This is a genomic window from Serratia sp. BIGb0163 (assembly GCF_024809935.1).
GTDB lineage: Bacteria > Pseudomonadota > Gammaproteobacteria > Enterobacterales > Enterobacteriaceae > Serratia > Serratia quinivorans.
The window spans coordinates 1433971-1895343 of the sequence record NZ_JANUDZ010000001.1 but is presented as its reverse complement, the minus strand read 5'-3'; the positions used below and the strand labels follow the sequence as shown (position 1 = coordinate 1895343).

Below are 461373 nucleotides of genomic sequence, written 5' to 3'. Positions count from 1 at the left end.
CCGCCGGTCTGGCCTGCCGGCGCGGCATCGTGATTGACGACCAGATGCAAACGGCAGATCCGGCGGTGTTCGCCATCGGCGAATGTGCTCAGTTTGGCGAGATCACTTTGGGCCTGGTGGCCCCCTGTTGGCAGCAGGCTGAACTGTTGGCGCGGCGGCTGAGTGGGGAACTGGTGGCGGGCTACCGACCAACGCCGTTGCATACCCGCCTGAAGGTCAGCGGCGTCGAGGTGTTCAGTGCCGGTGAGATGGCCACAGACGGGCTCACCGAGGTCCATCACGCCGAAGATCCGCAGGCGCAGCATTACCGCCGCCTGCTGGTGCGCGACGGAAAATTACAGGGCGTGGTGTTGTATGGCGACGCTCAGGACAGCCCTTTTTATCTGCAGCAGCTTGGCCTGCCGGTGCAACACCCGGACGACTTGCTGTTTGGCAGCAGCGAACCCGTGACGCCTGCGGCGTCTGACGAGAGGATATCTGATATGCACAAGCCCGTTTTGGTGGTTGCCGGTCACGGCATGGTCGGTCATCACTTCCTGGAACAACTGGTTACGCGCGAGCTGCATTTGCAGTACCACATTGTGGTGTTTGGCGAAGAGCCGGTGGCGGCTTACGACCGGGTACACCTGTCCGAGTTTTTCTCCGGCCGCAGTGCGGACTCGCTGTCGATGGTCGAAGCGGGTTTCTTCGAGCGTAGTGGCATAGAACTGCGGTTGGGGCAGGAGGTGTGCGCTATCGACAGACAACGCAAATGCGTGATTGATGCCGAGGGCCGTGAGACGGCCTACGACCAGTTGGTGCTGGCGACCGGCTCTTATCCGTTTGTACCGCCGATCCCCGGCAACGATCGCCCTGGCTGCCTGGTTTACCGCACGCTCGACGATCTGGCCGCGATCGCAGACTGCGCCAAAACCGCGCGCGTCGGGGTGGTGGTCGGTGGCGGCTTGCTGGGACTGGAGGCTGCCAATGCGTTGCGTCAGCTTGGGCTGAACACCCATGTCGTGGAGTTTGCGCCGCGCCTGATGGGGGTACAGTTGGATGACGGTGGCGCGACCATGCTGCGCAGTAAAATTGAGGCATTGGGCGTCAGTGTGCATACCGGCAAGCAAACTCAGGCGATTATTGAAGGTTCGTTACACCGTCACTGCATGAATTTTGCCGATGGGGAGCAGTTAGAGGCTGATTTAATTCTATTTTCCGCCGGTATCCGTCCTCGTGATCAGCTTGCCCGTGCTGCCGAACTGGAGGTGGGGGCACGCGGCGGTATTGTGATTGATAGCCAGTGCCGCACCAGCGACGAGGCGATTTATGCCATCGGTGAATGCGCCTTGTGGAACGGGCAAATTTTCGGCCTGGTGGCACCGGGCTACCAAATGGCGCGTATCCTGGCCGATCGGCTGGCTGGAGGCGAAAACGTGTTCTGTGGCGCGGACATGAGCACCAAACTGAAACTGTTGGGCGTGGAAGTGGCGTCGATCGGTGATGCCCATGGTCACACCCCCGGCAGCCAGAGCTACACCTGGGTCGACGGCCCGCAGCAAGTGTATAAAAAAGTGGTGATTGACGCGGATGGCAAGCGATTGCTGGGGGCGGTGCTGGTGGGCGACAGTGCTGAATACAGCACGCTGCAACAGATGATGCTTAACTGTCTGCCGTTACCCACCACCCCGGAAAGCCTGATTTTACCCGCAACGACGGGGGCTGCGCCGAAAGCCCTGGGCGTTTCCGCCTTGCCGGCCACGGCGCAGATTTGTTCTTGCCATAACGTCAGCAAGGGCGATATCAGTGACGCGGTGGAGCAGGGTTGCGGCGATTTGGCGGCGGTAAAAGCCTGCACCAAAGCGGGCACCGGCTGTGGCGGCTGTTCGGCGCTGGTAAAACAGCTGATGGAACACGAATTGCAGCAGCGCGGCGTGGTGGTGAAGAAAGACATTTGCGAGCATTTCGCCCATTCACGCCAGGAGCTGTATCACCTGGTCCGCGTTGGCAACATCCGCACCTTTGACGAGTTGCTGGACCGACATGGTCATGGGTATGGCTGTGAGGTGTGCAAACCGCTGGCGGGGTCGATTCTGGCTTCGTGCTGGAACGAATATCTGCTAAAGCCGCAGCATCTGCCGTTGCAGGATACCAACGATCGCTTTTTTGCCAATATCCAGAAAGATGGCACCTATTCGGTGGTACCGCGGGTACCGGCCGGGGAAATTACTCCGCAAGGATTGATCGCCATCGGCCAAATCGCTCTGCGCTATCAGCTCTACACCAAGATTACCGGCGGCCAGCGGGTTGACCTGTTCGGCGCCCGGCTGGAGCAATTGCCGGAGATTTGGCAGCAGCTGGTCGACGCCGGATTTGAAACCGGGCATGCCTACGGCAAGTCACTGCGCACAGTGAAATCTTGCGTCGGCTCCAGTTGGTGCCGCTATGGCGTGCAGGATTCCACCGCGCTGGCTATCGAGCTGGAGCATCGCTACAAGGGGTTGCGGTCGCCGCATAAAATCAAGATGGCGGTTTCCGGCTGCACGCGAGAGTGTGCGGAGGCGCAGAGCAAAGACGTCGGGGTCATTGCCACCGAGAAAGGCTGGAACCTGTACCTGTGCGGCAACGGCGGCATGAAACCGCGCCATGCCGATTTATTTGCCAGCGATCTTGATACCGCCACGCTGATCCGCACGGTCGACCGTTTCCTGATGTTCTACATTCGTACCGCCGATCGCCTGCAGCGCACCAGCACCTGGATGGACAACCTGGAAGGCGGGCTGGACTACCTGCGAGACGTGGTTTTGCAGGACAGCCTGGGGATCGGTAGCGAATTGGATGCCGAAATGGAAACTGTGGTCAGCCATTACCAATGTGAATGGCAAACCACGCTCGCCAGCCCGGATCGCCTCAAGCTGTTCCGTCCGTTTGTGAACAGCGAACAGCCGGATGAGGCCATAGTCTGGCAGGCGGAGCGTGGACAACGTCGCCCGGCGGCAGGAGTGGAACGCGGGCAGGTGATTGAGGTGCAACCGGCGGTGGCCGCCCGGGAACAGTGGCTGGATGTCTGTGCGCTGGCGGAAATCCCGATCAACGCCGGCATTGCCGCCCGGCTGGGGCAGCGGCAGATTGCGCTATTCCATCTGGCAGACAAGGGCGTTTATGCGTTGGCCAATCAGGAACCGGACAGTGACGCCAACGTGCTGGCACGCGGGCTGTTGGGGGACGTAGCCGGTGAGCCGGTGGTGATCTCTCCGCTATACAAACAGCGTTTTCGTTTGAGTGACGGTATCTGTGCAGATAATGCCGGGCGTGCCGTCACCGCCTGGCCGGTCCGGGTAGAAGCAGGCCGTGTGTGGGTATGCAGTACGCCGCTGTCGATACAGGCCAAACTGCCAGAAACGGCGGAAGTGACGTCATGAGCGCGGTACATTGCACCACCTGCCCCTACTGTGGCGTGGGCTGCGGGGTCGCCATTGAACAGCACAGCAACGGTGAACTGACGGTCGGCGGCGACGTTACGCATCCGGCCAATCAGGGACGGCTGTGTGTCAAAGGCAGCGCGCTGGGCGAGACGCTGAGCCTGACGGGCCGCCTGTTACAGCCACAGGTCGATGGCCTGCCGGTTAGCTGGGATCAGGCGCTTGAGCAGGTGGCACAGCGTTTTAGCCAGATTATTGAGCAATATGGCCCGCAGGCGGTGGCGTTTTATGCTTCCGGTCAGCTGCTGACCGAAGATTATTACGTGGCAAACAAACTGATGAAGGGATTTATTGGTGCGGCCAATATCGACACCAACTCCCGGCTGTGCATGGCGTCGGCGGTAGTCGGCTACAAGCGGGCATTCGGCGGGGATGTGGTGCCTTGTTGTTATGAAGATATCGAACAGGCGGATCTGGTGATATTGACCGGTTCCAACACCGCCTGGGCGCATCCGGTGGTCTACCAACGGTTGGTGAAGGCCCGTAAGCTGCGCCCGCAAATGTGGGTGGTGGTGATTGACCCGCGTGAGACGGCGACCTGCGATATTGCCGACTTGCATTTGCCGCTGCGGCCCGGCAGCGATGCGGCTTTGTTTACCGGAGGGCTGCACTGGCTGGCTGAACAGCAGGCTCTGGATACCGCCTTTTTGCAACGGCATGCCAGCGGCACAGAGGCTACGCTGGCAGCGGCGGCGGATTGGACACCACAGCGGGTGGCCGATTTTTGCGAACTGCCACTGAGTGCCGTGCTGGCGTTTTTCCACCTGCTGACCGCGTCCCGCAACTGGGTCACGCTCTATTCGATGGGCATTAACCAGTCTGCCAGTGGCTCGGATAAATGCAATGCGATTATCAATCTGCACCTGGCGGGAGGGCGCATTGGCCGCGCTGGCAGCGGCCCGTTTTCGATCACCGGTCAACCCAATGCCATGGGCGGGCGGGAAGTCGGTGGATTAGCCAATCAGCTGGCGGCGCATATGTCGTTCAACTCCGAGGACACCGACCGGGTACAGCGCTTTTGGCGGTCGCCACGCATCGCCCAACAACCGGGGCTGAATGCGGTGGATTTATTTCAGGCGATCGCCGCCGGGCAGGTAAAGGCGGTGTGGATTATGGGCACCAACCCGGTGGTTTCCCTGCCGGATGCCGATGCAGTCAGGCAGGCGCTAAAAAATTGCCCGCTGGTGGTGGTGTCCGAAGTGATGGCGATGACCGATACCGCCGAACTGGCACATATCCGCCTGCCTGCATTGGCCTGGGGAGAAAAGGAGGGCAGCGTGACCAATTCCGAACGCTGTATTTCACGCCAACGTGCATTTTTGCCGGCGCCGGGGCAAGCCCGTGCCGACTGGTGGATCCTTAGCCAGGTTGCGCAGCGTATGGGGTATGGTACGGCCTTTGGCTATCAACATCCTTCGGAGATATTCAGTGAGCACGCGGCGCTGTCAGGATTTGAAAATAACGGCACGCGCGCGTTCGATATCAGTCAACTGGCGGGATGGGATCTACAGCAATGGTTGCAGATGGCACCGGTACAGTGGCCGGTCAATACTCGGCATCCTGTGGGTTGTCGACGAATGTTTGACGACGGGCGTTTTTTCCATGCCGATGGCAAGGCGCGACTGCTGCCGGTGACGCCACGCTTGCCGCAGAATGCGCTATCACCCGGTTATCCACTGGTGCTGAACACCGGCCGCATCCGCGATCAGTGGCACACCATGACGCGCACCGGCAAGGCCGCGCGGCTGATGCGCCATTTGAGCGAACCCTTCTGCGAAATACACCCGCAGGATGCGGTCGAACTGGGAATTGCCGATAGCAGTCTGGTTCGCCTGAGCTCGCCCCACGGCTGGATGCTGGCGCGCGCACTGTACCATCCGGGGCAGCGGCGCGGTAGCCTGTTTGCGCCGATGCACTGGAACGGTCAATTCACCGCACAGGGTCGGGTCGACAGCCTGATCCCGCCGATAGTGGATGCCGACTCCGGCCAGCCGGAAAGCAAGCATGCGCCAGTGCGGGCCAGCCATTGGCCCACAAGCTGGCAGGCGGAGATTTTTATTCGTGCCGAGGTTGCCGCCCCCAAGGGTATCTACTGGAGCCGGGTCGCGCAGGACGGTTTGACTCACTACATTATGGCCGGCCAGCGGCCGATTGAAGACTGGCAAGCCTGGTTACAGCGCCATTTCTCGCTGGAGGGCATGACGCTGCAAACGGCACAGTTGGCCCAGCGCGGTCTGCACCTGATTGGCTGGCGGCAGGGCGAGGTGCAATTGGCGTTTTATGTTCGCCAGCAGGCCCCGCAGCTGGATCGCCCGGCGATCCTCCGCGCCTTTGAACAGGCTCCCACCGCAGGGGCGGAACGGCTGGCACTGCTGGCGGGGCGTGGTGCGCCAGGTCAGTCAGCGGCTGGTGCCACGATTTGTAGCTGTTTCGGCGTGGGCGAGAATCGCATCATTGCGGCCATCCAGGCAGGTTGCCACAGCGCAGAGGCATTGGGTGCCCGTCTGCAATGCGGCACCAACTGTGGCTCCTGCCTGCCGGAGCTAAAAAAACTGATTCAACAGCATGCATCCCAACGGGTGGCCTAACAGAGGTGGTGAGATGAGCGCGATTGAGAAACTGATGCTGGCCGGCGATCATCGCCAGCCGGTACGCAACGGAGAAGTGTGGCTGGTGGGCGCCGGGCCGGGGGATGCGGAGTTACTGACGTTAAAGGCATTACGGGTGATTCGGCAGGCGGACGTGGTGGTGTTCGATCGTCTGGTTTCCCCGGCGGTAATGGCCTTGCTGCCGCCGGAGGCGCTGTGCATTGACGTGGGAAAATCCATGGGGTGCCACACGCTGTCGCAAAAGCAGATCGATCACCTGTTGGTCGAATTGGCCCTGTCCGGTAATCGGGTGGTACGCCTGAAGGGTGGGGATCCGTTTATTTTTGGTCGCGGCGGGGAAGAGATGGTTGAATTGCAGCGCCATGGCGTGGTCTGCCATGTGGTGCCGGGTATCACTGCCGCCAGCGGTTGTGCGGCGGCGAGTGGTATCCCGCTGACACACCGCGATTACGCGCAATCAGTGCGTTTTGTCACCGGCCATTGCCGTAACGGTGAGGTGAGTCTGGACTGGCACGGCCTGGTCTCTGCGGGGCAGACGCTGGTGTTTTATATGGGGCTGACATTAAGCGAAACCATTGCCACGCAACTGATGCGCCATGGCATGGCGGCACAGACGCCGTTGGCCATTATTGAACGTGGCACGCTACCGCAGCAACGGGTATTAACCGGTACGCTGTCAGAATTACCGCTGTTAATTGCCCGTCAGCGGCCGGTGTCACCCAGCCTGTTGGTGATTGGTGAGGTGGTCAGCCTGTACCGCGCGCCGGCTATTGTCGCTGAGATGCCGACAGAGGCGTTGACCGCCTGAGCCGCTATTGGCCGAAGCGACCGATAATGCCCGCACCGCCCTTGGCGTGGCCCTGTAATTTCTCCAGTAATTGTTCGCGGGTAAGCCCCGGCCCGAGCGCGTGGGGGGGCAGATCGGTGGCGATCAACACAAAGGTATAGTGGTGAAACCCGGACCCCGCTGGAGGACAGGGACCATGATAAACCGAGGTGCCCGGTGAGTTTTTGCCACCGACAAAGCCTTTGCCCTGGGTGAGATCGCCCTCGGCGAAGCCGCTGGCGTTGGCAGGTATGCCATAGGCCACTAAATGGCTAACGCCCAGACCTGCCTTGCCCTCGGGATCGGACAGCAGCAGGGCGAAACTTTTGGTGTCTGCCGGTGGGTTGGCCCAGCTTAGCGGTGGCGAAACATTGTCGCCGGTGCAGCTGGCGTTGCCCGGTGTGGCCCCGGCATATTTCTGCGCCAGCGAGCCACCATCCTGGAATGCCGGTGAGCTGAGGGTAAAGGTGCCGGCGGCCTGTGCCGCGAACGACAGCGAACCGGTGGCCAATGCCGCGCTGAGCGCGAGTGCAGATAAACCACGACCTGACATACAACCTCCTGTGTTGATTTGGGTAAACCCCGTTTTGCCTTGGGCAAAGCATAGTGCTGCAGGCGGAGGGGCGCCATAACAGCTACGCCAACAGTAGGCTATAACAGCGACATAACGGCCGGGCCAGTCTGGCATCAGGGTGAAATAAGGTGAAATGCTGTGATTTCTCCGCTGAAAGATGAAGGGCCGCTATCGGCGGTCGCCAACAGAACCAACCAGCCGGAAAGCGCCAGATAAAGGCCAAAGGGCAGCGTATCCTGCCTGCCGGCTTTGCGCAGTAAACGGGCTATTGCCGTAGCGCACAACCCGGCCGCTGCGGCGCCGCTGACCAGCATCGGCAGGGCGGCCCAGCCGATCCAGGCACCCAGTGCTGCCAACAGTTTAAAATCCCCCTGACCGATACCGTCCATTTTCCGCCTGCGGCGATAAGCCACATTGAGCAACCACAGCGAAAGATAACCGATACAGGCCCCGCTCACCGCTTCGGTCAGCGAAACAAAATAGCCTTGCTGATTGACCAACAGCCCGGCCCATAGCAGCGGTTGGGTCAGGCGATCCGGTAATAGTCGCTGTTGCCAGTCAATGAGAGCCAGCGCCAGTAATATCGCCGCTGCCGGCAGCAGCAATAGCCGTTGTAGCAGTGGAATATTGAAAGGCAGGGCCGCCAGCCCGGCACTGACGGCAATCAACATCACCGTGCGTTCCCTCGGTAGCGGGTGTTGCGTCAAGCCTGGTAAGAGGATGCCGATCAGTCTGGTGGCGAGCGCTGCGGGCAGTAACATGGCCGGGATAAACAGACCGCGAAACCAGAAATCGAGCTGAGGATTATCGAACATAAAAGCTTCCTTACCGGTCTGAAATTAGCGTTCAAAATAGCGGCAAAAAGGGTTTCATGCAGAGCGATTGTTTTATCGATTACCGGTATTGCGCAGGGGGCCGCAATCCACGGTTAAGTGCCAAGTGAAATACACTGAAATTGCGAATTGCTACGCATAATCAATAGATTAATTTCTTGGTGAATTTAAATTTGCGGTTTTTTTCGGCAAAATCAGCGATGAAATAAAGTGAATTCTCGTTTTCAGCCGCAAGAGTTTCAGCGTTTTTCTGGCACTCCATCACCGACTGCAATAATTGAAGGTCATGTGACGTTGTCACTAAATTAAATGAGGTTTATCCGATTGTTTCTGATGATAAAGCCATTAGACTTTAGGGTTCATGATGCAGTTTGGCTCGCAACTGCCCGTTAGGGGCAAAATGCCAGGCTGCGCAAAGTTTGGGTGGTCTGTCGTCTGGAGTGATGGCAGCAAGAAAGGGTTTATTTGCCAACCCTCTGGATCAAGGGGCGGCGACTGTGCAATGACAGACGTTATTCATAAAGCGCGTTACCGATTGAAAAAAGTTGTGCCTTTTGCCACGGGTTGTTTACCGGCGATGGGGTTGGCGTGGCTATGCGGCGCGTTGCCCGCCTACGCCGAATCGCCACCCGCACCGGACTCGGTTGTTCAGCAACCGGCCAACGATTTGCCGGAACTGGGCGGCAATGCTTCGAATGACGCCGAGCGCGAAAAAGAGTGGGCCACCATGGCCAAACAGCTGGGCGAACGTAACCTGAATAACGTTTCGAGCCAACAGGTGCGTACCCGTGCCGAGAGTTATGCGGTCGGTCAGGCCAGCAGCGTGCTGCAACAGCAGGCCCAGGAACTGCTTTCACCGTTGGGTAACGCCAAACTGTCGCTGGTGATGTCCGACCAGGGGGATTTTACCGGTAGCAGCGGTCAGTTGTTCAGCCCGCTGTATGACGTTAACGGCTTGCTGACCTATAGCCAACTCGGCCTGTTGCAGCAAACCGACGGTTCGCTGGGTAATTTTGGCCTTGGCCAGCGTTGGGTCGCCGGCGATTGGCTGTTGGGGTATAACACGGTGCTCGACAGCGATTTCGAGCGCCATCACAACCGAGCCAGCCTGGGGGCCGAAGCCTGGGGAGATTTCCTGCGTTTTTCCGCCAACTATTACTATCCGCTGTCGGCGCTGGCGCAACAGAGGGATAACGCCCAGTTCCTCAGCCGTCCGGCGAGCGGATATGACATCACCACTCAGGGCTACCTGCCGTTTTACCGCCAGATTGGCGGCTCGCTCAGCTATGAACAGTACTGGGGTGAGAACGTCGATCTGTTTGGCAGCGGCAAAAAGCAAAATGACCCGCGTGCCATGCAACTGGGGGTGAATTACACCCCGGTCCCCCTGGTGACGGTGAAAGCGTTGCACAAGATGGGAGAAGGCGGGGTAAGTCAGGATCAGGTCGAGCTGGCGTTAAATTATCGGCTTGGTGTACCGCTGGTGAAGCAGATTTCGCCGGAATATGTTGCTCAGGCCAAGTCGCTGCGTGGCAGTCGTTATGACAACATCGAACGGAAAAATGTGCCGGTGATGGCGTTTAAGCAGCGTAAAACGCTGCAAGTGTTCCTGGCCACGCCGCCATGGCGCCTGCAACCGGGAGAAACCTTGCCGCTGGTGCTGGAAATCAAAACCACCAACAAAATTACCCGGGTCAGTTGGCAGGGAGATACGCAGGCACTAAGCCTGACGCCGTCGCAAAACGGTAACGATCCACATGGCTGGAGCCTGATTGTGCCGCAATGGGATGACTCACCGGATGCCGCCAACCGCTACCACCTGTCGGTGACGCTGGAAGATGACAAACAGCAATTGGTGACCTCTAACTGGATCCAACTGCAGGTGACGCCGCCTTTGACCGTTTCATCTGAAATAGAGCAGGGGCTGCCACCGGCAAAAGTACTGCAACCACCGACTATCCCGGCAGAAACCGGGCCGTTGAACGGCAGTGATTAACCGTTTTTTCCCTGCAGTACCCAGACGGCGGCTTCAACGCGCGATTTCAGCTTCATTTTTTTCAACAGGTGTTTGACGTGCACCTTGACGGTGCTTTCGGTGATGGTCAGCTTACGGGCGATCATCTTGTTCGGCAGACCCTGGGCGATCAGTTTGAGAATGTCACGCTCACGTGGCGTCAACTGCTGGATATCGCGTTCGGCGCTGGGGCGGTTCTCACGCAGGCTGGCCGCCAGGATCGGCGTCAACGCCTCGCTTAATACCATCTGACCGGCCGCAGCCTGATGCAGGGCTTTCAGCAACTCCTCTGGCTCCATATCCTTCAGCAGATAGCCGTCGGCACCGCGTTTTAGCGCGCTGACTACGTCATCCTCGTGATTAGACACGCTAAACACCACAATGCGCCCAGAGAGCGCAGTCATGCGCAGGCGATCCAGCGTCTCCAGGCCATTGATGCCCGGCATGTTCAGATCGAGCAGGATCAGATCCGGATCATGCTCTTCGGCCAGTGCGACACCCTGTTCGCCGTTGCCGGCTTCAGCGATCACCTGCAGGCGGGAGTCCATGCCGATGAGCTGTTTTACGCCATTGCGCAGCATCGGGTGGTCATCAATCAATAAAATAGTGGCGGCAGTTTCGGTGGTCATGGTTTCTCCCATTAGTCGATGGCGTGGTTGTCCGGTTTAAATACCACCCGGACCTCAGTGCCGCCGCCGCTGCGGGGTAAAATCTCGCAGCGGCCGTGCAGGCTTTTGGCGCGATCGCGCATAATTATCAGGCCGTAGTGATCGGGGCGATCGGTGTCTGGCGGCAATCCGCAGCCGTTATCGCAGACGCTCAGCGTGACCTCGCCTCGTTGATTGACTACCTGAATGCTCACCTGGCTGGCCTGAGCATGTTTATTGATGTTGCTTAACGCCTCGCGGGCAATTTGCAGCAGGTGGATAGCCTGATAAGCGGGCACCGTACGCGGCGTTAACTGATAGTCGAGCTGGATGGAAATGCCGAGCCGTTGGCTAAACTCCTGCACCGTCGACTGCAAGGCTGCCAGCAGTCCTGGCTCTGTCAGCCGCAGGCGGAAGGTGGTCAAGAGTTCACGCAACTGGCGGTAGGCGATGTTTAACTCTTCGCGCATCTGTTGTACCAGCGCCAGGTTGGCGGGTGAAAGTTCGGCCCCCTGCATTTGCAGGCAACTGGTTTGCATCTTCAGGCACGATAATGATTGGGCAATAGAGTCATGCAACTCACGGGCTATCGCCGCGCGTTCTTCCATCAGCATCAACTGCTGTTGATGATCCACCTGGCGTTCAATCGCCAGCACGCTGGTCAACTGTTCGACCAGGGTACTCATCAATTGCCGATCCTCGTCATTCAGCGGGCGCTGTGGCGCATGTTGCGCAACGATCACCCCGTAATCTCCCAGTTTGTCACTCAGGCTCCAGCTCAGCGAAGGATGATCGGCATGTTGCTGATTGTCGTCGCTCAGGCAGGCGCTGCACACCGGATTATTGCAATATTCCGGCCGCAACGGCTGGTTGCCGCACAGCTGTACAAACTGTTCCTGACTGTTGTTTTCGTACAGGCGTACCTGGATGGCGCGCAGTGGCGTCAGGGTTTGCAACTGATTGAGGATCGGTGTCAGGCGGCTGCACAATGGTTCGTTGGCATGCAACTGACGGCTGGCGTGATACAAAAAGCCCAGTACCTGATTCTTTTGCTGCAGATCGGCGGTTTTTTCTGCCACCCGCTGCTCCAGCCCGTTGTACATGGTAGCCAATTCGTCGGACATGGTGTTCAACGCGCCGCCGAGTGAGGCCATTTCATCCTGATGGCCACGCTGGGCAAAACGGCGGCTGAAATCGCCGCGACCCGCTGACAGCGCCATCGCCACCAATTGACGCCACGGATGCAGCAGACGACGGCGCAGGTAACAGATAGTCCCCACCAGCAGCAGCAGCGTCAGCGCGATAAACACCGCCTGTACCAGCGTCACCGTCAGCAGTCGCCGCTCGGTATGGTGGTCAATATCCGAGACCAGCGTATCGAGCAGGGAAACGAAATGTACCACCTGCGGGGTTGCCTCCGCCGGTTGCCGGGCTGACCGCAACCTTGGCAGCAGGGTTTCTTGCCAGTAATTATTCAGCGCCTGAAACTGTTCGGTCAGTTGCTCTTGCGTCACTGAACGCTGAAGATCGGGACTGTTGGCGTCCTGATCCAGCTCACGGATCAGTGCTTCGCTGTGTGAATTCAGCGGCACCTGAGCCAGCAGACGATAACTTTGCATTCGCAGCGAACCGGCTTTGTTGATGGCATGCGCGTTGCCCTGAATGCTTTGCGACATCCAGGCTGAAATGCTCATACCGGCCACGCCCAGTATCCCCAGCAGCAACATCAGGACGGCCACCTGATTCACGATGGAAAGTGGTGCTAACAGGCGTTTCATAGGTTTTTGGCCCCCGAAGGCAGAGCAAGATACGGCTGGTAACCAGAGGACAAGCGCAGGTGGCATCAGCGGGTGTGGTAACGATTCCGCGTTATTTTTCATCATACCCGGCGATAACCCCATACCTCTAACGAAGTACCCACTAGTTTCCCGTCTGCCTTGCCAGCCGCTGCCAATGGCGTTGAGTAATAGCCAATAGATTGATTTTCAATGTTTTAAATCTATGCGGAGAGTTACTCATAAAGGGATGGCGGGGCTTTTCTGGCGGTTGGCTACCTGCATCCGGGTTGATTTACATCAACTTTGCCGTAGGGGCCGCCGCCTAGGGTGGGCGAAGTTATCATCCTGTGTCTGAGGTTTTTATGTCGCAATCTGCAACGTCATTATCAAAACAAACAGGCGCGGTTATTCAGGACTGGCAGCCTGAGGATGCCGCATTCTGGCAACAACGCGGCCAACGTATCGCCAACCGCAACCTGTGGATTTCCATTCCTTGCCTGTTATTGGCTTTCTGCGTCTGGATGCTGTTTAGCGCGGTGGCGGTCAATTTGAATAAGGTTGGCTTTAATTTCACCACCGATCAGCTGTTTATGCTCACCGCGTTACCTTCCGTTTCTGGCGCTATCCTGCGTGTGCCTTATTCCTTTGTGATCCCGATGTTTGGCGGCCGTCGCTGGACGGCGATCAGCACCTGCCTGCTACTGGTACCCTGCCTGTGGCTGGGGTTTGCGGTGCAGGACGCGACCACGCCATATAGCGTGTTTGTGATTATCTCTTTACTGTGTGGTTTTGCCGGGGCCAACTTTGCCTCCAGCATGGCCAATATCAGCTTCTTCTTTCCAAAGGCCAGACAGGGCGGTGCGCTGGGTCTGAATGGCGGCCTGGGCAACCTGGGCGTTAGCGTAATGCAGTTGGTGGCTCCACTGGCCATCTCTGTTGCCATCTTTGGCGCCTTTGGTGGTACCGGTCAGGTACAGGCTGATGGCAGCTCACTGTGGCTGGAGAACGCCGCCTGGATTTGGGTACCTTTCCTGCTGGTCGGTACGCTGGCGGCCTGGTTCGGTATGAACGATCTGGCGGCCTCCAAAGCGTCGCTGCGTCAGCAACTGCCGGTACTCAAACGCGGTCACCTGTGGGTGTTGAGCCTGCTGTACCTCGCCACCTTTGGTTCCTTTATCGGTTTTTCCGCCGGTTTTGCCATGCTGTCCAAAACTCAGTTCCCGGACGTGGTGATTTTGCATTATGCCTTCTTCGGTCCGTTCCTTGGCGCTCTGGCACGGCCGGTGGGCGGGGCGCTGTCGGATCGCTTCGGCGGCATTCGCGTCACGCTGATTAACTTTGTGCTGATGGCCGTGTTTGCTGCCTTGCTGTTCCTGACTTTACCGGGAGCAGGGCATACGGGCTCGTTTATCGCATTTTATAGCGTCTTTATGCTGCTGTTCCTCACTGCTGGATTGGGCAGTGGTTCCACCTTCCAGATGATTGCCGTGATCTTCCGTAAAATAACCGTAGATCGGGTTAAGGCCAGCGGCGGCAGTGACGAAAGCGCTCAACGCGAAGCGGTTACCGATTCCGCGGCCGCCCTGGGCTTCATCTCGGCGATCGGGGCCGCAGGCGGCTTCTTTATCCCAAAAGCCTTTGGCACTTCCCTGGCGTTGACTGGCTCACCGGCAGGGGCGATGAAAATCTTCCTGGTGTTCTACGTGGTCTGTGTGCTGGTCACCTGGGTCGTCTACGGCCGTAAAAAATAGTTCACATATCCCCAGTTCCTCCCCGGCAGGGGAGGAGCTATTTCCCTTCTTTGCCATGTGAAGTTTTACTCCCTCAGTGAAATCCCTGTCGCTCTAGGTAATATTCTTATTACCGCTCACCAATTTTCCCTTTGTTTATAGGCCTCTCTCTCAAACTGCGTTTTTCACTTTAGATAGACGGTTTTTTTACTGTTGGTTATTTTTCATTTCCCAGTCGAATTCCTTACTAAAATAAAACACTGTGAATGACCCATAGCATGGTAATAATTTTGGTTTTTCCGTTATTCGAGAATCATCCTATCAAGTTAACAATAGTCCTTTGTAATTTGGTGCTATATTTTAACCTGGTGCCCTGTGAAGGATTAAATCAGACAACTCTCATTCTGTTTTGACAGGCTTTTTGTAGGCTATCTGGCAATCGGATTAGGTGGAAAAACAGGTGATATTCTTCACGGGCAGGGTAGGATTTCACAATTTCACTTGGCTAACAAATTGATAACATAATTATATTTTGATTTAAAAACAGCGTGTTGGCTGTATTTTATTGCCGGTAAGCATGATGAGAAACCATGTTGCCAACAGGGAAATAATGACATTCAAACAATCATAACCTCCATTTGAGGAGGGATGTAAAAAATGAAATCAGCAAATTTTTATAAAAATAAATATCTGATGAATGCAACCTGTTGAGTTTACATTTAATTTCTTGAACATTTTTTCATATTTCTATACAAAGTGTGCAGGACAGGCACGCTAAGGAAATTAAAAGTGAATCTTGATAAAAGAATAAAGATTAGGAATCTAGATGTTCTGACACCGTCCAGGGAAAAGTTTCGCCTACGTTGGAAGGAGTATCAGATACTTTCACTTCTTGTCGCCAGATCCCCAGAACTGGTTAGCCGTACGGAAATTATAGAAAACATATGGAAAGGAACTTATTGTTCAGATTCAACGATAAATCAAACAATTAAATCTATTCGTCAAAAAATAGGTGATGCTGAGCATACACTTATCAGAACCATTCCTCGCCTGGGCTATAAGGTGGAAAACAAGGCGGTTTTTCACTTTATTTCTGAAGAGGATGAATACGTCACCGATGAAATATGGAATATCGAAAGCGATGCCAATAAAGATATTCAAGCGGAACTTTCTGAAAGTGACAATAAAGATGATGAAATTATTACTGAGGAAATAGAACGGCCGGAGGAAGTGGTTGCTCCGGTTTCTTCGTCTGTCACGCCCGCAGCGCTTAAAAATACGGCAATAAGAAACAAAGCTTCGGCCTCAGCGGGTTTTTTCTCAGTTCCTGCCATTCGCGTGGTGAAATACCTGTCGGTATTCGTGTCATTGCTGGTCATTTCACATTTTTCATATGTACTGGGGAACCAAACTCGTCCGCCAATTATCAATGATATTCAAAACAATACCCGCGTGGTACTCACTCTGACGCTGAATAATCCTTTGGCCAAGGGGCCGCAAAGCCTGCTTTGTCTGTATCAGGGTGAAAACCTGGAGCAGGCGACCATTGAGTGCGTTGACCCCAAGCAGGGGAAGTTTAAACAGCCGGTGAAATACGATACTTCAGACGCACAGGGAGTGGGTAAGATTAATCTTATATTGCCGGGTAAAACCATGGAATATCAAGTTGCTTACGATGTTAAAAATTAGCACCAGATGATATTTCACCTTTGTCGATAATTTTACATTCGGCTAATATTTTTATTTCATTATTTGTTATTTGAAAGCCCGCTCTGTTTTGTCCAGTCTGGTTTCCATGTTCTAACGCCAATTAGCGTCCTGCCTCATGGTGCGGTAGGGAATAATGGGAAACCGGATTGAGTGACAAATTATGGATAAGCGTAAAGTAGCTATCATCGGGGGTTCCGGCTTTATCGGGACGCGTTTGGTTAAACGTCTGAGTGCGCGTAACGACCTGCTGTTGACCATCGTGGATAAAAAGCAGAGTGAGCATTTTCCTGAACTCTATCAGTTTGGCGATGTAACCCAGCCCGAAACCCTGCGGCAGGCGCTGGCGGGTTGTGACGCCGTGATTAATCTTGCGGCCGAGCACCAGGATAACGTCGATCCTGTTTCACTGTATTATCAGGTTAACGTTGATGGTGCGCGCAATGTTTGCATGACGGCCTCGGCGCTGAATATCCAACAAATTATCTTTACCTCCTCAGTGGCGGTATACGGCTTCGTGACTCAGGAAACCGGCGAGGAAGGGCTTTTTGAACCCTTTAACCATTACGGCAAATCCAAGCTGGAGGCCGAGTATGTTTACGAAGCCTGGCGCAAAGCCGATGCTGGCAACAAATTAACCATCATCCGCCCAACGGTGGTGTTTGGTGAAAATAATCGTGGCAACGTCTATAACCTGTTCCGGCAAATCGCCAGCGGCCGATTTGTGATGATTGGCAGCGGTAATAATATGAAGTCTATGGCTTACGTGGAAAATATTGCTGCCAGACTGGAGCATGCGCTGGATCAGCAGGCAACCTACCAGGTCAGCAATTATGTTGATAAGCCCGACTTCACCATGAATCAACTGGTCGACGTTATTTCTTCTTCATTAGGAAAAAGTAATAAGACTATTCGCATTCCCTATTTATTTGGTCTCTGTGGCGCAACGGCATTGGATGTGGTGAGCAAAATAAGTCACCGTAAATTCCCAATTAGCCGCGTGCGAGTGCAAAAATTCTGCGCCAGAACGCAATTTAAAAGCAATGTGCAAAATGATTTCGTGGCGCCGGTCGATCTTAATTTGGCAATCGAAAAAACAATTAAACACGAGTTTTCCTAGAGATAACTTTTTCTAAAACCAGGGCTGTTTATTTTTCGTCGATGACAACCGGATAAATCTGTAATTAACAGGATTAACTCATGCTGACTTATATCCTGGCAATATCAATTTTGTTTTTGTTAATAGCGCATTGGGAGCTGTAACTCAAGGGCGGTAGCGTGCTTATTCGCTGGAGGAACCATGTTATATCAACTGAGTGTGATATTTATTTTGGCGCTGATGCTGGTAGTTATTGCCCGCCGCGCTGCGCTGGCGGTGGGGTTAGTGGATAAACCCAATGCCCGTAAGCGCCATCAGGGGCATGTACCGCTGGTCGGTGGCATTGCTATCTACCTGATCATGATGCTGGTGACTTTCTGGCAACCGGACTGGTTGCCGCACAGTACCACCTATTTGTTGTGCGTCACCGCATTAGTGATGCTGGGGGTGCTTGATGACCGTTTTGATCTGCCGGTGGCGCCGCGCGTCATTGTGCAGGGAGGGATCGCGCTGGCGATGATGCTGGCGGCAGGGATGCAACTCTCTTCATTGGGGTTCCTGTGGGGCCACCAGGAGCTGTTGCTGGGTTATGCGGCGTTGCTGATCACCCCGTTGGCGGTATGGGGGGCGATCAACGCCTATAACATGGTTGACGGTATCGACGGCCAGCTTGGCGCACTGTCCTGTGTCACCTTTATGGCGTTGGCCATTTTGTTCGGGCTGGCCGGGCATGAGGCTCAGGCCTTGTGGTGCCTGAGCCTGATAGCGGCCCTGGTGGCCTACCTGCTGTTCAACCTCAGCGTATTCGGTGCGCGCAACAAGATTTTCATGGGTGATGCCGGCAGCATGGTGATTGGTTTCAGCGTGTTGTGGTTGCTGATTGTCGCCACCCAGGGTGCGGACGCGGTCATACGACCGGTGACCGCACTGTGGTTAATCGCCATCCCGCTGATGGATATGGTGACCGTGATGGTACGCCGTTTAATGCGTCGCCAGAGCCCTTTCAAGGCAGGACGCGATCACCTGCATCACATTCTGATGCGCCGCGGCCTCAATGCGCGCCAGGCGCTGGGGATGAGCTGCATGTTGGCGGTCACTCTGGCCTGTGTCGGCATCTGTAGTGAAGTGTTGCAGACACCGGACCACCTGATGCTGCTGGCCTTTGTATTTTGTTTCTTCGGTTATTTTGCCCTGTTGCGCGAACCGCGCCAGGCAAGCATTTTTACTGATAATCCTACCGCCGATCGTTAACCCCCAACGTGGCTCTGACCAAGCCCGTTATTAGGGAGAGCGCCCCTCGGTGCGCTAGGCCCGGGTATCTCAGTTCTTAAAGACAACTTTGTCATTCATCTGACGGGCCGCAATGGTGGCCCGTTTTCTCACGGTACCGTTATGAACCTTCATTTGCCTCATTGGATGCCACTGGTGCTGTCCAGCGTTTTGCTCAGCGGTTGCACTGCCTTTCCGGGGTCGCACCTGCCCACCCATGGCAAAGACGTCGTGACTCAGCAGGACGAAGACTTCGATTTGAACAAGCAGGTCCAGGTGTATCGCGTTACACCGCTGCTACTGCAGAAAATGCGCCGGGTAGAGCCGGTGGCGCGGCCCAATCTGGCGCTGGACCAGCGTCTGCAAGGTTATCAGTACCGTATTGGTATCGGCGATGTGCTTAACGTCACCGTTTGGGATCACCCCGAATTGACCACCCCGGCGGGGCAGTACCGCAGCGCCAGCGACACCGGCAACTGGGTGCATGCCGACGGTTCAATCTTCTATCCCTACATCGGCCGGGTGAAGGTGGTGGGTAAAACCGTCAGCGAAGTGCGCAACCAGATCGCCGGCCGGTTGGCGACCTATGTGGAAAGTCCACAGGTCGACGTCAGCATTGCCGCCTTCCGCTCGCAAAAAGTCTATGTGACCGGCGAAGTGAAAACCTCCGGGCAGCAGGCGGTGACCAACGTGCCGCTGACCATTCTTGATGCGATCAATGCCGCCGGTGGTCTGACCGATAACGCCGACTGGCGCAACGTGGTGCTGACGCATCAGGGCAAAGAGCAGCCGATTTCCCTGCAGGCGCTGATGCAGCGCGGCGATATCAGCCAGAACCATCTGCTGGAGCCGGGAGACATCCTGTATGTGCCACGCAACGACGAACTGAAAGTCTTTGTGATGGGTGAGGTCGGCAAGCAGTCGACGCTGAAAATGGACCGCAGTGGAATGACGCTGACCGAGGCACTGGGCAGCTCCGAAGGCATCAGCCAAACGGTGGCCGACGCCACCGGCGTATTCGTGATCCGCCCGAATGGCGGCAAACAGCCACAGCGGCTGGCGTCGCTGTACCAGTTCGACCTGTCTGATGCCTCCGCGCTGGCGATGGGCACCGAATTCCAGTTGGAACCTTACGACGTGGTGTACGTCACTGCGGCGCCGATCGCGCGCTGGAACCGTTTGATCAGCCAGTTGGCACCGACCATTTCCAGCTTTAACGACCTTAGCGAGGCCACGTTGCGGGTCCGTAATTGGTAAACCCGTAACGGTGACTTAAGGAATACTGATGATGAAGAACAACGCATTGCCGATTGTGATGGCTGAACAGGACGACAAACTGGAGTGGGAGCGCCTGATTGGCCCGCTGTGGGATAACCGCTGGCGTATTTTGCTGGTGACCGGCGTCGCCGGTATTCTGGGCTGCGCTTATGCACTGATGGCGACGCCAATCTATCAGGCCACGGCCCTGGTACAGGTGGAAAAGCAGCTCTCGGGCGATTCATTGCTGCGTGAAACGCTGGACAGCTCTATTGGCGGCTCCATCGGGCAGAACTCGGCGACACAGGACGAGGTTTCGCTGGCGAAATCGCGCTACGTGATTGGCAAAACCGTCGACGATCTTGGTCTGACTGTGCGTATCAGCCCGGATTACTTCCCGCTGCTTGGCAAGGGCATTGCCCGCCTGAGCGGTGAAACGCCGCCGCTGTTGAACATCTCCGGCATGAAGGTGCCGGCGGTCATGCAGGGCCAGGAACTGACCCTGACCGCAGAAGATCAACAGCGTTTCAGCCTGAGCCATGACGGCAAAAAATTGTTCAGCGGCAGCGTGGGGCAAGCCCTGCAGCAGGGCGGTTGGGCAATGAATGTGACCGCACTGGAGGCCTTGCCGGGCACGACTTTCACTATAGTTAACGTGCCGCGCCAGAAAGCGGTGGATGACCTGCGCAATATGCTTGACGTTGCCCCCGGCGGCAAGGAAAGCGGCATCATGACCTTCAGCCTGGCGGGGGAGGATCCGCAGCGTGCAGAGGCGGTGCTCAAAAGCATCACCGATAACTACCTGCAACAGAACGTGGATCGCAAAACCGAGGAGGCGCAGCGCATGCTGGCCTTCCTGCACGAGCAGTTACCTCGTACTCAGAGCTCGCTCAACAACGCCGAAAATCAACTTAATCAGTTCCGTCAGCAAAACGACTCGGTAGATTTGTCACTCGAGGCCAAATCGGTGCTGGATACCCAGGTTCAGCTTGAAGGCCAGTTGAATGAGCTGACCTTCAAAGAGGCGGAAATCTCCAAGCTTTATACCCGTGTGCATCCGGCCTATCGGGCGCTGTTGGAAAAACGCGCCACGCTGGAAGCGGAAAAAGCCCGCCTTGGCAAGCAGGTACAAAGCCTGCCGAAAACCCAGCAGGAAATTCTGCGCTTAACCCGCGACGTGCAGGTGGACCAGCAGGTCTATATGCAACTGATGAACAAACAGCAGGAGTTGAGCATCAGCAAGGCCGGCACGGTGGGCAACATCCGCATTATCGATGAGGCGGAAACCGGTCTGCGCCCGGTGCAGCCGCAAAAGGCGATGATTGTGTTGTTTGCGCTGCTTATGGGGGGCGTGCTGTCAGCCTCGGTGGTGGTGTTGCGCGCCGCGCTTCATCGCGGCATCGGTGACACCGATACGCTGGAAAAGCGCGGTATCAGCGTGTACGCCACGGTGCCACTGTCGCCATGGCAGCAAAAGCGCAACCGCGCTCAGCAGCAACTGCTGACTAAACACGGCAGCGGCAAACTGCCGATATTGGCGCAGGAGGAACCGGAAGATTTATCCGTTGAGGCGATCCGCAGCCTGCGCACCAGCCTGCACTTCGCCATGATGGAGGCCAAAAACAACATTCTGATGGTTTCCGGCGCCAGCCCCGCCAGCGGCAAAAGCTTCACCAGTACCAACCTGGCGGTGGTGATCGCTCAGGCCGGTCAGCGGGTGTTGTTGATCGACGCCGATATGCGCAAAGGCTTTTTGCACCGTTGGTTGAACAACAGCGCCAAGGCCGGTCTTTCAGACATGCTGTCCGGACTGATCGCACCGGACCAGGCGGTGAAGAAAACCGATATCGCCAATCTGGACTTTGTGCCGCGTGGCCAGGTGCCGCCGAACCCGTCCGAATTGCTGATGCATCAGCGCTTTGCCGACTTCCTGCGCTGGGCGGGGCAAAATTACGATTTGGTGCTGATCGACACGCCGCCGGTACTGGCGGTAACCGACGCCGCCATCGTTGGCCATCATGCCGGTACGGCGCTGATGGTGGTGCGTTTTGAGGTCAACACCGTCAGACAGATTGAAACCAGTATCCGTCGCTTCGAGCAGAACGGCGTGACGATTAAAGGGGTGATCCTCAATGGCATGGTGAAGAAAACCGCCACCGATGCCGGTTACTATGCTTTTGCTTACCCCAGCCACCAGGAAAAGGTTCAGTAACCGCATGAAAGCGATGCTGATGAACTCCCTGTGGTTGATGTTGGAACGGGTATCGCTGAGCCTGTCAGGCATTTTTGTTTCGGTGTACGTGGCGCGCTACCTGGGGCCGGCGCAATACGGGCTGATTAACTACCTGCTGTCGGTGATCGCCATTGCCGTACCGCTGGTGCAGCTGGGGGCCGACGCGGTGTTGTTTAACCGTGTCGCCCGGCACCGGCACAGCGGCATCCGGCTGATGCTGGCCTCGATGCGCCTGCGGCGGCAACTGTTCGCGTTGATCGCCATACCGCTGATGGCCTGGGCGTTGCTGACGCAGGATCGCACCAGCCAGATCATGATGGCGTTGATGCTGTTCAGCGCCTATTTCTCGGTGCAGGACGTTTATAAGATTTATTACGACGCCCTGCTGAAATCTAAGTTGAACACGCTGATCAACAATTTGGCGCTGTTACTGTCGATCGTGGTTCGGCTGGCGTTGGTGCATGCCAAACTGCCGCTGGAGTGGTTTGCCGTGCCCTATGTGCTGAGCAGCCTGATCCCCTACGCGGTGCGCTGGGTGCTGTTTCGCCGTGAGCAAGTGGGCATGCGGCCGATCGCCAGGCGTCATCAACGGCGTTACGGACGTTACCTGCTGAAAGTAGGGTTGCCACTGGCGGTTTCGGGCCTGTCGATAGTCATCTACACCCGTATCGATCAAATCATGATCGGTAACTATCTGGGGGAACATAGCGTCGGGTTGTACAGCGCCGCCATCACCCTGAGTCAGGGCTGGATCTTTGTGCCGATTGCGCTGATCACCTCAATGATGCCCGGGGTGGCGAATGCCCGCACTCTGCTCGAACAGGAAGGGCGTATCCGGCTGCTGTATCTGGTGGTGCTGCTGCTTTCGATGCCGGTGATTTTGCTGCTTTCGTTGTTTCCCGGGCCAATAGTGGCGCTGATGTTTGGCGACAGCTACCGTGAAACCGCCACTATCCTGGCGGTGTGTTCGGTGACTTCGTTGTTCTCGGTGATGGGCACCGTCTCTTATCGGGCGATTGTGCTGTTCGGTGGCTACCGGTTTATCGCGATAAAAATGCCGCTGGCCGCCCTGGCCAATGTATTGATGAATCTGGTGTTGATCCCGCGTTACGGCATTGCGGGCGCGGCGGTTGCAACGCTGATCACCGAGTTTATTTCATTTTTTGTACTTAATGGTTTTTTCAGAAGAGGACAAATTACCCGGCTGCAGGTGACCTGCTACCGTTGTTTACCTCAACTAATAGGGAAGGTGCGAGAACTTTATGCTAAATAATCTGGTGGAGGGTTTTTACCGTAATATACCCGATGCACTATATCATCAGTTAAAGTACGCATTATTTTTCCGCAAGATGCCGCATTTGGCCAGACCGGTGGGGTATAGCGAAAAACTGATGCGTAGAAAAGTCTATCCCCTGGCAATGTACACGCAATTATCCGATAAATATCAGGTGCGGGAGTATATTAAAAAACTGTGGGGGGAAGAGTACCTGATTGAACTTTACGCACAGGGAAAAGAACTGACTGAGGAAATGTATGAGGCATTGCCTGATGCATTCGTTATTAAAGCCAACCATGGCAGTGGCTATAACAAACTGGTTTTTGATAAGAGCCAGACCAGTTTTAATGAGCTAAGAGTCCTGACCAACAGTTGGCTGCGGCAGAATTTTTATCAGGTTTACCGCGAGCGCCATTATAAGGATATTCCGCCCTGTGTAATGGTGGAAAAAATGTTGCTGGAAGACGGCAAAACGCCGAATGACATCAAGGTCCACTGCTTTAATCGCGGCGGTGAAGTGCGGTTTTTCATCCAGATTGATTATCAGCGTTTTATTGATCACCGGCGTGACTTTTTTGACGCCGACTGGAACCGTACCGAAATCCGCCTGGGCGTGCCCAACAGCGAAGTGCCGATGGATAAACCCTGCCGGCTGGAGCTGATGCTGGCGTTGGCACACCAGGTCGCCGAGCAATTCTCTTATGTACGTGTTGATTTTTATCAGGTGCAGCAACGTATCTATTTTGGCGAGCTGACATTCACCCCGGGGGCCGGCCTGCAAAGGCTGACGCCAGAAACCATTGAACAGGAGTGGGGAGGTTATTTCCAGGAGTAGTTGAATAACCGGTAGGCTGCGCGGATTTTACCCGCGTCAGGACGGGGGGTAATAACCGGACAAGGATATTCTGGGATAACAAACTATTCCGTTGGCAATAATGCTGTTTTGCCAAATGATAATATATTGTTGAGGTAATAAATGGACTTATCGATTGTCATGCCCGTTTTTAACAACTCAGCCAGTTTGGCCGCCACATTAGTCAGGATGACTAATGCCTGCCTGGGGTTCGATTATGAAATTATCGTGGTTGATAATGCTTCCGACCAATCAGAGCTGGATAATATGCGCGGCTTATTGGCCGCCAATCGCCGGGCACGGTTACATGAAAATAAAGTTCGCAGTAATACGGCGGTTTCCTGTAATACCGGTTTTCGTCTGGCGCGTGCGGAAGTGGTTTTCTTTCTGGAACCGGAGGACTCCTTTAGTACCAACTATATTATTCGCCGCCTGGAACGCCATCAGGACACCCGGCTGGACATTATTTTTGGTAATTACGCCACGGTGAGTGACAAAAATATTCGCAGCTATCGATTTGATTACAAGGAGGGGGCGGCAGGGGCGGATTTTTTATTTCTCGACATGGGGGATATTCGCACCTCCACCATCAGTCTGCGTAAAAAAGATGACCGACGGTTTTTATTCCCGGAGTTCCTCTACAAGTACCAGGACTGGGGGTTTTTGGTCAATGCCACCAATCTGGGGGCCAAAGTGGCCTTTGACGAAGGGCTAGGGGTGTTCATCCGCTGCGGTGATGCCGATACGGATCGTTGCCGGATGAACCTCGACGACAGCGAACAGTTTATTGATGCCTACCTGAACGCCAGTGGCCGTTACATCAGCGGGTTTGCCTGCAAACACCTGCTGGCCTCGCTGTACAGCGAGAACCTGCAGGCTTTCAACTATTACTCATCGCGCACGGAACGCCAGGCTCTGAGCAGCAAGTTCAGGGCGATCAAACTGTACGGCGACTGCCTGGCCAGGCTAGGGCTGTTTCCGTTGGGGGGGCGTCTGTTACGCAGCGCTCGTGAGGGATTTCGGAGATGACATGCAGCAACGAAAAGTAGCAATCGTGATTGAGAACATCGCCGAAAAAGGCGGTACCGAACGGGTCGCCAGCAGCCTGGCCAATGCGTTGGCTACGCGTCTGGGGCATCAGGTGGAACTGGTGTCGATCAGCGGCGACCGGGCATTTTACCCGCTGGACGCCGCGGTGACCCTGCGCTTTATGCCCGGCAGAACGCTGCTGTGGCCCTGGCGGCTGGCGTGGTTTCTGCGGCGCGGCCGTTATGACGTGATTATCACCGTTTCGATGGGAAAACTCTCGTCGCTGATGGTGCCCTACCTGCGTTTACTGTGTCCGCACAGCCGCCTGTTGCTGAGTGAGCACGTCAGTTTTCATCAATATGCCTGGCCGATGAAGTGGTTGAAGGTGCTGGTTTATCGCTTGGGCGACCGCACGGTACTGCTGACCCAAAAAGATCTGGCCACCATCAGCCGCTGGGTGCCTGAACGCAAATGTTTGGTTATCGAAAACGTTTCCCCCTTCCCAGTGCAATCGCCGCAGCCGAAGTTGCAACAGCCGGTGGCGCTGGCGGTCGGTCGGCTATGCCATCAGAAAGGGTTTGATCGCCTGATAGCCGCCTGGCAACGGGTGGCACGGCAAACGGCGGGCTGGCAACTGCATATCGTCGGTGATGGCCCGGATCGGGCGGCGTTACAGCAGCAGATTGACGCCGCCGGGTTGGCTGAACAGGTGAAGTTGCTGCCGGCGACCGCGGACATTGCCAGCCACTATCGCCAGGCGGCAATGCTGTTAATGACCTCGCGTTACGAGGGGCTGCCGATGGTGTTGATTGAAGCCATGAGCTTCGGCCTGCCGCTGGTGGCGTTTGACTGCCAGACCGGGCCAGCCGAGCTGATCGATGACGAGGGCAATGGCTATCTGGTGGCGGAGGGCGATATCGAGGCCTTCAGCCGACGCACGCTGGCGCTGATCGACGACGGCGAATTGCGTCAACGTTTTTCTCTACGCTCGCTGGAGCGGGCGCAACAGTTCATCCCTGAGCGGATTTATCCCCAATGGCAACAGCTTATCGCTGGAGGTTAAGATGGAAAAAGTTTCAGTTATCATGCCGGCTTACAACGCCGCAGGCTTTATCAAACAGTCGATCCTCGGGGTGCTGAACCAGACCTATCAGGATTACCACCTGTATGTGATCGACGATGCCTCCACCGATCAAACCGCCGAGGTGGTGAAACCCTTTATTCACGATCGCCTGACTTACATTCGCAACAACACCAACCAGGGCGTGGCCGAAACCCGCAATATCGCGATAGAAGCGGCACGTGGCGATTATATTGCCTTCTGCGACAGCGATGATGTCTGGCACCCGAACAAGCTGGCACGCCAGGTCGGCATTCTGAAAACCGACCGCTATGACGTGGTGTGCTCGCACTATTACACCTTTGAAGATGACCCGGCGCGGGTGAAAAACTACCGCGGTTCCGGGGAGATCATCGCCTACCGGGACATGCTGAAAAGCAACTGGATCGGCAATTTGACCGGGATGTATAACCAGCGCCAGGTCGGCAAGGTGTACCAAAGCAAGGTCGGGCACGAGGACTACGTGATGTGGCTGTCGGTGCTGGAAAAAGCGCGTAACCACCTGGCGTATTGCATACCCGAGCCGCTGGCCTTTTATCGCCTTTCTGCACAGTCGTTGTCCGGCAATAAAATTCAGGCGGCCGACTGGCAATGGCAGATTTATCGCCGTCATCTGGGGCTTTCCTACCAGAAGTCCTGCTATCTGTTCTTCTCTTATCTGTACAACGCGGTGATGAAACGCCAATGAAAATCAGCAAGCTAACCACCGCCTGCCTGCTGGTAGGCTCCGGGCTGGCCAATGCCGCCCCCTGCGGTAATAACCTGCTGCAGGATCCCGGGTTCGAGCAGGGGGGCGCGGGCTGGTCACTGGCCTCGGCACAGGTGGTGGCGGGCGGCCACGGGGGCCGGAGCAGCCTGTTCTATCAAAATCACAACCCCGCCAACTACCACAACATGCTGCAGACGCTGGCGGTTAAACCGGGTCAGCAGCTGGCTTTTGGCACCTGGGTGCGCGGTGAGAACCTGAAGGGCAAGGGGGAGAATCAGGGCGCTGGAGTGTTTATCGAAAGTTATGACAGCCAGGGACGTTTTTTGGCCGGCAGCTACCCGCAGGGCCTGCTGGGCACCAGCGGCTGGCAGCCGGTCACGGGGGATTTTCGGGTGCCGCCGCGCGCGGTGAAGGTAGTGCTGGGCGTTTACCTGCGCCGGGGGACTACCGGCAGCGCCTGGTTTGATGACGTCTACGCCTGTCAGCAGCCGGTCGCGCCGGAGCTCTACCAGATGCGCAGCAGCCAGGGGACGGCATCGAGCCTGATCGAAGTGGTTGATCCGCAGCAGGTGCAGGTGGACAGCACGCTGGTTGACGACAAAAACACCGCCGTGAAACACGACAGCCGCCGTTACCGCATTAACGGAAAGCAGCAGGTGGAGTTCCCGCTGCCTGCCGACCTGGCTGCCGGGGAGTATCGTCTGCAACAGCAGGTGACGGACGTGGCTTCACAGCGCAGCCAGAGTAGCGAAATGCCGATCAGCGTCGGCCGTGAACAGCCTAAAGTGGCGTTGGATGCACAGGGTTATACCCTGAAACAGGGCAAGCGTTTCTTCCCGCTCGGTATTTATATGTACGGCGAGATGGTGACGGATGAGCATTTGGCGCGCATCCGCTATGCCGGTTTCAACACCTTACTCAATTATAACTACGGTACCGGACGTGACCCTGATAACTATTTCCGCAAAACCCAGCAGTACGGTTTGCAGGTGATTTTCTCACTCAAGGACATGTATGCCGGCACCCGCTTCGCGCCGGAAACCAAAATGAGCTATCCGCAACTGACGGCGAGCTATGTGGAAAGGTTTAAACACCAACCGAACCTGCTGGCCTGGTATATCAACGATGAACTGGGGCCGGAATACGTGCCGCAAATTGAGCAAAAGCATCTGCAGGTAAAACGTCTGGATCCGGATCACCTGACGTTCCAGGTGCTGGACAAGACCGGCACGCTCAACGCCTATTTCAACAGTTCGGACGTGCTGGCCAGCGATCCTTACCCGGTCGGCAGAGACGCCGATCTGACGCGGACTCTGGAGTACAGCCGCATTACCAGCCAGGTCGCGCGGCAGGTCAAAGGGGCCTGGCTGGTGATGCAGATTATGGATCACGCCGCTTATGCGCCGGGGCGTAAACCGCGCCAACCGACGGAGGCGGAGATGCGCAATCAGGCCTGGCTGGGGCTGATTGGCGGCGCTAAAGGCATTCTGTTTTATTCCTATACCGACTTGTTCTACAAGCGCCAACGCGGCGGCTTTAGCCAGCAGGAGTTTGATGCTATCTGGCGGGGTGTGGCCAGCGTGGCGCAGCAGATTGTCAGCTTTAACCCTTACCTGCTTTCCGGCGAAAGCACCCTGCTGCAGGGCAACAATACCGCCATCCCGGCAAGGTTGTTTATCGACGGTGATAAGGGCCTGGTGCTGATCGCCAACCCTTACTACCGGCCGATGTCGGCGCGCTTTGATTTGCCAACGGGCTGGCAGGCGCAAGGGCAACGGCAGATTGAGGCCGAGTTGCCGTCGATGGGCAGCCGGGCAGTTTGGGTGCAACTTCAAAAAGAAAAGAAAGGATAACCGATCATGAATATCACTCTGAGCCTGATTATTCCGGTGTATAAGGTCGAGGCTTATATTGAGGCTTGCCTGTGCTCAGTGCTGCAACAACTGCCGGACTGGGCGGAAGTGATCATCGTGGATGACGGCAGTCCGGATGGCGCTATCGGCATTGCCGAAGAGGTGCTGTGCCGCTATCCGCAGCACAAACTGCGGGTCAGTATTCTGCGTCAGCAAAACCAGGGGCTGAGCGAGGCACGCAACAGCGGCATTGCCCATGCCGAAGGACGCTATATCGGCTTCCTCGACTCTGACGATGTGCTGCTGGAAGGGTATTTCAGCATTTTGGGGCGCCTGCTGGCGGATAACCCTTTGGCAGACATCGTCGCCTTCAATGCCCAGCGTTTTTCGGCTTTCAACAACGGCAAGATCCAGCCGGACGGCACCCTGGCCATCGTACCGGGCAATGCCGCCCCCCAGCAGCGTGATGCCCATATGGCGCTGCTGGCGGACAGCTTCAACCGCAGCCTGTGGTACGCCTGGGCGCGTATTTACCGCAAAACGCTGTTCGAGCAGGCCCGCTTCCCGGCGGGGCGCAATTTCGAAGATATTCAGCTGATCCCGCAACTGTACCTGAAAGCGGAACGTATCGTGTTGTGCGACACGCCGCTGGTGGGTTACCGCGCCAACCCGAATGGCATTACGCGTGCGCCCAAACGACGCGATCTGGACGATCTGGATTATGCGCTCGGCGGTGCCGACACGGGACGCCGGGAGGGAGTGGGTCATGGGCTTTACTCGGTGCTCTTCGTTACCACGCTGAAGGCGCGTTTGCTGGTCGGGCTGGATTTTTTCGGGCTGCGTGACGCGCTGCGCGAAACCCGCGAGCTGAAACGCCGCTACTCCGGCCTGCGGGCAGAGGAGCGCAAAATGCTGAGCCGCAAGAATCGGCTGTTTTACCGCAGCCCGCTGGCTTACTACCTGATGGCCCGGCTGTATAACCTACGGGTGAAATAAAACTATGAGTATTACCGTCAGCGTCATCATACCCACCTATGGCCGCAGTGAACTGTTGGCACGCGCCATCGACAGCGTGCTGGCGCAAACCCATCGCCCGCTGGAAATTATCGTGGTGGATGACAACCCGCAGGGCGATGCGCATCGCCTGGCGACCCGCGAACGCCTGGCCGACTATATTGAGCGGGGAGAAATTATCTATTACCCGCGTCGCCACAACGGCGGGGGCGCACAGGCACGTAACAGCGGGATCCTGCGTTCGCGCGGTGAGTACATTACCTTTCTGGATGATGACGACTACTACCATCCGCAAAAAATCGCCCGTCAGTTGGCGTTTATGCAGCAGGGCAATTACGACGTCAGCCTGTGCGACATGGATATTCTCAAGGACGGGCAGATCAGCGCCGAGCATTATTACCGGGCGCGTTGCGCAGGGCTGGAAGATTTTATGCTGGCCGGCGTCGCCTACACGCCGATGATCATGATGCGGCGCAGCATGGCGATTGCGGTGCGCGGTTTCTTTAATACCCCGCGCTATCAGGATCATATCTTCCTGTACCGGCTGTTGGCGGCCGGGGCGAACATCGGCACGCTGCATGAACGCCTGGCAGTGCATAACGATCATGATGGTGAACGCATCACCTCCAGCCCGAAAGGCATCCTGGGTTACCGCAATAAAATGCAGTTTGAAAAGCGCTTGATGCCGCAGATCTCGCCCCGGGCGCGCAACATCATGCGTTTGCGCCACACCTGCATTAACTCGCGCATCATTACCGACGGCAAGAGCCGTCTGGCTGGGGTGTTATACGGGCTAAGGGGCATTGTCTACGTCAATAGCGGCCTGATGGCTGGGGTCTATATGAAGAATATCATCCGCAATGTGTTTTTCCGTGGCGTGCCTTTCTGATATTACGAAATTAGTCAGGTAAACGTCACCCTCTCCTGTGGGAGAGGGCCGGGGTGAGGGGCTTTAGCCTCTGCTCTGTCTGTTTCCCCTCACCCTAACCCTCTCCCAAAGGAGAGGGGACAGTATCGCCTTAACGGATGAGCAATACTCCCAATGAGAGGGAATTATTTAGCCAGAGGATGATTATGCGCTTTGAACGTTCTACGCTGATTGGCAGCGTGCTGCTGCTGACGGTACCGCTGTTTGCCTTGCTGCACAGCATTGGCACCCTGCGGGCGGGAAAGAAAAATACGGTGGCCTATCTGCTGATTGCGCTGTGTTTTTTCTTCTTCTTTATCAAGATCCCGCCATTGGCCGATCTCTACCGCCACTTTGCCAACTATGATGCGATTAACTCGGCCACCAGCCTGGGTGATGTCGTTCAGGGCAAGGTGGACGTGGTGCTGTACGCCAACTTTTATATTTTCAAAACCCTGGGTATCCCTTTTTACGTCATTCCGGGGCTGTACGTTGGCCTGTCGGTTTACTGCTATCTCGCCGCGCTCAATATTGTCATGTTGCACTCCGGCAAGGTGTTTTCAGCCAGGCAGTTTGTATTACTGCATCTGGCGGTGCTGTTTCTGATCAACCCGTTTATCATCGGCATGGGGCTGCGTTTTGGCTTCTCGATGGCGGTGATGACGCTGGCGATGGTGCTGTTTTGCCATAAACAGAATCGGCCGCTGGCCGCCGGCCTGATGTTATTCGCCATGCTGACCCACTTTTCCAGCATGCTGCTGGTCGGGGTGTTTCTGTGTAGCCGGGTAATGCGGCTAAACCGCCTGCTGACGGTGGTGTTTAGCGCCATTGCGTTGCTGACCGCCAAGTTCGCACTGCCGTTTATTCTTTCTCACATTACGATTTCTGGCATTAACAGTTATTCCGACGTCTATACCTCCGGCATGTATGCCAGCGATTATCTGACCTCCGGCAATGCCAATGGGATGATTAACTTCCTGATTGTGCTGTTCCCGGCGCTGTTTCTCGGGGTATTCATGCTGGCGAATCCGATGCGTAACCAGGCGGGGGACATCAAAAACACCGCGGCCTGGCTGGTGGTGTTTGTGTTCCTGTGTTCCAGTTCGCTGCAGGCGGCCAGCCGCTATGCCAGCGTGGCGTCGGTATTCCTGCTGTTTTACTACGTGGCTCATCATCGCTCGTTCATGCGCGGCAGGTTTAACTACTTCTTCCTGTGCTTCATGCTGATGGCCACCGGTTATAACCTGATCGAGAATATCTATGTCCCGCGTCGGCCAATCATGCTGGGGCAAATGTGGCAGTCATTTTATAAAACGCCGTTGCTGAACCTGTTCTACGGTGAACAGGAGTATGAGCAGTATCTGCGGGTTATCAACCGTGACAGCGGCGAGTGGATCGGCCATGAGATGGATGCAGGTTAATCAGTTAGCAGACACACAAAGCCTGTTATTAGGGAGAGCGTGCCGTAGGGGTCGTAGCGGCTTGTCCGCCGACCAATTTGCCGGGAGCAAATTGGAACGACTTCCAGTCGGCCCGTAGGGTGGGACACATGGATGTGTCCCATAATAGCCCCTCGGTGCGCTAGGCCCGGGTATCTCAGACGCTCGCCCGCATCCTACCCCCAAATACCCCAACTCACTTCGCAGTACATCCCGCCTAATATCTAAATCATGATTTTTATTCTATTTTCAATTAATTAGCGCCACTGCCTGCCCTGATACTTTAGGGGTAGGCACGCCGTTGCCGCCGTTATTCTCCCTCCGTTCTCTTGATCGCAATCAATTTGCCGCTGCAACCGCATTAGTAGGCTGGCGGCAGATTGAGCAATGCCGTTCCTTTAACGGTAAAAATATTAAAAGCTTTCAGGAGAATTCCGGATGAGCAAGTTTCTAGACCGATTCCGCTATTTTAAGCAGTTGGCGGAACCCTTTTCTGGCGAACATGGCCAGACGCTAAACACCAACCGCGACTGGGAAGACGGCTATCGCAGCCGCTGGCAGCACGACAAGATTGTGCGATCCACCCATGGGGTTAACTGCACCGGCTCCTGTAGCTGGAAAATATATGTAAAAAACGGCCTGGTGACCTGGGAAACCCAGCAAACCGATTACCCGCGTACCCGCCCGGACTTGCCCAACCATGAACCTCGCGGTTGCCCACGTGGCGCCAGCTACTCCTGGTATCTGTACAGCGCCAACCGCCTGAAATACCCATTGATGCGCAAACGCCTGATCAAACTGTGGCGTGAGGCCAAGGCGCTGCACAGTGACCCGATCGATGCCTGGGGCTCGATCGTCAGCGATGCCGAAAAATCCAAAAGCTACAAAGTCGCGCGCGGACGCGGTGGTTTTGTCCGCTCCAGCTGGCAGGAAGTGAACGAACTGATCGCCGCTTCCAACGTCTACACCGCCAAAACCTTCGGCCCGGATCGCATTATCGGCTTCTCACCGATCCCGGCGATGTCGATGGTGTCCTACGCCGCCGGCGCCCGCTATCTGTCACTGATTGGCGGCACCTGCCTGAGCTTCTACGACTGGTACTGCGATTTACCCCCGGCCTCGCCAATGACCTGGGGTGAGCAGACCGACGTGCCGGAATCGGCCGACTGGTACAACTCCTCCTACATCATCGCCTGGGGCTCTAACGTGCCGCAGACGCGTACCCCGGACGCCCACTTCTTCACCGAAGTGCGCTACAAAGGCACCAAAACCGTGGCGGTGACGCCGGACTATGCCGAAGTCGCCAAACTGTGTGACCAGTGGCTCAATCCGAAGCAGGGCACCGACAGCGCCATGGCGCTGGCAATGGGCCACGTGATGCTCAAAGAGTTCCACCTGGATCGTGAGGTGGGCTACTTCCGTGACTACGTGCGTCGCTACACCGATATGCCGATGCTGGTGATGCTCGAGCCGCGCGAAGCAGGCTATTACGCCGCCGGTCGCCTGCTGCGAGCCGCCGATCTGGTGGATGGTCTGGGGCAGGAAAACAACCCAGAGTGGAAAACCGTCGCCATAGATCAGCGCAACGGTGAGCTGGTAGCACCGCAGGGGTCGATTGGCTTCCGCTGGGGCGAGCAGGGCAAATGGAACCTGGAACAGCGCGCCGGTGAAGACGGGCAGGAAGTCGAATTGCAACTCAGCCTGCTGGGCGCACATGACGAAGTGGCCGACGTCGGGTTCCCTTACTTTGGCAGTACCGAAAGTGAACATTTCAACAGCGTGGCGCTGGACGAAATCCTGCTGCACAAACTGCCGGTCAAACGCCTGCGTCTGGCGGACGGCAGCGAAGCGTTGGTGACCAGCGTTTACGATTTGACCCTGGCCAACTACGGTCTCGATCGTGGCCTGAACGATGCCAACTGCGCCACCGACTATGACGACGTCAAAGCCTACACTCCGGCCTGGGCCGAGCAGATCACCGGCGTCTCACGTCACAACATTATCCGCATTGCCCGTGAGTTTGCCGACAACGCCGAGAAAACCCATGGCCGTTCGATGATTATCGTCGGTGCCGGGGTTAACCACTGGTACCACATGGACATGACCTACCGCGGCCTGATCAATATGCTGATCTTCTGCGGCTGCGTTGGCCAGAGCGGCGGCGGCTGGGCGCACTACGTCGGCCAGGAAAAACTGCGGCCGCAGACCGGTTGGCTGCCGCTGGCGTTTGGCCTCGACTGGCAACGTCCGCCGCGCCATATGAACAGCACCTCGTTCTTCTATAACCATTCCAGCCAGTGGCGCTATGAAACCGTCGGCACCGAAGAGCTGCTGTCGCCGTTGGCGGACAAGACCCGCTTTGGCGGTAGCCTGATCGACCTAAACGTGCGCGCCGAGCGCATGGGCTGGCTGCCGTCGGCACCCCAGTTGGGCACCAACCCGCTGCATCTGGCGGCGCAGGCGAAAGCCGCCGGTCAATCGCCGCTGGACTATACCGTCGAAGGGTTGAAAAAAGGCAGCCTGAACTTTGCCGCCGAACAGCCGGACAACCCGCAGAACTTCCCGCGTAACCTGTTCGTTTGGCGTTCCAACCTGCTGGGCTCATCCGGCAAGGGCCACGAGTACATGCTCAAGTATTTACTGGGCACCGAAAACGGCATTCAGGGCAAGGATCTGGGCCAGCAAGGCGGCGCCAAGCCCGAGGAAGTGGAATGGCTGGATAACGGCGGTGAAGGCAAGCTGGATCTGGTGGTGACGCTTGATTTCCGCATGTCCAGCACCTGTCTCTACTCCGATATCGTGTTGCCGACCGCTACCTGGTACGAAAAAGACGACATGAATACCTCGGATATGCATCCGTTTATTCACCCGCTGTCGGCAGCGGTCGATCCGGCCTGGGATTCGAAAAGCGACTGGGAGATTTATAAGGGCATCGCCAAAGCCTTCTCCGAAGTGTGTGTCGGGCATTTGGGCCAGGAAACCGACGTGGTGACGCTGCCTATTCAGCATGACTCGGCCGCCGAGCTGGCGCAGCCTTATGGCGTCAAAGACTGGAAAAAGGGCGAGTGCGATCTGATCCCGGGAGTTACCGCGCCGCATATCATGGTGGTAGAGCGTGATTACCCGGCCACCTACGAGCGTTTCACTTCGCTGGGACCGCTGCTGGATAAATTGGGCAACGGCGGCAAAGGGATTAGCTGGAATACCCAGACCGAAGTCGACTTCCTGAAAAAACTCAACTACGTGAAGGCCGATGGCCCGGCGGCCGGTCGGCCGAAGATTGAAACCGCCATCGATGCCGCCGAGGTGATCCTGGCGCTGGCACCGGAAACCAACGGACAGGTCGCGGTCAAGGCATGGGACGCGTTGGGCAAGATGACCGGCCGCGATCACCGCCATCTGGCACTGAACAAAGAAGATGAAAAAATCCGCTTCCGCGATATTCAGGCCCAACCGCGCAAAATCATTTCCAGCCCGACCTGGTCAGGTTTGGAAGACGAACATGTGTCTTACAACGCCTGCTATACCAACGTGCATGAGCTGATCCCATGGCGCACCATCAGCGGCCGTCAGCAGCTGTATCAGGACCATGAGTGGATGCGTGCCTTTGGCGAAAGCCTGCTGGTGTATCGCCCGCCGATCGACACCCGTGCCGCGCAGCCGTTGCTGAACCAGAAGCCGAACGGCAACAAGGAGAAGGCGCTGAACTTCCTGACGCCGCACCAGAAATGGGGCATTCACTCCACTTACAGCGACAACCTGCTGATGCTGACCCTGTCGCGCGGTGGGCCGATCGTCTGGATGAGTGAGGAAGATGCCAAGGATCTGGGGATTGAGGATAACGACTGGATCGAAGCCTTTAACGCCAACGGTGCGTTGACGGCGCGGGCGGTGGTCAGCCAGCGCGTCCCGGCCGGCATGACCATGATGTACCACGCGCAGGAACGCATCGTGAATATTCCCGGTTCGGAAATCACCAGTCAGCGCGGCGGTATTCATAACTCGGTGACCCGCGTCTGCCCGAAACCGACCCATATGATCGGGGGTTATGCGCAGTTGGCCTACGGCTTCAACTATTACGGCACCGTCGGCTCCAACCGCGATGAGTTTGTGGTGGTACGCAAGATGAACCGCATCGACTGGTTAGATGGTGAAGGCAACGACGACTCGCAGGGTAGCCAGCAGGAGAAAGCAAAATGAAAATTCGTTCGCAAGTTGGCATGGTGCTGAACCTGGACAAATGCATCGGTTGCCACACCTGTTCGGTGACCTGTAAAAACGTCTGGACCAGCCGCGAGGGCATGGAGTACGCCTGGTTCAATAACGTGGAAAGCAAACCCGGCGTCGGTTATCCGCACGCCTGGGAAGATCAGGAAAAGTGGAAGGGCGGTTGGATCCGTAAAATCAACGGCAAGCTGGAACCACGCATGGGCGGCCGCGTCGGCCTGTTGTCGAAGATATTCGCCAACCCGGACGTTCCGGCGCTGGACGACTATTACGAGCCGTTCGATTACGACTACCAGAACCTGCATACCGCGCCGCAGGGTAAGCATCAACCGATCGCCCGGCCGCGCTCGTTGATCACCGGCCAGCGCATGAAGAAGATTGAAAATGGCCCGAACTGGGAAGAGATCCTCGGTGGTGAATTCTCCAAGCGTTCGAAGGATAAAAACTTCGACAATATGCAAAAGGAGATGTACGGCCAGTTCGAAAACACCTTCATGATGTACCTGCCGCGCCTGTGCGAACACTGCCTTAACCCGGCCTGTGTCGCGACCTGCCCGAGTGGCGCTATCTACAAGCGTGGCGAAGACGGCATTGTGCTGATCGATCAGGATAAATGCCGCGGCTGGCGCATGTGCCTGACCGGCTGCCCGTACAAAAAGATCTATTTCAACTGGAAAAGCGGCAAGTCCGAGAAGTGCATCTTCTGCTATCCGCGTATCGAGTCCGGCCAGCCGACGGTGTGTTCGGAAACCTGCGTGGGTCGTATCCGTTATCTGGGCGTGCTGCTGTATGACGCCGACCGCATCGAACAGGCGGCAGCGGTCGAAAACGACAAGGATCTGTACCAGAGCCAGTTGGATATCTTCCTCGACCCGCACGATCCGGCGGTAATTGCCCAGGCGTTGGCCGACGGCATTCCACAAGGGGTGATCGAATCTGCCCAGCAGTCGCCGGTATACAAAATGGCGATGGACTGGAAGCTGGCGCTGCCACTGCATCCGGAATACCGCACGCTGCCGATGGTGTGGTACGTACCGCCATTGTCACCGATTCAATCCGCAGCCGATGCCGGTGAGCTGGCGCACAGCGGCGTACTGCCGGACGTGGAAAGCCTGCGTATCCCGGTGCAATACCTGGCCAACCTGCTGACCGCCGGCGATACCGCTCCGGTGCTGTTGGCGCTCAAACGCATGCTGGCGATGCGCCACTACAAACGTGCGGAAACCGTTGACGGCGTGCTGGACACCAGCGCACTGGAACAGGTGGGGCTGAGCGAAGCGCAGGCGCAGGAGATGTACCGCTATCTGGCGATCGCCAACTACGAAGACCGCTTCGTGATCCCATCCAGCCATCGTGAACTGGCGCGTGAGGCCTTCCCGGAAAGCAAAGGCTGCGGCTTTAGTTTTGGTGACGGCTGCCAGGGTAGCGACGGTAAATTCAACCTGTTCAACAGCCGACGCATTGACGCTATTGATGTGACGAAAAAAACGCCCCGCCAGGAGGATGCCTCATGATCAGCCTGAAAGTGATTGCTCGCCTGCTGGACTACCCGGAGCAGGCGCTGTTTGACCATCAACAGGCGCTGGTGGAGGCGCTGGAACCGGCCAGCGAACTGGATTTGCACCACAGCGCGAAGTTGATCCTGTTTATTCGCCGTTTCTGCGCCCGTCCGTTGCTGGATGTGCAGGCTGAATACTGCGAGCTGTTCGATCGGGGCCGCGCCACCTCGTTGCTGTTGTTTGAGCACGTACATGGCGAGTCGCGCGATCGCGGTCAGGCCATGGTCGATCTGATGGCGCAATACCGCGAAGCCGGGCTGGAGATCGACAGCCGCGAGCTGCCGGACTTCCTGCCGCTGTATCTGGAGTATCTTGCCAGCCGCAGCAAGGAGCAGGCCGCGGAGGGGTTGCAGGACATCGCACCGATCCTGGCATTACTGGGCGCCCGGTTACTACAGCGGGAAAGCCCGTATGCGGTGCTGTTTGATCTGCTGCTGGTGCTATCTGGCAGTGACGTTCAGGCACAGGCGCTGACGTCTCAGGTAGCAAAAGAAACCCGCGATGACACGCCGCAGGCGCTGGATGCGGTATGGGAAGAGGAGCAGGTTAAGTTTCTAGGTGAGGAAGGTTGTGCTTCGGCACAGCAGGCGGCGCACCAACGGCGCTTTGCCGGTGCGGTAGCCCCGCAATACCTGGACCTGACGGATGCGCTAACCGGAACCAAAGGACGCTAATCATGCAATTTTTAAATCAGTTCTTCTTCGATATTTACCCCTATCTGGCGGGGGCGATTTTCCTGATCGGCAGTTGGCTGCGTTACGATTACGGCCAATACAGCTGGCGCGCCGGATCCAGCCAGATGCTGGATAAAAAAGGAATGCGACTGGCCTCCAACCTGTTCCACATCGGCATTTTGGGCATCTTCGCCGGGCACTTCCTCGGCATGCTGACGCCGCACTGGATGTATGAATCCTTCCTGCCGATCGACGTGAAGCAGAAACTGGCGATGATCGCCGGTGGTGCCTGCGGCGTAATGACGTTGATTGGCGGGGCGCTGCTGCTGAAACGCCGGTTGACCAACCCGCGGGTGCGGGCGACCAGCAGTTTTGCCGATATCATGATCCTGACGCTGTTGGTGGTGCAGGTGTGCCTGGGGCTGCTGACCATTCCGTTCTCCGCCCAGCATATGGACGGCAGCGAGATGATGAAGCTGGTGGGCTGGGCACAGGCAGTGGTGACCTTCCACGCCGGTGCATCAGAACATCTGGTGGGCGTTGCGCCGATTTTTAAACTGCATATGGTGCTGGGCATGACGCTGTTCGTGCTGTTCCCGTTCTGTCGCCTGGTGCATATCTGGAGCGTACCGGTGGAATACCTGACCCGCCGTTACCAACTGGTGCGTAATCGCCGCTAAAGAAATTTCCCACCTCTATTACCCTCCATCTGGCGAAACGCACGCTGTCAGATGGGGGTGTTCGTGATACAAACTTTTTCTTCCCTCAGCCCCAGTTCCGTCGACGCCGGCCAGTTTGCCAGCAAGGCTCTCGCTTGCTGCGGTGCCAGAGCGAATAACTCCACCTCGCTGTGCAACCCCAACTTCTGCATTAAGTGGCGCTTCTGGAAACTGACCGTTTTAACGCTGCGTGCCTGCTGGTGTGCGATGTCCGACACGCTAAGGCCATTGAGCAGGGCATTCAGCACCTGTTGCTCGCGTGGCGCCAGTAACTGACGGCGGGCGGTAATATCCGCAGATAACGGCGGATTGAGCAGCGCCCCCAGCGCATACAGCATGGCATTGCTGGTCAGGCCGAGCTTGCCCATCGCCCGTTGCTTGTGGCTGCTGATGGTGCGGATATCGCGCTGCAGCTTCCAGGCAATCGCCGTCAAGTCCTGGCCGCTGAGCAGCGCCTGTACAATATGGCGTTCCGTGGGGGTCAACCGTGCGAGCAGATAGGCAGGCAGCAGAGCCTGGCGAGCAGGCTCACGGAGCGGCTGCGGACCTGCGTGCGTGCAACGCGATGCCACAAAGGGATGAACCGGCGTGAGCTTCAATTGTTGTACCAAATGGTAAAGGTGGCGCTGGCATTGGCACTGCCAGCGGTCACCGTGTCGCTGGTGGCGATGTAGCGTGCGCTGAAGGCCAGAGAATTCACGGTGCTATTACCCCCGATGATTGACATCAACGGTGAGCGCGTCCCCGGTGCCAACACTTTTTTCGCACCGTCCAGCAGTTGCACACCGACCCCTTTCGCCACGCTGCTGCCGGTCAGGGCTAATGCAGTGCTATCTCCGGTTGCGGCGACGCCATCAAACTGAACCTGTACCTGGCTGACCTCTGCCGGGCAGCTCTTTAGGCGCAATGTGAAGTCTGTATGGGAACCTGTCACGCCCTTGCTGCTTAATATGCTGCGCGACAGGGTGCCCAAGTCCACTGCCAGCGGGTCAACCGTCGGCTCACAAGCTGCCGACAGCACGCGTCCGGTAATATTGACACTGGCATCGTCGGCCCAGACAACACCACTGCAAAGCATTAGCGTCAGTAGCGCCCGAGCAGTCTTTAAAGCTACCATGTGCATGACAGATTCCTTGTCGTCGCAATGAGTTATTGATAGGTAAAGGACACCACGATATTGCCGATTACCGTGCCGGCGGTGGCAGAGCCTTTCGAATAAATCTGCACCTTCTGGCTAAACACCGCTGTTTTGGAAGTGCTGTTCACGTCTACCTGGCGGGTGGTGTTAGGAGTAATTGTCTTGCTTGCGCCATCCTGAACATACAGCGCCAACTGTCCTGCGGTGCCGGTATTGATAAAACTGTCGCTATAGTGAGGGGATACTGTGCCAGTGTAGCTGGCCGTTACCTTGGTGGTCGCAGTCGGGCAGTCCTTCAGTTTTAAATCGAAACTTTTAAACGGGCTGGTATCGCCGGACTTTTGCAATTTGCTGACCACGATATCGTCCAGTTTAATATCCAGAGAGCTGGCACCATCAATGACACAAGGGGCGGCAATTACATTACCGGTGATATTGAGCGTTACCGCGTCGGCCTGAGCCAAACCGTTGGCGCCTAAACCACTGCACAATATCCATAACGCCGGTTGGCGAATAATCCTCAGCATATTCCTTCTCCTGTTGTGTTTTCCATAAATGACATATTGAGTTACTGATAGGTGATATTCAGCGTGGCGGCAGTATTGGCTTTGCCAACGGTGACATCCTTTTTGGTTTGGTAATAACGAGCACTGAACGGCAGGGATTCTTTACCCCCGGCCACCGTTTTAACCAGTAGGTTGGTACCCCGCTTGAGCAATGTCCCATCAGACAATATCTGTACCCCCAGCCCGCTAACCACGCCGCTTTGCCCGGCACCGGTCAGCGCCAGGACGCTGGTATCTGTGGTTTCGGTGCTTTGGGTTCCACTCAGGGAAACGCTGACTTTAATCTCTGGGTCACAGTTCAAGTCCACGTTGAATTTTTTTTCACTAAAGGTGGCGCCAATACTGGAGAAATTGGTGGCGGAGATATCACCCAAGGGGACGCTGATACTGGTGTTGGTGAGAGAACAGGTCGCTTTGGTTATGGTACCGGTGATATAGATGGGAATTTCGGTGGCCCACCTTGGGGGGTTGGCGTTGTGGTAGGCAATAAGGGCGCCAATTTTACCCGATAGGGTGCCTGAACCAATATCACCTGTTTTATACAGTTGAATAGATGCCGTCATTCTATAGTTGTAGCCTTCTGGCGGAGAACCATGAGGCATGATGGGGCCTCGCCCTGCTACCAATACGGCATCATTAAAGCGCGGGGGATATCCGTAGCTCTGACCAATCCAGGTGGCGTAGAAGGATTGGTTGCTTTCTCGTGCTGCCATGGTAAAGCCAACACCAGAGACATTCGAAGCAAAAATTTTGATCACCCCTATCTTTTGTCCCGTATCAGCACCATAAGCCTTAACACCTGAAAGTGTATATGAAGCATCGGCCAGGCAGTTATGGCCTGTTTCGATGCTGTCGATTATGGGGCTCAAATTTGTGAAATTTGCGATGTCTTTCTTAAGATCAATGTTTCCCAGATCTAAAGTAATGGAGGCAGTTCTGGGGCGACAGTCAAACGCCAGTCCCTGCTGGCTATACAACCCCATCAGCGCGACGCCAGCCACCAGGCATCGCGTCTTTAGGCAATATGTTGTTGCGATTGTCAGCCTTCTTTTTTTTATTGGAATATTCATCTGCACACCTCATTGATTTGCACTACGCCACCCGGCTGGGGCGTGGTGGGCAATTGATAATTGACCCAGCACTGACCGGTATTGCCGTTTCCCCATAGCACCCTCAGTTTCCCTTGCTCAGCGAGGCCACTCAGGTAGACCTGCCCGGCATCACCGACGATGCTGCCTTGTGCCGCGTTTTGATCGGCTTCGCTCACCGTGGCGCCAAAGGGCACCGGCTTGCCATTGCCTTGCGTTAGTGTCATCAGCACCCTCGCACCCACTTTGGCGCTGAACGTCGCCCTCACCAGCGCTCCGCGCGTGGGTACCACACGGTGGCTGGTTTGCGCCACGTCGGTATCTGCCGATAAGGTTTCTGTCGCCAGCGTGACGTCGGTACTGCGATAGGGGGTCAGGTACGGCACCAACGCATAACCACGCCAGTCAGTGCGCACACCGGTCTGGTTATTGACGCTCACACCGGCTGCGCCGGGCATGGCCACCAGCGCTGCCGTCTCGCCCAGGGGTTGCCCCAGGGTCACGCCACTGGCATGCGCCACCACGCTGCCTTGCAGACCATAATTCAGCCGCTGGCTGTTGCGGTCATAACCGTAGCCCGAGCTAAGCTCGCCGTAAGTCCCCTTATAGTCCAGATTAAGGTTGCCGCCGTAACCTTGCCCTCGGCTGCCATAATTCTGCTGCGCCGCCCAGCTCAGGCTGTTATCCCGTAGCGCCATCCCGCTCAGCCCCAGAGACTGGCTGGTCGCACCGCCCTTGGTATTGTTCAGGTTGTAGTTCACCCAACTGCTGTTGTTGTCCCACAGGTTTAGCGGCATGTTGAGATTGAAGACGATTTGCTGGTCGTTACTGCGCTGCGGCCCGAAACTATTACGGTTATAACTCCAGTTCACCCCGTAGCTGATCCCTTGCCAACTGTTGCTGTAGCCCAGTCCCAACGAGGCCATGCTGCGATCGCTGTTCCAGTAATCTTCGCGTATCGCACTGAGCGAGAGCGAACCGCCGTCCTGCCATAACTGCTGGCTCATGCTCAGTTCCGCCCGGTTGCGTCGCCGCTCATACGCCCAGTAGGCCATCTCTCCGCTACGCCAGGTGTCCAACACCTCCGACAGGGCATAAAACCCCGCCGTCGAATAGCGATAACCGGCAATAGCGAAGTTGGTGCCGGTCTGCACCATATTTTTGCTGTAACGCATACGCCACGACTGCCCGGTCTGTCTGTCCAGCCCTTTTTGCTGGCCCCGCGACTGGGTCACATCCACCGAGAATGCCCCCCAGTCACCAAGGTTGTTGCCCACCCCCAGTGCGGCCGACTGGTAACGCTGTGCCATCTGCACGCCACCATACAAAGTACTGTTCCACGGCAGACCATAAATGGCCGTTCCCTGCATCAGGGCACTTTTATCCACGCTGTGGTCATAACTGCGGTATTGGCCTGCCGTCAGGCTGTATTTGAGCCGTCCTTCACGCTGCAACACGGGTAGGGAGGCGAAGGGCACCACTAGCTGTTGTTCGCTGCCATCGGCTTCTTTGATGGTGACATGCAGGTCGCCGCTGCCGCCGGTGGGGTACATATCGTCAATAACAAATGCCCCCGGCGCTACATAGGTACGGTAAATCTCATAGCCGTTTTGGCGTACTACCACCTGGGCATTGGTTCGGGCAATGCCGCGGACTATCGGCGCATAACCTCGCAGGCTATCCGGTAGCATGTCGTCATCCGAAGCCAGCTGTCCGCCACGGAAGGGCACTGCGTCAAACACCTCACTGGGCGCGTTGCTGTCACCCAATGTCATCTGGCTCTGTAACCCAATCAGGTTACGCTGGGCGTAGGTATAAACCGTATTCCACTTGTCTTGTCCATCACTGTCGCGACCCCAGGTGGTGTAGTTACGCAACCGCCATGGCCCGAGGTTCGCTCCTGGGCGCAGGTTGGCATACTGATTGTTACCATTGCTCCCACTCTCATTTCTGGCATAGGTGTTGGCCCCGCTCAGGCTATAGTTAAGTAATAGCGCTGGAACGCCTTCGTCCCATTGTGCCGGGGAAACATAACCGCGCGGCTGCTGTTTAATCGCCGCCTGTGGAATGCTCAGCAGCAACCGCTGCTGGTTAAACTGCAAACGTGATGAAGCCTGTGGTATTGCCGTCAGATCGACACAGGTGCTGTCTGCGGCCCCCAGAGTTGGAAAGCGACTCACCTGAACGCCGTAATCGCCCAGTTCCGCCATGCTCAGGCAGGGTTGTAGCCCATCCCCCTTGGGGTCGGCATGAAAAGTCACCGAGCGTGTCGCCACCATTTGCTGATTAAGAAAAATATCGACCCGATAAACGCCGGGTATTTGCCCACCGGCGTTCTCAAATGCCGATAAGTCCACGCCATCCTGTTGGGGTGTCCCAATAGTCAGCAATGCCGGGTTAAAATAATCACGACTTTGTGCTGTCGGCTGTAACACCAGTTGCAAGACTATTAGCCCCGCCAGAGGCACTTGGCGATATCGTCGGTCTGTTTCCGTGCTCATTGCCACACTCCCTTGTTTGCCTTTTCACCTCACTGTGAAGAGTCAATATCACCCTGCTAATCTGCCCTGTTGGGTGGCACCGCTACCGCCAAAATCGTTGATAACTATCCAACTCACCGCATTGCCAGCTTTCACTTCTTGCAAAGCAAAATCCGCACTGCTGAATGGCGCGACATAGGTTGCATCCCGCACCTCTTGCCCCTCGATCTTCACACTCTGAAAGTTCATGTAATACGGTGTAGGGTTGTTGACCCGCAATTTTCCGCCTTGCCGTGACCAGCTCAATTGCCCGGCAACCGCCTCCGGCGATTTGTCTTTCAACTGTTCTGGGCGATATATCAGTTTGATGCGGGTGTTCACCGCTATTTGGAGGGTATTGTCTTTATTCTCAGACGAAGGAATGGCTTTCACATTCAACCAGTACAGCGATTCACGGTCTTTTGGCAAATTGCCGCCCAGGCGCACTATTCGCAGTACGTTCTTGTCCCCCCCTTCTAAACGAAACAGTGGGGGTGTCAGGATAAACGGGGCTTTCTCGCTGCCTGCGGTTTGTGGATCGACCCAGGACTGGATCAGGTAAGGGACTTTATCCGGGTTACTGACGCTTAATGAGGATTCCCGCAATCCACCGTCGTACACCACTCGGGTTGCCCCAATCACCACACCAGCCTGTACCAGACTGCTGCTCAATATCAACCCAAGGTACAGCGCGACCTGCAATGCTTTCATGCCCAGTTTCTCCCTGAAAAGGGACGACCCGGCGGGCAGTCCCTGCAAAGTCAAACAACCTCAAAGAGGCCGAATTCGCGTTTAGTTGTACTTGACGTTGAAAGTAGCGCTGGAGTTAGCTACGCCGGAAGTCACTGTCGCTGACGTGGCAACATAGCGCGCGCTAAAGTCCAGTTTGTTAACGTCTGTCGCACCGGTCTTCAAGTCATAGCTGGCAGAAGGAGTTTTTAATGCCAAAACGGTGTCGCTTTTATCGCTGATTTGGATCCCAACCCCGGTAGCAGCAGGTGCGGCAGTGGTGCCCGCGGTCAGAGCCAGTATTTTTTTGTCGTTGCCTGCCGCAGTGCCGTCAAATTCGACGTTGGCTTTGGTATAGGCCGTTGGGCAATTTTTCAGATTGATGGTGAATTTGCTGGAGGTACCGGTAGAGCCGGCCCCTGAAAAGGCCGTTTTATTCAGCGTTCCCATAGGGACACTGATCGCCGTTGCTCCCGCAGCCAAATCGACCTCACAGGTTGCATCTTTGATATCACCCGTGAAGTTGATGTTACCGTCAGCAGCAAATGCCGAAGCGGTCGAAAATAATGCGATCGTAGCCAATGAAGTGACCAGAAGTGTTTTTTTCATAGATAGGATTCCTTGAGGAGTGCATTCTTGCACAATGTCCATTTAACTCATTGATTGAGTTGTCCTTTTTTTAGCCGACGCTCGTGTTGCCATAGCGATGCAAACGCAACATTTTGAGTCAAACTGTCACATTAGGCAGATAGTTCTACTGGTTGATTGGTTTGGAGTGATGTATGGGATATAACACCATGGATGGTGTTTAAATTGGTGAGTGATGCTGCTTAATTATTCAGTAATGATTCAGGGAGATAAAAGAAATCGGCTGACCGTGTCGAAAAACCTGGAATTGATCGGAATGGTCATGTGAAGACGTTAGTGAGGGATGAATTTATTTTGTTGATATTAATAGAGTTATAGGTAAGGATAAAAAAACCACAAAACAAACATTGACTTTTTTTCAGGATATTCCTAGTTTAGTTGTCAGTTTGACTCAAATTGTTACATTTTCCTCCTCTTTTTCCTCCTTCCACAGGTGTTTAAATCGTCCGGCATTGGCCGCGGTGTACAGCACCGTATGCTGAATATTACGGTGTCCCAGATAGTCCTGGATCACCCGGGTATCGGCGCCATTATCCGCCAGCGCATAGCCACAGGCATGGCGCAACATGTGCGGATGGGCGTCCACATCAAGTCCGGCCTGCTTACCGTAAGCCTGCAACATGCGATAAATACGCTGGCGCGACAGCCGGTAGCCTTTCTGCGACAGAAACAGCCACTCTTCATCCTCCAGATTGCGACAGGACCGGCGTTTTTCCAGCCAGCGGGTCAGTAGATTTTTCTCGGTGGTTTCCAGCGGATGGATGGTGGATAGCCCGTTTTTAAGGCGGTTCATATAGACGCAACCGCTTTCCATATCCAGGTCCGCCATGCGCAGGCCGTTAAGCTCACTAACGCGGCAGCCGTGAATGAAACCCATCCAGATCAGGCAGCTGTCTCGCTCGGGCGCTCGTCCGGCGGCGGCCTGTTGCAGCAGGCGGGTGACCTCGGTACGGGTCAGGTGCTTGCGGTGGTTGTGAGATTTTTGCATTGCTTCTCCTCGAAAAAAACAAAGGCCGGCAACAGGCCGGCCATTGGCGTCGTCCGTCAATCATTGACGATGCAAGGGGCAGTATAGTGCAGGTTGGGTGCAAAAGTTCGAAAGTCTGTGGGCTGTAAAATCCGATCTTCTTTAATATCTGGCAGCAATAGGCTGACTTTTCATATTTGCCAGTTCGATGAGACGTTTATTTCGCGCAAGTTGCTGAATTTGCGAAGCGTTACGCAGTTCACTAATTGAACAATGATCGCTGGTGAAGTAAGCTTTTCTCCACTAACTGACAGCCACAGGAGGTGGGGTATGCGTAGTTTGCCAATTCGGTTATCAAATGAAATTGATGATAATCTGAACGATATTGCACAGCGGCATGGAATGAAAAAAACGGATGTGATCCGCTTGGCTTTTGCGCTAATCAGCATTGCTGACAAGCAGTGGGTGAAACAAGACGGTTCCTCTCTTGGTATTGTGCGCGAGAACGGTGAGGTGTTGGAGGCGGTAGGTCAGGTGGTGGGGGTTTTCCCATGAGCATCCAAAATCAGAGTGTGAAGGTGGATGTGGAAACACTGTAATTGGATCCGGCATTGGTGTTTGACGAAATGGAGCGATTGCGGCTAGCGCGTCAGGTATTGTGCGGCATCTTCGTTATCAGCGTGGGCGTTTTTGTTGCCCACGCGTATTGGGAGCAAAATGAATCCATCAGGCAGGTGTTTGAACTGTTGAAGATTGGCGCACTGCCGTTGGTCACATTGGTGATCTCCTTTTATTTCCCCCATCGTACCGCCAGATAATGCCTGCCGATTTGCGCATTTTTGCTTCCTTGCCGTAAACTTGCTATCTCAGTATTGTTACAATTAATTGTCGGCGGCCGCCGGCTGTTTGCAGTGCATAACAACAATCAATAGCCCAGTTTTGCGGGCACTTTGGGATTTAAAACCGGGGATGGCTCGGTGCTGTCACAGGATAGCGCCGGGAGATCGCTTTATGGATATGCAGGTTAGTTAACAATAATAATGACAATACAATCTTGTTCACCCACGTTGCTACCGTTGAAAATCATCGCCACGGGGGCAGCACTGCCACCCAACCGGGTCGACTCCTCCGCGCTCGATAGCCTGCTGTGCAAGCCGACAGGCTACGTCGAGAAACGCTCCGGTATCAGCTACCGTTTTCACGCCACCGATGATGCCAGCCAGGCTGAACTGGCCGTCGCCGCATTGCAGGATGCCTTAAACCGTTACGGTATCGACGCGCAGTCGATAGACCTGCTGATTTCCGCGTCGGCGATTTCAGTACAGGCCCTGCCTTGCACGGCGGCGCATATTCTTAAGGTGGCCGGACTGGCACCGGGCACTGCCGGTTTCGATATCAACAGCAGCTGTGTCAGTTTTATCTCCGCCCTGCAGGTGGCCGCCGGGCTGCTGAATGCCGGGACCTACCGGCGCATTGCTATTGTCTCAGCCGATTTGGCTTCTCGCGGTATTGACTGGGAGCATGAAGAATCCTCGCTGATTTTTGGCGACGGCGCGGCCTGCGCCATCGTCGAGCGTGGCGACGGCAGCAGCGGTATTTTGGCCAGCCTGGTGGAGACCTATCCTGAAGGTAGCGAGCTGTGCGAGATACGTGCCGGGGGGACGCGGCGCAACCCGCGCGCCGGTATGACAAACAGCGATTTCCTGTTCCATATGCAGGGCAAACAGCTGTTCCGCCAGGCGTCGGCACTGATCGAAGATTATCTTGCTCGTTTGCTGGCAGCCAGTGGCCTGACACTGGCGCAGATCGCGACGGTGGTGCCGCACCAGGCAAGTCACCTGTCGCTCGAACATATGCGCAAGCGGCTGCATGTTCCCCCTGAGGCACTGGTGGATATTTATCGCTATCACGGTAATCAGGTGGCGGCATCTATCCCCACGGCGTTACACGCTGCGGTTACCGGCGGGCGATTTAACCCAGGTAAGCCGGTGATGCTGATCGGCACCGCCGCCGGGCTGTCACTTGCCGGCATGGTGCTGCTGCCATGAGGGTGTTGGTCACCGGAGCCACCAGCGGGCTGGGGCGTAACGCGGCACAGTGGCTGTTGGAAGCGGGCCATCAGGTTCATGCCACCGGGCGTGACAGTCGCGCCGGGCAGGAACTGCGTGAGTTGGGTGCCGAGTTCAGCCCGCTGGATTTGGCGCAGGCCACGGTGGAGCAGTGCCGTCAACTGATGGCCAACTGTGATTGGGTCTGGCACTGCGCAGCAAAATCTTCACCCTGGGGAAGCCAGGTAGAGTTCTATCAGGCCAACGAGGCCGCGACCGAAAAACTGGCGCAGGCGGCAGGGGACTGTGGCGTCCGGCGTTTTGTTCACATCTCCACGCCGGCAATCTATTTCGATTTTCGGCCGCACCAGAATATTGACGAAGGCTATCGCGCCAGGCGTTTCGCCAACCATTACGCCGCCAGCAAATATGCCGCCGAGCAGCGGTTGCAGGCACTGGTACCGCGTTACCCGCAAACGACCTATATTATTCTACGGCCCAGAGGGTTGTTCGGCCCACACGACCGGGTGATTGTACCGCGGGTGCTGCAACAGTTGGATCGCGATCGCGGGCTATTACGGTTGCCTGGCGGTGGCAAGGCGGTATTGGATCTGACCTTTGTACTTAACGTGGTGCATGCGATGGATCTGGCCAGCCGCCAGCACGGGTTGCCATCCGGTGCGGCCTACAACATCACTAATCACCAGCCGCAGCGGCTGGTGGAGATGCTGGATTCGCTGCTGCGTCAGCAATTGGGGCTGCGCTACCGGTTGCAGGCGGTGCCTTATTCCTTGCTGTATGCTCTGGCGGGCGGGCTGGAGTTGCTGGCCCGTTTTACCGGCAAAGAACCCATGCTGACGCGCTATAGCGTGGCGGCGGTGCATTTCGATATGACGCTGAGCCAAACCCTTGCCGTGGAACAGTTGGGCTATCGGCCACGCTATTCGATGGAAGAGGGGATCGGCATCACCGGCGAGTGGCTTAAGCGGCAAGGAGAGCAGCCCCATGGCTAAGGTCACTGTTTTTGAGGTGGGGTACTGTACCCATATCGGCTGTATGGCGCTGCGCGGTGCGGGATTCCGGGTGTGCAAATTCCCGGCCCGCGCTTATTTGCTTGAAGTGGGGGATCGCCGTTGGCTGTGGGATACCGGCTATGCGCACTATTTCCAGCAGCAGACGCAGTCCGGCATTTTCCGCATCTACCGCCAAATGACGCCGGTGTATTTCGACCCCCGTGAATCACTGAGCCAGCAGTTGCTGTCTGCCGGTTACGTCGCTAATGATATTCAGGCGCTGATTATTTCGCACTTTCACGCCGACCATATTGCCGGGCTGCGTGATTTCAAACACCTCGATTTTATCTGCTCTGGCGAAGGCTGGCGGCAAACTCGTACCTTACGGGGCTTCGCGGCATTAAAACGCGCCTTTATCCCCGGTTTGATCCCTGATGATTTTGAGAATGGCCTGCAGTTTATCGAGGGTTTCCAACAGGTCAGCCTGCCTGCGCTGCTGGCACCCTTTGATCGCGGCTATGCGCTGCCGGGCAGTGAAGGGCAGATCCTGCTGGTTGATTTGCCGGGGCATGCGGCCGGGCACATTGGCGCGTTTATTCTCACCGACGCTGGCTGGACGCTGCTGGCCAGCGACGCGGCCTGGTCACCGCTGAGCTATCAGCAATTGCGCGGGCCTTCACGCTTGGCCAATCTGGTGATGGACGATGCCAGCGCCTATTACCGCACGCTGGAGCGACTGAATCAGCTATGGGCGAGCGGCAACGCGAATATTCTGCTCTGTCATGAGGGGGATTTATGATCCCGCTGATGACGCTGTGGCATTACTTTCGCACCCGACGCTTAACTTTTGCCGACCGCCAGGCGCTGGAGGCATACCAGGCCAAACGGTTAAAGAGTTTTGCGCGCCGGGTGCTGGCGAAGAGTCCTTATTTCAGGCGTTTCAACCGGCAAGATATTGCCACCTGGCCACTGATGGACAAGGCGCTGATGATGGCGCAGTTTGATCAAATGAACACCGCCGGGCTGCAGCGCGATCAACTGCTGGCCTGCGCGCGGCGCAGCGAGCAACAGCGAGATTTCAGCCCGAAAATCGGTAAATACAGCGTGGGCCTGTCGTCGGGGACTTCCGGACAGCGCGGTATTTTTGTCGTCAGCCCGGATGAACAAAGCCTTTGGGCCGGTGGCATGCTGGCGAAAATGCTGCCGGACGGCCTGTTTGCCGGCGAGCGCGTGGCGCTGTTTCTGCGGGCGGACAATAACCTGTATCACAGCGTCAACAACCGCTGGCTGAGCCTGGAGTTTTACGATCTTTTCGCCCCCTTTACCGCGCAGTTGGCACGGCTGGAGCAACAGGCGCCCACCATTATTGTCGCGCCGGCTCAGGTACTGCGTGCGCTGGCGCTGGCGGTGCTGGCCAACCAGATTCGGCTCGAGGTCAAAAAGGTGATTTCGGTCGCCGAAGTGTTGGAAGAGCAAGACCGACGGCTGTTGGCGCAGGTGTTTCCGGCGGTGGGTGAGGTCTATCAGGCCACCGAAGGCTTCCTGGCGGCCACTTGCGCGCACGGGACTCTGCACCTGAACGAAGAGTTTTTGCATATAGAACCCCAATGGATTGATGATCAGCGCTTTACGCCGTTAATCACCGACTTCACCCGCAGCACCCAACCGATCGTACGCTATCGGCTGGATGACGTGCTGGTCAGGCAGACGGAGCCATGCCCCTGTGGACAGGCGTCGATGGCGATTGCCCGTATTGAAGGGCGACGGGACGATCAACTGATGTTGCCGGATGCCCTTGGCCAGCCTCAACTGGTGTTTGCCGATTTATGCAGCCGGGCGATCGCCAATGCGCTGCCGCTGACCAGCGATTACCGGCTAATCCAGAGCGGCGAGCGGCAGTTACAACTGATTGCCGACTGTAGCGAAGCAGAACTGGCGCAGTGCCAGCTGCAGCTGTCTGCCTTGTTTGAACGCCATGGCATCGACAGCGCTGGGCTGGAATGGCAACTGAGCGTGCAGGCGGTGATGCCGCAGTTTGACCGCAAGAGAAGACGGATTACCCGGCAGGTGGCGGCATGATGAAAACGCTACCGTACCGGCTGTGGCAAATGCTGTTGGGTTGGGGATTCGTTGGGGTGATTTATAGCAGTACCGATCGCCTGCAGGGCGTGGGCACGCTGCTTCCCCCTTCGGCGATTGACCGTTGGATCCCCTTTAGTTCGACGGCCATTTGGCTGTACCTGTCTTTCTTTATCATTATTCCGTTGGGCTACTTGTTGGCACCGATCCCGCGGGTTCGATGGTTGCGTGCCGCGATGCAGCTGACGGCGTTGGGGGCTGGGGCGGTTTACCTGTTGTGGCCGACCACTATGGCTTACCCGCCGGACAGCGGGGTCGGCGTAAGTTCAAAACTGCTGGCAGCGCTGACCCAGGTGGATTCGCTGCAAAACTGCCTGCCCTCACTCCATATGGCGCTGACGGTGCTGGCGGTATGGGCACTGAGCTGCCGGCAGCGTAAAGTGAGAACCGCGCTGTTGATACTGTGGGCGCTGGCGATTGCCTTTTCCATTTTGCAACTGCGCCGCCATCTGCTGGTCGATCTGGTCAGTGGGGCGTTGCTGGCATTTTTGGCCGGCTGGTTGGTTCAGCGCAAACAAAGCTGGCGGCGTAATGCCACCAAAGGAGAGATAGGATGAGCGAACTGGCGATGCCGATCCTGTTCATGCTGTTTGTGGTGATTGGCGAGGCGCTGGTGCTGCAGTATGCACAGCGCCAGCAGGTCAACTGGCACGATCTGGTGTTCAATCTCAACTCCGGCCATATCATGCTGTGGTTGTTCCGCGGGCTGGAAATCACCTGTTACGGCTATGTGGCGGCGCACTTCAGCCTGGATCTGCTGAGTAGTTGGCCACCGGTGCTGATGTGGCTGTTTGCCCTGCTGGCGTGGGACTTCGGCTTTTACTGGTTGCATCGCTTGCATCATCACCTGCGCGTGCTGTGGGCGGTACATGTGGTGCATCATCAGGGTGAGCATTTCAATCTGTCGCTGGGGGTGCGCAATTCCTGGTATTCGTCGTTGACCTCGATCCCGTTTTTTCTGCTGTTGGCGCTGTTGGGCGTGCCGCTGTCGGTGTTTGTCACGGTTTCTATCCTGCACTACAGCATTCAATTGTTTAACCATAATGCGCTGACCCCCAAACTCGGCTGGCTGGAACACATTCTGGTCACTCCGGCGCATCATCGGGTGCATCACGTTAAAGATATGGCCTATTCGAACCAGAACTTTGGCGGCAGTTTTATTTTTTGGGACAAGCTGTTTGGCACTTTTTGCCCGAGCCTGCCGGAAACGCCGTTTGTGTATGGCGTTAGCGGCGATAAACCTTCCGCCAATCCGTTCTGGGCCAGCAATCTGCCATTCTTGCGTTACTTTCGCCTGCGTTGGCGGCCCAGGGCGAGCAACGGCCGTTTTCGCTACTCGGCGCTTAGCGTGTTCAGCGGCGCCATGCTGCTGTTTGCGCTGGTGATTGGCTATGTGTACCAGTACGGCTATGGCTACAGCGATATCAGCTGGCCGCAGATGGCGCTGCTGGTGTTGCTGGCGTTGGGCTCGATGGCGCTGGGCGGCATGACCGAAGGGCGTCGCTGGGCGGTTGTCGCCTGGTTGATGATTACGCTGAGCCTTCCGCTGCTGTTTATTGGTTACCTCGGCTGGTCGCAGCGTTATTGGCATCTCGCGATGGCCTTGATCACATTGCACGGGGTTTGCGTGGCGCTAGGCTGGGGCCGCGTGCGCGCTCTTAAGCCGGTGGAGGAACCCCATGGTTGACACACTGGCACCACTGAAGTTTCCCGCCGACGGTGAGCAGGCGTTTCATCGTGCGCTTAAACGGGCGGCTCATGCCTATCTGGCCGGTGACCATCGCTATGCCGACGGTTGGCGGCTGGCAAAGGCGGCGCTGTTGTTGGCGCTGTGCGTGGGCTTTTATGCGCTGAGTCTGATGCAGCAGCAGGTTTGGGCATTTTTGGCCTGCTATTTTTTGTTCGTGATGATGGGCATGTTACTCAACGTGAATGTGAACCACGATGCCTCGCATAATGCTTTTCTACGCACCCCCTGGGCCAACCGACTGGCGGGGCGGCTGGTGACGCTGCCGCTGGGGGTAGACCCGGATTATTGGCGGGTGCGGCATGTGGAATATCACCACGTTTATGCCAACGTCGAACACTACGATCTGGATACCGAAGAGAATGGTTTTTTCCGCCAGACGCCGTTCCAGCGCTGGCGCAAACATATGCGTTATCAGCACCTGTACTGGCCGTTGATTGCCGCACTCTCCTTGCCCTATATCGCCTGGATATTTGACTGGTCGGATCGCCTGGGGAAAACCCCGCTGCATGAAAAGAACATTTTACCGGGCCGCAGCGGCTGGGCGGTGTTTATCCTGTGCAAGATTGGCCATCTGTTGTTGGTGCTGGCAATCCCCCTGGTGCTGTGCCAGCAGAACGGTATCGGCTGGCCGTGGGTGCTGCTGGCCTATGCGCTCAGCCAGATGTGCGCCTCGTTGTTGGTGGTGTTTCTATTGCTGGGAACCCATTGGGCGCAGGCCGAATTTTACCCGGTGCCGGAGGGCGAAAGCATGCCACATGGCTGGTATCGCCATAATTTCGCGACCGCCTGTGACTGGCAGACTTCGCCGCGTGGGTTGCAACACCTGACCGGCGGGCTGAATTATCATCTGACCCACCATCTGTTTCCCGGCTGGAATCATCGCCATTATCCGGCGCTGGCCGCCATAGTGGCGCAGTTGGCGGCGCAACACGGTATGGAATACCGCTGCATTGGTTACCGCGAACTGCTGGCGCAGCAACAGCAATTCTTACGCCGGATGGGGCAGCCATGAAGCCGTTACGGCCGTTGGCCTTCCAGCGCGATGATAGCGGGCTGCATCGTGCGCTGATGCAGGCCGCACAGGGTTATCTGGCCGACAATCGCGACCATCGTTTTGCCGACGGCGGTATGCTGGCGAAAGTGCTTGTCCTGCTGGCGCTATGCGCGCTTTGTTATGGGGTGAGCCTGCAGCAGCAGAGCCTCTGGGGCTTTTTTGCCTGCTACTTCGGGTTCATTTTCATCGGCATGTTCCTCACGGTCAACGTGGTGCACGACGCGTCGCACAACGCATTTTTCAGGCAGCCCTGGGCCAACCGCTGGCTGAATTGTCTGGTGAGTATCCCGCTCGGGTTAGATCCCGATTGCTGGCGGGTGCGGCACGTTATTTTTCATCATGCCCACAACAACATCGAGCATTACGATCCCGATATTGACGCCAATGGGGTGCTGCGGCAGACGCCGTTCCAGCGTTGGCGGCCCTTTATGCGCGCGCAGCGCTTTTACTGGCCGCTGGTGGCGGCGATGACCTTTCCGTATTACATCTGGCTGTTCGACTGGCTTGACCGGGCAGGGCGAACCCGGGTCAGGGCGCGGATGGCGCAACAGGGCCTACGTGGTTGGAGTATTTTTCTGGCGGGCAAAGCGGCGCACTTGCTGTTGGCGTTGGCGATCCCGTGTTATCTGCTGCCGCCGGCAATCGGTGTCGGGCAGATCCTGCTGGTTTATCTGCTAAGCCAGATGTTGTCGTCACTGCTGTTCGTAATGTTGATTATCGGCACCCACTGGGCCAAGGCGCAATTTTATCAGGCACCGACGCAGGGGCCGTTAGCGCACGGCTGGTACCACCATGTGTTTGCCACCACCTTTGACTGGTTCCCGCGGCCGCGCTGGCTGGGCTATTGGTTGGGCGGGGCAAATCTGCACCTGACCCACCACCTGTTCCCGCACTGGAGCCACCGCCATTACCCGGCATTAAGCCGTATCATTGCCGAGGTGGCACCGCGCTTTGGCATCGACTATCGGGTATTGGAACTGGGGGAGTTGCTGCGGCTGCAGCAGCGCTTTCTCAGCGCGATGGGGCGAAAACCCCAGTAGTTATTGAATTTGCGAAGCGTCACGCAGTTCACTAATTGAACGATTTATAAGGCTCAGGTAGACTCTATCCCACTGAAAGATAGCAATAGAAACTGAGCTAAACGTTGTTGGCCGATTCATTTATCTAATGAATCGATAACAATGGGTTGAGGTCGCATTCTGTACAGGTACGTGATAATCATCTTTTGAAATGTTAATCTCTGTCATAAACACTCAGGCATGCGTGGATAGAGGTTACTATGAAAGAAATTACTTTTACCCGACTCCGAGCCGATTTATCTCAGGTATTAGATGAAATTCGCGATGGCGAGACTTTCATTGTTACTCAACGAGGAAAGGAATCTGTAATGCTGGGACAGGATAATAGCAAATCATTAATTTCAACAACCAATGTGTTGGATAGTGAAATTTTAAAGGCAATGGTACGTAATGCCGTATCGGCTATAAATGCTGATAAGGTTACGCCGTCCATAGTATCGAAAGAGGTCGAAGCGCTTGGGAGAATCATTAAACTTCAGGGAATGCTCGATAAAACCACGATTGATACTCTGCAAAAACAAGCTGAATCGGCGAATCAGCCAAACTCGGCTAACCAACTTTCTATCAAAGATGCTGTCGACGAAGTGAGAAAACGTCATGCCAAAACCATAAGGGATTTGGAGGGTAAGTGATGGAGAAACTTATCTTTCTTTCTGCTCAAGAGGTGATTGATATTCAGCGCGTCACCCTACCTCAGGGAGCAGTAGTAGATATTGATAAGCTGGAAGGTGCCCTGGGTCGGGTAGCCAATCATTACCACTATCACTTATGTGATGATGTATTTTAACTTGCCGCAGTATATTTAATTTCTATAGCAAAATCGCATGCATTTGCTGATGCTAATAAACAAACCGCTTTTATATCATGCGCAACATTCATGTTGGTTAATGGATCTTCGCTGAGGGGGGCATTTTTTCTCGTCAAGCTAACGGTAATGGTTGTTGAATATAAGGTAGATGTTAATCAGGTTGCTTTTTTACTGCGCCTGCTTAGTGATTATTATTATAAATCGATTTTTGGTGGTGTTGATGATTTACCAGAAAATGAAACAGAACGTTTTTTGTATAACTTAACGGTATTTACCATCACTGCTGATAATATTGAAACAGCAAGGTTCATAGCTGTGGCAAACCGCCTGATGAATGACACTGAACTTGATGAAATGGCACACCAAATCGTTGATGGTTACCGTAACCCGGTTTAAAACTGTTGCCCAAATAACCACCTGGGTCAGGTGGCATTTGGGCGTGTATTGTTAATGCGATCTCATGCCCGCTGCATTCATCAACAGGCGGAACAGCGAAGCGACCGCGAACAGCCCCAGCACGCTGGCGCTCCAGATCACGACCAGCCAGCCGACGCGTTTCCACCAGGGGGCCGGTACAGGTGCGGTTTTATCCTGCATAGTTTCTTCCCTCATCAGTGATAACCCTGTTCATGGCTGACCTTGCCGCGGAACACGTAGTAGCTCCAGAAGGTGTAAACCAAAATAATCGGAATGATAAACAGCGCGCCAACCAGCATAAAGCCCAGACTTTGCGGCGGCGCAGCGGCTTGCCACAGCGTGATGGAAGGGGGGATCAACAGCGGCCAAATGCTGATGCCCAACCCACTGAGGCCGAGGAACACCAGCAGCAGGGTGAGCAAGAACGGCGAGTAGTGCGCCGCATTTTTCACCCCATGCCTAATGCCCCAGGCGCTGAGCAGCACCAGGATCGGCACCGGCAGCAGCACAAACAGATTCGGCAGTGAGAACCAGCGGGTGGCGATCTCCGGGTGAGCAATCGGCGTCCAGATACTGACCACCGCCAACACCAGCAGCAGGGTAGCCAACAGTGGCATTGCCAGCCGGTACATCCGCGCCTGCAGGTCACCGGCGGTTTTCATCACCAGCCAGGTGCAGCCGAGCAACGCATAGGTCACCACCAGCCCCAACCCGCAAAACAGCGCGAACGGGGTCAGCCAGTCGAGGGCGCCACCGGCATAGGTGCGGCCGTTGACCGGAAAACCCTTGATGATGGCACCCACTACCACCCCCTGGCTGAAGGTGGCGAACACTGATCCCCAGATGAACGCCTTGTCCCAGATGTGACGTTTTTCCGCCGTGGCCTTGAAGCGAAACTCAAAGGCCACGCCGCGGAAGATCAGGCCAAACAACATCAGGGTCAGCGGAATGGCCAGCGCGTCGAGGATCACCGCGTAAGCCAATGGGAAGGCGCCAAACAGCGCCGCTCCTCCCAGTACCAGCCAGGTTTCATTGCCGTCCCACACCGGGGCGACGGTGTTCATCATCACATCACGGTCACCGCTGTCCTTAACCCAGGGGAACAGGATGCCGATACCCAAATCAAAGCCGTCCATTACCACGTACATCATGGTGCTGAACACGATGATCACAAACCAAATCAGCGGAAGATCAATGCCCATGCTCAGCTCCTGTCATCCAGAGTTTCTTTCACCGCAGACAGCGGACGTGCCGGTCGGCCTTCGGTGTCATCTTCATGCACTTCATGCTGCTGCGGCCCTTTGCGGATCAGCCGCATCATGTAGGAGTAGCCCACGCCGAACACCGAACAGTAGACGATGATAAACGCCAGCAGGCTGATGCTCATGTGCAGGTCGCCGTGCGCGGAGACCGCATCCTTGGTGCGCAGCAGGCCATACACCACCCACGGCTGACGCCCAATCTCGGTAGTGAACCAACCCGCCAGCAGGGCCAGCAACCCGGAAGGCCCCATCCACAAAATGAAGTAGAGGAACGGCCGGGACTGATACAACCCACCGCGCCAGCGCAGCCACAGGCTCCAGACCCCGGCGAGGATCATCAGCATGCCCAGCGCCACCATGATGCGGAACGACCAGAACACCACGGTGGAGTTCGGCCTGTCCTCCGGCGGGAAGGATTTCAGCGCCGGTACCTGCTCGGTCAGGCTGTGGGTCAGGATCAGGCTGCCAAGATAAGGCACTTCAAGCTTGAAGCGGGTTTCCTCGCGTTGCATATCCGGCCAGCCGAACAGGATCAGCGGGGTGGCTTCACCCGGCGGATTTTCCCAGTGGCCTTCGATAGCCGCGATTTTTGCCGGCTGATATTTCAGCGTATTCAGGCCGTGCGCATCGCCGATCATCGCCTGTATCGGCGCGACAATCAGCGCCATCCACATTGCCATCGACAGCATTTTGCGCATCGCCGGAGTGTCACGCCCGCGCAGCAAATGCCAGGCGGCGGAGGCACTAACAAAGAACGCCGAGGACAGGAAGGCGGCGGTCGACATGTGCAACAGCCGGTACGGGAATGACGGGTTGAAAATCACTTTGAGCCAGTCGACCGGTACCACCTGGCCGTTAATGATTTCGTGGCCCTGCGGGGTTTGCATCCAGCTATTGGAGGCCAGGATCCAGAAGGTGGAAATCAGCGTCCCCAGCGCCACCATGCAGGTAGCGAAGAAGTGCAGCCCAGGGCCGACGCGGTTCCAGCCGAACAGCATTACCCCGAGGAAACCGGCCTCCAGGAAGAAGGCGGTCAGCACTTCATAGGTCAGCAACGGGCCGGTGATACTGCCGGCAAACTCGGAGAAAAAGCTCCAGTTGGTGCCGAACTGATAGGCCATCACCAGGCCGGACACCACGCCCATGCCGAAGTTGACGGCGAAAATTTTTGACCAGAAATGATAGAGATCGCGGTAGGTTTCATTTCGCGTTTTCAGCCACAACCCTTCCAGCACCGCCAGATAACTGGCCAGACCGATGGTAATTGCAGGGAAAATAATATGGAAAGAAACGGTGAAGGCGAACTGTATTCTGGCAAGTTCCAGTGCATCAAGACCCAGCATGGCGCCTCCTTGGGTTGTACATAAAATGGCCTCTTCAGTATAGCGGTAATTTTTTTATCGAAAGCTTGGCGCCAAGTTAAGCACGGAGTACAGTAACTATAATAGTGACAGTTATTTCACTTTTTCATATAACAGTTAGGGCCTATGACCAGATACGAACAGCTTGCACAACAGATTCGTGAACAGATCCAGAACCGGGTATGGCGGGCGGGGGACAAGCTGCCGTCGCTGCGCGAGAGCGGCAAACGCGCCGGGCTGAGCCTGATGACGGTGGTGCAGTCGTATCAATTGCTGGAGAGTCAGGGTTGGATCGTCGCACGGCCGCAGTCCGGTTATTACGTGGCGGCACGCCCGCAGCCGCTGCCGCAGCCGGCACACGGCGCAAAGCTGTTGCTGAGCGAGCAGGTGGATATCAACACCTTTATTTTTGATGTTCTGCAGGCGTGCCAGGATCCGGATATTGTGCCCTTTGGTTCGGCGTTTCCCGACGCCACCTTATTTGCCCAACCGAAGCTGGCGCGGGCGCTGAGCAGCGTGGCACGCAAGTTTACGCCGCACAGCTCACTGGCCAATCTGCCGCCAGGCAATGAAGCACTGCGCCGCCACATCGCCCAGCGTTATGCGCTGAGCGGCATGCAGGTGGCGCCGGACGAAATCGTGATTACCGCCGGGGCGATGGAATCATTAAGCCTCAGCCTGCAGGCGGTGACCCAGCCGGGGGACTACGTGGCGATTGAATCGCCGGCGTTTTATGGCGCGTTACAGGCACTGGAGCGGCTGCGTCTGAAGGCTGTGGCGATTGCTACTCACCCGCAGGACGGTATTGATCTCGATGCGCTTGAGCAGGCGCTGGAGCAGTATCCAATCAAGGCCTGTTGGCTGATGACCCACTTCCAGAACCCGCTGGGGGCCAGCCTGTCGGACGACAACAAGCAGCGGCTGGTGAGTTTGCTGCGTGAGCGGCAGATTTCCCTGATTGAGGACGACGTTTATGGCGAGCTTTATTTCAGCGCCGAGCGGCCGCAGCCGGCCAAGGCGTGGGACAGCGGCGGGCAAGTCCTGCACTGTTCGTCGTTCTCCAAATGTCTGGCACCGGGTTTCCGCGTCGGTTGGGTGGCGGCGGGGCGCTATGCGCAGCAGATCCAGCGTTTGCAGCTGATGAGCACGGTGTCCACCAGCGTGCCGACCCAGTTGGCGATAGCCGACTATCTGCTGCACGGCGGCTACGATACTCACCTGCGGCGCCTGCGCCGTTTGCTGGCGCAGCGCCAAAGCATGATGCGCCAGGCGATTGCCCACCATTTCCCGCCTACCGTCAAAGTCAGCCAACCCGACGGCGGCTATTTCCTGTGGCTGGAACTGGATCCGGCGCTGTCGTCGATGGAACTCTACCAGCGCGCGTTAGCGCTGGGGGTGAGTATCGCACCGGGCAGGATGTTCACCACCGGTAACCATTTCAACCACTGCTTCCGCCTGAACGCCTCTTTTGACTGGAACGACAAGCATGAGGCGGCAATCAAAACCTTAGCCAAACTTATCCGGCAGCTCGAACCGGCAGGCTGAACAGCGCCAACGGCGGGGCATCGCAATAGAAAAATTCATAATGCTTTTTTTGGCAATGGAATGCCGGTTTCGTTGTTAGACAGCCCTCCGGCCGCCCATTACTCTGCGATAAATTTTGTCACATTTTATCAACGGGTAGACAAGGGGCAGTGGGTGAGAAAAATAAAAAATAATATAAACAGACTGTTGCAAAAACGACTGGTGCCCCTGGCGCTGGCTGGTGCGATAGGCATTTCATTGGGTGCGCAGGCAGAAACGCTGACGGAAGGGATCACTCCGGCCACCGACGCCAGCCTGGTACCGAATGCTGCCAAACTGCGTAAAGACACCGTGGTGGCCGGTATTCTCGAGCCACAGGGCAACTTTAACCCTTATCTGTTCACCAACGGTTGGGATGAGAACGTCACCGACGTGATCTTCACCCGGCTGATTGGCCTGGACAGCCAGGGTAAACCGGTCGCACGGCTGGCGGAGTCCTGGCAGGTCAGCCCGGATAACCGGGTGTATACCATCAAGCTACGCCCGAACCTGCTCTACAGCGACGGCTCGCCGATCAAGGCCGAAGACATCGCCTTTACCCTGACGCTGCTGCATGACCCGGCCTATGATGGGGATACCGATATTACCCCGGCGCATATTCAGGGCGGTGCGGAATACAAAAACGGCACCGCCCCCAGCATCAGCGGGTTGAAGGTGATTGACGATCGCACTCTGCAGATCACCACCACCCAGCCGGGTGCGACCACGCTGCAACTGATCGGCGGACCGGTATTGTCGAAAGCCTACTATGGCAAGGATTATCAACGCGGCAAGCTGGAAAGCGTGCGCGCGTTGAATGGTAAGCCGTTGGGCAACGGCCCCTATATTTACGACAAATACATTCCGGGGCAGGAAATCCGCTTCCACGCCAACCCGAATTTCTACCTCGGCCAGCCGGCGGTGGCGCGCTTTATTTACCGCGTGACCAACCCGGCCACCAACTTCCAACTGTTCCAGACCGGTGAAACCGACTATGACGCCTTCACCTCCAAGCCCGATGACATTGAACAGTTGAAACTGTTGGGCTTTGCCAACATCAATTTGTACAGCTCAAGCGACTACAGCCGGGTAGATTTCAACTTTAAGCGCCCGGCGTTGCAGGACGTGCGTGTCCGTCAGGCGCTGATCTACGGTTTGGATCGCCAAAAACTGATTACCGTGGTGTATCAGGGATATGGCTCAGTGGCCAACCAGCCGATCTCACCCGTTTCCTGGGCCTATGATCCGCAAGGCATCAATCCATACGCTTATGACGTCAATAAAGCCAAACAATTGCTCGATCAGGCCGGGTGGAAACCGGGTGCGGACGGCATTCGCCAGAAAGACGGCAAGAAACTGGAGCTGACGCTGCTGGTGACCAAAAAGCTGCTTAACGATGCGCTGGTGCCGATCGCCAAAGACAACTATCGGCAGATAGGCGTGCTGCTCAAACCGCAGGTGTTGGATTTCAACGCGTTGCTGGCGCAGCGCAAGGCCGGGAATTATGACCTGGCGTCGCTCAGCACCAGCGGGTTGAATGACCCGCATGATGGGGTGCGCGATTTCATCAGCCAGGTGAGTGAAACCGGCTATCACAACCCGCAGGCCGACCAACTGATCGGTCAGGCTAACGCCACGCTGGATATCGGGCAGCGCAAACCGCTGTATCACCGGCTGTATCAGGTGCTGGCGGAAGACCCACCGGTGATCCTGCTGGGTAACCGCAAAGTGCTCAGCGCCAGCAGCGCCCGCGTCACCGGCTTTAAACCGGATGTCTACAATGGCCTGACCGGCAGCCTGCCGGACGTCAAACTGGCTCAGTAACGGCAAGGTACCGCCGCGCTCCTCCGCGCGGCGGTAATGGAAAACACCATGAGAAATTTTATCCTGCGCCGCCTGCTGCAAACCCTGCCGATGCTGCTGCTGGCATCACTGCTGATTTTCTTTATCTTCGCGCTGACGCCCGGCGATTTTATTGACGGCAACATTAACCTGACGCCGCAGCGCGCCGCCGAATTACGCGCGCTGTACGGGCTGGACCAGCCACTGCTGATCCGCTATTGGCACTGGCTCGGCCAACTGCTGCAAGGCAATCTCGGTTTTTCGCTGCAGTACCAGATCCCGGTCAGCACCTTGTTGAATCAGTACATCTGGAATTCGTTCCTGCTGGCTTCGGTCGCCCTGGTGCTGTACTGGGGCATTGCGCTGGCGGTTGGCGTGGCTTCGGCGATGAAACCCTATTCGCTGTTCGACCATCTGGTCACGGTGGCGGTGTTCGGCGCCATGTCATTTCCGACCTTTTTCCTTTGCCTGTTGCTGATCAAATGGTTTGCCGTCGATCTGCATTGGCTGCCGGCGGGCGGCATGCTGCGCACCGGCAGCGAAGCGATCGGGCTGGCCTGGGTGGCAGAGGTGGCGGCGCACCTGCTGTTGCCGGTGCTGGCGCTGGTGATGCTGCAGGCCGGTACCCTGACGCGCTATTTCCGCGCCAGCATGCTGGATGTGATCCGCATGGACTACATCCGCACCGCTCGCGCCAAAGGCCTGAAGGAGAAAACGGTGATCGTCAAACACGCGCTGCGTAATGCCTTGCTGCCGATTATCACGCTGCTGGGGTTTGAATTACCGGCGCTGTTTTCCGGCGCGCTGATCACCGAAAAAATCTTCAATTGGCCAGGGGCGGGGCATATCCACATCGACTCGCTGGCCGCCCGTGACTATCCGGTGCTGATGGGCTTCACGCTGTTTCTGGCGGTGCTGACCATTTTGGGCAATCTGCTGGCGGACATTCTGTACGCCTATGCCGACCCACGAATTCGTTTGAGGTGAAGATGTTGGCAACGCTGTTTTTTGGACGCCGTCGCCGCTGGCGGCAGGCGCAACTTCCGGCGCTGGCGCAGCTGTCACCACCCCCAACCGCACAGGCCTGGCAACGGCTGCGGCGTCACCGGCTGGCGATGGCCTCGCTGCTGTTGCTGCTGATACTGGCGGTGCTGTGCATCTTCGGGCCGATGCTGTCGCCCTGGCAGGACGATGCCGGTGATGCGCTAAACATCAACCAGGCACCCAATGCGGCACACTGGCTCGGCACCGATTTTCTCGGCCGTGATATTTATACGCGTCTGCTGCTGGCGGGGCGTATCTCACTGACCATCGGCCTGGTGTCGATGCTGTTGTCTGTCACGCTCGGCTACCTGTTGGGAGCATTGTCCGGCTATCTGGGCGGCATGGTGGACAAGCTGATCATGCGCTTTGCCGATCTGCTGATGACCATCCCCAGCCTGCCGCTGCTGATCATTATGGGGGCGATGCTGTCCGAGCTGGACGTCTCGCCGGACTACCGTATCTACATGGTGATGATCATGCTCAGCCTGCTGGGCTGGCCGTCATTGGCGCGGCTGGTACGCGGCCAGATCCTGTCGCTGCGCGAGCGCGATTTTATGCTGGCGACCGAAGTGCTCGGGCTGTCCACCCGGCGGCGTTTGTTCGGCCATCTGTTGCCGAACACCATTCCCATCCTGGTGGTGGTGGCCACCATGGGCGTTGCCAACGCCATTCTCAGTGAGTCGGCACTCAGCTACCTGGGGCTGGGCGTGGTACCGCCGACGCCGTCGTGGGGCAACATGATGGACGCCGCCAACAGCCTGATCGATTTTCAACGTCGTCCCTGGTTGTGGATGCCACCCGGCCTGGCGATTTTTATCACCGTGGTAGCGATTAATATTCTGGGTGACGGCCTGCGGGACGCGCTCGATCCGAAAATGAACGGAGCAAGACCATGAGCCGACCCCTGCTGGCTTTTAATCAACTGTCGGTGGCCTTCAATGGCGAGCAGGGCCGGGTGCAGGCGGTGCAGCAACTGAGTTTTGAACTGCATGCCGGACAGACGCTGGGAGTGGTCGGCGAGTCCGGCTGTGGTAAAAGCGTCACTGCCATGGCGCTGATGGGGCTGTTACCGCAGCCGCTGGCGCAGATTGACGGCGGCGAAATCCATTTCGACGGGCAAGATTTATTGAAACTGCGACCGCAGCAGATGGCCGATCTGCGCGGTAACCGGCTGGCGATGATTTTCCAGGAACCAATGAGCGCCCTGAACCCGGTGCTGACCATCGGCGAACAGCTGGTGGAACCGCTGATCCGTCATCGCGATACTTCGCCGAAGGCGGCCTGGCACGAGGCGACGGCGCTGATTACCGAGGTGGGGTTGGCGCGTGCGGAGCAGTTGATGACCAGCTACCCGCACCAGCTCTCCGGCGGCATGTTGCAGCGTATTATGATTGCCATGGCCATCAGCTGCCGTCCGGCCCTGTTGATTGCCGATGAGCCGACCACCGCGCTGGACGTCACCGTACAGGCGCAGATCCTGGCACTGCTGCGTGAACAGACCCGCAAAAATAATATGGCGATGATGCTGATCACCCACGACCTTGGCGTGATTGCCCAGATGGCCGACCGGCTGGTGGTGATGTACGCCGGACGGATAGTCGAGCAGGGGGCAACGCGTGAAGTGCTGGCTAACCCGCTTCATCCTTATACTCAGGGGCTGATGGCTTCGCGGCCGGTGGCCGGGCAGCGGCGACGCAGGCTGTATTCGATCCCCGGTCAGGTACCTGATTTGGCTAAACTGCCCGACCATTGCGCCTTCGCCGATCGTTGCGCTCAGGCCAGTGCGCGCTGTCGCGACGGCATCCCGCCGTTGTATGGCCCATTGCAGCGCCAGTCGGCCTGTTTTCTGAATGCCGGAGGGCGTATTCATGTCGGCTGAGTGGTTAGTGGAAGTCAAAGGTTTGAAGAAGCATTTTCCGCTGCGGGAAGGCCTGTTCGGCCGGACTACCGGACAGCTGCGAGCGGTGGATGACGTCAGTTTCGGCATTCGAAAAGGCACGATTTTCGGCCTGGTGGGCGAGTCCGGCAGTGGGAAAACCACCGTCGGCCGCACGCTGCTGGGGCTGCATGACAAAACCGCCGGTGAGGTGCTGTTCAAGGGACAGGCGCTGGATGCGCTCAGCCCACGACGGCTGCGTGAGATGCGCCCGAAGATGCAATTGGTGTTTCAGGATCCCTACAGTTCGCTGAACCCGAGGATGCGCATTGGCGATGCGATTGGTGAAGCCCTGTTGCAACATGGGCTGGCGCAGAGAAACGAGCTGCGTGATCGGGTGATCGACACCATGGAGATCTGCGGGCTGTCGGCGCAGCACTACGGCCGTTTTCCGCATGAGTTTTCCGGTGGTCAGCGGCAGCGTATCGGTATTGCCCGCGCGCTGATCCTGCAGCCGGAGTTTATCGTTGCGGACGAGCCGATTTCGGCGCTTGACGTCTCAATACAGGCGCAGATCATCAACCTGTTTTCCGATCTTCAGGAGCAGCAAGGGGTGACCTTCCTGTTTATTTCGCACGATCTCGGGGTGGTGGAACACCTGTGTCAGGACGTGGCGGTGATGTATCTCGGCCAGATTGTCGAGAGCGCAGACCGCGACAGCCTGTTTGGCCAACCGCGCCATCCCTATACCCAGGCGTTGCTGGCGGCGGTGCCCAGTCTGGATCCGCAACGCCAGCCGCAGGCGATGGCGCGGGGCGAACTGCCTAACCCGGCGCAACCGCCGCACGGCTGTCGTTTTCACACCCGTTGTCCGCAGGCAACCGCGCAGTGCCGGGAACAGGCCCCGGCATTACGGACGGTGTCAGCAGGGCATCGGGTAGCCTGCCATTATGCCGATTAGCCTAGGCCAGATAATGTTTGAGCGCCCGCCCGGCCTGATGGATGGCGGAATGCACCGCCGGCACATGAGCGATAGGGTTTAGCAGACCGTAATCGTGGATCAGTCCATTGTAGCGAGTGGAAGTGACCTCTACCCCGGCGGCATTCAGCAGCCGGGCATAGGCTTCACCCTCGTCACGCAGCACGTCCAGTTCGGCGGTCTGCACCAGTGCCGGCGGCAGGCCTTTTAGCTGTTCCAGCGTGGCATTGAGCGGTGAGGCGTAGATCTCCTTACGCTGCGCTTTATCGGTGGTGTAGTTGTCCCAGAACCATTTCATCATGTTGCGGGTCAGGAAGTGGCCTTCGGCGAACTGGTGATAAGAGTCGGTATCAAAGCTGGCCTGCGTTACCGGCCACAGCAGGATCTGCGTGCGCAGCGCCGGGGTGCCTTTTTCTTTGGCCATCAGGCTGACCACCGCCGCCATATTACCGCCGACGCTGTTGCCGACCACTGCCAGCCGCGAGCCGTCAACGTTGATTTTCTCGCCGTATTCGGCCACCCATTCTGTGGCGGCATAGGCCTGATTGATGGCGGTTGGGTAATGAGCCTCCGGTGACGGGGTATAGTTGACGAACACCGCTGCCGCACCTGAGCTGTAAACCAAGTCACGCACCAGCCGCTCATGGGTAGGGAAGTCGCCCAGCACCCAGCCGCCGCCGTGGAAGAACATAAATACCGGCAGTGTTTCCTTGACCTTGGCCGGTCGCACAATGTGCAGCAGGATATCCTGCCCCTCGACATGAATGGTTTTCTCGCTGATTTCGACCTCGTGCAGTGGCACTTCGACGCTACGCTGCGCGCCCTCCAGCACTTTGCGCGCCTCTTTCGGTTTCATTTGTTCCATCGGCTTGCCACCGCCGGCATTCAACGCATCCAGAAAGGTGCGGATATCATGCTGTGCGGCCGGTTGGGTGGGATCTACAGTTTTCTTGGACATCATGGCTCCTCAAGCGTTTTTCGGTCGAGATCACAGTGTAGTTGAATGGCTGCCGTTTGCTGGCCCGACAGCACGTTGAGAAAAGGCGGGCCAAGCCACGCTTTCGTCCGCCTGAGTTTGACTTTTCTACGGGGCGAAGATACTTTTTAAACACCAATGGAACACGTGTTCCATTGGTGCCGAACACCGGATTATCCGGTGCCTCTTTTGGGCGCTTAACGCCGTGCGGGAAACAGAACCCTATGATTGTGATTGCAAACTCTGAAGGACATCCGGGCATCGGTCTGTCGGCCGAACGGCTGCAGCAGGGGCACAACGGCCTGCGCGCCATCGTTGAGGGCATCAAGCTGGTGGAGTTGGATCCGAGCGTGCGCACCGTGGGTTATGGCGGCTGGCCCAACGTATTGGGTGAGATGGAGCTGGATGCCTCGGTGATGGACGGCGATAGCTTGCGCACCGGCGCGGTAGGGGCATTGCAAGGATACCTGCATCCGGTGGAGGTGGCGTACCGGGTGATGGAAGACCTTAACCACGAGATCCTGGTTGGCGCCGGGGCGGCACGTTTTGCCGCTGAAATTGGCGCACTGGCCGGTGACAATCTGATTGCCGACTCCAAACGCGTTTGGTGGGAAAAGCTCGAGCAGGCGATGAGTGCCGAACAGCGTCGTGACTGGCCGAATATCCCGCTGGCCGGGCTGTCGAACAACGCTACCGATCCGGAGCGAGTGCGCGATACCACGGTATTTTTAGCGCAAGATAGCGGGGGCACCCTCAGTGCCGCTACCTCTACCTCGGGCTGGGCGTGGAAATACCCTGGGCGGTTGGGAGACAGTCCGATCATCGGCAGCGGCTCCTATGCCGACAGCCGTTATGGCGCCTGCGCCTGCACTCACACCGGGGAAATGACCATCCGCTGCGGCACCAGCCGCGCCGTAGTGCTGTACATGAAGATGGGCATGACGCTGGATCAGGCGGTGTATGAAGCGATCGAGGATTTGAACTACCTGAAGGACGGTTATACCGAAGGGGTGACAATCCATGCCGTCGATAAGCAGGGCAACCACAAGGTGGTCAGCCTCAATTGCCCCGGCCCGATCCAATACTGGCTGTGGCAAACCGGCATGGTAGCACCGGAGTTACGCGATGCCGAGATTATTACTACCCGCTGAAAGGCCGGGTTAGCAGGAGGCGCGCACCACCAGTTCGGTGGGGATGGTCACCTGCTGCGGCGCGGCCTGCGGGCTGCTGCTGCGCAGTTCGATCAGTTGCACGATGGCGGCGATCATCGCACTGATATCCCGCCGTACCGAGGTCAGTTGGTAGCTCGGCCAGGCGGCCATCGGAATATCGTCGAAGCCGTAGACCGCGACGTCCTGCGGGATGCGCAGCGGCGTATGCAAACGAATATAATCCATCACCCCCATCGCCATGGAATCTGCGGTGCAGAAGATCGCCTGCGGGGCCGGCCGTGCCGCCAGCAGTTGCGGTGCCAGTTTGAAACCGCTCAGGTAGCTGTAGTCACCGCTGAGCTGGGCCACGATTTGCAACTGCTGCTGCGCCGCCTGGGCTAAAAAGGTCTGTTGGCGCAGCTGTTCCCCTTTGGCGCTGCTGCGTCCGCCCAGCACCGCCACCCGTTGTTGTCCCTTTTGCGCCATCAGCGCCGCCAATTTTTGCAGGCTGGGGGCCTCATCGGCGTTGAGCGCATCGCACAGGGCATCGCCTGCCAGGCCGTTGAGCATAATCGGCGTGGCGACGCGAAACAGATCTTTCGCGGCGCGGGCGCTGATGTTGTCGGCGAACACCACGGCAGAATCGACGTGATAGGAAATGGTTTGTTTCAGGTAGCCGGCCGGATCTTCGATGCCTTCCAGCCGAATCATCACCGCCTGCCGGTTGCTGTTTTGCAACTGCTCCACCAGACGGTCGAAAAACTCCAGGTCGGACAGGTCATGAAAGTGGTTTACCACCACCGCGACAAAGCCGGTTTTGCCGGTGTGCAGGCTCTGGGCGATGGCGTCCGGGGCGTAGCCCAGTTGGCTGGCGACGCGCATCACCAGATCACGGTTTTTCTGCGATACCCGGCCCTGATTGGAAAAGGCGCGGGAAACCACGGTGCGTGAAACGCCGGCCACGCGGGCGACATCGTGAGAGGTGACTTTTTTAATCGGCATGGTGCGCATACTCAACGGAAAACGGGGCGCTGCGGTAGGGTCGCGCAGCGGGCATAGGGTCTCACAGAATGCCGCTCGGTAACACCGTTTCCCTCTGTGGTGCCAGTCGTTCGCCAGTTTGTGAGTCAAAAAAGTGCAGTGCGCTGGTATCCAGCGTTACCGCCAGCGGTTGCCCTTGTGACTGCTGCAACTGAGAATGCTGTTTCACGATGTATTGCGCGCCGTTGTCGCCTTGCACGAACAGATTGCTTTCTGCCCCCAGATTTTCACTGTACACCAGCGTCCCGGTCAGATGCGGTTCTGCCAGCGGTTCGCTGATACGGCAGGCTTCCGGACGGCAGCCCAGCGTCAGCCAGGCCCCCTGTTGCTGAGCCAACGCCGGGAAATCCGCGGTGGCCAGCGGCAGCACCAGGCCCGAATCGCCCTGCAGCACAATCCTCTCGCCCTGAACCTGTACCTGTACCTCAAACAGATTCATTTGCGGTGAGCCGATAAACTCGGCGACAAAACGATTAACCGGACGGTGGTAGAGATCCAGCGGCGTGCCGATTTGCTGTACTTTGCCCTGGTTCATGATCACCACTTTGTCCGCCATGGTCATTGCTTCCACCTGATCGTGGGTGACGTAGATAATGGTGGCACCAATCGCCTTGTGCAGCGCCGACAGTTCCTGACGCATGCGGTTGCGCAGCTTGGCGTCGAGGTTGGACAGCGGCTCATCAAACAGAAACACCTTCGGCCGCCGGACGATCGCCCGGCCGAGCGCCACCCGCTGGCGTTGGCCACCGGAGAGCTGACCGGGTTTGACCTGTAGAAACTCGCTCAGGTGCAGCATTTCGGCGACGGCGGCAATCTGGCCTGCGATCTCCGCTTTGGCCATGCCTTTGATTTTCAGCGACAGCGCCATGTTGTCGTACACCGTCATGTGCGGATACAGCGCATAGCTCTGGAACACCATGGCGATATCACGGTATTTGGGCAGTACTTCGTTCATGCGTTCGCCGTCGATGCGTAATTCGCCGGAGGACAGGGTTTCCAGCCCGGCGATCATCCGCAGGGTGGTGGATTTGCCGCAGCCCGATGGGCCGAGCAGCACCACAAATTCGCCTTTTTCCACCTGCAGATTAACGTTGCTGGCGGCCTGATAGCCGTTGTCATAGCGTTTGTTGATATCAAGCAATTCTACGTAAGCCATTAGTGCTCCGTTTCGGCAAGCAGGGAACTCAGCCGTGCCAGCAGCAGCACGCCGAATGAGGACGCGCCGTTGGCATACAGTTTGCGGTGCGGCATATCGGTCGACATGGCGGCGATGTCCAGATGCGCCCAGCGTTGACCCGGTTGTACGAATTCGCTGATAAAGGTCGCCGCCACGCACGGGCTGCCGTGTGGATCTTCACCGCCGTGGCGGTAGTCGGCGAATTCAGACTTCAGCACGCCGCGATACCAGCCGCCGTGCGGCATCGGCCACACCGGTTCTGCGCTGACCTGGCCCGCCTGGGTGACCTGCGCCAAAAAAGCTTCGTCGTTGCCCATCATGGCGGCATATTCCTTGCCCAGCGCCACGCCGGCGCCGCCGGTCAGGGTCGCGATATCCAGCAGATAATCCGGCTGGAAGCGTTGCTGGGCATAGCTGATCACGTCCGCCAGCACCATGCGGCCTTCGGCGTCGGTGGAAATGATCTCCACCGATTTACCGTTGTGCATAGTGACAACGTCACCAGGCCGTTGGGCACGGGAGGAGGGCATGTTTTCCACCAGCCCGCACAGGCCAATGACGCGGATGGGTAATTGCAGTGCGTCGATAATGCGCATGGCGCCCACCACCGCGGCAGCACCGCCCATATCGAACTTCATGGTGCTCATGCGTGCCGCGCCTTTGATACTGATGCCGCCGCTGTCGAAGGTAACGCCTTTGCCGACCAGTGCCAGCGTGTGGCGTGCATTGGCCGGGTGGTGATCGAGGATCAGCAACTGCGACGCACGGGCGCTGCCCTGGCCGACCCCGAGCAGGCCGCCAAAGCCCAGCTCCGCCATTTGTTCATCCCCCAACACCTCCTGGCGCAGGTGACGGAAGGGCAACTGTGCTACCGCTTCTACAAAGCTCTCCGGGTAGAGAATGTTGGCCGGTTTATTCATCAGTTCGCGACCGGCGATCACGCCTTCGGCATGCAGATTAGCCCAGTCGCACAGGGCCTGGGTGGCCGCGTCCTGGCTAGCCAGTGACAGGGTGGGATCGGTGAGCGTCGCGCTGGCGTGATGCTGATAGCGGTAAGCCCCTAAACGCAGGCCGAACAGTAACCAGCGCCAGTTCTCGGCATCAGCCGGCAATTCCGGGGCCAGCGTCAGGCGGAGCTGTTGCAGCCCGTAGTCTTTTTGCCCGGCGGCGATCGCCGCCCCGGCATCCTGCAGCGCGGTAGGGGTCAGCGGCGTGCCGATGTTGAGCGCAAAACGGCTGTCACCCAGTGGATAAAGTACGCCGACGGCCGCCCGTTGCAGACCGGCATTTTGCAATGTGGCAGGCAGTTGGTCTTCTGCGGCGGCAAACAGGATCACTTGTTGACGCTCGCTCGCGCCGTTAGCGCGGTAAATATCTATTGATTGCATAAGTTACCCTTTAACCGCCCCACGGGTGAGGCTTTCCATCATTTGTTTGGACGAGAAGATAAAGGCGATCAACAGCGGCACGATCGCCAGGAAACTGCCGGTCATCACCAGGTTCCACGGCGTGGCAGTGGCACCGCTCAGGCTGCGCAACACCAACTGGAGAATTTGTTTGTCCGGCGACTGCAACGCCACCAGCGGCAGCATAAAGTTGTTCCAGGTATCGACCACCACCACGATCGCCACCGTCAGCAGCGCCGGACGCATTAGCGGCAGGCCGATACGCAGGAAGATTTGCAGTTCGTTCAGGCCATCCATGCGCGCACTGTCGAGAATTTCGCTGGGCAGCGAAGAACTGACGTACTGGCGTACCAGGAAAATGCCGAAGATGTTGACCCCGGCGGGCAGCCAGACAGCGGCGAACTGATCCAGCAGGCCGACGCTTTTGATCACGAAGAAATAGGGCACCAGGTTGACCACGCTGGGCACCATCATGGTCAGCATCAGGGTAGTGAACAGGACCTTTTTGCCTTTGAACTGATAAACGCTGAAGGCGTAGCCCGCAGCGGCGGAAACCAGCACGCTGGTCAGCGTCGCCATGGCGGTGACATACAGGGTATTGAGCAGCGCATGGGTGAAGGGGACTTGCTGTTCAAGCCCTTGGTAGTTTTCCAGCAGGTGGCTGCCAAAGCGCAGCGACATGCCCATGATGCTGCGGGTGTCCTGCGTCGCCAGCAAGGCCGACCAATAGAACGGGAATAATGACAGCGAAGCAAACAGTGAGACCAGCAGGTAAATCACCAGTTTGCCGGTGTCAAAACGGCGGCCGTTAGCGTTCATTGTTCAATCCTCCACGCTTGCCAAAGCCCCAGAACACCAGGGCGCTGACCACGGCAATCAACAGGAACAGGATCCAGGAGATTGCCGAAGCGGTACCCATGTCCAGATAGGACCAACCGGTTTTGTACACGTACATCGATACCGTCTGGCCGCTGTTGTCGACGCCGCCGGTGCCTTGCGTGAGGATCATCGGTTCATTGAACAATTGCATATTGCCGATCAGCGTCATCAAGGTGGCGAAGAAGATAAAGGGCGCCAACAGCGGCAGGGCGATATAACGAAATTTTTGCCAGCGGCCGGCGCCGTCCAGTTCAATCGCTTCGTACAGGTCCGGTGAGATCGACGCCAGACCGGTCATGTAGATCACCGTATTGATGCCGGTAAACTTCCAGGTCACCTGATTGGCGATGGTGAAGCGGATCCAGTCACTGTCAAAGAAGTTGATGGGCAACTCCGCTGCCAAGGTTGCGAGGTGCAGTTTGGTGGCTAGCCCGCTGAGCAGTTCGTTAACCATGCCGACCGGGGAGAACAGGTTAAACACAATCAGGCTGACGGCGACGGACGAGGTGATGTAGGGCAGGAAGATCGCCGCCTTCAAAAAGCGTCTGCCGCGCACGATGATGTGCAGCAATGAGTAGGCCAGGGTGATGGCGAACAGGTGCTGGCACAGGCCGGACACCAGCGTAATTTTGATGGTGTTGACCAGCGACACCCAGAAGGCATCGTCGGTGAAGGCATAGTAAAAGTTATCCAGTCCGACAAACTTCATCGAACTGAGCCCTTTGACCGGGTTCCAGGACTGAAATGACAAAAACGCCGAGAAGAAGATCGGGAAGGCGTTGAACACCGCGAACAGCAGCATAAACGGCAGCAGCAGCAGGTAGGCGGTGCGGTGATCGTGCAGCAGCCCTTTGAAAAATCGCTTACGCATAGACTCCCCGAACCGACGGAAAACGAAAGATCAGCGGCCGACTGACCGCCGGAGTTAGATAAAATGTTGCTTACTAGCCTGAGATACCCGGGCCTAGCGCACCGAGGGGCCATTATGGGACACATCCATGTGTCCCACCCTGCGGGCCGACTGGAAGTCGTTCTAATTTGCTCCCGGCAAATTGGTCGGCAGCCAAGGCTGCTACGACCCCTTCGGCACGCTCTCCCTAATAACTGACTTGATCAGCCGTCTGAAGTAGACAGCAGGGCCGGATTATAGTGCGCGCATCCGCCGCTCGAGCAGCTTGTTGGCATCGCGCAGGGTGCTGTCGATGTCCTGATGCTGCACCAGAATTTTCTTCGCCGCTTCGTTAAGAATTTCGTTGGCGATATTGTCTTCCGGCGATGAGGCGACCGGTTTCAGATCTGGCACCAGGCTGGCGTAGTAGCGCATCGAATGCTGACCGCCGAGAATGCTGCTCGGTGTGTCAAAGTAGGGCGCGTTATACACGTCGAGACGGGCAGGCAGGGTACCGGCGGTTTTCGCTGCATCGATCACCACGTCACGCTGCATAAAGTACTGAATGAACTGCCAGGCCGCCTGGGCGTTTTTGCTCTGTTTCGGGATCACCAGCGTGGTGCCGCCGGCATTGACCTTGATATTGCCCGGCACGCCGGTTACGCGCCACAGGCCGGCCTTGGCGCCGTCCGGATCCAATTCCTGTTCAATACGACCTTCGTCCCACGGGCCGTCGATATCGGCGAACAGTTTCCCCTGGCGGTAGAGCTTGATGTATTCCTGCGAGTTGGTTGAGCCGTCGAGCGAGGCCGCCAGCCCTTTGTCATACAGCGTTTTAATCACCGTCATCAGCTGTTTGATCTGCGGCGAATCAAGATTGGGTTTGCCGTCTTTGGTGTATACCGGCTTGCCCGGTTCACTGTTCATGCCCACCACCAGCGGGTTGATCAAACTGGTGGCGGCCGGGAGCAGGTAGGCGCCTTGCTCTTTTTTCAGTTTTTCCCCGAAGGCGATAAAGCTGTCCCAGCTTTGGGTGATGTCTTCAATCTTCATCCCCGCCTTCTGCACCATGTCGTTACGGTAGATCATGACCACCGGCCCGGTGTCGTAGGGCACACCATAGATATTGCCGTCGTTGCCCTTCGCCAGGCTGATCATCGAAGGATCAAACTGCCAGCCCTGGCTATCGATGCTGAACGGTGGGGCGCTCAGGTTGTTCAGGCCACCGGAATTGGCAAAACTGCCCAGCTTGATGGTGCTGACGCTGAAAATATCGGCGGCACCCTGGCCGACGGCCAGCGCGGTCGTCAGCTTTTGATGGCAGTCGGCGAAGCCGCATTTGATCGACTGCACCTGGATGTCCGGATGTGCCGCCTCAAAGTCTTTAATCACCTTGTTGATGTAATCATTCGGCAAATAGTTGGCGAAGGTAATGCTGGTGTTGGCGCTGGCGGAAACGGGCAGGGCCAACAGCACGGCCAGTGCGGCCCCGGTGATCCTATGGTTAGTACGCAAGCAGAAATGAGCCATGATAACCCCGATGCTGTGCAGTCGATGTGGTGTGTTTTTTCATCATGGAACACGTGTTCCATTGAAATTAACCTATTATCGTGTCCCCAGACTGTCAACAAATTGTTCGGTAAGTTAACAAATATGAGATCTGGCGCGGAAGTTGCCCGCAGAGACGCCCGATGATGGTTCACCTGGCGTCACGCAGAGCCTGATCTGACGCGGGTTTGCCCGTGTTTGGTGCATTCTTTGCACCGAAGTGGGGCGAAAGTGTGATCGGGCGCAGATCGGGCCAAATTATTTTTGCGAGCGCGATCAGAATTATTGAAGTTTTTTGTAATTGAATAGGATTTCGCGGCCAATGATGATTCTTGGCCTTATTTTTCCAATTATTCATTACCAATGCATATTTATTGCATAAGTATGCATTGTAAGCCGTTGTTTTAGCGTAAAAAAACGCAAAATCCGCCAAAAATCCCAGTTTGGCACGATAGCTGCTCTACACTCTTTATCAAACGGCATGTATTTTAACTGCTCGTTAACATTTATTCCCCGTTACAGGACCCGATACCCGGCATAAATAGCGAAAAATGCGTTTGATGTAACAGATTTGTTTCTGAATAGACGGTGAAAGGCAGAGTTATCACCGGTCGAAAAGTCGAACCCACGGCGCAGTTTTTGTTGTTTTGTTGCGGAACATTCGGGCTGGAGCGGCCCTTACAGTCAAAATTCAGTCTTTGCTGAAGTTATGAGGTCATTATGGAACAGCCAATCGCAGTTACCCGCCAGTCTTTCGACGACTGGATGGTCCCGGTTTACGCCCCCGCTGATTTTATTCTGGTACGGGGAGAAGGTTCGCAGGTCTGGGATCAACAGGGTAAGTCTTACATCGATTTTGCCGGCGGTATCGCGGTCAACGCGTTGGGCCATGCTCACCCGGTGGTGACGGCAGCATTGGTGGAGCAGGCGGGCAAACTGTGGCATCTGGGCAACGGCTACACCAATGAGCCGGTACTGCGTTTGGCCAAACAGCTGATTGACGCCACCTTTGCCGACAAGGTGTTTTTCTGTAACTCCGGGGCGGAAGCCAACGAAGCGGCACTGAAGCTGGCACGTAAACGTGCGCTGGACCAGGGCAACAGCAGCAAGAATCAGATTGTGGCATTTAACAACGCCTTCCACGGCCGCACGCTGTTTACCGTCTCTGCCGGCGGCCAGCCGAAGTACTCCAAAGATTTCGCCCCGCTGCCGGGCGGTATCACCCACACGCCGTTTAACGATCTGGCGGCCGCCGCCGAAGTGATCAACGACCACACCTGCGCAGTGATCGTCGAGCCGATTCAGGGCGAAGGCGGCGTGCTGCCGGCCGATCCGGCCTTCTTGCAGGGGCTGCGTGAGCTGTGCGACCGTCACGACGCGGTGCTGATTTTCGATGAAGTGCAAACCGGCATGGGCCGTACCGGCGAGCTGTACGCCTATACGCAATACGGCGTGGTGCCTGACGTGCTGACTACCGCGAAAGCGCTGGGTTGCGGCTTCCCAATCGGCGCCATGCTGACCACTGACGAACTGGCTAAAACCCTGGGCGTGGGTACCCACGGTACCACCTACGGCGGCAACCCGCTGGCGACGGCGGTAGCGGGGGCGGTGTTCTCAATCATCAACACGCCGGAAGTGCTGGATGGGGTTAAACAACGTCACCAGTGGTTCCTCGACGGCCTGAACAAGATTAACCAGCAATACCCGATTTTCTCTGAAATCCGCGGTGGTGGCCTGTTGATTGGCTGTCAGTTGACCCAGGATTATGCCGGTAAAGCGAAACAGATCACCCAACTGGCCAACGAAGAGGGCGTGATTGCCCTGATCGCCGGCCCGGATGTGGTGCGTTTCACTCCTTCGCTGATCATTCCTGAGCAGGATGTGAAAGAGGGGCTGGCGCGATTCGCGCGAGCCGTGGCGCGGATTTGCAGCTAACACACGGGCTGCGCCTTCACCTGCGCAGCCTGCTTAAGAAGAGGTTCGCATTATGATGATTATTCGCCCTATAGAGCGTCGTGATTTGGCTGATTTACTGACGCTCGCCGGTAAGTCCGGCATCGGTCTCACTTCCCTGCCGCAAGACGAAGATACCTTGCTGGCACGCATTGAGCGGGCGTTAAAAACCTGGCAAGGCGAACTTCCGCGTGGTGAGCAGTGTTATCTGTTTGTGCTGGAAGACACGGAGCGCCAACAGGCGGTCGGGGTTTGTGCCATTGAAGTGGCCGTGGGCCTGACCGAACCCTGGTATAGCTTCCGCGTTGGCACCCAGGTGCATGCCTCCAAGCAGTTGAATGTGTATAAATCGGTGCCGACGCTGTTCCTCAGCAACGATCACACCGGCCATTCCGAACTGTGCACGCTGTTCCTCGATCCGGACTACCGTCACGGCGAAAACGGTAAGCTGCTGTCGAAGGTGCGTTTTCTGTTTATTGCCGCTTTCCGTGAGCGTTTCTCTGAGCGTCTGATTGCCGAAATGCGTGGCTTCTCCGATGAAGAGGGTCGTTCCCCATTCTGGGAGAGCGTTGGCAATCATTTCTTTTCCATCGAGTTCGCCAAGGCGGACTACCTGAGCGGCACCGGTCAGAAGGCGTTTATTGCCGAACTGATGCCAAAGCACCCGCTGTATGTCGATTTCCTGGCCGAAGACGCGCAAAAAGTGATTGGCGAAGTGCACCCGCAGACGGTACCGGCGCGCCGCGTACTGGAGTCGGAAGGCCTGCGTTATCAGGGCTATGTCGATATCTTCGACGGTGGCCCGACGCTGGAAGCGGAAATCGATCATATCCGTGCGGTCAAGCAGAGCCGCCTGGTGAAAGTGGTGCTGGATGAAACGCCGATGCGCGCCGATGCGCCGGTTCATCTGGTGGCTAACGATCATTATCAAAATTACCGCGCACTGCTGGTCAATGCCGATCTGTATGACGACCGTCTGCACCTCAATGCGGCCACCGCTGCGGCGCTGGGCGTTGAGCAAGGCAGCCCGGTGCGGGTTATCCCCCTTATTGCACAGGAGAAAGCGTAATGTCACATCCTGCACTGTTTATTAATGGCGCCTGGCAGCAGGGCCGTGGTGCTGAATTCAGCAAAACCGATCCGGTCGACAATCAGCCGCTGTGGCAGGCTAACGCCGCCGACGGCAGCGATGTGGCCGCCGCTTGTGAAGCCGCTCGTGCCGCATTCCCGGCCTGGGCGCGCACGCCGTTTGAACAACGCGAACAGTTGGTAAAACGTTTTGCTGTGCTGTTGGAAGAGCACAAGTCGCATTTGGCGGCCACCATCAGCCGTGAAACCAGCAAACCCCGTTGGGAGACGCTGACCGAAGTCCAGGCGATGATCGGCAAAGTGGCGATTTCCCTGCAGGCTTATCAGGCGCGTACCGGCGTTAGCCAGACCGCGATGGCGGACGGTGCTTCGGTGCTGCGCCACCGGCCACACGGCGTGCTGGCGGTGTTTGGGCCTTACAACTTCCCCGGCCATTTACCCAATGGGCACATCGTACCTGCCTTGCTGGCGGGTAACACGGTGGTGTTCAAGCCGAGTGAGCTGACGCCGCAGACCGCCGAGGAAACCCTGAAACTATGGCAGCAGGCCGGTTTGCCTGACGGGGTGATTAATATGGTGCAAGGCGGACGTGAAACCGGCGAGGCGCTGGCCGCCAGCACCGATATCGACGGTCTGCTGTTTACCGGCAGCGCCGGCACCGGTTATCACCTGCATCGTCAGTTGGCGGGGCAGCCTGAGAAAATTCTGGCCTTGGAAATGGGCGGCAACAACGCGCTGATTGTTGACCAGATTGAAGACTGCGATGCGGCGGTCAACCTGGCGATCCAGTCGGCGTTTATTTCCGCCGGGCAGCGCTGCACCTGTTCGCGCCGTATTCTGGTGAAACGCGGCAGCGAGGGCGATGCCTTTATCGAGCGTTTGGTGCAGGTAGCCAGTGCGTTGCGTATTGGGCGTTGGGACGCTGAACCCCAGCCGTTTATGGGCGGGGTGATCTCTTCCGCGGCGGCAGAAAAAATGCTGGCGGCACAACATCACCTGCTGTCGCTGGGCGGCAAAGCCTTGCTGACCATGCAGCGCCTGGAAAGCGGCAGTGCGTTGCTCAGCCCCGGCATTATTGACGTGACCGGCGTGCGTGACGTGCCGGACGAAGAGTACTTTGGCCCACTGACGACCATCATTCGCTATAACGACTTTGATGAAGCCGTGCGTATCGCCAACCAGACGCGCTATGGCCTGTCGGTCGGTCTGGTATCGCCGCAGCGTGAGCGCTTTGATCACCTGTTGCTGGAAGCGCGCGCCGGTATCGTCAACTGGAACAAGCCGTTGACCGGGGCTTCCAGTGCGGCACCGTTCGGCGGTGTGGGGGCCTCCGGCAACCATCGTCCAAGCGCCTACTACGCGGCGGATTATTGCGCCTGGCCAATGGCGTCGCTGGAAAGCGAAAGTTTGACGTTGCCGGCCAGCCTGTCACCAGGACTGTCATTTAATTAAGTTTTAGCCGCCGCTTTTCAAGCCACAGCGTTGTTACTGTAGGGGCGCAGCATGCAGCGCCCCTACAAGATCAGGAGAACAGCATGTCAGGATATGAAGTCAATTTCGATGGTCTGGTGGGCCTGACGCATCACTACGCCGGATTGTCATTTGGTAATGAGGCTTCGACCCAGCACCAAAATAGCGTGTCGAACCCGAAACTGGCGGCCAAGCAAGGCTTGCTGAAGATGAAGGCGTTGGCCGATCTCGGTTTCCAGCAGGGGGTTTTACCGCCGCAGGAACGCCCGCATGTGCCGATGTTACGTAAACTGGGCTTCAGCGGCAGCGATGAAAGCGTGTTGGCGCAGGCGATGCAGCAATCCCCGCGGCTGCTGTCCGCGCTCAGTTCGGCTTCCTGCATGTGGACCGCCAATGCGGCCACGGTATCGCCTTCCGCGGACAGTGCTGATGGCAAGGTGCATTTTACTGCCGCCAATCTGAACAATAAATTCCATCGTGCGATTGAGGCTGAAACCACCTCTGGCGTACTGCGAGCGATGTTTAACGATCCCCGCCATTTCGCCCATCATGAGGCTTTGCCGCAGGTGGCGCTGTTTGGTGACGAAGGCGCGGCGAACCACAACCGCCTGGGTGGCGACTACGGCAAGCGCAGCGTGCAGATGTTTGTTTACGGCCGTCAGGAGTTTGGTGGCGAAATTGCCCCAACGCGTTATCCGGCGCGCCAGACGCGTGAAGCCGGGGAGGCCATTGCCCGTCTGCACCAGTTGGATGAGCAGCACACGGTGTTTGTGCAGCAGAATCCGGAGGTGATCGATCAGGGCGTGTTCCATAACGACGTGATTGCCGTCAGCAACCAGAACGTGCTGTTCCATCATCAGCAGGCTTTTTATCGGCAGCAACAGGCGCTGGATGAAGTGCGTCGCAAGATGGCGACGCTGGACAGCGAACTGGTGGCGATTGAAGTGCCGACGACGCGGGTTTCCGTGGCGGATGCGGTGGCAACCTACCTGTTTAACAGCCAGATCCTGACCAAGCCAAACGGCAAGATGATGATCGTGGTACCCGAAGAGTCGCGCCAGCACAGCGGCGTCTGGAGTTACCTGAGCGAGATGGTGGCCAGCGGTGGGCCTATTGACGAAATCAAGGTATTCGATCTGCGTGAGAGCATGCGCAATGGCGGCGGGCCTGCCTGTTTGCGGCTGCGTGTGGCACTGAATGAGCAGGAGCTGCGGGCGGTTAATCCGCGCGTGATGATGAACGATAGCCTGTTCGTCACGCTCAATGAATGGGTCGATCGCTATTACCGCGATCGCCTGACGCAAAATGACCTGGCCGATCCGCAACTGTTGCGTGAAGGGCGTGAAGCGCTGGACTCCCTGACAACCATCCTCGGGTTGGGTTCGGTTTATCCTTTCCAACAATAGACGGAGCCACCATGTTTGATTTGTTGGCCCTGACGCTGGCGGGGCAGGTTCCCGCTGAGCAACAGGGCGAAAATGCGAATTTGCACTGGCGTTGGCTGACGGAAGGCCTGCTGGAAATGACCCCGAAGCCAGGTTACCGTCAGGCGGTGGTACTTTCTGCGGGTATCCACGGCAATGAAACCGCCCCTATTGAGCTGTTGAATCAGTTGGTCAAAGACCTGCTCAACGGCGATCGTCCCCTGGCGGTTCGGCTGCTGGTGGTGCTGGGTAATCCGGCGGCGATGCGTGCCGGAAAGCGTTATCTGCACAGTGACATGAACCGGATGTTTGGCGGACGCTACCGCGATTTTGACCACAGCGGTGAAACCGCGCGGGCGCAGCAGCTGGAGCAGGTTATCGCGGAGTTTTTCGCCGATGAGGGCGCTGCACGTTTCCATTATGATCTGCATACGGCAATCCGTGATTCGCGCCTGCCGCGTTTTGGTATTCTGCCTTTCCAGACGCGACCTTACGGTGCAGAGATGCTGGCCTTGCTGGACGCAGCCGATTTGGATGCATTGGTGATCCACAGCGCACCGGGCGGTACCTTCAGCCATTTCACCAGCGAACATGCCGGCGCCGCCAGCTGCACGCTGGAGCTGGGTAAGGCGCGACCGTTCGGCGCGAACGATCTGCAGCAGTTTGCCGCCATTAACCGTGCACTGCAGGCGGCGGTGAGCGGGGAGACTTTGCCGTTGCGGTCAGGAAGTGAACTGCGAATATTCCGCGTTGAACGCTCGCTGATTAAGCGTAGTGAAGAGTTCAGGTTGCATCTCAGTGATGATACCGCCAACTTTACCGAGCTGAAGCAGGGAACGCTGCTGTGTGAGCAGCCTGGCGAAGAGTACCGGGTTCAGCATGTCAGCGAATGGATATTGTTCCCTAACCCAGGGGTAGCGCTTGGGTTGCGTGCCGGCATGGTGCTGGTTGAAGCGCCGCGCAGCACGCTATATTGAAAGAACGCCTTATAAGGCGGTTTTATTCTTATGCTATTTAAGGTTGTAGCGATGTTGGCTGCAACCTCAAATAACCTCGGTATATAATGCTAATTATTTCTCTTATTTCCTCTGGGTTATATTCTGAGATTTGTTTTTTCCTTTTTTATCCTTACCTCTCTCCCATTGTAATTTTTGGTAATTTGAATCGAATTAATTATTCGAATCGGTAAAAGCTTGCCTTAAATCGGGGTAACAGCCCTAAATCAGCTCAATGACTTTACTCAGATAAAAATGTGAAATAAGTAACGTTATTCATAACCCTGCTAAGTTTCATGGTATTTATGAATCGAATGGAAAGCATACAAAAAAGAAACCAAACTGCACCAAATTAGTGCATTGCACCAAATTGGTTATAACTTATGTAGTAAATTTCAATGATAATCAATGGTTTGATTAGTGTGCTGATTGTAATATTTACTTACAAATAAACATGCTTTATCCACGGTGTTTTATGAACTTTTTTATTTGAAGTTGGGATTCATGATGCTAATGTCACATGGCTCCTTAATTAGGGGCGCTCATAAAACACTAAATGATAAAGATCACAGCCCAAACCATAAATTGGGCGTGATGGGCAGGAATTAAAAATTATAATATCTAGGAAAATAAATGATGAAACGCAGTGTATTAGCCTTAGCTATTGCCCTCGGGGCAATCACCTCCTTTGCCAACGCGGCTGAAATTTATAATAAAGATGGCAATAAACTCGACCTCTATGGTCGTGTAGCGGCCAAACATGTTTTCAGCGATGATAAATCCGAAGACGGCGACAAGACTTATGTCCGTTTGGGTTTTAAAGGCGAAACGCAAATCAATGATCAACTGACCGGGTACGGCCAGTGGGAATACAACGTCCAGGCCAACCACGACGAAGGGCAGGGTACCGCGGGCACCAAAACCCGTCTGGGCTTTGCCGGTCTGAAATTTGCTGACTACGGTTCATTCGATTACGGTCGTAACTACGGCGTAGTGTACGACGCAGAAGCTTACACCGACATGCTGCCGGAATTTGGCGGTGACTCCTACAGCTACACCGATAACTACATGACCGCACGTTCCAACGGTCTGGCAACCTACCGTAACCGCGATTTCTTCGGTCTGGTGGAAGGCCTGAACCTGGCGTTGCAGTACCAGGGTAAAAACGACGGTGACGGTCGTGCCGTGAGCAAGCAAAACGGCGACGGTTACGGCATGTCCCTGGATTATCAGGACATCGGCGGTTCCGGCATCGGCGTAGCGGCGGCATTCTCTGACTCCAACCGCACCAGCAAGCAGAAAGAATCCGAGTACGGTAAAGGCGACAGCGCAACAGCCTGGACCACGGCAATTAAGTATGACGCCAACCAGGTTTACCTGGCCGCCATGTACGCCGATACGCGTAACATGACGCCAATCAGCGGCAACGGCATTTCCGGCTTCGCCAACAAAACGCAGAACTTCGAAGTTGTGGCTCAGTACCAGTTTGAAAACGGTCTGCGTCCATCTCTGGCCTACGTGCAGTCCAAAGGCAAGGATATCGAAGGGATTGGCGACGTCGATCTGGTGAAATACGTGGAAGTGGGTGCGACTTACTACTTCAACAAAAACATGTACACCTATGTTGACTATAAAATCAACCAGTTGAACGACGATAACAAGCTGAAACTGAGCACCGACGATATCGTGGCAGTGAACCTGACCTATCGTTTCTAAGTTTCAACGCTATTACCTTCTCCTGTGTCGGGATCAAAGGGTAATGAGGCAGAGCGCTAGCTCTGCCTTTTCTTTTATGGGAGCCACTATCCTCTGGGGGCTTGCCCCATCACTTCAATGGCGGAGCGCAATGTGGCAGAGCGCTGTTGATTGGTCTCATGCTCAATCTCGTTAACCAAATGGGCCAGAATATTATTACCGGAAATTTTTTTATTGAGATTGATCAGCTGGATCACTGCGCCGCCGACCACCAGGCTGACGTCGCGTAGCAGGGCTTCATAATGTTCGTTTGAGAGGGTAGATACGGGCATGACACCGTCTCCATATCGTTCGGGTGAGGCAATTTAGCAAACTGGCGGCATAAAACATCGTCGGTATACCGATTTTCCGATGAATTAGGAAATTCCTCAAAGGAAAATAGCGGAAAAGTTGTCCGACCTCTTACATCGGGGCATATTCGTTGGCAGGTAACCAGAAACCATCGATAAAATCTTCAAACGGAAAACAACCGGCATGGCGCAGGTTCTGTTCTTTCATGCTGATCAGGCACTGGCGTTCATCGCGCAGTACGTCAACCACGATATCGGCGCAACCACCATCCAGATAACAGACAAACATCACCAAGGCGTACATCGCGTCTCATGTCCTTCATCGACTCTTCCATAACCTTATTGTAGGTAAAGTCGGCGATTGTTTCATCTCGGGCTTGCTGCAACCGGGCCGATTGGCAACCCAGGATGGCACTTTCGGATTACTCTAACCGCTTAATACCTCAGGGCCAATGGAATATCCCTCTTGCAGTGCTAAGCTTAACTAGCCTTAAGTCAATGCAACATTGTAACCATCGAAAGGAGTGAATATGGGTTTGTTTAACTTCGTCAAAGAAGCGGGCGAAAAACTGTGGGACACAGTGACCGGCAATGCCACTGCTGAAGACCAAAGCGCCAAGCTGAAGGATCACCTCAATAAAACCGGTTTGCCGGGTATCGACAAGGTTGATGTGCAGGTGGTTGACGGTAAAGCGGTGGTGACCGGGGACGCAGTCAGCCAGGAGCTGAAAGAGAAGATCCTGGTGGCCGTAGGGAATGTCGCCGGCATCAGCGGTGTGGAAGACAAGGTGTCGGTTGAACAGGCTGCTGCAGAAAGCCGCTTCTATACCGTGAAAAAGGGCGACACCCTGAGCGCAGTTTCGAAAGAAGTGTATGGCAACGCCAATCTGTACAACAAGATTTTCGAAGCGAACAAGCCAATGTTGTCCAGCCCGGACAAAATCTATCCGGGGCAGGTACTGCGTATTCCTGAGTAACAACGACAGCCTATGCCTGGCCCGATCTTTGGTCGGGCTTTTTTATTTTATTTAGTATAAGTTAGGCTAATTATCTTCTAGTAGTAATAAGATTTTCGAATGCTATAGGTTCTACGCTATCTCAGTTCTGAGCCAATGTTGACCCTCGGCAGGAAAATTGATAGCGTCTTGCCACTCTTGAGGTCTGAGCGGTATTGGCGCGGAATCTGATAAACCCGCAATGACGGGCTTTTATCAATCACCCCTCACAAAAACGTTAACGCGTGATGAGTTAAGATAGATTCTGTGAAACAACAACGTAATACCTCACAAGATAAAAACTACCGTGAAACTTTGGGAGATGCGCAATTTGCTGTCATTGTGCTGGCGATAGCGTCTTGCTCCCTGATCATCTTTACGCTGTCAGTCACGCTGTGGCTGACATGACGTCTTTCAATACAGGGGATAAAATGGAGCACAATCTCCACGATGAAACCAAACTGTTGGCCGTTATCGGCTTGCTGGTTTCCGTGTTGTTAGTGGTATCAATACTCTTTGGTGTGACTTACTTCTCCGATCTGAAGCATGCGCGCGATGAGGTCGATATAAAGGGTTGCTATATCAAGTCGTCCTAGCGCCAGGGCCTCACAGGTTGCGTTCTGGATGCCGGCTCATGCTAAGCTGGCATCCGGCTACTCACTCACCTGTGTGACGTTCTGGAGGCGTTTTATCATGAGCAATTCCCGCCCAACTCATTCTTCATCTTCCCGTGATTGTCCCGTGGTTGACGGTGTCCGTCAGATCCAACGTATTGCCGTACGCAATGCCGAAGTCGGCGGCATAGGGATTAATCGTGCCTTGCCTACCCGTGAGCGGCGCACCGTGGGTGCCTGGTGCTTTCTCGACCATGCCGGACCCTCGGTTTTCAGCGGTTCTTCGCAGGGGATGGATGTTGGCCCGCACCCGCATATTGGTCTGCAGACCTTTACCTGGATGATTGAAGGGGAAGTGCTGCACCGTGACAGCCTGGGCAGTGAGCAGATTATACGGCCCGGCCAGGTCAATCTAATGACCGCAGGGCAGGGTATCACGCATACCGAGCAATCAACCGGAGAACAGCGGCGTTTGCATGCCGCGCAATTATGGATCGCCTTGCCGGCCGAACATGCCGATATGGCGCCGCGTTTTGATCATTATCCTGATTTGCCATGTTGGGTCAGTGATGCGGTCAAACAGACTTTGTTGGTGGGGGAGTTTGAACAATATCGCTCTCCGGTGTTTACTCTTTCACCATTAATCGCCATTGATCTGGAATGGCAGGCCGACGGCTATTTGCAGTTGCCCCTGCGTGAAGATTTTGAAATAGGCTTTTTGCCCCTTATTGGTGCATTTGAGCTTAATGATGAAAATTTTTCACCCAATGAGTTTGCCTATTTAGGTAAGAATCTTAACCGTATCGGGTTACATGCCAAGAAAGGAAGCCGGGGGTTATTAATCGGCGGAGTTCCATTAAGCGAAGAGATTCTCATTTGGTGGAATTTTGTTGGGCACAACAAGCAGGAGATTGCCCGTGCGCAGCATGACTGGGAGCAGGGGAATAGGCGTTTTCCCGATGTTGTAGGCTATTCCGGCCCGCGCATGGCCGCGCCCCGCCTGCCCTGGAGCGATGTTTGATATCATCAGGCTATAACAAACTAATGGTTTTATTCATTTCGCTCTATTAACGTTAAAATAATGTGATCGAAATTCCATGTTTGGGCGTAAATATAGTTTATCTGGTAAATAGTGATCTGGCGCAAATAAAAGGTCGGAGCAGTGGATTAAGATAAATCTCAAGAAGTGATGTTGTCCACCGCTAGTCTGAAGCCTGTGAGGTCATTATGAGCCAAGTACTCTATCGTGCAAGATTATCCCATGTTGTTATTGCAACGGCGGCTTTTTGGATCTCGATCGCAGCGATGCTGGTTGTTGTTCTTAACTAACTCTGAATGATTATGCAATAAACCCGCCCTGGCGGGTTTTTTTATGTCTGCATATTCGCAATATTCAGAGTGTGGTTATACTTGTTAAACCTAATACCTGATTAACCCTGCAAAATAAAATGATAATTATTTCTAATATAATAGTGCTGCTAATTGCCGCGATTCATCTGTATATCCTGATCCTGGAAATGTTCCTTTGGCAGAAGCCCACCGGCAGACGAGTGTTCGCTACTACCGCCGAGTTTGCTGCGGCAACGCGGGTGTTGGCGGCCAATCAGGGGCTGTATAACGGCTTTCTGGCAGCAGGACTGGCATGGGGCGTCTGGCGAGACGAGCCTGCGATACAGCTATTTTTCCTTGGTTGTGTGCTGGTGGCGGGTGTGTTTGGCGGGTTGACGGCCAGCCGTAAAATTCTCAGGGTACAGGCGTTGCCCGCGTTGATTGGCCTGGTGGCGGTACTGTGGACGCATTAACCCGCCGCTAGCGGCGGCGGGAAAGTCGGTCAGGCGGTCTTTTGATGAATGACGTGCAGCGGTGGAGCGATATGCAGATCCACGCTTAAATCCTGACGAAAATCATAAGGCGTGATATCGAAGCGCTTTCTGAACATATAAGTGAAGTGTGACTGTGAGCCGAAACCAAAATCGAGGGCGATGTCGAAAATAGAGGCGTCACTGCTACGCAACTGGTAAACCGCACCGGCCAGCCTGCGTTCGCGGATGTACTTGCCCAGCGAAATCCCGGTCGCTTCTTTGAACAACTTCTGCATGTGCCACAGAGAGTAGCCGGAGTATTCGGCCAGCTCTTCAAGATGGATCACTCTTCCAAGGTGAGTTTCGACCCATTTACTGAGGGCGCAGACTAATGAGAGGTGGTGTTCTTGTATCATCAGTGCGTCTGTGTGAGATCTACATAGCGCTGAAGTATACACAACTTGCCGCCATGGACAAAAAAGCCGCCGACACCCGGGTGAAATTATTCGGAAAAACCATTGTCAGGTGGCTTGTCAGACCGAAGGGAAAACGGCTAATCTGGGCTTGCCCGCTGCCGCTGCTACCGAAGTGGGTCAGGTCGCAAAAATAACAGCCTAAGCAGAGTCAGCCGTGACAATTCAGCGTTGATGGGGTGATCGCATGTTAATGACAGTGATTATTACTCTGGTTGTAATTGTAGGTGTAGCCGCTTTTATGGTGACACCGGTGATGAGAATGAATAATGCGGAAGGTGTGGGAGGTGAAGAACCGTGAAATCAGGGCAGAACATGATCCCAAAAGGGGTCTGACAGACTACCGAAAAAGCCTGGGCAATCAGTGACCCGGGCTTTTTATTGATGAGCGTTTGCCGATCAGACGTTTTTCCGCTCCACGGTTTCTTCGCCCCAGTACAGCTGGTCGGCGCTGGTTTTGGCAAAGGCCATTTGCAACGCTTCGTCACTGCCTTCTTCCCAGATTTTTTGTGCCAAAACCTCGTCATTTTTCGCCAGTTCAAAAATAGCCTCGGCGATCTCAACCGAAGTCTCACGCACGGTAGCCCAGGATTTCACATTGTGGTTTGCCATAACTTTCTCCTGTTGGGGTGTGGCTGAGGGATACGCCGAAATGCGCGCCGCTCAAGCCCCAAGTATAGGTCAATTCAGCCGGGTGTTTTGACGCCCAATGCGCAATAACGTTGAAAATTCAGCGGCAAACGGCCAGGGGGCAGCAAAGCGCCAGTCGGCATGCTATTGTGTGCGGCGTCTGAATCAAGAAGGAAAGGTATTATGTCCGACATGCTGAACAACGATCAGGAATTGGCTTCCGACCTGGTAGCCTGCCAATTGGTGATCAAACAGATCCTGGATGTTATCGATGTAATCGCACCCACCGAGGTGCGGGACAAGATGGCCAACCAGTTGAAAAGCATCGATTTTACTACTCACCCAGCCGGTGCCGATCCCGTGACCTGGCGGGCGATTGAAAAAGCGATCGCGCTGATTGAAATGAAGTTTACCCGCAACTGAGGGGAAACCGCCGCTGAGCGACGGTTTGGGCGGTGGTGATTAATCCACCACCGTTTCGACTTTCTTGAACAGCGGGCAGTCGGCAACGCCAATCAGGCCGTTGTCACCATGCAGATACTGGGCAATCACCAGGTTGCGTGCCGTCATGTACTTACATTGCAATCCCAATCCCCCGACGTTTTTATTGCTACCGACCAATACGCCATATCCCGAGAACAAAAACGCGCCATAAACTACCGCCAGCAGAACCGCCCATTTAATCAGCTTACCCATTGTGACTCCTTGTTATTTATCTTCGTTGCGATATAGCCATGCGGAAGAACGGGCCGCAATGGTAACAATCTGAAAAGTGGTGCTGGCACTGGTTTCTAAACGACAGGTTAAAGTTCGTTTAAGTTGGCTGTGATACATTCGGAACAAATTATCAAGATAACAATGAGGCTGCTAAATTTGTTGCGGAAAAAAATCCTCGTGATAATAGCCTTCCTTGCTGCCTGCCTGTTCTTTTATCTGTTGGCGCTGGATAGCTATTGCGATGCGGGGGGCACATTTGCGTTGGGAGTTTGCTCCGTCACCCGTTTCGTTCCCTGGTGAGTTGCGTAGCGGTGCGTAACAATTTTCTATCGGGATGTTCGAGCCTGCGCCCGGAGTGCTAAGATGTCCGCCTGTTTTTAGCAGTAGATAGGGTTGTCCATGTACGATTTAGGTTTTGGTCCGAATAGCCTGGTGTCGCTGGTTGTCGCCGTGTTGGCATTGTTGGTGGGATTATGGATCTGGTTCCTGGTGAATCGCGCCAGTGTGCGAGCCAATGAGCAGATCCGCCTGCTGCAGGAAATTGCCGAGCAGCAGCGTCAACAAACCGCGTTATTGAAAAGCCTGGCGCAAAGCGCGCGCGGCGATAGCGTGACGGACGATGACGATCTCAGCCCGACGCTGGATTTCAAAGGTTTTATCCCCGAGCGTTAATCAAACTTTCTGCCGGGTGGCAGTGCCACCCGCGTTGCGCCGAAAAACATTAGTATAGATAATATTAAAAGCCATCCCATTGTCATAAATCTGTCGTATTGGCGTCGTAATGTAGCGCCAACTCTACGAAAGATGGATAAAGCCGATGATTAAATGGTATGAAGAAAGCGACGCCGAAGTGAACCGCAGCATTGCGCTGATCACCGGAGAAAACCCGGACAAGTGGTATCCTTACGGCGGCGTGAAAGGTAAAGATTATTGCAAGAACCCCTCCGATGCCTGGCCGATTATCTGCGCCAATAAAATCAGTCTGAATGCCGATACTCAAAGCGATAGCTCGCAGTGGCAGGCACGCATGAGCACCCAGCGTGGCGAGTGGCAGGCGGATTGCAGCAGCCCACTGCGCGCGGCAATGATCTGTTTCCTGCTGAGCCAGCAAACTAACGAAATGGTACGTTGAAACACCAGAATTACTGATGACTTTCCCTTTTTATGACAACAGAACTTGTCTCTGGCGGAGCCTGTTTATGAAGCGCATTATTAAAGGTGATAAAAACTTGTCTCATCTGGTGGTTGCCCATGCGGCAATCGATCGTCATGCCGAAAGCTTCGGTCAGCGCCGACAGGGCTGGCCGTCAACCTATCTGATAAAATATCAAAACGATCGCGTGGCGGTCGAAGTGGTAACGCGTCGTCAATCCTACGTCGCTACGCTGATGATTGGCGCGCGCAATCTGACCAAGTTGTGCGGCCTGTCCGGCTAAAAACCTCCTCTCTATAGGGTTACTCCCAGTCTAAAATAGCGCCCTGGCCATCCTTGCCGGGGTGCTACTCCTTGATGCTCACGGGGTTAAGTGTTAAAAAGCCGCCCGCAGATACATTTATTGATTGGCGAAATCTTGCGCAAAAGCGACAGGATCCCACGCCATATGAGGATAAGATGGGCGGTCAGCAGCAGGATACCCCGCTAAAACGCGGTTTAAAAAACAGACATATACAACTTATCGCCCTGGGCGGCGCCATTGGCACCGGCCTGTTTCTCGGCATTGCACAGACCATTAAAATGGCTGGCCCTTCGGTGCTGCTGGGCTATGCCATCGGCGGCTTTATCGCTTTTTTGATCATGCGGCAATTGGGTGAGATGGTGGTTGAAGAGCCGGTTGCGGGTTCGTTCAGCCACTTTGCCTATAAATACTGGGGTGATTTTGCCGGTTTTCTTTCCGGCTGGAACTACTGGGCGATGTTCATTTTGGTCGGCATGGCCGAACTGACCGCGGTTGGCATCTACATTCAATATTGGTGGCCGGACATCCCTACCTGGGTTTCCGCCGCGGTATTCTTTGTCCTGATAAATTTGATCAACCTGGTTAATGTGCGGCTGTACGGCGAAACCGAGTTTTGGTTTGCCATTATCAAGGTGGTGGCGATTGTCGGCATGATTGTTTTCGGTGCCTGGCTTTTGGCCAGCGGCAACGGCGGTCCGCAAGCCAGTATCAACAACCTGTGGGAGCAGGGCGGCTTTATGCCACACGGCATCGAAGGGTTGGTGATGGCGATGGCGGTGATCATGTTCTCATTCGGTGGGCTGGAGATGGTGGGTATTACCGCCGCCGAAGCGGCCGATCCGCGTCGCAGCATTCCCAAGGCCACCAATCAGGTGGTGTACCGCATCCTGATTTTTTATATCGGTTCGTTGACGGTACTGCTTTCACTCTATCCCTGGCACAAAGTGGTGGAAGGCGGCAGCCCGTTCGTGATGATTTTCCATGCGTTGAACAGCAACCTGGTGGCGACCCTGCTGAACGTGGTGGTGCTGACTGCAGCGCTGTCGGTGTATAACAGCGGGGTCTATGCCAATAGCCGTATGCTGTTCGGGCTGGCGACACAGGGGAATGCGCCCAAGGCATTGACCCGGGTGAATAAGCGTGGTGTCCCGGTATTGTCGATCGCGCTGTCGGCGCTGGTGACCTCCGTCGGCGTGCTGATCAACTATGTCATGCCCGGCAAGGCGTTTGAGTTGTTGATGGCGCTGGTGGTGTCCACCCTGGTGATTAACTGGGTGATGATTTGTCTGGCACACCTGCGATTCCGCGCGGCGAAAAATCGCCAGGGCGTGATCCCGGTCTTCAAGGCCTTGTGGTACCCCTTCGGCAACTATCTGTGCCTGGTGTTCCTGAGCCTGATTCTGGTGATTATGTATTTCAGCGAGGGGATCCGTATCTCGGTATTACTGATGCCGGTGTGGATCTTGCTGTTGTGGGTTGGCTTTATGCTGACGCGCCGCAAAGGCACTAAAGTACGGCGGTAATTTTAACGGAGGCGCTATCTGGCGCCTCCGTTCCATCCATTAGCTGCGTGGCATAAAGGCATTGCCTGGGTTGGCGCGGCCCAATCCCAACAGTTTCCTGCACAGCAGGAACAGGGTGGTGATGACATCGATAGCCACCACGCTCAGCATCAGTACGCCCAGCATGAAGAAACTCATCAGTGCACCCAGCAGCAGCACCAACGGTGCCGGTACGCGTACCCGGCGCAGTTTCATCGCGGCATACATTTTCCAATACTGCATCTGTGCCAGCATCGCGCTACGGATACGGCCCAATCGAACACGTGACTTGCGTGATGTAGAACGGCTCATAACTTCTCCTTTTCTGAATGTCCTATAAGTAAATCACAAGGATCTTAAGAGATGCTTAACAGGCTCTAGTCGGCCCTGGCATTCTCACAGAGACTGTGACAACACAATACCCGAAAAGGTCACTCAAGGTGAGCACGGTTCACAAAGCACGCCGATCGAGTATCTTGTTATGTTATTCACCTGCCCGTGTTGGGTGTCCGCAGTGGTCGGGAGAGCAATTTGAAGATAACCAATCGTTACTATGATGCCGGCAAAACGCACCATACCCCGCAGGGGTTTCGTAACCCGGAGCCTTCGCAGCGTCGGGATGGGGATTTGAAACGCTGGCAGAACGAGCGTAAACAGCAGGGGTTGCCCAAACCTCCGCAGATGGGCTATCAGCAGTTTACCCAGCGCTGGTGGCAACGTGCCGACCTTGGCGGCAGCGATAACAGCATTTGGTGGTTGGGGCACGCCTCAATGCTGCTGCGCCTGGATGGCCGATACATCCTGATCGACCCGGTATTGTCTGAACGTGCATCGCCGCTGAGTTTCTATGGGCCAAAGCGCAAAACACCCCCGCCGTTGACGGTGCAACAGTTGCCGGCAGTGGACGTGGTTTTAATCTCTCACAATCATTATGACCATCTCGATCGGCGCACCGTGCGGCAGTTGGCACGGCGTTTTCCGCACGCGACCTTTATTGTGCCCTTGGGGCTGAAAAACTGGTTCCGCCGTTACCGGCTGCAACGGGTAGAAGAGCTGGACTGGTGGGATAGCCTGCAGTTGGGCGATTTGACTTTCTATTGCACGCCGGCGCGTCACTGGAGCATGCGTACCCTGTGGGACCGCAATCGCTCTCTCTGGTGCGGCTGGGTGATCCATCATCCGGCGCTGCGTTTCTATTTTTCCGGAGACAGCGGCTATTCGGATCGCCTGGCAGATATTGGCGCCCGTTTAGGGCCGTTTGACGTGGCGGCATTACCGATTGGCGCCTACGCACCACGTTGGTTCATGCAGGAACAACATATGGATCCGCAGCAGTCGGTGACGCTGTATCAACAATTAAATGCGCCGCGGGTCATTCCGATCCATTGGGGCGTTTTTGAGTTGGCCGATGAGTCGTTGGATGAACCGCCGCAGCAATTAAATCTGGCTCTGAGTGCGGCGGGAATAGAGCAGCACCAGTTTCGGCCCATCAAAATTGGCGAGCGCATTGCGCTTGATGCTAACTCTTAAGCGTTATTCCTGGTCCTGTGTGGTGGGTGCGCTTGTCGTCACCGTCTGCAGGCCAGTCCCAATGCGGGTTGTAGCCATTCGGTGGTGCAGGGCCTGGCTTATCCCGCGTCTGACGTAACCTGTTGGCATGAATAGGGACAACGCGTAGGAAAAGATAAAATAAATACGCTCACACGGCATTGTTATTGATGGCGTAAATACCTATGCCGATTTTAAGATTTAATTCAGCTATGGATTCCCACTGTTCTCAAGATTATTGCCGTTATTTAACCCTCGCAGACAGTAATGTATTTCTCTGCCACCGCACGGCAATAGTGCGTAAATTCTGATTTTGCATGCTTATGCACTATAAAGTGGCACGTTATTTGATTTTTGTCGCGAGAACTCCGCTGCACAAATTGTGCGCACCCGCACTGAGGGCAATAATGATCTTCAGTATTATTTCGTTGTCACAAGCGAGTGAGGTCGCCGACGTGAGGCGGTAGCAGCGTTGGGCCGTCCGGATGGCGGGCCGATGGTCGGATCATCCGATATCAAATGTACCCGTTCATCGATATTCAAAAGTTTTATAAGAAATACCATAAAGATTCAAAATTTTTAACGTTCTAAGCGTCCGTCAGGGGTTATATGTTGCCACATACATTGTTCAATCGGATGAAAGAATTGTTAAAATTCAGTCTGGGTGCGGAGTGTAGCGGGGTGCCACTGTTAAGCAGAAAATAGCTAAGGCTTCAACCTCTTTTAGTCTATTTAAGCTTATGTTGCTCTCGACCGTTTCAAATATGTGCGACAGCTCCACCAGTGATTAAAAATGGCTTGCCATCGAATACAGAGTATGTGATAACGCATCTGGGTAAAACGAGGTACAGTTCTGTATATGTGTGGCATTTTCAGTAAAGAAGTTCTGAGTAAAAACGTTAGCGTTGAATACCGCTTCTCTGCCGATCCTTATCTTAGTGCCTCAAGCAGTAACGACTCTAGTTTGTCTATGTAACGCCTCCGGGCGGTTTAAACAATCCAAAGGAAATACTCAAGATGGCAAAGATCAAAGGTCAAGTTAAGTGGTTCAACGAATCTAAAGGTTTCGGTTTCATCACTCCAGCTGACGGCAGCAAAGACGTGTTCGTACACTTCTCTGCAATTCAGGGTAACGGCTTCAAAACCCTGGCTGAAGGCCAGAACGTTGAGTTCGAAATCCAAGATGGCCAGAAAGGCCCATCTGCAGTAAACGTTACTGCAATCTAATCAGCGTCAGCTGTACAAAAAACCCGCCTCAGCGCGGGTTTTTTCGTTTCTGTTATCCGCCGGTAATAATAATTCCCGCGTACTGATTGCGCCCTCTAATCCCCGGATGAGTGGGATCTTGTTCGCGTCGGTGGCTGTTGCGCCGGTAGCTGGTGTATTTAAAACGCTGTGGCTGGCGCGGATCCGTGTTGGGGGTGCAGATGGTGCAGCTACCGGCATGGTCAACGGCGGAAAAACCCAGTTCGCGCAGTTTGGATTCGGCGATGGCGGCCAGGTCCAGGTGGCGAAAGCGTGGGCTGATTAAGGCCGCGGGCAGTGGCAGCTGTTGCTTGAACCGCGCGACCAGTTCCTCGTTGACTTCGTAACAACAGGGGCCGGCAGCAGGGCCAATGGAGGCCACCCAGTTAGCCGTCGAGTCATCACGGCGGATACGCGCCGCCAGTTGCTCCAGTATGCCGTCCAGCAGGCCACGCCAACCGGCATGGACGGCAGCAATGGCAGAACCGTCGTTGCGGCTGAAAATCACCGGCAGGCAGTCTGCCGTTAACACGCTCAGCAGAATGCCTGGCTCAGTGGTATAGAAACCATCGGCTTCGCCGCACTGTTGTTCCGCCTGGGTCACGTCAACAATGCGTGTGCCATGCACCTGTTTTTTTTCCGGCAGGGTAGAACGATAGGCCAACAGATGGCCTGGCAGCAGCGCACTTTTGTTGCCGAAACCGTGCTGGATGGACGGGATGGCGTTGAGCAGTGGGGAAAAATCGGTCATATCACGTCTTTGCCTGCGTAAGAAAAGTTAACGTCAGTGTAGCCAGTTTTTTTCCTCCCTGGCTAGGGGCTTGCGGCATCTGTCTTGCATCGTACAGAAGGCTTCTTTAGACTAGCCGCGCCGTATCTCTCTGGAATCCAAGCCATGTCTTATCAGTGCCCTCTGTGTCATCAGCCGCTTCATCTTTCTCATCTGCAATGGCGTTGCGACGCTAACCATCAGTTTGACTGCGCGAAAGAAGGCTATGTCAACCTGCTGCCGGTACAGCACAAGCGCTCAAAGCAGCCCGGAGACAGCGCGGAAATGATGCAGGCGCGGCGTGCGTTCCTTGATGCGGGTTTCTATCAACCCTTGCAGCAGCGGGTGGCTGAGCTGTTGGATCAGGCGTTGGCGAGCGATGCGCAGGCGTTACTGGACATCGGCTGTGGCGAAGGTTATTACACGGCGGAAGTGGCCGCCCGGTTGGCGCAGCAGCGTAATATCACCGTTTATGGCCTGGACGTTGCCAAGGTGGCGATCCGCTACGCGGCCAAGCGTTACCCGGCAGTCTCATTCTGCGTGGCGTCGAGCCATCGGCTGCCGTTTGCTGATGCCTCTCTGGACGCCATACTGCGTATTTACGCCCCTTGCAAAGCCGAAGAACTGGCTCGGGTAGTAAAACCCGGTGGGGTGGTGGTCACGGTATCGCCTGGCCCACGTCACCTGTATCAATTGAAAGAGCAGGTGTATCAGCAGGTGCAGCTGCATGTCGAACAGGATGAGCAGTTTGCCGGTTTTGACTGCGAACGAGTGGAGTCATTGGCATACCCGATGACGCTGCCGGGTGAACAGGCGGCCAACCTGCTGCAGATGACGCCTTTCGCCTGGCGCGCCTCGCCTGAGGTTCAGCAGCACCTGAGTGGCTGTGAGGCCTTCGCCTGCGAAACCGATTTTGTTATCGCGTTGTACCGCCGCCAGCCCGATTAAGCTGGTGGACAGACGGCCGGGTCATTGGTCCGCTCGTCCTCCAGGCTGTCAGGGGTGAGGGCGAAATGCGTTTTCAACGCCACCCAGCCCTTTGGCGTCACCGCGAGCGCTCGGGAGGACGGCAGCCGTTGCAGCCAACCCCACAGACAGAAAGCATTGAGCAGGTGAGCCGCCAGCGGCCCTGCAAGATGATATTGTCTCTCGGTCCAGTCCAGGCATTGGCGTCCTTTACCCACTTCACCGGACGACAACGCGGCGGCCTCAGCCCCTAGCTCCTGCAGCCAGTCGGCCCCTGCGGGCGTCAGTGAATATTCTTGCAGGTCGTTTTCGACCATCAACCCCTGTTCCAGCAGGCGGCGCGTTATCGCTACGCCGACCTTTCCGGCTAAATGATCGTAACAGCAGCGCGCAAAGCGCATCTCCCGTGCCGAGCGATTGGGCGTGCTGCGCCAGGCTGGCGTAACCGGCCCTATCGATGCCAGACTTTCCAGCAGATGTGAAACATGAGGCCCGGCAAGGCGATAATAGCGGTAGCGGCCCCTCTGTTCGACGTTCAGCAACCCGCCATCCAGCAGCTTGCCCAGATGTGAACTGGCAGTTTGCGGGGTGACGCCTGCGGTCTCTGCCAGGGCACTGGCGGACAGGGCATTGCCGTCGGCCAGTGCGATCAGCATCACCGCCCGCACCGGTTCGGCAATCAGATGTGCCACGGTGGCAATATTGTGTTGGCCCACGACGTTATCCTCCCAGGATGGTCGGTGATATTTTAAGCGCTTAAGGCACGCTTCGATACAGCTCGAACTATTCCAGGCTAATCGTTGTTTATAGTCAACGCCTATTTCTTCAGCCGGGAGCCGCTGCGAGTGGCAAGCTTGAATCAACATCAAAAATCGGTCCTGATGGCGACCAGCCTCAGTTATGTCATCGTTATTCTCGATACTTCGATTGTAAACGTTGCTCTGCCGTCGATCGCCGGCGAACTTGGGGCAGGGTTGAGTGGCCTGCAGTGGGTAGTCAATGCCTACACGTTGGCGTTTGCCAGCCTGTTACTGAGCGGCGGAGCACTGGGGGATCGGTTGGGGGCCACAAGGCTATACCTTGGCGGGCTGGCGGTTTTTGCCGGCGCTTCGGTCATTTGCGGCCTGGCTGAAACCCTGCCCGTACTGGTGGCGGCCAGAGTCTGCCAGGGGGTTGGCGCCGCGTTGCTGGTACCCAGTTCATTGATGCTGCTTAATGCGGCATTCGGCGATGCCAGGCTGCGGGCAGGGGCGATTGGCGTGTGGGCCGGATGTGGTGGCGTGGCGATGGCGGCGGGACCGCTGGTCGGCGGCTTGCTTATCGAACTATGGGGCTGGCGCAGCCTGTTTTGGATCAATCTTCCGGTGATTGTGCTGGGGATAGGTCTTACCCTGCGAATTGAAGTTCGGCGTCCGGTACCGGCCTTGCGACAAATGGATTATGCCGGGCAGGGCGCGGTGATCCTGGCGTTAGCCAGCTCAGTGTGGGTGCTGATCGAAGGCACCAGGCTTGGCTGGTGTTCTGGCTGGATCCTCGGCGGTATGGCTATCGCTGCCCTGAGTTGGTGGCGATTTGTGGTTATCGAACGGCGGCACCGGCAGCCGATGCTGCCGCTGACATTGTTCCGTAGCCCCCTGTTTTCTGCCTCTGCGCTGGTTTCGTTAGTCTCGGCGCTGGTGTTCTACGGCGTATTTTTTCTGCTTAGCCTCTATTTTCAGCGGGTGCGGGGCTGGACGCCATTACAGTCTGGCCTGGCGTTTCTCCCCCTGACGATGATGGTCACGCTGGGCAGTTTTATTTCTGGCAGGCTGGTGCGGGCATGGGGGGCCGGGCGAGTGGTTTATTGCAGTTTGTTGCTCTATGCGCTGGGTTTTGTCGGTTTACTGGCGCTGGTGGAAAGCCCGCCCTACTGGCGCATTGCCTTGTGTTTTCCGTTGCTTGGTCTGGCGGCCGGTATCATTACCCCGGCGGCCACATCGGCATTGATGAATGATGTCGCGAATGAACGGGCGGGGATTGCAGCCGGCGTACTCAATGCCGCCCGTCAGAGCGGTTCGGCCTTTGGCGTGGCCATCTTTGGGGCGCTGATGTCGACCTCCCTTTCGCAGGCCGGCGGCATTCAGACTGCGGTGTACGGTGCCCTTGGGCTGTCATTATTCACCGCCATTGGTTGGCGTTTAGCGATAAATTTAGCGGCTCGTCCAGTTGCGTCGGTGAGGAATGAGCAAAGAGAGTGACGGGCCACAAACAAAAAAACCTGCCGTTGGGCAGGTTTTCTTTGGGTTCAGCGCTATCAGGCCAGATAGCCCAAATGCTCCAGCAGGATGTTCACACCGATACCGATCAGCACTACGCCGCCGAGGATCTCCGCGCGTTTGCCGAGCAACGGCCCGATAAAGCGGCCTATCATCATGCCCAGGGTGGCCATAATCATGGTGGCGCAGCCGATGGCCATGGCGGTGTGTACGATGTTCACCTGCAGGAAGGCCAGGCCGACACCGATAGCCATGGCGTCGAGGCTGGTAGCGATGGCGGTAGCGACCAATAACCAGAAGCCGTGACGCTTCACTTTTTCCACTTCGTCAGGCCGGTTCCTGACGCCTTCGACGATCATGCGCATGCCGAGGATAAACAGCAGCGAGAAGGCGACCCAGTGATCCCACTCCATAATGTATTGGCTGGCGAATAAGCCGATGCCCCAACCGATAATCGGCGTAATGGCTTCTACCACGCCGAAGATAAGTCCGGTGCGTAGTGCTTCACGAAAACGGGGTTGATGCAGGCTGGCACCTTTGCCAATTGATGCGGCGAACGCATCCATAGACATGCCAAAAGCGAGAATGAGTGTAGCTGACAAGTTCATGAAAAATAACCTCGGCCGGGCGGCTCCATATACACGTAACCCACCCCCAACCATACGACGGAGTTACGTGTCTATGGTCTCGCCAACCTTACCTGGCTGCCCGCACCACGTTTTAATGTATAAAACGAGTATGTTGATACGGGCGTTTCTGGCGTTTTATTATCCAGAAACCGGCTACTCCCCAATGACGGCGCAACCATAGCATATTAATTCCGTTACCAACAACCCTTATTCCCCATGGGCATTGGTTTGAAATTGATAATGGTTTTCATTAATGAAGTGTATAAGAAGGAATATAATGTAGGCGAGTGCAACAATATTGCGTAAATAATCATCAGGTAGCCATGTGCGCTGATGATTAAATATCCACATACAGCGCGGGGCAACACGGGGGAAGGATTGAAATTGTTTTTTACTCACTGATTTTCAACAAAAAAGTGGTAAATTTTTTCCAGGTCGTCTAATTGAGTGACCTGAATCAACAACCGACGCTGCTCAAGATCTATCACCAGAATGCCATCCTCGGATAAATTCATGGCCTTAATCCGGTTATATTCAATAAAGGCATTGGCATAAAAGAAACCCTGCGCTTTAAACAACATCTTGGGCCAGCGGATATAAGAAATATAAATGGCGATCAGTGCTAAAGAAATAAGCAGATAGGTGGTTATTACCGCACCCTGGGTGGTGACATTTCGGTAGAGCAGAATAGCGATCAGGCCGACAAAAATCAGGCAATCAATCCGATTCCGGCGCTTTAACTGCACCTTGAGCAAGGTTTTGCCTTTCAGCAGGTTCATGCCGAACTCGTCGTAAATCGCATACACCAGCATCAGCGCGGTGAAAATCAGTAATACGCCATCGGTCAGCGACATCTTTCAACTCCACAAATAAAAAACCGGGGTTTTCCCCGGGCAGACGGCTGGCAGAGCCAGTTATTAGGGAGAGCGTGCCGAAGGGGTTGTAGCAACTTTAGTTGCCGGAGCGCCCCTCGGTGCGCTAGGCCCGGGTATCTCGGGCTAAATATCAAACTCAAACCGGGGGTTTCCCCCCGGCGGTTAAAACGCTTACAGACCCAGCAGACCTACCCAATAACCGAAGATACCGATGGCGAAGAAGCCGATGATGATCCACAACGCATTCACTTTCCTGCGCAGCAGCCACATACAGCCGAAGGTCAGCAGCAGCGGCACCAGGCCCGGCATCAACTGGTCGAGGATGGTTTGCACCGTGGTCACCGTGGTATGCCCGGTCTGGTCGGTGATCTTCGATACCACCAGCGGGATATTCACGTGCGTCCACTTGTTAACCAAAGCCCCCATGACAAACAGGCCAAGAATGGACGCTCCTTCCGTCAGTTTTTGCAGGAAGCCGCCGCCCATATCATTAACGATATCCACGCCTTTGCGATAACCGTAGGCCACGCCGTAATAGCGGGTCAACAGGCGCACCAGGTTGAACAGGACGAAGAACAGTATCGGGCCCAGCAGGCTGCCGCTCATGGCAATACCGGCGCCGAGCGCAGCGAATACCGGACGCACGGTACCCCAGAAAATCGGGTCGCCGACACCGGCCAAAGGCCCCATCAAACCGACTTTGATACCGTTGATGGCCGCATCGTCGATAGGCGCGCCGTTAGCACGCTGTTCTTCCATCGCCATGGTAACACCAAGGACCGGCGCCGCCACGTAAGGGTGGGTGTTAAAGAACTCCAGATGGCGCTTGATCGCCTGTTTGCGGTCGTCGTTATTTTCCGGATACAGGCGACGGATCACCGGCACCATTGAGAAGCAAAAACCCAGCGCCTGCATACGTTCGAAGTTCCATGAACCCTGGAACAGATTCGAGCGCATAAACACACCGCGAATATCGGCCGGCGTGAGTTTCTTTTGAGCTGTTGTATCAACCATTTCTCTCACCTATTCCTAGTCGAGTTCGTTATCGAGGTCGTTGGCATTTGCCGGGCCAGCCTGGACTACCTGAGACTTGTTGTATTTCGGGCTGAGCTGGATATAAAGCACGGCCATCACCACGCCGATCACGCCGAGGGCGACCAGGTTAAAGTTGGTGAAGGCAGCGGTAACGAAGCCGAGGTAGAAGAATGGCATCAGGTAGCCGGCACGCATCATGTTGATCACCATGGCATAACCAACCACCACGATCATCCCGCCGGCGATGTTCAGGCCGCTGGTGACGACTTCCGGGATCGAGTTAAGCAGTGCGTGAACGCCAGATGTCCCCACCGAGATAGCGACGATAACGGCCGGAATGGCAATACGCATCGCCTGCAGCAGCAGGGCAGAGATATGCAGCCAGGTGATGGCTCGCAAACTGCCGCGCTCCGCCGCGCTGTCCGCCGCGTGCTGGAAGGCCACGGTCAGGGTACGCACGATGATGGTCAGCACTTGCCCGGCCGCCGCCAGCGGAATGGCCAGGGCGATACCGGCACCGACGCTTTGTCCGCCGGCAATAACCAGAATGGTGGAAATAATTGACGCCAACGCCGCATCTGGCGCTACCGCCGCACCGATGTTCATCCAGCCCAGGGCGATCATCTCCAGCGTACCGCCGATGATGATACCGGTTTTCATGTCACCGAGAATAAAGCCGATCAGGGTACAGGCGACCAGCGGACGGTGGAACTGAAACTCGTCGAGGACGGAACCCATCCCGGCGATACAGGCAACGATAAATATCAGTACAATCTGAAGAGTGGTAATCTCCATTGCACTTCTCCTATGACCAAAGATCTCTGAGTAAAATAATTATTGGCTGTCGCCATTAATTGAGTTTGTTAATCAGGTCCATCATTTTTAACCGACTGTCGGACGAGACTTTACGAACTTCCAATTCAATACCGCGCTCGTTTAATTTCTTAAACGCTTCGATATCTTTTTCGTCAACCGAGACGGCGTTGTTCACCTGGGTTTTGCCCTGACGGAACGCCATACCACCGATATTCACCGATTTGATATCCACGCCGGCTTCCACCAAACGCCAGACATCGGTCGGATTGGTAAACAGCAGCATCACGCGATCGCCGGCATATTTCGGGTTGTTCCACACCCGGATGGCTTTCGCTACGTCGACCACGTGTGCGGTGACGCCCGGCGGGGCAACCTGAGTCAGCAAGGTTTTGCGAACGTGGTCGGCGGCGACTTCGTCGCTGATCACGATGATACGGCTGACGTCGGTTTCCTTGGTCCAACGGGTCGCGACCTGACCGTGGATCAAACGGTCATCGATACGGGCCAGGCCGATTTTCATATGGTCATTGGGACCCAGCGGCGCCTGAGGGGCGGCGGGTTTAGCGGTGGGAGCACTTTGTGGTGCCGCGGGCTTAACACTCTCTTCGGCCGGTTTTTTCAGCGCTTTCACGCCTTCACGGCCGGTTTCCAACGCCAGCGCGACCAGTTCGTCGAAGCCAGGGTTGTCGTCTCGTGCCATGAACGTTTCCACCAGCATCGGAATGTTAACCCCGGTGACGACCTCATAGTTCTCTTTATCGACGGCGATGCGGCTGGCCGCGTTGAACGGGCTGCCGCCCCAGGTATCCACCAGGAACAGGACGCCACCACTGGTGTCTAGTCCGCTGATTTTACCCTTGTACTTCTCGATTAACGTTTCGGCATTCTCACCGGGGACGAAATCTATAAAAGCGACGTTATCCTGTTCGCCCAATAGCATTTCCGTGGTCTTCAGCAATTGTTCTGCTGCGGTCCCGTGTGTGCCGATGATAATAGCTATTGCCACTCGCTACCTCCTCATAGAACTTCATGCACGGATGGTGTGTAGGTTCAGTTCATTTTATTGCTGGCGGTCACTTCCGTGGTTCAGATACATTATGGTAGAAATTTAGAAACCCGCCGTTAACATTTCTCGCGCAGTTTCAAAAGCCTGTGCGCGTTGATCCACGCCAGCGCCATTTATTTTAGTGAGTGAAAAAATAAATTTTGTGACATTGCTCTGCTATTGAGCGCTCGGATTACTCCTAACCCGGTGTTTGCGGAATTAAACAACAGAGCTGTTACAAGACGATGCAGAAGGTAAAAAAGCTTCTTTGCCGGCCAAAAAATTCCTGCTAGAGTATTTCTTCTTTCATATTCAGGAGTGAAGGGCCTCAGCCCACCCTATGGACTGTCACCGAAGTTACTGTTTTTCAAGGTTCCACCCGCCACCTGCTGGCGTAGTACAAATCACACGGCCGCTCGGCCATTCCCCGGTACTGCAATCCCGATATCTTGCTATTTCTGTCCGCGCCTTTGCTGCGTTGGCATCGTCACGCCTGAGCATCGCTCGGCCATCCTGTCTTTTTTTCGGAGTCTGATATGGAATTTCTAATGGACCCCTCAATTTGGGCTGGGTTACTGACACTGGTGGTATTGGAAATCGTACTGGGTATCGACAACCTGGTGTTTATCGCCATTCTGGCCGATAAACTGCCGCCGAAGCAGCGCGATAAAGCGCGTATCCTCGGCCTGTCGCTGGCGCTGTTTATGCGTCTTGGCCTGTTGTCGGTGATTTCCTGGATGGTGACGCTGACCACGCCGCTGTTTAGCGTCGGGGAGTTCAGCTTCTCCGGTCGCGACCTGATCCTGTTGTTTGGTGGTGTGTTCCTGTTGTTCAAGGCCACCATGGAGCTGCACGAACGGCTGGAAGGGCAAACGCACCAGGATGGCGCCAACCGTGGCTACGCCAAATTCTGGGCGGTGGTGGTACAGATAGTGATCCTTGACGCCGTGTTCTCACTCGACGCGGTAATTACCGCCGTGGGCATGGTGAACGACCTGCCGGTTATGATGACCGCCGTTGTCATCGCCATGGTGGTGATGCTGGTGGCTTCCAAACCGCTGACCAACTTCGTTAATGCGCATCCTACTATTGTGGTGCTGTGCCTGAGCTTCCTGTTGATGATTGGCCTTAGCCTGATCGCCGAAGGCTTTGGTTTGCATATTCCTAAAGGTTACCTGTATGCCGCAATTGGTTTCTCGATCCTGATCGAGCTGTTTAACCAGATTGCCCGCCGTAACTTTATCAAACATCAGGCTCATCGCCCGATGCGTGAACGCACCGCAGAGGCGATCATGCGCCTGATGGGGCAGCAGCGCGCACAGCAGACTGACGAAGCGGCACCGCTACCGGTGAATGAAACCTTCGCCGAGGAAGAACGTTATATGATCAGTGGCGTGTTGACGCTGGCCTCACGTTCTTTGCGTAGCGTGATGACGCCGCGCACCGATATTTCATGGGTGGATTGCGATCGTTCCCGTGAAGAGGTGCGTGAACAACTGCTGGATACGCCGCATAGCCTGTTCCCGGTGTGCCGTGACTCGCTGGATGAAATTATCGGCGTGGTGCGTGCCAAGGATCTGCTGGTGGCCGTAGAGCGGGGCGAGGATATCGCCGAGTTTGCCGCGCGTACGCCACCGATTGTGGTGCCGGACACCATGGATGTGATTAACCTGCTGGCGGTATTGCGCCGTGCCAAGGGGCGTCTGGTGGTGGTTACCAACGAATTTGGTGTCGTGCAGGGGCTGGTCACGCCACTGGACGTGCTGGAGGCGATTGCCGGTGAATTCCCGGACGAGGATGAAACGCCGGATATCGTGGTGGAAGACGCCAGTTGGCTGGTGAAGGGCGGCGCCGACCTGCACTCACTGGAGCAGGCGCTGAACTGCGACGATCTGGTCAGTCCGACGGCGGACTTCGCCACTCTGGCGGGGTTCCTGCTGTCCCACTACGGCCAAATGCCGGCGGTGGGCGAAACGGTGGAGCTTAACCGACTGCGTTTCGAAGTCGTTGCCGTGTCCGAGTACCGCATTGAACTGGTGCGTATTACCAAAGTTGAACCTCACGACGAGGAACACCAGTAACCTACGGGCCGGAGGCATCACGCCTCCGGCTTGCTTTCCTGCTCCATCCGCCGTTCCTCCCGCTGATTCACCGCCCGCAACCGCGACTCATACTGCTGTAACCACAGTGGGAATACATTGATTGGCATCGGTTTGGCGAAATAGAACCCCTGCAACGCGTTCACCTCGCGCGAACGCAGATAATCCGCCTGTTCGGCGGTTTCTACCCCTTCCGCCACCAGTTTCAGCTTCAGGCGATGTGCCAGGGTAATGATGGTATCGGTGACGGTGGCGTTAATCGCATCGGTACCTATGGCCGCGGTGAAACCCCGGTCGATTTTCAACACGTCAGGGCTGAGTTTTTTCAGGTAACTGAGTGAACTGTGCCCGGTGCCAAAGTCGTCGATAGCCAGCATGATGCCCATTTCCTTCAGAGTTTTGATTTGTTCATACTGAATTTCCGACAGGGCGGTACGTTCGGTCAACTCAAGCATCAGTGAAGGCATGGGATGGGCAGGAAGCCACAGACGGCGGATATCATCGATAATGGTCACCCCGTTGAAATGCTCGGCCGCGACGTTGATGCTGATATAAAACGACGGGCGTGGCGGGAACAACTGCAGGTTTTCCACCACGGTGCTCATCAGGTAACGGGTCAGAGCGATGATCAAGCCATGCTGTTCCGCCAGCGGGATAAACACGTCGGGGGAAATCCAGCCCTGTCGTTTGTTTTTCCAGCGCAGCAGCATTTCAACCCCGACACAGCGGCCGGTTTCAGCATTGATGATGGGCTGACAGTAAACACGGAATTCGCGGCGGGAAATGGCATGACCAATGTGGTACGACAGGCTCATGCGATTAGCGGTGAGCAGATACACCACATAGGCCGCCAGCAGACTGATCAACAACGACAGCGGGATATGGCGCGGTAGCGCCGCCAGCGCCAGCATGCTGGCCTGCGGGCCGAACAGTGAAATAGAGAACGGATACCGAGTGGATTTTGCGGTATAGCGCAGGTCAGTGGTCAGGGTATCGCTGCGCAGGATTTCCCGACGACCATACTCCAGGCTGTAGTTGCCGACGTTCAGCACTACTCGCTGCGCGTAGGGTTCCTGAGGTTCCAGCAGGAAGTTCGCCAATAGCTCAATATTGAACACGTGCAATACGCCGTTACTGTTGTTATCCGGCTGCGCGGGAGTCCACATGATCAGGGTCGGCACGCCTTTGGCGACAGAGAGCGAAGGGCGCAATACCAGCTTCGCGCCATCGTTTGCTACGCTGGGTAAAATAGTGCTGAAAAGGTACTTACGGGTGCCAAACAGGCTGGAACAGTAAATAACCCCGTCCTTAACCAACAGCATTGCCCGCAGAGCCTGGTTTTGCGCAGCGCGAAAACGCAGCGTTGGCATCACTTCTTCACAGGTGGAACCCAGCAGTGGCATGGAGCGCTCGGCCTGTTGCTTTGCCGGTGTCAGCAGATCGTTAATCTTGGCGACGGTGCGGGTCGCGAGCACCTGCCGGTTTTGTTCAATAGTGCCAATTTCTTGATAATAACGGGTGTAGAGCGATAACAGCAGAATAGCCAACCCGACCGCCCCGGCCAGTAGCCAACGGTAATAGCGGTATTTGCTCACGGCAAGTTGGGTCATCAACATCGCTAAATCCTTGTTCGGTAAGCCAGCCCTGAATCACCGTCAGGCCAAACTGCCATGAATGATACTTGGCTAATTCTAGCCTGTCGTTATACAAGAGTGATGTTAACCCAATAAATTATTTAAATTTGGCGAAACAGAGGGCTAAATTGCCGGTTAACTGTGGGATAGGGTTTTGAATAGCAGATGTGACGTTGTCACTAAAAAGGGGCAATGATTTGGCTGACTCAGGGGCAGGAAGAAAAACCCCGCCGGAAGGTGCAATGCCGTTCAGTTAAGCAAAGTTCTGAATAAGAATGTACGACGTTGTTTAAGTGGGCGTCCCCCTCTCCCGAGGGAGAGGGCCGGGGTGAGGGGCTTTCGCGTTGGTATGTATCCCCTCACCCTAACCCTCTCCCAAAGGAGAGGGAACAATATCACCTTAACTGACCAGCATTGCCGCCGGAAGGCGGGGTTAGAGGGTCAGTCACACTGCACTTTGATCGCCAGACCGCCGCGAGAAGTTTCGCGATATTTGGCGTTCATGTCTTTACCGGTTTCGTACATGGTTTCGATGACCTTATCCAGCGAGACACGTGGTTCACTGGTACGACGCAATGCCATACGCGCCGAGTTGATCGCCTTCACGGAAGCAATGGCGTTACGTTCAATGCAAGGAACCTGAACCTGACCGGCAACCGGGTCACAGGTCAGCCCCAGGTTGTGTTCCATGCCGATCTCTGCCGCGATGCAAACCTGCTCCGGGCTGGCGCCCAGCAGTTCGGCCAGGCCGGCCGCGGCCATTGAACAGGCCACGCCCACTTCACCCTGACAACCCACTTCGGCGCCGGAGATAGAGGCGTTCATCTTGTACAATGCGCCTACTGCGCCCGCAGCCATAAAGTAACGGATATAAATATCCGGGCTGACGGATTCAATAAAGTGGTCATAGTAAGCCAGTACGGCAGGGACGATGCCACAGGCGCCGTTGGTCGGTGCGGTGACGACTCGGCCGCCGGCCGCGTTCTCTTCGTTGACCGCCAATGCGAACATGTTGACCCAGTCAATCACGTTCATTGGATCGTTGGACAGTTTGTCGGAAGACACCAGCATGCGACGCAGCGCAGAGGCACGACGTGGCACACGCAGTGGCCCCGGCAGTACGCCCTCGGTGTTCAGCCCGCGATCGATACAGGCGCGCATGGTCTGCCAGATATTACCGAAGTAGGTCTCGATATCCTGCTTGCTGTGCAGCGCCAGTTCGTTCTGCATCACCAGGCCGGAAAACGACAGTCCGGTATCACGGCAGTGGGCGAGAATATCACGGGCAAAACTGAACGGATAAGGGACGCTCAGCTCGTGTGCGTCGGCTTTACCGAAGTTCTCTTCGTCGACGATAAAACCGCCGCCGAGTGAGTAGTAAGTCTTGCTGTAAACTTGTTTATCCCCGGCGAAGGCGTGGATCTGCATGCCGTTCTCATGCAGCGGCAAATTGTCGCTGCGGAAAACCATGCCGCCGTCACGCGGGAAATCAACCTCATGCGAGCCGTTGGCCAGCATCAGGCGTTGACGTTGTTCTACATCGCGAATAAAGCCCGGGATGCTATCGATATCAACGGTGTCGGGCATATTGCCCGCCAGGCCGAGGATGATAGCGATATCGGTATGGTGACCTTTACCGGTCAATGAGAGTGAGCCGTAAACATCTACGGCAACACGCGTGATAGAAGGCATCAGGCCTTGATTTACCAGATCGTCGACAAACTGTTTGCCGGCTTTCATCGGTCCAACCGTATGAGAGCTGGACGGGCCGATGCCGATCTTAAACATGTCGAAAACGCTAATCACGCTAAAACTCCTTAGAGGCATATTGTTATGGCTGCAGCGGTTAAAAACCGAGCAGGGAACAGCGATATTGTAAAAGGGCCGCACGGGTTTGGCTGCCTTTTTCGCATGAAATTAAATAATCCTTGGTGTTAGTTTTTTACTGATTGCCGCAGGCATTCGGCCGTTCGTGGAACATCCGTTGCCTAAACTCGGTTAATGGCAATCGCGCCAGCTTCCGCTGCTGAACGCGGCCGGCTTAAACCCTGCTGAAATAGTGGTTTATTCCGGACTGCGGTATTTTACAGGTATTTCGTAAGGTTGAAGAGAGGGTTTACAGTTTTTTTAAAACTCTGATAGCCAGAAAGGTAGTTTAAAAAGCAAACCAATGAAGTGATGCCGATCGCTTTACCCACGCCTGTTGCGCAGGTAACCGTTTGGCTTGTGATGGGCATCACATTATTGGCGTTAAATGCTGACCTGCTGTGCCAGTCGTCGAATGATGGCGGCGGTCATTCCCCAGACAAATTGGCTCTGATACCAGGACAGATAAATGCGGTGTGAATGACCGGCGCGGTGAATATCCAACGGATAATAGCGCGAAAGCGTCAGCGCTTCGTGCAGCGGCATTTCAAAAACCTCGGCTACTTCGTCTTCATTGGCGAAAAATTGCACGTCGGGTGAGATCAAACCAACCACCGGGGTCACCTGAAAACCGGTGCTGCTGTCGAGGGGGGCCAGTTGACCCAGAATGGTCACGGCCTGAGGTGGAATAGCCACTTCCTCCTGAGCTTCACGCAGGGCGGTGATAATCGCCGAGGCGTCTTCAGCATCGGTTTTACCCCCCGGAAATGCCACCTGGCCCGGATGTTTGCGCAGTGAGTCGGCGCGGCGGGTCAACAACAGGGTAGGTTCGGGGCGGCAGATAATCGGGATCAGCACCGCTGCGGGCCGAACGTTATGTGAAATCTGCGATGCCTGTGGCAGTTGCAGCTGAAAGCGGCTGATAAAGGCCGCCAGCGAGGTGGGATAAGTCGGTGGGTTCATGAAGCGATAAACTCCCCCAATTGCGGCAGAATGCGGCCGACTTTATCAAAGGTTTCCTGATATTCTGCCTGTTCCTGACTGTCGGCAACGATACCACCTCCGGCGGAACAGTAAATGCGGCCGTTTTCGGTGATCAGGGTGCGGATAGTGATGTTGGTGTCCATGGTGCCGCAGGCACTGATATACCCGATGCTGCCGCAGTAGGCGTTTCGTCGCTGCGGCTCCAGCTCTTCAATAATTTCCATCGCTCGTACCTTGGGCGCCCCGGTAATGGAACCGCCCGGGAAGCAGGCGCGCAGCAGCTCGGTCGCCGGAGTGCGTAGCGGCAGGGTAGCGGTGATGGTGCTGACCAGATGGTGTACCGCCGGGAAGGGTTCGACCACAAACAGTTGGGGAACCTGCACGCTGCCCGGTTCGGCAACTCGGCCGATATCATTGCGCAGTAAATCGACAATCATCAGGTTCTCCGCACGGTCTTTGCTGGAGTTTGCCAAGCGTTGTGCCTGCTGCGCATCCTGATCGGCATCGGCCAGCCGCGGTAGCGTGCCTTTGATCGGGCGGGTTTGAATATGTTGGTTTTCCAGCCACAAAAAGCGCTCGGGTGAAACGCTCAGTACGGCTTTATCCGGCAGACGCAGGAAGGCAGAGAAGGGCGCGCGATTGCTGGCGCTCAATTGCTGAAAGGCTTGCCATTCATCGCCCTGATAATCGGCAGCAAAACGTTGCGCCAGATTGATTTGATAACAGTCGCCACTGCGCAGGTAATGCTGAATACGCTGGAACTTTTCACCGTACTGCCGTCGCGTCATATTGGCCTGCCAGGGGCTGGTCAGGGCAAATGCAGGCCGGGCTGCAGGTTGCTGATTGCGGAGCCACTGCCAACGCTGTTCCCCATCACCATAGCTGAGTAACGTCAGCGTTTGTCGGTGGTGATCGGCTATCACCGCCCAGTCGTAAATACCGACTGCCATATCCGGCAGCGTGATATCTGCCTGTGCCCATTGAGGCAGTTTTTCTACCCGACGACCCAAATCGTAACCGAACAACCCGAGGGCGCCGCCCTGGAACGGCAAACAGGCATCCACCTGCGGGTGCAGGTTCAGCTGTTCCAACTGCTGTTGTATCAGGCGGAAAGGATCTTCCGGCGACGTCCAATGCTCTTCACCGCGACGTATCTCGGTAATGGGGCCACGAGTGCTCAGGGTTGCACAGGGTTGCGCCACCAGAATATCGAAACGGTTATGTGAGTGTTCGGCAAAACCGGAATGTAGCAACATCGCCCAAGGCTGTGAGGCCAGTGGGGCAAACAGCTCCAGCAGGGCGGTGCGGGCGTAGGGTAAAGACTTAATATTCGGTGCGGTTGCGCTCATGGGCCTCAATAAACCTGACTGATGGGGCGGCGGTTTCTGACGGCTATTCTGCCATATTCAACCGGCTGACGCATGCTCTGGCATCAGGCGCATAGGCACACTCCGTATAAACGATGATTAAACATTTTTGCAAATGAAGCATTTTTTGCGACTTTGACTATAATCCAATATGTTAAAAACTACACCAGTGAAGGGTTGAGATAATTCTCGGACTCGATGTTTCCAAATTCTAAACTTCATTATTAGTTTCATTCGGTTATTGTTTTTTCTTGTTATCACTCATCTGTGAAAGCGCAGATCTTAAAATATAAATGATAACAAGACACATTTGTGCCCCGGCAGAGTCGATGGGCCAATGCCTTATTTAATTGCACCCTGATATTTTTAAAAAATAGAAATATTCATTCGTTACTTTTTTGCGAAGAGCTGCCTATGCCCCTAATGCTGAGTGTTATTGTCCCGTTGCACAACGTGGGCGAACTGTTTGAGCCGTTTCTGGCATCACTGCTGGCCCAGAACGAACGTCGGTTGGAAGTGATCATCGTTAATGATGGTTCCACCGACGGCTCGGGTGATATCGCCCACCGCTATGCGCAGCAACACACGCATATTACCGTGATTGATCAGCTTAATGCGGGGGTGTCCTGCGCCCGTAATGCTGGGTTGGCGGTTGCCAGGGGGAAATATGTGGCATTCCCCGATGCCGATGACTTACTGGCTCCGGAAATGTATTCAACGCTGATTGAATTAGCCGAACAAAACCAATTGGATGTCATGCAGTGTAACGGTGAACGTTATTTCACCGACCAGGATGAATTGCAGCCGATTATTCCGCTAAAGCGATTAGGTGATACCGATGTTATTAGCGGCGTGCAATGGCTGGAGCGTGCGTTAGAATCAAGAAAGTTTATTCATGTGGTCTGGCTGGCAGTGTATCGTCTTGATTTTATTAAGCAGCACCGGTTGTATTTCGAACCGGGTTTGCACCATCAGGATATTCCCTGGACTACTGAAGTGATGTTTAATGCACAGCGGGTGAAATACCTTGGCAAAGCGCTGTATCGCCAACGGGTGCACGGCCAGTCGATCAGTAACCGCCGCCGTACGGGCAAGGCAAACGTCGAGTATCAGCGCCATTACATGAAAATTGTAGCCATGCTGGTGGCGTTGAATCAGCGTTATGCCGATAAAATTGCCATCCGCCCGGCTTTCCACTGGCAGATTACCCGTGAAGCCTTGGGCATTTGCCACAGCATTCGTCGTGAGCCAGAGCTGGCAGCCCAGTGCCGTATCACCGATGAGTTCTTTCAGCTTGGCATCGATCGGGCGATGGTTGATAACGCGCGCGGCCTCAAACAGGGATGGCACGTTATTCTCTGGCTTCACCGCCTGAAGCAGTGGCGACATGGCGATCCTTGTTCACTGCCGGCGGCCGAATAACAGACGTTGGGATCCGTCGGTTTAAGGCGTATACTCAGCCTCCATTTTGCCGGAGAGAAACACATGCTTGCAGGTATGCCGTCACTGAGTCATCTAGAGCAGCAGGAAGCTGCAGATCGTATCCATCTGTTGATGGAACAAGGCATGAGCAGTGGTGAAGCCATCGCGCGCGTCGCGCAGGAAATCCGCGAAAAACATCAGGGTGATCAGGTTAGCGTCATGTTTGATGACGAAGACGACGATGAAGAGTATCAGGAACGGCCGGATGACCAGGCTGATGATGACTCGGAAGAAGACGAAAACTATTGATGTTGTCGGGGCCGGCAAACCGGCCCCAAAGCATTAACCTTCAATCACCACCGCAGCTGCGGCCCGTTTGGCCGATTCCACCGCCAGCGCTACATTTTCTGCCGTAGCCAGCGCGACCCCCATCCGACGTTGACCGTTAATTTCCGGCTTGCCGAACAAACGCAGTTGATTGTGGCCGACCAGCGCGCGATCCAGCCCACTAAAGCGCAGGTCACTGCTGATTAGCTGTGGCAGGATCACCGCCGAAGCAGAAGGGCCAAATTGGCGAATGGCGCCAATCGGCAGACCGAGGAAAGCGCGAACGTGTAGCGCAAATTCGGACAGATCTTGTGAAATCAGAGTCACCATGCCGGTATCGTGCGGGCGCGGTGAAACCTCGCTGAAGATCACTTCATCGCCACAAACAAACAATTCAACGCCGAACAGGCCAAAACCGCCCAGCGCCTTCACCACATTTTCTGCAATCGCCTGTGCGCGGCTTAGCGCCAGGTCACTCATCTGCTGCGGTTGCCACGATTCGCGGTAATCGCCGTCCTCCTGGCGATGGCCGATCGGCGCACAGAAATGCACACCGTCGACAGCGCTGATGGTCAGCAGGGTGATTTCAAAATCAAATTTTACCAGCCCTTCAACAATCACCCGGCCACCACCGGCACGACCGCCTTGCTGGGCATAATCCCAGGCGGTTTTCAACTGTTCCGGGCTGCGGATCAGACTTTGGCCCTTGCCGGAAGAGCTCATCACCGGCTTGATAATGCACGGGTAGCCAATTTCGTCGACCGCCTGGCGGAAAGCGGTTTCGCCGTCGGCAAAACGGTAACTGGAGGTTGGCAGGCCAAGGGTTTCCGCCGCCAGACGGCGGATGCCTTCGCGGTTCATCGTCAGGCGCGTTGCCTCGGCGCAGGGCACCACGCGGTGTCCTTGCTGTTCCAGTTCAACCAGCATGCTGGTGGCGATGGCCTCGATCTCAGGCACGATATAGTCAGGACGTTCCTGCTCAATCACGGCCTTCAGCGCGTTGCCATCGAGCATGTTAATCACGTGGCTGCGGTGCGCCACATGCATGGCAGGGGCGTCGGCATAGCGATCTACGGCGATCACTTCGAGGCCCAAACGCTGGCATTCGATAGCAACTTCTTTACCCAGCTCGCCGGAGCCGAGCAACATAACGCGGGTGGCGGACGGGCGCAGGGCGGTTCCAATAGTTAACATAGTCTCGTACCTGGATCTGTGGAGTGTAATGCGGTCGGATAATGGCCCGGCAGTATATACGAAAACGTTTGCGTATGCAGCCGGAGGCTATTGAACTGCCGATGTGTTGGCCAAAAGCCGCAGTTGGCGGCTTTTTTTATGCGTGAAATCCGTAATCCACCCTATCTCTGTTATCATCTGCGGCTGATTCGGTGCTGCTCTGAGCGCGCCGCCATTCCATTTGCCATAAAGAGTTATCGCCGTGAGCACAGTATCTTTTTCTTCCCTGCCGCTGCCAGCCGAACAGTTGGCCAACCTCAACGAACTGGGGTATGCCGAAATGACACCGGTGCAGGCCGCCGCACTGCCCGCCATCCTGAATGGGCAGGACGTACGTGCCAAAGCAAAAACCGGCAGCGGTAAAACGGCGGCGTTCGGCATCGGTCTGCTGGACAAAATTAACGTAGCTCAGGTGGCCGCGCAGGCGCTGATCCTGTGCCCGACTCGTGAGCTGGCTGACCAGGTGAGCAAAGAATTGCGCCGTTTGGCGCGCTTCACCCAGAACATTAAAATTTTGACCCTGTGCGGCGGCCAGCCGATGGGGCCGCAGCTTGACTCGCTGGTGCACGCGCCCCATATCGTGGTGGGGACGCCGGGGCGCATTCAGGAACACCTGCGCAAGAAAACGCTGGTACTGGATGAACTGAAAGTGCTGGTGCTGGACGAAGCTGACCGCATGTTGGACATGGGGTTCGCCGATGACATCGATGACGTGATCAGTTACACGCCGCCGCAGCGCCAAACGCTGCTGTTCTCGGCAACCTATCCGAGCGGTATCGAACGCATCAGCGCCCGCGTGCAGCGCAGCCCGTTAAATGTGGAAGTGGACGACGGTGAAGAACAAACCACCATCGAACAACGCTTCTATGAAACCACCCGCGATCAGCGTCCGGCGGTGCTGGTGTCGGCAATCCGCCATTACCAACCTTCTTCCTGCGTGGTGTTCTGCAACACCAAGCGCGACTGTCAAAGCGTGTATGAAGCGCTGGAGTCTCGCGGCATCAACGTGCTGGCGCTACATGGCGATCTGGAACAGCGCGATCGTGACCAGGTGCTGGTGCGTTTTGCCAACCGCAGTTGCCGGGTGCTGGTGGCAACCGACGTTGCCGCACGCGGCCTGGATATCAAAGAGCTGGAGCTGGTAGTTAACTACGAGCTGGCATTTGATCCGGAAGTGCACGTTCACCGCATTGGCCGTACCGGCCGTGCCGGTTTGAGCGGCAAGGCGATCAGCCTGTGCACACCGCAGGAAATGACGCGCGCACATGCCATTGAAGACTATTTGCAAACCAAGGTTAAGTGGGCACCGGTATCTGAGCTGAGCGGGGCGGGGAATACCACGCTGGAAGCCGAAATGGTCACCCTGTGCATCGACGGTGGTCGCAAGGCCAAAATCCGTCCAGGCGACATTCTCGGCGCATTGACCGGCGATGCCGGGCTGACGGCGGCGGAAGTGGGCAAGATCGACATGTTCCCGGTACATGCCTATGTGGCGATCCGCAAGGAAAGCGCCCGCAAGGCACTGCAACAGCTTCAGCAGGGCAAAATCAAGGGTAAGAACTGCAAGGTGCGGTTGTTGAAATAAGTCGCGTCAGGGGGGCGCTTGCATCCCTGCGTAAAATCACCTTATACTGTATAAAAATACAGTATTCTAACCTTTGAGGAATGCACACATGGCCGTTGAAGTTAAATATGTGGTGGTGAGAAACGGTGAGGAAAAGATGACTTTCGCAACCAAGAAAGAAGCCGACGCTTACGACAAAATGCTGGATCTGGCAGATAGCCTCGGTGAATGGCTGCAGCAGTCACCCCTGACCCTGGATGATGAGCAGCGAGAAGGGCTGAGCTTCTTCCTGGCGGAGAATAAAGACGTGCTGGGGCAAATTCTGCGCGGCGCAGCGCCGACAGAAGCGCCTAAGAAATCCGCCAAAGTGAAAACGGAAAAACCTGTCGCTACCACTAAAGAGGGATCTGCGTCAGAAAAGCAGGCAGCATAATGACTTATGTTGCGGCAATGTGATGAAAAAGGATCTAGAATGAGCCGTGAAATAACTTTCTTCAGCCGCTTTGAGCAAGATATTTTGGCCGGGCGCAAGACCATTACCATTCGGGATGCCAGTGAATCCCACTTTCAACCCGGTGAGGTATTGCGCGTTAGCCGCAATGAAGACAACGTCTTTTTCTGCCAGATTGAAGTGCTGTCAGTCACGCCGGTGCGCCTGGACGGGTTAACCGAGCAGCATGCCCGGCAGGAGAATATGTCGCTCAGCGAACTGAAGCAGGTGATCAAGGAAATCTATCCGGGGCTGGATGAGCTGTTTGTCATCACCTTCGCCAAACGCTGATCTGTTGCCAGGCCAGTTGTGAGCCAAGGGCCAGTGCCTGCGGATAGCGTTAATCACAACTGGAGGGAATATGAAAACAACGGGACTGAGTTTGGCGGTAGCGCTGTTGGCCATGGCGGGGTTAACCACCACGGTGCAGGCACAGGAGCAACGTAGCGCCAAAATCGTGCAATGCGCGGGTCTGCAACCGGCGGACGTTGCCGCTCAGGTGAAACGCGATTTTCTGCAAAACCGTATCACACGCTGGGAATCGGATAAAAAACTGCTGGGCACGGCCACCCCGATCGCCTGGATCAGCCCGGAAGCCATTACCGGTAAAGATGCCGTCTGGCAGGTCCCTTTGACGGTTCGCGGCACCAAACAGGATAAAACCTATCATGTGATCCTGGACTGTAACGCCGGTAAGATTACCTACAGCGAACCACAGTAATTACATAAATTTCAGGCGGTATTGCGTATAGCTTGCCCAACTGAAAAGACTCAGCCCGCCTTATCAGCGGGCTTTTTGTTTTAAACCGTCGGCCTTAGTCGGTGAACGGGATCACTAATTCACCCGGTTTCACTTCCAGTCCTTTCGCCAGTTTCTTGGCCATCGCCTCGGTTTTACTGTTATCCGGGTTCAGCACGTAGGCCGGCTTTTGGTCGAAGTAGGATTTCAGCGACTGATTCAGGTAAGGCGTCAGCGCTTTCATCACCGTCTGCATTTTCTCTGGCTGCACGCTATAGTCGGTCAATTCCATATCCTTCAGGAATACCGCGCCTTGCTCGCGGTCATAGACCGGCTGTGCCTTCAGCGTCAGCTTCAGATCCGCAGTCTGCGGGCCAAGGATCGAGGTAATGTTCACTTTCGCATCGCCGGAAAGGGTGACCTTGCCAGGTTCACTGCGGCCGATTTGGCTCTGCAACTGCGTCAGCACGATATTGGCGTCCAGTAATCCCGGCACGCCGATCTGCTTCTGGTAATCGTTATGCTTTTGCAGGTAGTCGTTCACTTCCTGCTCGCTAAGTGTGTATTGGGTCAGTTGGTTGCAGCCGACCAATGCGCCAACAAATGCCAGGGCTGCCACACCCATTAGGATCTTTTTCATAAGTACTCACGTGTTGGGGGCGTAGCTATCTGCCCCGATTGACATGGCCGCAGTATACCGCGGCCCTTCCAGAACATGGGATAATATTGATAATGCGCGGAAAACTTGTCACGACCTATCGGATAACGCCGAAACTGTTCAGCGCCGCAAACGCAATGCCAGCAACAATACTCCCCCCAGACAGGCTAACCCGCCCAATGCCGGAAACAGCGGAATGCCCCACAATCGCACCGAGGATTGCATCAGGTAGGGCGCCAGACCCAGCGTGAAGGCGGCGGTCACTATGGCAATGGCCAGCGTGACGGCAGCACGTTCCAGCGCCTTGCTTAACTGACTGATGTTCTTGAGGTTGATATCGGCGCTGATTTGCCCGCGTTTTAGTCGGCGCATCAGCAGACGCAGGGTCTGCGGAAGTTCTTCGCCCGCATCCAGCGCTTCACCGCCTAGCGCCAGCATCCGCCGACGTACAGCCTCAGGGGTGTAACGCTGCAGCATCACCTGTTGCAGCATGGGTTTCAGGGTGGCAATAATGTCGAAATTGGGATCCAACCGGTGCAATACGCCGTCTGCGGTGATTAACGCCTTGAACAGCAACACCAGATCCGGTGGCAGCGCCAACTGATGTTCACGCGCCATCACCAGCAGATCGGTCAATGCCTTACCCAGCGTCAAGGTTGCCGAAGCCTGCTTATCGAGAAAGTTTTGCGCCGCCAGTTCCAAATCCAGCAGATCCAAAGGATCGCTGTCCGACCAGGCGATCAAGGTATTGACGATACCGCCGGACTCCCGCTCGGCAATCGCCTGCAGCAACAGCAGTAACTGATTACGCCGCCGTTCGGAAAGTTGGCCGACCATACCGAAATCGATAAAGCCGACGCGATTATCCGCTAACGCCATCAGATTACCTGGGTGCGGATCGGCGTGATAAAGCCGGTGCTCCAGCACCATTTTCATAAAGGCCTGTGCGCCGCGCTGTGCGAGAAGTGGGCCATCAAAACCGGCGGTTGCCAATTGCTGTGGATTTTCCGGCGCGATGCCGGGCAGAAACTCCTGCACCAGCAGGCGTTTTGACGACCATTGCCAGTAAATTTTCGGTATTACTACCTCGGGCTGTTGAGCAAATTGCTGAGCCACCCGTTCACAGTTATTGCCTTCGTGAGTCAGGTCCAGCTCATGATTAAGCGCGGTTGCCAGCGCTCGTACCATCTGACGTGGCCGATAGCGGGCCAGCGCCGGGCTTTGTTGTTCCACGGTTTCCGCCAGATAGGCCAGCAGGCGCAAATCGGCGTGAATGGTTTTTGCCAGACCGGGGCGTAATACCTTGATCACCACGGCTTCACCGCTGTGCAAACGGGCGCGATAAATCTGTGCCATCGATGCGGCGGCCAGTGGGGCTTGATCAAACTCGGCGAACAGGTGGTGTGGGTCACCGCCCAAATCGGCGGTAATCTGCGGTGCCAGTTCGCTCCAGGCTAGGGTTGTCGCCTGGCTGTGCAGGCGATCCAGTTCGTCGGTCCAGCTTGAGTCCAACAGGTCTGAGCGAGTAGCCAGGATCTGGCCGAATTTAACAAAGGTTGGCCCCAGCGCTTCCAGTGCGGCACGCAAGCGTTGTGGCAAGGTTTGGTTATCTTGCGGTTCACCGCCGCCTTCACCGCCGCTTAGCAGGGTGCTCAGGCCCAGCAGGCGAATGACATCCTGCAGGCCGTAGCGGATCAGCACCGCGGATATTTCTTTCAGCCTCGCCCGATCGCGGGCGGTAACCAGCACCATTTTCAACATTTGCGCGCTATATCCTTATTGCGGGGGATCACTGTTCCATATCGAACAGCAGTGGAATATCACTGCGCTGCGCCATCCGGTTACGATAGGCTTCGATGTTATCCGGCAGCGTAAGCCCGGCGACGATCGACAGCGAACGCAGCAGTGGGAACAGGTGAATATCGTCTTCCGACAGGGTACCGTTCACGGCATCAGGGGAGGCTATCAGCCCGGAAAGCACCTGGAGATCGGCTTCCAGTTGTGCGATCAGATCGGCGCTGTCGGCAAGGTGCGTGGAGAAGTCACCGATTGAAGCCTGCTTTTTGTCGGTAAAATACTGACGCGCTGCTGCTGTGGCGAACTCTTCGAAATCCGCGTTGGCGAAGCGTGGCAGCAGCAAATTGAGGCTGTAGCTACCGACCCGTTGTAGCCATTCGGCGATCGCCGGGTTGGTTTTACCGGTCAGCAGGGGGTTACCGTCGAGTTGGTCGACGTAATGCACGATATCCATGCTTTCCGGTAGGTAACTGCCGTCGTCTTTTTGCAGAATGGGGGCCATTTTCTTGCCAATCATGCCGATCGGCGTCGCTTCATCATCGTTGAGCAGAGTGACCAGGCGGACGGGCAGATTTTTCAGGCCAAAAATCATACGGGCTTTAACGCAGAATGGGCAATGATCGTAGATAAACAGTTTCATGCTTGCTCCGGTTGTCAGGTTTTAACAGCAATAGTTATCACAGCATACTGAGGCTGTCGCGAAGAGTTCTTGTTGGAAGGTGCGTTATTGTTGAATGGCCCGCGCAAAGTACACGGGCCAAAGCAGGCGTTATTTTTTGGTTGGAACGGAATTGATCACTTCTATCAGGTGGATACGCGCCTCTTCCAGATCGATTTTATCCCGTTCGTTGCTGGCGTTGACTATCTGCAACTGTTTGATGATGTCGCTCTTCAGGTTGGCATCTCCAGCAATGATATGGGCCAGTGCTTTTTCTACCAGAGTTGAGCGCGCGTACAGCATGCGCAGGTTCAGTACCATGTGCTCCAGTAACTGCGGTAATTTTGATTCATCGGTCATCGCCAACTTCTCCTGTTTATGTTTTTACTATCAGGATAGCAGCTATGGGAAATTCGGCTGATTTTCTGGCAACTTAGAGAAAAAATTAGCCTCCGGGGGCAACTGCCGGTGCGCTGCTGCGCGGGTTGAACTGCCAGTAAAGTGCAAACAGGGTAATAAAGCCTACGATACCCAGCAGTATCCACGGCAGTTCCGGCATATTTAGCGAGTGGCCGGTGTCGTACATCCAGCCGCCGCCGGTGTAACCCAGTGCGCCGCCCAATGCCAGCCCCAGGCGGCTGAACCCCATGTAACTGCCGCGTGCGCGGGGATCGGCCAGCGAGGCGCTGAGGGTTTCACGCGCCGGTTCGGCGATGATGGAACCGAGATAGAAACAGCAGATCAGGGTAAAGACGCCCTGCAGGCTGGTTGCCAGCCCAACCGGCATCAGGCTGAGGGTCATCAGCAGCAGGCCGGCCATCAAGCGTTGTTCCAGCCGAAAACGTTTTTCGCTCCAGCGAGCCAGTGGATACAGCAGTGACAGCGACAGCGCGGCTTCGATGGCATACATCCATTTTACCGCCGTGGGTGAACCGGCGATTTCATTGACCACGATCGGCAGCATCAGCATCACCTGTACCGACAGCATGTAGTAGCCGGTCAGCGTCAGCACGTAGGTCAGGAAACGGCGGTCGCGCAGTACGCGCATCATGCCTTCCTTCATTGGGGTGCGGACGGTAGAAATACGGTATGCCGGCAGCAGCCAGGCGTTCCAGCCCGCGGCCAATACGAAAATGCCCGCGCCGACCCAGCAAACGAAGTGGAAATCATATTGCAGCAGCCAACTGCCGATCAGGGCGCCAATCACCGCCCCGGCACTGTCCTGCATCATTAACAGAGAGTAAAAACGGCCGCGCTCATGCGGACGGGTGAGCTTAATCACCAGCGCGGTGCGCGGTGGGTCAAACAAGGTGCCACCGAGGGCGGAAAGGGCGCAGGAGAACCACAGCAGCCAGGGCTGATCGGCCATTGCCATGGTGGCGAAACCGGCCGCGCGCATCAGCATGCCGGTGACAATCATCGGTTTGGCGCCAAATCGGTCGGCGATTGCTCCGCCAAAAATGCCCAATCCCTGTTGGATTAATTGCCGTAAACCCAGTGCGGCACCGACCACCACGGCAGCCCAGCCAAGCTGATCGACAAAGCGAATCGAAATAAGTGGAAAGACTACAAAAAAGCCTAAAACCACTAACAGGTTATCGAGTAATAGAAAATACTTACCCAAGCTCCGAGCTTGCGATACCAGAGACATGCTTCACCACGAGCAATTAAGGGGGAGAGGAGTGCGACCGCTCTAGTTTGTACCCATTCCCGGATTGCCGATAGGGGCGAGGAAGATAATATTTTTTTATCGTCAATACGTTACCTGCACGGCAAAACAGCACGAAAATAGCCGTAAAATGGTTAATCGCTTATTTACTGAGCTGCCGGGATTTTACCTCCGGGGCAGGCTACGGTTATATTAAATGAGGGTAAGTGCGGTTCTGCGCCGGTGTTTAAAAAATAATGGCCCAGGATAGGTTCGTCGCAGGATGAATATCCAGACGTGCGCCCAATAAATACTTCTTATCGAACCGTTCTGACCGCGGGGGAAATGATGTTTGGCTATCGCTCTGCATCACCAAAAGTACGCCTCACCACCGACCGGCTGGTTGTCCGTTTAGTTCATGAACGCGACGCCTACCGGCTGGCGGAATACTATGCCGAAAACCGAGCCTTTCTTAAGCCCTGGGAACCGGTCCGGGATGAAAGCCATTGTTATCCTTCCGGCTGGCAGGCACGGCTGGGGATGATCACCGAAATGCAAAAGCAGGGCAGCGCCTACTATTTTATCCTGCTCGATCCGGAAGAACATGAAGTGCAGGGCGTGGCGAACTTCAGCAATGTGCTGCGCGGTTCTTTCCATGCCTGTTTCCTCGGTTATTCATTGGCCGAAAAATGGCAGGGGCAAGGGCTGATGTATGAAGCGCTGCAGTCCGCAATCCGCTATATGCTGCGTCAGCAGCGAATGCATCGCATTATGGCCAACTATATGCCGCACAATCAGCGCAGCGGCGCGTTGTTGACCCGCCTGGGATTTGAACGTGAAGGTTATGCCAAGGACTATCTGCTGATCGACGGGCAGTGGCAGGATCACGTACTGACGGCATTAACCAATAAAGAATGGCTACCGCCACGCTGAGGCCAGAAAATGAAATATGAATTAAGCGCTAAAGAAGCCAGGGTGATTGGCTGCCTGCTGGAAAAGCAGGTCACTACCCCGGACCAGTATCCCCTTTCTCTCAATGGCATCCAGCTTGCCTGCAACCAGAAAACCAACCGCGAGCCGGTGATGGAACTGACGGAAAGTGAAGTGCAGCAAATTCTCGATCTGTTGCTAAAGAAACATTTTCTGCGCACCCTCAGCGGCTTCGGCAATCGAGTGGTCAAGTATGAGCACCGTTTCTGTAATTCGGAGTTCGGTCAGCTAAAACTGTCTGCTGCCGAGGTAGCGGTGGTTGCCACCCTGTTGCTTCGTGGCGCGCAAACCCCCGGTGAACTGCGCACCCGCACCAACCGCATGCATGAGTTCAATGATGTCAGCGAAGTCGAGCAGGTGCTGACGAATCTGAGCGCCCGTGAGGATGGGCCTTTTGTGGTGCGTTTGGCACGTGAGCCAGGCAAACGTGAAAGCCGATTTATGCATTTGTTCTGCGGCCAGATTGACGAGGCACCGGCAGAAGCCGCATTGGAAAATGACGCTGAATTGACCCAGCGAGTGAGCGTATTGGAAAGCGAAGTCGCGCAGCTTAAACAACAACTGCAGGCGTTATTGGAGCGGGGGACGCATGACTAAATTACGCGTTGGCGTCGTGGGGCTGGGCGGCATTGCGCAAAAAGCCTATTTGCCGATCCTCAGTCAGGCGGCGGACTGGACGCTGGTCGGTGGTTTTTCTCCTAACCAGCAAAAGGCGCAGCCGATTTGCGACAGCTATCGGATGGCCTGTTTTTCGGGGCTGGATACTTTGGCTCAGCAATGCGATGCCGTTTTCGTGCACAGCAGTACCGCCAGCCATTTTCAGGTGATCGGCGAATTACTGCGCTACGGCGTTCACGTCTATGTCGACAAGCCGTTGGCGGAGACGGTTGAACAAGGCGAGCAGTTAATCGCGCTGGCTGAAAAGCAGGGCAAAACGCTGATGGTGGGTTTTAACCGTCGCTTTGCGCCGTTATATCGTCAGTTGAAGCAACAGATGCAGCAACCGGCATCGATTCGCATGGACAAACACCGCGCCGACAGCGTTGGGCCAAACAGCCTGCGCTTTACCCTGCTGGACGATTATCTGCACGTGGTGGATACCGCGCTGTGGCTGGGTGGCGATGAGGGGAAATTACTCAGCGGTAGCCTGCGAGCCACGGCGGCCGGTGAGTTGATGTATGCTGAGCATCATTTTGAGTGCGGTGAAACGCTGGTGACGACCAGTATGCATCGCCGGGCCGGCAGCCAGCGCGAAAGCGTGCAGGCAGTCACCGACGGCGCGGTCTATCAGCTGAGCGATATGCGCCAGTGGCTGCGAGAAGACTCACAAGGCGTGCTGGAGCAACCGACGCCAGGCTGGCAGACCACCCTGGCACAGCGCGGTTTTGACGGTGCAATCCGCCATTTCCTTGCTTGTGTCAGCAACCAGACGGTGCCGGAAACCGCCGGAGAGCAGGCAATTGCTGCTCAAAGGGTGATTGAAAAACTGCTGCGCGATGCCGGTTTATAAGGTAACCCCATGTAACATATGGCGGTAGCTATTCTGCCGCGGATGGGTAAACTTAGCCGATAGTTTTACTGACGCCTGCTGATGCAGGCGTCGACATTTACAGGGCACATCAGAAAAACCACATGAACCTACTAAAATCGTTGGCCGCCGTCAGCTCTATGACAATGTTTTCGCGGGTGCTGGGCTTTGCCCGTGACGCTATCGTGGCGCGGGTGTTTGGCGCCGGAATGGCAACAGATGCCTTTTTCGTGGCGTTCAAACTGCCTAACCTGCTGCGGCGTATTTTTGCCGAGGGCGCATTTTCTCAAGCCTTTGTGCCGATCCTGGCCGAATATAAAAGCCAGCAGGGTGAAGAGGCGACGCGTACCTTTATCTCCTACGTTTCTGGTCTGTTAACGCTGATACTGGCGTTGGTCACGGTGTTGGGGATGCTGGCCGCCCCCTGGGTTATCTATATTACCGCACCGGGTTTTGCCGATTCGCCGGATAAGTTTGCACTGACGTCGTCGCTGCTCCGCGTGACCTTTCCCTACATTCTGCTGATTTCCCTGGCCTCGCTGGTCGGCTCGATCCTCAATACCTGGAACCGTTTTTCAATCCCGGCGTTTGCGCCGACGCTGCTAAACGTCAGCATGATCGGTTTTGCGCTGTTTGCCGCGCCTTACTTCAATCCACCGGTGATGGCGCTGGCCTGGGCGGTGGTGGTCGGTGGGGTACTGCAACTGGGTTATCAACTGCCGCATTTGAAGAAGATTGGCATGCTGGTGCTGCCGCGCATCAAACTTGGTGATGCCGGCGTATGGCGCGTGATGCGTCAGATGGGGCCGGCGATTTTTGGCGTTTCGGTTAGCCAGATTTCACTGATTATCAATACCATTTTCGCCTCGTTCCTGGTCTCGGGATCGGTTTCCTGGATGTACTATGCCGACCGTCTGATGGAGTTCCCTTCCGGGGTGTTGGGTGTGGCATTGGGCACCATTTTGTTGCCGTCGCTGGCGAAAAGTTTCTCCAGCGGTAACCACGACGAATATTCCCGACTGATGGACTGGGGGCTGCGTCTGTGCTTCCTGCTGGCGCTGCCGAGTGCTATCGCACTGGGGATCCTGGCCAAGCCGCTGACCGTTTCGTTGTTCCAGTATGGCAAGTTCAGTGCCTTTGATGCCGCCATGACTCAGCGTGCGCTGGTGGCCTATTCGGTCGGGTTGATGGGGTTGATCGTGGTGAAGGTGTTGGCGCCAGGATTCTATTCGCGTCAGGACATTAAAACACCGGTTAAAATCGCCATTATCACGCTGATTTTGACCCAGGTGATGAACCTGATGTTTATCGGCCCGCTGAAACATGCCGGGCTTTCGCTGTCGATTGGTCTCGGGGCCTGCCTTAACGCTTCGCTGTTGTACTGGCAGTTGCGTAAGCAGAAGATTTTCCACCCGCAACCGGGTTGGGCGATGTTCCTGACCAAGTTGGTGATTGCGGTGATGGTGATGTCGGTGGTGCTGGTCGGTGTGATGTGGCTAATGCCTGCCTGGGATCAGGGCAATATGCTGGAGCGCCTGTTGCGGTTGGCGGTCGTGGTGATCACCGGCGTGGTGGCTTACTTTGGCGTATTGGCTGGCTTGGGCTTCCGGCCTCGCGACTTTGCCCGCCGGGTGGCATAAACGGATATTGCCGTTACCAAAGCATAAAAAAAGGTCGCCGTGGCGACCCTTGAGTTTGATGACAACGTTGTCTTTGAATCCGAGATACCCGGGCCTAGCGCACCGAGGGGCACTCCGGCGGGCAAGCTGCTACGACCCCTTCGGCACGCTCTCCCTAATAACGGGCTTTGTCAGTCGTCTGAAGGGTCGCCGTGGCGACCCTTTTTCGTATTTAACCCGAGAGGTTACATACGTTCGACGGTTTCGATGCCCAGCGTGTCCAGACCGGCCTTCAACGTTTTGGCGGTCAACAGTGACAGTTTCAGGCGGCTCTGACGCGCTTCTTCGCTGTCTGCATTGAGGATCTGGCAGTGCTCGTAGAAGCCGGAGAACAGGCCCGCGAGGTCATACAGGTAGCTACACATCACGTGTGGAGTACCTTCGCGCGCTACGGTGGTGATCACTTCTTCAAACTGCAGCAAACGGGTTGCCAGCGTGATTTCACGCTCTTCGGTCATCACCAGTGGCAGGGTCAGATTGCTTTCATCGACACCGGCGCGTTTGAACACCGAGGCAACGCGGGTATAGGCATACTGCATATAAGGTGCGGTATTGCCTTCAAACGCCAGCATGTTATCCCAGTCGAAGATGTAATCGGTAGTCCGGCTTTTTGACAGGTCAGCGTATTTCACCGCACCGATGCCAACGGCATTGGCCAGGCTTTGCATTTCTTCTGCCGGCATATCCGGGTTTTTCTCGGCGATCAGTTTGCCGGCGCGATCCACCGCTTCATCCAGCAGATCGGACAGTTTCACCGTGCCGCCTGAGCGGGTTTTGAACGGCTTGCCGTCTTTACCCAGCATCATGCCGAACATGTGGTGTTCCAGCGACAGCGAGTCCGGGATATAGCCGGCTTTACGCACTATGGTCCAGGCCTGCATCAGGTGCTGGTGCTGACGCGAGTCGATGTAATACAGCACACGATCGGCGCCCAGCGTTTCATAACGGTATTTGGCACAGGCAATATCGGTAGTGGTGTACAGATAGCCGCCATCTTTTTTCTGGATGATGACGCCCATCGGCTCGCCGTCTTTATTCTTGTATTCATCGAGGAATACCACGGTGGCGCCTTCGCTTTCCACCGCCAGACCCTTGGCCTTGAGATCGGCAACAATCCCCGGCAGCATCGCGTTGTACAGGCTTTCACCCATCACGTCGTCTTCGGTCAGAGTGACGTTCAGACGGTTATAGGTCAGCTGGTTTTGTGCCATGGTAATGTCGACCAGCTTGCGCCACATCTTCAGACAGTACTGGTCGCCGCCTTGCAACTTCACCACATAGGCGCGAGCGCGCTCGGCAAAATCGGCGTCTTCGTCATAGTGTTTCTTCGCTTCGCGGTAGAACTGTTCCAGGTCGGACAGACCCATATCGCTGGCGTTCTCGTTCTGCATTTTTTCCAGATAGGCGATTAACATGCCGAACTGGGTGCCCCAGTCGCCAACGTGGTTAGCGCGGATCACCTTGTGGCCCAGGAACTCCTGGGTACGTGCGGCGGCGTCACCGATAATGGTGGAGCGCAGGTGACCGACGTGCATTTCTTTCGCCACGTTGGGGGCAGAGTAGTCAATAACGATGGTCTGTTGCTTGACCGGCGCAATATCCAGTTTTGGCGCGCTCAGCACGCGATCGGCTTGCTGGGCAACCCATTGGCTGTTCAGGAAAATATTGATAAAGCCGGGGCCGGCGATTTCCACTTTGCTGGCGACGTCGCCGAGGTCAAGCAGTTGCACCACTTTTTCCGCTAACTGGCGCGGCGGCATGCCGAGTTTTTTGGCGACGGACATCACGCCATTGGCCTGATAATCACCGAACTGTGCTTTTGCTGATTGACGGACCTGCGCTTCGCAATCGGCTGGCGCGCCTGCGGCAATCAGCGCCTGGCTGACTTTATCTGAAAGAAGAACCTGAATATTCACCGGGTTACCTTAATGACGAACGAGGGGCCGTATGCCATGCCCCTGCGGGATTCAAAGGTGGTTTTTTTGGCTGCGCGTCAACACGGCGGCCCACCACAAAACAGCCTGTAATTGTAACTGATTTGATGGGTTACGTCAGCAGTTGGCGCGGGAGGATTAGGTGAAAGTCTTGGTTCATTAATGCCCGCCTGCAATGACTTGCGGTGGCAGAGTGAACGGCATACGAGAAAAACATGGATGGGATAAAATGGAATCAGCAGAACTAGTGCTTTTTGTTTCGGCGGCCGGCATCCAGCGTGTTATTGCGACGTGATTTAAAATGACGATATATCGCATAGGCAGCAATAACTACCAATAGCAAAGAAACTATTAAAAGGAACATAAGTGATTATCTCTGACTCAATTTTCACTAAAGTAGCTCAATTGATATTTCCAAGCAATTACCGTACTCGTGTTTAGGAAGATTCTCATGCTTGGTTTATTGCAAAGTCTTTAGTTAACAGCTCGTTACTGTTTGTTTTTGTATGGGGATTCATTTCCAATCGTTTTGCTACGTATGAATTAACTATTTCTTAAGCATTTATGAATGTTGACAGCGCTGAATTATTTGGCTTAATAAGTTAGCAATATCTTCAGTGCTCTGGTCATAAGAAAAAGCTATAAACTTATGCCATAGCCTTTGTCAGGAATTAAAGGCTTAAAAAGCAAAATCCGCAGTGTAATAAAAAACGTGAAAATTATTCTTTCGTGCTTTTTATGTTCAGCGAATAGCCACTTTATCTTGTCGCGATTTTTGAGAGCAAAAAATATTAACTTGCCGCGTCAGCCGGGTGGCTAGCTGCACCCCAGACGTGTAAATTACACCTCCTGAAAACCGCTTCCGCAGTATCGAGGACGTTATGACCACTTTCCCGGCGATGGCCGAACTTAACGATTTAGCGCTGGATTTACCCCGCTTTGAACTGGCGTTGAGCCGGTTTGCCGAAAAGCTGCATTTGGATTTGTCCCAGTTTACGGCGGATCATATCTCGGTGCGTTGCCATCAAAACACCACGGCCGATCGCTGGCGGCAGGGGTTGCTGCAGTGTGGCTCATTGCTGTCAGAGTCGATGATCAATGGTCGTCCTATTTGCTTGTTTGATCTCCAGCAACCGCTCAAGGTCGGGCCATGGTTGATCGACTGCGTGGAGCTGCCTTATCCCGGCGATAAACGCTATCCGCACGAGGGTTGGGAACATGTGGAGCTGGTGCTGAGTGGCGAACCGGCCACCTTGTATGCGCGGGCGTTGAGTCATTTGCCTGATGAAGCGTTGTTGGCACCTGGGATTAAATTGAAACAGAGTTCACCGCAGGGTGAGGGCGAACGTTTGCCTAATCCGACGCTGGCGATCACCGATGGGACTGTGACTATCAAATTTCATCCTTATTCCATCCGGGAAATCGTCGCCAGCGAGCAAGCCTAATTTGGCATCAGCGCCTGGGTCGCCAGCATCATGCGATCCAGCGCCTGACTTAGCAGTTCGCGCCGACAACCGAAATTCAAACGGACGAAATGGCGGTTGCCAAAATCCAGCCCCGGACTTAACCCGACGCCAGCCTGTTCAAAAAAGGCGTGCGGGTTATCGACTGCCAGTTGGCTGCAGTCGATCCAGGCCAGATAAGTGGCTTCGATGGGCTGCAGCAACAGTCCGGGCATGGCATTAATACGCTCGGTCACCAAATCACGGTTGGCGCGCAGATAACTTAACAGCGCGTCCAGCCAGTCTTGGCCATGCTGGTAGGCGGCCTGGGCGGCAACCAGCGCCAGTATGTCCACCTCTGGCACGATGCCGCTGCGAGCACGGGCCAGCTTCTGACGTAACTGCGGGTTGGGAACAATCGCCATCGAGGCGCCAAGACCGGCAATGTTGAAGGTTTTTGACGGCGACATCAGCGTGATACTGCGCTGCGCCGCATCTTCATTCAAGGTGGCAAAGGGGATGTGCTCACAGCCGGGCTCAAGCAGCAGGTCGCAATGAATTTCGTCCGAACAGACTGTCAGCTCATGGGCCAGGGCAAACTCATGGTGTTCCAGTAACTCCTGCCGGCGATAAACCGTACCGCCCGGATTTTGCGGGTTGCACAACAACAGTAGTTTCTCTTTGCCGCTGAGCTGCCCGGTAATGGCGCTGAAATCCAACAGCCAGCGACGGTCGTGCAACGTCAACGGCACCGGCAACTGGGTGCGTCCGGCGAATTTCGCCGCTTTGCGAAACGGGGGATAAATGGGTGACGGTGCCAGGGTGCCTTCTCCTTCGGCGGTAAAGGCGCGCACGCATAAATTAAGACCGCAAACCAGACCGGGCAGGAAAATCAGCCATTCGGGGTTGATTCGCCAGCCGTAACGTTCCAGCATGCGGCGGGTAAAAACCTCAATAAGTTCGGGTGAGGGATGACTGTAGCCGAATACCGCATGGGCTACGCGCTGCTGTAATGCGTCGATGATGGCCGGCGGTGACGGGAAGTCGGTATCAGCGACCCAGAGTGGAATAATGTCGCGGTCGCGATATTTATCCCACTTAACGCTGTCACTGTGACTACGGTCTACCCATTGATCAAAATTGAATGCCATAGTTACTACCCTGTATAGGTTGATAGCTCTTTATCAGCCTAAGAGATAAATCGAAAAATTAACAATTCCCGTCGCAGGTTAGCCGTCATCTGGGGGTGACAATGATAAAACTGGAAGTTTGTTGCTATAGCGTCGATTGCGCGCTGACGGCTGAGCGGGCAGGTGCCGATCGCATAGAATTGTGCGCCAGCCCGAGTGAGGGCGGTTTGACACCCAGCTACGGCTCATTACGCCTGGCGCGCGACAGAGTCAGCGTGCCGGTGCATCCTATTATTCGTCCACGCGGCGGGGATTTTTGCTACGGTGCGGTGGATTTTGATGTGATCAAGCATGATATTGCGCAGATCCGCGATATGGGTTTTGCCGGTGTGGTGGTCGGCATGCTGGATGAAGAAGGGCATATCGACCTGCCACGCATGCGTGAAGTGATGCGCTTGAGTGGCAATATGGCGGTGACCTTTCATCGCGCGTTTGATATGTGCCAGAACCCGATGGTGGCGCTCAGTCAACTAACTCAGTTGGGCGTGGCGCGGATACTGACCTCCGGCCAGCAGCAAAATGCGGAGCTGGGTTTACCCTTGCTGCGTGATCTGCTGCAGGCCAGTCAGGGGCCGGTAATTATGGCCGGTGCCGGCGTGCGCCTGAGCAATCTGCATAAATTTGTCGATATCGGTATTCAGGAGCTGCATAGCTCATCCGGTCATGCGGTGCCTTCGACCATGCGTTATCGCAAAGCCGGCGTGACCATGTGTTCAGACAGTGAGTTTGATGAATTTAGCCATTATTGCGTGGACGGCGAAATGGTCGAAGCCATGAAAAACTCGTTGGCGCTGGTCGATCCGCTGGTGCAAAGTGCCTAAAGCACGTGGCCAAAGCATTTACCGACTGACAACATCATCCCCGTTGAATGTAAATCCAGCGGGGATGATGTTTTGGGCCTTAAGGTTTCCGGGCCACCAGCACGGCGCGCAGCGGGGCGGGGTAGCCTTCGATGGTTTTGCCCGGATCGTTAGGATCGAGGAACTCGGCCAGTGACTCGCTGGTCATCCAGTCGGTGCGGCGTTGCTCTTCGGTGCTGGTCACGCACATGTCGGCGATTTTCACGTCGACGAAACCGCACTTCTCCAGCCAGCACTTCAGCGCTTCGGCAGACGGAATAAAATAGACGTTACGCATTTGCGCATAGCGATCGCCGGGCACCAATACCTGATTGCGGTCGCCTTCGATTACCAGCGTTTCCAACACCAGTTCACCTTCGCTGACCAATTGGTTTTTCAACTGGTAGAGGTGATCCAGCGGCGAGCGGCGGTGATACAACACACCCATCGAAAATACCGTGTCGAAGGCGGCCAGTTCGGGCAGTTGCTCAATGCCGAGCGGCAACAGGTGAGCGCGCTGATCGCCGCCCAGCAGTTTACGCACCGCTTCGAACTGACACAGGAATAACTGCATCGGGTCGATGCCGACCGCCAACTGCGCACCGGCGCCAAGCATGCGCCACAGGTGATAACCGCTGCCGCAACCAACATCAAGAATGGTACGACCGGCCAGCGGTGAAATGTGCGGTAAAACGCGATCCCATTTCCAGTCGGAATGCCATTCGGTATCGATATCGATGCCATACAGCGAGAACGGCCCTTTACGCCACGGCATCATGGTGCGCAGCATTTTTTCGATGCCTTCCAACTGGCCTGGTGACAGAGGGGTGTCCATCTCGGCACGCACGCCGTTCAGCAAATCCAGACGGGTCGGCGTCAGTGCCGGCAGGTGCTCAACCGAATTAAACCACTGTTTGAACTTGCCGTGCAGCGACTCACGCTGCCAGGCGCTAAGCTGCGCGGGCAGGGTATCGAGCCAATGGCTGAGGTTGCCTTTTGCGATGCGTTGATAAAAATCACCAAACTCAATCATGCTGCCGCCCCCGATTTCAGGGCGATCAGTGAACCGAAGTTAAAGCACTGGAACCAGACTTCAGCATGCTCGAAGCCGGCCTGCTTCAAACGCGTCTTGTGGGCGGCTACGGAGTCGGTCAGCATGACGTTTTCCAGCATGCTGCGCTTCTGGCTGATTTCCAGTTCGCTGTAGCCATTGGCGCGTTTAAAATCGTGGTGCATGTTGAACAGCAGCTCGCCGACGTCGGCATCTTCAAAACTGAATTTCTCCGACAGCACCAGTGCGCCGCCCGGACGCAGCCCGCGATAAACCTGTTCCAGCAGGCGCAGGCGGTCGGCCGGCTCCAGGAATTGCAGGGTGAAGTTCAACACCACCATCGAGGCATTTTCGATTTTGATATCGAGAATATCAGCCTCAATTACTTCTACCGGGGTGTCGGCGCGGAAGGCGTCAATATGGCGGCGGCAGCGTTCCACCATCGCCGGGGAATTGTCGACGGCAATGATGTTACAACCCGCCACCTTGATATTCCTTCGCATCGACAGCGTTGCGGCGCCCAGTGAACAGCCGAGGTCATACACCTGGCTGTCGGGCTGAACGAAACGTTCGGCCAGCATGCCAATCATCGAAATGATATTGGAATAGCCGGGAACGGAACGCTGGATCATGTCAGGGAACACTTCAGCGACGCGTTCGTCGAAGGTCCAGTCGCCCAGTTTGGCGATTGGGGCAGAAAAAAGAGTATCGCGGTTTGGCATGGCGGCAAATCAGTTCAGAATTCGAAGGCGCATATGCTAACAGAAAATGGCAAGAAAGAGCAGCGGAAGCAGGCGGCGTAACCGCCTGAGGTGGTGCGGGGATCAATGAAGGCTGAAAATAATATCCCACGGCAGATAGAAAATATTGGCCAGCACCATTAACACCAACGAAAGGTAGGTGGCAGTCATGCCGGAACGACGCCAGCGGACTTCACGATTGCGTAAACCGTAATAATGCACCAAACGGCCGGCCATCAACATCAGGCCACAAATATGGATCATCCATACTTCAGCGCCGTTCATCTCCATGATCACCAGCAAAACGGCGGCGATAGGAATGTATTCTACGGCATTGCCGTGAACGCGGATGGCGGTCTGTAGCTCGTAAAACCCGCCGTCTCCGTAAGCGACACGGTATTGCATCCTTAGCCTAACCACGTCATAAGATAGTTTGAGCAACAACAGTGCGCCGAGCACGACATAAAGCGCGCTTACCATTTTTAACTCCATTCCCTAACCAAAACTGGCAGCCAGCATCATAGCCGCCATTGCATTCACTGTCGCGAGGAAAAATCTGATGTTATTGGTCAGATTAATAGGTCAAAACAGTGCATCCTGCTCGGGCCAGTCTGGTGGGGGCGGTAAATTAGGAATAGCCTGATGCAGTTGCTGCCAGATTTTTTGGGCCTGTTGTGGGGAATCGCCGTTATCCGGCGTATGGATAAACAAGAAGGGTTGATGTTGAGCTTGCCAACTGGGCAGTTTCTGTTGCCAGGCGTCGAACCAGCGCAGGTTATCCTGTAACACATCGCCACCGATAAAACGTACCAATGGATTGTTGGCGGTGACCAGCGCGTGTACCGGCAGTTTGGGTTTTTTCTGCTGTGCATCGCGCACTGCCGCACTGTTGGGGGCGGCGTGATGTACCGGCCGGCTGTCGAGGATCACCCGGTTGATACCGCGCTGATGCAGCCCCTGATTCAGCAGTCTTTCTTCTTCCCCCTTGCCAAAGAATGCCGGGTGGCGGACTTCCACTCCGTAGGTAAACTCTTTTGGCAAGGCGTCAAAAAATTGCCACATTGCCGGTAGCTCCGCCGGGCCGAACGCGGCGGGCAATTGCAGCCACAGTTGACCGATACGTTGATGCACCGGGCTCAGGCACTGGTAAAAGGCTTGTAGATCGGCGTCACAGTTGCGCAGTGCGGCCTGATGACTGATGGTGGCGGGAAATTTGAAACAGAAGCGAAAATCATCGGTGGTCATGTCGCGCCAGCGCTGGACGATTTCCAGTTTCGGTAACGCGTAGAAGGTGGTATTACCTTCCACGCAGTTAAAGTAGCGGCTGTAATCCGCCAAATCGCGCAGCCCGATACGGTTCCAGGCCGGGTGTTGCCACTGTGGGAGTCCGATATACATCAAGCTGGCATCTTCCTTAATTATCCCTGTCAGTCAAACGCGGGCGCAGTATGCGGCGCCCCTACAACTTAACGTTACTCGCCGATGGCGGCAAGAATTTCACGGGTGCTGCGAACGCGCGCCAGACGCGGGAAGATGTTGTTGAAAGCAAACTGGTGCATTTCAGCGTTGGGTGCGCTGCACAGGTCTTCGGCGATCACCAATTCATAGCCGTGTTCCCAGGCGTCACGGGCGGTCGATTCCACGCCGATGTTGGTGGCAATGCCCCCCAGCACGATGGATTTGATGCCGCGGCGACGCAGTTGCAGCTCAAGGTCGGTACCGTAAAATGCGCCCCATTGGCGTTTGGTCACCAGGATATCGCTGTCGCTAACCGCCAGAGACTCGGGGAATTCCCACCAGTTGGCCGGCAACCCGCCTGCAGGCGCTGGGGCGGGTTGATCCACCGGCTGTTTCAGCGCTTCGGCAAAGGTATCTGACCAGCCGACGCGCACCAGGACAACCGGTGCACCCAGCGAACGAAAGTGTGCTGCCAACTGTGCACCATGGGCAACCACGCTCTCGGCGCTGTGTGGTCCACCGGCATAGGGCAGAATGCCGTTTTGCAAATCAATCAAGACCAGGGCCGTGGTTTGAGCATCAAGTTTTAACATGGGAATATCTCGTTACGAGGTGGATAAAATACGCGCAGGTGAGCTGGCGTGCTAAACAGGGGTTGATTCAGGCTACGTGAAAAAAGCGTCACGGGTTAATGGGAAATTTGTTAATCAATGTGTTACTTCGGGCAAAAACACGTCATTTAGTGCTGCAACAAAACCGTGTTCGCACTTATCTGGCGCATGAATTTCCTTTATAATGATCGCCTTTTTTCAACACACTTTACTCCGACGACCTATGCCGATTTATGAATATGCATGTGGTGCTTGCAGCCTTCGGTTAGAGAAACTGCAAAAATTTTCCGATGCGCCGCTGACAGATTGTCCGGCGTGTGGGCAGCCCGCGTTAACCAAGCTGATTTCGTCCACCGGTTTCCAGTTAAAGGGTACGGGTTGGTATGCAACAGACTTCAAACCGGGTAATAAGTAGAGTTCATCAGAAATCATCAGAAAACAGCCGCGTGGCAGGCGCTAAAGCCCGCGCGGCATCGGCTTAAGCCAAAAGGATAGCGTATGCGTACTGAATATTGCGGGCAGTTGAATCTGTCTCACGTGGGCCAGGAAGTCACTTTGTGTGGTTGGGTCAACCGTCGTCGCGATCTGGGCGGCCTGATCTTTATTGATATGCGCGACCGCGAAGGCATCGTGCAGGTGTTTTTCGATCCGGACCAGAAGGCCGCGTTCGATAAGGCGTACGACCTGCGCAATGAATTCTGCATCCAGATCGTCGGCACCGTGCGTGCCCGTCCGGACAGCCAGATCAATAAAGATATGGCCACCGGCGAAGTGGAAGTGTTCGCCCACGCTCTGGAGATCATCAACCGTTCCGAGCCTCTGCCGCTGGACTCCAACCAGGTCAACAGCGAAGAAGCGCGCCTGAAATACCGCTACCTGGATCTGCGTCGTCCGGAAATGGCCGATCGCCTGAAAACCCGCGCCAAAATCACCAGTTTTGTGCGTCGCTTTATGGACAGCCACGGCTTCCTCGATATCGAAACGCCGATGTTGACCAAAGCCACGCCGGAAGGTGCCCGCGACTACCTGGTACCGAGCCGGGTACATAAAGGCAAATTCTATGCGTTACCGCAGTCACCACAGCTGTTCAAACAGTTGCTGATGATGTCCGGTTTCGATCGCTACTATCAAATCGTTAAATGCTTCCGCGACGAAGACCTGCGTGCTGACCGTCAGCCTGAATTTACCCAGATCGACGTGGAAACCTCTTTCATGACCGCCGAACAGGTGCGTGAAGTGATGGAGAAACTGGCGCGTGAACTGTGGCTGGACGTGAAGAACGTAGATCTGGGTGATTTCCCGATCATGACCTTCGAAGAAGCGATGCGCCGTTACGGCTCGGACAAACCGGACCTGCGTAACCCATTGGAACTGGTGGACGTTGCCGATCTGGTCAAAGACGTCGAGTTCAAAGTGTTCTCCGGCCCGGCTAACGATGCCAAAGGCCGCGTAGCCGCGATTTGCGTTCCGGGCGGCGCGCAGCTGACGCGTAAACTGATCGACGAGTACGGCGCTTTCGTTAACATCTATGGTGCCAAAGGCCTGGCCTGGTTGAAGGTCAATGACCGTGCCGCAGGCATGGAAGGCGTACAGAGCCCGATCGCCAAATTCCTCAGCGCAGAAGTGCTGGAAGCGATCCTGGCGCGCACTAACGCGCAGTCAGGCGACATTCTGTTCTTCGGCGCCGACAGCTTCAAAATTGTCACCGATGCGATGGGCGCACTGCGTCTGAAACTGGGCCGCGATCTGGAGCTGACTAAACTGGACAGCTGGGCACCGCTGTGGGTGGTTGACTTCCCAATGTTCGAAGAAGACGGTGAAGGCGGCCTGGCAGCGATGCACCATCCGTTCACTGCTCCACGCGACATGAGCCCGGAAGAGCTGGCTGGCACGCCAACTAACGCTATTGCCAACGCTTACGACATGGTTATCAATGGCTATGAAGTGGGCGGCGGTTCAGTGCGTATTCACCGTAGTGAAATGCAGCAGACGGTGTTCAGCATTCTCGGTATTAACGAGCACGAACAGCGCGAGAAGTTTGGCTTCCTGCTGGACGCGCTGAAGTACGGCACGCCGCCACACGCCGGCCTGGCTTTTGGCCTGGATCGTCTGGTAATGCTGCTGACCGGTACCGACAACATTCGTGACGTCATCGCCTTCCCGAAAACCACCGCAGCGGCCTGTCTGATGACCGAAGCGCCGAGCTTCGCCAACCCGGCGTCGCTGCAGGAGCTGGCGATCTGCGTGGTGAAGAAAGCCTCTGAACAAGAGAGCGAGTGATGAACTACAAGCGACCCGAGTCTATTCTGGTAGTGATTTATGCAAAATCCAGTGGTCGGGTGCTGATGTTACAGCGGCGCGATGATATCGAATTCTGGCAGTCGGTGACCGGCAGCCTGGAGGAAGATGAGTCGCCGCCGCATGCCGCCCGGCGTGAGGTCATGGAAGAAGTCGGCATCGATATCGAAGCAGAGAATCTGCCGTTGTTCGATTGCCAGCGCTGTGTGGAGTTTGAACTCTTTGTCCATTTGCGACATCGCTATGCCCCGGGAACCACGCGCAATAAAGAGCATTGGTTCTGTCTGGCTTTGCCTGAAGAGCGCGATCCGGTGATTACCGAACATCACGCCTACCAGTGGCTTGAGGCGGCGCAGGCCGTGAAGTTGACCAAGTCCTGGAGCAATCAGCAGGCGATTGAAGAGTTTGTGATTAATTCAGTCCAGTAATTTTTTTCGGAGATTTTTTATGGCAGGTCATAGTAAGTGGGCCAACACCAAGCACCGCAAGGCAGCGCAGGATTCCAAGCGCGGTAAAATTTTCACCAAAATTATTCGTGAGCTGGTGACCGCCGCGAAACTGGGCGGTGGCGATCCGGGGGCTAACCCGCGTCTGCGTGCGGCGATCGACAAGGCGCTGTCCAACAACATGACGCGCGATACCCTGAACCGTGCCATCGCGCGCGGCGTGGGCGGTGACGATGATTCCAACATGGAAACCATCATTTATGAAGGCTACGGCCCGGGCGGCACTGCCGTCATGATCGAATGCCTGAGTGATAACCGTAACCGTACCGTGGCCGAAGTGCGTCATGCCTTTACCAAATGTGGCGGTAACCTGGGTACTGATGGCTCCGTGGCTTACCTGTTCACCAAAAAGGGCGTAATCACTTACGCACCGGGCCTGGATGAAGACGTGGTGATGGAAGCGGCGCTGGAAGCCGGTGCTGAAGATATCGTCAGCTACGACGACGGCGTGATCGACGTATTCACCGCCTGGGAAAACCTCGGCGAAGTGAAAGACGCTCTGACCGCAGCCGGTTTCACCGCCGACTCGGCAGAAGTTTCCATGATCCCATCGACCAAGGCCGATATGGATGAGGAAACCGCGCCTAAACTGTTGCGCCTGATCGACATGCTGGAAGACTGTGACGACGTGCAGGAGGTTTACCACAACGGTGAGATCTCCGATGAAGTAGCAGCGACGCTGTAATCGGCTTGAAGTACGGCGCTGCCTGGTGGCAGCGCCTGGCGAAGTTAATGCTTAACGCAAGGTGGGTGTAGGGATGACGATCATTCTCGGTATCGATCCCGGATCGCGCGTCACCGGTTACGGCCTTATTCGCCAGCAGGGACGCCAGTTGACCTATGTGGCCAGCGGCTGTATCCGTACCGTGGTGGATGATATGCCGACGCGTTTGAAGCTGATTTATGCGGGCGTCAGCGAAATCATCACCCAGTTTAAACCGGACTTTTTTGCCATCGAACAGGTATTTATGGCGAAAAACCCGGATTCGGCGCTCAAACTCGGGCAGGCGCGCGGTGTGGCCATTGTCGCCGCCGTGAACCAGGATTTGGAAGTGTTTGAGTATGCGGCACGCCAGGTGAAACAAACGGTGGTCGGTACCGGTGCGGCAGAAAAAGCGCAGGTGCAGCATATGGTGCGCTCCTTGCTGAAGCTGTCGGCCAACCCTCAGGCTGATGCCGCCGATGCGCTGGCCATCGCCATTACTCACTGCCATCTCAGCCAGAACGTGCTGCGGATGAGTGAAGGGCGCTTGAACCTGGCGCGTGGGCGTTTAAAGTAGCGCTTGATCGGTGATATAACAGGCTCCAGATAAAGTTTGTTATTAGGGAGAGCGTGCCGAAGGGGTCGTAGCGGCTTGTCCGCCGGAGCGCCCCTCGGTGCGCTAGGCCCGGGTATCTCGGGCTTGAAGGCCACTTTGTTATTAAACTTAGGCTGGATATTCATCCAGCCTTTTTTATGTTATAAGCTTTACCAGCACGGCATGACAGCAGGTCATGCTCATGAATTCTGCAGGAGGGTAAATGATAGGTCGTCTCAGAGGTTATATTCTGGAAAAGCAGCCGCCGCTGGTGTTACTGGAGGCAAACGGTGTGGGCTATGAAGTGCATATGCCGATGACCTGCTTTTATGAGCTGCCGGAACTGGGGCAAGAGGCTATCGTGTTTACCCAATTCGTGGTGCGCGAAGATGCACAGCTGCTGTACGGCTTTAATGATAAGCAAGAGCGTGCGCTGTTCCGCGAATTGATCAAAGTCAACGGCGTGGGGCCAAAGCTGGCGCTGGCCATTTTGTCCGGCATGTCCGCGCAACAGTTCGTCAGCGCGGTAGAGCGTGAAGAGATCACTTCATTGGTGAAATTGCCGGGCGTAGGCAAGAAAACCGCTGAGCGCCTGGTGGTGGAAATGAAAGACCGCTTCAAAGGGCTTAATGGCGATCTGTTCAATAACAGCAGTGAAATCACGCTGCCAACCGCAGCGCAAGCCGCCGAGTTGGACGCGGAAGCCGAGGCAGCATCTGCACTGGTGGCATTGGGATACAAACCGCAGGAAGCCAGCCGTATGGTCAGCAAAATCGCCAAGCCTGGCGCCGATTGCGAAACCCTGATCCGCGACGCGTTGCGCGCCGCGCTGTAAGCGCCGATAAGGGATAGAGAATGATTGAAGCCGATCGCCTTATTTCTGCCGAACCGCTCAATGAAGAAGAAATTCTTGATCGCGCCATCCGGCCGAAGCTGCTGACGGAGTACGTCGGTCAGCCACATGTCCGCGAGCAGATGGAAATCTTTATTCAGGCGGCCAAGCAACGTGGCGACGCGCTGGACCACCTGCTGATTTTCGGTCCGCCGGGGCTGGGTAAAACCACGCTGGCCAACATCGTTGCCAATGAAATGGGCGTTAACCTGCGTACCACTTCCGGGCCGGTATTGGAGAAGGCGGGCGATCTGGCGGCGATGCTGACCAACCTCGAGCCACATGACGTGCTGTTCATCGATGAAATCCACCGCCTCTCTCCGGTAGTAGAAGAAGTGCTGTATCCGGCGATGGAAGATTACCAACTGGATATCATGATCGGCGAAGGCCCGGCCGCTCGCTCGATCAAACTCGATTTGCCGCCGTTCACGCTGGTGGGCGCAACCACCCGTGCCGGTTCACTGACGTCGCCATTGCGTGACCGCTTCGGTATTGTGCAGCGCCTGGAGTTTTATCAGGTCGCCGATTTGCAACATATCGTTTCACGCAGCGCTAATTGCCTGGGGCTGGATCTGTCGGAAGAGGGCGCCCATCAGGTAGCTCGTCGTGCGCGCGGCACACCGCGTATTGCCAACCGTTTACTGCGCCGGGTGCGTGACTTTGCCGAAGTTCGCGCCAATGGCGTCATCAATGGCGAAGTGGCGATGCAGGCGCTGGATATGTTGAACGTCGACGCCGAAGGCTTCGACTATATGGACCGCAAGCTGTTGCTGGCGATTATCGACAAGTTCACCGGCGGGCCAGTGGGCCTGGATAACCTGGCGGCGGCGATTGGTGAGGAGCGGGAAACTATCGAAGACGTTATCGAACCCTTCCTGATCCAGCAAGGTTTTATCCAGCGCACACCGCGTGGGCGCATGGCGACCAATCATGCCTATAAGCACTTTGGCATGGTGCGCGAAGAGTAAGAGAACGCTGTGCATTAAAAAGGGCCGCAATTGAATTAATTGCGGCCCTTTTGACATCGGTAGCTGCCGGGGGTCAGGCTTGCTGCTTCTTGGACAAGCTTAAAACAAACAGCACCGCGGCGCTCAAGACGACCGACGGACCGGCCGGGGTGTCGTAGAAGGCCGAAAAGGTCAGCCCGCCGGTTACGGCAAGTATGCCCACCAGCACCGCGTATCCGGCCATTTGCTCCGGCGTGCGAGCGAAGCGGCGTGCAGTCGCCGCAGGAACAATCAACAGTGAAGTGATGATCAGCGCACCGACGAACTTCATCGCCAGGCCGATGGTCAGGGCCGTCACCAGCATCAACACGGTGCGCGCACGCACCAGATTAACACCGTCGACATGTGCCAGTTCCGGGCTGACGGTCATCGAAAGCAGGTTGCGCCACTGCCACCACAGGATCAGCAGCACGACGGTTACGCCAATGCCAATCATCCAGATATCGGTGAGGGTGACCGACAGCAGATCGCCAAACAGGTAGGCCATCAGATCGACCCGCACGTTCGACATCAGCGCCACCACGACCAGCCCCAGTGAGAGTGCGCTGTGCGCCATAATCCCGAGTAGGGTATCAACGGAAAGCTGCGGGCGACGCTCCAGCCACACCAACACCAGAGCCAACACCAGCGTCACGGCAATCACCGCATAGAAGGGATTGATGTCCAGCAGCAGACCGAAAGCCACGCCAAGCAACGAGGCATGCGCCAGGGTATCGCCGAAATAGGACATCCGTCGCCAGACCACAAATGAGCCAAGCGGACCGGCGGCGCAGGCCAACAGGACGCCGGCCAGCCAGCCGGGTAATAACAGTTCGATCATGCCTCACGGCCCCCGGTTTTCTTCAACACAATTCGTCCTTGCAGGTCGTGACGGTGGTTATGGTGGTGGCGATAGACCGCCAGTTGTTCCGCACCGCGGTTGCCGAACATGGCGATAAATTCAGGATGCATCGAAACCACCTCCGGCGCGCCGGAACAGCAGATGTGTTGGTTGAGGCACAGCACTTCGTCGGTTTTCGCCATCACCAGGTGCAGGTCATGGGACACCATCAATACCGCGCAGCCCAACTCTTTACGCAGTTGGTCGATCAGATCGTACAGCGCCAGTTGGCCGTTAACATCAACCCCCTGGGTCGGCTCATCCAGCACCAGTAGTTGTGGCTTGTTCAGCAGCGCCCGAGCCAGCAATACGCGCTGGTTTTCACCGCCTGAGAGTTTTTGCATGGGTTGATCGAGCAGGTGGGCCGCCTGCACACGCTTAAGCGCTGGCAGAATATCGGCCTTTTTGACGCCGGGCTTCAGGCGCATAAAGCGGCTGACGGTCAGCGGCAGGGTGGCATCGAGGTGCAATTTTTGCGGCACATAGCCAATGCGCAGGCCAGGCTCGCGTTCGAGCTTTCCCTCGGTGGGCGCAATCAGCCCCAGCACCACTCGCACCAGCGTAGATTTGCCCGCGCCATTTGGGCCTAGCAGCGTCAGAATACGGCCCGGCTGCAGGCTGAGCGAAATATTCGACAGCACCTTGCGGTTACCAAAGGAGACGGAGATATTTTTTAGCGTTGTCAGTGTGGACATCTCATGATTACATTTTGCAGAACTAACCGAATGTTATAATATCACGCCTCGCTGATGAAAACGACGGGATTACTGATAATGGCACAGAAAAATAAATGGCTGCAGCGTACGTTGCTGGCCAGCGCATTGATGATGGCCGGGCCGCTGAGCAGCGCGTCTGCGGCGGTGGTAACTTCTATACGGCCGGTGGGTTTTATCGCTGCGGCAATAGCCGACGGCGTAACGCCGACCGAAGTGCTGTTGCCGGATGGCGCATCACCGCACGATTTCGCGCTGCGGCCTTCCGATATCCAGCGCCTGCGTGCCGCCGATCTGGTGGTATGGGTGGGGCCGGATATGGAAGCCTTTCTGGCCAAACCCTTAATCTCCATATCGGCTAACCGCCAGGTTGCCATCAGTGAATTGAGTGGGGTCAAACCGCTGCTGATGAAGGGTGAAGACGACGATCACGACCATGAACACGACCATGATCATGCAGCAGATACGCATAATAATGCTGGAAGTGACGAAGGGGATGGGCACCATCACGGCGAATATAATATGCACGTTTGGCTGTCCCCGGAAGTGGCAAAAGTGACCGCGATCGCGATTCACGACAGGTTATTGGAACTTATGCCGCAAAATAAAGACAAATTAGACGCAAACCTGCGCCAGTTCGAGAATCTGCTGACGCAAACTGACAAAAATGTTGGTAACATGCTTAAGCCTGTGCAAGGCAAGGGATATTATGTTTTTCATGATGCTTACGGCTACTTTGAGAAACATTTCGGTTTGAGCCCGCTGGGCCATTTTACCGTTAATCCCGAAATCCAGCCTGGGGCACAGCGCTTACACCAAATTCGAACACAGTTGGTTGAGCAGAAAGCAGTATGCGTTTTTGCTGAGCCACAATTCAGGCCGGCCGTAATCAATGCGGTTGCCAAGGGGACCAAAGTGCGTTCTGGAACGCTGGATCCGCTGGGCACCGGCATCGCACTGGGGAAAGACAGCTACGGGAACTTCCTGACTCAGCTGTCAAACCAGTACGTGAGCTGCCTGAAGTAAAGATTATGAGGATAAAATCGAGTGCAGCAGATAGTCAAAACTATCGCTCTGGCGTATAACAACCTGCCACGGCCCCACCGCGTCATGCTGGGGTCGTTGACAGTGGTTACATTGGCCGTTGCCGTCTGGCGGCCTTTTGTTTATCACCCAGAACATAACCCCATCGTTAAGAGTATCGAATTAGAATCCAGCCAGTTACGATCCTTGCTGCCAGAAGCCAGTGAGCCGATCGATCTTGACCAAGCCACCCCCGATGATGACATCCCACAGGATGAGCTGGACCAGAAGGTCGCCGGCGAGGATGGAGTGCATGAATATGTCGTTTCCACGGGTGACACCCTCGGCAGTATCCTGACCCAATATGGCATCGATATGTCGGACGTCACGCTGTTGGCATCGCAGAACCGCGATCTGCGTAATCTGAAAATTGGCCAACAGCTGTCATGGACAGTGAACGATGCCGGCGATCTGCAGCGTTTGACCTGGGAAGTGTCCCGCCGCGAGACCCGTACTTACGATCGTACGGGCAACAGCTTCAAAGAAAGTCAGGAATCTCAACAGGGTGAATGGCGTAATAATGTGATCAGCGGCCGACTCAACGGCAGCTTTGTCACCAGCGCCGCTAACGCCGGCCTGAGCCGTGCCGAAATCAATGCGGTGATCAAGGCGCTGCAGTGGCAGTTGGATTTCCGCAAACTGCGCAAGGGCGATCAATTCTCGGTATTGATGTCCCGCGAACACTTTGATGGCAAGAGTGCGCAGAGCCAGTTGCTGGGTGTGCGCATGCGCACCGGCGGTAAGGACTACTACGCTATTCGTGCCGAAGACGGTAAATTCTACGATCGTCAAGGTTCTGGTCTGGCGAAAGGCTTTATGCGTTTCCCGACCATGAAGCAATTCCGCATTTCCTCAAACTTCAACCCACGCCGGGTTAACCCGGTCACCGGGCGCATTGCGCCGCATAAAGGCGTCGACTTCGCGATGCCGGTTGGCACCCCGGTGCTGGCCGTAGGTGACGGTGAAGTACTTATCGCCAAACGCAGTGGCGCTGCGGGTAACTATGTGGCCATTCGTCATGGTCGCCAGTACACCACGCGTTATATGCATCTGAAAAAACTGTTGGTTAAGCCAGGTCAGAAAGTGAAACGTGGTGATCGTATTGCGTTGTCCGGTAATACCGGCCGCTCTACCGGCCCACATCTGCACTTTGAAATGTGGACCAACCAACAGGCCGTGAACCCGTTGACGGCGAAACTGCCGCGCTCTGAAGGATTGACCGGTAAAGATCGCAGTGATTATCTGGCGCAGGTGAAGGAAGTCACCCCGCAGCTGCAGTTGGATTAATCCCTTGTTTGGGCGCTACGCGCCAGTGATACCATCGGCCTGATTTCGGGCCGATGTTGTTTTATATTGGCGCTTCGCCGTGGTTAATTGCAAAATCAATCTTTGCAATTATGATTAGCCGAACCGCTAAGTTAAGAGCTTGTGCATGCAAAACGAAAAAAAATCTAACTCAGAGTTCATCCCGCAATTTCAGAAAGCCTTTTACCACCCGCGCTACTGGGGCGTTTGGCTGGGAACCGGGCTGATGGCCGGTATTTCATTAGTGCCTGCGCGCTTGCGCGATCCGGTGCTGGGTGCCGTTGGCAAACTGGCCGGCAAGGTGGCTAAAGGCGCCCGACGTCGTGCGCGCATCAACCTGCTGTATTGTTTGCCGGAAGTGCCGGAAAACGAGCGTGAGCACATCATTGATGAGATGTTTGCCACCGCGCCGCAGTCGATGATCCTGATGGCCGAACTGGCCTGTACCAAACCGGAAAAAGTGTTGAAGCGTGTTCGCTGGCACGGGGAAGAGGTGCTGGATAAAATCCGTGAAGAAGGCCGTAACGTGATTTTTCTGGTACCACATGGCTGGGCGGTGGATGTTCCGGCGATGTTAATGGCGGCTCGCGGTCAGCCGATGGCGGCGATGTTCCACAACCAGAGCAACCCGTTGGTCGACTACCTGTGGAATACGGTGCGCCGTAAATTTGGTGGACGGATGCATGCGCGCAATGACGGCATCAAGCCTTTTATCAGCTCAGTGCGCCAGGGCTATTGGGGCTATTATCTGCCCGATCAGGATCACGGTGCCGAACACAGTGAGTTCGTCGACTTCTTCGCTACCTATAAGGCGACGCTGCCGGCAGTGGGCCGTCTGATGAAAGTCTGCCGTGCGGCCATTGTGCCTTTGTTCCCGGTGTATGACGGCAAAACCAGTATGCTGGATGTTTATATTCGTCCGCCGATGGACGATTTGGCCACCGCCGATGACCACACTATTGCGCGTCGGATGAATGAAGAGGTGGAGAATCTGGTAGGGCCGAACCCGGAACAGTACACCTGGATCCTCAAACTGTTGAAAACGCGTAAAGAAGGTGAGATTGAACCTTATTCGCGCGATGATCTCTATCGCTAAAAGTCATATTTGCTTAATGCCAAAGGTCAGTCATCTCAGGTGATTGGCCTTTTTCGTATGGTGCTTAAAAATGCAATAGGTGGCGCTCCATTTGCCGTAACGGCGACTGGAGATGAGTTTCTCAGGGGGAAGGGGGAGCGTAAAAAAATGCCGACCGCGTTAACGGCCGGCAGCAGTATATTTTACTCGACGCGCAGGATACGGCTGGTATTGGTGGTACCCACGGTTTCCATCACGTCGCCCTGGGTGACGATTACCAGATCGCCGGAGACCAGGAAGCCTTTATCACGCAGGCGGTTAACCGCGTCATTGGCCGCGATAACGCCGTCATTATGGCTGTCGAAGTACACTGGCGTAACGCCGCGGTACAGCGCAGTCAGGTTCAACGTGTGCTCATGGCGTGACATGGCGAAGATCGGCAGACCGGAACTGATACGTGACATCATCAGCGCGGTGCGGCCTGACTCGGTCATGGCGATCAGTGCGGTAACCCCTTTCAGATGGTTAGCCGCGTACATTGAAGACATGGCAATGGCTTCTTCAATGTTGTCGAACTGCACGTCCAGACGGTGTTTGGAGACGTTGATGCTTGGGATTTTCTCTGCACCCAGACAAACACGCGCCATAGCCGCCACGGTTTCTGCCGGGTACTGGCCTGCCGCAGTTTCAGCAGACAGCATCACGGCGTCGGTACCATCCAGCACGGCGTTCGCCACGTCCATGACTTCGGCACGGGTAGGCATCGGGTTGGTGATCATCGACTCCATCATCTGGGTCGCGGTAATGACGGCGCGGTTGAGCGTACGGGCACGGCGGATCAGTTTTTTCTGGATGCCGACCAGTTCCGGATCGCCGATTTCGACGCCCAGGTCGCCACGGGCTACCATCACGACGTCGGAGGCCAGGATGATGTCATCCATGGCTTCGTCACTGCAAACGGCTTCGGCACGTTCAACCTTGGACACGATCTTGGCGTTGCAGCCTGCATCGCGCGCCAGTCGACGTGCGTAGTTCAAATCTTCGCCGGTACGCGGGAAGGAAACCGCCAGGTAGTCGACGCCGATTTTAGCCGCGGTAACGATATCGGCCTTGTCTTTCTCGGTCAGGGCTTCAGCGGACAGGCCGCCACCCAGTTTGTTGATGCCTTTGTTGTTGGACAGTGGGCCGCCAACGGTGACTTCGGTAAACACTTTCATGCCCTGAACTTCGAGCACTTTCAGCTGTACGCGGCCGTCATCGAGCAGCAGTACGTCGCCGGGTACCACGTCGGCAGGCAGGCCTTTATAGTCGATACCGACTTTTTCTTTATCGCCTTCGCCCTTGGACATGTTGGCATCAAGCAGGAATTTATCACCGATGTTAAGGAAGATTTTGCCTTCCTTAAAGGTGGAAACACGAATTTTCGGCCCTTGCAGGTCACCCAGAATAGCGACGTGGCGTCCCAACTTGGCAGCAATTTCGCGCACTTTGTCAGCGCGGATCTGGTGGTCTTCTGCGGTGCCGTGGGAAAAGTTAAGCCGAACTACGTTAGCGCCGGCGGCAATGATCTTTTCCAGATTATTGTCGCGGTCTGTAGCCGGACCCAGGGTGGTAACAATTTTGGTTCTTCTGAGCCGTCTGGACATGTATTACTCCGTTGACTGGTGAAGCAAATTATTGGTGTTGCGATAACGTCGGATAACGAAACCAGGAGTGAAATGTCATTTTACTACACTGATATTTCACCCGGGTTACCCGCATGAGCGTATTACAGGGTACTGCCTCTAATGCTGCCGTCCAGATGACTTTGAACGACAGTTTTTTTCACATAGGTTACGAGTCGAAACTGTTGGGGATAACCACACCCTTATCAAAGCGCGATTCTTTCAACGCTTCCTTGACCCGCTTCAAGTTATCTCTGAATTTGGCCCCTCTACGCAAGGTAAATCCGGTGGCCAGCACGTCGATGAGCGTTAATTGCGCAATTCGCGATACCATCGGCATATAAACGTCGGTATCTTCCGGAACATCGAGCAATAATGCCAGCGTGGCTTCATGAGCCAGTGGGGTATCGCGCGAGGTAATGGCTATTACCGTGGCATCGTTTTCACGTGCCAGTTGCGCCATTTCCACCAGGTTCTTGGTGCGGCCGGTATGGGAGATGAGTACTACCACATCCCCCTCGCTGGAATTCATGCATCCCATGCGCTGCATGACGATGTCATCGAAATAGACCACCGGAATATTGAAGCGGAAAAATTTGTTCATCGCGTCGTGGGCCACTGCCGCCGAGGCACCCAAACCGAAGAAAGAGATTTTTTTTGCCTGGGTAAGCAAGTCAACCGCACGATTGATTGCTGCAATATCCAAATTTGCCTTTACTGTATCAAGGCTGGCCATGACGGATTCGAAAATTTTACCGGTATAGGAAGCAACGCTGTCATCTTCCTCCACGTTACGGTTTACGTAAGGGGTGCCGTTGGCCAGGCTTTGGGCAAGATGCAGTTTAAAATCGGGAAAACCCTTGGTATCGAGACGGCGACAAAAGCGGTTGACGGTGGGCTCGCTAACGTCCGCCATCCTGGCCAGCGTCGCGATACTTGAGTGAATGGCGGTCTGCGGGGAGGCGAGGATCACCTCGGCGACTTTCCGTTCAGATTTGCTCAGCAGCTCCAGATGGCTCTGGATTTTTTCCAGCGTATTCATATAACGAGAGTCACTCATGGGTTTTGTCGATTTCAATCAAAGGAGAAATCAATGCCGGTTTAGTGAAAATATACTACGTGCTGGTAACCGTTGGCAGTGTCGACAGAGGGTATGCAGAGTTTTTTCATCAGAACATGACCTGTGTCTAACTTTCATAATGGTAAAAGAGCGTCAAAAAAGACAGAAAATTACAGTTTTTAGTTCAGTCAGCGGCATTTACTGCCGATAGCGCTTAACACTGCAATTTTTGGGGCTTTTTTTCTACTTTTGATCCGGGTTTACTGGCTGTAGTTAAAGAGAGTACATTAGTAATGTAAGAAAATTACAAATATCCTGCAACGAGGAGATGAACATGGCGGTAACCTCTACAGCCCAGGCGTGTGACCTGGTTATTTTCGGCGCGAAAGGCGATTTGGCGCGTCGTAAGCTGTTGCCTTCCCTGTACCAGTTAGAGAAAGCCGGTCATATCCACCCGGATACCCGTATTATCGGCGTCGGCCGTGCCGAGTGGGATAAAGATGCCTATATCAAGGTGGTCAAGGAAGCGCTTGGCACCTTTATGAAAGAAAAACTCGATGACGAACTTTGGGCCACGCTGAGTGCGCGCCTGGACTTCTGCAACCTGGATGTGAACGACAGCAAAAATTTTGCCAAATTGGGCAAAATGCTGGATCAGAAACATCGCACCACCATCAACTATTTTGCCATGCCGCCCAGCACTTTCGGCGCGATCTGCAAAGGGTTGGGTGAGGCCAAGCTGAACCACGAGCCGGCACGCGTCGTGATGGAAAAACCACTAGGCACCGATCTGGCCTCTTCGCGCGTGATCAACGATCAGGTGGCTGAGTATTTCAACGAGTCTCAGGTTTACCGTATTGACCACTATCTTGGCAAAGAGACGGTGTTGAACCTGCTGGCACTGCGTTTTGCCAACTCACTGTTTGCCTCCAACTGGGACAATCGTACCATCGACTCGGTGCAAATTACCGTAGCGGAAGAGGTGGGTATTGAAGGTCGTTGGGGTTACTTTGACCAGGCCGGCCAGATGCGCGACATGATCCAGAACCACCTGTTGCAAATTCTGACCATGATTGCCATGTCACCTCCGGCGGATCTGACCACTGACCGTATTCGCGATGAGAAAGTGAAGGTGCTGCGCTCACTGCGTCGTATCAATCAGACCAATGTGCGCGAAACCACGGTGCGTGGCCAATATACTGCCGGTTTTGTGCAGGGCAAAAAGGTCCCTGGTTACCTGGAAGAGGAAGGGGCGAACAAAAGCAGCAACACCGAAACCTTCGTCTCTATCCGCGTTGATATCGACAACTGGCAGTGGGCCGGCGTGCCGTTTTACCTGCGAACCGGTAAGCGCTTGCCGACCAAGTGCTCTGAAGTGGTGGTCTACTTCAAGAACCCACCGCTGAACCTGTTCAGCGATTCTTACCAGCAACTGCCGCAGAACAAATTGACCATTCGTCTGCAACCGGATGAAGGCATCGAGATCCAGGTATTGAACAAGGTCCCTGGCCTGGATCACAAACACCGCCTGCAAACCACCAAGCTGGATCTGAGTTTCTCAGAGACCTTCAACCAGGAGCACGTGGCAGACGCCTACGAGCGCCTGCTGCTGGAGACCATGCGTGGTATCCAGGCGCTGTTTGTGCGCCGTGACGAAGTGGAAGAAGCCTGGAAGTGGGTTGACTCCATCATGGACGCCTGGAAAGCGGATAACGAAGCGCCGAAGCCGTATCAGTCCGGTACCTGGGGCCCGGTAGCCTCGGTGGCGATGATCACCCGCGATGGCCGTTCCTGGAACGAGTTCGAATAACGACCCGGCCGGCAGTTTATCTGCCGGCATTTTTTTGCCTGCACGACCGGGGCGCAACATCACTTGGGGTACGGCCGGACGCCCGCGAGACTCCGTGGGCCCCTGTGGCAGGGGCGTGCCATTGATAACCCGTAAGTAATGGAGAAGTAACGATGAAAAACTGGAAAACCAGCGCAGAACAGATCCTGACCGCCGGTCCGGTAGTTCCGGTGATTGTGATTAATAAGCTGGAACATGCGGTGCCGCTGGCCAGGGCGCTGGTCGCCGGTGGCGTGCGCGTATTGGAAGTCACTTTGCGCACTGCCTGCGCGATGGACGCGATCCGCGCTATCGCGGCAGAGGTGCCGGAGGCGATTATCGGTGCCGGTACTGTGCTTAACCCGCAGCAGTTGCAGGCGGTGACCGAAGCCGGTGCGCAATTCGCTATCAGTCCGGGCCTGACGGAGGCGCTGCTGAAAGCCGCTACCGCAGGCAGCATTCCATTGATTCCGGGTATCAGCACCGTTTCAGAACTGATGCTGGGCCTGGATCACGGTCTGCGTGAGTTCAAGTTCTTCCCGGCTGAAGCCAACGGTGGCGTTAAGGCGTTACAGGCGATCGGCGGCCCATTCCCGCAGGTACGTTTCTGCCCGACCGGTGGCATTACACCAGGCAACTACCGTGATTACCTGGCGCTGAAAAGCGTACTGTGTATCGGTGGTTCCTGGTTGGTACCGGCCGACGCGTTGGAAAATGGCGACTACGCACGCATCACTGAACTGGCTCGTACCGCAGTGAGTGGCGCCACGGCGTAACCCGCGCCGGGCCTGGGTTTGGCGATTATTTGCCCGAACCAACCTAAACCAAGGTTCAACAGAATGTTGAACCTTTTTTTTATTTTTAAATTCCTTAACTTTCTTATTTATAGACTATTTTTTTATAGTTTTTGTGAAAATGGCGGTTTGCTTTATGATTATTGCTATGGTACAACTATTGCAGTTAAAATTTTACTTGATGAGGATATTGGGCAAATCGCACTCCGTGTAACAAGATTATGTGCGGCTGAGAATAGAGAATACTTATGATGACAACTAATGGAATTACCCTCAGAACCTCTACTTGCCAGCTTTTCCTGTCTGCCATCCTTGCCAGTGAGCATCACTGGTGCAGCGAGCTATAGCGTCTTTCTCCCTTAACCGGTGCTGGTGACAGGCTCAGTCCTTCGTCATTTCGCGTAGCCGGGCAAACATTTTTATTACGTTTGGGTCAGTTTATCCCCAGGGATCTCTGCGTCTTCAGCGCCTGTTTGCGCCTGTCTGACGAGATAAATCGGGATAAATATGCCTTAGCGTGCCTTATTCGCCGTTTGGGAGAGAAATCATGATTTATTGGATCTTTTTAGGTTTGGCCATAGCGACCGAAATTATCGGTACCCTGTCAATGAAATACGCCAGCATTAGCGGCGGTATGACCGGCCATATAGTGATGTATGTAATGATCACCGCATCGTATGTGATGCTGTCGATGGCGGTAAAACGGGTTGCTCTGGGCGTCGCTTATGCCCTGTGGGAAGGTATCGGTATCCTGTTTATTACCCTGTTTAGCGTGCTGTGGTTTGACGAACCGATCTCGGCGTTGAAGGTGCTGGGTCTGGTGACGTTGATTGTCGGCATCATGCTGGTGAAGTCCGGCACCCGCAAACAACGAAAACAGGTAACGCCGCGAGGTGACAACCATGCAACAGCTTGAGTTGTACCACATTGCTTTTCTGGGATTGGCGATCGTACTGGAGATTATCGCCAACATTTTCCTGAAGATGTCGGACGGTTTCCGTAAAGTTTGGTTGGGCCTGCTGTCTCTGCTGTCGGTACTGGGGGCGTTCAGTGCGCTGGCGCAGGCGGTGAAGGGGATTGATCTTTCGGTTGCCTATGCGCTGTGGGGCGGTTTCGGTATCGCCGCGACAATCGCTGCCGGCTGGATCCTGTTTGGTCAACGGTTAAATGCCAAGGGCTGGATTGGTCTGGTGTTGTTACTGGCGGGGATGGTGATCATCAAACTGGCTTAATCAGCAGCAAACACGACAAAATAAAACCGCAGGCGTTATCGTCTGCGGTTTTTTTGCTTTACAGCGCGGCAATGATTTTGATTTCAACCTTGTATTTCGGGTTCATCAATTTTGCCTGCACGGTGCAACGCACTGGGGCACTACCGGCAACCACCCAGGCATCCCAGGCGGCATTCATCCCGGCAAAGTCAGCGCCGTCGGCCAGAAAAATGGTGGCGTCCAGCACCCGGCTTTTGTCGGAACCCACACGGGCCAGGATCACGTCAATCGCCGCCAGGGCGTTAGCGGTCTGTGCGGTAGCGTCATCATCCAGATTTTCCGGCACGCTGGTGTAATAAACGGTGTCGTTGTGAACCACGGCTTCAGACCAGCGATCGGCGGGATCAATTCTTTCAATATTCATTCGGTTATCTCCATATCATAGTCGCGTGTAGGGTATCACAGCCATCGGCAGAAATACTCGACGTTAAAGTCGGTGGTAGCCGCGCGGCAGGATTGGCATAATCAACGCTGAATAATACCGGCAGAGAGATAGCGTGACAGACGATTTCGCAACAGACGGCGCCCTGGCGCAGGCAATCAAGGGTTTCAAACCGCGTGAAGCACAGCGGCAGATGGCGGAAGCGGTCACCGAAGCCATTAACTTCAAGCAGGAGTTGGTGGTTGAAGCGGGCACCGGCACCGGTAAAACCTTCGCCTACCTGGCACCGGCACTGCGGGCCGATCGCAAAGTGATTATTTCCACCGGTTCAAAAGCGCTGCAGGACCAGCTTTATGCACGGGATCTGCCCACCGTTGCCAAGGCGCTGAACTACAAAGGCAAGATGGCGCTGTTGAAGGGGCGATCCAACTACCTGTGTCTGGAGCGTCTGGAGCAGCAGTCGATGGCCGGTGGCGAACTGGCCGGACAGGCGCTGATCGATCTGGTCCATCTGCGCAAATGGTCATCAATGACCAAAGAGGGTGACATCAGCAGCTGCAGCGACGTGGCGGAAGACAGCTTCGTCTGGCCGCTGGTGACCAGTACCAACGATAACTGCCTGGGCAGCGACTGTCCGTTGTATAAAGATTGCTTTGTGGTCAAGGCGCGTCGCCGTGCCATGGATGCGGACGTGGTGGTAGTGAACCACCATCTGTTCCTGGCGGACATGGTGGTGAAAGAGGGCGGCTTTGCCGAACTGATCCCCGAGGCCGATGTGATGATTTTCGATGAAGCGCATCAGATCCCTGACATCGCCAGCCAGTATTTTGGCAAACAGCTAACCAGCCGCCAACTGCTGGACTTGGCCAAAGACATTTCCATTGCTTACCGCACCGAAGTGCGTGACGCGGCGCAGCTGCAAAAAAGTGCCGACCGTCTTAGCCAAAGTACGCAGGATTTCCGCTTAATGCTGGGAGAGCCAGGCTTTCGCGGTAACCTGCGCGAGGTACTAAGCCAACCTAATGTGCAGCGCGCCTTGCTGTTGCTCGATGATGCGCTCGAACTCTGCTACGACGTAGTCAAACTGTCCCTCGGTCGTTCAGCCTTGCTGGATGCCGCCTTCGAACGCGCCACGCTGTATCGTGCGCGCCTCAAACGTTTGAAAGAGGTGACGGAACCCGGTTTCAGCTACTGGTACGAGTGCAACTCACGCCATTTTATTTTGGCGCTGACGCCATTGACGGTCGCCGATCGTTTCCGCGAGCTGCTCGATGAAAAACCGGGCAGTTGGATTTTCACCTCGGCAACGTTATCGGTTAATGAGCAAATGGGGCATTTTACCGATCGTCTGGGCCTGAATAAGGCCAAAACCCTGCTGTTGGCCAGCCCGTTCGACTATGCGAAACAGGCATTGCTGTGCGTGCCGCGCTTTTTGCCATCACCGAACCAGCCGGGTGGGGCACGGCAATTGGCGCGTATGCTGCGGCCGTTGATTGAGGCCAATAACGGCCGCTGTTTCTTCCTCTGTACCTCGCACCAGATGATGCGTGAACTGGCGGAAGAGTTCCGTGCAACCATGACCTTGCCGGTGCTGTTGCAGGGGGAAACCAGTAAGGGCCAACTGTTGGCGCAATTTGTTGAGTCCGGTAATGCGCTGCTGGTGGCGACCAGCAGTTTCTGGGAAGGAGTCGACGTGCGCGGCGATGCTTTGTCGTGCGTGATTATCGACAAGCTGCCGTTTACCTCGCCCGACGATCCCTTGTTGAAAGCGAGGATTGAAGATTGTCGACTGCGCGGTGGCGATCCTTTTAACGATGTGCAATTGCCGGATGCGGTCATCACTCTGAAACAGGGCGTTGGGCGCTTGATCCGCGATACCGACGACCGTGGCGTGTTGGTGATCTGCGATAACCGCCTGGTGATGCGGCCGTATGGAGAAGTGTTCCTCAACAGCCTGCCGCCGACGCCCCGTACCCGCGATATCGCCCAGGCGATTGCCTTCCTGCAGGCAGAGCGCTAGCGGATAGGCGTGACCACAGGGCTGTGCTACAATGCGCGCCCTGTATGAAAAACCCTGTTTTTTTCCCGCCTGAGGTTGGCATGTCCACGCGAATTTTAGCGATCGATACAGCGACGGAAGCCTGTTCCGTTGCCATCTGGAATCAAGGCGAAATCCACGCCCTGTTTGAACTGTGCCCACGTGAGCATACGCAACGCATTTTACCTATGGTGCAGCAAGTGCTGGCGGAATCCGGCGTCACTCTCAATCAACTCGATGCTCTGGCCTTTGGCCGTGGCCCAGGGAGTTTTACCGGCGTGCGTATTGGCATCGGTATCGCGCAGGGTCTGGCGCTGGGCGCCGGCTTGCCGTTACTGGGTATTTCTACTTTGCAGACCATGGCACAGGGTGCCTGGCGCGTCGCCGGGGCTGATCGAGTGCTGGCAGCGATAGATGCGCGCATGGGTGAAGTGTACTGGGGCCAGTTTGAGCGTCAGCAAGACGGCCATTGGCTGGAAAGCGAAGGTGAGGCGGTACTTTCACCCCCGCAGGCGCTGGCGCGAGCGCAAGGCCTGCAGGGGCACTGGGCGCATGTTGGCACCGGCTGGCAAACTTATCCGGATCTGGTCACCGGTTCTTCGCTAAGCTTGAGTGATGGCCAAATGCTGTTGCCGCAGGCGGAAGATATGCTGCCATTGGCGTTGCATGCCTGGCAACAGGGGCAGGCCGTAGCGGTAGAAAATGCCGAGCCGACCTACCTGCGTAACGAAGTCACCTGGAAAAAATTGCCGGGGCGTGAATAGCGCAAACCTATTGTGCTTTGCTGGCGTTCGGCATATGAATGAACTGCAACTTGCTCGGTGAACTGATGTCAAAGTTACAGCTATTTCAGGAGATTGCGACGATGCTAACCCGCACTGTAAGTAAAAAAATGGCGCTACTGGCTATTGCCGGTGGTGCGTTTGCGTTGTCGGGCTGCGTTACCGTGCCCGATGCAATTAAAGGCAGCACGGAAACGCCGGTGCAGCAGTTGTCCTCGGTGCAGAATGCACCGAACCTGTTTGTGGGTGCTGAGGCCCGTTTTGGCGGTACCGTGGTGAATGTCGCTAATGAGCAGGGGCGTACGGTGCTGGAAATTGCCGCCGTGCCGCTCGATTCCGGTGCCCGACCGATTTTGGGCGAGCCGTCACGGGGGCGCTTGCTGGCCTCTGTTAACGGTTTCCTGGAACCGGTTGATTTCAAAGGTCAGCTGGTTACCGTGGTGGGCCCAATTACCGGCGTCAGAGACGGCAAGATTGGCATGACGCCGTACAAGTTTGTCACCATGAACGCCACCGGTTATAAACGCTGGCACCTTAGCCAACAGGTGATGATGCCGCCGGCGCCAATGGGGCCATGGGGCTGGCGTAGCGGTACCTGGGGCCCCGGCTGGGGCGTGGGTTACGGCTGGTACAATCCTGGTCCGGTGCAGGTGCAAACCATAGTTACCGAGTAGTGTTCGCGAGAAGTTAACCATTTTGAAAGGGCGGCTCCGGCCGCCTTTTCCTTTTGGCGCAGGGAAACGGCGCCAATTAGTGACGTACATCGCAACCTTAATATTGTTTAAAACTCAAACTGGTCTGCTGAGTTAAAATATTGTTATGGTTTGGCTGCATATTTAGGGGCTGCGATGATAATGAATAATGATTTCAGGAGTAATACCTTGGATAAGGTTTGGTTAAAACGTTACCCGGCAGATGTTCCGGCAGAGATCGACGCCGATCGTTATTCATCTTTGGTCGAAATGTTTGAAAATGCGGTTAAGCGTTACGCGGATCAACCCGCTTTTATGAACATGGGCGAGGTGATGACCTACCGCAAGCTGGAAGAGCGTAGTCGCGCTTTTGCCGCTTACCTGCAAAATGAACTGGGTCTGCAGAAGGGTGACCGCGTTGCCCTGATGATGCCGAATTTGTTGCAGTATCCGATCGCACTGTTTGGCATTTTGCGAGCCGGTATGGTGGTGGTCAACGTTAACCCACTGTATACGCCGCGTGAACTGGAGCACCAATTGAACGACAGCGGTGCCAGTGCCATTGTGATCGTCTCCAACTTCGCCCACACGCTGGAAAAAGTGGTGTTCAACACCCAGATAAAGCACGTGATCCTGACGCGCATGGGCGACCAGCTCTCCGCTGCCAAAGGTACGCTGGTTAACTTTGTGGTGAAATACATTAAGCGGCTGGTGCCGAAATACCATCTGCCGGCGGCTATTTCTTTCCGCAGTGCGCTGCAGCGCGGCCGCCGGCTGCAGTATGTCAAACCCGATATCATCAACTCTGACCTGGCGTTCCTGCAATATACCGGTGGCACCACCGGCGTGGCAAAAGGCGCGATGCTGACGCACCGTAACATGCAGGCCAACCTGGAACAGGCCAAGGCGGCCTATTTACCGCTGTTCCGCGAAGGGCAGGAACTGGTGGTGACGGCGCTGCCGCTGTACCACATCTTCGCATTGACGGTGAACTGCCTGCTGTTTATCGATCTGGGCGGACATAATCTGCTGATCACCAACCCGCGCGATATTCCGGGGCTGGTGAAGGAACTGGGCAAATATCCGTTCACCGCCATGAGCGGGGTGAACACCCTGTTCAATGCGCTGTTGAACAACGAGGACTTCCACAAGCTCGATTTCTCCACGTTGCGTTTCTCCGTCGGCGGTGGCATGTCGGTGCAGAAAGCGGTGGCGGAAAAGTGGGAGAAAACCACCGGCAAGCACCTGCTGGAAGGCTATGGCCTGACGGAGTGTGCGCCACTGGTCACCGGAAATCCTTACGATCTGAAACACTACAGCGGCAGCATCGGTTTGCCGGTGCCGTCGACGGACATTCGTCTGGTGGACGACAATGGCCATGATGTGCCAGTCGGCGAGCCGGGCGAACTGTGGGTTAAAGGGCCGCAAGTTATGTTAGGCTACTGGCAGCGGCCGGATGCCACTGATGAAGTGTTGAAAGATGGCTGGCTCGCGACCGGCGATATCGTTACAGTGGATGAGATGGGCTTTGTGCGCGTCGTCGATCGCAAGAAGGACATGATCCTGGTTTCCGGGTTCAACGTATACCCGAACGAGATTGAAGACGTGGTCAGCCAGCACCCGAAAGTGTTGGAATGCGCGGCGATTGGCGTGCCAAGTGACGTCTCCGGTGAAGCGGTCAAGATCTGCGTAGTGAAGAAAGACGCCTCGTTGACCAAAGAAGAGCTGTTGACCCATTGTCGTCGGCAGCTTACCGGGTATAAAGTGCCTAAAATTGTTGAGTTCCGCGACGAGTTGCCGAAGTCTAACGTCGGTAAAATTTTGCGGCGAGAACTGCGTGATGAGCAGAAAAAACCTGTGGCAGCCGATGCCGCCTAGGCTATCATCTACGCCTTACAGATCAACAACGCCGGTGAATGCCGGCGTTGTTGTGTTTGAATCATGAAAGCGACCAAGAGAATGACGTTTTGAACTATCAGTTGATCACTACCGATGCCGGATTGCAGCAGGTCTGCGATCAGGCGAAAAAGCATGCCCAGATTGCGCTGGACACCGAATTTGTCAGAACGCGCACTTACTATCCGCAGTTAGGCCTGATTCAGTTATACGATGGTGAACAACTCTCCCTGATTGACCCCTTGCCGATCAAGCAGTGGCAGCCGTTTATCGAGCTGCTGAGCAACACTCAGGTGGTGAAATTCCTGCACGCCGGCAGTGAGGATCTGGAAGTGTTCCTCAACGCGTTCAAAACGCTACCGACGCCAATGGTGGATACCCAGATCCTGGCGGCCTTTACTGGTCGTCCGATGTCTTGTGGCTTCGCTACCCTGGTGGCGGAGTACATGCAGGTGGAGCTGGATAAAAGCGAAGCCCGGACCGACTGGCTGGCGCGTCCGCTGACGGAAAAACAGTGTGTCTACGCTGCGGCGGACGTGTTCTATCTGTTGCCAATGGCCAAACGGCTGGTGCAGGAGACGGAAGAGGCCGGTTGGACGGCGGCTGCCAGCAATGAATGCCTGCTGTTGTGTCAGCGCCGTAGTGAGACGCTGGCGCCGGAATTGGCCTATCGTGAAATTACCAACGCCTGGCAATTACGTCCCCGCCAGTTGGGTTGCTTGCAGAAACTGGCTGAATGGCGACTGCGTCAGGCGCGTGAGCGTGATCTGGCGGTGAACTTCGTGGTGCGTGAGGAAAACCTCTGGCAGGTAGCGCGTCATATGCCGACCTCGCTGGGTGAACTGGACTCGCTGGGGCTGAGCGGCCCTGAAATTCGTTATCATGGTAAAACGCTGGTGGCGTTGGTGGCAGAGGCCGCCGAGCTGGAAGAATCGGCATTGCCGGAGCCGTTACCGAACCTGATCGACCAGCCGGGTTATAAGAAAGTATTTAAGGAAATCAAAGCGGCGATCGTCATTGCCAGTGAGCAAAGCGGGTTGAGCAGCGAATTGTTGGCATCGCGTCGGCAGATTAACCAGTTGCTGAACTGGCATTGGAAATTGAAGGTTGGCGACAATTTGCCAGAATTAGTCAGCGGATGGCGCGGTGATTTATTAGCGGCACCACTTCAGGACATTTTGAAGGGTTATTAATCGGGCTGTAAAACGTTGGGGTAGGGGAAGGAAACCCTGCTCTGATTATTTATTAGAAATAGTCGAAGTCAAAACACTTATCGGTAGCTTTTACTTTAAACAAACGTGACGCAAGATTAATTGAGATTAATCCCAAAGGATAAAAACGATTATTAAGTCTTTTTTATCTCAATAACTGGTTATGCATACAGTTACCCCCTGTATAAAATACACAGGGGGTAATTAATGCGTCACACTCATTTAGTTACTTCTTCCGATTCCGGTAATGTCACGTTGAGTTCAAGCACCGAAATATCGTCCCCTTTCTGCTCAAACTGCACGTGCAGCATTTCAGGGTCGATTTGAATGTATTTGCAAATTACCGCCAGAATATCGCGTTTCAAATCAGGCAGATACGGGGGCTCACTGTCCCCCCGACGACGCTCCGCGACGATAATCTGCAGCCGTTCCTTGGCTATATTGGCTGTCTGCTTTTTGCGGGACAGAAAGAAGTCTAGTAATGCCATGGTTTATCCCCCAAAAAGGCGTTTCAGGAAACCCTTCTTCTCTTCTTCAATGAAGCGGAAGGGGCGTTCTTCCCCTAACAAGCGGCTAACGGTGTCGTCATAGGCCTTGCCAGCGTCTGATTCGGCATCAAGGATCACCGGCTCACCCTGGTTGGAGGCCCGCAGCACGGACTGGTCTTCCGGGATAACGCCGACCAGTGGAATGCGCAGGATTTCCAGTACGTCTTCCATGCTCAGCATATCGCCACGGCTCACGCGGCCCGGGTTATAGCGAGTCAGCAGCAGATGTTCCTTAATCGCCGATTCGCCTCTTTCAGCGCGACGGGATTTGGATGACAAAATGCCCAGAATACGGTCGGAGTCACGTACTGAGGAAACTTCCGGGTTGGTGGTGATGATGGCTTCATCCGCGAAGTACAGCGCCATCAGCGCGCCGGTTTCGATACCTGCCGGAGAGTCACAGACCACGAAGTCAAAATTCATCTCGCCCAAATCGTTGAGGATCTTTTCAACGCCTTCGCGGGTCAGCGCGTCTTTATCGCGCGTTTGCGAAGCCGGCAAGATAAACAGGTTATCGGTGCGCTTGTCTTTGATCAACGCCTGGTTCAGCGTGGCATCACCCTGAATGACGTTAACGAAATCGTAAACCACCCGGCGTTCGCAGCCCATGATCAGGTCAAGATTCCGCAGACCGATATCAAAATCGATCACCACGGTTTTCTTACCTTTTTGGGCTAGGCCGGTAGCGATGGCCGCGCTTGAAGTGGTCTTGCCAACGCCCCCTTTACCCGATGTAACAACAATAATGCGTGCCATGAAATGGATTCCTTGTCAAAAGGGCTTAATTTAAAGGTTGTATGGTTAAAGCGTTATCCAACAGGCTGAGTCGTACAGCCTGCCCGACAAAGTCGGACGGGATTTGGTCGCTCAACCAGTACTGCCCTGCGATAGAGACTAGCTCAGCACCCAGGTGCGTGCAAAAAATCTGGCACTGCGTATCACCTGAAGCACCAGCCAGCGCACGACCGCGCATCATGCCGTAAACGTGAATATTGCCATCGGCAATTAATTCAGCGCCGGCGCTGACGCTGTTGGTCACGATCAGATCGCTGTTGCGGGCATAAATCTGTTGGCCGGAACGAACAGGGGTACTGATGATGCGCGTCTTGGCGGGGGCGTTGGGATCCACCACCGGGGCTGGCGCGGGCGCCGGTTCCGGGGGAGCCATCTTCTGGCCTTTGCCTTCGTTCAATAACGGCAGCCCGGCACGGGCTATTGCACGTTTTTGCCGCTCATCTCTGCAACCGCTGATACCCACAACGCGCAGCCCTGCTGCCGTGACAGCCTGTTGAAGTTCTTTCCAGTTTGCGTCGCCGTTCAGCGTTGCAACGTTGATAACAACAGGGGCATTTTTCAAAAAAGCGGGCGCTTGCTCGACTTTTTCTTGTAACGCCTGACGTATTACCTCGGGTTCCGAATTATACAAATGAACAACCGATAGGGTAAAACTGCTGCCTTTTAGCTCAATTGGCGATTGTGACATCTATCCTGACTCAGTCTCAGCAACTTTAAATCCCCGGAATACCAATCGGGGTGCGATATTCCGAAGTACTATAAGCATGTTATAGTCAGAGTTATATCCAGGCAAGACGCTGCCCCAATTAAATAGAGTTAAAAACATGCTTTGTGTGATCTATAGAAGCTCGAAACGCGATCAAACTTATCTTTATGTCGAAAAAAAAGACGATTTCTCCCGAGTGCCGGAAGATCTGCTGAAAAGTTTCGGCACGCCGCAATTGGCAATGGTGCTTTCTCTTGAAGGTCGGGAGAAATTAGCCTCGGCAGATATTGAGAAAGTGAAAGAGGCCCTGAAAGAAGAAGGGTTCTATCTGCAGGTTCCACCGCCGCTGGAAAATTTATTAAAACAGCACTTGTCTGACGACAAAAAATAACCGTCGTTGGCGTACAGGGGCTACGCTGGATCAGTAACCCCAAACCAACAAAGGAGCTGGGTGATGAGAGGGTCAGCGAAGACAGCGATAGTGGCTCTGCTGGCGCTGGGAACTGGCGTCTGTCCGCAACTGATGGCGCAGGTCGCTTCACCGGCCACAACTGCTGCGCCAGCACAAGGCACGTTGGCTGAAACCGGTCGCGATCCGGCACAGTTCCCAGCCTATGTAGAACAACTGAAACGTCAGGCGCTGGCGCAGGGCATTAGCCCGGCTATCGTCGCCAGCGCTTTTGCCAACGTGCATTTTGTCGACCGAGTGATTAAGGCAGACCGTAATCAGCCGGAAAAGAAAATCACGCTGGATGATTATCTAAAACGTGTATTGCCGCCGGCCAAGATAGCGCAGGGCCGTGCTCTTTACCGGCAATATCAACCCCAGTTGTCTCGTGTTACCGCTCACTACGGTGTTCCTGGACGTTATGTGGTGGCGCTGTGGGGGATGGAAAGCGCATTCGGCAAGATCCAGGGGCGTGAAGACGTGATATCTGCGCTGGCTACGCTGGCCTTTGAAGGTCGCCGTGAAGCTTTCTTCAGCCAACAGCTAATGGCAGCACTGCGGATCCTCGAACAGGGGCATGTCAGCCGTGAACAACTGAAAGGCTCCTGGGCCGGTGCGATGGGGCAGTGCCAGTTTATGCCGACCTCATTCCTGAATTATGCGGCGGATGGCGATGGCGATGGCCGTATTGATATTTGGAACAACGTTGATGATGTGTTTGCCTCTACGGCCCGTTATCTGTCGCGTGAAGGTTGGCAACCGGGCGTAGGCTGGGGCAGGGAAGTTAAACTGCCTGTCGGTTTCAGCAGTGACAGCCTGGGGCTGAAAGTGAGCCAGGCCCACAGCGTCAATGAATGGCAAAAACGTGGCGTGCGTCGTGCGGATGGTTCAGCCTTGCCGCATTCTACCCTGCGCAGTTGGGTGATCACGCCGGATGACATGCAGGGCCGGGCGTTCATGGTTTATGACAATTTTCGCACGATCATGCACTGGAATCGCTCTTACTATTTTGCCATCGGTGTGGGTATGATGGCTGACGGTATCGGGCAATAAATTAGGGCCAGGGTACCTCCACCCGCGCGTGGGATAACGGGCTTAGCAAGCTAAGCCCCTACATGATTGTAGGGAGATGCGGTATGTATCAACATAGAGACTGGCAGGGTTCATTACTTGATTTTCCGGTAAATAAAGTGGTTTGTGTCGGCAGTAACTACGCCGATCATATTAAGGAAATGGGTAGTGCGACCTCGGCAGAGCCGGTAGTGTTTATCAAGCCTGAAACGGCGCTGTGCGATATCCGCCAGCCGGTGGCGATCCCCAAAGAGTTCGGTTCGGTACATCATGAAGTGGAACTGGCAGTGTTGATTGGCACGCCATTAAAACAGGCTAATGAAGATCGAGTGGCTCGGGCCATCGCCGGTTACGGTGTTGCGCTGGATTTGACGCTGCGTGAGCTACAGGCGGGGTTCAAGAAGGCCGGGCAGCCTTGGGAAAAAGCCAAGGGTTTTGACGGCTCTTGCCCGATCTCCGGTTTTATTCCGGTGGCAGAGTTTGGCGATCCGCAAAATGCCGAGCTGTCACTGACGGTCAATGACCAGGTGCGTCAGCAGGGCAATACTCGCGATATGATCACCCCGATCCTGCCGCTGATCAGCTATATGAGCCGTTTCTTCACGCTGCGCGCAGGTGACATTATTCTTACCGGTACTCCGCAAGGCGTTGGCCCGATGAGCTCAGGCGACATGCTGAAAATCACGCTCAACGGTAAATCATTAACGACTCGCGTGATTTAAAGCCAAGCAAGACGCACTAAAAAAGGCCCCATGGGGCCTTTTGTCTTTTCTTCGGTTAGGGGCGGGCAAAGTGCTTATTTACGGCCCAGCAAGAAACCGAAAACAATCCCGACTGCAGCGGCGATAGCCACGCCGGCAAGTGGGTTGGATTCAACCTGAGTCCGCACCGTATCAGCCGCATCGCGAGCCGCGTAGCTGGCCTGAGAGGCATATTTGCGGGCTGCGCCTTTAACCTGATGATCCGGCGAGTCCGTTGCCTTACCAAAGGCTTCTTCAACGGCACCGGCAGCTTCATTGACCTTGTCTTCTGCTTTTCCAAACATACTTGGCTCCCTATCTCGGTTATAAAGGCGAACATTAAACATAGCAGGATTATGCCGTTCCTGGCGGCAAAAAGTGCTTTATAAGATGAATCTTAGCGGTGAGTTGAAGCGTTGGCCGGCAATAATCCTGGGGGAAACGAAAGGGTGATAGGCCTGTGATTTGTACGTATAATTAAGCGATGCGAGCCGTGTTGTTTTCCACCGAAAGCCCACAAAAATTGGCCGATGGTCATGACGCTTAATGCTGAATACTGTTGTTTTAAATAGCATTTTTTTTAAACAGATATATTGTTATCGCTATGATTATATTGTGTTTTCAGCCTTTCCATTTGGTTGGGATATCTATATAGTGCATCCTCAAAACCTGTACGCAGGTTATCTATTCATTTACCTATACCGGACGCGAACATGTCACAAACCCCTTTTTGGCAACAAAAAACGCTGGCGGAAATGTCAGAACAAGAGTGGGAATCGCTGTGCGACGGTTGTGGGCAATGCTGTCTGAATAAGCTGATCGACGAAGATACCGACGAGATTTATTTCACCAACGTAGCCTGTGACCAGTTGAATATTAAATCGTGCCAGTGCCGCAACTATGAACGTCGCTTTGAGCTGGAAGAAGACTGCATCAAGTTGACGCGTGAAAACCTCACGACGTTTGACTGGTTGCCACCGACCTGCGCATATCGCCTGATTGGCGAAGGCAAACCGTTATTCTCCTGGCACCCACTGGTTAGCGGTTCCAAGGCGGCGATGCACGGTGAGCGCATTACGGTGCGGCATATTGCGGTACGTGAAAGTGAAGTGGTGGACTGGCAGGACCACATCATGAACAAACCAAGCTGGGCGCGATAAACGAAAAAAGCCCCTGCAAAGAAGAGGGGCAAGACACACAACAACACCAGGGAAATCGTTAATACTAACTTGCGGATACTATAAGGTTTTTGCGGCCAAACTTCATCAAAATATCGATGCAATAATGCATCACTATGATGAGTTTTTTTGTATAAGGTGGGTGAGAGCAGATAAGTTGTTCCGTTATAGTACGATTTTATAGCGGAAAAGTGAGATTGTAATCCCGCGAATAAGACGTTTTCCCCCGCTAACTTAATGTTATGTAAATTACGTGCCAAATCTCGCCCGGATGCTTCTTTTTATACAGAAGGTTAGGTAGTTTGACCGCTCTCACGCTAAGTTCCGAGAGTAAAATAATGAAAATGATACGTCTGTTTGCCGTCGCTGGGGCACTGATAGTGCTCGTTTATTACCTTACGCACACTTGATATCGCTTTTTCTCTGAAGAGTCTCCTCAACTCCATAAAAAACGGCGCCCTGAGGCGCCGTTTTTTATTCGGGCATGCTTAACGACCAAACAGGTCACGTCGACGCGGACGCACAAACTGCGCGATCAACACAATGATGGCGAAAAGCAGATAAGCCGTGAAGATACCCACCAGCCACTGCGGCATCTCCAGAGTCAGAAACTCCCATTGACGCACTGAACAGTCACCTGACGCGTGAAACACGGCAGGCAGCCACTTATCCAGCGGCAGCCAGGATGGGAAGCTGACAAAGAAATCACAGGTATTAAACGGCGAAGGATGCAGTTGGATCATGGTGTGTTTCCATGCCAATTGCAGGCCTTCCCAGGCGCTGTAAATCCACAGCAGGATAGCGGCATAACGCAGTGGCGTTTTCGGTGCGATGGCACCGAGCAGCGAGGCGCCCAGAATACCAAACAGCGCACAGCGTTCGTAAATGCACATCACACAGGGTTGCAGCAGCATTACGTGCTGAAAGTAGAGAGCAACTAATTCCAGCACCAGCGCAGTCAGGGCCATCAACAGCCAAGCACCGCGCCCCTGCGAGCAGCGGTTAAAGAATTGCAACATATATTTATTCTTCCATGCAGTAAGCAATTGAACTGGCAGTGTAAACCAATTCAACTCTGCTGCCAGCTACCTGAGCCTGTTTCAGCACAAAAATAGTCGCTGACAGCGGAGTGGGTTAACAGGGTCAGTGTGTAGCGGCTTCAATCGATGGCAGCGTCAGCCAATGCCACTGGGTCAGCAGCTCAGTCGCAGGTGCCAGTGTAAACTGGACGCACAGCAGACCCACCAGGGTTAATACCACAGTATAGGGTAAAGCCATCCATACCATCCGCCCGTAAGACAAACGCACCAGCGGTGCCAGCGCAGAGGTCAGCAGGAACAGGAAAGCCGCCTGACCATTCGGCGTGGCGACCGATGGCAGATTGGTGCCGGTATTAATGGCGACCGCCAGCATTTCGAACTGCTTCAGGGAAATCACACCGTTTTCAAATGCAGCACGGGCTTCATTGATGTATACCGTACCGACGAACACGTTGTCAGATACCGAAGACAGTAGGCCATTAAACAGATAAAACAGCGCCAGTTGTGAAGAGGGTTGCGCCTGCAGAACAAAATGAATAATCGGTGTAAACAGGTGTTGCTCAATAATTACTGCCACCACGGTGAAAAATACCGTCAGTAGCGCGGTAAAAGGCAGTGCCTCCTGGAAGGCCTTACCGATGGCGTGTTCATCGGTGACGCCGCACAGTGAAGTGGCGAGAATAATGACCGAAAGACCAATCAGGCCTACTTCCGCCAGATGAAAGGCCAGCGCCACCACCAACCAAATGCCGATTAGCGCCTGAACGACCAATCTGACCTGTTCTTGTTTACTGCGTCCGGCGGTAGCCTGGCGGTCAAACTCGGTCAGTACCTCACGTACGCGTTCCGGCAGTTTTGCTCCGTAGCCGAAGACGCCGAAGCGTTCGAGCAGTAAGCAAACCAGCAGGCCGCACGCAAACACCGGCAGGGTAACCGGCGCCATGCGCAGGAAGAAGTCAACAAATCCCCAGCCGGCGCTTTTGGCAATAATCAGGTTCTGCGGTTCACCCACCATGGTCATCACGCCGCCCAGCGCGGTACCGACGCCTGCGTGCATCAGCAGGCTGCGCAAGAAGGCGCGGAACTGCTCGAGCGTCTGTTTGTGATCGTCACTGACCAGGGTGCTATCGTCACCGACATCAATATTACCGTCATTACCGTCAGAACGGTTTGAAGCCACGTTGTGGTAGATCGAATAAAATCCGGTAGCGACGCTGATAACCACCGCAACGACCGTCAATGCATCGAGGAAGGCTGACAGCAGCGCCGCCGCAAAACAGAATGCCAAAGAAAGCAGCATTTTTGAGCGGATGTTGAGCAGTAGCTTGGTGAAAACGAACAGCAGCAACTGCTTCATAAAGTAGATGCCGGCTACCATAAAGATCAGCAGCAGCAGCACTTCCAGATTATGGGCAATTTCCTCACCCACCCGATCGGGGCTGGTCATGCCGATCAGCACTGACTCAATGGCCAGCAGACCACCCGGCAGCAGTGGGTAGCACTTCAGCGCCATTGCCAGGGTAAAGATAAATTCGACTACTAACAGCCAACCCGCAATGAACGGATCGACCAGGAAGAAAACCAGTGGGTTGACCACCAGGAAAACCAGAATGGCCAGTTTGTACCAGTCTGGTGATTGCCCGAGGAAGTTTTTCACCAGGGCACTGCGAAAGGTCGTTTCCATTATGCGTTACACGTCCTGAAAATAAGTTGTCTCATACTAGCCTAACAATGCCGCCGGGGCAGATGCAATAAGGGCTTGCTTTACGATGAGAAATTTCTCTAAGCGGTGTTTTTGCACGTTTTTTGCCACTTTATGCACAGTTTCGTTCAATGTTTTTCGCTCACGCTAGGTCATGCAATAGCGATCTGGTATGATCAGCCGACTACTATTACTGATTATCGTCGCTACGGAACGTCAAACACATGGTCATAAAGGCGCAGAGTCCTGCCGGTTTCGCGGAAGAATACATTATCGAGAGTATCTGGAATAATCGCTTCCCTCCTGGCACTATTTTGCCCGCGGAGCGTGAGCTTTCAGAACTGATTGGTGTCACGCGCACCACGTTACGTGAAGTTTTACAACGCCTGGCGCGTGATGGCTGGTTGACCATTCAGCATGGCAAACCGACCAAAGTAAATAATTTCTGGGAAACATCCGGCCTCAATATTCTTGAGACGGTGGCGCGCCTCGACCATCAGAGCGTTCCACAATTGATCGACAACCTGCTGTCTGTGCGAACCAATATTGCGGCGATCTTTATTCGCGCAGCGGTGCGTAACCATCCAGAGGCCGCTCAGGAAGTGTTGGCGAAAGCCACTCAGGTGGAAGATCAGGCGGATGCTTTCAACCTGTTGGACTACGAAATTTTCCGTGGTCTGGCGTTTGCTTCCGGCAACCCGATTTACGGTCTGATCTTCAACGGTCTGAAAGGCTTGTATACCCGCGTTGGCCGTTACTACTTCTCAAACCCGGAGTCTCGCAAACTGGCGCTGACTTTCTATAGCAAGCTGTCGACGCTGTGCCATGAGAAGTCATACGATCAGGTAATGGACTGCGTGCGTAACTACGGTAAAGATAGCGGCGCCATTTGGCAAAGCATGCAAGGCACTATGCCAAGCGATCTGACCGAAGCCCGTCGTTAACCTCAACACCGCATTACGTAAAAGGGGCGCCATTTGGCGCCCCTTTAGTTTTGAGTTATTGAACAGTCTTACAGTGGTGTTGGGCGCGGTGGGCAACGCTCCAATAGCTCGACGCTACCGTCTTCGTTCTGTTGCTCCAAAATAATGTCGAAGCCCCACAGACGGTGCAGGTGTTTCATCACTTCACGCCGACTTTTATCCAGCGGAGCGCGATCCTGCGGGATATAACGCAACGTTAATGAACGGTCACCGCGTAAATCTACATTCCAGATCTGTATGTTCGGCTCGTGGTCGCTCAGATTATATTGCGCCGACAACTCCTGACGGATTGCGCGGTAACCGGCTTCATCATGGATCGCGGCTATTTCCAGGTAGTTATTGCGATCGTCATCCAGTACGGTGAACAGTCGGAAATCACGCATGATCTTCGGCGACAGGAACTGGCTGATAAAGCTTTCATCCTTGAAGTCACGCATGGCGAAGTGAAGTGTTTCCAGCCAGTCTTTACCGGCGATGTCCGGGAACCAGTAACGATCTTCTTCCGTCGGCGACTGGCAGATGCGCTTGATGTCCTGGAACATGGCAAAGCCCAGTGCGTAAGGGTTAATGCCGTTGTAATAAGGGCTGTTGTAAGGCGGTTGATAAACCACGTTGGTATGGCTGTGCAAAAATTCCAGCATAAAACGTTCGGTTACCCGGCCCTCGTCGTACAGATGATTGAGGATGGTGTAGTGCCAGAATGTCGCCCAGCCTTCGTTCATCACCTGGGTTTGTTTCTGCGGATAAAAATACTGACTCACTTTGCGCACAATTCGCAGAATCTCACGCTGCCAGGGTTCCAGCAACGGAGCATTCTTCTCCATAAAGTAGAGGATGTTTTCCTGCGGTTCGCTTGGATAGCGGCGCGCCTGCTCAGGCGCCTCTTCACGTTCAACCCGTGGCAGGGTCTTCCACAGCGTGTTTACCTGGCTTTGCAGGTACTCTTCGCGGCTTTTTTGCCGGGCTGTTTCTTCGACCAGTGAAATTTTCTGCGGCCGTTTGTAACGGTCCACGCCGTAGTTCATCAACGCATGGCAAGAGTCCAGCAGTCTCTCCACTTCTTCAACGCCGTAGCGCTCTTCGCACTGGCTGATGTAGTGGCGGGCGAACAGCAGGTAATCGACAATCGAACTGGCGTCGGTCCAACTGCGGAACAGGTAGTTATTCTTGAAGAAGGAATTGTGCCCATAGCAGGCGTGCGCCATCACCAAAGCCTGCATGGTGATGGTGTTTTCTTCCATCAGGTAGGCGATGCAGGGGTTGGAGTTGATCACAATCTCATAGGCCAGGCCCTGTTGCCCATGCTTATAGCGCTGCTCGGTCTCAATGAATTTTTTACCGAATGACCAATGGGTGTAGTTAATCGGCATGCCGACGCTGGAATAAGCGTCCATCATCTGCTCTGAGGTAATGACCTCGATCTGATGCGGGTAGGTGTCGAGCTTGTAATGTTTGGCTACGCGATCGATGTGCTCCAGATACACCTGCAGCAACTCGAACGTCCAGTCCGGTCCATCGCTCAGACGTTTATCTTCCTTGACCTTATCATGTGTTGAAGTAGTCATCAGCGCACCCTCGTTATTACGGACCTTGCTCGAACGGCAGACCCTGTATCAATCGTAGCTCAATCTACGCAGAGGTAATAATGATATAAAGCTTAAAAATTCAACGATATGTCGTCGGCAACCCACCGGGAGAGCTACCGGGGAGCTTTTACCCTGAGTTTTTTCTGCTGGAACAGGATCTCACCCCGGCAAAGCGTTATATCAGTAAAGTTGCTATTTTGTAGTTTATTACTCTGTGGTATTGGCGCTGTTTCATTTTTATATTCTGTTAAATCCTTGTTGCTTTCTTGGCTTTTACTTGGTGCCATCAATGCAGTCATTGACTGCACATCGGCCTGTGTTTCGCTCTCAAATCCTCCTTTCACCGCATCTTATCGCTATTTATAGGTAGCTATTGCAAAAGAGACGGCCATGAACGATAAATTAATTGTGAATGTTGTCACGTTTGATGACGAAGATGTTGGACGGATTTTTCCACTGAGTTAATTTCCTGTGAGCAGAAGATTATGCTTTGTGAAGCCTTAAGCTGGAGTCAGCGATGCGAGTGGTAATTTTAGGTAGTGGAGTGGTGGGTGTTGCCAGCGCCTGGTATTTGGCGAAAGCGGGGCATGAGGTGACGGTGATCGATCGTCAACCCGGCCCGGCGATGGAAACCAGTGCGGCGAATGCCGGTCAGATCTCACCGGGCTATGCGGCTCCGTGGGCTGCGCCTGGCGTGCCTTTGAAGGCGGTTAAATGGATGTTCCAGCGCCATGCGCCTTTGGCGGTTCGTCTGGACGGCAGCAGCTTCCAATTGAGCTGGATGTGGCAGATGCTCAAAAACTGCAATACCGAACACTACATGACCAATAAAGGGCGTATGGTGCGGCTGGCGGAATACAGTCGTGACTGTATCAAGGCGCTGCGCCAGGAAACCGGCATCCAGTATGAAGGCCGTCAGGGTGGGACGCTGCAGCTGTTCCGTACCCAGCAACAGTTTGAAAGTGCGGCGAAAGACATCGCGGTGTTGGAAGATGCCGGCGTGCCCTACAAACTGCTGGAAGCCAGTCAGTTGGCCAGCGTTGAACCTGCGCTTGCACAGGTGGCGCATAAGCTGACCGGTGGGCTGCAACTGCCTAACGATGAAACCGGCGACTGCCAACTCTTTACCCAGCAACTGGCCAAACTGGCGCAGCAGGCCGGAGTTACTTTCCTGTATAACCGCAGCGTCGATCGCCTGCTGGTGGAAGGGGACAAGATTAGCGGTGTGCAATGTGGCGGAGAAATCTTCAAAGCCGACAGCTACGTAGTGGCCTTTGGTTCTTATTCCACCGCGCTGTTGCGTGACCTGGTGTCGATCCCTGTCTATCCGCTGAAAGGCTACTCGCTGACCATTCCTATTACCGATGAGTCCGCCGCACCGTTCTCGACAGTGCTGGATGAAACTTACAAAATCGCCATTACCCGTTTCGATCAGCGTATTCGCGTCGGCGGCATGGCGGAAATCGTGGGTTTTAACACGCAGCTTGAACAAAAGCGTAGAGAGACGCTGGAGATGGTGGTGCGCGACCTTTACCCTAACGGTGGACGGGTGGAAGACGCTACCTTCTGGACCGGTTTGCGGCCGATGACGCCGGACGGCACGCCAATTGTCGGCAAGACCTCGCTGAAAAATCTGTTCCTGAATACCGGCCACGGCACCCTGGGCTGGACCATGGCCTGTGGTTCCGGCCAACTGCTTTCCGATTTGATTTCCGGTATCACGCCGGCCATTCCTTCAGACGATCTGGGAGTGGCACGTTACAGCGCCGGATTTCGCAGCCTCTACACCGGCCCCTTGAACGATGTGCATCCCGCGCGTTAAAAACCCTAATTTATAATGTTATTGTCACGGGCGTTGGCCCGTGACCGCATTTGCCGGCCCGTAGGAGTGCCCATGCCTCGCCCGATTTCCGCCACGTTACACCTTGGCGCTTTTGAAAATAACCTGCAGGTGGTTCGCCGTTTCGCCCCCAAAGCCAAAGTCTGGTCGGTGGTCAAGGCCAATGCCTATGGTCACGGTATCAAACATGTCTGGCGCAGTCTGGCGCAGACCGACGGTTTTGCCTTGCTGGATCTGGCCGAAGCCATTTTGCTGCGTGAGTCCGGCTGGCAAGGACCGATTTTGTTGCTGGAAGGTTTTTTCAAGCCACAGGATTTGGCCCTGCTGGACCGCTATCGTTTGACGACCTCGGTACACAGCGACTGGCAACTGGCGGCGATAGCCGAGGCCAAACTGTCGGCACCGCTGGATGTTTATCTGAAAGTGAACAGTGGCATGAACCGTCTGGGTTTTGCACCGGAACGTTTGCACTCTGTCTGGATGAAGGCTCAGGAGATCGGCAATATCGCCAGCCTGACGCTGATGAGCCATTTCGCCACCGCTGACGGTCCACAGGGCGTCGAGTCGCAAATGGCCAGCATAGAACGGGCGGCGAAGGGCATCACTTTGCCGCGCTGTCTGGCCAACTCTGCCGCTACGCTGTGGCACCCGCAAACCCATGGCAGTTGGGTGCGGCCGGGCATTGTGCTCTATGGCGCTTCACCAAGCGGCCAATGGCGTGACATTGCCGACAGCGGTCTGCAACCCACCATGACGCTGAGTAGCGAAATTATCGGTGTTCAAACGCTGAAATCCGGTGATCAGGTGGGTTATGGCTGGCGTTACCGCGCCGAGGGAGCGCAACGCATCGGCGTGGTAGCCTGTGGTTATGCCGATGGCTATCCGCGTCATGCGCAAACCGGTACGCCAGTCTGGGTGGACGGTGTGCTGACACGAACGTTAGGCACGGTTTCAATGGATATGCTGGTGGTCGATCTGACGCCTTGCCCGCATGCGGGTATCGGGGCGGAAGTGGAGTTGTGGGGGCGGCGCCTGCCGGTTGACGATGTCGCCACCGCGGCAGGTACGCTGGGTTATGAATTACTGACGGCGCTGGCCGCCAGAGTGCCAATCATCACCGAGGCCTAAGCCTCAGGCAATCTTCTTCAACTGACCTTTTATTTGCTTGCTGCGCTGTCGTGCGTGCAGCGCCAGCAGGCAACCCACCAGCATCACCAGCGCCAGTGACAGTTTGGGCTGCAATGGCAGCGCCATCGCCAACAAGCCCAGAGCCGCACCGCCGGCCATCTGCACAAAACCTACCAATGCAGAAGCTACCCCGGCCTCATTGGAATACGGCTCCAGCGCGTAGCTGGTTGCCGGGCCCATCACAAAGGCTAAACCAGCGCAGGCAAAAGCGACCGGTAGCATATAAGCCAGCCAGTGAGTTTGTGCCGCACCGGACAGTAAGGAGACGCCCAGCAGCAGCCCAATAGCCCCGATACCCATCAATATACCGCCGGTTGCCAGACAGACTGGGCGTCCGACCTTGTGAATGATGCGGTTGGCGAAAAAACTCACCAGCATGATCCAAAAACCATTGGCGCCAAACACCAACGAGAATTGCAACGGCGTCAGCCCGGCGGTGCCCATTAGCACGTTGGGGGCCAGCGAAACGTAGGTCAGCGCCATGCCCATGGCACCGGAGTTGACTACGGCGAAGGACAGAAAGCGGCGATCGCGGGCGATGCGAGCATATTGTCGCACCGGCAACCCTTTGACGCGCACGGTGTCCGCCGGACGGGTTTCCGGCAGGCGAAGGGCGATCAGTACCAGTACCGCCAGCGCATAACACACCAGGAACCAGAATGGGGCGCGCCAGCCAAAGGCTTCTGCCAGCAGCCCACCCAGCAAGGGGGCCAGAGCAGGAATAATATTCAGCGTACCGTTGAGAAAACCGAAGGCACGGGCCGCATCGTCGCCGTTCATCCGATCGCGCACGCCACTGAATGCCACCACTGCGGTACAGCACACCGCCACACCCTGCAACAGGCGAGATGCGACAAACATCGTTGGCGTGGTGGCAAGCGCCGCCATCGCCGCGCCAATCATGTAAATCACAATACCGGCCAGAGCCACCGGCTTGCGGCCGTAGTTATCCACCAGCGGGCCGGCAATAACCTGCCCGAGGCCCAGCACCAAAATGAACAGAGAAATGGTGGACTGAATCAGCGCTTCACTGCTGTTAAGGCCAACGGCGATAGCGGGGATGGTCGGCAGATAGAGATCGATACCCAGCGGGCCGAGCAGCACCAGGCTAAGAAGCAGAAACAGAAATTTTTGCATAACAAAAACAGCACATCCGAGTGACAAAGAGGGCTAGAGTAGAGATTCTGGCGCTAAATGGAAAGAGGCAAAACATAGGCCCGCCGCCGGTACGCCAGTCCGGTTCTATTTATGACCCAGCGGCTTTGCGATAGTAAAGTGCCGATACCGTATCCGCCACGTAACGCGCCTGATGTTTGGCGTCGTCCAATGCCCGGTGGGGCGTGCCTTCAAATGCCCGTTCTTTCTTCGGGTTAAAGCCCAGCATTTCTGCCAGGGTGATCACCGTGCGCACATCTTGCGTATCCCAAAACTTCCATGGGCAGGGCATATCAAGCTGCTGGAAGGCATGTTCGAGGATGGCGCAATCGAACTCCTTGCCGTTACCCCAGACCTTGACCTTATCGGTGCTGTTCATATGGATAAACCGGCTCAGGTTGGTCAGCGTGCGTTTAAGGCTTTCTGTGCCGCCGAAAGCCAGTTTGCGCGCTTCGTCAGACTGTTTCGCCCACCAGGCGACGGTATCCAGGCTGATGGTTCTGCCGGGCTGATCTTTTTGGCTGCTGACGGCGTTTTCAAATTCCGCACCGAGCTGCCCGGTTTGAGGATCGAAAAATACCGCGGCGACCACCAGGATCACCGCACTGGGTTTTATATCCAGGGTTTCAATATCTAACATCAGATGGTGCATTGGGTCTCCCGGCCGGTTGAGGTACCGCATAATATTACTACAAACCGGGCCAGGATGCGCCGTCAGCCCCGACGGTTGCCGGCGGTATTGGCCAACGTTACTGCGAGCACCGCCAGTAATATCAGAGCGATCGCCGGTGCCAGGACTCCCCACGGCGCCCGTTCGATATAGGGCATGCCTTCCGCCAGCACCAGCCCCCATTCTGCGCTGGGTGGCTGTGGACCCAGGCCAAGGAAACCCAGGGCGGCCAGCGCCAGCGCAATGCCCGGCAGGCGCAGCATGGCATGGCGCAGCAGTGGCCCCCATAAGGCAGGCAGCAGGTAATGCGTCAAGGTGCGCACTCGGCCTATTCCCAACACCGGCAGCATGCGGATATAGGGTTGAGTGCGGGCTTCCATCAGCAGCGAAGCGCAATGAGCGGCCAGCGGAGCCCAACTAACCAACATCACCGCGCAGGCGGCGCCGTAGGCTGAAGGGCCGCTAATGGCGACCACTAACAGGCCTGCGATAATCGGCGGTGTGGCGTTGGCCAGCTCAATCATTCCGCACATCAGACGTGGCATCAGCCCGAACATTATCCCGAGGAACAGCGAAGCGAAGCTGACCGCCAGTGCCAGCAGGCTGGTATTCAGCGCACCGTAAGCGACGCGCGCCAGGATGTCCCGACCGGTGGCATCCGCGCCGAAGGGCAGATCGAGGCTGGGCGGCTGGAGGCGAATATGCAGAGACGAAAGTGGATCGCGTATGATCCCGCTCAGCACCAACAAGCACAACAACAGTGCGGCAACGGTGGCGAAAACGTAACTGCCTTTGCCGCTGTGCGGTGGCGGCGTCGAATTGGCCAGGCTTGGCGATACCCGACCCAGCAACAGATAATGCGCGCCCTGTGCCAAAAAACCGGTGCTGAAGGCGATCAGCAACAAGATCAGAATGCCGCATTGCAGCGTTGGCAGATCTTGTGCGATGGCGGCACCTAATGTCGCTCTGCCCAGACCGGGAATGGCGAAGACTTTCTCGACGGCGATGGCGCCGCCGGTAAGCCCAACCAGCACTAAACCAATTTGCGGTAACAAGGCGGGTAGCGTGCGGCGCAACACCGCCAGCAGACAATGCCACCGGGAGATACCGGCCAGGCTCCAGGTGATTAACCAGCGTTCTGACAAGGTCGCGGCCAAACCGTCACTGAACAACAGGCCCAGCAGGCCGCCGGCAGGTAAACCCAATGCCAGCGCCGGCAGCACCACATGGCGCAAACTTTGCCAGCCGTAGGGGGGAAACCAGTTTAGCCAGACGGCGCCGAGGATCAGTAACAGCGCGGCCAGGAGAAACTCGGGCAGGGCGGTCAGCGCCACCGCCAACACGCCTGCAGAACGGCGGTACTCGCCATGCAGGCCGCGCCAAAGGATTGGCAGTGCCAGCAACCCTGCGACTAACAGCGCTATCGCCAGCGCGTAGCCCATTAACGTTAGAGAAACTCCGGTAGCCTGTAACAGCCCCTCCAGTACCGGGCGACCGGAGATCCAGGAGTGACCAGCGTCGCCATGCAATACCCCATTAAGCCAGCGGCCAAGCAGCATCAGCGGCCCGTCGTCCAGAGCAAAGCGTTGGCGAATGGCATTCAGGGCTTCGGGCGTCGCTTCCTGTTCGGCCGAGCGAGCTCGCAGCAGGCTAATTGCCGGGTCGCGACCGGATAGCCAGGGCATCAGACCGATCAGGGATATCATTGCCAACAGGGCAAACAGCCGCGAGGCCAGTGGCAATAGCCATTGCGCCAGTCGCATCAGGGCTGTCCGCTGGCGATCATGCTGCGCGGTGTCACCAGTTGGCGTTCTCGCGGATCGCGCTCTGCATTCTTCATGCCCACGGCTTCCCCCTGGATCACTCGTTCATGCAGCAGCGGGATCGCGGCATTAGTGGCCAGTATGCGGTTTTCCGCCGCCATGATCGCCTGACGCCGCTGTGCACCGGCCGCAATAGCGGCAGCCTGAGTTATAGCCGCATCCACCTGCGGGTCGCACAGTTGGGCGATATTGAACGAGCCCTGACAGGCGAAATCGCTGAACATATAAGCCAGTGGATCGCCGGAGTCCAACACCGTGGCTCGCGACAGAATAAATGCGTCGAATTTGCCTGCCAGCGCATCGGCCTCAATATGCGCATATTCCCGCACTTCCTGTTTCACCACAAAACCTGCTGCGCCAAGCTGTTGCGCCAGATAAACGGCGACTTCCGGTAGCTCGGCGCGATCGCTGAAGGTGGCCAGGGTGATGGTTTTATTCGTTACCGTCTTGGTGGGCAGCAAGGGTTGCGGCTGTCTCAATGGGGCGGCCCAGGGCAGTGCCGGGCCAAGCAGTCCGCTGGCGACATCGGCACGGCCTTCGTAGACATTGTCCACCAGGGGTTGACGCTCAATAGCCGCGGCGGCGGCGGCACGCACCTGCGGATCGCTAAAGACACCTACTCGGGTGTTCAGATACAGGGTATTGGTGCGCGGCATCGGCACTTCATGGATGCGTTCTGCCGCAATCAGTGGCAACTGTGATACCGGCACGGCTTCAACCAGATCGGCACTGCCGGTGCGCAGAGCTGCGGCTCGGGCGGAACCGTCCGGTACAAAACTGACGTCGATACCCGGCGCTGCGGCTTTTTGGCCCCAATAACCTTCAAAACGCTTTAGTCGCGCGCTGCTGGTCCCGTTGATTTCCGTCAGCACAAAAGCGCCGGTCCCGGCCAGCAATGGGTTAACCACGCCGTTGGCACCGTAAGCCCGTTCGGCAAGGATCGCCAACTGTGGGCTGGACAGCCGTTGCGGAAGTAAAGGGTCGGGGACCGCGGTGGAAATAATCACGGTGTGATCGCCTTCAATGCTGACTGATAATTCAATGCCGTCGAGGATACGCGGTTTGGGTGCGGCGTTGATTGCCGCCGAAAGTGAGCGTACGACGCTCTGTGCTGTCATTACACTGCCGTCGTGGAAACTGACCCCCGGCCGCAACACAAAGCGCCAGCGGTGTTGATCTATCTGCTGCCATTCGGTGGCCAATGCCGGTTCGGCATCACCATTGGCGTTCAGTAGCACCAGCGTTTCGGTATTGCTCCAGCGCGAAAGTTTAAACGCATCATCGCTGAGCGGCGTGAGCCCGGAACGAGGCGGTTGCAACATGGCCAGCCGGATGCGCCGTTCTTCGCCGTTACCTGCTTTCAGTTCGGCAGGGTCAAAACAGCCGCCAAGCAGCAAGCTGCCGGCGAGCAGGCAGCCGGTGGGGCCAATAAAGCGTGGGTTCAACATGAAAAAGTCCTCAGAATGTCAGGGCTGATAAAGGGCGGGTAACGAGGGAATGGCGGCCAGCAGATCGCAGGTGACGGCATGTCGCGGGCTGCGCAGCAGTTCATCGGTTGGACGATCTTCCACGATGACGCCGCAGGCCATCACCAGCGTTCGTTGGCATAGGGCGGCGACCAGTGAAATATCATGGGAGACAAGCAGCATGCCCATATTTTGTTGACGAGTAATCTTGTCCAGCAGGCCGATGATCTGCTGACGCAGTGGCAGATCCAGACCGCTGACCGGTTCATCGGCGATTAAAAATCGGGGTTGTAGCGCGATAGCACGCGCCAGCGCCACCCGTTGTGCCTGCCCACCGGAGAGCTGGCCGGGGCGGACGTGTATCAGGTGATCATCCAATTCGACCTGCCGCAAGGCCCGCTCAGCGGCAATGCTCAAATCCTGCCTGGGTGCCAGCTGACGCAGAGGTTCAATAATCAACTCGGCCACCGTGTGGCGCGGGTTAAGTGAGGCATGGGCATCCTGAGGGACGTATTGCACCAAACGTCGATACCAGCGCAATGGGTTCACAGCGGTTGGGCGGACGGCATTACCCTGGCATAGGATATGGCCGGCATCCGCGGTTTCCAATGCCAGCAACAGCCTGAGTAGCGTCGATTTCCCTGCGCCGGAGCAGCCTACCAGCCCGACGCGTTCCTCCGGATACAGATTCAGGTCGGTGGGTTTCAGTCCGTCAGACTGTGATGAATATCGGAGGCAAACTTGCTGCAGGCTGATAAAGGGCAGCGTTCCGCTGATTGACATGCCATTCATTCCGTTAACCTGCCAGACTCAACGGCGATGTCCGCTTGAAGGTTGGGCGCTGCGCTGTGGCAACCAATTGCCGGGTATAGGGGTGAGCAGGGTGATGCAGCAATTGTGCGAACGATCCCTGCTCGACTATTTTGCCATCTACCATCACGATGGCGCGCTGACACAGGTTGGCGGCAACGGTGAGATCGTGGGTAATAAACAGCAATGCCGGTGCGTGAGGACGTTCGGTGTAAGCTTTCAGGATCTCGATCAGTTGATGTTGGCTGACCATGTCCAACGCCGTGGTAGGCTCATCGGCGATTAGCAGGCTTTTCTCACCCACCAATGCCAGCGCCGCGCAGACTCGCTGGCATTGTCCGCCAGACAGTTGGCCAGGATAGCGTGACATGATGATCTCCGGCGGCAAGCCTAATACTGCCAGCAACTCGATGGCGCAACGCTGTGCCCGCTGTTTTTTCATGTTGTTCTGCCCCTGCAGTGCCAGGATTAGCTGCTGGCCCACGCGGGTCAGGGGATTGAGACTGGTAAAGGGATCCTGAAAGATGGCTGCCAGTGCGGGGCGTTTGCGCTGTTGCAGATGCCGGCCAGCGAGTTCTTGCCCTTGCAGCCGAATGGAACCATTGACTGTCGAGCCAGTCGGCAGAGTCCCCAAAATGGCGGCGGCAGTGAGTGATTTACCTGAACCCGATGCACCCAACAGACACAGACGTTCGCCGGCATACAGCGTAAAATTCAAATCGTGAATTTTGACGTCTCCATCAAGCGACAGCGTCAGGTGTTCTACGGTGAGTAACGGCGAGGGCTGGTTATCCATGGCAGATCTTTTTCTTGTGATTTTTGTTATGTGATAACATAACATTCACGTGCCGGAAATAACCAGCGGATTTACGAAATACTTTGAAATAGTGTAAAGCGGGGTAAGCAAGGTATGATGCTGAGGGTTTTGTTGTCAGGTTGGTCTTATCGGTGAGAACGCTTATTTTTGTTTTATGTATGGCAGGTTATCTGCTGGTGCTGAGTTACCTTGGTGTTTTCGTCACGGATAAAATATGTGAGAAATCCAATAACTACACCAAGGTGTGCCGCCTGGTCGATATTTCAGAACCGCATATTCCAAAGTAAATTCGGCTGTCAGCTCAAATAGTCAGCGGTGATCAACGGCGTCAATAGCCCTGCTAATGCCGCCAGCGTTGCCCACTGTCGCCACCCAAGTCGTGCCAACCAATCCTGGCGCAGTGGCGGTGTCGCAAGCTGACCCACCGCAACCGTGCCGGTCAGCAGCAGGGTCAGAAAAATGAAAACCAACCCACGGCTCCATGCATTGAACTCGATGTGCAGCACATTGGCGTAGTACAGCCGCATCAGAATGTAATAGGCCAGCATCACCCAGGCGAAATGGGTGCGTTTTTTCAGCACCTGGTAAAGTAAAAATGCGATGAAAATACTGTGGCACACGGAGATCAGTGGCGCTTCAATCGGGCGCCTGACGCAACCGTTATAGACCGCCAGATAGATATTAAAGACCAACTGGGCATAGAGGGTATAGATATACCAGCCATAGATGATTTTGAGCTTTTTGGGGGTGGGTGGGGTTGGGCAATAATCCGATATCATTGGAGCCTCCTGAGCTGACTAGCGTTATACCACCTAAAAACTAAATGAAAATTAAACGCCAAACAGGCTTTATTTTACCCCCGATCTGGAACTAAGCCGCATTCGCCAGGTCTGTTAAATGCTGCGACACGCAAGGTGTTTTTATGTGGTTTATGATGGTAATTCATTGATATGAAAGATTATAAAAGCGATAACTCCGCCGTGTATCTGCTGATTATCACCCTGGGACTTTATTTCTTCCTGCCACCAGCGCTGGTCGCTTTCTTCTTTGATTGGTTAAACCTCAACCCCTTCGTCATTATTCGCTTCTGGCATTTTAATCCGTTTTCCGCCGACCGCGGGATCCCCCTCTATCAAACCTTTATATACATATTAAGTTTATGGGTTATAGCGAATATTCTGCTGGCGCTTATTTTGCTGGTGGCTCGGCGTCTCTATGTTTGGTTCGTCAAAGGAACTCGTTGAGCACTGGCACCAGATAGATCATATTGATTCGAGTTTGTATGCCAGCCAAATGCTGGCATTTTTTTATTGTTGATTTTCAATCTACTTTTCCACAATCAGCCCAAGGTTTTTTGCCGACGGCAAGTTAGTTCACCTGCTGATAAAAAGTATCCTCATGCTTGTAATTCCTTATCGATAAAGATAATAATTATCATTAATATTTCCTTTTCTTTACATACAGCACACCGATAGATCTTTTGCACTCTTGTCAGCCAGCGCTGCTGATGGGGGCGGGTCGGGGGTGACTTAATGATACTTACCGGGGATTACAAATATGCAGATGATTTTTCCTGTCAAACGGTCGCGTGTTTTGTGTGCATTCGCGATGTTCCTGCCGTTGACTTCGTTGGCTGAAGACACCCTGGTGGTTAGCGCCAGGCCCGCTGATACTGCCGAGTCGGTGACTCAGGGCTACCAGGCGACCACCAGTCAGGGGGCGACTAAAACCGACCAGCCGCTGATCCTGACAGCGCAATCTGTTTCCGTGGTGACACGCCAACAAATGAGCGATCAGAATACCCAAACGGTTAACGATGCACTGAAATATACCCCGGGTGTTTTCACTAACTTCGCCGGCGGCGCGACACGCTATGACACCATTGCATTACGCGGTTTCCACGGCGGTGATGTCAATAACACCTTCCTCGACGGCCTGCGTCTGTTAAGTGACGGCGGCACCTATAATGCCTTGCAGGTTGATCCCTGGTTCCTGGAGCGTATCGACGTTATCAAAGGGCCTTCTTCAGTGATGTATGGGCAAAGCATTCCGGGCGGGCTGGTGGCCTTGACCACCAAGCGCCCGCAGTTTGCCACGCAGGGGCAGGTTAATCTTTCGGCGGGTAATAACAACACCCAGGGCGCGGCTTTCGATGTGACCGGTCCTTTGTCGGAGCAGTGGGCTTACCGGCTGACCGGAATGACGCGCAGCAGCGATACCATGTATGACCATCAGCGTGAAGAACGCTATGCAATTTCGCCGTCATTGCTGTGGCAACCAGATGAAAATACCTCACTGTTACTGAAAGCTTACCTGCAAAAGGATCCGTCCGGCGGTTATCACAGTGCAGTACCGGCAGATGGCAGTCTCTATTCCAGCGCGGGTGACAAACTGGGGCGCGGATTTTTTGATGGCGAGAGTAGTCGTAACGTCTTCAAACGTTGGGAGCAGATTTACAGCTACGCTTTCTCGCACAGCTTTAATGACGTTTGGTCATTCCGACAGAATGCCAGCTATACCCATTCTAACGTTGAACTGCAGCAGGTTTATCAGATTGGCTGGGATCAGGATCACCAGTTGCTGAACCGCTATTACAGCGGCTCGGCAACCTCACTGGATGCATTCGCCGTCGACAACCAACTGGAGGCCGACTTTGCTACCGGGCCGCTGGATCACAAAGTGATGCTGGGCCTGGATTACCAACGTTTTCGTAATAACCTGTGGGATGAATCTGCCGGCGCCTCTCAATTGAACCCTTATACCGGTGTGTCGGGGGGCGCGGGACTGACCAATCTGACGCATACCGATTCCCGACGCCACTATGAACAGATGGGCGTTTATCTGCAGGATGAAATCAGCCTGCAGAACTGGTATCTGAATCTGTCTGGCCGTTTTGACCGTATAGAGGCAAAAAATACGGTGCTCAACACCGGCACCAGCGATGAACGTCGTGACGACAACTTTAGCGGCCGTGCCTCGTTGCTGTATCGCTTTGACAGCGGTTTCTCACCTTACGCCAGTTACAGCACGGCGGTGACGCCGGAAGCGCTGGCCGATCAAAACGGCCATATGCTGAAGCCGAGCACCAGCGAGCAGTACGAGGTGGGCCTGAAATATCAACCGCCGGGCAGTTCATCAATCTACAGCATGGCCCTGTATGACCTGACGCAGAATGACGTCGCTAACCGGGTGGTGCAGCAAAGTTATTATCTGCCTGCCGGGAAAGTACATTCTCAGGGGATTGAACTGGAGGCTCGCAGCAAGTTAACCGAACATCTCGATCTGATAGCGGGCTACACCTACAACAAGGTGAAGTTTAAAGATGCAATTGACGGCAACAATGGCAATACGCCGTATCTGGCACCGGAGCAAATGGCTTCGCTGTGGGGCAAATATGCCACTGCCTACGGCGTGGATCTGGGGGCTGGGGTGCGTTATATCGGCAAACAGTGGGCGGATAACGAAAATACGCTACGTATTCCTTCCGTGACGCTGGTGGATGCTTCGGTGCGGATGAATCTGGATCGCGTTAATCCATCGTTGAAAGGGGCATATGTGCAGTTAAACGTGAATAACCTGACTGACCGAAAATATGTCGCGGCCTGTTATGGCACCGGTTATTGCTATTGGGGGGCAGAACGCTCGGTGCTGGCGACGGTAGGGTACGATTTTTAACGGAAGGCTCATGACTGCCCCGTCGCTCTTTGGCGGGGCGGTATCTCAAGCGTTAGAACAAGGAGAACATCAACACTACCGGCAGGCTCAATGGCCAGGTCAGGCCAATGGTTAACGCACTGATAAAACGAATCTTAATGGTATCTCGGCTGACCAGATAGGTAAAAATCATAGAAACTAACAGGCCAATTAAATAAAAGTATTGTGTTGCTACCCACAGCGACGACATGAAACCAATCCCAGTTGTATTTTTAAGCCTTAAATTTTAAGACCTCAATCCCACATAATCAATGCTTATTAATTCTTTCTTTTTTTAAAGAAATATACCCACAGAATTTGTAGATATATACCAATTTAACGGTTTTATTAGACTGCCGGGAGAGCGCGTAATTTGAAAATGTTAAGGATATGTAATATATTGGTGTCTTATAAAGCAAAATGAGGCGTTATTATGAGCTTTTGGAGAATTGTATTTACCATCATCTTGCCCCCTTTGGGTGTACTGCTGGATAAAGGGATCGGCGGGGCGTTTATCCTCAACATTATTCTGACTCTGCTCGGCTACTTCCCCGGCCTGATCCACGCATTCTGGATCCAGACCAAACAGTAATGGTTTTGCGGGCATATCGCCCAGGGAAGCGGTCTGTTCAGCGTAACGCTATCAACCCTGGTATGGGCACATGCCGGGGTTTTTATCTTTGAAGAGGCTAATGAATATTGAGGCCGTAGACAAACAACCATGAAAAAAGCATCGCCAACAGGCCTGCGATACAAAGAATGGAGATCATTTCCTTCACTGAATAATTCCCTTTTGGTTTCGTTGAAATTACTTCCCATTGTTTTTTCATGAGATTTTAGATCGTAATGGGTAAAAATCCTAGTTTTAATGTCGTGATGTGACCGAACCGTGGACTTATGCTGACGGAAATCTGGCAGATCACCCGAGCTGAATGGAACGCCAGAAGGGATATAACCAAGGGTTAACTATTCGTAGCTATTGCTGAAAGCGGCGGCAGTGAACTATATACAACAGGGCATATAAGGCGTTTTGGCTTGGTGCAGATGGCGCTGGAAGCATGGCGATGTTGATTATCGGGTCTGGCGTAACGCCTCCACGTGGTTAAAGAAGGAATTTGTGATGAATGCAAAACCTACAGTAGTCCTGGTTCATGGATTTTGGGGCGGTGCAGCGCACTGGAGTAAAGTCATTACCGAATTGTCGCATAAAGGATATCACTCGATTCATGCCGTAGAGATGCCGCTGACATCGCTGGCCGATGATGCAGAGCGCACGCGCAAGATGGTGGCACAGCAAGAAGGCCCGGTGTTATTGGTCGGGCATTCTTATGGTGGCGCGGTAATCAGCGAAATGGGCAATTTGCCTAATGTGGTCGGGCTGGTGTTTATCGCTGCCTTTGCACCAGATGCAGGGGAAAGCCCTGGCGGCATCACTCAGCAACATCCTCCAATTGCGGCGGCGAACCTGGCACCGGACAGTGATGGCTATTTATGGATTAAAGCCGATAAATTTCACGAAAGCTTCTGTCAGGATCTTTCCGCCGATGCAGCACTGGTGATGGCGGTGACCCAGAAGGCACCGCTGGCCAGCACCTTCGGTAACGAGATCACCGAACCGGCCTGGAAACACAAACCTTCCTGGTATCAAATTTCCAGCAATGACCGAATGATTGCACCAGAAAATCAACAGCATATGTCGGCGCGGTTGAAGGCTAAAAAAGTCATTACGTTGAATGCCAGCCATGCCTCACTCGCTTCGCATCCACAGGAAATCGCCGCTTTGATCGACGATGCCGCTAACGCCTCGTAAACCTCCATCGTTCAGGCCCTGCGACTGCGGGGCTTTTTTATGACGGTCGGTTACTCGCGGACGTCTACCAGACCTCAAAATCCCTTCTGGCTATCCTGTTGACCTACAAAGTTTGATGCCAAAAAAATCCCGCACAGCGGCGGGATTAAGGGATGATAGCGACAAACTGGATGTTGTTCTGATTCTGCGGTGTTGTGTGTTTCCAGACCACGACAGTAGCGCACCTGAATTTCGACGACAAGACGAAAAACGGCAATAGCGTCGGTATCAGAATATCCTCATAAGAAACTGAAATTGTTTGCTAAATGGGTAACTCAATGGAAGGGGCATAGCCTGATAGCGATTATAGAACCACTTCCTTGTGGAGAGGCGTCCTAGCGTCGTTTCCGCTTGGTGTTGAAAGTAGTTCCCCTTCTTTGCCGCAAATACATGACAAAGGAAAATACGACAACTGCGATCAAAACGACGATGATTGCAACGGGAAGGTATTCCATAGCATTCACCTGAGATGGCAATTCGGCATCCCATTAAATAGGACTTTTCCTAATTCAAGCAATAAGCATTGCGTAAGGGAAGCGTAATTAGGAATTACCTTAGCTATCGTCCCCTGGAACTGTGCAGGAGAAAAAACCATTAAACGAACAGTAACTTACAGCTTTATCTGAGAGGCAGGGAAGGCGGGCAGTTGATTTGATCGACCGGGGCGTTAGGTAAACCTGAATTAAAACTTTCCAGTGGCAGTTTTCATTATTTTTGCAAAAGAAAACGACCGATTAGTCTGATTAACCGGCCGTTGGTAAAGATGTTAATTATGCGGTCTGCTTATGAAATACAAGACGAAAGTATAACTATCTGATATCTATGATTTTAAATCTCACTCCAATATCTCCCCAAAATTCTTCCCCAAAACCAGATTTCAAAATTGATAGTGAAGCACAGGGATAGCCCTGCAGATTTTACATAGCGCTACACCACTAAGGTGGTCCAATCTGCGCCTCTATCATCATGATATCTATCAGTCATTTCCTGCGTTTTATGGCCAAGCAATGTTTGGGTATCAACTCCCTGAGCACTATACAAACGTTCAGCTAACGATCGCTGCTCGTGGAAACTAGGGGCTGTACCGTTTTTAGGTGGCTTAACACCTGCTGCCTGACGAGCTTCCAGAAAAGACCTACTCAATGAACTAGTGTCAACGCTCTGGCCAGGCTTTATCGTTGCATGTGCCCGGACATGGTGGAGTAGGTAAGGGCTAACGGTGCGATCACGGCAACGGGCTATAACTTCCTCTAGTGTCCACCCGATAGAGTTGCATCGTAGCGACAAGGGTAAAGCGACTTTCGAACCAGTTTTACTCTGCTGAATGTGAAGATAACCACCCCAAACATCGGTAAATTTCATATTAGAGATATCCTCCCGGCGTTGGCCTGTGACTACAGCCAGAAGCATTGCGTTTTGCACATAAGGCGGCATCGTTTCAGCCGCAGCAAAAATACGTTGCCATACTTCTAAGCTCAGACGCTCGCGAGATACCTTAGCTTTAGGCTTACGGGTAGCAAGGGCAGGATTGTAGCCTGCATCAACCTCACCGCTATGTTGAGCCTCTTTGAACATATCGATCCAAACACTGCGGAGCAACTGTGCCATTCTTGATTTACCCATGTCCTTGTACTCATCAAGAATCATCGCTAGCGATTTAGTATCCACTTGTTTTAGCCTGATATTGGGTAATTTCTTGGCTAATGTCAGGGCGCATGATTTTCTTGTTTTTAACGTGGAAGGTTTTAATGTCCCATCGGAAATTCTCTCCGCTTGTATCTCCAAATATCTTTCCACCCATTTAAAAAGAGTTATCGATGGTTGCACCTTCTGGGTGGTTGAGATCGCTATATCAACGAGCAGAGTAGCCTGGCGTGATTGCTGTTCGCTGAGGAGCCGGTTGGCCTCTGTCGCAGCATCACGCGCATGCTCTTCGTTAGTACCAAAGCCGATAAATTTGCCGGTAATAGGGTGTCGATACTGCCAATATACCTTATTGGTTCGCTTGTCTAATTTGCAGTATAAGTTGGGTACGTTCAGATTAAACTTACGAGGTCTGGCCGCCATTGAGAACCTTCCTGACTAAATTACTCACCGGTTTTGAAAGTTTTTCCAAGGCTGGTGGGGGGGCTAAAATGCCAACAAATTTAGCATCTTCATCTACCACCCACCTTTTCCCCTGTTTTAAAGGCCGTGGGTATATCTGACCAGTTGACGCATATTTGTTCAAAGTTGTTTGAGTGGGGGGATATTTCCACCCATTTGGGCCTGAAGCCCATTCATGTATTGGTATTAATTGCCCCATAGTTAACTCCACACGTTAAGCCCGCCGCATACGGGCATTAATTCATTCGTGACATGTCACGCTGTTAATTTGGTTTCGTGCCAACCCAGGGTAAGCCAGCACGCTGACTCACCTACGCAAGGGCACTCGGTAACCGGCAATTTATCGCCGCATTTCTTACACGTCCGCTTCTGCTGGTGGGCTAAAGTCTGCTGGTATTCAGCATGGCACCGGCGGATTAGCAACCCGACAACCTCGTTGAATTCGTATGGCTCCCGGCCAGGGCGCAGACCTGACAAAAGCGCCTGTGCCATAAATTCTTCTTCTGGCTCTAACTGCAGCTCACGAATCACGATCCCGCCTTTGCGTTGTCGCGCCCGTTGGGCCGCTTTACGCTCAGCATCTGTCTTAGCCATTGGCAGCCTCCTGATAACTTTCAAACCAAAACACAACCGGGGCGTCTTTAACTTCAACCAGCCCGAAACGCTCAGCGGTACGGAAGTTGACGCTGTAGTGCCGCGCTCGCTCTGTCTGTGCTGCTATCTGCTCGCGGAAACTCTCCAGGGTGTGGCCGCCTTTGAAAAGATTGCACTGCTTACACGCCGGAGCCATATTCCCTACAACGTCCAGAGCCTCCCGCTCAGCTACTCGACTGGTAAATTCAAGCTTGCCGTCATCAGTCACGCTTCGGTTGAAATCGAGCCCTCTATAGATGGGCTCGATATGATCGGCATGCCAGCCTTTCTCTGGCAGTGGACAGCCGCAGTAAGCGCACCGACCGCCGAACTTCTCCCGCAACTCAGCGCGTTGCGCCTTGGTCAGCTTAGCCATGCTGTGCCTCCACGGCGGGCTCACCTACAAACGCTAACTGACCGTTGAGGATGGCATTGCGGATCGCGTTGAACTCCCAAGCCCAATACTGCGAATCGACAAAAATTTGCATCTTCCTGTAGTCATGTTTTTTTCGGTTAATGAAGGCCTCCGCGGCCTCTCTGGTGAAATGTGCGTTCACGTACTCCCATTCCCAGGCATAACCGGTAACAGTGTGATCTTCGATTGCTCCGAGATAGTCCCACTGCTGATGCTCTTTCATGTTCAGAAAGCTAGCGTTGTACACTTCGCAGCATTCCGCATCGATTTCAGCCTGCCGCTCGTCATCCAGGTCATCCCAATATTCCTTAGGGCTAAACCAGTTTGAGTCGTCGCAATGCACCAAGTACTGATCGGTGTAATCCATATCTATACCGCTGATAAGGCGCTTGGTTTGAACGACGAATAGTGGATCGGCCGTGCAATGGTCATCTACACCATCGCCTTCGCAGTGGTACTTAAGGCGGGTTACAAAGTCGGCCCATGTATCAGCATTCAACTTTGCGCCCTTCGCCAGAGTTGGCTTCAGTTCATTTGCTGGCATCACGCACCTCCCCGTTGGATTTTGTGACCAGGTGCATAACAGCGCTCGCGATTTGCGCTGATACGCCAGCCTTCAGCTCGCGCCTCTTTGGCGCATTGTGACCATGATTCCCCGGTAAACTCGTCTTTGGCCGAGGTGATGAAACTTGCAGCGCACTTTTCGCAGTCGCAGTAAAGATGGGCTGTGTAGTTTGCTGATATCACAAGACACCTCCCTCGGTGGCATCTTGATATTCTTCCGGCACAAGCAGAGAAAACGCTTTGTGCGGTCGCTGGTGCGTTTCGAAAAAGCTCAAGCGGCCTTTCATCGGCCTGAACGGTAGCTCATGCGCATCGGCAAGCTGGAAGCCAACAGGTCCAAAAAACCAAGGTGACCCGCTCTCGTTCACGCAGTCCGTGATAGTCGCCACACCAACGATACCGCCACGATAGAAACTGTCTCTATCCGGAAAGTGGCGTGACCAACCGCGCAGCTTGAAGAGGATGTTCGCAGCGATAGCCATGTCTTCTTTTGACGGCTTGGCGGCACTGGCGTGGATTAGCACCTGTCCCCTGAATTTTGTGTTCCAGGTGCGGTTCTCGATGTCTTTATAGCCGTTGACGATTAGCCAGGCCCAGGGCTGGCGGATTGAAATTGCTTTCATTTGGCCTCCCGCAGCTCGATGGCGAATGCTTGCAACTCGTTAATCTGAGCACGAAGAGACATGGCTGTAGCGCCAAATGCGTGAGTGTCTGGGTGCATGTTGGCAAGCTGTTTCAGCTTGCGTTCGATGAGTTTATCCACTCCCCGCGCTTCGATAGCTGAAAGGGCGGCGTCAGTGGCTGATTTGGTGATCACATAAACGCTGCCTTCGCCAGGCTCATGCCCGCAAACATATCCGTGCAGCACCGGCTGGTAAGTCTCTCTGGCAAACAGACCGAGTTTTTCACCCAGTTCCTGAATGTCCCCGCCACACCATGAACCGCCTTGGCCTGCGATGTTGAAACCTTCAATCACAAATGACATGAGCTGCTCGTTACGCACAGCCAGCGCATCGGCTCGTTTCTGCTGCGCATCGCGCTCAGCCTTCAGGGCTTCGTAGGTCAATACTTCGGTCATGCTGCACCTACCTGTTGGCTATTGAGTTGATAGGCAATGGCCATCTGCTCTGCGTCGTTCATAGCGTCATGCAGGGAGTTATGCTTAACCATCGCGAAGCATGGCTGGTGGGTTTTAGGCAGGTAACCTTTGGTTCCTTTGGTCATGGCATCGATATAGGTGCGCACGTCGCGCTTGCCGCCCCAGTGCCACGGACATTCGATCTCATACATGCGGTAGGCATTTTCGAGGATCGATCCGTCAAAATCGGTTCCACGGAAGAAGATCCGCGCATTGGGGTGCTGCTTAATCCAGTTGGACAGCAGCCCGAGGCATTGGCTCAGAGGTTCGCGGTCGCCGACTAAAGCTTCCTGCGCCTCTTCGCCTTGCTTGCGCCAGAAGGCCTGGGTTTCTGTGCTGACGGTACGGCCTTTCATCAATTGATCGAAGGTATCAGCCAGGCAGTAAAATGCGTTGGTTGAGTAGTCGGCTAACTCACCCTCACGCGCCACTTTGATGATGCTTTGTTGGGTCTGGTGAACGTCGTCAATATCGAAGGCAAACGCGCCGATAGAGAGCAGCACAGCAGACGGCACCACGTCCAGGGTTTCGGTATCGATCGTGATTGTGTTGATCATCACAGCACTCCCCATTCAGTCAGCTCATTAAAGCGAGCAACGAACATTGCCCGAGCCTGTACCGGCATCACCGGATTAATCACGATGTCAGCAGGGAAAATGCCTTCCAGCATTGGCCATACCTTTCCATCGTCGATATCAAGATCCCGGCGCTCAGTGGCCAGCATGACCAGGTCTGCATGTTTCACCGCGATATCCATCTGCAGAGGAAGGCCGAAGCGCTGGCGGATCACTGCGTCCAGTTGATCTTCGATACGCTGGTAATCCGGCAGCAGGCGCTTAAGTGGGGCAGGGATATCTTTGCAATAGGCTTCGGTGGCATCGTGCATCAGCGCTTCAAGGGCGAACTCTGGCGCCACAATTTGGCTGCACAGCACTGAGTGTTGCGCCACGCTGTAGAAGTTCGGCAGATGGCCTGCAAACCGGCACTCATGGGACAGTGCCTGGGCGATATCCTCAATGCAGATGCTTTCGACTGCAGTCGCCGCAAAGTCCAAGTGATGGCCTGTAAAAGTGGTAATCCAGCTCATACGTTAATTCCCACACGCTGATTTTCGGCAAAGCGAAGCCCTGCCAGAATTGGCAACTTTTCGCAGATAGAAAATCGGGTTTTAAAAATGGAGGCCAGACACCCGCATAGCGCTGGCTCCCGGTTAATTACTCACACATCAGGTGGCGCACCGCGCCGGGGCTTTATACTGTGTAAAGGGATAAGGGGAACCCGGAACAGTACGCCACCTGATATGTGAAAAAAATGCGGCTGACACCAACCCAAATCAGAGCAGCCGCAAAGGCTTCACTACACACAGCAAAACTCTGCCGGATATCTGCACTTGCTTTCGCTGCAGTGCCGCCGGCGCGGCGCATTAGGTGTGGTGATGGGAGTTGAACCCACAGACGGGGAGGAAGCCCGTCCATCACCGGATACCACATCGGACTGCTCACTCATGAGTTAGGATCCTCCACCGCTCCCAGAACTGAGGGAAAGGGCGAGTGAGCATTCCGATGTACGCCGGTTACCCGGCGACTGCCACCACTACATAAAAACCAACAACCAACCAGAACGGGATGCAAGCCACTACGCTATAGACCACTGCCTTCCAACCTTTTGCGCTCATGATTGCCTCAGTGCGCCGCGGAGGGCGCGATGGGTGTTAGCTACTAAATCCGGTTACTTCAATCCGGCAAATCGGATATGTGTAAAGCTTGTTATCCGAAATGATTTTCTGAGCCGCTTCAAGGCTGTCGGCACTGTCACAGAACTTAATGTTCTCGCAGTAGCGCCCGTCGTCGTCGTCAGGCTTACCAGCCAAAATCGTGAATCCAAGAGCCATCGTGTAACCCTCTGCTGTGAACCTGGTTAGCGAATCATCCCGATCTTCGTGTGCCTCGGGCGGCTACTTCGTGGGCGTCCTGCCTTTTCGCTGTTGGTGAAATTAATTTAAGACATCTTAAGATTAACTGCAAGGTTATTTTTGAAGTAAACTTAACATTTGAAGTGGAAGGATGGGTGTTTCGCAAAAATGAGAAAAAAACCGCTCACAGCGGTTTAATTTTATGGCTTTATGATGTGGTTCGGTATCTGCGGTGCTCGACCATTACGCCAATGATACGAATTTTTGAGGTGTCGGATCTGTACCTAGCATAATCATCGTTAAGTGGGGAGAGTTCGAAAACCTCTCCGTTAACATCTTTGCCTCTGGGGCGATATTTCAAGAAAAGAACTTCGTTATCTTCTATTTCGGCCAGCACGAAATTACCAGGTAGTGCCGTAACTAAGGGATCAATGAACACAACGTCCCCTTCATTAAACTCTGGCTCCATCCCGCGACCTTTTATAGTTATGGCAAAAGCCGATCTGGATAAGTCTATGTTTGTTTGAATAAAGTTAATGCCACCGTCCAATTCTCTATAACTACTATCTTTTCCCCAAGCCTTTGCTTGCATGTACGTGATTATTGGCGCGGTAGAAGAGTCGAGTCCGGAAGGGACTACGGTACTACTGCCATTCTTACCAGTTAAGATAAAATCTGGAGATAGTCGCAACTCAGCGGCTAGTCGCATTAAGTTCTCCCCAATAGGTCTGGTCTTGTCCCCTTCCCATTGAGAAATAGCCCCGCCAGCAACGCCGATGCGAGACCCCAACTTCTCCTGCGATAGACGCAGAGCTTTTCTTTGAGCGCGTATGCGCTGACCGATCGTTTGAGTTTCCATATTTAAGCAATCTTAAATTCAATTGACTTAAGAGTCCTTCTGAATGACAATTTAAGAACACTTAAAAGGAGGGCTGTTTGATGCTTAAGAAAGACGTAGTTAGACATTTCACTACCCAGAAGGAGGTGGCCCGTTTTTTGGGGTTGAGTGATTCTGCGATTTCTCAATGGAAAGAAGTCATTCCCGAAAAGGATGCTCACCGACTCCATCAAGGAACAAATGGGATTCTCAACTTCGACCCTTCGTTTTACAAAAAGTCTACCGCTCCAGCGGCTTAACAAAAACCACAGAAGCGGAGAAACCTTGTGGACAACAAAGACTTTCCTACCCAGGACGACATCAGCGAAGCGATACACAAGCTGATCACTCAGTTCCCAGGTAAGTACACCGCGATGGCCAAGGAGTTGGATCCAGTAGCCGGCACTGAAAACGCACTGCGTAACCGTGTCCGCCAGGTATCAGGGCAGGTAGTGCCGCTGGGTATGGCTGTAGAAATGGAATCAATCTCAGGCCGAAGCGATATCACCGAGGCGATGTGTAAGCACGCTGGTGGAGTGTTCGTGAAGCTGCCGGAAATCGAACAGGTGGACAACGAAGAGTTGCTGATCAAGTTCAACGAACTGATGTCAGCGCTGGGCCTGTTCGCCAAGGCACATAACGAGTTCACAGCTGATGGAGTGCTCGACAACCACGAGAGTAAAAAACTGAAAGCTAAGGGTTACCGGATCCAATCGCTGGTGGCGGAGATATACGCCGTGACGGTGATGATGTTTGGAGAGGGTGACGCCCAGGATATGCGGTCCCGGGCGTCGAGTGCATCAATTAAACGTGTGGAGTAATTAACGCATGAACAGAGTAACAGAATCTCGTTTGCGTGGGCAATTTCGTTGTGTAGCTGCGAGCTGCGCTAAACCGCCAGTGCCGTTGCGTTATGTGATGAGAATACCCGGCGGCTGGTTGCCTGTCACCCACAGCGCGTTGCAGGAAGTTGTGGATCGCTTTAAGTATTTGGCACTGCCAGCGCCGGGAGCTGTGGCATGAGCGTAAAAGTCTCCAGCTATGTATGGGACGGCTGCGCTGCGCACGGTGTGAAGGGTACCAAGCTGCTTGTAATGCTTCGTCTGGCTGACTTCTCAAACGATGAGGGGATCTGCTATCCGGGGATTGAGAAAATCGCCCGTGAGATTGGTGCTGGCCGGAGTACGGTCACCACTGCGATCGGCGAACTTGAAAGCGATGGATGGCTGACACGCAAGGAACGCCGCAGAGGGCAGCGCAACGACAGCAATATTTACACCCTGAATGTGCCAAAGCTGAAAGCTGCAGCATTAAGCATTGAGTCTCACCGTCCAGTTTCTGACACGTCAGAATCTGACCATTCAAAATCTGATATGTCAGGATCTGAACGTTCAGAATCCGACCGTTCAGAAAACACGAAAAAAGGCAGTTCTCACCCGCCAGAATCTGGGGGGGATCCGTCAGTAAATTCAAAACAAGATCCATCAGGTAAAAAACCTACTTGTCAGCCTGCTGCGCAGACCGACCCCGAAGTGTTGATCACTGACCAGGCCAAGGACGTTTTAAAACACCTGAACCTGGTTACCGGTTCACGTTACCAGACGTCGAAAAGCTCGCTTGAGAATATCCGGGCCCGTCTGAGGGATGGTTATTCCAATCATGACCTGTGCCTCGTCGTTGACTACAAGCAGGAACACTGGGGCGACCTGCAAGACATGAGTGATTACATCCGGCCAACCACGCTGTTCATCCCGAGCAAGTTCGAAGGCTACCTGAGCAGTGCCACCAAGTGGGACAAAAAGGGCCGCCCTAAGTGTATTGCCGGGAAATGGCAGACCAGCACCAACCACCGCGTAACCCCAGCCTCTGGCGCCATCCCGCCAGGCTTCAGCAATGGCTTATCAACCCTTGGAGGTGATCATGATGTCAACGTCAACTGACCTGATGGCACGTTTGCTGGCGCTGAAACCGGCACACGTACAGCCGCGCTTTGACACGGTGGAAGGCTGGAAGAAGTTTCAGGCCGAAGAGGCGCAGAAGTCTAACCAGCAGATCACGGATCGGAACCGCCAGGCCCGTATGGAAAAAATCATTGGTCGTTCTGGCATCCAGCCTCTGCACCAGAAATGCGCGTTCAGCAATTACGTTGTGGAATGCCCGGAACAGCAGGCTGCACTGGATGCCGCCAAGGGCTATGTGGCGTCATTTGGTAAGACACATGGCGGCTTCATTTTCTCGGGTAATACCGGTACTGGAAAAAACCACCTGGCCAGCGCAATGGCAAGAAACCTGATTGACCGCGGTCACTCTGCGATGGTTATGACAGTTGCTGAGCTGTTTGAAAACCACCGTGCCACGTTCAGCAAGGATAGCCCAGTGAGAGAAGCTGATCTGCTGCGTGACCTTTGTCGGCTGGATTTGTTGGTGCTGGACGAAGTAGGGCTGCAGAAGGGCAGTGATTACGAGATCAACCTACTAACCAACATCGTTGACCGCCGCCAGTTGCAGTTGAAGCCAACCGGCATGCTGACCAATAAAACTTACGACGAAATGGTGAAGATGGTCGGTGAGCGGATCATGGATCGCCAGACCGATGGTGGTATTTGGGTGCCATTCACATGGGCAAGCATGCGCAGCCGCAAAGGGGGCAAGGTATGAAAAAGTTATCGATCCCAGTGGATGTACTCGAAAGCGAACGAGTTAACAGCGGCATCCGTCGGCTAATCCTCGCTGGCATGCTGAAGGACAACCCAGAAAACCAAATGGGCCGAGTAATTCAGGCCGCGGCCGGTGCCAAGTGGATGACGCTTCGCGACCTGGAAAGAACCGTGTTCATGATGTTTTTCGTGGCTGATACCCAGGCGGCCATAAGCGCTCGTTTGCGTGAGGTTAACCCTAAGGTGCATGGCCTGGTTAAGGAAAAACGCACGTTGAAGGATCCGGACACAGGCAAGCAGGTTTATTTCTACCGCCTGGTAGCCGTAGAGGAGCAAGCCGCATGAAGTGTGTATCGGGTATTGAGGTTTTGCCTTTGATGGCTGTGGCGCACCGGGTGTATCGCTGGTGGATGTTACGTGAGGCCCGGCGCACCTGGCAGGAGCGCGGCGATTTTCGGAAATATGCAATCTCGCAGGGATGGCTAACAGACTGGCAGCGCCAGCACTTTGGCTGGGATTACTACGGGATCCGGTATTTGGTACGAAGGGCGACGGAGGGCTTTAAATGATTTATCAACTGAATGTAGGCCGCTGTGAAGAGGTTTTGCGCAGTATGGCTGATAGCTCTGTAGATGCCATTGTAACGGATCCTCCTTACGGCCTGAGCTTTATGGGCCACAAGTGGGATTATCAGGTGCCAACCGTAGATCAATGGACTGAATGCCTTCGAGTACTTAAACCCGGTGGGCACTTGTTGGCGTTTGGTGGCTCAAGAACTTATCACCGGCTCGCAGTGAACATCGAGGATGCTGGTTTTGAGATTCGTGATCAGCTGATGTGGATTTACGGCAGTGGGTTCCCCAAGTCGAAAAACCTTACCGGGGAGCATCAAGGGAAAGGGACGGCATTGAAACCTGCGCATGAGCCGATCGTAATGGCCCGTAAACCTTTGGTTAGCACAGTAGAGGGCAATGTTGTCCAGTTCGGCACTGGTGCTCTAAATATCGATCTTTGCCGGGTACCGACAGAGGAAGCTTTAACCGGTGGTGCTGGTGGCCTGTTGTCGCATGTGCGTGACGAGAAAGCCCCAGAAAGTGGGGAGTGGAAAGCGGATCAGCTCGGCCGGTGGCCTGCAAACGTCCTGCATGATGGAAGCGATTCGGTGGTCGAGGCATTCCCTGACGCAAAGGGGCAGCAGGGCGATCTGAAAACCACAGGTAAGGCCCGGCCAGCGCGAGTGGTTTTTGGGAATATGGACGCGCCACGTGACCACGCGATGCGCATTGAAACCAGTAAATCAGCCGCACGGTTCTTTTACTGCGCCAAGGTCAGCAAGTCGGAGCGCGACGAGGGGATGGAGCGTTTTGTGCCGTTTTCTGCTAGCGAAATGACTGGCGGTCGCGAAGAGGGAAGCGTTGGCATTAACGATCCGCGTGCCGGAGCAGGCCGTACAGGTGGCGCTAAAAACAATCATCCAACCGTTAAACCTGTCGAATTGATGCGGTACCTTTGCCGACTGGTCACGCCTGCTGGAGGAGTCGTATTAGACCCTTTCATGGGTTCTGGTTCCACGGGAAAAGCGGCACTGCTTGAAGGGTTCGGTTTCATCGGGGTGGAACTGGATCCTGATCACCTCACAACCGCTGCGGCTCGTATAGCTCATTCAGCCAAGGAGGTGGCGCAATGATGCTTATTTTGCCATTCCCGCCAAGCGTTAACGGCTACTGGCGTTCGCCAAACAAGGGGGCATCCAGAGGCCGTACTCTGGTCAGTGAGCGCGGCAGGGCATTCCAGGCAGAGGCTATCGCTCAGGTAATGGAGCAACTGCGCCGCCGGCCGAAGCCAATCAGCGCAGACATATCTGTAGCGGTGGTGTTCTATCCGCCAACTAAAGCCCGTCGCGACCTGGATAATTTCTTTAAGGCACTGTTTGACGCCATGACGCAGGCTGGTGTGTGGCTTGATGACAGCCAGATTAAGCACATCGATGCCAAGTGGGGGCCGGTAATCAAGGGCGGCAAGGTAGAACTACGGATCAGCGAGGTGCAGGTATGAGAGGGATACTGAAGCCGATCGTTGTCCGCGAACTGGGGCAGGTCATCTTAAAGCCAGGCAATGACTTGCTGACGATGTTCGGTGACCGGGTGATGGTGGCCACGGTACCGGCTGAGTTTCGTGAAATGCCGTCAGGTGCATTACCGGCAACAGAACAGCAGCTGGCCATTGACCCGCGCTTCCGTCCGTTCTTCCAGCATGAGCTCGTTCTTTCTGCCGCTGGTGGCATTAACAGCCTGGAGAGTTGGCTGGATCGTCGTCATGACTGTCAGCGCCAATGCGCCGATGGGTACCACGACAAGAACATGGAAACGATGCGGTACGGCTCTGGCGCTATCCGGTTGTGCTGGCATCACGCGCATTTGTACCGTGATAAGACGATGGATGAGCTATCAGCCGCAGCAGAGCAAAACATAGCGGATTTTGTGGTGTATCGGGCCAGAGTTCACTTCATGTTTGAAGAGAGCCATCAACTGACCTTGCCGGAACTGTGCTGGTGGGCCTGGGTGAATGGGGTCATTGATCTGATCCCGGATGATGTAGCAGCCGCCTCGTTACGCATTAAGCCGCACACCATCCCAACCGGGCACCGAAGAGAGGCCGACATTACCCCCAGTTTGTCACCTACCCAACAGATAGCGGAGATTGCTAAGAAGGCTGCAAAGGTGTTGGTAATCGATCCGGAGCCGCCAAAGGCATTATTCAAGATCCCTAAGCGTGAACGATGGACGAGCGAAAAGTTTACTCGCTGGGTTAAGTCTCAGCCGTGCGTGTGCTGTGGCAACCCATCCGACGACCCACATCACATCATCGGCCACGGACAGGGTGGTATGGGTACCAAGGCACACGATTTTTTTACCATCCCACTATGCCGGAAACATCACGATGAATTGCATCGTGACATGTCACGGTGGGAGGAAGAACACGGAAGTCAAATTGAGTTATGGTTCAAATTCATAGATTGGTCTCTTTCTGTCAGTGCTATTATATAATCTAATATTTTAAAGTTATTGAAAACAGAGGGGGAAGTATGAATAAAGGTATTATCTTGACCGAAGGATATCGCGCAGATCCGAAAACAGGTAATTTTAACAATCAAGTTCCAATAAGCTTAGAGGACTTGAGGTTTTGCTCATTATTCTGGGATAAAATTGAGAATCCGAATTCATTAGTTTACTTCGAGCCATCGGATGATTTTAAAGTTTTGATAAGTGAAGGTATAGCATCACAAACCAAAGTTGAAATTGATGGGATAGGAGGTAATGGGAACGGGGGTGATTGGATGAAAGAGTTAGTCTTGAAAAACCAAATGGCATTCATGAATATGCAAAGGGGAAATATGGGTATAGATTGGAGCTTAGCACAGACATCTGATACTTTATCTTCTCCAAGTGATTCTAATATAAGTAGGGCCGTGTGTGAATTCAATCTATATAATGCCATTTCGTCACCAGTTAGCGATGTTTCAATTTACGATGTTCTTGAATTTAAGGAAAGAAGGAGTGATGAGTTAATTGCATTAAGAGATATGATTGATGACTCTGTGTTTAGGGTTAGCAGTAATCCGGAAGATCTTAATGCTTACCGAAGAGAAGTAAGTAGGTTGGAGTCCGTTCTTAATGATTATAATTCAGTGATGAAAGAAACCGGTTATCAAACAGTGAAAAGAACATTAACGTCATTATTGACATCTCCCCCTTTAGGTGCCGTCGCAATAGCTGGAATGGTTCCTGAATTTGCACCATTCATGTCAGTAGTTAATGTGGTTGGAATAGGAGCTTGTGCTTTGGGGCTGGCTTATAAGGAGTTGATAGTAGATAAAAACATCCCAAATCAGCACAAGCAATTTGCTTATTTAATACATGCGAAGCAAGAGTTGAAATAATCAAGAAGATTCCTAACGGAAAACTATCAAACAACGTGTGGAGTAATAGGCGAGCTGGCATGCGGGCCAGACGCCTGGAGATTAAAGCATGATCGTGACCCAGCAATATCTGCAGTACATTCGAGAGAGCTTTATGATGGCAACAGCTGACCTAAGCGGGAAGACCAAAGGGCAGTTACAGGCATTCAGTGATTCAACACAGGTCAGCACAACGCGATTGAAGCGCAAGCGGCGCACCATTGTAGAGCCAGACGGCACCCGGATTGTTGTTCATAGCAACCCGGTACCGGGTACAGAAACGCGGCCTAGTTCGGGATCCATTGCCCTGATAGAGCCAGAAACATTTTCAGCAACCTCATGGCGCCGCGCTGCATATCCGCTGGTTGGGCATCAACGCAGCTGGCTGTCCTGGTGCTATGCACATGATCTGGACTTCAAACATCAGATTGAAATTACCCGGTGGGGCTGGTCAGAATTCAATGAGAGCCTTGGTGGTCAGAAGGTGGCTGCAAAAACGCTGGATAGGTTGAAGGCCTTAATTTGGCTGGCCGCGCAGGATGTTAGATCGGAGATTAAGGGGCTTGCCACATATCAGCTTCAAGACCTCGCTGAGCTGGTTGGGGTGTCTGCACCGAATTGGTCGAAGAATTACAACGGCTACTGGTCAAGCATGCGCAGTGTCTTCCTGAGGTTGGATCGAGATGGTTTAGTTTCACTGTCGAGATCACGATCACAACAAAAATCGATATTTTCGCAGCAATGTCTTGCAAAAGTTAATTAAATAGGCCATATTTAGCGTTAATTTGATATCGTGCCACAAATGTAATGACCGGCACCAAAATAAAAACCTCGCTCCGGCGGGGTTTTCTCGTTTCTGGTGGCTGTTTATGCTCGGGTTCTAACCAAATGAATTATATAGAGTAAAATCCGCCCATTGCAAAGTGAGTAAAAATGGCCCAAGATAGCCCTAATGCTAGGATTTCTGTGTTTAATGCAAACAATTGCATGCGGTATTAATCCCAAGACATTTGCAAATATTAAAAAAATCTTGAAAACAGGATTTGGAAGTGGTAGAAATACGTCACGCTGTGGAGTAGTTGTGAAGAAAGCTAAGATGTCCTGCTAAGAGCAGGTTTTTTTATGCCTAAAATATCCAACTAACCACCTGACGAATCATAAACAGTCGAGCATTGCTCGGCTGATGAATAGCTCAAGAACCCGCCTAGTGCGGGTTTTTGCGTTTCTGGCCCTGGCATCCGCTGGGGCTTTTTTGTATCCAGCGCCGCGCCGGTGCGAAACCACCAAGAACCTGTTCAGAAATGAGCCTTTGAGGATGCCAGTAGTGGTAGGCGTACCCTCTTGGGCTGGTTTCCTGGGCGACAAGGGTTCATTTCTGAAAGGAAAACGCCATGCAAGAAGTAACAGTGATCCCCAAGTTTGATTTCAAGCAAATGGTAATGGCAGTTCACGGTACTGTTGTCACAACTTCAGTTTTAGTGGCAAAACATTTTAACAAGCGCCACAAAAACGTTATCCGAGCCATACGCGAACTAAAATGTTCAGACAAATTCAAGCAGCTCAATTTTGAGCCCGCTGATTTCATTGATAAAAATGGCGACATTCAGCCGATGTACAATATGACCAAAGATGGCTGCATCTTCTTAATTATGGGATTTACTGGTGAAGCAGCTGCACTGGTAAAAGAAGGGTACATCAACGCCTTTAACTGGATGGCTGAGCAGTTATCTCGCTGGCAGCACATGGGAGAAGACGCGCAACACCGTCATGCTATCAAAGCCGCTCGATCGGAAGTGAAAGGGCGATTCGGAAGTCGCCTAATGAATGAGCGAAAGAAAGAGAAGAAAGTCCTAACGGTAGAGTATGAGCAGATACTCTCACTGATACAGCCCAAGTTAATCCTTGAATAAGAGCCCGCCACTGAGCGGGCTTTTTCATATTTAGCGCCCAATGCCTCACTCAATGACGTATGTCGCTTCGCATTCGCGGCGCTAATCCATTCCTTTCACCCGGTACCGGGACAGAGCCCCGGAAGGGGGAGGTATGAAAATCATGCCGGAGAAAATTACCACATTCATTTCTTACTGCACCTCTGCAACGTTGGTGTGTGGAGGCAGCATTTTGCAATGGCTACATGACCTCGACTGGAATCAGGTTGCGGTAGTGGGCGGTTTCGTGATCGGTGCGATCACTGCCGTGATGAACTTCTATTTCAAAAGCCGCCAGACAAAGGCCTATGAGAAGGCCCTTAAAGCTGGATATGTCACACCACCGCCAGCGGAGGACTAAGAATGGCGCTCGCAGCTTCGTTAAAGAAAAAACTCAGCGCAGCCTTTGCTGGTGGAGCCATGGCGATTGCAGCGGTGCTCATTCCTTCACTCGAAGGGGTGGAGTATAAGCCATACCGCGATGTAGTCGGCGTGCTGACGGTCTGCTACGGGCACACTGGCGCTGACATCATACCCACCAAGACCTACAATCCCGCTGAATGCAAAGACCTCCTGGATAAAGACCTGGTGCCTTTTGCTCGTTCTGTAGAACGGTCGGTGAAAGTGCCAGCGAGTGAATACCAGAAAGCCGCTCTGATCAGTTTCAGCTATAACGTCGGCGTCAAAGCCTTCGAGTCTTCCACTCTGCTGAAAAAACTCAATGTGGGGGACAGTGCCGGGGCCTGTGATGAAATGCGCCGCTGGAATAAAGCCGGAGGAAAGGTCTGGAAGGGGCTAATTAACCGTCGCGAGGTTGAGCGTGAAATTTGCAACTGGGGCCAGAAATGAATCGGGTTTCCGCTGCTATCGTCGCTGTGTTGTTCCTCATTTTCATTGCGCTGGCATGGCTGGCGTTCTACTTCCACAGTAACGCGGAAAAGGCTGGTGAGCAGGTTAAGCAGCAGGAAAAGACGCTGGCGCAGCAGTCAGGACTAATCTCAACCCTGCAAGAACAAGACCGGAAGAACAGAGCCTTAGCAGCAGAACAACAGCAAAGAGAGCAGCAACTGCGCCAGCAGGGTGAACGCTACCAGAGGGCATTACGTGAAGCACTTAAAAACGATAAATGTGGGAATAGTCCTATGCCTGCCGCTGTTATTGACCTCCTGCAGCAAAACGCTCCCACCGGCACCGCAACAGGTCGTGCTGTTACCCCCTGAGTCCGTATTCATCCCATGTGAGCAACCAACGCTGCAGGGCGATACCTGGGGCGATGCGCTGAGCTATGCGCTGGCACTGCAAACAGCTTTATCAGTCTGCGCCGGCCAGGTGGCCACGCTGAACCAATGGCGGGAAGCCGCCGCGAGATAACAAAGGTAAAGACGATGGACGAAGATGATCGTAAAGACCTACAGCTGTGGTTTGGGCTGTCATATTCCGCATTCTGCGTAATGCCCCGAGTGTTTATGGAGGCGATGCCCACAGAGTGGCAGGAAAAGATGGCTAAATTGTTATTTGAGTATGACGAACGCATAGATCAGAGCGTGTGTGGGGTGCATAGTTGCTTTGTCACGGTAAAGAACGCTGACAACCGCTTTATGAAGATGCCGGAGGAGATGTTGAATTACCGGCACCCGCGCCCTGAGTTTATTCAAAGTTTTCGGCGTGAGCCTAAATAGCATTACAGGTGGGAGGCGAAGCAAGTTTGATATTGTGAATGGAGTTATTCGTTTTCGAGCATTTTTCGACGTGGGTAAACACGAATTGAATGTTCGTAGGTTGATGCTAACTCCTTATAACCTTTTGTCACTTTATTATCTAACACCCAATCTGAATCAGGGGCTTTAAATGCGATACGATCACCACCTTCAGTAATCATGACGAGATAACCATTCTCATTTATAGGTAAATGACTATCAAGAGCTCTAACAACATAGATTTTATCAAACTTAAAGAGTAATAAAGCTTGGGTAACTAATGCCTCAGCATCATCAAAGAAATTTTTAGTCATATAATCACGCCTGTATGTTAATAAATAAGGTGTGTAGCAACTTGGTAAGAAGCAGTATAGATTACCCTTTAATCGGGGGTAATTAAATGTCATACAATCTCGGCAATCTGCCAAAAGAAGAAATGGACAAGGTTAACGTAGACCTTGCAGCGTCAGGCGTAGCCTACAAAGAGCGCATGAACCAGCCAGTGATAGCTGAGCAGGTGGAGCGAGAGCAGCCTGAGCATCTGCGTGAATACTTCCGCGAGCGAGTGGCGCACTACCGAGGGATAAGCAAAACACTCCCCACCGGCTCGGCCGCCGTCTATCTGCAAATGGCAGAGGCCAACGGAAAGAAATAATAGAACCCGCTCCGGCGGGTTTTTTAATGCATGAAGCCATCAACCTGTATCAACGGGCTGGTGGCTTTTTTACAAGGGGAGCGTATGGCTGGTTTAAAAGAGCTGTCGGCCCAACTCCAGAGCGTGCGCAAGCAAATCCCATTTGCCACCGCGCAGGCGCTAACCAGTGTCGCCAGAAAGATAGAGTCGGCGGAGAAAACCGCATTTAAACGCCATCTGGATAATCCCACGCCGTTTACGGTCAACTCAGTCAAATCGTTCGGCGCCCGGAAAAACAACCTGAAGGCCAAGGTTTTCGTGATGGATACTGCTGCGAGCTATCTGGAGCCGTTCGAGTTCGGCGGACAGCACAAGCTGAACAGCCAGGCGCTGCTGAACCCCAAAAACATCAAACTGAACAAATACGGCAACCTTACGCGCAACAAGATGACGCAACTCAAGGCAAAATCGGATGTATTCGTTGGCGATGTAGACGGCACGAATGGCGTATGGCAGCGGCGTAAGGCCAAGAAAGGGAAGAAGGGCAAGAAGCGGCGTAAACGTTCTGCCAATGGCACACGACAGCCACGGATGAAGATGCCGGCACCGAAGTTGCTGATCCAGTTCGGTGACGCGCTGCCCGTTAAGCCGACGCTCGGCTACTTCGAACGTGCACAGGCGATGGCCAATGCGCTGATGCCTACAGAGCTAAGCCGGGCGATGGCAGAGGCGATGAAAACGGCGAAGTAGCTACATACACAGTGAGAGGTAAGCATGAACATTATTGGTACCGAACATAAACGGCGGCTTAAGTTGTTGTCATTGCAAGCGGCAGCATCGCTTAAGCACGCAGAAGCCTTCGAAGCAGTTCGCGAACACGGTAAGTCGGAAGAGGTTGCCGAAAAGGATTTGTTATCACTCCTCTCGTTTCATGCTGAGAAGATGGGCTATGTACTGGTAGAAAAGACCACGTGCGATGAGGAGCCAGAGCGCATGGGATGCGATGGCGAGCATGGGTAATTATGGGAAGAAAAGCACCAACACCGTGCCCGTATACGTACGAGGAGATGATCCAGCGGCGGCCAGCAGCACCACCGACGCCCCCGAAGGCATATGCAGCAGGCAACCCAACACCAAGCTCTGACTCGACCACGGCACACTGCTACTGTCATGAGCTCATTCATCCGGGTGATGAGGTGACCTACCTGGTGCGGTTCAAAAAAGTTTGAGCCGGTGCCCCTCCCCGGGGCCTCCAGAAAAAAATGGGTCCTTCCCAGCACTTTTGTAAAGCACGGGCATTGCGCGCCGCGTTCTGCGTCTAGCTATCAACTTTTGAAATTTGGGTAACAGGTAACACCTGAGGTAACAGATGAACCAGTCAGATTTTGCCAAACTTCACGGCGTCAGCCGAAAGACGGTAACGAGCTGGAAGGCCCGTGGTTGGCTGGTTCTGGCCGGAGACGACATTGATGTCGAAGCGTCAAACGCCAACATAGAGCGCTTCCGAAAAACTGTTACCCGACCGGAAAAAAAAGCAGCAGGTAACAGACAGGGTAACAAAACAGGTAACAGATCCCCGGGTAACAAGTCAGGTAACAAAAACGATAAGGATCTTCCCGAGTCAGCGACGAAAACCGTCGAGCGGATGATCGCCGAGCACGGCGTGACAATGACGCTTGATGAAGCGCGTCAGATGAAAGAAAACTTCCTCGCGTTGCTTACTCAGCTCGAGTACGACATTAAATCCGGGCAGGTGCTGCCGTACAAAGACATGATTGAGGCCGTAGGTAATGAATACGCCCGCATGCGCACCCGCCTCATTGCTATTGCTCCTGAACATGGCCCCCGGTTGCGGGTGCTGGCTTCTACCACCAACGACGCGGAGTTTGTCCAGGCACTGCAGGAGGTGGTTTACGAGGCGATGGAGGAATTGAGCCTTGATGCAGATAACAACCGAGGAGAGAACTAACGCTGCAGCCTGGCAGAATTTCACAGGGGAGCTGCGCCAGCGTCGCTCCGATGTTCGCCCCCCAGAGCCGCTTTCACTGAGTGAATGGGCCAACAAATACGCGGTGCTCTCGAAAGAAACCAGTGCGCAAACAGGCCGATTCCGATCTTTCGCCTATCAGGATGGCATGATGGATGCCATTACCGATCCGGCAGTGACACAGGTTTCTGTAATGAAGTCGGCGCGTGTCGGCTACACCAAGATCCTTGACCACGTTGTCGGCTATTACCTGGCGCATGACCCGTCGCCGATCCTCATCGTTCAGCCGCGTGTTGAAGATGCCGAGGACTACAGTAAAACCGAGATCGCGCCGATGTTGCGTGATACCCCAGTGCTGGCGGAAATATGCGGTGATCCGAAGGCCAAAGACAGTAACCAGACCATCCTCAAAAAGACGTTTGCCAACGGCGCTAATTTGACTCTGGTAGGGGCAAATAGCCCTGGTGGCTTCCGTCGAATCACCTGCCGCATTATTCTTTTTGATGAAGTGGACGGTTATCCGGCCGGTGGTGCCGGCGTAGAGGGCGATCAGATAGCCCTGGGCATTAAGCGTTCAGAAACTTTCTGGAACCGCAAGATTGCCCTGGGCTCGACGCCGACGGTCAAAGGAACCAGTCGTATTGAAAAGGCGTATGAGGAAAGCGATCAGCGCCGATATTACGTGCCATGCCCGCATTGTGGTGAACATCAGGTATTGGAATGGGGAGGCCCTGAGACACCTTACGGCATCAAATGGGACAAGGATGAGCACGGCGAGGGAATACCTGAAACGGCTTATTACGTGTGTCGTCACAATGGTTGCGTGATCCACCATAACGAAAAAGCGTCGATGGTGAGGCGTGGAGAGTGGCGGGCAAGCAAACCGTTTAAAGGTCATGCCGGATTCCACATCTGGGCAGGGTATAGCCTGTTCCCCAATGCCGCATGGAAATACCTGGTTGCCGAATGGTTGCGGGTTAAAAATGATCCGTTGATGCGGCAAACATTTATTAACCTGGTTCTGGGTGAGCCGTATGAAGATCGCGGTGAGAAAGCGCTGAGTGAGAAACGGTTGCTGGAACGCTGTGAAGTTTATGCGGCTGAAGTGCCTGATGGGGTTGCAGTGCTGACAGCCGGTATCGATACCCAGGACGGACGTTTTGAAATTGAAGTCACTGGCTGGGGCTGTAACGAAGAAAGCTGGTCTGTTGCCTTTGATGTGATCGAAGGTGACCTGGAAACCAATGAGCCGTGGCAGCGCCTTGATGCCTATCTCAAGCAGATATGGCGCCGGGCTGATGGGCGTGGTTTCACGATCATGGCGGCATGTATGGACTCCGGTGGCCATCACACCCAGAAAGTTTACGAGTTTGCCAAAGAACGTCTTGGCCGCCGTATTTGGGCGATCAAGGGGGAATCTGCACGCGGCGGTAAACGATCTCCGGTGTGGCCGACGAAAAAGCCAACGTCCAAGTCAAAAGCCAGTTTTAAGCCAATTATCATTGGAGTGAATGCGGCCAAAGATACCATCCGCGGGCGCTTGCATATTGATCCACCTGCGCCGGGTGAGGCTGCAGCCAGTTACATGCATTTTCCGACGGATCGTGATTTGAACTACTTTAGCCAACTGTTAGCTGAGCGTTCGGTTCTCAAAGTCTCCGGTGGCCAGCGTTATCGCGTTTGGGAACAAATACCCGGGCGGGCTAACGAAGCCCTGGACTGTCGGGTGTATAGCTATGCAGCATTGTGCGGGTTGTTTTATCTCGGGCTGAAACTGAATAAATTGGCTGACAATATTTCAGTGAATCCTGAACGTCTATTACCGGCGCCGCAGCAACCGGAAGAAAAACCAAACCTTCGTCTGCCTGGCGTCATCATAGAAGAGCCGGAAAAACCGAAGCGTAAACGCCTGTCACAACTTTTGCCCTCTTAAGGATCCCTATGTTTAATCGTAACACTAGCCTGCTGGCCGGTGCGATGACGCCTGAGCAATTGCGGGCTGCATTGGCAAAGGCGCAGCAAGCCTATATTGACCTTGCTGCCGGGGCCCGCGGCGTGTCGTTTTCGTATACGCAGGGTGATGGCACACGTTCCGTTTCATACCAACAAGCCTCTATGGCAGACCTGATGGCGTTGATCCAGTTGCTTCAGGCTCAGTTGGGTATTGTTCCCCGCCCACGCCGGCCGATGAGGTTTAGATACTGATGAGTGACATCAAGATTTTAGGTCCAAATGGGCAACCGCTACCGCCATCAAGGTCAAGGGCGTCCATGCTGGTGGGCGGAAGTCGGGTTCCATACGACGCGGCTGACTCTTTCAGTGACCAGTTAGCAAACTGGCAGCCGGCACTGTGGTCACCCGACAATGAGATCAATATTTACCGCGATCGCATTGTCTCCCGTGTACGGGATTTGGCCCGCAATGATGGGTGGGCCAGTGGCAGTATCACCCGTGTGCTGGATAACGCCGTTGGCGCTAACTTTCGCCCCATCCTAAAGCCTGATTACCGCATGCTGGCGCTTATGACGGGTAACAGTTCGTTTGACGCTACCTGGGCGGATGAATACGGAAAAGTGATCGAGGCACACTGGCGGTCATGGGCGCAGGATGACCCTGGGCGTTATTGTGACGTTGAGAGGAAACAGACGGTGTCGCAAATGCTGCGGCTGGGTTTTCGTCACAAGCTGATTGATGGCGATGCGCTGGCTGTTCTGCAATATCGCCCAGATCGACTAGGCCGCGGGCGAGGGCGCTATGCCACTACGGTGCAGATTGTAGACCCTGACCGCCTGAGCAACCCGCAACAAAATTTTGATATGCCTAACATCCGCGGCGGTGTCGAAATTGATGATGATGGCGCTCCTGTGGCCTACCACATCCGCGAAGCGCATATCGGCGACTGGTGGAGTGGTGCCAAAACGATGACCTGGCGGCGTATCCCGCGGGAAACGGACTGGGGGCGCCCGCATGTTGTGCATGATTATGACCATGAGCGTGGCGCCCAGCATCGTGGGAACGGGATATTAACGCCGGTCGTACAACGACTGAAAATGCTCATCAAGTACGATCAGACAGAGCTGGAAGCGGCAATACTGAACGCGGTATTCGGCGCTTATGTTTCCTCGCCGTATGATCCGCAGATGGTTGAAGCGGCAATGGGGGAAAACTTCGACGACACCAGTATTGGCGCTTATCAAGACGGGCGTATTGAGTTCCATAATGATCGGCGCATATCGCTGCAAAATGGGTCAAGAATGCCTATTTTGTACCCCGGTGAAAAAATAGAAACGGTTAACGCTTCGAGGCCACACAGCAATTTTGAGGTGTTTGAGAGCGCTGCATTGCGCAACATCGCCGCTGCTACCGGGCTTTCTACCCAGCAGGTAACACAAGATTGGTCTGACGTTAACTACAGCTCTGCGCGTTCTGCGATGTTGGAGGCGTGGAAAACGTTGACCCGCCGGCGTGATGATTTTTCTGTCGGGTTTGCCCAGCCGATCCTGTCCGCATTTATCGAAGAAATTCACGACACGGAAGATTTACCACTGCCGAATGGCGCTCCTCATTTTCTGGATGCTAGGGCGGCTTATTGTCGTGCACGCTGGATGGGGCCTGGACGTGGTTGGGTGGACCCGGTGGCAGAGAAAAAAGGCGCCATTCTCGGTATGGATGCCGGACTTTCAACGCTGGAAATGGAAGCGGCGGAAAATGCCGGCGAAGATTGGGAAGAAATGCTGGACCAGCGGAAACGCGAAATTGACGCGTTTAAAGAACGTGGGCTTCCGTTGCCAACTTGGGCTCAGGCCGAAATCTTCGCACCAGAAACGATAAAAGATCCGGAGGCAGAGTGAATTTACCGCACCTGGCGCAGCGGCTATTTAACACGCCGCTGGCGCTGCACCCACAAAAAGCCGAAGTCGTCATGGCCGCCATGATGGACCGGTTCGGGATAACCCGCATTAATACCCTGGCCTCTGACTGGCTGGGAGAAGACGACAGTTTTACCCGTAAAGCACGTAAGCAGGATGCGGGTTATGACGTGGTCGGTGGTATTGCCGTCATCCCCGTTCAGGGGACGTTGGTTCAGAAACTCGGCTCGTTGCGGCCCTACAGCGGCATGAGCGGTTACGACGGAATACGCCAATCATTCCTCACAGCAATGAATGATCCTGAGGTGAACGGCATCTGTCTGGATATCGATTCACCCGGGGGAGAGGTTGCTGGATGTTTTGACCTGGTGGACGAGATTTATCACGCCCGGGGCTCAAAACCGATCCACGCCATCCTGACCGAAAATGCCTATTCCGCAGCGTACGCTATTGCCAGCGCTGCTGACCGGATCTATGTTCCGCGCACCGGAGGCGTTGGCTCAATCGGTGTCATCGTAATTCACTGTGACTGGTCACAGCGAATTAAAGAAGACGGGCTGGCGGTGACCATTATCACCTATGGCGACCGCAAGGCCGAAAGCAATCCTTACGTCAAACTGACCGATCAGGCCCGCGCCGCGATTCAGGATGATGTGGATACGATGGGTAGGCTTTTTGTCAGCACAGTAGCCCGAAATCGGGGGATCTCTGAGAAAACTATCCGTAACACCCAGGCTGCCTGTTTCCTGGCGGCTGATGGCGTCAAGTTGGGGCTTGCCGATGCAGTCATGACCCCTGACGCCGCATTCCGAAAATTATTCACCGAAGCAGGAGCTTAACGTATGTCTTACTCAAAATTTGCCCACCTGATGGGTTTTAAGAAAAAAGCCTCAGAAGATGAGGACGACGACAAAGAGAAAGGTAAAAAGGCGAAATCACGCCGTGCGGAAGAAGAGCGCGATGACGAAGAGGACGCCGAAGAGGAGGATGATCGCGAAGACATGGAAGACGATGATGACAGCGATCCTGATGCCGAAGAGGACGACGACAAAGGAAAGGGCAAAAAGGCTAAGTCTCGTCGTGCGGAAGAAGACGATGACGCTGATGCAGAAGAGGACGCTGATGCAGAAGAGGACGACGAAAACCGCGATGTGAAAAAAGGTCGTCGGGCTGAGCGTAAACGCTGTGCTGCTATCTTTGGCAGTAAGCATGCCGCCGGCCGACCTGATATGGCGGCGCACTTGGCGTTCAATACCCGCATGAGCGCGGGTGAAGCCATTGGCACGCTGGCAACGATGGGGGCTGTTGCTCCGGCGAAAACAGCGCGTGTATCGCTGGATTCGCGTATGCAAGCCGAACAGGTACGGCTGGGCCCGGATGGCGGCAAGCCCGCCCCGGGGAAAAATGCGCTGGCAAGTAAGATGACCAGCCTCTATGACTCTGCACGAGGTATCAAGTAATGGACCAGTTTGGACAAAATCAATTCGCACCGGGCATGGAAAGTTCGCTGTTCGTACCCGATCAGCTGGTTTCCGGCCCGTTACAGCTGGTCACCGACTCGGTCACGATCGGTGTTTCAGGTGCGCTTAAACGTGGGACGGTACTCGGCATGGTCACCGCGACCGGCGCGTACATCCCAAGCAAAAAAGACGCTACCGACGGCAGTGAAAAGCCGTCCGCCATTTTGGTCGATAACGTAGACACCACCACTACAGCACAAACTGGCGGTGTGTATCTGATGGGTGAATTTAACCAGCATCACCTGATCTTCGATGCGACCTGGACCATTGCTGAACTGAAAGCGCAATTCCGCCCTCTGGCCATCTTCCTGCGCGATAGCATCCAGTCGCCAGTATCCTGATCTAACCCTTTTGAAACGTAACTGATGCCAGTGCTTTGGCAGGGTTGCACTCGTCCTGAATTCTGGCCGGCTACGGTGCCGGCATCATAAAGAGACTGAATATGGAAAACATTTTTGATACCAGCGTGCTGGTGCAGGTCGTCCCTAACCTGAAAACCAGCCAGAACTGGCTTCTGGATCGCTTCTTCCCAAACGTTGTGACGTACGAAACGGAAGAAGTAGCCATTGATGTGGACGTGGGTCTGCGTCGTATGGCGCCATTCGTATCGCCACTGGTGGAAGGCAAACTGGTCGAGAGTCGTAAATACCAGACCAATACCTTCAAGCCTGCGTACATCAAAGATAAGCGTGCTCCGGACCTGCGCAAGCCAATCCGCCGGCAGATCGGTGAGCGTATCGGCGGCGAATTTACCGCTGCTGAACGTGAAATGCTGAACCTGCAATTTGAGATGGCCGATCAGATTGACATGATCAACCGTCGTCTGGAATGGATGGCCAGCAGCGCCATGGTGTCAGGGAAAGTCACCGTTGCAGGGGACGGTTATGAAACTAAAGTGGTTGATTTTGGCCGCTCACCAGACCTGACCATCACGCTGAGTGGCGCGGATAAGTGGCCGTTAACCGTCGCAGCAGGAGCGACTAATACCCATCCATCGGACGATATTGAGGAATGGCAGACACTGATCCTCAAAAACTCCGGCGCGGTACCGACGGACCTGGTCTTTACCAACAAATCGTGGAAAGCGTTTCGACTGGATACCACGATCAAGGATAACGCCATTACATTCCCGGCACTGAGCCCGTTCGGCAATCAGATTAATGCTGGCGCGCAGGTACAGAAAGGGGCTGTTTATAAAGGCCGTTGGGGCAACTTCGACCTGTGGCTGTATAACGACTGGTTCATTGACCCGCTGGACAATATCGAAAAACCGATGATCCCTGATGGTGCGGTAATCATGTCCGGCGCTGACCTGATGGGAACTCGGGCATTCGGCGTGATCCTTGACCCAAAATTCAATTACGGCCCTCTGGCCTATGCCCCTAAAACCTGGGTGAAAGAAGACCCGGCACAGCGCTTGTTGATGATGCAGTCTTCACCTCTGGTTATCCCAAGTCGGGTAAATGCCGCTCTCTGCGCTACGGTGGTGTGATATGGCAAAAAAAACGCAAGAAAACGAACTGGGCGGCTTGCCGCCCGAGTTACTTGTCGGTGAGCAGGAAAGCCCGGAAACGTTGAAGGTTGACACACAGGACCACGATAATTCTACCGACACCGACACCGACACCGACACCGACACCGACACCGACACCGACACCGACACCGACACCGACACCGACACCGACACCGACACCGACACCGACACCGGCGATGATTCGGATGACGATGAGGACGGTGAAAAGCTGCCGGACGGCATGTTTTCAGTGGTTGTCACCAAAGGTAATACGGTGCGCCATGATGGCTGTGACTATTCAGAAAACCGGGCGTTCACGTTGCCGGTAGCGGATGCGCAGCGGTTGATAGGTCTGGGTGTGGTTGCTGATGTTGAACAACTCCGCAAGCTGGCGTTGCTTCGCAGTGCGCCGGCCGTAACTGTGCAATCGGGGGAGTAATGGGTATCGACTGGGATCAGCATTTGCTTGCACCGTTGCACGGCGTTTTTGGTGACCCGGTTGACTACCGGCCAGCCGGCGGTGCGCCGTACACCGTCAGCGGCATTTTTGATCGTGCCTATACGCAAGAGGTCGAGCCGCTGGACAACGGCAGCACTATCAACACCACTTCTCCGGTGTTGGGAGTGCGTGATAGCGAGTTCCGGGCTCGGCCAAAGCAGGGGGATCGTGTGTTCGTCGGTATCGTCGGTGGGGTACCGGTTAATACGCTGTTTGCCGTGTCGGACGTTCAACCGGATAGCCATGGCGGGACAAAGCTTATTCTCAATAAGGTGAAAGTATGAATGCCAGAGGGATAAGGCTACTGGTCATTGAGGCGCTGAAGAATAAAACCGATGCAGGCGATCGGGTTTATTCGCCACGGGACTGGCCGACCACAGCGGACATGTACCCGGTTATTCTGGTGCAAACGCCGATCGACGTTAAGAGCTCACTGGGCCGAAATGTTCCCCAGTTCAACACTGTGACCACGGTTCGCCTTACGGGCCGCCTGCAGGAGTTGGATGATGCGGCGAAAGACAATGGGGCAGAGAAGGCAGAAGAGGCGTTGGAAGAATTGCGCGAGCAGATAGAGCGCGCGGTAATCAATAGCTATGAACTGACTCGCAAGATTCAGCAGTTTCTGCAGGTGCGCTCTGCCATTGGTATTGATGCCGACGGTGAAGGGCATACAGCCCAATTGCTAATGGATCTGGATATTGAATATTACCAGGGCCCTGAGGAGTTCTATGAAATCGATACTGAACCTCTTGAGGGGATTGACGCAACGATCGCCATGCCTGATGGCACCCCCGAACCACTCGTAAAAATCGATCTGGAGTAACCCTATGTTTGTGAAACCCGCACCGGGGCGCATTGTGCGCGATCCGGTCAAAGGCACCTTTTTGCCTGAATCCGGCGAACAGGTACCCGACAATATTTTTTGGGGGCGCCGCCTGAAGGATGGCGATGTTGAAAAATTCGACCCTAAAGCGGCCGCAAAGCCAGCGACAGGGAAGAAAATCCAGGAGAATGATCAATGACCGTTCCATTTAATCGCCTTCCTTCCAATCAGCGCGCGCCATTTTTCTATGCTGAGTTTGATAACTCGATGGCCAACACGGCGACTGCGGTTCAGCGCACGCTGCTGATCGGGCAAATGCTGTCTACGGCAACTGCAACGCCAGGTATCCCGCAAAAGGTATCGTCTGATTCTGCTGTCGCCGGCATCTGTGGCAGCGGTTCAATGTTGCACAACATGATGACCGCGTACCAGGCCAATGACATTTCAGCGGAGCTCTGGATTTTGCCTCTGGCTGATGGCACCACGGGAACCACTGCAGCAACCGGAAAATTGCAGGTCGTGACAGCTGCAGCCGCTACCGGCGTGCTGTCTCTCTATATTGCTGGCGTGCGTGTGCAACTGACGGTGGTCAGCACTGATGACAACGTTGCTGTGGCGGCCGCCATTGCGGCCGTGATCAACGCTCAAAGCAAATTGCCAGTCATCGCCGAGGTGGATTCCGCTGCTACCGACACAGTCAAGCTGACGGCGAAGAACAAAGGTGCGCACGGTAACAGCATCGACATTCGTCTGAATTATCAGGGGGCCGCCGGCGGAGAAGAAACCCCTCAGGGTATGGAACTGAAAATAACGGTTATGGCAGGTGGGGCCGGTGCGCCAGCGCTGACGGACGCGCTGGGTAATCTGCAAGATCGGGCTTTCGATTTTATCGTCAACCCGTATACGGACACCACGTCACTGGATGCCGTGAAAGAGTTCCTTTCCGATGCCACCGGCCGCTGGTCCTATGCTCAGCAGCTTTATGGGCATTCTTTCGGCGCTCTGGCGGGTACCTACGGCTCTCTGTCTGCTGCCGGAGAGGCTCGCAACAACCAGCATGAAACCCTGTTAGGCATTAACGGGTCACCAACACCCGCCTACCTGTGGGCAGCCGCGTTAACCGGCGCCATTGCACCTAGCCTGCGTAATGACCCGGGGCGTCCGACACAAACGCTGACCATCAGTGGTGTTTTGGCGCCGCAGTTAGAAGATCGCTTCACACTCACGGAACGAAATAACCTGCTCTATAGCGGTATTTCTACTTTTACCGTGGCTGATGACGGCTCTGTGCAGGTTGAAAAGACGATCACCACCTACCAGAAAAACAAGTTTGGCGACGCGGACGATAGCTATCTGAATATCGAGACGTTGTTTCTGTTGATGTTTGTGACGCGTTTCCTGCGCACTCAGATCACCTCCAAGTTCAGCCGCATGAAGCTGGCCAATGATGGCACGCGATTTGCGCCGGGTTCGGCCATTGTTACGCCGAATGTGATCCGCGCAGAACTGATCGCCCAGTATCGCACGCTGGAATACAACGGTTATGTGCAGGATTCCGCGAAATTTGCCCAAACGTTGCTGGTGGAGCGAAACAGCAGCAACACCAAGCGCATCGATGTGCTGTGGACCGGCACGCTGATCGACCAACTGGAAATTTTCGCACTACTCAATCAATGGCGCCGTGCGCAGACAGCAGCCTAAGGAGGATTTATGGGAGATACAACTAACCGCCTGGCCGGTACCGCTTACGTCACCATCGATGGGCTAACGGTCATGGTCGCCGGCCAGTTCAAGTACAGCCCCGGTAAAGTGGAACGGACCACGTTGACCGGGATGGATACTGTCCATGGTTACAAGGAAAAACCACGGGCACCGTTCATTTCTTACCAGGCGCGTGACAGCGGCGGCACGTCGATCGCGCAAATCAACGACTCAACCAATGTTTCTGTTGTTGTTGAGTTGGCTAACGGGAAAACCATCATCGGCGAAAATATGTGGTCCGTGAACACGCAAGATGTTGATAGCGAAGAAGCGGTGTTTGATGTGCGCTGGGAAGGCGGCTCGGTAACGGAGTATTGATATGGCTGTACTTGATAAAACCAAAACGATTGTGCTCTGCCAGGTGCTGACAGTGGGCGATACGCGTTATGAACATCTGGACCTGAAAGAGCCAGCGTTGGCTGAAGTGGAACAGTTTTATGACATTCAGCGTGCCAAGAACAGCATGGCCGCAATGAAGCTACTGATCGCCCTGAATGCGGGCGTGACTGAAAAAGCGTTGGGTGCCATGGCATTTACCGATTACCGGAAATGTGAGGACTTTCTGATGTCTTTTTTAACCTTCGATCCCTCGACGGATGGCAACAGTTAGCCGCTGAGGTGACGAAGTATTACGGGTGGGGGCCACGTGATGCGTGGTCTCTGACCCGTACCCGGTTGGATTTTTGGGCTAACCAAGCCCGGCGCATTAACAAAGCGAAGGCGGGTAAGTAATGGCCAACTCATTCGATTTTGAGCTGAAGGCTAATGACGAGGCGTCGGCCGCGATATTGCGCATTGAAGAGGTGGTAAAAAACCTCAATCCGCTCCTGGATAAAACGCGCGATGCCCTGGCGTTGGGTGGACAGGATTCGAGAGACAATCTGGACGATTTGGGGAGTCGCTTTGACGTTCTGGCAAAGAACGCCCGCAGCGGTGTCCAGTTTGTTGGTGATCTGGTCCCGCCCCTGAAAATGGTGGGCGGTCTCACTCTGGGACTGGGTGGCGCAGCGGCTGTCGTCAATGTCGTTAAAAACAACCTGACCAACTTTGCCAACACCGGTTACCGCATCGATACCATTGCGAAAAACGTCAGCATGACGGCGGATGCTTTTCAGGAACTGACGGGTGCCATGATTGAGAACGGCAGCGCACGAGAAGCTGCCGAGGGCTCAGTTGGCGATTTGTTCGAGAAAGCGAACGATGCAGCGCATGGGCGTAATGATGGATTTTTGGCACTCCTGAAACAGCGTGGGGTGGGAATTAGTCTAACCAAGGATGGGCTGGCGGATGTTGGCAAGCTGGTTAACGATCTCAACCGCTCCATGCAGTCTCTGCCAACTGGCCAGCAAGCATTGTTTGCCAATAAGCTGGGACTTTCGCCTGAACTGCTCAGCTATTTACGCAACACCACCAGTGAGGTGCAACGCCTGAAGGATCAGGCTCGCCGTGATGGCCTTATTTTTAGCGATAAGGACCTGCAGAACGCCCTGGCATTTAAACAGCAACTGAACCAGATCGGCGCAGCCTATGACGGGATGCTGTTGAAGGGGCAGGCCTGGCTGGGGCAATCTGAGACGCTGGCTGCGTCTGTGGACCAGATAAAGCAGGTTATGTCTAACGGCCTCGACAGCACGGCGGTCGGCTCCATCCTGACGTTTAACCGTGGAGGAAAGCAGGCCGATATCATCCGTAATGCGCAGGGCGATGATAAATTTAAAGACACGCTTTCATGGAAAGAAAAGCTGGATTTAAAACTGGGTTATGCATCGGAAGATCTGATCAAAAAGCTCGACGGGTATTACAAGCCGGTTTGGCGCGCGGATCGGTTGAAAGGAGATTTGGATAAAATTTCTGGTATGCCGGGGCCCGGAAATGGGGTTTCTACGCCGTATGGCCAGCCTGGGAATAATGCGCTGGGCTTGCGGAATAACAACCCCGGTAACTTGCGAGCGGCCCCCAATGCCACGGGAAGAAATGGCGGGTTTGTCACCTTTGAAACCCCCGAGGATGGGTTGGCTGCACTATCACGCCAACTGATGTTATTCGGCGACCGTGGCAAAAATACGCTAAATAGCATGATCCCAACCTATGCGCCTTCAAGTGAAAACAATACCCAGGCATATATTGAGGCTGTGGCAAAACAGACGGGCTTTAACCCATCTGAGCAGCTGGATCTGCATTCGCCCGGGGTGCTGGAAAAGCTTATTCCCGCCATCATCAAGCATGAAAATGGTGCTCAGCCGTACACTGCAGACGAGATATCGAAAGGGATCAATGATTCTGTGAATGATGTGCGCTGGAGTGGTTTACGAGACCAGAACAATTTATTTAACCAGCGTCAGTCAGGTGTTTTCGAACAGGGTGATTCTACGGTACCGCTAACGGCCCAATCACCAAAGGCATCTGAAACGCAAGTCTCACTATTCACCCCTAAAACTGATGGTGAAGCAGCGATGGGCCAGATCACCGAGGCCATGTCGAAGGCGATGGACGAGAATAAGTTCCAGTTGGAAATTACCCTGGTTAATCCTCAGACCGGGGAACGCCGAAAAGTGCAAACGGATGGTGGAGGGCGTGTAGCGCTTTCCATGCAATCATTAAGTTAAACCCGCCTCGGCGGGTTTTTTATTTCAGGAGGGATGATGGCTCTGATCACTGATGCGCTTTCTTCACTATTGGGCAGTGGCGAGAGTTGGGACTGGTTTGAGCATATTCACCCTGCGTCGTTTCGTGGCGTACCTTTTGCTGTTGTCAGCGCAGAAGGGGTGTTTGGCCGCCGGCAGGCGGTGCATGAATATCCCTACCGCAACACCGCCTGGGTGGAAGATCTGGGCCGCGGCACTCGAAAAATGACCATTCGCGGTTTCATTGTGCATAACAGCCTGGCGTATGACGCGCCTGATGTTATCACTCAGCGTAATTCGCTGGTGGCAGCCTGTGAAATGGAGGGCGCTGGCACGCTGATCCATCCGACTTTGGGTGAGCTTACTGTCAGTGTCCCGGATGGTGGCCTGCGTGTGCTAGAAAGTGTGGATAACGGGCGATCGTTTGAATTCACACTCACCCTCATTGAGTCCGGCCTGAAGGTTTTCGCCATTACCGGCAGCACACAGGCTGCTTCCCTGGTTCAAACCAATTGGCTACGTACCGGCTTAATGGCCGCCACCAAATTTATCGCAACGGTGAAGGGCGAGATTAGGAGTGTCACCCAAACCATCAAGACGCTACGAAATACGGCAGCGTTTTGGGGAAATATGGTGAAAGGCACAGCCAACGAAGTGACGAACCTCAGCAATGTCCTGAAGTCCACCTTCGGCAGCGCCCGCTATGGCAGGTATAGCAAAGGGAGTGTGGGCGGTGGGGTGTCCGGTTCTACCGGAGCGATTAACCGATCAGACGATACGGCGGATTACGCTGGGCTGGTTCATCAAAAAATGGCGGAGGCGGTGACCGGCCGTGCAACGTTGCTGACCCTCACGGCCACCTTTGAGAGTGTGGCCGCAGTCGATGACTTTCCTGTCGATGCGAGGGCGATCATTGATGAGGTGATTTCGGTAAGTGGCAGCGTTGAGGAAAAGATCCGCATGCTGGAAACCTTGACCTCATACCGAAATGCGACGTTTTACGCGACGGATGCAGAAAATGCTATTGCTCAAAGTGCCACGATCCTGCTTTGCGTTTTATCCGCTGGCGCCCTGGCTGTGGTTGCTGCTGACTATGAGCCTTCAAGCTATGACGACGCCATTTTGATGTTAAACCGCGTCTGCGACACGCTGGATGACGTTTTGCTGATGGCCGCCGATGCTGGCGACGATGATGACTATCTCAACCTGCTGGAAACGCGAAACGCCCTCGTCAATGCATACGGTCAGAAAGGTGCAGAGCTGAGTTCGCTGACGCAAGTTGTAATGTCTGCATCATTGCCGGCGTTGACGCTGGCTAATCGCCTTTACCAGGATGCCGCGCGCGGTGATGAGCTGGTGCAGTCAGTTCAGCCGCGCCACCCAGCCTTTATGCCGACAAAATTCAGGGCGCTGAGAAAATGAAAGATGAACTGATATTGAAGGTAGGCAACAAAATCATTCAGGGCTGGGATGAGGTGAGGGTAACGCGCGGCATTGAACGTTTACCCTCTGATTTCGATTTGTCCCTGATGGATTACTACCCAGGTACAAACGAAAAACAACTCGTTAAAAAGGGAGACGCGTGCCAGGTCATGCTGGGTAACGACCTGGTGATAACGGGATACATCGATCGCTGGTCTCCGACGCTATCGAAATCGCGGCATGAGGTCAGAGCAAGCGGGCGAAACAAATGCCAGGACTTGGTGGACTGTTCAGCAGAATGGCCCAATAACGTCATCAGCCAGGCTAACGCACTGCAAATAGCTCAGCGCCTGGCGACGCCCTACGGCATAAAGGTTGCCTCTGACGTGACCGATCTGGTGACGGTGCCGCAATTCACGTTGAACTGGGGCGAGTCGTCGCAAGAAATTATCGACAGGATCTGCCGGTGGGCGGCATTGCTCTATTTTGATACGCCCGATGGTGATCTGCGTTTGACCCGGGTGGGTACTCGCAAGGCTGCCAGCGGTGTGGCTCAAGGTGAGAACATTGAAACGGCGTCATTGATGGACTCGATGGACGAGCGATTTTCCGATTATGTCGGCGTATCGATGTCGATGACACCCGCGATGGAACTGTCACCTGACAGTGGGTATTCAGCGGTTGCACTGGCAAAAGCGCAAGACCCTGAGGCGGCAAAAATGCGGTATCGCAACCGCATAATCATTGTTGAAAGCACGATGAACTCTCATGGCCAGGCGCAAAGCTGCATCGACTGGGAAATGAACCGACGCTATGGCCGGTCAAGGCAACTGCAGGTGACGGTAGATAGCTGGCGTGACAAAGACGGCAAGTTGTGGGAACCCAATACCCTCATCCCCATCAAGATCCCTACGTTCGGACTCCCTGATGAGCTGTGGCTCCTCTCTGAAGTGACCTTTATTCGTAATGGCTGGGAGGGGACAACGGCGCGGATGGTGCTCATGCCTCCCGAGGCTTTCGCGGTTCAACCTTACCAATTTTATAGCCAGGTGCAGGAGCTTAATTAATGAGTGGCGATATTTTGAGGCAGCTCGGCCGGCGCGTGTCCATGATGCTCGGTATTGGCCGGATCACCGCACACAGCGACGCTGGCGGCATACAAAAGCTTCAGTATCAGACGCCGCTGGAAGTGCGTGGCGGAACACCGCGTATGGCTGAATTTGGCTTTTCTTCAGGTCTGCCGGTGGGCACTGATGTTGTGCTCGCCTATTTGGGTGGTGATCGCTCCAGCGCTGTGATAGTGGCCAGCAACAACCAACAATACCGGCAATCGGGTTTAAAGCCTGGTGAAACGGTCATTTATAACCAGTGGGGCATCTTCATAAAACTGACCGAGAACGGTATTGAAGTCGAAGCAAAGGGCCAACCGGTGACGGTCAGCAATGCGACCACTGTCACGATCAATGCGGCAGAAGGCGTACTGATGAACACACCGATGCTGAAAGTGACGGGCGATGTTATCGATAACTGCGAAAGCAATACCGCCACGCTGAAACAGCTGCGTGATGGCCACAATGATCATGACCACGTCGTGAAAAACGTCCAGAGCGGCAACGATCAGAAAACCAGCGAGAAACCCAGGGAGCCTGTTGAATGAGTGATATCAGTTCTTTCTGGGACGTCGAACGCCTGGCGGCTGATTGGCGAGAGGGACGCGGCGATTTGGTCATCGGCGACGATCTGCAGACCGCAATCATTATCAGCCTGTTTACCGATCGGGTGGCACGCGATGATGACGATATTGATGGTGATGATCGACGGGGTTGGTGGGGGGATGCCGACGAGGAAAATGATATTGGTTCCCGCCTGTGGTTGCTGCGACGGCAGAAACTGGCCCAGGCAGTCGCGCAAAAGGCGGAAGATTACTCCCGGGAGGCGCTGCAATGGTTGGTGGCTGATGGTGTGGTGTCGTCGTTTTCTGTCGCGACTCAGATCGTTTATCCCCGCCGTCTGAACATGGTGATCCGCTATCAAAGGCCGGGGAATGGTAACGATACGGATATGCGTTTTTTTTGGGTTTGGGAGCAATAAATTATGCCATTCAAGCGGCCTACATTAACCGAGCTGCGCGAGAAGAACCGCACACAGCTTCAATCCGAGCTCAGAAACACCGGCGCGTTATTGCGTTATTCCAATATGCGGGTGCTGGCCGACGCCGATGCTGGCCTGGCGCACCTGCATTACGGCTATCTGGATTACATCGCGCTGCAGGCGACCCCTTTTAATTCCACCGATGAATGGCTGGCGGGATGGGCAGGCCTGAAAAGTGTTTACCAGAACGCCGCCAATCCGGCGACAACACCCTCCTATCAATTCAGTGGGACTGCAGGGGCACCCGTTGGCAAAGGGGTTGTATTGCGCCGTGGTGATGGTTATCGCTACAGCCTTGTTGATGCCGTGACGATCGGCTCCGATGGTACTGGCTATGGAAAACTTACCGCAATCCTGCCGGATATTATTGATGCACCCAATGGGGGAGGAATTGACGGCAATGCTGATGCCGGTACTTCTATGACGCTCGATATCTCATTACCTGGTGTTGATGCCAGCGGTGTAATGATTGAACCCGCGACCGGTGGCGCTGACATTGAAACGCAGGAGAGTTTGCGTGCTCGTATGCTGCTGGCGTACCAAAACCCGCCGCAGGGCGGCAGTGATACGGATTATGAGCAATGGGCGTTGGCTGTGCCAGGCGTTACGCGCTGTTGGCCCAAACGGAGGCTGATGGGCGCAGGTACTGTTGGGGTGTACATCATGTGCGACGGAAACGATGAAACCAACCATGGCTTTCCTGTTGGGACTGACGGCATATCCCAGTTGGATGACTGGGGAGCGCAAAAGGCAACAGGTGATCAAGGTCGGGTGGCTGACTACATATACCCACTGGCGCCAGTGACTGCCCTGGTGTATGTCTGCTCTCCTGTGGCCAAGACGGTTAATTTTGAGATCAGCGGTATCAGCCATGTGGGCGGTGACATCACAGCAGCAGTCGCGGCTGCGATCGATAATGTTTTTTTTGAAGGCGGCACACCTGTCGGTAACGGGAAGATTTTTCTTTCTGATCTGAACCGAGCAATCGGGGATATTGACGGTACAGCAGGCTTTATTCTTGTAGAGCCGGCTGCAAACATCGATCTTGCTGTGGGGGAATTGCCTGTACGCGGTGAGGTAAATTATACATGAGCCAATTTACTGCAGAGAATTATCAGCAGGCATTGCAGGCACTCATTCCAACCGGGTTGGCGTGGCCACGGGATCAGAACAGCATTCAGGCCGCCGTTATTCGTGCGTTGTCTATCAGCTTTCAGCGCAGTGACACGGATGCCATCGCATTATTGGTCGGTGCATTTCCAGAAACGGCGACGATTATGCTCACCGAATGGGAAAAAACGCTTGGATTACCTGATGACTGTTCTATCGGAGAGGTTGATACCATTGCCAAGCGTCAGGCCGCTGTAGTATCGAAATTCATCAGCACAGGCGGCCAATCTCGCTCCTATTTCATCGGTATAGCCAATGCGCTGGGTTATAACATCACCATTAAAGAGTATCGTGAAGCCCGCGCAGGCTTGTCCGTTTGTGGCGATGGGCTGAATGGGGATGAATGGCCTTTTGTCTGGCTTGTTGAAGCGGAAGACACAACCATTACGTATGCACGATGTGGAATGTCGTACTGTGGTGATCCTTTGGCCTCCTGGGGTAACAGGCAGCTTGAATGCAGAATAAGTGCACTGGCTCCATCTCACACGCTGGTAAAATTTGGATACATCTACTTTGGATTTAACGACGAAGGCGTTTATGACGTAACGCCTGAGTTTGCAAACATATTCGATACCGCCTCCGGATACCTTTAATTCAATTTTACATTCACTTTATCGTTCAATGAGCGAGGATAAGACATGCAAAAAGTGGGAAGTGTAACCGAAACTGCCGATCAGAACGGCGAGTTTACTAATGGTAATGTTGCACAGGGGGTTCCCCCTACAATATTAAAAGCCGAGATATTCAACACCTGGCAACGCGAATTAGTGGGTGTGGTCGAAAGCTCGGGTATTTCTCTAGATCCTGCTAATGATGCTCAGTTGCTCTTAGCAATTAAGAAAATCATTCAGCAGGTTGGTAATAAACAAGCCCGGTTTGAAACGTCGGGTAATTTCATCGTGCCAGCCGGGATCACAACTGTGTATATCACGGCGTGCGCTGGTGGTGGCGGCGGTGGCGGCGGTGGTGGGTGTATAGCCGGTGGTTATGGCGGTTCTGGCGGTGGCGGAGGTGCGGGATATTCAGTGGTTAAAAAAGCGATTACGGTAACACCAGGAGCAACATACGCGGTGACTATAGGCGCTGCGGGGCAAGGTGGCATCGGTGGTACAAACTCAGGTACAGATGGGCAAAGTGGTACCGCAGGATCGGCAACCTCGTTTGGGACATTGTTAAATCTCGCCGGTGGTTCAGGTGGCGGCTTAGGCGGAGGTTCACAATCTTCTGGTGGGGGTGGTATCGGCGGTGGACTCGGTGGTGGTGATGGCAGCGATGGAGGAAGCCGCGGCGGTGTCGGGGGCATGGGAGGTGGCGGCCCGCTGGGAACTGCTGGTGGTAGTGGTCGTGCTGGAAATACTGGGGGTAAAGATGCAAGTTCAGGGTATGGCTTTGGAACAGGTGGCGCTGGTGGTGGTGGTGGGTATGATTTAGCCGCAAACGGTGGGAAAGGTAGCCCAGGAACTCCAGGGCTGATGCTAATTGAGTGGTAATGAATAAGGGGCTAAGCCCCTTATTCATAATATATATTTAGTGATTTTTATTTTTCTCAATGGATAAATTATAACAAAGCAAAGTATGCTTACTGTTATAGCCAACGCCGGAACTGACAACCAGCGGTTTTGGAATAAATTAGTAATAGGCTCTAACAACTCACGAAGAATCATTAAGTGCAGGCAATATATCCCAAGTGAGAATGATGATGTTATCTTTGTCAGCTTGAAGGTTTTCCCTTCTGGGTTTAGTCTAATGTTAGACAGATAAATAAACAATGAAACCGTACTGATTATTATCAGTGGGGAGTTTCTTTCAAAGAATAAAGGAGATGTTATACCTACATCTTTTGTAATTATACCCATGCTGGAGGAATATAAATAAGTCAATATGGCTATGCTTAGGCTAGATGCTATGAATATAAATAATGGGGTTGTGCTTTTCTGTCTTTCTTTTTTTTCTGTAATATGGTCACGAAGGAATGCCCCTAAGAAATACCACCCGATCAAGCCAAAGAAAGAGTACAGTTCATATACATTTAATAAATCAAATTGCATGTCAAAAAACTGCCTTGCGACTGGGTATAGCGAGTAAATAATTGCCCACATAACAAGGAAGTATGTTTTTGTTTCTTTTGTTGAGTTTAAATATGCGACTGAAATAATTGGTGAGAATAACAAAACACCAATCATAGAGTATAAATACCACAGATGATAATAAACCGGTCCGGCAATTATTGTTTTAATGACATTCAAGCTTGATAGGCGTGAATCACCCAGCCAAACCAAGTAAATAACCGACCAAAATATCAATGGTGGAATGATACGGGCCGCTCGCTTTTTTAGGAAGTATGATAACGAGTGTTTGTCATTTATTAGTAGCGCGCCAGAAATCATTATAAATATCGGGACGGCAAATCTAGAAAAGGAGTTAAATAAATTTAAAGCCCACCATTCACCGTTAATGCTGTCAATGTTAAAAATACATGAGTGTATAACGATTACGGCAAAGCATGCAATTACCTTCATTAGATATAAAGAGTTGAAAAAGCGATTGTTTGAATTATTCATAATGATGTTTTTATTATTAGTCACTGGGTGAGTTCGCTCGTGTAAATTATCTAATTATGCAAATGATAGCCTTATCAGGTTATTTGTCAATCTTATATATACAACTATCTCATTGATAGGAATTAATATGGCTCAAAGATACAATACCGGGAACCCTCGTTCTTCAAACAGCATGAAGGATGTGAACGATAACGCAATAGCGTTTGACGAGTACATCAATGGTGAAGGTGATGAAGCATACGATAGGTTTGAAAAGCCCTTTCCGACGGTGCGCAGAGCTGTTGCTGATCGGATAAATGAGATAACTGGAGCCAGTAGGGATGCTGAAGAGTATGCGGCGGATGCAAAGGTGTCGGCTGATAACGCTCAGAATATCGCTGACGCCAATACGTACTACAACACGCCAGAAGACCCAGACGGAACGATCGCAGGTTTAGCCGGGACGCCGAACGGTAAATCATTCCGTGTGGGGCAAGGCGTTGGAAATGGCTTCAAAACTTACGTCAATAAAGACGGCGTTGCCTTAGAAATTTCAGGCTCGCTTGGGGCTAATGATTTAGCCGTATATGTCAGCCATGATGAAAATAATAACATTGAGTTATCATCTGATGCTGCAGGCAATACCATTTCTGTGAATGATGAGTTCGGAGGGACTCATATTGTTGGTGTTGAAGGTAACGTTCAGGAAAAAATGGAGTCTCTGGATAAAAACAAAGGCCCTTACCTAAACCTTCTGTCAGATGCTGATAATGCTGCATATGGGGCCATCGATGAGTATGGACACCTCCACTTACCTGATATGCAATCGTCCATTCAAGACATGATGAGTTCCCAACAGAAAAAGATTGAGGGTCTGATAAAAAATCGTCGGGTACTCGATGTCAGGGAGTGCGGGTTTAATGCAAAAACAGGAGAAAATGCGACATACGCCATTCAGCGTGCGATCGATTGGTTGAGATGGAACGGAGGTGGCGTGGTTTATTTACCAGAAGCTTATTATCCGCAATCTACTTTCATCATTCCTCGTAACAACGTGTCAATAATTGGCGCGGGTAATAAGTCAATTCTACTTCCCTACAAACAGAATACAGCCATTCGATTTGAGGGGACGCTGACGAATTATCTTGAAAACGTTCTGATGAGTAATTTCACCATCGAAGGTGAAAATCAGGTGCTTTTGCCTGGTGCAGGGTACGTTCCTGACATTAAAGGCACCTACATCAAGCACTGGCGAAACTGCGTAATGGACAATGTCACGATGTTGAATATCGGTGCGACAGCGCTGGGTAACGACATGGCAGACAATTGTTCAATTATTCGTTGTCGCATTGAAAACTTTGGCCGACTGGCTCCCAATGCAGGGAGTGCAGGGATATGGGAGCGTCCGCTTGGTGCTTCGGGTATTGGTATCGGAACCGGCGCTCTTGATGACGAACCTTTATATATGGCGTTCAATACGGTCAAGAACGGGACGAACTTCCCGCTATTTCTTGAGCCTCAAGGGGGCGGTGCGGCCCGTGGCGCTATTGCCATAAGTAATATTCTTATGGGCGGTTATGCTGGACTTGCTGATTGTGGCGTGGATGGGTTCCAGGCAATCGGCAATCAGATGCGCTTGAACAAATTCGGTATCCTTCGTTACCCTGGAACCAACAACGATGGCAAACCAGGGCGACGGGCGCAGTTCATCAGTAATATTGTGGACTCAAACGAGGAGCACGGTGTTTATTCTTATAGCACTAAAACAGACCCGCTGATTGGATGGAACATATACGCACATAACCAGATAACGAATAATGGCAAGGACGGGATGAATTTCCGTTACATCAATAAAGATGTCGTAATGCAAAATGAAACTGTAGATAGCAATCACATCAATGGTAACGGGCGTCACGGACTTAATGTAGAGGCCGCAAAAGAGGTTATTAATTGCGATATAACAAATAATAAGGTATGGGGTAACGGTCAGAAGGAATTAGGCCATGGCGTGAACAGTCCGGTTCCATTTACGGCATGCTCAATCAATAACAATAAAATACGCGACACGCAGGCAACGGTAACGCAGCAATATCCGGTGAACCTCACCGGTGCGTTAACTGATGTCGATATTTCGTTCAACCATTGTGTCGGCAATGCGCAGAATTCACTTAACCTGACCGGTTCACAAACAAGAGTGACAACCAACTTTAATGCGGGAATTTAACCATGGCAACGATACTAAGAAGTAACGGGACTTTTAAAGGCTCTCAGCGCACCTTACCCAGTTCAAATGCGCCGTTACCACCCGGTGCCGCTCTTTTTGCTGATTTCTCCAGCTCCCGGTTTGTGATGCAATATGCCACTGGGCAGGTTAAGCGTTCTGCGACTTTGAGCGAAGTGCTTGGGTTTTCGAGAGCCAGTACAGCCACGCGTGTTGGTGCATCTGGGTTAATTGAGTATTTGGAGTCTGGCGAGCCTGCCATTGAATACCACCCGATCACGGGTAAATGCCTGGGCATACGTACCGAGTCAGTGTCCAATAACCGTCTGGCATACAGCCAGGACTTTACGCAGGCGGCAAGCTGGACAGCTTCCGGTGTCACTTTGACAGCCAACGGCGACAAGTCACCTGATGGTAACGTCACGGCCACAAAATTGATTGAAACCGCAGGAAGTACGGCATCAGTTCATACACTCCTGGCGCTTACGACGATGGCCGCAACAGCATCGCAGCCGTACACCTTCAGCATCTGGGCAAAGGCGCACACCGGTACAGTGTTGCAGATTGCTGCCCAGGGGGCTGTGGCTACAACGCAGTTCGTTAACTTCGACCTGGGTGGTGGGAAGATCGGGAAGTCCTCCCCGCAAGTCCTGCAGGCGACAATGGAGCAACACGCTAACGGATGGTACCGCTGTGCTATCACTATAGCCCCGACATTATCTGTATCGCCGCAGTTCACACTGGCGCTGACAAACAGCGACAGCAGCGCAGCGGCTTTACCTTCGTACATACCAGCAGTACCGGGTTCGGTGTGGATTTGGGGGGCTCAGGCGGAGCGCAGGGATGGCGCCTCGTCGTATATCCCAACATCTGGGGCGGAAGCATCGCGCGCGGCGGATATCTGTACGACGCCAACCAATGCTGATTTCGTATCTGCGAATGGCGGCACGGTGCTGATGACATGCGTACACCCGCACAGTATTCAGTCAGTGAGCGGAGAATACAACAAGCTGGCATGCGTGGCCGTTCTTGACAATACAGCTGCAGGTGCAAGCCTTCGTTTCTCATACCGAAACCTGACAACCAGTAATGGCCGGGCACAGTGGGCGGCAGCGGATGCGGCGGGTGTGTCTCAATCGCTGGAAATTTACAGTCTTTCCCCCGTCAGGGACTCAGAGCAGTCTGCTATTTTTTCCTTCGACAAGCCGAGTCTGAACCTTAAATTGTTCGACGGGTTCAATTGGTACTCTCAAGCGGTTACCGCCTTGCCTGATGCACTTAATCGCCTGGCTATCGGGCGATCCTACATTGGCCCAGAGAACTGGTTTAACGGCCACATCAAGAAAGTCGTGTATTGGCCTACAGGCTTGAGCGAGGAGGAGATGGAGCGAGCGATTTCTTACCTTGCATAACATGCAGCCGGGATGGATCCCGGCTATTCATCAAAACTATCTTTCTTTACCGATCAATATCCTACCTTTCTGAGAGATTTCCGAACTTTCCCCCGCTAAAAATTTGCGCTTATACTGTATAAAAACACAGTAATAAGGCGATATTATGACTTTCTTTTATCCAACACCAAACCCAACCAAACTAGAGATCCCGCTGTTTTCCGATAAAGTACCAGCGGGCTTTCCCAGTCCTGCAGCTGATTACGTCAGTTCACGTATCGACTTAAACGAGTACTGCATCAGTCACCCTAACGCGACCTATTTCCTCTATGCGACCGGCGACTCGATGCTGGAAGCGGGCATCACGGAGGGTTCTATGCTCGTTGTCGATCGCAGTATCAACCCTGCCCATGGCGATATCGTCATTGCCAGTATCGCCGGTGAGTTCACTGTGAAACGCCTTTGCTTGCATCCGCGCGCGCAGTTGGAGCCTATGAACCCGAAGTATGAGCCGATCTCACTCCATGACGGCGGCGACGATCTGGAGGTGATGGGCGTCGTAGTGTCTTCGATAACGAGGCTTAAGTAATGTATGCGCTCGCCGATGTGAATAGCTTTTACGCGAGCTGCGAAACATTGTGGCGTCCAGACCTGCGCGGCCGGCCCGTTGTCGTTCTATCGAATAATGATGGTTGCGTGGTGGCCAGGAGTAAAGAGGCGAAGGCTCTGGGCCTGAAAATGGGGGAACCCTACTTCAAAATTAAGCGCGAATTTGAGAGCGTCGGGGGGATAGCGTTCAGCAGCAATTATGAACTCTATGCTGATATGTCACAGCGAGTAATGGCCGTTTTAGAAGAGATGGCGCCGCGTGTTGAGATTTACTCAATTGATGAGAGTTTTATGGATCTGACAGGCGTCCGTAACTGTATCGACCTTGAAACCTTCGGTCGCCAGGTGAGGGCTAAAGTGTTGCGCAATACAGGGCTAACTGTCGGTGTTGGCATTGGCCAAACCAAGACACTGGCGAAGCTGGCGAACTTTGCGGCGAAGAAGTGGGACAAGACTGGCGGGGTTGTGGATTTGTCCAATGAAGGGCGCCAGCGCAAACTGATGGACTTACTGCCAGTGAATGAGGTTTGGGGTATCGGCCGGCGGATATCGAAAAAGCTTAACATGATGGGAATCGAAACCGCGCTTCAGTTAGCCGACGCTAGCACTACGATGATCCGCAAGCACTTTAGCGTAGTGATAGAGCGGACTGTGCGAGAGCTACGTGGTCAACCATGTCTTGAGCTTGAAGAATTCGCGCCGACGAAGCAGCAGATCATTTGCAGCCGTAGCTTTGGGGATCGCATCACTGAATATGACCAGATGCATCAGGCAATCTGCATGTATGCGACACGTGCAGCGGAGAAATTACGAGAAGAACGCCAGTATTGCCGGCATGTTAGTGCCTGGCTTAAAACCAGTCCATTCTCCATCAATGAGGAATACTACGGCAACACGGCCAGTATAAAACTGAGCACGCCGACGCAGGATACCCGAGACATTATTGCCGCGGCGATGCGTTGCCTTGATGCGATTTGGCAACCTGGTCATCGGTATCAGAAAGGCGGGGTAATGCTGCAGGATTTTTATAGCCAGGGTGTGGCCCAGTTGGGTTTATTCGATGAGCATCAGCCGAGGCATAACAGCGAGAAGCTGATGGGGGTACTTGACCACATAAATAATTCGGGCCGTGCCAAACTGTGGTTTGCCGGGCAAGGTGCGCAACAGGTGTGGTCGATGAAGCGTGAGCTGCTTTCGCCAGCATACACGACGAGACTCAGCGACCTTCCGCGTGCGCGAGTGTATTAAACAAGTGGCGCAGCGATAGGTTTAATCAGGTCGGCACTGTTGTTTCGGATATTGCCGACTGATTTACTTACGGGGTGACAGGCGAAGTCATCAGGTGATGTGGCCGCTTCTTTTGCGAGTTCTTCAGCGCGTTCTGAGCTTGTACCCGGATCCATCCATTCTCGAGCAGCTGCTGGTGGAAGAACGACAGGGCGGCGATCATGAATATCGAGTAGGGCAGAATCACTGGCAGAGGTCACAATGACAAAACCGTCATCATCAGGAGGATCTTTTTCATCGGGGTGATGGCGGCTTATTGCAGCGAAAAAGATCGGCGATTTCGATTCATGATAGATGAAGTAAGGCTGCTTTACTTTGGCGTCGTGTTTGTCTTTCTTCCACTCATACCAGCCATCAGCCATCACCAGTGCACGGCCGTGATCCCATAATGGCTTAAACATTCTGCTGGTGGCTGCCGTTTCAACGCGGGCATTGATAACCGGCTGGCGTTTCATTTCCCGCCACCAATCCGGGCCGTAACCCCACTCGAGAGGATCGAGGTGCAATTTATCACCGCGCTGATTAAGTAACAGCACGCGAGTGCCTGGTGCCACGTTATAGCGTTCAAGAGGTACGCTATCCAACGCCCCCGCAAATTCTAGATCAGATGCAAGCACATCAAGATAATCGGCGCGAGTCTGCACCTGAGCAAAGCGACCGCACATAATTAAACCCCGTTCAATTTACGTACGAAAAGTATAGTCTGCGTTCAACAACCATGGACTTTGTAAGATATTCATTCCCCAAAACGATAGGTAACTTGTTGTTTAATAGGTAACTTCAAATTACTAGATGAAGACAAAAAAACAGCCGGAAAACATAGTTAACCGGCTGATTATACAGGGTTTAGTCGCTAGTTAGGCGGTCTGCTTATGAAAAAGTTCGCGGAACACCGGATAGATATCGTCCGGTTCGCGGATATGCTGCATGGCAAAGTTTTCGAATTTCGCCTGCAGGTCTTCATACTCACGCCACAGTGTTTGATGGGCACGGCGGGTGATTTCAATGTAGCTGTAATAACGCACCATCGGCAGCAGTTTCTTCGCCAGCAGTTCATGACATAGCGGTGAGTCATCGGCCCAGTTATCGCCATCCGATGCCTGTGCGGCGTAGATGTTCCATTGCGCCGGGTCGTAACGTTCTTCAACCACTTCATTCATCAGTTTCAGCGCGCTGGAAACTATGGTGCCGCCAGTCTCCTGCGAGTAGAAGAACTCCTGTTCGTCCACTTCCTTCGCCTGGGTATGGTGACGGATGTACACCACGTCGACGTTTTTATAGGTTCTGCTCAGGAACAGATAGAGCAGAATATAGAAACGTTTGGCCATGTCTTTGGTGGCCTGGTCCATCGAGCCGGAAACGTCCATCAGGCAGAACATCACCGCCTGGCTGGAGGGCTCGGGCCGCCGTTCATAGTTCTTGTAACGTAAATCGAAGGTGTCGATAAAGGGCACGCTTTCGATTTTTTTGCGCAACTCGGCAATTTCCTTCCGCAGCCGTTCCTCTTCCAGTAGTTGCACCGGTTCGGTGTTTTCCATCTGGGTGAGTTCGTCTTCCAACTCATGTAAGGCGCGCCGTTTACCGGCGGTCATGGCGGTTCGTCGCGCCAATGAGTTTTGCAGCGAACGTACTACGCTGATGTTAGCCGGCACGCCGTTGGCGGTGTAACCGGCCCTATGGGTTTTGTACTCGGTGAGCTGCTTGTACTGATTCTTTTTCAGGTTTGGCAGCGCCAGATCCTCAAACAGCAGATCGAGATATTCGTCCTTGGAGATCTGGAAGACGAATTCGTCCTCGCCTTCGCCATCCTGGCTGGCGTTACCCTGGCCGCTGCCACCGCCGCCGCCACCCTGTGGGCGCTCAACGCGGTCATTCTGGACAAAGTGGTCATTACCGGGATGAACGCGGTGGCGTGTGCCACCGCGACCCTGATGAAACATCGGCTCGTTGATATCGCCAGTGGGGATCGAGACGGACTCCCCGCTGTCTACGTCGGTGACCGAACGCTTGTTGATGGCTTCGGCAATCGACTGTTTGATTTGCGACTTGTAACGACGCAAGAAGCGTTGGCGGTTCACCATGCTCTTGTTTTTACCGTTCAGCCGTCGGTCAATAAAATAAGCCATACTTCCCCCAAACGACGTTGCCAACTTTCTACGCCATCTCCATGACGCTAATTCTCATTAGACGTTATGAAGACTTTCTGACCCGCAGATACCATTCACACAGCAGGCGAACCTGTTTGCGGGTGTAGCCTTTCTCCATCATGCGATCGACGAAGTCGTCGTGTTTCTTCTGCTCGTCCGTTGAGGTTTTAGCGTTAAACGAAATGACCGGCAGCAACTCTTCGGTGTTCGAGAACATTTTCTTCTCGATCACGGTACGCAGCTTCTCATAGCTGGTCCAGTTAGGGTTGCGGCCACTGTTATTAGCCCGGGCGCGCAGCACGAAGTTGACTATTTCGTTGCGGAAATCTTTCGGGTTGCTGATGCCGGCCGGCTTCTCGATTTTTTCCAGTTCGGCGTTCAGCGATTCGCGATCGAACAGTTGGCCGGTATCCGGATCACGGTACTCTTGATCCTGGATCCAGAAATCTGCATAGGTCACGTAGCGGTCAAAAATGTTCTGGCCGTATTCCGAGTAAGACTCCAGATAAGCCGTCTGGATCTCTTTGCCGATAAACTCGGCGTATTTCGGGATCAGATAGCCTTTCAGGTGTTCCAGGTATTTCTCTGACTGATCCTGAGGGAATTGCTCACGTTCGATCTGCTGTTCCAGCACGTAGAACAGGTGTACCGGGTTAGCGGCGACCTCTGCGTGATCGAAGTTGAATACCCGTGACAGAATTTTAAACGCGAAACGGGTAGACAGGCCGTTCATGCCCTCATCAACCCCGGCATAGTCGCGGTATTCCTGATACGACTTGGCTTTGGGATCGGTGTCCTTCAGGCTTTCACCGTCATAGACGCGCATTTTCGAGTAAATGCTCGAGTTTTCCGGCTCTTTCATGCGTGAGAGCACGGTAAAGCGAGCCAGCGTTTCCAGAGTGCCAGGGGCACATGGCGCATGGGTCAGTTCACTGTGATCCAGCAGCTTGTCGTAGATTTTGATCTCTTCCGACACCCGCAGGCAGTAAGGCACCTTGACGATGTAAACACGGTCGAGGAAGGCCTCGTTATTTTTGTTGTTACGGAAGGTCACCCATTCGGATTCGTTGGAGTGAGCCAGGATAATACCGCTGAACGGCAGGGCGGAAATCCCCTCGGTCCCGTTGTAGTTACCTTCCTGGGTGGCGGTCAGCAGAGGGTGCAGCACCTTGATCGGCGCTTTAAACATCTCTACGAACTCCATGATCCCCTGGTTGGCGCGGCACAGGGCACCGGAATAACCATAGGCATCCGGATCGTTTTGCGCGTGATTCTCCAGCTTACGGATATCGACCTTACCGACCAGCGCAGAGATATCCTGGTTGTTCTCATCGCCCGGTTCGGTTTTGGCGATGGCAATCTGTTCCAGAATAGAAGGGCGTACTTTGACGACTTTGAATTTGGTGATGTCGCCGCCAAACTCATGCAGGCGCTTGGCCGCCCACGGCGACATGATGGTGCCGAGGTAGCGATTCGGGATGTTATATTCTTTCTCCAGAATATTGGCATCCTCCTGCGGGTTGAACAGGCACAGCGGGTGGTCGTTAACCGGGCTGCGTTCCCCGTTGGCGCTCAGGGTGTAGATAGGCACCAACTGCATCAATGCTTTCAGGCGTTCTGCCAGTGATGATTTCCCGCCGCCCACCGGGCCCAGCAGATAAAGGATTTGTTTCTTCTCTTCGAGGCCCTGCGCGGCGTGTTTCAGGTAAGAGACTATCTGCTCGATAGCTTCCTCCATGCCGTAGAACTCTTCGAATGCCGGATAGCGTGCGATCACGCGGTTGGAGAACAGGCGAGACATGCGCGACTCAAGCGCAGTGTCGACCATGACTGGTTCACCGATAGCCATTAGCAGACGTTCGGCCGCATTGGCATATGCACTGCGATCTTGCCGGCAAATGGTAAGAAAGTCCTGCAGTGTGAACTCTTCGTCCTTGGCAGCTTCGTAGCGCTGGCGATAGTGGTCAAATATGTTCATGGCGATGCCCGTCCTTTCGTTATTAGCACAGGTTAAAGGGAGCTGGTGATAGTGTTTTGGCTCCCGAAAGAAGAAGTTATCCCTGAGTACAGCAACTCGTATGCCAACTTGGTGCGCTTATTATCGCGAGTTGCGCTGTATTGCCACTGGCTCAGGATTTATTCACCTTCTGATTTAAGCTTAGTTTGCATACCAGAAAATTTCCTGCGTGATAAAAAGCTTTTTTTAAGTCATATCAATGACTCAGTTATTACAGGGATAGCCAAATGCCTTGTCTGGCGCGGCCTGCGGCAAAAAACGTCATGGTTCTGCCATGATTAATTCATATTTAGGTTCTAAGTTATTCGATCTCGGTCGTTTTCTATTGTAAAGATTCAGCGCCTAACTAAATTCTCACATAAACTAAGCACGCTATTAACTCTGTTATTTATGGAAAAAGAACCAGTGAAGATTTTTAAACTCAAAACGCTAGCAATTATCGCTTCCGCAATGGTTTGTGCGCAAAGTGCTCAGGCAGGAACTTGGTCACTCGGCGCTTCCGCGCTGGTTAGCCCGGATCCGTATCGTGGCTATCAGGACCGCGTGTATCCGGTGCCCGTCATTAACTATGAAGGTGACGATTTCTACTTCCGTACGCTGACCGCCGGTTATTACCTGTGGAAAGATCAGCAAAACCAACTGAGTCTGATGGGCTACTTTTCACCGCTGGGCTATCGCCCGGGTGACAGCGACGATGACCGCATGAAGCAGTTGAACAAGCGTCGCGGTACGCTGATGGCTGGTCTGGCCTATTCGCATTTTGCTGAGTGGGGGATTCTGCGCACCACCTTTACCGGTGATACGTTAGACTACAGCAACGGTATGGTGGGCGATTTAGCCTATCTGTACAAATTTGATCTGGGCGACTTCACCCTGGTACCCGGTGTGGGTGTGTCGTGGAGCAGCAAAAACCAGAACAAATACTACTACGGTATCAGCGAAAATGAATCTCGCCGCAGCGGTCTGGACAGTTACACGCCAAGTGATAGCTGGGCGCCGTACGTTGAGCTGAGTGCCAACTATAAGATCAACAAAGACTGGGATGCCTTCTTTGTTGGGCGTTATGTCCAACTGTCCGATGAAGTTAAAGACAGCCCAATGGTGGATAAATCTTACACCGGACTGTTGATGACGGGTGTGAAATACAGCTTCTAATCGAAGCCTGCACTAATGTTGTGCAATGCATGCATTATAAAGGGGCGCTAGCGCCCCTTTCGCACATCTGTAGCGCAGCAAGTCTTTGCTGCACTTAAAAGGGATCAGCCGTTGTTACGAACACGGAAGGTCACTGCCAGCCGGGCCGGTTGTTCACCGGCAGCCACCAGGGGTTTACTGACGCGACCGGTTTCTACGCAAACCATGGTTTTATAACCGTCATTTGGCATATCCGCCATGCTGCAAGAAAGCTCCACGCCGGGGTTCCAGGCAATCACGTCACTCATGTGATGGTGATGAACCTCAATGGTGCGTTGTTGCGCCGCATCCTTGATCAGGCTGAAGGCGTCCGGCTGGGTATAAACCCGGTCGGTCTGGCCGACAAAGGTCACGTCACCCACCTGGCGAGCTTCTGCGCCGCCGGCAACCTTATCGATATAGGGTTCGCCGAGCCCGGCAACTTTAACCTGCCCGATATCACCGATCTGGAAGTAGGTGTGCAACGCCGCGGTCGCCTGATAGTCGCCGTGGGATTCCAGCTCAATTTCGCATTCCTCACCCAGTTTGAAGCGGGCAATCAGCGTAAAGGCATGTGGCCACAGGCTGCGGGTCTGCTCATTGTCTTTCAGCGTGAAGGTCAGAATAACGCCGTTGTCGTCTTCATCATGCGCGGTCAGAGTCCACGGCTGATTGCGTGCGAAACCGTGTGAAGGTTTTGCTACCGGGCCAAACCAGGGCCAGCAGATAGGCACGCCGCCACGGATGGCGTTGCCCTTTTTAAAGGGGGTGTTGTTGCTCAGCCAAATAACCGGTTTTTCACCGCTGGGTTGCCAGGCCAACAGATGCGCGCCCTGAAGTGAGATAGCGGCACGCACTTTCGGATGGGAAACCACTACGACAGGCAGTTCATCGAGCTGGCGCTGACTGATAAAAGGGGAAATTTGTTCGGTAACGGGTAGGGTGAAAATCTTTTCGTTCATCGGGTTGCCTTTTGTTCGCCGTAGAAACAAAAAAAGGGTGACAAAAATGTCACCCTCATCATCAGCTTAACATCAATCCATTATTTGGAGATGTGAGCGATCAGATCCAGAACCTTGTTGGAATAGCCGGTTTCGTTGTCGTACCAGGAAACCAGTTTCACGAAGGTGTCGCTCAGAGCGATACCGGCTTTGGCATCGAATACGGAAGTCAGAGTTTCGCCGTTGAAATCGGTAGAAACTACTTCGTCTTCGGTGTAACCCAGTACGCCTTTCAGCTCGCCTTCAGAAGCGGCTTTGATAGCAGCACAGATTTCTTTGTAAGAAGCTGGTTTTGCCAGACGAGCAGTCAGGTCAACCACAGACACGTTCGGAGTTGGAACGCGGAACGCCATACCGGTCAGTTTGCCGTTCAGTTCTGGGATAACTTTACCTACTGCTTTAGCAGCACCGGTAGAAGAAGGGATGATGTTCTGGGATGCGCCGCGGCCGCCGCGCCAGTCTTTGTGAGACGGGCCATCAACAGTTTTCTGAGTTGCGGTAGTTGCATGCACAGTGGTCATCAGAGCTTCAACGATACCGAACTTGTCGTTGATAACTTTAGCCAGTGGTGCCAGGCAGTTGGTGGTGCAAGAAGCGTTAGAAACGATTTCCTGGCCAGCGTAGGATTTGTGGTTAACACCCATAACGAACATTGGGGTGTCGTCTTTGGATGGGCCAGTCAGAACAACTTTCTTAGCGCCTGCAGCGATGTGTTTACGTGCAGTTTCGTCAGTCAGGAACAGGCCAGTTGCTTCAGCAACGACGTCAACGTTGACTTCGTTCCACTTCAGGTTAGCCGGATCTCTTTCTGAGGTACAACGGATGGTTTTACCGTTAACAACCAGGTGGCCGTCTTTAACTTCTACAGTGCCGTTGAAGCGGCCGTGAGTAGAGTCATATTTCAGCATGTAAGCCATGTACTCTGCGTCTAACAGGTCGTTGATTGCAACGATTTCGATGTCAGAACGTTCTTGAGCAGCACGAAAAACAATGCGACCGATACGGCCAAAACCGTTGATACCTACTTTGATAGTCATATATTCCACCAGCTATTTGTTAGTGAATAAAAGGTTGCCTGTAAAATTACAAAAACCTTACCAAGCGTCAAGCGGAATCGTGTCAATTCTTGCTGCAAATCAAACCTGGAAGCCGGGTTTGAGTGCTTATTGCACATTCCGTTTGCGTTCGGCCTCATCCGTTATATGGGGTCAAACCGCTAAGTATAAAGTCAGCCTGTTTAAGATATGTGATCGGTATCACATATTGTCATGACGTGACCTTTATGGGCTACAGTTTAGGCCAAAAAGCGCTGCAGTGTTGTTAATTTTTTGTTATTATTACTCATTGTTTTCGTTGACATTATCCACATTCAGAGAAACGCACAAATGGCTAAAGAGACAACCCCTGACCATCCGGCCACGGAACTGAATGAAATCCAACGTTATGTGACTCAGGAACGTGGTACCGAGGCGCCGTATTCCGGCAAATTGCTGCACAACAAGCGCGAGGGCGTGTACCATTGCCTGTGCTGCAACCAACCGCTGTTCTACTCCGACAGCAAGTATGATTCCGGCTGTGGCTGGCCGAGCTTCTATCAGCCGGTTTCCGACGATGCTATTCGTTATCTTGATGATAATACGCATAATATGCATCGCGTTGAGATCCGCTGTGGGCATTGCGACGCACACCTGGGGCATGTCTTCCCCGATGGTCCGCAGCCAACCGGTGAGCGTTTTTGCGTTAACTCGGCGTCGCTGAGCTTTACCGACGGTGAGAACGGCGACAAAACCGCCGGCTGATGGATTATTCAGTGAGAAAAATCGATTCAGCTAATTATTCTTCCAAGAGTGAGGAAATGCTCTGATGGACGTAAAAGATCTGATTGCCGCCATGACGCCGGAAATCTATCAGCGACTGGTACTGGCCGTTGAGTTGGGCAAGTGGCCGGATGGCGTAGCGCTAACGCCGGAACAGAAAGAAAACAGTCTGCAGGCGGTGATGCTGTGGCAGTCATTGCACAACGCTGACCCGCAGCATATGAGTATCGGCACTGACGGGCAGATCGTGATGAAGAGTAAGCAGGAGCTGAAACAGCAGTTCATTGCTGAACCGCTGGTCAAGTTGAAGCCACAGTAAGTCTGACAGCTGGGCGATGCGAACATCGCCCGCTGAATTACTGTTTCCCGCCGTTAATCCCCAGAGATTCCGCCAGTTGATGTGCTAACCGATTATTGTCGTCTGCGCCATATTCCCAGAACATCGCACCGCCCAACCCCTTGCTTTTGATGTAGTCAGCCTTGAGTGCAACCGAACGTGGGTTCTCGTAGGAAATAGCGAACAGCGGCTTACCCTCGGCGGATTTCATCGTCAGATAAGGCACCTGGGCGTCACTGTCCCAATGGGCGGTGAAGCGCCGTTGTGGATCGTTTAGCAGCTTGCTGACGATATCGTTGTATTTGAAATAGCTGTCCTTGGTCAGATCCAGCCCCATAGCCTTGAACACGGCAGTTTCGCGTGCGGTGAAGTAGGGTTGGGTGACCGGGTTTTTAGCCGCGTCCGCTTTGTCCCAATCGATGCCTGGCTCGGTAGCCCGCTTTGGCACCCGGCCATAGAAACCAATGCCCAGGTTCAACTGAGCAGGTTTTAACCCGGCGGCCAGATAGTTATCCACCACAAAATTGGCGCTGTAACGATCGGCAGCGGCGACGGTTGGCCATTGTTTGGAGTCATACAGATTGGAGTTGAAGTATTGGGTGCCGTACGCCATATCGTAAGTCATCAGGTTGATGTAATCGAGGTAGGGCGCAATGCCTTTAACATCGACCCATTCCTGCGGGCTTTTCACGTTGGCCCCGACGGCGATGGTCAGCAACTTGCCTTTGTCCAACGCTTTATGCAGCTCGGCCAGCAACAGCGTGAAGTTGGCACGATCCGTCGGTTGGCTTTCGACCAGCCCCCAGGCACCGTTAACCGGGTATTCCCAGTCGAGATCGATGCCGTCCAGATGATATTGCTTGATGACCTGCTGCACCGAGCGGATAAACACCGCCCGGCTTTCCGCTGTGGCGGCTGCGCCTGAGAACCCGCGTGCGCCCCAGCCACCGACGGACAGCAAGACTTTCAGCTCCGGGTTCTGTTTACGCAGTACCGGCAACAGTTGCAAATCCGCCATCACCTTGGGTGACAAATAAATTTGGTGCAGGCGGGATGGATCTTTTAACGCCGGGTTGGTTTCCTGTTTCTCGTCGTTGTAGATCAGACCGAAAGAGTAATTGAGGTGGGTAATTTGTGTGACATCGAGCTTGTTGATATCGCCACCAGGACCGGCGGTAACATCACCGCCACCGTTGAAATAACCGACGGAAAGGTAAGAAGCGGCATGAGCCATGCCGGCACCAGCCATACCAAGCTGCACCGCTACCAGCAAAGGCAGCAGTTTACGGGTTAATACCATGTCATCTCCTTTGGTCGGCAAGGCCGACCGAAACCGCCTGAGGCGGTAACATAAAGCCGGGCTCAATGGGCCCCGGATGCGTATAACTTACTGATGCCAATGCATCAGCGGTCATAACAGCAAAAGTGCCTCACGCGAACAAGATGTAATCACAGGAGAATGGTCGGAATGTGAGCGATGTCGAGATTTGGGCCGGGGAGTGAAAGGGCGCAAAAAGCGGCCAAGGGCATCAGCGGTCGATGAATTGTGACAGGGTAACTAATTGCGCTCCGGCCTGTTGCATTATCCGCAGGGCTTCCTGACTGTCGCCGGGCTGCAAATCAACCCCGCGGCAGCCATCGGTAATCACCGTAGTTCTGTAGCCCAACTCCAGTGCATCCAGCACGCTGAATTTTACGCAGTAGTCGGTTGCTAACCCCATAATCGCCAGATGGCTAACGTTCTGAGTTTTTAGCCAACTGTCCAACTCGGTGTGCGAGCGGTGACCGTTGTCGAAGAAGGCGCTGTAGCTGTCGATATCCGTATTTTGGCCTTTACGGAACACCGCGATAATCTCCCGTTGGTGTAATTGCGGATGAAACTCAGCGCCCTGGCTTTCCTGTACGCAATGCACCGGCCACCAGACCTGTGGCAACCCCTCCAGCTCACCCAGAGTGCCCACGGGGGCGTTGGCATTTACCGCAAAGCTGCGGTGATTGGCGGGATGCCAGTCCTGACAGGCGACCACTGGCTCACCGCGTGCGCTGCAGGCCGCGATGGCCTGATTGGCAACGCTGATGACGGCATCACCGTTGGCCACAGCCAGTGCGCCGCCGGGGCAAAAGTCGTTTTGCAAATCGATAAGCAACAGGGCTGTTTTCATTGCGCCTCCGTGGTGTATGGGTTAACCGCTAATGCTTAGCTCGCCACGCAGATCCAGTTGCATCTGGCTGCGAATTTGTTCCGGCGTCAGCGGTTGGCTCAACAGGTAATGCAACTTGGTCAATGCGGCCTCGACCGTCATATCAAATCCACTGATGACACCGGCATGGGCCAGTGCATTACCGGTGGCGTAGCCTTCCATATTGACCCTCCCGGAGATGCACTGGGTCAGGTTGACCACCACAATGCCGCGTTCGGAAGCGTCGCGCAATTCATCCACCAACTCTGCTTTTTGCGGCGCGTTACCTACCCCGTAAGAGCGCAGGATTAAGGCTTTCACCGGCTGTAGCAGGAAGTTGCGTACTACCGCGCCGGAAATGCCTGGGTAAATGGTCACCACACCGATCGGTTGCGGCGTAATGTCATGCACCTTGAGTTCGCCATTGCAGACCGGGCTGTCGATGCCGTTCTGGCGGCGAATGTGAATACCAGCCTCCAGCAGCGGCGGCAGGTTGGGTGAAGCAAAGGCGTCGAAACCGTCAGCATGCGCCTTGGTGGTCCGGTTGCCGCGGAACAGCTTGTTATTGAAGAACAGGCTGACTTCATTCACCGGATGGTTGGCTGCCAGATACAGCGCGTTCAACAGGTTGGTCTGGCCATCGGAACGCAGTTCCGCCAGTGGGATCTGAGAACCGGTGACAATCACCGGCTTGGCCAGGTTTTCCAGCATGAATGACAGCGCCGAGGCGGTGAACGCCATGGTGTCGGTACCGTGCAGGATCACGAAGCCATCATAGCGGTCATAATTCAGTTTGATATCGTCGGCGATATGCTGCCAGTCTTCCGGCGTCATGTCGGAGGAGTCGATCAGCGGTGCATATTCATGAATGGTGAAGTCCGGCATTTCCGGCCGGTGGAATTCCGGCATCAGGGCCAGTTGCCGCTGCAGGTGACCGGAGACAGGAATATAGCCGTGCTCAGAACGCTGCATGCCGATGGTCCCGCCAGTGTAGGCGACGTAAATCGATTTCTTTTGCATAGTGATTGTTTTAACAGAAATAAGATGGGCTGAATTATAGGGGGATAAGCGCAGAAAAAAAGCCCGGCGGGTGCCGGGCTGAGGATTAATTTGTTAGCGGACTTCTCCGCAGGTCAAACAGATGGCATAACGGTTTTGCGGATCGTTCAGGTTATTGAACAAACCCGGTTGCTCTTTGACCGCCATGGCCACTGATGCCAAGGGCGCAGGCAGCATCGACTGGATGGCTGCCGGCAGCATGGCGTGAATGGAAACGCCAAACTGACTGAGCACCATATCGGTCAGGCTTGGCGTATCGACAAACCAGTTAAGCTGCCACTGTTTCAATTGCGCCAGTTCGGCGGCTTTCTTCACCGCGTCGTCGAAGTCACCCAACTGATCGACCAGACCATTGGTCTTGGCATCGCTGCCCAGCCACACGTGACCCTGAGCAATCTGATCAACCTGCTGCGGTGTCATTTTGCGTGACTTGGCGACCAGGTCGATAAAGTTTTGATAACCTTTCTCGATGTTCAACTGCATCATCTGCGAGAACTCCGGCGGCAGCGCCTTGGTGACCGCCAGATCCGCCAGCGGCGAGGTTGCCACGCCGTCGGTATGCACGCCGATGCTGTCCAGCGTCTGCTCGTAGGTGTTAATCACTCCGAAGATGCCAATGGAACCGGTGAGGGTGCTCGGGCTGGCGATGATGTAGTCCGCCGGCGTAGAGACCCAATAGCCGCCCGAGGCCGCCATGCCACCCATGGAAACCACCACAGGTTTGCCGGCGGCACGTACCGCAGCCAACTCGGAGCGGATCACTTCCGAGGCGCTGACGCTGCCCCCTGGGCTGTTGACCCGGAAAATCACCGCCTTGATGGCCGGATCCAGTCGCGCCTGACGCAGTTCTGCGGCGGTAGTATCGCCGCCAACGGTGCCTTGTGTTTGCGGACCGTCCATGATCGCGCCGTTAGCGAAGATCACGGCGATTTTACCGCCTTGATCCGGCGTTGGCTTCGGCTGGTAGTCGTAGATGCTGGTCGCGTTGAAATCATTGGCCTGCTTGTCCCAACCGAAAGTCTTGATCAGTTGGTTTTCGATGACGGTGCGCGACGCCAGTTCATCGACCAGTTTGTTATCCAGCGCATACTTGGCCGTATCCCCCCCGGCAGCCTGCATACCGCTCAGCACGCCTGCGGCCCCTGGGAACAGCTGTTGCGCCGTGATCTGGCGGTTAGCCGCCACGGTATCCAGATAGTTTTGCCACAATCCACCAATCCAGCGGCTGTCTGCCTCACGGGCGGCCGGTGACATATCGTCACGGATCAAGGGTTCCACGGCGGATTTATAGGTACCGACGCGGAAGATGTTGGTGGTGACCTTGAGTTTTTCCAACAACGACTTGTAGTAAAGGTTGTTGGTGGCAAAGCCGTGCAGGTCGACCGCACCCTGTGGCGACAGATAAACCTTGTTGGCGTAGCTGGCCAGATAATATTGCGTCTGGTTATAGCTGTCGCCAATGGCAAAGATCGGTTTGCCACTGTCACGGAATTCACGTAGCGCCTTGCCGATGTACTGCAGCGAAGGCTGATCGGCTCCGGCAAAGTCATTCAACTGCAATACCATGCCGGTAATGTTTTTGTCGTCTTTAGCCTTGCGGATGCTGTCAACCACGTCAAACAGGGAGTTTTCCTGCAGGCGGTTGCTGGAAGCGCCCAACAGTTCACGACCCCATTGGCGAACCTTGTTGTTCATCGACGGTTGGTCAACGACCACGCCGCTCAGGTCCACCAGCAACGCACCGCGGGTAGGCACGGCAGGGGTGGTGGCACTCTGGAATGAAAGATAGATACCGACCCCAACCAGGATCAGCAACACCAGGAACAAATTGAGGATCAGTTCCCTGATAAAGTTCAGCAGACGCCATGTCCACCTGAAAACGCCGGCAATGATTTGCCACAATGTGCGCATGTGCTCTCCAGCAAGAGTCGAGAATGTTCCGCTATCCTAATGAGCGGCCAAAGAAATGTCAGCTTTAAATCGTGGGTCACAGAGGCTAATGCCGAGGCTGTCACTCGCCGTTTAGCTATGTTAACGTGATTTGAATGAAAATTGTTATCAGGAGTTTACGATGGATGCACTGGATCTTTTACTGAATCGCCGCTCTGCGTCACGCCTCGCGGCCCCGGCGCCGACGGGTGAGGCACGCCAGAATATCATCAACGCGGGCCTGCGAGCGCCCGATCATGGTGCCTTGCAGCCATGGCGTTTTGTGATGATCGAAAACCAGGGTCTGGAGCGTTTTAGCCAATTGTTACAAGCTGCTGCAAAGCAGGACGAAATGGATGAAGCCGCGCTAGAAAAGGCGACAAAAGCGCCATTCCGCGCCCCGCTGATTATCACCGTGGTGGCCCATTGCACTGAAGAAACCAAGGTGCCGCGCTGGGAACAGGTGGTTTCTGCCGGTTGTGCGGTTCAGGCGATGCAGATGGCCGCACTGGCGCAGGGTTTCAACGGTATCTGGCGCACCGGCGCCTGGACCGAACATTCACTGGTTCGCGAAGCCTTTGGCTGTCGCGAGCAGGACGAAATTGTCGGCTTCCTGTATTTGGGGACTCCACAGTTAAAAGCTTCCACCAAAGTGATCGCCCCGGACAGCACGCCTTTCGTCAGCTATTTCTGATCCCACTGGCGGGATTGCGGCAAAAATGCGCTAAATCCCGCCATTCTGTGTTGTTTATGAGCAGGCCGTTCGGTTATCGGCAGCCCGCTCTTACCAATCCCGTCGGCAAGCGCTACCCTATGATATCTTGAATGCCGTTAACCGAAGGGAGTGGTATATGACATCGCCAGCGATCCGTTTAACCCAGTACAGCCATGGCGCCGGCTGCGGTTGTAAAATCTCACCGAAAGTTCTCGAAACTATTCTGCACAGCGAGCGGGAGAAATTTGTCGATCCGCGCTTGCTGGTGGGTAATGAAACCCGTGACGATGCGGCGGTGTATGACATCGGCAACGGCGTGGGCATTATCAGCACCACCGACTTCTTTATGCCGATCGTCGATAACCCGTTCGATTTCGGTCGCATCGCCGCCACCAACGCCATCAGCGACGTGTATGCCATGGGCGGTAAACCGATCATGGCGATTGCCATTCTGGGCTGGCCGATTGCTACGCTGCCGGCAGAAGTGGCGCAGCAGGTGATCGACGGCGGGCGCTATGCCTGTCAGCAGGCGGGTATCGCCCTGGCGGGAGGCCATTCTATTGATGCGCCAGAGCCTATTTTTGGCCTGGCGGTGACCGGCATCGTCAATACCGAGCGGGTGAAGAAAAACAGCGCGGCGCAGGCCGGAGCCAAATTGTACCTGACCAAGCCGTTGGGCATTGGCGTGCTGACTACCGCCGAGAAGAAAAGCAAGCTGTTGCCAGAGCATGAAGGCCTGGCAACCGAAGTGATGTGTCAATTGAACAAGCCGGGCACGGATTTTGCCGAAGTCGAAGGCGTGACGGCGATGACCGACGTTACCGGCTTTGGTCTGCTGGGGCATCTGAGCGAGGTTTGCCAGGGCTCAGGGCTGCAGGCGACGGTCTGGTTTGATCTGGTACCTAAATTGCCGGACATCGAGCGTTATATTGCCGAAGGCTGCGTGCCTGGCGGCACCGGGCGCAACTTTGAAAGTTACGGCCATCTGGTCGGTGAAATGACCGACCTGCAGCGCCAATTGCTGTGTGATCCGCAGACCTCCGGCGGCTTGCTGCTGGCGGTACTACCTGAAGCGGAGCAGCAGGTGCAGGCGATTGCCGAGCGCCACGGCATTCAACTCCAGGCTATTGGTGAACTGCATGCGGCAGTGCCGGGCAAGCCGTTGATTGAGGTTGCTTAGTGTCAGCTACCAGGGAACGGGAAGACGGCCAGGATTATCGCCGTATTTTTTTGCAGGATATCCCGCTGATTGACGTGCGTGCGCCGGTTGAGTTTCAGCAGGGCGCGTTCGCCAATGCTGTGAATCTGCCGTTAATGAACGACGACGAGCGGCAGGCCGTCGGCACCTGTTACAAACAGCAAGGCCAGCAGGCAGCGATTGCGCTGGGCCACAGCCTGGTTAATGGCAGGCTTCGTGAGCAACGTACGGCAGCCTGGTTGGCGCAATGTGCCCAATGGCCGGAAGGCTATATTTACTGTTTCCGCGGCGGTTTGCGTTCTCAGTTGGTGCAGCAGTGGCTGCGTGAGGCCGGCGTCGTCTATCCGCGCATCACCGGTGGTTACAAGGCCCTGCGCAATTTCTTGCTCACCACGCTGGAGCAGAGCGCTGAACTACCGATGGTGCTGATTGGCGGCAATACCGGCAGCGGTAAAACTCTGTTGGTCAATGAGCTGGCCGACGGCGTTGATCTGGAGGGGGTGGCGCACCACCGCGGTTCATCTTTTGGCCGAACGCTGGTGAGTCAAAGCGGCCAGATTGATTTTGAGAATCGTCTGGCTGTGTTATTGCTGAAAAAACAGCATGGTGGCTGCCGCCGCTGGGTGCTGGAAGACGAAGGGCGCATTATCGGCAGCAACAATCTGCCATTACCCGTCTTCAACCGCATGCAGCAGGCACCGGTGGCGGTGATAGACGATCCTTTTGAGGTGCGTCTGGCACGGCTGCAGCACGAATATATCGACCGGATGCGTATTGAGTTTGAACAGGCCTACGGCGCGCCGCTTGGCTGGCAGAAGTACGATGAATATCTGCATCACGGCCTGTTTGCCATTCGCCGCCGCCTGGGGCTGGAGCGTTTCCAACTGCTGACGCAGCACCTGGAACGGGCACTGCAGTATCAGCAGGCCAGTGGAAATAGTGACGAGCATCAGCAGTGGCTGGTGCCGTTGTTGCAGCACTACTACGATCCGATGTATCACTATCAATTGGAAAAGAAATCCCAGCGGATTGTGTTCCGCGGGAATTATGCTGAAGTAAGAGAATTCCTGATGACGTACAGCCAGAATAACGGTGAATAATGCGACTGTTTATTGCCGAGAAACCGAGTTTGGCGCGCGCCATTGCCGACGTACTTCCCAAGCCGCATCGCCGCGGCGATGGGTTTATCGCCTGCGGTAACAATGATGTGGTGACCTGGTGTGTGGGCCACTTGTTAGAACAGGCGCAGCCGGATGCCTACGACAGCCGTTATGCGCGCTGGTCGTTGGCCGATCTGCCGATCATCCCCGAAAAGTGGCAGTTGCAGCCACGGCCTTCGGTCAGCAAACAGCTTAATGCCATCAAAAAGCTGCTGCACGAGGCCGATGAAGTGGTGCATGCCGGTGACCCGGACAGGGAAGGCCAATTGCTGGTGGATGAGGTGCTGGACTATCTGGCGTTGTCGCCGGAAAAACGCCACAGCGTCCGCCGTTGCCTGATCAACGATCTCAACCCGCAGGCGGTGGAGCGCGCTATCGAACGGTTGCGTGACAATCGCGACTTTATCCCACTTTGTGTCTCCGCCCTGGCGCGTTCCCGCGCCGACTGGCTGTATGGCATCAACATGACCCGCGCCTACACCATTTTGGGGCGTAATGCCGGTTATGATGGCGTGTTGTCGGTGGGCCGGGTGCAAACACCGGTGTTGGGGTTGGTCGTCAGGCGTGACGAAGATATTGAAAATTTTGTCTCGAAGGACTTCTTCGAGGTTAAAGCGCACATCGTGACGCCTAAAGACGAACGTTTTGTCGCCCTGTGGCAACCGAGTGACTCCTGCGAGCCTTATCAGGACGAAGAAGGGCGCTTGCTGCACCGATCGTTGGCAGAACACGTGCTCAAGCGTATCGAGGGCCAGCCGGCGCTGGTCACCTCTTATAATGATAAACGGGAATCAGATACCGCACCCTTGCCGTTTTCACTGTCGACCTTACAGATTGAGGCTTCCAAACGCTTCAACCTGAGCGCGCAGCAGGTACTGGACGTGTGCCAGCGGCTGTATGAAACCCATAAATTGATCACCTATCCGCGTTCCGACTGTCGCTACCTGCCGGAAGAGCATTTTGCCGGGCGGCATTCGGTGTTGAACGCCATCAGCGTTCATCAGCCGGATCTGTATCCGCAGCCGGTGATCGACAGCGATCGCCGTAACCGTTGCTGGGACGACAAGAAGGTTGATGCTCACCACGCCATTATTCCGACCGCCCGTGCCAGTAAGGTTAGCCTCAGCCAGGATGAACTGAACGTTTATGGCTTGGTGGCGCGGCAGTACCTGATGCAGTTCTGCCCGGACGCCATGTTCCGCAAATGCGTGATTGAGCTGGATATTGCCGGCGGCAAGTTTATCGCCAAGGCGCGTTTTCTTGCCGAAGCAGGCTGGCGAACACTGTTGGGCAGTAAAGAGCGTGATGAAGAAAATGAAGGCGCTCCGTTGCCGGTGGTGGCGAAGGATGACCAGCTACTGTGTGAGCGTGGTGAGGTGGTTGAACGTCAGACCCAACCGCCACGTCCTTTTACCGATGCCAGCCTGCTTTCCGCCATGACCGGGATTGCACGTTTCGTTCAGGATAAAGCACTAAAGAAAATCCTGCGAGCGACCGATGGTTTAGGGACAGAGGCCACGCGCGCGGGCATCATTGAGTTGCTGTTCAAGCGGGCGTTTTTGTATAAGAAAGGGCGCTATATTCACTCCAGTGAAACCGGCCGGGCGTTGATCCATTCGCTGCCGGATATTGCTGCCCGTCCTGATATGACCGCCAACTGGGAAGCCACGCTGACGCAAATCAGTGAGAAATCCTGTCGTTATCAGGACTTTATGCAACCTCTGGTAGGTACTCTGCAGGAGCTGATTTATCAGGCCAAGCAGAGCCGGGCGAGTATGGCGTTTCGCGGGTTGCCGCCGTCGCCTTCCGGCGGGGCGAAAAAACGCAAGAAAAGCGCCGGTAAGGCGCGGGAGAAGAGCGAATGAATCACGGCTTACTGTTGCTGGCCGGTAGCGCGCTGTTGTTTTGCACCGAGGCGATGGCCAATCGCGGCGATGTCGATGTGGTGGTGCCAGTGTCGCCGGAGATCTGGGGGGCAGCAAAAAGCGCTGCGGCTCAACCCGCGGCACAACCTTGCAGTCGTTGCTGCATCTATCAGGATCAAAACTATTCTGAAGGGGCGGTTCTCAAGGTGGAAGGGGAAGCGTTGCAGTGCGTACGCGACCCCAACGTGGTAGGGACTAATCCGTTAATCTGGGTGCGTCTGAAGAAGTGACGCTGTAACTCAGGCTTCCGCCTGCAATGCGCTAATATAGGCGGTTAATAGCGGTACGTCCGCCGGGGCCAGGGGATAGTCAAACGCCTGCTCCGGTGCCAACCAGACAAAATCCGAATGGCAGCGGTTTTGTAATTCACCGCTAAAGGTATCAACCTGCCAGGCATGTAGCCGGATCATTCGCTCACTCTGTTGCCACTGGTTGCTGGCGACATAGCGGCCAACACTGGCCACAATTCCCAACTCTTCGTCCAGTTCACGCGCCAGTGCCTGTGGCTGGCTCTCGCCTGCCTCAACCTTGCCGCCGGGAAACTCCCACAATCCGGCCTGATCGCTGTCAGCATTACGCTGCGCCAAAAGAATTTTGCCATTTCTTTCAATGATGGCGGCGACGACATCGATAATTTTCATAGGTACCACATAGCAAAACCCCGGCAATGGCCGGGGTTGGGTCAATTACAGTGAGAATTCCGCCCAGACAGGCGCGTGATCCGACGGTTTTTCCATCCCGCGGATCTGATAATCGATGCCGGTGGCGGTGCAGCGTGCGGCCAATGGCGTGCTGGCCAGCAGCAGATCGATACGCAGGCCCCGGTTTTCATCGAAACCGCGTGAACGGTAGTCGAACCACGAGAATTGATCGTTACGTTCCGGGTTAGCGTGGCGGTAGGTATCTACCAGGCCCCAGTTCATCAGGCGATCCATCCATTCGCGCTCCTCCGGCAGGAAGGAGCACTTACCGGTACGCAGCCAGCGCTTACGGCTTTCCTCGCCGATGCCGATATCGTAATCGCTTGGGCTGATATTCACGTCACCCATCACCAGTACCGGTGAGTCCACCGACATTTGCTGCTCCAGGTAGTTTTGCAGATCCTGATAGAAGCGTGTCTTGGCGGGGAATTTGATCGGATGGTCACGGCTTTCCCCCTGCGGGAAGTAGCCATTGATCACCGTCAGCGTGCCTTGCGGCGTCGCCAGATCGGCCATGATGATGCGGCGCTGTGCGTCTTCATCATCGGTAGGGAAACCACGGCGTACGGCAAGCGGCTTTTCTTTGGTTAGCAGCGCCACGCCATAGTGACCTTTTTGGCCATGATAGAACACGTGATAGCCATGCTGGCTGACTTCTTCCAGCGGGAACATGTCATCGTGAACTTTCGTTTCCTGCAGGCCGATCACGTCGGGCTGGTGCTGTTCGATGATCGCGGCCAGTTGGTGCGGACGCGCACGCAGTCCATTGATATTAAAAGAGACAAACTTCATGAGCGGTGCCGTTTTTACAAGAAAAATGTGTTGAGATAGTAGCAGAGTTTGACCGGAAATGTAACGCAGGCCAGCGGCATCGGGCCGCCGGCGGCAAGTTGAATTATTTTGCCCAGCGGTCGTAAGTTTTGGGCTGATAGTCGTCAAATTGTTGCAGTAAGGTTTGCGCTGATTCACTGATGTGCATGGTGCCCAGATAGTCATGGCGCATAAAGCCCTGATCGGCCACGTGCTGCAGGAAACTGTTTAGCGGGCGATAGAACCCGTTCACATCCAGCAAACCAACCGGTTTACTGTGATAGCCGATCTGGCCCCAGGTCCAGATTTCAAACAGTTCCTCGAGGGTACCTATGCCGCCGGGCAGAGCAATAAAACCGTCTGCCAGAGCCGCCATGCGCGCCTTACGGGTGTGCATGTCCGGAACCACTTCCAGTTCCGTCAGGCCACGATGTGCGGTTTCTGCTTCTACCAACCGCTCAGGAATAATGCCCACCGCCTCACCTCCGGCGGCAAGCACGGCATCCGCCACAATGCCCATCAACCCTTTTTTGCCGCCGCCATAGATTAGGCGTCGACCCTGAGCGGCGAGCGTTTGACCCAGTTGCCGCGCATTCTCGGCATAAGCAGGATTAACGCCTTCGCTGGCACCACAAAAAACGCAGATATTGTTACGCATGCACTTTCTTCCTTACTGCATTAAAGAAGTCAGTGGTATAGCGAATTGTTGGCCGGAGTTCAAGTTGAGGATGCGCTGAATGGTTAAGGGAATTGATAAATGATGAACTGAGAGAGTGATGGAATGCTGTCAGGTTTGATTTGATTCTGGAGGATATACAAGGATGGTGGTGGGGGAAGGATTCGAACCTTCGAAGTCTGTGACGGCAGATTTACAGTCTGCTCCCTTTGGCCGCTCGGGAACCCCACCATGGTATTCATGGTTTTACAAATTGTAGTTCCGGTTTCATCCGGAAGAAACCTGGCCGGTTTCTTTACTGCGTCTTCACTCTTGACAGAGAGAAGATGGTGGTGGGGGAAGGATTCGAACCTTCGAAGTCTGTGACGGCAGATTTACAGTCTGCTCCCTTTGGCCGCTCGGGAACCCCACCACTGGCCTTGCTTGCGAAACATCTGTCTCGGTAAGCGGGGCGCATCATATCAAATGAAACGGGCGTGTAAAGTATTGAAATGCAGAAAATGAATCGTTTGCCGATTTTTTACTCGTGGCGGTGCATCCCTGAACGAAAGGCACCGCTTTCTTGAGCAATTACAGGATAACCGTCCGGTTACCGTAGACAAATACCCGTTGCGCCAACACATGGTAAAGCGCGCGGCTGAGTGCATTTTTCTCGACGTCTCGTCCGGCACGCATCATATCTTCAGCAGAATAGGTGTGATCGACATGAATCACGTCCTGCATGATGATCGGGCCTTCGTCCAGATTATCGTTAACGTAGTGGGCCGTAGCGCCGATGATTTTCACGCCACGCTCGTAAGCCTGATGATAAGGCCGTGCGCCGATAAAGGCCGGCAGGAACGAATGGTGAATATTGATCACCTGGTTTGGGTAGTGCTGTACAAATGCAGGCGTCAGTACGCGCATATATTTGGCCAACACCACGTAATCAGGCTGATACTGATCGATCTGGGCCATCATTTTCTGATCGTGTTGATCGCGCGTCAGGCCTTCATGGCTGACCAGGTGGAACGGGATATCGAAACGCTCTACCAACGTTTGCAGCGTATCGTGGTTACCGATAACCGCCGCAATCTCCACATCCAGGCCGCCGTAGGCGCTTTTCATCAGCAAGTCACCCAGGCAATGCGCTTCTTTGGTCACCAGCACCACAATACGACGACGGCCGGAGTTATGCAGTTCGCGGACCGAACCCACCGGCAGTGCGCTATCGAGATCCGCCAGCAAAGTAGTGTCGTTAAAAATGCCTTCCAACTCGGTACGCATAAAGAAGCGGCCGGTGCGGTGATCAACGAATTCATTGTTCTGAACAATGTTGAGTTCATGTTTGTAACAAATATTGGTGATCTTGGCGATCAGACCTTTGGCATCCGGACAAATGGTGCGCAAAACTTTTCTTTGTACATTTTGGTGTGGCATGGGAGTGAGGATCCTGTCTGATACTGAACGTCCTGTCTTCGCAGGCGAGAGTTTTTATCATCTATATTTTCAAGCGGCGACCGGATTGGCTGCGACCTGAAATCTATCGGGCTCTGTGACTGCCGGCTAACGCCCGCAGCACTTTTTATATTTTTTACCTGAGCCGCAGGGGCAAATGGCATTTCTGCCCGGCTGGGGTTTGGTTCCGTCAATATAATACCAGCGTTGGTCAAGTTGAAGGAAGCGTGAACGCTCGTGCATCGCCTGGCGTTCACCGGTGTTGCCGTCAACGAATTGGGCAATGAATTCGACAAAACCTTCCCCGGCCTCATGGCCCTGTTTTTCTTCAACCACCGTCAAACCCAGCCATTCGGTATTTTTGAAACTGTCGACGATCGCGTTGCGCCATTCTGTGGCATGGCAGTCGGGATGCCAGGTGGCAATCAGATAATCCACGTTGTGTTTTACGTACGCGCTAAAGCGCGAACGCATTAATAGTCCGGGTGTCGCTGGCGTTTGAGTGCCGTTGACGTAGGGTTCGCAGCATGCGCTATACTCCAGTCCGCTACCGCAGGGGCATAATTCGGGCAAGGTGACTCCTAAAATGGCCGGAACGAAATGAACGGGCCGATGCCGAAAGTAATTTAGCGCATATGTTACCTAACAACATTCGACCCTGACAATCTACGCTGACGGCAGGATCGAAGCAATTCACCGAAAAAGGACCGGAACTATGCGAAAAATTAAGGTTGGATTGGCATTGGGCGCGGGGGCGGCTAAAGGATGGGCACATATTGGCGTGATCAATGCACTAAAGAAGTTGGGTGTTGAAGTCGATATAGTAGCCGGTTGTTCGGTTGGCGCATTGGTGGGGGCGGCTTTTGCCAGCCATCGTCTGCCGGCCATGGAAACCTGGGTGCGTTCATTCAGCTATTGGGATGTGATCCGTTTGATGGATTTGTCTTGGCAGCGCGGTGGGTTGCTGCGCGGTGAGCGGGTGTTTAATGCGGTAGGGCAGTTGTTGAAGATCGATGATATCGCTGAGTGTTCATTGAAGTTTGGTGCCGTGGCGACCAATCTGAGTACCGGACGGGAACTGTGGCTGACCGAAGGTGACATTCATCAGGCGGTGCGAGCCTCATGCAGCATGCCCGGCCTGTTGGCTCCGGTGTGGTTTGACGGCTATTGGCTGGTGGACGGCGCTGTGGTGAATCCGGTACCTATCTCATTGACCCGGGCGTTGGGAGCCGACATCGTTATCGCCGTTGACTTGCAACATGATGCCCATCTGATGCAGCAGGACTTGTTCTCGGTACGCAGTCCGGATATGGACGCGGCAAAAGACCTCCCCGCCCGTAACTGGCGAGGACGATTAAGGGAACGCATCAGCAAAATGACCACCAGAAAGCCTAATTTCACGCCAACGGCGATGGAAATTATGGGGACTTCTATTCAGGTGCTGGAAAATAGATTGAAACGCAACCGCATGGCGGGCGATCCGCCTGATGTGTTGATCCAACCCTATTGCCCGCAGATTTCAACGTTGGATTTCCATCGTGCCGAAGAGGCGATTGAAGCCGGCAGGCTGGCGGTTGAAAAACAGCTGGATAAACTATTGCCCTTGATAAAAAACAGATAATTTACGGTTCTTGACTGTATAACCTGCGATGGGAGCAATTTCCGACAGGCATAAAAGGTCTTTTTGAGCCACTATTACATTATGAAAAGGGAAGAGGCTCGGCTGATGGCATTACCATTGACTCACAAGCGCATTTTGGTCGTTGAGGACGAACTGGTTTTTCGTTCCGTGCTTGTTGGCTATTTGAAATCGTTGGGGGCGGAAACCAGTGAGGCCCCCAATGGTTTGCAGGCGTTGAGTCTGGTGGATGATGTTCATCCCGATTTAATCCTGTGCGATCTGGCGATGCCGGAAATGGATGGGATTGAGTTTGTCGAACATCTGCGGCTGCAAGGAGTGCAAACTCCGGTGTTGGTGATTTCGGCTACCGATAAAATGGCCGATATCGCCAAAATGTTGCGGTTAGGCGTTCAGGACGTATTGTTAAAACCGGTGACCGACCTTAATCGTCTGCGTGAAGCGGTGTTGGGGTGTCTGTATCCCAATATGTTCACTTCGCCGGCCATTGAGGAGGTGGAACTGTTCCAGGACTGGGATGCGCTGAGTAAAAATCCTTCCGAAGCGGTGAAGTTGCTCAAACAGTTACAGCCACCGGTGCAGCAGACCGTGGCTCATTGCCGGATTAATTATCGGCAATTAACCACTAGCGAGAATCCGGGACTGGTGCTGGATATTGCGGCACTGTCGGATAAAGACCTGGCGTTCTATTGTCTGGATGTGACCCGCGCAGGAGATAATGGCGTATTGGCGGCACTGCTGCTGCGCGCATTATTTAATGGATTGTTGCAAGATCATTTAGCTAATCAGCGTCATCGGCTGCCGCAAATGAGCGCATTGTTAAAGCAGGTTAATCAATTATTACGTCAAGGCAAGCTGGAAGGGCAATTTCCGATGCTGGTCGGTTATTATCACACCGAATATAAAAACCTGATCCTGGTCTCCGCCGGCCTGCATGCCAATGTAAATACCGGTGATAATCAAATTCAACTGAGCAACGGTGTGCCACTGGGAACGCTGGGTGCGACGTACATGAATCAAATCAGTCAGCACTGTGCCGCCTGGCAGTGCCAGGTTTGGGGCTCGGGTGGCAGGCTACGCTTGATGCTCAGTGCTGAATAATCCTCCTGGGTCAAAATAGTATTTGAAATTTATATATTTGAGATGCTTATTTTTACCTCAGTCTGTCCATTGGGTAATTGTCCTAAAGTTTTTCTATTTGCGCTGCGGTTAATGCCAGTCAGTCATAAGCTGGTATACTCCGAGGGTTTTTGTATGGCGGATGAAGCTCATAAACTGAGCGCTATTAAGAGAGGAAATAATGCCTGCTGTAAATCGTAAAGTCAGAAAGGCTGTGATCCCGGTTGCAGGCTTGGGAACACGGATGTTACCGGCGACAAAAGCCATTCCTAAAGAAATGCTGCCGCTGGTTGACAAACCCTTGATCCAATACGTTGTCAATGAGTGTATTGCGGCAGGGATTAACGAAATTGTGTTGGTTACCCATTCCTCCAAGAATTCGATCGAAAACCATTTCGATACCAGTTTTGAACTGGAAGCGATGCTGGAAAAACGAGTTAAGCGTCAGTTGCTCGATGAAGTGCAGTCTATCTGTCCCAAGGGCGTTACCGTAATGCAGGTGCGTCAGGGGGTGGCTAAAGGCTTGGGTCACGCGATTATGTGTGCCTATCCACTGGTGGGTGACGAACCGGTGGCGGTGATTTTGCCGGACGTGATCCTCGATGAGTACAGTTCCGATCTGAAAAAAGACAATCTGCACGAAATGCTGCAGCGCTTTGAGCAAACCGGTATCAGCCAGATTATGGTGGAGCCTGTGCCGCATAAAGATGTTGGCAACTATGGCGTGGCCGATTGCAAAGGGTATGAGCTGCAGCCGGGCGAAAGCGCCCCGATGGTTAGCGTGGTAGAGAAACCTTCGCCGGATGAAGCCCCTTCCAACCTGGCCATTGTTGGCCGTTATGTGCTCTCCGCCGATATCTGGCCGCTGCTGTCGAAAACCCCTCCGGGTGCGGGTGGTGAAATCCAGCTGACCGACAGCATTGAAATGCTGATGCAGCAAGAGACGGTAGAGGCGTATCACCTGAAAGGGATCAGCCATGATTGCGGCAACAAGCTGGGTTATATGCAGGCATTTGTCGAGTATGGCATGCGCCATGCCGGGCTGGGCCAAGAGTTCACTCAGTGGTTGAAACAGTTACTGGCCGCTGATAAAAAATAATTTATTCATCTTTCGTCTTAATTTGAAAAACTAGGATTTTCCCATGAAAGTAACAGTTTTTGGTATTGGCTATGTTGGCCTGGTGCAGGCTGCGGTGTTGGCTGAAGTCGGCCACGACGTTATGTGTATTGATATAGACGAACGTAAAGTCGAAAACCTGAAGAAAGGGAATATCCCTATTTTTGAGCCAGGCCTGACGCCGTTGGTGCAGCAAAACTATGAAGCAGGTCGCCTGCAGTTCACCACCGATGCTAAAGCCGGCGTTGAACATGGCACCATTCAGTTCATTGCCGTGGGCACGCCACCGGATGAAGACGGCTCTGCCGACCTGAAGTATGTGACTGCCGTGGCCCGCACCATCGCGGAACACATGACCGATCATAAAGTGGTGATCGATAAATCTACCGTCCCGGTTGGCACCGCAGATAAAGTCCGTCAGGTTATGGAAGAAACGCTGCGCAAACGCGGCAGCACGGTTCCTTTCGATGTGGTTTCCAACCCCGAATTCCTGAAGGAAGGCGCGGCAGTAGCAGACTGCATGCGTCCTGAGCGCATTGTTATCGGTACCGATAACAAAGATGTGATTGAACCTATTCGCGAGCTGTATGAGCCGTTCAACCGCAATCACGATCGCATGATCATGATGGATATTCGCAGTGCTGAACTGACCAAGTATGCTGCCAACTGTATGCTGGCGACCAAAATCAGCTTTATGAATGAAATGTCTAATCTGGCCGAAATGCTGGGTGCAGACATTGAGAAAGTGCGTCAGGGTATCGGTTCTGATTCCCGTATTGGCTATCACTTTATCTACCCAGGCTGCGGCTATGGTGGCTCCTGTTTCCCGAAAGACGTTCAGGCCCTGATCCGCACGGCTGAACATATCGGCTATCAGCCAAAACTGTTGCAAGCCGTAGAGCAGGTTAACTATCAGCAAAAATATAAGCTGACCAAGTTTATCAAGCATCACTTTGGTGAAGATCTGAAAGGCAAAACCTTTGCGCTTTGGGGGCTGGCATTCAAGCCAAATACCGATGACATGCGTGAGGCTTCCAGCCGGGTGCTGATGGAGCAACTGTGGGAAGCGGGTGCTACCGTTCAGGCCTACGACCCTGAAGCCATGAACGAAGTTCAGCGCATCTACGGTCAGCGTGACGATCTGAAACTGGTAGGTACCAAAGAAGCGGCGCTGCAGGGCGCTGACGCGCTGGTTATCTGTACCGAATGGCAGAACTTCCGCGCGCCGGATTTCGACGCGATCAAAGGCTCGTTAAAGCAGCCGGTGATCTTTGATGGTCGTAACCTGTTTGATCCTGAGCGCCTGGAAAGCCGTGGCTTTACCTATTATGCGATTGGTCGCGGTGCGTCCATTCAGCCGGTTATATAAGGGGCATATATGAAATTCCTGGTTACTGGCGCTGCAGGTTTTATTGGTTTTCACGTTGCTGAACGTCTGTTGGCCGCAGGGCATCAGGTTGTCGGTATTGACAACCTGAATGATTACTACGACGTAGGTTTGAAAATAGCGCGTCTCGATTTGCTGGCGGATAAGCCTGCCTTCCAGTTTATTAAGCTGGATTTGGCCGACCGTGAGGGCATGGCGCAGCTGTTTGCCGAGCATCAGTTTCAACGGGTGATTCATCTTGGTGCGCAAGCCGGGGTGCGTTATTCATTGGACAACCCGCTGGCGTATGCAGACTCGAATCTTATCGGGCATTTGAATGTGCTGGAAGGGTGCCGACATAATAAAGTTGAGCATTTATTATATGCCTCATCCAGTTCGGTATATGGTCTAAATCGTAAGTTACCCTTTGCGACCGAAGATTCTGTTGACCACCCGGTATCATTGTATGCGGCGACTAAGAAAGCCAATGAACTGATGTCACACAGCTACTCCCACTTATACGGTCTGCCAACCACCGGGCTGCGTTTCTTTACCGTTTATGGCCCTTGGGGGCGCCCGGATATGGCGCTGTTTAAATTTACCAAGGCCATATTGGCGGGTGAAAGCATCGATGTATATAACCACGGTGAGATGCACCGTGACTTTACGTACATCGACGATATCGCTGAGGCTATTGTGCGGTTGCAGGCAGTTATTCCTCAGGCAAATGCTAGCTGGACGGTTGAGCAGGGTTCACCGGCGACCAGTTCTGCGCCATACCATGTCTATAATATCGGCAACAGCAGCCCGGTAAAGCTGATGGAATATATCAGCGCACTGGAACAGGCGTTGGGGATCGAGGCGCGTAAGAATATGCTGCCGATGCAGCCTGGTGACGTGTTAGACACCAGCGCTGATACTGTGGATCTTTATCGTGAGATTGGCTTCAAGCCTGAAACCAGCGTTGAAGAAGGTGTGAAACGCTTTGTTGAATGGTATAAGTCTTTTTATAAAGTTCAGTAATTGAGCTGTACGTAAATGCTATAAGGGGCCACGGCCCCTTTTTTATGCTTTGCAAAAGTCAGGAAGGGGCAGCTAGCCGAGAAGCAAGACCAATGAGGTAGAAGGTTACCTGCATAGGATAATTACCCAAAGTCTGACTTGTGTTCTACTACTTCTGAAAATAAGCATAACAAAAAGGCTCCCAAGGGAGCCTTTTTAACTTGCAGCCGAATGCTATTACAGCAGGAAATCGTCCAGAGATTTACCTTGCTCTTCGATAGCTTTCTTAATCACTGCTGGGGTACGGCCCTGGCCAGTCCAGGTTTTCAGTTCGCCGTTTTCGTCTTTATATTGGTATTTGGCCGGACGTGCTGCACGTTTAGCTTTACCAGCGGCTTTAGTTGCAGCCATAGTTTGCAGCAGTTCATTAGGATCAATACCGTCAGCAATCAGCATTTCACGATATTGCTGCAGTTTACGGGTGCGTTCTTCAACTTCTGCTTGAGCCTGGCTGTCTTCTTCGCGACGTTCGTTCACAACAACTTCCAGTTTTTCAAGCATTTCTTCCAGCGTTTCCAGGCTGCATTCTCTTGCCTGTGCGCGTAGAGTACGGATGTTGTTCAAAATCTTTAATGCTTCGCTCATTGTCCTAGTCTCAAATTATATTGGTGGGGGGCGTCTGGATAATAATAGAGTGCTCTTTTCTTTTCTGCAATAGCCAAATTGAAAAGGAAGGCTCAAATTTACCTTTTAAAACACTAAACCAGAACACTCTGGCTAATATAGGCGGGGGAGATAAGTATTACAACCGTCATTTTTAAGTCAAATTTTCAACAGTGACGGTATGTTTGCTATGCCGGAATGGCATTCATGACTAAGTTATAATTGTGTTTTATATCAATATTACGTCGAATTCTGTGGGTTAAATCACGCGACCCAGTATGCAAACACTGTAAACAATGGGGGTATACGAGTAAAGATAACGTCAAGAACTGTACCCTGGCTGTTTTATGTCATTAAATACTCAGGCGTGGCGCTAAGCAGTGTTAATAGATTTAATTCCGTCCTGACCTGGCGCTTCTGGGGCTTTACTGTGCTGGCTTAACCATTAATGCCGGGTGCTAATCATTAGCAGTAATTAAATGTGATGTCAGACAGAAATTATCCTGTAAATAGATGTAAAAGTAAGAGGTGCAGCGAACAGAATGTTTCACTTGAAAGTTTGGCATTCGTTTAGCGAGATGTTGATTAACCCGGAGGCGTGAGCAGGCCGATAGGTTATGGTACACTTTACCTCTGAATCAACCTTCGAATATTTCTTATACCATTGGAGTTGCGGGCCCATGGCTCAACTTTATTTTTATTACTCTGCTATGAACGCAGGGAAATCTACCGCGTTGTTGCAATCTTCATATAATTATCAAGAGCGTGGTATGCGCACGTTGGTGTTTACCGCCGAAATAGATCATCGATTTGGTGTCGGTAAGGTCAGCTCGCGGATCGGGCTGTCGTCACAGGCGCAGCTCTATAATAATGAGTCGATGCTCTATGCGATGATTGCACAGGAACATCAACAGCAACCGGTACATTGCGTGTTGTTGGATGAAAGTCAGTTCCTGACGAAACAGCAGGTTGAGCAATTGTGTGATGTCGTCGACCAACTGGATATTCCGGTTCTGTGTTATGGCTTGCGTACCGACTTCCTGGGGGAACTGTTCATTGGCAGCCAATACTTGCTGGCCTGGGCAGACAAACTGGTAGAGTTGAAAACCATCTGCCATTGCGGACGCAAGGCCAATATGGTGCTACGGCTGGATGAAAGCGGGCAGGCTATGCATGCCGGTGAGCAGGTAGTGATAGGGGGGAACGAGAGCTATGTCTCCGTTTGCCGCAAGCATTACAAGGAAGCCATACAGGCACTGGAGTAGCGTTTAGAACGCCGCAGGGAGCCCTGTGGCGTGTTTGAGCGCTATTGCGCACTCAGGTAAGTACTGGCCAACGTGCCGCATAAAAAAACCGCCTTTCGGCGGTTTTTTATTGGTTCAATGAACCGTTATTTTTTGGACTTTTTTTCTGCTTTGGCCGCCGCTGGAGCTACCAAAACTTCTTCATCTTCCGCTTCACTAAACTTACGGCCGTAGAAGGTATCCAGCATGATTTGCTTGAGTTCGGCAATCAGCGGATAACGCGGGTTGGCACCGGTACATTGGTCGTCAAAGGCGTCTTCAGACAGTTTGTCGACTTTCGCCAGGAAATCGACTTCTGTCACACCGGCTTCACGGATTGAGGCCGGGATGCCCAGTTCAGCTTTAATCTCGTCCAGCCAGGTCAGCAACTTCTCGATTTTCTGCGCGGTACGGTCGCCCGGTGCGCTCAGACCGAGGTGGTCTGCGATTTCACCGTAGCGGCGACGAGCCTGTGGGCGGTCGTACTGGCTGAAAGCCGTTTGCTTGGTTGGGTTGTCGTTCGCGTTATAGCGAATAACGTTGGAGATCAGCATGGCGTTGGCCAGACCGTGTGGGATGTGGAACTCAGAACCCAGTTTGTGGGCCATTGAGTGGCAAACCCCCAGGAAGGCGTTGGCGAACGCGATGCCGGCGATGGTCGCGGCATTGTGCACGCGCTCACGGGCGACCGGGTTCTTGGCACCTTCTTTATAGCTGGCTGGCAGATATTCTTTCAGCAGTTTCAACGCTTGCAGCGCCTGACCATCAGAGTATTCGTTCGCCAGTACTGAAACGTAAGCTTCCAGTGCGTGAGTCACCGCATCCAGGCCGCCAAAGGCGCACAGGGATTTTGGCATGTTCATCACCAGGTTGGCGTCAACAATGGCCATGTCCGGGGTCAGAGCGTAATCCGCCAGTGGATATTTCTGGCCGGTCACGTCATCGGTCACTACCGCAAATGGCGTCACTTCTGAACCCGTACCTGAGGTGGTGGTCACGGCGATCATTTTCGCTTTGACGCCCATTTTCGGGAACTTGTAGATACGTTTACGGATATCCATAAAGCGCAGCGCCAGGTCTTCGAAATGGGTCTCAGGATGTTCGTACAGCACCCACATGATTTTCGCCGCATCCATCGGTGAACCACCGCCCAGCGCGATAATCACGTCTGGTTTGAAGGAGTTCATCTGCTCCGCGCCTTTACGCACGATGGACAGGGTTGGGTCTGCTTCAACTTCAAAGAACACTTCTGTTTCAATGCCGTGTGACTTGAGTACGGAAGTGATCTGGTCAGCATAACCGTTATTGAACAGGTAGCGGTCGGTCACAATGAAGGCACGTTTTGCCCCGTCGGTCGCTACTTCTTCCAGCGCGATAGGCAGTGAGCCACGGCGGAAGTAGATTGATTTCGGAAGTTTATGCCACAACATGTTTTCTGCTCGCTTCGCTACAGTTTTCTTGTTGATCAGGTGTTTTGGACCGACGTTTTCAGAGATGGAGTTACCGCCCCAGGAACCGCAGCCCAGCGTCAGAGACGGAGCGAGTTTAAAGTTGTACAGGTCACCGATACCACCCTGAGACGCTGGGGTGTTGATCAGGATACGTGCGGTTTTCATCTTGTCGCCGAAGAAGGCAACGCGTTCCGGCTGGTTATCCTGGTCGGTGTACAGGCAAGAGGTGTGGCCGATACCGCCCATGGCAACCAGTTTTTCCGCTTTGCTGACGGCGTCTGCAAAGTCTTTGGCGCGATACATGGCCAGCGTAGGCGACAGTTTTTCGTGAGCGAAAGGCTCGGTTTCATCAACCAGTTTCACTTCACCGATCAGCACCTTGGTGCTTGCCGGCACTTTGATGCCCGCCATTTCAGCGATTTTCGGTGCAGACTGGCCAACGATAGCCGCGTTCAGGCCGCCGTTTTTCAGGATGATGTCCTGCACGGCTTTCAGTTCTTTACCCTGCAGCATGTAGCCACCGTGGCTGGCAAAACGTTCGCGTACGGCATCATAGATGGAGTCAACCACGATGACCGACTGCTCAGAGGCGCAAATCACACCGCTGTCGAAGGTTTTAGACATCAGAATTGAGGCGACAACGCGTTTGATATCCGCAGTTTCGTCAACCACAACTGGAGTGTTACCTGCGCCAACGCCGATTGCCGGTTTGCCGGAGCTGTAAGCGGCTTTCACCATGCCTGGACCACCGGTTGCGAGGATCAGGTTGATGTCAGGGTGGTGCATTAACTGGTTGGACAGTTCAACGGTAGGTTGGTCGATCCAACCGACGATGTCTTTTGGTGCACCGGCGGCAATTGCGGCCTGCAGTACGATATCCGCTGCCTTGTTGGTAGCGTTTTTCGCACGTGGATGCGGAGAGAAGATAATGCCGTTACGGGTTTTCAGGCTGATTAACGCTTTGAAAATGGCCGTAGAAGTTGGGTTGGTGGTAGGCACGATACCGCAAATCAGGCCAATAGGCTCTGCAATGGTGATGGTACCGAAAGTATGGTCTTCGGCCAGGATGCCGCAGGTTTTTTCATCTTTATAGGCGTTGTAGATAAACTCTGATGCGAAGTGATTCTTGATCACTTTATCTTCAACGATACCCATACCGGATTCTTCAACGGCCAGTTTAGCCAAAGGAATACGGGCATCGGCAGCGGCGAGGGCAGCAGCGCGAAAAATTTTATCAACTTGCTCTTGAGTGAAGTTGGCATATTCGCGCTGGGCTTTTTTGACACGTGCAACTAGCTCGTTCAGTTCAGCGACATTTGTTACAGCCATAATGCTCTCCTGATAATGTTAAACTCTTTCAGTAAATCAGCCGTGCGAGCAAGTAGTATAGACATTTCGGTGGGAAATGCTGTTTTAAAAACAAAGGCTTTCCACCTTTTTGTGCCGCATGCTGCTGATTTGCTTAAAGAGCTTTACCCGATGCTTCAGCAGGAGAAGACAGCGGGCCGAACAGAGATGCCACTTTTTCCTTAACCTGTTCTACTCCCTGACTACGACTAAGAGCTTAACTACTCTTGGGTAGTGATTTTGTGATTTAAATCATAAAAAACGCAAGCTGACACCATTCAGCCATGGTTTTTGAGAATCATTCTTGATAACTGTGATGTCAGGCTCTTTTCTCAACATAAAAAATCATAAACCGTACATTGCTTTAACAATAGAGAATTATCTTATCTGTGAAGGTGTAAATAGAGATAAATCTCGCGCATGAGCAATGGATTACCCATGGCAATTCTATTACATTAGCGCGCGAAGGCAGTGTCACTTTTAAAGCTATTAAAGCGGAGTCATTTGTGGGCCAATCTCTGTTGGATTTTTCCGGCTTCATTAAATTTTTTGTCGGCCTGTTTGCGCTGGTCAACCCGGTGGGTATTTTGCCGGTGTTTATCAGCATGACCAGCTACCAGGCGGCGGCTGGGCGCAATAAAACCAACCTGACCGCCAACCTGTCGGTCGCCATCATCCTGTGGACCTCGCTGTTTTTGGGGGAGGGGATTTTGCGCATGTTCGGTATCTCTATTGATTCATTCCGCATTGCCGGCGGCATCCTGGTGGTCAGCATTGCCATGTCGATGATCAGCGGCAAACTGGGTGAGGATAAACAGAACAAACAGGAAAAATCAGAGAGCGCAATCCGTGAAAGCATTGGGGTCGTGCCATTGGCATTACCACTGATGGCTGGGCCGGGTGCTATCAGCTCCACCATTGTCTGGAGCTCCCGCTATCATAGCTGGCAGAACCTGCTGGGGTTCAGCCTGGCTATCGCGTTGTTCGCTTTTTGCTGCTGGCTGTTGTTCCGGGCTGCGCCTTTGCTGGTGCGCCTGTTGGGGCAAACCGGCATTAACGTCATTACCCGTATCATGGGGTTGCTGCTGATGGCATTGGGTATCGAGTTTATCGTGACTGGCATAAAGGCGATATTCCCCGGCTTGTTGTAATCAGCCGAATGAGTCGCGAATAGGATGATTCGCGGCTCAAATTAATTTTAAAATTAAAAACTATTATTAGCTCGCATTAATATAGTGCGTAATATGAATGAATTTTCTTCACTTGCACCATGATGTGGCATAAATCTCAATTTGTTGCTCAATAAAAGCTCTAAGCGTTGTTTTTACCCCTTATCTTCCTCACTTCCTGCCCTTTTTCGCCTCCCGAATATCAAATTTGCTGTTAATTTAATCACATCATTCTGTAGGGCTTGTCTCGCTTTCATCCAGGTGTTATTAGTGATTAACCGCACATAAGCAGGTGTTTGTTCTTTGAACGGCGGCTTTGTTAACTGAATGTTTCTTTATCTGGTGTGTGGGTTCGCTGCGTACGGCTTTGATGGTGGTGAATTCAATTTTAATGATTAAAATCAATAAGTTGATTTGCACCTTTGTTACCCCCTCTTTGGGGTGACAAAACCCGTCTGATGCAATAAAAGAGAATTGCTTAACATTTCTGTAAAAATTATTGGCTATGGAAATTGCCTTCTGCTAATTTCCGAGCAACTTTCTACGCGTAATTAACGGTATCGCGTCGACAAAGTGGGAATGATTTTTGCTGGTGTCTGTTTATTTAGAATTCTTATAAATACTTCACGAATATCGATAAGCAATGCTTGTTGGTGAAAAGGAGCCTCGACCATGCAGCAAACCCTAAAGCACACACCATTAGCTATGTTGATTGCCGGCCTGCTGAGTATCAGCGCCGTTTATTCTGCTCAGGCGGCTGATGTTCCGGCCGGGGTGCAATTGGCCCAGCAGCAGAAGATCGTCATTAACAACGGCTCGGAAGTGGCTTCATTGGATCCGCACAAGGTTGAAGGCATACCGGAAAGCAATATCATTCTGAACCTGCTGGAAGGGCTGGTCAGCACCGACGCCAATGGGCACGTGGTCGCGGCTGCGGCGACAAATTGGGAAAATCAGGATTTTAAGACCTGGACTTTCCACCTGCGTCCCGACGCAGTTTGGAGTGACGGCTCTCCGGTTACCGCGCAGGATTTTGTCTACAGTTGGCAACGCCTGGCCGACCCGAAAATTGGCTCACCTTATGCCAGCTACCTGCAGTACGCCAAAGTTGAAAATATCGACGCCATTCTGACCGGCAAGCAAAGCCCGCAGACGCTCGGTATTAAAGCTATCGATGATAAAACTTTTCAGGTCACGCTAAGTGAGCCGGTGCCGTATTTTATCAGCATGCTGAGCCACACCTCGCTGAAACCGGTAAAACGTTCGGTAGTTGAGAAGTTTGGCGACAAGTGGACGCTGCCGGCAAACTATGTCGGTAATGGCGCGTATCGCTTGAAAGATTGGGTGGTGAATGAGCGCATTGTGCTTGAACGCAGCCCGAGCTACTGGAACAACAAGAAAACGGTTATCAGCCAGGCAACCTTCTTGCCGATATCCTCAGAGGTCAGTGACGTCAACCGCTTCCGCAGCGGTGAAATCGATATCACCAACAGCGCCATCCCGCCGAACCTGTTCGCGAAAATGAAAAGCGAGATCCCTGAGCAATTGCACGTTAACCCTTATCTGTGCACTTTTTATTACGAGATTAACAACCAGCGCGCGCCTTTTACCGATGCCCGGGTGCGAGCCGCAGTGAAACTGACGTTGGATCGCGACATCATTGCCAACAAGATCATGGGCCAGGGGCAGATCCCGGCCTACAGCTTTACTCCGAGCTTTACCGAGGGTGCCAAATTCACGGCGCCGGAATGGGCAGGGTGGAGCCAGGAGCAACGCAATGCCGAGGCGAAGAAATTGTTGGCCGAGGCAGGCTTCAGCGCGACCAAACCGCTGAAATTCACATTGCTGTACAACACTTCAGATCAAAATAAGCAGCAGGCGATCGCTGCTGCGTCCATGTGGAAGAAAAACCTCGGCGCGGATGTCCAGCTGCGCAATCAGGAGTGGAAAACCTCGCTGGAAAGCCGCCATCAGGGGCAGTACGACGTGGCGCGGGCCACCTGGTGCGGAGACTATAACGAGCCTAGCGCTTTCCTGAATCTGGTTGTCTCCAATAGCAGCATCAATACCATTTTTTACAAGAGCCCGGCGTTTGACGCCCTGATGGCCAGCACGCTAAAAGCGCCGGACGAAGCTGCGCGTGCTGCTCTTTATCAGCAAGCGGAGGCTCAGTTGGACAAAGACTCGGCGTTGATCCCGGTGTATTACCGCGTCAGTGCGCGCCTGATCAGACCGTCGGTGGGGGGCTTTACCGGTAAAGACCCGCTGGATTACACCGATGTAAAAAACCTGTACATCATCAAGCAGTAACGAGGGGTATTACGCCACGCCAACAGGGGTGAGTAATACAAGGAGTCCGCCTGCCGTATTCGTTCAACGGCCGCCGGCATAACAAGGTCCGCTCACGGGCAACGCAGGTTCCACGACGAGCCTGTGATAATAAAAACTGGAGTATACACACATGACCAACATCACGAAAAAAACCATCCTTGCGGCCGGCATCATTGCCGCGCTGGGTATCACAGCAACCGGAAGTGCTTTTGCGGCCGTTGTGCCGGCGGGCGTACAACTGGCAGACAAGCAAGAGATAGTTAAAAACAACGGTTCGGAAGTACAGTCGCTGGATCCGCACAAAATTGAAGGCGTACCTGAAAACAACGTTACGCGCGATCTGATGGAAGGCCTGGCCAACAACGGCCCGGATGGTTCCATTGTTCCAGGCGTGGCCGAAAGCTGGGATAACAAAGATTTTAAAGTCTGGACCTTCCATCTGCGTAAAGACGCAAAGTGGTCGAATGGCAAGCCGGTAACGGCACAAGATTTCGTGTATAGCTGGCAGCGCGTGGTGGACCCTAAAACTGCATCCCCATATGCCAGCTATCTGCAATATGCTCACGTAGAAAACGTTGATGACGTTATCGCCGGTAAAAAAGACAAGTCTACCCTGGGCGTAAAAGCCATCGATGATCACACCTTCCAGGTTACCCTGACCGAGCCGGTGCCTTACCTGGTTGAAATGACGCCTCACTATGCGATGAAGCCAGTATTTAAAGACGCGGTCGAGAAGTTTGGTGAGAAATGGACTCTGCCGGCGAATTACGTCAGCAATGGTGCCTACAAGTTAAAAGACTGGGTCGTTAACGAACGTATCGTGCTGGAACGTAACCCGGAATATTGGGATAACGCGAAAACCATCATTAATAAAGTCACGTTCCTGCCAATTTCGTCGGAAGTCACCGACGTAAACCGCTACCGCACCGGTGAAATCGACATGACCTATAACAACATGCCGATTGAACTGTTCCAAAAGTTGAAAAAAGAGATCCCGAAAGAAGTTCACGTCGATCCATATCTGTGTACTTATTACTACGAGATCAACAACCAGAAAGCGCCATTTACCGATCAGCGCGTACGTGAAGCGCTGAAGCTGGGCCTGGATCGCGACATCATCACCAATAAAGTGAAAAACCAGGGTGATTTGCCGGCCTACAGCTTCACCCCACCTTATACCGATGGTGCCAAGTTGACGCCACCAGAGTGGTTCGGCTGGACGCAGGAAAAACGCAACGAAGTGGCGAAAAAACTGCTGGCTGAAGCGGGTTACGGTCCGGGCAAACCACTGACTTTCTCACTGCTGTACAACACTTCTGATCTGCACAAAAAACTGGCGATCGCCGCAGCCTCCATCTGGAAGAAAAATTTGGGCGTGGACGTGAAGCTGGTGAACCAGGAGTGGAAAACCTTCCTCGATACCCGTCATCAGGGTACCTATGACGTAGCGCGTGCCGGCTGGTGTGCCGACTACAACGAACCAAGCTCGTTCCTGAACATGATGCTGTCCGACAGCAGCAGTAACACCCCGCACTATAAGAGCGCGGAGTTCGATAAGCTGATGGCGAACGTGCTGACGGCGAAAACCAAAGAAGAACGCGCTGATTTGTATCAGAAAGCCGAAGTGCAGCTGGATAAGGATTCGGCCATCGTTCCGGTTTATTACTATGTGAATGCCCGTCTGGTGAAACCTTATGTTGGCGGTTACACCGGTAAAGACCCACTTGATAACGTGTACGACAAAAATCTGTACATCATCAAGCATTGATACGGTAAGTGCCGGCGGTGTAAACCGCCGGCCCATGTTGAGAATAATAAGCCGTTATCAGGCTGCAGCACAGGGTTAGGGCAATGCTTAAATTTATATTTCGTCGCTTGTTAGAAGCGATCCCGACACTATTTATCCTTATTACCATCTCATTCTTTATGATGCGTCTGGCTCCCGGTAGCCCATTTACCGGTGAGCGCGCGTTGCCACCGGAAGTCATGGCTAATATCGAGGCCAAATATCATTTGAACGATCCGATCTGGAAGCAGTACGGCCATTATTTGGCGCAACTGTCGCAAGGCGATTTCGGCCCGTCGTTCAAATACAAGGATTACTCGGTTAACGATCTGGTCGCCGCTTCATTCCCGGTATCCGCCAAGCTTGGCCTTGCCGCATTCTTGTTGGCGGTAGTGCTGGGGGTTAGCGCCGGGGTAGTGGCTGCACTGAATCAAAATACCAAATGGGATTATACGGTGATGGGCTTTGCCATGACCGGGGTAGTGATACCCAGTTTCGTGGTGGCGCCGTTACTGGTGTTGATTTTCGCCATCACGCTGAAATGGTTACCAGGCGGTGGTTGGAACGGTGGCGCACCGAAGTTTATTATCTTGCCGATGGTGGCGTTGTCACTGGCTTATATCGCCAGTATCGCCCGTATTACGCGTGGCTCGATGATTGAAGTGCTGCACTCAAACTTTATCCGCACCGCCCGTGCCAAAGGGTTGCCGATGCGTCGCATCATTTTCCGCCATGCGCTCAAACCGGCGTTATTGCCCGTGCTTTCCTATATGGGCCCGGCGTTTGTCGGCATCATCACCGGTTCTATGGTGATCGAAACCATCTACGGCCTGCCGGGTATTGGCCAGCTGTTTGTTAATGGTGCGCTGAACCGCGATTATTCTTTGGTATTGAGCCTGACCATTCTGGTGGGTGGCCTGACCATTTTGTTTAACGCGATCGTCGACGTGCTGTACGCCGTTATCGATCCAAAAATCCGTTATTAAGCTGGAGCACGCAAATGATGTTGACGAAAAAGAACAGCGAGGCTCTGGAGAACTTCAGCGAAAAGCTTGAAGTGGAAGGGCGCAGCCTGTGGCAGGATGCCCGTCGCCGCTTTGTGCACAACCGTGCGGCAGTCAGCAGCCTGTTTGTGCTGGCGCTGATTACCCTGTTTGTGATTGTAGCCCCCTGGCTGTCACAGTTTGCCTATGACGATACCGATTGGGCGATGATGTCGGCAGCACCGGCCTTTGACGCGGGGCACTACTTCGGGACCGATTCCTCCGGGCGTGATTTGCTGGTACGTGTAGCGATTGGCGGACGTATCTCGTTGATGGTCGGCGTTTCCGCTGCGCTGGTGGCGGTGATTGTCGGCACCCTTTACGGCGCAATGTCCGGCTACCTGGGCGGTAAAATTGACTCGGTAATGATGCGTCTGCTGGAGATCCTCAACTCCTTCCCGTTTATGTTCTTCGTGATCCTGCTGGTGACCTTCTTTGGTCAAAACATTCTGCTGATCTTTGTGGCGATCGGCATGGTGTCCTGGCTGGACATGGCGCGTATTGTGCGTGGACAGACCCTGAGCCTGAAACGCAAAGAGTTCATTGAAGCGGCGTTGGTATGCGGGGTTTCCAGCCGCAATATCGTACTGCGTCACATCGTGCCGAACGTGCTCGGCGTGGTGGTGGTATACGCTTCATTACTGGTGCCGAGCATGATCCTGTTCGAATCCTTCCTCAGTTTCCTGGGGTTGGGTACTCAGGAGCCGTTAAGCAGTTGGGGTGCATTGCTGAGCGATGGTGCCAACTCGATGGAAGTTTCACCGTGGTTGCTGCTGTTCCCGGCGGGTTTCCTGGTTGTTACTCTGTTTTGTTTCAACTTTATCGGCGATGGTCTGCGTGACGCCCTCGACCCGAAAGATCGTTAAGGAGTGCAATCATGAGCACCATTGAAAATCCGCAGTTGCAAACCGGTACCGGTGTTAAATCACCGCTGTTACTGGATGTTAAAGATCTGCGCGTGACCTTCGGCACTCCGGACGGTGATGTGACGGCCGTTAACGATCTTAACTTTGACCTGCGCGCCGGCGAAACGCTGGGGATCGTGGGTGAATCTGGCTCCGGTAAATCCCAGACCGCTTTCGCACTGATGGGGCTGTTGGCCAGCAATGGCCGCATTGGCGGCTCGGCCAAATTTAACGGCCGCGAAATCCTCAACCTGCCGGAAAAACAGCTCAACAAGCTGCGGGCAGAAGAGATTTCGATGATCTTCCAGGACCCAATGACTTCGCTCAACCCTTATATGCGCGTTGGCGAGCAGTTGATGGAAGTGCTGATGCAGCACAAGAAAATGAGCAAAAGCGAAGCCTTTGAAGAGTCGGTTCGCATGCTCGATGCGGTTAAAATGCCGGAAGCGCGTAAGCGCATGCGTATGTACCCGCATGAGTTTTCCGGCGGTATGCGCCAGCGTGTAATGATTGCCATGGCGCTGCTGTGCCGGCCCAAACTGCTGATTGCCGATGAGCCGACCACCGCACTGGACGTGACGGTTCAGGCGCAGATTATGACGTTGCTCAATGAGCTAAAGCGCGAGTTCAATACGGCCATCATCATGATCACTCACGACCTGGGGGTGGTGGCCGGTATCTGTAACAAAGTGCTGGTGATGTACGCCGGGCGGACCATGGAATACGGCAGCGCGCGTGACGTGTTCTATCATCCGAGCCATCCTTACTCCATCGGTTTGCTGAATGCGGTACCGCGTCTGGACGCCGAAGGTGAGGCGCTGATGACCATTCCAGGTAACCCGCCGAACCTGCTGCGTCTACCGAAAGGCTGCCCGTTCCAGCCGCGTTGTGCGTACGCGATGCCACAATGTTCGAGCGCTCCGCCATTGGAGCAGTTTGGTGAAGGGCGCTTGCGTGCCTGCTTTAAACCGGTGGAGGCGTTGGTATGAGTACGGTAACCGACAAGAAAGTGTTGCTTGAAGTGGCCGATTTGAAAGTGCACTTCGACATTCATGATGACAAACAGTGGTTCTGGCAGCCGCCGAAAACCCTGAAGGCCGTTGACGGCGTGACGCTGCGCCTGTTCGAAGGGGAAACTCTGGGCGTGGTGGGTGAGTCTGGTTGTGGTAAGTCCACCTTCGCCCGCGCCATTATCGGTTTGGTGAAGGCCACCAGCGGGCGCGTTGCCTGGTTGGGTAAAGACTTGCTCGGTATGAGTGACGTTGACTGGCGTAAAACCCGTAGCGATATCCAGATGATCTTCCAGGATCCGCTGGCTTCGCTGAACCCGCGCATGACCATCGGTGAAATCATTGCCGAGCCACTGCGCACCTATTACCCAAAAATGCCGCGTCAGGAAGTGAAGGACAAGGTCAAGGCGATGATGCTGAAGGTTGGCCTGCTGCCAAACCTGATCAACCGCTATCCACATGAGTTCTCTGGCGGTCAGTGTCAGCGCATCGGCATTGCCCGTGCCCTGATCCTGGAGCCGAAGCTGGTGATTTGCGATGAACCGGTTTCGGCACTGGACGTGTCGATTCAGGCTCAGGTGGTGAACCTGTTGCAGCAACTGCAGCGCGAAATGGGCCTGTCGCTGATATTTATCGCCCATGACCTGGCGGTGGTAAAACACATCTCTGACCGTGTGCTGGTGATGTATTTGGGCCATGCGGTGGAGCTGGGCACCTATGACGAGGTGTATCACAATCCTCAGCACCCTTATACCAAAGCGCTGATGTCTGCGGTGCCAATCCCGGATCCGGATAAGGAAAAGGACAAACAGATCCAACTGCTGGAAGGGGAACTGCCTTCGCCAATTAACCCGCCATCCGGCTGCGTGTTCCGCACTCGTTGTCCGATTGCCGGGCCGGAATGCGCCAAGACGCGTCCACTGCTGGAAGGCAGCTTCCGCCATGCGGTTTCTTGTCTGAAGGTCGATCCGCTGTAAACGGCCACTTCAATCCGTTGTGTCGCCTAATTCAGGGTTTATGGTCATCATGAACCCTTTTTTTATAATCCCACATCACAAAACCAACAAAACCACATTTTTAATAGTGGTCTACAGCACTGTTGTTTTTAGATTAAAAAAACAATTCACTGATTATAAGGAAATTAATTGCATTTTTGTGTTGACTGAGTTTTTTCTTTAGCGTTGCTTGGTGTGGTTTTGGTGTTGTAATTACCGTTTTTGTGTGGTTTTATTATCACATGTTTCGTGGTGAGATAACGCGTATGACACAGCTGAGTGAAAATGTTGATGTGGTAGTTATTGGTGGTGGCGTGGTGGGGTGCGCCGTTTTCCGGCGTTTCACCCTTATGGGGGCGAAAACGCTATTGCTGGAGCGGGGCGGTGATATCTTGTCGGGCGCCAGCAAGGCTAACAGCGCCATTTTGCATACGGGCTTCGATGCACCTACAGGAAGCCTGGAGTTACAATGCATGCAGGCTGGCTACGAAGAATATTTGGCGATCCGGGAAAAGATGAATCTCCCGCTGTTGCAGACCACGGCTATTGTGGTGGCCTGGAATGAAGAACAGCTTGCCGCTCTGCCTGGCATTGTGAAGCAAGCGCATGAAAATGGGGTGACTGACGTGGAGCAAATTTCAGCCGCTGATGTTTACCTGCGCGAGCCAAAATTGGCCGAGGGGGTGCTGGGGGGCGTATTTGTCCCCGGCGAATATGTCATCGACCCCTGGAGCGCGCCGCTCGCTTATGTCACACAGGGCGTGATGCATGGCGGAGAATATCGTTTCAATTGCGAAGTGACCAATGCGACGCAGGATGAGCAAGGCTGGTTATTAAACACCCGTCAGGGCAGTGTGAGAACCAGGCTGGTGATTAACTGTGCAGGCAACCATGGCGATTTGATCGATGGCCTGTGGCGTACGCCGGACTATGAGATCCGCCCACGCAAAGGGCAGTTTCTGGTCTATGACAAAGCGGCGGCCGCAGATATCAATGCCATTATCTTGCCGGTACCGACAGCCACCACCAAAGGCGTTCTGCTGTGTCGGACTATCTTCGGCAATATGATTTTGGGTCCCACGGCCGAGGAAAAAACCGATCGTGACCGTGCGGATGTGGATGAGGCGGTGCTTAAAGGGCTGATTGAAAAAGGCAGCCAAATGTTGCCGACGTTGGGCCAATATACCGTTACCGCCACCTATGCTGGCCTTCGCCCAGCAACGGAAAAGAAAGAGTATCGAATTTATCATTACCCTCAGGATAATTGGGTCAGCGTAGGTGGCATTCGGTCCACCGGGCTGACTGCCGCGTTGGGCATTGCCGCCCATGTGGAAGATCTTTACCGCAACCATTTCAGCGAGCTGTTTCCAACCCAACCGCCAGCCGAGGTACAGTGGCCGGTGATGCCGATGTTGTCTGACTACCAACCGCGCGATTATGCCTGTTCGGGCAATGGCGGCATCATTTGTCATTGCGAATTGGTTACGCGACGCGAGCTGGAGGCGGCTTTCCACTCGGCGGTACCGCCTGAATGTATCGGGGGTCTGCGTCGCCGCACACGCGTCATGATGGGACGTTGTAACGGTTTTTTCTGTAGTAATCAGGTTGCCGAAATTGCGGGCGACCGTCTGGATAATACGCTGGTCGTCGGGAGGGTAGAATGAGTCGATTATACGACGTCATTATTATTGGCGCAGGGCCTGCCGGTTTGGCCGCCGCCCGGACTTTATGGGACGAGGGAGTAAACCGCGTTCTGTTGTTGGAAAGAGAAAAGGAGGCGGGTGGTGTACCGCGCCATTGTCGCCACCCAACCTTCGGTATGCAGACCTTCCACCGACCGATGAAAGGACATATTTGGGCCAAGCGGATATTGAGCCTGGTGCAAAAAAATTGTGAAATCAGAACCGGCACCACGGTGGTGAATATCAAACCAGGTGGTGAAGTGACGGTCTCCAGCGACCGGGGGCTTGAAACCCTGGTAGGTAAACGCGTCATTATTGCCACCGGTGTGCGCGAAACGCCACGCCACGCCAGACTGGTTAGCGGCGTCAGGCCGCAGGGGGTGCTGACCGCGGGGGCATTGCAGCAGTTTATCTATTTGAAAAAACTAAAGCCGGGTATTCAACCGGTGATCATAGGGTCTGAATTAGTCAGTTTTTCCACTATCTGGACGTTACGCAATGCGGGTATTAAAGCCCTGGCGCTGATTGATGAAAACCCCCGGCCAACTGCGTTTCGTCTGGCAGCAATATATGCCCGCCTTATGGGGGTGAAACTCCACCTGGGGGCGCATATTACCCAGATCAATGGCCGTGAACGGGTAGAAAGTATCGAATTTACCGCCGCAGACGGCAGTGCGCAGCAACTGGCCTGCGACAGTATTATCTTTACCGGCCGTTTTACCGGCGAGTATGCGCTGATTCGTAACAGCCACCTGGCCTACGAGCCAGAGAGTGGCCGTCCATGGTTCGATCAACATGGCCGTTGTTCTGACCGCGATTATTATGTGGTGGGCAATATGACTCATCCCGCTGATATGGGCGATCAGTGTTACCTGGAGGGGTTACGCGTAGGTCGGTTGGTTGCACAATCGCTACTACGGCAAGGTGCGCAGCCTTTTAATATTCCAGTTCAATTGGATGAGGTATTCCGTATTGCTGCACCCAATGTTATCTCCGTCTCGCCAGAGGCCCCGGATCGCGTCACATTGAACGTGCGTGTTAACCGCTATCATAAAGGCGAAATCATCGTGAGTGATGGTGAAAAGGAACTTTACCGTGGTAAACACCGTTGCTTGCCTGAACGTCGTATTCTTCTGAAAAATATCGATATTTCTGGCTTAACATCGGACAGCCAAATAAGGGTTATCGCCCGCTAGGCTTTCTTTACTCGGCCCATCGAAAAGCCTGCAAATTTGCAGGCTTATTTTTTTGGTCGTATTACAGAGAGTTATTTAAATTCGTGCTCAACTTCTGACCACAGGCTTACTCGTTGATTGCGAGATTGATAGAACTCAATCTCTCGCTTGATGCCTGCACTGTTATCCCAGCCGGCAAGATCCAAAATAACCAACTCTTCCATCAAATCTAAAAACAGGGCGTCAACGGGAGCCCACATTTTACCAATCTCTGCCTTATCGGTCTTTGCCAACTGCAAATTAATCGGGTGCGACATGGTTACCTGACTGAAAACCGCATGGCCCGCCTCGATGATGTTGGCAGCGACTTTGTTACAAGCCAGGAAACGCTCCTGGACTACATTCTCATCGGCATGGCTGTAGGGGCAGGCAAGGAATATCTTACGCATGGTGACCTCATAGACTTAAAATAAAGCTGCGCCTTGGGAAGGCACAGCAAGGGAATAAAATAGGGGGATTAAATGGTTTGAGGGACGGCCGGTCGATCGTTTTGTACCGCGTCCTCTTCAACCTGATCGCGCTTTTCCATACGTTGCGCTTCCGGTACGGAAATGAAGATAGCGATGGCTACGGCAATGGCGCCGGCAAGAAATTTTCCGACCATAATTGGCAGGACCAGGGTCGGCTGGAAGTTAGCGGTAAAGGCCAAATGGTCACCTAATGTGGCCTGGGCACAGATACCAAAAGCCACGCATAACACTTTGTCGCGGGCTCGCATATCTTTGAACAGGTGATAGACGGCGATGATATTTGCCAGCACCATGACCATGCCAATGGCTCCAGCGTCGGTAAGCCGAAGTTGACGGCCAATGAACTTCATCGGGCGCTGACAATATTTTTGGAACAGGTAACAAATCGGGAAGGTACCTGCCAGCATGATGCCGATATAACCGGCAATCTCAATGGCCCGATAAAGCTCTTTTTCGTCGGCGAAGAGGGGATCGAATACCCAACCGCCAAAGATTTTGCTAAACACGCCGGTGAAGTGCTGAATAATGCAGGCGGCCAGCACCATCTTGATAAAGGCATCCATAATTTTGCCAAAGAACAGGAAGCATTTAACCATCCACAAGGTTCGGTACTTCAGCCCCAATGCCAGCAGAATACAAAAAACAAACAGGGGCGAAAGCAGTTGCAAGGCATTGAAAAAGTCGATGCTCAGGTAATGGTTGGCGGGTGAAGATGTGGAGATTATGTCCCTCACAGGAATATTATTGAAGGTGATGATCGTCAATGAAATCAATACCCCAAACGGGATGCTGATCAAGCCTGCCATGGCGCCCAGGGCCAGATATTTGTGGTCTTTGGGTTGTAACATCACCAGACCGACCGGGATCAAATAAACGATGCTGGCACCCGAGGTGTAGCCAATCAGCATCGCGGTGATCCATTGATCCCGGTTTGCGGCAATGGCGTCCGCCAACTGGTAGCCCCCCATATCAACGGCGATAATGGAAAGGGCGGCAATGGACGCATCCGATCCCATTGATTGGAACAGTGGGCCGACGGTGTAGGTAATGGCGTAAGAGAGGATCGGGATCGCCGCCATAATACCGGCTTGTGCCAGAAATACGGGGCCAATCGAGTGGATACCATTGACGAACTCCTTGCCTAAACCGCTTTCGGGTTTTATCACCGATGCCATGGCACCGAGCAGGGTTCCGGCCATAATGATATAGATAATGATGTTGCCAATCTCAGACATAACTGCCTCCATTTTTCTTATTATTTATTCGCTACGCAGATTGCGGGAACGGGAAATAATGTCCTTATATTTTGCAAAATAAGGGGACAGATCGCGTTCTGCAGGTTCAGTAGTAACGTGTTGTGTGCTGACGTTCATGGGGTGGGCATTACCTAACCCCTTGCGCGCCAATAAAGCGACGCCCTGGGCGGTAATTTCCCGGTTTGACGGAGTGACGATGCGTTTTTGGATCAGGCTGGCCAGAAACTGTTTAAAGTAGAGATTTGCCGATAGGCCACCGTCCACAGAAATGGTGTCGCCAATGGGGCGAACTTTGTCCATGGCGTAGATCACCTCGGCTGAGCGCATGGCGATCCCTTCAAGAATGGATTGCAGCATATCTTTGCGTTCGGTTTCGAGCGACAACCCGGCCCAGAGACCCGCAGCGGAGCGATCCCAATATGGGCAGCCCAACCCGGAGAGAGCAGGGATAAATGCCAATCCACGAGCAATAGCCGGTTGATCCGGGAAGTCTGAGAACTCCTCGATATCACTGTACAAGCCGATCTTTTTGGCCCAGTTGATGGCTGATGCCGCGTTATAGACGCCGCCATCCAGGCCATAGAGCGGGGGTTCACCCGGTAATTTCCAACATAGCGTCGGCAATAGACCCGAACCCTGCGCATCGGGCACCACGGTACCGGTAATAGACTGCAAAAATGCGCCAGTACCGAAAGTGATTTTCATCTGGCCGGGTTGCAGGCAGCCATGGCCATAGGTACCGGCGAATTGATCGACGATGCAGGCGGTCAATGGCGTGGTATTGCCAGAGCAAGTCACATCGCCAAAGTGGCCGATATTATCCCGAATTTCTGGCAATGCGGCGATTGGAACACCAAAAATCCGGCACAGTTCCTCATCCCATTGCAGGGTGTGAATATTGAACAGCGAAGTCCTGGAGGCTGAGTTGTAGTCCGTGACATGAGTGCCGCACAGATGGAACATGAAAAAACTGTCCATGGTGCCAAGCCGTAACTGACCGCGGCGGGAAAGCTCGTCGGCACCGGGCACATTGCGCATAATCCAACCCAGCTTACTGCCTGAGAAATAGGTATCCAGTGGCAAGCCGGTTTTTGCTCGAACGGTTTCTTCTACACCTTCTGCTCGCAGCCGGCGGAGAACGGATTCAGTTCGCTGGTCTTGCCAAATAATGGCGTTATATAGCGGTAAACCGCTCTGCGCATCCCAGGCAACAACGCTCTCTCCCTGATGAGCCAAACCCATAGCATCAACAACGCCACACTGGCTGAGACAGGTTCGTATGTTGCGCAGGATCTCCATCGGGTCATGTTCAACCCAACCCGGATTGGGCGTTAGCTGTTTATGCGCGATGGCGGCGGGGGAAAAGTGTTTCCCATCCTCGCCGAACACCACGACGCGTGTTCCGGTTGTTCCTTGGTCAATGGCTGCATAGCGTTGGTTCAGCATAAAGCCCTCAGGTCTATTTGTGGTTTAGATGTTGTCATTGTGCCCGTTTATATTACTTATTATCATTAAAGCACATTAAATCAACATTAAAATCACAACATTCGATTTAATTGTGACCAATATCGCGGTTTTTACTGATGGCAGTGTGGTTATGATGTGGTTGTTGCTGTGTTTTTGTGTGTGAAAGTTCAATAGGCTGTTGCTTCATGGTTGGAGTTGGTGAACAATTGCCAACTAAGCAATGAAAAACCCTTAAATCCACAATTTTTATCATGTTAAATGCAGCGAGATGGGTTAGAAGATGGATTATTCAAACGCACTAGAACGCAGAAACATCATTCTCGAAAAGTTGAAAACTAACGGGCAAGTCTTCGTCAATGAACTGGCTGATGATTTTAATGTTTCGCAGGAGACCATCCGCAGAGATCTCAATAAGCTTGAAGAACTCAAACACATCAAGAAAATCCATGGCGGGGCAGTCATCGCTCAGTTTGGGTTTGAGCTGGAGTTTAATCAGCGAGCCAGATTGGCTGAGGATGACAAAAAGGCCATAGCCGTTAAAGCTGCCGAATTGATCAAGCCCGGTGACTCACTGTTTATCGATTTTGGTACCACAACCTTAGAATTTGCCAAACAGATTGCCGGCATTAACCAGCTTACCGTTATCACCAATTCGCCGGTTATTGCCAACCTGTTTCATGAAAATACGACGATTGACCTGATTTTGATCGGCGGGCAATTTGGTCTGTCAAAAATGGAATGCATTGGGCCGGTGGCATTGCAGGGCATCAGCGCTTTCTATGCGGATTATGCGGTTATCGGTGCGGGTGCGGTGAGCCCTAAGGCCGGGGTGATGGATCAGGATTTGAACGAAGCGGCGATCGCTCGTCAGATGATCAAAAACAGCAACAAAACCATTGTTCTCGCCGATGGACATAAGCTGAATAACCATGCGACGGGCCTGGTCGCAGATTTAAAAGATATTTCGTGGTTGGTGACCAGCGATCCGGAGAAGAAATTGAAGAACCTGGTTTTCCCGGCCAATCTCCAGGTGATCGTCGCCTGACGGCAAAGGTAAATAACCATGCCGGTCAACGTGACCGGCATGGTTTATATTGATGTACGTGCTGTTACTCTTTCCACAGAATGTGGCAAAGCTTGTGGTCTTTCTCACGGCACAGTAACACGCGGGCAAACACGTCATTGATCGGTTCGCCATCGCTGTCCGCCAGGCCAATCACCACTTCGGCGAAAAAGTCCGGGTTCAGGTCAAAGTCCACATGTTCTGACCAGTCTTCCGCCGGGTCATACAGTTCTGCGCCGCCGCGCTCCTCAAACTGCAGGTTGAACAGCAGAATATCCGCCGGATCCAGATTGTCGCCGGCCAACTCCAAAAAGATGTCGTAAGCCTGTTCCAGCGTTTCGTCTTCAGTAAGGCGGTTATTCAAATCCATAATTAAATCCCGATAACAAATGATTCCTCATTATACCCTATGAATTTCAAGTTGCAGCTAGGCGACCAGCTCATTCATCCTCAGGCGCTTACTTAAATAAGTAACTGGGGGTGACAAATCTGCCGGGAGCCGATTTGAACGCTGCTTGCAGCGGCCCCGAAGGGGGGTGGCCCATGGACGGGCCACATAACCGAGTGCAGGTAACAACGCTGCAACTTGAAAGGCGACGGGTATGAAGCATGCCCGTTACGGCGTTTATAACAGCGGGCTGAAAAAGTAGAACAGGCGCTCAACAATACGGTGCCAAAAAGGCCGTTTCTGCCACTCTGCGGCATTCAATAACTGCGAGCGAGCAATATAGTCGTCCTGCACGCAGGCCAGATCGCTACCGAAACCGTCATCGTCAATCACCAGGGTAATTTCAAAGTTCAACCACAGGCTGCGCATATCCAGATTCACCGTGCCGACCAGGCTGAGCTGGCCATCAACCAGTACGCTTTTGGTATGCAGCAGGCCGTCTTCAAACTGATAGATGCGTACGCCAGCCTCCAGAAGCTCGGAGAAGAAAGAGCGACTGGCCCAACGCACCATCGTTGAATCGTTATCGCGTGGGACAATGATGCTGACTTCAACCCCGCGCAGGGCGGCGGTGCAAATCGCATGCAGTAAATCGTCGCTGGGTACGAAGTAGGGGGTGGTCATGATCAACTGTTCACGTGCTGAGTAAACCGCAGTCAGCAACGCCTGGTGGATCATTTCTTCCGGGAACCCGGGGCCAGAGGCGATAACCTGAATAGTGTGGCCGCTTTCCTGTTCGAACGGCATGATATTGACGTCCGGCGGCGGCGGCAGGATCCGTTTACCGGTTTCAATCTCCCAGTCACAGGCATAAACGATGCCCATGGTACTGGCGACCGGGCCTTCCATACGGGCCATCAAATCGATCCACTGACCGACCCCGGCATCCTGTTTGAAATAGCGTGGGTCGACCATGTTCATACTGCCGGTGTAGGCAATATAGTTGTCAATCAGCACCACTTTACGGTGCTGACGCAAATCCATTCGGCGCAGGAAAACGCGGAACAGGTTTACCTTGAGCGCCTCCACCACCTCGATACCGGCATTGCGCATCATGCCAGGATAGGGGCTGCGGAAGAACTGCAAACTACCGGCAGAGTCCAGCATCAGGCGGCAATGTACGCCACGGCGTGCAGCGGCCATCAGCGATTCGGCTACCTGATCGACCAACCCGCCGGGCTGCCAAATGTAAAACACCATCTCTATATTATGGCGTGCCAGCTCAATATCACGGATCAGCGCCTTCAGCGTTGCATCGGTAGTGGTGAGTAACTGGAGTTGGTTGCCCTTAACGCCATCGATGCCCTGACGGCGATCGCAGAGTTGGAACAGGGGTCTGGCGACCTCGCTGTAATCGGTGGCGAAGATGCGCTGGCTCTCTTTTAACTCGCTCAGCCAGCGTGCGGTAGAAGGCCACATGGCCTTGGCGCGTTCGGCACGGCGTTTGCCCAGATGTAATTCACCAAAAGATAAATAAGCCACAATACCGAACAGCGGCAGAATATAGATCACCAGCAGCCAGGCCATAGCGGAAGGTACGGCGCGGCGTTTCATCAGAATACGCAGTGTTACACCAGCGATAAGCAGCCAGTAACCGAACACCATGAGCCAACTGATTACGGTATAAAATGTTGTCATAAAGGCGAAAAATCCCGTTCGCAAACCACCAACGATGAGTGTACGCACAGAACGCTAAAGGGGAAACCTTTTCTCGGCGCTTATGTTGCAAAAATATGATTGGCTTAAGGCACTTGCTGTAAACAAAAAAACATTTTGGCGCGGAAGGCGCGTCGCCCAGCCGGATTAAAATACGCTGAACTGTGGCTTGGATCCTGTAATGAAAGGACTATAATGCCCGCCGTTGGCATTTGACGAATGAGTGACAAAACGATGAGACGCAGTAGAAATGAGGTGGGCCGCTGGCGGATGCTGCGGCAGAGTCAGCGCCGCAGGCATCGCTGGTTGGAACGCCAGTCTTGCAGCAATCGGCATATTATTCGGGTGCGTCGTCGCCTGGATGACCAGCACCGGCGTTCATTGCTGTTTGTGGTGGCCTACGAGTGGTAAAACAAAAACAGTCCCCAAGGGGACTGTTTTGTTAGCTGGGTTGTGATTATTTCCCCAGATAGGCGTTAAGCATCCAAACCTGTTTTTCCTGCTCTTTGATGTAGTCGCTCATCAGTGAAGCCGTACCTTCATCCCCCGCATCGGCGGCCAGCGTCAACAACTCGCGCTGCTGTTGCAGCAGCACCGAATAGCCGTGCAGCAAACCACCCAACGTGCCTTTATCGTCGGTGACATTAGTGTCTTCCTTGATATCAGACGTTTTCAGATAATCGCTGAACGCATGGCGCGGCTGCGAGCCCAGAGTCAGAATACGCTCTGCCAGCTCATCAACCTTGGTCAGCAGATCGTTATAGGTTTCTTCAAATTTGACGTGCAGTTCAAAGAAATGCGGGCCGGAAATATTCCAGTGGTAGCCGCGCACGTTCATATACAGCACCTGATAATTTGCCAACAGCGCATTCAACGCTTCCGAGAGTTTTGCCGATTGTTTACTGTCCAGGCCGATATGGTTTTTCGCTGCTTTCTTCGTCGTTGCCATAATAATCTTCTCCTGATTATTTGATTCGATGATTTACACAATATCCATAACAAACACAGTAACCGGATTTATCGCAGGGTTAAAGACGATCAAAAGCATCAATGCAATTGCTGAAACCGATAACGATAAATCCGACAAGCAAATTGCCCATTCAGTGTAAGCAGAATGCGTTAACAACAACAGCGGCTTGGTATCATTACTTGCGTAAGACCAATTTTGCCACGCCGGCGCTTAGCGCCATCAGTAATGCTGCTGCAATCAACACCGCGATAAATGCTCGGTCGAAAGCCAGCCGAGCCAGTTTTCTCAGTTGTTCAGCCTGTTCGACAGCCAGATTGGCAGCCAGCCGCAGGGCTTCATCAATGCTGTCGTAAGCGACATCGCCCACCGGCAGATTGTCGGGTAACACCAGGCTGTGGCTATAGATGGCGGTCATCAATCCACCCAGCAAGGTAATACCGAGCACGCCACCCAGCTCATAGGACACATCCTCGATCGAGGCAGCCATACCGGATTTTTCTTCCGGAGCGTTGAGCATGATGGCGGTTGACGCGGCGGTAATGGCACCACCGATGCCAAAACCGGCGATAAACAGACAAACCAACTGCGACATCAGGTTGTTCTGGTAAAGCAGAGCCAGCCCGGCAATGCCCAGGCCGGTCAGGAACAATCCACCGAATATCATGTTGCGCTCGCCGTAACGCGGCAACAGTAAACCGGCCAGCGGACCGGCCAGTGCGGAGGCCACCGGGATCGGCAGAATAAACAGCGCGGCCTGTAATGGACTCAGCTCAAGCACCAGTTGCAGGCGTTGAGTCAGTACCAGTTCAACACCGACTAGCGCAACCATCGACACCAGAGCCACGCCGACGCCGCCGGCAAACAGCCGATTCTGAAATAGTGAGAAGTCGATCATCGGGTAGCGGGCCTGACGCTGTCGACGAACAAACAGCCAGAGCGACAAAATGCCAATGGCGGCGGCGATTGCCAGCGCAGAAATGGAGGGCGTTGTTTTGCTCAGCTCCTTCAGGGCATAGATGCCACCCACCAGACCGGCCATGATCTGCACTGACCCGATGATATCGTAAGGGCGTTTATTTTCCCCACCGCAGTGCGGTATCAATCGCCAGGCCAGCGGCAGCACCACCATGACGACAGGGACGTTGATCAAAAATACCGATCCCCACCAGAAATACTCCAGCAACACTCCACCGACCACCGGGCCGATAGCGGCACCACCGGACGCGACTGCGGCCCAAATGCCAATCGCCAGGGCGCGTTCACGTTCGTCGGTAAACACATGGCGGACAATGGACAGGGTTGCCGGCATCATCATCGCCGCACCTACCGCAAGAAATACGCGGGCGGCGATCAGCCATTGGGCTGAAGGAGAAAAGGCGGCACAAAGGGAGGCGACGGCAAACACCGGCAATCCGGCCATAAACAGCCGTTTATGACCAATGCGATCGCTCAGCATGCCCGCACCGGGCAGTAAACCGGCGACCACTAGCGGGTAGGCATTCACAATCCATAATTTTTGTGAGGCGCTGGCATCCAGCGCCTGGGTCAGCCGTGGCAATGCGGTGTATAGCACCGTCATATCGATAATGATCAAAAATAGCGCGCTGGAGATCATTGCCAGGATCAACCAGCGGTTGTTTGCGTGCATAATATTATTCCAAAAAAGCAGGCGACGCGGATGCGTTGCCATAAGGTCACCACCCGAACGCGCCGGGTGGTATACTGGCGTAATATATATCCATACGTATGTATTGAAAAGAGGGTTTCTCAATGGGACGTCAACGGAGCATCGATCGCGACAAGGTTCTGGATATGGCCGAGGAGATTGTCGCCAGGCAGGGTGCCGCCGGTTTGACCATTGATTCTGTCGCCAAGGCGATGGGGATTTCCAAGGGCGGGGTGCAGTATTGCTTTGGTACTAAAGACGCGTTGATTGATGCGATGTTCGAGCGTTGGGGTAAAGCCTATGACCAGGTTTTCGATGCCATTGCCGGGGAAAGTCCCTCGGCCACAACAACGGTGCAGGCGCATATGCAGGCCACCCAAAGTTCCGATCAGGCATCCAGCGCCAAGGCCGCAGGGCTGATGGCGACCCTGATCCAAACGCCAGAGCATTTGGAAAGTACGCGCGAGTGGTACCGCAGCCGGATCGCCGGTCTGGATTTAACCACCGAGGAAGGCAAGCGGGCGCGGTTGGCCTTTCTGGCTACCGAAGGGGCATTTATGTTGCGTTTCTTTGGCCTGATGGAGATTAACCAGCCGGAATGGGATGCCATGTTCGCGGATATGCAGACGCTGATTCTGGCGAAAAAATAGTTCACCTATCACAGCGATAGCTGGCGGACCGGCAAGCGAAGAGAGTAAGTTTAACGGACAAGATATTCCCTCGAAGAACCCTTTAGCCAGCCACTCCGTGCTGGCTTTTTTTTGCATGAAAAAGCCGCAGTGATCTGCGGCTGTTGTTAGTGTCGAACTCTTTAGACCTGACGCATATAAACATCCGTAATGCGCAGGTCGAAGTTGCTTTTCATTTTTGTGGTATCAACCAGTAAGAACGCATGAGTCGCCCAATCTGGAGCCCGTTCAAATGATGGTGGCTGGGTGACATAGCCCTGCATTTGTCCAGGAATGACCACGGTTTTCAATTCGGATTCTAATCCGCTGAAATTAAAGGTGTATGAGTGGCCGGTTTGTTGCATTAGTATTTTTGGCTCAACATCCTGCTGAGCACCAAACTCGCTCAGTTTTGCCCAAACAATTTTAACCTGGCAGCTTTGACCATCGCCTGCGAATGTATTGGCTCGGAGGTGATGAATGACACTGCCGTAGCCTTTCAGTTTTATGGTTCCTAACACGGCCTGAAATACACCGTCTCCGGCGCTTACATTACGCCCCAGGGAGACAAAGTTGGCCTGTCGGATCATACTGAAATTGGTACTGGCTGCGGTTCCCCAGCCGTAACGTGATTTGCGTACGGTATTAACGCCTCCTGGCGGTAATATCCAAACTTCCTCGGTCCATTTCTCATTCCCGGTACCGCTGGTATAGGTTGAGCCATCGAGCCAGTTGTCCTGCACCGTTGCATCGGTACGTACTTGCGACAACAAATAAGGCCAGGCGATCGGCAGTTGCGTATCATGCAATGATACTGAACCGTTACCATCAATCCAGCCGCTAACGTTTGCATCGCCACCTTGCTGCATCTGACCAATATTGACTTTTTCAAACACGACTCGTGCCAGGTTGCCAAAGTAGAAAGGGTTACAGGTAGTCGGATAGGTCGATGGGCTGCCACCAGCTTTAAAGGTGAATATGCCGCCAATAAAGTTAACTTTACAGCTTTTATCATCTGGGATGTTGACGATGTAATTTTGGGGGCCGTAACCCTCAAAGTGGCAATCGCGGAAAGTGTGTTGACCGCCTTCGATATGAATATATTTTCCCAGTCTGTCTGCCGACGTTTGAGGCCCACTTTTCCCGTAGATATAGTCGAAGGAACAATTGAAGAAGTAGCTGTAGCCCCCTTGCAAGTTAACGCCACAGTTACTTTGCGCAAAGACACAGCTGTGGAAGTTCATCTCTTCACCGGAGTCTGAGGTATTGTTTGGGAAGAAATAGCAAGTGTCGCAATGGTTGAAAGTGAAACCGTACATGCGCAGGAAATAGAAATTAGTGGTACCTGTTATGCCGCAGGAGAACCCCTCGATGCCACCGCCGGTGAACGTCAGCGAGTTACGTGGGTAGCTGCCTGAAAGCGATGTGGAGAATGCCATTCCATCAATAAACGAGTCAGCGCCAGGGCCGATCATTCGCAGATTTTTAGCACTAAGATTACCTTGGGCGTAACCGGCATTATTTTTCCAGTCGATGGCAGCCTTGTGAAGTTCTGCAGTGCCAGGTGTCATTGCTGTGAAATCCAGTAATGCACCGGAAAAATCAAAATCGACGGTTTTGGTATCAAAGGTTAGTTTTGTCATACATTTGAAACGACCATTTCCAAAAATAAGATTGCCGTTTTTCAACACTCGTGCACCGCTGGTGGTTGCCCGCGAACTGGCGTAATCATGAGCTTTTTGGATCGCATCGGTATCGTCAGCAATACCGTCGCCTTTCGCGCCGTACATATAAGGCGAGACGGTGCCCGCTACTTCTAATACGCGCAGCCACACCCACGACGCATTAGGGCGAATAAACATGCCACCGTCGTCTGCTGGTGTCGATTGCGCTTTTGCGACAAAAACACCGCCTCCAGTAGGTTGAAGATTACTGGTGCTCCAGTCGTCATTATAGGCGGTTACGGTGATCAGCTCACCGGCAGCGGTAGGAATAGTCGTTCTTAATGTTGCGATATTAGGGCAGGTGTTCATTATTTAGATCCTCATAGTTTTCAATGACTGTATGTGTGTACAGTCATTTTAGTCTATGAGTACGTCGGCTAATTCACCATAGCATGCGGTTGTGCCATGGAACGCTAAACATGGCGTATATCGGCAAACACCCCACGGCGACAGAGGCCAATGGGGTGCAATTGAAATCAGAACACCTGTTTAAAAGGTTTTACCGTCACGTCAGCATAAACGCCGGCGGTAACGTAGGGATCCTGCTCGGCCCAGGCTTGGGCGTCTGCCAGTGAGGCGAATTCCGCAATCACCGTAGAACCGCTAAAACCGGCACTGCCTGGGTCGTTGCTGTCGATGGCAGGATTGGGACCGGCCACCACCAGACGGCCTTCATCACGCAGTGCCTGCAGGCGTGCCAGGTGGGCCGGGCGTACCGACAGGCGATTTTCCAATGAATTGGGTACGTCTTGTGCGTAGATCAGATAAAGCATGTTTCACCTTTAAAATCATTGCTATAGAACGGTAAATGTAAAGTAGCGCAAAAGGGGATACATGGGAATGCCTGCCCGTTGGATTTTGCCTGCGGCTGGCGCTTATGCCTTGAAGCGACTAGCTTTTATTCGTATAGTGCGGCCGCGCGATTTAATGAGACAAGGATTCAGAGGTGAGGAAATGACGGAACTGGTTAGAGATAAACTCGACTTGCCTGAAGGCAAAAGCAAACTGCTGCTGCACTCTTGCTGTGCGCCTTGTTCCGGTGAGGTGATGGAAGCTATTCAGGCTTCTGGTATCGAATACGCCATTTTCTTCTATAACCCGAACATTCATCCGCAAAAAGAATATCTGCTGCGCAAGGATGAGAACATCCGCTTTGCCGAGCAGCACGGCGTGCCTATTATCGACGCCGATTATGATACCGATAATTGGTTTGCTCGCGCCAAAGGAATGGAGCACGAACCTGAGCGCGGGATCCGTTGCACCATGTGTTTCGACATGCGTTTTGAACGCACTGCGCTGTACGCGCATGAGCATGGCTACGACACCATATCCAGTTCGCTGGGAATTTCACGCTGGAAGAATATGCAGCAAATCACCGACTGCGGCGTGCGCGCAGCGGAAAAATACCCTGATCTGGAGTATTGGGATTACAACTGGCGCAAAAAGGGCGGTGCATCGCGGATGATTGAGATCAGCAAGCGCGAACGCTTTTATCAGCAGGAATACTGTGGCTGCGTCTATTCGCTGCGTGACAGCAACCTGCATCGCAAGGCGCAGGGCCGGCCGCTGATCAAACTGGGCGTGCTGTATTACGGCGATGAAGAGTAACGCTGCATTGGTGACGAATGACCCGCTACGGCGGGTTTTTTATTTTCGGCGGCGGTAAATCAGGTTAATGAAGCGTGTAAAAGCCTAAGTTAAAAGGCAAATGAAAGGTTAATATCCCCATGAGTTTGCAGGTTTTAGCGATGAATAATGACGATTAGAGCGATAGTTTGCCATTCGTTATTGAATATGATTGCTATTTGCATTTAAACTTGGCGAACCAGAGGAAACAGAATCATTATGCCGCTAAAAAAGATGTTCCTTAATCGTCGTTTGTCCGTGCCAATTATCCTGTCTGTTGGCTTACATAGCGCCCTGGTGGCGGGTCTGCTCTATGCTTCTGTCAAGGAAGTGATGGAGTTGCCTAAACCTGAAGATGCGCCGATCAGCGTCATGATGATCAATACCGCCGCGATGGCAGAGCCGCCTCCGCCTGCACCGGCCGAACCTGAGCCAGAGCCACAGGTAGAGCCGGAACCCGAGCCGGAACCGGAACCGCTCCCAGAGCCACCGCCGAAGGCGATACTGAAGCCGGAGTCGGTAAAACCCAAGCCGAAGCCAAAACCGAAGCCGAAGGTCGAAAAAACGGTTAAGCGTGAACCGCAGAAAGCCGAACCGCGTGAGCCGTCGCCGTTTGAAAATAACCAACCGGCCAAGCCTATCGATAAGGCCCCGGTGAAGCAGGGGCCGGCAGCACCGATTCAGGGCAATTCACGAGATGTGGGGCCGAAACCGATCAGCCGTGCCGATCCGATTTATCCACCGCGTGCCAGAGCGTTGCAGATTGAAGGCAATGTGCGGGTGCAGTTTGATATCGACAGTGATGGTCGTGTGAGTAACGTGCGTATCCTGTCTGCGGAGCCGCGCAATATGTTTGAGCGTGAGGTGAAACAGGCATTACGCAAGTGGCGTTATGAAGCCAAAGAAGCGAAAGATCGTACCGTAAACATTCGCTTTAAAATTAATGGCACCACGGAAATGAACTGACACTGAGATGGTTTTTTTATAACGAAGAGGGTCGCCATGCGACCCTTTTTGCTGTCTGCGACCCGGTAAAACATCGTCTTCGCTTTGAAATTTTGTTGGAAATAAAAGAGTGTAACGATAAACCTTTAGTTGATTCGCCCCTGGCCTAATGAATAAAAACCCTATCCTGGGGCTAATTCTCTGGATTTACCTCAAAAAAATACGATCCCCATCCCACTTGTTGTATTAATAACAGCCTTCTGAACGAATTGTGAACCCGATCACTTCAATAAAAAGGTGCATAAAACAAAATAAATTGGTGTAACGTTAAACCTTTTCGGGGAAAGCTATGAGTTCTTACAAAGCAAGTTTACTGTCAGTCTCATTTATGACCTACATGGTGATGGCCGGACTCCTCACTCAAATAGGCATTGTCATTAGTCCGATGTCTCAATACCTGGATATCAGTATTACGGACGCCGCGGCCATGTTCTCGTACCTGACCGGCGGTACTCTCCTGGGGACATTCATCTCGATGGTGGTGTATTCCCGATTTGAGATCCGTCACATTTTGCGAGCCACCTATGCAATTTTTCTGATTGTTATGGCCGCATTGGTCTTTCTTGAGGTCAAAAATCCGTTCGTCGTCTCGTTTTATCTGTTTGTTTTGGGAGCCTGCTGCGGTACCGGTTTGTCAGGCGGCGCTGTACTGATCTCCAAAGTTTTTGATGAAAACAAACGCGCTTCCGCTTTTATCGCCACCGACTGTGCATTTAGCGCCTCAGGTTTTATTTTTCCATCGGTGGCGACAATGATCATCGCTGCAAACATGCAATGGACCAATGCTTACGGATTGGTCGGCATTATTGCCGCACTGGTGTTTATCAGCACCTTTGTTTTGCAATACCCGAAAGGGGATTTGGCGGAAAACACGAGAGGTGAAGCCAACGCCAGCGCTTCCGGATTTAACTTCAAACAGATTATGACCCCCAGAGTGATTCTGATGGGGCTAGCGCTGGGTATCTATCTGTTCGCCCAAAGCACTTTCCTGACCTGGTCGCCCAGCTACCTGCAGCAGGCGTTTGGTTTATCTTCGACGGATTCCGGTGCGGCAGTGCGAAATTATTGGGGGCCATCCGTGTTTGGCTTAATCGCCGCCGCCATATTAGTGAATAAGATCCCCGCGAGGGTCATGTTGGTGACGGTCTCTGTCATCGCCATTGTCGTAACCTTCTACTTAAGCATGACCCATAGCCCGAAAGTCTTTTTGACCGCCACCCTGGGGTTCGGTTTCCTGACCTCGTGTGTCTATAAATTAGGGATTTCTGTTGGCTCTCAGCAGGTTAAAAACTCACCCGCGGTGCTCGTCACCTTCTTGCTGACGTGCGGAACCCTTGGCAGCACCATTTCGCCGGCCTTGTCTGCCGCCATGGTTGCGCGGTTCGGGGTTGCCAGTGCGATGGTCATGACCGCCCTGGGTTTTACTGCCGTATGCGTTTGCGTTGTCGCCTGCCTGATCCTTGAGAAGGTTGAAAATTCCAAATCCACAAAGGAAATATACTTATGAAGAGAAAAGTCATTTTTGATACGGATCCCGGTATTGATGACACTATGGCGATGCTATTGGCGCATGCCAGTGACCAGATCGAGCTGGTGGGCATTACCACGGTTTTTGGCAATGCGACCATTGAGAATGCCACAAGAAACGCCCTGTATATAAAGCAGCGGTTTGGCCTGACTGCTGATGTCGCCGTGGGCGCGGATACGCCTTTGGTGGTAGCGGCGGGTGAGGCGACCACTTTCGTTCACGGCGAAAATGGTTTGGGGGATATAGATATCCCCGCGGGGGATTACCAGGGTATTGATAAGCGAGCGGCACATGACTACATCATCGATAGCGTAAAAGCGCATCCCGGTGAAATCACGCTGATTGCCGTCGGCAGGTTGACCAATCTTGCCCTGGCGGTTGAAAAGGATCCCGGTATCGCCAGCCTGGTTAAAGAGGTGATTATTATGGGCGGGGCATTTGGCCATAACGGTCATACGGGCAATGTTACCCCTTTTGCCGAGGCCAATATCATCGGTGATCCGCATGCAGCCGATAGGGTGATGACCACCGACTGGCCGGTTACCGTCGTCGGGCTGGATGTCACTCAGCAAACGGTGATGAGCAGCGAATATATTGAGCGGTTGCGCATCAATTCAGCCCGCTACGGTGAGTTCATTTACCAGATCACGCGTTTTTACGCTGATTTTCATAAGAGGGAGATCGGCATGGATGGATTCTATGTACATGACTCCTCGGCCATTGCCTATGCCATTGCGCCCGAGTTGTTTGAGGTAAAAGTCGGTGCTGTACGGGTGATTACCGTGGGGCCGGCCATCGGGCATACCCTGCTTAAGGAAGGGGCGAAACCTTACCCTATCGATGAGTGGAGTGGCAAACCTCAGCAACGGGTCTGTGTTCAGGTTGACCATCGGGGCGTGCTTGATCTCTATATGGCGACCATGGCGGAGAGGGTTACCGCTTAGACTACGCGTTTTTGATGGTCATTTGCCAAAATCGGTGGGTTCACTGACTGAGCACCTGACAACCAGGCTGGGCGTGGCGGATATTATTGCTTTACTGCCTGGGGTGGACATTTTCATGCTCAACCCTTCCAGCGCCTGGTAAGCAATGTCGTCCAAAGGAATTCTGACCGTGGTGAGTGACGGGAAAGACAATTTGGACATTTCTATATCATCATAGCCAATGACCGAGAGTTCTCTGGGTATTTTCAAACCTAACTCATTCGCTGCATTTTGTACGCCAATGGCCATTAAATCGTTATGACAGATAATGGCCGTTGGCAACGCCACGGAGGAAAATAGTTGATACATGGCATCAACGCCACTCTGATAGGTGTAATTCCCTTCGATAAAATCGACTGAGTCTTCCGGCAGATTAAAATCTGCAAGTGCCTTTTTCAAACCCGCTATGCGATTCACCGTGGTTTTCAACGCTTTTGGGCCGGTAACGCAGGCAATTTTTTTGTGCCCTTTGGACAGCAAAAACCTGCCGGCTATGTAGCCGCCGGTCTCATTGTGTAAATTGAATTCCGTACCGCCGCACAGGCTCATTACATCACCGATATCGAAAGCGATGGCAACGACGGGGACCGCATGGATATGTTTGATTACGTTATCGATTTTATCGCGCTTTAACGAGATAAGGATGATTCCGTCAACGCGACCCGACATCAGATTAATGTAGGTGTGTAAATCCTCTTTATCTTTATGGCGGAAGCAGGAGATAACGGTAAAGTCTTGCTTGAAGCACTCATTTTCCAGCTTGAAGAATAACTCGGAGAAAAAGGGATTTTGGTCAACGATGGAAATGATGCCAATGCTTCTCAGGCTCGCAGAGCTTTTCTTCAGTGAGGCGGCCAGGGCATTGTGTCGGTAGCCGGTAGCTTGAATAGCCTCCAGAATGTTATGCCGGGTATCATCTTTGAGCTTTTTTTTATTATTAATAAAATTCGATACTGTCGTTACAGAGACACCGGCATGAAGTGCAACGTCTTTAAGGGTAGCCATTCTCTACTTATAACCTCAGTTTTATGTCACAAGATGGATTGATAGTGCGCATCCCTTAACAGAATACCCATAGGCGCCCCAGGTCGTGAGGGTACCCGGTTGATTATACACAAGCAAAATCAAGATTCAGGCCTTTAACGTTCAAAAGGCGTTATCGAAACTGGGTATTGCGACACCGGGTAATCAGCATCAATAAAAAAACCCGATGGGTCACATCGGGCTTTTTGAAAAAGAATCCTGGCGCTAAGGCTTATTCTTCGAATCCGACGCGGAAGTTCATCTTGCCATCGGGCAGGGCGCGTGAATTGCCTTCATCGTCTACGGCAACATAGGTAAACACCGCTTCGGTGGCGCGATAGCGCTGGCCGATAGGGGCGGAAGACACTTTCTTGACCCACACTTCGATATTGATGGTGATCGAGCTGCGTCCGGTACGGATACAGTGCGCGTAGCAACATACCACGTCACCTACCGCGACCGGCTTCAGGAAGGTCATGCCATCCACACGCACGGTGACTACGCGGCCTTCGGCAATTTCTTTGGCCTGAATAGCGCCGCCGATATCCATCTGCGACATCAGCCAGCCGCCAAAAATATCGCCGTTGGCGTTGGTATCTGCCGGCATCGCCAGCGTTCGCAGCACCATTTCGCCACTGGGTAAAGGTCGTTGTTGAGTCATAGCTGTCTGCTTATCAAAGAAGGGATTTCACTATACTGCCCGTAGCAAAGGCCACGGGCATTAACAATTTTGTAACTATTTTTTCTGTTCTTCCGGCATGTGCCGATAAATATAAACGCCGCTGAGCAGAGTAAAGACCAGCGTCAACGCGGTCAGGCCGAACACTTTAAAGTTAACCCAAACGCTCTGAGGCAGCCAGAAGGCGACGTAGATGTTTGCCAGGCCGCAGACCAGGAAGAACACCGCCCAGGCCAGGTTGAGGCTGTTCCAGACCTTATCCGGCAGCGTCAGCTCTTTGCCCAGCATGCGTTGCACTAACGGTTTTTTGAGCACCAGTTGGCTGATCAGCAACGCCAGCGCGAACAGGGTGTAGATGATCGTCACTTTCCACTTGATAAACAAATCGTTATGGAACACCAGCGTCAAAGTGCCGAACACCAGCACCATCAGGAAGGTGATCAGCGTCATCTTCTCGATTTTGCGGTATTTGAACCAGGTGAACACCAGCGCCAGGGCGGTAGCAACAATCAATGCGCCAGAGGCCACATAGATATCGTAGAGCTTATAAAAAGCGAAAAAGACAATTAACGGGAGGAAATCAAGAAACTGCTTCATAAATCAATCCATCATCTGTTTATCGGCCGACTATACCGGATTTGGCGGGCTCTGTGTACCGCTGGCAACTGCTGATTATCGGCGTTTGGCCGCCGGATTTCCGCCATGAAAGCAGGAATTTGCATAAACTTACGATTGAGGTCGCGAGTTCGCGGCGGGCAGATTGCCAGCACGGCATTGGCATCGCATGATACGCGCAATAATAGCCGGATAATTTATAACGGAAAACAGTTTATGCAGTGGAAATCTCTCCAGGCGCTTACGCCCGGTTTGACGCATTTATTAGGGTATCAACGCAGCTGGCTCAAACCGGACATCCGCGCCGGGCTTTCCGTCGCCGCCGTGGCCTTGCCGGTAGCGATTGCCTACGCCGAATTGGCCGGAGTCAGCCCGATAGTGGGGTTATATTCCTGTATTTTACCCATGGTGGCCTACGCGTTTTTCGGCTCCTCACGCCAACTGATTGTGGGGCCGGATGCGGCGACCTGTGCAGTGATTGCCGCCGTTGTGACCCCGTTGGCGGCGGGTAATATGGAACGCCACTGGCAATTGACCATTATGATGACGGCGATGATGGGTGCCTGGTGTCTGTTGGCCAGCCGCTTCAAACTGGGCGCACTGGCCGATTTACTCTCACGGCCGATACTCAGCGGGTTGCTGAACGGCGTGGCGATTACCATCATGGTCGATCAGATTGGCAAGGTGTTCGGATTTGGTGTGCACCCGGCGCAGCTGATCGAACGTATTTACGCGTTGCCAGGCAACCTGATGCACAGTGATTGGCTGACCATGGCGGTCTCGTTACTGGCTTTGGTTACGCTGATCGGGTTTAAAAAATGGCGTCCCAACTGGCCGGCACCATTATTTGCCATTGTTCTGGTCACGTTTATTACCTGGGCATGCAAGCTGCAGCAGCATGGCGTGGTAACGGTCGGCGGCTTTAGTGATGTCTTGCCGATAGTGCAGTGGCCGGATTTTCAACCGGGTTTGCTACGTGACATGGTGATCCCGGCGCTCAACCTGGCCGTCGTGAGCTTTGTCAGCATGATGCTGACCGCCCGAAGCTTCGCGGCGAAAAACGGTTACGAGGTGAACGCCGACGCTGAATTCCGTGCGCTCGGGCTGGTGAATATCGTCTCGGCGCTGTCGCAGGGGTTCGCCATCAGCGGGGCGGATTCACGCACCGCGGTCAATGATGCCAACGGCGGCAAGAGCCAACTGGTGTCGATCATTGCGGCGGCGGTGATTGCCTTCGTGCTGTTGTTCCTGATGGCGCCGCTACAGTTTATTCCGGTCGCGGGGTTGGGCGTGGTGTTGATGTACGCCGCCTGGTCGCTGCTGGATATTCGTGGCATCTGGATCATGCGGCGACGCAATGCCCAGGCCTTCCGGCTGGCGATGTTTACCTTCCTTAGCGTATTGCTGGTCGGGGTGATCAGCGGCATTGGCCTGGCGGTTTTACTGGGCCTGATGCAGTTTCTGCGCACGGTGTTCCGCCCGACTGAGCAGCTGTTGGGCGTCAACGAAGAAGGGATGATCCACTCGATGGGCAACAATAACGGCATTAAAGCGGTACCCGGTGTGATGATGTATCGCTTCAACTCGCCGCTGACCTATTTCAACGTGGCGTATTTCAAACGTCGGATCCTGAACCTGGTGGACAGCACACCGTTCCAGCCGCGTTGGGTGGTGGTGGACGCCGTTGCCAGCTTTACCCATGCCGATATCAGCGTACTGGCTGCCATCGACGAATTGAAACGTGATTTGTTACAGCGTAACGTGAAGCTGGTGCTGGCAGGGCGCCGAACCGAGCTGACGCGCTGGTTCCGTATTAATCGGATGGGGCGCGACCGGGAATTGATCCTGGTACCGGATTTGTACCTGGCGCTAAAGTTGATCCAAAGTAAGGAACAGGCGGAACCGACGGTGGCTCAATAAACAAAAAGGCACGCCGAAGCGTGCCTTTTGGATTTCTACCGCAAGATTAGCTGCGCAGCAGCATATACAGACGGAACAGGTAAATCAGCAACAGGGCCGAAACCAGGTTGCTCAGGGCGGTCAGCACCACGCTGGCGACGTTCGGGGTCAACACCGAAAGGTGGCTCACCATAAACAGCACCAGCAGCTTGGCTGCCAGCCACAACATCATCGCCGGAACAATCACCCGCGCATTGGCGAACGCCAACTTGCAGCTCAGCTTAATCGAGGCGAAAACGCCTTTCTTGTCGGTAGCCGTAATCACCGGCGCCAGCGAGAAGGCGATCGCCATGATCACGCCCGGCACCACAAACAGCGTCAGGCCCAGCTGGATCAACAGCGTGCAGATAAACAGCAGCAGCAGCAAACGCGGCAGTTCCGGCGCGGAAGCACCGATAGCGCGCAGTGCGCTGATACGCTGCCCCTGAGAAACCAGACGAATCAATGTCAGCATCCCGCCAACCAGCAACACGTTGCCCACTAAGGCGGAAAAAGTGGCGGCGGCTGAAACCTTCAATAACACCATCTGTTGCTCAGGCGTCATTTGTTGAATGATTTCCTGGATCCCCATACCGGCGGATGCAGCAAAGTCACCTTCCGTTGCGCTCAGGATCTTCAACTGCTCGACGTCAGGGCTGAAAGCCTGATTGAGCAGCACAGAAATGAACGCGGTCAACAGCGCCAGCATCAGAATACTGGTCAGTTGGTTACGGAAAAAATTAAAACTGTCACGGTACAACGTGTTGGCCGTGATAGGCATGCAGACTCCTTGGCATCGAGAAACAGAGATAAATCAAAATCAGTGGGCGATTGTACCCTGTTCCAGGCCGCTGTGGCACCCCGCGAAGTGCACTGTGACGATTTCTTCTGCAATCAGCCTCATCGACATTCCCCGTCGTCTTTCAAGCCGCGCCCGGGCAACTGAACATGTAGATAATTTGCAACAAAAGGCGTTTTTTGATTCAGATCAATCCTTGATTTATTAGCCTCTTAGGTAACCTTGTTTTTAGTAGGAATTAAAACTTTTACACATAAGATGTGATCTCGATGGGATCATAAATACCCGTAAGTAGGTATATTCCCCCTGGATGATAACCACACAAATGGAATGGATAATGAAAAAGACAACTCTGGTGGTATTGGCGGCGATGATGGCCCCTATGTTGGCAAGTGCGCATCAGGCAGGCGATTTTCTGTTCCGCGCAGGCGCTGCTACTGTGCGGCCAAATGCCGGATCGGACGACGTGCTGGGGCAAGGCTCATTCAGTGCCGACAATAATACCCAGCTTGGTCTGACCTTTGGCTATATGGTAACGGACAATATTGGCGTCGAACTGCTGGCCGCAACGCCGTTTCGCCACAAGGTAGGGCTGAATGGTGGCGCAGTGAACGGCAACATCGCGACGGTACACGATTTGCCCCCGACCCTGATGGCGCAATACTATTTTGGCGACAAACAGGACAAACTGCGTCCGTACCTGGGGCTGGGCGTTAACTACACCACCTTCTTCGATGAGAAATTCAACGACAACGGTAAAAGTGCCGGGCTGAGCAACCTGAGTTTGAAAGACTCCTGGGGCGTAGCCGCGCAGGCGGGTCTGGATTACAACCTGGATGAACACTGGATGCTGAACATGTCAGTGTGGTGGATGAACATCGAAACCAAAGCTCGCTTTGACGATGCGGACGGTAACCATCACAGCATTGATACGCGTTTGGATCCGTGGGTGTTTATGTTCGGGGCAGGGTATCGCTTCTGACAGGGGTGAAACAGGGAGGCGCATGCAGCGCCTCCGTTTTACTTTTACTACTTGATGTTCATGACGTTCTCAACGGATTTCACACCCGCTACGCCACGAGTCACCTGTACCGCACGGTTGGCATCGGCGCTTGAGCTGACAAAGCCGCTCAGTTGCACACGACCTTTAAAGGTCTCGACGCTGATTTCGGTAGATTTGATGGTTTTATCCGCCAACAGCGCTGACTTCACCTTGGTCGTCACTACCGTATCGTCAATATAACCGCCAGTCCCTTCAGATTTCGCTGTTGGCGCGCAGGCACTCACTGCGAATGCCACAACGGCTGCCATGCATAAGACCGAAAGGGTTTTAAATAGCTTCATAAATTACTCTCCATGCAATGTTATTGTTGAAACTACATTTGGGTATTCACCTGAAAACATAGCGCATTCCCCCAAATAAAGAAATGCCCAACGCGCAAGGTTAATTGTGAGACAAGAATTGGGTTTGTTCAAATCCAGGCTGTAAAAAAAATAGCACAACTTTGAAGAGAAACAATATGTTAACAACGGGCACAGATCCTCTGCGCCCGTTGCTGGCCAATTATGCCCGGGTTGCGGCTTTCATTTCACTAACGAAGGTCGCCAGTCGCGCCAGCATTTCGGCCGGTTGCGTATGGTTTTGCTCGATAATCTTGACGATCGCCGAGCCGGATATCGCCCCGGCAGCCCCGGCCTGCAGCGCATCACGCACCTGGGCCGGCTCAGAGATACCAAAGCCTTGCAGCGGTGGCGCAGCATGGTATTCACGCAGTTTGTTCACCAGATGATGCAGTGGCAACTGGGCGCGGCTTTCGGTTCCGGTTACGCCTGCACGTGACAGCAGGTAGGTGTAGCCCCGGCCATGTGAGGAGATTTCACGCAGCAAATCGTCGTCTGCATTGGGCGGGCAGATAAAGATCGGCGCGATACCATGGCGGATAGCGGCGGCACGGAAAGGCGCGGACTCTTCATACGGCACGTCGGCGATCAGCACCGAGTCTACGCCCACTTCGGCGCAGCGTTGATAAAACGCATCGATGCCTTTATGGAACACCAGGTTAGCGTACATCAGCAGGCCGATCGGCATGCTGGGGTGTTTCTGGCGGATAGCGGCCAGCATTTCGAAGCACTGAGTCGGCGTGACGCCAGAGGCGAAAGCGCGCAGCGCCGCACTTTGGATGGTCGGGCCGTCAGCCAGCGGATCGGAGAACGGAATGCCCAACTCCAGCGCGTCAGCACCGGCTTCAACCAGGGTATCGATGATTTGCAATGACAATGCCGGGTTAGGATCGCCGAGGGTCACGAACGGGACGAAGGCGCCTTCCTTGTTGCTTGCCAGGCGGTCGAACAGTTGCTGGTAACGTTCCATCAGATTTCTCCCCGAGCTTTCAGAATGTCGTGAACGGTAAATATGTCTTTGTCGCCGCGGCCGGACAGGTTAACCACCAGGATCTGTTCCTTTTGCGGTGTTTCACGGATCATTTTCAGCGCATGCGCCAGGGCGTGGGAAGACTCTAGCGCCGGGATAATCCCTTCGCTACGCGACAGCGCTTTGAATGCGTCCAGCGCTTCGTCATCGGTAATCGACACATATTCGGCGCGACCGATGCTGTTCAGATAGGCGTGCTGCGGCCCGACGGAAGGGAAGTCCAGCCCGGCGGAAATAGAGTAGGACTCTTCAATCTGGCCTTCGGAAGTCTGCATCATCGGCGCTTTCATGCCGAAATAGATGCCAACGTGACCGTGTTTCAACGGCGCGCCGTGCTGGCCGGTTTCGATACCCAGACCGGCAGGCTCAACGCCGATCAGCCCTACGCTGGTATCATCGATAAAGTCAGCAAACATGCCGATGGCGTTGGAGCCGCCACCCACACAGGCCAGTACCGCATCCGGCAGGCGGCCTTCGCGTTCCAGCATCTGCGCTTTGGTTTCTTCACCGATCATGCGTTGGAATTCACGCACGATAGTAGGGTACGGGTGTGGGCCGGCAGCGGTACCCAACATATAGTGGGCGGTTTCGTAGCTGCCGGACCAGTCACGCAGCGCTTCGTTACAGGCGTCTTTCAGCGTAGAAGAACCGCTATGTACCGGGATCACTTCCGCACCCATCAGGCGCATGCGGAATACGTTAGGCGACTGGCGTTCAATATCTTTGGCACCCATATAGATGCGGCATTTCAGACCGAGCAAGGCACAGGCTAGGGCCGAGGCAACGCCATGCTGACCGGCACCGGTTTCGGCGATGATTTCGGTTTTACCCATGCGTTTGGCCAACAATGCCTGACCCAACACCTGGTTGGTTTTATGCGCGCCGCCGTGCAGCAAGTCTTCACGCTTCAGGTACAGCTTGGTTTTGGTACCGGCCGTGAGGTTTCTGCACAGCGTCAGCGCCGTTGGGCGACCGGCGTAGTTTTTCAGCAGGTCAATAAATTCAGCCTGAAACTCTGGGTCGCGCTGAGCGCTGACAAAGGCTTCTTCCAGTTGTTTTAGGGCCGGCATCAGAATCTGCGGCACATATTGGCCACCAAATTCGCCGAAGTAGGGGTTAAGCAGCGTCATTATAGTTCCCGTTATTATCCGTTAATGATCTTCAGTAAGCGCGCAGGGTCTGGAACACCGCCGCGAGGCGGGCAGGATCCTTAATGCCGGGCTGGCTCTCAACGCCGGAGTTAAAGTCCAGACCGGCACAGCCAAGTTTGGCCGCGTCAACACAGTTATCCGCGCCCAGGCCACCGGCCAGCATCACGTTCTCCAGGTTTTCGCCGTGCAGTACCGACCAGTCGAAACGCTGCCCGGTACCACCCGCGCCGTTATCCAGTAGATAACGGTCAACGTGCAGCAAATCGCGCTTTGGCAAATGGTCTTTTACGCTCAGCGCTTTCCAAATTTGGCAGTCGGCCGGCAGTTTGGCACGCAAGGCGGTGATATAGGCTTGATCTTCAGCGCCGTGCAGTTGCACCGCTTTCAGGCCCAGGCGCTCGACGGTCTGTACTACCGTCTCTACCTGCGCGTCACAGAACACGCCGACGTATTTTAGCGGTGCACCGGCAATCACTTCGCGGGCACGATTGATATCAACATAGCGCGGCGAGCGCCCGACAAAAATCAAACCCCCGTAGACGGCACCGGCCTGATAAGCCGCGGCAGCATCCTGTGGACGGGTCAGCCCGCAGACTTTATTGTCGCCCAGTATCACCCGGCGAACGGCTGCGCGCAGGTCAGTTTCCGACATTAATGCGCTGCCAATCAGGAAACCGTTGGCAAAGTGGCTCAATTCGCGGATCTGGCCGTAATTGTTGATGCCGGACTCGCTGATCACCGTCACGCCGTGTGGCACGCGTGGCGCCAACTGACGGGTGCGATCCAGATCGATACTCAGGTCGCGCAGGTCACGGTTATTGATGCCCACCACGCGCGCTTCCAGAGCAATGGCCCGTTGCAGCTCTTCTTCGCTGATCACTTCGGTCAGTACACCCATGTTCAGGCTATGGGCCACTGCGGCTAACTTGCGGTATTGCTCGTCGTCAACCACCGACAGCATCAGCAGGATGGCATCGGCCTGATAGAAACGCGCCAGATAGATCTGATACGGGTCGATAATGAAATCTTTGCACAGCACCGGCTGTGTCACCGTTTTGCTGACCAGCGGCAGAAAATCGAAGCTGCCCTGGAAGTATTTTTCGTCTGTCAGCACCGAAATTGCCGAGGCAAAATCTTTGTAGACCGAAGCTATTTCTACCGGATCGAAGTTTTCGCGGATCAACCCTTTGGAAGGGGATGCCTTTTTACATTCAAGAATAAACGCCGTTCTGGCTCCCTCTAACGCGTGGTAAAAACCGCGTTCGCTTGGGACGATTTCATTTTGAAAACTGGCCAGTGGCTGTTGTTGCTGTCGTGCCGCGACCCATTGCGCTTTGTCACGAACAATCTTGTTGAGCACGGTTTCCTGCATCATTTATCCTCTTGCTGCCAGTGCGGTGACACGCTCGTAAGCCTGCCCGCTGTGAATCATGTCCAGTGCCTGCTGCGCATTTTGGCGCAGGTCTTCATGCCCGAATAACTTCAGCAGCAGCGCCACATTAGCGGCTACCGCAGCGGCGTGCGCCGGGTCACCTTTACCTTGTAACAACCTTGCCAGAATGTCACGATTTTCTTCCGGCGAGCCGCCCAGCAGGGCTTCCAGCGGATAGCTTTGCAATCCGAAGGACTGCGGCGTCAACTGATAGCTTTCAATTTCACCGTTGTTCAGCTCGGCCACGTGGGTCGTTGCATGGATCGCCACTTCGTCCATACCGCCGCCGTGCACCACGGCCGCCCGTTGATAACCCAGTACGCGCAGGGTTTCGGCAATCGGCAACACCAGTTCCGGGCTGTAAACGCCAATCAGCGCCAGCGGTGGACGTGCCGGGTTGATCAACGGGCCGAGCACGTTGAACACCGTGCGAGTTTTCAACTGCTGGCGTACCGGCATCGCATGGCGGAAACCGGTGTGGTACTGCGGGGCAAACAGGAAGCATACGCCCAGTTCGTCCAGTGCCTTACGTGCTTCTTCTGCCGGCAAATCCAGGCGAATGCCAAATGCTGCCAGCAGATCCGATGAACCCGACCGGCTGGAAACGCTACGGTTGCCGTGTTTGGCCACTTTGGCGCCACACGCCGCCGCCACAAAGGCGCTGGCGGTGGAGATATTAATACTGTTGGTGCCGTCACCCCCGGTGCCGACGATATCGGCAAAAGGGTAATCCGGGCGCGGGAACGGCAGGGCATCGGCCAGCAGCGCTTTGGCTGCACCGGCGATCTCTTCCGGGTGTTCGCCGCGGATCTTCATGCTGATCAGTGCGGCGGCCAGTTGGCTTGGCTCCAGTTCACCGCGCACGATGGCGCTGAATAACTGCTGGCTTTCCTGCTGGTTCATCGACTCTGAACGGTACAGTTTTTCAAGAATAGTTTGCATCGTCGTTTCCCCTCGTTATTTCGCCAGCGCCCAGGCCAGAGTCTGCTCAAGCAAACGCGCGCCATGGGTGGTCAGGATCGATTCCGGATGGAACTGGAAACCGCATACGCGATGCTGGTCATTACGCACTGCCATCACCATCTCGTTAAAATGGGCGTTAACGGTGAGTTCGGTCGGGATATTGCTGCCAACCAGTGAGTGGTAGCGTGCTACCGGCAGCGGGTTCGCCATACCGGCAAACATGCCTTCGCCGTCATGACTGATGGCCGAGGCCTTGCCGTGCAAGATCTCACCGGCCTGGCCGACGTGGCCACCGTAGGCTTCGACAATCGCCTGATGTCCCAGGCAGATGCCGATAATCGGTAACTGGCCGCGCAGGCGCTGTAACAGCTCCGGCATGCAGCCGGCTTCGGACGGGGTACCCGGACCCGGTGACAGCATCAGCACCGGTTGTTCCATCTGCTGCAGGCGTTCGATAATCACGTCGGCAGAAATCTGGTTACGGTAAATCACTACCTGATGGCCGCTGGCGCGCAGCTGATCGACCAGGTTGTAGGTAAAGGAATCGACGTTATCGAGCAGTAAGATATCGGCCATCAGAACACCTCCTTGGCCTGGTGCGCGCTGGCAATGGCACGCAGCACGGCACGTGCCTTATTACGGGTCTCATCGGCTTCCGCCTGAGGAACAGAATCCAGCACCACACCGGCACCGGCTTGCACGGTAGCAATGCCGTCTTCAACATACGCGGAGCGGATGACAATACAGGTATCCAAATCGCCGGTGGCGGTGAAATAACCGACTGCACCGCCGTAGCTGCCGCGGCGGGTGCCTTCAGAGGCGGCGATTAACTGCATGGCACGCACTTTGGGGGCGCCGCTCAGGGTGCCCATGTTCATACAGGCCTGATAAGCGTGCAGCACGTCGAGGTCGGCGCGCAGGGTGCCGATCACCCGGGAAACCAGGTGCATCACGAACGAGTAGCGGTCCACTTTGGTCAGGTCGGCCACATAGCGGCTACCGGCCTGACAGATGCGCGCCAGATCGTTACGTGCCAGATCGACCAGCATCAGATGCTCGGCCAGTTCTTTATGATCGGTCCGCATTTCCAGCTCGATACGGCTGTCGAGATCCAGATCCAGCGAACCGTCGGCGCGACGGCCGCGAGGACGGGTACCGGCAATCGGGTAGATCTCTATCTGGCGGTTGCCGGCGTCGTATTTCAGCGCGCTTTCCGGCGAAGCACCGAACAGAGTGAACTCGTCATCCTGCATATAGAACATGTATGGGCTTGGGTTGTTGTCCTTCAGCGTCTGGTAAGCGGCCAACGGGGCCGGGCACGGCAGTGAGAAACGGCGCGACGGTACCACCTGGAAGATTTCGCCCTGACGGATGGCCTGTTGCAATTCGCTGACAACCGCACCGTATTCTTCATCGGTCTGGTTACAGTTCAGTTGCATGTTTTCCAGCTTCTGGTGCGGAATCGGCTGTGGGGTCTGTTTCAATTGCAGCTGCAACTGCTCCAGGCGCTGTTGCAAGCGCTGTTCTTCCGCCGTATCGGCCGTGAAAACGCTGGCCTGCAGACGGGCAACGCCGCGTTGATGATCCAGCACCAACAAAGTTTCCGCCAGATAGAAGCAGAAGTCCGGGCAGCGGTTTTCCTGACGCAGCGGCGGCAGGTCTTCGAACCCGGCGACCAGATCGTAGGCAAACAGTCCGCCGAGCATCACCGCTTCACGTTCGTCAGCCGGGGAGTCAACCAGTGTCAGCAGGGTGCGCAGTGCATCAAACACCGACAGCGAACGCAGGCGGGCATCTTCATCCTGAATCGCATCAATCACCGGAAAGGTCAGTTCACGTCCATTAGGACGCACCTGGTTCTGGACTTCTGCCGGCAGGGCCTCATCCAGTAGCGGCAGCATCGCCGCGCCGTTGGCGGTCAGCGCATGCAGCGTCACGGTGCGGCCCAGTGCGGTGATGCGCAGAGCGCTGTCAATGACCAACAGGCTCTGCAGGTTTTGCTTGCTGTTGATTTCAGCTGATTCCAACAGCAGGGTGGCCGGACGAGCGCCGCACAGCTGGTGGAAAATGGTGGTCGGATCGCCCCGGTAACTGGCCTCCGCCTTCAGTAATTTAAGTTGTGGTTTGATGTTCATCATTGGTGGTTCCAGTTAAAATTTGTCCATAAAAAAGCCCGCGTTACCAGCGGGCTTAGGGAATCTGCAGTGTCAGATGACAGGTATGCGTGATTACTCCGCCCGAAAAAGGGAGTGACGCCACCAACGAAGAAGAGAAGTTTGCTTATTCATTTCTATGCTCTCTTGTTTATCATCCAACCAGGGAACTGCCCTGAACTTGTGTACTAGTTAACTGGTTCGCAGGAATAAAGTCAACCCTCTTTTCGCACAATGTTTTAGCGCCAGGCGTGAATTATTTTCATCAAGGGGAAGGGGACGTGACCCAGAATAGATTTCCGTCCGGCGGGCGATCGCGGGTATGATAGAAACCCAAGCCATTGCCGGATATTCCTTTTGACAGACAGCAACCCCCAGCCCTCCGCCTTTACTCTCTACGACTTACACAGCCACACCACCGCCTCTGACGGTTATTTGACGCCGGCGCAGTTGGTGCAGCGAGCGGTTGAAATGCGGGTAGGCGTTTTGGCGATTACCGATCATGACACCACCTCCGGCCTGGCCGCAGCGGCCGCCAGCATTGCTGAATTGTCGCTGCCGTTGCAATTGGTTAATGGCGTAGAGATCTCCACGCTGTGGGAAAATCACGAGATTCATATCGTGGGTCTCGGGATAGAGACCGAGCACCCGGCGATGGTGCAACTGTTGGCCGAACAGACCGAACGCCGTAACCTGCGCGCGCAGGAAATAGGCGTTCGGCTGGCTAAAGCGCGTATCGACGGTGCTTTTGAAGGTGCGCAAAAGCTGGCGGACGGTGGTGCGGTGACCCGTGGCCACTTTGCCCGTTATCTGGTGCAGATCGGCATGGCCGATAATATGGCTCAGGTGTTCAAGAAATACCTGGCCAAAGGCAAAACCGGTTACGTTCCGCCCCAGTGGTGTACAATAGAACAAGCCATTGATGTGATTCATCAATCTGGTGGCCAGGCGGTGATAGCTCACCCAGGTCGTTATGACCTGACGGCCAAATGGCTGAAGCGGTTGTTGGCGCACTTTGCGGAACATGGCGGTGATGCCATGGAGGTTGCGCAGTGTCAGCAGGCGCCGCATGAGCGTTCGCAACTGGCAAAGTATGCGCAGGAATATCAATTACTGGCGTCGCAGGGTTCTGATTTCCATCAACCCTGTTCGTGGATCGAACTGGGTCGCAAACTGTGGTTACCCGGCGGTGTTGAACCCGTGTGGCGTGACTGGCCGCAGCCACAACTGGCCAAGGTCGATTGATTTAACGTGGGCGACGCCGCCCGCGTGCATCATTTTTAGGAGCAAGTCATGAGTCAGCTTTTTTATATTCATCCAGACAATCCGCAACCGCGACTGATCAACCAGGCGGTGGATGTGCTGCGTAAGGGCGGGGTGATCGTCTATCCCACCGATTCCGGTTACGCGCTGGGTTGCAAGCTGGAAGAGAAGTCGGCAATGGAACGTATCTGCCGCATCCGTCAATTGGACGGCAATCATAACTTCACGCTGATGTGTCGCGACCTGTCCGAGCTGTCGACTTACGCTTATGTCGACAATACCGCGTTCCGACTGATCAAGAACAACACACCCGGCAACTACACTTTCATTCTGAAAGCGACCAAGGAAGTGCCGCGTCGTTTGATGAATGACAAACGTAAAACCATAGGTTTGCGCGTGCCGTCGAACCCGATTGCGTTGGCGTTGCTGGAAGTCTTAAACGAGCCGATGATGTCGACCACGTTGATGCTGCCGGGCAATGATTTTGCCGAATCCGATCCGGAAGAGATCAGTGATCATCTGGGTAAGCAGGTGGATCTGGTGATCCACGGCGGTTTCCTGGGCCAGCAGCCAACCACAGTTATCGATCTGACCGAATCCGCGCCGGAAGTGGTGCGCGAGGGCGCGGGCGACCCAGCGCCTTTCCGCTAAGTTATTGCCGGAATTTTTGCTCATTTTCTGAAAAGTGGCTGAAACGACGTCATTTATCGTTAAAGCCGCTATTCTACAATCATCAAAAATTGATAATCAGGCAGGATGCGTAGCGATGATTAAGTGTGTTTCTCTTTTAGCGGCCATATTGTTTTCCTCTGCGGCCAGCGCGGGTTTTTATTCTGGCAGCGCCTTGCTGTCTGAGACCAGCGGTTATGTGAAAAATAAAGACGGGGCAGCCACCGTTGCCGAAGCGCTCGATGGCGGGTTGTTTATGGGCTATGTGGCTGGGGTATTCGATACCTTTTCGATGCAAGGCAACCGCAATATTTGCCCGGATGCCGGTATGAGCGTTGGTATGGCATCAGATGCAGTCATGCAGTATTTAAATGAACACCCGGAACAACTGCACTACTCAGCACCTTCGGTGATTATGCTGGCGTTAACCGCCGCTTACCCTTGCGAACGGCATTAAAACTGTTCGTTTAGTGCGTATTTTTTCATTAGGTGCGAAGCCGATTATTTAGCATCATTTCCAATCGATGAAATCGATAAACGCTGTCATTTTACCGCTAACGCACAACACCCCTAACCGATGGGGGAATATGACGTTCAGGAGATAAAATGACAGCGTTTCGCCATGGTACTCTTTCCCTCGATTATCAAGATTCCGGCTCAGGTCCGCTGACGCTGGTATTACTGCCCGGTTGGTGTGAGCCGAAAACCGTTTTTGCCCCTTTCACCGCTTTGGCGGAACAACAATACCGGGTGATTAGCCTCGACTGGCGCGGCCACGGCCTGTCAGCCCGCGATGCCGGGCTGTCGCTGAGCGCCGACGATTTGCTGGCGGATCTGCGCCAACTGTTACTGGCGTTGCAGGTGGAGCGATTTGTGACCCTGTCTGTCGCGCACGCCAGTTGGATTGCGGTGGCGCTGGCCGAAAGCCTGCCACAGCAGACGCAAGGCATGGTGTTTCTCGATTGGATAATGACACCACCCGAAGCGGAATTTTTCGATTCGGTACAACAAATGCAATGGCCAGAAAAATGGCTGGCGGCGCGCGATGCTTTGTTTAACTTCTGGCAAGGTGGCATTGAGCAACCGCAGGTTAAACATCATTTGACCGTTGAAATGGCACGGGAAGATTTTCGTGTCTGGCAGGCGGCCGGCGTGGCGATTGAACAAGCCTATCGGCAATACCGTTCGCCGCTTAACCGACTGCGTGAATTAAGCTCACCCCCGGCTTGTCGGCATATTTACTCTCTTGATCGTGACGCCGATTACCTGCGGCAACAACAGACATTTGCCGCTGAGCATCCGTTTTTCTCGGTTGTACGACTGGAACAGGCCCGTACTCATCTCGGTATTCTGGAACGGCCGGATGCGGTGTATCGGGAGGTCGTCAATTTCCTCGGTAATTAATCGACCGGGCAATAAAGTGGGTTTCAACCCCATTGAAAGCCTGTATAATGCGCGGTTCGATCTATGTAAACGTATTGTTACTGCTGCGGCGCCCGACGCCGCGGCAGTCATCCCCCCGACGCCTGTGAAGGCGACACTAGAGGTTGCTCAATGAGCGAGAAGTTACAGAAAGTTTTAGCGCGCGCCGGCCATGGCTCGCGTCGTGAAATCGAAACCATTATTGAAGCCGGCCGCGTCAGCGTCGACGGTAAAATCGCCAAATTGGGTGATCGCGTTGAAGTCACCGCTTCAATGAAAATCCGTTTGGATGGCCACGTTGTCTCAATTAAAGAATCCGAGGAAGAAGTTTGCCGTGTGCTGGCGTATTACAAGCCGGAAGGTGAACTCTGCACCCGTAGCGATCCTGAAGGCCGCCCGACGGTGTTTGATCGCCTGCCTAAGCTGCGTGGCTCACGCTGGGTGGCGGTAGGGCGTCTGGACGTCAATACCTCAGGCTTGCTGCTGTTCACCACCGACGGTGAATTGGCGAACCGCTTGATGCACCCGAGCCGTGAAGTTGAACGTGAATATGCGGTGCGTGTATTTGGTCAGATTGATGACGATAAAATCAAGCAACTGAGCAAGGGCGTTCAATTGGAAGACGGCCCGGCCGCTTTCCGCACCATCAGCTTCCAGGGTGGCGAAGGTATTAACCAGTGGTACAACGTAACCCTGACCGAAGGGCGTAACCGCGAGGTTCGTCGTCTTTGGGAAGCGGTTGGCGTTCAGGTTAGTCGCCTGATCCGCGTACGCTACGGCGATATCGATCTGCCGAAAGGCCTGCCGCGTGGCGGCTGGACTGAACTGGATTTGCCGGCGATTAACTATCTGCGTGAACTGGTTGAATTGAAGCCGGAAACCGTTAGCAAGATGCCGATTGAGCGCGAACGTCGCCGCGTGAAAGCCAATCAGATCCGCCGTGCCGTCAAGCGCCATACCCAGGTTGCCGGCAGCGGTCGCCGCAGCACTGCGGGCAGCAAGCCTGGCAGTAAGCCCGGCAACAAACCTAGCAAGCGCAGTTAATCATCACGCCGCAACCCTCTTCGGGCTGCGGCGTTTTCTTTCTGTTACCAGTCAATTCCCTGTTGTGCCTTGATACCCGCGTCGAACGCGTGTTTCACCGGCCGCATCTCCGTGACCGTATCCGCCAGTTCCAACAGATCGCGATGGCATCCCCGCCCGGTGATAATCACCGTTTGGTGCGCAGGGCGCTGTCGTAACGCCTCCAGCAGTTCCTCCAGCTCAAGATAGCCGTAGCTGACCATATAGGTCAGTTCGTCCAGCAGCACCAGATCCAGGCTGCTGTCGGCCAGCATGCGCTTGCCGTGTTGCCATACGGCCTGACAGGCTGCGGTATCGCTGGCTTTATCCTGGGTTTCCCAGGTAAAACCGGTAGCCATCACCTGAAATTCAACGCCATGTTGCTGCAACAGGTTTTTTTCCCCGTTCGGCCATTCACCCTTAATGAACTGTATAACGGCGGCTTTCATGCCGTGGCCGACGGCGCGGGTAACGGTGCCAAACGCCGCGGTGGTCTTGCCCTTGCCGTTACCGGTGAATACCAGCAGCAAACCCCGTGCGTCCTGAGCCGCAGCGATACGGGCATCGACCTGTTCTTTCAGGCGTTGCTGACGTTGTTGGTGGCGGTCTTCAGCCATGGTAAAGCCTCTTTTATTCGGCGGCGCCGGGTTTACGGTTTGGCTGTGCGTCGAAGCTCATGCCGGTTTTACGGCGGCTGTCGTCACCCATCAGATAGAGGTAAAGCGGCATAATATCAGCCGGAGTTTTCAGCTTGCTTTTGTCTTCATGCGGAAAAGCCGTTGCGCGCATTTGAGTGCGTGTTCCACCAGGATTGATGCAATTTACCCGAAGATTGCGACTTTTATATTCATCGGCCAACACCTGCATCATGCCTTCGGTGGCAAACTTGGACACTGCATAGGCACCCCAGTTAGCCCGCCCGCTACGGCCGACGCTGGAGCTGGTAAAGACCAGCGATCCGGCATTAGATTTCAATAGCAGCGGCAACAGCGCCTGGGTGAGCATAAAGGTCGCGTTGACATTAACCTGCATCACCTCGTTCCACATCTCCATCGACAGCTCGGCCATCGGGGCGATATCGCCGAGTAGCCCGGCATTATGCAGCACGCCGTCGAGGCGCGGGACATGAGTAGCCAATTCTTCGGCCACCTGTTGGCATTGTTCCTGAGTGGTATGCAGCAGATCCAGGGTGATGATGTAGGTTGGCGCACTGCTGAGCCTGGCGATTTCGGCTTGCACCGCCTGCAGTTTGCTTTCGGTACGGCCTAACAGCACCAGTTGTGCACCAAATTTTGCGTAAGTGAGTGCCGCTTCGCGACCGATACCATCACCGGCGCCGGTGACCAAAATAATACGTTTTTCCAGCAAATCTTGTTTAGGTTGGTAATGCACAATAATTCCTCGCGCCTTGGCGGCTGGTCTCCCGCTTGCATCGGGGAGAGGGGTGGGTTGAGAGGCCATGACAGGAGCTAAGGCTCGACCGCATGCAAGGCCCCGCAGCGAATTTGGATCATCATGTTGATGAATAATCCGTGTTATATGCCTTAAATGGATCGTATTTTCAATGATTAGGCAGCAGAATCGGCATTCTTTTGTAACAAAAACGGAACAGCAGCGGCTTGGTTAAGCCAAAATGCGCCCACATAGTAAAGAGGTAGCACAAGGAATTTTTATTTAGCCGCGACAGCCACTGCGTCGGTTGGCTAGAATGAATGAGATAGTACTAACAACCTGTTAATAAAGGCGGAATCTGTGGAGTTTATATCTGTTTACGGCCTGTTTTTGGCCAAAGTCGCGACGGTAGTGATTGCCATCGCCGCGCTGGCGTTGCTGGCGGTCAGCCTGGGGCAACGTAAGAACCGCCAGAAAGGGGAACTGCAGCTGACTGACCTCGGTGAACAATATCGCGACATGCAGCGTGATATGCGCCTGGCGCGCATGGGTGATGCGGAACAAAAGGCCTGGAACAAGCAGTTTAAAAAACAGACCAAGGCCGATGATAAACTGAAGAAACAACGCGCTAAAGCCGGTGCGGTTGAAGCCACCAAGCCTTGCCTGTACGTGCTGGATTTCAAAGGCAGCATGGATGCCCATGAGGTGACCTCACTGCGTGAAGAAATCTCGGCGGTGCTGGCGGTGGCGACGCCGCAAGACGAAGTGTTGCTGCGGTTGGAAAGCCCGGGTGGGGTGGTACACGGTTACGGTCTGGCGTCATCGCAACTGGCACGTTTACGCACCGGCGGTATTCGCCTGACGGTCGCGGTAGACAAGGTGGCGGCCAGCGGGGGCTATATGATGGCCTGCGTGGCAGATCGCATTGTTGCAGCCCCCTTTGCCATCATCGGTTCGATCGGCGTCGTGGCGCAAATCCCCAACTTCCACCGTCTGCTGAAAAAGAATGATATTGATGTAGAGCTGCACACCGCCGGCGAGTTCAAACGCACGCTGACGCTGTTTGGTGAAAATACCGAGCAGGGGCGTGAGAAATTCCGTGAAGATCTGAACGACACCCATGAGTTGTTTAAACAGTTTGTGCATCAGCAACGTCCATCGCTGGATATCGACAGCGTGGCGACCGGTGAACACTGGTTCGGCACTCAGGCGAAAGAGAAAGGGCTGATTGACGCTATTGGCACCAGTGACGATTTACTGATCGCTGAAATGGAGAATCACGAGGTGGTCGGGGTGCGCTATGCACGTCGCAAACGCATGATGGACCGTTTTACCGGCAGTGCGGCTGAAAGTGTCGATCGTCTGCTGTTACGCTGGTGGCAGCGTGGTGAAAAGCCACTGCTTTAAACCGCAGAATTAAACATCAAAGGGGCCAGGGCCCCTTTTTAATGCTTAGTCGACTAAATGATATTTATCAGAAAACACGTGGGCCAAGTGTTTAAACATATTAAATACTGCGGTAGTTTTTATTGTTGGCAATCCGTCCGGATCCAAAAAGAATTCGCCGCGGAAAACTAAAACGCTGCCTTTTTGTTCAACATCGGTGGCAACCATACCTTGCAGATAATCATCATGCTGACGAATTAGATTATTTGCTTCTTCCAGCAGGGCTTCACGGGCAATAGGTGAGGTTTCAGCGCGCATTTATTACACTCCAATGAAAAATTCTGCACATATTCTAACGCCAGTTCGCATTTATCCGCAAACAGACTAAGGTTTATTTGCCGTCTGGATGGCCAGCACTATCTGCCGATTGGCGAAATCTGCCTTTCCGTGCTAATTAGGTTGCGTGACGCTTTTTATCAGGTACAGTGTGGGATTTTGCGGCGTCGGGTGGAAGGTTTTGTTTACGCCATAAATGAGTTTCACACAGCCATACCTCTGGGGCATGGGTGAATAGCGGCCAGGATCAACAACTTGCGTTCAGGTTGAGCAGTTAAGCAGCCAATAGAAAAAAACATGTTGATCTCTTGCCAGACTGCCGCAATATAAAAAAGAGATACGAATCGCTGCGGCAAGGCGAGATAAAAGACTTCTTTTTAGAAGAAATAAAATTAGGTAAAGGTAAATATGGGTAAAGCTCTCGTAATAGTTGAGTCCCCGGCAAAAGCCAAAACTATTAATAAATATTTAGGTAATGACTACGTGGTGAAGTCCAGCGTCGGTCATATCCGTGATTTGCCGACCAGTGGCTCAGCCAGCAAAAAGAGCGCTGACTCAACCGAAGACAAAGCCAAGAAGAAAGTTAAAAAAGATCCAACGACGGCGCTGGTAAATCGTATGGGCGTCGATCCTTACCATGGCTGGAAAGCGCATTACGAAATCCTGCCGGGTAAAGAAAAAGTTGTTGCCGAGTTAAAGTCGTTAGCGGAAAACGCCGACCACATTTATCTCGCAACCGACCTTGACCGCGAAGGGGAAGCCATTGCCTGGCACCTGCGGGAAGTTATCGGTGGTGACGACAAACGCTTTAGCCGCGTGGTGTTTAACGAAATTACCAAGAACGCGATCCAAAACGCGTTCAAACAGCCCGGCGAACTGAATATCGACCGTGTCAACGCACAGCAGGCGCGTCGCTTTATGGACCGCGTGGTGGGTTACATGGTCTCGCCACTGCTATGGAAAAAAATTGCCCGTGGCTTGTCCGCTGGGCGAGTGCAATCCGTTGCGGTTCGACTGGTGGTGGAGCGTGAGCGCGACATCAAAGCCTTCGTGCCGGAAGAATACTGGGAGTTGCACGCCGATCTGTTGGCGAAGGGTGATACCGCGCTGCAGATGGAAGTGACTCATGCCCACGACAAACCCTTCAAACCGGTTAACCGTGAGCAGACTCACGCCGCACTCAACGTGCTGGAAAAAGCCCGTTATACGGTACTGGATCGCGAAGACAAGCCGACCAGCAGCAAGCCGGGCGCACCTTATATTACTTCTACGTTGCAGCAGGCGGCCAGTACCCGTCTGAGCTTTGGCGTGAAGAAAACCATGATGATGGCTCAGCGCCTGTATGAAGCCGGTCACATCACCTATATGCGTACCGACTCCACCAACCTGAGCCAGGATGCGCTCGAGATGGTGCGGGGCTACATCGGTGACAATTTCGGCGACAAGTACCTGCCGAAAGCGCCGAACCAGTACAGCAGCAAAGAAAACTCGCAGGAAGCACACGAAGCCATCCGTCCGTCGGATGTCAACGTGCTGGCCGAGCAGTTGAAAGATATGGAAGCGGATGCGCAAAAACTGTATCAGCTGATTTGGCGCCAGTTTGTGGCCTGTCAGATGACACCGGCGCAGTACGACTCCACCACGCTGTCGGTGAAGGCCGCTGATTACCAGCTGCGCGCCAAAGGCCGTACGCTGCGTTTCGATGGCTGGACCAAAGTAATGCCTGCTCTGCGTAAGGGTGATGAAGACCGCACCTTGCCGTATGTTGAAGTAGGCAGCGATCTGGAACTGCAGAAACTGATCCCAAGCCAGCACTTTACCAAACCGCCAGCGCGTTATAGCGAAGCGTCATTGGTAAAAGAGTTGGAAAAACGGGGTATTGGGCGTCCTTCAACCTACGCTTCGATCATTTCCACCATTCAGGATCGTGGTTATGTGCGAGTCGAAAGCCGCCGTTTCTACGCTGAGAAAATGGGTGAGATCGTTACCGACCGTTTGGAAGAAAACTTCCGCGAGCTGATGAACTATGACTTCACCGCACGTATGGAAAACGGTCTTGACCAGGTAGCCAACAACCAGGCCGAGTGGAAAGCGGTGCTGGATGAGTTCTTTGCCGAGTTCAGCGAACAGCTGGAAACTGCGGAGAAAGAGCCGGAAGAAGGCGGCATGCGCCCGAATCAGATGGTGATGACCAGTATCGATTGCCCAACCTGCGGTCGCAAGATGGGTATCCGTACTGCCAGCACCGGCGTTTTCCTGGGTTGCTCCGGCTATGCATTGCCGCCGAAGGAACGTTGTAAAACCACCATTAACCTGGTGCCGGAAACGGAAGTGCTCAACATTCTCGAAGGGGATGACGCGGAAACCAACGCGTTGCGTGCCCGCCGTCGCTGCCAGAAATGCGGCACGGCGATGGACAGCTACCTGATCGATAACCAGCGCAAGCTGCACGTGTGCGGTAACAACCCGGCGTGTGACGGCTATGAGATTGAAGAGGGTGAGTTCCGCCTGAAAGGGTACGACGGCCCTGTGGTTGAGTGCGATAAGTGTGGTTCTGAAATGCACCTGAAAATGGGGCGCTTCGGTAAGTACATGGGTTGCACCAACGAGAGCTGCAAAAATACCCGTAAGATCCTGCGTAATGGTGATGTTGCACCGCCGAAGGAAGATCCGGTTCCATTGCCGGAACTGCCATGCGAAAAGTCGGACGCTTACTTTGTTCTGCGTGACGGCGCTGCCGGTGTGTTCCTGGCGGCCAATACCTTCCCTAAATCGCGCGAAACCCGTGCGCCGTTGGTGGAAGAGTTGGCCCGCTTCAAGGACCGTCTGCCTGAAAAACTGCGCTATCTGGCGGATGCGCCGGTGGCCGATGCGGAAGGCAACAAAACGCTGGTGCGTTTCAGCCGCAAGACCAAGCAGCAGTACGTCTCCGCAGAGAAAGACGGCAAAGCCACTGGTTGGTCTGCTTTCTACATCGATGGCAAATGGGTTGAAGGCAAAAAATAAATTTGCAGCCTAAATGCAACATTAAAAACCAGCCCATGTGGCTGGTTTTTTATTGGCCAAAGAGGTCTAACGGATCTATCCTTGGCTGTTTTTTTCCTCCTGGGCCTGGGTTTCACCTTGATCGCAATGCAAAATAATCGTTACCACAGTGTGACGTGGATCTATACTTGAAGCTGTAGCGTGATATAGTGGTTATATAAAAAGTTTTTTTATGATTAAAGCTTATTAACAACGGCGGTTTCTTCAGCGTCTGGGTGAAACACGGTGTTTATGGCTTGTTACTTTTCAGCATACCGGGGCGACACCGATATACCTGGCTGCGGCTCAACGCAGTGTTTAACCTAGGATGGTATAAGATATGAAATTGCAGCAGCTTCGTTACATCGTGGAAGTGGTTAACCACAACCTGAATGTCTCCTCGACGGCAGAAGGGCTTTACACTTCACAACCCGGTATCAGCAAGCAGGTGCGGATGCTGGAAGATGAACTGGGCATCCAGATTTTCGCCCGTAGCGGTAAGCACCTGACTCAGGTGACTCCGGCAGGCCTTGAAATTATCCGGATCGCCCGTGAAGTCCTGTCCAAGGTAGATGCCATCAAAGCCGTCGCCGGCGAGCATACCTACCCGGACAAAGGTTCACTGTATGTGGCCACCACTCACACCCAGGCACGTTACGCGCTGCCTAACGTCATTAAAGGCTTCATTGAGCGTTATCCGCGTGTTTCGCTGCATATGCATCAGGGGTCGCCGACGCAAATCGCCGAAGCCGTATCCAAAGGCACCGCAGACTTTGCCATTGCCACTGAAGCGTTGCACCTCTACGACGATTTAATCATGCTGCCGTGCTACCACTGGAATCGCGCGGTGGTAGTAAAACCCGATCATCCATTAGCCGGTAAAAGCCACATCACCATCGAAGAGTTGGCGGCTTACCCGATTGTTACCTATACCTTCGGTTTCACTGGCCGTTCCGAGTTGGATACCGCTTTTAACCGCGCCGGTCTGACGCCACGCATCGTATTCACCGCGACTGACGCCGACGTGATTAAAACTTACGTGCGACTGGGGCTTGGTGTAGGGGTGATTGCCAGCATGGCTGTGGATCCGGTTCAGGATCCCGATCTGGTGACGGTGGATGCGCGTGATATCTTCACTTATAGCACCACCAAAATCGGTTTCCGCCGCAGCACCTTCCTTCGCAGTTATATGTACGATTTCATCCAGCGCTTCGCTCCGCATCTGACGCGCGACGTGGTCGATAGCGCAGTTGCGCTGCGTTCCAACGAAGAGATTGAAGCGATGTTTAAAGACATCAAACTGCCGGAAAAGTAAGCCGTCAGGTTAATGGCTGATAGCAGGAGGGGAACCGACCCCTCCCTGTTTTATCTTTTCAGGTTTGTTCACCCCTGATATCCCCTTTGTACTCCCACAGAACGCTGCCAGTACCGGCATCTATTCGTCAGCTGTTTCTAATTGCCAGTTTCTGCTGCACGGCAAGCAGGGTGCGGCGCCTTATCCAACCGCTGGCCGGGCGAATGGCTCCCCAATAGCAGGCAAAACGCGCTTTTACCTGGGGCGTAGGGCACCAGACGAAGGTTTCCGTACTCAGTATTGCCCATCCGGCATTGTCCTGTGTGACGTTGAAGCGCAACACCAGTTTAGCCGCATCGGGATCGTTGTAATGGTCAAACTCTTCTGCATTGGCCAGATTTGCCACCCCCATGGTTGGGCGCCAGAAACGACCGGCCAATCCAAGAGAAATTTCATTAGTGTTCTGATGCAGCAGGGTAAAAGTGTCGAAACCAAATGCAGCGGCCGGCGTAGTATTTTTGGTGTTGGTGAACCATTGGCGCAGCTTCGTGGGTAACTGACGCAGCATCAGTAACCGACTGATGATAGGGTCCTCGGCCATATCCAGCGCAAGCACCGCCTGAATAATGGCTTCAGGTGTGGCATTAATGGGGGCTGACTGATGTTTTTCATGAAAGCTGAAGGCGGGAATATAGGGCGGCGCGCCTTGCCAGCGCTGACACTCACGTTCACTGACGAATCCCAAAAATGCCACTGCTCGCTCCTGAGTTAAAATATTATTCCGTCATCATCAACAAATATCTGCCGATAGTAGCTTAAATTGTCCAAACATCGGCACTATCGATATAGTAGCTCCATATGCCTGCCATAGATGAATTAATCTCAATCTGGAAATGTGTTGCCCAAGCTGGTTTGGCTGACTTGATGTTCTGTATTGTCGCCCCGACTCAATAAGTTGCGTTCGCCAGACTGATAATGCGGCTTACATCGATACATCTCCATACTCCCCCGGACATATAGGCCGCCCTACGGATAGTGAAGGCGGCCTGCATATCAAACTTCTTTACCCAGAGCGGCTAATTCCGCCACTTTCAATCCTGAGCCGTTAGCACCACTGAATGTACACATCCATCCTGGTGACTGGTTTGCTAACGCCTCTCGTTTTAGAATCATAGTGCCCCTCTGAATGATGCCGCTGACTTCGGCATAGCTGTTATCAACATAAATAATGGCCGGAGACGTTTTGCCGATGCTGATGTTATTGCCAGTGGCCGCAATGGATTCTTGCCCGATCACCACGTTATGCACTGCGCTGCAGTTGGCGCCTGGTAGCGTTAGATCGCCAAAAATATGGCACCCGGCAACGCTGACTCGCTGCGCTGTCGCTCCTGCGATCAAGCTACCGGTAATCTGACTATTGCTAATCTTAAGCCCGCCGGCAGACCCCAATGGCGCGCCAGCCGCAGCTGCGACCGTGACATCACCATTAATCCTGCTATTGGTGACCAAAGTTGAACCCGACATTACCACCGTTCTCAGGTAATTCAGTACGCTGTTGCTGATCTGATAATCCCCCTGAATATTACCTGATATATACAGGCCACTGCAGATGGTGTTATCGAGTTTGATACGGCCATTACCCATGGTGGTGGTATCGTAAGGGTAAATATCGCCTGAAAGTCGGTTACAGCCGTTGATCACCATTTGGGCGTATGGGCCATATGAAATCGCCCGCGTGAAATTGCTAATGCCGCATTCGGTTAACCACACTTCCCCCCCGACCTTGATAAAAGTCCCTAGGGGCCAATGACCTTCGGCCAGACTGCCACCAGGGCGTTCAGCATGGATCCGCGTAAAGTGCATTTGAATGCCGCCACGAACCTCAACGAATGGCGTAACATTGTTCAGTTCGAAAGAACCGTCAAAAAAGCGATTAAAATTGCTTTGGTCGCCAGGGCGGGTGCTCATGATCAGTAGCGGTGGGTAGGCGGTCGCATCCGGGTTAGCGATATCTTCAAGGTTGGTGTAGCTATAACCGTCTTTCAATCGACCAGAGGCAAAGACGGAAACGCGATTGAAGTTGTTATCGAAGGCATTGTCGAGATACAACGCTGAACCTCGGAAGTTTTGTATAGCGACATCCTCCCAAAGGGTGGCAGTGGTGCGGCAATAAACGCCGTGGCAATATGCCCGGCCTTTTTCGTCTTGGGTGGGGTCAACAATACTGGTGCCAATCCCTTGCACCATCAGGCTGCGTAGAGTGAGTTGCTGGAATCCGAAGTTTTCGCCCCAACAATGAATTGCGCCATAGTTGCCGTAGCCGGCGCTTCGCGGAATATTAAAATCGAGTACGGTACCCGAAGCGCCATGTCCGCCTTGTCCTTCCAAAAACCAGTCTTTGCTGTAATCCAGCACTATCGGTTTTTTAAAGTTTAATGTTCCACGTGGGAACACAATTTTGGCTACGTTCCCACTCATAGTCGAAGCATGGCTGAGTAATGCATCCATTGCATTGTCCCAGTTATTATTGGTGGTCTTAAACCAGGCAAGTTGCAGCGTATTGCCGTCTCTAATCAGGCGCCAACGTTTGCCAGCAGTGGTGACAACTACTAATGTGCCGTCATCAGGTGTGTTGTCATCTGCTTTGTAAACATAAAAAAGTACGCGATCGCCAGTGCCGCGTAAAAGAATTACCTGCCCCTCTGATTCTGGTTCTGTAACCCTTAATGCCTCCACGTTGGCAAGGGTGTTGATCTTGGTATCGGCCATATTTTTCTTCCCAGGTTGTGAGATATCGATATGCAAGACAGGGCATCCCCATGGTTTGCACCGGTTGCATGACTTTGCCTGGAAATAGTATCTCCGGAGGAACGGCGTTACATTTTGTACACGTCCTGTCAGGACTCACTAAACACTCCCGGTTAACTTGTTGAGCTAACAGCAGTTCTTTAAGTCGATTACTTCTGCCTATCGTTATGATCAAAACGTGTTGTTATCAAAACGTTACATCATCTTTGTGTTATCTTTAAGTAAGACCTCAGTGATTACCCTGTTTTATGCATAATAAGAAATGGAGGAGCTATGTCGTCCGATCTTCGTGAAACGAGTATGGATAAGCTGGTTGCACTGAATAACGAGTATCGTTATTACAGTCTGCCACTGGCCGCGAGACAGCTGGGTGATATCGACCGGTTGCCAAAATCAATGAAAGTGCTGTTGGAAAACCTGTTACGCCATGTGGATGGCGACACCGTGCAGGTTGACGACCTTAAAGCTATCGTCGGCTGGTTACAGACCGGTCATGCCGACCGCGAGATTGCCTACCGACCGGCTCGCGTACTGATGCAGGACTTTACCGGCGTGCCCGCGGTGGTGGATTTGGCCGCTATGCGTGAAGCGGTGCAGCGATTGGGCGGCAATGTTGACCAGGTCAATCCGTTGTCACCGGTCGATCTGGTGATTGACCACTCGGTCACCGTTGATGAGTTCGGCGATGACGAAGCGTTTGAAGAAAACGTGCGTATCGAAATGGAGCGCAACCACGAGCGCTATACCTTCCTGCGTTGGGGGCAGAAAGCCTTCAACCGCTTCCGCGTAGTGCCGCCGGGTACCGGTATCTGTCACCAGGTTAACCTGGAATATCTTGGCCAAACGGTGTGGCACACCGACGAAAGCGGTCAGCGTATTGCCTACCCGGACACGCTGGTGGGCACCGACTCCCATACCACCATGATCAACGGTCTGGGCATTCTTGGTTGGGGTGTGGGCGGTATTGAAGCCGAAGCGGCGATGCTTGGCCAGCCGGTATCGATGCTGATCCCGGACGTGGTGGGCTTTAAACTCACCGGTAAGCTCAGCGAGGGCATTACCGCTACCGACCTGGTGTTGACCGTCACCCAGATGCTGCGTAAACACGGCGTGGTGGGCAAGTTTGTTGAGTTCTACGGTGACGGCCTGGCGGATCTACCGCTGGCTGACCGAGCGACCATTGCCAACATGTCACCGGAGTTTGGTGCGACCTGTGGCTTCTTCCCGGTGGACGAAGTGACGCTGGGGTATATGAAGCTGAGTGGCCGCAGCGATGAGCAAATCGCGCTGGTGGAAGCCTATGCCAAAGTGCAGGGCATGTGGCGCAATCCTGGCGACGAACCGGTGTTCACCAGTACCCTGGCTCTGGATATGTCGACGGTGGTAGCCAGCCTGGCTGGGCCGAAGCGCCCGCAGGATCGCGTGGCGTTGCCAGATGTGCCCAAGGCTTTCAATGCCGCTACCGAGCTGGAGATCGGCAACCAGCAACGCAAATCCGAATTCAAGCCCTTCACCCTTAATGGGCAGCAGCACGACCTGCATAACGGCGCGGTGGTGATCGCCGCCATTACCTCCTGTACCAACACTTCCAACCCCAGCGTAATGATGGCCGCCGGCTTGCTGGCGAAGAATGCGGTGAAAAAGGGGCTGCGAACCAAACCCTGGGTGAAAACCTCATTGGCGCCGGGATCCAAAGTGGTGACCGACTATTTCGACAGCGCCAAGTTGACGTCCTACCTGGAAGAACTTGGGTTTAACCTGGTGGGTTACGGCTGTACTACCTGTATTGGTAACTCCGGGCCGTTACCTGAGCCTATTGAGCAGGCGATTAAAGAGGGCGATCTGACCGTTGGTGCGGTGTTGTCAGGTAACCGTAACTTCGAAGGCCGTATTCATCCGCTGGTGAAGACCAACTGGCTGGCCTCGCCACCCTTGGTGGTTGCCTATGCACTGGCCGGTAGTATGAAGATTGATCTGACCAACGAGCCGCTGGGTGAAGGCCGTGACGGCCAGCCGGTTTATCTGAAGGATATCTGGCCGAGCAGCCAGGACATTGCCCTGGCAGTCGAGGAAGTGCGTACCGAGATGTTCCATAAGGAATACGGTGCGGTATTTGACGGTGACGCCAACTGGCAGTCGATTCAGGTTGCCGGTTCGGCGACCTATCCATGGCAGGCGGACTCCACCTATATTCGTCATCCGCCGTTCTTCAGCAGCATGAAAGCGCAGCCGGATCCGGTGCAGGACATCAGGGACGCCCGCATTCTGGCGATCCTGGCCGACTCGGTGACTACCGACCATATCTCACCGGCAGGGAACATCAAACGCGACAGCCCGGCAGGCCGCTATCTGAGCGATCACGGCGTTGCGGCGCTGGATTTCAACTCTTACGGCTCGCGCCGTGGTAACCATGAAGTCATGATGCGTGGCACATTTGCCAACATCCGCATCCGTAACGAAATGGTACCGGGGGTTGAAGGGGGTTATACCCGCCATATCCCGTCACAGAATCAGTTATCAATCTACGATGCTGCGATGCAGTATCAGCAGGAGCAGGTACCGCTGGCGGTGATCGCCGGTAAAGAATACGGTTCCGGTTCCAGCCGTGACTGGGCTGCGAAGGGGCCACGACTGTTGGGGGTTCGCGTGGTGATTGCCGAGTCCTTTGAGCGTATTCACCGTTCCAACCTGATTGGTATGGGCATTCTGCCACTGGAGTTCCCGGCAGGTGTGACGCGCAAAACGCTGGGACTGAGTGGTGATGAGCAGATCAGCGTCAGCGGGTTACAAACGCTCAAACCAGGGCAAGTGGTGCCGGTGCTGATCGCTTATGCCGATGGGCGCAAAGAAGTGGTCAATACTCGTTGCCGTATCGATACCGGCAATGAGCTGACCTACTATGAAAATGACGGCATCCTGCACTACGTGATCAGGAAAATGCTGTAATAAAAAGGGCGCCTTTCATGGCGCCCTGATTTTTCCCGCGAGGAAATTACTCTTGGTCCAGTAAATGGCCCATTTTTGCGGCCTTGGTGGCCAGGTAACGCTCGTTCTTCGGGTTGCGACCGACGATCAGTGGCACACGCTCGGTAATGTTAATACCGGCTTCGGTCAGGATCTCGACCTTTTTCGGGTTGTTGGTCAGTAAACGCACCGCATCCACGCCCAGCAGTTTGAACATGTCCGCACACAGGGTGAAATCACGTTCATCCGCAGCAAAACCCAACTGGTGGTTGGCTTCTACCGTATCAGCGCCCTTGTCCTGCAGGGCATAAGCGCGGATCTTGTTCAGCAAACCGATATTACGACCTTCCTGGCGATGGTAGAGCAGAATACCGCGGCCTTCTTCTGCGATATGCTCCAGTGCGGCTTCCAGCTGAAAACCACAGTCGCAGCGCAGGCTGAATAAGGCATCACCGGTCAGACACTCAGAATGTACACGTGAGAGTACCGGTGTTGCGCCAGAAATATCCCCGAACACCAGTGCCAGATGATCGTGCCCGGTCGCCAGTTCTTCGAATCCTACCATCAGGAAATCGCCCCAAGGTGTTGGCAATTTGGCCTCTGCCACCCGTTTAAGCTGCATGTTGCTCTCCACAAATACTTCCGATTCAATCATGGTTGCGCATCCTACTTCCGGGTCAGTTGGCTGACCAGTATTAAATGCACAACGACGATCGGCATTTCGTTAATTATCGGCTATTTTGCCATAACTTCTTGCCCTGAGGTGCTCAGCAAATCAGCATCCGACGCTTTCAGCCAACTATTATTGCGATAGTCCGTTTATCTGTTTAATTTTTCGAGTGTTATCAATATTGCAAGATTGTTACACTGCAAATTGGCTTATGCAAAGGACGATGGGAATGTTTGAGATTGCAAAACGTACGGCAGCAGGTGCAATAGTGCTGTTGCTGATGCCGCTGGCGGTATGGATTTCCGGCTGGCAATGGCAACCGGGTGGCGACGGCAGGCTGTTGAAAGGCCTGTACTGGCTGACTGAAACTGTCACTTCGCCCTGGGGTATCCTTACCAGTATTATTCTTGGCGCCTGGTTTCTGTGGTGCCTGCGTTTTCGTATCAGACCGGCCATTGGGTTGTTGGTGTTGCTCAGCGCGTCGATTCTGATCGGACAGGGCGTGAAGTCCTTTATTAAGGATCGCGTGCAGGAGCCTCGGCCATTTGTGTTGTGGCTGGAGTCGGCCCACCAGATTGATGAAAAGCACTTTTACTCGCTCAAGCGCAAAGAGCGGGGCGCGTTGGTGAAAGAGCAACTGCAGGAGCAAACGCTGGTACCGGTATGGCTACGTGAGCACTGGCAGTTTGAGACCGGCTTTGCGTTCCCTTCAGGCCACACGATGTTTGCCGCCAGTTGGGCGCTACTGGGCGTAGGGTTGTTGTGGCCACGACGGCACTACAAGACCGTAGCGGTCTTGATGGTGTGGGCAATAGGTGTCATGGGCAGCCGTTTGCTGCTGGGCATGCACTGGCCACGGGATCTGGCAGTGGCGACCTTGATCAGCTGGCTGTTGGTGACGATAGCTTGCTGGTTGGCTCAACGCTGGTTTGGCCCTTTGACGCCACCGCCGCAAGAGCAGCAGGAAATTGCGGAAAGAACCTCGGAAGAGAAAATCAGGTGACGCTGTCACTTAATGCGGTGTCGCCATGGCACCGCATTAACCGCTTACATTTCCCGTCATTGTAATTCTTATTAATGCCCCCACATCCTTATTAATCTATTATTTTGAGAAGCTTTCTCATTAATTTGTTCGGGAGCGTCGTTTACTGTCGAATATGCCAGCAGATATGTGGTTTTATCGTGCCGCAGGGTTTCCCTGCCACGATGGGAAATGCTAACTTAAAGGTTAGGGAAGCCACGTATTGGCATATACCCGTCATCTTTCAAGTCGCAGCGTTGTTATCTGCACTAGCTCACCCCAGTTACTTACTTGAGTAAGCGCCTGGGGATGAGCGAGCTGGCCGCCTAGCTGTGCTGTACAGGGATGTACAAATGCCGCGAGCGCATGGACGCGCTAGAGCGGCCAACTTGAAAGCTATAGGGTAGAATTCATCCGATTAACTCGGCATTGCGGGAAAGAATGTGAAATATTTGCTGATTTTTTTGTTGGTTCTGGTGATTTTCGTGATTTCTGTCACGTTGGGCGCGCATAACGATCAGGTTGTGAGTTTTAACTATCTGGTTGCGCAGGGCGACTACCGCGTATCGACCCTGTTGGCGGCGTTGTTTGGCGCCGGTTTTGTTCTTGGCTGGGTCATTTGTGGCCTGTTTTATCTGCGTACCCGCATTGCGTTGGGGCGAGCCGAACGCAAAATCAAAAGGCTGGAACTGCAGCTTGAACAACCTGCTGAATCGGCAGCTCCGTCCGTTGTCAGCAAGGAATAACCTTCTATGTTAGAGCTGCTGTTTCTGTTGTTGCCCGTGGCTGCCGCGTACGGCTGGTACATGGGGCGCAGAAGTGCTCAACAGGACAAACAACAGGAAGCCAACCGTCTGTCGCGTGAGTATGTGGCCGGGGTTAACTTCCTGCTTTCCAACCAGCAGGATAAAGCGGTCGATCTGTTCCTTGATATGTTGAAAGAGGACAGCAACACCGTTGAGGCCCACCTGACGCTGGGTAACCTGTTCCGTTCGCGTGGCGAAGTAGACCGCGCAATCCGCATCCATCAGGCGCTGATGGAAAGCGCTTCCCTGACCTTCGAACAACGCCTTTTGGCCGTGCAACAGCTGGGGCGCGATTATATGGCCGCCGGCATGTACGATCGCGCCGAAGATATGTTCGGCCAGTTAATCGGCGAAGAAGATTTCCGCATTTCCGCGTTGCAGCAACTGTTGGTGATCCACCAGGCAACCAGCGATTGGCAAAAGGCCATCGACGTGGCGGAAAAACTGGTCAAGTTGGGTAAAGATAAACAACGTATCGAGATCGCCCATTTCTACTGCGAACTGGCTTTGCAGGCGATGGGCAGTGACGATCTCGATAAGGCGATGGGCTTGCTGAAAAGAGCGGCCTCGGCAGATAAACAGTGCGCCCGGGTTTCTATAATGGTAGGGCGTATTTATATGGCGCAGGGTGAATACGCCAAGGCGGTTGAATCGCTCACGCGAGTGTTGAACCAGGATAAAGAGCTGGTGAGCGAAACCTTGCCGATGCTGCATGAGTGTTACCAGCATCTGGAGCAGCAACAGGATTGGGCGGACTTCCTCAAGCGCTGTGTTGAAGAAAATACCGGTGCCACCGCTGAGCTGATGCTGGCGGAAATTATTGAGCAGAATGAAGGCCGTGACGTGGTGCAGGTGTATATCAACCGCCAGCTCCAGCGTCACCCGACGATGCGGGTATTCTATCGCCTGATGGATTATCACCTGGCAGATGCGGAAGATGGCCGTGCGAAAGAAAGCCTGTTGCTGCTGCGTGATATGGTCGGCGAACAAATACGTACCAAGCCGCGTTATCGCTGCCATAAATGCGGGTTTACCGCGCACTCGCTGTATTGGCATTGCCCGTCATGCCGGGCCTGGTCATCGGTTAAACCGATTCGTGGGCTGGATGGGCAATAAGCTGCAATAAAAAACGGGGCTAAAATAGCCCCGTTTTTTTATGATGTTAGCGATTTATTTTTTCTTGCCGGCTTTGACGCCGCCTTTCAGCAGTTGACGCAACTTCTTCAATTCTTTCTGGTTCAACGGCTGCTCGATTTCCTCTTCAATCCCCTGATTGTCAATTTCACCGTGATGCAACTCCGCCGATTTTTTAGCGGTTTTGTCCGCCTTGGCCGGTAAGTCGAAGCTATTTTCAAGACGTTGACAGACCTCTGCACTCAGAGAAAGTTGGTTATCGGCAGCAATGGCACGAATTTTTTCTTTGAGTTCCAGAGGGATTTTAATCGTTAGTGTAGATATCTCGCTCATTTTGAAGCCTTTCTGCGGGAAGATTGCCTTCAAGCTAAGCCAGTCGGGAGTGAGAGTCTAGTGTGTAATAAAAATTTAATATTTCTGTAACATTGAGCGGGGGGATAATGAACGATAAGGCGGGAGTATTGAGGTAGAGCCCGGCATGCCGGGCTCTATACCAGAGTGCTTATTTGTAGATGACGGCGGTGCCACTTAGCATGTTATTACCACCGGCAGAGATAATGCGGTAGCTGCTGGCGCCCTGGGCTTCGGCTTTGGCGGCCAGTTTGGCTTCCAGGCTGCTCAGCGTCGTGGCATGGCCTGCAGAGACGACGCCGGATGCGCTCAGGCTGGTGGCCTGCTGTAGGTCTACCGGCTCAGCTGCGAAGGTAGCGAAAGAGGTCATGGCGATAGCGGCGGCTGCTGCAAAATATTTGATGATTTTCATAAGAAACTCCAGTCTGTTTGTTTGGGTTGGAAGCCGTTCGCTTCCGATGTGTTGAATAATAAAGCATCCAGGAAGATTTAAAATCTGATAATGCTGAGCATCTTGTTCAAATTATTTGATTTATAATTTACGCATCTTTACGGCGCTTTACGCAGCCTGGGTTAATGGCAGCGGGGTTATATTGACGCTTGATGACGAACCTGGGCCTAACATTACTTAACCGCAGGGTGCGCTGCGGCTGGGATTTCTGTCGGCTGGCATGTAGAATGCGGCGGTCAGTTTGGCGGGTTGTTACCTGGTTATGTCCATTTTACAGAAGGTAGAAGAAATGAAGTCTGAAAATAACATTAATAACAATGACTTAAAATCATCTCCGATCATTGTTGCGCTTGATTACGCAGATATTGGCGCAGCATTGGCATTTGCCGATCGTATCAGTCCGCAGGACTGCCGGCTAAAAGTGGGCAAGGAAATGTTCACCCTGTTTGGACCACAATTGGTGCGCGACTTGCACGCCCGCGGTTTCGATGTATTCCTGGATTTGAAATTTCACGATATTCCCAACACCACCGCCCGTGCGGTAGCGGCGGCGGCTGAACTAGGCGTGTGGATGGTTAACGTTCACGCCAGCGGCGGTGCGCGGATGATGACCGCAGCCAAAGAGGCGTTGCTGCCTTATGGCGCGCAGGCGCCGTTGTTGATTGCCGTGACCGTGCTTACCAGCATGGAGGCGGAGGATTTGCAGGCTATCGGTATCGACCTCTCTCCGGCCGAGCAGGCGGAACGACTGGCACGTCTGACCCGCGATTGTGGACTGGACGGCGTAGTCTGTTCTGCGCATGAGGCCGAACGCCTGAAAGCGGCCTGTGGCCAGCAGTTCCAGTTGGTGACACCAGGTATCCGTCCGGAAGGCAGCGATGCCGGCGATCAGCGCCGTATTATGACGCCGGTGCAGGCGCAGGCGGCTGGTGTTGACTATATGGTGATTGGACGCCCGATCACCCAATCTGCCGATCCTGCTGCTACATTGAGCGCCATTCGCGCTTCACTGGCCTGAGGAGTTACTGATGAAGGACGATAATAGCCGTCTGGTTTACTCCACCGACAGCGGACGCATCAAGCCGGAAGAGGTTAAGCCACAGCGTGACAAGGGTGACGGCATCGTGCGCATTCAACGCCAGACCAGCGGGCGTAAGGGGAAGGGCGTTTGCCTGATCTCGGGCGTCGATCTGGATGATGCGGCACTGGAAAAACTGGCGGCTGAACTGAAGAAGAAGTGTGGCTGTGGTGGCTCGCTCAAGGATGGTGTGATTGAGATCCAGGGTGATAAGCGCGATTTGCTAAAACAGCTGCTGGAAGCCAAAGGGATGAAGGTCAAACTGGCGGGCGGTTAATCGCCTGGGGGAATTGCCATGCCGCGGTGCAATGCTGCGGCATGGCAGTGGGTGATGCTGCCGGGCGTTAACCCGTTAATGGCAATGATGCCATTGACTAAAAGTAAAACAGACCTGAAATAATCTTTATTATGGTTAATACGTCAAAGCGTAAACGCTTTTGCCAGCCTGTCGGCTAGTGATCGGACAGATTACTTGCCGACCTGATGACCAATGATGCCCCCAACGGCGGCCCCGCCGAGCGTACCCAGTGCGCTACCATCGGTCAACACCGCGCCGCCTACAGCCCCCGCACCGGCACCAATAGCGGTGTTACGGTCACGTTTGGACATGTTGGAACAAGCGCTGAGTGAAAACGCCAGCGTAAGCGCCAGAGCGGCGGTGGCGAAACGTTTATTGATAATCATCATAGTGACTTCTCCTTAGCATTGGCTTATGGGAGTGCCCTATAAGTATAGGCATGAACCCTAAATTCGGCCTGCTATTGGCTCCCAAAGCGTATCGATATAAAAAATGGCATTTTTTGTTAAAGGCAGAACAATTGAAAAGCTAAAAGCGCTCTCTCTGCCAATATCCACTATAAGCCTCTGCCTGACGATAAACAGGTAAATAGTCCTAAAGTCCATTTACCCGCTTTTGGCCGGCCATTTCCTCTGTGCTCCACAGTTCTCGGTTTCCAGCAGAAGGCTACGCGGTCTTTAGCGATTTACGCCATACCCTCTCAGGAGCCGCCTGCCGACAATATTCCCTACAGGCTTAACCGGGAAAGACACATGCTTAACGAACTCAAGCAGCAGGTATTAGAGGCCAACCTGGCCTTGCCACGCCATCATCTGGTGACTTTCACCTGGGGTAACGTCAGTGCTGTCGATCGCCGTGAGGGACTGATGGTGATCAAGCCGTCGGGGGTAGAGTATGCATTGATGACCCGTGACGATATGGTGGTGGTGGAACTGGAAAGCGGCAAAGTGGTGGAAGGGAGTAAAAAGCCGTCATCGGACAGCGATACCCATCGCGTGTTGTACCTGGAGTTTGCCGCTGCCGGGGGGATTGTTCATACTCATTCGCGGCATGCCACCATCTGGGCGCAGGCGGGGCTGGATATTCCTGCCTGGGGCACCACACACGCCGATTATTTTTATGGTGATATTCCCTGTACCCGCCAGATGCACAATGAGGAAATCAATGGCCGCTACGAGTGGGAAACCGGCCGGGTGATCGTCGAAACCTTTGCAGAACGCCAGTTGGATCCGGCGGCGATACCGGCGGTGCTGGTGCATTCGCACGGTCCCTTTACCTGGGGAAAGGATGCGGAAAACGCGGTGCACAATGCGGTGGTACTGGAGGAGATTGCCTACATGGGGATTTTTTCGAGCCAACTGACACCGGGGCTGACGAACATGCAGCAGACGCTATTGGACAAACATTACCTGCGTAAACACGGTAAAAATGCCTATTACGGTCAGTAACCCTCAGGTAGGCCGTCGTGTGACGGCCACCATTTCCCCGCCTGGAGCCTAGTCGTTTACTATATCCAACTGTATTCCCTGGCGTTTTAACTGGTGCTGATAGTCCAGCGACAGCCGGGAATCGGTGATCACCCGATGCACTTTTCCCTGCTGAGTCAGTGGGTTGGGCTGTATTTGACCAAACTTGGACGAGTCGGTCAGGACAATATTCTCTACGCCCTTGGCCAGCACGGCATTAACCACATCGGCGCGCATCATATCGCGACCGGTAAAGCCGGTGTCCGCATGGTAGCCATCAATGCCGATAAACGCCTTGCTGAAATGCACCTGCTGAATACATTGTCGCGTTAACGGCCCGACCACGGTTTCGCTTTTTTTCTGATACAGGCCGCCCAGCACGATCACCTCGCAGTCGGTCGCTTTCAGCAGGTTGGCGATATAGTGGCTGACGGTGATCAGCGTGATGCGCTTGCGTTCGGCAATGTAGCGAGCCAACAGCGCGTTGGCACTGCCGCTTTCGATAAAGATGGTTTCATCGTCGTTAACCAGCGACGCGGCATATTGCGCCAGCTTTTGCTTGAGGGTGAAGTTGGACATCATGCGTGCATCGACGTCGTCACTTTCCAGCGCCAGCGCGGAACCATGCACCCGTTTCAAATAGCTGCGTTTCTCCAGCAGGTTCAAATCCTGACGGATTGTCACCTCAGAAACACCGGTAGCGGCAGCTAAATCGCTGACGCTGATGCGCCGACGATCGTTAACCAATTGCAATATTGTCTGTTGTCTTGAATTCATATCAACCTGATGTGCGGCCACCAAGGTGCGGCCGCTAATATTTGTTGTTTAAATAGTATGTTCTGTTCGCGCAATAATATCATCCTGCGCGTCAGGGGATAATGCGGTAAAGAACGCGGAATATCCAGCAACGCGAACCACTAAATCACGATACTGGTCAGGATGTTGCTTCGCTTCCAGCAGGGTTTCCCGCGACACAATGTTGTACTGTACGTGCCAGCCCAGGTAGGTCTCAAAGAAGGTGCGCAGCATCAACATCAGCTTTTCACGGTCGACCGGGTTTTCCAGCGTGGCCGGGTTGAGTTTCTGGTTCAGCAGCACGCCACCGAGGATTGAAGCGGTAGGCAACTTGGACAGTGAATTGAACACGGCAGTCGGCCCGAGATGGTCGGTACCTGATGCCGGGCTGGCACCTTCCGCCAGCGGCGTATGCGCTTTGCGCCCATCAGGGGTTGCCAGGGTAGCTGCGCCAAAGGGGACGTTAGCCGAAATGGACGAAGTGCCTGCGTAGTAAGTGCCGCCAATCGGGCCACGACCAAAGCGGGTATTGTGGTACTGCGCGAGTTCGTCAATGTAGCTTTGATAAGCGCGTACCAGCAATTGGTCGACCTCATCCACGTCATTGCCGTATTTTGGCGCGGCGTTGAGCAACCGCTGACGTAACTGCTCGCCGCTCAGCCCGTCAAAGTCATTGGCCAGCGCTGCCGCCAACTGCTGCTGGCCGATCGCACCCTGTTCGAACACCAGTTTACGCACTGCCGCCAGGCTGTTGCCCAGGTTGGCGATACCGACCTGCAGGCCCGAAACCCAGTCGTATTTTGCACCGCCTTGCTTAATGCTTTTACCGCGTTCGATGCAGTCGTCCACCAGCGCTGAACACAGGATGTCATGAGCATTTTCTTCCAGCACGCTATCGACCACGCACTCAATTTCAATCGACTTACGGGTGTAGTAGCGGATCTGGCTGTCCCAGGCACCCAGCACCTGGTCGAAATGGCTGAAGTTGCCCCGCGACAACGCCAACTCCTGGGGCAAGAAGACCTTGCCGGAGGTGGCATCACGACCTTGCTCCAGTGCTGCCAGCAATACTCGGGCGAAGTTGATAAAACTCATGCCGGTGCAGCGATAACCCCATTTTCCGCCGACGGCGGTTTCGATGCAGCCGATCGCCGCATAATCATAGGCATCCTGAGGTTCCACGCCCAGCTTGATAAACTCCGGAATCACTATCTCATCGTTGTTGAAGGCCGGCATGCCAAACCCACAGCGGATCACCTGCACGCAGGCATCGAGAAAGTCGCTGCTCATCCCGGCATGGTAACGAACGCTGAGGTTGGGTTGGGTCGAACGCAGGCGGCCGCAGGACTCCAGAATGGTATAGGACAAAGGGTTCACCGCGTCGCGGGGTGAGCCATCGACCAGCTGTTGTCCGCCGATAGTGACGTTCTGATACAGCGGGCTGCCTGCCGAGGCTTTGGAGTGCGAGCCGGAACGGATCTTGTTGATCTCCAAAAGTTTCAGCCAGCAGCTGTGCAGCATTTCAATCGCACGCTCACGTGGCAGAGTCTGCTCCAGCTCGACATCGCGGCGATACCAGGGGTACAGATATTGGTCGAGACGGCCAAAGGACACCGAATGGCCGTTGGATTCAATTTGTAGCGTTAACTGAATGAAGTAACACAGTTGCAGCGCCTGCCAGAAGGTCTGCGGTGGGCGGTGGGCGATCAACTCGCAGTTTTCCGCGATGGCCTGCAGCTCTTCACTCCGCCAGTGGCGGCTTTCCGCCTGTGCCATGCTGCGGGCCAGTTCGGCAAAGCGCAGGATATGGGCGCTCAGTGCCTCCAGGGTCAGGTCGATAGCCTTCAGGAATTGTTCCTGCTGTAACTCTTGCCAGTCGGTGAGGTGAATGCGGCTGCGGCGCTCGTCCACCTTGTCGCGTAGTCCGTCGAGGCCTTTTTCCAACAGCAGTGGGAAATTCACCGCCAGGTGGGCATCTCCCGAAGTCATATTGCCTTCGGCCTTGATGATGCCGGTGGCCAGCAGCGCCCGTTGTTCATCGGTGAACATGCCGTAGCAGCGGTCTTGTACCGTCTGGCCACGCCACCACGGGCATATTCGGTGCAGGATGGCCTTATTCTCTTCGCTGATGGAAAAACCGGCACCCGGACGGTCGGCCAACTGGTCAATCTCGTCTTCGATCCAACTGACGGTATATTCCGGGAAGATCGGCGCGGCGCGTAATTCGCTGGCCTGGTTGCCGATAATCAGCTCATCGTTGTCGATTCTCAGGGTACGTTTGGCCAGATGATTAGCTAATGCCAGCGCCCGACGCACCGGTAAGGGTTTGTCCAGGTGTTGCTGATAGGCTTCGGTATAGTGTTGTGCGCGTTCGGTGCAAACCGGCGGTTTGACGATATGGATCAACGCGTTCTTGTGGGCCAGGGTGCGTGCGGTCAGGGTGGTCAGGTCCAGCGTGGTCATGATGTTATCCTCGCAAAATAGCGGTCAGCCCTTTGGTGTTGGCGTACTGCTCGGCATAGGCCAGCAGTTCGGGCGCATCCAGTGGGGTACGGGCAGCGTGATAGGGTTCGCCGAGCAGGTGGTATTTGTTGATGCCCAGTGTGTGGTATGGCAAAAAATGAATCTCTTTGGCGCCGGCTTCATCGGCGGCGAAATCGACAATCGCACGGACAGAGTGGCGATCGGCGTTAAACTCCGGGATCAGTGGTACGCGCACAATAGTTTGGGTACCGCGCTCGGCCAGCCGACGAAAATTGTCCATCACTCGTTTGGCGGAGCCGCCGGTCCACTGTTTGAAGCGCCGTTCATCGACGTGTTTCAGATCCGCCAGCATCAGGTCAAGCCAGGGCAGTGACGGGGCGATGTATGACCAGGGGGTATGCAGACAAGACTCCACCGCGGTATGAATACCGGCCTCACGACTGCGGCGCAGCAGTTCAGCCGCCACGGTCGGTTGCATAAAGGGTTCACCGCCGGACAGCGTCAGCCCACCGCCGGTGCGCAAATAAAAGGGTCTGTCGCGCAGAACCTCGGCCATGATATCGTCGATATTTATCGCGCTGCCGCACAGGCTGAGCGCGCCGGTTGGGCAACGGGCAGCCAATGCGGCATAATCTTCGTGGCTGAGTAAATCGCGCTGGATCACCAGGCTATCGTCTATCCGCCGGACAGCCTGCGTATTGTCTTCGATACACAGCGTGCAGCCGCCAAGACACAGGCGTGGGTCGAACAACAGGTCTGCCTTTCGCGCCCGGCTTTCCGGGTTCTGGCACCAGAGGCAACCAAGCGAGCATCCCTTTAGAAACACTACGCTGCGAATGCCTGGGCCATCATGGGTGGAATAACGCTGCAGATTGAAAATCACGAGTCACCTGTCATTCGGTTGCTTTGCTGCTTTCATTAAAGTTGTTTCGAATGAAAGTTGATTTGATTTCGATCAAATATAAACCTATTGCATGTCCTACTATGTTCAGAGTTTGAATTCGCCCACAGAAGATTCAGGAGTCCGTAATGGAGCTTTATCTCGATACCGCTGATGTGAACGCCGTGAAACGCCTGGCGCGCATCCTTCCGTTGCATGGTGTGACCACTAATCCAAGTATTGTGGCCAAAGAGGGGAAACCGATTTGGGAGGTGCTTCCGGCGCTGCGCGATGCGCTGGGAGGCACCGGTAAGCTGTTTGCTCAGGTGATGGCCAACGATGCCGAACTTATGGTGGCAGAAGCGGCGCTGCTTCATCAGCGAGTGCCAGGGCTGGTGGTGAAGGTACCGGCGACCGCGGAAGGGCTGGCAGCAATCAAGAAACTCAAAGCGATGTCGATCCCTACGCTGGGGACGGCGGTCTACGGCGCGGGTCAGGGATTGCTGGCGGCGCTGGCCGGGGCAGAGTATGTCGCCCCTTACATTAACCGTTTGGATGCGCAGGGCGGTGACGGCATTAAGATGGTGCAGGAGCTGCAGCAGTTGCTGACGCTGCATGCACCAGGCGCCAGAGTGCTGGCCGCCAGTTTTAAAACGCCGCGTCAGGCACTGGAATGTTTACTGGCAGGTTGCCAGGCCATCACCTTGCCGGTCGACGTTGCCGAACAGTTTCTTGCCGCACCTGCGGTACAGGCGGCGGTAGAGAAATTCGAACAGGATTGGCAGGGGGCCTTTGGGACTAATTTATTGAACTGAGTTGTAAACAAAGAAAAGGGCACTGACCAAGTGCCCGGTTGTTTAGAAGCAGGGGCGCTGCATGCCGCGCCCAATCGCAGGTTTACCCATTCTCACGCAGGACGATCGGTGACTCCTGAGCGGTAGGCTGGCTGGAGTTCAACGCACGGCGGATCACAAAGAAGGCGGAGACCAGCATGGTTACCGCCACCAGCATAAAGAAAGCACAGAGCGCGGCGTTAATCTGGTTGCTGAACACGATGGTTTCCATATCCTTTAACGTCTTGGCCGGTGCGATTAACGTACCTTGCTCAATACCGGTAGAGAATTTCTTCGCCTGTGCCAGGAAGCCGATACTCGGTTTTTCATGGAAGATCTTCTGCCAGCCGGCGGTCATTGAGGTGATAAACAACCAGACGGTGGGCAGGATAGTTACCCATGCGTAGCGCTGTTTTTTCATTTTGAACAGCACCACGGTACCGAGGATCAGCGCCATCGACGCCAGCATCTGGTTACCGATACCGAACAGCGGCCACAGGGTATTGATGCCACCGAGCGGATCGACCACCCCCTGATAGACAAAGAACCCCCAGCCTGCGACTGCCACCGTAGTCCCCGCCAGATTACCGAACCACGAACGGTTGTTGGCCAGCCGTGGGATCGCCACGCCAACCAAATCCTGTACCATAAAGCGACAGGCGCGGGTGCCGGCATCGACGGCGGTCAGAATAAACAGGGCCTCGAACAAAATGGCGAAGTGATACCAAAACGCCATCATCGCGCGGCTGTTAAATACCTCGGTAATGATGTGCGCCATACCTACCGCAAAGGTCGGTGCGCCACCGGCACGGGACAGAATCGAGTGCTCCCCGACGTCTTTGGCAATCATCGTCAGGGTTTCCGGGGTGATCATAAAGCCCCAGCTGTTAATCACCTGCGAGGCATTTTCCACCGTGGTGCCGATCAGCGCCGCCGGTGAGTTCATGGCGAAGTAAACGCCCGGATCGATGACCGAGGCGCAGATCAGCGCCATGATGGCCACGAAGGACTCCATCAACATGGCACCGTAGCCGATAAAGCGGATATGGCTTTCACGCTCCACCAGTTTCGGTGTCGTGCCGCTGGACACCAGCGCATGGAAACCGGAAATCGAGCCGCAGGCGATGGTAATAAATAGGAACGGGAACAGCGATCCGGCGAACACCGGGCCGCTACCGTCGATAAAGCGCGATACCGCCGGCATTTTCATTTCCGGCATGGCGAAGACAATGCCAACCGCCAGCCCGATAATGACGCCAATCTTCATAAAGGTGGACAGATAGTCACGCGGTGCCAACAGCAACCACACCGGCAGCACCGAGGCGACAAAGCCGTAGACGACCAGTACCCAGGTCAGCGTAGTGCCGTGCAGCGTGAAGAACGGGCCCCAGTAGGGGTCTTGCGCCACATTACCGCCGTAAATAATCGCCAGCAGCATCAGGGCAAAACCCACCACCGAAATTTCGGCGATTTTACCCGGCCGGATAAAGCGCATATACACGCCCATAAACAGTGCGATAGGAATGGTGGCGGCGATAGTGAACAGGCCCCATGGGCTGTCGGCCAGCGCTTTTACCACCACCAGCGCCAGCGCAGACAGAATGATAATCATCACCCCCAGCGCACCCAGCATGGTGATCACCCCGGCGAAAGCCCCCAGTTCCTGCTTGGCCATTTCACCCAGCGAACGGCCATCGCGGCGAGTGGAGATAAACAGGATCAGGAAGTCCTGCACGGCACCGGCCAACATCACCCCAACCAGGATCCAGATGGTGCCGGGCAGAAAGCCCATTTGTGCTGCCAGGATCGGGCCAACCAACGGCCCGGCACCGGCGATGGCGGCAAAATGGTGACCAAACAACACCCATTTGTTGGTGGGCACATAGTCCAGCCCGTCGTTGCGACGTTCTGCCGGCGTCTTGCGGCGATCGTCGAGCTCAAATACTTTCTTGGCAATAAACAGGCTGTAGAAGCGGTAAGCGATGCTGTAGCAGGCGACCGCCGCGACGACTAGCCAAACCGCATTGACATGCTCCCCACGGCTTAGCGCCAGCATGGCGAAGGCAAATGCGCCCACCAACGCCACCGCCAGCCAGATGATCCCGGACTTGACGTTTTTCATGATCAACAACTCCTAGGTGCGCAGAAATAAAAAAAGAAGCTCTTATTGGCGAATGGATACAAATTAAAAGTAGGAGTTTTGTGCGTGAAGAACAGCAAGTCGGATGAGAAATGTGAAGCAGGTTGAGTAATGACGTAAAAACAATGTGATGGGTGTGCGGCCAGGCTTACCTGGCTGTGGCGCAATAGCGGGGACGCTGCTGCTTGAGTGACGAAAAAAAACACCGGAGGTTAACCCGTCCGGTGTTTGTCTGGCGTGCGATTAATCTCGCGAGGTTAGGCCGCCGGTCTGGCGATTACGCTGCGGGTTTCCATGCGCACTTCGGCGATGGTGACCTGCAGATTATCCCCCTGGCGATAGACGACTTCGCCTTTGATCTGAACCGTGCCGGTCTCCTGGCTGCAGACCATTTCATCACGCACCGCGTGAATAAATGGAGCCGGGATAAAGGCCACTGCGCCGTTGTCCAGCAGGCGTACACGCAGGCCGCCGCGGGTCACGTCGATGATCTCGGCATTGAAGCGCTCATCGGTACCGGCTTTATCTTTCAGGTAGCGAGCGTACAACCAGTCACCCACGTCGCGCTCCGCCATGCGGTTCAGACGACGGCGTTCTGCCAGTTGGACGGTGACTTCATCCTGAGGTTTTTCGGCGGACTGTTCGGCGATAATGGCTTTCAGCAGACGGTGGTTAACCATATCGCCGTATTTACGGATCGGTGAGGTCCAGGTGGCGTAGGCTTCCAGCCCCAGGCCATAATGCGGGCCCGGTGTGGTGCTGATCTCGGCATAGGTCTGGGAACGACGGATGCGGCTGTCGAGGAACTGGGTCGGCTGTGAATCCAGGTGACGGCGCAGTTCGCAGAACCCTTCCAGCGTCAGCAATTTCTCGGCATCGGCTTCCACGCCGTTGGCCTGCAGCACGGTAACCGCCTGCTCAACCAGCAGCGGATCGAAACCGGTATGCACGTTGTAAATGCCGAAGCCGAGACGGTCGCGCAGCACGATAGCGGCGCAAACGTTGGAAGCAATCATGCACTCTTCAACGATACGGTTGGCCGTGCGGCGCTGCTCGGTGACGATCTCCAGCACTTCGCCTTTTTCGCCCAGAACAAAGCGGTAGTCAGGGCGATCCTTAAATACCAGAGCGTGCTGGTGGCGCCAGGAATTACGCACATCGCACACACGCTTGAGCAGGGTGATTTGCTGTGCAATGTCGTCACTTGGCGGTTGCCAGCCGGCAATGCCTTCCAGCCAGTCGGACACTTCGTCATAAACCAGTTTGGCTTTTGACTCGATCTCGGCGGCGAAGAAGCGAATGTCGTCAGCCAGGGCGCCGTCGGCACCGATGGTCACGCGGCAGGCCAATACCGGACGGCGTTGGTTCGGACGCAGTGAACACAGATTGTCTGACAGATCGCGTGGCAACATAGGGATGTTGAAGCCCGGCAGGTAGTTGGTGAAGGCGCGCTTGCGGGCGATTTCATCCAATGGGCTACCTTGCTCGACGTAGGCGGTCGGATCGGCAATGGCGATGGTCAATTGCAGTGAGCCGTCACCGTTGTCCTGTACGAACAACGCATCGTCCATATCTTCGGTGCTGGCACTGTCGATGGTGACAAAATTCAGCGCAGTCAGGTCTTCACGCGGCAGTGAAGCATCCGGCTCGCTGATGGCGATCATCTCCGGAGCTTCTTTTTCCAGATTATGACGGGCCAGCGTGACCCACCATGGCGCCAGGTGGTCTTCACCATCGGTAATGAATTGGGTCAGATCGGCATTGAAACCGCGGTCGCCTTTCAGCGGGTGGCGACACATTTCTGCCACCGCCCAGTCACCGGCCTGGAAATTGTGGTTCAGGCCACGCACGGGACGACACTGAATCGCGTCTTTCAGCAACGGATGATCGGGCACGATTGACAAGCGGTCATCGCGCTTTTGCACTCGGCCAACAAAGCGCGACAGGAATGGCTCGATCAGAGTTTCCGGCTCGGCGATTTCGCGCTCTTTCTCGGTATGCAGAGTCGCGCTCACCCGGTCGCCGTGCATGACTTTCTTCATGTACGGTGGCGGAATGAAATAGCTTTTTTGACCGTCTACTTCAAGAAAGCCAAAGCCTTTCTCAGTCCCTTTTACTACGCCTTCAACGCGCGGGGTCTGAGAGTGAAGTTGCTGTTTAAGCTGCGCCAGCAGCGGGTTATCTTGAAACATATCGTCCAGTGAATGGGTTGTGAGTGGCAAGATTTGCGGCTGACAGTTTTACGCGAATCACCCGCTGCGGGCAAGCCTAACGTCACGGTTTTACCGCGTTAGCGCGTGATTATAGAGAATATCCAGTCATCAAAAGTCGCCGGAGAGAAAAGCGGGCCCGTTGGCGATCGAGATATTAGCGCGCCCGGCGTAAACCGGGCGCTGCAGGTCAGGCGATACGCAGCGTCGGCTGCGCGGCGCAACGGCGTATTTCCACCGGTATCGACTTGGAGGTCGGCGTGCCGGTGCCGTCACCAAAGCTGGCCAGTGGCACCAGCGGGTTGGTCTCGGGATAATAAGCCGCCAGATTGCCGCGCGGGATATCGTAGCTCACCAGTTTGAAACCGCTTACCTTGCGGGTGATGCCGTCATTCCACAGGGTTTCGATTTCCACCAATTCGCCATCCTGCATATCCAGAACGGCCAGATCTTCCGGGTTAATAAACAGCACTTCTCGTTGACCATACACGCCACGATAGCGGTCATCCAGCCCGTAGATAGTGGTGTTGTACTGATCGTGCGAGCGCAGGGTCTGCAGTGTGAAGGGCGCCTGGCGACCATCCAACTGCGGGAACAGGCTGTCCGGCAACGGGGCTGCTCCGAATTCCGCCTTGCCGCTCGGGGTATTGAAGCGCAGTTCGGCGGCGGCATTGCCCAGATAAAAACCACCCGGCTGATCGCAGCGATGGTTAAAATCTTCGAAGCCCGGAATGGTGGCGGCAATATGATTGCGGATCAATGAATAGTCATCCGCCAACTCCAGCCAGTCTAGCTGTTGGTTGCCCAGCACCGCATCAGCGATACCGCAGACAATGGCGGTTTCCGAGCGTTGGGTTTCCGCCAGCGGCTTGCCGACGCCTTCGGACGCATGCACCATGCTGAAGGAGTCTTCTACCGTGATGTACTGCGGGCCGCTGGCCTGCAAGTCCTGCTCGGTTCGGCCCAACGTCGGCAGGATCAGTGCGTCCTTGCCGGTGACCAGATGGCTACGGTTAAGCTTGGTACTGATATGCACCGTCAGGTCGCAGCAGCGCAGGGCGCGGGCTGTGCGTTCGGTGTCCGGCGCGGCGGCGGCCAGGTTACCGCCTAGCGCCAGCAAAACCTTCACTTCACCACGCAGCATGGCCTCAATCGCCTCTACGGTGTTATGGCCCGGTTCGCGTCGCGGCGAGAAGTTAAAATGTTGTTCCAGGCTGTCGAGCAGCGCCTTGGGCGACTTCTCGTCGATCCCCATGGTCCGGTTGCCCTGCACGTTGCTGTGGCCGCGTACCGGGCACAGACCGGCGCCTGGTTTGCCTAACTGACCGAATAGCAGTTGCAGGTTGGTGATTTCACGTACCGTCGGCACCGAGTGTTTATGCTGGGTCACACCCATTGCCCATGTGCAGATCACGCGCTCGGCACCCTGATAAATGGCCGCCGCCTGGCGTAGTTGTGCTTCGCTGAGGCCGGACTGCTGGGTGATTTGCTCCCATGAGGTGGCATCCACCTGGGCCAGATAGCTCTCCACGCCGACGCTGTGCTGCTCAATAAAGGCCAGGTCGAACAGGCCCGGCTCACCGGCCGCCAAGTGCTGACGGTGGCCTTCAAGCAAAGCTTTCACCATGCCGCGTACCGCGGCCATATCTCCGCCGAGGTTGGGTTGGTAATAGGACGAACTGATCGGTGATGACTTGGGCGTCAGCATCTGAATCGGGCTTTGCGGATCGGCAAAGCGCTCCAGCCCACGTTCGCGCAGGGTGTTAAAACTGACAATGCGCGCCCCACGACTGGCCGCATTTTTCAGGCTGTGCAGCATGCGCGGGTGGTTGGTGCCGGGGTTCTGACCAAATACAAAGATGGCATCGGCCTTTTCAAAGTCATCCATACGGATGGTGCCTTTACCCACGCCGATACTTTGTTTCAGCCCGACGCCGCTGGCTTCGTGGCACATGTTGGAGCAGTCAGGAAAGTTACTGGTGCCGAGCATGCGACCAAACAGTTGATACAGGTAGGAGGCTTCGTTACTGGCGCGCCCCGAGGTATACAGCTCGATCTGGTTCGGATTATCCATTTGCCTGATGTGCCGGGCAATCAACGCCAGCGCGTCTGGCCAACCGATCGGCTCATAGTGGTCGGTTTCGGCGTTATAGCGCATTGGGTGGGTGAGGCGGCCCTGATACTCAAGAAAGTAATCGCTTTGTTGCTGCAGAGTGCTGACGCTGTGAGCGGCAAAGAATTCCGGTTCGACCGCGTTACGCGTGGCTTCCCAACTGACCGCCTTGGCGCCGTTTTCGCAGAAGCTGAAAGTGCTGTGATTATCATCGCCCCAGGCGCAGCCCGGGCAGTCGAAGCCGCGGGCCTTATTTACGCGCATCAGGTTACGCAGATTTTTCAGCGTCTGTTTGCTGTCGAGCACATAGCGAGTGGTGGCTTCGAGTGAACCCCAGCCGCCCGCCGCGCCGGTATAAGGCTTTATTGACGGTTTAAATTTCATTTTGGTCTTCGCAGGTGGTTGTAGCTAAAAAGTGAACGCTTTTTTAAGCGCTTTCAGTGTTTATGTCACAAGTTTAGGAGGGTGCGGCTTCAGCGTCTAATCGAATGGGGCTATGGCGGCATAGAGCCGGTTTATCGCATGATCGGCCCGGGCAAACAAATGGTTGCATAATGACATGTGCTGAAAAAGAGTAATGATTCCGCTTTCGCCACAATTAATGCAGTCTATGCCTCGGATTATATTGGTATTTTATTTTGCCCGCAGGGCCTGAGGAACAGCAATTGAAGCGTTCAGTATTGGCGGTGATCACCGGAATTTTGCTGCCGTTGGCGGTACAGGCGGCAGATGCGCCACTCAACTTTCCCCTTAATACCCCGCCGGCGATAGACGCCGCCTCTTACGTGCTGATGGATTACACCACTGGCCAGGTACTGGCACAGGAAAATGCCGATCAGAGGCGTAATCCGGCCAGCCTGACCAAACTGATGACCGGGTTGGTGATTGATCACGCGCTCGATCAACACAAGATTGGTCTGGATGACGTGGTAACGGTGGGTAAAGATGCCTGGGCGCAGGGCAATCCGGTGTTCAAAGGCTCTTCGTTGATGTTCCTGAAGCCCGGTGACAGGGTCACGGTTCGCGATCTCAGCCGCGGCATTATCATTGACTCTGGTAACGACGCCTGCGTAGCCATGGCGGACTACGTGGCGGGCAGTCAGGCCGCATTCGTCAAACTGATGAATGAGAAGAGCGCCCAGCTCGGTCTGCAAAACACCCATTTTGAAACCGTCCACGGTCTGGATGCCCCAGGGCAATTCACCACGGCGGGCGATCTGGCGGTGATCTCCCGCGCCATTATTATGAGCGAACCGGCGGAATACCATATGTACAGCGAGAAATCGCTGACCTGGAACGGTATCACCCAGCAGAACCGCAACGGGCTGTTGTGGGACAAAAACCTGCGGGTGGACGGCCTGAAAACCGGCCATACCGAATCCGCCGGTTTTAACATTATTGCCTCTGCCACCGAAGGTGACCGTCGACTGATCGCCGTAGTGATGGGCGGTAAAAGTCCAAAAGGGCGCGAAGAACAGGCGCGTAAACTGCTGACCTGGGGGCTGCGTGATTTCGTTACCCTACATTTGTTTAGCGCTGGGCAAAGTCTGGGGCAGGAGAAAGTGTGGTACGGCGATCGCCATGAGGTTGCGGTGGGCAGCCGGCAGGATCAATATCTCAGCCTGCCGAAAAGCGAGGCGGATAAGCTGAAGGCGCAATATGTGATCAATACGCCGCGTCTTGATGCTCCGCTGACTCAGGGACAGTCGGTCGGTGAAATTCGTATCAGTGACAATGGCAAAGTACTGAAAACCTTGCCGCTGGTGGTGTTGCAGCCGGTCAATCAGGGCGGCATGTTCTCGCGCCTGATGGACTATGTGAAGTTGAAAATCTGACTCTCGGGGCGCAGCGCTCCGCGCCCGAAATCCAGCAGCGATGATATACTCAGGTTAGTCATGACTTGTTGAGCCGTTTTATGGATATTAAGCAACTGATCTACCTGTGTAATCTCGAACGTGAACGCCACTTTGGCCGTGCGGCGCAAGTCAGCTTCGTCAGCCAGCCGACGTTATCCATGCGGCTGAAAAACCTGGAAAAAGAGCTGGGCGTCTCGTTGATCAATCGCGGCAACAATTTCGAAGGCTTCACCGCTGAGGGTGAACGAGTGCTGTCGTGGGCGCGTGAGATTGTCTCGGTTTATCAGGGGCTGAAGCTGGAGGTCGAGTCGCTTAAGCACGGCCTTAGCGGCACGCTGCGCATCGGTGCCGTTCCTCAATGCAGCATTTCGCTGGCACAAATGTTAAAGGCGGTCAGCGAGCGCTTCCCACAGTTGGACTACCGGGTGTCCGTGTTGAGCGCCGATCAGTTGCTGGAGGCGTTGACGGCGCATACCGTGGATATCGGCATCGGCTTCTTTGAACTTTCCACGTTGCAGGAGCTGCATTTCCAGTCGCAGCCATTGGCGGACGCCGGCGTTGAATTGGTGTTCCACCCTGAGTACTTCCCCGAACTGACAGGGGATACGCCAATGACGTTGGAGGAGGTGGCGGCACTGCCGCTGTGTCTGGCGGAACCGACGCGTTATTTCCGCCGCTACCTTGATCAAAACTTCCGTGAAGCCGGTTTGACGCTGCATGTACGTATGGAAACCACCTCGATATTCCAATTGCTGCAGGGCATTTTTGTTGGCCTGGGCTGCGGATTGTTTCCGCCAGGCAACCTGTTGCCGACCATGATGCCGGAGCTACAACGCAGGCCGGTGACCATCGCAGCCATGTCACGTCACGCCGCAGTGGTCACCGCCGAGCCAGGGCGCGCATCGCCATTGGCGCAGCACTTTTTTGATGCCGCGCGCGGTTGGCTGCTGCGGTAACTATTCCGCCTGACTTTCGTTGAAGTACTGTATGTCACCCAGGGTTTGGCGTAAACGGTTCTCCCAGGCGTAGAGTGCCCCGGTAAGGATCACGTCCAGCGCCTGTGCCTGATTCATCCCACTGTTAAACAACGGCTGCACGCTACGTGGAGTGAACTTTTCCGGCGTGCGGGTCAGGTCTGTAGCCACGCGGATCACCGCCTGATAAACCGGGTTATCGGTGCTCTCAAGCCCATGATCAATATTCTCGAACAGAGCACTGACCAATAAGTCATGCTCAATATCCTGCGCCACGGTGGAGGCACAATAGCGACTGCCGTTAATGCGCGAAACCGCCAGCGTTGCCAGTGCCTTCAGCCGCGCCGACAGGCCATAGCCGTCGGCGTTGATACTGTTAAATACGCCGTTGCGCTCACGTAGCGCGGGGGCATCGTGGGCCAGCAGCAGATAATAAGACTCGCTGCGGGCGTCGGGGTGGCTTTGATCCAACACGTCAAGTTGTTCAGCGCATGCTTCCTCCAGCACCACCGATGGCAGCCGTGCTTGCCATGTCAATTCTTCCGTCGTGAAGGGCACATTTTCAGCATCCGCTATGTTCGGGAAACCGGGCACCACGCCAGTTGGCCGCCCGGCTAATGCGGCCACGCCGGCCACCACCCGCGCCTGATAGCTGACAAAGCCGATAATCTGCGAAAACGCCACAATATCCGCCGGGCTGAGCCCGACGTCGCTGAGCTGTTGTAAGGCTTTAGGGCAAATCAGGGTCGGCTGACTGGCGAGCTGACGGGCATATTGGGTGATTTGTGCCAGGCGGATGTTACTTTCTCGGGAGGCGTCAGGGCTGTACAGCGGGGCGAGGCGGGCAGCGTAATGGCTACAGAGGGATTGCACGCCGGTCACCTGTGCCACCGTCAGCGCAGTACTGAGACGGTCGTAAGGTGACAATGTCACTGTTCGCGTTAATTCGACCCGATCCGGGAACAGTACGTGGTAACTGGCCAGCGAAGCGTTAAATACCCCCGCGCGTGCGGTCAGTGCCGTGTTCAGCGCTTCGTCGGCAAAAGCGCCCAGCCCCAGCAGGAAGCGATCGCGGATACCGGTCGCCTGGGGTTCCAGCGGCTGGTCACCGCGCACGCTGCTTTGGGTTTCGTGATACCACTGGGCATTATGTTGTCGACGTAGTAGTTCCATAGGGGATAGTCCTTAATCAAGCACAACAGCCACCGCTGCAAGAGGCAACGGCGGCAAGATAAAAAGGCAACCTGCCCACAGAGGGGCACGGAATGGCAGGATCAGCGCTGACTGTCGCAACACAGTGCGTGGCCATAAACAGAGAAACCTGCGGCTAAAGCGAGCAAAAACTGCGCGAGTTGGCGATGGCGTGGGCTGTTCATCAGTGCGATATCCTGTCGTTTAAGAAGCTCAACGTAGGGGATATCCTCACCGATTCGATTGACGAGATAAAATAATGTTAAGTGCTAATCAATAACTGAATGGAATAAAATATAATGAGATATAACAAAAATGTAATTTGTATTTGAGGATATTGGCTAAGCCAGTGCCGGGTAGATCAACAAGTCTGTCCGGCATGGCTTAAGCGGACGTCACCCTCTCCAGGGGGAGAGGGCCGGGGTGAGGGGCTCATGCATCTCAGGACCGAAGGATCAGAACCTGCCGCCGTCGCGCCGCCAGGCGTCCGCGGTCAGGGCTTCACCGAAGTGGCTGGCGATCAGGCGTTTGGTCAGTTCGTGAAGAGGAGAAGCCAGAACCTCTGCGGTACTCCCGCGTTCGACGATTTCCCCTTCGTGCATCACCATCACCTGATCGCTGATATGCTTCATCATTCCCAAATGCTGGGTCACGTAGATATAGGAGATGCCGTGTTTCTCCTGCAGCTCCAGCATCAGGTTGATGATCTGCGAGCGCATCGACATATCCAGCGAGGCCAGTGCCTCATCAGCAACGATCACCTTGGGTTGCAGGATCAGCGCCCGGGCCAGCGCCACCCGCTGTTTCTGGCCTGAGGCCAGCATGTGCGGGTAATAATTGGCGTGGTCCGGCAACATGCCTACCTGGCGTAGCGTCTGGTTGATGTGCTGCTCGCGCTCCGGGGCGGCCATTTCGGTATTCAGCCGCAGCGGGGCATCCAGCAGTTGGCCAATACGCTGACGAGGATTGAGCGAAGTGCTCGGGTCCTGAAATATCATGCGAATGCGCTGGCTACGATAGCGATAGTCACCATAGTCAAGCCGATGATCGTCGATCAGCAGCTCGCCGGATGAAGGCTCCACCATGCCGGACAGCATCTTGGCCAGCGTCGACTTACCGGATCCGTTCTCGCCGATGATGGCCAGCGTTTGCCGTTCGCGCAGGGTGAAACTGACCGATTTCACCGCCTCAACGTGCTGGCGGCGAAACAGCCCGGTACGGTAGCGGTAGGTTTTGCTCAGATTGCGCACTTCCAACAGCGTTTCCATGTTATTGCTCCTCCATGTTCAGCGGGAAGTGGCAGGCGAACAGGTGGTTTTTCACCGGGCGCAGGCGGGGTGTCTCAATGCACTTTTTCTGTGCGTAAGGGCAACGCGGCCCCAGGCGGCAACCGATAGGTAAATGCTCCAGCGACGGAATGGCTCCCGGCAGGGTGTTGAGCCGGCTTTTATGCGGCAAGGCGCGGCCGAAGTCAGGCATTGAGCGGATCAGCGCCTGGGTGTAAGGATGGTGCGGTGCAGCCAGCAGATCTTCGCACTGGGCGCTTTCCACCGTTTGGCCGCAGTACAGCACGTTGACCCGATCCGCCCATTTACTCATCATTTGCAAATCGTGGCTGATCAGCAAAATGGTGGTGTTGTTGTTTTGGTTCAGGCGCGCCAGCAGGCGGAAAATCTGCGCCTGAGTGGTCGGTTCCATGGCGTTGGTCGGTTCATCGGCAATCAGCAGGCGCGGCTGATTGGCCAGGGCGATGGCGATCATCACTTTCTGGCATTCGCCGTCGGTCAGCTCATAGGGGAAGCTGCCCATAATGTCCTTGTGATCCTTGATGCCCACGCGGTGCAGTAGCTCAATCGCGCGGCGCTTGCGCCAGTTAAAACGTTGCCACCAACGGCCCTTATAGGTCCAGCCAGGGATAGCCTGCGCCAACTGGCGGCCAATGCTTTCGGACGGATCCAGACAAGACTGTGGCTCCTGGAAGATCATCGAGACGTTATGCCCGACCAGTTTGCGCCGTTCACGCGGGGTCAATTGCAGCAGGTCGATATCGTCAAAACGGAAACGGTCGGCGGTAACGCGCCAGTTGTCTTTGGTGACGCCGCAAATTGCCTTGGCAATCAGGCTCTTGCCAGAGCCGGACTCACCCACCAGGCCACGGACTTCACCTTCGCTCAACGTCATGCTGACGCGGTCAACCGCCTTGACCGGCCCTTCGGCCGTCATAAATTCAATCGTCAGGTTGCGGATATCAAGTAATGGCATTATTCCACCCCCGTATTGATTGCGCGGCGCATACCGTCGCCCAACAGGTTAACCAACAGCACGCTGATCAGGATCGCGGCACCGGGCAGCATCACCGTCCAGGGGGCGACATACACCAGCTCCAGCGAATCGCCGAGCATGGCTCCCCATTCCGGAGACGGGAGTTGTGCACCGAGATCGAGGAAGCCGAGTGCGGCAATATCCAGGATCGCCATCGACAGCGCTCGGGTAAATTCAGTCACCAGCACCGCCACAATATTGGGCATCACGGCATACCACAGGATCTGCAGCGTAGAGGCACCGTCGAGACGCACCGCGACTACGTATTCTTTTTCCAGTTCGTCGTGTACTGCGCTGTAGATAGTGCGCACCATGCGTGGCAACAACGCCAGCCAAACGGCCAGCATGGCGTGTTCGAGTTTGGGCCCGAGGAACGCCACCACCACAATCGCCAGCAGCAGCGAAGGGATGGAGAGCAGGGTGTCGAGAATATGATTGAGCACCGCAGAGCGAAAACCACGGGTTACGCCGGCAAATACCCCGAGGATCACCCCGACAACGGATGCGGCCACGGTGACCAGCAGTGCGGCGCCGTAAGTGGCAGCGGTACCGGCCAGCAAACGGCTGAGAATATCGCGGCCGAGGTCGTCAGTGCCCAGGAAGAAGGAAACGTTGCCGTAACGCGACCAGGAGGGTGGCAGCAACTGATAGCCCAGGAACTGTTGATCGAGCGCATAAGGCGCCAGCAGGCTGCCGAACAGGGAAAGCAGCAGCAGCGCTATCACGCCGTAGAAACCAATCATCGCCAGCGCATCACCGTAAAAAATCCGCCAGGTGTAGAGCAGCGGACTCGGCATTTTCTTTTCGCGGTATACGTTATCTAAGGGCATACCATTCCTTATGTTTCAGTGGATTGGTGGCAGCGCCCAAGATATCGGCCAGCACGTTAATGGTGATCACCAGCGTGCCGACCACCATCACGCCGGCGGAGATCGCCGCGTAATCCTGCTGGCGGATGGCGTTAATCATCCAGCGCCCGAGGCCCGGCCAACTGAACACCACTTCGGTGATCATCGCCAGCGTCAGCATGGTGGAGAACTGCAGGCCCAGTTTGGGCACGATCGGTGGCAGTGCATTGTGCAGCACGTGGCGACGGATAATGGTGAAACGGGAAAGCCCACGGGTCGCGGCGGCCTTAATGTAGTTCTGGTTGAGCACGTCGTCGGTGCTGATACGCATCAGTCGCACCACCTCGGTGGTAGGTGCCACTGCCAGCGCGGCAATCGGCAGGATCATATGGCGTAGTGCGCTGCCAATCATTTCGCTGCGATAGGGCGAATCGGACAGCCAGGCGTCAATCAGGGCAAAGCCGGTGATCGGTTTAACCTGATACAGCAGATCGAAACGGCCGGAAACCGGCAACCAGCCGAGGTGCAGCGAGAAAAACAGCATCAGCAGCAGCGCCAGCCAGAACACCGGCATCGAGAAACCGAGCAGCGCAAAGGTACTGATGGCGGTGTCCTGCCATTTACCGCGCATCACGCCGGCAATAATTCCCAGGGGAATGCCGATAAATAACGCCATGGTGAACGCCAGAATGCACAGCTCCATGGTCGCCGGGAACACTTCACGAAGTTGTTCGCTGATGGCCTGACCGTTAATGCTGGAAACGCCAAAATCCCAGTGCAACAGGCTGACAAAGTAAAACTGGTAGGCATCCAGCAGGGCGGCACCGTTCAGCGGAGCGCGCGGTGTGAAATAGCTCAGGCTAAAGCTGACCAGCGTCAGGAAGAACAGCGTGATCAGCAGCAGCAGGCAACGGCGTAAGGTAAAGATAATCACTTTTTCGGCCCCTGGGCAGATTCACGGAACACGCCGGCAAATGACGCATTGCCGAACGGGCTCAGAACCAGTCCCTTAATGTCGTAACGATAGGCCTGCAGGCGCAATGAAGACGCCAGCGGCAACACCGGCAGTTGTTGTTCGAGAATTTTCTGCGCCTTCTGATAGTTTTCGATTCGCTGCGCCAACTGCTGTGACAGCAGGGCATTTTGCAGCACTTCGTCAAATCCCGGGTCACACCAGTGAGCATAGTTGGTTTGTGAACGGATTGCCGCGCAGCTCAGCAGCGGCCGGAAGAAACTGTCAGGGTCGTTACTGTCGGTGGCCCAACCGGTCAGGGTCAGGTCGTGATTCATCTCCATCAGCCGGGCTTCCTGGAAGCGACCTTCAACCGGAACTATGGTGACTTTGATCCCCACCTGGGCCAAATCGGCCTGGATCAGCTCGGCGGTCTTCAGCGGGCTGGGGTTGTAGGATTGCGACGCGGTAGGCACCCACAAGCGCAGGTTTAGCGACTCAATGCCTGCCTGTTTCAGCATTTCGCGTGATTTGGCCGGGTCAAACTCGGTGACGTGCGCATCATTGTCGTATGCCCACGAAGCGCGCGGCAATATGGATGCGGCGGTTTCCGCCGTGCCGTAGTAAATCGACTGCATCAGACGCTGGTTATTGATTGCCAGCGAAATTGCCTGACGGACCTTCAAATCGTCAAGCGGCGGTTTGCGGGTGTTGAACGCCAGATAGGCGATATTCATCCCCGGACGCAGCGTCAGGCGCAGACGCGGATCATCACGCAGAATAGAAAGCTGGCTGGCGGCCGGATAGGCCAGTACATCACACTCGCCGGTCAGCAGCTTCGACAACCGACCGGTGCCGCCGGCACCCAGGTCGATCACCACCTGCGGCATGCGTGGTTTACCTTTCCAATACAGGTCGTTACGAGCCAGACGAATGTATTGCCCGGAGCGATATTCGTTCAACAGGAAGGGCCCGCTACCGACAGGTTCACGGTCGATCATCTCCTGACGGCCTTCACGCGTCAGGTTGTCAGCATATTCCGCCGACAGCACTGGCGCATAGTGGGTCGCGATATGCCACAGGAAGGAGGCGTCCGGCGCTTGCAGACGGATCTCGACCGTGTACTCGTCGAGCTTTTTCACGCTTTGCACCGAGTCGCCAAACTGCAGGCTGTCGAAGTACGGATATTCGCCGCCGTTGACGTCATGGTATGGGTGCTTCTGGTTGAACACGCGCTCAAAGCTGAATACCACGTCGTCGGCGTTCAGTTTACGGGTCGGCTTGAACCAGGCGGTGGTCTGGAAGGGCACATCCTTTCGCAGATGGAAACGGTAGGTCGCGCCGTTATCCAGCACCTCCCAGCTTTGCGCCAGTTCGGGGATCAACCGATAAGTATAGGGGTCAACATCCAGCAGACGGTCGTACAGCTGTGCGGACAGGGTATCGACCGTCAGGCCGCTGCTGGCCATCTGCGGGTTAAAGGTGTTCAGTATGCCGCTGACACAATAGACAAAGCCGCTTTGGCGGATGTCCGGCAGCGGGGGGGCCGCGGCGGGCGCAGGAGGTGTTGAGGCCAGGGCGGTGCTCGCCAGGCAACTCAGCGACAAAATCCAAAGGGGTAAACCACGCATAGAGGCTTCATGGGTTAATAAGCAATAGCCTTAGTGTATCGCACTCTGACGAACAGCCCAATCCATTGAGCAAAATGGCTGAGTTTTCTGCTACTTGATTGAACAATTCGCCGTCATGAGCAAAAAAAGTTTAATTGATATGTTATAACATAACAAAATAATGTTACCTTTCTCTGGCAATGTATCAATAATCGCAAGGGGATGTATGAACAAGGTTGCACTTCCACCAACCCAGCCGCTGCCGGATGCACAGGCCTGGCAGGGGGCAATGAGTGATGTCGGACTCGATTGGGTAGGGATGCAAGGGATCGCACTGCCGCTGGAGTTGGCGGGCAAGCCGCTGATGGCAAAAGTTAATGCCGGGATCAATCTGCGTGCCAGTCGCCATGGCGCGCGTGGAATACATATGTCGCGCCTGTACCTGACGCTGGATGAATTGACTCAGGGCGAACTGACGCCGCAACGTATTGCTGATTCGCTGCGGGCTTTTCTGGCATCACAGCCGGAACACAGCGACAGTGCCAGCCTGAGTATCAGTGGCGAACTGATGTTGTCGCGCCCGGCGCTGCTGTCGGCACATCGCGGCTGGAAAGCTTACCCACTGAAAATTGACGCTAGCCTAACCACCGGGTTAACCCTGTCGCTGACGGTGGGCGTGCCCTATTCCTCCACCTGTCCGAGTTCGGCAGCGCTAAGCCGCCAACTGGCACAACAGCAGTTTCAGTTTGATTTCGAACAGTCGCCGGACAAAGTCAGTCAACAGCAGGTGATTGACTGGCTGGGTGAACAGGGCATGCCTGGCACCCCGCATAGCCAGCGCAGTTGGGCCTGGGTGACGGTCACGCTCAATGAAGGCGAAGCCGAATTGCCGGTGGTCAATTTAATCGATCGCATCGAGCATGCGCTGGGCACGCCGCTGCAGACGCTGGTGAAACGTCAGGACGAGCAGGCATTTGCCCTGGCTAATGGCCAGAACCTGATGTTCTGTGAGGATGCCGCGCGCCGTTTGTATCGGATGCTGCGCAGTCAGTGCCACCACCGTGCTTTTTCATTGCGTGTGGAGCATCAGGAAAGTCTGCACGCCCACAATGCGGTGGCGGAATTAAGCTGGCAGGAGGCTGGAAATGCTGCGTAAGAACCCCAGTGGTCATCTGCCACAGGTTTCACCGAAAGCCTACATCGATCCTACCGCCATTATTTGCGGCCGGGTGATTGTCGAAGATTTTGTCTACGTTGGTCCCTATGCCGTGATCCGTGCGGACGAGCTGAATGCGGTCGGGGACATGGAGCCGATCATTATCGGTTCCCATTCCAATATTCAGGACGGCGTGGTGATCCACTCTAAAAGCGGCGCAGCGGTCACCATCGGCAGCTTCAGCTCTATCGCCCATCGCGCCATTGTCCACGGCCCGTGCCGCATTGAAGATCGGGTGTTTATCGGTTTTAACAGCGTGCTGTTCAACTGCCATATCGGCTCCGGCTGCGTGGTGCGCTACAACGCGGTGGTGGACGGCGTGACGCTGCCGGAAAACCTGTATATCCCGTCAACCGAGCGCGTCGGTATCGACAGCGATCTGTCGCTTTACCCGCAGGTGGATCGCAGCGCGTTGCAATTTTCTGAAGAAGTGGCTGCCACCAACGTTGAACTGGTGCGCGGCTACCAGGCATTACGCAATGAGTTTTGAGTGAGGAACCCCATGAATCCATTACCTGTAACCGTACTTTCCGGCTTTCTCGGCGCCGGTAAAACCACGGTGCTGAACCATATTCTGAATAATCGTCAGGGCATGCGTGTGGCGGTGATAGTTAACGACATGAGTGAAGTGAACATCGACGCTGCGCTGGTCGAGAACGAAGTCCAGCTCGACCGACAACAGGAAAAGCTGGTGGAGATGAGCAATGGCTGCATCTGCTGCACGCTGCGTGAAGACCTGCTGATTTCGGTGCGCGAACTGGCGCAGGCCGGCCGCTTTGATTACCTGCTGATCGAGTCCAGCGGTATCTCCGAACCTTTACCGGTGGCAGAAACCTTCACCTTTGAAGACGAGCAGGGCGAAAGCCTGTCGCACTTCGCCCGCCTCGATACCCTGGTTACGGTGGTGGACGGAGTCAACTTCATCCAGCAGTACCAACAGGCGCAAACGCTGCAGGAAGCCGGTCAAAGTTTGGGCGAGGATGATTTGCGCAGCGTGGCCGATCTGTTGATCGAACAGATTGAGTTCTGCGACGTGATGCTGGTGAGTAAAACCGACTTGCTGACCGCGGAACAACAGGGCGAAGTGATGGCGCTGCTCGCCAGCCTGAACCCAGATGCCAAAATCATCGCTATCTCCCCCGGCAAACTGCCGCTGGAGGCGGTATTAAACACCGGCAGCTTCAGCTTTGACAAAGCGCAGCGGGCTCCCGGCTGGCTTAAGGAGCTGCGCGGTGAGCACCTGCCTGAAACGGAGAACTATGGCATCAGCAGTTTTGTTTATCGGGCGCGTCGACCTTTTGCACCGGATAAATTCTATCGGGTGATCAACGGCGACTGGGGCGGTGGCAAACTGTTGCGTTCCAAAGGGTTCTACTGGTTGGCGACGCGTCCGCGTCAGGCTGGGCAGTGGAGCCAGGCCGGCGGCATCGCCCATTATGGATTGGCCGGGACTTTCTGGCGCGCTATCGCGCAGGATAACTGGCCGCAAGATGAAGAGACCCAGGCACAGATTATGGAGAAGTGGGTGGAGCCCTTTGGCGATATGCGCCAGGAACTGGTGTTTATCGGGCAGAACCTGCCGCAGGCTGAAATAACGCGTTTGCTGGATGCCTGCCTGCTGAACGACGAGGAAATGGCTGCCGGGGTAGACTACTGGCATGAGATGGCCGATCCCTTTCCTGAGTGGTAATTGCACAATGACAGTGTGGTAATGAGAAAAATTCTCAACAAAGTGCTTTACAGGTGATACTGATAACTATTATCATCGCCTGGCAGTTCACGGAAGGCCACGGTTTGTGGCTCTGCTGTGAAAGGCACGACATTGCTCACATTGCTTCCAGTGTTTTTTAAGCCAGCTCGGGTGCTGGCTTTTTTTTTGCCTGTTATTCTTCTTCTGCCTCGCCATTTTGCAACAGCGCGTGCTTTTTCAACATGCCACGTAATTGGTGATAGGTCAGCCCCAGCAGCTCCGCCGCCTTACGCTGATTAAATCTTCCCTGTTGAAGTGCGGCTTCGATTAGCGATTTTTCCTGCGCCAACTGCCAGGCTTTCAAATCCAGCGGCAGGACTGGCCGCTCAGTTGGCGTTTCGCGCGCCATGGGCAGCGGCATAGTTTCCCGTTGGGCGAAGGGGTTGATGACTATCTGATCCAACGCGCTGTCACTGGTACCGTGCCGATACATCGAACGTTCCACCACGTTTTTAAGTTCACGCACGTTGCCCGGCCAGTGATAGCCGAGCAGGGTGTCTCTGGCACGTTCGGTAAAGCCGGGGAACAGTGTCAGCGACAGCTCACGGCACATCTGAATCGCAAAGTGCTCGGCCAGCAACATGATGTCTTGCTGCCGCTGGCGCAGCGGCGGTAACTGCACTACGTCGAATGCCAGCCGATCCAGCAGGTCGGCGCGGAATTTACCCGCCGCCGCCAGTGCCGGCAGATCGTCGTTGGTGGCACACACCAACCGCACATCGACCTGCAACGGCTGGCTGCCGCCGACGCGCTCCAGATGGCCGTATTCAATCACCCGCAGCAATTTTTCCTGAACCAGCATCGGGGCGGTGGCCAGTTCGTCGAGAAACAGCGTGCCGCCGTCGGCACGTTCAAAGCGGCCCAGATGGCGCTTTTGCGCGCCGGTAAAGGCCCCGGCCTCGTGACCGAACAGCTCGGAGTCCAGCAGGTTTTCATTCAGGGCCGCGCAGTTAAGCGAGATAAACGGCCCCTGCCAACGGTTGGACAGGTAATGCAACCGGTTGGCAATCAGTTCTTTACCGGTGCCGCGCTCACCGATCACCAACACCGGTTTGTTCAACTTTGCCAGTTGCGAGACTTGCTCCAATACTTCGACAAAGGCATTCGCTTCGCCCAACAGGTTTTCTAACTGTTCGCTCATGATGAAATTCGCCAATGTTTGGTGAAAATAATCACTCTACAGTATGCTCGCAGAGAGTCAAAAATATATAATCGTTATTATTCAATGAAATAAAAGTTGGCACGGGTTTTGATTAGGTATTAGGGAAATCTGTATGACCCAACGCGGCGCTTCAGACGCCATCAGAACCAAGAGGAAGTGAATTATGGGTATTTTTTCTCGTTTTGCCGACATCGTGAACGCCAACATCAATACGCTGCTGGATAAGGCGGAAGATCCGCAAAAGCTGGTGCGTTTGATGATCCAGGAAATGGAAGACACGCTGGTTGAAGTTCGCTCCACCTCAGCGCGTGCGCTGGCGGAGAAAAAACAGTTACTGCGTCGTATCGAGCAGGGTGAAAACCAGCTTAGCGATTGGCAGGACAAAGCCGAACTGGCACTGCGTAAAGAGAAAGAAGATCTGGCCCGTGCGGCACTGATCGAAAAACAGAAAGTGGCCGACCTGATCACCACGCTGACGCATGAAGTATCCACCGTAGAAGAAACGCTGGCGCGTATGAAAAGCGAAATCGGCGAGCTGGAAAACAAGCTGACCGAAACCCGCGCTCGCCAGCAGGCGTTGACCTTGCGTCACCAGGCGGCGTCGTCTTCCCGTGACGTGCGTCGTCAGCTCGACAGCGGCAAACTGGACGAGGCGATGGCTCGTTTCGAGCAGTTCGAACGCCGTATCGACCATATGGAAGCCGAGGCGGAAAGCGTCATCATCGGTAAAAAGAAGTCTCTGGATCAAGAGTTTGCCGAGCTGAAAGCCGACGACGCCATCAGTGAGCAATTGGCAGCGCTGAAAGCCAAAATGAACCGCTCTGAGTAAGGCAACAGCGGCCACGGTGTGTGGCCGCCCACCAAGACGCATTAAGAAGGAAAAGAAATGAGTGCTCTATTACTTGCCATTCCGTTGACAATCTTTGTGTTGTTTGTCGCACCGATTTGGCTTTGGCTGCATTACAGCAATCGGCAACAAAACGGCATTCAACTGAGCCATCAGGAGATGCAGCGACTGGCGCAGTTGGCTGAAGATGCCAAGCGTATGCGTGAACGCATTCAGGCGCTGGAAGAGATCCTTGATGCAGAACACCCGAACTGGAGACAGTCTTGATGAACAACACTCTGGGCAGTAAAAAGCTTTATCGCGTTCCTGAAGAAGGCATGCTGAAGGGCGTCTGCGCCGGTCTGGCCCATTATTTTGACGTGCCGGTACGCCTGATCCGAGTGATCGTGGTGTTGTCGATGTTCTTCGGGCTGTTCTTCTTCACCCTGATCGCTTATTTCGCGCTGGTATTCGTGCTGGACGAAGCACCGGCCAGCCGTTTTGAGGGCGAGCAGCAAAAAACACCGCGCCAGTTGCTCGACCAATTAGAGTACGAACTGGGCAGCGGCGAACAGCAACTGCGACAGGTTGAGCGTTATGTCACGTCGGACACCTTCGGCGTACAGAGTCGCTTCCGCAAGTTATAACCCCGCCTTGCGCGCAATGGCCTGCGCACGGCGCAGGTCAGGCATCGCACCTGACATCATCCTTTTGAACCAAACCGTGCCGGAGGGCATTGCTAATGAAAAAAACCTATGCCGTAAACGCCGTTAAATCCGGTGGATTTAAACAAGGAGCAGGTGCAATGTTGAAGACATTGTCTAAAGTCATCATCATAGCGTTACTCAATTACGGCCCGGCAGGGGCGGCCGGCTGGCTGCTGCGCACCGTAGGCCGCAAACCGATTCGCTTTGTCCTGGCGCTGGTGCTGGAACCGCTGTTCCGCAAAGGGCTGAACAAGGTATTTGGGCGTTATGCCGCAGGTGAAAAAATACCGCCCCAGTAGGGCGGCATAAATTCTAATTGGCGGTGGTCGCTTTCGTCCCCGGGGCTGCCAAATAGACCCAGTCTGAGCCATCGCTGATGATGGCCTGAGCTGCAGGAGAGGCTTCAGTATCGGTGCAATAAATAACGGTTCCTTTGCAGACGTTCGCAGCAGGCAGCTGAGAAAATGTCATTGACGATAAATTGGTACCAAAGCGGCTGATGCGGCTATTAGGTCGCCAGCCTGCCGCTGTTTTCACCCAGCTGTAAATAGCACCTTCTTGGTTCCCGTTTACCGTCGTATTGAACCATTCGGAGCCGACAGGGCGCATGATACCGCCTAGCTCTTTTGGACCATCCGCAACGCGAGCCACAGTATAGTTGGATCTACCTGGCTGATATGAACTACCGTAGCTCGTGCTTATTGTAGTGGCGCCTTCAACATCGACATCGATGACTGAACCTGCTCCAGACCGCGATACGTAGCGAAAATCACCCAAACAGCGGCCGCCAAGAAAGCGTAGATTACTGGTGTTGCAGCTTACGCTGCCATACTGACAGTCGACCAGATCGATTCGGGTATTGGCGCCGTCTTCAGTAATAGCAAGTTTGCCGGAAAATTGAGTGTCAGAAATAGTGCCAGCATAAGAGGGGTAATTCCACTTTAGATTTGCCAACCGGCAATTGCTGATCATGGCTTTTACGCTGGGTGAAAAATTCATGTCCTGCAACCAACACCCATTCATGAAAATATTGAACTGTTTGCCTGATGCTGCATGTGTAACATCCCCTCCTCGGTTAATGTTGGTAGCATATAAAACACCATATCCTGTACTATAAACTAGATGTTTTACTTCCGATGCCTGAATTTCATTTAGATAAACCTCACCTGAGTTGTTCATATACAGCAGGCAACTGGCATTGGGATTGTCGCCAATCAATTTCTTTAATGGGCCGGTACGATGTTCCATATGCAAATTTCTGAACCAAAGACCAATCCCTCCATGAACGTAAATTGTCGGGCTTATTAAGTTTGCTTCCCATTGACAGTTTTCAAAGCGCAACATATTACATTCGTCATCTTTGATGGTTGAAGTTAAGTGAATTGGGGCAAGGAGCATTTTCCCATTATTTGTGATGTCAGTGTAACTGTCATAGTCACCTGATGTTCTGCCGCAACCCTGAACCTCCAGGAATTTAAAGTAACTGTCCTGAACCTTATCTAGATAGAGTCCGGCACCTTTGCAGTAGAGGATGCTTACATTCTGTACTTGCACATAACCGGCATACTTGATACTTAATCCACTAATAAATTTATGATTCCCACGAATTTGAAAGTTTCTGAAGTTAATGCCGCTGTAGGTCATTTCACCTTGGTTAGCAGTAACGGTGATTATTCCACTAATGTCTGAAATATCAGCTAAATCCGGTCCTGAATAGGTTAACACTGCTCGCCCGTTAAAACTGCTCTCGCCATAGAGTGCGATCCCTCTGTTGGCCGGGAAGATAATTGGTTTTGCAATATTCCAGTAACCACTTGGAATTTTTACTGAACGATCGCCTTGTATCAATGAAATGTTTTGAATAAACGTGCTGTTATCGTTAAGAGTTGGGTCACAACCTCCATCGTATAAAGAGAGTTGTGTCAGATCGTTTCGACGCCACACAGCTGTTGTCTGACCGACTTTAATAGTGGAATATCCGCCATCATCTATTGCGTTGGGAATGTTGAGATGACCTGTAAACATCCCACCACCTTTACCTTTTCCTGCATAATATTCGGTTAAAAATATACGTTGTCCATCATATTCAGGTGAGGTGACTCTTAAGTCTCCCATAACACTTACTGTGGGGATATTTTGTTCTAAATTAATTGCGCTCATAGTGAACTCCGGGTAACATTAAATTTCATGGAATAGTACTTTCGACACTAAACCTTGCATGGATTAATGGTTAATTATTGGGGTTAATCCCAGAAAGATAATGCTATCTTGATTTTATATAGGATGCGACATTAGAACGTTCGGCTATATACCACACAATGAATGAAAGTTAAGGGGCGGTGATGATGTCAAAACACGTATCCATGCATAAAACAGCTTCGCTTATGACTATAATAATGAGCATAGGTGCCAAAAAATGATGATTTTTGTTTAATTGTCTGTTTTTTATGATAAAAGGAAGTAATTTCACGTAAAATGAAACGACTGCAAAATGAGTTAACGTCGCTGGTCAACCGCGGGATGGATCGCCACCTGCGTCTGGCGGTGACCGGCCTGAGCCGCAGCGGCAAAACCGCCTTTATCACCGCTTTCGTCAATCAATTGCTGCATGTTCACAGCGGTGCCCGCATGCCGCTGTTCTCGCCGGTGCGCGAAGAACGCCTGCTGGGCGTGAAGCGCATTCCGCAACGCGACCTCGGTATTCAGCGTTTTACCTATGATGAAGGGCTGGCACAGCTTTATGGCACTCCGCCGAGCTGGCCGACCCCGACGCGTGGCGTCAGCGAAATTCGCCTGGCGTTGCGTTATCGCTCCAACGATTCATTGCTGCGTCATTTCAAAGACACTTCAACGCTGTATCTGGAGATTGTCGATTATCCCGGCGAATGGTTGTTGGACTTGCCGATGCTGGAACAGGACTATCTGGCCTGGTCGCGGCAAATGGCCGGCTTGCTGCAGGGCGATCGCGCCGAATGGGCCCGGCCCTGGCTGGAACTGTGCAAAAGCTGCGATCCGCTGGCACCCGCCGATGAAAACAAGCTGGCGGCCATCGCCCAGGCTTATACCGATTATCTGTTGCGCTGCAAAAGTGAAGGGCTGCATTTTATTCAGCCGGGCCGCTTTGTGTTGCCGGGCGATCTGGCCGGTGCGCCGGCATTGCAGTTTTTCCCGTGGCCAAACGTCGACAGCCTTGGCGAGTCAAAGCTGGCGCAGGCGGATAAACACAGCAACATCGGCATGCTGCGTGCGCGTTTCAACTATTACTGCCAGACCATCGTCAAAAACTTTTATAAAGAGCATTTTGTCCGTTTCGATCGCCAGATTGTGCTGGTGGATTGCCTGCAGCCACTCAATAGCGGCCCGCAGGCGTTCAATGATATGCGGCTGGCGCTGACCCAACTGATGCAGAGTTTCCACTATGGCAAGCGCACGCTGTTCCGCCGTTTATTTTCACCGACCATCGATAAACTGATGTTTGCCGCTACCAAGGCCGATCACATCACCGCCGATCAGCATGCCAATTTGGTGTCGTTGTTGCAGCAGCTGGTGCAGGAAGCCTGGCAGAACGCGGCGTTTGAGGGCATCAGCATGGACTGCGTCGGGCTGGCCTCGGTGCAGGCGACCGAAAGCGGCATCGTTGACCATCAGGGGCAGCGCATCCCGGCGCTGAAAGGCAATCGCCTGAACGACGGCGCACCGTTGACGGTGTTCCCCGGCGAAGTGCCGGCACGTTTGCCTGGGCCGGCGTTCTGGCAGAATCAGGGCTTCCATTTTGATGAGTTCCGTCCACGCGCGATGAGTGTGGACAGTCCGTTGCCACATATCCGCCTGGACGCGGTGATGGAGTTTTTACTGGGAGATAAATTGCGATGAGCGAGCCGATAAAACCGCGTATCGATTTCGAACAGCCGTTGGAGCCACCGCAGGAGCCGGTGCTGCGTGCCAACGTTGCTTTCGACGAACAGCAGGCTGAGCACTTTTTCCCGGCGGCGCCGGAGCTGCAGCAGGAAGAGGAAGAGGGGCGTGCCGAAGGCATTATCAACGCAGCCTTGAAACCCAAACGCAGCCTGTGGCGCAAAATGGTTACCGCCGGGCTGACGCTGTTCGGTGTCAGCGTGGTGGCGCAGGGCGTGCAGTGGGTGCATACCGCCTGGGTGCAGCAGGATTGGATCGCCATGGGCGGTGGCGTGGCGGGTGGGTTGATTGTTTTCGCCGGGGTAGGTTCGGTGGTGACCGAATGGCGCAGACTATACCGTCTGCGCCAGCGTGCAGAAGAACGAGATGTGGCACGTGAACTGTTGCACAGCCACGGATTGGGCAAAGGGCGTGAGTTTTGCGAAAAACTGGCGCGCCAGGCCGGCCTGGATCAGGGGCATCCGGCGTTGCAACGCTGGCAGGCTTCACTGCATGAAACCCAGAACGATCGCGAAGTGGTAGCGCTGTACGCCAAACTGGTGCAGCCGGTGCTGGATAATCAGGCGCGGCGTGAAATCAGCCGTTCGGCGGCGGAGTCCACCTTAATGATCGCCGTCAGTCCGCTGGCGGTGGTGGATATGGCGTTTATCGCCTGGCGTAATATTCGGCTGATTAACCGTATCGCCGCGCTGTATGGCATCGAGCTGGGTTACTTCAGCCGTCTGCGCTTGTTCCGTCTGGTGCTGTTGAATATTGCCTTTGCCGGTGCGTCCGAGCTGGTACGCGAAGTGGGAATGGACTGGATGTCGCAAGACCTGGCCGCCCGATTGTCCGCCCGAGCGGCGCAGGGCATCGGTGCCGGTTTGCTGACGGCCAGGCTCGGTATCAAGGCGATGGAGCTTTGTCGTCCGTTGCCCTGGCTGGAAGGGGAAAAACCGAAACTGGGTGATTTCCGCAGCCAACTGATTGGCCAGTTGAAAGACACCATGAAAAAGAGCGACAACAAGGCCAAATAATCTGCCCACGGCGTCTATTCAGGCGCCGTGGTTATTTTTACCGCAATGATTTTCCCCGCTAACGCCAATACGTAACCCGCGCTTGACGAAAGACGATCCCCCTGTAAATGCATTATATTTATCTGCAAATTTACTGGCGGTTGTGATAACTCTCTGCTGATAAGCTAAAATGACGCCGATGGTGTTATTCACTTGCGTTTAAAATCATCAACAACAACGATAAATCAGAGTTCTGTCAACTTTTGCTGACAGATTGCTTCTACCGCTCGGGGTGAGAGAGTATCATCATCTTCAGTCATCCCCGCACCTGCAGAGATAAGGCCAATACTGATGCGTTTGGAAGTTTTTTGCGAAGACCGGATCGGTCTGACTCGAGAGTTACTCGATCTTTTGGTATTGCGCAGCATAGATTTACGTGGCATCGAAATCGATCCCATCGGCCGCATTTACCTCAATTTTTCCCAACTGGATTTTGACACCTTCCGCGCGCTGATGGTGGAAATCCGCCGCATTGCCGGCGTGACCGATGTGCGCACCGTGAATTTCATGCCGTCTGAACGCGAACACCGCGCACTGCGTGCGTTGTTGGAGTCGATGCCTGAGCCGGTGTTCTCGATTGATATGAAAGGCAAAGTTGAACTGGCCAATCCGGCAGCGCAGGCGCTGTTCGGGCTTAGCGAAGACAAAATTCGCAACCAGACGGCCACCGCATTGATTGGCGGTTATAACTTCAACCGTTGGCTCGAGAGCGAACAGACGGCGCCACAATCTGAGCGGGTGGTGATCCGCAGTCAGGACTTCCTGATGGATATCACGCCAATCTACCTGGAGGACGAAAACCAGCAGAATGCCGCCGTTGGCGCGGTAGTGATGCTGAAGTCCACGGCCCGTATGGGGCGTCAGTTACAGAATCTGTCGGTGAACGACGATACCGAGTTTGATCATATCGTTGCCGCCAGTCCGAAAATGCGCCAGGTGCTGGAGCAGGCGCGCAAGTTGGCGATGCTGGATGCGCCACTGTTGATTGTGGGCGACACCGGCACCGGCAAAGATATTCTGGCCCGGGCATGCCATTTGCGCAGCCCGCGTGGCAAGCAGCCGTTCCTGGCGCTCAATTGCGCCGCACTGCCGGATGACGTAGCGGAAAGCGAGTTGTTCGGCCATGCGCCGGGGGCTTACCCGAATGCGCTGGAAGGCAAGAAGGGCTTCTTTGAGCAGGCGCACGGTGGTTCGGTGCTGCTGGATGAAATCGGTGAGATGTCGCCGCGCATGCAGACCAAACTGCTACGTTTCATTAACGATGGCACTTTCCGCCGCGTGGGTGAAGAACACGAAGTCCATGTAGATGTGCGGGTAATTTGCGCGACGCAGAAAAACCTGACCGAACTGGTGCAGCGTGGTGAGTTCCGTGAGGATCTCTATTATCGACTTAACGTGTTGACCATCACCATTCCCCCGTTGCGTGAGCGTCCACAGGATATCATGCCGCTGACTGAACTGTTTGTGGCGCGTTTTGCCGATGAGCAGGGTGTGGCGCGGCCGAAGCTGTCGGGCGATCTGGGCAGTTTCCTCAGCAAATATGGCTGGCCGGGCAACGTGCGACAGTTAAAAAACGCCATTTACCGGGCGTTGACGCAAACCGAAGGTTTCGAACTTCGTCCGCAGGACATTGTACTGCCGGAGTTCGAGGTTGAAATGTCGCTGGGCGATGAGGTGATGGACGGCTCGCTTGATGATATCAGCAAGCGTTTCGAACGTTCGGTGCTGACCCGTTTGTACCGTACTTACCCGAGTACCAGAAAACTGGCGAAACGCCTGGGGGTTTCACATACCGCGATCGCCAATAAGTTGCGCGAATATGGGCTCAGCAGCCGTAAGCCTTCCGGGGAAAACGAAGAATAAAAAAACGGGCGCCATAAGCGCCCGTTTCAACGTTTAGAGGCCGGCAATCGTCGGCCTTCTGGCATTACTTCAATGCAGCCAGCGCCGCATCGTAGTTCGGCTCGGTGGTAATTTCATTCACCAGCTCGCTGTACAGCACGTTGTCCTGGCCATCCAATACCACAACCGCACGTGCGGTCAGGCCTGCCAGCGGGCCTTCAGCGATTTCAACGCCGTAAGCCTGTTTGAATTCTGCGCCACGCAGCGTGGACAGGGTGACTACATTGTTCAGGCCTTCTGCACCGCAGAAACGTGACTGGGCGAACGGCAGGTCGGCCGAGATGCACAGCACCACGGTGTTATCCAAGCCGCTGGCCAACTGGTTGAATGTACGAACCGAAGTTGCGCAAACGCCGGTATCAATACTTGGGAAAATGTTCAGAACTTTGCGTTTACCCGCGAAGCTGCTCAGCGCCACGTCCGACAAGTCTTTGGCAACCAGTGAGAAGGTTTTGGCTTGTTCGCCGGTTTGTGGCAGGTGGCCTGCAACGCTAACCGGGTTGCCTTGAAAATGTACTGTCTGAGTCATTAGCTTGATTCCTTTTACAGGTGTTTATACAAAGGGCATGAACCTAATAAAATGGCTTTTTGGCCGCTTTTAACATTAGGTTCACACCCTGGCATCAGTTTATGTCAACAATTGTGGGTTGGATAGATAAAGTTTGCTAAATAGTTGTATATATTAGAGTGTGTCCAAAAAAGCACCCGCGCGTTCGCCCGATTTTATACGCAATTTCCGTTCAGGAGCCGTTATGAGAAGCATGCGTTTTTACCCAGAAGCCTGGCCGTTGCATACCGCCTTTGTTATTGCCCGTGGCAGCCGCACCGAAGCCAAAGTAGTGGTGGTCGAAATTGAGCAGCAGGGCGTGCGGGGGATTGGTGAATGCACACCTTATCCGCGTTACGGTGAAAGTGAGGCTTCGGTGATGGAACGGCTGGCCGAAGTGGCTACGGCGGTCGAACAGGGCGTGACGCGCGAGCAATTGCAGCAGCTAATGCCGGCCGGCGCGGCGCGTAATGCGGTGGATTCCGCCTTGTGGGATTTGGAGTGTCAACTGAGCGGTCAGAGCCTCTGGCAGCGTAGCACGGTTGCCGAGCCAGAACGCATTCTGATGGCGCAAACCGTCAGCATAGGTTCGCCGGAGGCCATGGCCTTCGCCGCACGCGAACTTGAACAGCAAGGGGCACGCTTGCTGAAAATCAAACTGGACAATCATCTGATCAGCGAACGGCTGGTGGCGATCCGTGCGGCGGTGCCGGATGCCACGTTGATTGTCGATGCCAATGAGTCCTGGCAGGCGGAAGGGCTGGCGGCGCGCTGCCAACTGTTAGCGGATCTGGGCGTGGCGATGCTGGAGCAACCCCTGCCGGCAACGGATGACAGCGCACTGGAAAACTTTATCCACCCGTTGCCAATTTGCGCTGATGAAAGCTGCCACACCCGCGGTGATTTACCCAAGCTGGTTGGCCGTTATCAAATGGTCAATATCAAGCTGGATAAAACCGGCGGCCTGACCGAAGGGCTGGCGCTGGCGCAGGAGGCGCGGCAACAAGGGTTCGCTATTATGCTCGGTTGCATGTTGTGCACTTCGCGGGCGATCAATGCCGCATTGCCGCTGGCACCGGGCGCGCGATTCGTCGATTTGGACGGCCCGACCTGGCTGGCTAATGACGTTGAACCGGGGTTGGATTTTGAATGTGGGGCGATTAATCTCGCCCCATCGCCGGTTTAGCCCGGGTAAGTCAGCAATTCTACCATTGCGCTGAGGTAGTTTTCGCTGGCGGCATCGGCCGAGATCGGCGGGAATTCCGCAGTAATGCACGGCAGTGACAAATCGGCGCACCAGCTGCCGAATGATCCCGGCGTCTCGTAACCGACGCTGGTGACCAGCGGCAGGGCAAACTTATGCGAAAGCCAGACGCCGAGCTGTGAACTGGCCGGATCTTCAATACAGGCCAATGGCTCGTGGAACGACACCACCCAGTGCGGCTTCAACCGATGGATCAGATGACAGAGCCCCTGGGTTTCCGGTTCGGAACCTGGGCGGCCGCCGGTTGAGAGTTTTACATCCCGCGCTTCCGCCGCGCTGTTCCAACGATAAACCGTATCCCCGGATCGCCAATTGGCCGCCGGGAAGTTACGGTTCAAATCAACCCCGTTAGCGTTGGCGCGCAGCCCGAGTTGGCAACCGTCGGGATTGACCGCCAGTACTACATGGTGACGCAACTGGTTTGGTGCAATGCTGCGTAATGCGCAGGACAGGGTAACGATAGCGGCGCTCTCATCACCGTGGGTACCGGCAATAATCAGCCCGGTTTGCGGGCCGCTGACGGCCGCCGGGAAATAGAGCAGTGGTGCACCCAACAACGAACTGCCGTAATTCTCTCCTGCAACGGCCAATTGGCCACGTTCACTGCGCGGTCGATGCTGGATCATGATGTAGTCCCTGATTTAAAGGTCGAGAGTGATTATCATTTTATTCAGTGTATTACGCTTTCGCTTAACTTTCCCAGAGCAATTTCTCACCCAGTGACAAAATTGATTGTCATAAAATCCTGAACAGTGATTCCAATTATTGATGACTGGCAGACGATCTTGGGTTCGCTACACTGGCTCCTATTGTGAACAGATAAACTGGAGCTCTTCATGAAAGCCATTGCAGTCAAACAACTCGGTGCTACGCCAGAACAGGTAGAGATCGCCAAACCCTCACTACAACCCGGCCAGATCCTGGTTAAAATGGCCGCTGCCGGGCTAAACCCGGTTGACTGGCGGATAGCCGACGGCATGCTACAGGAGAAATTGCCACACGTTTTCCCTTTGGTGATTGGTACCGACGGTGCGGGCGTGGTGGAGGCAGTCGCCGATGATGTCAGCGGATTCAGCGTCAATGAACGGGTGGCCGGCAAGTTTATGTTCGGCGTTGTCGGTGCCGGTAGCTACGCCCAATATGCGGTGATTGACCAAAAAGCGGTACTGGCGCGAGTACCTGATGAGGTGAGTTTGACCACTGCGGCGGCCATGCCGATTGCGGCCGGTACCGCGCTGAAACTGGTTGAGAAACTGCAACTGAGCGCGGGTGCGACTCTGCTGGTGGTGGGCGCAACCGGCGGCGTTGGGCGCTTCGTTATTCAACTGGCCAAACGTCAGGGGCTGAAGGTAATTGCTACCGGCGGGGCTGATGCCGAGGCCGCATTGCGTGAGCTGGGGGCTGAGAAGGTGATTGATCATCACCGGGCACCCGTGCTGCAGCAGGTTCAACAACTATACCCGCAGGGCATTGACGGCATGATCGATCTGGTCAGCAATGCCGAAGCATTCAGCGCCTTACTGGTTATTCTGCGTAAGGGCGGCGTGGCGCTGAGCACCATTTGGTCGGCAGCTCCGGAGCTGATGCAGCAACAAGGCCTGCGTGGCGGCAATATTGAGGCGCAAATCAGTGCGGATGAGCTGGAGCAACTGTTACAGAGCGTCGCGCGCGGTGAGCTGCAGGTGCCGGTGGAACGTCTGGTATCGATTAAACAGGCACCGGAAATGCTGGCGGAGAGCAAAGCCGGTGGCTCACGCGGCAAAACCGTGCTGAACATTGATTGGTGAAGCCAATAAAACCACGCCATCTATTTCGCTGTTGTTATACTATCGGCAAAGCTAACCAAACAGGGGATTTAACATGCCAGTAGCCAGAATAGTTGCCAGCTATAGCGAAAATGATAAGGATACCATCACGCTGCTGTGCGGCGTGGACGAGGAAAACCAGATCCGTCAGGGTGAATGGTTTGGCGTGGTGAAGAACGACGACGGGCGTGGCGATGAGTCCAACTATCCGTTTACTCTGCACGTCGATTATCAGAAAAACAGCTTCTATCTCGACTATGGTTTTGACGATGCCGAGTCACGCCAGATGCAGAAAACCGATATTCATGCCAAGCCATTGGCAGAGAAAGGCTTCTTCACCATTTTTGATGAAGAAGAGGGTGAAGAATTCAGCTACCGCATCAATAGCATTCACCTTTACGACTAATAAAGCCGACTAACAGAAAATGCCCGTATCGACACCGTCGTGCGGGCATTTTTATTGCCTGGCCCCCCAGTTTTTACATCTTGTCCGCCGGGAACTCTAGGTGAGACTAATCTTGTGCTATAAGATAAAAAATTCAGATGGTTAACGGGGGATAAATCAGAATGACGAGAAAAAAAATTCAACAGGGTTTTCGTTTGGCGCTGTGTGCCGTGGCGATTGGCGCAGGGCTGAGCAGCGCCATGGCGGCTCAGGTTCCCCCAGGTACTACGCTGGCGGAGAAACAGGGAATAGTTCGCCATATCAAAGATGAGCCGGCCTCACTCGATCCCATTAAAGCGGTTGGCCTGCCGGAAGCACAATTGGCGCGCGATCTGTTTGAAGGGCTGGTGAACCAGGATGCCAACGGCAAGGTGATCCCCGGCGTCGCAACCCGCTGGCAAACCACCGATAACCAAACCTATATTTTCACCCTGCGTAAAGATGCGCGCTGGTCTAACGGTGACCCTGTCACGGCGAAAGACTTCGTTTACAGTTGGCAGCGGCTGGTTGAGCCGAAGAACTTGTCACCTTTTGCCTGGTTTGCCCAGTTGGCCGGCATCCAAAACGCCGATGAGATCATTACCGGCAAGCTGCCTGCCGATAAGCTGGGCGTCACCGCGCTGGATGATTACACCTTCAAAGTGCAGTTGAACAAACCGGTGCCGTATTTTGTCAGCCTGACGGCCAACTTCAGCCTGTTCCCGGTCAACAAGGCGGTGGTAGAGAAATTTGGCAACGACTGGACCAAGGTCGGCAACCTGGTCGGTAACGGCGCGTTTAAACTGCAGGAACGGGTAGTTAACGAGAAGCTGGTACTGACGCCAAACGATCACTATTGGGATCATGCGCATACGGTGTTGACCAAAGTGACCTTTGTGCCGATCAACCAGGAATCCAACGCCACCAAGCGTTATCTGGCCGGCGATATCGATATCACCGAGTCCTTCCCGAAAAACATGTACCAAAAACTGCTGAAAGACATCCCGGACCAAGTCTATACCCCGGATCAGCTCGGCACCTATTATTATGCTTTTAATACCCAACGTGCGCCGACTAACGATGTGCGGGTGCGCAAGGCATTGTCTTACGCTATCGATCGCAAGATTATCGCCGAAAAAGTGTTGGGGACCGGTGAAAAACCGGCTTACCACTTCACCCCGGATGTCACCGCCGGGTTTAAGCCGGAAGTGAGCCTGTTGCAACAGCAACCACAGGCCGAACTGGACGCCCAGGCCAAGGCGTTGATGCAGGCGGCAGGTTATGGCCCGAACAATCCGCTGAAACTGACGCTGTTGTACAACACTTCGGAAAGCCATCAGAAAATTGCGATTGCTGTGGCTTCAATGTGGAAGAAAACGCTCGGTATTGACGTCAAGCTGCAAAATCAGGAATGGAAAACCTATATCGATAGCCGTAACACCGGCAATTTCGACGTGGTGCGTGCTTCCTGGGTCGGCGATTACAATGAAGCCTCGACCTTCCTGTCGTTGTTAAGCTCAACCCACAGCGGAAATATCGCTAAATTCAAAAGTGCGGATTACGACAAACTGCTCGCGCAGGCCAGCCGGGAAACCAGTGCGGCAGCCTTGACCACTGACTACAACAAACTTGAGCAGATCATCGCCGAACAGGCACCGATCGCGCCAATTTATCAGTATACCAATGGCCGATTGATCAAACCCTGGGTGAAAGGCTACCCGATCACCAATCCGGAAGACGTGGCGTACAGCCAGACGATGTATATTTTGAAGCATTGATATATTGCGATAGTCCCATGTGTTGCCATCAAACCCCGCGAGAGCGGGGTTTCTACTTAGGTGGCAGGGCTATGGGGCATCAAACAATGCGCTACGGCCTGTCGTCGAAGGAAATACGCAGGCTACATCGTGGGCACAGTCGGGAACGATCAGCAAATCACGTTTGGCGTGCGGCGCAATAAACCGCCGGTCGTAAGCGGCATAGGCGATGCCGCGCTGCAGTCGGTAGGGGCCTTGCGCCTGAGCTGCGCAAGACTTATCGAGTATTTTGTAGAAAGTGCCGGGTGCGCTGCCGGTATCCTTCTCGCCTTCAAGATAGGTGATATCCGCCGATGCATAGCGCTGGCGCACAGATGTGCTGTTTTGGTCGAGAAAGGCCGGAACCGCTTCAATGCCGTATTTCCAACGATCGACGTTCGGGCAGACATCGTTCCTGTTCTCAACCCAATCAAAGCTACAGTCGCCTTGTTGGTTACAGTCGCGCCAGTCGGCAGGGCGACCATTTGTTACCGGTCGTGGCCTTCGGCTATCGAAATAGAGCCAACTGCCGGGGTCGGCGATGACGTAACGCAGCTTCACGCCGGCCGGCGGATGGGCGAACCCGACATAGTGCTGCACAAACTGTGCCCCGGCGGAGAAGCCGGCGATGGTCACCGACCGTACCGTTGGCCATTTTATTTTCAGCTCGGCAACCAGACTATCCAGCGCAACAAATGAGCTGGTACTCCCCTGATTGTCCAGATCCCCTTCGATCCAGGAACTGCAGCTCCAGAGTGCGTCACCTGCCTGTGCGGCTGGCACTCCGGGGGAGTGACAGTGTGCGGCCTGCGCATCGCTAACCGGAAACAGCGGGGCAACCAGCAGCCAGTTATCGGCTTTGGCTGTGCGCTGGGCCGCCGTTAAGGCAGCGGCCAGCGTTTTCCCTGCATCTCTGGGGTGTCCGTGCAGTACGATTAACGCGCTGTGTGGTGTGGGGCCATGATATTTCGCAACGAAGTAAGGCAGGTCACCCGCTGAGTCAGCTAATTTGACCCGATATGCGTCCGCGATAGCGTTGAGTGAGTTATCTGCGGCAAACAGCGGATGAAACGGCGCCGGAGCAAACGCCAAAACTGAGGCTAACAAGAATGTCGAAGTGGATTTCATTAGGTGCCCGGCCGCGCGTTGTGCGTTATTTATCCATGTTAGCGCATAAGCTCCTCCCAGGTGCAGCATTCGCACGGCTTCATCTTTGATCCGCTTACCATTAACGCTAGACTCTGGAATAACTGAAAAGCAGAGGGGATGAGGAATGGAAGTCATTGAGGGGCGCGAGTTACAGGTTCCTGACGCAGTGTATGCCTACCAGCTCGATGGCAAGGGCGGTGTAACATCGATTGATTACGATGACAAAGTTACCTGCGATGAGCCTTGCTGGCTGCATCTCGATTATGCGCACTCTGCCAGCGCCGAATGGCTGGCCACCACGCCACTGCTGCCGGATGCGGTCAGAGAGGCGCTGTCAGGAGAGAGCTCGCGGCCACGCGTCAGTAAGGTGGGCGATGGCACCATGATTACACTGCGCAGCATTAACTTTAACGCCAATTCACGGCCGGATCAGTTGGTGACCATTCGCGTCTACATGACGGATAAACTGATCGTTTCCACCCGCCATCGCAAGGTTTTTTCCATCGACCAGGTAGTGAACGATCTGCAAAGCGGCATCGGGCCGACCAACAGCGGCAACTGGCTGGTGGAAATTTCGGATGCACTGACCGATCACGCCAGTGAGTTTATCGAGGATCTGCATGACAAGATCATCGATCTGGAAGATTCGCTGTTGGAGCAACAGGTTCCCGAACGCGGGCAACTGGCGCTGATCCGCAAACAGCTGATCGTACTGCGCCGCTATATGGCACCGCAACGTGATGTATTTTCCCGGCTGGCCAGCGATCGTCTGCCCTGGATGAATGATGACGACCGTCGTCGCATGCAGGATATTGCCGATCGATTAGGGCGCGGCCTGGATGATTTGGACGGCAGCATTGCCCGTACCGCGATCCTTTCTGACGAAATCACCACCGTGATGGCTGATGCCATGAACCGCCGCACCTACACCATGTCATTATTGGCGATGGTGTTTTTGCCGACGACCTTTTTGACCGGGTTGTTCGGCGTCAACCTGGGCGGCATTCCAGGCGGCGACAACCCTTTGGGTTTTGCTACGTTTTGCCTGACACTGACCGGATTGGTGTTCGGCCTGGGCTGGTGGCTGAAGCGACGCCGCTGGCTGTAGCCAAAAAACGCTGATAACCCGGTTAACATTGAGCGATATCAACTTTTACCGGAGGGAAATGGGGCATGATCTATCTCGCAGGTGAATGCAACGTCAAGCGATGGGCGTTGTGCTCCATAATTGTCTTACTTTCTTATATTTAGAATTACTGCATAGCACATTGATTCATACGATGCCGGTTTAATCACCGGCATTTTTTTGTCTGCAATTTGCCCGTCAGGCTGCACTCTCATCCCAGAAACTGGCCTCGATCTTATGCCCATCCAGATCCCGAACAAAGCAGCCGTAATAGGCTTCGCCATAGTGTGGCCGTGAACCGGGGGCGCCTTCATCTGTCGCACCGGCCTGCAGCGCCTGGCGGTAAAAATCATCGACCTGCTGTTTGCTGGTGGCGAAAAAACCCACGTGCAGGCCATTGCCGGCAGTGGCCGGTTTACCGTCGATCGGTACCTGCAACCAGAACTCCGGATAGTCACGCCCATAGCCAATGGCGCCAGGGTGTTCCAACACCCGCCGGCAACCTAATGCGGCAAGGGTTCGATCGTAGAAGTCGGCTGCGGCGTCAAAATGATTGCTGCCGAGAGAAACGTGAGACAAGCAGGGGGTGATGTTCATCGGTAATCTCCAGTGACTGTATAAAAACACAGTATAGGATAAAAACGGCACTGTCCGATGAATTCTGCTGAAATTGCGAGCGGGATCGAAAACTGATGAAGGGAAATTTCCGCCCACAGCGTGCGGGCGGAATAACGACTTACTTGATCTCGAGTACGTCTAAACGTACCGGGGCGGCATCATCCGCATCTTCCGGTTGCCAGCCGATCGGCTGCATTGGAATATCTTCACGGTCAAAGGCCAGATCGCCACCGTCAACCACTTCGCTGCCGTGGTGAATCCCTTTGAAATCAAAAAGGTTGTAGTCACTCAGGTGCGAAGGCACTACGTTTTGCATCGCGCTGAACATGGTTTCCAGCCGGCCCGGATAACGTTTATCCCAGTCGCGCAGCATGTCGCCAATCACCTGGCGTTGCAGGTTGGGCTGCGAGCCGCACAGGTTGCACGGGATAATCGGGAAGCCTTTGGCGACCGAGAACCGCTCGATGTCTTTTTCACGGCAGTAAGCCAGCGGGCGAATAACCACGTGTTTGCCATCGTCGCTCATCAGCTTGGGTGGCATGCCTTTCAGCTTGCCGCCGTAGAACATGTTGAGGAACAGCGTCTGCAGAATATCGTCGCGGTGGTGGCCAAGGGCAATTTTGGTGGCCCCCAGCTCGGTAGCGGTGCGGTAAAGAATGCCGCGGCGCAGGCGTGAACACAGTGAGCAGGTGGTTTTGCCCTCAGGGATCTTGTCCTTGACGATGCTGTAGGTGTTTTCCTCAACAATCTGGTATTCCACCCCCAGGCTTTCCAGATAGGCCGGCAGAATATGCTCGGGGAAACCGGGTTGTTTCTGATCGAGGTTGACCGCAACCAGTGAGAAATTGACCGGGGCGCTTTGCTGCAGGTTGCGCAAAATCTCCAGCATGGTGTAGCTGTCTTTGCCGCCGGACAGGCAAACCATGATGCGGTCGCCTTCCTCAATCATGTTGAAATCGGCGATCGCCTGACCCACGTTACGACGCAGGCGCTTTTGCAATTTGTTCAGATTGTACTGCTCTTTTTGACTAACTGTTTGTTGTTCTGACATTTAAATCGTGCTCGTTCTCAATTGGGGGCACTATGGGCATAAAGTTTTAGGCAGCGAGTTTAGCATTCTATGGGCTGCTTGGGTATTTCATCCATCCGCTCCGGATAGCAAATGCGGTTTGCTTGCCTCAGTACACGCGGGCACGTGGCAAATCTGCCACCCGCGTGGTGTAAGCGGGAGAGAGAAACTCACGTTTCATCGACCATGTCTGTTGGTTTCCTTGCCCGGCAAACCAGACCCCGGCATGCCCGGACTGATTGATTTTATCCAACGCGGCCATTAAGCGTGCGCTGTTAGGCCGTGGCTGATACTCATCGAACAAGTCCAACTGAGCGACGCCTTGTGAGTAAAAGTCCTGCAGCATAACGCCGGCTTTTAGATAGCGGTGGCCGGGCTGCCAAATCTTATCAAGGCATCGAGTTGCGGCGGCGATGATGTCGCGCGTATCTTGCGTCGGCGTACTGAGCCTGATGCTCGCGGTGTTGCCGTAATACTTTTCATTGGCCGAGAAGGGGCTGGTTTTAACCCATGCATTGATATTCCGGCAATACTGGTGTTCTGCACGCAGTTTTTCTGCCGCGCGGGAAGCGTGCATGCAGATAGCCTGATGCATATCCTGGTATTCAGTGACGCGTTCGCCAAAGGATCTGCTGCAAATGATCTGCTGTTTGGTGGGGGCAAACTCCTCAAGTGACAAACAGGGTTCACCACGCAGTTCACGCACCGTGCGTTCAACCACCACGCTGAAATGCTTGCGGATCATCGTGGTGCTTGCATCCGCCAGCTGCAGTGTGCTTTTGATCCCCATATTTTGCAATTCTTTGGTTATGCGCCGCCCGATGCCCCAGACTTCTGCTACCGGTACTTTATCCATTAGTTTTCGCTGCCGCTCCTGGTTGGAAAGGTCAACCACGCCTTGGGTCTGACTCCATTTTTTCGCCGCGTAGTTCGCCAACTTTGCCAGCGTCTTGGTCTGGGCAATACCGACGCCGACGGTGAGGCCGGTGCATCGCAAAACGCGGGCGCGAACCTGGTGCCCAAAGGTGGCCAAATCGACACAATTTTGTATCCCGGCAAGCTCCAGAAAGCTTTCGTCGATAGAGTACATTTCGGTCCGCGGTGCCATTTCTTCGAGCACGGCCATCACTCGCATCGACATATCGGCGTACAGCTCGTAGTTGCTGCTGAATGCGATACCCCCGGCACGCTCAAAATCATGCTTTATCTTGAAATAGGGCGCGCCTGTTTTCAGGCCCAGGGCCTTTGCCTCTTTGCTCTGTGCCACCACACAGCCGTCGTTGTTCGACAGAACAACAATCGGGCGGCCACGCAGATCCGGACGCCACAGCGTTTCACAACTTGCATAGAAGTTGTTTACATCGGCCAGGGCGTACATTATTTCAGCCTGGTGATGGTTGAAACCACCACGCCGACAATGTCCAGTTCAGCACCATCATCCGGGAGCGGTATCGGCCTGAATGTCGGGTTCATCGGCTCAAGCTGTTTGACAGGATGCAGGCACAGGCGCTTAACCGTGAACTCGCCTGCGATGCTGGCGATCACGATATCGCCGTGACAGGCGCCAATACTGCGATCGACCACCAGCATGGAGCCGTCGGTGATCCCGGCTTCGATCATGCTTTCTCCTGAAGCGATCAGAAAGTAAGTCGCCGAAGGGTGGCTAATGCAGTACTCGTTGAGGTCGATTCGCGCGTGTATATAGTCTTGCGCCGGGCTGGGAAAGCCCGCCGGGACGTTATCGGCGTAAAGCGGAATGAACTGTTTCTCTGGGGTTGGCGTGGGGAAAAAGTGTTTCATGGTGCATTTCTCTATACTGTTTTTATATACAGTATAAGCGAGTTTTAGCCATTACAACCATAAAGAAAGTCAGGGGCGAGAGGATCCACAGCTATCCCCTTGTTGGGCAAGATGATCCTCTCGGAAAATTTTTAGGGTGTGGCTTGCAGGGCCGAATGTAGCGGTGTTTTTACGCCTGGAAACGTTTTTTATCAGCCGGGAAAGGCGAGCTACGTGCGGGGGGCGGTGAAAGAGGCACAGCGGCAAAGCTGGCTGGAAGCGGGGCGCGAACCGGTCGCGCCCCGATGATTTACTCGGCGGAGGATTTTTCCCCTTTGCCGGCCAGCAGGCTGAGGAAGTCGTACTTCTCCTTCAGCTCTTTCTCTGCGGCCTGATACAGCGCGCTGGCGACCTCCGGCTGCTGCGAGTTCAGGCGGCGGAAGCGCTGTTCTTTCAGCAGCGTTTCGGTCAGGTTGCTGTTTGGCGGCCGGGAGTCCAGCGCCAGCGCAGCTTTGCCCTCATCGGCACGGCGTGGATCGAAGCGGTACAGCGGCCAGAAACCGGTGGCGGTCAACTGTTTCATCTGGTCGTGACTTAGCGCCAGATCGTAACCGTGCTCTTCGCAGGGGCTGTAGGCGATAATCAGTGATGGGCCCGGATAGGCCTCGGCCTCCTGAATCGCTTTCACCGTCTGGTTGAGCTGCGCACCCAGCGAGATCTGCGCCACATACACATGGCCGTACATCATCATGCTGACGCCCAGATCCTTACGCGCCTTGCGCTTGCCGTGCTCACCGAACTTGGTGACTGCACCCAGCGGGGTAGCTTTCGACTGTTGGCCACCGGTGTTGGAGTAACATTGGGTATCCAGCACCAGTACGTTGACGTTCTCGGTCAGGCTGAGGACGTGATCCAACCCACCGAACCCGATGTCGTAAGCCCAGCCATCGCCGCCAATCAACCAGATGGACTTATCCACCAGATAATCGGCGTCGGTCGCCAGTTGGCGTGCATCGTTGCCTTCAATTTTCGTCAACAGGCCGCGCAGTTCAGCAATCTGCTGGCGGCGTGGTTCCGGTGCGATATCTTCCATCTGCAGAGCATTAACCAATTGTGTCGGCAACTGTGGTGTCAGCGTGTTCAACAGGCGCAATACGCGGCTGCGGTGCTGGTCGACAGTCAGGCGGAAGCCCAGACCGAATTCGGCGTTGTCCTCAAACAGCGAGTTGGCCCAGGCCGGGCCGCGCCCTTCGGCATTGGTGGTGTAAGGCGTGGTGGGCAGGTTGCCGCCGTAAATGGATGAGCAGCCGGTGGCATTGGCAATCAGCAGTCGGTCGCCATAAAGCTGGGTCAACAGTTTGATATACGGCGTTTCGCCGCAGCCGGAACAGGCGCCGGAGTATTCGAACAGCGGCGAAATCAGCTGCGAGGTGCGAATATCGATCCGCTCGAGCTGCGCCGGGTCGATCTCCGGCAGTTGCAGGAAGAAGTCGTAGTGTTCTTTTTCCACGGCCAGGTGCTCCAGCCGTGGCGCCATGTTGATGGCCTTGATGTCAGGATCCTGGCGGTCTTTCGCCGGGCACACCTCAACGCACAGGTTGCAACCGGTACAGTCTTCCGGCGCCACCTGCAGCACGTATTTCTGACCGCGCATATCTCGCGCCTTCACGTCCAGCGATTGCAGCGAGGCAGGGGCATGCTCCATGGCCTCCGGCTGAACCACTTTGGCGCGAATGGCGGAATGCGGACAGGCGGCAACGCAGTGGTTGCACTGGGTGCACAGATCCGGCTGCCAGATAGGGATCGCCTCGGCGATATTGCGTTTTTCCCACTGGGTGGTGCCCACTGGCCAGGTGCCGTCCGGCGGGAAGGCGGACACTGGCAGCGCATCGCCCAATCCGGCCAGCATCGCGGCGGTGACGGTTTTGACAAAGTCAGGCGCGGCGTCGGAAACCACCGGCGGTCGCATTGGGCTGCTGTCGTTAACCGGCTGCAGCGGGATCTCAATCAGTGCATCGAGCGTAGCGGCCAGCGCCTGCCAGTTGCGTTCAACAATATCCTGGCCTTTGCTGCTGTAGCTGCGGGCAATGGCGTCGCGCAATTGCTGCAGTGCCACATCGCCCGGCAGGATCTGGGTCAGGTGGAAAAACGCCATCTGCATCACGGTATTGATGCGCGCGCCAAGTCGGCATTCCCGCGCCAGTTTGGCGGCGTTGATGATGTAAAATCGCGCCTGACGCTGTTGCAGCACCGCCTGCACTTCCTGCGGCAGCCGCGACCAGACTTCTTCCGCACCGTACGGGGTATTGAGCAGGAAAATGCCGCCGGGTTTCAGGCGCTCCGCCATCTGGTAGGTATCGATAAACTGCAATTGGTGACAGCCGACAAAGTCAGCGCGACTGACCAGATAGGCCGAGTTAATCGGCTGCTCACTGACGCGCAGATGCGACACCGTCAGGCCACCGGCCTTTTTCGAATCGTAGACAAAATAGCCTTGGGCATAGAGCGGCGTGCTGTTGCCGATGATTTTGATGTTGTTTTTGGTGGCGGAAACCGACCCGTCGCTGCCCAGGCCGTAGAATAACGCCTCCAGTGAGGCACGCTGCGGCAGGGTTTCTTCACTGAGCGGCAGGGAAAGGCCGGTCACATCGTCAAAAATACCGACGGTAAAACGCGGGCGCGGTTTGTCCAGCGTCAGTTCTTTAAATACCGCCAACGCGCAGTCTGGCCCGAACTCTTTTGAGGACAATCCATAACGGCCACCGATCACTATCGGCATGTTGGCGCGTTCACCCCGGCTGAAGGCTTCGGCCAGCGCGGTCATCACGTCCAGATACAGCGGTTCTGCCAGCGCGCCTGGCTCCTTGGTGCGATCCAGTACGGCGATTTTCGTTGCGCTTGCCGGCAGCATGCTGAGCAGGTGTTGCGCGGAAAAGGGGCGGAACAGTCGGACTTTCAGCACGCCGACTTTTTCGCCGCGAGTCAGCAGGGCGTCGATCGCCTCTTCGCAGGTACCGATAGCGGATCCCATCAGGATCACGACGCGTTCGGCCTGTGGATGACCGTAATATTCAAAAGGCTGATATGCCCGGCCGGTGATCTGGGCAAACTTGTCCATCGCATCAATTACGTGCTGACTGGTCGCGTTATACCAGGGATTGGTGGCCTCACGAGACTGGAAATAGGTATCCGGGTTGGCGGAGGTACCGCGCACCACAGGATGGTCCGGTGACAGCGCGCGGCTGCGGTGCGCATCAATCGCTTCCTGCGGCAGCATCTGGCGCAGGGTATCGTCGCTCAACGGGACGATCTTGTTGATTTCATGCGAGGTACGGAAACCATCAAAAAAGTGAATAAACGGCAGGCGACTGTTGAGGCTCGCCGTTTGAGAAATCAACGCAAAGTCCTGCGCCTCCTGCACGTTACTGGCGCACAGCATGGCGCAGCCGGTCTGGCGTACCGCCATCACGTCGGAATGGTCGCCGAAAATCGACAGTGCGTGCGTAGCGATGGTCCGTGCGGCGACGTGCAGAACAAACGGCGTCAGTTCACCGGCCAGTTTGTACAGCGTCGGGATCATCAACAGCAGGCCCTGCGACGAGGTAAATGAGGTCGACAGTGCGCCGGTTTGCAATGCACCGTGCACGGTGGCGATCGCACCGCCTTCCGACTGCATTTCCACCACTCGCGGTACGTCGCCCCAGATATTCTGACGGCCGTCGCCGGACCAGGCATCGGCCTGTTCCGCCATGGTCGAACTGGGTGTAATCGGGTAGATGGCAATCACTTCGCTGGCGCGATAGGCCACGGAAGCGACTGCGTTATTACCATCTGTAGTAATCATCGACTTTACCTTTCATTGCTCAAAAAGCCGCAAAAGTCGCCTCTTGCAGTAATTAACAAAGTCTAGCAGAGGGATATATTGGCCCTTTATCGCATTTGTGTGGCGGTGGAAAAATCGACCAGAGTTACTGTAAATTGATATTTCCCGCATTAAAATCACGCCGCGAAGACGAATTGTCATGGTTGTTTAACGACAATTTATTTCCAGCGCGTCATACTGTCGAACAGGTGAACTTACGGAAGAAAAAACGATGAGCGGATTTATGTATTTAGCCATGGCGATTGTGGCGGAAGTGGTCGCCACTACCATGCTGAAAGCCTCTGAAGGCTTTACCCGCCTGTGGCCATCGCTGGTGGTGGTGGTCGGTTACGCGGTCGCTTTTTGGGGGCTGTCGATGGTGGTTAAAACCATGCCTCTGGGTATTGTCTACGCTATCTGGTCCGGTATGGGCATTGTTCTGGTGTCCATTGCGGCAGTATTTGTTTATCAGCAAAAACTGGATTTACCGGCAGTTCTCGGGATGGGGTTAATTATTGCCGGCGTACTGGTGATTAATTTACTGTCGAAAACGGCGGCGCACTAATTGTTATTTTAAGGTGAACATAGCCAGCGTGACATTCAGTGACGCTGGCTGAACGCCTCAGTAATAATAACTGAAAATAATGAATCAGTTATATTCACCCAGTAACAAAACCAACGCTGTTTTTTTACTATTGTCTGACAATTCCCAGCCCGTCTATTGCTCCCAATCTGCTCCTTCGAACCTGTTATCGCACGTGTCGCCCAGACCGCACGCTGGCTGCTCCATGAGCTGCGTGAAAGCCGCGGTGACGACAAGAATGATCGCAACGTTCAAATAAACGCCAAATAAACGCCAAATAATTGCAGGAATATATTTTCATTATTTATATATCAGGCTAGATTAAATAGGTTTGCATCAAAGATAACGAAACGTGTCCGTAATAAGTGACGCGAGTTATACCCTTTGGGTTTCGAGTTGCAGCTAGGCGACCAGCTCGCTCATCCCCAGGCGCTTACTTTAGTAAGTAACTGGGGTGAGCGAGTGCAGGTAACAACGCTGCGGCTTGAAAGACGACGGGTATATCGGCAATGGCGATTTTACACAGCTTAGTTCCGGGTTCAGGAGTGGGATAATGACAACATCAAAATGGTTGCTGGCCGGTGCCGTATTGCTTTTGGCCGCATGCAGCAGCAAAAATGAAGAGCCAGTACAGCAGGGCAACAGCGCCAGAATCAATACCTTACAGACCAGCGCGAACTGCGCCAGCGTGGGCGGTACCACTACCGTGACGCACAATTTAAACGGCGAGGCGGTAAGAATGTGCCAGATGCCGAATGGTAAGCAATGCGAAGAATGGACGCTGGGTCAGGGAGCCTGTTCAACCGCCGGTTAAACCGGAAAGAACACCAGGCCACCTGGGCCTGGTGAACAGGGATTACTGCACCCAGTCTCGCTGGGTATAGACCAGGACGTGGCCGCTGCCGCTCAGTGTCAATTTCTGAGCGCTGAGGGTGACTTTTGCCCCTTTGCCCAGCACGTCGCCAATCAACCAATCCCACTGGTTGAGTTGCGGGTCTGAGCAGGCCATGCGGGTTGAAGCCAGCCCAGGCACCGTCAACACGCCGTCTTGCAATTGGCCGCCACCAAAGAAGTGGTTACACATGGCGCCGGAAACGTGCATTTTCTCACCGAACTCAAGATTGGGTCTGTTGCCGGGGCGTGACTTTACTGCCACGCCATCGACGCTTTGCAGCGCAAAATTGTGATGCAACAGATCGCTTTCTGTCACCGTTTTACCGTTCTGGCTCATACCACACCCCGCTAACAGCAGCGCCGTTAACGCCACTGAGATAGACTTTTTCATCGACTTTCCTTGTTAAAAATATCAGGCATTGAGCTGATTCGGGCAGTTCTCGCCCTGTTCCAATTGGTGAATGTTTTTCAGCGTGGTTTCCGAGATGCTGGTCAGCGCCTCTTCGGTCAGGAAAGCCTGATGGCCGGTAAACAGCACGTTGTGGCAGGCTGACAGGCGGCGGAAAATATCGTCCTGGATCACGTCATTGGATTTGTCTTCAAAGAACAAATCGCGTTCATTCTCATACACATCCATTCCCAGTGCGCCGATTTTCTGCTGTTTCAAGGCATCAATCGCCGCCGAGGAGTCAATCAGTGCGCCACGGCTGGTGTTGATAATCATCACGCCGTTTTTCATCAGGCTGAAAGCATCACTGTCCAGCAGATGGTGGTTTTCCGGCGTCAACGGGCAGTGCAGGGTGATCACGTCGGACTGTGCGTACAGCGTTTTCAGATCGACATATTCGGCACCCATCTCCAGCGCTTGTTCGCTTGGGTAGGGATCATAAGCCAATAGTTTCATGCCAAACCCTTTCAGGATCCGCATGGTGGCGATGCCAATTTTACCGGTGCCAATCACCCCGGCGGTGCGGTTATGCATATTGAAGCCAATCAACCCCTCGAGCGAGAAGTTGGCATCGCGGGTACGCTGATAAGCGCGATGAATACGACGATTCAGGCACATCATCATCCCCACGGCGTGTTCAGCGACCGCTTCCGGCGAATAGGCCGGTACGCGTACCACTTTGATGCCCAATTCTTTGGCGGCGTCCAGATCCACGTTATTGAAACCGGCGCAGCGCAGGGCCAGGATTTCCACCCCCAGTGCCGCCAGTTCTTCAAGGACTTCACGGCTGCCGTCGTCGTTAACGAAGATACAGATGGCTTTGCAACCGGCGGCGTTTTTGGCGGTTCTTTTACTGAGCAGGAAATCGAAAAACTCCAGCTCGTAGCCAAACTGCTGATTCACCAGTTCGAGATATTTACGGTCATACTGTTTAGTGCTGTATATCGCCATTTTCATCGTGGTTTCTCCAGCGTCATTTTTGTGATCAATTTAACAGATTTTAGTAAATTCTACAATTGGTTAGCCGGCTTCGGTAACGTTAAAAAGGGGTAACTACCATCGCCTGGGGCGGTATCAATTAAGGGTAGCTGGCGACGCTGGAGTATGGCGGATATTCGTGGTGGGGGGATTGGCAAGGCGATGTGCGGCGCAAGGCTCTTTCGCCTGAGCCAAAAAAAATCCCCACGGGGGGTGGGGAATGGCTTCTCAGTATAGTTAGCTAGCAGCTGACTTTTGTTAGAATGCTTGCAAGACTATTAATGATCAAATGTAACGACAATAACAAAAGTCTGAAATAGGTCATATTCATGTGATGAATATGTAACTAAAACTTACAGCATCCGTAGCAATGGCTATAAAAGCCCCGGTACAAGGTATCTTCTTCGGTCTCAGCTTCACCCTATGTCAAATTCATGCCATCATTATTGCCAATTCAGGCATAGACTTAGCCTAAACCTAAACGGTCTTTGGCCCGGGCAAAGGGCGCCTAACTCAGGAATGAAACAATCATTTAATGACTAAGCGATTGAAAGTATTCATAGGGATTGTGGTGAGTGTGCTGATCCTGCTGGTGGCGCTGTGGCAAACTCTGCCGCGCTGGCTGCCGCGTGTGCTCTCGCACTGGTTACCGCAGGGCAGCCAGTTGGTTTTGCAGGGCAAACTACAGTGGCACCAGGGCGCCTTGCAGTTGGATGGCGCCCGCTTTTTAGCGCAAGACTGCCTGCTTGCCAGCGCCGGCCCAACCCGATTGGCTTATCAGCAAGGGCGTTGGCAACTGATCGGCGACAAGCTGCATGTCGATACGGCCTGCCTATCAAAATTGCCTGCCGGTGATGCCAATAGCGCCCCCTTGGCGCTTGACCAACTGCAAAAACAACTGCCGCTGCTGGATATCATCATTAAGGATCTCTCGGTGCTGCCGTGGCAATTCTATGCCGGTAAACTGCAGATACACACCACGCCAGAAGGCCAGAGCCTGCAATATCAAGGCCCCAACATCAGCGTTGACGCGCTGCTGGATCAACATCAACAACTGACGCTGAACAGCCTGACGCTCACCGCACCCAACAGCCCACAGCCGCTGCATCTGACCGGAAAAATCAGCATTCCGCTGGATTTGGACAGCATGCCGACGCAAGGCGCACTGCAGGGCGAACTGCAGACCGCTTATCTGGAAAAGCCTTTGCTGCTGGATATGCGCTGGCAACAGCAGCAGGGGGTGATGACGCTGACAGAAAAGGGGGCAGATAAACCCTTGGCCACCTTGCCGTGGGAGATCAACCCGCAGCAGGTGAGTATCAAGCAGGGCGAGTGGCGCTGGCCGTACAGTCAGCAACCGCTTAACGGCGGCTTGAGCATCGCGCTGCATGACTGGAGCAAAGGCTTTGATGAAGCCCAGATCAGCGCCCGTTTAAATGTGATCACCGACGGCCATAACGGCAAGGGCAACGCGGTGTTGACGCTGGGGCCGGGTAAGGTCGGGCTAATCGACAGCGACTTACGCTTCCAACTGACCGGTCAGGCGAATATGGCCGATTTTTCCATGACCGCTTCCATCCCCGGTATCATCAGCGGCACTATTCTTAACCCGACGCTGGTGTTGCAGTCAGGGGCTCTGCTGCGTTTGTGGGGCAACGCCACACCGGAAATGAAACTGGAAGAGGCGCGGTTGCCGCTGGCCGGCGTGAAGGTCACCGCGGGCGGCATCACCGGCCGCCTGCAGGCGATCATCAATGCCAGCGACAGCTATTGGGGCCGTTTTAAACTGCATCTGGACGGCAAGGCCCAGGATTTTTGGCCGGATCACGGTAACTGGCAATGGCGCTATTGGGGTAACGGCCAGTTGCCGCCGCTACAGGCTGCCTGGGACGTCGCCGGCAGCGGCAGTTGGCAGGACAGCACTTTGGTGCTCGATCGCCTTTCTACCGGTTTTGATCAATTGAAATACAGCATGGTGACGGTAGACGCACCGCGTCTCAGTCTTAGCCAACCGCTGCGTTGGCAGCGTGACCAGCAGGCCCCGGCATTCAATGGCGAACTGCAGCTGGTTTCCGGCAAGGTTAGCTTCACCAACGGGGGTTACCTGCCGGCCCCGGTGCTGGCGCTGCAGCTCAAGGGCAAGGCGCCGGACAGTTTCCAGCTACAGGGCAAACTGCAGGCGGAACAGATTGGGCCGATAGCACTGCGAGGCCGCTGGGACGGTGAGCGTTTGCGCGGAGAGGGCTGGTGGCCAAAACAGTCGCTGGAAGTGTTCCAACCCTTGATCTCACCCGATCTGAATATCAAACTGCGCGACGGCGAGTTTTATGCCCAGTCGGCCTTCTCTGCGGCCCGGGTACAGGGCTTTGAGGCCGGTGGCCACTGGGTGGTGAAAAACGGCGGCATGTGGCTGAAAGACGGCGAGATGAGCGGCCTGGACTTTGTGATGTCCTACCGACTGAAAAACCATCTCTGGCAGTTGGGGGCCAAAAAGCCAGTGATGTTACGCATCAGGTCATTCAGCAACCTGTTTGAAATGCAGAATATTACCGCCGATCTGCAGGGGACCTACCCGTACAGCGAACAGACACCGCTGACGCTGAGCAACGTTGGAATGGATGCATTAAACGGTCATATCAGCCTGTCGGCGCTGCGGATGCCGCAGCATGACGCTGCCGTATTGAAACTGGATAAAGTTGATCTCAGCGCCTTGTTTACCGCGCTGAAGCCAAAACAGTTTGCCATGTCCGGGCGGGTGGACGGCGAACTGCCGCTGTATCTCAATCATCCCAAATGGCTGGTACGCAACGGTTGGATCGCCAACTCGGGCATGCTGACGCTGCGGCTGGACAAGGATATGGCCGATGCCATCGGCAGCAATAATCTGGCGACCGGCGCGGCGATCGACTGGCTGCGCTATATGGAGATTAACCGCTCGAAAGCCAGGGTTGATCTCGACAACCTCGGTGAGCTGACGCTGAAGGCGCGCATTGACGGGGTTAATCCGCAAAAAAGTGCCAAACGAGAAGTTATCCTGAACTATAGCCATCAGGAAAACGTGTTTCAGCTGTGGCGCAGTCTGCGCTTTGGCGACAATTTACAGGAGTGGCTGGAACAGGCCCTCTCAAAACCTGGGGAACAACCATGAAAATCATCAGCGGGCCATTGCTGGTCGCCGTGCTGGGCACGTTTTTGCTGAGCGGCTGCGTGCCGCGCATCGAGGTCGCGACGCCTAAAGATCCGATCACCATCAACATGAACGTGAAGATCGAGCATGAGATCCACATCAAGGTAGATAAGGACGTTGATAATCTGCTGAAAACCCAAAGCGGCCTTTTCTAGGAGCCAATATGAAAAAACGTTATTTAGGCTTGATGGCCGCCGCCTGGATGTTCAGCAGCATGGCGATGGCGCTGACGCTCGATGAGGCCAAACAGCAGGGGCGCGTAGGGGAAACGCTCAGCGGTTATATCGCGCCGGTGAAGCAGGACGCCGAAACGCTGACGTTGGTGAAAAACATTAATGCCGGGCGCACCGAAAAATACCAGCAAGTGGCGGACAGCAATCATATTGCCATCGACGATGTGGCGCGCATGGCGGGGCAGAAGTTGGTAACGCGAGCCCCGGCAGGGGAATACGTGCGCGGTATTAACGGGCAGTGGCTGAAGAAATAAAAAAACGCGCCGTCAGGTGTAATGCCGGTCAGTTAAGCAAAGTTCTGAATAAGAATGTACGACGTTGTTTAAGTGGGCGTCCCCCTCTCCCGAGGGAGAGGGCCGGGGTGAGGGGCTTTCGTGTTGGTATGTATCCCCTCACCCTAACCCTCTCCCAAAGGAGAGGGAACAATACACCTTAACTTACAAGCATTACGCCCCAGCGAGGGACATCAGGCGGCAACCACCTGAGTCAGCACGGCCTTGGCGTCGGCCTGTGCTTTGGTCGCGACGTCCGGGCCGTAAGCGATGCCTTCCGCAAACACGAACTCAACGTCGGTGATGCCGATAAAGCCCAGGAACAGACGCAGGTAAGGTTCTACCAGGTCAGTCGGGGTGCCTTTATGAATGCCGCCGCGGCTGGTCAGGATGATGGCGCGTTTGCCTTTCACCAGGCCTTCAGGGCCGTTTTCGGTGTAACGGAAGGTGACGCCGGCACGGGCAATCAGGTCGAAATAGTTTTTCAACTGGGTCGGGATGTTGAAGTTGTACATCGGTGCCGCCATAACGATGGTGTCATTGGCCTGCAGTTCAGCGATCAGTTCGTCGGACAAGGCCAGCGCTTCGGTCTGACGTGGGGTCAGCGGCGTATCGGAAGGGCGCAGTGCACCCACCAGCTCACCGTCCAGTACCGGGATTGGCTGTGCAGCCAGGTCACGTACGGTGATAGTGTCGTTGCCATGAGCGCTTGCCCATTGCTCAACGAAGAAATCGGCCAGTTGGTTAGACTGAGAGTAACCTGCCAGGATGCTTGATTTAAGAACCAATACTTTGCTCATCGGTAATTCCTTAGGTTAAGACAGTGACATCAGGACGGTGCGTCCCTTGCATGCAGTACACTCTATTCACATTTTTCCAGCAGTGATAGCGCAATATTTCGAGACCTTTGTTCGATTTTATTGAATAACCTTTTGGGCCTTAAGCGGCGGGATTATGGGGAAAAAGCGGCTTGTGATATTCTTCGCGTCCAAAGCTAAAAACGGGCTAACCCATTACCAAACCGTTGCTAACGCTTGATACAGCAGCGATGAAACAAGGAATACCGAACGTGAAATCTCCGCTCGCGGCATTGTCTGCCCAACTGGGCGAGCTGATGCTCCGTGATCAACAGCGCCTGCAACGTCGGCTGCAGGGCGCACGAAAAATCAAAAATCCCGATGCTCAATTGGCGGCTGCCGTTGAAATCGAAAGTGACATGGCGCTGGCGTTGCGTAAGGTGCAATCCCGCGCTGCGACCTGCCCGAAAATAACCTATCCGGAAAACCTGCCGGTCAGCCAGAAAAAGCAGGATATTCTGCAGGCGATCCGTGACCATCAGGTGGTGATTGTTGCCGGTGAAACCGGCTCGGGGAAAACCACCCAGTTGCCGAAGATCTGCCTGGAATTGGGGCGCGGGGTCAAAGGGCTGATCGGCCACACCCAGCCTCGACGCCTGGCCGCGCGCACCGTGGCCAACCGCATTGCCGACGAACTGGAAACCCCATTGGGCGGCAGCGTCGGTTATAAGGTACGTTTTAACGATCAGGTCGGGGAAAATACCCTGGTCAAGCTGATGACCGACGGCATCCTGCTGGCGGAAATCCAGCAGGATCGGCTGTTGATGCAGTACGACACGCTGATTATCGATGAGGCGCATGAACGCAGCCTGAACATCGATTTTATCCTCGGCTACCTGCGCGAACTGCTACCGAAGCGCCCGGATCTGAAAGTCATCATCACCTCGGCAACCATAGATCCGCAGCGGTTTTCACGTCACTTCAACAACGCGCCGATTATTGAAGTTTCCGGCCGGACTTATCCGGTGGAAGTCCGTTACCGCCCGGTGGTGGACGACGCCGACGATACCGACCGCGATCAACTGCAGGCGATTTTCGATGCGGTGGACGAACTTGGCCGCGAAGGGCCGGGGGATATCCTGATCTTTATGAGCGGTGAGCGCGAAATCCGTGATACCGCTGACGCATTGAATCGCCTCAATCTGCCACATACCGAAGTCTTGCCGCTGTATGCCCGACTGTCCAACAGCGAACAGAACCGGGTATTCCAGTCACACCACGGGCGGCGCATTGTGCTGGCCACCAACGTGGCGGAAACCTCATTAACCGTACCGGGCATCAAGTATGTGATTGATCCGGGGACGGCACGTATCAGCCGCTACAGCTTCCGTACCAAGGTACAGCGACTGCCGATCGAGCCGGTGTCGCAGGCCTCGGCCAACCAGCGTAAGGGCCGCTGCGGCCGTGTGTCGGACGGTATTTGTATTCGCCTGTATGCGGAACAGGATTTCCTGTCGCGACCGGAGTTTACCGATCCGGAGATCCTGCGCACCAATCTGGCGTCGGTGATTTTGCAGATGACCTCGCTCGGGCTGGGCGACATCGCCGCATTCCCGTTCGTGGAAGCGCCGGACAAACGCAATATTCTGGATGGCGTGCGTCTGCTGGAAGAATTGGGGGCGATTAAAACGGCAGACAATGGCCACTACCAGCTCACCGCGCAGGGCCGTCAATTGGCACAGTTGCCGATCGACCCACGCCTGGCGCGTATGGTGCTGGAAGCGCAGAAGAGCGGTAGCGTGCGCGAGGTGATGATTATCACCGCGGCGTTGTCGATTCAGGATCCGCGTGAACGGCCAATGGACAAACAGCAGGCGTCGGATGAAAAGCACCGTCGCTTCGCGGATAAAGACTCGGACTTCCTGGCCTACGTGAACCTGTGGGACTGGCTGAAAGAGCAGCAAAAAGAACATTCCTCCAGCCAGTTCCGTCGGCTGTGTCGCAATGATTTCCTGAACTACCTGCGGGTGCGCGAATGGCAGGATATTTACACCCAACTGCGCCAGGTGGTGAAAGAGCTGGGGCTGCCGGTTAACAGCGAACCTTCCGATTACCGCAGCGTGCATACCGCACTGCTGACCGGCTTGCTGTCGCACATCGGTCAGAAAGATGTCGACAAGCAGGAGTTCACCGGTGCTCGCAATGCGCGTTTCTCCATCTTCCCGGGTTCCGGCCTGTTCAAGAAGCCGCCGAAGTGGACCATGGTGGCCGAACTGGTGGAAACCAGCCGCCTGTGGGGGCGTATTGCCGCTCGTATCGAGCCGGAATGGATAGAACCGCTGGCTCAGCATCTGGTGAAGCACAGCTACAGCGAACCCCACTGGTCCAAATCCCAGGGGGCGGTGATGGCCAGCGAAAAGGTAACGCTGTTCGGGTTGCCGATCGTTGCCGCGCGCTCGGTCAATTACAGCACCATTGATCCGCTGCTGTGCCGTGAGCTGTTTATCCGCCATGCGTTGGTGGAAGGTGACTGGCAGACGCGACATGCGTTCTTTGCCGCTAACCTGAAACTGCGTGCCGAAGTGGAAGAGCTGGAACATAAATCGCGTCGCCGTGACATTCTGGTGGACGACGAAACCCTGTTTGCTTTTTACGATCAGCGCATTCCGAACGATGTGGTGTCCGGACGCCATTTCGATAACTGGTGGAAAAACGCCGGTAAGCAAAATTCAGACCTGCTCAGCTTTGAAAAAGAAATGCTGATCAAAGACGGTGCCAATCAGGTCAGTGCGCTGGACTACCCAAACACCTGGTACCAGGGCAACCTCAAGCTGCGCCTGACCTACCAGTTTGAACCGGGCACCGACGCCGATGGCGTGACGGTACACATTCCGCTGCCTATCCTTAATCAGGTTGAGCAGCAGGGCTTTGAATGGCAGATCCCGGGCATTCGTCGGGAACTGATCATTGCCTTGATCAAGTCCTTGCCGAAGCCGGTACGCCGCAACTTTGTGCCGGCACCGAACTACGCCGAAGCTTTCCTGGGGCGGGCGACGCCGCTGGAGATGCCGCTGCTGGATTCACTGGAGCGCGAGCTGCGTCGCATGACTGGTGTGACGGTGTCACGTGAAGACTGGCAATGGGATCAGGTGCCCGATCACCTCAAGATGACATTCCGGGTGGTGGGTGAAAAACACAAAACCCTGCTTGAAGGCAAAGATCTGACGGCATTGAAGCTCAAGCTGAAGGACAAGGTGCAGGAAACGCTGTCGGCGGTGGCGGACGATGGGCTGGAACAAAGCAATCTGCATATCTGGAGCTTCGGTAAACTGCCGGAGTTTTATGAGCAGAAGCGCGGTGGCTACTCAATGAAGGCTTACCCGGCGCTGGTGGACGAAAAAGACAGCGTGGCGATCCGCCTGTTCGACAGCGAGCAGGAGCAGCGACAGGCGATGTGGCAGGGCACGCGTCGTCTGCTGTTGTTGAATATTCCTTCACCTATCAAATATCTGCATGAAAAACTGCCGAACAAGGCCAAACTGGGGCTGTATTTCAACCCCTACGGCAGGGTGCTGGATCTGATCGACGATTGCATTTCGTGCGGCATCGATAAACTGATCGCAGAACACGGCGGGCCGGTGTGGCAGGAAGAAAACTTTGCCCGTCTGCAGGAACTGGTGCGCGGCGAACTGAATGAAACGGTGGTGGGCGTAGCCAAACAGGTCGAACAAATCCTGACGGCGGTGTTTAACATCAACAAGCGCTTGAAAGGCCGGGTTGATATCTCGTTGGCGCTGGCACTGTCAGATATCAAAACTCAGCTCGGCGCTCTGGTTTATCGTGGGTTCGTCACCAACAACGGCTGGAAGCGCCTGCCGGATACGCTACGTTATCTGCAGGCGATTGAACGTCGGTTGGAGAAACTGGCTATCGATCCGCACCGCGACCGCGCGCAAATGCTACGGGTGGAACAGGTGCAGCAGGCCTGGCAGCAATGGCTGAACAAACTGCCGCCGAAACGCCAGCAGGATGACGAGGTGAAAGAGGTGCGCTGGATGATTGAAGAGCTGCGCGTCAGCCTGTTCGCTCAGCAACTGGGCACGCCTTATCCGATCTCGGACAAGCGCATCCTGCAGACTATCGAGCAGCTTTCAGTGTAAATAATCGGGGGCAATAAGTTGCCCCCGGGTTTTATTTCCCCGCCGCCAGCGCGTCCAGCGCATCGCGGATACCGGTCACAGCCAGCGCGCGGTTATCGGCGCGGTAACGGTCTTTGGCTGCCGGTGCGGAGCTTTGAATGGCAATAAGCCGCCAACCGTCGGCAGTTTTCAGCAGTAACGGCGAACCGCTATCGCCGGGCAGGGTATCGCACTGGTGCGACAGGACGCCTTGTTGCGCCCAGCCGGTCACTTTACAGTTCTGGTGGCTGTAGAGATCGTCCAGATGATCTTCCGGGTATCCCGCCTGGGTAATCAGCCGTTTGGCTTGTTTCATTGCCTGGGTCAGTGCCTTGCTGTCGCCTTGCCACAACGGCAGCGGCTTAATCGGCAAGGTTTTTTTATCCTTCAGACGGATCAGGGCAAAGTCATAGGCCGCTGCCGCTGGCGGTACAATCCAGCCATCGCCGTCAGGCTTGAGTTTTTTCCCCAGTTTACGATCCACCAGCGTCTCAATATTGTCGGTCTGGTATTTCCAGGTCTTATTACCGGCAACAAAACGCAGCGCAATGGCTTTATCCAGTTGACCCGGTGGTGCCAGCACGCAGTGGCCTGCGGTGAGCGCCAGATGCGGAGAGATCAGCGTGGCGGTGCACAGGTTACCGCTGGCGGTTTCCACTTGCCCAATGGCCTGCCACGGCCAACCGTCGGTTTCCGTTACTTTTATTCGTTCATCCTTGCCAAAAAACAGGCGGGTTTGCTCAGCTGCCGACACGTCGGATGGGCTGTCAGCCCGTGCTGAGAGGGAGAGTGCGAGCGGGAATGAGCACAGCAACAGCAAAACGGTTATGCGCATAGGTTTCTTGCCTGGAAAATACGGATCATCCATAAACACACTGAATGGTAACTATAGACTGAATTAGTCGCCGTGTGGATGGGCAGTGATTGATTTTTCAATAATTTATTATCCAGAGGACGGTGTGGCTACAGATAAAAAAAGGCGGCGATCAGTCCACAGAGGATCAGCGTGGTCAAAATGATTTCAAATAGGTAGCGACGCAGCATGATGAGAACCCCCGATGAAAAAACACCCGGCGAACCGGGTGTTGGACAACTCAAGCCTGAACTGGTGAGGGGAGCCTCACATTAATTGCTGTTACGCCGCTTTTTTATGGCTGGCTGTTTTGTGGTGTTTTTTAGCTGCCTGGGCTTTCTGAGCCGGCGCTTTTTTAGCGGTGGCTTTGTGGTGCTTTTTAGCCGCCTGAGCTTTTTGAGCTGGGGCTTTCTTCGCGTGATGTTTTTTCACGTGAGTGGTCTTGGCTGGTGCAGCCGCGGTGGTGGTAGCCGTCGCCGCAGGTGCGGTAGTGGTGGTAGTGGCAGCGTCAGCAGCGAAGGCAACAGAAGACAGACCCATTGCAGCGGCAACAACCAGAGCTAATACTTTTTTCATCGTTGATTCCTCAAGTTACTCATCATGTATCAAGCCCACTGCGGGGCCGGTGATAAGATAGTAGGCAAACGGCCCGATGCTTTCCGTGAGTGATTGGTTTCGGCGTGTAACCTAATGTACATCGCGAGCACTGGCCGGTTAACGAAGCGGATCCATCGAAGTTTAAATCTCACTTTAGTTACAACATACATGTAGGGAGTGGCCAACCGGTACTCTGCAGCCTGGGCGTCTTGGGTGGAGGGGGTGCGCTATGGAATAGCGGCGGCAAAGCAGGGGGAAAAAGGCACGGGATTAGCCGTGCCTGGGGATCTTACAGGTAACGACTTTCCAAATGCTTACGGAAATAGTCTGGGTTCAGGGCCTCGCCGGTCGCATTGGCGATCAGGGTATTGGTAGGGAAACGGCTGCCGTGACGCCAGATATTCTGCTTCAGCCATTGGAACAGCGGATTCAGGTTGCCTTCGGCAATGTCACTGTCCAGCGTTGGCAGCGCTTTGCGGACGCTGTGGAACAGTTGCGCGGCATACATGGCACCCAGGGTGTAAGTCGGGAAGTAACCGAAGGCACCATCGGTCCAGTGAATATCCTGCATACAACCGTTACGGTAGTTGCCGATAGTATCGAGGCCAAGGTAACCGTGCATTTTCTCGCCCCACAGCGCCGGGATATCTTCTACCTCAATCTCGCCTTCGACCAGAGCCTTCTCGATTTCATAGCGCAGGATCACGTGCGCCGGGTAGCTGACTTCGTCAGCGTCTACGCGGATCAGGCCTGGTTTCACTCGCTGATTTAGTCGGATGAAGTTACCTTCTTCCAATGCCGGTTGCTCGCCGAATTGTTTGACCACCAGTGGACGCAGGATCTTCAGGAAATCGCTGCCGCGCGCCAGTTGCATTTCAAACAGCAGACTCTGCGACTCATGGATAGCGGTTGAACGAGCCTGGGCTACCGGCTGGCCCAGCCATTCGCGTGGCAGATTTTGTTCGTAACGAGCATGGCCGGTTTCATGCACGATGCCGAGCAATGCGGTCAGAAATTCTTTGTCGTTGTAGCGGGTGGTAATACGAACATCTTCCGGTACGCCGCCGCAGAATGGGTGAGCACTGACGTCCACGCGACCGCCGTCGAAGTTAAAGCCGAGCAGCTTCATCACGCTCAGGCTCAGTTGCCGTTGAGTTTCCACATTGAACGGCCCCTGCGGAACCAGACAAGGTTCCTGGGCCTGTTTAGCCACTACCTTCTGCAGCAGGTCGGGCAGCCAGGTTTTCAAATCGCCAAAAATGCGATCAATATCGCTGCTGCGCATTCCCGGTTCATAAAGGTTCAGCAGGGCATCATAACGACTGCTACCTGCCGCTTCGGCACGGATCTGCGCTTCCTGGCGGCTCAGTTTAACCACTTCGCGCAGATTTTCCGCGAAACCTTCCCAGTCGTCGGCTGGGCGTTGGGAACGCCAGGCATGTTCACAACGTGCACCGGCCAGGGATTTAGCCTCGACCAACGATTCCGGCACCAGCACCGCATTGTCATACTGGCGGCGCATCTCCAGCAAATTCGCCTGGTCAATGTCGTCCAGCGTTTCTTGTTGTGCGCGTTCAAACAGACGACCGGTTTTATCCGACGTTAAAATCTGGTGTTGCAATACGCTTAGCTCAGCCAGTGCCTCGGAACGCGCTTTGCTGCCGCCCGGTGGCATCATGGTTTGCATATCCCAGCCGGCAATGGCGGAGAGATGGCCGAAGCGTGACAGGCGGGTGAAAATGGCACGCAGCTCGTCGTAAGAAGAAGGGGAATGTGCAGATGTCATCGTTTAGCTCCATTTTTTGTAAACCGGATCACTGTTTCGCGTTTTTATGCTGCTACGTAAACGGGGTTACACCGGGTCTGCTTTTAAATTGAAAGTGGGCTTTAGCGGCCAACAGAAGCGGAAGCTGGCACCACCGAGAGAGCTGGCGTCAACGTAGACCTGGCCCTGGTAGGCCACGGCAATCGAATGAACAATCGCCAAACCCAGGCCACAGCCGCCGGTAGCGCGATCGCGGCTGGGATCGAGACGTACAAAGGGCTCGAATACCCGCTCACGTTCTTCCGGCGGAATACCTGGCCCATCGTCTTCTACCTGCAGGCAGGCGTTGTCGCCGTCAAACCACAGGCCGATGCGCAAGCGTTGCTCACTATAACGCAGCGCATTGTTCACCAGATTATCCAGCACCCGCTCCATTAGCCGTAAATCGACGCCGCCAAAATCACCGACGTGCGGGATGTTCAATTCGATTTCACGTTCCGGGTGGATCAGGCGCAGGTCGTCAGCCTTGTCCTCCAGCCATTTGGGTAAATCCAGCGGTTCTATATTGAGTGCGACCTGCGGACGGTCCAATCGTGCATAGGTCAGCAGTTCGTCGATCAGTGACTCCAACTGACCGATATCGCGGTTCAGCGCCTGCTGTTCACTCTCGGAAAGGTTATCGCTCATCGCCAGGCGGTAACGCAGCCGTACCAGCGGAGTGCGCAGTTCATGGGCGATACCGTCTATCAGCTGTTTCTTGCTGGCGATCAGCGTATTGACGTTATCCGCCATCTGGTTAAAGGCCACCCCGAGCCGATTCAGGCTGGAGGTAGGGTCGAAATGGGTGCGCTCATCCAGATGCCCGGCACCGAGGCGCTGAGCCGCGTTTTCGAGCTTCAGCAAGTCCTGCCAGTGCGGACGCATCCACAGAAACACCGGCAGCGCCAGCGACATGCCGATAAACACCAGCAGCGCCAAATCCAGCAGCCGCATTTGATGCAGATAGAACAGATAAGGGATCGGCCCGACCACCAGCACGTAGTGACTGCGCGGGATACGCTGCATAAAGGTGTATTGATCGTCGAGGGCGATAATCTCCCCCAGACGCAGCCGTTTTTTCAAATCTTCGCTCAGGTCCTGTTTGCCCAGCGGCTCGATGTGCAGCTTAAACGACAGATTCAAGTCCAGCGTGGCGATGGTCTTGTTCCAGTCTTTCAGCGGAATTTCCCGCAGTTCGCTGCGCATCAGGTACAGCGAGCTTTTCATCAGATCGTCCATCGACTGGCGGCCGGCGCGTTCGGCGGTGACTTTGTACACCAGACCCACCAGCATCGCCATCACCAGGAAACACACGAAAAGCAGCAGGAAGAACTGCACAAAGAGCTTTCTCATTGCTGCACGAACTCCCAGGCATTCGGAGCGAACAGGTAACCTTTATTACGCACGGTTTTGACGCGGAAGGGTTCCAGGGCATTGTCGTACAGCTTGCGGCGCAGGCGGGAAATCGCCACGTCTATACTGCGATCCAGACCGTCATAACTCACGCCACGCAGGTTCTGCAGCAGGGCTTCGCGATCCATTATTTGGCCGGCGTGGGTGGCCAGTTCCCACAGCAGATCAAAATCTGAGGTGGAAAGGGTGATGACCTCTTCACCCAACGTCACCTGTCGGTTAACCGGGTCGATGCATAACAGGCCAAAGTGCAGGGCGTTGTGTTGAGTGAGCGGTTGTGTTGACTCTTCCTTTGGCTGGCTGCCATGCTGACGCAGGTGCAAACGCAGTCGCGCCAGTAACACCGCTGGCGGCGTGGTCTTCAGGATGTAATCGTTAGCGCCCATTTCCAGCGAAAGAATATGGTTCATATCGCTGTCGAGTGAGGTGAGCAGCACGATCGGGCCGGGGAAGGTTGGGCGCAAATCACGGCACAGCGTCATACCATCCTTGCCGGGCAACATAATATCCAGCAGCACCAAATCAGGTTGCTCCAGCTCGATGCGGGCCTGTGCACTGTCGCCGCGTGGCTCAATCAACACTTCAATGTCGTGCTTGCCCAGATAGGCGGCAATCAGTTTGCCGACTTCGGGATCGTCTTCCACAAAAACAATTTTATGCATATTCAGCGGTTTTATCAGAATAACGAAATTCAGCATAACGCGGGGCTCCGCGATACGCCATGCAGATCATGCGTTAGCGCAGCGGGCGTCCGCCGTCGACACCGTGGGTACGGCCGGTGACATAGCGGCTGTCCAGCAGATAGTTCACCAGATTGACCACTTCGCTCTCGCCTGGGGCGATTTTCATCAGTGATTTTGCCAGCGCCTGTTGCCGATAATGCTCGTCGTCGCCTGGATTGAAAATAATCAGCGCCGGGGCGATGGCATTGACTTTAACTTCGGGTGCCAGCTTGCGGGCAAAAGAGCGGGTCATATTGTCCAGCGCGGCCTTACTGGCGGCATAGGCAATGTGCTTGTCGCTGCCTTTCTCCACCACATAGTCGGTCAGATGGATGATATCCGCACCGGCTTGCCCCTGGCCCAACAGACAAGATTCCAGCAGTTGATTGAGCAGATAAGGCGTATAAACGTGAATTTGCAACATGGCCGCCATCACTTGCTCCGGTGGTACTTCCGGTGATTCGGCCTGCCAGGCGCTGGCGTTGTGGATCACCGCGCGCAGTTTGGGCGCTGCCTGGCGAACCTGCTCGGCGAAACGATAGATACCGTCGTGCGTTGAGAAATCGCCCTGAATGCAGGTTGCCCCCAGTCTTTTCAGTTCGCCCAGCGCCGGGTAGTCGCTGCGATAGGCAATGATCACGGGAATATCACGTTGCAAGAATGACCTGGCCAATGCCAGTCCAATCCGGCGTGCGCCGCCCGTAATCAGCACCGGGGCTGAGTTGTGAAGTTCCATTGATTAAAGCTCCTGGACAGACTGGCAAACAATAGGGGAATTATGCCATTATACGGCGGAAATTCGTTAAAGCTTCGCATCGATTATCCATTTCAGGATGTAATACACCCGGCAATGAGAGGAAGGGATGAACAGCAGTCACCTTGCACCCGTCGCCCGCAGTGAGAAAGTCTGTTTTGATTACATGGATTTTCTGTCCGCATCGTGCAAGAAGCACTGGCGCTTTGTTGATGCAATTTATGGCGTGATGCCATTTTTTGGCATGGTATTGAAATCTCAGGCTTCCGCTTCGCAAACGCGGAAAGAGCAATTGAAAGCGTTGGCGCTGCAGGTGGTTTCTACCCAGGTCAGCGACGAAACCAACATCGTGCGCCTGATCGACCTGGCACAGCAACAGGGGCTGGCGGTATTCGACATTAAGCTGCCTTACGCTCTGGACACGCAGCAGTTGGCGACCATTCAACAAGAGTGCGTTGAGGGAGTGATTATCTCTCAGGTTGGGGAACGCATGACCATCAGCCTGCGTACATATCAAAGTAACTGACCGGGTGATCCCACCCGGCCATTCTTCACCTACTGCAGCATAAACCAGCCGGCCGGCACCGTGGCCACCAGCAACAGAAAAATACTGCCTTTCTCCAGCTGATTCAGCAGCTTGACGTCGTTATGTCCGCTTCGGGCATAAATAAACACCAGCAGCCCCGGTGCATACAGCAACACCGACATCAGCAAATGCATTAACCCGGAAGCGTAGAGCAGCCAAATGCCGTACAGGCAGGCACCTGTGGCGGCGAACATCAGCCGTTTGTCCTGACGACGGATCGCCACCTTAAACAGGAAGGCACCGACCAGGAAATAAGGCACCAGGATCATTTCCGAGGCGATAGTCAGCAGAGAATTATAATTGCTGCCGGTCAGCCAGATCAGCACCAGTGCGAACTGCACGGCAATATTGGTCAGCCACAGTGAAGCTGAAGGCGCATGATTCTTGTTCTGCTTGCGGAAAATCTTTGGGAAAGCGCCGTGTTGTGCCGCCAGCAGCGGGACTTCGGCGGCCATAATCGTCCAGCTCAGATAGGCCCCGCAAACCGAAACAATCAGCCCGGCCGCGATAATCACGTCACCCCAGGGGCCAATTAGATCGACCATCAGCACCGCCATGGAAGGATTGCGCATTTCGGCCAATTCGCTGCGCGGCACCACACCCAGGGACAACAAAGTCACCAGCAGGTAAACCGCCAGTGCGGAGATCACTGCCAGCATGGTTGCACGGCCGACATCCTTTTTATGACGCGCCCGCGCTGAAACCACGACTGCGCCTTCCACACCGATAAATACCCACAGGGTAATCAGCATGGTGTTTTTTACCTGTTCCCACACCGGTTTACCGAGAGCGACGCCGTGGAAATCCAGCGTAAAGACGTCCATGTTGAACGCCATTGCCGCCAATACCGCAAACATCCCCAGCGGCAACAGCTTGGCCAGGGTCGCCACCAGATTGATGCTGGCTGCAGTTTGCACGCCGCGCAACACCAGCGCATGGACGATCCACAGCAATACTGACTCTGCCAGTAGTGCCTGCCAGGTATTGCCATCGCCCAGAATGACGTTTCCGCCGCGATCGGTGAATAAACTCAGTGCGGCGAACACGATAACCAGATAAGAGACATTGGCGATCACTGCGCACAACCAGTAACCCCAGGCGGAACAAAAGCCCACCAGCTCGCCAAAGCCTTCTTTCGCATAGGTAAAGATGCCACCGTCCAGATCGGGACGCAGGCGGGTTAGCAACAGCATGGCAAAAGCCAGAAACAGGATGCCGACGCCGGTGATTGCCCAACCCAATAACAGGGCCGCCGGGCTGGCAACCTGCGCCATGTTTTGTGGCAGGCTGAAAACCCCGGCGCCCAGCATTGAGCTCAGCACCAATGCGGTTAACGCGGTAAGACCTAGTTTTTTTTCCAATGACGGATCCTGAGCGCAGAATAAACAACTGGAAGGGAACTGCTTGGCAGTAACAACGTAATGACAATTACTGAACGAGTAGACAATAGCCCTAAAAATTGGCGCAAATTCTACGGCTGGATGCGTGTGGATGCAATGATTAAGTATGCGTGATTTACAAAAAACTATTCAACTGGCAGGGCGGTATCAGCGACAAAAAAACGGGCAGCTCAATGGCTGCCCGATGGTAAACCGCAAAGTGAAACTTATTTGAACAGGTCGGCGCTGACGGTCAGGTTACCGCCGCTCTTGTTCTGCCACTGGCGGGTCACATGATAGTACTTGGCGCCTTTCTCGGCCGCACGTTTGGCAACTTCGCTAGAAACGTCAGTCATGCTGTTGAAGTGACCAGTGAAGGTCACGGAATCAAACGGCACCATCTGCGCGGCAGTCACGTTGTTCACTTCCTGAATCTTGGTACCGTTCGGTAAAGTGACAGTATAACGTTTGCCGGTAGACGACTGGGTTTCGAAGAAACGGCCTACGTCGCGACTTGGTGAGCCGGAAGAGGCAACACCCGGAATTTCAACCTTGGCAGCAGCAGCGCCACCGGCAGCCAGCGCGGCCTTACCGGCTTCAGAATCAGCCGGAATGGCATCCGGGCTCTGAACGGTACGTTTAGGGGCATCGGCCTTATAGATATAAGCGGTAATGAACTGGTTGCCGCCCTGGTTGGCATCTACCTGACGCACGATAAAGAAGGAGGCTGCGCCTTTCTTTTTCGCTTCTTTGGTGATGGCATCGTTGATGTCCGGCTGGCTGCGGTAGAAACCGCTGACGCTCACCGTGTCGTACGGCTCCAACAGGAAGGCTTGTTCTTTCGGCAGTTCGGTAACACCGTTAATCACGCGGTATTTGGGGTCTTTGCTCACTTCCGGCGCATCTTTATGATAAAGATCTGCGGTGACGCGCCAGTTGCCGCCATTGTTGCTGTTGTTGCTGTCCTGAATGTAGAAGGAGTCTGCACCCAGTTTATCTGCACGGCGGGATATGGCATCAGCGGCTTCATTGATGGCATTAAAGCGGCCGGTAATCGTGATGCGATCAAACGGCTTCAGCGCCGCTGCTTTTTCAGGAGTTAACTCTTGTGCCGCCTGAGCAGACAGCGCTGTGAGTGATAACAAGGCTGATGCGATGATCGTGTTCTTCAGCTTCATAAAAAATCCTTTCGCCTAGCGCATTAACGTTTATAACGTGCTGAACTGTTTAGGTGTAATTCAGCCGCCGATTATTACATGTAATCTCGACCAGTGTCTCAGCATTTTATGTCATCCCGTGAGACAAACCCCCAGAAGGATTGTGCCCGATATATTGCGCAGAATCGCCATAAGTTTCAATAATAAAGCCTTTGATGTCATAAGTGTTAATTATTCACAAATTTATAACTTTTATGCGCCTTGGCCATGTATTACTGGAAAATCGCCAACCTCCGCCAGCCACAATATGGCCGCAAAAACGGCATTCCACCGGGGTTTTTAACTTTAATTTGCGATTTATCATGTCACTGCCTGAGTTTTTATGTAAAAACAGACATGAATGCGTAAGCAATTATGGATCATCGATCATATTTTCAGTAGGTTATAGATGGCGCCTTAATTCGTTGCCGACAAGGCTAATAAAAACCTGTCGGCCGGGGCCATCGCTATGGGTAGGAAGATAATAAACATCATCATAGACAGGTGAGAAGGGAACATTATGCGTATTGGTGTACCAAGAGAACGGTTGGCCAATGAAGCCCGGGTCGCAGCAACGCCGAAAACGGTGGAACAACTGCTGAAGCTGGGCTTTACCGTCGCGATTGAAAGCGGGGCGGGTAAACTGGCAAGTTTTGACGATAGCGCTTATGAAGCCGCTGGGGCAACAATCACTGACACCGCTGATGTCTGGCAGTCAGATCTGATTTTGAAAGTTAACGCACCGCTTGAGGACGAGATTGCGTTAATGCGCGAGGGCAGCACCCTGGTCAGCTTTATCTGGCCGGCGCAAAACCCGGAGCTGATCGCGCAGCTGGCCGCTCGCAACGTCACTGCGATGGCGATGGATTCTGTACCGCGTATCTCACGCGCACAATCCATGGACGCACTGAGCTCAATGGCCAACATCGCCGGTTACCGTGCGATTGTTGAGGCCGCGCATGAGTTTGGCCGCTTCTTCACCGGGCAAATCACCGCTGCCGGCAAGGTTCCACCCGCCAAGGTAATGATTATCGGTGCCGGCGTAGCGGGCCTGGCTGCCATCGGCGCCGCAGGCAGCCTGGGGGCGATTGTTCGCGCCTTCGACACCCGCCCGGAAGTCAAAGAGCAGGTGCAGAGCATGGGCGCTGAATTCCTCGAGCTGGATTTTGAGGAAGAAGCGGGCAGCGGCGATGGCTATGCCAAAGTGATGTCCGAAGCCTTTATCAAGGCCGAGATGGCGCTGTTCGCCGCCCAGGCGGCCGAGGTCGACATTATTGTCACCACCGCGTTGATCCCGGGCAAACCCGCACCGAAGCTTATCACCAAAGAGATGGTGGCTTCGATGAAACCGGGTAGCGTGATCGTCGATCTGGCGGCGCAAAACGGTGGCAACTGTGAACTGACCGTGGCCGATCGCGTGACCGTGAGCGACAACGGCGTGAAAATCATTGGCTATACCGATTTGCCAAGCCGCCTGCCGACTCAATCCTCACAGCTTTACGGCACCAACCTGGTTAACCTGCTGAAATTGCTGTCGAAAGAGAAAAACGGCGAAATTGACGTTGATTTTGAAGATACCGTGATCCGCGGCGTTACCGTGGTGCGCAGTGGCGAAGTCACCTGGCCGGCACCGCCAATCCAGGTTTCTGCCCAGCCTAAACAGGCACCGGCAGCGGCACCGGTCGCCAAACCGGCGGCAAAACCGGTTTCGCCATGGTTGAAATATGGCCTGATGGCGCTGGCCATCATCCTGTTTGGCTGGCTGGCCAACGCCGCACCAAAAGAGTTCCTGTCTCACTTTACCGTGTTTGCGCTGGCCTGCGTGGTGGGTTACTACGTGGTTTGGAACGTCAGCCATGCATTGCACACCCCGTTGATGTCGGTCACCAATGCGATCTCAGGGATTATCGTGGTCGGTGCGCTATTGCAGATTGGCCATGGCGGCTGGGTGAGTTTCCTCTCCTTTATCGCCGTGCTGATCGCCAGCATCAACATTTTTGGTGGATTCACCGTCACTCAGCGCATGCTGAAGATGTTCCGCAAGAACTAAGGGGTAGCATATGTCTGGAGGATTAGTTACAGCTGCATACATTGTTGCCGCTATCCTGTTTATCTGTAGTCTGGCCGGCCTGTCGCGCCATGAAACGTCCAAGCGGGGCAACCTGTTTGGCATCGCCGGGATGGCGATTGCGCTGATCGCCACCATCCTCGGGCCGGATTCCGGCAACGTGGGCTGGATCATCATCGCGATGATTATCGGGGGGTCCATCGGGGTTTATCTGGCGAAAAAGGTCGAAATGACCGAAATGCCAGAGCTGGTTGCGGTACTGCACAGTTTTGTGGGGCTGGCGGCGGTTCTGGTGGGCTTGAACAGCTACCTGGATCACGGCGTGGCGATGGAGCCGGTGATGGAGAATATCCATCTGACCGAAGTGTTCCTCGGCATCTTTATCGGTGCGGTTACTTTCACCGGTTCTATTGTCGCGTTCGGCAAACTGCGTGGCATCATCTCTTCCAAACCGCTGGCGTTGCCAAACCGACACAAAATGAACCTGGCGGCACTGGTGGTTTCCTTCGTCCTGTTGGTGGTGTTTGTTCGTGCCGACAGCGTGGGTTGGCAAGCGGTGGCGCTGGTGCTGATGACCGCTATCGCGCTGGCGTTTGGCTGGCATCTGGTGGCTTCCATCGGCGGTGCCGACATGCCGGTCGTGGTGTCGATGCTCAACTCCTATTCGGGTTGGGCGGCGGCGGCGGCGGGTTTCATGCTGAGCAACGATTTGCTGATCGTGACCGGTGCGTTGGTGGGTTCTTCGGGGGCCATCCTGTCTTACATCATGTGTAAGGCGATGAACCGTTCGTTTATCAGCGTGATCGCCGGAGGCTTCGGTACCGATGGATCTTCGACCGGTAATGCGGAAGAAATGGGCGAGTATCGCGAAACCACCGCGGAAGAAGTTGCCGAGCAGTTGAAAAACTCCACGTCGGTAATCATCACCCCAGGCTACGGCATGGCGGTAGCGCAGGCGCAGTACCCGGTGGCAGAAATCACCGAGAAACTGCGCGCTCGTGGTATCAAGGTGCGTTTCGGTATTCATCCGGTTGCCGGGCGTTTACCGGGCCACATGAACGTGCTGTTGGCCGAAGCCAAGGTGCCATATGACGTGGTGCTGGAGATGGATGAAATCAATGACGATTTCGCTGATACCGACACCGTGCTGGTGATCGGCGCCAACGACACGGTGAACCCGGCCGCACTGGAAGATCCACGCAGTCCAATCGCCGGTATGCCAGTGCTGGAAGTGTGGAAAGCGCAGAACGTGATTGCCTTTAAGCGTTCGATGAACACCGGCTATGCCGGCGTGCAGAACCCGCTGTTCTTTAAAGAGAACACCCAGATGCTGTTTGGCGATGCCAAAGAGAGTGTGGAAGCGATACTGCGTGCGCTGCAGGCGTAACGCAAACAAATAAAAACGGGCCTTTTCGGCCCGTTTCTTTATGCGTCAAACATCAATCCTCGTCGTCGTGCTCATCGTCCTCATCGACTTCGATCGGGCAATTGAAGTTTTCCGGCTTAATCACCAGCAGGTCACATTTCAGATGGTCGATCACATGTTCTGCCGTGTTACCGATAAACGCCGCCGAAATGCCGGTGCGCCCCAGGGTACCCAATACCACCACACCCGCCTGCAAGTGCTCGGCCAAATCGGGGATCACCTCTTCCGGCAGGCCTTTTTCAACGTGGGTAAACTCTTCTTTAATGCCGAATTTTTGCCTTAACGCCTTCATGGCGATCAGGTGCTGCCCGCGAATGGCGTCGTTGTAGACGCTGGGGTCAAAGTCCGGGAGTTCGATAGCAATATTGATGGGGGTAACGGGGTAGGCGCCGACCAGGTGAACTTCGGTTTGGTTGACGTTTTGCGCCAGTTCAACGGTTTCCTGTACCAGCTTGATGTTCAATGGGTCATGGTAGGGTTCTTCACTGGCCAGATTGACCGCCACCACTGCTTTGCTGCCTTCCTGCCAGGGTTGGTCCTTGACCATCCACACCGGGCAAGGGCATTTTCGTAACAGATGCCAGTCGGTGGGGGTGAAAATAACGGATTCGAGGCGGTCGTGCTGATGCGCCATTTTTAACAGCAGATCGTGCTTGCTGGCGATCACTTCCTGAATAATCGCTTCATAAGGGCGGTTATGCCAGACCACTTTGATTTCAATAGGAACGCCTTCGTCGAGGTAAAAACGGCATTGCTCGTTAATCCATGCGGCACGTTGGCTGATAACACCTTGTCGCATCGCCGTCCTTTCGTCCGGTGAGAGCAAGGTCGTCATCTCGTAAGAGAAGTCGTAAATAGGCAGGAAGGCCTTAATGCGCCCGCCATTTCGTTTAATCAGGTACACCGCCCGGCGCAGCGCCGGCTGGTCATCCTGGTTGGGGTCAATAGCCACCAGAAGATTCTGATACTTCGCCATAGGGCCTCCTTACAGCTGAAAATCAACAGTCTGTCAATTTACAGAGTAACCCAACATTGAAAAACAGAACAGCAGCAGAGATAGGCTGGGTCAATAATTCTGTTGAATTACTAACCCAGCTTGGGATCAGGCGTTTACGGTCACGTTAATGCGTGGCGTACCGGCCAGCACCGACAGGGCGTCGACGTTTTCGATGGTGATATATTTACCTTTAACGCTGAGGATTTCGCTTTTCTGGAAGCGGCCCAGCAGACGGCTGATGGTTTCTACCGTCAGACCAAGGTAGTTGCCGATGTCGCCACGGGTCATGGTCAGACGGAACTCACGCGGTGAGAAACCGCGTTCTGCAAAGCGGCGCGACAGGTTATAGACGAATGCGGCCAGGCGCTCTTCGGCATTTTTCTTCGACAACAGCAGGATCATGTCCTGATCGCCTTTAATCTCGCCGCTCATCAGGCGCATGATCTGCTGACGCAGATTCGGCATTTTACCGGACAGGTCATCCAGGGTTTCGAACGGGATCTCACACACCATGGACGTTTCCAGCGCCTGAGCGAAGCTTGGGTGCTTCAGGCCGCCAATGGCGTCAAAACCAACCAGATCGCCCGCCAGGTGGAAACCGGTGATCTGCTCATCGCCTTGCTCGGTAATGGTATAACTTTTGATGGTCCCGGAGCGGATAGCGTACAGCGATTTCAGTTCATCGCCGGCCTTGAACAAGGTCTGGCCCTTCTGGATAGGCTTCTTCCTTTCGATAATGTTGTCGAGCTGGTCCAGCTCATGGGCATTAAGAGTAAAAGGAATACACAGTTGGCTGATACTGCAATCCTGACAATGGATCGCACAACCACCAGACTGGATACGACGAATCACGCGTTTTTCCGGGATCATAGATTACGCTCATTCAATAATTGATATGCGTCAATTTTAACATCTTTTCCGGCAGGTGATAAGGGTAGCATTAATAACAACGGGGGCATTCTGTGCGAATTTTGTGCAAACATGCCGCCGAATATCCTGTAGTGGCCTGAAATGTTTTGATTTCTTTGCTACTTACATCAATACGTAACGCTTACCGCAGCCGGGGTATCTTGCGATGTATCGGCTGCGGTGGGATTAAAGCAGATCGTTTTGCAAATAGCCTTCGTGCTTGAGCAGCCACTGCTTGCGCTGAACGCCACCGGCATAGCCGGTCAAGGCGCCTTGCGAGCCAATCACCCGGTGGCAGGGCACCACGATGCTGATGGGGTTGGAGCCGTTAGCCATACCGACTGCGCGTGAAGCGGTCGGGCGACCTATGCGTTTCGCCAGTTCGCCATAGGTAATGATTTCCCCGCAGGGGATTTGGCGCAGTTGCTGCCAGACGCTGCGCTGGAATTCGGTACCGGCGGTCATTACCGGCAACTGATCAATGACATCCAATTCACCCGAAAAATAGCGTTGCATCGCTTCGGTCAGGCCGCCGGGGTTGCGTTTGTCTATCAGTTGAAAACGATCGGCTCGGTAATGAGTATTCAGCAGCTTCATCAGGCGTACTTCATGCTCAGTCCAGTCGATGGCGCGCAAGCGGTCCTGCTCATCGGCAATCAGCACCAGTTCGCCTACCGGCGTCGCCATACGGTCAATAAAAAAGGTCTGCATGTGAACTCTCCTCTCGTTTGATGAGGGGATTATTGCACGAAATGCGGGGGAGCGATGGCGGATTCCGGACATGAAGATGGGCAACCTTGGGTTGCCCATACTGTGAGCATGAATATGGTGTGTCGCTTTATGCCTCAAATGTATAAAATAAATTTACAAATCTTCAATAAGTTTATTTAATTGAGTCAAAATTAATACTAAAAAAGTTTCGCAGGTGATTAATAAAAGTAACCTGAGTTATTAATAAAGTAACGCAGGTTATTTATAGCTGATTATGATGTTCTTTAGTTTTTGGTTATTATTAATGGTTTCGGTTGTCACGTTGGAAACCAGTTCAGGCGACATGTTGTTTAATGAGCTAATGCCAGGACTCTTGCCATTGGCTAGAGTTATACCAGAGCAATTAGAAACGATCCCTTCATTCAGATGTTTGATAGTGCAGGCTGGCGCTGTGATTTCGCCGGTAAAACGGATGGTGCCAGAAGCCACGCGGCTGTTGTAGCCCTGTGCTGCCTGCAAGGTCGCTGGAAGAAGGGCCAGGAGTACCAAAGCTATGCGAGAATAGTTCATTATTAATTCCTTTTTAAAATGAAATGAAAAATAATTGACTCCAATTAAATAAACATTAAACGGGTATGTTGAATGTCATCCTGATCCAAATTCCACCAATCTCCGTTTTGAATGGTTTATATACTATTCTTAATTTTTAGTGCCAATAGATTTGATAATAGGGAGGGGGGCGGGAAAAACCATGATTTAGATCATGCTGAAGACGGCTTAATGATTTGCAGGCGGATGTAGCGGGTGGGCTGTGAACTCTGTCACGGTAAAAAAATGGATTTTGGCCGCCATTGAATCTTAAGCGGCGGCCAGCTGTGGTGATTTATGCTGAGTTACAGCATGCCGCTGCTGCCGCAGATGCGGATTTTCTCGGCCACCACCTCCTTCATCGCCAGTTTGCCAGGCACGATATACTTGCGCGGGTCGTTGGCGTCCGGGTGCTGGGAGAAATAGCTCTTCACCGCATCGGCAAAGGCAATTTTGAGTTCGGTCGCCACGTTGACCTTGCAGACGCCCAGTGAAATGGCGCGTTTCACCATGGCTTCAGGAATGCCGGAGGCCCCGTGCAGCACCAGCGGGATATCGACCTGTTCGCGGATCAGCGCCAGACGATCAAAATCCAGTTTAGGTTCGCCGTGGTACAGGCCATGGGCGGAGCCAATCGCCACCGCCAGCGAATCGATGCCGGTCGCGGTGACAAATTCGCGCGCGGCGGCCGGGTCGGTAAAGAAACTGTCGGTCGAATCGACAATCAGGTCGTCCTCCTGCCCACCGAGTCGTCCCAGTTCAGCCTCCACGCTGGCTCCGTAGCGGTGGCACAGCGCCACGGCTTCGGCCACCTTGGCAATATTCTGTGCGAATGGCAGGTGTGAGCCGTCGATCATTACCGAACGGATACCGCTTTTGACCTTATATTCGATGTCATCCATTTCTTCGTGGTGGTCCAGATGCAGCGCCAACGGCAGATCGTAACGATGAGCGGCGGCCTGACAGATGCCGATCAAATAGTCGGTGCCGGCATAGCTGAAGGTGCCGGGCGTACCGGCCATGATCACCGGTGAGCGCAGTTCGGCAGCGGTTTCCGCCACCACCTGCACGGTTTCAAGATTATGCACGTTGAACGCCGGCACGGCATAACCCTGGCGCTGCGCTTTTAGCAGCATTTCGCGGTTGGATATCAGGTACATAGAGATTCCTTACGCCACAGATGACGGGTAACGGTAAATAGTAACGCCTTTAACCACCCGGTTAACTTCTCCGGTCGGGCATGGGTTATCCGGCGTCAGGCCAAGTGCCAGCGAACTTTCAAAGGCCAGCATCTGGGTGAATAACAGATAAGGGAACAGCAACCAGACGTCATCTTCGGCGTGGTGCAGGTTCAGCATTTGTTCACAAAGCGCCTGAGTATTGCCGGTCAGGCCGACCATCTGCATTGCCAGGCCGTCGCGTTGCAGCTCGTTCCACAGATCGCGATCGTACTGGCGGGCATAGTCGCCGCTGGAGAACATCAGCAGGACCAGGGTTTGGTTGTCGACCATAAACTTCGGGCCATGGCGCAGGCCGAGCGGCGAGTCGTAGCGGGTGACAATCTGCCCGGCCGTCAGCTCCAGCATCTTCAGCGAAGCCTCTTCCGCCAGCCCGGTGAAACAGCTGCCGCCCAGCGTGATATAACGCCGGAAACCGCTGGCAGCCAACGCCTTCACCTGCGGTTGCAGGGTTTCACGCAGTTCGCGGCAGCGCTCCACCATGGCCGTCAGAGGCCGCTGGGCCTCGGCAAGGGAATAGGGGCCGAGCAACAGCGCGGCGGACAGCATCATGCAGCTGAAGCTGGAGGTCATGGCAAAGCTTTGATCGTTGGAACCCTGTGGCATCACCAGCGAACAGACGTTATCGCGTTGATGGGCATATTGCGCCAACTGGCTGTCCGGATTGCATACCAGCATCAGGTGATAGCTTTCCGGCAGCAGTTGATCGGCCAGCTCCACCGTTGCCACGCTTTCCGGGCTGTTGCCGGAGCGAGCGAAAGACACCAGCAGCGTAGGGCGGGTCAGGTCTAGATATTGGTGCGGGTTGGCGACAATATCGGTGGTGCCGTAGGCCACCACGTCGCGACCGGTTTTCTCGCGCAGCCAGGGTGCCAATGCCCGACCGGCGAAGGCTGAGCTACCTGCGCCGCACAGAACAATCTGCAGGCGCGGGTTAGCCAGCAGCGGGGCAAGGAAAGGCTGCCACAGCGTTTGTTGCTGCTGTAACTGTTGGTGCAGGGCGGCCCATAAGTCCGGCTGCTGCCAGATCTCACGTGCGGTATGCAGCGCATGTCGTTGTTCCAGCCAGCCCGCATCGTAAGCAAAATAACCGTTCATGTTGAAACTCCTTAAAAACCTCGGTTAACGGTCGGCGATAATCACGTCGACCCCTAAATGGTTCAGCGCATGCAGGTAGCTTTCCGGGATGCGGCTGTCGGTGACCAAACGCTGGATTTGGCCGATTTCACGGATCATGCAAAAGCTGGTGCGGCCGAACTTGCTGGCGTCCGCTACGGCGATCACTTCACGCGCTACGTCGCACATGGCGCGGTTGAGTTGCGCTTCACCGGGATCCGGCGTGGTGATGCCGCTAATCAGGTCGAAGCCGTCGACGCCGAGAAACAGCTTGTCGAAACGGAACTGACGCATGTGTTGCTCGGCGGCCGGGCCATACAAAGACCAGGATTTGCGTCGTACGCTGCCGCCTACCACCATCAGGTCAACCTGTTCGTTGTTGGCCAGTTCGAAAGCGATATTCAGCGCATTGGTCATCACCACCAGATCCTTTTTACCGACCAGCTGCTGCGCCATTTGGCTGGTGGTCGAACCGGAGTCGAGAATGATGGCATCGCCGTCGTTGACCAGTTCCGCCGCCGCGCAGGCAATGGCGTATTTCACGTCGCGATTGAGGCGCCCCTTGTCCTGTAGCGGACGATCGAAGGCGAACTGCTTATTGAGCATTGCGCCGCCATAGGCACGGACCGCACAGCCGCTTTTTTCCAGTTGGCGCAGGTCGCTACGGATAGTGACGCTGGAAACCGAAAACTGGGCGCTGAGTTGCTCGACGCGCACTGAGCCTTCGCGACAAAGCTGGTCGATAATTAATTCCCGTCGTTTTAGGGTATTGATCATTAACGCGTGACTCCTGATTTAGCTGTAGCCATACCCGGCCGCGGCGCAATGCGTCGCAGTTAATCTGGCAGGAGTGCTTTCAGTTGTTCGTGGCGAATTACAGCAAACGAAACAGTGAAATGCAATCGGTTATTTTATAAAAAACCATATGTATCAGTTGCTTATATTTAAAAAGCCTTTCGATTGGCCCTCAACCGAAAGCTGCCTGGAAATAAAGTGAAAAGCCGTAATCCGTTATTTATCAGGCGGCAACTTGCCGCCTGGGTTAATTTGCCAAAAGCAGGATGAAAGCTGCGGCACTGATTTTTTCCTGGCGGTCTTTTCACTATTTTTTATTGCCAGCTTTGGCGTAATAACGCGGCTCCTCGTACACCGCTGCTGTCGCCGTGCACCGGCGGGTAGATTGCCGCCGGTTCGGTACCGGGCAACAGCCAATGGCTCATGGCCGGGGGCAGCAGTGAATACAGCTCGCCGACGTTGGACAGGCCGCCACCCAGCACAAAAGCATCTACATCCAACAACAGTTGCAGGCCAGCCAGCGCACTGGCCAGAATGTCGACGTACATTGCCATCAGTCGCCGAGCCAACGGGTCGCCCTGTCGATAACTGGCGATCAACGCCGGTACGTGGTCGGCCGGGTGGCCGAAATGACGGCTCAGCGCCAGCAGACCGCTGCCGGAAACGTAACGTTCGAAGCAGCCGGTCAGCCCACAGTTGCAGGTAAACAGCGGTAAATCGTAGCGCTGCGCCAACTGGGCGGAGATCGGCGTGTGGCCCCATTCGCCTGCCAGCCCATTGCGGCCTTTATGCAACTGCTTGTTCATCACCAGGCCGCCGCCGGCCCCGGTACCGATAATGGCGCCGAACACCAGCGCCAGATGCTCGGTTTGCGGCGTGCTGGCTTCGGAAAGGGCGAAGCAGCGGCAGTCGTTTTCAATCTCAACCGGCCGCGCCAACTCTTGTGCCAAATCGTCTGCCAGACAGTGGCCGGTCAGGCAGGGGACGTTAACCGCCAACTGTCGGCGGCTGCGCGGGTCGGTCACGCCCGGTAAACCGATGCCGATACTGCCCTGGGTGTGCAGTTGGCTGTCGGCACTGTCGACCAATTGATGGATGCAGGACAAGAACTCGCGATAATTACCGGTGGGAGTCGTGACTCGCTGGCACAGTACCTGTCTGAGCTGCCGGTCGTAGGCCGCCATCTCGATCTTGGTGCCGCCGATATCGAAACCGTAGCGCATCTGTGATATTTCCACGTTTTCAGGCTCCACTCAGGGTGATCACTGCAGATTCACGGCGTGCACGTTCCGCCGCAAACACCATCAGGTGGCTTTCCAGCGTTTCTGCCGGGCCGGACAGCACCTGTGAAGGATCGTTGGTGCGAATGGCGTCGATAAAATGCTGCATCAGGTAGTAATCGCCACCGCCGTGGCCGGACATGGCGTGCAGATCTTCGGCCTCATCGACGTCGTAGACCTTTTCACTGTCGTCGACGAATGAGGTAATGCGGATGTAGCGTCCGTCTCCCTCGAGACAGCCATGGCTGCCGAAAATACGGGTCTGGCGATCTTCCAGCCGGGTAAAGGCGGTCATGGTGAAGGAGGCGGTGCGGCCACCGGCAAATTGCATGTTGACCACCTGATGGTCGACCACGTTATTGTCGCAGCGATAGACGCAGCGGCCATATTGACCGTCGCGCAGCGCCGCCTGCAAATGCGGCTGGCTGACTTCTGGGGTCAACACCCGCAGGAAACCCGGCGTCGCCTTGTGGTCGTCACCCAGGTAGATGCGTTTGGCGGAGTAGGGGCAACTGGCTTCCACCGCGCAGTCCAGGCAATTATCTGCTGCCCCGGCCGGTTGGTTTTCCTGGCGAAAATGGCGCAGGCCGCCGAATGAACTGATCTGCTCGCAGGGCAATTCCATGATGTAGCGGATCCAGTCAATGTCGTGGCAGGACTTCTGCAGCAGCATAAAGGCGGCTTCACCGTCGTTACGCCAGTTGCCACGCACGAAGGAGTGCGCCTGGTGCCAGTAGCCCACCGGCTCCAGATGTTGCAGGCTGACGATGTCGCCAATCACGTTATCGCGCAGCAGTTGCTTCAGTTTTTGGGTGTAGCGCGTATAGCGCAGCACATGGCCGACGGAGAAAATCAGCTTCTGGCGCACCACTTCCTCGACGATGGTGCGGCATTCGCTGGCGTCCGGCGACAGCGGTTTCTCCAGCAGCATGGCATAACCCTGTTTGGCGAAGGCCAGTGCCGGTTCGAGGTGCAGGGTATCCTGAGTGCAGATCAGCACCGCATCGGCCAATTTGCCGGCGTCGGCGGCCTGCCGCCAGTCGGTGAACACCTTGTCCGCCGCGATAGCGTGCTGTTCGACAAATTGCTGACGGTAGACGTCACGTGGCTCGGCCACTGCCACCACCTGCATTAAATCCGGGTGAGCCAACGCGTAGCGCGAGTAAATTTCTCCACGCGCCCCGGCACCAATCACCAGTACCCGAACCGGGCGGCCGGCAAAACCATTTTGTTGAGCTGACGACATTGCACATTCTCCGATCTAATTATTTGAGGTTTTGGCCGCTGATTTCGTCAAACAGGTGCGCGCGGGACAGGTCGAAAGCCAGGTGGATCTGTTCCCCCAGGTGTGGCTCCCAGTCAGGCTGCGACGCCATGCGCAGCACAAAGCGCAGTCCGGCCAGTTCGCAGTGCAGCAACTCTTCATTGCCCATGCGTTCGATAGTGACAATCTTCGCCGGGAAGCAATTACTGCTGCCGGGCGCACACAGCCGCAGCGACTCCGGGCGAATGCCAAGGCACACGCGAGGGTGCGGGTAATTTTCCAACTGTCCTTGCAGCGTCGCCGGCAGTTCGAGGGGATATTCGTCACCAATGCGCAGCCCGATACCCTGAGCGCTGCGGGTAATTGCCATATCGTGCAGGTTCATCGACGGGCTGCCGATAAACTCGGCGACAAAGCGGTTGGCCGGTTGGTGGTAGAGATTGATCGGTTTATCCACCTGCATAATGGCCCCCCGGTTCAGCACGCAAATGCGGTCACCCATGGTCATTGCCTCCACCTGGTCGTGGGTGACATACACCATGGTGGCGGCAGCACCCTCCTGCTTGAGTTGATTGTGCAGTTCGATCAGTTGAACGCGCATCGAGACCCGCAGCTTGGCATCAAGGTTGGACAGCGGTTCATCGAACAGAAATACCTTGGGCTTGCGCACAATGGCACGGCCGACCGCTACACGCTGGCACTGGCCGCCGGATAACTGGCCCGGTTTGCGTTGCAGCAGATTGGTGATTTCCAGTTTTTCGGCCGCGTCCCGCACCCGGCGGTCAATTTCGGCTTTGCTTTCCTTGCCGATCAGGCCAAACGCCATGTTTTTGTAGACCGTCATGTGCGGATACAGCGCATAGTTCTGGAACACCATGGCGATGCCGCGATCTTTCGGCATGGTGTCGTTGACGCAGCGGTCGTGGATCAATATCTGGCCTTCACTGACGCTCTCCAGCCCGGCAATCATTCGCAGCAGGGTGGATTTCGCGCAACCGGATGGCCCGACAAACACCATAAACTCGCCGTCTTTAATATCCAGATCGATCCCGTGCAATGCTTTGAACCCGTTGGGATAAACCTTCTTCACACTGTTTAACTGTATACCGGCCATATTATTTACCTTGTGTACGCGGTTAGCCTTTTACCCCAGCGCTGGCGATGCCCTGGATGAAGTAGCGTTGGAAAAGAATGAACAGCATCAGCATCGGGATCACCGCCATCAGTGCACCGGCCATCAGCAGCGGGTATTCCACTCCGGCACGGCTCGACAGCGATGCCAGCCCGACCGGCAGCGTCAGTTTTTCGGTGGTGGTGTTGACGATCAGCGGCCACATCAGGTTGTTCCAGCTCCACAGGCCGTTGATGATGATGCAGGCGATAATGCCGGGACGGATCAGCGGCAGCATGATGCGCCAGAAGATAGCGAAGTAGCTGTAGCCGTCGATCAGCGCCGCTTCTTCCATCTCTTTCGGCACCGCCAGGAAGAACTGGCGCAGCAGGAAGGTGGCGTAAATACTGAAAATACCCGGCAAAACCAGCCCGGTGATGCTGTTCACCAACCCCAGTTTCTGCACCACCAAAAACTGCGGGATCAAAAAGGCCTGACCAGGCACCATCAGGATCGAAATACACACCAGGAACACCGCATCACGGCCGCGAAAGTGCAGGCGAGAGAAACCGTAGGCAGCCATGGTGGCGATCACCATCTGCAGTGTGACGGTGAAAAAGGTCGCCAGCAGCGAGTTCACATAGAAGTCGGTGAACGGAATTTCACGCATCACCTTGCCGTAGGCCTGCAGGCTGGGGTGTGCCGGTAACAGCGTCAGCGGGATCTGAATGCTCTCGGCCTGGGTTTTCAGCGAAGTCACCAGCATCCAGATAAAAGGCACCACCGAGGCCAGCGCCGCCAACACCATAAACAGATACACCAGCGTTCTTTTACTTATGCTCATCGTCGTGGCTCCTCAGCTGACTTTCAGGCGTTTGCCAATCATCATTTGAATCAGGGTGATCAGCAGGGTGACGGCGAACAGCACCACGGTGATGGCGGAGGCGTAACCTTTCTCCTGCAGGTAAAAGGCATACTTGTAAAACAGGTTGGTGACGGTCATCACGTCGCTTTCCACCAACGCGCGGTCGAACATCAGGAACACCACGTCGAATATTTGCAGGATCTCGATAAAGCTCATCACCGAAACGAAGAACAGCGTTGGCACCATCATCGGCAGGGTGATGCAAAAGAAGCGGCGCAGGGTGCTGATACCGTCAATATCGGCGGCCTCATACAGTTGACGTGGAATGCTTTGTAACCCGGCCAGCAAAATGATGATTTTCAGCGCCAGCGACGACCAGATAATGATGATGGAAACGCTGATGCGCACCACGTCCGGGTCGGACAGCCAGGCCACCGGCGAAATCCCCAGCAGGCCAATCGCCTGGTTGATCAAACCGAAATCCTTGTTGAACAGCCATTGCCAGACCATCGCCACGGCGGCAGGCATGGTGACCGCCGGCAAGAACAGCAGGGTGCGTAGCAGCGCCTTGCCGCGAATGTTCTGGTTCAGGCCAATCGCCAGTAGCAGCGACAGGCTCAGGCTGACGGGGACACACACCACCACATAGAACAGCGTATTGCCGGCGGCGGTGTAAAAGTCGTCGTCTTCAAACAGATTGACGTAGTTATCGACGCTGAGGGTGCTCCAGCGCATAAATTGGTTGAGGTCGGTAAAACTGTAAAAGATGTTCTGTAAAAAGGGGACCAGGTAAAACACCGTCAAACCAATCAGCAACGGCAAGATCATCACCCAGCCCCAGAAACGCTCGGCACGCTCCAGGCGGCTGAGTGCGGGTCGTGGGGTACTTTTTTGTTGTTTTAGGGCACCGTAGCTTTCTGCCAGCGACATGTTGCCTTTCCTCACCTGTAACTGCTTTGCGGTATTCCGCAGCCGGTGCGCCTTCGGGCAGGCGCTACCGGCTCGGGGTGATTACTGCTCCATTACGCGTTCGATCTTCTTGACCGATTTGTCCATCTCGGCTTTGGCATCCGCGCCCATAAAGATTTTCTTCAGGCTGGCAATCCACATGTTTTGCCATTTCGGCGTATTGGTACCGGCTGTGGGGTAGGCTTCGGTCACGTTGAGAGTGTCAATATAAGGCGTGACATCGACTTTTTTGATCTCCGCCGCCCAGGCCTTGGCCGCCAGTTTGTTGGCCGGGATCACCGCTTTTGCCAACTCGGTCTGTGAGGCTTCGGAGCTCATAAATTCGATGTATTTCCAGGCTTCCTGCTTGTGGGCGCTGTTGGCGGACATGGCAAATGCCAGGCTGTGCGCCACGCCGGACTGGCGCTCGATTTTCGGCATCATGACCACGCCAATATGGTCGTTGATCAGCGGATTGTTGGCGAACGGGGCGGCCAGCCATGAGCCGGCATACACCATCGCCGCACGGTTGGACTGGAAGATGTTTTCGGTTTTGACTTCGCTCATCTGTTGGGCGCTGGGCATCAAGCCATCTTTCATCATGGATTGCAGCTGTTGATAGACCCAGATGGATTTATCGTTAGCGATGTCGGTGGGTTGACCGTCTTTCGGGACTATGTGGTTGCCGTTTTGGAACAGCAGGTTCATATAGCTGTCCTGCCCGTCAATGCTCAGATCCATCACCAGCGGGAAGGCACTGCCCTTCAAGCCGGTTTTCAGCGCGGTGGCTTTGTTTTTCAGGTCATCCCAGCTCCAGTCGTTGGTCGGGTAGCTGACGCCGGCCTGGTCGAACAATTTTTTGTTGTACCACACGGCGATTGAGTCAACGTCGCGGGGGATGGCCATTTGCTGCCCATCATACTGATAGGCTTTAACCGAACTGGCGACGATATTATTTAATTGCACGCCGCTGCCGGTAATATACGGCGTTAAGGGTTGCATAATGCCATTTTTGGCGTATTGAACGAAATAAGGCATGTTTATCCAGAATATATCTGGCGCGACACCCCCTGCGGCGGCGGAATCCAATTTAACGAAGTATTGTGCCGACGGCGTTAATTCTATGGAGATTTTAATGTTAGGGTTTTCTTTTTCAAATTTTTTGGCAATCTCCTGCTCGGCAGGTAATTGATTTCTGTCCCACACGGCGTAACGCAGGGTTATTTGATCGGCGGCATATAACATGGTCGGCAATAATAATGCAACCGCAATGGCAGAGTGCGCCAGAAGACGGCCGGTATTTTTTATCGGTGACATTGCTTTCCCCTCGGTGAACGACGAATAAATATTTTCGTAACGTGAATTCTTTCTATCCCTTAACTTTCAATGTGTCAATACGCCCCGATCTGCCCAAAAAAGGGGCATGAATGTTTCGTTGTTGTTAAAATCGAAAGGATTGAAGCTTAAACCGAAAGCGTTACTTGTTCACAATCTGTTAACCTCTTGAGCCGGTTTCGGCCCTGCCAGGCAGTAATTCCGGGCCACTGGGGTCATAGGAATAAATGATAACCCTTGCACCATAATGGGGATTAAAAATATTTTTATTGTGCATGCCGGGTTATCTTTCATTTTTGTGATGCAAATAAACAAAAAAATCGTATAGGGCAGCCGCTGCGACGGCGTGTTGTCGATTTTTGAATGGGCTCTATTGTTTACAGCGATAAAAGGGTTTAGCCTGAAAATCACTCGTCGGTATTTCCCAATAAAAGAGAGCTCACCGTTATGCGCCTTTCATTGACCTTTACCCATTGCCTGGAAAAGATATTCCACAGCCATAATTCGCCGCAGATTATGCAGATAAATAAACTCAGCGGTCTTAATAATGAAACTGTTTCCTGGCAGGCCGTTTATTGCCTGCAACGGGCAGGAAACGAAACGCGTCGTGAATTAGGCTATCGTATTGAGGGGCCATTGGCGGAGTATATCAGCGTGCGTCAGGTGCAATCGGTGCCCAGCCACTTTCCCTGTTATGCCGAGACCGATGAGAACTATCTGCGTACCGAACCGGGGTTATTTCCCGATCCGCTGATGCCCTTGGTCGATCGACGTTTCTTTGCCGCCTGCAATTATTACGGCAGCCTGTGGTTGACCTTAACCCCACCGGCAACGCCAGTAGCGGGCGGGGACTACCCACTGACGCTGACCTTGTTTGACGTGGCCAGCGAGCAAGTGCTGGCCAGTGCTGCATTGACGCTACATATCGTCCCGGCCGCGCTGCCACCGCAAACCCTGCTGCACACCGAATGGCTGCACTCCGATTGCCTGGCGGATTATTACCAGTTGCCGGTGTTCAGCCGGGAGTACTGGCTGGCGGTACGCAACTTTGTCCGTACCGCGGTTAACAGTGGGGTAAACATGCTGTTGACGCCGATCTTCACGCCGCCGCTGGATACCGCCATCGGTGGCGAGCGTACCACCGTACAACTGGTGGGCGTACAGCGCTCTGCGCAGGGCTACCGCTTTGATTTCCAACGTTTGGCGCAATGGGTGGCAATGGCGCAGGAAGAGGGCATTGAGCACTTTGAAATTGCGCCGCTGTTTACTCAGTGGGGGGCGGCACACGCGCCGAAAATCATGGTGGAGATAGACGGCACGCTGAGTCCGCTGTTCGGATGGCATACCGACGCCCACGCCGAAGAGTATCAACAGTTTCTACAGGCTCTGCTGCCGGCGCTGACCGACTGGTTCCGCGAGCGGCAGTTGCAACAGCGGGTGTGGTTTCATATTTCTGACGAGCCGACGCTGGACAATATCGACGTTTACCAGCGTGCCAGCGCTACCTTGCGCCCACTGCTGGCCGGTTTTCATACTTTTGATGCGCTATCTGATTATGCCTTTTACCAACAGGGGTTGGTGGAAACGCCGGTGGCTGCCACCGATCATATTGAGCCATTTATTGAGAATCGGGTGCCAGGCCTGTGGGCCTATTACTGCTGCGTACAAAAAACCGAGGTGGCCAACCGCTTCTTTGCCCAGCCTTCGGCACGTAACCGCATTTTGGGGATCCAGCTCTACCGCTACAACATCACCGGCTTTTTGCATTGGGGCTTCAACTTCTATAACAGTGGTCATTCGCGGGAGCAACTCAACCCCTACGCGGTGACGGATTGCCGCAATGCCTTTCCCTCCGGCGATGCCTTCGTGGTCTATCCCGGTGAGAAACTGACGCCGGTGGAGTCCCTGCGATTGCGGGTACTGCACCAGGGCTTGCAGGACATGCGAGCCTTACAGCTGCTGGAAAGCCTGACGGACCGCGCGACGGTGCAGGCTTTGATTGAACAACAGTTGGGGATGGACATCACTTTTAAACGTTATCCACATCAGGCGGCGCCGCTGTTGCGGCTGCGGGAGGTGGTAAATCAGCGCATCGAAACCTTAATTTCGATGGCATAAAATGCGGCTTTGGTGGCGACAGGCTTCTCTTCGCCACCAAATTTTCAATAATTTGCTATACCTGATAGTTGAGGGATTTCATTTTTCTGTCATGTTTCTGACATGTTAGGGTCATAGCGCTGGCTTAAGTTTGCAGCGACTAAGCCAGGAGATAACGCGATGTTTAGCTTGGACTCTCTGTTGCATGATGCATTTCCACACCGCAAGACCCCTGCCTGGCAGCGTAGCCTGCTGAGAACTTTACTCTTCGAAAAAGAATTCAAACAGTTTGCCGCCGACTATCCACACCTGAAGGGGCTGGATTTGATAGAGCAGGTGGTGGACTACTTCAACCTCAGCTGTGAGTTGGTCGATGGTGACCTGGAAAATATTCCGAGCCAGGGACCGGTGGTGCTGGTAGCCAACCACCCGATTGGCTCGCTGGATGGACTGGTGCTGCTGCGTGCCGTGGCGGCAGTGCGCCCGGATGTCAAAGTGGTCGCCAGCCAACTGTTGACCTACATAGAACCGCTGCGCAACCTGTTTGTGCCGGTGGACAACGTCGGCAACAAAACCAATCGCAAGCAAATTGAAGGCATGCAGGCCCAGTTGGATAAGCAGGGCGCCCTGATCCTGTTTCCTGCCGGAGAAGTGTCGCGCATGAGCCCGAAAGGCATTCGTGACGGCCACTGGCATACCGGCTTCCTGCGGCTGGCGGCCAAGGCGCGAGCGCCGATTGTGCCGATCCACATCAGCGCGCGTAACAGCAACCTGTTCTATTTCACCTCGCTGGTTTACCGACCTCTGTCCACACTCTTACTGGTACGTGAAATGTTCCAGCAGCAGGGCGGACGCATCAAAATTCGCGTAGGTGGCCGTATTCCGTTTAGCAACTGGCATGATGGCCACACCAGCGCCAAAGATTTGGCCGAGCGTTTCCGCCGTCATGTCTACCGTCTGGGCCAGGGCAAAGAAGGATTGTTTGCCAGTGAGTCACCCATCGCCTTGCCAGAGGATCGGTTGGAGCTGAAGAAGGCACTGGCAAACTGTGAGCGTCTTGGGGTGACGCCGGACGGGAAGATTATCTTCCTGTATCGCCGTCAGGGTGAGGCGCGTGCGCCTATCCTGCGTGAGCTCGGTCGGCTGCGTGAGATTGCTTTCCGCGCGGTGGGCGAAGGTTCCGGTCGCCGTCGTGATTTGGACAGCTATGACGACGACTATTATCACCTGGTGCTGTGGGATGCCGACGAACTGGAGATTGTGGGTGCCTACCGCTTTATTCCTACTGCCGAGCAGTTGGAGCGCAAAGGGCTGGAAAGTATCTATAGCAACAGTCTGTTCCATTATGACCGCGAGATGGCACCGATCCTGGCGCAGGGCATCGAACTGGGCCGCAGCTTTATTCAGCCTGCCTATTGGGGCAAACGCGGTCTGGATTACCTGTGGCTGGGGATTGGCGCTTACCTGGCAAAATATCCGCAGTACCGCTATCTGTTTGGCCCGGTTTCCATTTCCGGCGGCATGCCGGTGACGGCGCGTGACCTGTTGATTGCCTTCTACCGACTGTACTTCTCACCTAATCATGCCCTGGCGCAGTCTCGCCAGCCTTATCCTGCTTCGTTGCCGCAGGTATTGGCACAGTTTGCCGGCGATAACTATCAGGAAGATCTGGTGCGGCTGAAAAGCCTGTTGAGCAACATCGGCTGTTCGATACCTACGCTGTATAAACAATATACCGAGCTGTGTGAACCCGGCGGGGTGCAGTTTATTGATTTCGGCACCGATCCGGCCTTCAACAACTGCATTGATGGCCTGGTACTGGTCGACCTTACCCGGCTTAAACCGGCGCGGTTCCAGCGTTATATTGCGGTGCATCAGCCACAGGACACCTGTATAGAGTAATTGGCATGCGCTTCATGCTTTTTTGATCTAACCCGAAGCTTGGCAACGGTGGTGGGGTATAGCCTAAGATAGGCTTTGTTCCGCCACCGGAGTTTTTCATGCCACAGTCGTTCGTCTCATCTTTGTTATCCGCTGAAGACCCCGCCGCCGTGGCGATTGAAACGCCCAGGGGCGTCGCGCCTTTTCTATTACTCTGCGATCACGCTGGCCAGGCGATACCGCAGCAGTTGGGCGATCTGGGTCTGCCACCCGGTGAAATCGACCGTCATATCGGTTGGGACATTGGCGCATTAAACGTTTCGCGTCATCTCAGCCGTCAGTTGGACACTACGTTGATCCATCAGCGTTACTCCCGTTTGGTGATTGACTGTAACCGTACGCCCGGCATCAATAGCTCGATCCCGTCACTGTCAGAATTGACGCCGATACCCGGGAATGTCGATATTGATGCCAGACATGCGCAGGCTCGCGAGCATGCCATTTTCAGGCCTTATCATCAGGCGATAACCGACCATCTGGATGAACGCCAGCGCAACGGGCTGCCGACGGCGGTTATCGCCATGCACAGCTTCACGCCGGTATTCAAAGGCAACGAGCGGCCGTGGCAGGTGGGGCTGCTGTTTAACCGCCAGCCGGAGTTCGCGTTGCTGCTGGCAGAGCTGCTGCGGGAGGAAGGGGATTTGCAGGTCGGCGTTAACGAGCCGTATGCCATGACCGATGCAACGGATTACACCCTGCCGGTGCACGCCGAGCGACGGGAGCTTCCCTACGTTGGCATTGAGATCCGCCAGGATTTAATCGCCGACCAACAGGGTCAGCAAGCCTGGGCTGAACGCTTCGCCAGACTGCTGCCACAGGCCTGGCATCGCTGGCAAATTTGACTTTAGGAATATTCCCAGTGATGATAACTGTAAGGAACGTGTAAAGCGTCATTGGGAAGAGTCAGGAGCGACGAGTGGAGCAGAATGATAACGGATTGTTTATCAAGCAGGAGCGATTCGAAGTACTGGCGATACTGCGTGAAATTTGTAAACAGCGCACGCCACTGAAGGTCGTCAATGATCGGCAGCAGTTTCAAAGCCTGCTGTTGAGCGTCGGGCCGGATAATATTGTGTTTAGCGGCGATGAGGTGGACAACAAGGTCGACGGTGAATGCACCATTGTGATTGAAAGCCATGACGCGAAGATCGAATTTTCCGTGGGACAGGCCGAGTTCACCGACCATCAAGGGGTTAACGCCTGTTCAACCCGATTGCCGAAAGAACTGATCTACATCCAGCGCCGTCGTCAGTTTCGCGTCACCACTCCCCACTGGCGTGAATTTCTCTGCAGCGGCGAATACGCCGATGGCAGCGAGTACCAGTTGAGGATCCACGACCTGTCTGCCGGTGGCGTTGGTTTGCGAGTTGATGGCCCATTGCCGGAAAACCTCCAGCCCGGTTTTCAGTTTAAAAAGGCTTTGTTGGATCTCGGCAGCTACGGCAGTTTCAAGGTCAATATGGAACTGGTGGTGATCAATGAAGATCACGAACTCGATGACGACGACAACATGGTGCACTTCTCGCGCCTGTCGTGCCGTTTTATGAAGCTGGGCCTGGCAATGGAAAGAAAAATTCAGAGCGCAGTGTTTGCTTTCGAATTGGATTTCAATAAAAAGAAAAAACGCTAAATAGGAAATCAGCGGGGCAGCAGGCTGCCCCGTCACTCCGTTCTATTCTATTTCAAGGCACGCAGGCTGCCGATTTCCTCCAAACCGAAATGCGCCGCTTCAGTCAGCACATCGCAGACCTCACTGCTGGCGGTCAGGACTGCACTATTGAGATTTTTCCCGTTCAACAAATGGCTGACCAGCAACGCGGTGAACATGTCACCGGTGCCCTTTACCTTCGACTGAATCTTGGGATGGGTATAGCTTTGCACCTCGTCGTGGCTGACCAACAGTAAGCCAATCTGATCGTCATTTTCCGCCACGCCTGGCGCACTGGTCACCAGTACCCACTCGGTAGTGTCATTCAATAACGCCTGTGCGGCATGCTGCGTTTGCTCTCGGCTGGTTAACGGATGCCCGCAAAGCTGCTCCAGTTCGAAACCGTTGGGGGTGAGGCCATTAGCCAGTTGCAGGAACGGCGAGCGATAGCAACTGACGATACGCTCATCCACGTAAACGCCTTCACCGTAATCGCCCATCACCGGGTCAATATAAATTTTTATCTGCGGATTGATAGCGCGCACGCGCTGTAGCCAGGTGTGTAGAAAATGACATTGGCCAACGTCGCCCAGATAACCGACGATCACCGCCCTGGTGCGTTTAATTACGCCGCGGGTCAGTAAATCCTCGAGAAAGCCGCTGAACCACTCGGCCGGAATTACGCCACCGCTGGGCGCGCCATAATAGGGCGGGCAGCCGAACAGCACGCTGGGTACCTGTAACGCTTCCAGCCCTTTTTTCAGCAAGGTGCGATAGGCGATACCGTTGCCGACGCTGCCATACACGACCTGCGATTGAATACTGATCACATCAATCTGCGGCGGTTGTAATTGAGAAACCTGTTGCATCTATAACATCCTTGGTTCGACTTTATCCAGCCACCGCGTAAATACCTGACGGGCGCGCTGTTCTAATTCTGTACCGTAGCGAGCGGCCTGTTGGCGCAAACGCTGTGGCAGAATACCGGCCAGTTCAAGCTCACAGGCATGGCCCACCAACCAGCGTTCCAGATCCTGATGATCGGCTTCCAGATGGAACTGTAGCCCAAGGGCGAAATCCTGATACTCAAATGCCTGATTAGGACAAACTTCGGTACCGGCCAGGCAGGTCGCGCCCTCCGGGATCATAAACATATCGCCGTGCCAATGCAGCACGGGTGTTGTTCCCAAGGGCGCCAACACTGAGTCTTGATGCTCTGCCAATGTTAACGGTTCGAAGCCGATCTCTTTCACGCCGAGCGAAACCACGTCGGCCCCCAGGGCCTGAGCCATCACCTGTGCGCCAAGACAGACGCCCAGCGTAGGCCGTTTTTGCTGCAGCCGCTGTGTTACCAGTGCTAATTCATCGTTGAGAAACGCATAATGCTGCTGACCGGCAAAATGCTGCGCCGCGCTGATCGGGCCGCCAAGCACCACCAACAGGTCGGTCTCCTCATTATTGATGGCGCGTATATCGTCACGGCCCGCATCGTAATAATCAATCTGATAGCCCCGTAGTGAAAGCAGTGAGCCCAGAATACCGAGGTTTTCAAAATTCACATGTCTGATAGCGACAACTTTCTTCATGGCTGCACCTCCGTGCCAAGGGGATAAGGTTCCAGTTCCAGCGTATCGCCCAGGATGGTGATACCGCCAATGCCGCTTTGATAAACTATCCGACGCTCTTTGACCTGGCTGATATGCAACCGGTAGCCCTGCTCCGTAGGAAACAGCGCCTGGGCCTGCTGCAGTTGGTCGCTGGCCCAGGGGGTGAACATCTGCAAACGGGCGAAAGCTTTGCCATCGTGTTGAATATCGAGTACGTAATGTTTTTCCATCTTTACCCCTTAACTTTTACGTTCCAAACAGGTAATCTGTTTTGAACTAATACAAAAAGGCTTTATGTATGGGTTCATTGTATGCAAAAGGCGGCAGCGCTGTCCAGATTGCTGAACAGATCAGCACGCAGATCAAGCAGGGGGATTTACAGCCGGGTGACCTGTTGCCGCCGGTGCGTCAACTGGCCGGCGAACTGGGAGTTAACCCCAATACCGTTGCCAGCGCCTATGGCAAGCTGCGCGATGCCGGGTTGGTCGCCACCCGCGGGCGTGCCGGTACTCAGGTACTGGAGCAACCGCTGATGGCGGTGCACAGTGTTCGGCAGGTACCCGAAGGCATGCGTGATTTGGCCAGCGGCAATCTGGATGGCACCTTGCTACCGGCACTGTCGCTGAGTGCGGCCGACGTCTTCCCACAGCAGAGTGGCTATGACATCAGCGGTGATTTACCGGCGCTATGTCAGCTTGCCGCTGGCTGGTTGAGCCAACAGGGGGCGGAACTGGGTGAGACGGCGGTGTTTTCCGGGGCGCTGGATGCCATCGAAAAGGCACTGCGCAGCCATGCGGCACCGGGGGCTTCGGTGTGGGTGGAAGATCCCTGTTGGCCACCGTTATTGACACTGCTGCGGCATCTGCGTCTCAAACCCTTGCCGTTGCTGGTGGATGAACAGGGTTGCCGTCTGCCGGAAAAGGACGCGGGTACGCAGGGGTGTGCAGTGATCCTGACGCCACGCGCACAGAACCCAACCGGTATGTCGCTTAGCGCTACACGTGCCAATGACTGGCGTGAGTTCCTGGCCCAAAATCCGGGTTGTCTGGCGATTGTCGATGATTTCTGGGGGCCGCTATCGCAACAGCCACTGAATTTGCCGTTTACGGCAGACAAGGGTTTGTATGTGCTGTCACTGAGCAAGTTTCTCAGTCCGGATCTGCGTATAGCGCTGGCCTGCGGCAAGCCGCAACTGTTGCAGGCAATGCGTGCGGATCAATACATACGCGAACGCTGGGTCAGCCATATTCTGCAGCAAATTGCCGCCAAATTATGGGTGCAGGCGCAGCGTGATGGCTTGCTGGTGCGGGCGCAGCAGGCTTACCAGCAACGACGAGACGCGTTGACGGAGCGGTTGCAAGAATTGACCGGCTCGCGGTTAGCTCCGGGTGAAGGGGTACATATCTGGCTGCCGGTGCGTTCAGAAGCCGCCGCCAGCCAAATCATGGCACAGCGCGGCTGGTTGGTGCAGGGTGGTGAACCCTTCCGTCTGAAAAGCGGCCCGGCGATCCGTGTCAGCCTGGCCAACCTGTTTCCGGAGCAGTTAGAGGAACTGGCTCAGGATCTGGCTGTGGCCATCGGCGCTGGTGCCGTGGTGAACTGATTGGCCAGGCTCAGGCCTGCGCCAACAGTTGCAAAGAGGTCAAACGGGCGACAGGCTCGCTGATCGGCGTGTCTATCACAAACTCTTCCACGCCATATTGCTGCTGTAATTGATTTAACTGACTGCGTACCTGCCGGGCAGTGCCGAGCAGAATGTGGCTTTCGCGCGGCTCAATACGGTAATCGGTAGCTCCGGCCTGCTGAACATAACTCTCTGCCTGCTCAAGGCTGCCGACCGTCACGCTTTGTCCGCCGGTCACATGTACCCGGTATTGCTGGATCCCGGCGGCCAACGCCTGGGCCTGATCGGCCGTGTCGGCAACGATCACCGCGACGGCCAGCAGGGCTTTGCGTCCGCCACTTTGCTCGGCGTAATGAGCCAGTGCGCGCTGGATATCGTCCGGGTTACCATTGAGCTGCGCCGCAAAGACAAAGGCCCAGCCGTGTTCTGCAGCCAGTTGGGCACTTTCTTTGCTGGCTCCCAGCAGGAAGCGTTGTGCGGGCTGTGACGGTTGCGGAGTGGCACTCAGACCGGGTTGCGCGTCATCATTGAGGTAGGCGTTGAGCTGGGCAAGCTGCTGCGGAAAGTCCGGTTTATTCTGTTGATCGTGGGCGGCCTGCAGCGCCTGGGTAGAGAGCGGCAGCCCGCCGGGCGCTTTGCCCACCCCCAGATCGACCCGTCCCGGTGCCAGTGTCGCCAGCAGATTGAAGTTTTCCGCCACCTTATAGGCGCTGTAATGTTGCAGCATGACCCCGCCGGAGCCAATGCGGATGCGGGAGGTTTGCCCGAGTAAATAGGCGATCAGCACTTCGGGGGAAGGGCAAGCGAGCTGCGCGGTATTGTGATGCTCGGCCAGCCAAAAACGACGGTAGCCCCAGATTTCCGCCTGCTGCGCCAAATGCAGCGTGCGTGTCAGCGCCTGGGCGGCGCTCTCTCCTTCGGCAATCGGACTTTTTTCCAACACGCTCAGGGCATAAGCCATTTTCCTGCTCCTTTATCATCAATTATTGATGACAAATAGCATGCCCGGCCCCACAGGCTAAATATTGATTGGAGATAGGATATTCCATTGATAAAAAACGGATTTGGATATGCGCAGAACGGTAAAGAGGCGCGTGATTAACGCGCCTGAAACAGATCAGGATTCCAGCCAGGCTTTCAGGCGAATGGCGTCTTTATAGTGGCCATAGCGCTGCTTCGAGCCGAGCAGGATGATCACCACCGGCTGCCCTTTAATCAGGGTACGCATCACCAGACAGTGTCCGGCTTCGTCGGTGAAACCGGTCTTTTGCAACTGGATTTTCCAGGCGGGATTGTTGATCAGTCCATTGGAGCTGCGGTAGACCAATTGACCGCGGCCAGGACGCACGATTTGCTGTTTGTCGGTACTGAAACGGCGAATGGTCTGATAACGGTAGGCGTGATTAACCATTTTCAGCAGGTCATTGGCACTGGCGACATTGCGCGGTGTAAGCCCGGTAGGATCGTAGAAGCGGGCGTGTTTCATGCCAATGGTGCGCGCTTTTTGATTCATTTTCGCCACGAAGGCTTTGCGCCCCCCGGGATAGTTGCGACTCAGCGCCGAAGCGGCGCGATTTTCCGACGACATCAGCGCGATATGCAACATGTCACGGCGGCTGAGGGTAGAGCCGATCGTCAGGCGCGAGTGGGTTTTCTTCAACAAATCACGGTCGGCAGCGGTGACCATCATCCTGTTGCCCAGTGGACGCTTGCTGTCCAGCGTGACCATGGCAGTCATCAACTTGGTTAGCGAGGCGATAGGCTGCACCCGGTTGGCTTGTTTCTGATACAGGATTTTCCCGGTACGTTGATTGACCACCAATACCGATTTTGAGTACAGCGCCAGCGGCGCAGCGGCTTGTGCTGCGGGCAGAATGAACAGCAGTGTGAGAACCAAAATGGCGCCGAAGCGGCGTGCGGGAAAACGGATGAGGGAATTAAATAAAGACATGGCAGACGTGACTATGATCCTGACAGGTGAATGAATATTGCCAAGAGTCTGCACAGCAAATGTGGAGAAAATAGGGTGGCGTTGTAACGGGATGAGAATCCGACAGGGATCAGGGAGGCGTTTTATCACCTCCCTGGATAAATCAATACACTTCAGGCACCACCATATTGTCGGGCACCGGGTGGCGGTTGTAATCCGGGCTGCGTTTACGCGGCGGCAGGGTGATGACATTGCCTTCCGCCACTTCGTATGGCAGTTGCTCAAGCAGATGGCGAATACAGTTCAGGCGCGCCTTTTTCTTGTCGACGCCCTGAACCACCCACCATGGCGCCTCAGGAATGTTAGTGCGCGCTAACATGACCTCTTTGGCCTCGGTGTAGTCTTCCCAACGGCGGCGGCTCTCCAAATCCATCGGGCTAAGCTTCCACTGCTTTAACGGATCGTGGATGCGGCTGAGAAAGCGCAGTTCCTGCTCATCGTCAGTGATAGAAAACCAGTATTTGACGATCTGTATGCCGCTGCGCGTCAGCATTTTCTCGAACTCTGGCACGCTACGGAAAAACTCTTCATATTCCTCGTCGTTGCAAAAGCCCATTACTTTCTCTACTCCGGCGCGGTTGTACCAGCTGCGATCGAACAGCACCATTTCGCCCGCTGCCGGCAGATGGGCGATAAAACGTTGGAAATACCACTGGGTACGTTCGCGGTCGTTCGGCGCAGGCAGCGCGGCCACGCGACAGGTGCGAGGGTTCAGGCGTTGAGTGATACGTTTGATCACGCCGCCTTTGCCGGCGGCGTCGCGGCCTTCAAAAATGATCACCAGCCGGTGGCCGGTGCGCATCACCCAGTCCTGCAGTTTGACCAGTTCCCCCTGCAGGCGCAGCAATTCGCGAAAATATTGTTTGCGCCAGGCTTTCTTCTGGTCACTGTCCACTTCGCTATCGTCAAAGCGCAGGTCGTCCAGTTCCATCTCCAGCTCTTCGTCGTAACTGTCGTAAAACTCCTGCAGCAGGCGTTGGTTGAAGCTTTCGTCGCGGTCAAATTCATGCATGGCCATAATTAATTCTCCGTGTTAGCCCGGTTTTAGAAATGGGTGAAAATCCAGTACAGCCCGGCAGAAAGCAGCACCGAGGCCGGCAGCGTCAACACCCAGGCCATCAGCAGATTGCGCAGGGTGGACATTTGCAGGCCGGAGCGGTTGGCCGCCATGGTACCGGCGATGCCGGATGACAGAACGTGGGTCGTGGAGACCGGTAAACCAAAAATGTCCGCCGCGCCGATAGTGGTCATCGCCACCAGTTCGGCACTGGCCCCCTGGGCATAGGTCAGATGACTTTTGCCGATTTTCTCACCAACGGTGACCACAATGCGCCGCCAGCCGACCATGGTGCCCAACCCCAGAGCAATAGCTACCACCACCTTGACCCAGAACGGGATAAAGCGGGTGGCGCTGTCCAGATCGCTTTTCAGGGCATCCAGATTGCGCTGCGAGTCAGCGGATAATTGCAGCTGTTTTTCCGACTTAAGGTGTTTAATCACCTCCGATGCCAGATACATATCGTTACGGGTGTTGGAAACCGCCTGCGCAGGGATTTTGTCGACCGAGCCGTACTGACGAATTTGATCGCCAATGGCCCCGGTCAACTGCGCCAGCGCTGGGACCACTTCTGCGGTCAGTTCACTGGTACGCACATAGCCGGTCAGCACGTCGCGCGGCGGAGTCTGGCTGACCGCCGGGAACTGGTGCAGCAGTTGGTTTTTGGTGACATCCGCCAGTGCCGCCACGCGGGGGATTTGCTCGGGCGGCATGGAGCGGTTCAGCGCGTAGGCAATCGGCATGGTCCCGACCAGGATCAGCATGATCAGGCCCATGCCTTTTTGCCCGTCGTTGGAGCCATGGGCAAAGGAAACCCCGGTACAGGTGAGGATCAGCAAACCGCGGATCCACAGCGGCGGCGGCGAATCATTCTTGGGGGCGGTGTACAACTGACGATTTTTGACGAAGACTTTCAGCGCCAGCAGCAGCAGGGCGGCAAACACAAAACCGATCACCGGGGAAAGCAACAAGGCATAGCCCACCTTAATCGCCTGGCCCCAGTCAACACCGCTGGTGCCGGTGCGGCCATGGATTAGCGCATTGGCTACCCCAACGCCGATAATCGAGCCAATCAGGGTATGAGACGAGGAGGCCGGCAGCCCGAGCCACCAGGTGCCGAGGTTCCAGATAATCGCCGAGAACAGCAGGGCGTAAACCATGGCAAAGCCATTGCCGGTACCGGCCTGCAAGATCAACTCAACCGGCAACAGCGAAATGATGCCGAACGCCACCACTCCGCTGGAAAGCAACACGCCGAGAAAGTTAAAGAACCCTGACCAAACCACGGCTACCATGGGCGACAATGAATGGGTATAAATAACGGTGGCCACCGCATTGGCGGTATCATGAAAACCATTAACAAATTCAAAGCCCAGCGCAATCAGCAACGCTAACCCCAATAAAAGGAACGGCAGGTAGCTGGTATATACCGCACCGGCATCGCTAACGTCGTTAAATAAATTCACCCCGGCAAAAGCTATCCCCAGCACTAATAAAAAAACAAAAAAAAGAACAGTGAGTCGACTGTTCTTTTGGTAGATTTTTGGCAGGCTGGACGCGGTTGGCGCACCTGCCTGAACGGCGCTGTTATCGCTCATAAAGGACCTTCCCGATAGACTTCATTAGAATACTGACGATGTTGTACAGTGCTGCCATCAAAGTATTGGGAAATAATGTGACTTTTTTATGACGCTAATATTAATCATCGGGAAAAGTGAAAATAATTAACGTTGTCATTTAAAGATTGATATAAAGGCGAAAGCCAATTAATTAATCAGTGCGGTTATTCAGGATAAAGGTTTATGGCTCAAACGGTTGCGGGAAAATTGCACAAACTTGATTTTGATGATGAGGTTACCGGGCTGATTTACGGACACGTGTTCCGCACGGCAGAGCCGCCGCAGCCGGTGTCTTCGCAGCAGGCTTGCCAGGCCTGGCAGGCGTTATTGCCGGGGGAGGGATTTATCTGGCTACATCTCAACCTGAACCATGCGGCCGCAGAAAAATGGCTAAAAAACCACTTTGCCATTTCCGATTTTTTCTTTGACGAAATTCGTCACGGTTCCCATACCACCCGCATTGAGCGCCAGGGCGATGATCTGTTCGCGGTGCTCAACGACGTCATTTTTCACCCCAAAGAGAACAATCCAGAGATTGCCACGCTGTGGCTGTACTGCCGTAGCGGGCTGGTGGTCACGGCAAGGCACAAACCGCTGCGTTTGATTGAGCGGTTGCTGGGCCGTCTGGGGCCGCTGCAACTGGCATCCTCTACCGAGCTGTTGGCGCACCTGCTGGAAGAACAGGAAGAGGTGCTGGAGCAGGTGGTCCGTCAGGCCAACCAGTATGTCGACACCATTGAAGATCGCCTGTTGAGCAATCATGTGAAGCGTAACCGCACCGAACTGGGGCGCATGCGTCGCATGCTGCTGCGATTTCAGCGGCTTTTGGCACCGGAGCCGGCGGCGCTGTTTCGTTTACTGAATCGGCCGCCGACCTGGCTGAGCCGCGACGTGGTGCAGGATTTACGCCAGTTCACCGAAGAGTTCACCGTGGTATTGAACGACCTTGCCAGTCTGACCGAGCGAATTCGTCTGTTGCAAGAGGAGATTGGCGCCAAGCAGATGGAGCAGAACAACCGCACGCTGTACACCCTGACGGTGATCACCGTATTGGCGCTGCCGATCAATATCGTTGCCGGTTTCTTCGGTATGAATGTGGGCGGGATCCCGCTGGCCAGCAATCACCACGGTTTTATCCTGTTGGTGTTGCTGGTCGGCGGCTTTACGCTGGTGACCGGCTATCTGGCCTTCAGACGCCGGGATGAAGGCTGATCAGAGTCTGGCCCGGTACTCTTCTTCCAGCCTGGCGTGGGTACTCCAGAAGGGCTGAGGTTGCCGGTCGTGCAGACGGTCGACCAGAATATCCAGATGAGTGTGCCAGCCGCCGGCCACGCTGAGCATTTCGTCACGGTTAGCCAGGCGACGATGGGTCACCGTCAACAGCACCGCGTTACCCTGTTCGGTCAATTCGAAGGTCACTTCGGAAGGGCGGTTCTGCCCCTGTTCCGCCCAGGTAAAGCTCAGCAGCCGCGGCGGGAACAGGCAGGTGATATGGCCGACGTTGCTGACGCTGCAACCGAGGTTTTTATATTTGGCCGGCGTTTGTTCATGCTCACCGGTCAAGTCGGAATTGCGGAACACCAGCTCAACCTGGGCACCGTTTTCCAGCTTCATATCGCCGGCGGCCAGCCAGGTGGCGCGTTTGTCGGATTCCGTCAGATAGGCCCAGACCCGTTCGATCGGGCCGGGCAGCAGCCGCTGAATGCGCAGCGTGCCGGTTTCAATAATCATGCCGTAGTCGTTCATAGTTCACTCCTTGGGAGGATTCGGTTCGGGCTGCAGCAGCGCTATTTCCAGCGCGTCCAGCCGCTCTGTCCAGAAATGCTCGTAGGTTTTCAGCCATTGCATGGCCTGCGCCATTGGCTCGGGTTCAAGCCGGCAGATATGGTTTCTTCCCTGCACGGTTCGCTGCACCAGCCCAGCAAGCTCCAGCGCCTTGATATGCTTGGATGCGCCGGCAAACGACATTTGCAGCGGCGCGGCCAGTTCACCAATGCTGTGCTCACCGCCGGCCAACGCACGCAGTATCGCGCGCCGCGTTGGGTCGGAAAGTGCACGAAAAATGGCGTCCAGCTGTGAGGAAGATAATTTAACCATATGGTTGAATATAGAACAGGTGGGCTAATATTCAACCAGTTTGTTGAATATTTTTTTCCAGGCCCCGGCCGATTAACCGGGGCAGCGGGATCAGGCGCGGGTTTGTGCCAGCAGCGCGTTAAGCAACACGTTGGCACCGGCGGTCGCCCACGCAGGCGAGATGTTTTCCAGTTCGTTGTGGCTGATACCGTCCACGCAGGGAATGAAAATCATCGCCGTGGGGGCCACCCGACTCAGGTAGCAGGCGTCGTGACCGGCACCGGAAACCATATCGCGGTGTGAATATCCCAGCGCCTGTGCCGCCTGGCGGACGCTGTCGATACAGCCTTGATCAAAACGTATCGGTTGATACTGGAAGATACGCTCGGCACTGGCGCTCAGCCCCTGGTTGCCGACCTCGGCCACCGCAGCCAGCAGCTGTTGTTCCATCTGTTCCAGCACTGCCTCTTGCGGGTGACGAAACTCAACGCTGAAGAACACCTTGCCAGGCACCACGTTGCGTGAATTGGGAGTGATTTGTGCCATCCCCACCGTGGCGCGCGCGTCTGGCATGAAATGCTTGCCGATGTTGTTGACTGCCGTAACCAGGGTGGCGAAACCAAGCAGGGCATCACGGCGGCGATCCATCGGCGTGGTACCGGCATGGGCGCTAAAACCGATGATTTCCAGCTCATACCAGCGTTGACCTTGCGCTGTGGTTACTACGCCAATCTCAATGTTTTCCGCTTCGAGGATAGGGCCTTGCTCAATATGCAGCTCAAAGGCGGCGTGGATCGGCATGTCGCCCACGGTGTGTTCACCGGCGTAGCCAATCTGCTGCAACGCCTCACCGATACTGGTGCCTTGTGCATCGCTGCGTGACAGGCCGTATTCCAGATCGAACACCCCGGCAAACACCCCGGAGGCAATCATTGCCGGGGCGAAACGAGCGCCTTCTTCGTTGGTCCAGTTGACCACTTCCAGCGCTCGCTCGGTGGCAATCTGGCGATCGTTAAGGGTACGGATCGCTTCCAGACCGGCCAACACGCCATAAATACCGTCGAAACGGCCGCCGTTGGGCTGGGAGTCAACGTGGGAACCGGTGATCACCGGCGCCAACTCTGGGCGGGTGCCTTCACGGCGCAAGAACATATTACCCATGCGGTCGACCCGTACACTGCAACCGGCTGCCAGCGCCCAGTCACGCAATTGGTCGCGAGCCTGACGGTCCTCTTCGCTGAGCGCCAGGCGGGTGACGCCGTCTTTCGGGATGGCGCCGAATTGCGCCATGTCGAGCAGGCTTTGCCACAGGCGTTCGCCATTCACCTGATGCGTCATTTTTTCTCTCCCGGCGCTTTGGCGGTGTAGCGGAAATCGCAGCAGGACGCGCCGGACATAATGGTCTGGGTACGCTGCAGTTCGACATCCGGCGCATAGCCGACGATAAACTGACTGTCGCGGGCGCAGGACAACAGGTGGCCGATTTCCCCCAGCCCCATCTGGTGGTACATTTCGGCATAACGGCAGCGGGTGACGTTATAGTCGAAATGCTGCTCATCCTGGTGGATCACCTTCACCTGCAGCGCATCGTCTTTTTCCCACAGGTACTGCAAGGCGGCGAAACTCTGCAAATCAGCGCCATTCGGCTCCTGCGCGGCAAAGTTTTTACCGGCCTCGATGGCCGCGTTTTCGATGGCTTCACCAATCACCGCCTGCGCTCGCTCTTTACCGATCTCACGCACCAGGATTTGGTAGATTGGCTTGATGATTTCCGCCTCTATCCGGCGTCGGGCCAGAATGCCCAATTCGTTTTTTGCCTCGCTCATTGCCTTGCTCCTCACTGCCTTGCGGATTGTTATTGTGCTTTTGCGCCGCCCAGTACGCTTTGCGGCTGCCATTTGCCATCAACCACCCGGTAAAGAGTGAAACTCGGCTGCTGCAGATTGCCCTGTGCATCGAACACAATAGTGCCCGTGACGCCCTGATAATGGATGGCGCGCAGCTTCGGCAGATAATCGGCCGGATCGGCGGACCCCGCCTGCTCGATGGCGGCAATCAATACCCGCGTAGCGTCGTAGGCGAACGGCGCATGCAGTTCGATATGGGTTTTGTAGCGGTCACGGTAGGCCTGCTCAAAGGCTTTGCCGCCTGGCATCTGTTCCAGCGGCAGGCCCGGCTCCAGTGCTACCACGCCTTCACCTTCTTTCTGTGCCAGCGTCAGGAAAGTCTGGCTGACAAAGCCACCTGCGCCCATCAGTTGGGTGTTCATCCCCAACTGTTTGATGCGACGGGCCAGCGGGGCGGCCTGCGAGTCGACGCCGCCGAAGAAGATCAAATCGGCGTTCTTGCTGCGCACGGTGGTCAGTACCGCACTGAAATCAACGGTCTTGTCGTCGACATACTCCCGCGCGACCGGTTGCAGGCCCTGAGCCGCCAACGACTTGATAAACTCATCTGCCAGCCCCTGGCCGAACGCGGTGCGATCGTCGATTACCGCAATACGCTTGGCCTTCAGCACCTTCACCGCATAGTCGCCGGCATAATGACCGCCGTCATCGTCGTGGCCCATTACGCGGAAGCTGGTATCGAACCCTTGCTGAGTATAGCCGTGGCCAGTGGCGACCGGTGCGACCTGAGCAATACCGGCGTCGTGGTAAATGCGTGCCGCCGGGATGCTGGTGCCGGTGTTCCAATGGCCGACCACGCCGGCGACGCCTTCGTCCACCAGGCGTTGGGCTACCGCAACGGCGGTGCGTGGGTCTGACTGATCGTCCTCGGACAGCAGTTTAAAGGTGACCGGCTTGCCTTTCAGCGTCGGTTTCTGGGCGTTGGCATCGGCGATGGCCAACTGCGCGCCATTTTCCAAATCTTTGCCGATACGGGCGGAAGGGCCGGTCAGCGGGCCTGCCAGCCCGATCAAAATAGTTTCATCGGCCTGAACCGGCGATGTCGCGCCCAGGCTGACCAAAACGGTGGCGGCCAGCGCCAACGGCTTGAAGCGAGTTATCTTGCTCATGTAAAACTCCCGGTGTGGTTAAAAGTAAAAGCGGTTATTCGCCCAGATAGGCTTGTTTGATTTTTTCATCGTCCAGCAGGTCGGCAGAGCGACCACAGTGGCTCAGGCTGCCGCTGTCCAGCACATAGGCGCGATCCGTAGATGCCAGTGCCAGTCGGGCATTTTGTTCCACCAAAAGCAGCGTGACACCGTCACGAGAAAGGCTTTTGATAACCTCAAAAATGGCTTCAACCACGATCGGCGCCAACCCCATAGAGGGCTCATCGAGCACCAACAGGCGCGGACGGCTGAGTAACGCCCGGCCAATGGCCACCATCTGCTGCTCACCGCCGGAAAGCAGCCCGGCCTGCTGTTGCAGCCGTTCACGCAACCGCGGGAAAATAGAGCAAACCTGTTCCAGATCTTGTCGCACCGCCGGTTTGTCACGGCGCGAATAGGTACCAAGCTGCAGGTTTTCCAGCACCGTCATGCGGGCGAAAATACCGCGTCCTTCCGGGACCATCACCAGGCCCTGTTGCAATAAGCGATGAGGTGGCATACCGCGAATGGAACGGCCGTCGAACAGGATTTCCCCTTCGAAGGGTTGCAGGCCGGTCAGCGCGCGCAGGCTGGAGGTTTTACCTGCACCGTTAGCACCGATCAAAGTCACCTGTTCGCCGCTGTTCACTGTAAAATCGATGCCTTTCACGGCATGAATGCCGCCGTAAGACACTTTTAACTGTTTGACCATCAATAAGGGTTCAGACATCGGCAGCTCCCCCCAGATAAGCGCGGATCACCGCCGGTTCACGTCGCACCTGTGCCGGTTCGCCTTCGGCGATCACTCGGCCGTAATCAAGTACCGTCAGACGGTCGCACAATCCCATCACCAGTTTGACGTCGTGCTCGATCAACAACAGGGTTTTGCCGCTTTCGCGGATACGTTGCAGTAGCTCGCGCAGCGCCACTTTTTCGGCGGCGTTCATACCGGCTGCCGGTTCATCCAGCGCCAGTAATTTCGGCTCGGTCGCCAGCGCCCGGGCGATTTCCAACCGCCGCTGGTGACCATAGGAAAGGTCGCCGGCGCGATAGTGGGCAAACTGGCTGATGCCGACGTACTCCAGCAGTGCGTGGGATTTCTCTCGTGTGGCTTGTTCTTCCTCTCGGGCACGCCGATGGCGTGAGATCGCCGCCCACAGGCCGTTGCGGGTGCGCAGATGGCAACCGACCATCACGTTCTCCAGAACGCTCATTTCATTGAACAAGCGCAGGTTTTGGAAGGTGCGGGCGATACCGGCCTGTGCCACCTTGTCGATGGCCTGCGGCTTGTAGCGGCGATCCTGCAGACGAAACTCGCCGCTGTCGGCCCGGTACAGGCCAGTGATCAGGTTGAAACAGGTGGTTTTTCCTGCACCGTTCGGCCCGATCAACCCGTAAATTTCGCCCTGGTGAATGCTGATGCTTACGTCATCCACCGCGGTCAGCCCGCCAAAGCGCTTACTGACGTGACTGAGTGTGAGAAGTGGCGTCATGAAGCGGCTCCCGGTTGATGGCGTGCCGGCCACAGGCCCGCAGGGCGATACAGCATCACCAGAATCAGGGCCAGCCCGTAGAATAGTTGGCGAATAATCTCTGGATCTATCCACACCTGGCCGAATAGCGCCTGTTGCAGAGTGCCCATGGTGCTGCGCAGCAGCTCTGGCAGGGCGGCCAGCAGTAATGCGCCGAGGATCACGCCGGGGATGTGGCCCATGCCGCCCAACACCACCATTGCCAATACGGCGATCGACTCTTGCAGAGTGAAGGATTCCGGTGAGACAAAGCCCTGAAACGCCGCAAACAGTGCGCCGGCGACACCGCCAAAAGTGGCTCCGATGGCGAAAGCCAGCAGCTTGAAGTTGCGTGTGTTGATGCCCATCGCCCGCGCCGCGTCTTCATCTTCGCGAATGGCGGTCCAGGCGCGGCCAACCCGCGAATGCTGCAGGCGCAGGCAGACAAACAGGATCAGCAACAGCAGAGCAGCGAACAGGTAATAATAGAGATACAGCGATGAAAAACGGATGCCAAACCACGAGTGCATACCGGAAAATTTCAGGCCGAACAGCGTGACCGGATCGATAGCGGAAATCCCTTTAGGGCCATTGGTGATATTGAGTGGCCGGTCCAGATTACGCATCAAAATACGCACTATCTCACCGAAACCCAGCGTGACGATCGCCAGATAGTCGCCACGCAACCGCAGCGTAGGTGCTCCCAGCAGAATGCCGCACAGCGCTGCCAGCACCGCTGCCAGTGGGATCAACAGCAGAATCGACAGATGCAGCCCCTCAGGGAACCACTGCAACAGCAGCGGAAATTGTTGAGTAAGGTGCGGTGACGAGAGCAGTGCGGTCAGGTAGGCGCCGACGGCGTAAAAAGCGATAAACCCCATGTCCAGCAGGCCGGTGAGGCCGACCACGATGTTCAGACCCAGCGCCAGCATCAGATACAGCAGTGCGAAGTCGATCACCCGCACCCAATAGTTACCGCCGACGGATCCGGCCACCCAGGGGGCCAGCAGCAGACCGAGAAAAAACAGAACCACACCAAGTCTGGCGCGATGAGGGGAAGCGGTGTGTAGAGTAGCGGTCAGAATAGTCATCTCGTGTCCTCAGGCGCGGGTGGCGACGCGTTCGCCCAACAGCCCGGATGGGCGCAATACCAGTACGGCAATCAAGATCAGGAAGGCGAAAACGTCCTGATAGTTGCTGCCGAAGGTGCCGCCGGTCAGTTCGCCGAGATAACCGGTGCCCAGTGACTCGAACAGCCCCAGCAATAATCCGCCGAGCATGGCACCGCGCAGGTTGCCGATACCGCCCAGTACGGCGGCAGTAAAGGCCTTGATGCCTGGCAGGAAGCCCATGGAGAAACCGGCGTTACCATAATTGCTGGCCATCATGATGCCCGCTATGGCTGCCAGCGCGCCGCCGAGGGCGAAAGTCAGAATGATGATGCGGTTGGGATCGATGCCCATCAGGCTGGCGACCTGCGGGTTTTCCGCCGTGGCGCGCATGGCGCGGCCAAAGCGCGAGTGCTCGACCAGCAGCAGCAACCCGAGCATCACCAGTACTGCGACCCCCAGCGTGGCGATTCCGGTACCGGTGATCACCGCTGGTGCGTGTTCAGCGCTACCCTGGGTCAGGGCAATAGGTGACATGGGCAGCAGTTGCGGGAACATTAACGGATTGCGCGACCAGATCAGCATCGCCAGCGTTTGCAGCAGTAGCGATACGCCAATCCCGCTGATCAGCGGAGCCAGACGCGGAGCATTACGCAGGCGACGGTAGGCCAGCCGTTCAATGCTCATCGACACCAACGCGCAGACCGCCATGGCAACCAGCGCCGCCAGCAACAGCATGACGTAAGGTGACAGGCCAGGGAAATGATGCTGCAACACGCCCAGGGTAGACAGGGCGCTCAGTGCACCAACCATCAACACATCGCCGTGGGCAAAATTGATAATGCGCAGAATGCCGTACACCATGGTGTAACCCAGGGCGATCAACGCATAAATGCTGCCGAGCATCAGTCCGTTGACGGTCTGCTGTACCAGCGTATCCATAGGGGGAGTCCCGAAAAATTATGATTCAGGAAGCTCAGAGTAGAGAGTTAGCGAAAATTGTAAAATACGGAAATATAATTTCTTATACAGAAAATGTGTGTTTTTAATTTATTGATTTATTTGTATATTAATTTTAAACCGCCGACGATGTTTAACCGAAATAGTCAACATATGAAATAAACAGAACAATGCGTCACAGCGTTGCCTAACGATCCGCCGCTGCGCGCGGTGCGGGCGTTTGAGGCTATCGCCCGCCTGGGTAGCATCACCGCCGCGGCGAAAGAACTTGCGATATCCCCTTCGGCAGTCAGTCACCAACTCAAAACGCTGGAGGCCTTTCTGCAAATGCCGCTGACCGAGCGGCAGGGGCGTAACCTGATCCTGCGCAACGAAGGGCGGGATTATTACCGCTCTATTCGCTCGGCGTTTAACGTATTACGCCAGGCGACCGAGCAGGTGCGTGAGCAATCGGCTTCCCGGCAGGTCACCATCAGCCTGATCCCGCTGTTCGGCATGGGCTGGTTTATTCCGCGTTTGCATGGGTTTCTGCGCGAAAACCCTGATATCGACATCAATGTGGTGTACGCCAACCACCGTAATTACCTCAGTGACGCTGCCGATATCTCGATTCGTTTTGGCACCGGGCAATGGAGCGGTTATCGCAGTGAAAAATTGATGTCCGGCAAAATGGTGCCGGTATGCAGTCGGGGGTTTATCAAGGTGCATGGACTGTTGGACACGCCGGATCAACTTTCACCACTGCCGCTGCTGCATGACGAAGAACGCACCACCTGGATGCAATGGTTTCAGTTGGCCGGAGTCCGTCGGCCGCTACGCAGTACCGGCCCGATGTTTGAAGATGGCTTGCTGACGCTGGCGGCGGTGCAGGCGGGTTTGGGCTGCGCCCTGATGCGTGAGCCGTTGATCGCGCCTTACCTCAGCAGCGGCGAACTGGTTAAGCTGTTTGACCTGGCAATTGATGACGGCCGAGATTACTACCTGTGCGTAAGGCAGAACACCGAACTGTCGCCGGAAGGGCTGAACCTGCAACGCTGGTTGCTCAAAGAGGCCGAAGGTTGAATAAGGTCACGTGCTAACTGCCTGAACTGTCTATCCTGAATATATCGCGATGGCTTATTCAGGAGCGCTTGATGACCACAGAGAATGAACCGGAAACGCCTAAAATGAGCCTGCCACTGCTGGCCGGCGGCGCATTGGGGGGGGTGTTCGGCGATATCGGCACCAGCCCGCTGTATACCCTGAAAACCGTGCTGTTTCTCTCCGGTGATGCGCCGTCGCCACCGGTGATCCTTGGTCTGCTGTCGCTGATTTTCTGGACGCTGGTGATTGTCACCTCACTGAAATACGCCATGTTTGCCATGCGTATCGATAACCGTGGCGAAGGTGGCATCATGGCGCTGATGTCATTGTTGGTCAGTAAGAAAAAGATCCGACCGATGGTGGTGTTTGCCGGCCTGTTTGGTGCCGCGCTGATCTACGGCGATGGCGCGATCACCCCGGCGATTTCGGTATTGTCGGCGCTGGAAGGGCTGAATATTGTCCTGCCCGAGTCTCAACCCTATATCCTGCCGGCGGCGGTGGTGATCCTGGTCAGCCTGTTCGCCATTCAACCCTTGGGCACCGCGCGCATCGGCAAAGTTTTCGGGCCGATTATGGCGCTGTGGTTCTTTTCCATTGCCGCGCTGGGCATTTGGGGAATTATCCAGCATCCGGCGGTGCTGATGGCGTTAAACCCGCTGTATGGCATTGATTTTCTGTTTTCCAATGGGCTGACCAGTTTCCTGGTGCTGGGCGGCGTTTTCCTCTGTGTTACCGGTGCGGAAGCGCTATACGCCGATATGGGGCACTTTGGCAAAAAACCGATCTGGCTCGCCTGGTTTGGCATTGTGTTCCCCAGCCTGTTACTGAACTATGCCGGGCAGGCCGCGCTGATCCTCTCCGGTGCGGACGTCACCCAGAATATCTTTTTCCGCCTGTGTCCGCCGATACTGCAAATTCCGCTGGTGATTTTGGCGACCCTGGCCACCATTATCGCCAGTCAGGCGATCATCAGCGGGGCGTTTTCCATGACCCGCCAGGCGATCCAGCTTGGCTGGCTGCCGCGATTGCGGGTCAAACAGACCACCGAAGAAAGTTATGGGCAAATTTACATCAGCGCCATTAACTGGCTGCTGATGGCGGCGACGGTATTTTTGACCGTGTTCTTCAAGTCATCCGATAATTTGGCCGCCGCCTACGGTATCGCCGTATCGCTCACCATGATCATGACTACCGGACTGCTGTTTGTGGCCATGCGCGAGGTGTGGCGTTGGGGAGCGATCGCCAGCCTGTTGGTGGCCGGCAGCTTCTTTATCGTCGATCTCAGCTTCCTGCTGGCTAACCTCAGCAAGGTGTTGGAGGGCGGGTACGTCCCGCTGCTGCTGGCGACTCTGGTGTATGGCGTGATGTTAATCTGGCATCGCGGGGTGATCGCGGCTTCCCGTACGTTGGGGGAAAAGAGTCTGCCGCTGGCAGATTTTCTGGTTCATCTTGAGGAGCAGAGTATCCCCAGGGTGCCGGGCACGGCAATCTTTCTTACCCGCACCCTGAGCGGCACGCCGCCGGTGATGAAATGGCATGTCAAACGCAACGGTTCGCTGCATGCCAATGTGCTGTCGCTGCATATCACGATCGTTAACGAACCCCGGGTGGCGAATGCCGAACGGCTGGTGATGCGGCAACAGTCACCGGGATTTTGGTGTGGCGTGGCGAGCTATGGCTTTATGGAGCGACCCAATATTCCTCGTCTGTTACACCATGCGGAGGCACAGAAAACCGGGCTGAATTTTGACGATGCCACCTATTATCTGGGGCTTGAAACCGTGGTGCGCCGCGAGGCCAATGACCGTTTACCGGCCTGGCAACGCAACATTTTTGCGCTGATGGTGCGTAACGGCATGCACGTGACGGATTACTATTATTTGCCGAGCGACCAGGTAGTCGAAATCAGCCGGCGGGTGCCGGTGTGAACCGTTGGCTATAGGTTAAAAGCAATGGGTATTTAGCCACCGGCGAGTGAGAGGGTAAATTGCCGTGGCAGCGATGGTGCTGCTAACGGACGAAGCCCCTATGTCATTATTCGATCTTGCTGCGCTGGCCAGCGATTTACCGGAAGCGTGGCGTTCCAGCGTATTGGGCCATGTCGGCCCGGCCAATATCAAAGTATTGCGGATGGATCCGCGCACCATTGACGATGAAGTTCATGACTATCACGAAGGATTACTGGTGATCGCCGGGCAACTGCGGCTGGAAGTGAAGGGCGAGGAAATTACGATCAACGCCGGGCAACTGTATCAGGCCGCTGCCGGCGTGCCGCATCGGGTGCTGGCGGGCAGCCACGGCACCCTGGTGATAGTTGATTTACCGGAGTGATCAATCCAGCGCCGAAAGCGCAATCTTGACCGCTGCCTCTAATCTTGCCCGGCTGACGCCATCGCGAGCCTGCACCGACAAACCGTGCAGGAAGGCGGCAAAATAGTCGCCAAGAGCGTCAGCATCGGTTTCTGGTGGCAGTTCCCCCGTCGCAACGGCGGTTTGCAGCCGGTCAATCATGCCCTGGGTGCGTTGCAAACGATGCTCCGCCAGCCAGTCTTTGATACCGCTGTTTTCGTCACTGACGCTGGCGGCGGAAGACACCACCATGCAACCTTGCGGCAGGTCAGTGCGGCTGTAGAGCGCTACCGCGTCGTCCAGCAGGCGTTTTATCGCCACACGCACGCTGCTTTCTTCGCTGAAAGCGCGATCGGCAAAGCCACCTTCATGGTTTTCGTAGCTGGCAATGGCTTCGCGGAACAGCAATTCTTTCGAACCGAACGCTTTATAAATACGCGCAGAGGCAATGCCCAACTCGGCGACCAAATCCGACATGGAGGTGCCTTCATACCCCTGACGCCAGAAGAGATCCCGGGCCTTCAATAACGCCTGTTCACGGTCGAATTCGCGCGGTCTGCCTGCCATTCCTCTGTTCCTGTTTACCTGTTGCTCTGCGCAACAGGATCGCTTAAATCCACTGTAATACCAACGATTTTTTAAAATTCACTTGCTGAGGAATTGATTTAAGCCTATTGTTTGTCAATCGACAACCAATTGGAGTTTAGAATGAAAACCTTGAAAGGTCCAAGCCTGCATCTGGCACAGTTCAGTGACGATGCCGCCCCCTTTAACAGCCTGCCGACTATCGCCCAGTGGGCGGCGCAAACCGGCTTTAAAGCTTTGCAAATCCCGGCATGGGATAGCCGCCTGTTTGATTTGGCCACCGCCGCAGAAAGCCAAACCTATTGTGATGAGCTGGTCGGCATGTTGGCTGACCATGGCCTGGTGGTCAGTGAACTCACTACCCATATTTTTGGTCAGTTGATGGCAGTGCATCCGGCCTATGACGCATTGTGCGACAGTTTTGCGCCAGCGGAACTGCATGGCAACCCGCAGGCTCGTGGCGAGTGGGCGCACCGGCAGTTGCTGTTGGCGGCCAAAGCCTCTGCGAGGTTGGGACTCAGTGAGATGGGCACCTTCTCCGGTTCCCTGGCCTGGCCGTATTTGTTCCCGTTCCCGCAGCGTCCGGCGGGGCTGATCGAAACGGCGTTCGATGAACTGGCCAAACGCTGGTTGCCGGTGCTCAACGCCTGCGACGAGCAGGGGGTGAACCTGTGTTATGAAATCCACCCGAGCGAAGATCTGCACGACGGCGTGACCTTTGAAATGTTCCATCAGCGCGTTGGGGCACATCCGCGCTGCCAGATCCTGTTCGACCCGAGCCACTTCGTGCTGCAACAGCTGAACTATCTGGATTACATCGATATTTACAAGGACTTTATCCGCATGTTCCACGTCAAGGACGCCGAGTTCAACCCGACCGGACGGCAGGGCATTTACGGCGGCTATCAGTCATGGACCGATCGTGCCGGACGTTTCCGCTCATTGGGTGACGGCCAGGTGGATTTCAAAGGCATTTTCTCGCGGCTGACCCAGCATGGCTACGCCGGTTGGGCGACGCTGGAGTGGGAATGCTGCCTGAAACACCCGCAGGATGGCGCACGCGAAGGCGCGGCCTTTATTCGTGACCACATCATCAACGTCACAGACAAGGTGTTTGATGACTTTGCTGGTGCGCCGGTTGACCAACAGCAAATCAATACCTTGCTTGGCCTGCGCTGAGCCACACAATTCCACCACGGAGAACACCGATGACACTGCAAAATAACGGGTCCATGTTGAATGGACCTGAACCAGAACACGTCTATACGCGGGTAAACGGCAACCGAATTCACTGCGTGACGCTTGGCGAAGGGCAGCCGGTACTGCTGATCCCGGGGTGGCCGCAAACCTGGTACACCTGGCGTCATGTGATGCAGGCCCTGGCGGCGGCAGGCTTTAAGGCGATAGCGGTAGATCCGCCGGGCATTGGCGATTCGGACAAGCCGAGCGGCGGCTATGATACCGGCAGCGTGGCCGCTACCTTGCACCAGACCATGCTGCAACTGGGGCATCCGCGCTATCAACTGGTCGGTCATGATATTGGCATGTGGGTGGGTTATGCCATGGCGAGCGATTTCCCGCAGGCGGTGACGGGGCTGGTACTGACGGAGGCGGTGATCCCAGGGTTGGCACCCGCGCCACCGATTTTTGTACCGGCAGAACAAAACATTTTCCTGTGGCACTTCATGTTCAACCAACTGGCGGATTTGCCTGAAGCCTTGACGCTGGGTCGTGAGCGGGAGTATCTGAGCTATATCTTTAACCGCTGGTCTTATCGCCGCGATCGGGTAGCGGCGGAAACCTACATCGCCGCCTATTCGGCACCGGGCAGCCTGCGAGCCGGTTTTGATTATTATCGCGCCATTCCGGAAACCATCCGGCAAAACCAGCGTCGGGCCCAGACACCGCTCTGCATGCCGGTGATGACCATTGGTGCCGAGCACGCCACCGGCGATGCGCCCTATGTCACGTTGCAGGGCAACGCCGTTAACCTGCGCGGCGAAACCGTGGCCGGCTGCGGTCATTTCATCACCGAAGAGTGCCATGAGGCGTTTATCGCTCTGGTAGTGCCATTCTTGTCAGGGAGCCTGGCCGATGCCGCTTGACTCACAGATTGCCCGTTTTCTGGCGGAAACGACAGATGCCGCCGCGCCTGAATCCCTGAGTGAAATGCGTGCTGCCGCGCAGGCCGGGTTGTTGGCGTTGCAGGGGGAAGCAGAAGCCAGTGGTGGCGTCCGTGATGGAAGTGTGACCGCTGACGATGGCCATGAGATCGCCGTTCGCGCTTATGCGCCGCTGGGCGTGACGCAGGGTGAACCTCTGCCCGCGATGCTGTACGCCCACGGCGGCGGTTGGTGTTTGGGGTCGCTGGCGCTGTACGACCAGCCTTGCCAGGCGCTGGCCAATGCCACCGGGCGGGTGATCTTGTCGGTTGATTATCGTCTGGCCCCGGAACATCCGTATCCGCGGCCGCTGGAAGATCTGTATCAGGCACTGTGCGGCGTGGTTGAACGGGCCGATGAGTGGGGCGTTGACGTTACGCGCCTTGCGGTTGGCGGCGACAGCGCCGGTGGCAATCTGGCCGCCGCCGTGGCGCTGTTGGCCCGCGACCGGAATGGCCCACGGATTGAACATCAACTGTTGCTGTATCCGGCGCTGAGTCGCGCTATGGATACGGCGAGTTACCAGGCTTATGCGCAGGGTTACTACCTGACCAGGGAGGTCATGGAGTTTTGCTGGGGGCAGTATCTGGGTGACGACGCCCAGGGGCATGACCCTTACGCAGAACCGCTGCATGCCGCGACGTTGCGGCAGTTGCCACCGGCGACCATTCTGAGTTGTGAGTACGATCCGTTGCGCGATGAGGCCGAGCATTATGCCCAGCGGTTGCGTGAAGATGGGGTCGCGGTGCGCTGTGAACGGTTGCCGGGCATGGTACATGCCTGCATTCATATGCTGGGTTTGACCCCGGCAGCGCGAGTGTTATTCGATAAGGTTGGTTCGAAGTAAAGCCCAGGCTGTTATCTGGGTGAGAGTCTCCCTCTCCCGGGGGAGAGGGACTGTTAATTAGCGCCCGGCAACGGTGACAAAGCGGGTTTCCAGATAGGATTCAATCGCTTCGCTGCCGCCTTCGGTACCGTGGCCAGAGTCTTTAACCCCGCCAAACGGCGTTTCCGGCAGGCCGAAACCGATATGGTTGATGCTGAGCATGCCGCTTTCCACATCCCGGCCTAACGCCGTTACCGTAGCGATACTCCGGCTGTAGGCATAGGCCGCCAGACCGTAAGGCAGGCGATTGGCTTCGGCGATGGCTTCCTCGTAGCTGGCGAACGGGCGCAGCAGGGCGACCGGGCCAAAGGGTTCTTCAGACATCGCTCGCGCACTCAGTGGCACGTCGCGCAATACCGTCGGTTCGAAGAAGTTGCCGGGGCCGGCCACGCGCTTGCCGCCGGTAGTGGTTTTGGCACCCTCGGCGACGGCATCCTTCACGAAGGCCTCAATGGCGTCCACGCTGCGTTGCAGCACCATCGGGCCCATAGTCACACCGTCCTGCAAGCCATTGCCCATTTTGATTTCGCGCACCGCAGCGGTGAACTTCTCGATAAAGGCTTCATAAACGCCTTGCTGGATCAGGAAGCGGGTTGGGGCGATGCACACCTGACCGGCGTTGCGGAACTTGGCCAGCGCCAGCTCTTTGGCGGCCGCATCCAAATCGGCATCGTCAAAAATCAGTACCGGTGCATGACCGCCCAGCTCCATGGTGGCTTTTTTCATATGCTGACCGGCCAGCGCCGCCAAATGCTTGCCCACGCGGGTTGAACCGGTGAACGAGATTTTGCGAATGGTCGGATGCGGGATCAGGTACTCGGAGATTTCTGCCGGGGTGCCGTACACCAGTGCGATCACACCGGCCGGAATGCCCGCATCGGCAAAGGCTCTGATCAGTTCCGCCGGGGACGCCGGGGTTTCTTCCGGGCCTTTAATGATGATGGAACAACCTGCGGCCAACGCGGCAGACAGTTTGCGTACAATCTGGTTAATCGGGAAGTTCCACGGGGTAAACGCGGCAACCGGTCCCACCGGCAGTTTCAGGGTTTGCTGCTGAACGTCCTGGCTGCGGGACGGGATTACCTGGCCGTAGGTGCGGCTGGCTTCGCCGGCAAACCAGTCAATCACGTCCGCCGAGTTAAGAATTTCCACCTTGGCCTGCGCCACAGGTTTACCTTGTTCCTGGCTCATGATTGCGGCAATTTTATCTGCACGCTCACGAAACAAAGCAGCGGCTTTACGCATCAGATTGGCCCGCTGGTAAGCGGAGGTTTCGCGCCAGATTTTAAAACCGCGCTCGGTTGCGGCCAGCGCCAGATCGAGATCGGCTGTGGTAGCGTGCGCCACGCTGCCAATCACTTCATCGGTAGCGGGGTTGGTGACCGGCGTGGTTTTACCGGCGACTGCGTTGCGCCATTGTCCGTCGATATAGAGTTGAGTATCTGGATACATTGTTGCCTCTTACTTTCAGTGGGTTAAAGACAGGTTTCCCACTCTGCGGCGGGATAATCAAGGTGTCGACGCTGGCAGGCAGGCGTTGAGCACCGGATAAAATACCCTACGCGGAATGAACCGCAGCGTCCAGCGCACCGCGTGCGCCACTACTCAAACCACACCGCTTTGACTATCATACAGCCAGCAATGACATTGAAGCAGGGTGGTATGGTGCAGGGTGTTCCAGAGCAGTTTCCCTTTGAAAAAGACAGTGCGCAGTTCCGGCAGTTAGTGCAGGTGCCGGGCGTAGAGCTTTATCACGCCCATATTGAGCGCTATGCCTTTGAGCCGCACACCCATAATGCTTTTGCCATCGGTACCGTCGATTTTGGTGCCGAGCGTTTCCGCTATCGTGGCGCGCAGCACCGGGCTGCGCCGGGTTCACTGGTGTTGATGAACCCGGATGAGCTGCATACCGGTGAAGCAGAAACCCCAGGTGGCTGGAACTACCGCATGCTTTATCTGGAACCGGATACGCTGGAGTTGCTGTCTGGTGAACAGGGATTCTGGTTCACCGATGCGGTGCGCCAGGACTTGCAGGCGGCACAGCAATTGTCTGCCACGTTGGCCGCACTGTGGCAGGCCAGCGATCCGCTGACCATTGACCACTTGCTGGCGCAGGTGGTCGACATTTTCCGCCCGCATATTCAAGTGGCTCGCCCGTTAAAGGCCGAAGCGGCGCACCGTTTTGATATCGTCAAAAGTTACCTGCAGGATAACTTCTCTGCCGTAATTACTCTCGATCAACTGGCGGCACTGGTTTCCCTCAGTCCTTATCACTTTCTGCGTAAGTTCAAAGCCCAATACCATGCTTCCCCCCAGCAGATGCTGATGGCGATCCGCCTGTCGCAGGCCAAGCAGATGTTGGGGCGCGGTATGCCTGCGGCACAGGTGGCGGTGGCGGCGGGGTTAACCGATCAGGCGCATTTGACCCGCGCTTTCGCTAACCGTTACGGTGTCACGCCGGTGCGTTATCAAAAACAGGTTACGGCCCGGTGAAAACGGGTGTTACGATTGCAGTTGATATAAATCTTAATAAAAATTATTATCATTTGCGTATTTTTGACCCAAAAGAAACAAACAATAATTAAGAACAACCCCACTCCTGAGGACCTCCATTTTATGGGCGCTCGAAATTTTAGAACCTTTATGCTGTTCGCCATTTTTTTAATTATGCCTGGCATCACCAGTGCGGCCACGACCACATTAACCGATGTTCTGGGGCGGAAGATTACGCTTGATACCCCGGTAAAAAGGGCGGTTTTAGGTTTTTACTTTGAAGACTACATGGCCGTGGGTGGGGAAGCGGCATACGAGCATGTCATCGGCATTTCTCGTGAGGCCTGGCGGGGAAAGGTTCCGGCAAATTGGAATATGTATGTTAAACACCAGCCATCACTGGCTCGTATCGCTGATATTGGCGAGGTGGATCTCCATAATATCTCGCTTGAAAATATAATATCTTTGAAGCCGGACGTCATTATTTTGGCTGAATGGCAATATGTTGCTTTGAAACATGAGGTCTCACGCCTGGAAGAATTAAAAATCCCAGTGGTCGTGGTAGACTACAATGCGCAAACTGTCGAAAGACATGTCAGCTCTACAAAAATATTCGGCATACTCACCGGGCAAGAAAAACGCGCTCAGGAATTATCAGAACTTTACGCTAATAACATTGCTGACGTGCAGCGTAGAGTCAATGCGTCAGGATTAAAGAAACCCAAGGTTTATATTGAGTTTGGGAATAAAGGGCCTGCCGATTATTCATTCACCTACGGTAAGAACATGTGGGGTGCGATGCTGAAGCTTGCCGGAGCAGACAATATTGCCGAGCCCTTTTTTGAGTGGTGGGGTGTGATTAACCCAGAACAGCTTCTGTTTGCCAAGCCTGATGCTATTTTCATCTCCGGCAGAGAAAATAATAAGGTTTCGTCAGCGCTATCAATGGGGGTGGGAGTTGATAAAAGCACGGCTGTTCAACAGCTTATAGCTTTTTCCACTCGTAATGGCTGGAACTCATTGCCGGCGATAAAAAACAAGCAATTATTCGGCGTGTACCAGGGCGCATCAAGAACGCTTTCCGACTTCGCCATGATTCAGTTTATTGCCAAATCACTTTACCCAGAACAGTTTAAAGATGTTGACCCGGTAAAGAACTATCTGGATTACTACGAAAAATATTTACCGGTTAAACCAGAGGGGACATTTGCTGTTGCCGCATGGCAATAAAGTCACCGCGCCCCATGATGAGATGCGACCCGCAAACATTCAGTTCGATTTGCGAAGTCTTTACCAGACCGGCTAAAACAGCAATTTGCTACAATATTCCTCTGCACGAGTAGGTTAGGCTGGCGCCAAATTTAATTCATGGGGCCAGCCTGCTGCGCCTGGTCGTTGATGGAGTCATTATGTTTGTTGGCGTGTTATTTGCCCTGGCTGCCGGGCTGATGTGGGGGCTGATTTTTGTCGGTCCGGTTATGATCCCTGAATATCCGGCGGCGTTGCAGTCTACCGGGCGTTATCTTGCCTTTGGGTTGATCGCTTTGCCGCTGGCGTGGTTTGATCGTCAGCGGTTGAAAAAGTTACATCGTAACGATTGGTTGGAGGCGCTGAAACTGACGGCGATCGGCAACCTGCTGTATTACCTGTGCCTGGCCAGCGCCATTCAGCGCACCGGAGCGCCCGTTTCCACCATGATTATCGGCACGCTGCCGGTGGTGATCTCGGTGACCGCCAACCTGTTTTACAGCCGGCATGACGGGCGGCTTTCGTGGCGTAAACTGACACCGGCGTTGGTATTGATCGCCTGCGGACTGGCGCTGGTTAACGTTGCCGAGTTGCGGGGGAATACGGCACCAATTGATGTCTGGCGTTACACCAGTGGGCTTGGGCTGGCACTGCTGGCGGTGGCTTGCTGGACCTGGTTCCCGCTGCGCAATGCCCGCTGGCTACGGGAAAACCCGCACCAAAGGCCTGCTACCTGGGCGACCGCGCAAGGGCTGGTCACTTTACCGCTGGCGTTGGTGGGCTATCTGTTGGTTTGCGGGCAATTGGCTTTAACCCAGCCGACGTTTGCGCTGCCGTTTGGGCCAAGGCCGGAAGTGTTTATTCCCTTGATGATCGCCATTGGCATGCTGTGCTCGTGGATTGGCGCCCTGTGCTGGAATGAGGCGAGTCAACGCTTGCCGACGGTATTGGTGGGGCCGCTGATCGTCTTCGAAATACTGGCCGGACTGGCTTACACCTTTATGCTGCGTCAGGCCTGGCCGCCGCTGTTGACGCTGGGCGGGATTAGCTGCCTGATTATCGGCGTGATTTATGCGATGCGGATCAAACCGCAGCCGGTGGTGGTGCCCCTGGCCACAAAAGAGTGAAGCCTGCCGCTGGGGGCGGCAGGCAGTCAACTCAGGATTTCCGGTGATGAATGATCTCTTCGGCCACGTTGCGCGGTGCTTCTGCGTAGTGGCTAAATTCCATGGTATAGGTGGCGCGGCCCTGTGACATGGAACGCAGTGTGGTTGAATAGCCGAACATTTCGGATAACGGCACTTTGGCGTGGATCTCCTTACCGCCGCCGCCGGGAATGTCTTCCATACCTTGCACCAGACCGCGCCGCGATGACAGGTCGCCCATGATGCTACCGGCGTAATCCTCGGGTGTTTCCACTTCTACCGACATGATCGGCTCGAGGAGAGCAGGGTCGGCCTGGCGACAGGCTTCTTTAAAGCCGAAGATCGCCGCCATGCGGAAAGCCTGTTCCGAAGAGTCGACGTCGTGGTAGGAGCCGAAGGTCAGGTGAACCTTGACATCCACCACCGGATAACCGGCCAGTACGCCGGTATTCAGCGCCTCCAGCACGCCTTTTTTCACCGCCGGGATAAACTCGCCCGGGATCACGCCGCCCTTGATCTCATCTAAAAACTCAAAGCCCTTGCCAGGCTCATTGGGTTCCACGGTAAACACCACGTGGCCGTACTGGCCTTTACCCCCGGATTGGCGCACGAACTTGCCTTCCACGTCGGCCACGCGCTTGCGGATGGTTTCGCGGTAAGACACCTGCGGTTTGCCGGTGGTGGTCGCCACGCCAAACTCACGCCGCATACGATCGACGATGATTTCCAGGTGCAGTTCGCCCATGCCGTAAATAATGGTCTGGCCGGAATCCTCGTCTGTGCGAACGCGGAACGACGGATCCTCAGAAGAGAGGCGCTGCAGGGCAATCCCCATTCTTTCCTGATCGGCCTTGGTTTTAGGCTCAATCGCCTGGGCGATCACCGGTTCAGGGAACACCATTTTTTCCAGTGTGATAATGGCGTTAGGGTCACACAGCGTGTCGCCGGTAGTGACGTCTTTTAGCCCTACGCAGGCGGCGATATCCCCGGCATGCAGTTCTTCGACATCTTTACGGTCATTGGCGTGCATTTGTACGATGCGGCCAATGCGTTCTTTCTTGTCTTTCACCGGGTTATAGACGCTGCTGCCTTTGGTCAGCACGCCGGAATAGACCCGCACGAAGGTCAGTTGGCCGACGAAAGGGTCGGTCATCAGCTTGAAGGCCAGCGCCGAGAACTTTTCGTCATCGGCGGCCCGGCGAATGACAATATTGTCTCGCTCGTCATGGCCTTCCATCGGTGGAACATCCAGCGGTGAAGGCATCAGTTCAATCACCGCATCCAACATGCGCTGCACGCCCTTGTTACGGAAGGCCGAGCCACACAGCATCGGCTGAATTTCGCCGGCCACGGTGCGCAGACGCAGACCACGGACGATCTCTTCTTCGCTCAATGGCACCTGATTGAGGTATTTGTCCATCAGCTCTTCCGAGCCTTCGGCGGCGGCTTCGATCATTTTATCTCGCCATTCCTGCGCGGAGTCGCGCAATTCGGCCGGGATCTCTTCAAAACTGAAGCTCATGCCTTGCGTAGCCTCGTCCCACAGGATGGCTTTCATGCGCACCAAATCCACCACGCCGGTGAAATGGTCTTCGGCACCAATCGGGATGACGATCGGCACCGGGTTGGCTTTCAGCCGTTCGATCATCATTTTGCGCACGCGGAAGAAGTCGGCACCCACTCGGTCCATTTTATTGACGAACGCCAGACGCGGAACCTTGTATTTATTAGCCTGACGCCAGACGGTCTCAGATTGCGGCTGTACGCCGCCGACCGAGTCATAGACCATTACCGCGCCGTCCAATACCCGCATGGAGCGCTCGACCTCAATGGTGAAATCCACGTGTCCTGGGGTGTCGATAATATTGATGCGGTGCTGCGGATAATTATGCTGCATGCCGTTCCAGAAACAGGTAGTCGCCGCCGAAGTAATGGTGATGCCGCGTTCCTGCTCCTGTGCCATCCAGTCCATGGTGGCGGCGCCGTCGTGCACTTCGCCCAGCTTGTGACTGACCCCGGTGTAAAACAGAATCCGCTCGGTGGTGGTGGTTTTGCCGGCATCGATGTGCGCTGAGATGCCGATATTGCGGTAGCGCTCAAGGGGGGTAGTACGTGCCATAATTAACCTTTCTTAGCCGCATCAAAGAAGGGCGGCTTTAAGCAGTATGAATAATTATGATAATCCTCTGTGGGTTATCTCCGGACGGGTGAATGTTTACACCGGTCACAGACTAATCGTAGTTGATGAAGGGGGTTTTGGTATTCGATGGCTGCGATAGGTTTTTTCGTTCGAGCGTTGGCACAAGACTAAGGCTCAAAGGGGCGGTAAGCCCCCTTGATGGGCTACTCGGCAAAGATATGCGCCTGGCCGATGATGTTCAGATTGACGTGAGAACCGGCACGGAGACCTTCGCGGCTGATGGTTTTAATCTCGATCGCGATATTACTGCCGGTCATGTGCAGGTTTAAGGTCGAGACAAAACCGGCAAAATCAATACCGGTTACCACCGCCTGGCTCTGTTGCTGTGGCTCGGACTGGCTAATCTGAACCTGCTCAGGACGGAGCATGATGCGAGCGGGGCCGCGGCGCTGACGATCGTCAACGGCAATCCGCCCTAATGCGCAATCCGCCCAGCCTTGCTCCAGCTCAGCGGAAAGTACCAGCGTTTCACCTAAAAAGGTGGCGGTCGGTTCGTCCACCGGCCTTAAGTAAAGATCTTGTGGCGGCCCGACCTGCGCCAATCGGCCATTGCGCATTACCGCCACCTGATCGGCAAACGACAAGGCTTCGGTTTGATCGTGGGTCACCAGAATCGACGCGACTTTGGCTTCGGCCAGCAGTTCCGCCACCGCTTTGCGGGTCGCGGCGCGCAGGCCGGTATCCAGCGCGGAGAAAGGTTCGTCCAACAACATCAACCTGGGTTGCTGAGACAGCGCACGGGCCAGCGCCACCCGTTGTTGCTGACCACCGGAAAGCTCATGCGGCCACAGCGCCCCCAGCCGACGATCCAGCGCTACCATCTCCATCAGTGCATCAATCCGCAGTTGCTTGTCGCGCTTGCTGCCCTTCAGGCCGAAACCAATATTGCCGGCTACGGTAAAGTGCGGAAATAACGCGCCGTCCTGGGGGACAAAACCAATGCCACGCAGGTGAGCCGGCACCCAGCCGCTGCCGTTGGCCATCGCTTGCCCTTGCAGTAACACCTGGCCGCTGTCCGGTATTTCAAAACCGGCGATAATACGCAACAGGGTGGTTTTCCCCGAGCCGGAAGGGCCGACAATCGCCGTACGGCTGCCCTGTGCCACGTTTAAATCAACATGCTCGAGCACCTTGACCGAGTTATAGGATTTACCGATGCCTTGCAGTTCAAGCGTGCTCATAATCCCGCCGTACGTTTGGATTGAGAATAAAGAAGCCAGGTCAGTGGCAATGACAACACCACCATAATCAGGGCGTAGGGTGCGGCCGCCACATAGTCTATCTCGCTGGTCAGCGCCCAGAAGCCGGTGGCCAGCGTGCGGGTGCCGTTGGGGGCCAGCAGCAGCGTGGCGGTCAGCTCATTGGTGATAGCCAAAAACACCAATGCGGCACCGGCGGCGGCTCCGGGGGCCGCCAGACGCAGCGTGGTGCTCCATAATGCTGCCGCTGGCGAACGGCCGAGACTACGGGCCACGTTTTCTAACTCGACCGGTGCCTGGGCAATCCCCGCGCGCAGGTTGATCAGCGCCCGTGGCATAAACATCAGCAGGTAGGCCAGCAGCAGGGTGATTTCAGTCTGATAAATCGGTCGAAAACTGTGAATGGTGATGGTCACCAGCGCCAGTGCCACCACAATGCCGGGCAGTGAACTGGTGATGTAATTACAGCCTTCCAATACCCGATACAGCCGTGCCGGGTAGCGCACCGACAGCCAGGCCATAGGGATAGCGCACAGCGTGATCAGCAGCGCGCCACTGGCGGCCAGTGACAATGTTTGCAGCAAGGCAGGCAGCAATTCGCTGTTGCGCCACACCTCAACGCCTCCCAAGGTCAACCAACGGGCCAAGGTGATAAAAGGCACGCCCAGCGCCAACGTGGTGAGGCTCAGGGGCAGCAGCAGGCAGAACAGGGTGGTGATGGGCCCAAGGCGATAAGCCGTTTGACTGCGTGCACTGCCGGAACCGACGCGGGCATAACGCGCTCGCCCACGGCTGACGGCTTCCAGCATTAATAATCCCAGGCAGCACAGCACCAGCACCCCAGCCAGCATATTGGCCGCCGGGCCGTTAAAGGTCGATTGGAACTGGTCGAAAATAGCGGTAGTGAAGGTGTCAAAGCGGATCATCGCATACAGGCCGTACTCGGCCAGCAGATGCAGCGCGATCAGCAGCGAGCCACCCCAAACTGCCAGTTTTAGCTGTGGCAGCACCACGCGGAAAAACACCGCCAGCGGGCGCGTACCGAGCGAAGTGGCGACGTCTTCAATTCCGGGATCCAAGCGGCGTAATACCGCAGCGGTTGGCAGATAAATAAAGGGGAAGTAGGCGATGACCGAAATAAATACCCCGGCTCCCAACCCATGCATCGAAGGCACCAGACTGATCCAGGCGTAGCTCTGTATGAATGCCGGCACCGCCAGCGGCGCGGTGGCCAATAACGACCAAATGCGACGGCCCGGCAGCGTAGTGCGTTCGGTTAGCCAGGCCAGCGCTACCCCCAGAATGGCGCAAATCGGCAGCGTGAACACCACCAACAGCAGCGTGTTGAGCAGCAGTTCGGCCACCCGGGGGCGCAATACCAGAGCTTTTACCGTTGGCCAACCGGTTTCAAACGCCACGCTAATGACAAACCCCAGCGGCAATAGCGCCAGCAGGGAGAGTAAAATGGCGACCGCCACGATAAACAACCCGGGCCGCTGATGGCGGCGGGCGGAAGTATACCGTGGCTTTGAGCCGGCGGCGTTGAGACCTGTATTCGACATAGGGCTAAAAACTCTCTGTACTAATCAACCGGCTTACATCAGCCCGGCTTGAGTCATCAGTTCGACCACTTTTTTACCGTTCAATGCAGAAGCGTCAACTTTTGGCGCATCCAGTTCTTTCAGCGGTACCAGTTTCGGATTAGAAGCCGCGTTGACGCCAACGGCATATTCGAAGGCGTTATTGGTACGCAGGATCTCCTGGCCGTTTTTACCGGTGATCCACTTAACGAATTCTTGCGCCTGTTTTTGGTGTTTGCTGGAAGCCAGCACGCCACCGCCGGAGATGCTGACGAAAGCGCCCGGATCCTGATGTTTGAAGTAATACAGTTTGATATTTTTACTGTTCTCGCCGGTCTTGGCGCCGTCGACGAACGGATAATAATGGTAGATCACGCCGCTGTCGATTTGGCCGGCATTGACCGCTTTCATGACGGTACTGTTGCCTTTATAAGCGGTGAAGTTGGTTTTCATCGCTTTCAGCCATTCCAGCGTGGCTTTTTCGCCTTTCAGCTCCAGCAGTGCGCTGACAATGGCCTGGAAATCAGCCCCTGAAGGTGAGGCGGCCCAGCGGCCTTTCCATTCTGGCTTGGCCAGATCCAGCAGTGACTTGGGCAACTGTGCCTCGGTCAGTTTCGCCGGGTTATAGACGAACACCGTTGAGCGGGCGGCAATGCCAATCCAGCGGCCGTGTTGCGGACGGTACTGTGGTTCAACCTGGGCCAGCGTCGCGGCATCCAGCGGGGCAAACAGCTTGGCGTTATCCACCAGTACCATCGACGGGGAATTTTCCGTTAAAAACACGTCGGCAGGGGATGCGCTGCCTTCTTGCACCAGTTGGTTGCCCAACTCGCTGTCGCCGCCGTTACGCAGGGTCACTTTAATGCCGGTGTCTTTGGTAAAACCGTCCACCCAGGACTTCACCAGGTTTTCGTGTTGGGCGTTATAAACAACAATGCCTTCATCCTGGGATGCCGCATTAGCCGAGAAGGCCAGCATCATGGACGATGCCAACAGGGCAATCGGGCCGAGAGAAGTGAAATGCAGCTTCATACAGTCATCCTTATTTAGAGAGTGCAGAGAGGAAATGCTAATTATGCCAAACGGACGTTGGGAGCCCTGATTGTATATAAGAACATTAATAATGATAGTGAAAACGATTCGTATTAATTTATTTTTAGTTTTAGCTCAATAATTATCTCGTCTTAAGGAAAAATTAAGCTTTTAGAATATTACCCAGGCATGGTGGGTAGCTATTTGATTGAATATGAAAGAAATTCACGTTGTTTGCCGAGTGCTGTTTTGGTTATGAGTCATAGCGTTTAATCATTTAAGTTATTCAACTGCTTCAATGTATATATACGTCGACAAAACACCAACAAGGGATAACGACGTGAAGTATTCATTCAAACTTAAAGGATTGGCTGGTCTAATCATCTTGTCTTTTCAGGCGGGAGTAGGGGTTAACGCCGCCGAGGTACCGGCAGGAACGTCACTGGCGGCGACGCAGGAGCTGGTACGGGCCAATGGCTATGAGCCTGCAACGCTGGATCCGAATCTGGCGGAAAGCAACGTAGAGTTTTATATCTTCAATGACCTGTTTGAAGGGTTATTGCGGGTGGGTAAAAATGGCGAAGTGATCCCCGCGTTGGCGACAAAATGGGAGCATCAGGGCAATGTCTGGACCTTCCATCTGCGCCCGGACGCCAGGTGGTCCAACGGCGATCCGGTGACTGCCGGGGACTTTGTCTTTAGCTGGAGACGCCTGACTGACCCAAAAACCGCTTCTCCCTACGGCAGTTATCTGGCATCCGCCTACGTGCTAAATGCGGCGGAAATTAATGCCGGCAGTAAACCACCGACAGAACTGGGCGTGAAAGCGCTGGATGCACATACCCTACAGGTGACCTTGGCCGAGCCTAACTCTTATCTGCTCAAACAGTTGGTCCATTTCCCGGTGCTGCCGGTCAACCCGAAAGTGGTGGAGAAGTACGGTAAAAACTGGACGCAGCCGCAGAACTTTGTCGGTAATGGGGCATTCCGACTGGCGCAGT

At 54.6% G+C, this 461373-nt stretch carries 443 protein-coding genes, 2 tRNA genes, 1 pseudogene, 1 riboswitch and 1 other annotated feature (2 of these 448 cut by a window edge); of the genes and pseudogenes, 245 read left to right on the top strand and 201 right to left on the bottom strand.

The window, feature by feature from the left end; genetic code table 11:
- The 3 genes in view from nirB to cobA are tightly spaced (at most 13 nt apart) and all read left to right on the top strand, a layout consistent with a single transcriptional unit that may run on beyond the window.
- A protein-coding gene (gene nirB / locus M2406_RS09105; RefSeq protein ID WP_259189696.1) for a nitrite reductase large subunit NirB crosses the window boundary here: on the top strand, positions 1-3401 show its 3' portion. The gene continues 745 nt to the left of window position 1, outside the view; only the last 3401 of its 4146 coding nucleotides appear in the window; its start codon lies beyond the left edge, outside the window; the stop codon is at positions 3399-3401.
- A complete protein-coding gene (locus M2406_RS09100; protein ID WP_259189694.1) occupies positions 3398-6049 on the top strand; it encodes a nitrate reductase in 2652 nt (883 codons plus the stop codon). The genes nirB and M2406_RS09100 overlap by 4 nt, the downstream gene beginning before the upstream one ends.
- 13 nt (positions 6050-6062) lie before the next feature.
- A complete protein-coding gene (gene cobA / locus M2406_RS09095) occupies positions 6063-6878 on the top strand; it encodes a uroporphyrinogen-III C-methyltransferase (protein ID WP_259189692.1) in 816 nt (271 codons plus the stop codon).
- A 4-nt stretch (positions 6879-6882) separates the two neighbouring features.
- Here the strand turns inward: cobA and M2406_RS09090 are convergent, their stop codons facing one another.
- On the bottom strand, positions 6883-7449 hold the full coding sequence (locus M2406_RS09090; protein WP_259189691.1) for a YbhB/YbcL family Raf kinase inhibitor-like protein: 567 nt from the start codon (positions 7447-7449) through the stop codon (positions 6883-6885).
- 134 nt (positions 7450-7583) lie between these two features.
- Positions 7584-8285, bottom strand: coding sequence for an A24 family peptidase (locus tag M2406_RS09085; protein WP_259189690.1), 702 nt, complete (start codon positions 8283-8285; stop codon positions 7584-7586).
- A 520-nt stretch (positions 8286-8805) separates the two neighbouring features.
- On the opposite strand from M2406_RS09085, the gene M2406_RS09080 reads away from it, so the two are divergent.
- Positions 8806-10299, top strand: a complete 1494-nt coding sequence (locus M2406_RS09080; protein WP_259189688.1) for a YchO/YchP family invasin — start codon at positions 8806-8808, stop codon at positions 10297-10299.
- On the opposite strand, the gene narL is transcribed toward M2406_RS09080, so the two are convergent.
- Positions 10296-10946, bottom strand: a complete 651-nt coding sequence (gene narL, locus M2406_RS09075) for a two-component system response regulator NarL (RefSeq protein WP_012145623.1) — start codon at positions 10944-10946, stop codon at positions 10296-10298. The genes M2406_RS09080 and narL overlap by 4 nt on opposite strands.
- Positions 10947-10957: 11 nt before the next feature.
- The gene (narX, locus tag M2406_RS09070) at positions 10958-12742 is read right to left on the bottom strand and encodes a nitrate/nitrite two-component system sensor histidine kinase NarX (RefSeq protein WP_259189687.1); all 1785 of its coding nucleotides are present in this window, start codon (positions 12740-12742) and stop codon (positions 10958-10960) included.
- Positions 12743-13104: 362 nt separating this feature from the next.
- Here narX and M2406_RS09065 point away from each other — a divergent pair, with 362 nt between their 5' ends.
- From M2406_RS09065 to narI, 19 genes are all read left to right on the top strand, one after another.
- A complete protein-coding gene (locus tag M2406_RS09065; protein WP_112364060.1) occupies positions 13105-14493 on the top strand; it encodes a NarK family nitrate/nitrite MFS transporter in 1389 nt (462 codons plus the stop codon).
- 768 nt (positions 14494-15261) lie between these two features.
- Positions 15262-16161 (top strand): transcriptional regulator, encoded by a 900-nt coding sequence (locus M2406_RS09060; RefSeq protein ID WP_259189686.1) that lies wholly within the window; start codon positions 15262-15264, stop codon positions 16159-16161.
- A 181-nt stretch (positions 16162-16342) separates the two neighbouring features.
- Positions 16343-17299, top strand: a complete 957-nt coding sequence (locus M2406_RS09055) for an NAD(P)-dependent oxidoreductase (RefSeq protein ID WP_012145619.1) — start codon at positions 16343-16345, stop codon at positions 17297-17299.
- 180 nt (positions 17300-17479) lie between these two features.
- On the top strand, positions 17480-18529 hold the full coding sequence (gene wecA / locus M2406_RS09050) for a UDP-N-acetylglucosamine--undecaprenyl-phosphate N-acetylglucosaminephosphotransferase (RefSeq protein ID WP_135344184.1): 1050 nt from the start codon (positions 17480-17482) through the stop codon (positions 18527-18529).
- Between the two features lie 141 nt (positions 18530-18670).
- Positions 18671-19804, top strand: a complete 1134-nt coding sequence (locus M2406_RS09045) for a polysaccharide export protein (RefSeq protein ID WP_259189685.1) — start codon at positions 18671-18673, stop codon at positions 19802-19804.
- A 28-nt stretch (positions 19805-19832) separates the two neighbouring features.
- A complete protein-coding gene (locus M2406_RS09040) occupies positions 19833-22016 on the top strand; it encodes a polysaccharide biosynthesis tyrosine autokinase (protein ID WP_259189684.1) in 2184 nt (727 codons plus the stop codon).
- Between the two features lie 4 nt (positions 22017-22020).
- Entirely contained in the window at positions 22021-23310 is a 1290-nt protein-coding gene (locus M2406_RS09035) for a flippase (protein WP_259189683.1), read from the top strand.
- On the top strand, positions 23300-24148 hold the full coding sequence (locus M2406_RS09030; RefSeq protein WP_012145614.1) for an ATP-grasp fold amidoligase family protein: 849 nt from the start codon (positions 23300-23302) through the stop codon (positions 24146-24148). Before M2406_RS09035 ends, M2406_RS09030 begins: the two co-directional genes overlap by 11 nt.
- 141 nt (positions 24149-24289) lie before the next feature.
- Positions 24290-25195 carry a glycosyltransferase gene (locus M2406_RS09025; RefSeq protein ID WP_012145613.1) on the top strand — a complete coding sequence of 302 codons (906 nt, stop codon included), beginning with the start codon at positions 24290-24292 and terminating at the stop codon, positions 25193-25195.
- A gap of 1 nt (position 25196) precedes the next feature.
- Positions 25197-26258 carry a glycosyltransferase family 4 protein gene (locus M2406_RS09020; RefSeq protein ID WP_259189682.1) on the top strand — a complete coding sequence of 354 codons (1062 nt, stop codon included), beginning with the start codon at positions 25197-25199 and terminating at the stop codon, positions 26256-26258.
- Position 26259: 1 nt separating this feature from the next.
- Positions 26260-27003 carry a glycosyltransferase family 2 protein gene (locus M2406_RS09015; protein ID WP_012145611.1) on the top strand — a complete coding sequence of 248 codons (744 nt, stop codon included), beginning with the start codon at positions 26260-26262 and terminating at the stop codon, positions 27001-27003.
- Positions 27000-28877 carry a carbohydrate-binding protein CenC gene (locus tag M2406_RS09010; protein WP_259189680.1) on the top strand — a complete coding sequence of 626 codons (1878 nt, stop codon included), beginning with the start codon at positions 27000-27002 and terminating at the stop codon, positions 28875-28877. The genes M2406_RS09015 and M2406_RS09010 overlap by 4 nt, the downstream gene beginning before the upstream one ends.
- 6 nt (positions 28878-28883) lie before the next feature.
- Positions 28884-29873 carry a glycosyltransferase gene (locus tag M2406_RS09005; protein WP_129939849.1) on the top strand — a complete coding sequence of 330 codons (990 nt, stop codon included), beginning with the start codon at positions 28884-28886 and terminating at the stop codon, positions 29871-29873.
- A 4-nt stretch (positions 29874-29877) separates the two neighbouring features.
- Complete coding sequence (locus tag M2406_RS09000; protein WP_112364443.1) at positions 29878-30780, top strand: glycosyltransferase family 2 protein; 903 nt, start codon at positions 29878-29880, stop codon at positions 30778-30780.
- Positions 30781-30965: 185 nt separating this feature from the next.
- Positions 30966-32219 carry an EpsG family protein gene (locus M2406_RS08995; protein ID WP_218216620.1) on the top strand — a complete coding sequence of 418 codons (1254 nt, stop codon included), beginning with the start codon at positions 30966-30968 and terminating at the stop codon, positions 32217-32219.
- A 456-nt stretch (positions 32220-32675) separates the two neighbouring features.
- Positions 32676-36437 (top strand): nitrate reductase subunit alpha, encoded by a 3762-nt coding sequence (locus M2406_RS08990; protein ID WP_259189678.1) that lies wholly within the window; start codon positions 32676-32678, stop codon positions 36435-36437.
- Complete coding sequence (gene narH / locus M2406_RS08985; protein WP_012145605.1) at positions 36434-37978, top strand: nitrate reductase subunit beta; 1545 nt, start codon at positions 36434-36436, stop codon at positions 37976-37978. Before M2406_RS08990 ends, narH begins: the two co-directional genes overlap by 4 nt.
- The gene (gene narJ, locus M2406_RS08980) at positions 37975-38697 is read left to right on the top strand and encodes a nitrate reductase molybdenum cofactor assembly chaperone (RefSeq protein ID WP_112364446.1); all 723 of its coding nucleotides are present in this window, start codon (positions 37975-37977) and stop codon (positions 38695-38697) included. Before narH ends, narJ begins: the two co-directional genes overlap by 4 nt.
- Before the next feature lie 2 nt (positions 38698-38699).
- A complete protein-coding gene (gene narI, locus M2406_RS08975) occupies positions 38700-39377 on the top strand; it encodes a respiratory nitrate reductase subunit gamma (protein WP_012145603.1) in 678 nt (225 codons plus the stop codon).
- A 47-nt stretch (positions 39378-39424) separates the two neighbouring features.
- Here narI and M2406_RS08970 read toward each other — a convergent pair whose 3' ends face one another.
- From M2406_RS08970 to M2406_RS08935, 8 genes are all read right to left on the bottom strand, one after another.
- Complete coding sequence (locus M2406_RS08970; protein ID WP_259189676.1) at positions 39425-39988, bottom strand: LuxR C-terminal-related transcriptional regulator; 564 nt, start codon at positions 39986-39988, stop codon at positions 39425-39427.
- A gap of 23 nt (positions 39989-40011) precedes the next feature.
- Positions 40012-40539 (bottom strand): fimbrial protein, encoded by a 528-nt coding sequence (locus tag M2406_RS08965; protein ID WP_259189675.1) that lies wholly within the window; start codon positions 40537-40539, stop codon positions 40012-40014.
- Between the two features lie 26 nt (positions 40540-40565).
- Entirely contained in the window at positions 40566-41081 is a 516-nt protein-coding gene (locus tag M2406_RS08960) for a fimbrial protein (protein WP_259189674.1), read from the bottom strand.
- Positions 41082-41122: 41 nt separating this feature from the next.
- Positions 41123-42190, bottom strand: a complete 1068-nt coding sequence (locus tag M2406_RS08955) for a fimbrial protein (RefSeq protein ID WP_259189673.1) — start codon at positions 42188-42190, stop codon at positions 41123-41125.
- A complete protein-coding gene (locus M2406_RS08950; RefSeq protein ID WP_259189672.1) occupies positions 42187-44709 on the bottom strand; it encodes a fimbria/pilus outer membrane usher protein in 2523 nt (840 codons plus the stop codon). The genes M2406_RS08955 and M2406_RS08950 overlap by 4 nt, the downstream gene beginning before the upstream one ends.
- Before the next feature lie 48 nt (positions 44710-44757).
- Positions 44758-45438 (bottom strand): molecular chaperone, encoded by a 681-nt coding sequence (locus M2406_RS08945; protein ID WP_259189671.1) that lies wholly within the window; start codon positions 45436-45438, stop codon positions 44758-44760.
- An 81-nt stretch (positions 45439-45519) separates the two neighbouring features.
- Positions 45520-46065, bottom strand: coding sequence for a fimbrial protein (locus M2406_RS08940; protein ID WP_012145595.1), 546 nt, complete (start codon positions 46063-46065; stop codon positions 45520-45522).
- A 430-nt stretch (positions 46066-46495) separates the two neighbouring features.
- Positions 46496-47092, bottom strand: a complete 597-nt coding sequence (locus tag M2406_RS08935; RefSeq protein WP_012145594.1) for a tyrosine-type DNA invertase — start codon at positions 47090-47092, stop codon at positions 46496-46498.
- 309 nt (positions 47093-47401) lie between these two features.
- Here M2406_RS08935 and M2406_RS08930 point away from each other — a divergent pair, with 309 nt between their 5' ends.
- From M2406_RS08930 to M2406_RS08870, 13 genes are all read left to right on the top strand, one after another.
- The gene (locus tag M2406_RS08930; RefSeq protein WP_135316955.1) at positions 47402-47626 is read left to right on the top strand and encodes a hypothetical protein; all 225 of its coding nucleotides are present in this window, start codon (positions 47402-47404) and stop codon (positions 47624-47626) included.
- A 71-nt stretch (positions 47627-47697) separates the two neighbouring features.
- Entirely contained in the window at positions 47698-47889 is a 192-nt protein-coding gene (locus tag M2406_RS08925) for a hypothetical protein (protein ID WP_405050621.1), read from the top strand.
- Positions 47890-48111: 222 nt separating this feature from the next.
- On the top strand, positions 48112-49119 hold the full coding sequence (locus M2406_RS08920) for a 3-oxoacyl-[acyl-carrier-protein] synthase III C-terminal domain-containing protein (protein WP_259189669.1): 1008 nt from the start codon (positions 48112-48114) through the stop codon (positions 49117-49119).
- Complete coding sequence (locus tag M2406_RS08915; RefSeq protein WP_259189668.1) at positions 49116-50132, top strand: NAD(P)-dependent oxidoreductase; 1017 nt, start codon at positions 49116-49118, stop codon at positions 50130-50132. Before M2406_RS08920 ends, M2406_RS08915 begins: the two co-directional genes overlap by 4 nt.
- Complete coding sequence (locus tag M2406_RS08910) at positions 50125-50931, top strand: MBL fold metallo-hydrolase (RefSeq protein WP_259189667.1); 807 nt, start codon at positions 50125-50127, stop codon at positions 50929-50931. The genes M2406_RS08915 and M2406_RS08910 overlap by 8 nt, the downstream gene beginning before the upstream one ends.
- On the top strand, positions 50928-52211 hold the full coding sequence (locus M2406_RS08905) for a F390 synthetase-related protein (protein ID WP_259189666.1): 1284 nt from the start codon (positions 50928-50930) through the stop codon (positions 52209-52211). The genes M2406_RS08910 and M2406_RS08905 overlap by 4 nt, the downstream gene beginning before the upstream one ends.
- Positions 52211-52828: a phosphatase PAP2 family protein gene (locus M2406_RS08900; RefSeq protein WP_165366779.1), complete on the top strand. Its 618-nt coding sequence runs from the start codon at positions 52211-52213 to the stop codon at positions 52826-52828. The genes M2406_RS08905 and M2406_RS08900 overlap by 1 nt, the downstream gene beginning before the upstream one ends.
- On the top strand, positions 52825-53958 hold the full coding sequence (locus M2406_RS08895; RefSeq protein ID WP_259189665.1) for a sterol desaturase family protein: 1134 nt from the start codon (positions 52825-52827) through the stop codon (positions 53956-53958). Before M2406_RS08900 ends, M2406_RS08895 begins: the two co-directional genes overlap by 4 nt.
- Positions 53951-55033 (top strand): acyl-CoA desaturase, encoded by a 1083-nt coding sequence (locus M2406_RS08890; protein ID WP_259189663.1) that lies wholly within the window; start codon positions 53951-53953, stop codon positions 55031-55033. The genes M2406_RS08895 and M2406_RS08890 overlap by 8 nt, the downstream gene beginning before the upstream one ends.
- Complete coding sequence (locus tag M2406_RS08885) at positions 55030-56115, top strand: acyl-CoA desaturase (RefSeq protein WP_259189662.1); 1086 nt, start codon at positions 55030-55032, stop codon at positions 56113-56115. Before M2406_RS08890 ends, M2406_RS08885 begins: the two co-directional genes overlap by 4 nt.
- A 239-nt stretch (positions 56116-56354) precedes the next feature.
- Positions 56355-56786, top strand: coding sequence for a type II toxin-antitoxin system Phd/YefM family antitoxin (locus tag M2406_RS08880; RefSeq protein ID WP_259189661.1), 432 nt, complete (start codon positions 56355-56357; stop codon positions 56784-56786).
- Positions 56786-56941: a hypothetical protein gene (locus M2406_RS08875; protein ID WP_259189660.1), complete on the top strand. Its 156-nt coding sequence runs from the start codon at positions 56786-56788 to the stop codon at positions 56939-56941. Before M2406_RS08880 ends, M2406_RS08875 begins: the two co-directional genes overlap by 1 nt.
- Positions 56942-57031: 90 nt before the next feature.
- Positions 57032-57358 carry a hypothetical protein gene (locus M2406_RS08870; RefSeq protein WP_259189659.1) on the top strand — a complete coding sequence of 109 codons (327 nt, stop codon included), beginning with the start codon at positions 57032-57034 and terminating at the stop codon, positions 57356-57358.
- Positions 57359-57409: 51 nt separating this feature from the next.
- Here M2406_RS08870 and M2406_RS08865 read toward each other — a convergent pair whose 3' ends face one another.
- From M2406_RS08865 to M2406_RS08855, 3 genes are read right to left on the bottom strand one after another with little or no spacing between them, the layout of a single operon-like run.
- Positions 57410-57559, bottom strand: coding sequence for a DUF2474 domain-containing protein (locus M2406_RS08865; RefSeq protein WP_071593056.1), 150 nt, complete (start codon positions 57557-57559; stop codon positions 57410-57412).
- 14 nt (positions 57560-57573) lie between these two features.
- Entirely contained in the window at positions 57574-58581 is a 1008-nt protein-coding gene (gene cydB, locus M2406_RS08860) for a cytochrome d ubiquinol oxidase subunit II (RefSeq protein ID WP_259189658.1), read from the bottom strand.
- A 2-nt stretch (positions 58582-58583) separates the two neighbouring features.
- Positions 58584-59984 carry a cytochrome ubiquinol oxidase subunit I gene (locus M2406_RS08855; RefSeq protein WP_037419213.1) on the bottom strand — a complete coding sequence of 467 codons (1401 nt, stop codon included), beginning with the start codon at positions 59982-59984 and terminating at the stop codon, positions 58584-58586.
- A gap of 144 nt (positions 59985-60128) precedes the next feature.
- Here M2406_RS08855 and M2406_RS08850 point away from each other — a divergent pair, with 144 nt between their 5' ends.
- From M2406_RS08850 to M2406_RS08825, 6 genes are all read left to right on the top strand, one after another.
- Complete coding sequence (locus M2406_RS08850) at positions 60129-61547, top strand: PLP-dependent aminotransferase family protein (protein WP_012145581.1); 1419 nt, start codon at positions 60129-60131, stop codon at positions 61545-61547.
- A 153-nt stretch (positions 61548-61700) separates the two neighbouring features.
- Entirely contained in the window at positions 61701-63389 is a 1689-nt protein-coding gene (locus M2406_RS08845; protein WP_259189657.1) for an ABC transporter substrate-binding protein, read from the top strand.
- Positions 63390-63437: 48 nt separating this feature from the next.
- Positions 63438-64394, top strand: a complete 957-nt coding sequence (locus tag M2406_RS08840; RefSeq protein WP_259189656.1) for an ABC transporter permease — start codon at positions 63438-63440, stop codon at positions 64392-64394.
- Between the two features lie 2 nt (positions 64395-64396).
- Positions 64397-65347, top strand: a complete 951-nt coding sequence (gene opp4C / locus M2406_RS08835; RefSeq protein ID WP_112364468.1) for an oligopeptide ABC transporter permease — start codon at positions 64397-64399, stop codon at positions 65345-65347.
- Positions 65344-66330, top strand: a complete 987-nt coding sequence (locus tag M2406_RS08830; RefSeq protein ID WP_259189655.1) for an ABC transporter ATP-binding protein — start codon at positions 65344-65346, stop codon at positions 66328-66330. The genes opp4C and M2406_RS08830 overlap by 4 nt, the downstream gene beginning before the upstream one ends.
- Positions 66320-67288 carry an ABC transporter ATP-binding protein gene (locus M2406_RS08825; protein ID WP_012145576.1) on the top strand — a complete coding sequence of 323 codons (969 nt, stop codon included), beginning with the start codon at positions 66320-66322 and terminating at the stop codon, positions 67286-67288. Before M2406_RS08830 ends, M2406_RS08825 begins: the two co-directional genes overlap by 11 nt.
- Position 67289: 1 nt before the next feature.
- Here the strand turns inward: M2406_RS08825 and M2406_RS08820 are convergent, their stop codons facing one another.
- Positions 67290-68264: an alpha/beta hydrolase gene (locus M2406_RS08820; RefSeq protein WP_259189653.1), complete on the bottom strand. Its 975-nt coding sequence runs from the start codon at positions 68262-68264 to the stop codon at positions 67290-67292.
- Positions 68265-68506: 242 nt separating this feature from the next.
- Here M2406_RS08820 and M2406_RS08815 point away from each other — a divergent pair, with 242 nt between their 5' ends.
- Complete coding sequence (locus tag M2406_RS08815; RefSeq protein WP_012145574.1) at positions 68507-69433, top strand: N(4)-(beta-N-acetylglucosaminyl)-L-asparaginase; 927 nt, start codon at positions 68507-68509, stop codon at positions 69431-69433.
- Positions 69434-69442: 9 nt separating this feature from the next.
- On the opposite strand, the gene M2406_RS08810 is transcribed toward M2406_RS08815, so the two are convergent.
- The 6 genes from M2406_RS08810 to M2406_RS08785 form a co-directional block, all read right to left on the bottom strand.
- Complete coding sequence (locus tag M2406_RS08810; protein ID WP_223272841.1) at positions 69443-70435, bottom strand: LacI family DNA-binding transcriptional regulator; 993 nt, start codon at positions 70433-70435, stop codon at positions 69443-69445.
- Positions 70436-70496: 61 nt separating this feature from the next.
- Positions 70497-71630, bottom strand: coding sequence for an ABC transporter ATP-binding protein (locus M2406_RS08805; protein WP_259189652.1), 1134 nt, complete (start codon positions 71628-71630; stop codon positions 70497-70499).
- Entirely contained in the window at positions 71630-73039 is a 1410-nt protein-coding gene (locus M2406_RS08800) for a M17 family metallopeptidase (protein ID WP_259189651.1), read from the bottom strand. Before M2406_RS08800 ends, M2406_RS08805 begins: the two co-directional genes overlap by 1 nt.
- A 3-nt stretch (positions 73040-73042) precedes the next feature.
- A complete protein-coding gene (locus M2406_RS08795) occupies positions 73043-73876 on the bottom strand; it encodes a carbohydrate ABC transporter permease (protein ID WP_012145570.1) in 834 nt (277 codons plus the stop codon).
- Entirely contained in the window at positions 73866-74807 is a 942-nt protein-coding gene (locus M2406_RS08790) for a carbohydrate ABC transporter permease (RefSeq protein WP_259189650.1), read from the bottom strand. The genes M2406_RS08795 and M2406_RS08790 overlap by 11 nt, the downstream gene beginning before the upstream one ends.
- Before the next feature lie 273 nt (positions 74808-75080).
- Positions 75081-76355 (bottom strand): ABC transporter substrate-binding protein, encoded by a 1275-nt coding sequence (locus M2406_RS08785; protein ID WP_165366778.1) that lies wholly within the window; start codon positions 76353-76355, stop codon positions 75081-75083.
- Between the two features lie 738 nt (positions 76356-77093).
- Between M2406_RS08785 and M2406_RS08780 the strand changes: the two genes are divergently transcribed.
- The 6 genes from M2406_RS08780 (at position 77094) to ompC (ending at position 85020) form a co-directional block, all read left to right on the top strand.
- On the top strand, positions 77094-78308 hold the full coding sequence (locus M2406_RS08780) for an aspartate aminotransferase family protein (protein ID WP_012145567.1): 1215 nt from the start codon (positions 77094-77096) through the stop codon (positions 78306-78308).
- 52 nt (positions 78309-78360) lie between these two features.
- Entirely contained in the window at positions 78361-79395 is a 1035-nt protein-coding gene (gene astA / locus M2406_RS08775; RefSeq protein WP_012145566.1) for an arginine N-succinyltransferase, read from the top strand.
- Positions 79395-80867, top strand: a complete 1473-nt coding sequence (gene astD, locus M2406_RS08770) for a succinylglutamate-semialdehyde dehydrogenase (RefSeq protein WP_259189649.1) — start codon at positions 79395-79397, stop codon at positions 80865-80867. Before astA ends, astD begins: the two co-directional genes overlap by 1 nt.
- Before the next feature lie 83 nt (positions 80868-80950).
- The gene (gene astB / locus M2406_RS08765) at positions 80951-82291 is read left to right on the top strand and encodes an N-succinylarginine dihydrolase (RefSeq protein ID WP_135344210.1); all 1341 of its coding nucleotides are present in this window, start codon (positions 80951-80953) and stop codon (positions 82289-82291) included.
- Positions 82292-82302: 11 nt separating this feature from the next.
- Positions 82303-83286, top strand: a complete 984-nt coding sequence (astE, locus tag M2406_RS08760) for a succinylglutamate desuccinylase (RefSeq protein WP_259189648.1) — start codon at positions 82303-82305, stop codon at positions 83284-83286.
- A gap of 651 nt (positions 83287-83937) precedes the next feature.
- Positions 83938-85020: a porin OmpC gene (gene ompC, locus M2406_RS08755; protein ID WP_012145562.1), complete on the top strand. Its 1083-nt coding sequence runs from the start codon at positions 83938-83940 to the stop codon at positions 85018-85020.
- An 86-nt stretch (positions 85021-85106) separates the two neighbouring features.
- Here the strand turns inward: ompC and M2406_RS08750 are convergent, their stop codons facing one another.
- Positions 85107-85331: a biofilm development regulator YmgB/AriR family protein gene (locus tag M2406_RS08750; protein ID WP_112362316.1), complete on the bottom strand. Its 225-nt coding sequence runs from the start codon at positions 85329-85331 to the stop codon at positions 85107-85109.
- A 130-nt stretch (positions 85332-85461) separates the two neighbouring features.
- Positions 85462-85653, bottom strand: coding sequence for a YebW family protein (locus M2406_RS08745; protein ID WP_012145560.1), 192 nt, complete (start codon positions 85651-85653; stop codon positions 85462-85464).
- 226 nt (positions 85654-85879) lie between these two features.
- Between M2406_RS08745 and lysM the strand changes: the two genes are divergently transcribed.
- From lysM to M2406_RS08720, 5 genes are all read left to right on the top strand, one after another.
- Positions 85880-86326 (top strand): peptidoglycan-binding protein LysM, encoded by a 447-nt coding sequence (lysM, locus tag M2406_RS08740; RefSeq protein WP_012145559.1) that lies wholly within the window; start codon positions 85880-85882, stop codon positions 86324-86326.
- A 285-nt stretch (positions 86327-86611) separates the two neighbouring features.
- Positions 86612-86752, top strand: a complete 141-nt coding sequence (locus M2406_RS08735; RefSeq protein ID WP_165366775.1) for a hypothetical protein — start codon at positions 86612-86614, stop codon at positions 86750-86752.
- 23 nt (positions 86753-86775) lie between these two features.
- Positions 86776-86940: a hypothetical protein gene (locus tag M2406_RS08730; protein ID WP_017893125.1), complete on the top strand. Its 165-nt coding sequence runs from the start codon at positions 86776-86778 to the stop codon at positions 86938-86940.
- Between the two features lie 97 nt (positions 86941-87037).
- A complete protein-coding gene (locus tag M2406_RS08725; RefSeq protein ID WP_259189958.1) occupies positions 87038-87979 on the top strand; it encodes a pirin family protein in 942 nt (313 codons plus the stop codon).
- A 427-nt stretch (positions 87980-88406) separates the two neighbouring features.
- The gene (locus M2406_RS08720) at positions 88407-88760 is read left to right on the top strand and encodes a DUF1304 domain-containing protein (RefSeq protein ID WP_112362314.1); all 354 of its coding nucleotides are present in this window, start codon (positions 88407-88409) and stop codon (positions 88758-88760) included.
- A 29-nt stretch (positions 88761-88789) separates the two neighbouring features.
- Here M2406_RS08720 and M2406_RS08715 read toward each other — a convergent pair whose 3' ends face one another.
- Positions 88790-89176 carry a helix-turn-helix domain-containing protein gene (locus M2406_RS08715; RefSeq protein ID WP_012145556.1) on the bottom strand — a complete coding sequence of 129 codons (387 nt, stop codon included), beginning with the start codon at positions 89174-89176 and terminating at the stop codon, positions 88790-88792.
- A 456-nt stretch (positions 89177-89632) separates the two neighbouring features.
- Positions 89633-89845, bottom strand: coding sequence for a YccJ family protein (locus tag M2406_RS08710; RefSeq protein WP_012145555.1), 213 nt, complete (start codon positions 89843-89845; stop codon positions 89633-89635).
- Between the two features lie 201 nt (positions 89846-90046).
- Between M2406_RS08710 and M2406_RS08705 the strand changes: the two genes are divergently transcribed.
- Entirely contained in the window at positions 90047-90286 is a 240-nt protein-coding gene (locus M2406_RS08705; protein WP_259189647.1) for a DUF2766 domain-containing protein, read from the top strand.
- A 39-nt stretch (positions 90287-90325) separates the two neighbouring features.
- Here M2406_RS08705 and M2406_RS08700 read toward each other — a convergent pair whose 3' ends face one another.
- Positions 90326-90559 (bottom strand): YobH family protein, encoded by a 234-nt coding sequence (locus M2406_RS08700; protein ID WP_012145553.1) that lies wholly within the window; start codon positions 90557-90559, stop codon positions 90326-90328.
- Between the two features lie 162 nt (positions 90560-90721).
- On the opposite strand from M2406_RS08700, the gene mgrB reads away from it, so the two are divergent.
- The 5 genes from mgrB to M2406_RS08675 all read left to right on the top strand — a co-directional run bounded on the left by mgrB (position 90722) and on the right by M2406_RS08675 (position 93560).
- Positions 90722-90880 carry a PhoP/PhoQ regulator MgrB gene (gene mgrB / locus M2406_RS08695; RefSeq protein WP_071593022.1) on the top strand — a complete coding sequence of 53 codons (159 nt, stop codon included), beginning with the start codon at positions 90722-90724 and terminating at the stop codon, positions 90878-90880.
- 99 nt (positions 90881-90979) lie between these two features.
- Entirely contained in the window at positions 90980-91252 is a 273-nt protein-coding gene (locus M2406_RS08690; RefSeq protein WP_012145551.1) for a YebO family protein, read from the top strand.
- Between the two features lie 145 nt (positions 91253-91397).
- Positions 91398-91712, top strand: a complete 315-nt coding sequence (locus M2406_RS08685; protein ID WP_012145550.1) for a phage protein NinX family protein — start codon at positions 91398-91400, stop codon at positions 91710-91712.
- A gap of 67 nt (positions 91713-91779) precedes the next feature.
- Positions 91780-92016 (top strand): DUF4060 family protein, encoded by a 237-nt coding sequence (locus M2406_RS08680; RefSeq protein WP_012145549.1) that lies wholly within the window; start codon positions 91780-91782, stop codon positions 92014-92016.
- 176 nt (positions 92017-92192) lie between these two features.
- Complete coding sequence (locus tag M2406_RS08675; protein ID WP_135344213.1) at positions 92193-93560, top strand: amino acid permease; 1368 nt, start codon at positions 92193-92195, stop codon at positions 93558-93560.
- Between the two features lie 39 nt (positions 93561-93599).
- Here the strand turns inward: M2406_RS08675 and M2406_RS08670 are convergent, their stop codons facing one another.
- On the bottom strand, positions 93600-93890 hold the full coding sequence (locus tag M2406_RS08670; protein ID WP_112362312.1) for a hypothetical protein: 291 nt from the start codon (positions 93888-93890) through the stop codon (positions 93600-93602).
- A 219-nt stretch (positions 93891-94109) separates the two neighbouring features.
- Here M2406_RS08670 and M2406_RS08665 point away from each other — a divergent pair, with 219 nt between their 5' ends.
- From M2406_RS08665 to cspE, 3 genes are all read left to right on the top strand, one after another.
- Positions 94110-95108, top strand: a complete 999-nt coding sequence (locus M2406_RS08665) for an MBL fold metallo-hydrolase (RefSeq protein ID WP_017893118.1) — start codon at positions 94110-94112, stop codon at positions 95106-95108.
- Positions 95109-95985: 877 nt separating this feature from the next.
- The gene (locus tag M2406_RS08660; RefSeq protein WP_071593021.1) at positions 95986-96102 is read left to right on the top strand and encodes a DUF2627 domain-containing protein; all 117 of its coding nucleotides are present in this window, start codon (positions 95986-95988) and stop codon (positions 96100-96102) included.
- 41 nt (positions 96103-96143) lie between these two features.
- The gene (cspE, locus tag M2406_RS08655; RefSeq protein WP_002221949.1) at positions 96144-96353 is read left to right on the top strand and encodes a transcription antiterminator/RNA stability regulator CspE; all 210 of its coding nucleotides are present in this window, start codon (positions 96144-96146) and stop codon (positions 96351-96353) included.
- 52 nt (positions 96354-96405) lie between these two features.
- Here the strand turns inward: cspE and pgeF are convergent, their stop codons facing one another.
- Positions 96406-97122, bottom strand: coding sequence for a peptidoglycan editing factor PgeF (gene pgeF, locus M2406_RS08650; protein WP_012145545.1), 717 nt, complete (start codon positions 97120-97122; stop codon positions 96406-96408).
- Positions 97123-97266: 144 nt separating this feature from the next.
- Here pgeF and rlmA point away from each other — a divergent pair, with 144 nt between their 5' ends.
- Complete coding sequence (rlmA, locus tag M2406_RS08645) at positions 97267-98088, top strand: 23S rRNA (guanine(745)-N(1))-methyltransferase (protein WP_012145544.1); 822 nt, start codon at positions 97267-97269, stop codon at positions 98086-98088.
- On the opposite strand, the gene M2406_RS08640 is transcribed toward rlmA, so the two are convergent.
- Positions 98085-98822, bottom strand: a complete 738-nt coding sequence (locus tag M2406_RS08640) for a helix-turn-helix transcriptional regulator (protein WP_115184458.1) — start codon at positions 98820-98822, stop codon at positions 98085-98087. The two genes, rlmA and M2406_RS08640, sit on opposite strands and share 4 nt — an antisense overlap.
- A 129-nt stretch (positions 98823-98951) precedes the next feature.
- Between M2406_RS08640 and M2406_RS08635 the strand changes: the two genes are divergently transcribed.
- Positions 98952-100343 carry an MFS transporter gene (locus M2406_RS08635; RefSeq protein WP_259189646.1) on the top strand — a complete coding sequence of 464 codons (1392 nt, stop codon included), beginning with the start codon at positions 98952-98954 and terminating at the stop codon, positions 100341-100343.
- Between the two features lie 56 nt (positions 100344-100399).
- Here the strand turns inward: M2406_RS08635 and mntP are convergent, their stop codons facing one another.
- The 5 genes from mntP to manX form a co-directional block, all read right to left on the bottom strand.
- Complete coding sequence (gene mntP, locus M2406_RS08630; RefSeq protein ID WP_012145541.1) at positions 100400-100969, bottom strand: manganese efflux pump MntP; 570 nt, start codon at positions 100967-100969, stop codon at positions 100400-100402.
- 13 nt (positions 100970-100982) lie between these two features.
- Positions 100983-101164: riboswitch (yybP-ykoY riboswitch) on the bottom strand.
- 221 nt (positions 101165-101385) lie between these two features.
- Positions 101386-101844, bottom strand: coding sequence for a DUF986 family protein (locus M2406_RS08625; RefSeq protein ID WP_017893114.1), 459 nt, complete (start codon positions 101842-101844; stop codon positions 101386-101388).
- A gap of 192 nt (positions 101845-102036) precedes the next feature.
- Positions 102037-102879, bottom strand: coding sequence for a PTS mannose transporter subunit IID (locus tag M2406_RS08620; protein WP_012145539.1), 843 nt, complete (start codon positions 102877-102879; stop codon positions 102037-102039).
- A gap of 15 nt (positions 102880-102894) precedes the next feature.
- Entirely contained in the window at positions 102895-103695 is an 801-nt protein-coding gene (locus M2406_RS08615) for a PTS mannose/fructose/sorbose transporter subunit IIC (protein WP_017893113.1), read from the bottom strand.
- A gap of 55 nt (positions 103696-103750) precedes the next feature.
- Complete coding sequence (gene manX / locus M2406_RS08610) at positions 103751-104722, bottom strand: PTS mannose transporter subunit IIAB (protein ID WP_012145537.1); 972 nt, start codon at positions 104720-104722, stop codon at positions 103751-103753.
- A gap of 575 nt (positions 104723-105297) precedes the next feature.
- On the opposite strand from manX, the gene M2406_RS08605 reads away from it, so the two are divergent.
- A complete protein-coding gene (locus tag M2406_RS08605) occupies positions 105298-106842 on the top strand; it encodes a TerC family protein (protein ID WP_012145536.1) in 1545 nt (514 codons plus the stop codon).
- 17 nt (positions 106843-106859) lie between these two features.
- Here the strand turns inward: M2406_RS08605 and M2406_RS08600 are convergent, their stop codons facing one another.
- The 4 genes from M2406_RS08600 to pabB form a co-directional block, all read right to left on the bottom strand.
- Positions 106860-108476: an EAL domain-containing protein gene (locus tag M2406_RS08600; RefSeq protein WP_259189642.1), complete on the bottom strand. Its 1617-nt coding sequence runs from the start codon at positions 108474-108476 to the stop codon at positions 106860-106862.
- A 459-nt stretch (positions 108477-108935) separates the two neighbouring features.
- The gene (gene sdaA / locus M2406_RS08595; RefSeq protein WP_017893109.1) at positions 108936-110300 is read right to left on the bottom strand and encodes an L-serine ammonia-lyase; all 1365 of its coding nucleotides are present in this window, start codon (positions 110298-110300) and stop codon (positions 108936-108938) included.
- A 444-nt stretch (positions 110301-110744) separates the two neighbouring features.
- The gene (locus M2406_RS08590) at positions 110745-111323 is read right to left on the bottom strand and encodes a CoA pyrophosphatase (protein ID WP_012145533.1); all 579 of its coding nucleotides are present in this window, start codon (positions 111321-111323) and stop codon (positions 110745-110747) included.
- Entirely contained in the window at positions 111320-112693 is a 1374-nt protein-coding gene (pabB, locus tag M2406_RS08585) for an aminodeoxychorismate synthase component 1 (protein WP_259189641.1), read from the bottom strand. Before pabB ends, M2406_RS08590 begins: the two co-directional genes overlap by 4 nt.
- A 432-nt stretch (positions 112694-113125) precedes the next feature.
- Here pabB and M2406_RS08580 point away from each other — a divergent pair, with 432 nt between their 5' ends.
- The gene (locus M2406_RS08580) at positions 113126-114133 is read left to right on the top strand and encodes a glycosyltransferase (RefSeq protein WP_115184464.1); all 1008 of its coding nucleotides are present in this window, start codon (positions 113126-113128) and stop codon (positions 114131-114133) included.
- A gap of 63 nt (positions 114134-114196) precedes the next feature.
- The gene (locus M2406_RS08575; protein WP_012145530.1) at positions 114197-114442 is read left to right on the top strand and encodes a YoaH family protein; all 246 of its coding nucleotides are present in this window, start codon (positions 114197-114199) and stop codon (positions 114440-114442) included.
- A gap of 33 nt (positions 114443-114475) precedes the next feature.
- Here the strand turns inward: M2406_RS08575 and purT are convergent, their stop codons facing one another.
- Positions 114476-115654 carry a formate-dependent phosphoribosylglycinamide formyltransferase gene (gene purT, locus M2406_RS08570; RefSeq protein WP_017893106.1) on the bottom strand — a complete coding sequence of 393 codons (1179 nt, stop codon included), beginning with the start codon at positions 115652-115654 and terminating at the stop codon, positions 114476-114478.
- Positions 115655-115895: 241 nt separating this feature from the next.
- Here purT and dbpA point away from each other — a divergent pair, with 241 nt between their 5' ends.
- The 4 genes from dbpA to yebF all read left to right on the top strand — a co-directional run bounded on the left by dbpA (position 115896) and on the right by yebF (position 118468).
- A complete protein-coding gene (gene dbpA / locus M2406_RS08565) occupies positions 115896-117278 on the top strand; it encodes an ATP-dependent RNA helicase DbpA (RefSeq protein ID WP_012145528.1) in 1383 nt (460 codons plus the stop codon).
- Between the two features lie 88 nt (positions 117279-117366).
- Positions 117367-117690: a YebG family protein gene (locus tag M2406_RS08560; RefSeq protein WP_012145527.1), complete on the top strand. Its 324-nt coding sequence runs from the start codon at positions 117367-117369 to the stop codon at positions 117688-117690.
- A gap of 39 nt (positions 117691-117729) precedes the next feature.
- Positions 117730-118038, top strand: coding sequence for a N(4)-acetylcytidine aminohydrolase (gene yqfB, locus M2406_RS08555; RefSeq protein ID WP_017893103.1), 309 nt, complete (start codon positions 117730-117732; stop codon positions 118036-118038).
- A gap of 70 nt (positions 118039-118108) precedes the next feature.
- Complete coding sequence (gene yebF / locus M2406_RS08550) at positions 118109-118468, top strand: protein YebF (RefSeq protein ID WP_259189638.1); 360 nt, start codon at positions 118109-118111, stop codon at positions 118466-118468.
- Positions 118469-118562: 94 nt separating this feature from the next.
- Here yebF and M2406_RS08545 read toward each other — a convergent pair whose 3' ends face one another.
- The 5 genes from M2406_RS08545 to mdtH all read right to left on the bottom strand — a co-directional run bounded on the left by M2406_RS08545 (position 118563) and on the right by mdtH (position 123250).
- Entirely contained in the window at positions 118563-119126 is a 564-nt protein-coding gene (locus M2406_RS08545) for a lipoprotein (RefSeq protein ID WP_012145524.1), read from the bottom strand.
- A 138-nt stretch (positions 119127-119264) separates the two neighbouring features.
- Entirely contained in the window at positions 119265-120905 is a 1641-nt protein-coding gene (locus M2406_RS08540; protein WP_115184467.1) for an AarF/ABC1/UbiB kinase family protein, read from the bottom strand.
- Between the two features lie 28 nt (positions 120906-120933).
- Positions 120934-121581 (bottom strand): glutaredoxin 2, encoded by a 648-nt coding sequence (gene grxB, locus M2406_RS08535; protein ID WP_129939702.1) that lies wholly within the window; start codon positions 121579-121581, stop codon positions 120934-120936.
- 129 nt (positions 121582-121710) lie between these two features.
- Positions 121711-121959, bottom strand: a complete 249-nt coding sequence (locus M2406_RS08530) for a hypothetical protein (RefSeq protein WP_012145521.1) — start codon at positions 121957-121959, stop codon at positions 121711-121713.
- An 85-nt stretch (positions 121960-122044) separates the two neighbouring features.
- The gene (gene mdtH, locus M2406_RS08525) at positions 122045-123250 is read right to left on the bottom strand and encodes a multidrug efflux MFS transporter MdtH (RefSeq protein WP_017893099.1); all 1206 of its coding nucleotides are present in this window, start codon (positions 123248-123250) and stop codon (positions 122045-122047) included.
- A 345-nt stretch (positions 123251-123595) separates the two neighbouring features.
- Between mdtH and rimJ the strand changes: the two genes are divergently transcribed.
- The 4 genes from rimJ to murJ all read left to right on the top strand — a co-directional run bounded on the left by rimJ (position 123596) and on the right by murJ (position 127405).
- A complete protein-coding gene (rimJ, locus tag M2406_RS08520) occupies positions 123596-124180 on the top strand; it encodes a ribosomal protein S5-alanine N-acetyltransferase (RefSeq protein WP_012145519.1) in 585 nt (194 codons plus the stop codon).
- Between the two features lie 9 nt (positions 124181-124189).
- Positions 124190-124834, top strand: a complete 645-nt coding sequence (locus tag M2406_RS08515) for a YceH family protein (protein ID WP_259189634.1) — start codon at positions 124190-124192, stop codon at positions 124832-124834.
- Positions 124827-125747, top strand: coding sequence for a Gfo/Idh/MocA family protein (locus tag M2406_RS08510; RefSeq protein ID WP_017893096.1), 921 nt, complete (start codon positions 124827-124829; stop codon positions 125745-125747). The genes M2406_RS08515 and M2406_RS08510 overlap by 8 nt, the downstream gene beginning before the upstream one ends.
- A 122-nt stretch (positions 125748-125869) precedes the next feature.
- Complete coding sequence (murJ, locus tag M2406_RS08505) at positions 125870-127405, top strand: murein biosynthesis integral membrane protein MurJ (RefSeq protein ID WP_259189633.1); 1536 nt, start codon at positions 125870-125872, stop codon at positions 127403-127405.
- A gap of 224 nt (positions 127406-127629) precedes the next feature.
- Here the strand turns inward: murJ and argS are convergent, their stop codons facing one another.
- Complete coding sequence (argS, locus tag M2406_RS08500; protein ID WP_017893095.1) at positions 127630-129360, bottom strand: arginine--tRNA ligase; 1731 nt, start codon at positions 129358-129360, stop codon at positions 127630-127632.
- A gap of 899 nt (positions 129361-130259) precedes the next feature.
- On the opposite strand from argS, the gene M2406_RS08495 reads away from it, so the two are divergent.
- Positions 130260-130823: a VOC family protein gene (locus M2406_RS08495; RefSeq protein ID WP_012145514.1), complete on the top strand. Its 564-nt coding sequence runs from the start codon at positions 130260-130262 to the stop codon at positions 130821-130823.
- Here M2406_RS08495 and M2406_RS08490 read toward each other — a convergent pair.
- Positions 130820-131971, bottom strand: coding sequence for a MalY/PatB family protein (locus tag M2406_RS08490; RefSeq protein ID WP_259189630.1), 1152 nt, complete (start codon positions 131969-131971; stop codon positions 130820-130822). The genes M2406_RS08495 and M2406_RS08490 overlap by 4 nt on opposite strands.
- A gap of 101 nt (positions 131972-132072) precedes the next feature.
- Here M2406_RS08490 and cutC point away from each other — a divergent pair, with 101 nt between their 5' ends.
- Positions 132073-132831, top strand: a complete 759-nt coding sequence (gene cutC / locus M2406_RS08485) for a copper homeostasis protein CutC (protein ID WP_017893093.1) — start codon at positions 132073-132075, stop codon at positions 132829-132831.
- A 79-nt stretch (positions 132832-132910) separates the two neighbouring features.
- Here cutC and cmoB read toward each other — a convergent pair whose 3' ends face one another.
- The 5 genes from cmoB to M2406_RS08460 form a co-directional block, all read right to left on the bottom strand.
- Positions 132911-133882 carry a tRNA 5-methoxyuridine(34)/uridine 5-oxyacetic acid(34) synthase CmoB gene (gene cmoB, locus M2406_RS08480; RefSeq protein ID WP_259189628.1) on the bottom strand — a complete coding sequence of 324 codons (972 nt, stop codon included), beginning with the start codon at positions 133880-133882 and terminating at the stop codon, positions 132911-132913.
- Complete coding sequence (gene cmoA / locus M2406_RS08475; protein WP_012145510.1) at positions 133879-134622, bottom strand: carboxy-S-adenosyl-L-methionine synthase CmoA; 744 nt, start codon at positions 134620-134622, stop codon at positions 133879-133881. The genes cmoB and cmoA overlap by 4 nt, the downstream gene beginning before the upstream one ends.
- Positions 134623-134724: 102 nt before the next feature.
- Positions 134725-135120 (bottom strand): MAPEG family protein, encoded by a 396-nt coding sequence (locus M2406_RS08470; RefSeq protein WP_012145509.1) that lies wholly within the window; start codon positions 135118-135120, stop codon positions 134725-134727.
- Between the two features lie 102 nt (positions 135121-135222).
- A complete protein-coding gene (locus M2406_RS08465) occupies positions 135223-136038 on the bottom strand; it encodes a DUF72 domain-containing protein (RefSeq protein ID WP_012145508.1) in 816 nt (271 codons plus the stop codon).
- A gap of 74 nt (positions 136039-136112) precedes the next feature.
- On the bottom strand, positions 136113-136691 hold the full coding sequence (locus M2406_RS08460) for a hydrolase (protein ID WP_259189626.1): 579 nt from the start codon (positions 136689-136691) through the stop codon (positions 136113-136115).
- 202 nt (positions 136692-136893) lie between these two features.
- On the opposite strand from M2406_RS08460, the gene M2406_RS08455 reads away from it, so the two are divergent.
- From M2406_RS08455 to ruvB, 7 genes are all read left to right on the top strand, one after another.
- The gene (locus tag M2406_RS08455; protein WP_331251156.1) at positions 136894-137124 is read left to right on the top strand and encodes a zinc ribbon domain-containing protein; all 231 of its coding nucleotides are present in this window, start codon (positions 136894-136896) and stop codon (positions 137122-137124) included.
- An 83-nt stretch (positions 137125-137207) separates the two neighbouring features.
- The gene (aspS, locus tag M2406_RS08450) at positions 137208-138989 is read left to right on the top strand and encodes an aspartate--tRNA ligase (RefSeq protein WP_012145505.1); all 1782 of its coding nucleotides are present in this window, start codon (positions 137208-137210) and stop codon (positions 138987-138989) included.
- Positions 138989-139435 carry a dihydroneopterin triphosphate diphosphatase gene (gene nudB, locus M2406_RS08445; protein ID WP_017893088.1) on the top strand — a complete coding sequence of 149 codons (447 nt, stop codon included), beginning with the start codon at positions 138989-138991 and terminating at the stop codon, positions 139433-139435. The genes aspS and nudB overlap by 1 nt, the downstream gene beginning before the upstream one ends.
- A 19-nt stretch (positions 139436-139454) precedes the next feature.
- The gene (locus tag M2406_RS08440) at positions 139455-140198 is read left to right on the top strand and encodes a YebC/PmpR family DNA-binding transcriptional regulator (protein ID WP_012145503.1); all 744 of its coding nucleotides are present in this window, start codon (positions 139455-139457) and stop codon (positions 140196-140198) included.
- A 73-nt stretch (positions 140199-140271) separates the two neighbouring features.
- Entirely contained in the window at positions 140272-140793 is a 522-nt protein-coding gene (gene ruvC / locus M2406_RS08435) for a crossover junction endodeoxyribonuclease RuvC (RefSeq protein ID WP_012145502.1), read from the top strand.
- 241 nt (positions 140794-141034) lie between these two features.
- Positions 141035-141646 carry a Holliday junction branch migration protein RuvA gene (gene ruvA, locus M2406_RS08430; RefSeq protein WP_012145501.1) on the top strand — a complete coding sequence of 204 codons (612 nt, stop codon included), beginning with the start codon at positions 141035-141037 and terminating at the stop codon, positions 141644-141646.
- Between the two features lie 20 nt (positions 141647-141666).
- Entirely contained in the window at positions 141667-142671 is a 1005-nt protein-coding gene (gene ruvB / locus M2406_RS08425) for a Holliday junction branch migration DNA helicase RuvB (RefSeq protein ID WP_259189623.1), read from the top strand.
- A gap of 73 nt (positions 142672-142744) precedes the next feature.
- On the opposite strand, the gene znuB is transcribed toward ruvB, so the two are convergent.
- Together znuB and znuC are read right to left on the bottom strand one after the other, a co-directional pair.
- Positions 142745-143530 carry a zinc ABC transporter permease subunit ZnuB gene (gene znuB, locus M2406_RS08420; protein ID WP_259189622.1) on the bottom strand — a complete coding sequence of 262 codons (786 nt, stop codon included), beginning with the start codon at positions 143528-143530 and terminating at the stop codon, positions 142745-142747.
- The gene (znuC, locus tag M2406_RS08415) at positions 143527-144285 is read right to left on the bottom strand and encodes a zinc ABC transporter ATP-binding protein ZnuC (RefSeq protein WP_135344224.1); all 759 of its coding nucleotides are present in this window, start codon (positions 144283-144285) and stop codon (positions 143527-143529) included. Before znuC ends, znuB begins: the two co-directional genes overlap by 4 nt.
- Positions 144286-144363: 78 nt before the next feature.
- Between znuC and znuA the strand changes: the two genes are divergently transcribed.
- The 3 genes from znuA (at position 144364) to lpxM (ending at position 147787) form a co-directional block, all read left to right on the top strand.
- Entirely contained in the window at positions 144364-145329 is a 966-nt protein-coding gene (znuA, locus tag M2406_RS08410; protein ID WP_012145497.1) for a zinc ABC transporter substrate-binding protein ZnuA, read from the top strand.
- 21 nt (positions 145330-145350) lie between these two features.
- The gene (gene mepM, locus M2406_RS08405; RefSeq protein WP_012145496.1) at positions 145351-146673 is read left to right on the top strand and encodes a murein DD-endopeptidase MepM; all 1323 of its coding nucleotides are present in this window, start codon (positions 145351-145353) and stop codon (positions 146671-146673) included.
- 145 nt (positions 146674-146818) lie between these two features.
- Positions 146819-147787, top strand: coding sequence for a lauroyl-Kdo(2)-lipid IV(A) myristoyltransferase (gene lpxM, locus M2406_RS08400; protein ID WP_012145495.1), 969 nt, complete (start codon positions 146819-146821; stop codon positions 147785-147787).
- Positions 147788-147969: 182 nt separating this feature from the next.
- Here the strand turns inward: lpxM and pyk are convergent, their stop codons facing one another.
- Entirely contained in the window at positions 147970-149412 is a 1443-nt protein-coding gene (gene pyk / locus M2406_RS08395; RefSeq protein ID WP_012145494.1) for a pyruvate kinase, read from the bottom strand.
- A gap of 187 nt (positions 149413-149599) precedes the next feature.
- The gene (locus tag M2406_RS08390; protein ID WP_012145493.1) at positions 149600-150472 is read right to left on the bottom strand and encodes a MurR/RpiR family transcriptional regulator; all 873 of its coding nucleotides are present in this window, start codon (positions 150470-150472) and stop codon (positions 149600-149602) included.
- Positions 150473-150824: 352 nt separating this feature from the next.
- Between M2406_RS08390 and zwf the strand changes: the two genes are divergently transcribed.
- From zwf to mdtI, 4 genes are all read left to right on the top strand, one after another.
- The gene (gene zwf / locus M2406_RS08385; protein ID WP_012145492.1) at positions 150825-152300 is read left to right on the top strand and encodes a glucose-6-phosphate dehydrogenase; all 1476 of its coding nucleotides are present in this window, start codon (positions 150825-150827) and stop codon (positions 152298-152300) included.
- A 152-nt stretch (positions 152301-152452) separates the two neighbouring features.
- Positions 152453-153094, top strand: a complete 642-nt coding sequence (locus M2406_RS08380) for a bifunctional 4-hydroxy-2-oxoglutarate aldolase/2-dehydro-3-deoxy-phosphogluconate aldolase (RefSeq protein ID WP_012145491.1) — start codon at positions 152453-152455, stop codon at positions 153092-153094.
- Positions 153095-153659: 565 nt separating this feature from the next.
- On the top strand, positions 153660-154028 hold the full coding sequence (gene mdtJ, locus M2406_RS08375; protein WP_259189620.1) for a multidrug/spermidine efflux SMR transporter subunit MdtJ: 369 nt from the start codon (positions 153660-153662) through the stop codon (positions 154026-154028).
- Positions 154015-154344, top strand: a complete 330-nt coding sequence (mdtI, locus tag M2406_RS08370; RefSeq protein WP_012145489.1) for a multidrug/spermidine efflux SMR transporter subunit MdtI — start codon at positions 154015-154017, stop codon at positions 154342-154344. The genes mdtJ and mdtI overlap by 14 nt, the downstream gene beginning before the upstream one ends.
- Positions 154345-154402: 58 nt before the next feature.
- On the opposite strand, the gene M2406_RS08365 is transcribed toward mdtI, so the two are convergent.
- Positions 154403-154747, bottom strand: a complete 345-nt coding sequence (locus M2406_RS08365; RefSeq protein WP_012145488.1) for a RidA family protein — start codon at positions 154745-154747, stop codon at positions 154403-154405.
- Between the two features lie 133 nt (positions 154748-154880).
- Here M2406_RS08365 and M2406_RS08360 point away from each other — a divergent pair, with 133 nt between their 5' ends.
- The 5 genes from M2406_RS08360 (at position 154881) to rnd (ending at position 161366) form a co-directional block, all read left to right on the top strand.
- Complete coding sequence (locus M2406_RS08360; RefSeq protein ID WP_012145487.1) at positions 154881-156785, top strand: ATP-dependent DNA helicase; 1905 nt, start codon at positions 154881-154883, stop codon at positions 156783-156785.
- A gap of 80 nt (positions 156786-156865) precedes the next feature.
- Positions 156866-157567, top strand: coding sequence for a tRNA (adenosine(37)-N6)-threonylcarbamoyltransferase complex dimerization subunit type 1 TsaB (tsaB, locus tag M2406_RS08355; RefSeq protein ID WP_026142407.1), 702 nt, complete (start codon positions 156866-156868; stop codon positions 157565-157567).
- A gap of 101 nt (positions 157568-157668) precedes the next feature.
- Positions 157669-158259, top strand: coding sequence for a Slp family lipoprotein (locus M2406_RS08350; RefSeq protein ID WP_012145485.1), 591 nt, complete (start codon positions 157669-157671; stop codon positions 158257-158259).
- A 207-nt stretch (positions 158260-158466) separates the two neighbouring features.
- The gene (fadD, locus tag M2406_RS08345) at positions 158467-160155 is read left to right on the top strand and encodes a long-chain-fatty-acid--CoA ligase FadD (protein WP_017893083.1); all 1689 of its coding nucleotides are present in this window, start codon (positions 158467-158469) and stop codon (positions 160153-160155) included.
- An 89-nt stretch (positions 160156-160244) separates the two neighbouring features.
- The gene (gene rnd / locus M2406_RS08340; protein WP_259189618.1) at positions 160245-161366 is read left to right on the top strand and encodes a ribonuclease D; all 1122 of its coding nucleotides are present in this window, start codon (positions 160245-160247) and stop codon (positions 161364-161366) included.
- Between the two features lie 236 nt (positions 161367-161602).
- Here rnd and minE read toward each other — a convergent pair whose 3' ends face one another.
- From minE to minC, 3 genes are read right to left on the bottom strand one after another with little or no spacing between them, the layout of a single operon-like run.
- Positions 161603-161872, bottom strand: a complete 270-nt coding sequence (minE, locus tag M2406_RS08335; protein WP_012145482.1) for a cell division topological specificity factor MinE — start codon at positions 161870-161872, stop codon at positions 161603-161605.
- 3 nt (positions 161873-161875) lie between these two features.
- A complete protein-coding gene (minD, locus tag M2406_RS08330; RefSeq protein WP_012145481.1) occupies positions 161876-162688 on the bottom strand; it encodes a septum site-determining protein MinD in 813 nt (270 codons plus the stop codon).
- A 25-nt stretch (positions 162689-162713) separates the two neighbouring features.
- Positions 162714-163415 carry a septum site-determining protein MinC gene (gene minC / locus M2406_RS08325; protein WP_259189615.1) on the bottom strand — a complete coding sequence of 234 codons (702 nt, stop codon included), beginning with the start codon at positions 163413-163415 and terminating at the stop codon, positions 162714-162716.
- Positions 163416-163551: 136 nt separating this feature from the next.
- Here minC and M2406_RS08320 point away from each other — a divergent pair, with 136 nt between their 5' ends.
- The 3 genes from M2406_RS08320 to M2406_RS08310 all read left to right on the top strand — a co-directional run bounded on the left by M2406_RS08320 (position 163552) and on the right by M2406_RS08310 (position 165674).
- Positions 163552-163824, top strand: coding sequence for a YcgL domain-containing protein (locus M2406_RS08320; RefSeq protein ID WP_012145479.1), 273 nt, complete (start codon positions 163552-163554; stop codon positions 163822-163824).
- Positions 163825-163887: 63 nt separating this feature from the next.
- Positions 163888-164934: a lytic transglycosylase domain-containing protein gene (locus tag M2406_RS08315; RefSeq protein WP_218216578.1), complete on the top strand. Its 1047-nt coding sequence runs from the start codon at positions 163888-163890 to the stop codon at positions 164932-164934.
- Positions 164935-165017: 83 nt separating this feature from the next.
- Positions 165018-165674 (top strand): fumarylacetoacetate hydrolase family protein, encoded by a 657-nt coding sequence (locus tag M2406_RS08310; protein WP_012145477.1) that lies wholly within the window; start codon positions 165018-165020, stop codon positions 165672-165674.
- 74 nt (positions 165675-165748) lie between these two features.
- On the opposite strand, the gene M2406_RS08305 is transcribed toward M2406_RS08310, so the two are convergent.
- Positions 165749-165997, bottom strand: a complete 249-nt coding sequence (locus M2406_RS08305; RefSeq protein ID WP_012145476.1) for a CsbD family protein — start codon at positions 165995-165997, stop codon at positions 165749-165751.
- Between the two features lie 408 nt (positions 165998-166405).
- On the opposite strand from M2406_RS08305, the gene M2406_RS08300 reads away from it, so the two are divergent.
- Positions 166406-166852: a YcgN family cysteine cluster protein gene (locus M2406_RS08300; RefSeq protein WP_012145475.1), complete on the top strand. Its 447-nt coding sequence runs from the start codon at positions 166406-166408 to the stop codon at positions 166850-166852.
- Positions 166853-167358: 506 nt separating this feature from the next.
- Here the strand turns inward: M2406_RS08300 and dsbB are convergent.
- Together dsbB and nhaB are read right to left on the bottom strand one after the other, a co-directional pair.
- Positions 167359-167889 (bottom strand): disulfide bond formation protein DsbB, encoded by a 531-nt coding sequence (gene dsbB, locus M2406_RS08295; RefSeq protein ID WP_012145474.1) that lies wholly within the window; start codon positions 167887-167889, stop codon positions 167359-167361.
- A gap of 124 nt (positions 167890-168013) precedes the next feature.
- Entirely contained in the window at positions 168014-169594 is a 1581-nt protein-coding gene (gene nhaB, locus M2406_RS08290) for a sodium/proton antiporter NhaB (RefSeq protein WP_012145473.1), read from the bottom strand.
- Positions 169595-169836: 242 nt separating this feature from the next.
- Between nhaB and fadR the strand changes: the two genes are divergently transcribed.
- Positions 169837-170556 carry a fatty acid metabolism transcriptional regulator FadR gene (gene fadR, locus M2406_RS08285; RefSeq protein WP_012145472.1) on the top strand — a complete coding sequence of 240 codons (720 nt, stop codon included), beginning with the start codon at positions 169837-169839 and terminating at the stop codon, positions 170554-170556.
- 68 nt (positions 170557-170624) lie between these two features.
- On the opposite strand, the gene M2406_RS08280 is transcribed toward fadR, so the two are convergent.
- Together M2406_RS08280 and M2406_RS08275 are read right to left on the bottom strand one after the other, a co-directional pair.
- Entirely contained in the window at positions 170625-172160 is a 1536-nt protein-coding gene (locus M2406_RS08280; protein WP_012145471.1) for a SpoVR family protein, read from the bottom strand.
- A 134-nt stretch (positions 172161-172294) separates the two neighbouring features.
- Positions 172295-172525, bottom strand: a complete 231-nt coding sequence (locus M2406_RS08275) for a hypothetical protein (RefSeq protein WP_259189611.1) — start codon at positions 172523-172525, stop codon at positions 172295-172297.
- A 173-nt stretch (positions 172526-172698) separates the two neighbouring features.
- Between M2406_RS08275 and M2406_RS08270 the strand changes: the two genes are divergently transcribed.
- Together M2406_RS08270 and dadX are read left to right on the top strand one after the other, a co-directional pair.
- Positions 172699-174003, top strand: coding sequence for a D-amino acid dehydrogenase (locus M2406_RS08270; RefSeq protein WP_012145470.1), 1305 nt, complete (start codon positions 172699-172701; stop codon positions 174001-174003).
- Positions 174004-174075: 72 nt separating this feature from the next.
- Positions 174076-175149: a catabolic alanine racemase DadX gene (gene dadX, locus M2406_RS08265; protein WP_259189610.1), complete on the top strand. Its 1074-nt coding sequence runs from the start codon at positions 174076-174078 to the stop codon at positions 175147-175149.
- Positions 175150-175152: 3 nt separating this feature from the next.
- Here the strand turns inward: dadX and M2406_RS08260 are convergent, their stop codons facing one another.
- The 7 genes from M2406_RS08260 to M2406_RS08230 form a co-directional block, all read right to left on the bottom strand.
- Complete coding sequence (locus tag M2406_RS08260; protein ID WP_012145468.1) at positions 175153-176346, bottom strand: multidrug effflux MFS transporter; 1194 nt, start codon at positions 176344-176346, stop codon at positions 175153-175155.
- A 109-nt stretch (positions 176347-176455) separates the two neighbouring features.
- The gene (locus tag M2406_RS08255) at positions 176456-177016 is read right to left on the bottom strand and encodes a 3'-5' exonuclease (RefSeq protein ID WP_012145467.1); all 561 of its coding nucleotides are present in this window, start codon (positions 177014-177016) and stop codon (positions 176456-176458) included.
- Positions 177017-177078: 62 nt separating this feature from the next.
- The gene (locus M2406_RS08250; RefSeq protein WP_259189609.1) at positions 177079-178797 is read right to left on the bottom strand and encodes an ABC transporter permease subunit; all 1719 of its coding nucleotides are present in this window, start codon (positions 178795-178797) and stop codon (positions 177079-177081) included.
- Entirely contained in the window at positions 178797-180305 is a 1509-nt protein-coding gene (locus M2406_RS08245) for an ABC transporter substrate-binding protein (protein ID WP_259189608.1), read from the bottom strand. The genes M2406_RS08250 and M2406_RS08245 overlap by 1 nt, the downstream gene beginning before the upstream one ends.
- Before the next feature lie 18 nt (positions 180306-180323).
- Positions 180324-181106, bottom strand: coding sequence for an ABC transporter ATP-binding protein (locus M2406_RS08240; RefSeq protein WP_405050618.1), 783 nt, complete (start codon positions 181104-181106; stop codon positions 180324-180326).
- 13 nt (positions 181107-181119) lie between these two features.
- Positions 181120-181929 carry an ABC transporter ATP-binding protein gene (locus tag M2406_RS08235; protein ID WP_259189606.1) on the bottom strand — a complete coding sequence of 270 codons (810 nt, stop codon included), beginning with the start codon at positions 181927-181929 and terminating at the stop codon, positions 181120-181122.
- A 317-nt stretch (positions 181930-182246) separates the two neighbouring features.
- Positions 182247-182729, bottom strand: coding sequence for a hypothetical protein (locus tag M2406_RS08230; protein WP_017893072.1), 483 nt, complete (start codon positions 182727-182729; stop codon positions 182247-182249).
- A 171-nt stretch (positions 182730-182900) separates the two neighbouring features.
- On the opposite strand from M2406_RS08230, the gene M2406_RS08225 reads away from it, so the two are divergent.
- Together M2406_RS08225 and M2406_RS08220 are read left to right on the top strand one after the other, a co-directional pair.
- Positions 182901-183194, top strand: coding sequence for a hypothetical protein (locus M2406_RS08225; RefSeq protein ID WP_012145461.1), 294 nt, complete (start codon positions 182901-182903; stop codon positions 183192-183194).
- A gap of 313 nt (positions 183195-183507) precedes the next feature.
- A complete protein-coding gene (locus tag M2406_RS08220; RefSeq protein ID WP_259189605.1) occupies positions 183508-185625 on the top strand; it encodes a TonB-dependent siderophore receptor in 2118 nt (705 codons plus the stop codon).
- A gap of 52 nt (positions 185626-185677) precedes the next feature.
- Here M2406_RS08220 and M2406_RS08215 read toward each other — a convergent pair whose 3' ends face one another.
- Entirely contained in the window at positions 185678-185854 is a 177-nt protein-coding gene (locus tag M2406_RS08215) for a GhoT/OrtT family toxin (RefSeq protein ID WP_012145459.1), read from the bottom strand.
- Positions 185855-186076: 222 nt separating this feature from the next.
- Here M2406_RS08215 and M2406_RS08210 point away from each other — a divergent pair, with 222 nt between their 5' ends.
- Together M2406_RS08210 and M2406_RS08205 are read left to right on the top strand one after the other, a co-directional pair.
- Positions 186077-186235 (top strand): YqaE/Pmp3 family membrane protein, encoded by a 159-nt coding sequence (locus M2406_RS08210; protein WP_006322621.1) that lies wholly within the window; start codon positions 186077-186079, stop codon positions 186233-186235.
- A gap of 528 nt (positions 186236-186763) precedes the next feature.
- A complete protein-coding gene (locus M2406_RS08205) occupies positions 186764-187453 on the top strand; it encodes an alpha/beta hydrolase (RefSeq protein ID WP_012145458.1) in 690 nt (229 codons plus the stop codon).
- Between the two features lie 966 nt (positions 187454-188419).
- Here M2406_RS08205 and M2406_RS08200 read toward each other — a convergent pair.
- The 12 genes from M2406_RS08200 to M2406_RS08145 form a co-directional block, all read right to left on the bottom strand.
- Complete coding sequence (locus tag M2406_RS08200) at positions 188420-189559, bottom strand: phage integrase Arm DNA-binding domain-containing protein (protein WP_259189603.1); 1140 nt, start codon at positions 189557-189559, stop codon at positions 188420-188422.
- Complete coding sequence (locus M2406_RS08195) at positions 189540-189797, bottom strand: excisionase (protein WP_115184487.1); 258 nt, start codon at positions 189795-189797, stop codon at positions 189540-189542. Before M2406_RS08195 ends, M2406_RS08200 begins: the two co-directional genes overlap by 20 nt.
- Positions 189798-189853: 56 nt before the next feature.
- The gene (locus tag M2406_RS08190; protein ID WP_259189602.1) at positions 189854-190192 is read right to left on the bottom strand and encodes a hypothetical protein; all 339 of its coding nucleotides are present in this window, start codon (positions 190190-190192) and stop codon (positions 189854-189856) included.
- Positions 190185-190607 (bottom strand): HNH endonuclease, encoded by a 423-nt coding sequence (locus tag M2406_RS08185; RefSeq protein WP_259189601.1) that lies wholly within the window; start codon positions 190605-190607, stop codon positions 190185-190187. Before M2406_RS08185 ends, M2406_RS08190 begins: the two co-directional genes overlap by 8 nt.
- Positions 190600-191190 carry a hypothetical protein gene (locus tag M2406_RS08180; RefSeq protein ID WP_259189600.1) on the bottom strand — a complete coding sequence of 197 codons (591 nt, stop codon included), beginning with the start codon at positions 191188-191190 and terminating at the stop codon, positions 190600-190602. The genes M2406_RS08185 and M2406_RS08180 overlap by 8 nt, the downstream gene beginning before the upstream one ends.
- Positions 191190-191423 carry a hypothetical protein gene (locus tag M2406_RS08175; protein WP_259189955.1) on the bottom strand — a complete coding sequence of 78 codons (234 nt, stop codon included), beginning with the start codon at positions 191421-191423 and terminating at the stop codon, positions 191190-191192. Before M2406_RS08175 ends, M2406_RS08180 begins: the two co-directional genes overlap by 1 nt.
- On the bottom strand, positions 191390-191833 hold the full coding sequence (locus tag M2406_RS08170) for an ASCH domain-containing protein (protein ID WP_259189599.1): 444 nt from the start codon (positions 191831-191833) through the stop codon (positions 191390-191392). The genes M2406_RS08175 and M2406_RS08170 overlap by 34 nt, the downstream gene beginning before the upstream one ends.
- The gene (locus tag M2406_RS08165; RefSeq protein WP_259189598.1) at positions 191830-192288 is read right to left on the bottom strand and encodes a hypothetical protein; all 459 of its coding nucleotides are present in this window, start codon (positions 192286-192288) and stop codon (positions 191830-191832) included. The genes M2406_RS08170 and M2406_RS08165 overlap by 4 nt, the downstream gene beginning before the upstream one ends.
- Positions 192285-192905 (bottom strand): 3'-5' exonuclease, encoded by a 621-nt coding sequence (locus tag M2406_RS08160; protein WP_259189597.1) that lies wholly within the window; start codon positions 192903-192905, stop codon positions 192285-192287. Before M2406_RS08160 ends, M2406_RS08165 begins: the two co-directional genes overlap by 4 nt.
- Entirely contained in the window at positions 192905-193435 is a 531-nt protein-coding gene (locus tag M2406_RS08155; RefSeq protein ID WP_259189596.1) for an HD family hydrolase, read from the bottom strand. Before M2406_RS08155 ends, M2406_RS08160 begins: the two co-directional genes overlap by 1 nt.
- A gap of 624 nt (positions 193436-194059) precedes the next feature.
- Entirely contained in the window at positions 194060-194239 is a 180-nt protein-coding gene (locus M2406_RS08150) for a hypothetical protein (protein WP_259189595.1), read from the bottom strand.
- A 229-nt stretch (positions 194240-194468) separates the two neighbouring features.
- On the bottom strand, positions 194469-195119 hold the full coding sequence (locus M2406_RS08145; RefSeq protein ID WP_259189594.1) for a S24 family peptidase: 651 nt from the start codon (positions 195117-195119) through the stop codon (positions 194469-194471).
- Between the two features lie 80 nt (positions 195120-195199).
- On the opposite strand from M2406_RS08145, the gene M2406_RS08140 reads away from it, so the two are divergent.
- The 17 genes from M2406_RS08140 (at position 195200) to M2406_RS08060 (ending at position 205359) form a co-directional block, all read left to right on the top strand.
- Positions 195200-195397, top strand: a complete 198-nt coding sequence (locus M2406_RS08140; protein WP_259189593.1) for a Cro/CI family transcriptional regulator — start codon at positions 195200-195202, stop codon at positions 195395-195397.
- A gap of 27 nt (positions 195398-195424) precedes the next feature.
- Positions 195425-195958, top strand: a complete 534-nt coding sequence (locus M2406_RS08135; RefSeq protein WP_259189592.1) for a YmfL family putative regulatory protein — start codon at positions 195425-195427, stop codon at positions 195956-195958.
- A 198-nt stretch (positions 195959-196156) separates the two neighbouring features.
- Complete coding sequence (locus tag M2406_RS08130) at positions 196157-197077, top strand: conserved phage C-terminal domain-containing protein (RefSeq protein ID WP_259189591.1); 921 nt, start codon at positions 196157-196159, stop codon at positions 197075-197077.
- The gene (locus tag M2406_RS08125) at positions 197058-197795 is read left to right on the top strand and encodes an ATP-binding protein (protein ID WP_259189590.1); all 738 of its coding nucleotides are present in this window, start codon (positions 197058-197060) and stop codon (positions 197793-197795) included. The genes M2406_RS08130 and M2406_RS08125 overlap by 20 nt, the downstream gene beginning before the upstream one ends.
- Positions 197792-198139 (top strand): hypothetical protein, encoded by a 348-nt coding sequence (locus M2406_RS08120; protein WP_259189589.1) that lies wholly within the window; start codon positions 197792-197794, stop codon positions 198137-198139. The genes M2406_RS08125 and M2406_RS08120 overlap by 4 nt, the downstream gene beginning before the upstream one ends.
- Positions 198136-198363 carry a hypothetical protein gene (locus tag M2406_RS08115; RefSeq protein WP_259189588.1) on the top strand — a complete coding sequence of 76 codons (228 nt, stop codon included), beginning with the start codon at positions 198136-198138 and terminating at the stop codon, positions 198361-198363. Before M2406_RS08120 ends, M2406_RS08115 begins: the two co-directional genes overlap by 4 nt.
- Positions 198360-199481 carry a site-specific DNA-methyltransferase gene (locus tag M2406_RS08110; protein WP_259189587.1) on the top strand — a complete coding sequence of 374 codons (1122 nt, stop codon included), beginning with the start codon at positions 198360-198362 and terminating at the stop codon, positions 199479-199481. Before M2406_RS08115 ends, M2406_RS08110 begins: the two co-directional genes overlap by 4 nt.
- The gene (locus tag M2406_RS08105; RefSeq protein WP_259189585.1) at positions 199478-199849 is read left to right on the top strand and encodes a RusA family crossover junction endodeoxyribonuclease; all 372 of its coding nucleotides are present in this window, start codon (positions 199478-199480) and stop codon (positions 199847-199849) included. Before M2406_RS08110 ends, M2406_RS08105 begins: the two co-directional genes overlap by 4 nt.
- Complete coding sequence (locus M2406_RS08100; protein ID WP_259189584.1) at positions 199846-200841, top strand: DUF968 domain-containing protein; 996 nt, start codon at positions 199846-199848, stop codon at positions 200839-200841. The genes M2406_RS08105 and M2406_RS08100 overlap by 4 nt, the downstream gene beginning before the upstream one ends.
- Positions 200842-200879: 38 nt before the next feature.
- A complete protein-coding gene (locus M2406_RS08095; protein WP_259189583.1) occupies positions 200880-201734 on the top strand; it encodes a DUF6236 family protein in 855 nt (284 codons plus the stop codon).
- An 88-nt stretch (positions 201735-201822) separates the two neighbouring features.
- The gene (locus M2406_RS08090; protein WP_259189582.1) at positions 201823-202515 is read left to right on the top strand and encodes a bacteriophage antitermination protein Q; all 693 of its coding nucleotides are present in this window, start codon (positions 201823-201825) and stop codon (positions 202513-202515) included.
- Positions 202516-203143: 628 nt separating this feature from the next.
- Positions 203144-203662, top strand: a complete 519-nt coding sequence (locus M2406_RS08085; protein WP_259189581.1) for a Rha family transcriptional regulator — start codon at positions 203144-203146, stop codon at positions 203660-203662.
- Between the two features lie 133 nt (positions 203663-203795).
- On the top strand, positions 203796-204041 hold the full coding sequence (locus tag M2406_RS08080; protein WP_037419444.1) for a phage holin: 246 nt from the start codon (positions 203796-203798) through the stop codon (positions 204039-204041).
- 2 nt (positions 204042-204043) lie between these two features.
- The gene (locus tag M2406_RS08075; RefSeq protein WP_259189580.1) at positions 204044-204529 is read left to right on the top strand and encodes a lysozyme; all 486 of its coding nucleotides are present in this window, start codon (positions 204044-204046) and stop codon (positions 204527-204529) included.
- Positions 204526-204900 carry a hypothetical protein gene (locus M2406_RS08070; protein ID WP_259189579.1) on the top strand — a complete coding sequence of 125 codons (375 nt, stop codon included), beginning with the start codon at positions 204526-204528 and terminating at the stop codon, positions 204898-204900. The genes M2406_RS08075 and M2406_RS08070 overlap by 4 nt, the downstream gene beginning before the upstream one ends.
- A complete protein-coding gene (locus M2406_RS08065; RefSeq protein ID WP_259189578.1) occupies positions 204884-205051 on the top strand; it encodes a hypothetical protein in 168 nt (55 codons plus the stop codon). The genes M2406_RS08070 and M2406_RS08065 overlap by 17 nt, the downstream gene beginning before the upstream one ends.
- Positions 205052-205065: 14 nt before the next feature.
- Positions 205066-205359, top strand: a complete 294-nt coding sequence (locus M2406_RS08060; protein WP_259189577.1) for a hypothetical protein — start codon at positions 205066-205068, stop codon at positions 205357-205359.
- A gap of 44 nt (positions 205360-205403) precedes the next feature.
- Here the strand turns inward: M2406_RS08060 and M2406_RS08055 are convergent, their stop codons facing one another.
- Complete coding sequence (locus tag M2406_RS08055; RefSeq protein ID WP_259189576.1) at positions 205404-205691, bottom strand: hypothetical protein; 288 nt, start codon at positions 205689-205691, stop codon at positions 205404-205406.
- Positions 205692-205777: 86 nt separating this feature from the next.
- Here M2406_RS08055 and M2406_RS08050 point away from each other — a divergent pair, with 86 nt between their 5' ends.
- The 26 genes from M2406_RS08050 (at position 205778) to M2406_RS07925 (ending at position 226840) form a co-directional block, all read left to right on the top strand.
- On the top strand, positions 205778-206032 hold the full coding sequence (locus M2406_RS08050; protein ID WP_259189575.1) for a DNA polymerase III subunit theta: 255 nt from the start codon (positions 205778-205780) through the stop codon (positions 206030-206032).
- Between the two features lie 84 nt (positions 206033-206116).
- On the top strand, positions 206117-206761 hold the full coding sequence (locus M2406_RS08045; protein ID WP_259189954.1) for a hypothetical protein: 645 nt from the start codon (positions 206117-206119) through the stop codon (positions 206759-206761).
- 24 nt (positions 206762-206785) lie between these two features.
- Entirely contained in the window at positions 206786-207031 is a 246-nt protein-coding gene (locus tag M2406_RS08040) for a hypothetical protein (RefSeq protein ID WP_259189573.1), read from the top strand.
- 349 nt (positions 207032-207380) lie between these two features.
- Positions 207381-207980, top strand: coding sequence for an RNA polymerase subunit sigma-70 (locus tag M2406_RS08035; protein ID WP_259189571.1), 600 nt, complete (start codon positions 207381-207383; stop codon positions 207978-207980).
- Positions 207952-209931: a phage terminase large subunit family protein gene (locus tag M2406_RS08030; protein WP_259189953.1), complete on the top strand. Its 1980-nt coding sequence runs from the start codon at positions 207952-207954 to the stop codon at positions 209929-209931. The genes M2406_RS08035 and M2406_RS08030 overlap by 29 nt, the downstream gene beginning before the upstream one ends.
- Positions 209932-209939: 8 nt before the next feature.
- Positions 209940-210203 (top strand): gpW family head-tail joining protein, encoded by a 264-nt coding sequence (gene gpW, locus M2406_RS08025; RefSeq protein ID WP_145549823.1) that lies wholly within the window; start codon positions 209940-209942, stop codon positions 210201-210203.
- Positions 210203-211849, top strand: coding sequence for a phage portal protein (locus M2406_RS08020; RefSeq protein ID WP_238969136.1), 1647 nt, complete (start codon positions 210203-210205; stop codon positions 211847-211849). The genes gpW and M2406_RS08020 overlap by 1 nt, the downstream gene beginning before the upstream one ends.
- Positions 211846-212706 (top strand): S49 family peptidase, encoded by an 861-nt coding sequence (locus M2406_RS08015; RefSeq protein ID WP_259189569.1) that lies wholly within the window; start codon positions 211846-211848, stop codon positions 212704-212706. Before M2406_RS08020 ends, M2406_RS08015 begins: the two co-directional genes overlap by 4 nt.
- Before the next feature lie 3 nt (positions 212707-212709).
- A complete protein-coding gene (locus tag M2406_RS08010; RefSeq protein ID WP_259189568.1) occupies positions 212710-213327 on the top strand; it encodes a hypothetical protein in 618 nt (205 codons plus the stop codon).
- Positions 213327-213728, top strand: coding sequence for a head decoration protein (locus M2406_RS08005; RefSeq protein ID WP_259189567.1), 402 nt, complete (start codon positions 213327-213329; stop codon positions 213726-213728). The genes M2406_RS08010 and M2406_RS08005 overlap by 1 nt, the downstream gene beginning before the upstream one ends.
- A 101-nt stretch (positions 213729-213829) precedes the next feature.
- Positions 213830-214879 carry a major capsid protein gene (locus tag M2406_RS08000; RefSeq protein ID WP_259189566.1) on the top strand — a complete coding sequence of 350 codons (1050 nt, stop codon included), beginning with the start codon at positions 213830-213832 and terminating at the stop codon, positions 214877-214879.
- Between the two features lies 1 nt (position 214880).
- On the top strand, positions 214881-215339 hold the full coding sequence (locus M2406_RS07995) for a hypothetical protein (RefSeq protein ID WP_259189565.1): 459 nt from the start codon (positions 214881-214883) through the stop codon (positions 215337-215339).
- On the top strand, positions 215339-215683 hold the full coding sequence (locus M2406_RS07990) for a hypothetical protein (RefSeq protein ID WP_259189563.1): 345 nt from the start codon (positions 215339-215341) through the stop codon (positions 215681-215683). Before M2406_RS07995 ends, M2406_RS07990 begins: the two co-directional genes overlap by 1 nt.
- Complete coding sequence (locus tag M2406_RS07985) at positions 215680-216222, top strand: ATP-binding protein (protein WP_259189562.1); 543 nt, start codon at positions 215680-215682, stop codon at positions 216220-216222. Before M2406_RS07990 ends, M2406_RS07985 begins: the two co-directional genes overlap by 4 nt.
- 4 nt (positions 216223-216226) lie before the next feature.
- Positions 216227-216421 (top strand): DUF2635 domain-containing protein, encoded by a 195-nt coding sequence (locus M2406_RS07980; protein WP_129940355.1) that lies wholly within the window; start codon positions 216227-216229, stop codon positions 216419-216421.
- Entirely contained in the window at positions 216418-217923 is a 1506-nt protein-coding gene (locus M2406_RS07975) for a phage tail sheath subtilisin-like domain-containing protein (protein WP_259189560.1), read from the top strand. The genes M2406_RS07980 and M2406_RS07975 overlap by 4 nt, the downstream gene beginning before the upstream one ends.
- Before the next feature lie 9 nt (positions 217924-217932).
- The gene (locus tag M2406_RS07970) at positions 217933-218301 is read left to right on the top strand and encodes a phage tail tube protein (RefSeq protein WP_062790459.1); all 369 of its coding nucleotides are present in this window, start codon (positions 217933-217935) and stop codon (positions 218299-218301) included.
- A 1-nt stretch (position 218302) separates the two neighbouring features.
- The gene (locus M2406_RS07965) at positions 218303-218593 is read left to right on the top strand and encodes a phage tail assembly protein (RefSeq protein ID WP_234529136.1); all 291 of its coding nucleotides are present in this window, start codon (positions 218303-218305) and stop codon (positions 218591-218593) included.
- Between the two features lie 121 nt (positions 218594-218714).
- Complete coding sequence (locus M2406_RS07960) at positions 218715-220589, top strand: hypothetical protein (protein ID WP_259189559.1); 1875 nt, start codon at positions 218715-218717, stop codon at positions 220587-220589.
- A 36-nt stretch (positions 220590-220625) separates the two neighbouring features.
- Positions 220626-222029, top strand: coding sequence for a DNA circularization protein (locus tag M2406_RS07955; protein ID WP_259189558.1), 1404 nt, complete (start codon positions 220626-220628; stop codon positions 222027-222029).
- A complete protein-coding gene (locus M2406_RS07950; RefSeq protein ID WP_259189557.1) occupies positions 222026-223096 on the top strand; it encodes a phage baseplate assembly protein in 1071 nt (356 codons plus the stop codon). The genes M2406_RS07955 and M2406_RS07950 overlap by 4 nt, the downstream gene beginning before the upstream one ends.
- Entirely contained in the window at positions 223096-223686 is a 591-nt protein-coding gene (locus M2406_RS07945) for a phage baseplate assembly protein (protein ID WP_259189556.1), read from the top strand. Before M2406_RS07950 ends, M2406_RS07945 begins: the two co-directional genes overlap by 1 nt.
- Positions 223683-224120 carry a phage GP46 family protein gene (locus M2406_RS07940; protein WP_259189555.1) on the top strand — a complete coding sequence of 146 codons (438 nt, stop codon included), beginning with the start codon at positions 223683-223685 and terminating at the stop codon, positions 224118-224120. Before M2406_RS07945 ends, M2406_RS07940 begins: the two co-directional genes overlap by 4 nt.
- A gap of 3 nt (positions 224121-224123) precedes the next feature.
- On the top strand, positions 224124-225272 hold the full coding sequence (locus M2406_RS07935; protein WP_259189554.1) for a baseplate J/gp47 family protein: 1149 nt from the start codon (positions 224124-224126) through the stop codon (positions 225270-225272).
- Positions 225269-225943, top strand: coding sequence for a YmfQ family protein (locus M2406_RS07930; protein WP_234529144.1), 675 nt, complete (start codon positions 225269-225271; stop codon positions 225941-225943). The genes M2406_RS07935 and M2406_RS07930 overlap by 4 nt, the downstream gene beginning before the upstream one ends.
- 45 nt (positions 225944-225988) lie before the next feature.
- Positions 225989-226840 carry a phage tail protein gene (locus tag M2406_RS07925; protein WP_259189553.1) on the top strand — a complete coding sequence of 284 codons (852 nt, stop codon included), beginning with the start codon at positions 225989-225991 and terminating at the stop codon, positions 226838-226840.
- A 24-nt stretch (positions 226841-226864) separates the two neighbouring features.
- Here the strand turns inward: M2406_RS07925 and M2406_RS07920 are convergent, their stop codons facing one another.
- Positions 226865-227935 (bottom strand): acyltransferase, encoded by a 1071-nt coding sequence (locus tag M2406_RS07920; protein WP_259189552.1) that lies wholly within the window; start codon positions 227933-227935, stop codon positions 226865-226867.
- Between the two features lie 103 nt (positions 227936-228038).
- Here M2406_RS07920 and M2406_RS07915 point away from each other — a divergent pair, with 103 nt between their 5' ends.
- The 4 genes from M2406_RS07915 (at position 228039) to M2406_RS07900 (ending at position 233359) form a co-directional block, all read left to right on the top strand.
- The gene (locus tag M2406_RS07915; protein WP_259189551.1) at positions 228039-230114 is read left to right on the top strand and encodes a right-handed parallel beta-helix repeat-containing protein; all 2076 of its coding nucleotides are present in this window, start codon (positions 228039-228041) and stop codon (positions 230112-230114) included.
- Between the two features lie 2 nt (positions 230115-230116).
- Positions 230117-231523: a hypothetical protein gene (locus M2406_RS07910; RefSeq protein ID WP_259189549.1), complete on the top strand. Its 1407-nt coding sequence runs from the start codon at positions 230117-230119 to the stop codon at positions 231521-231523.
- A gap of 145 nt (positions 231524-231668) precedes the next feature.
- Complete coding sequence (gene umuD / locus M2406_RS07905) at positions 231669-232091, top strand: translesion error-prone DNA polymerase V autoproteolytic subunit (protein WP_060441619.1); 423 nt, start codon at positions 231669-231671, stop codon at positions 232089-232091.
- Positions 232091-233359 (top strand): Y-family DNA polymerase, encoded by a 1269-nt coding sequence (locus M2406_RS07900; RefSeq protein WP_259189547.1) that lies wholly within the window; start codon positions 232091-232093, stop codon positions 233357-233359. Before umuD (M2406_RS07905) ends, M2406_RS07900 begins: the two co-directional genes overlap by 1 nt.
- Here M2406_RS07900 and M2406_RS07895 read toward each other — a convergent pair.
- The 3 genes from M2406_RS07895 to yeaG form a co-directional block, all read right to left on the bottom strand.
- Positions 233356-234063: an SOS response-associated peptidase family protein gene (locus M2406_RS07895; RefSeq protein WP_259189546.1), complete on the bottom strand. Its 708-nt coding sequence runs from the start codon at positions 234061-234063 to the stop codon at positions 233356-233358. The genes M2406_RS07900 and M2406_RS07895 overlap by 4 nt on opposite strands.
- Before the next feature lie 192 nt (positions 234064-234255).
- Positions 234256-235524, bottom strand: a complete 1269-nt coding sequence (locus M2406_RS07890; protein WP_112364545.1) for a YeaH/YhbH family protein — start codon at positions 235522-235524, stop codon at positions 234256-234258.
- Positions 235525-235588: 64 nt separating this feature from the next.
- On the bottom strand, positions 235589-237523 hold the full coding sequence (gene yeaG / locus M2406_RS07885; RefSeq protein WP_012145456.1) for a protein kinase YeaG: 1935 nt from the start codon (positions 237521-237523) through the stop codon (positions 235589-235591).
- A 429-nt stretch (positions 237524-237952) separates the two neighbouring features.
- Between yeaG and M2406_RS07880 the strand changes: the two genes are divergently transcribed.
- Positions 237953-238717, top strand: coding sequence for a MipA/OmpV family protein (locus tag M2406_RS07880; protein ID WP_012145455.1), 765 nt, complete (start codon positions 237953-237955; stop codon positions 238715-238717).
- A 104-nt stretch (positions 238718-238821) separates the two neighbouring features.
- Here the strand turns inward: M2406_RS07880 and M2406_RS07875 are convergent, their stop codons facing one another.
- Both M2406_RS07875 and gapA read right to left on the bottom strand, forming a co-directional pair.
- Positions 238822-239697: a D-hexose-6-phosphate mutarotase gene (locus M2406_RS07875; RefSeq protein ID WP_012145454.1), complete on the bottom strand. Its 876-nt coding sequence runs from the start codon at positions 239695-239697 to the stop codon at positions 238822-238824.
- 80 nt (positions 239698-239777) lie between these two features.
- Positions 239778-240773: a glyceraldehyde-3-phosphate dehydrogenase gene (gene gapA, locus M2406_RS07870; protein WP_012145453.1), complete on the bottom strand. Its 996-nt coding sequence runs from the start codon at positions 240771-240773 to the stop codon at positions 239778-239780.
- A gap of 348 nt (positions 240774-241121) precedes the next feature.
- On the opposite strand from gapA, the gene msrB reads away from it, so the two are divergent.
- Complete coding sequence (msrB, locus tag M2406_RS07865) at positions 241122-241535, top strand: peptide-methionine (R)-S-oxide reductase MsrB (protein ID WP_012145452.1); 414 nt, start codon at positions 241122-241124, stop codon at positions 241533-241535.
- Between the two features lie 64 nt (positions 241536-241599).
- Entirely contained in the window at positions 241600-241872 is a 273-nt protein-coding gene (locus M2406_RS07860; protein ID WP_012145451.1) for a YeaC family protein, read from the top strand.
- Positions 241873-241909: 37 nt separating this feature from the next.
- Here the strand turns inward: M2406_RS07860 and M2406_RS07855 are convergent, their stop codons facing one another.
- From M2406_RS07855 to sppA, 4 genes are all read right to left on the bottom strand, one after another.
- On the bottom strand, positions 241910-243190 hold the full coding sequence (locus M2406_RS07855; protein ID WP_259189545.1) for a glycoside hydrolase family 18 protein: 1281 nt from the start codon (positions 243188-243190) through the stop codon (positions 241910-241912).
- A gap of 229 nt (positions 243191-243419) precedes the next feature.
- The gene (pncA, locus tag M2406_RS07850) at positions 243420-244052 is read right to left on the bottom strand and encodes a bifunctional nicotinamidase/pyrazinamidase (RefSeq protein ID WP_259189544.1); all 633 of its coding nucleotides are present in this window, start codon (positions 244050-244052) and stop codon (positions 243420-243422) included.
- A gap of 21 nt (positions 244053-244073) precedes the next feature.
- The gene (gene ansA, locus M2406_RS07845) at positions 244074-245090 is read right to left on the bottom strand and encodes an asparaginase (protein WP_012145448.1); all 1017 of its coding nucleotides are present in this window, start codon (positions 245088-245090) and stop codon (positions 244074-244076) included.
- A gap of 93 nt (positions 245091-245183) precedes the next feature.
- On the bottom strand, positions 245184-247040 hold the full coding sequence (sppA, locus tag M2406_RS07840) for a signal peptide peptidase SppA (RefSeq protein WP_259189543.1): 1857 nt from the start codon (positions 247038-247040) through the stop codon (positions 245184-245186).
- A gap of 160 nt (positions 247041-247200) precedes the next feature.
- Here sppA and M2406_RS07835 point away from each other — a divergent pair, with 160 nt between their 5' ends.
- The 5 genes from M2406_RS07835 (at position 247201) to M2406_RS07815 (ending at position 252286) form a co-directional block, all read left to right on the top strand.
- The gene (locus M2406_RS07835) at positions 247201-247752 is read left to right on the top strand and encodes an NAD(P)H nitroreductase (protein WP_012145446.1); all 552 of its coding nucleotides are present in this window, start codon (positions 247201-247203) and stop codon (positions 247750-247752) included.
- A 157-nt stretch (positions 247753-247909) separates the two neighbouring features.
- Positions 247910-248953, top strand: coding sequence for a selenide, water dikinase SelD (gene selD / locus M2406_RS07830; RefSeq protein ID WP_259189542.1), 1044 nt, complete (start codon positions 247910-247912; stop codon positions 248951-248953).
- Positions 248953-250071 carry a tRNA 2-selenouridine(34) synthase MnmH gene (gene mnmH / locus M2406_RS07825; RefSeq protein ID WP_259189541.1) on the top strand — a complete coding sequence of 373 codons (1119 nt, stop codon included), beginning with the start codon at positions 248953-248955 and terminating at the stop codon, positions 250069-250071. The genes selD and mnmH overlap by 1 nt, the downstream gene beginning before the upstream one ends.
- Positions 250071-251996, top strand: a complete 1926-nt coding sequence (locus tag M2406_RS07820; RefSeq protein ID WP_012145443.1) for a DNA topoisomerase III — start codon at positions 250071-250073, stop codon at positions 251994-251996. Before mnmH ends, M2406_RS07820 begins: the two co-directional genes overlap by 1 nt.
- On the top strand, positions 251993-252286 hold the full coding sequence (locus M2406_RS07815) for a DUF1496 domain-containing protein (RefSeq protein ID WP_115184529.1): 294 nt from the start codon (positions 251993-251995) through the stop codon (positions 252284-252286). The genes M2406_RS07820 and M2406_RS07815 overlap by 4 nt, the downstream gene beginning before the upstream one ends.
- A 9-nt stretch (positions 252287-252295) precedes the next feature.
- Here the strand turns inward: M2406_RS07815 and M2406_RS07810 are convergent, their stop codons facing one another.
- From M2406_RS07810 to M2406_RS07780, 7 genes are all read right to left on the bottom strand, one after another.
- Positions 252296-252697 carry a pyrimidine (deoxy)nucleoside triphosphate diphosphatase gene (locus M2406_RS07810; protein WP_012145441.1) on the bottom strand — a complete coding sequence of 134 codons (402 nt, stop codon included), beginning with the start codon at positions 252695-252697 and terminating at the stop codon, positions 252296-252298.
- Positions 252698-252742: 45 nt separating this feature from the next.
- Complete coding sequence (xthA, locus tag M2406_RS07805; RefSeq protein ID WP_115184531.1) at positions 252743-253549, bottom strand: exodeoxyribonuclease III; 807 nt, start codon at positions 253547-253549, stop codon at positions 252743-252745.
- 103 nt (positions 253550-253652) lie between these two features.
- Positions 253653-254225 carry a TIGR00730 family Rossman fold protein gene (locus M2406_RS07800; protein ID WP_012145439.1) on the bottom strand — a complete coding sequence of 191 codons (573 nt, stop codon included), beginning with the start codon at positions 254223-254225 and terminating at the stop codon, positions 253653-253655.
- Between the two features lie 164 nt (positions 254226-254389).
- A tRNA-Tyr gene (locus tag M2406_RS07795) sits at positions 254390-254474 on the bottom strand.
- A 96-nt stretch (positions 254475-254570) separates the two neighbouring features.
- Positions 254571-254655 (bottom strand) — tRNA-Tyr (locus tag M2406_RS07790).
- A 158-nt stretch (positions 254656-254813) separates the two neighbouring features.
- On the bottom strand, positions 254814-255662 hold the full coding sequence (gene purU / locus M2406_RS07785; protein ID WP_012145438.1) for a formyltetrahydrofolate deformylase: 849 nt from the start codon (positions 255660-255662) through the stop codon (positions 254814-254816).
- 126 nt (positions 255663-255788) lie between these two features.
- The gene (locus tag M2406_RS07780; protein WP_026142401.1) at positions 255789-256253 is read right to left on the bottom strand and encodes a YchJ family protein; all 465 of its coding nucleotides are present in this window, start codon (positions 256251-256253) and stop codon (positions 255789-255791) included.
- 142 nt (positions 256254-256395) lie between these two features.
- Here M2406_RS07780 and rssA point away from each other — a divergent pair, with 142 nt between their 5' ends.
- The 5 genes from rssA (at position 256396) to M2406_RS07755 (ending at position 261944) form a co-directional block, all read left to right on the top strand.
- The gene (rssA, locus tag M2406_RS07775; protein WP_012145436.1) at positions 256396-257301 is read left to right on the top strand and encodes a patatin-like phospholipase RssA; all 906 of its coding nucleotides are present in this window, start codon (positions 256396-256398) and stop codon (positions 257299-257301) included.
- Positions 257302-257406: 105 nt separating this feature from the next.
- On the top strand, positions 257407-258420 hold the full coding sequence (rssB, locus tag M2406_RS07770) for a two-component system response regulator RssB (protein ID WP_012145435.1): 1014 nt from the start codon (positions 257407-257409) through the stop codon (positions 258418-258420).
- Positions 258421-258619: 199 nt separating this feature from the next.
- Positions 258620-259537 carry a UTP--glucose-1-phosphate uridylyltransferase GalU gene (galU, locus tag M2406_RS07765; protein WP_012145434.1) on the top strand — a complete coding sequence of 306 codons (918 nt, stop codon included), beginning with the start codon at positions 258620-258622 and terminating at the stop codon, positions 259535-259537.
- 43 nt (positions 259538-259580) lie between these two features.
- Positions 259581-260924, top strand: coding sequence for a UDP-glucose/GDP-mannose dehydrogenase family protein (locus tag M2406_RS07760; protein ID WP_012145433.1), 1344 nt, complete (start codon positions 259581-259583; stop codon positions 260922-260924).
- Positions 260925-260933: 9 nt separating this feature from the next.
- Entirely contained in the window at positions 260934-261944 is a 1011-nt protein-coding gene (locus tag M2406_RS07755) for an NAD-dependent epimerase (RefSeq protein WP_012145432.1), read from the top strand.
- A 216-nt stretch (positions 261945-262160) separates the two neighbouring features.
- Here the strand turns inward: M2406_RS07755 and hns are convergent, their stop codons facing one another.
- Positions 262161-262568 carry a histone-like nucleoid-structuring protein H-NS gene (gene hns / locus M2406_RS07750; RefSeq protein WP_006321188.1) on the bottom strand — a complete coding sequence of 136 codons (408 nt, stop codon included), beginning with the start codon at positions 262566-262568 and terminating at the stop codon, positions 262161-262163.
- A 698-nt stretch (positions 262569-263266) separates the two neighbouring features.
- Here hns and M2406_RS07745 point away from each other — a divergent pair.
- Positions 263267-263851 carry a thymidine kinase gene (locus M2406_RS07745; protein ID WP_017893051.1) on the top strand — a complete coding sequence of 195 codons (585 nt, stop codon included), beginning with the start codon at positions 263267-263269 and terminating at the stop codon, positions 263849-263851.
- 125 nt (positions 263852-263976) lie between these two features.
- On the opposite strand, the gene adhE is transcribed toward M2406_RS07745, so the two are convergent.
- Positions 263977-266649, bottom strand: coding sequence for a bifunctional acetaldehyde-CoA/alcohol dehydrogenase (adhE, locus tag M2406_RS07740; protein ID WP_259189539.1), 2673 nt, complete (start codon positions 266647-266649; stop codon positions 263977-263979).
- 524 nt (positions 266650-267173) lie between these two features.
- On the opposite strand from adhE, the gene M2406_RS07735 reads away from it, so the two are divergent.
- The 9 genes from M2406_RS07735 (at position 267174) to M2406_RS07695 (ending at position 278784) form a co-directional block, all read left to right on the top strand.
- Positions 267174-267818, top strand: a complete 645-nt coding sequence (locus M2406_RS07735) for a YchE family NAAT transporter (RefSeq protein WP_012145429.1) — start codon at positions 267174-267176, stop codon at positions 267816-267818.
- A gap of 690 nt (positions 267819-268508) precedes the next feature.
- Positions 268509-270146, top strand: a complete 1638-nt coding sequence (locus tag M2406_RS07730; protein ID WP_012145428.1) for an ABC transporter substrate-binding protein — start codon at positions 268509-268511, stop codon at positions 270144-270146.
- 151 nt (positions 270147-270297) lie between these two features.
- Entirely contained in the window at positions 270298-271935 is a 1638-nt protein-coding gene (oppA, locus tag M2406_RS07725; RefSeq protein WP_012145427.1) for an oligopeptide ABC transporter substrate-binding protein OppA, read from the top strand.
- An 83-nt stretch (positions 271936-272018) separates the two neighbouring features.
- Positions 272019-272939 (top strand): oligopeptide ABC transporter permease OppB, encoded by a 921-nt coding sequence (gene oppB, locus M2406_RS07720; protein ID WP_012145426.1) that lies wholly within the window; start codon positions 272019-272021, stop codon positions 272937-272939.
- A gap of 14 nt (positions 272940-272953) precedes the next feature.
- Complete coding sequence (gene oppC / locus M2406_RS07715; RefSeq protein ID WP_012145425.1) at positions 272954-273862, top strand: oligopeptide ABC transporter permease OppC; 909 nt, start codon at positions 272954-272956, stop codon at positions 273860-273862.
- An 11-nt stretch (positions 273863-273873) separates the two neighbouring features.
- Complete coding sequence (locus M2406_RS07710) at positions 273874-274890, top strand: ABC transporter ATP-binding protein (protein WP_012145424.1); 1017 nt, start codon at positions 273874-273876, stop codon at positions 274888-274890.
- Complete coding sequence (gene oppF / locus M2406_RS07705; protein WP_012145423.1) at positions 274887-275888, top strand: murein tripeptide/oligopeptide ABC transporter ATP binding protein OppF; 1002 nt, start codon at positions 274887-274889, stop codon at positions 275886-275888. Before M2406_RS07710 ends, oppF begins: the two co-directional genes overlap by 4 nt.
- A gap of 284 nt (positions 275889-276172) precedes the next feature.
- Positions 276173-277570, top strand: coding sequence for an NAD(P)/FAD-dependent oxidoreductase (locus M2406_RS07700; RefSeq protein WP_259189536.1), 1398 nt, complete (start codon positions 276173-276175; stop codon positions 277568-277570).
- Entirely contained in the window at positions 277567-278784 is a 1218-nt protein-coding gene (locus M2406_RS07695; protein WP_259189535.1) for an NAD(P)/FAD-dependent oxidoreductase, read from the top strand. Before M2406_RS07700 ends, M2406_RS07695 begins: the two co-directional genes overlap by 4 nt.
- A gap of 71 nt (positions 278785-278855) precedes the next feature.
- On the opposite strand, the gene M2406_RS07690 is transcribed toward M2406_RS07695, so the two are convergent.
- The 3 genes from M2406_RS07690 to M2406_RS07680 all read right to left on the bottom strand — a co-directional run bounded on the left by M2406_RS07690 (position 278856) and on the right by M2406_RS07680 (position 281995).
- Positions 278856-279212, bottom strand: coding sequence for a DUF1937 family protein (locus tag M2406_RS07690; protein WP_026142399.1), 357 nt, complete (start codon positions 279210-279212; stop codon positions 278856-278858).
- A gap of 68 nt (positions 279213-279280) precedes the next feature.
- Positions 279281-280528, bottom strand: a complete 1248-nt coding sequence (eutH, locus tag M2406_RS07685; RefSeq protein ID WP_112362452.1) for an ethanolamine utilization protein EutH — start codon at positions 280526-280528, stop codon at positions 279281-279283.
- Positions 280529-280552: 24 nt separating this feature from the next.
- A complete protein-coding gene (locus tag M2406_RS07680; RefSeq protein ID WP_012145418.1) occupies positions 280553-281995 on the bottom strand; it encodes a glycerol kinase in 1443 nt (480 codons plus the stop codon).
- A 301-nt stretch (positions 281996-282296) separates the two neighbouring features.
- Between M2406_RS07680 and M2406_RS07675 the strand changes: the two genes are divergently transcribed.
- Complete coding sequence (locus M2406_RS07675) at positions 282297-283061, top strand: DeoR/GlpR family DNA-binding transcription regulator (protein ID WP_012145417.1); 765 nt, start codon at positions 282297-282299, stop codon at positions 283059-283061.
- Positions 283062-283125: 64 nt separating this feature from the next.
- Here the strand turns inward: M2406_RS07675 and M2406_RS07670 are convergent, their stop codons facing one another.
- Both M2406_RS07670 and cls read right to left on the bottom strand, forming a co-directional pair.
- The gene (locus M2406_RS07670; RefSeq protein ID WP_004945300.1) at positions 283126-283449 is read right to left on the bottom strand and encodes an HI1450 family dsDNA-mimic protein; all 324 of its coding nucleotides are present in this window, start codon (positions 283447-283449) and stop codon (positions 283126-283128) included.
- A 255-nt stretch (positions 283450-283704) separates the two neighbouring features.
- On the bottom strand, positions 283705-285165 hold the full coding sequence (cls, locus tag M2406_RS07665) for a cardiolipin synthase (protein ID WP_012145416.1): 1461 nt from the start codon (positions 285163-285165) through the stop codon (positions 283705-283707).
- Positions 285166-285417: 252 nt separating this feature from the next.
- Here cls and M2406_RS07660 point away from each other — a divergent pair, with 252 nt between their 5' ends.
- Positions 285418-285594: a YciY family protein gene (locus tag M2406_RS07660; RefSeq protein ID WP_071593055.1), complete on the top strand. Its 177-nt coding sequence runs from the start codon at positions 285418-285420 to the stop codon at positions 285592-285594.
- Between the two features lie 46 nt (positions 285595-285640).
- On the opposite strand, the gene M2406_RS07655 is transcribed toward M2406_RS07660, so the two are convergent.
- Together M2406_RS07655 and M2406_RS07650 are read right to left on the bottom strand one after the other, a co-directional pair.
- Complete coding sequence (locus M2406_RS07655) at positions 285641-286132, bottom strand: Dps family protein (RefSeq protein WP_012145415.1); 492 nt, start codon at positions 286130-286132, stop codon at positions 285641-285643.
- 196 nt (positions 286133-286328) lie between these two features.
- Complete coding sequence (locus M2406_RS07650) at positions 286329-287801, bottom strand: MFS transporter (protein WP_259189531.1); 1473 nt, start codon at positions 287799-287801, stop codon at positions 286329-286331.
- Between the two features lie 122 nt (positions 287802-287923).
- Between M2406_RS07650 and M2406_RS07645 the strand changes: the two genes are divergently transcribed.
- Positions 287924-288469: a TetR/AcrR family transcriptional regulator gene (locus tag M2406_RS07645; RefSeq protein ID WP_259189530.1), complete on the top strand. Its 546-nt coding sequence runs from the start codon at positions 287924-287926 to the stop codon at positions 288467-288469.
- 161 nt (positions 288470-288630) lie between these two features.
- On the opposite strand, the gene M2406_RS07640 is transcribed toward M2406_RS07645, so the two are convergent.
- Both M2406_RS07640 and M2406_RS07635 read right to left on the bottom strand, forming a co-directional pair.
- Entirely contained in the window at positions 288631-290520 is a 1890-nt protein-coding gene (locus tag M2406_RS07640) for a glycoside hydrolase family 55 protein (protein WP_259189529.1), read from the bottom strand.
- A 167-nt stretch (positions 290521-290687) separates the two neighbouring features.
- Positions 290688-290984: a YciI family protein gene (locus tag M2406_RS07635; RefSeq protein ID WP_259189527.1), complete on the bottom strand. Its 297-nt coding sequence runs from the start codon at positions 290982-290984 to the stop codon at positions 290688-290690.
- Positions 290985-291165: 181 nt separating this feature from the next.
- Between M2406_RS07635 and M2406_RS07630 the strand changes: the two genes are divergently transcribed.
- The 4 genes from M2406_RS07630 (at position 291166) to M2406_RS07615 (ending at position 295314) form a co-directional block, all read left to right on the top strand.
- Positions 291166-291819: an epoxyqueuosine reductase QueH gene (locus tag M2406_RS07630; RefSeq protein ID WP_017893038.1), complete on the top strand. Its 654-nt coding sequence runs from the start codon at positions 291166-291168 to the stop codon at positions 291817-291819.
- A gap of 237 nt (positions 291820-292056) precedes the next feature.
- Positions 292057-292803, top strand: coding sequence for a TonB system transport protein TonB (tonB, locus tag M2406_RS07625; RefSeq protein ID WP_259189526.1), 747 nt, complete (start codon positions 292057-292059; stop codon positions 292801-292803).
- A 328-nt stretch (positions 292804-293131) separates the two neighbouring features.
- A complete protein-coding gene (gene tsgA, locus M2406_RS07620; protein WP_259189525.1) occupies positions 293132-294349 on the top strand; it encodes an MFS transporter TsgA in 1218 nt (405 codons plus the stop codon).
- Positions 294346-295314, top strand: coding sequence for a nucleoside hydrolase (locus M2406_RS07615; RefSeq protein WP_259189524.1), 969 nt, complete (start codon positions 294346-294348; stop codon positions 295312-295314). The genes tsgA and M2406_RS07615 overlap by 4 nt, the downstream gene beginning before the upstream one ends.
- Positions 295315-295332: 18 nt before the next feature.
- Here M2406_RS07615 and M2406_RS07610 read toward each other — a convergent pair whose 3' ends face one another.
- The 3 genes from M2406_RS07610 to M2406_RS07600 form a co-directional block, all read right to left on the bottom strand.
- Positions 295333-296358: a LacI family DNA-binding transcriptional regulator gene (locus M2406_RS07610; protein WP_259189523.1), complete on the bottom strand. Its 1026-nt coding sequence runs from the start codon at positions 296356-296358 to the stop codon at positions 295333-295335.
- A gap of 250 nt (positions 296359-296608) precedes the next feature.
- Positions 296609-297037, bottom strand: coding sequence for an acyl-CoA thioester hydrolase YciA (gene yciA / locus M2406_RS07605; protein ID WP_012145405.1), 429 nt, complete (start codon positions 297035-297037; stop codon positions 296609-296611).
- Positions 297038-297112: 75 nt separating this feature from the next.
- Positions 297113-297652 carry a septation protein A gene (locus M2406_RS07600; protein WP_012145404.1) on the bottom strand — a complete coding sequence of 180 codons (540 nt, stop codon included), beginning with the start codon at positions 297650-297652 and terminating at the stop codon, positions 297113-297115.
- Positions 297653-297886: 234 nt separating this feature from the next.
- Between M2406_RS07600 and M2406_RS07595 the strand changes: the two genes are divergently transcribed.
- Positions 297887-299590: a SulP family inorganic anion transporter gene (locus M2406_RS07595; RefSeq protein WP_017893034.1), complete on the top strand. Its 1704-nt coding sequence runs from the start codon at positions 297887-297889 to the stop codon at positions 299588-299590.
- Between the two features lie 46 nt (positions 299591-299636).
- Here M2406_RS07595 and M2406_RS07590 read toward each other — a convergent pair whose 3' ends face one another.
- Complete coding sequence (locus M2406_RS07590) at positions 299637-300389, bottom strand: YciC family protein (RefSeq protein ID WP_012145402.1); 753 nt, start codon at positions 300387-300389, stop codon at positions 299637-299639.
- Positions 300390-300744: 355 nt separating this feature from the next.
- Here M2406_RS07590 and ompW point away from each other — a divergent pair, with 355 nt between their 5' ends.
- The gene (gene ompW, locus M2406_RS07585) at positions 300745-301389 is read left to right on the top strand and encodes an outer membrane protein OmpW (protein ID WP_017893033.1); all 645 of its coding nucleotides are present in this window, start codon (positions 300745-300747) and stop codon (positions 301387-301389) included.
- Positions 301390-301436: 47 nt separating this feature from the next.
- Here ompW and M2406_RS07580 read toward each other — a convergent pair whose 3' ends face one another.
- The 6 genes and pseudogenes from M2406_RS07580 to M2406_RS07555 all read right to left on the bottom strand — a co-directional run bounded on the left by M2406_RS07580 (position 301437) and on the right by M2406_RS07555 (position 308522).
- Positions 301437-301751, bottom strand: a complete 315-nt coding sequence (locus M2406_RS07580) for a BON domain-containing protein (protein ID WP_012145400.1) — start codon at positions 301749-301751, stop codon at positions 301437-301439.
- Positions 301752-301971: 220 nt separating this feature from the next.
- On the bottom strand, positions 301972-302778 hold the full coding sequence (gene trpA, locus M2406_RS07575) for a tryptophan synthase subunit alpha (protein WP_112362448.1): 807 nt from the start codon (positions 302776-302778) through the stop codon (positions 301972-301974).
- On the bottom strand, positions 302778-303971 hold the full coding sequence (trpB, locus tag M2406_RS07570; protein ID WP_172491194.1) for a tryptophan synthase subunit beta: 1194 nt from the start codon (positions 303969-303971) through the stop codon (positions 302778-302780). The genes trpA and trpB overlap by 1 nt, the downstream gene beginning before the upstream one ends.
- Positions 303972-303999: 28 nt before the next feature.
- A complete protein-coding gene (trpCF, locus tag M2406_RS07565) occupies positions 304000-305361 on the bottom strand; it encodes a bifunctional indole-3-glycerol-phosphate synthase TrpC/phosphoribosylanthranilate isomerase TrpF (RefSeq protein WP_012145397.1) in 1362 nt (453 codons plus the stop codon).
- A 3-nt stretch (positions 305362-305364) separates the two neighbouring features.
- Positions 305365-306960 (bottom strand): annotated as a pseudogene (trpD, locus tag M2406_RS07560) (bifunctional anthranilate synthase glutamate amidotransferase component TrpG/anthranilate phosphoribosyltransferase TrpD).
- Positions 306960-308522 (bottom strand): anthranilate synthase component 1, encoded by a 1563-nt coding sequence (locus tag M2406_RS07555; protein ID WP_259189518.1) that lies wholly within the window; start codon positions 308520-308522, stop codon positions 306960-306962. Before M2406_RS07555 ends, trpD begins: the two are co-directional and overlap by 1 nt.
- Before the next feature lie 25 nt (positions 308523-308547).
- Positions 308548-308651: a sequence feature (Trp leader region), on the bottom strand.
- Positions 308652-308894: 243 nt separating this feature from the next.
- Between M2406_RS07555 and M2406_RS07550 the strand changes: the two genes are divergently transcribed.
- From M2406_RS07550 to rluB, 5 genes are all read left to right on the top strand, one after another.
- Entirely contained in the window at positions 308895-309782 is an 888-nt protein-coding gene (locus M2406_RS07550) for an RNase RNM (protein WP_112362446.1), read from the top strand.
- A gap of 48 nt (positions 309783-309830) precedes the next feature.
- A complete protein-coding gene (locus tag M2406_RS07545; protein WP_012145392.1) occupies positions 309831-310451 on the top strand; it encodes an L-threonylcarbamoyladenylate synthase in 621 nt (206 codons plus the stop codon).
- A gap of 115 nt (positions 310452-310566) precedes the next feature.
- Positions 310567-310926 (top strand): Rap1a/Tai family immunity protein, encoded by a 360-nt coding sequence (locus M2406_RS07540; protein ID WP_012145391.1) that lies wholly within the window; start codon positions 310567-310569, stop codon positions 310924-310926.
- Positions 310927-311075: 149 nt separating this feature from the next.
- A complete protein-coding gene (locus M2406_RS07535) occupies positions 311076-311873 on the top strand; it encodes an alpha/beta fold hydrolase (protein WP_115184546.1) in 798 nt (265 codons plus the stop codon).
- Positions 311874-312023: 150 nt separating this feature from the next.
- A complete protein-coding gene (gene rluB / locus M2406_RS07530; protein WP_112362444.1) occupies positions 312024-312935 on the top strand; it encodes a 23S rRNA pseudouridine(2605) synthase RluB in 912 nt (303 codons plus the stop codon).
- A 44-nt stretch (positions 312936-312979) separates the two neighbouring features.
- Here rluB and cobO read toward each other — a convergent pair whose 3' ends face one another.
- On the bottom strand, positions 312980-313570 hold the full coding sequence (gene cobO / locus M2406_RS07525) for a cob(I)yrinic acid a,c-diamide adenosyltransferase (protein ID WP_012145388.1): 591 nt from the start codon (positions 313568-313570) through the stop codon (positions 312980-312982).
- 13 nt (positions 313571-313583) lie between these two features.
- Positions 313584-314345, bottom strand: a complete 762-nt coding sequence (locus tag M2406_RS07520) for a YciK family oxidoreductase (RefSeq protein WP_115184547.1) — start codon at positions 314343-314345, stop codon at positions 313584-313586.
- Between the two features lie 360 nt (positions 314346-314705).
- On the opposite strand from M2406_RS07520, the gene sohB reads away from it, so the two are divergent.
- Positions 314706-315752, top strand: a complete 1047-nt coding sequence (sohB, locus tag M2406_RS07515) for a protease SohB (protein WP_012145386.1) — start codon at positions 314706-314708, stop codon at positions 315750-315752.
- Positions 315753-315797: 45 nt separating this feature from the next.
- Here the strand turns inward: sohB and M2406_RS07510 are convergent, their stop codons facing one another.
- Entirely contained in the window at positions 315798-316049 is a 252-nt protein-coding gene (locus M2406_RS07510; RefSeq protein WP_012145385.1) for a YciN family protein, read from the bottom strand.
- A gap of 426 nt (positions 316050-316475) precedes the next feature.
- On the opposite strand from M2406_RS07510, the gene topA reads away from it, so the two are divergent.
- Positions 316476-319073, top strand: coding sequence for a type I DNA topoisomerase (gene topA / locus M2406_RS07505; protein ID WP_012145384.1), 2598 nt, complete (start codon positions 316476-316478; stop codon positions 319071-319073).
- 358 nt (positions 319074-319431) lie between these two features.
- Entirely contained in the window at positions 319432-320406 is a 975-nt protein-coding gene (cysB, locus tag M2406_RS07500) for an HTH-type transcriptional regulator CysB (RefSeq protein WP_012145383.1), read from the top strand.
- Positions 320407-320533: 127 nt separating this feature from the next.
- Here the strand turns inward: cysB and M2406_RS07495 are convergent, their stop codons facing one another.
- A complete protein-coding gene (locus M2406_RS07495; RefSeq protein ID WP_259189516.1) occupies positions 320534-321139 on the bottom strand; it encodes a hypothetical protein in 606 nt (201 codons plus the stop codon).
- Positions 321140-321438: 299 nt separating this feature from the next.
- Positions 321439-323154, bottom strand: coding sequence for a hypothetical protein (locus M2406_RS07490; protein ID WP_135344242.1), 1716 nt, complete (start codon positions 323152-323154; stop codon positions 321439-321441).
- Between the two features lie 312 nt (positions 323155-323466).
- Here M2406_RS07490 and acnA point away from each other — a divergent pair, with 312 nt between their 5' ends.
- Positions 323467-326139, top strand: a complete 2673-nt coding sequence (gene acnA / locus M2406_RS07485) for an aconitate hydratase AcnA (protein ID WP_259189511.1) — start codon at positions 323467-323469, stop codon at positions 326137-326139.
- A gap of 46 nt (positions 326140-326185) precedes the next feature.
- Here the strand turns inward: acnA and ribA are convergent, their stop codons facing one another.
- Entirely contained in the window at positions 326186-326779 is a 594-nt protein-coding gene (gene ribA / locus M2406_RS07480; protein WP_012145380.1) for a GTP cyclohydrolase II, read from the bottom strand.
- Positions 326780-327056: 277 nt separating this feature from the next.
- Between ribA and pgpB the strand changes: the two genes are divergently transcribed.
- From pgpB to lapB, 3 genes are all read left to right on the top strand, one after another.
- A complete protein-coding gene (gene pgpB / locus M2406_RS07475) occupies positions 327057-327830 on the top strand; it encodes a phosphatidylglycerophosphatase B (protein ID WP_115184552.1) in 774 nt (257 codons plus the stop codon).
- Between the two features lie 461 nt (positions 327831-328291).
- Positions 328292-328594, top strand: coding sequence for a LapA family protein (locus M2406_RS07470; protein WP_017893019.1), 303 nt, complete (start codon positions 328292-328294; stop codon positions 328592-328594).
- 6 nt (positions 328595-328600) lie between these two features.
- Entirely contained in the window at positions 328601-329770 is a 1170-nt protein-coding gene (lapB, locus tag M2406_RS07465; protein WP_012145377.1) for a lipopolysaccharide assembly protein LapB, read from the top strand.
- 54 nt (positions 329771-329824) lie between these two features.
- Here the strand turns inward: lapB and M2406_RS07460 are convergent, their stop codons facing one another.
- On the bottom strand, positions 329825-330121 hold the full coding sequence (locus M2406_RS07460; protein ID WP_017893017.1) for an Arc family DNA-binding protein: 297 nt from the start codon (positions 330119-330121) through the stop codon (positions 329825-329827).
- A gap of 169 nt (positions 330122-330290) precedes the next feature.
- Positions 330291-330551 carry a YdgH/BhsA/McbA-like domain containing protein gene (locus tag M2406_RS07455; RefSeq protein ID WP_259189509.1) on the bottom strand — a complete coding sequence of 87 codons (261 nt, stop codon included), beginning with the start codon at positions 330549-330551 and terminating at the stop codon, positions 330291-330293.
- 328 nt (positions 330552-330879) lie between these two features.
- Between M2406_RS07455 and pyrF the strand changes: the two genes are divergently transcribed.
- Together pyrF and yciH are read left to right on the top strand one after the other, a co-directional pair.
- Complete coding sequence (gene pyrF / locus M2406_RS07450) at positions 330880-331608, top strand: orotidine-5'-phosphate decarboxylase (RefSeq protein ID WP_017893016.1); 729 nt, start codon at positions 330880-330882, stop codon at positions 331606-331608.
- A gap of 10 nt (positions 331609-331618) precedes the next feature.
- A complete protein-coding gene (gene yciH, locus M2406_RS07445) occupies positions 331619-331945 on the top strand; it encodes a stress response translation initiation inhibitor YciH (RefSeq protein ID WP_012145373.1) in 327 nt (108 codons plus the stop codon).
- 191 nt (positions 331946-332136) lie between these two features.
- On the opposite strand, the gene osmB is transcribed toward yciH, so the two are convergent.
- Positions 332137-332355, bottom strand: a complete 219-nt coding sequence (gene osmB, locus M2406_RS07440; protein ID WP_004945176.1) for an osmotically-inducible lipoprotein OsmB — start codon at positions 332353-332355, stop codon at positions 332137-332139.
- A 363-nt stretch (positions 332356-332718) separates the two neighbouring features.
- On the opposite strand from osmB, the gene araD reads away from it, so the two are divergent.
- Positions 332719-333414, top strand: coding sequence for an L-ribulose-5-phosphate 4-epimerase (gene araD / locus M2406_RS07435; RefSeq protein ID WP_112362438.1), 696 nt, complete (start codon positions 332719-332721; stop codon positions 333412-333414).
- A gap of 48 nt (positions 333415-333462) precedes the next feature.
- Here araD and M2406_RS07430 read toward each other — a convergent pair whose 3' ends face one another.
- Genes M2406_RS07430 through M2406_RS07420 form a run of 3 tightly spaced genes read right to left on the bottom strand, consistent with a single transcriptional unit; the run spans position 333463 to position 337594 of the window.
- On the bottom strand, positions 333463-334209 hold the full coding sequence (locus tag M2406_RS07430; protein ID WP_259189482.1) for a DNA-binding transcriptional regulator YciT: 747 nt from the start codon (positions 334207-334209) through the stop codon (positions 333463-333465).
- Between the two features lie 48 nt (positions 334210-334257).
- Complete coding sequence (locus M2406_RS07425; protein ID WP_115184555.1) at positions 334258-336690, bottom strand: formate C-acetyltransferase/glycerol dehydratase family glycyl radical enzyme; 2433 nt, start codon at positions 336688-336690, stop codon at positions 334258-334260.
- A 4-nt stretch (positions 336691-336694) separates the two neighbouring features.
- A complete protein-coding gene (locus tag M2406_RS07420) occupies positions 336695-337594 on the bottom strand; it encodes a glycyl-radical enzyme activating protein (protein ID WP_259189481.1) in 900 nt (299 codons plus the stop codon).
- A 146-nt stretch (positions 337595-337740) separates the two neighbouring features.
- Between M2406_RS07420 and fsa the strand changes: the two genes are divergently transcribed.
- Positions 337741-338406, top strand: coding sequence for a fructose-6-phosphate aldolase (gene fsa, locus M2406_RS07415; RefSeq protein ID WP_259189480.1), 666 nt, complete (start codon positions 337741-337743; stop codon positions 338404-338406).
- 82 nt (positions 338407-338488) lie between these two features.
- On the opposite strand, the gene M2406_RS07410 is transcribed toward fsa, so the two are convergent.
- The 3 genes from M2406_RS07410 to M2406_RS07400 all read right to left on the bottom strand — a co-directional run bounded on the left by M2406_RS07410 (position 338489) and on the right by M2406_RS07400 (position 345271).
- Complete coding sequence (locus M2406_RS07410; protein ID WP_112362434.1) at positions 338489-340546, bottom strand: carbon starvation CstA family protein; 2058 nt, start codon at positions 340544-340546, stop codon at positions 338489-338491.
- A 275-nt stretch (positions 340547-340821) separates the two neighbouring features.
- Positions 340822-342756 (bottom strand): exoribonuclease II, encoded by a 1935-nt coding sequence (locus M2406_RS07405; RefSeq protein ID WP_153860259.1) that lies wholly within the window; start codon positions 342754-342756, stop codon positions 340822-340824.
- Between the two features lie 208 nt (positions 342757-342964).
- Positions 342965-345271 carry an FdhF/YdeP family oxidoreductase gene (locus M2406_RS07400; protein WP_259189479.1) on the bottom strand — a complete coding sequence of 769 codons (2307 nt, stop codon included), beginning with the start codon at positions 345269-345271 and terminating at the stop codon, positions 342965-342967.
- Between the two features lie 281 nt (positions 345272-345552).
- Between M2406_RS07400 and dacD the strand changes: the two genes are divergently transcribed.
- Complete coding sequence (dacD, locus tag M2406_RS07395) at positions 345553-346722, top strand: serine-type D-Ala-D-Ala carboxypeptidase DacD (RefSeq protein WP_115184559.1); 1170 nt, start codon at positions 345553-345555, stop codon at positions 346720-346722.
- A gap of 80 nt (positions 346723-346802) precedes the next feature.
- A complete protein-coding gene (locus M2406_RS07390; RefSeq protein ID WP_012145363.1) occupies positions 346803-347699 on the top strand; it encodes a LysR family transcriptional regulator in 897 nt (298 codons plus the stop codon).
- Here the strand turns inward: M2406_RS07390 and M2406_RS07385 are convergent, their stop codons facing one another.
- The 6 genes from M2406_RS07385 to sapA all read right to left on the bottom strand — a co-directional run bounded on the left by M2406_RS07385 (position 347700) and on the right by sapA (position 354661).
- Positions 347700-348890 (bottom strand): peroxidase-related enzyme, encoded by a 1191-nt coding sequence (locus M2406_RS07385; protein ID WP_259189478.1) that lies wholly within the window; start codon positions 348888-348890, stop codon positions 347700-347702.
- 473 nt (positions 348891-349363) lie between these two features.
- Positions 349364-350176, bottom strand: a complete 813-nt coding sequence (gene sapF / locus M2406_RS07380) for a putrescine export ABC transporter ATP-binding protein SapF (protein ID WP_012145361.1) — start codon at positions 350174-350176, stop codon at positions 349364-349366.
- 1 nt (position 350177) lies between these two features.
- Complete coding sequence (gene sapD, locus M2406_RS07375) at positions 350178-351170, bottom strand: putrescine export ABC transporter ATP-binding protein SapD (RefSeq protein WP_012145360.1); 993 nt, start codon at positions 351168-351170, stop codon at positions 350178-350180.
- Positions 351170-352060, bottom strand: coding sequence for a putrescine export ABC transporter permease SapC (gene sapC / locus M2406_RS07370; protein ID WP_012145359.1), 891 nt, complete (start codon positions 352058-352060; stop codon positions 351170-351172). The genes sapD and sapC overlap by 1 nt, the downstream gene beginning before the upstream one ends.
- Positions 352047-353012, bottom strand: coding sequence for a putrescine export ABC transporter permease SapB (gene sapB / locus M2406_RS07365; RefSeq protein ID WP_012145358.1), 966 nt, complete (start codon positions 353010-353012; stop codon positions 352047-352049). The genes sapC and sapB overlap by 14 nt, the downstream gene beginning before the upstream one ends.
- The gene (gene sapA, locus M2406_RS07360; protein ID WP_012145357.1) at positions 353009-354661 is read right to left on the bottom strand and encodes an ABC transporter substrate-binding protein SapA; all 1653 of its coding nucleotides are present in this window, start codon (positions 354659-354661) and stop codon (positions 353009-353011) included. Before sapA ends, sapB begins: the two co-directional genes overlap by 4 nt.
- A gap of 205 nt (positions 354662-354866) precedes the next feature.
- Between sapA and folE2 the strand changes: the two genes are divergently transcribed.
- From folE2 to zigA, 3 genes are read left to right on the top strand one after another with little or no spacing between them, the layout of a single operon-like run.
- Positions 354867-355796 carry a GTP cyclohydrolase FolE2 gene (folE2, locus tag M2406_RS07355; protein ID WP_259189475.1) on the top strand — a complete coding sequence of 310 codons (930 nt, stop codon included), beginning with the start codon at positions 354867-354869 and terminating at the stop codon, positions 355794-355796.
- Positions 355786-356346 carry a carbonate dehydratase gene (locus tag M2406_RS07350; protein WP_259189474.1) on the top strand — a complete coding sequence of 187 codons (561 nt, stop codon included), beginning with the start codon at positions 355786-355788 and terminating at the stop codon, positions 356344-356346. Before folE2 ends, M2406_RS07350 begins: the two co-directional genes overlap by 11 nt.
- A gap of 12 nt (positions 356347-356358) precedes the next feature.
- The gene (gene zigA / locus M2406_RS07345) at positions 356359-357546 is read left to right on the top strand and encodes a zinc metallochaperone GTPase ZigA (RefSeq protein WP_259189473.1); all 1188 of its coding nucleotides are present in this window, start codon (positions 356359-356361) and stop codon (positions 357544-357546) included.
- A gap of 193 nt (positions 357547-357739) precedes the next feature.
- On the opposite strand, the gene pspF is transcribed toward zigA, so the two are convergent.
- Entirely contained in the window at positions 357740-358747 is a 1008-nt protein-coding gene (gene pspF, locus M2406_RS07340; protein WP_259189471.1) for a phage shock protein operon transcriptional activator, read from the bottom strand.
- A gap of 184 nt (positions 358748-358931) precedes the next feature.
- Here pspF and pspA point away from each other — a divergent pair, with 184 nt between their 5' ends.
- The 4 genes from pspA (at position 358932) to pspD (ending at position 360600) form a co-directional block, all read left to right on the top strand.
- Positions 358932-359597 (top strand): phage shock protein PspA, encoded by a 666-nt coding sequence (gene pspA / locus M2406_RS07335; protein WP_115184563.1) that lies wholly within the window; start codon positions 358932-358934, stop codon positions 359595-359597.
- A gap of 57 nt (positions 359598-359654) precedes the next feature.
- Positions 359655-359882, top strand: coding sequence for an envelope stress response membrane protein PspB (gene pspB, locus M2406_RS07330; protein WP_012145351.1), 228 nt, complete (start codon positions 359655-359657; stop codon positions 359880-359882).
- The gene (pspC, locus tag M2406_RS07325) at positions 359882-360241 is read left to right on the top strand and encodes an envelope stress response membrane protein PspC (RefSeq protein ID WP_012145350.1); all 360 of its coding nucleotides are present in this window, start codon (positions 359882-359884) and stop codon (positions 360239-360241) included. The genes pspB and pspC overlap by 1 nt, the downstream gene beginning before the upstream one ends.
- 95 nt (positions 360242-360336) lie before the next feature.
- Positions 360337-360600: a phage shock protein PspD gene (gene pspD, locus M2406_RS07320; RefSeq protein WP_012145349.1), complete on the top strand. Its 264-nt coding sequence runs from the start codon at positions 360337-360339 to the stop codon at positions 360598-360600.
- Between the two features lie 13 nt (positions 360601-360613).
- On the opposite strand, the gene M2406_RS07315 is transcribed toward pspD, so the two are convergent.
- The gene (locus M2406_RS07315; RefSeq protein WP_259189465.1) at positions 360614-362461 is read right to left on the bottom strand and encodes a hypothetical protein; all 1848 of its coding nucleotides are present in this window, start codon (positions 362459-362461) and stop codon (positions 360614-360616) included.
- A gap of 315 nt (positions 362462-362776) precedes the next feature.
- Here M2406_RS07315 and M2406_RS07310 point away from each other — a divergent pair, with 315 nt between their 5' ends.
- The 3 genes from M2406_RS07310 (at position 362777) to tyrR (ending at position 367134) form a co-directional block, all read left to right on the top strand.
- The gene (locus M2406_RS07310; RefSeq protein WP_017892998.1) at positions 362777-364174 is read left to right on the top strand and encodes a YcjX family protein; all 1398 of its coding nucleotides are present in this window, start codon (positions 362777-362779) and stop codon (positions 364172-364174) included.
- A complete protein-coding gene (locus tag M2406_RS07305; RefSeq protein ID WP_012145346.1) occupies positions 364171-365232 on the top strand; it encodes a YcjF family protein in 1062 nt (353 codons plus the stop codon). Before M2406_RS07310 ends, M2406_RS07305 begins: the two co-directional genes overlap by 4 nt.
- A gap of 330 nt (positions 365233-365562) precedes the next feature.
- On the top strand, positions 365563-367134 hold the full coding sequence (tyrR, locus tag M2406_RS07300; protein ID WP_259189463.1) for a transcriptional regulator TyrR: 1572 nt from the start codon (positions 365563-365565) through the stop codon (positions 367132-367134).
- Between the two features lie 64 nt (positions 367135-367198).
- Here the strand turns inward: tyrR and tpx are convergent, their stop codons facing one another.
- Positions 367199-367702, bottom strand: a complete 504-nt coding sequence (tpx, locus tag M2406_RS07295; protein WP_012145344.1) for a thiol peroxidase — start codon at positions 367700-367702, stop codon at positions 367199-367201.
- 223 nt (positions 367703-367925) lie between these two features.
- Here tpx and ycjG point away from each other — a divergent pair, with 223 nt between their 5' ends.
- Positions 367926-368906: an L-Ala-D/L-Glu epimerase gene (gene ycjG, locus M2406_RS07290; protein WP_259189462.1), complete on the top strand. Its 981-nt coding sequence runs from the start codon at positions 367926-367928 to the stop codon at positions 368904-368906.
- Here ycjG and mpaA read toward each other — a convergent pair.
- On the bottom strand, positions 368903-369610 hold the full coding sequence (mpaA, locus tag M2406_RS07285) for a murein tripeptide amidase MpaA (RefSeq protein WP_259189461.1): 708 nt from the start codon (positions 369608-369610) through the stop codon (positions 368903-368905). The genes ycjG and mpaA overlap by 4 nt on opposite strands.
- Positions 369611-369820: 210 nt before the next feature.
- Between mpaA and M2406_RS07280 the strand changes: the two genes are divergently transcribed.
- From M2406_RS07280 to M2406_RS07270, 3 genes are all read left to right on the top strand, one after another.
- Complete coding sequence (locus M2406_RS07280) at positions 369821-370771, top strand: NADP-dependent oxidoreductase (RefSeq protein ID WP_259189460.1); 951 nt, start codon at positions 369821-369823, stop codon at positions 370769-370771.
- A gap of 73 nt (positions 370772-370844) precedes the next feature.
- Positions 370845-371195 carry a hypothetical protein gene (locus tag M2406_RS07275; protein WP_012145340.1) on the top strand — a complete coding sequence of 117 codons (351 nt, stop codon included), beginning with the start codon at positions 370845-370847 and terminating at the stop codon, positions 371193-371195.
- A 161-nt stretch (positions 371196-371356) separates the two neighbouring features.
- Positions 371357-372991, top strand: coding sequence for an ABC transporter substrate-binding protein (locus tag M2406_RS07270; RefSeq protein WP_259189459.1), 1635 nt, complete (start codon positions 371357-371359; stop codon positions 372989-372991).
- Between the two features lie 69 nt (positions 372992-373060).
- Here M2406_RS07270 and M2406_RS07265 read toward each other — a convergent pair whose 3' ends face one another.
- Positions 373061-374137, bottom strand: coding sequence for a hypothetical protein (locus M2406_RS07265; protein ID WP_259189458.1), 1077 nt, complete (start codon positions 374135-374137; stop codon positions 373061-373063).
- 145 nt (positions 374138-374282) lie between these two features.
- On the opposite strand from M2406_RS07265, the gene zntB reads away from it, so the two are divergent.
- Positions 374283-375266 (top strand): zinc transporter ZntB, encoded by a 984-nt coding sequence (gene zntB, locus M2406_RS07260; RefSeq protein ID WP_259189457.1) that lies wholly within the window; start codon positions 374283-374285, stop codon positions 375264-375266.
- A gap of 216 nt (positions 375267-375482) precedes the next feature.
- Here zntB and M2406_RS07255 read toward each other — a convergent pair whose 3' ends face one another.
- From M2406_RS07255 to nifJ, 5 genes are all read right to left on the bottom strand, one after another.
- The gene (locus tag M2406_RS07255; RefSeq protein WP_259189456.1) at positions 375483-375881 is read right to left on the bottom strand and encodes a VOC family protein; all 399 of its coding nucleotides are present in this window, start codon (positions 375879-375881) and stop codon (positions 375483-375485) included.
- A 139-nt stretch (positions 375882-376020) separates the two neighbouring features.
- Positions 376021-376953 (bottom strand): tRNA 2-thiocytidine(32) synthetase TtcA, encoded by a 933-nt coding sequence (gene ttcA / locus M2406_RS07250; protein WP_012145335.1) that lies wholly within the window; start codon positions 376951-376953, stop codon positions 376021-376023.
- A gap of 127 nt (positions 376954-377080) precedes the next feature.
- Positions 377081-378349, bottom strand: coding sequence for a translesion error-prone DNA polymerase V subunit UmuC (gene umuC, locus M2406_RS07245; RefSeq protein ID WP_259189455.1), 1269 nt, complete (start codon positions 378347-378349; stop codon positions 377081-377083).
- The gene (umuD, locus tag M2406_RS07240; protein ID WP_012145333.1) at positions 378349-378771 is read right to left on the bottom strand and encodes a translesion error-prone DNA polymerase V autoproteolytic subunit; all 423 of its coding nucleotides are present in this window, start codon (positions 378769-378771) and stop codon (positions 378349-378351) included. The genes umuC and umuD (M2406_RS07240) overlap by 1 nt, the downstream gene beginning before the upstream one ends.
- Before the next feature lie 289 nt (positions 378772-379060).
- Positions 379061-382594: a pyruvate:ferredoxin (flavodoxin) oxidoreductase gene (gene nifJ, locus M2406_RS07235; RefSeq protein ID WP_259189454.1), complete on the bottom strand. Its 3534-nt coding sequence runs from the start codon at positions 382592-382594 to the stop codon at positions 379061-379063.
- Positions 382595-382844: 250 nt separating this feature from the next.
- On the opposite strand from nifJ, the gene M2406_RS07230 reads away from it, so the two are divergent.
- Together M2406_RS07230 and M2406_RS07225 are read left to right on the top strand one after the other, a co-directional pair.
- Positions 382845-383177, top strand: a complete 333-nt coding sequence (locus tag M2406_RS07230; RefSeq protein WP_012145331.1) for an SMR family transporter — start codon at positions 382845-382847, stop codon at positions 383175-383177.
- A gap of 571 nt (positions 383178-383748) precedes the next feature.
- Positions 383749-384009: a DUF333 domain-containing protein gene (locus M2406_RS07225; RefSeq protein ID WP_017892986.1), complete on the top strand. Its 261-nt coding sequence runs from the start codon at positions 383749-383751 to the stop codon at positions 384007-384009.
- Between the two features lie 42 nt (positions 384010-384051).
- Here the strand turns inward: M2406_RS07225 and hslJ are convergent, their stop codons facing one another.
- Complete coding sequence (gene hslJ, locus M2406_RS07220; RefSeq protein ID WP_259189453.1) at positions 384052-384480, bottom strand: heat shock protein HslJ; 429 nt, start codon at positions 384478-384480, stop codon at positions 384052-384054.
- Between the two features lie 21 nt (positions 384481-384501).
- Positions 384502-385494 carry a 2-hydroxyacid dehydrogenase gene (locus M2406_RS07215; protein ID WP_012145328.1) on the bottom strand — a complete coding sequence of 331 codons (993 nt, stop codon included), beginning with the start codon at positions 385492-385494 and terminating at the stop codon, positions 384502-384504.
- 556 nt (positions 385495-386050) lie between these two features.
- Here M2406_RS07215 and M2406_RS07210 point away from each other — a divergent pair.
- The 3 genes from M2406_RS07210 to M2406_RS07200 are packed head-to-tail and all read left to right on the top strand — an operon-like array spanning position 386051 to position 389189.
- Positions 386051-388663 carry a YdbH family protein gene (locus M2406_RS07210; protein ID WP_259189452.1) on the top strand — a complete coding sequence of 871 codons (2613 nt, stop codon included), beginning with the start codon at positions 386051-386053 and terminating at the stop codon, positions 388661-388663.
- The gene (locus tag M2406_RS07205; protein WP_012145326.1) at positions 388660-388857 is read left to right on the top strand and encodes a YnbE family lipoprotein; all 198 of its coding nucleotides are present in this window, start codon (positions 388660-388662) and stop codon (positions 388855-388857) included. The genes M2406_RS07210 and M2406_RS07205 overlap by 4 nt, the downstream gene beginning before the upstream one ends.
- An 8-nt stretch (positions 388858-388865) precedes the next feature.
- Positions 388866-389189 carry a YdbL family protein gene (locus M2406_RS07200; RefSeq protein WP_012145325.1) on the top strand — a complete coding sequence of 108 codons (324 nt, stop codon included), beginning with the start codon at positions 388866-388868 and terminating at the stop codon, positions 389187-389189.
- Between the two features lie 212 nt (positions 389190-389401).
- Here the strand turns inward: M2406_RS07200 and azoR are convergent, their stop codons facing one another.
- Complete coding sequence (gene azoR / locus M2406_RS07195) at positions 389402-390007, bottom strand: FMN-dependent NADH-azoreductase (RefSeq protein WP_012145324.1); 606 nt, start codon at positions 390005-390007, stop codon at positions 389402-389404.
- Positions 390008-390276: 269 nt separating this feature from the next.
- On the opposite strand from azoR, the gene hrpA reads away from it, so the two are divergent.
- Positions 390277-394164, top strand: a complete 3888-nt coding sequence (gene hrpA / locus M2406_RS07190) for an ATP-dependent RNA helicase HrpA (RefSeq protein WP_259189451.1) — start codon at positions 390277-390279, stop codon at positions 394162-394164.
- A gap of 31 nt (positions 394165-394195) precedes the next feature.
- Here the strand turns inward: hrpA and M2406_RS07185 are convergent, their stop codons facing one another.
- From M2406_RS07185 to folM, 6 genes are all read right to left on the bottom strand, one after another.
- Positions 394196-395017, bottom strand: coding sequence for a serine protease (locus M2406_RS07185; protein ID WP_259189450.1), 822 nt, complete (start codon positions 395015-395017; stop codon positions 394196-394198).
- Positions 395018-395317: 300 nt separating this feature from the next.
- The gene (asr, locus tag M2406_RS07180; protein ID WP_259189448.1) at positions 395318-395611 is read right to left on the bottom strand and encodes an acid resistance repetitive basic protein Asr; all 294 of its coding nucleotides are present in this window, start codon (positions 395609-395611) and stop codon (positions 395318-395320) included.
- Between the two features lie 310 nt (positions 395612-395921).
- Entirely contained in the window at positions 395922-397418 is a 1497-nt protein-coding gene (locus M2406_RS07175; RefSeq protein WP_259189446.1) for a carboxypeptidase M32, read from the bottom strand.
- Positions 397419-397484: 66 nt separating this feature from the next.
- Positions 397485-398789, bottom strand: coding sequence for a two-component system sensor histidine kinase RstB (gene rstB, locus M2406_RS07170; RefSeq protein ID WP_012145319.1), 1305 nt, complete (start codon positions 398787-398789; stop codon positions 397485-397487).
- Entirely contained in the window at positions 398786-399511 is a 726-nt protein-coding gene (gene rstA, locus M2406_RS07165; protein ID WP_026142393.1) for a two-component system response regulator RstA, read from the bottom strand. Before rstA ends, rstB begins: the two co-directional genes overlap by 4 nt.
- A 73-nt stretch (positions 399512-399584) precedes the next feature.
- On the bottom strand, positions 399585-400307 hold the full coding sequence (gene folM / locus M2406_RS07160) for a dihydromonapterin reductase (RefSeq protein WP_012145317.1): 723 nt from the start codon (positions 400305-400307) through the stop codon (positions 399585-399587).
- A gap of 127 nt (positions 400308-400434) precedes the next feature.
- On the opposite strand from folM, the gene M2406_RS07155 reads away from it, so the two are divergent.
- Positions 400435-400851 carry a hypothetical protein gene (locus M2406_RS07155; protein ID WP_259189443.1) on the top strand — a complete coding sequence of 139 codons (417 nt, stop codon included), beginning with the start codon at positions 400435-400437 and terminating at the stop codon, positions 400849-400851.
- A 29-nt stretch (positions 400852-400880) separates the two neighbouring features.
- Here M2406_RS07155 and M2406_RS07150 read toward each other — a convergent pair whose 3' ends face one another.
- Positions 400881-402272, bottom strand: a complete 1392-nt coding sequence (locus tag M2406_RS07150; RefSeq protein WP_112362866.1) for an amino acid permease — start codon at positions 402270-402272, stop codon at positions 400881-400883.
- A 245-nt stretch (positions 402273-402517) separates the two neighbouring features.
- Entirely contained in the window at positions 402518-403468 is a 951-nt protein-coding gene (gene ydgH, locus M2406_RS07145) for a DUF1471 family protein YdgH (RefSeq protein WP_012145314.1), read from the bottom strand.
- 538 nt (positions 403469-404006) lie between these two features.
- On the opposite strand from ydgH, the gene pntA reads away from it, so the two are divergent.
- Together pntA and pntB are read left to right on the top strand one after the other, a co-directional pair.
- Entirely contained in the window at positions 404007-405536 is a 1530-nt protein-coding gene (pntA, locus tag M2406_RS07140; protein WP_115184604.1) for a Re/Si-specific NAD(P)(+) transhydrogenase subunit alpha, read from the top strand.
- Between the two features lie 10 nt (positions 405537-405546).
- The gene (pntB, locus tag M2406_RS07135) at positions 405547-406941 is read left to right on the top strand and encodes a Re/Si-specific NAD(P)(+) transhydrogenase subunit beta (protein WP_115184605.1); all 1395 of its coding nucleotides are present in this window, start codon (positions 405547-405549) and stop codon (positions 406939-406941) included.
- Positions 406942-406993: 52 nt separating this feature from the next.
- Here pntB and uspE read toward each other — a convergent pair whose 3' ends face one another.
- From uspE to M2406_RS07070, 13 genes are all read right to left on the bottom strand, one after another.
- Positions 406994-407956 carry a universal stress protein UspE gene (uspE, locus tag M2406_RS07130; protein ID WP_012145311.1) on the bottom strand — a complete coding sequence of 321 codons (963 nt, stop codon included), beginning with the start codon at positions 407954-407956 and terminating at the stop codon, positions 406994-406996.
- A gap of 126 nt (positions 407957-408082) precedes the next feature.
- Positions 408083-408847 (bottom strand): FNR family transcription factor, encoded by a 765-nt coding sequence (locus M2406_RS07125; protein WP_012145310.1) that lies wholly within the window; start codon positions 408845-408847, stop codon positions 408083-408085.
- 225 nt (positions 408848-409072) lie between these two features.
- Positions 409073-409597: a methylated-DNA--[protein]-cysteine S-methyltransferase gene (ogt, locus tag M2406_RS07120; protein WP_112362869.1), complete on the bottom strand. Its 525-nt coding sequence runs from the start codon at positions 409595-409597 to the stop codon at positions 409073-409075.
- Between the two features lie 258 nt (positions 409598-409855).
- The gene (locus tag M2406_RS07115) at positions 409856-410167 is read right to left on the bottom strand and encodes a hypothetical protein (RefSeq protein ID WP_259189436.1); all 312 of its coding nucleotides are present in this window, start codon (positions 410165-410167) and stop codon (positions 409856-409858) included.
- Positions 410168-410490: 323 nt separating this feature from the next.
- On the bottom strand, positions 410491-411345 hold the full coding sequence (locus tag M2406_RS07110) for a tagatose bisphosphate family class II aldolase (RefSeq protein ID WP_012145307.1): 855 nt from the start codon (positions 411343-411345) through the stop codon (positions 410491-410493).
- A 9-nt stretch (positions 411346-411354) separates the two neighbouring features.
- A complete protein-coding gene (locus M2406_RS07105; protein WP_259189435.1) occupies positions 411355-412521 on the bottom strand; it encodes an SIS domain-containing protein in 1167 nt (388 codons plus the stop codon).
- Between the two features lie 24 nt (positions 412522-412545).
- Positions 412546-413316, bottom strand: a complete 771-nt coding sequence (gene agaR, locus M2406_RS07100; RefSeq protein WP_115184608.1) for a transcriptional repressor AgaR — start codon at positions 413314-413316, stop codon at positions 412546-412548.
- A gap of 332 nt (positions 413317-413648) precedes the next feature.
- Positions 413649-414557, bottom strand: coding sequence for an ROK family protein (locus M2406_RS07095; protein WP_041418576.1), 909 nt, complete (start codon positions 414555-414557; stop codon positions 413649-413651).
- A gap of 19 nt (positions 414558-414576) precedes the next feature.
- Entirely contained in the window at positions 414577-415860 is a 1284-nt protein-coding gene (locus tag M2406_RS07090) for a Gfo/Idh/MocA family protein (protein WP_259189434.1), read from the bottom strand.
- Positions 415861-415879: 19 nt separating this feature from the next.
- Complete coding sequence (locus tag M2406_RS07085) at positions 415880-416992, bottom strand: ABC transporter ATP-binding protein (protein WP_259189433.1); 1113 nt, start codon at positions 416990-416992, stop codon at positions 415880-415882.
- Positions 416993-417014: 22 nt separating this feature from the next.
- Positions 417015-417833: a carbohydrate ABC transporter permease gene (locus tag M2406_RS07080; RefSeq protein WP_012145301.1), complete on the bottom strand. Its 819-nt coding sequence runs from the start codon at positions 417831-417833 to the stop codon at positions 417015-417017.
- Between the two features lie 12 nt (positions 417834-417845).
- The gene (locus M2406_RS07075; protein ID WP_012145300.1) at positions 417846-418784 is read right to left on the bottom strand and encodes a carbohydrate ABC transporter permease; all 939 of its coding nucleotides are present in this window, start codon (positions 418782-418784) and stop codon (positions 417846-417848) included.
- A gap of 81 nt (positions 418785-418865) precedes the next feature.
- Positions 418866-420119 (bottom strand): sugar ABC transporter substrate-binding protein, encoded by a 1254-nt coding sequence (locus tag M2406_RS07070; RefSeq protein ID WP_259189431.1) that lies wholly within the window; start codon positions 420117-420119, stop codon positions 418866-418868.
- Positions 420120-420584: 465 nt separating this feature from the next.
- Here M2406_RS07070 and M2406_RS07065 point away from each other — a divergent pair, with 465 nt between their 5' ends.
- The 4 genes from M2406_RS07065 to M2406_RS07050 all read left to right on the top strand — a co-directional run bounded on the left by M2406_RS07065 (position 420585) and on the right by M2406_RS07050 (position 425805).
- Positions 420585-422255 carry a DUF4091 domain-containing protein gene (locus M2406_RS07065; protein ID WP_259189429.1) on the top strand — a complete coding sequence of 557 codons (1671 nt, stop codon included), beginning with the start codon at positions 420585-420587 and terminating at the stop codon, positions 422253-422255.
- Between the two features lie 159 nt (positions 422256-422414).
- Complete coding sequence (gene olsF / locus M2406_RS07060) at positions 422415-424136, top strand: ornithine lipid synthase OlsF (RefSeq protein ID WP_012145297.1); 1722 nt, start codon at positions 422415-422417, stop codon at positions 424134-424136.
- 98 nt (positions 424137-424234) lie between these two features.
- Positions 424235-425017, top strand: coding sequence for an N-formylglutamate amidohydrolase (locus M2406_RS07055; protein WP_012145296.1), 783 nt, complete (start codon positions 424235-424237; stop codon positions 425015-425017).
- A gap of 74 nt (positions 425018-425091) precedes the next feature.
- Positions 425092-425805 carry a flagellar brake protein gene (locus M2406_RS07050; RefSeq protein ID WP_259189425.1) on the top strand — a complete coding sequence of 238 codons (714 nt, stop codon included), beginning with the start codon at positions 425092-425094 and terminating at the stop codon, positions 425803-425805.
- Between the two features lie 47 nt (positions 425806-425852).
- On the opposite strand, the gene pdxY is transcribed toward M2406_RS07050, so the two are convergent.
- The 3 genes from pdxY to M2406_RS07035 are packed head-to-tail and all read right to left on the bottom strand — an operon-like array spanning position 425853 to position 427660.
- Positions 425853-426692: a pyridoxal kinase gene (gene pdxY / locus M2406_RS07045; RefSeq protein WP_259189424.1), complete on the bottom strand. Its 840-nt coding sequence runs from the start codon at positions 426690-426692 to the stop codon at positions 425853-425855.
- Positions 426693-427409, bottom strand: a complete 717-nt coding sequence (locus M2406_RS07040) for a glutamine amidotransferase (protein WP_259189423.1) — start codon at positions 427407-427409, stop codon at positions 426693-426695.
- Positions 427406-427660 carry a hypothetical protein gene (locus M2406_RS07035; RefSeq protein WP_012145292.1) on the bottom strand — a complete coding sequence of 85 codons (255 nt, stop codon included), beginning with the start codon at positions 427658-427660 and terminating at the stop codon, positions 427406-427408. Before M2406_RS07035 ends, M2406_RS07040 begins: the two co-directional genes overlap by 4 nt.
- A gap of 68 nt (positions 427661-427728) precedes the next feature.
- On the opposite strand from M2406_RS07035, the gene M2406_RS07030 reads away from it, so the two are divergent.
- Positions 427729-429033 carry an aminotransferase class I/II-fold pyridoxal phosphate-dependent enzyme gene (locus M2406_RS07030; RefSeq protein WP_259189422.1) on the top strand — a complete coding sequence of 435 codons (1305 nt, stop codon included), beginning with the start codon at positions 427729-427731 and terminating at the stop codon, positions 429031-429033.
- A 10-nt stretch (positions 429034-429043) separates the two neighbouring features.
- On the opposite strand, the gene M2406_RS07025 is transcribed toward M2406_RS07030, so the two are convergent.
- From M2406_RS07025 to M2406_RS07010, 4 genes are all read right to left on the bottom strand, one after another.
- Entirely contained in the window at positions 429044-430015 is a 972-nt protein-coding gene (locus M2406_RS07025) for an LLM class flavin-dependent oxidoreductase (RefSeq protein ID WP_259189421.1), read from the bottom strand.
- Between the two features lie 156 nt (positions 430016-430171).
- The gene (gene pbpG, locus M2406_RS07020; RefSeq protein ID WP_129939677.1) at positions 430172-431005 is read right to left on the bottom strand and encodes a D-alanyl-D-alanine endopeptidase; all 834 of its coding nucleotides are present in this window, start codon (positions 431003-431005) and stop codon (positions 430172-430174) included.
- Positions 431006-431147: 142 nt separating this feature from the next.
- Positions 431148-432062 carry a polyphosphate kinase 2 gene (gene ppk2 / locus M2406_RS07015; RefSeq protein ID WP_259189420.1) on the bottom strand — a complete coding sequence of 305 codons (915 nt, stop codon included), beginning with the start codon at positions 432060-432062 and terminating at the stop codon, positions 431148-431150.
- A gap of 26 nt (positions 432063-432088) precedes the next feature.
- Complete coding sequence (locus M2406_RS07010) at positions 432089-433699, bottom strand: inorganic phosphate transporter (protein WP_259189419.1); 1611 nt, start codon at positions 433697-433699, stop codon at positions 432089-432091.
- A gap of 204 nt (positions 433700-433903) precedes the next feature.
- Between M2406_RS07010 and M2406_RS07005 the strand changes: the two genes are divergently transcribed.
- A complete protein-coding gene (locus M2406_RS07005) occupies positions 433904-434932 on the top strand; it encodes a transporter (RefSeq protein ID WP_012145286.1) in 1029 nt (342 codons plus the stop codon).
- Here the strand turns inward: M2406_RS07005 and M2406_RS07000 are convergent, their stop codons facing one another.
- The 9 genes from M2406_RS07000 to M2406_RS06960 form a co-directional block, all read right to left on the bottom strand.
- Complete coding sequence (locus M2406_RS07000) at positions 434933-435466, bottom strand: SRPBCC family protein (protein ID WP_112362886.1); 534 nt, start codon at positions 435464-435466, stop codon at positions 434933-434935. It abuts the gene before it with no gap.
- 3 nt (positions 435467-435469) lie between these two features.
- Positions 435470-435817, bottom strand: coding sequence for a helix-turn-helix transcriptional regulator (locus M2406_RS06995; RefSeq protein ID WP_012145284.1), 348 nt, complete (start codon positions 435815-435817; stop codon positions 435470-435472).
- Between the two features lie 90 nt (positions 435818-435907).
- Positions 435908-437134 carry a Zn-dependent hydrolase gene (locus tag M2406_RS06990; RefSeq protein WP_259189415.1) on the bottom strand — a complete coding sequence of 409 codons (1227 nt, stop codon included), beginning with the start codon at positions 437132-437134 and terminating at the stop codon, positions 435908-435910.
- Entirely contained in the window at positions 437131-437622 is a 492-nt protein-coding gene (locus M2406_RS06985; protein WP_115184615.1) for an L-2-amino-thiazoline-4-carboxylic acid hydrolase, read from the bottom strand. Before M2406_RS06985 ends, M2406_RS06990 begins: the two co-directional genes overlap by 4 nt.
- Positions 437623-437651: 29 nt before the next feature.
- Entirely contained in the window at positions 437652-438812 is a 1161-nt protein-coding gene (locus tag M2406_RS06980) for a branched-chain amino acid ABC transporter substrate-binding protein (protein ID WP_259189414.1), read from the bottom strand.
- 34 nt (positions 438813-438846) lie between these two features.
- Positions 438847-439560, bottom strand: coding sequence for an ABC transporter ATP-binding protein (locus M2406_RS06975; protein ID WP_259189413.1), 714 nt, complete (start codon positions 439558-439560; stop codon positions 438847-438849).
- Complete coding sequence (locus tag M2406_RS06970) at positions 439553-440323, bottom strand: ABC transporter ATP-binding protein (RefSeq protein ID WP_017892945.1); 771 nt, start codon at positions 440321-440323, stop codon at positions 439553-439555. Before M2406_RS06970 ends, M2406_RS06975 begins: the two co-directional genes overlap by 8 nt.
- Positions 440320-441432, bottom strand: a complete 1113-nt coding sequence (locus tag M2406_RS06965) for an ABC transporter permease subunit (RefSeq protein ID WP_259189412.1) — start codon at positions 441430-441432, stop codon at positions 440320-440322. Before M2406_RS06965 ends, M2406_RS06970 begins: the two co-directional genes overlap by 4 nt.
- Positions 441433-441441: 9 nt before the next feature.
- On the bottom strand, positions 441442-442392 hold the full coding sequence (locus M2406_RS06960; RefSeq protein ID WP_012145277.1) for a branched-chain amino acid ABC transporter permease: 951 nt from the start codon (positions 442390-442392) through the stop codon (positions 441442-441444).
- 201 nt (positions 442393-442593) lie between these two features.
- On the opposite strand from M2406_RS06960, the gene M2406_RS06955 reads away from it, so the two are divergent.
- From M2406_RS06955 to M2406_RS06945, 3 genes are all read left to right on the top strand, one after another.
- On the top strand, positions 442594-443472 hold the full coding sequence (locus M2406_RS06955) for a LysR substrate-binding domain-containing protein (RefSeq protein ID WP_259189410.1): 879 nt from the start codon (positions 442594-442596) through the stop codon (positions 443470-443472).
- A gap of 71 nt (positions 443473-443543) precedes the next feature.
- Positions 443544-445421 carry a potassium transporter Kup gene (locus tag M2406_RS06950; protein ID WP_259189408.1) on the top strand — a complete coding sequence of 626 codons (1878 nt, stop codon included), beginning with the start codon at positions 443544-443546 and terminating at the stop codon, positions 445419-445421.
- 100 nt (positions 445422-445521) lie between these two features.
- Positions 445522-445824: a cupin domain-containing protein gene (locus M2406_RS06945; RefSeq protein WP_259189406.1), complete on the top strand. Its 303-nt coding sequence runs from the start codon at positions 445522-445524 to the stop codon at positions 445822-445824.
- Here the strand turns inward: M2406_RS06945 and M2406_RS06940 are convergent, their stop codons facing one another.
- Complete coding sequence (locus tag M2406_RS06940) at positions 445825-446409, bottom strand: TetR/AcrR family transcriptional regulator (RefSeq protein ID WP_012145273.1); 585 nt, start codon at positions 446407-446409, stop codon at positions 445825-445827.
- A 141-nt stretch (positions 446410-446550) separates the two neighbouring features.
- Between M2406_RS06940 and M2406_RS06935 the strand changes: the two genes are divergently transcribed.
- Genes M2406_RS06935 through M2406_RS06925 form a run of 3 tightly spaced genes read left to right on the top strand, consistent with a single transcriptional unit; the run spans position 446551 to position 449436 of the window.
- Positions 446551-447606, top strand: coding sequence for a sugar phosphate isomerase/epimerase (locus M2406_RS06935; protein ID WP_174352165.1), 1056 nt, complete (start codon positions 446551-446553; stop codon positions 447604-447606).
- 29 nt (positions 447607-447635) lie between these two features.
- Positions 447636-448532, top strand: a complete 897-nt coding sequence (locus M2406_RS06930) for an alpha/beta fold hydrolase (RefSeq protein ID WP_218216466.1) — start codon at positions 447636-447638, stop codon at positions 448530-448532.
- The gene (locus M2406_RS06925) at positions 448522-449436 is read left to right on the top strand and encodes an alpha/beta hydrolase (RefSeq protein WP_259189403.1); all 915 of its coding nucleotides are present in this window, start codon (positions 448522-448524) and stop codon (positions 449434-449436) included. Before M2406_RS06930 ends, M2406_RS06925 begins: the two co-directional genes overlap by 11 nt.
- Positions 449437-449493: 57 nt before the next feature.
- On the opposite strand, the gene M2406_RS06920 is transcribed toward M2406_RS06925, so the two are convergent.
- Positions 449494-450927, bottom strand: coding sequence for an NAD-dependent succinate-semialdehyde dehydrogenase (locus M2406_RS06920; RefSeq protein ID WP_259189402.1), 1434 nt, complete (start codon positions 450925-450927; stop codon positions 449494-449496).
- Between the two features lie 213 nt (positions 450928-451140).
- On the opposite strand from M2406_RS06920, the gene M2406_RS06915 reads away from it, so the two are divergent.
- The 3 genes from M2406_RS06915 (at position 451141) to M2406_RS06905 (ending at position 454343) form a co-directional block, all read left to right on the top strand.
- Positions 451141-451968, top strand: coding sequence for an AraC family transcriptional regulator (locus M2406_RS06915; protein WP_012145268.1), 828 nt, complete (start codon positions 451141-451143; stop codon positions 451966-451968).
- A gap of 123 nt (positions 451969-452091) precedes the next feature.
- Positions 452092-453198, top strand: coding sequence for an ABC transporter substrate-binding protein (locus M2406_RS06910; RefSeq protein ID WP_259189401.1), 1107 nt, complete (start codon positions 452092-452094; stop codon positions 453196-453198).
- 179 nt (positions 453199-453377) lie between these two features.
- The gene (locus M2406_RS06905; protein WP_259189400.1) at positions 453378-454343 is read left to right on the top strand and encodes a DMT family transporter; all 966 of its coding nucleotides are present in this window, start codon (positions 453378-453380) and stop codon (positions 454341-454343) included.
- A gap of 31 nt (positions 454344-454374) precedes the next feature.
- On the opposite strand, the gene fusA is transcribed toward M2406_RS06905, so the two are convergent.
- From fusA to M2406_RS06885, 4 genes are all read right to left on the bottom strand, one after another.
- The gene (gene fusA / locus M2406_RS06900) at positions 454375-456480 is read right to left on the bottom strand and encodes an elongation factor G (RefSeq protein ID WP_017892933.1); all 2106 of its coding nucleotides are present in this window, start codon (positions 456478-456480) and stop codon (positions 454375-454377) included.
- Between the two features lie 224 nt (positions 456481-456704).
- A complete protein-coding gene (locus M2406_RS06895; protein ID WP_259189398.1) occupies positions 456705-457742 on the bottom strand; it encodes an ABC transporter ATP-binding protein in 1038 nt (345 codons plus the stop codon).
- Entirely contained in the window at positions 457739-459322 is a 1584-nt protein-coding gene (locus tag M2406_RS06890) for an iron ABC transporter permease (RefSeq protein WP_259189396.1), read from the bottom strand. The genes M2406_RS06895 and M2406_RS06890 overlap by 4 nt, the downstream gene beginning before the upstream one ends.
- Positions 459323-459355: 33 nt before the next feature.
- Positions 459356-460372, bottom strand: a complete 1017-nt coding sequence (locus M2406_RS06885; protein WP_259189394.1) for an iron ABC transporter substrate-binding protein — start codon at positions 460370-460372, stop codon at positions 459356-459358.
- Between the two features lie 298 nt (positions 460373-460670).
- On the opposite strand from M2406_RS06885, the gene M2406_RS06880 reads away from it, so the two are divergent.
- A protein-coding gene (locus M2406_RS06880; RefSeq protein WP_259189392.1) for an ABC transporter substrate-binding protein crosses the window boundary here: on the top strand, positions 460671-461373 show its 5' portion. Its footprint extends 962 nt past the window's final position; only the first 703 of its 1665 coding nucleotides appear in the window; its start codon is at positions 460671-460673; its stop codon lies off the right edge, out of view.

What these genes read in the sequence shown, in the direction of transcription:
- M2406_RS09100 (WP_259189694.1), top strand. Translation starts at nt 3,398, where the DNA reads ATGAGCGCGGTACATTGCACCACCTGCCCCTACTGTGGCGTGGGCTGC.
- cobA (WP_259189692.1), top strand. Translation starts at nt 6,063, where the DNA reads ATGAGCGCGATTGAGAAACTGATGCTGGCCGGCGATCATCGCCAGCCG.
- M2406_RS09090 (WP_259189691.1), bottom strand. Translation starts at nt 7,449, where the DNA reads ATGTCAGGTCGTGGTTTATCTGCACTCGCGCTCAGCGCGGCATTGGCC.
- M2406_RS09085 (WP_259189690.1), bottom strand. Translation starts at nt 8,285, where the DNA reads ATGTTCGATAATCCTCAGCTCGATTTCTGGTTTCGCGGTCTGTTTATC.
- M2406_RS09080 (WP_259189688.1), top strand. Translation starts at nt 8,806, where the DNA reads ATGACAGACGTTATTCATAAAGCGCGTTACCGATTGAAAAAAGTTGTG.
- narL (WP_012145623.1), bottom strand. Translation starts at nt 10,946, where the DNA reads ATGACCACCGAAACTGCCGCCACTATTTTATTGATTGATGACCACCCG.
- narX (WP_259189687.1), bottom strand. Translation starts at nt 12,742, where the DNA reads ATGAAACGCCTGTTAGCACCACTTTCCATCGTGAATCAGGTGGCCGTC.
- M2406_RS09065 (WP_112364060.1), top strand. Translation starts at nt 13,105, where the DNA reads ATGTCGCAATCTGCAACGTCATTATCAAAACAAACAGGCGCGGTTATT.
- M2406_RS09055 (WP_012145619.1), top strand. Translation starts at nt 16,343, where the DNA reads ATGGATAAGCGTAAAGTAGCTATCATCGGGGGTTCCGGCTTTATCGGG.
- wecA (WP_135344184.1), top strand. Translation starts at nt 17,480, where the DNA reads ATGTTATATCAACTGAGTGTGATATTTATTTTGGCGCTGATGCTGGTA.
- M2406_RS09045 (WP_259189685.1), top strand. Translation starts at nt 18,671, where the DNA reads ATGAACCTTCATTTGCCTCATTGGATGCCACTGGTGCTGTCCAGCGTT.
- M2406_RS09040 (WP_259189684.1), top strand. Translation starts at nt 19,833, where the DNA reads ATGATGAAGAACAACGCATTGCCGATTGTGATGGCTGAACAGGACGAC.
- M2406_RS09035 (WP_259189683.1), top strand. Translation starts at nt 22,021, where the DNA reads ATGAAAGCGATGCTGATGAACTCCCTGTGGTTGATGTTGGAACGGGTA.
- M2406_RS09030 (WP_012145614.1), top strand. Translation starts at nt 23,300, where the DNA reads ATGCTAAATAATCTGGTGGAGGGTTTTTACCGTAATATACCCGATGCA.
- M2406_RS09025 (WP_012145613.1), top strand. Translation starts at nt 24,290, where the DNA reads ATGGACTTATCGATTGTCATGCCCGTTTTTAACAACTCAGCCAGTTTG.
- M2406_RS09020 (WP_259189682.1), top strand. Translation starts at nt 25,197, where the DNA reads ATGCAGCAACGAAAAGTAGCAATCGTGATTGAGAACATCGCCGAAAAA.
- M2406_RS09015 (WP_012145611.1), top strand. Translation starts at nt 26,260, where the DNA reads ATGGAAAAAGTTTCAGTTATCATGCCGGCTTACAACGCCGCAGGCTTT.
- M2406_RS09010 (WP_259189680.1), top strand. Translation starts at nt 27,000, where the DNA reads ATGAAAATCAGCAAGCTAACCACCGCCTGCCTGCTGGTAGGCTCCGGG.
- M2406_RS09005 (WP_129939849.1), top strand. Translation starts at nt 28,884, where the DNA reads ATGAATATCACTCTGAGCCTGATTATTCCGGTGTATAAGGTCGAGGCT.
- M2406_RS09000 (WP_112364443.1), top strand. Translation starts at nt 29,878, where the DNA reads ATGAGTATTACCGTCAGCGTCATCATACCCACCTATGGCCGCAGTGAA.
- M2406_RS08995 (WP_218216620.1), top strand. Translation starts at nt 30,966, where the DNA reads ATGCGCTTTGAACGTTCTACGCTGATTGGCAGCGTGCTGCTGCTGACG.
- M2406_RS08990 (WP_259189678.1), top strand. Translation starts at nt 32,676, where the DNA reads ATGAGCAAGTTTCTAGACCGATTCCGCTATTTTAAGCAGTTGGCGGAA.
- narH (WP_012145605.1), top strand. Translation starts at nt 36,434, where the DNA reads ATGAAAATTCGTTCGCAAGTTGGCATGGTGCTGAACCTGGACAAATGC.
- narJ (WP_112364446.1), top strand. Translation starts at nt 37,975, where the DNA reads ATGATCAGCCTGAAAGTGATTGCTCGCCTGCTGGACTACCCGGAGCAG.
- narI (WP_012145603.1), top strand. Translation starts at nt 38,700, where the DNA reads ATGCAATTTTTAAATCAGTTCTTCTTCGATATTTACCCCTATCTGGCG.
- M2406_RS08965 (WP_259189675.1), bottom strand. Translation starts at nt 40,539, where the DNA reads ATGCACATGGTAGCTTTAAAGACTGCTCGGGCGCTACTGACGCTAATG.
- M2406_RS08960 (WP_259189674.1), bottom strand. Translation starts at nt 41,081, where the DNA reads ATGCTGAGGATTATTCGCCAACCGGCGTTATGGATATTGTGCAGTGGT.
- M2406_RS08955 (WP_259189673.1), bottom strand. Translation starts at nt 42,190, where the DNA reads ATGAATATTCCAATAAAAAAAAGAAGGCTGACAATCGCAACAACATAT.
- M2406_RS08950 (WP_259189672.1), bottom strand. Translation starts at nt 44,709, where the DNA reads ATGAGCACGGAAACAGACCGACGATATCGCCAAGTGCCTCTGGCGGGG.
- M2406_RS08945 (WP_259189671.1), bottom strand. Translation starts at nt 45,438, where the DNA reads ATGAAAGCATTGCAGGTCGCGCTGTACCTTGGGTTGATATTGAGCAGC.
- M2406_RS08940 (WP_012145595.1), bottom strand. Translation starts at nt 46,065, where the DNA reads ATGAAAAAAACACTTCTGGTCACTTCATTGGCTACGATCGCATTATTT.
- M2406_RS08935 (WP_012145594.1), bottom strand. Translation starts at nt 47,092, where the DNA reads ATGCAAAAATCTCACAACCACCGCAAGCACCTGACCCGTACCGAGGTC.
- M2406_RS08930 (WP_135316955.1), top strand. Translation starts at nt 47,402, where the DNA reads ATGCGTAGTTTGCCAATTCGGTTATCAAATGAAATTGATGATAATCTG.
- M2406_RS08925 (WP_405050621.1), top strand. Translation starts at nt 47,698, where the DNA reads ATGGAGCGATTGCGGCTAGCGCGTCAGGTATTGTGCGGCATCTTCGTT.
- M2406_RS08920 (WP_259189669.1), top strand. Translation starts at nt 48,112, where the DNA reads ATGACAATACAATCTTGTTCACCCACGTTGCTACCGTTGAAAATCATC.
- M2406_RS08915 (WP_259189668.1), top strand. Translation starts at nt 49,116, where the DNA reads ATGAGGGTGTTGGTCACCGGAGCCACCAGCGGGCTGGGGCGTAACGCG.
- M2406_RS08910 (WP_259189667.1), top strand. Translation starts at nt 50,125, where the DNA reads ATGGCTAAGGTCACTGTTTTTGAGGTGGGGTACTGTACCCATATCGGC.
- M2406_RS08905 (WP_259189666.1), top strand. Translation starts at nt 50,928, where the DNA reads ATGATCCCGCTGATGACGCTGTGGCATTACTTTCGCACCCGACGCTTA.
- M2406_RS08900 (WP_165366779.1), top strand. Translation starts at nt 52,211, where the DNA reads ATGAAAACGCTACCGTACCGGCTGTGGCAAATGCTGTTGGGTTGGGGA.
- M2406_RS08895 (WP_259189665.1), top strand. Translation starts at nt 52,825, where the DNA reads ATGAGCGAACTGGCGATGCCGATCCTGTTCATGCTGTTTGTGGTGATT.
- M2406_RS08890 (WP_259189663.1), top strand. Translation starts at nt 53,951, where the DNA reads ATGGTTGACACACTGGCACCACTGAAGTTTCCCGCCGACGGTGAGCAG.
- M2406_RS08885 (WP_259189662.1), top strand. Translation starts at nt 55,030, where the DNA reads ATGAAGCCGTTACGGCCGTTGGCCTTCCAGCGCGATGATAGCGGGCTG.
- M2406_RS08880 (WP_259189661.1), top strand. Translation starts at nt 56,355, where the DNA reads ATGAAAGAAATTACTTTTACCCGACTCCGAGCCGATTTATCTCAGGTA.
- M2406_RS08875 (WP_259189660.1), top strand. Translation starts at nt 56,786, where the DNA reads ATGGAGAAACTTATCTTTCTTTCTGCTCAAGAGGTGATTGATATTCAG.
- M2406_RS08870 (WP_259189659.1), top strand. Translation starts at nt 57,032, where the DNA reads ATGTTGGTTAATGGATCTTCGCTGAGGGGGGCATTTTTTCTCGTCAAG.
- M2406_RS08865 (WP_071593056.1), bottom strand. Translation starts at nt 57,559, where the DNA reads ATGCAGGATAAAACCGCACCTGTACCGGCCCCCTGGTGGAAACGCGTC.
- cydB (WP_259189658.1), bottom strand. Translation starts at nt 58,581, where the DNA reads ATGGGCATTGATCTTCCGCTGATTTGGTTTGTGATCATCGTGTTCAGC.
- M2406_RS08855 (WP_037419213.1), bottom strand. Translation starts at nt 59,984, where the DNA reads ATGCTGGGTCTTGATGCACTGGAACTTGCCAGAATACAGTTCGCCTTC.
- M2406_RS08850 (WP_012145581.1), top strand. Translation starts at nt 60,129, where the DNA reads ATGACCAGATACGAACAGCTTGCACAACAGATTCGTGAACAGATCCAG.
- M2406_RS08840 (WP_259189656.1), top strand. Translation starts at nt 63,438, where the DNA reads ATGAGAAATTTTATCCTGCGCCGCCTGCTGCAAACCCTGCCGATGCTG.
- opp4C (WP_112364468.1), top strand. Translation starts at nt 64,397, where the DNA reads ATGTTGGCAACGCTGTTTTTTGGACGCCGTCGCCGCTGGCGGCAGGCG.
- M2406_RS08830 (WP_259189655.1), top strand. Translation starts at nt 65,344, where the DNA reads ATGAGCCGACCCCTGCTGGCTTTTAATCAACTGTCGGTGGCCTTCAAT.
- M2406_RS08825 (WP_012145576.1), top strand. Translation starts at nt 66,320, where the DNA reads ATGTCGGCTGAGTGGTTAGTGGAAGTCAAAGGTTTGAAGAAGCATTTT.
- M2406_RS08820 (WP_259189653.1), bottom strand. Translation starts at nt 68,264, where the DNA reads ATGTCCAAGAAAACTGTAGATCCCACCCAACCGGCCGCACAGCATGAT.
- M2406_RS08815 (WP_012145574.1), top strand. Translation starts at nt 68,507, where the DNA reads ATGATTGTGATTGCAAACTCTGAAGGACATCCGGGCATCGGTCTGTCG.
- M2406_RS08810 (WP_223272841.1), bottom strand. Translation starts at nt 70,435, where the DNA reads ATGCCGATTAAAAAAGTCACCTCTCACGATGTCGCCCGCGTGGCCGGC.
- M2406_RS08805 (WP_259189652.1), bottom strand. Translation starts at nt 71,630, where the DNA reads ATGGCTTACGTAGAATTGCTTGATATCAACAAACGCTATGACAACGGC.
- M2406_RS08800 (WP_259189651.1), bottom strand. Translation starts at nt 73,039, where the DNA reads ATGCAATCAATAGATATTTACCGCGCTAACGGCGCGAGCGAGCGTCAA.
- M2406_RS08795 (WP_012145570.1), bottom strand. Translation starts at nt 73,876, where the DNA reads ATGAACGCTAACGGCCGCCGTTTTGACACCGGCAAACTGGTGATTTAC.
- M2406_RS08790 (WP_259189650.1), bottom strand. Translation starts at nt 74,807, where the DNA reads ATGCGTAAGCGATTTTTCAAAGGGCTGCTGCACGATCACCGCACCGCC.
- M2406_RS08785 (WP_165366778.1), bottom strand. Translation starts at nt 76,355, where the DNA reads ATGGCTCATTTCTGCTTGCGTACTAACCATAGGATCACCGGGGCCGCA.
- M2406_RS08780 (WP_012145567.1), top strand. Translation starts at nt 77,094, where the DNA reads ATGGAACAGCCAATCGCAGTTACCCGCCAGTCTTTCGACGACTGGATG.
- astA (WP_012145566.1), top strand. Translation starts at nt 78,361, where the DNA reads ATGATGATTATTCGCCCTATAGAGCGTCGTGATTTGGCTGATTTACTG.
- astD (WP_259189649.1), top strand. Translation starts at nt 79,395, where the DNA reads ATGTCACATCCTGCACTGTTTATTAATGGCGCCTGGCAGCAGGGCCGT.
- astB (WP_135344210.1), top strand. Translation starts at nt 80,951, where the DNA reads ATGTCAGGATATGAAGTCAATTTCGATGGTCTGGTGGGCCTGACGCAT.
- astE (WP_259189648.1), top strand. Translation starts at nt 82,303, where the DNA reads ATGTTTGATTTGTTGGCCCTGACGCTGGCGGGGCAGGTTCCCGCTGAG.
- ompC (WP_012145562.1), top strand. Translation starts at nt 83,938, where the DNA reads ATGATGAAACGCAGTGTATTAGCCTTAGCTATTGCCCTCGGGGCAATC.
- M2406_RS08750 (WP_112362316.1), bottom strand. Translation starts at nt 85,331, where the DNA reads ATGCCCGTATCTACCCTCTCAAACGAACATTATGAAGCCCTGCTACGC.
- M2406_RS08745 (WP_012145560.1), bottom strand. Translation starts at nt 85,653, where the DNA reads ATGTACGCCTTGGTGATGTTTGTCTGTTATCTGGATGGTGGTTGCGCC.
- lysM (WP_012145559.1), top strand. Translation starts at nt 85,880, where the DNA reads ATGGGTTTGTTTAACTTCGTCAAAGAAGCGGGCGAAAAACTGTGGGAC.
- M2406_RS08730 (WP_017893125.1), top strand. Translation starts at nt 86,776, where the DNA reads ATGGAGCACAATCTCCACGATGAAACCAAACTGTTGGCCGTTATCGGC.
- M2406_RS08725 (WP_259189958.1), top strand. Translation starts at nt 87,038, where the DNA reads ATGAGCAATTCCCGCCCAACTCATTCTTCATCTTCCCGTGATTGTCCC.
- M2406_RS08720 (WP_112362314.1), top strand. Translation starts at nt 88,407, where the DNA reads ATGATAATTATTTCTAATATAATAGTGCTGCTAATTGCCGCGATTCAT.
- M2406_RS08715 (WP_012145556.1), bottom strand. Translation starts at nt 89,176, where the DNA reads ATGATACAAGAACACCACCTCTCATTAGTCTGCGCCCTCAGTAAATGG.
- M2406_RS08710 (WP_012145555.1), bottom strand. Translation starts at nt 89,845, where the DNA reads ATGGCAAACCACAATGTGAAATCCTGGGCTACCGTGCGTGAGACTTCG.
- M2406_RS08705 (WP_259189647.1), top strand. Translation starts at nt 90,047, where the DNA reads ATGTCCGACATGCTGAACAACGATCAGGAATTGGCTTCCGACCTGGTA.
- M2406_RS08700 (WP_012145553.1), bottom strand. Translation starts at nt 90,559, where the DNA reads ATGGGTAAGCTGATTAAATGGGCGGTTCTGCTGGCGGTAGTTTATGGC.
- mgrB (WP_071593022.1), top strand. Translation starts at nt 90,722, where the DNA reads ATGAGGCTGCTAAATTTGTTGCGGAAAAAAATCCTCGTGATAATAGCC.
- M2406_RS08690 (WP_012145551.1), top strand. Translation starts at nt 90,980, where the DNA reads ATGTACGATTTAGGTTTTGGTCCGAATAGCCTGGTGTCGCTGGTTGTC.
- M2406_RS08685 (WP_012145550.1), top strand. Translation starts at nt 91,398, where the DNA reads ATGATTAAATGGTATGAAGAAAGCGACGCCGAAGTGAACCGCAGCATT.
- M2406_RS08680 (WP_012145549.1), top strand. Translation starts at nt 91,780, where the DNA reads ATGAAGCGCATTATTAAAGGTGATAAAAACTTGTCTCATCTGGTGGTT.
- M2406_RS08675 (WP_135344213.1), top strand. Translation starts at nt 92,193, where the DNA reads ATGGGCGGTCAGCAGCAGGATACCCCGCTAAAACGCGGTTTAAAAAAC.
- M2406_RS08670 (WP_112362312.1), bottom strand. Translation starts at nt 93,890, where the DNA reads ATGAGCCGTTCTACATCACGCAAGTCACGTGTTCGATTGGGCCGTATC.
- M2406_RS08660 (WP_071593021.1), top strand. Translation starts at nt 95,986, where the DNA reads ATGTGTGGCATTTTCAGTAAAGAAGTTCTGAGTAAAAACGTTAGCGTT.
- cspE (WP_002221949.1), top strand. Translation starts at nt 96,144, where the DNA reads ATGGCAAAGATCAAAGGTCAAGTTAAGTGGTTCAACGAATCTAAAGGT.
- pgeF (WP_012145545.1), bottom strand. Translation starts at nt 97,122, where the DNA reads ATGACCGATTTTTCCCCACTGCTCAACGCCATCCCGTCCATCCAGCAC.
- rlmA (WP_012145544.1), top strand. Translation starts at nt 97,267, where the DNA reads ATGTCTTATCAGTGCCCTCTGTGTCATCAGCCGCTTCATCTTTCTCAT.
- mntP (WP_012145541.1), bottom strand. Translation starts at nt 100,969, where the DNA reads ATGAACTTGTCAGCTACACTCATTCTCGCTTTTGGCATGTCTATGGAT.
- M2406_RS08625 (WP_017893114.1), bottom strand. Translation starts at nt 101,844, where the DNA reads ATGTCGCTGACCGATGGCGTATTACTGATTTTCACCGCGCTGATGCTG.
- M2406_RS08620 (WP_012145539.1), bottom strand. Translation starts at nt 102,879, where the DNA reads ATGGTTGATACAACAGCTCAAAAGAAACTCACGCCGGCCGATATTCGC.
- M2406_RS08615 (WP_017893113.1), bottom strand. Translation starts at nt 103,695, where the DNA reads ATGGAGATTACCACTCTTCAGATTGTACTGATATTTATCGTTGCCTGT.
- M2406_RS08605 (WP_012145536.1), top strand. Translation starts at nt 105,298, where the DNA reads ATGGAATTTCTAATGGACCCCTCAATTTGGGCTGGGTTACTGACACTG.
- M2406_RS08600 (WP_259189642.1), bottom strand. Translation starts at nt 108,476, where the DNA reads ATGTTGATGACCCAACTTGCCGTGAGCAAATACCGCTATTACCGTTGG.
- M2406_RS08590 (WP_012145533.1), bottom strand. Translation starts at nt 111,323, where the DNA reads ATGAACCCACCGACTTATCCCACCTCGCTGGCGGCCTTTATCAGCCGC.
- pabB (WP_259189641.1), bottom strand. Translation starts at nt 112,693, where the DNA reads ATGAGCGCAACCGCACCGAATATTAAGTCTTTACCCTACGCCCGCACC.
- M2406_RS08580 (WP_115184464.1), top strand. Translation starts at nt 113,126, where the DNA reads ATGCCCCTAATGCTGAGTGTTATTGTCCCGTTGCACAACGTGGGCGAA.
- M2406_RS08575 (WP_012145530.1), top strand. Translation starts at nt 114,197, where the DNA reads ATGCTTGCAGGTATGCCGTCACTGAGTCATCTAGAGCAGCAGGAAGCT.
- purT (WP_017893106.1), bottom strand. Translation starts at nt 115,654, where the DNA reads ATGTTAACTATTGGAACCGCCCTGCGCCCGTCCGCCACCCGCGTTATG.
- M2406_RS08560 (WP_012145527.1), top strand. Translation starts at nt 117,367, where the DNA reads ATGGCCGTTGAAGTTAAATATGTGGTGGTGAGAAACGGTGAGGAAAAG.
- yqfB (WP_017893103.1), top strand. Translation starts at nt 117,730, where the DNA reads ATGAGCCGTGAAATAACTTTCTTCAGCCGCTTTGAGCAAGATATTTTG.
- yebF (WP_259189638.1), top strand. Translation starts at nt 118,109, where the DNA reads ATGAAAACAACGGGACTGAGTTTGGCGGTAGCGCTGTTGGCCATGGCG.
- M2406_RS08545 (WP_012145524.1), bottom strand. Translation starts at nt 119,126, where the DNA reads ATGAAAAAGATCCTAATGGGTGTGGCAGCCCTGGCATTTGTTGGCGCA.
- M2406_RS08540 (WP_115184467.1), bottom strand. Translation starts at nt 120,905, where the DNA reads ATGTTGAAAATGGTGCTGGTTACCGCCCGCGATCGGGCGAGGCTGAAA.
- grxB (WP_129939702.1), bottom strand. Translation starts at nt 121,581, where the DNA reads ATGAAACTGTTTATCTACGATCATTGCCCATTCTGCGTTAAAGCCCGT.
- M2406_RS08530 (WP_012145521.1), bottom strand. Translation starts at nt 121,959, where the DNA reads ATGACCGATGAATCAAAATTACCGCAGTTACTGGAGCACATGGTACTG.
- mdtH (WP_017893099.1), bottom strand. Translation starts at nt 123,250, where the DNA reads ATGTCTCTGGTATCGCAAGCTCGGAGCTTGGGTAAGTATTTTCTATTA.
- rimJ (WP_012145519.1), top strand. Translation starts at nt 123,596, where the DNA reads ATGTTTGGCTATCGCTCTGCATCACCAAAAGTACGCCTCACCACCGAC.
- M2406_RS08515 (WP_259189634.1), top strand. Translation starts at nt 124,190, where the DNA reads ATGAAATATGAATTAAGCGCTAAAGAAGCCAGGGTGATTGGCTGCCTG.
- M2406_RS08510 (WP_017893096.1), top strand. Translation starts at nt 124,827, where the DNA reads ATGACTAAATTACGCGTTGGCGTCGTGGGGCTGGGCGGCATTGCGCAA.
- murJ (WP_259189633.1), top strand. Translation starts at nt 125,870, where the DNA reads ATGAACCTACTAAAATCGTTGGCCGCCGTCAGCTCTATGACAATGTTT.
- M2406_RS08495 (WP_012145514.1), top strand. Translation starts at nt 130,260, where the DNA reads ATGACCACTTTCCCGGCGATGGCCGAACTTAACGATTTAGCGCTGGAT.
- M2406_RS08490 (WP_259189630.1), bottom strand. Translation starts at nt 131,971, where the DNA reads ATGGCATTCAATTTTGATCAATGGGTAGACCGTAGTCACAGTGACAGC.
- cutC (WP_017893093.1), top strand. Translation starts at nt 132,073, where the DNA reads ATGATAAAACTGGAAGTTTGTTGCTATAGCGTCGATTGCGCGCTGACG.
- cmoB (WP_259189628.1), bottom strand. Translation starts at nt 133,882, where the DNA reads ATGATTGAGTTTGGTGATTTTTATCAACGCATCGCAAAAGGCAACCTC.
- cmoA (WP_012145510.1), bottom strand. Translation starts at nt 134,622, where the DNA reads ATGCCAAACCGCGATACTCTTTTTTCTGCCCCAATCGCCAAACTGGGC.
- M2406_RS08470 (WP_012145509.1), bottom strand. Translation starts at nt 135,120, where the DNA reads ATGGTAAGCGCGCTTTATGTCGTGCTCGGCGCACTGTTGTTGCTCAAA.
- M2406_RS08465 (WP_012145508.1), bottom strand. Translation starts at nt 136,038, where the DNA reads ATGTATATCGGACTCCCACAGTGGCAACACCCGGCCTGGAACCGTATC.
- M2406_RS08460 (WP_259189626.1), bottom strand. Translation starts at nt 136,691, where the DNA reads ATGTTAAAACTTGATGCTCAAACCACGGCCCTGGTCTTGATTGATTTG.
- M2406_RS08455 (WP_331251156.1), top strand. Translation starts at nt 136,894, where the DNA reads ATGATCGCCTTTTTTCAACACACTTTACTCCGACGACCTATGCCGATT.
- aspS (WP_012145505.1), top strand. Translation starts at nt 137,208, where the DNA reads ATGCGTACTGAATATTGCGGGCAGTTGAATCTGTCTCACGTGGGCCAG.
- nudB (WP_017893088.1), top strand. Translation starts at nt 138,989, where the DNA reads ATGAACTACAAGCGACCCGAGTCTATTCTGGTAGTGATTTATGCAAAA.
- M2406_RS08440 (WP_012145503.1), top strand. Translation starts at nt 139,455, where the DNA reads ATGGCAGGTCATAGTAAGTGGGCCAACACCAAGCACCGCAAGGCAGCG.
- ruvC (WP_012145502.1), top strand. Translation starts at nt 140,272, where the DNA reads ATGACGATCATTCTCGGTATCGATCCCGGATCGCGCGTCACCGGTTAC.
- ruvA (WP_012145501.1), top strand. Translation starts at nt 141,035, where the DNA reads ATGATAGGTCGTCTCAGAGGTTATATTCTGGAAAAGCAGCCGCCGCTG.
- ruvB (WP_259189623.1), top strand. Translation starts at nt 141,667, where the DNA reads ATGATTGAAGCCGATCGCCTTATTTCTGCCGAACCGCTCAATGAAGAA.
- znuB (WP_259189622.1), bottom strand. Translation starts at nt 143,530, where the DNA reads ATGATCGAACTGTTATTACCCGGCTGGCTGGCCGGCGTCCTGTTGGCC.
- znuC (WP_135344224.1), bottom strand. Translation starts at nt 144,285, where the DNA reads ATGTCCACACTGACAACGCTAAAAAATATCTCCGTCTCCTTTGGTAAC.
- znuA (WP_012145497.1), top strand. Translation starts at nt 144,364, where the DNA reads ATGGCACAGAAAAATAAATGGCTGCAGCGTACGTTGCTGGCCAGCGCA.
- lpxM (WP_012145495.1), top strand. Translation starts at nt 146,819, where the DNA reads ATGCAAAACGAAAAAAAATCTAACTCAGAGTTCATCCCGCAATTTCAG.
- pyk (WP_012145494.1), bottom strand. Translation starts at nt 149,412, where the DNA reads ATGTCCAGACGGCTCAGAAGAACCAAAATTGTTACCACCCTGGGTCCG.
- M2406_RS08390 (WP_012145493.1), bottom strand. Translation starts at nt 150,472, where the DNA reads ATGAATACGCTGGAAAAAATCCAGAGCCATCTGGAGCTGCTGAGCAAA.
- zwf (WP_012145492.1), top strand. Translation starts at nt 150,825, where the DNA reads ATGGCGGTAACCTCTACAGCCCAGGCGTGTGACCTGGTTATTTTCGGC.
- M2406_RS08380 (WP_012145491.1), top strand. Translation starts at nt 152,453, where the DNA reads ATGAAAAACTGGAAAACCAGCGCAGAACAGATCCTGACCGCCGGTCCG.
- mdtJ (WP_259189620.1), top strand. Translation starts at nt 153,660, where the DNA reads ATGATTTATTGGATCTTTTTAGGTTTGGCCATAGCGACCGAAATTATC.
- mdtI (WP_012145489.1), top strand. Translation starts at nt 154,015, where the DNA reads ATGCAACAGCTTGAGTTGTACCACATTGCTTTTCTGGGATTGGCGATC.
- M2406_RS08365 (WP_012145488.1), bottom strand. Translation starts at nt 154,747, where the DNA reads ATGAATATTGAAAGAATTGATCCCGCCGATCGCTGGTCTGAAGCCGTG.
- tsaB (WP_026142407.1), top strand. Translation starts at nt 156,866, where the DNA reads ATGTCCACGCGAATTTTAGCGATCGATACAGCGACGGAAGCCTGTTCC.
- M2406_RS08350 (WP_012145485.1), top strand. Translation starts at nt 157,669, where the DNA reads ATGCTAACCCGCACTGTAAGTAAAAAAATGGCGCTACTGGCTATTGCC.
- minE (WP_012145482.1), bottom strand. Translation starts at nt 161,872, where the DNA reads ATGGCATTACTAGACTTCTTTCTGTCCCGCAAAAAGCAGACAGCCAAT.
- minD (WP_012145481.1), bottom strand. Translation starts at nt 162,688, where the DNA reads ATGGCACGCATTATTGTTGTTACATCGGGTAAAGGGGGCGTTGGCAAG.
- minC (WP_259189615.1), bottom strand. Translation starts at nt 163,415, where the DNA reads ATGTCACAATCGCCAATTGAGCTAAAAGGCAGCAGTTTTACCCTATCG.
- M2406_RS08320 (WP_012145479.1), top strand. Translation starts at nt 163,552, where the DNA reads ATGCTTTGTGTGATCTATAGAAGCTCGAAACGCGATCAAACTTATCTT.
- M2406_RS08315 (WP_218216578.1), top strand. Translation starts at nt 163,888, where the DNA reads ATGAGAGGGTCAGCGAAGACAGCGATAGTGGCTCTGCTGGCGCTGGGA.
- M2406_RS08310 (WP_012145477.1), top strand. Translation starts at nt 165,018, where the DNA reads ATGTATCAACATAGAGACTGGCAGGGTTCATTACTTGATTTTCCGGTA.
- M2406_RS08305 (WP_012145476.1), bottom strand. Translation starts at nt 165,997, where the DNA reads ATGTTTGGAAAAGCAGAAGACAAGGTCAATGAAGCTGCCGGTGCCGTT.
- M2406_RS08300 (WP_012145475.1), top strand. Translation starts at nt 166,406, where the DNA reads ATGTCACAAACCCCTTTTTGGCAACAAAAAACGCTGGCGGAAATGTCA.
- dsbB (WP_012145474.1), bottom strand. Translation starts at nt 167,889, where the DNA reads ATGTTGCAATTCTTTAACCGCTGCTCGCAGGGGCGCGGTGCTTGGCTG.
- nhaB (WP_012145473.1), bottom strand. Translation starts at nt 169,594, where the DNA reads ATGGAAACGACCTTTCGCAGTGCCCTGGTGAAAAACTTCCTCGGGCAA.
- fadR (WP_012145472.1), top strand. Translation starts at nt 169,837, where the DNA reads ATGGTCATAAAGGCGCAGAGTCCTGCCGGTTTCGCGGAAGAATACATT.
- M2406_RS08280 (WP_012145471.1), bottom strand. Translation starts at nt 172,160, where the DNA reads ATGACTACTTCAACACATGATAAGGTCAAGGAAGATAAACGTCTGAGC.
- M2406_RS08270 (WP_012145470.1), top strand. Translation starts at nt 172,699, where the DNA reads ATGCGAGTGGTAATTTTAGGTAGTGGAGTGGTGGGTGTTGCCAGCGCC.
- dadX (WP_259189610.1), top strand. Translation starts at nt 174,076, where the DNA reads ATGCCTCGCCCGATTTCCGCCACGTTACACCTTGGCGCTTTTGAAAAT.
- M2406_RS08260 (WP_012145468.1), bottom strand. Translation starts at nt 176,346, where the DNA reads ATGCAAAAATTTCTGTTTCTGCTTCTTAGCCTGGTGCTGCTCGGCCCG.
- M2406_RS08255 (WP_012145467.1), bottom strand. Translation starts at nt 177,016, where the DNA reads ATGCACCATCTGATGTTAGATATTGAAACCCTGGATATAAAACCCAGT.
- M2406_RS08250 (WP_259189609.1), bottom strand. Translation starts at nt 178,797, where the DNA reads ATGCGACTGGCGCAATGGCTATTGCCACTGGCCTCGCGGCTGTTTGCC.
- M2406_RS08245 (WP_259189608.1), bottom strand. Translation starts at nt 180,305, where the DNA reads ATGTTGAACCCACGCTTTATTGGCCCCACCGGCTGCCTGCTCGCCGGC.
- M2406_RS08240 (WP_405050618.1), bottom strand. Translation starts at nt 181,106, where the DNA reads ATGTCAATCAGCGGAACGCTGCCCTTTATCAGCCTGCAGCAAGTTTGC.
- M2406_RS08235 (WP_259189606.1), bottom strand. Translation starts at nt 181,929, where the DNA reads ATGGATAACCAGCCCTCGCCGTTACTCACCGTAGAACACCTGACGCTG.
- M2406_RS08230 (WP_017893072.1), bottom strand. Translation starts at nt 182,729, where the DNA reads ATGATATCGGATTATTGCCCAACCCCACCCACCCCCAAAAAGCTCAAA.
- M2406_RS08225 (WP_012145461.1), top strand. Translation starts at nt 182,901, where the DNA reads ATGAAAGATTATAAAAGCGATAACTCCGCCGTGTATCTGCTGATTATC.
- M2406_RS08220 (WP_259189605.1), top strand. Translation starts at nt 183,508, where the DNA reads ATGCAGATGATTTTTCCTGTCAAACGGTCGCGTGTTTTGTGTGCATTC.
- M2406_RS08215 (WP_012145459.1), bottom strand. Translation starts at nt 185,854, where the DNA reads ATGTCGTCGCTGTGGGTAGCAACACAATACTTTTATTTAATTGGCCTG.
- M2406_RS08210 (WP_006322621.1), top strand. Translation starts at nt 186,077, where the DNA reads ATGAGCTTTTGGAGAATTGTATTTACCATCATCTTGCCCCCTTTGGGT.
- M2406_RS08205 (WP_012145458.1), top strand. Translation starts at nt 186,764, where the DNA reads ATGAATGCAAAACCTACAGTAGTCCTGGTTCATGGATTTTGGGGCGGT.
- M2406_RS08200 (WP_259189603.1), bottom strand. Translation starts at nt 189,559, where the DNA reads ATGGCGGCCAGACCTCGTAAGTTTAATCTGAACGTACCCAACTTATAC.
- M2406_RS08195 (WP_115184487.1), bottom strand. Translation starts at nt 189,797, where the DNA reads ATGGGGCAATTAATACCAATACATGAATGGGCTTCAGGCCCAAATGGG.
- M2406_RS08190 (WP_259189602.1), bottom strand. Translation starts at nt 190,192, where the DNA reads ATGGCTAAGACAGATGCTGAGCGTAAAGCGGCCCAACGGGCGCGACAA.
- M2406_RS08185 (WP_259189601.1), bottom strand. Translation starts at nt 190,607, where the DNA reads ATGGCTAAGCTGACCAAGGCGCAACGCGCTGAGTTGCGGGAGAAGTTC.
- M2406_RS08180 (WP_259189600.1), bottom strand. Translation starts at nt 191,190, where the DNA reads ATGCCAGCAAATGAACTGAAGCCAACTCTGGCGAAGGGCGCAAAGTTG.
- M2406_RS08170 (WP_259189599.1), bottom strand. Translation starts at nt 191,833, where the DNA reads ATGAAAGCAATTTCAATCCGCCAGCCCTGGGCCTGGCTAATCGTCAAC.
- M2406_RS08165 (WP_259189598.1), bottom strand. Translation starts at nt 192,288, where the DNA reads ATGACCGAAGTATTGACCTACGAAGCCCTGAAGGCTGAGCGCGATGCG.
- M2406_RS08160 (WP_259189597.1), bottom strand. Translation starts at nt 192,905, where the DNA reads ATGATCAACACAATCACGATCGATACCGAAACCCTGGACGTGGTGCCG.
- M2406_RS08155 (WP_259189596.1), bottom strand. Translation starts at nt 193,435, where the DNA reads ATGAGCTGGATTACCACTTTTACAGGCCATCACTTGGACTTTGCGGCG.
- M2406_RS08150 (WP_259189595.1), bottom strand. Translation starts at nt 194,239, where the DNA reads ATGGCTCTTGGATTCACGATTTTGGCTGGTAAGCCTGACGACGACGAC.
- M2406_RS08145 (WP_259189594.1), bottom strand. Translation starts at nt 195,119, where the DNA reads ATGGAAACTCAAACGATCGGTCAGCGCATACGCGCTCAAAGAAAAGCT.
- M2406_RS08140 (WP_259189593.1), top strand. Translation starts at nt 195,200, where the DNA reads ATGCTTAAGAAAGACGTAGTTAGACATTTCACTACCCAGAAGGAGGTG.
- M2406_RS08130 (WP_259189591.1), top strand. Translation starts at nt 196,157, where the DNA reads ATGAGCGTAAAAGTCTCCAGCTATGTATGGGACGGCTGCGCTGCGCAC.
- M2406_RS08125 (WP_259189590.1), top strand. Translation starts at nt 197,058, where the DNA reads ATGATGTCAACGTCAACTGACCTGATGGCACGTTTGCTGGCGCTGAAA.
- M2406_RS08120 (WP_259189589.1), top strand. Translation starts at nt 197,792, where the DNA reads ATGAAAAAGTTATCGATCCCAGTGGATGTACTCGAAAGCGAACGAGTT.
- M2406_RS08115 (WP_259189588.1), top strand. Translation starts at nt 198,136, where the DNA reads ATGAAGTGTGTATCGGGTATTGAGGTTTTGCCTTTGATGGCTGTGGCG.
- M2406_RS08110 (WP_259189587.1), top strand. Translation starts at nt 198,360, where the DNA reads ATGATTTATCAACTGAATGTAGGCCGCTGTGAAGAGGTTTTGCGCAGT.
- M2406_RS08105 (WP_259189585.1), top strand. Translation starts at nt 199,478, where the DNA reads ATGATGCTTATTTTGCCATTCCCGCCAAGCGTTAACGGCTACTGGCGT.
- M2406_RS08100 (WP_259189584.1), top strand. Translation starts at nt 199,846, where the DNA reads ATGAGAGGGATACTGAAGCCGATCGTTGTCCGCGAACTGGGGCAGGTC.
- M2406_RS08095 (WP_259189583.1), top strand. Translation starts at nt 200,880, where the DNA reads ATGAATAAAGGTATTATCTTGACCGAAGGATATCGCGCAGATCCGAAA.
- M2406_RS08090 (WP_259189582.1), top strand. Translation starts at nt 201,823, where the DNA reads ATGATCGTGACCCAGCAATATCTGCAGTACATTCGAGAGAGCTTTATG.
- M2406_RS08085 (WP_259189581.1), top strand. Translation starts at nt 203,144, where the DNA reads ATGCAAGAAGTAACAGTGATCCCCAAGTTTGATTTCAAGCAAATGGTA.
- M2406_RS08080 (WP_037419444.1), top strand. Translation starts at nt 203,796, where the DNA reads ATGAAAATCATGCCGGAGAAAATTACCACATTCATTTCTTACTGCACC.
- M2406_RS08075 (WP_259189580.1), top strand. Translation starts at nt 204,044, where the DNA reads ATGGCGCTCGCAGCTTCGTTAAAGAAAAAACTCAGCGCAGCCTTTGCT.
- M2406_RS08070 (WP_259189579.1), top strand. Translation starts at nt 204,526, where the DNA reads ATGAATCGGGTTTCCGCTGCTATCGTCGCTGTGTTGTTCCTCATTTTC.
- M2406_RS08060 (WP_259189577.1), top strand. Translation starts at nt 205,066, where the DNA reads ATGGACGAAGATGATCGTAAAGACCTACAGCTGTGGTTTGGGCTGTCA.
- M2406_RS08055 (WP_259189576.1), bottom strand. Translation starts at nt 205,691, where the DNA reads ATGACTAAAAATTTCTTTGATGATGCTGAGGCATTAGTTACCCAAGCT.
- M2406_RS08050 (WP_259189575.1), top strand. Translation starts at nt 205,778, where the DNA reads ATGTCATACAATCTCGGCAATCTGCCAAAAGAAGAAATGGACAAGGTT.
- M2406_RS08045 (WP_259189954.1), top strand. Translation starts at nt 206,117, where the DNA reads ATGGCTGGTTTAAAAGAGCTGTCGGCCCAACTCCAGAGCGTGCGCAAG.
- M2406_RS08040 (WP_259189573.1), top strand. Translation starts at nt 206,786, where the DNA reads ATGAACATTATTGGTACCGAACATAAACGGCGGCTTAAGTTGTTGTCA.
- M2406_RS08035 (WP_259189571.1), top strand. Translation starts at nt 207,381, where the DNA reads ATGAACCAGTCAGATTTTGCCAAACTTCACGGCGTCAGCCGAAAGACG.
- M2406_RS08030 (WP_259189953.1), top strand. Translation starts at nt 207,952, where the DNA reads ATGCAGATAACAACCGAGGAGAGAACTAACGCTGCAGCCTGGCAGAAT.
- gpW (WP_145549823.1), top strand. Translation starts at nt 209,940, where the DNA reads ATGTTTAATCGTAACACTAGCCTGCTGGCCGGTGCGATGACGCCTGAG.
- M2406_RS08020 (WP_238969136.1), top strand. Translation starts at nt 210,203, where the DNA reads ATGAGTGACATCAAGATTTTAGGTCCAAATGGGCAACCGCTACCGCCA.
- M2406_RS08010 (WP_259189568.1), top strand. Translation starts at nt 212,710, where the DNA reads ATGTCTTACTCAAAATTTGCCCACCTGATGGGTTTTAAGAAAAAAGCC.
- M2406_RS08005 (WP_259189567.1), top strand. Translation starts at nt 213,327, where the DNA reads ATGGACCAGTTTGGACAAAATCAATTCGCACCGGGCATGGAAAGTTCG.
- M2406_RS08000 (WP_259189566.1), top strand. Translation starts at nt 213,830, where the DNA reads ATGGAAAACATTTTTGATACCAGCGTGCTGGTGCAGGTCGTCCCTAAC.
- M2406_RS07995 (WP_259189565.1), top strand. Translation starts at nt 214,881, where the DNA reads ATGGCAAAAAAAACGCAAGAAAACGAACTGGGCGGCTTGCCGCCCGAG.
- M2406_RS07990 (WP_259189563.1), top strand. Translation starts at nt 215,339, where the DNA reads ATGGGTATCGACTGGGATCAGCATTTGCTTGCACCGTTGCACGGCGTT.
- M2406_RS07985 (WP_259189562.1), top strand. Translation starts at nt 215,680, where the DNA reads ATGAATGCCAGAGGGATAAGGCTACTGGTCATTGAGGCGCTGAAGAAT.
- M2406_RS07980 (WP_129940355.1), top strand. Translation starts at nt 216,227, where the DNA reads ATGTTTGTGAAACCCGCACCGGGGCGCATTGTGCGCGATCCGGTCAAA.
- M2406_RS07975 (WP_259189560.1), top strand. Translation starts at nt 216,418, where the DNA reads ATGACCGTTCCATTTAATCGCCTTCCTTCCAATCAGCGCGCGCCATTT.
- M2406_RS07970 (WP_062790459.1), top strand. Translation starts at nt 217,933, where the DNA reads ATGGGAGATACAACTAACCGCCTGGCCGGTACCGCTTACGTCACCATC.
- M2406_RS07965 (WP_234529136.1), top strand. Translation starts at nt 218,303, where the DNA reads ATGGCTGTACTTGATAAAACCAAAACGATTGTGCTCTGCCAGGTGCTG.
- M2406_RS07960 (WP_259189559.1), top strand. Translation starts at nt 218,715, where the DNA reads ATGGCCAACTCATTCGATTTTGAGCTGAAGGCTAATGACGAGGCGTCG.
- M2406_RS07955 (WP_259189558.1), top strand. Translation starts at nt 220,626, where the DNA reads ATGGCTCTGATCACTGATGCGCTTTCTTCACTATTGGGCAGTGGCGAG.
- M2406_RS07950 (WP_259189557.1), top strand. Translation starts at nt 222,026, where the DNA reads ATGAAAGATGAACTGATATTGAAGGTAGGCAACAAAATCATTCAGGGC.
- M2406_RS07945 (WP_259189556.1), top strand. Translation starts at nt 223,096, where the DNA reads ATGAGTGGCGATATTTTGAGGCAGCTCGGCCGGCGCGTGTCCATGATG.
- M2406_RS07940 (WP_259189555.1), top strand. Translation starts at nt 223,683, where the DNA reads ATGAGTGATATCAGTTCTTTCTGGGACGTCGAACGCCTGGCGGCTGAT.
- M2406_RS07935 (WP_259189554.1), top strand. Translation starts at nt 224,124, where the DNA reads ATGCCATTCAAGCGGCCTACATTAACCGAGCTGCGCGAGAAGAACCGC.
- M2406_RS07930 (WP_234529144.1), top strand. Translation starts at nt 225,269, where the DNA reads ATGAGCCAATTTACTGCAGAGAATTATCAGCAGGCATTGCAGGCACTC.
- M2406_RS07925 (WP_259189553.1), top strand. Translation starts at nt 225,989, where the DNA reads ATGCAAAAAGTGGGAAGTGTAACCGAAACTGCCGATCAGAACGGCGAG.
- M2406_RS07915 (WP_259189551.1), top strand. Translation starts at nt 228,039, where the DNA reads ATGGCTCAAAGATACAATACCGGGAACCCTCGTTCTTCAAACAGCATG.
- M2406_RS07910 (WP_259189549.1), top strand. Translation starts at nt 230,117, where the DNA reads ATGGCAACGATACTAAGAAGTAACGGGACTTTTAAAGGCTCTCAGCGC.
- umuD (WP_060441619.1), top strand. Translation starts at nt 231,669, where the DNA reads ATGACTTTCTTTTATCCAACACCAAACCCAACCAAACTAGAGATCCCG.
- M2406_RS07900 (WP_259189547.1), top strand. Translation starts at nt 232,091, where the DNA reads ATGTATGCGCTCGCCGATGTGAATAGCTTTTACGCGAGCTGCGAAACA.
- M2406_RS07895 (WP_259189546.1), bottom strand. Translation starts at nt 234,063, where the DNA reads ATGTGCGGTCGCTTTGCTCAGGTGCAGACTCGCGCCGATTATCTTGAT.
- M2406_RS07890 (WP_112364545.1), bottom strand. Translation starts at nt 235,524, where the DNA reads ATGGCTTATTTTATTGACCGACGGCTGAACGGTAAAAACAAGAGCATG.
- yeaG (WP_012145456.1), bottom strand. Translation starts at nt 237,523, where the DNA reads ATGAACATATTTGACCACTATCGCCAGCGCTACGAAGCTGCCAAGGAC.
- M2406_RS07880 (WP_012145455.1), top strand. Translation starts at nt 237,953, where the DNA reads ATGGAAAAAGAACCAGTGAAGATTTTTAAACTCAAAACGCTAGCAATT.
- M2406_RS07875 (WP_012145454.1), bottom strand. Translation starts at nt 239,697, where the DNA reads ATGAACGAAAAGATTTTCACCCTACCCGTTACCGAACAAATTTCCCCT.
- gapA (WP_012145453.1), bottom strand. Translation starts at nt 240,773, where the DNA reads ATGACTATCAAAGTAGGTATCAACGGTTTTGGCCGTATCGGTCGCATT.
- msrB (WP_012145452.1), top strand. Translation starts at nt 241,122, where the DNA reads ATGGCTAAAGAGACAACCCCTGACCATCCGGCCACGGAACTGAATGAA.
- M2406_RS07860 (WP_012145451.1), top strand. Translation starts at nt 241,600, where the DNA reads ATGGACGTAAAAGATCTGATTGCCGCCATGACGCCGGAAATCTATCAG.
- M2406_RS07855 (WP_259189545.1), bottom strand. Translation starts at nt 243,190, where the DNA reads ATGGTATTAACCCGTAAACTGCTGCCTTTGCTGGTAGCGGTGCAGCTT.
- pncA (WP_259189544.1), bottom strand. Translation starts at nt 244,052, where the DNA reads ATGAAAACAGCCCTGTTGCTTATCGATTTGCAAAACGACTTTTGCCCC.
- ansA (WP_012145448.1), bottom strand. Translation starts at nt 245,090, where the DNA reads ATGCAAAAGAAATCGATTTACGTCGCCTACACTGGCGGGACCATCGGC.
- sppA (WP_259189543.1), bottom strand. Translation starts at nt 247,040, where the DNA reads ATGCGCACATTGTGGCAAATCATTGCCGGCGTTTTCAGGTGGACATGG.
- M2406_RS07835 (WP_012145446.1), top strand. Translation starts at nt 247,201, where the DNA reads ATGGATGCACTGGATCTTTTACTGAATCGCCGCTCTGCGTCACGCCTC.
- selD (WP_259189542.1), top strand. Translation starts at nt 247,910, where the DNA reads ATGACATCGCCAGCGATCCGTTTAACCCAGTACAGCCATGGCGCCGGC.
- M2406_RS07820 (WP_012145443.1), top strand. Translation starts at nt 250,071, where the DNA reads ATGCGACTGTTTATTGCCGAGAAACCGAGTTTGGCGCGCGCCATTGCC.
- M2406_RS07815 (WP_115184529.1), top strand. Translation starts at nt 251,993, where the DNA reads ATGAATCACGGCTTACTGTTGCTGGCCGGTAGCGCGCTGTTGTTTTGC.
- M2406_RS07810 (WP_012145441.1), bottom strand. Translation starts at nt 252,697, where the DNA reads ATGAAAATTATCGATGTCGTCGCCGCCATCATTGAAAGAAATGGCAAA.
- xthA (WP_115184531.1), bottom strand. Translation starts at nt 253,549, where the DNA reads ATGAAGTTTGTCTCTTTTAATATCAATGGACTGCGTGCGCGTCCGCAC.
- M2406_RS07800 (WP_012145439.1), bottom strand. Translation starts at nt 254,225, where the DNA reads ATGCGTAACAATATCTGCGTTTTTTGTGGTGCCAGCGAAGGCGTTAAT.
- purU (WP_012145438.1), bottom strand. Translation starts at nt 255,662, where the DNA reads ATGCCACACCAAAATGTACAAAGAAAAGTTTTGCGCACCATTTGTCCG.
- rssA (WP_012145436.1), top strand. Translation starts at nt 256,396, where the DNA reads ATGCGAAAAATTAAGGTTGGATTGGCATTGGGCGCGGGGGCGGCTAAA.
- rssB (WP_012145435.1), top strand. Translation starts at nt 257,407, where the DNA reads ATGGCATTACCATTGACTCACAAGCGCATTTTGGTCGTTGAGGACGAA.
- galU (WP_012145434.1), top strand. Translation starts at nt 258,620, where the DNA reads ATGCCTGCTGTAAATCGTAAAGTCAGAAAGGCTGTGATCCCGGTTGCA.
- M2406_RS07760 (WP_012145433.1), top strand. Translation starts at nt 259,581, where the DNA reads ATGAAAGTAACAGTTTTTGGTATTGGCTATGTTGGCCTGGTGCAGGCT.
- M2406_RS07755 (WP_012145432.1), top strand. Translation starts at nt 260,934, where the DNA reads ATGAAATTCCTGGTTACTGGCGCTGCAGGTTTTATTGGTTTTCACGTT.
- hns (WP_006321188.1), bottom strand. Translation starts at nt 262,568, where the DNA reads ATGAGCGAAGCATTAAAGATTTTGAACAACATCCGTACTCTACGCGCA.
- M2406_RS07745 (WP_017893051.1), top strand. Translation starts at nt 263,267, where the DNA reads ATGGCTCAACTTTATTTTTATTACTCTGCTATGAACGCAGGGAAATCT.
- adhE (WP_259189539.1), bottom strand. Translation starts at nt 266,649, where the DNA reads ATGGCTGTAACAAATGTCGCTGAACTGAACGAGCTAGTTGCACGTGTC.
- M2406_RS07730 (WP_012145428.1), top strand. Translation starts at nt 268,509, where the DNA reads ATGCAGCAAACCCTAAAGCACACACCATTAGCTATGTTGATTGCCGGC.
- oppA (WP_012145427.1), top strand. Translation starts at nt 270,298, where the DNA reads ATGACCAACATCACGAAAAAAACCATCCTTGCGGCCGGCATCATTGCC.
- oppB (WP_012145426.1), top strand. Translation starts at nt 272,019, where the DNA reads ATGCTTAAATTTATATTTCGTCGCTTGTTAGAAGCGATCCCGACACTA.
- oppC (WP_012145425.1), top strand. Translation starts at nt 272,954, where the DNA reads ATGATGTTGACGAAAAAGAACAGCGAGGCTCTGGAGAACTTCAGCGAA.
- M2406_RS07710 (WP_012145424.1), top strand. Translation starts at nt 273,874, where the DNA reads ATGAGCACCATTGAAAATCCGCAGTTGCAAACCGGTACCGGTGTTAAA.
- oppF (WP_012145423.1), top strand. Translation starts at nt 274,887, where the DNA reads ATGAGTACGGTAACCGACAAGAAAGTGTTGCTTGAAGTGGCCGATTTG.
- M2406_RS07700 (WP_259189536.1), top strand. Translation starts at nt 276,173, where the DNA reads ATGACACAGCTGAGTGAAAATGTTGATGTGGTAGTTATTGGTGGTGGC.
- M2406_RS07695 (WP_259189535.1), top strand. Translation starts at nt 277,567, where the DNA reads ATGAGTCGATTATACGACGTCATTATTATTGGCGCAGGGCCTGCCGGT.
- M2406_RS07690 (WP_026142399.1), bottom strand. Translation starts at nt 279,212, where the DNA reads ATGCGTAAGATATTCCTTGCCTGCCCCTACAGCCATGCCGATGAGAAT.
- eutH (WP_112362452.1), bottom strand. Translation starts at nt 280,528, where the DNA reads ATGTCTGAGATTGGCAACATCATTATCTATATCATTATGGCCGGAACC.
- M2406_RS07680 (WP_012145418.1), bottom strand. Translation starts at nt 281,995, where the DNA reads ATGCTGAACCAACGCTATGCAGCCATTGACCAAGGAACAACCGGAACA.
- M2406_RS07675 (WP_012145417.1), top strand. Translation starts at nt 282,297, where the DNA reads ATGGATTATTCAAACGCACTAGAACGCAGAAACATCATTCTCGAAAAG.
- M2406_RS07670 (WP_004945300.1), bottom strand. Translation starts at nt 283,449, where the DNA reads ATGGATTTGAATAACCGCCTTACTGAAGACGAAACGCTGGAACAGGCT.
- cls (WP_012145416.1), bottom strand. Translation starts at nt 285,165, where the DNA reads ATGACAACATTTTATACCGTAATCAGTTGGCTCATGGTGTTCGGTTAC.
- M2406_RS07660 (WP_071593055.1), top strand. Translation starts at nt 285,418, where the DNA reads ATGAGACGCAGTAGAAATGAGGTGGGCCGCTGGCGGATGCTGCGGCAG.
- M2406_RS07655 (WP_012145415.1), bottom strand. Translation starts at nt 286,132, where the DNA reads ATGGCAACGACGAAGAAAGCAGCGAAAAACCATATCGGCCTGGACAGT.
- M2406_RS07650 (WP_259189531.1), bottom strand. Translation starts at nt 287,801, where the DNA reads ATGCACGCAAACAACCGCTGGTTGATCCTGGCAATGATCTCCAGCGCG.
- M2406_RS07645 (WP_259189530.1), top strand. Translation starts at nt 287,924, where the DNA reads ATGGGACGTCAACGGAGCATCGATCGCGACAAGGTTCTGGATATGGCC.
- M2406_RS07640 (WP_259189529.1), bottom strand. Translation starts at nt 290,520, where the DNA reads ATGAACACCTGCCCTAATATCGCAACATTAAGAACGACTATTCCTACC.
- M2406_RS07635 (WP_259189527.1), bottom strand. Translation starts at nt 290,984, where the DNA reads ATGCTTTATCTGATCTACGCACAAGACGTACCCAATTCATTGGAAAAT.
- M2406_RS07630 (WP_017893038.1), top strand. Translation starts at nt 291,166, where the DNA reads ATGACGGAACTGGTTAGAGATAAACTCGACTTGCCTGAAGGCAAAAGC.
- tonB (WP_259189526.1), top strand. Translation starts at nt 292,057, where the DNA reads ATGCCGCTAAAAAAGATGTTCCTTAATCGTCGTTTGTCCGTGCCAATT.
- tsgA (WP_259189525.1), top strand. Translation starts at nt 293,132, where the DNA reads ATGAGTTCTTACAAAGCAAGTTTACTGTCAGTCTCATTTATGACCTAC.
- M2406_RS07615 (WP_259189524.1), top strand. Translation starts at nt 294,346, where the DNA reads ATGAAGAGAAAAGTCATTTTTGATACGGATCCCGGTATTGATGACACT.
- M2406_RS07610 (WP_259189523.1), bottom strand. Translation starts at nt 296,358, where the DNA reads ATGGCTACCCTTAAAGACGTTGCACTTCATGCCGGTGTCTCTGTAACG.
- yciA (WP_012145405.1), bottom strand. Translation starts at nt 297,037, where the DNA reads ATGACTCAACAACGACCTTTACCCAGTGGCGAAATGGTGCTGCGAACG.
- M2406_RS07600 (WP_012145404.1), bottom strand. Translation starts at nt 297,652, where the DNA reads ATGAAGCAGTTTCTTGATTTCCTCCCGTTAATTGTCTTTTTCGCTTTT.
- M2406_RS07595 (WP_017893034.1), top strand. Translation starts at nt 297,887, where the DNA reads ATGCAGTGGAAATCTCTCCAGGCGCTTACGCCCGGTTTGACGCATTTA.
- M2406_RS07590 (WP_012145402.1), bottom strand. Translation starts at nt 300,389, where the DNA reads ATGCCTATCACGGCCAACACGTTGTACCGTGACAGTTTTAATTTTTTC.
- ompW (WP_017893033.1), top strand. Translation starts at nt 300,745, where the DNA reads ATGAAAAAGACAACTCTGGTGGTATTGGCGGCGATGATGGCCCCTATG.
- M2406_RS07580 (WP_012145400.1), bottom strand. Translation starts at nt 301,751, where the DNA reads ATGAAGCTATTTAAAACCCTTTCGGTCTTATGCATGGCAGCCGTTGTG.
- trpA (WP_112362448.1), bottom strand. Translation starts at nt 302,778, where the DNA reads ATGGAACGTTACCAGCAACTGTTCGACCGCCTGGCAAGCAACAAGGAA.
- trpCF (WP_012145397.1), bottom strand. Translation starts at nt 305,361, where the DNA reads ATGCAGGAAACCGTGCTCAACAAGATTGTTCGTGACAAAGCGCAATGG.
- M2406_RS07555 (WP_259189518.1), bottom strand. Translation starts at nt 308,522, where the DNA reads ATGATGAACATCAAACCACAACTTAAATTACTGAAGGCGGAGGCCAGT.
- M2406_RS07545 (WP_012145392.1), top strand. Translation starts at nt 309,831, where the DNA reads ATGAGTCAGCTTTTTTATATTCATCCAGACAATCCGCAACCGCGACTG.
- M2406_RS07540 (WP_012145391.1), top strand. Translation starts at nt 310,567, where the DNA reads ATGATTAAGTGTGTTTCTCTTTTAGCGGCCATATTGTTTTCCTCTGCG.
- M2406_RS07535 (WP_115184546.1), top strand. Translation starts at nt 311,076, where the DNA reads ATGACAGCGTTTCGCCATGGTACTCTTTCCCTCGATTATCAAGATTCC.
- rluB (WP_112362444.1), top strand. Translation starts at nt 312,024, where the DNA reads ATGAGCGAGAAGTTACAGAAAGTTTTAGCGCGCGCCGGCCATGGCTCG.
- cobO (WP_012145388.1), bottom strand. Translation starts at nt 313,570, where the DNA reads ATGGCTGAAGACCGCCACCAACAACGTCAGCAACGCCTGAAAGAACAG.
- M2406_RS07510 (WP_012145385.1), bottom strand. Translation starts at nt 316,049, where the DNA reads ATGCGCGCTGAAACCTCACCTATTGCCCGTGAAGCCCTGCTGGAAGAA.
- topA (WP_012145384.1), top strand. Translation starts at nt 316,476, where the DNA reads ATGGGTAAAGCTCTCGTAATAGTTGAGTCCCCGGCAAAAGCCAAAACT.
- cysB (WP_012145383.1), top strand. Translation starts at nt 319,432, where the DNA reads ATGAAATTGCAGCAGCTTCGTTACATCGTGGAAGTGGTTAACCACAAC.
- M2406_RS07490 (WP_135344242.1), bottom strand. Translation starts at nt 323,154, where the DNA reads ATGGCCGATACCAAGATCAACACCCTTGCCAACGTGGAGGCATTAAGG.
- acnA (WP_259189511.1), top strand. Translation starts at nt 323,467, where the DNA reads ATGTCGTCCGATCTTCGTGAAACGAGTATGGATAAGCTGGTTGCACTG.
- ribA (WP_012145380.1), bottom strand. Translation starts at nt 326,779, where the DNA reads ATGCAGCTTAAACGGGTGGCAGAGGCCAAATTGCCAACACCTTGGGGC.
- pgpB (WP_115184552.1), top strand. Translation starts at nt 327,057, where the DNA reads ATGTTTGAGATTGCAAAACGTACGGCAGCAGGTGCAATAGTGCTGTTG.
- lapB (WP_012145377.1), top strand. Translation starts at nt 328,601, where the DNA reads ATGTTAGAGCTGCTGTTTCTGTTGTTGCCCGTGGCTGCCGCGTACGGC.
- M2406_RS07460 (WP_017893017.1), bottom strand. Translation starts at nt 330,121, where the DNA reads ATGAGCGAGATATCTACACTAACGATTAAAATCCCTCTGGAACTCAAA.
- M2406_RS07455 (WP_259189509.1), bottom strand. Translation starts at nt 330,551, where the DNA reads ATGAAAATCATCAAATATTTTGCAGCAGCCGCCGCTATCGCCATGACC.
- pyrF (WP_017893016.1), top strand. Translation starts at nt 330,880, where the DNA reads ATGAAGTCTGAAAATAACATTAATAACAATGACTTAAAATCATCTCCG.
- yciH (WP_012145373.1), top strand. Translation starts at nt 331,619, where the DNA reads ATGAAGGACGATAATAGCCGTCTGGTTTACTCCACCGACAGCGGACGC.
- osmB (WP_004945176.1), bottom strand. Translation starts at nt 332,355, where the DNA reads ATGATGATTATCAATAAACGTTTCGCCACCGCCGCTCTGGCGCTTACG.
- araD (WP_112362438.1), top strand. Translation starts at nt 332,719, where the DNA reads ATGCTTAACGAACTCAAGCAGCAGGTATTAGAGGCCAACCTGGCCTTG.
- M2406_RS07430 (WP_259189482.1), bottom strand. Translation starts at nt 334,209, where the DNA reads ATGAATTCAAGACAACAGACAATATTGCAATTGGTTAACGATCGTCGG.
- M2406_RS07425 (WP_115184555.1), bottom strand. Translation starts at nt 336,690, where the DNA reads ATGACCACGCTGGACCTGACCACCCTGACCGCACGCACCCTGGCCCAC.
- fsa (WP_259189480.1), top strand. Translation starts at nt 337,741, where the DNA reads ATGGAGCTTTATCTCGATACCGCTGATGTGAACGCCGTGAAACGCCTG.
- M2406_RS07410 (WP_112362434.1), bottom strand. Translation starts at nt 340,546, where the DNA reads ATGAAAAACGTCAAGTCCGGGATCATCTGGCTGGCGGTGGCGTTGGTG.
- M2406_RS07405 (WP_153860259.1), bottom strand. Translation starts at nt 342,756, where the DNA reads ATGTTTCAAGATAACCCGCTGCTGGCGCAGCTTAAACAGCAACTTCAC.
- M2406_RS07400 (WP_259189479.1), bottom strand. Translation starts at nt 345,271, where the DNA reads ATGAAATTTAAACCGTCAATAAAGCCTTATACCGGCGCGGCGGGCGGC.
- M2406_RS07390 (WP_012145363.1), top strand. Translation starts at nt 346,803, where the DNA reads ATGGATATTAAGCAACTGATCTACCTGTGTAATCTCGAACGTGAACGC.
- M2406_RS07385 (WP_259189478.1), bottom strand. Translation starts at nt 348,890, where the DNA reads ATGGAACTACTACGTCGACAACATAATGCCCAGTGGTATCACGAAACC.
- sapF (WP_012145361.1), bottom strand. Translation starts at nt 350,176, where the DNA reads ATGGAAACGCTGTTGGAAGTGCGCAATCTGAGCAAAACCTACCGCTAC.
- sapD (WP_012145360.1), bottom strand. Translation starts at nt 351,170, where the DNA reads ATGCCATTACTTGATATCCGCAACCTGACGATTGAATTTATGACGGCC.
- sapC (WP_012145359.1), bottom strand. Translation starts at nt 352,060, where the DNA reads ATGCCCTTAGATAACGTATACCGCGAAAAGAAAATGCCGAGTCCGCTG.
- sapA (WP_012145357.1), bottom strand. Translation starts at nt 354,661, where the DNA reads ATGCGTGGTTTACCCCTTTGGATTTTGTCGCTGAGTTGCCTGGCGAGC.
- folE2 (WP_259189475.1), top strand. Translation starts at nt 354,867, where the DNA reads ATGAACAAGGTTGCACTTCCACCAACCCAGCCGCTGCCGGATGCACAG.
- M2406_RS07350 (WP_259189474.1), top strand. Translation starts at nt 355,786, where the DNA reads ATGCTGCGTAAGAACCCCAGTGGTCATCTGCCACAGGTTTCACCGAAA.
- zigA (WP_259189473.1), top strand. Translation starts at nt 356,359, where the DNA reads ATGAATCCATTACCTGTAACCGTACTTTCCGGCTTTCTCGGCGCCGGT.
- pspF (WP_259189471.1), bottom strand. Translation starts at nt 358,747, where the DNA reads ATGAGCGAACAGTTAGAAAACCTGTTGGGCGAAGCGAATGCCTTTGTC.
- pspA (WP_115184563.1), top strand. Translation starts at nt 358,932, where the DNA reads ATGGGTATTTTTTCTCGTTTTGCCGACATCGTGAACGCCAACATCAAT.
- pspB (WP_012145351.1), top strand. Translation starts at nt 359,655, where the DNA reads ATGAGTGCTCTATTACTTGCCATTCCGTTGACAATCTTTGTGTTGTTT.
- pspC (WP_012145350.1), top strand. Translation starts at nt 359,882, where the DNA reads ATGAACAACACTCTGGGCAGTAAAAAGCTTTATCGCGTTCCTGAAGAA.
- pspD (WP_012145349.1), top strand. Translation starts at nt 360,337, where the DNA reads ATGAAAAAAACCTATGCCGTAAACGCCGTTAAATCCGGTGGATTTAAA.
- M2406_RS07315 (WP_259189465.1), bottom strand. Translation starts at nt 362,461, where the DNA reads ATGAGCGCAATTAATTTAGAACAAAATATCCCCACAGTAAGTGTTATG.
- M2406_RS07310 (WP_017892998.1), top strand. Translation starts at nt 362,777, where the DNA reads ATGAAACGACTGCAAAATGAGTTAACGTCGCTGGTCAACCGCGGGATG.
- M2406_RS07305 (WP_012145346.1), top strand. Translation starts at nt 364,171, where the DNA reads ATGAGCGAGCCGATAAAACCGCGTATCGATTTCGAACAGCCGTTGGAG.
- tyrR (WP_259189463.1), top strand. Translation starts at nt 365,563, where the DNA reads ATGCGTTTGGAAGTTTTTTGCGAAGACCGGATCGGTCTGACTCGAGAG.
- tpx (WP_012145344.1), bottom strand. Translation starts at nt 367,702, where the DNA reads ATGACTCAGACAGTACATTTTCAAGGCAACCCGGTTAGCGTTGCAGGC.
- ycjG (WP_259189462.1), top strand. Translation starts at nt 367,926, where the DNA reads ATGAGAAGCATGCGTTTTTACCCAGAAGCCTGGCCGTTGCATACCGCC.
- mpaA (WP_259189461.1), bottom strand. Translation starts at nt 369,610, where the DNA reads ATGATCCAGCATCGACCGCGCAGTGAACGTGGCCAATTGGCCGTTGCA.
- M2406_RS07280 (WP_259189460.1), top strand. Translation starts at nt 369,821, where the DNA reads ATGAAAGCCATTGCAGTCAAACAACTCGGTGCTACGCCAGAACAGGTA.
- M2406_RS07275 (WP_012145340.1), top strand. Translation starts at nt 370,845, where the DNA reads ATGCCAGTAGCCAGAATAGTTGCCAGCTATAGCGAAAATGATAAGGAT.
- M2406_RS07270 (WP_259189459.1), top strand. Translation starts at nt 371,357, where the DNA reads ATGACGAGAAAAAAAATTCAACAGGGTTTTCGTTTGGCGCTGTGTGCC.
- M2406_RS07265 (WP_259189458.1), bottom strand. Translation starts at nt 374,137, where the DNA reads ATGAAATCCACTTCGACATTCTTGTTAGCCTCAGTTTTGGCGTTTGCT.
- zntB (WP_259189457.1), top strand. Translation starts at nt 374,283, where the DNA reads ATGGAAGTCATTGAGGGGCGCGAGTTACAGGTTCCTGACGCAGTGTAT.
- M2406_RS07255 (WP_259189456.1), bottom strand. Translation starts at nt 375,881, where the DNA reads ATGAACATCACCCCCTGCTTGTCTCACGTTTCTCTCGGCAGCAATCAT.
- ttcA (WP_012145335.1), bottom strand. Translation starts at nt 376,953, where the DNA reads ATGTCAGAACAACAAACAGTTAGTCAAAAAGAGCAGTACAATCTGAAC.
- umuC (WP_259189455.1), bottom strand. Translation starts at nt 378,349, where the DNA reads ATGTACGCCCTGGCCGATGTAAACAACTTCTATGCAAGTTGTGAAACG.
- umuD (WP_012145333.1), bottom strand. Translation starts at nt 378,771, where the DNA reads ATGAAACACTTTTTCCCCACGCCAACCCCAGAGAAACAGTTCATTCCG.
- nifJ (WP_259189454.1), bottom strand. Translation starts at nt 382,594, where the DNA reads ATGATTACTACAGATGGTAATAACGCAGTCGCTTCCGTGGCCTATCGC.
- M2406_RS07230 (WP_012145331.1), top strand. Translation starts at nt 382,845, where the DNA reads ATGAGCGGATTTATGTATTTAGCCATGGCGATTGTGGCGGAAGTGGTC.
- M2406_RS07225 (WP_017892986.1), top strand. Translation starts at nt 383,749, where the DNA reads ATGACAACATCAAAATGGTTGCTGGCCGGTGCCGTATTGCTTTTGGCC.
- hslJ (WP_259189453.1), bottom strand. Translation starts at nt 384,480, where the DNA reads ATGAAAAAGTCTATCTCAGTGGCGTTAACGGCGCTGCTGTTAGCGGGG.
- M2406_RS07215 (WP_012145328.1), bottom strand. Translation starts at nt 385,494, where the DNA reads ATGAAAATGGCGATATACAGCACTAAACAGTATGACCGTAAATATCTC.
- M2406_RS07210 (WP_259189452.1), top strand. Translation starts at nt 386,051, where the DNA reads ATGACTAAGCGATTGAAAGTATTCATAGGGATTGTGGTGAGTGTGCTG.
- M2406_RS07205 (WP_012145326.1), top strand. Translation starts at nt 388,660, where the DNA reads ATGAAAATCATCAGCGGGCCATTGCTGGTCGCCGTGCTGGGCACGTTT.
- M2406_RS07200 (WP_012145325.1), top strand. Translation starts at nt 388,866, where the DNA reads ATGAAAAAACGTTATTTAGGCTTGATGGCCGCCGCCTGGATGTTCAGC.
- azoR (WP_012145324.1), bottom strand. Translation starts at nt 390,007, where the DNA reads ATGAGCAAAGTATTGGTTCTTAAATCAAGCATCCTGGCAGGTTACTCT.
- M2406_RS07185 (WP_259189450.1), bottom strand. Translation starts at nt 395,017, where the DNA reads ATGCGCATAACCGTTTTGCTGTTGCTGTGCTCATTCCCGCTCGCACTC.
- asr (WP_259189448.1), bottom strand. Translation starts at nt 395,611, where the DNA reads ATGAAAAAAGTATTAGCTCTGGTTGTTGCCGCTGCAATGGGTCTGTCT.
- M2406_RS07175 (WP_259189446.1), bottom strand. Translation starts at nt 397,418, where the DNA reads ATGACATCTGCACATTCCCCTTCTTCTTACGACGAGCTGCGTGCCATT.
- rstB (WP_012145319.1), bottom strand. Translation starts at nt 398,789, where the DNA reads ATGAGAAAGCTCTTTGTGCAGTTCTTCCTGCTGCTTTTCGTGTGTTTC.
- rstA (WP_026142393.1), bottom strand. Translation starts at nt 399,511, where the DNA reads ATGCATAAAATTGTTTTTGTGGAAGACGATCCCGAAGTCGGCAAACTG.
- folM (WP_012145317.1), bottom strand. Translation starts at nt 400,307, where the DNA reads ATGGAACTTCACAACTCAGCCCCGGTGCTGATTACGGGCGGCGCACGC.
- M2406_RS07155 (WP_259189443.1), top strand. Translation starts at nt 400,435, where the DNA reads ATGAACAGCAGTCACCTTGCACCCGTCGCCCGCAGTGAGAAAGTCTGT.
- ydgH (WP_012145314.1), bottom strand. Translation starts at nt 403,468, where the DNA reads ATGAAGCTGAAGAACACGATCATCGCATCAGCCTTGTTATCACTCACA.
- pntA (WP_115184604.1), top strand. Translation starts at nt 404,007, where the DNA reads ATGCGTATTGGTGTACCAAGAGAACGGTTGGCCAATGAAGCCCGGGTC.
- pntB (WP_115184605.1), top strand. Translation starts at nt 405,547, where the DNA reads ATGTCTGGAGGATTAGTTACAGCTGCATACATTGTTGCCGCTATCCTG.
- uspE (WP_012145311.1), bottom strand. Translation starts at nt 407,956, where the DNA reads ATGGCGAAGTATCAGAATCTTCTGGTGGCTATTGACCCCAACCAGGAT.
- M2406_RS07125 (WP_012145310.1), bottom strand. Translation starts at nt 408,847, where the DNA reads ATGATCCCGGAAAAACGCGTGATTCGTCGTATCCAGTCTGGTGGTTGT.
- ogt (WP_112362869.1), bottom strand. Translation starts at nt 409,597, where the DNA reads ATGCAGACCTTTTTTATTGACCGTATGGCGACGCCGGTAGGCGAACTG.
- M2406_RS07115 (WP_259189436.1), bottom strand. Translation starts at nt 410,167, where the DNA reads ATGAACTATTCTCGCATAGCTTTGGTACTCCTGGCCCTTCTTCCAGCG.
- M2406_RS07110 (WP_012145307.1), bottom strand. Translation starts at nt 411,345, where the DNA reads ATGTACCTGATATCCAACCGCGAAATGCTGCTAAAAGCGCAGCGCCAG.
- M2406_RS07105 (WP_259189435.1), bottom strand. Translation starts at nt 412,521, where the DNA reads ATGAACGGTTATTTTGCTTACGATGCGGGCTGGCTGGAACAACGACAT.
- agaR (WP_115184608.1), bottom strand. Translation starts at nt 413,316, where the DNA reads ATGATCAATACCCTAAAACGACGGGAATTAATTATCGACCAGCTTTGT.
- M2406_RS07095 (WP_041418576.1), bottom strand. Translation starts at nt 414,557, where the DNA reads ATGCGCTACGGTTTCGATATCGGCGGCACCAAGATCGAGATGGCGGCC.
- M2406_RS07090 (WP_259189434.1), bottom strand. Translation starts at nt 415,860, where the DNA reads ATGTCGTCAGCTCAACAAAATGGTTTTGCCGGCCGCCCGGTTCGGGTA.
- M2406_RS07085 (WP_259189433.1), bottom strand. Translation starts at nt 416,992, where the DNA reads ATGGCCGGTATACAGTTAAACAGTGTGAAGAAGGTTTATCCCAACGGG.
- M2406_RS07080 (WP_012145301.1), bottom strand. Translation starts at nt 417,833, where the DNA reads ATGAGCATAAGTAAAAGAACGCTGGTGTATCTGTTTATGGTGTTGGCG.
- M2406_RS07075 (WP_012145300.1), bottom strand. Translation starts at nt 418,784, where the DNA reads ATGTCGCTGGCAGAAAGCTACGGTGCCCTAAAACAACAAAAAAGTACC.
- M2406_RS07070 (WP_259189431.1), bottom strand. Translation starts at nt 420,119, where the DNA reads ATGTCACCGATAAAAAATACCGGCCGTCTTCTGGCGCACTCTGCCATT.
- M2406_RS07065 (WP_259189429.1), top strand. Translation starts at nt 420,585, where the DNA reads ATGCGCCTTTCATTGACCTTTACCCATTGCCTGGAAAAGATATTCCAC.
- olsF (WP_012145297.1), top strand. Translation starts at nt 422,415, where the DNA reads ATGTTTAGCTTGGACTCTCTGTTGCATGATGCATTTCCACACCGCAAG.
- M2406_RS07055 (WP_012145296.1), top strand. Translation starts at nt 424,235, where the DNA reads ATGCCACAGTCGTTCGTCTCATCTTTGTTATCCGCTGAAGACCCCGCC.
- pdxY (WP_259189424.1), bottom strand. Translation starts at nt 426,692, where the DNA reads ATGCAACAGGTTTCTCAATTACAACCGCCGCAGATTGATGTGATCAGT.
- M2406_RS07040 (WP_259189423.1), bottom strand. Translation starts at nt 427,409, where the DNA reads ATGAAGAAAGTTGTCGCTATCAGACATGTGAATTTTGAAAACCTCGGT.
- M2406_RS07035 (WP_012145292.1), bottom strand. Translation starts at nt 427,660, where the DNA reads ATGGAAAAACATTACGTACTCGATATTCAACACGATGGCAAAGCTTTC.
- M2406_RS07030 (WP_259189422.1), top strand. Translation starts at nt 427,729, where the DNA reads ATGGGTTCATTGTATGCAAAAGGCGGCAGCGCTGTCCAGATTGCTGAA.
- M2406_RS07025 (WP_259189421.1), bottom strand. Translation starts at nt 430,015, where the DNA reads ATGGCTTATGCCCTGAGCGTGTTGGAAAAAAGTCCGATTGCCGAAGGA.
- pbpG (WP_129939677.1), bottom strand. Translation starts at nt 431,005, where the DNA reads ATGTCTTTATTTAATTCCCTCATCCGTTTTCCCGCACGCCGCTTCGGC.
- ppk2 (WP_259189420.1), bottom strand. Translation starts at nt 432,062, where the DNA reads ATGGCCATGCATGAATTTGACCGCGACGAAAGCTTCAACCAACGCCTG.
- M2406_RS07010 (WP_259189419.1), bottom strand. Translation starts at nt 433,699, where the DNA reads ATGAGCGATAACAGCGCCGTTCAGGCAGGTGCGCCAACCGCGTCCAGC.
- M2406_RS07005 (WP_012145286.1), top strand. Translation starts at nt 433,904, where the DNA reads ATGGCTCAAACGGTTGCGGGAAAATTGCACAAACTTGATTTTGATGAT.
- M2406_RS07000 (WP_112362886.1), bottom strand. Translation starts at nt 435,466, where the DNA reads ATGAACGACTACGGCATGATTATTGAAACCGGCACGCTGCGCATTCAG.
- M2406_RS06995 (WP_012145284.1), bottom strand. Translation starts at nt 435,817, where the DNA reads ATGGTTAAATTATCTTCCTCACAGCTGGACGCCATTTTTCGTGCACTT.
- M2406_RS06990 (WP_259189415.1), bottom strand. Translation starts at nt 437,134, where the DNA reads ATGACGCATCAGGTGAATGGCGAACGCCTGTGGCAAAGCCTGCTCGAC.
- M2406_RS06985 (WP_115184615.1), bottom strand. Translation starts at nt 437,622, where the DNA reads ATGAGCGAGGCAAAAAACGAATTGGGCATTCTGGCCCGACGCCGGATA.
- M2406_RS06980 (WP_259189414.1), bottom strand. Translation starts at nt 438,812, where the DNA reads ATGAGCAAGATAACTCGCTTCAAGCCGTTGGCGCTGGCCGCCACCGTT.
- M2406_RS06975 (WP_259189413.1), bottom strand. Translation starts at nt 439,560, where the DNA reads ATGTCTGAACCCTTATTGATGGTCAAACAGTTAAAAGTGTCTTACGGC.
- M2406_RS06970 (WP_017892945.1), bottom strand. Translation starts at nt 440,323, where the DNA reads ATGACGCCACTTCTCACACTCAGTCACGTCAGTAAGCGCTTTGGCGGG.
- M2406_RS06965 (WP_259189412.1), bottom strand. Translation starts at nt 441,432, where the DNA reads ATGACTATTCTGACCGCTACTCTACACACCGCTTCCCCTCATCGCGCC.
- M2406_RS06960 (WP_012145277.1), bottom strand. Translation starts at nt 442,392, where the DNA reads ATGGATACGCTGGTACAGCAGACCGTCAACGGACTGATGCTCGGCAGC.
- M2406_RS06950 (WP_259189408.1), top strand. Translation starts at nt 443,544, where the DNA reads ATGACCACAGAGAATGAACCGGAAACGCCTAAAATGAGCCTGCCACTG.
- M2406_RS06945 (WP_259189406.1), top strand. Translation starts at nt 445,522, where the DNA reads ATGTCATTATTCGATCTTGCTGCGCTGGCCAGCGATTTACCGGAAGCG.
- M2406_RS06940 (WP_012145273.1), bottom strand. Translation starts at nt 446,409, where the DNA reads ATGGCAGGCAGACCGCGCGAATTCGACCGTGAACAGGCGTTATTGAAG.
- M2406_RS06935 (WP_174352165.1), top strand. Translation starts at nt 446,551, where the DNA reads ATGAAAACCTTGAAAGGTCCAAGCCTGCATCTGGCACAGTTCAGTGAC.
- M2406_RS06930 (WP_218216466.1), top strand. Translation starts at nt 447,636, where the DNA reads ATGACACTGCAAAATAACGGGTCCATGTTGAATGGACCTGAACCAGAA.
- M2406_RS06925 (WP_259189403.1), top strand. Translation starts at nt 448,522, where the DNA reads ATGCCGCTTGACTCACAGATTGCCCGTTTTCTGGCGGAAACGACAGAT.
- M2406_RS06920 (WP_259189402.1), bottom strand. Translation starts at nt 450,927, where the DNA reads ATGTATCCAGATACTCAACTCTATATCGACGGACAATGGCGCAACGCA.
- M2406_RS06910 (WP_259189401.1), top strand. Translation starts at nt 452,092, where the DNA reads ATGGGCGCTCGAAATTTTAGAACCTTTATGCTGTTCGCCATTTTTTTA.
- M2406_RS06905 (WP_259189400.1), top strand. Translation starts at nt 453,378, where the DNA reads ATGTTTGTTGGCGTGTTATTTGCCCTGGCTGCCGGGCTGATGTGGGGG.
- fusA (WP_017892933.1), bottom strand. Translation starts at nt 456,480, where the DNA reads ATGGCACGTACTACCCCCCTTGAGCGCTACCGCAATATCGGCATCTCA.
- M2406_RS06895 (WP_259189398.1), bottom strand. Translation starts at nt 457,742, where the DNA reads ATGAGCACGCTTGAACTGCAAGGCATCGGTAAATCCTATAACTCGGTC.
- M2406_RS06890 (WP_259189396.1), bottom strand. Translation starts at nt 459,322, where the DNA reads ATGTCGAATACAGGTCTCAACGCCGCCGGCTCAAAGCCACGGTATACT.
- M2406_RS06885 (WP_259189394.1), bottom strand. Translation starts at nt 460,372, where the DNA reads ATGAAGCTGCATTTCACTTCTCTCGGCCCGATTGCCCTGTTGGCATCG.